Source organism: Sulfolobus acidocaldarius SUSAZ (genome assembly GCA_000508305.1).
GTDB classification, from domain to species: domain Archaea; phylum Thermoproteota; class Thermoprotei_A; order Sulfolobales; family Sulfolobaceae; genus Sulfolobus; species Sulfolobus acidocaldarius_A.
This window is the reverse complement of record CP006977.1, coordinates 1,206,272-1,667,644: the sequence shown is the minus strand read 5'-3', so window position 1 is coordinate 1,667,644 and position 461,373 is coordinate 1,206,272. Positions and strand designations below refer to the sequence as shown.

Here is a 461,373-nt window from a genome sequence, read left to right as displayed (position 1 = left end):
ATGTCTTAAACGAGATAGCTTTATTAATATTCAAATTTTTCAGGGATGAGTTAAAATTACTGTTTGCAAATGCACTGAAGCCATGAGGAATTAACTCTAGGTAAATCTATATATGATAAAGAGAAATGTTTGGGTAATATACTCCTAGAGTCTCTATTTAAATGGAGATAGTGGAAGGGAGGTATAGCAAAATTTAGATTTATTACGGACTATATTATGGGAACAAGAACGCTGTTCACATTCTGAAATTTTATCCCGAATTGTGTTAATACGGTTAAATAATGGTCATGTGTCTTAAAGACCTAACATATTTCTACATCAAGTTGATGGAGGTTTAACTGTGGTTATTACTCTCTTATTCGATGAAATGTTACATCATGATCACTTTACTAATATAAAGGTTGAAGACCTAACAATTCTTGTCAATATTCAGTAACAAGAAGTGACACAACTTTATTACGTCTAAAGGTCTTATGATATGAAATGAACAACATAAATAAGTTAGCCCTGATAGGCGGGTTTAGGTCACTCAGTGGGTCCATCATTTGGCCGTATGTGGGGTTTGCCCTTTATAAGGTGTATGGATTGCCCTTATCAGTTGTGTCATTGTTCTATTTAATCCAAGCATTTGTGAACATCATAGCCTCAATATCAGGAGGTATCATAACAGACTATCTGGGTAGGAAAAGGAGTATGGCTCTTTCAATTTTATTTTCGTCACTCTCCTTACTTCTCGCATACGTCGTAAATATGCCACTTTACGTAATGGTATTTATTTTGTTTCAGAGTTTCTTCAACACAGTATATAACGTATCGTCCACAGCCATAGTCGGGGACATGTACAAGGGAACAAGCCAACTGATCAGAGCTTACAGCAGACAGAGGGTAGGCATAAACGCTGGATGGGCTTTAGGACCTTTAATAGGTGGTTATATATTCACATTTTTTAGCTTTAGGACACTATTACTCATCTCATCATTACTAGTCTTGATCATTACACCTGTAATCAGGATACTACCTGACTTCAAGGGAGTTGGGAGTATTTTAAACTTTAACCTAAGTAAGCAATTTCTAGTATTCCTAATACCTACTTTCTTAACATTCGCCATAGTAGGTCAGTTAGGATTCTCTATACTTACCTATTACAACACAATACTGCACTTTACTGAATTCGAAGTGGGAATACTGTTTGCAATAAATGGACTACTTATTGTAGCCTTTCAGGACTTAGCAGGTAGACTAATAGGAAGCAAGGTCAGGTTAATCTCTTTTGGAATGGTCATGTATGGCTTAGCTTATCTAGCCATAGCTTTCATTACAAACTTATATGTTGCAATGCTAGACGTAGTATTCATAACGATTGCCGAAATGATCGTTACCCCTATTTCTCAGGCTCTAGCGAACACTTTAGCCAATAATGACACAAGAGGTAAGCAAATGGGGCTCTACAGTATGGTGACTGGGCTGGGAAGAGTTATAGGATCTTCTGTGTCTAGTGAGCTGATGAACTATTACCTATATTATCCATTGGGACTGTGGGGCTCAATTTCCCTCTTTGGGTTCTCATCTGCAGTTCTATACTACATCATTCTGAGAAGGCTTAAAAGTATTGTAGTATAGTGATTAAGTTGGATAAGTTTTTACTATCTAGAGGGTAATATGCGTTATCGTGTAAAAGTGTAAGATCTTGCTTGTCTTTAGCTCAAGTGTTTAGTAAAGAATTAGCTAATGTTCCAATCATCATAAAGTCCTAAATTAGAGTGAGTAACAAGAAGACTCGAGGGAGAAGTTGTCTCACTCATAATGGATAAGGAGGGACCTATAATACTGAGAGTCCTAAATTACAGATATTATACCCTGCGTTCACCTCTTAACCTCACTCCAGTTATGATAAAAATCTCCATTTTAATATGATACATAACATTGATATACAAGTTTAAAAACAACAAAAAGTTTAAATTGTTATAATACGAAAATATAGAGTTAAGAACATGTCTAAACCTAATACAAAATACGTTGACCTCACCAGACTTGATGAGGAGGAGAGCAAGTTTAGAGTACTTAGGGCATTTCTCACTTCAAAGCCTATAATCTTAGTACAAGTTAAGGCTGACAATAAAGACCTAGTTGAAATGATAAGAAAGTTGATTGAAATGATAGGATATCATGGGGAGGAGAGAGATGAGAACGGAAGAATTATATTTAACGTTCAAAGAAGGAATGAGCAACTCAAGGTTAGTCTCTCCACTGAAGTGGCTTTACCCTATAAAGCGGAAAAGGTTGTTGACAGGCTTTCAAATGCCTTTGTTTTCAAGACCTTTATACCTGAGTTAGAGTCTGTAAACAGGGTCAAGAGAAATTCCTATATAATAGATTTCAAGTTCTCAGGGCTTATCAGTGTGAAAAATGTTCCATATGTGATGAATAGGGTAAAGGGAACTAACAAATTCCTAATTAAATACATAGGCTTCAAGGGAAGTCTAATGTTAATACTGACTGAATTCCTAGTTAGTAAAAAGGAGTTAGGGAGCATAGTAAGGTTGACAGTTAAATACAATGGCTCTCTGCCAAAGTCCATAATAGAGAGGAGAATGGGTAAGCACCTCCAAATTTTCAGGGAAAATGCTCTAACTATATTCGAGTAAGTATACACTTTGTGCCTCACCTTATCAAACTTGGTTGGATCTTGTATAACGATTGACTGTAAGTATGTTGAAACCGTATTTCACCTTACCTTTTAGCCCCATATTATTAGTACTAAAGTTTCTTTCCCTATCTCATGAATCCCTTAATCACTTCACTTTCGACAATAATGATAATCGAACATGGTTGGATTGGTACCTTAGCATTACTTAAAAATAAAACAGTAAGTAAAAGGTTAGGGGTACCACTAGCGCTGTTCGAAATTTTCTATTATCTATATCTGACTACCTTTATTAGTTTATCGAAATTCAATTTGATACTTTTCACCCTTACCGTGTTCTTTCTCACCACTCATGTGATAGGTGGTTCTTACTACATATTAAAAAAGGAGAGTAACTACGGCTCGGGGTTCTATACTGCATATTCCATTTACGAGTTCACTGAACTCGTTTTTCTATTTGCGGTGTTTTTCTCAGTTGTCTGAAGACTTGTCTGAAGGTATTCAGGTAGAAGGATAATATTCCTATCCCCTGAAGAGGCGCTGACAACAGTAATAATGGAAAAGTAACTCCCATATCAAATATGACCCTAGTTAGTAAGCCTAAATTGAGGAGTACTATTGGGATATAAGAGGGTTTCACCTTGACATGGACACCTGTAGCTGAGATGAGCATGTCTATTAGAACTACATCGACCCCAAACACTGTATTGAATAGGAAGCCAACTGCAATAGTATGTATAAATGCATCATAATTAGTAATAGAGAATACTGATGACAGTAGTAACCAGATCCATGCAATGGATAGACTAACCTTAGGATAGACTCTTCCCCTTGCCCTTATTAATCCTGATCCGTGGAATGAAAAAAACCATCCAGCAAATATAAGTAGTGAGGATATCCAGTTCGGGTAAACAAGCAAACCTATCAAGAGAAAAACGTAAGCAAACACTATCTCTTTATCCTTTATTAACCTTCCCCCAAAGACTAAACCTATATCTCTGCTCATTACCGAAAAGATAGTTAAGGTGGGAAAGATTAGGGAAATCCAGGGCGAATCCAGGAATATTTGGAAGGCTGTGACAAAAACTGTCACAATTAGAGTCACAAATAACAGGTAATTATAGGTAGTTGGTCTTAACCCTAGTTTAGAGGGACTGAGGTAAATCCTTGAGTGGTATATTAGCATTCCTAAGGCAAGGAGAACTAGGTAAAAGCTATAAGGAGTTGAGGACAAGAGTAGTGAGATCAATACGGTTATGGCAAATCCTATGACGTAATAATCTGGTGCCTGTTCGCCCTTCCACTCCATGCTTAAAGCCACAAGTATTTCATTACCTATAATCGTTAGGAAGAACCCATAAATCATCACAAACCAGTGAAATTCAAAAAACGTTGTGGGTAAAGGGTAGGGAAATCCTTGTATATCCATAAATGTTAGAACTGCAGGGATTCCTCCGAAAAGAAGAATAATAAAGCCTTCAAGGAGAAGTAGCATTCCTACCCTCATTCTTCTTCCCCATGTTGCATCTTCCACATCTCAACAATATCGTATCCAAATCTCTTTTTGAACGTCTCCTTACCCTCATCAGTCATCATTAATGGAGTCCATCTAGTATCTAGGTCTAGTTCTACGTCTATGCTCTTAGCATTTACACTTTCCTTTATGACCTGCTCTACAGTGTAAGCAATATCCTCAGTAACAGGACAATAAGGGGTAGTAACACCCACCCTTATATATACTTCCCCCTCCTGCGAAATCCTCAGCTCGTATATTAACCCAAGGTTAACGATGTCTATGGGTATTTCTGGATCATATACATCCTTTAGTCCCTCCATTATCTTCTTTTTCCACTCATCCACATTCACAGTCAATTTTAACCCTCAAATTTACCTCTTCTAAGACCCTCTTCAACTTCCTCATGATCTCTTTCATTTGGTGGGGGAGATACTATATGAAGTATTTCCATCTCAGTCTCAGCTAGCACACCTCTCTTAACTCCTCTGGGCACTATCACTATATCACCTTCCTTTACATTGTGCTTATCGTCTCCAGCTACGACTATACCTTTACCTTTTCTTATCAGAAGGATTACATCAATACTCGGTTTATGAACCGGAATGAACTGTCCAGGCTTGAAGTATGCCAATATTACCGCATACGTGTTTGTCCTTAAGATCTGGACGGGTGTGAATGACGTTTCTGAGAGTTTCTTATTACTATCGAAGTTCGTGACAATGGCTCTAGCCTCACCCTGAACCTCTTTCTTCTTTAGAAAAGCTATCCACTTACCTTCCTCTTCTTCCTTTGCGTAATAAGCATTGATATCAAAATCGTCTCTATGGGATAAAAAGTGAAGTAAATGTGCTGGTTCATGGTCGTTAATTATGTACATTCCTTCACCAGCTTTAAGTCTCTCAAATTCTTCCAAGATAAGGCTATGCCTTACAGTGGGTGAATATTTTCTCACATCCAAAACTTTCTGCGTCATATCAATTAATTCGGATTGAGTTATCTAAAACACACACCCTAAAAAGTCAGGGTCTTTCCCCTCATAAACTTTGGCACCCATCCCTCAGGAATTTGCTCATTGACATCCTCTAGCTTCAATTCATTAAGCCTAGGATAGACGTTAGTCTCCTCTATGGCATTATGGACCTTAAGAAGTGATGATAGCATCTTAAGTGAGTTAATATCGTAAGATCCCTCGATTTGAGCCATCAGATTCCACATAGCAACATGTTGGTTCATTAACTCAATAACCATAGGATCGCTGAGATCTAGCTTTGGAAAGAGTATCTCCTCTTCCACAAATATATGATATTTTAGGTTCTTGGAGAAAATACTGAACTTTCTTCTCATTTCATCACCGTTAGAATGTTCTCTGAGTTCATCTAAAAGTCTATCCTCCTCTACGTGGTCATTTATTAACTTTTGGACTACTCCATTCATTTCTTTACACCTCTGCTACCCATATTTCATTTCCTATCTTAGCCTTACGTCTTAATTTGAAAATTTTCTCTGGAGGAAATCTTGTAATCACGACAAGTTTACTAGTGGTGGGAGTTACTTGTAAAATGTCCAGGATTGGGAACTTGGTCGTAATACTGCTATAAAGTTTTTCCACACTCTTTACATAGTGTTTATGCACTTCCTCTCCTATATCTTTTTCAACTTCTTCCATAACCTCCTCAAAATCACCATTTACGTTACTTAACCATTTGTTTTCTTCCTCAACCACATGGTTCATCATTACTATTGAGAATTCACCTATTCTTTCTGTATCACTGAATGCTCTGAGGGCAATCTTCTTTATCTCAGCATGATCCCTTACAGTATCATCAAAGTTGATAAGTGAGGATATCCTTTCCTCTTTCTTATTATGGCAGTTTATCACAAAGTTTTCATAGAAGTCTTGATAAAAATCCAGTGCGAAGTCTAAGTACTTATGGTCTTTATATAGAAGACTTAGAGCAGCGGAGAACAAAAGGGACTTAGTAGCCTTTAATATTATCGAATGTTCCTCCTTTATTTCTTCTTTCCACATGACTTTATGTTAGTGTTGAATTGTATATATTAAGAAACCCTAAATTTTAAGGGTGAAATATTTTGATTCTTCAGTCTCTAATGTTAATGACTATGATGAAATGTCGTGAGGTACTTAACTCTAAGTAATATCTTAGCCATGTGTATATTTTGTCATATAGGTGAAATTTTAACTGAAAGTGAAAAACTTTCAAGCTCCCCTTAGACCAATATTATTAAACATGGTTGATTCGTAAGTTTTTCATGAATTTTAACTACCACTCCCTTAACATTTAGGTTACATCTTTTTACCCTTATAGATTTATCATGTCGCTATGAGTTCTCATAGGAAGGTCAGGAACCACGCCCTCTATGTCGTTGGGATCATGTCTTATGTAGTCTCATTAATCCCTTTTTATAATTTAAATTTCTTTAGGACGATAATCTTGATACCTATACTAGCCTATACATTACCTATCCTAGAACATTTACAACCTAAGGTTATGGTACTTAAACTCAGTAAAGTGGACTATATTTTAATTATCTTGGCGTCAATACCCTATCTCTTCATAAAACAGTCAATTCTCCTTATCCTTCCTATTTCCCTGATATTGTTGACATTTGCGTTATATTATTTTAGGAACACAATGTGGGGGAATGTCTTAGGTACTACATTTTTATCGTCACTGTCCATAGTTTGGAACATATTTGTCTACAACTCCTTCTTGCTCCCATCATTATATTGGATACTGTACATTTTAGTTGGTGCACTTTATGTGGAGTACAAGATACCTTTCAGAAAGTTAAGTAAAGGAGTTGTTCAAGAGGCATGGGTAATTTCGGTAATTATACTGGTTTTCCTAAGCTTATACGTCTTTAAGGTTCCACTACTGCTATTATCACTGATAGAACCGTCTTTACGTTTCATCAGACCAGGACAAAAATTAGGTTCTATGAAAGAGTTAGCTAGGTTAGGTAAGAAAGGAGTAAAGCGAGACTCCCTCTTCATTGCATTACTGTCCATCTTGTCAATAATATGGGCTTATCAAATCTCTGTAATAAACATCTGACAGGGAAAACATAGTATACATGCATGACAAACATGGGTACGTCACTAGCTTGATAAGATTAGAAAAATAGCTTTTTTGGTTAGGTATTAGGTTTAAGTTTAGACATTAAATTCAATAATTAAGCCAAAAAGCGTTGGCGAATTATTCCACTCTCACCAGTTTCTTCTCGTAAAGGTACTTACTTATTTCCTCTTCCTCAATAGACCTTCCAAACCATATCCTTTCACCTAATACAGCTTGTTTAATTAGTATCTCTAAACCATTGACAGTCCTAATTCCTTCCCTTTTAGCCCTAATAATCAAGGAGGTATTTACAGGGGAATACACCCAGTCAATAACCAATTTACTGTTAATACAATGATCAGGTACAAAGTCAGGGTTTGGTGTAGCGTTCACAACAATATCAGAGTTACCACAAGAGCTCACAAATTTAACATTAAACCCCTCATTCCTAAATTCAGCCTCAGTATCACTCCTATCTACAATGTCTAAAATGTTGATCCTACAGCCAAAGAGCTTACCTAATGCTACGATACTACTTCTCCCAGCTCCCCCTGCCCCAAAAACTGTACAAGTCTCAACCCTCTCTGGAGCCCTTTCCTCGACAAGGGTATAAAACGCTGTATAATCAGTATTGTAGCCCTTAAGCTCATGAATTACATTAACAGCTCCTATAGTCTTCGCCTCATCTGATAAATCCTTTAAGAACTTCACCATTCTCTGTTTGTAGGGAATACCAACATTTAACCCCTGGGCAACTCCTAATAAGCCAGGCATTACGACATTAAACTTATCCCTCTTTATATCAAAGCTCAAGTACACTGCGTTAATACCGAGTCTTTGAAATACGTAATTGTGAATCGCCGGGGATATGGTGTAATGGATATTCTCCCCAATGAGACCAAAGAGCCTCGTGTAATTGTCTATCTCTATCGACATTTAAAACCTCATCTCCTGTAAGGAAGTGAAACATTCAAGTAAATAAAAATGTGAATAAAAAACATGTATAAATTCCTTATCACTCTCACTCAGTCCTCTTGGAATACTTTATTATATACCTCAGGCATTATGAATATTGCTGAGATTAAGCCTAAGAGTGCAAACATACTACTCATCAATGTTGCGCCAAACAGACCAATTGATGTTGAAACTAGAGGGAATGCCAAAATACTTAGTACTGCTGCGGCTTTTAGAAATGCGTAAGCAGTGCCACTGGCTAAACCCCTGTATTTTGTGGGTGTTACTATGTTAGCAACAACAGGCTCTGCTAGGGAGTCCCAGTAGTGACCCCACTGCATTATCGCAGCTGCCACTGCCACAAGTATGAGCTCTCTTGCGTATACTCCAAATGCTGCTAAAAGTAAGGAGGAGAAAGTGAATGCAAAACCGTATACTGTCGTCTTCCTTAGACCTACCCTTGGTATAAGATAGTATGAGCCAATGAATGCTGAAATTACAGCTACAACGTAGATGGCTAAGGTTATGAGCTGCACGTGAACTGGGTTAGAGACAGCTAAAAGCTGAAGTATAATAGGAACATAGAATGTAAAGGTGTAGAATTCAGCTGAAAGGGCGAAATTCTGGACCCATGACGATATAATACCTCTTAATCTTATCCTGTCTTTACTCATTACATTAAGGAACTTTGATAGCGTAGGCTTCTCCACTTCTAAGTCTTGGTCGGGCAACATTAATAGATCTTCACCATAGACCTCTTTAACTAATTTCTTAGCCTGAGTGAATTTACCATTAGCGATAAGCCATATTGCGGTTTCAGGTAATCTAGACCTGAGAATAGCTATTATTAAAGAGAATACTCCGCCTAAACCTAATGCAACCCTCCATATTAGATCATGGGGTAGACCTCCAACTGTCATGGCTAGAACTACGAGGATTGCCGCAACCTCTGAGGCTCCTGCATAGACTTGCCAGCTGCTCCCTATGACCTCTCTCCTTCCCCTCTTCAAGTATTCCGAGATATATGCAAAGCCTACTGCGAAGTCCATCCCTAATGGAAATCCTATCAAGACTCTAAGTATAGTCAGTGTTATGATGTCTGGTGAGAAAGCCTGCCCTATTCCTAATATGGTCATCATCGAGATAGTAAGCATAAATGCTGTCCTTCTTCCCAACTTATCAGTTATCCAACCACCAACTGCTGCACCTACAACAGCACCTATTTGTATACCAGCAGCAACAACTGAGAGGAGGATTGGTGACGGATTAAATGTAGACTTTATATAGGGAAGAACGAAGGATATTGCAAGGAAATCATAAATATCGACAAATATTGCTGCAAGCATTAAAAAACCTATATAGTTTCCCTTTGGAGTATATTTCTCAACCAGGTAACTTATAGCGTCATTTATAACCTTTGTCCTTTCAGAGCTTAACTTTGATCACCTAAATAATTCGAAATGATCAAATATATAAATATTATATGATAAAGATTTAATTTTACAAAAATGTTTTGTTAAACGGGTATCACCTCAAGACGGACCATAGATTAATATAATTTAGATTTCAAGCAAAAACACTTTTCTCCTTATCAAAACCAATCTACTCCTCGTTTTAACAATAACTTGTCTATCTCTCTTCGAAAGGTCTAAGTACAAGAGTCTATTGAGTGTATTATAAGGGCTTTACCTCCTTTAAGGATGAAGAGTGCAGATGAGATTACAAAAGAAGGAAAGCCTCGCCTTTCAAGGCGGTGAGGAAGTCAGCTAACTAAAACATCCTAAATTATTTTTCTAACAACAATAATCTAGATTACTCACTAAGGGTAACGTCATTCTCCACTAATCAAGACTTAGGAGATTATTTCGAACCGGTGATTTCTCTCAGGGCAGGGATAGTGCTGATCTTAATTACCTTCCTCAGTGCGTTTATTATTGCAGGTGGCATGCTTATTATTCCTCCTTCCCCCAATCCAGCTACATGATTGGGATCACTCGTAATATGCTGAACCTCTATGTTAGGTGACTCCATGGCTGTCAATACAAGATAGTCACTGAAGTTTTGGGATACAGGAATACCATCTTCATTATACTCGAGTGAAGAAAAAAGTGAGACCTCGACACCTTGAAATGATGCCCCTACTATTTGTCCCTCTGCAATTTTCTCATTAAGTATCTTCCCCGCGTCATGTATAACATAAGCCCTCCTAATAGATGGCATTTCGGTCTCTCCAATTTCAACCTCCACCACCTGACCCATACACCCATATGATATTGAAGAGTTTATTTTGCCCTCTTTGAGGTCGTTGGCATAGGGTGATTGGAAGTGACCTACAGCAACTAACCCTTGCTCAGTATTTCTGAGTTTTATGGGGTCCCAGTGGAATATTCCAACCAATTGCCTTAAGGATATGGATTTATCTTCAGTCACAGTGGTGACTTTTCCCTCCTTTATCTTTAGGGAGCTCTTTTGGACTCCTAAGAGCTCAGAGGCAGCCAACAACAGCTTGTCCTCTAAACTCTCCAGAGCCCTATTTAAGGCTTCCATGACTATGGGCGCAAATCTGCTGGAATATGTCCCAGAGGAAACAGCCCAAGGTCTCTCTGTGTCTGTCCTATATATCACGTCTACGTCCTGAGGTTTTACACCTAATCTCCTTGATACTTGTTCCGATATTATAGTCTCATGACCTTGACCTTCATTACTCCCGTTCACAAAAACCTTAACTTTTCCGTAAAGGTCAATATAGACCATTACAACGTCTTGTGCTGAGGACTTAGGTAAGAAGTCTGATGACTCTCTGGCTAAATCCAGGTAGCCAATATTTGTCCCAGAGGGCTCAATTATCAGGGAGACTCCTACTCCAATTCTCTTACCTTTAGCCCTCTCCATCTCTGCATCAGCACTAAATTCATCATATACCTCCTTCATCCTCCTCAACACTTTATAACAGCTGAACGACCTATACTTACCACCAGAAGCCGTTTCATAGTACTCGTCCTTTATAACATTCTTCATCCTAACGTCTAGTGGATCCATCTTTATCTCATCCGCGAACATATCAATTGTTGTCTCAATAGCTGTATACAAGTGGGGAGCACCGTAGCCTCTATTCAGACCGGTAGGAATAGTATTAGTTAAAACTGCCATGTAGTTCACCTTCATGGATTTAATGTCATAAGCTCCTGTTAGGTTGCCGTGGTTCCTCAACAGGTTTCCTGGCTCTGGCGGTCTAGGATAGGCACCCAAGTTATCAATGGCTTTGATCTCAATTGCGTTTATTTTCCCACTCCTATTACCGTAAACTTTTACCACAGACTCCCTTTCAGCTCCTGCAGAGCTCGCAATAACGTGTTCTGACCTCGTCTCCCTCCACAGTAATGGTCTCCCTATTACACGACTAGCCGATGCAATTAACGCCATGTAAGGGTAAATCGCGCTCTTTATACCGAAAGAACCTCCGATATCTCTTGGTCCTTTCAGTAAAATATCAGCTCTCAACGCCTTTGTGAGCAGATAGTGAATTGAGTACGGTCCTTGAAAGTTGGAGTATATCTCATATTTATCCCCGTCATATCTTGCAAACACCTCATATGTCTCTAGTGGTGAACAGCTATATCTGGGGAACTTCAACTTATTTTCAACAACTACCTCTGACTTCTCTGATTCGTACTGAAAGTCACCAAAAGTGAAAGTTTTATTTAACACTATATTTGATTTTACTTGAGGATGGATCGGTTCGCTTTTCAGTGAATCCTCTATGGTAACTACAGGTCTAATAGGCTCATAGTCTACCTGAATGAGTTCTTTGGCGTCCTCAGCCTCATATTGGTCCTTGGCTATTACCAGTGCTACCGGTTCACCGTAATACACAGCCTTATCCCTGGCAATGGGATAGTACTCTACTTTCGTATCTAGAGAAAGGGGAAATGGGCTTAAAAAGTTCATGAGGTCTTTAAACGTGATGACTTTAACACCTGCTCTAGAAGCGTCACTGTAATCTATTTTCTTTATAAGCGCATGTGCATACGGAGATCTGAGTATTGAAACGTATAGATGATTTTTGTACTCTTTTATTATCATATCATCGATGTAACTTCCCTCTCCCTTGACGAACCTCAGTCCTTCTTTAAACATGGCTATTTACCGTCAAAATTTGGCTTCCTCTTATTCAGGAATGCATCTACCCCCTCTTTGAAATCTCCACTGTACTTCAACAATCCGAAGGTTTTCCTCTCAATATCGTATCCAACATACATTGGTGAATCAGCTATCTCGTGTAACACTTTCTTCAGTGCCTTTAAGGCTAGAGGTGAAAGACCAGCTAATTCCTTAGCAACTTCATATGTCCTTTCGTCTAGCTTCTCTACGTCCACTATCTCGTGGACTATACCCCACTGATAGGCAAGTTGAGAATCGATCCTCTTCCCTAACATGAGCATATACGTAGCCCTAGAGAGCCCTAGTACTTTAACCAACCTTGTTATTCCACCGCTTGCAGGTACCATGCCCAATCTTATCTCTGGTAATCCGAACTCACTTCTTGGAGTCGCAATCCTTATATCGCATGATAGCGCAAGTTCTAAACCAGCGCCAAATGTATAGCCATCAATAGAGGCTATTACAGGTTTGGTTATCCTCTCTGAACTGGAAAGATCTTCTCCCCAGTCAATAAGAGTTTCTGGAGTCAGGGAGAGGAACTCACTTACGTCGCCACCGGAACTGAAAGCCTTCCCTCCTAACCCTCTCACAATAATTACTCTCACGTCCGGTGACTTCTCTAGTTCTAGTATTCTCTCTCCTATCTCTCTCCTCATACTCACAGTTATGGCGTTCATTTTCTCTTGTCTATCAATTAGTACCTTACCTATCCTATTTTCTTTATCCAACTCCACCTTAATCATTTATTTCACCACCAAATATTTTTGTTATAGATTTAAATTTTTATCCTTAATCTCATTAATTTATTATGTTCATTCCCTCTTCACCGTCTCTGGATTCTCAAGTGTACTTACATCTCCTAGTTGTGAACCACTCTCAATTGCTCTCAACACCCTCCTCATGGTCTTACCACTCAGAGTATGTGGCAACTCTTTCACAATCTCCACCTCCCTAGGAACAACGTGAGCTCCTAGCTTAACTCTTACGTGGTTGATTATTTCGTTCTTCAACTCATCTGACGGAGAATAGTCCTTCTTTAGCACTATATATGCCTTTATTCTGAATCCCCTTATTGGGTCCTCAACTCCTATGACAGCTGACTCTGCAACTGCTGGGTGTGTCATTATAACGCTTTCGATCTCAACTGGACTGATCCTGTACCCTGAAACCTTTATTATGTCATCAGCCCTTCCAAGGTACCAAAAGTAACCGTCTTCGTCCATATAACCCATATCACTTGTTAAATAATAACCATTCTTGAAACTGTTCCTCCACCTCTCCTCATCGTTCCATATACCTTTAGCCATAGCCGGAAAGTCAGGATCTAATGCCAGTATTCCCTTAGTGTTAGGCGGTAGGGGATTACCATTTTCGTCCACTACAAGTGCCTTTACACCTGGCAGTGGTTTGCCCATTGACCCTATCTTAATGGGCATTGAAATGTAGTTTGCAATGACATAAGTTGCAGTCTCGGTCTGACCATAACCATCATGTATTGGTACCCCAAAAACCTCCATACTCCACCTTATTATGTCAGGGTCAACATACTCCCCTCCTGCGTGGATGAACCTAATTGAGGAGAGATCAAATTTTCTGGCGAGCTCAATACCCTCCTTTTTCAGTAGCCTAATCGCAGTTGGTGCAGTGGACATTAAAGTGACCTTCACCCTCTCTATGTTAGAATACCAGCACTCTGCGTCAAATTTCCCCTCGTAAGACACTATTGGAATGCTGTTGAGCCATGCTGTCCACACTCCTGCAAACCCGGCAACCCACGCGGGATCTCCTGTGTGCCAAAACTTATCCTGTGCATGCATGTCAAAGTGGTATTTACCAGAGAAGTAATAGAAGGTCATAATGTCCTGTGAGTGCCATATTCCCTTTGGTCTTCCAGTTGTCCCTGAAGTGTACAATATCAACGTGGGATCATTTATCGACCTCTCCACATATGATATGTTATGCACGTTCGGTTCGTTCATTATCCCCTCTTCTGACGTCTTTAAGATCCTTATCCCTGAAATGTTCTTAAACTTATCAGCAAGTGATTCATGTAAAATTGCCACCTTAGAGCCACTGTTCTCAACTCTATATCTAATTGCCTCCTCACCGAATGTGGAGTATATAGGGACTATGACTGCCCCAATCATGCCAATAGCCATGAGGGAAAAATACAGTGATGGTACCCTTTTAGACATTACAACCACTCTGTCTCCAGGTTTAATACCTGAGTCCTTCAAAACAGCCCCAAAGCGTGATGCTTTCACCTCTAGGTCATGGAATGTATAACTCTTGATATCTCCCTTCTCGCTGATCCATATCAACCCACTCTTGTCTTTGCCATCAGAATTTAGATCCATAACGAGCTTTGAGACATTTCCCTTTTCCACAAAATTCAGTGTTTTTCTAGCGTTATTCCAGTTAAAATTCCTGTATATTTCGTCATAATTTGTAAGGTTTGGTTTCACTACTATCTTTTTATCCCTTATTACTTCAACCATAATCCTATCACATATTAAAATGGGGTTAAAGCATTTTTAAATATATTTATTAATTCATTATTTTCATCTTTAGTACATTAACGTGGGGTGTTGAAGGGAGTTAACTTCAAGACATTTCTTCCTCTTGTTAAGGGAGAAGTGTTCAAAAACCCGTCTAACCGAATTTAAGGTTAAGACAACATGTTCTTTCCGAGCTTTTTAATGTAATTATTGACAATCTTTCTCTCTGCGTTCCTAAGGTGAAAGACGAAAGTGGGCTCTGAAATACCCAGGATCTCCGATAACTCCTTTGACTTTATCTTTCTCGGGTAGTCGAAGTAACCTAAATCTAGGGCTGTTGTCAACACTTTCAACTCCCTATTGGTGAGGTTTTCTGTGGGTATGTCGTCCTCAATGTTCACCTTGACTATTTCAGCAAACTCCTGGAACTCCTTAATGAGCCTGTTTACCTTATATTCATAAACCAGGAGGTTCCATATCTCTTTGCCGTCATACTTCAGTGTACTAATGAGTATTCCATTGTTCCTGTTTATGATAGAGTAAATGGAGTTGTCATAATCCCTGACTAGGTCTACGTAAAACCTGTTTCTCCATTTATAAATGTTAAAAATATCCTTTACCTTGCCTCTGGACTTCAGATTCATTATGTCCCTATATCCCTTCTCAGACATCAGTAGGGAGACCTTGAGAATATTCCTCTCAGGGTAGGGTGTCAAATTCAGTATGTTAGCGATCTCAGGTACCTCATAATACCTGCTCCAACAGTTCTCATGTATCAGACTGAGTCTAAGGAACTTCAGGGGGTATTTTGTGAATGTCGCCATGATTGATTATATTTTTAACTAGTAATTAAACCTTTGTACATTAATTCAAAATTTCTTCCCATGAGATAACATAAACACCATGTTATATTGGAAAGTACAAGTTGTAAGTTAAAAGAGATGGTGAATCTAACACAACAACCCTCTTCCTTAGCCTTATTTCTCCGTTTAGGGATAGTAAGTCCTCTCTTTCTCCTGTGATTACACTCTGGCTCCCTTCATTCATCTCTATCCTAAATAGGGCTATATTACTCCTCACCCTCACAGTGTTGTTTGAAGCCTCCTTAACCCTTATGTTTCCCACTATTCTCCTAAATCTGCTGAGAGAATCCTGAAGAGCCCATCCTGATGGATGATACAGACGCTTAACCATTTCACTCAGTTTCTGCTTATTTGCCTTCATGAGGAAGGAATCTTCCGAATACTTAAGTTTAGCTCCCTTTTCGGGTTGGACATAAGTTATAAGGTACTCAAAATCCTCTCCCAGCATCTCTAACCATTCCCTATACATTTCATTGTCCAGAATTTCAGCTTCGTTGTAGAGAAATTCACATAAGTTTATGTAAACCTGTGGATCCACCATGGCAATATTCACCATTTTACCTCATACCCCATTTCCATTAACCACCTTCTCCAAAAGGTCCTTGGACCATCTTCATGAAATTGAGTTGGTCTAACTAACCCTGGACCACGCCAGTCCCTTAGAACTGGTAGATCTGAGACAGAATCTAGCCCACCTATAATTAGCTGGCTTATTTTCTTTGCCAAATTCCCTGAGGCTGATTTAGATATCCTCCTCCATATGGAAGTATCATCCATTTCTGCAACTCCAGAGGGACCAAAGTGGCTCGTTGTGACTTCATATACTCTCTTTGCTATTTCATCTGGTAACACTCTTGGTACCACCACCCATGTCCATACTTCAGTCTTACCAGGACCTAGAGGTTGCCATAACCTAATGAGGCTAACAGGAGAATTCGGTTTACCAGACTTGTCGGTCTGGTCTGCAGCAGTGAAGAAGCTCAAATTAGGGAATATGGTACCAACCCAGTGAGATACTCTCTGAAATATCTTAAACTGGTCCTCTGACACACCATCCGGTTTCAAGTGCTCCCTGAAGTGATCTCCATAAAAGCCAAAAAACCCTGGTATACTTTCGTCTGGTGGGAATCGCATTCCGAACGCGCCGACTGGTCTTCCTAGACTGTCATTCAGATAACAGGCAGTTATTTCACTCAAACCTGGAGTCACATACCCAAACCTGGAAATGGGGCTAGCATATCCCAACTCCACAACAGACCTGTGCGTGGTAATTGTATGTAGCCTGTCCTCTGCGAAATTAGACGCCCCTGACTTCCAGTCAAAGTCTGCAATGAACTTGATTGGCTTTCCAACAATTTTCATACCCCCACTTGCCTTAAAGAAGATGTCCAGATACCACCTTGTTTCGCCCAGGTAATCTGATAAGGACTGAGTTGAAGATCCTAAATTTCCAAATATGAGGTTCTCGTACGTATCTATTTTGATCTCATACAGGGAGACGTCGCTGAATTTAAACCTCTTATAGGCTATGTCCTTTACGGGGACACCTACAAGTTTCCCCATATTATTATATGTCCATCCATGATAGGGACAGGTAAATGTACTAACCCTTCCAAACTCAGCTTCACATAACTCGGTCCCCATATGCCTACAGGCGTTGAAAAAAGCTCTTATCTTACCATCCTCTCCCCTTGCCACGATTATCGAGTTTAAGCCTATTCTCCTCACCACAAAGTCTCCAGGGTTTAAAACTTCATCCATAAAACCTAAGAAGATCCAGTTGTTTGAAAATATCCTTTCTATTTCCTCGTTAAATACACCCTGGTCATTCATTGCCTTCAATGGTATGCCTAAATCAAGGTCAGTATTTAACATGAAATTTTCTGACTCCATGTTTATTATATATAATATTAAAACTTTACTGTCAAAATTTACTAAAGAAGTCTAAAAAGTTAATGAATTCAGTGCGTTATTAGTGTCTTGCCTGATAATTAAATTGATATAAACCAGCTGTAACCTCCGTAATATCTCTATTAACTTTGAGATAAGGCTTATAATTTACCCTATTAATGGGTTTTCAGATTAATATGAAAAAAGAAGAAAAATTTACTTCAAATCATTTTAAATGGACTTTAGCAACCTTTTTCACTTGGACATTCGACTTGTATGACCTGTTCACTATCCTACTGATTGCACCTTATATCTCTTCCCTGTTTTTCCCTTCAAGTATCACTTTCTTGTCTATAGCAGCAACATATGCAGGGTTTGCTACCTCACTGATCATGAGACCTGTAGGTGCTACAGTCTTCGGGTCTAGGGTATCGGATAAGGTAGGTAGAAAGAGGGCTATTTTTTACGGTCTAATAGGTCTTGTAATAACTTCCACATTACAGGGTGCATTACCGACTTATCAAGTAGTAGGAATTATGGCACCAGTATTACTATTAGCAGTGAGACTGATTCAAGGGGTATTCATAGGAGGCATAACTGCAGGTAGTCATGTCATAGGACCTGAGTCTGTCCCAGAGAGGTATAGAGGGATTGTAGGTGGATTAGGGTTTTCAGCAGCTGGAGTAGCATACCTCATAGCGGCTGGTTGGTTCTTCTTGACAACTATACTTTACCCTGGAAGTTCCTATCTGGAATGGGGATGGAGAGTGATGTTCTTTGGCGGACTACTGAGCTTAGCTGTACTGGGATTTGTAAACTATTTAGTCCCTGAGTCTGAGGTTTGGACTAAAATTAAAAAGAGAGGTTCAGTCGTGAAATCTCCACTTAAGGAGATATTTTCAAAATATAAGTACCAGTTAGGTGTTGCATTATTACTTTCAATTGGTTGGGGTGCAAGTTTCTATGTCACTGATGGTATACTACCTACATTTTTAAGTAGTGTAAATAAATTAGCCAAGACCGAAATAGCAATAGTCATGATAATAGGGTCAATTGGGATGTCAATAGGACCACTAATAGGAGGGGAGATATCCCAGATAATAGGGAGGAAGATAACGTCATTAATAGGTGCAATTATTATACTAGCAATAGTTGGACCTCTCTTTCTCTCCCTAGGGTCACTAAAATCCAGCGACCTAAATCAAGTAATTCTTCACTCTTTTGCAATTTTGTTCTTAGTTGATATAGGAGGAGGGATGCTAATGACTTATCTAAATGAGATATATCCAGCTAGCGTGAGGGGAACAGGAGTCGGCTTCACGTGGAATACTGGGTTCGCCATAGGAGGGACAATCCCAACCATAATCAGTCTAGCAGTAGCTTCAGCAGGTCTCTCTGCTTTCCCTTCCATAATGTTTTACACCTTAATAGTGATCTCTGTAATAATATTAGTGGGTACAATACTTACGAAGGAGACTAAGGGTACCATATCAAAGGAGGAGTATGAGACTCAAAAGGAGAGTTTATAGGATGTGGGAAATAAGATCAGAAAACATGAAAATGATTGCAGAGAAGGAAAGTTATGACATGCACTTTTACGGAAATTTAGACCTAGTTTGAGGTCGAATTAGATATGAGAAGTGTAGAGAGAGGAGGGTGTAGTTATATGAAACATGTCCTACGTTATTTATATGTATATACAGACACACTATATAGTGAGATGACCACTAGATGAAAGCAATGCTATTACGTAAATTCGGTGACCCCTTACACTTGGAAGATGTGGATGTTCCTGAAGTCAGTGTAGGACAAGTGTTAGTAAAGGTAAAATACACCGGTGTGTGCCACACTGACCTATCTGTAAGGTCAGGTGCGATATTCAATAGAATTAGCTCAAGTAAACCCACTCTACCTTTAGTTATTGGTCATGAGATAGCAGGAGAGGTCGCAGAACTAGGAGGTAACGTAGAGGGCTTTAAGAAAGGTGATAAGGTACTCGTTGATCCGTGGATCGGTGATGGGTCGTGTCATTATTGTAAAATAGGTGAAGACCAATACTGTGATAATCCCAAATGGTTAGGGATAAATGTTAATGGGGGTTATGGTGAATACGTGTTAGTCCCAGACTATAGGTATCTGTTTAAGCTCAGAAACCTGTCAACTTCAACAGCCTCGCCTTTAGCCTGTTCAGGTGTTACAGCCTATAGGGCTTTAAGGTTAGCTAATTTAGATCCCTCAAAGAGTGTAATGATCGTAGGAGCAGGGGGAGGTCTAGGGAGTATTGCAGTACAAATAGCCAAGGCTATTCACGGAAGCCTAATAATAGGAGTGGACGTAAGTGAAGAGGGTCTAAAGTTAGCCACGAATTTGGGGGCAGACTACGTCACCAGTAAGGTAGACCAAGAGGAGGTGAAAAAAATAACTAATGGTAGGGGAGTCGATGTAATAATAGATTTCGTGGGCTCAGAGTTCACCACGAGTAACTACTACACTTTATTGGCTAAGTTAGGGAAATACGTGAAAGTTGGAACCTATGGCGGTGGACTTCCCCACGATGCTGGTCTGAGACTCCACTCCATGGGTTGGCAATTCATAGGGACTCTTACAGGTAACAGGAAAGATTTCTTGGAGGTACTCGAATTAGCAGAGAGCGGTAAGATTAAGCCTATGATAACAAAGGTCTTAAGCCTTGAGGAGGCTAACGACGCCTTAGACAACCTTGAGAGAGGAAAAGTCAGTGGTCGGCAAGTACTTAAGGTCATTTAATGGGAGGGGGAGAGCCTCTACGCCCTTAAGTTACAGGACTACTTGATCACTATGGGGTTTATTAGGGATCCAGTTCCACCTATGACCTTAAGAGGGGAGGCTACGAAGAAGAAATCATATTGACCGTCTTCAGCACAATCCTTAACTAGATCCTCTAACCATAGCATTTCCATTATAGTTAGCCCCAAGTAGTTGAGGAAGAATATGTGTAAGGGGAGCATTATCCCCAGTGTGGAGGAATATGTCTGCTCTGAGGCTATCGTGTCACTACCATAAGCTATGAACTCATTTTCGTAAAACCACTTCACCAGCTTACGCTCATAGGTTATTCCTGGCTCGCTAAAATCCTTGTAAAACTCATTTGGACCCCTCTCATAGAAAGTCTTCAGGAAACCCGTCCTTACCAGGATTATATCATGCTTGTTAATCTTTACACCCTCCTCCTTAGCAGTGTCAAGTAAGTCAGTGAAAGATGTCATTTCACCCTTATCTAAACTCCCTTTACCCTTATATTTAGCTACATCAAATAAGACACCCCTACCTAAAATATCCCTCTCAGCTAACTTACTTACGTCGTCCTTAGCTAGACCACCAATGGTCGCCCAGGAGTCAAAGCCGTTATGTAAAGTGTTATCCTTCCAGTAATGACCCAATGCGTCAACCTGTGTACTACCCTGTAAGTGCATAATGACAATATCATATGCAGACTTTCCTCCCCCTAGTCTGGGTTCAGCCTTTCCTGAAATATAGGTTCCTTCGTCCTTTGTCATCAAGTGCACTATGGGTCTTCTACCTATCCAGATTGGGTCTCCCTCCTTTCTATTAATCCATAAGCCTAAAGTGAAAGTCTTCCCAGTCCTCACAGCCATCAATGATCTCAGTATGTGATCTCTTGTGACGAAATTGAGAGTCCCGATCTCATCGTCTTTCTCCCATCTTCCCCAGTTCTTAGGAGCTCTCCTTAACTCTTCTTCAAAGTTATATATCATAACTTAATAAGTATAAAGAGTATTTAAAAAATTATTTAACTAAAAAACCTGATATTTAAACGTCATTTCCCACATGTATCTCGACGTGCACAACAGGATAAGGGATGTCTCTCACCTACTTTCTTTCAATAACCGCTCTCTTAAGATAAAGCTGGTGAGAGACTACCTCAAAAGGTAAAGTAAAAGGCTCCTTGTTCCTTGCTAAAGCCTATTGTACTTACAGTAGTCTTAAGGTATTTTGTCCACGTAAGAGTAACTAAACGTAAAGCTTTACCAGAACTTCCCCACTCCATTTCAGCTATGGATCATACTAAGGGCACGCTATTGTTTAAAAATTCAAAGTCACACTATATATACACAATGAATATACGAGATTTTATTGAGAAAGTGAGGGAACTAGGTCTCCTCAGAGAGGTGAAAGGTGCAAGTTGGGACTTAGAGATAGGAGCCATTACTGACTTAAACGCTAAGAGGAGGAAATTCACCCTACTCTTTGACGAAATTAAGGACTACCCTAAGGGTTACAGGGTTCTCACAGGTGCATTACTGGACTACAGGAGGGTGAGCTTAGCCCTGAATCTTTCAGCCAATAGTGATATAGACCTGGTCAAGAAGTTGAGGGAGAGGCTGGCTTATGCATCAAAGGAGTACATGAACTACTCTCCGAGAGAGATGAGCGACTCCCCCTTGTTGGAGAACGTTGACGTTGGCGAAAAGGTTGACCTATTTAAATTCCCTTCCCCTAAATGGCATGAGCATGACGGTGGAAGATACATAGGCACAGCTGATGCTGTTATAACAAAGGACCCTGAGTCAGAGTGGGTAAATGTTGGGGCTTATAGAGTCATGTTAGTGGATAAGAATAGAGTAGCCATTTTCATTGACTCTCCTCACCATGGTAGGATACACATGGAGAAATATCTTAAACAGGGAAAGAAGTGTCCCATAGTCATCTCTTTCTCTCCACCCCTTGACCTCTTCATCTTCTCGGGAATGGAAGTGCCCCAGAGTGTGTCTGAATATAATTTCTCAGGTGCTGTATCGGGAAAGAGGGTTGAGATCTTGAGAGGAGAAGATACAGGATTACCTATCCCTGCAGAGAGCGAGATTGCAATAGAGGGGTACATTACGGGAGAGTTAACTGATGAGGGACCTTTTGGAGAGTTCATGGGATACTACGCTGGGGGAAGGATGAAGAACCCAGTCATTGAGGTAAAGAGGGTTTATTACAGGAACGACCCAATACTCCTGGGTACTACTCCAGGTATTCCACCCTATGATTACTCTTACTTCAGATGTCCGATGAGATCTGCAATGATCTGGGATATGTTGGAGAGAATTGGGATTAGGGATATAAAGGGAGTTTGGGCACACGAGGTGGGATTCTCCAGGGCTCTGGTGGTTGTGGCAATAAAACAGGCGTTTGCTGGTCATCAGACCATGTTAGGGCATATACTAGCTACGAGTCCGCTAACTTCCTACGGGGGGAGGTATGTTATAGTGGTGGATGAAGACATAGACCCCTCAGACTTAAATCAGGTGGTTTGGGCTCTGTGCACCAGAACTGATCCCGCTAACTCAATCGAGGTTGTAAGGAATGTACCAAGTACACCTCTGGACCCAATGGCTGAGAGAAAAGAGAATGTAAAAGAGTACGTCTCTTCCAGGGCAATAATATATGCAACTAAACCTTTCAACAAAAGTTTTCCTCTAGAGATTAAGGTGAGTGAAGACCTAGTGCAGAAGATAAAGGAGAACTGGAGTGAAATTTTTCAATGAAGTCAGAAACTGTGCTCTGCGGAAAGTGAGTGTGGACAAGAATTTTGTTATTTTGATATAAATTGAATTTTCTTTTTTTGTGGAAAAGTATTTTTAGGGTGAGGACGAGTTATTAATGGGTTATAACGTGAATAGGTTTGATTTCCTCACCAAATTATCTCTTTCTAAGGTTAAGCCAAGATTTCACTCCTTGGAGGAGGTTGCGTTAGCCTTAACCTCTTACTTGTCAAGTTGGAGGACTTTATTACCTCATACCACCTTACTCTACCATCTCCACAAGCTTGCTTTAATTATGAGCTTAAGATTAACGTTAGGGATGGGGATCATTTTCTTGTTGACGAGACTAGGGTTTTGAGGGTTAATGGTGAGTATTATTACTTGTGGGTTGTTAGGCATTATGAGTCTTGCTGTATTCTTCATGTTTAGTCTTAGGAGTGGTTTTCATGTTTATGTTATATTAAATGGTATTAATCTGGAGAATTGGAGGGATAAGGTTATCTTTGTACATGATAAAGCATCAGCGTACAACGCGTTCAACTGGTTTAATATAAAGCATGAGGTTGAAACGTTTGGCAAGAGGATTTTGGTAGAACTAGTTTTCAGAAGCTTAAAGCATAGACTAGCAAGCATGGACTTACCATGGAACTCAACAAGGAACACAATAACAAGTTTAAAATATTCTTCATAATTTACAATACAGTTTACTCGAAATCTATAAGTGTTAGTTTGAATAAAATTGAATTTTATTGAAGTGGATGAAATTGTTGTCCACACACCGGAAAGTTTGAGATTTCAGTTATTGATTTCGCATTCTGTCTCTGAAAAGTATAATTTTCGTACTACTGGACAGAATTAAGCGGAAAATTAACATGATATAAATATGAATTGATTGATATTTATCTTGAAACAAACTTCTTTTTTATGAATATATGGTTCTTTTTTCACGTTTTATATTCTAAAAACAAGTTTTAGGTGCGATTTGAGGGTACGATTTTACAAGATGATTATTACCAGATGATTATTACTTATATGACCTAAGGAGAAGTAAGACCAGGTTGAAGACATGGACACCTCTAATCTTCAACCTCTTCAAGTACTCACCCCTAGTCTCCCTGTTCTTGTCCAACACGTAGTCGATAACCCTGCTAAACCTCATCCTCAAAACCCCCTTATCGTGAACCCAGCACTTATATAAAACATCGTAAAACTTCTCGGTCTGAGGTAATGGGATTAAAAGGACTTTATAGTCCATGAAGTCCCCAACCCTCTCTTCAGGTACATACATCATGGGGTAAATGAAGTTCTTGTTCAATTCCTTGAGCACCCCAGTGTCTATCTCACCTAAAACACAGGAGTTTGGTCGATTGACCAAGAGAGGGGACCTCCAGTTATCCTGGTTTAGCCTGAGGACTTCCCTGATCTTGTTCAGTTGGAAGCGGTATGACGACTCAGCGCTTATTTGAGAAAATACAACCTTTTTATTACCGTAACTAGAGGCTAACCTAAGGAGACCTAAGACTTCGTCCTCTGTGCCATAAGAGAGCAGGTCATCCGATATCAGGTTAAGGTAGTTGTGATACCTCGACTGGACCTCTAGTTCTGCCTTAACCACCTCTAGGGGTATCTTCCTGTCCTTCCTCTTGACCTCTACTTCTGCATTCGAAGAGGGTCTCCTGATGGCTATGAAATTTTTTGCCCTCTCCCCATACACTACTTTAGGTAGAGGACCACTACCCTCTTTAAGCAGTTTAGGTAGTGTCTCCTCCGCCTCCCCCATTAGCACAGTATCAACCCACTCTGGAGTGTTAAGTGAAAATTCCCATGAACCAGGACCACCTACTATTACCTTGAAGTCATACTTCTCCTTTAACTCGGAGACTTTCCTCGACAGTTCCTGGAATGTGTGGAACACGTAGGGTGGGTCTCCTCCAAATATCTCAGAGAGCTTTGCAGAGACTTCAGTCTGGTTTAAGGGGTCATTAACGTAAATTCCCAACACTCTGTCTGTCCTCAAGTATCTCTCTATCCTGTGAGGTGGGACGACAACACCGTTGACTAAACTCTCTATTTTTCTCAAGCCATAAGGAGGGTATTTACTCCCGGGGAAGAAGTCAGGTATGAGCCTCAGGGGGAGGGAGGGTAAGGAGTGATAGGTGGCGTGGTCTGAGGTAAGGATCACACTATACTCTAGTGTGAGGGGATATTAAATTCTTCATGACACCCCTCTACTGTGTAAGTTGGACAAAGTCAGGGAATTAGAGAGGTTTAGGCAAATACATAGCCCTCTATAGTATAAGTTGAAAAAGCTTATTACTTTAGAGAACTATTATACATTATGATAAATTTAATCATAGTTAGACACGGGGAGGCTGAGCCCCAGGTGGACGGTACTGATGACAAGGACAGGAAACTCATAAAGAAAGGTATAAAGCAGATGAAGAGAGTCGCGTCATTACTTGACCAGATGGACTACACAATCGACAGGTATCTGACCAGTACGTTAATGAGGGCTTATCAGAGTGCTGAAGTCATATTAGACGAGTTGGGTGAGGACCAGGGCAAGATAGAGACCCTTAATGAGCTCAACCCTGACAGGGACCCGATTGAGTTCATAAACAGACTCAAAGACCTGGACAACATAAGTATCCTCATTGTGGGGCATGAGCCTTTTCTCTCCCACTTGATAAAGAGCCTATGTGGGGGTAATGTGGAGATGAAGAAGGGTGCCCTTGCCGTTGTGGAGTATGACTCCAAGGAGGGTAAAGGGCAGTTGAAGTTACTACTTAACCAGAAGGTAATGAAGTTGATGTGAATGCGATATGCGGTAATAGACACAGGTTATAACTCCACAAGATTGTGTATTTACGACCTTTTCCCAAACCAGACTTTCAGGATTTTAGGCTCCCAGAAGTTGTTCTTGAGGCTGGGAGAGGGGGTAAAGGAGGGCTCCCCCATTTCTCCTGACAGGGTAAACGAAGCTGAGAAAGTCTTCAAGTCATTTAGGGCAATACTTAACAAGATGGGTATAAGGGACGTGAAACTAGTTGGGACAAGTGCTTTCAGGTATGCATCCAACGGCAACCAGGTTGCTGAACTACTGTCAGAGATTATTGGGGTTAAGATGAGAGTCCTCACAGGGGAAGAAGAGGGGGAGATGTCTGCCGTAGGTGTGCTGAATACTCTCCCTGTGGACTCAGGGGCAATGTTTGACCTTGGAGGAGGGTCACTTGAAGTGGTCTACTTTGACTCTAGGCAGGTGAAGGAGGTTTACCACTTTGACCTTGGGGCACTGAAATTAGCTAGAGAGCTGAAGGACGAGAGTGAGCTTAGAAAGAGGATAAGGAGTGAGCTCTCAGTGTTAAAACCCATAAAGGGAGTACTGGTCGGCTCAGGGGGGAATATAAGGGCAATAGCGAAAATGGACGCCAGAGTATCAGCCTTTCCACTTAAGTCAATCCACGGTTATGTAATAAAGACAAAACAGATAGGTAAGTACTCTAAGGTGTTAATGAACCTTGACCCAGAGGAGAGGGAGAACTTACCTGGGATAAGTAAAGAGAGGTCATACACAGTACACACAGCCTCAGTTGTTATTGAGGAGTTAGGGAACGCGTTAGACAGTCCAACGATCATGATCTCATCCTTTGGTCTGAGAGAAGGTGTCCTGATGGAGAGAGTCTTTGACAACCCCAGGGAGAGGTGGTTAGAGTCAATAGCTTACTGGTTTAATGTGGATCCGCCCTGGGAGTTATACAACTACTTCTCTGACCAGTATATGAAGGTGGCGTCATATATATCAGGTATAATGAGGATGACAGGGTTTTTAGATCCATATGAAATGTGCCACAAATTCACCAAATACGCTGTGGTACCTGGGTTTACGGCAAGTGAAATGGTCATGGTGTCCCTCTTGTGTAAAGCCTCTACTGGGGAGTTGAAGAAAAAGAGTTTAGGCTCACTGAAGAGTGTCACAAACAAGTCTGAAGTCCTGAAGAAGGGGAAGGAGATAAGGAGGGTAGTAGAGTCGTCAGTGGCTGGTGTGCTATGAAGGGGATTCTCATAGCCTTTGAGGGGATAGACGGTTCGGGTAAGTCAAGTCAGGCTTCTCTGCTCAAGAGCTGGTTGTCAAAGAGGAGGTACACTTTCATAACAGAGTGGAACTCATCTGAGTGGATACACGACATCATAAAGGAGGCTAAGAAGAAGAACCTATTGACCCCACTGACCTTTAGCCTGATCCACGCAACTGACTTTGCCGACAGGTATGAGAAGTACATTTTACCCATGTTAAAGTGTGGGTTCATTGTAATAGCCGACAGGTACATATACACTGCCTATGCAAGGGACAGTGTGAGGGGGGTTGACATTGAGTGGGTTAAGAAGCTCTACTCCTTTGCTGTTAAGCCGGACATCACTTTTTACATAAGGGTTCCGTCTGAGGTAGCACTGAAGAGGTTGAAGAGCTCAAGGAGACAGATCAAGCCAACAGAGGCTGGGGCTGATGTATTCCCTAACCTCACCCCTGAGGAGGGTTTCATAAAGTACCAGTCGTCTATCATAGAGGTCTACGACAGGATAGCTGAGGAGAACAACTTTGTTGTAGTTGACGGCACAAAGGATCCGAGACAAGTACAGAGTGAGATTAGGGGGAAGGTGATGGAGTTATGGAGAAGGGAAGGATTATAGCCATAGAGGGTATAATGAGTTCAGGTAAGACCACTCACGTCCAGAGCTTAAGGGACTACCTAGAGGACAGGGGATATGTGGTGGCAACCATAGGTATACAGTCGTCAAAGCTGATGGCAGACGCTATTGCAAGTGTTAAGAGGGACATTGTCTTCCAGAGAAGGACACTGTTCTTAGCCTATGTAACTGACCTAGCAGACCAGACTGAGAATTTAGTGAAGCCCTCACTGGACTCAGGTTTTATTGTTATAGCTGATGGTTATGTCCTGACACTGGAGGCTTGGGCTCTGACCAGGAGACTGGAGAGGGAGTGGGTCGAGGGAGTACTCTCAGTACTGCCTAAGGCATCCCTCTCAATTTCATTGATATCGCCCCCCACAGAGATAATGAGGAGGATGATAAAGAGGAAGGGGTTTCTTGACCCGCTGAGTGAGAGCGTTGACCTGAACGTGAAAGAAGACACCTTTTTGGCGTACAGGAAGTATGTGAAGGAGTTTCAGAGTCGCTTGAAGTCGATTTCCCCAAATGTCCTAGTTACTAAAAACAACGTGAACGAAGTGAATAGAGAGATAGAGAGGTTAGTGAGGGAGGAGCTAAAAATTGACACCTGAAAGGTATGCCAACGCTCACCTTATTAAGTTCCTCCTTATAACAGGTATATCTCAGGAGGATATACACGACGCTAGGGTAGAGCTCAGAAAGTACTTGATAATAGCCAGAACAACATATAAGTTACACAACAACCCTGAATGCGTGTTAAAGGCAAGTAGGTTGATGAAAAGGCTTGGGAAGATAAGGGACATGGACATCTTAGCCTGTGTCAGGAGTAATAGCAGAGATGAACTAGCTAGGGAGACTGTGAGTATGTTTCAAATCATGAGGAAGTACCTGCTCCCAAGACTTTACGGGAGCAGACTTTTAGTTGTGGAGAGGATTTATAACGACTACAGGAGGTTAAGGGAGGAGGTGGAGTTTCACTCTATTAGGAAGATAGTGAGGGAAGTGAGGTTCCTAGTGGAGAGCCTTGACCTGAGCTCAGATGTGCTGAAGGACATATCGCAGGAACTGGGAAGTATGAGGGACAGCTATCTGTTCGACAAGATATGTTTAGGAAAAGATGGTGGGTTTGATGAGGAGAGGGTGAAGGAGCTTAAGGAGAGAGCTTTAGAGGATATTGTGGAGAAATTGAGACTGACTAACTTTAAGCACTTGAAGGTGTGATAGATTGGATGGAGTGGCTAATGAGGTTAAAAGTGAAAAATTGCTCTGAGATTGTACTGAGTCATCTTAGTTTTGCGTTTTGGGATACCGTTTGTCCCCATGTAAATTAGGATAGTTTTGATCACTCCGGTGTAGAGGACGGTAGTGTGAAAAATTTGAAGCAGTTAAGCTAATTCTTGCACATCTCTTATGAATTTAATACACAACGTATTAAGCATGTATCACTGGAGTTAAATCCCAAAGTCCTTTTACCTTGAGGTAAACAGAACTCATCACAAGTGAACGGGATCATCTGCTGAATGGGAAAATTTTAATCCACAGGAGTAAAATGTAATTAATAGATTGTTGGTTACTAAAGGCTAAATTCTTTACGAGAAAAGGTAAGAAATTGCAGACATTGTATCTCATAAACTACCTGATGACCTTTCTCGTCACGGATTATCTTATAATAACCTTCAAATCCCTCTTACCTCTCATGATTGCGGCAGAGCTAATTCCATGGATATTTATATTTAGATATAGTGGTGGTTACGTGATTGTGAGCGAGAAGGGGTTAAAGTATAATGAGATTAGGGTACCGCTCTCAGAGATCGAAGATGTGAAGGTGATGAGCGTTAAAGATGGAACAGGTGACATAAAGATAGTGTGGAAAGAAGGGGAATTGCTCATAAGAGACGTCATAGGGGTAAGAGATTTAGCCCAGACAATTGACAGGTTTAAATTGTATGTAATGAGTTCTAGAGTGTAAGTTTAAAGTCTCATATTTTCCTCTCAGGTGAAGCAACCTTTTTCCATCCCAAGTCCTGTCAGATGTTACAATATCCACTATAAGGTATAAATGGAATTCTCAGGGTCTCTGCTCGGAAAGGCTCCAATGGAGACTAGTCACTTCCACCAAGTGTATCCACAAGACTCTCAATATACCTGTGGATCTTAAAACCACCTAATACTCCAACACCCATCATAGGTAGAACGAGAATATAGGAGAGTGTGTCTCAGACACTCCTAGGATATGGATGAAAGTAAGCAGTGTAAACATTAGAATTATGAAAATAAACACGGCATAGGGAATTAGGTAAGTCGTCCTTAACATTAGTCTAACATAATATCTTAGAGATCTATAAATTAGTCCTTCTACATTGCTAAGCCCTTTGTAAGCTTTCCTATATGCATACTCTTGAATTTACTTATTTGCTGGCTTTTTTGGCTATGAATTCTTTTTCAGATCTGAAATAAGCTCTAAAATTCCATTTTGTAATATTAGAAATACCTCAACCATTTTTAGTGAAATATTTTCTTCAGTAAAAGGTTCGGTTACCAAATCATCAATAATTTCCTCTGCGGTCATTTTTCTTACTTGATCAATTGCCTTATTCAAATCATCCAGCGCTTTAGCTTTTACCATTACCTTATCCAAATCATCCTCATATAAAATTTCATAGATTCCAAAAGTTAAAAATATAAGAGCACGCCCAAATTTCTGATCAATATTTTCTTCTGTGAACGGCTCATTTATTAAATCTCCGATCATTGTTTCTTGAAAGTTTTCATTATTCATATTTTTATTCGTATTTTATAATATACACTTAGACTTATATAAATATTTTGCCTTTTTACCAAACTTTTAAGAAATAATTTGAAAATTTATGGTTCACTTAGTTCATATTATTATTTATAATTATTAATTATTTTAATCAATATTTACTATACTTATTTTTACTATACTCTTATTTTTGAACCAAAATCTGAACCAACTATGAACCAGTGGTACACTTATGTAAACAACGTATTTTGGCGTAATTAATGAAATGAAAAGTTAATTATTTTTATTCGTCATGCTTATGAAAATCGTTTTAGGCATCTTTGAAATTTAACATGAGTTCCAATTTTTCATAGTAAGAAGGCATCAGAGAGCTTTAAAAAAAGGCTAAAAATTAAATTTGGATCGTTTAAATCGTTTGAAAATTAAGTTTTCATCCAAAATAAGGTAAAAATACTTAATTTTAAGGTGAGGTCTCAAAAACCACGATAAAATGGAGGATGGAAAGCAAATTTAAGGCTAAAAAACCATGGTTGTAAATTGGTTATTAATTTGGTTTTCAATGGAGCCATGATTTCCAATCATGGATATAGTTGTGCTATGTAATGCTATAGTTTTTCAAGTTCATTTTCGTATTTTCTCTTTAGTTCTTCATATTTCTCTTTAGTGATCCTTCCATAATTATATTCTTTTTCGAGATCTCTTAGAGCCTCCTGGATCTTCTCTATGTCTATGTATTTTCTTATGGCATCATCTATAATGGCTTTAACTCTAAATGGGTCGGAGATGTTCCATATGGCAAGGGTCCCTTCCCTAGCCTGGGGGATCATGACATTCCCACCATGCCCTGGAGTGCTGAACGTTATACTTCCATAGTTTAATAGTCTCCCCAAAATACCTTGATTAACCGATGCGTCTGTTATCCACTCGTTTCTTATTTCGTAAGAATGTCTCGAGCCAATACCATACTTAACATATATCCTATGGCTTGTCACTAAGTAATCCGAAGATTTGACGACCAAGTATGGAACTCCGAATATTATGTATAGTCCTATAAGGATAAAGATTAATCCTTCTACCCAACCAGCCAGCCCAAAGAGATTTATAACTCCAAGGCCAAAAAGCAAAACTAGAGCTCCCATAAACATGTAAGGCCAAGTGGACTTCCAACTAATCCTACCGTACCAGTAAGGGCGTTCTCCCTTTATTAAAGTGAAACCCTTTGGAATCATGGGGTGGCTTGTTGATGTTGTTGTGCGGGGTTGTTGTGCGACCTGTTGTTGTGTTTGAGGGAACTGATAGCCGCATTTTATGCAAAACGTTGCAGAATCATCATTTAGTGTACCACAATTTGGACAATATTTAGTCATTTATATCCCTCCTAACAATATGCCTCCTAACAATATGTATGAGTTTCTAATATATAATTATTTCTAATTGCTATTTTTAAAAGCTCTATAACAATCTTAAAATTATTTATGGAAATTTTTATTTATTATATGCTCTATTTATAACACTATTTATTAAAGAAATATATATAATAATAAAAAAAGTGACCACATTTAATTTTGTTAGCATTAATGTATATTCTTTTTGTTGGATTAGAGGGTAGTCTAATTGTAAATATTATGCATTACATAATTTATTAACACAAAACAAAGGTTTTCCAGTATCCTTTTACAGGCAAAGATAATTTTTTAAGTAATTCATTTCTGCATATTATTACCACCAGGATCTGTGTACTATATATAAATTCAAAAATATATATTATAGGTTAAATTTTTTTAAAGATTATAAAATAAAATTGATTACAAAAAATGAAAATAATTTAATTATTAAATATGTATTCGATTATAAAAATAAACAAATCCTCTATATATCCCACCCATCCGATATCAATTACGCCAACAAATACCTTGTTTATGTAGTCTCCTATACAGAGAAAATCGCATTTAACTATAAATACTCCTAACAAAGGGTTAATTAGGGAGGAAATCAGTGATGTTTTCTCACTCTTTCAATGACCTCGTTCCTGTATGTTTCCTCTCCACATACATTTAATACGGTATTATTTATTTAAGTCTACCTCAATTATCTCCATAAGTGAGGAGGTCTACTAGCTCATAATAGATGCTTATTATATCTTTGAGAATTCATTTAATAGAGTAAAATAGTGGGTTAAACAGCCTTTTCTGTGATTATTTATGAGAGGTGTGGGTTTTATCTCACTAGAACTAAATTGTCTAATTTTCTTACTGTTAAAGGAAAATATAGGACAATAAAATTTCTCTTTGACCTCCTCTAAAAGTGAGGAAGAATAATTTGCCTCTATCACTGAGAAGTGACTGGACTGGTTTGCTTAGGATCTTCGTAGGGATTAGTAGTGTCGTAGGTGTGGGGCTACTACCCTTTCCTCTCACAGGGGTTTTTGCTGTCAATGTTTAAAATTCCCACCAAAATTTATTAACTTCTAGGGGTAGAAGTTACTTCTAGGGGTAGAAGTTGCTGTTCGACCCAACACCGAAGGACAACAGGGAAGACTTCTTCGACAGAGACAAGGAAATAGACAGGGTTAAATCCCTCTCCTCACCCATTACATTAGTTCTAGGACTCAGGAGAACAGGTAAATCCTCTATCATAAAGATAGCACTTAACGAGTTAGACTCACCAAGTATATACATAGACCTGAGGAAGTTTGAGGTCATGGCATATATCTCCTATAAAGACCTCTTACTTCAGTTGGAGAGAGAAGTGAGGAAACTCACAAGGAAGTTCCCTTCCCTGGTGGACTTCTTAAAGGGGGTCAAAGGTGTCAACATTGCTGGAAACGAGATAAGGTTTAACTGGGGGGTAAAAAATAGGTTAAACTTCAGTGAATTGTTGGAGACACTAAATGACTGGGCAAAGGACAGGGTCATAATAGCCTTTGACGAAGCCCAGGACCTGATAAACCTCAGAGGAGTGAACCTACTCTACTCATTAGCTTATGCATTTGATAACCTACAAAAGGTGAGGATAATCATGAGCGGAAGCGAGATGAGGTTGCTCTACAGGTTTTTGGGAATCGAAAATCCAAAATCACCGCTCTTTGGGAGGGCAATGAACGAGGTAGAGCTGAGACCATTTGACCACGAGGAGAGCATTGAGTTCTTAAGGAGAGGTTTTGAGGAGGTCAATGTGGAGTTTAGGGACTATGAAAGGGTGTATGAAGAGCTGGGAGGAATTCCAGGGTGGTTAACGTATTTTGGCTACTACTTCGTCCAGACAAGGAACTTAGAGGAAAGTATGGAGAGAACGCTTACGAGGGCTAAAGAGTTAATAATAGAGGAGTTCAACAATTTCCTCTCTAAGAGGATAATAGCTAAGGAGAGGTATAGGGTAATAATGAAGAGAATAGCAAGTGGTTGTAGTAGATGGAGTGAGATAAAGACCGCTGTGGAGATCTATGAGGGCAGAGAGATAAGCGACTCAGAGATCTACAACTATCTTAACAACCTGATGGACTCATGGTGGATAATAAAGGACGAGGAGAAAAATGAATATTGTCCTTCTGAAAAACTTATAGGGAGAGTATTTAGGTCTTGAGTGACAGACGTAAGCTCTTGATGTGATAACCTAACATATTCTCTCGTCAAATTTGGACAAACTACTATATCTTACCCAACTTGAAGAGACTAACTCCAAAAAAACATGGTAAAAATAAATTTAATGCTAATCTTCACGTTGGTATTTCAACAAAATAGCGTACCATAGGCCATTTGTTCCGATTAGTATCAGCTTTACTCGATATTACAGTTCTGTCAAACCCCTTAACTAGACCACTAGTCCTCTCAAGAACATTTTTAATTCTTGAACACTATTATATCAGAGAAATGAATACTGACGAAACTTCCAAAAATTATGACGAGATGGGTGAACAGAATCCTTCCCGAGAGCAGAGTTACATTTATCACTTTAACAGAGGTCTCGCTTACTTCAACCTGAACAATTTCGGTGAAGCTATAAGGGAGTTTGATGAGGCTATCAGGCTGAACGCCTTCCACGCAGACAGTCATTACTACAAAGCCCTGTGTCTAATAGCTCTGCAACGGACTGGGAATGTTAACTTCAACGCAGGGATTTCGGAGTTATATGAGAGGGCAATAAAGGAATTTGATGAGGCAATAAAAATAGACCCTAAGAACCCTGAGTACCACTATCAGAAAGGCTTAGCGCTAGAGGTCTTGGGTAGACAGTACGAGGCTTTGCTGGAGTATCAAGACGCAATTAGGTTAAACCCCAACAACCCTGAGTTCTATTACAGGAGAGCGATTATTCTTCAGGACCAGGAGAAGTATATTGACGCAATAGCTGAAGTGGAGACTGCCATTAGGTTAAACCCCAAGAATTCCACCTACTATTTTAGGAAAGCTCTTCTCCTGAAATCCCAGGGCAAATTGAAAGAAGCCCTTGACCAGTTGGACAGGGCTATATCCCTCAACCCCCAGGTGGCTGAATATTATTATCAGAAGGGGTTAATATTAAAGGATCTGAAGAGGTATGACGACGTAGTCAAGAACTATGATAATGCGATAAAGCTCACCCCGAATAACCCTGAGTACCACTTCAGGAAGGGAGTCCTCTATTACGAGTTGGGAAAATACGAGAAGGCTGTAATGGAATTAGAGGAGAGCGTCAAACTAAACCCGAATAACCCTGAGTACCATTACCAGTTAGGACTAGCTCTTTTCCATGTTATGATGTATGAGGACGCTGTGGAGGAGTTTGATAAGGCTGTAAAGCTTGACCCACAAAACCCCCTATATTACTACTACAAGGGTAACGCATTAAAGGCTCTGTGGAAATACGACAAAGCAATAAAGGAGTACGACAAGGCAATAGCACTTAACCCCAATGATCCCCTTCCCCATTACCAGAAGGGTGTAGTGTTAAAGACACTAGGTAAATACGAGGAGGCTATTGTGGAATTGGATGAAGCAATTAAGCTCAACCCAGATAACCCACAGTATAAGATATCCAGAGATGAGGTAGAGAAGACGCTAGAGGCTCTACGTAAAATGAGGGGAAAGAGGAAGTGATATAGTGCCAGTGCAGAACGTAGTGGTGTAAAACTCTCTTATCATGCTTTTCACTCTGAGGGTTCTCGCAAGTGAGTTTCATGAGTTAATAATAATTTTCTACATAAATATGATATAAATTGTAAATAATTATATATTACTTTAATCGGTTAAAGGGTTAGAAATAAGATGGGAAAGGTGTTAGTAAAACTTAATCAGGTAAGTTTGATAATTACTTATGCAGAGAATTACACACCCGTTTGGAAAATGAGGAAAGCCTCCTCTTCAGGGCGGGGATGAGGTCAGATAAAAGTCCTTCTACTCCCCAGTTTTTATCAAAGGTTCATAGTTTGAATAATAATTTTTAAATTTAACACATGAAAACTCTTCTACTCATATTTATATTTAAATATAAAAATAGTGAGCCACAAATTAAAACGATTTTTATTGGACGTTACTGTAGGTATTCCGACTTTAGGGAGAGACTCCCTTTACCCCTTGTTGAGAAAATTGAGATCATGGAAGGACGTGGAGGTGCTGTTAGTGTACAAGGGAGAGGTGAAGACAAAGGACTATAACAGGGCGATAGAGCAAAAGGAGGGGTACTATGAGGAGGCAATAAACATCATATTCAGGGAGTCCCACTCCTCAATCCTTCTCATAACTGATGACGACGCTATACCCTCCGACACGTGGATCCAAGACCACGTCTCATTTCATGAGAGGAATGAGAAAATAGGTGTAGCCTCAGGAGTAGTGGAGGGTAAAAAGTGGATAAACTACCCCAACTTCACGTTTCAACTGTTCAAGGACACGATCTACATGGAGGAATATGACCACAGGTTTAAGGACTATGTGGGGTACTTAACCAAGACAGGTCTCTCGGTTGATAGGAGACCCCATGACTCGAAAAACCTAGAGAAGACCTTAGCCATAGCAGGGGTCAACATGAGCATCAAAAAGGAAGTGTATAGTAACCTGAGTGTACCTGAATACAGCATTAGGGGAAGCTATAACGAGAGTCTAATTGCTATCGAGGGGATAAAGAGGGGATACCATTCAGCGATCTTCAATAAGGGTAAAGTAGTTCACACCGGTGAAGAGTCACTCTCCAGAACAAACCAGGGGTGGTCGACCAAATATCTGGCAGTGGAGAAACACACCTTTCCGTATGCTGTAAACTTCTTCTTAAAAATAGATAGTAGACTACTGGAGGATTTCTCCAGGAGGGTTCAGGGAGAGGCTAAAACTGGTTTAGATTTGGCTCTAAAGGGGATACTCCACCATATGGACCCCCACAGTTTCAGGGAGGAGCTGAGGAGTATCTACTTGAGATTGAAGGAGGAGAGTGAAAAACACTAATAGTCACTTAAAAGGGTATCTCCCAATAATTCACTGCATCGAGTGTAGTACTACTAACCTGATCTATACTCATATCTCTGTATCTTAACTTTAAAGAGAACGTATGAGAATATCCAGGCTAGTGCGAATGACCCAATTATTATTATTCCCACATTTTCCCACCAGACGTCGGAATTGATTGTGCCTATTAGACTCCAGAAAGGTCCGCTGAAGTTAAATTCTGACTGTAGTAGTCCAAGTATCTCCAGTGTACCCACCAGAAAGGCTACAATGATAGAGATAAGGGTCATACTCAGGTTATACCACACCTTCCGTAGGGGGTTTCCTAGGAAAGCCCACTTATAAGCACCGTTCATGAAGAGCCCATCTGTAGTGTCCACAAGTGTCATTCCAGCAGTGAAGAGGAGGGGATAAACTAAGAGGTACCACAGAGGTACCTTAGAGAAAAGTACTGCAGAGCTGGCACTTATCGCCAGTAGAGCTGTCTCTGTGGCTGTGTCAAAGCCTAAACCGAATAGGAAACCTATCACATAGAGGTGGTATTGGCTGTCCACAATCCTAAATAGTTTGCCGAAAAATCTGTTCATGAACCCTCTTCTAAGTAAGACCTCGTTCAATTTTCCCTCATCTAATCTACCGCTTTTTACCTGTTTAAAGATACCGTAAATCTCTAGGAGAACCAGAAAGTTAAGAAAACCTATGATGTACAGGAAAAATCCGCTTATCAAGGTGCCAAGGGTGGAGCTAACGCCTTGAATAGAGCTTATGTTGTCCAACAGCCTACTAGACAGCATGATCACGAGGGACAAGACAATAACTATCGTTGAGTGTCCCAACGAGAAGAATAGACCTGTAAAGGTAGAGGGTTTGTTCTCTTGCACTAGTTTCCTTGTTGCGTTGTCAATAGCTGCCAAGTGGTCTGCATCAACTGCGTGTCTTAGACCAAACACGTAAGCTAAGAACCCTAGGGCAAATAAGGTGGTCGAGGAACCTCTGAAGACTACGCTACTGTTAAAAAACGAGGATAGTGTCTCAAGCCATATGAAGAGTACAGCAGTTATGGTGAGTTCTGAAATGAAGAAGAGAACCAGTTTCGGGAAGGGGGTGTTTTTGTTTTGCATGAGGTATGGATAGCCTATCCATTATATATTTTTATGTTTAATTGTAGAAGTAAAGCGCAGAAGGTAATTTGTCGTTTCAGTGATTAGACACCTTCCCCGGGCTGATTAACTTTAATGATGTAACTTGCAGAGAGGGAAAAAGATATAATCCAGTTGGAACGCGAGGGCTCGGCTAATGAGGTTTTCCTCAGCTCTCAATACACTCTTGTCTTACCATTTCACCTTTAACATGTCTGAATTACAGAGTTAGTATTTAGTTGTTTTTCCCTAAAATTACATAAATTGCAAAAATGTTAATTAATGGTATATATATCCTTAAATCTTAAATTAGCCTATTCCACTAAAATAACTTAGGTGTTTCAAATGAGTGAAGAACTAAAGTCCAGACAACCTGATGAGACTCTAGACGTGAGGGGAGAGTCATGCCCCGTACCGGAAATGATGGCAAGTAAGAAATTGAAAAAGATGAAACGTGGGCAAATTCTTGAAGTTTTGACAGATCATCAGCCAGCTGTAGATGTGACACTACCCTCATTATGCAAGTCTCATGGCTATCCTTATACTGTAATAAAGGAAGGTGACATATACAAGGTCAGGATATTGAAGGTGGATTAACTCCATGCCAGCAATGGAACTGACACCAGTTTTTTCTTATGGTTGGTCAACTGTCTTCGCAGTATTCGCGATATCAGGTTTTATTCTGGGTTGGACTGCACAGAGGGGAAATTACTGTTTTGTAAACGCCATGACGTCAATATTCACAGTCAAAAGCTATGAAAGGTTCGGTGCGTTACTAATACTTTTCGGGCTGTCAGCGTTAGGGGCAGGTCTCCTAGTCAGCTTCGGGTTGATTCCGGCAAGTGACCAGTACTATTTCAACTACTTTTCAGGTTGGTATGTGGTAGTTGGCTCAGTAATCTTTGGATTTGGTGCAGCCCTAGCTGGTGGTTGCAATCTGTCTATGCTTTACAGGGCAGCATCTGGATATGTTCAGAACTGGATAGAGCTGTTTGGAATGATGATAGGCACTTACATTTTCGCTATAGGGATATGGCCATTTCAGCTCTACACCATGGAGAATGGTATACTTTCAACTACGTCAGGTGGATATGTTGAATACGTTCCCTACTTATTATTTCATAATATCTCAAACACCTCAGTGTTAGCTGTCACACTCATGTTTTCAGTTCCACTTATAGGAATAGGGTTATATCTTCAAAGATACACAAGATCCAAGTGGAACAACGCTAACAGTAGGTTTCCCACAAGTTTATCGGGAATGAAATTGTTCAGTAATGTCCAAACTCCATCTATTCCCTCACAGAAGGTCAAGCTTAGTGAGTCTGCAAGGGATATGATACTGATGAGGAAACCATATGGGGAGAACCTGTCAACAGTGATTCTAGCTTTAGACATGTTGCTGGTCTTCGTTGTGGGGGCGGGCTATACTTTCAACTACTTAGTGATTACTTCCTCTGACGGAGGTAGGTTCTTCGAGTACTTACTGATGTTGGCTAATATCCATCTCTTCTTAAACACACCATGGTTTAATGATTCTCTACCCATTATAGACCCAAGTGTACTAATGGTCATTATGCTGTGTGTAGGAGCTTTTCTAGCGTCTTATTTAAGCGGTGACTTTAAGATAAGGGTTCCCAGGGAGAAGAAGAGACTGCTAATAGGTTTTTTAGGAGGAGTACTCGTTGGGATTGGAGTGAGAATGGCTTTAGGGTGCAATGTTGGGCTGATGTGGACGAATTTCGCTCAATTAGGCTATGATGGAATACTGTTTCTTTTTGGAATGTTGGGAGGTGTTTATTTAGCCATAAAGGTACAGGAGAGGTTATGAAGGATGAAGAACATCAGAAAGCTTTTGGCTCCTATCGTGTTTTCCCTCTTCATGATAGGCTGGTATGAGTTCAGTGAAATTTACTTGAGTAGCTCTAATGTGATTGCACAATACAATGGTGACTTTTCAGTCTATGTAACACCGCCACAATTTCAAGGCTATCTCACTGTAACACTCTGGGTGTGTTACTTCTTTGTCTACGTGGGACTAGCACTGTTCTGGTATAATTTGGTGAAAATGGTACAGGAGGCTGAAAACTTTAAGGTGACCTTTGGCTTAATTGACGTGGTGTCGCCAATAGCGATTGCACTGGAGATTATGTTACTCTTTCTGGTGGGGAATTCCATAATAGGGCAGAACATGATAGTTAGAATGGCAGGCTACTCATCTGTTATAGCCTGTCTTATGTGGTTTTGGTACTCCCTAGTAAAATATGTGAGGGTGAAGGTTCTTGGATGACCTGTATTCATTCTTCATGATATCAGGAGAGTTAGAGAAAATATATATGGGGTTTATAACAGCTATTGGGTATGCCTCCGCAGGTAGTAAAGTTTACATGTTCTTTACGATGGACGCACTGAAGGCGTTAACTAAGGAGTCTGAGAAAATGGCTTTGCCAAATGCCAAACCCCTTAAGTTCTACATAGACAGCTTAATTGAACTTGGGGAAAATGATGTGGAAATCGTTTCCTGTGAATTTGGAATGAGGGTTAAAGGGTATAGAAAAGAGGACTTATTGCCTTTCGTCAAAATAAGTGGGGTATCAGAGTTCGCGTTAAAGAGCTCAGAGTCCAAAGCTGTATTAGTCTTTTGATGACTGGGCATGATCTCCTGAACGATCATGGGTTAAGTAATAAATGTTTATAATTCCCTCTACACCCATCACTGAATACAACGCCTGCTCGTCAAACAACCTAATGTCATCACTCTCAAACCTAGCTCCCAATAACTTATTACTGTCAAAGAGAGCCGTAAATAACCAACCCCTACCCTCAGGGGAGGCAACAATCAATAATAGGTCGCTTACGTTTAAGAGGTCAGCGGTTATCTTATCCACTTTGATCTGCTTTACGATCTTATCGAAATAAGTGTATAACTTAGCTAACTCTCTTTCGTCTCTCATAATATTTTTTACATCCTCTAGCCTGATCTCCAGACTCTTATCTATTTTCTCACACACGAAGATAAATGAGGCATAGTCACCCATATTTCTTACTTCATACCTACAATTAAAGATCCTAGCGACCTCAGGTAGAGTGTAGAATATAGCCCCAGGATGATCTACTAAGACCTCAATAGGTTCATAACGTCTAGCACTCAATATTGCCTTTTTGGTCTTTATCTCAGGTACCGGACATACACTTCCCCTTAGATCCAACGTAATTGCAGGTTTGGTCCTAAACAGGTCCATTAGGATTTGACTACTTACTGCTGTATTTGTGGAGTGTATATTCTTACAAATGAACTTACCGTACTCTTCTATATTCTTGGCAATCCTGAACTCCAAGGCAGACAAGGGTAGTCGTAATACGGAGGAGGATATAGTCCTCACTTCTACTTCTCTCCTCTCGGGGTAGAAAACTACATAAATACAAAATTTTCCGTTCTTCTCTATTATATCAATCGAATTACCCCTCACATTAACAAGTACCTCAAACACCCTCCTCAGAATCCTGATTTTGCCGATATATCCAAAGTCAAGCTTTTTCACACCACTCAACGAATACAGTCTGCCATACCTCTGAATATCAAGGAGCGGTGAACAGTCTTTCACATCTAATTTTATCTTCATACATTTGTATAGTATGTATAATCGTATATAAATATTGTAAAATAAGGAGTTTTTTGTTTTTAAAATATTGATTTAGAGAAAGACGGTGAACTTGATATCTGACTGATCATACTCCCTCAACGGATTTTTGTAGCACGCGTAACTATGCCTAAATTTAATGATAGATATAACTGACTTCCTCCCCGCCCTGAAGGTGAAGATTTCCTCACTATGTAAGCTTCTAAATTTATATTGAGATTGAGCGTATCTAAATACATGGAGATTAGAGATGAATGTGGATGTATCTTGAATAGAAAGTATGCGTCAGACTTTCTATCCAAGAGAGTATTTAAAGGTAGGAATGGCAATAAGATAGGAGAGGCTATAGTAGAAGGTAGGAAAATTCAACTATACTATGACAAGAAAAATAAGCTACTTTGGTATGATAGCACAGAGTGCCCTTTGACAATTATCACCCTGGAGGTAATCTGTGAGGAGTTTTCAAAGAACACTAACCTTGACTACGAGAAAGCGATTAAAGCATTGAGAAGCGTTAAAGGATTTACAATTAACAGTTTAGTTGAGAGGATAACAGAGAAGGTGGTGAGGATAGTTGAAGAGGGTATCGTACATAGTTGAGTCACCCTTAGGTAATTACATATTGGGACAAATGATAGTCCCTCAAATGGAGGAAAACAGGCACTATGTGGAAGTCAAGGGAATGTTCTTTATAGACAACAACGTATATCTTCTTATGAAGGGAAATCCGCTTGCAGAGAGGTTAGCAAGACTGAGCAGGGAGAGGGGCATATACTTACAAGCCTGTGACCAGTGTACTTACATGAGGAATCTTGCTGATAAACTTATTGAGGAGGCAAAGATAGGCTGTTTTCCGGACTTTTATAAAAAGGTAATAGATGAGACAGATTTTATTATTACAATATAATTTTTCATGGAAATGAAAAAATAGGTTTATAAAAAGGTTAGATTTTTATGTGGTACTTATGAAATAAAATTGTGAACTACAAAGTACTCTTATTAATAGGGTTTTTGGTGATCATAGCAATTGGTTTTGGCGCAGCTTACATAATGCTTAAATACTCACCCTCATCCACTTCAAATACAACATCGTCCGTCACTTCTTCATCTCCGACAACTGGTTCGTCTACGTCCCAGTCAAACAACTTCTACTTCCTAGTCCTAACACAAAAGGGAATAGGAATGATAGTGAACCCATTTTCTGCCTCCTCTAACTTCTTAGGATTTCAACACATAATTAACATATCCACCAGCGTGCCGACCCAGGTCTACTGGTGGGAGGAATTACCGTATAACTCCATGGTGACCTTGAATCAGCTCATTTTCGCCCCCTTGAATAACGGTACAGTGTACGTCTTTAACACGTCCACCATGAAGGTAGTTAAGACCTTTGCTGTGGGCAACTCAATAGGATTCATTGGTGTAGCCTACTCACCTGATATGAAGTATGTTGGTATAGCTGATGGACCATCTGGAGTTGTGGAGGTGATTAACTCAAATAACTTGCAAGTGGTGTGGAACAAAACTTTCGTGTCCCCAACAGGGAGGACTTACTACCCATGCGATATAAGGTGGAATCCAGCAAACCCAAACGTCTTGATAATCCCAATGAGGTACAACAACAGTGTTGTAGAGATGAACGCTACTAATGGTCAGATAATAAAAGTTCTATCAGCCTCACCAGGTTCTCAACCTTACATGATAAGTCCTAATCTTCAAGGTAACCTCCTTGCAGTGGAATATGTTGGTAATAACTCAGTAGGTTTCTATACCTTGCCAGACTTTACGTTCAAGGGGATAATTAAGATGCCGGGAAACATGGTTCCACAGCGTGGTGTGTTCACTCCTGATAATAACTACTATCTGGAGGCTCCTTCAAATGCCAATGAGGTAATTGCGATCTCGACTTCCTCCTTTAACATAGTCAAGAACATAACATTACCTTCAACATCATCACCTGGTCTGGCAGACATTGAGCTGGCTCCTAACGGAGGCTATGCATATGTGCTAATTCATGGTAATGTACAGACAGGTGGTATAATTATACTGATATCTTTGTCGTCGTTAAGTGTCTCTTATGAAGTCCCATTAACGACAGCCCCTGCAATAGTGCTACCAGTAGAAGTAAACACTGGAAACTATCTCGTGAATAACGTGTTAGAACCACCAGTCACTGGACTGCACTGTTGAGGTGAGGGAATGAAGAGTAAAACGAAGGCGATTAACCCGATTTTTTACATTTTTATATTCTTCTATGCTACTGTACTCATTCCAGTGTTGATCAACGGCATAAGGATACTCGACTTGTGGTACTCTCCCTTAGCTGACACAGGGCAAGTCACCTTCTCATACCCCTTTATAACGTTCTGCACCATAGCCTTTACATTATCTGCTGTAATAGGCTTTATACTGTATAAGAAAAAGAGCAATAGGTTCATCCTTATAAGGGGACCTATGCGAGTTAGGAGTGTGATAAGGGCTGTTTTGAGAGATAGGTTAGGTATATCCATAGTGTTAACTTATGTACTCTCTTATTTAGTGTCGTACATGATAACCTCTGGTCTCTTAATAGTACCTGGGATAAACGTAGACAGGTACTTCACGGATCTCACAGTGATCTCATATGAGGGCAATGGGATAAACGTTATTCACCTCTTTGATAATATTTATTTAGTAATTAATCCAGTTCTCCTAATTTTCGGAGTGTTAGTTGATGCCTTTCTGACATTTTCATTAATACTCTCATATTACGTAGTGTCATTGATCTATGTGTCTGTGAACGTGTACGACTTCCCAGTTTTAAGCAAAAACAACCTCAGAATTTACACCTTCAATACTTTCGGGGGATTCCTGACTGCCTCAGTCCCATCAATAGGTACAATAGGAGGTATATGTTGCTTAACACCAACCGCAATTAACTCTCTCCTATATCTCTCTTCAGCTACTCTACCTTTGACAAAAGGCTTGACGTGGAAGTACGGGACTTTCCTGATGGGTGTCTGGACTGGGGGGATCCTGCAAGCCTTTATGTTAGCCTCACCTGTAATTCTGGGAGTTGTCCTGTCCACTATGTCCTTTTACTACATTTACCAAATATCAAAGAGGTTAAACGAGGTAACCGTAGATGGGTAGTGTGTTTAGAGACGAAATATGGTCTACCGTGGTCAGGATATCCTTAGCGTCAATATGGTTATATGCCAGTGTGTTTGGGAAACTGCTTAACCCAGGGTTTCTTGACCCTAATTCAGACGAGTTTGTAGGGCTTACGATTCAGTACCTATCTCAGGGGTCAATCATAAGGAACTTCCTGTACGCAGTCGCCTTTCCTCATCCCATTATTACAGGTATTATAGTAATGGTAGGGGAGATGATATTTGGTCTGACCATGCTACTGGGATTAGGGGTAAAGCTCAGTGCAGTCACAGGTTTCTACACAAACTTAATCTATTTTTTATCTGCAAGCTGGACAGGGGCAGAGGAATATGGGCTAAACCTGTTGATGATGATATTGAACCTTTACTTCCTGCTTAATAATCCAGGAAGATATAGCCTAGATAACTTATTATCACAGGACGTGATGTCTAATACCAAGATTTGGGTCGCCACAGGGTCAATAATATACTTAGGTGTGATACTGTCGCTTTTAATATATGGTTTATGAGGGAAGATTCAGCAGATGAGTAGGCGCCTTTCAAATAAGTTAAAATTTATGAAAGCCTCATCTTTTAGGGCGGGGAGTGGGTCAGAATTTAATATAATTATCATTACTTACTGGAACTGATGTTTTTTAAGGGGAAATACCTAATTTTGTTAGGTTGATTGAGTTTCAATGATCAATCAATGATTCGGGTAATTTTTGGAGAATTTGATTACGTCTTTTAATTAGATATTTTTTGAATTGATTATGAAAGACCATATTTAGGAGAGAACCGCCAATAATTTCGAGCTTTTTTGTCATGGAGATAAAAGGACTACCTAACATCCTTAAGCTGTCCTTAAGTGCATCTAATCTCTTGTCTTCGAAGATGATATTGTAATTCCATCTAGTGTGAATGTAATAATGATAGAATACGTCATTGAATTCCTCATTACATTTACTTATTTGATAAATTTTCTCTAAATCGTATAACAACTTCTGCCGAAGCTTCTGATCAATATAAATGTCTTTTAAACCGATAACAGATATATTGTTAACGTGGTATCTATAATATGTAAGGGGAGTACGATCTAAAAGTAATGGTCTCCTGTTGATCAATGTGTTGAAGAAAAAATAACCATCAACTAAAATCTTTATATCTTTTAATTCCTCAAGATTTATCGTGTTTCTTCTAACACAAATTGAACTGTTATTTACCCATTCTCTTCTCTTAATCAGACTCGCATAGACAGACCTATTAAATTCACTAGTGTATTCATCTTCCCTATGCTTCGGTTCAAGTATAATGTTTCCATGTTCATCAATCAGCGTTCTCTTGTTACGATAGAAAGCTAAATCCTTGTATTTGGTGAAGGATTCCTTTACTCTTCTGAGTTTATTCTCATAAAACTTATCATCATCCTCCAGGAAGCATAGAATCTCTCCAACCGACTCTTCAATTCCCACTTTAAATTTACCGCTTAATTCCTCAACCTCTGTATAAATAGACTTAACATTATTTTCATCAATATAGTTATCAATGTTATCGTCCTTGAAGTTCTTTACGACAATTACCTCATACTTATCCCTCCTAAAGTCTTGTCGCAGAACTGAAGTTATTGCCTCTTTTATGTACTTTTTTCTGTTGTATGCAGCAATTATGACTGAGATATCTTTTCTTTCGGTCATTCTCTTTTGGGATTATTGAGACAATATATAAGCTTATTGAGATTTTCTGAAATCAGTCGTGTTACGTATAAGTGAAATTATTTTATAACTTCAGTCTTTAAAAAGTATTGAAACATATTGTCTCTTAGGCTCATTTTATTCAGTACTGTTCATTCTCGATCTTCAAAATAGCAAAAATTTTTTAAAATAATCTTACATTAATCATCTATGAAAAGTTTATGGCGAATATGTCATTACCTCAAGATTATTAGGGCTTATCAACAAGTTAATAGGAATTGGTTTTAGTGTACTTCAACATGTAAGGAAACGAAAGAATTTATGTGAAGCTGAAGGATGGTAGTTCCGGCGTGTGCAGTATACGATGTATACGTAATACGATCATATTAATTAGGGACTTTCCTATAAAGTTAAATCCTGGTAAGCTTTTCACCTTGAAAAGGATGAAATACATTACTATGACTCAACTAAATCAAAGATGTACCCTGTCGCACTTACTTTATTTAGTGCTAAGTATGGTGTAAGTCTTAATAGCAAAGATGATCCTTTTAGTTGGTACTTTGATAACAAGAAAAAATAATTATAACTCCAGATTTACTAAAATTCACTTTAGAAGGGTTCGATCCGTTAATATTTGCTGAAACTTTCCTCTATAACATTCATCACGTGTGTGAGGATTTAAAAGATAAAATGTAGTACATGGTGGTGCATATATAGGAGAGATGGCATTATACTATGCTAGTAGAGGGGGCTAAAGTTTACGCCTTTGAACCCAATAATGACTGTTATAGAACAGCATTAAAGAGTTTGAGCTTAAATCTTGACTTAACTAATAAGGTCATATTAAAAGATTATGCTTAAGATTCTGACGGTGAGGTTGAACTCCCAGCTTCGAGTTGTTCAGGAGGATCATCAGTTTATACAAACAACGTACCAAAAACTAAAAAGAGAAGTTTTAGCTTATTTAGTATTCTAAAGGAGTTCAATATAAATAAACCTACAATATCAGATATAGACATAAAGGGTGAAGAATTTAAGTTAATAAGTGATGACTCTATAAGCAACTTTGATGTAGTTCAAATAGAGTATTCAGCATCTTCTAATGGCCAGAGAATAGGGACGTAAACTATTTGATAAACAAGTTGAAAGAATATGGTTTTAAGAAAGTGAGAGTATTCAAGCACGATCTTCTCCATAGTCTGTGACATCGAGAACTCATGGTCTAGCGCTTTAGGATAACCTATATCAATGATGTACAACTTTTTTGGATTAACTTTACTTTTCCTCTCTCTCTTCTTGAACTCTTCCACTAGAAAGGAGAAATAACTTTCCCTTGTCTTGTCAAAAAGTTCAATCAGGTCTTTTTTCCAATTTTATTCCTAAACTTCTCATGTACTCATAAACATTGTTAATAGTTATCAGCCTAGCGTAATTTGATATAAGACAGTTGGTAAAAAGTGAGTCAATATTGGGTTTATTCATTGATAAGTCCCTAACCAGTATTGAGTCGATATAAGATTTTAACAATCTTAGTTTCTCATTTTCTTCCTCCAAAACTACAGCGGGATCTGAGCCGAAATACAGATATTCTCTAAAAAGTGAAAATATTTTTCCTCTTTGAGGAGTGAATTCCATAAGCTTTTATATTCAAACACCTTAAACCTCAAGAATTCCTTAAAGGATAGCGGATAAACCTCATAATTTACACTTCTTCCCCTTAATTCTTCAGCTATTCTTAAAGGTGTTAGTTGGGATGAAGAGCCTGACAGGTAAACCCTAGAGTTAAGTCTTTTCCTGAACCAACTTCCATAATTTTCTCAATGTTTTGAACCTCATTTAGAAAGATTTACCTAGGTTTTTTCCCGTGAGAGTTGTGGTTGTGAGAATGATATGGACGTAATTGCAATAATGAATATGTATGGGAGGGGGTTTTTGCCTCTTGACTTTACCTCAAAGGTGTAAGCCCGAACCGGTAGGGGAACCCTAGTCATTTATGGCTTGGAGGAAGTCAGGTAAACGTAGAGTCCTATTTAACTATATCTACGTTGTACCTCTTAGTTAAGTTGGACAGCCTTTTATCAAAAGTAGCCAAAGGCAATTTCCTAGATATTGAATGGGAAAGTATCACCAGGTCGTTATATCTTGAAAAGGAAAGCTTCTCCTTCCTCGTGATGTCTATAGCCTTCCTTATAATCTCAGCGTCGTCGCAGACAATTTCAGCTTTAGGATTTTTCACATAGGCATAAACGTAGTCTGGATTTTCCAAATTGTTATCTCTCAAAAACCATACTAACTCGTGAATGACAATTGTTGGAATAACCCACGTCTCAGCGCTATCAAGAATTTTCTCAGCTTCCTTATGGAACTGCGAGTTCTCAACTAGGTCGTAAATGATGACGTTAGTATCAACTAAGATTTTCATTAATGCCCCTCTCTATGCTTTTCTCGATATAATCGATTGTAAGGGGCTTCTGTAGTTTAACCCTTGGCCTCCTTGGGACAACCTTGCTCACGACTATATGATCCCCTTTTAGTGAAATTTCTAGAATATCACCCTCTTTTATCTCTAAAGCCTCCCTTATGGAAGAAGGAATTGTTATTTGATAATTCCTAGTTACTTTTACCCTTTCCATGAATTACTATGAAGCATACTAATATATAAACCTATCTACTATAACAGAACATTTTTGGTGGCTTTCTTCATGTGTGGATAATTTTGTTTTCGTATAAATTAAATTTTTTATTAGAAAAATTATTTTAAATGAGTTCATAAATAAGAGGATATTAGTGTTCAGAAGCTTAAAACTAGCAAATATGCACTTACCAATGAACCCGAAAATCAGAGGGTTGAAAATATTATTCCTATATTTTTTTCGAAAATCTAGGACCACAGTAGGCACAACTGTTAAAAGGATAACGATATCTTCTGTTATCCATGTCTAGGACTTCCATTAAGCAATCATCACATACTGCGAAATCTGGAGGAATTTGGCAAGGATAATTATGAAAGGTTAAGATTGTTTAAGGCTAAGATGAATGAGTTGTTAAGGAGAAAAGTAGCAGTAATTTATCGTAATGAGGTTAGAGACAACACTACTTTTATGGAGCTCAAGATAAATGTAGATTTCTACATTATCCTCTTTAAGAATGCGTCAAAGGGGGAAGTTGAGGCTTATGAAAATTTAAGAAACGTGATAAAATTATAATCAAGGCTAATTACTAAGTTCATAAAAATGTTATTCTAAAAAGATATAACGTTAAAGAAAAGTTTGGAATAGTCTGGATTTCATTAAATAATCAACACGATATACCGGAATTCCCGGAATATTATGATCTAACTTTAAGAAAAGTAACGATAGGTCCATTCTCCTTTAACGCTAATCCTTTTAGAGTAATGGATAACTTCTTAGATATATCACATTTTCCCTTTGTGCATGAGGGAATCTTAGCTAATCCAAAGTATAACAAGGTTAATAACTATGAAGTGATGGTTAAGGAGGACTAAATAATAGCTAGGAACATTTGTTAGTATCCACGTGGAAAAGTCTTACTATTATTGTCTGAAACTATGATTAGGAGGTAATCGGCTCCTGCTCACCATTTTTAGGATGTTGACCAGAAGGAGATGCAGTAAAAGGAAGTCATTTTCATGTTTAAAAACCTTCACCTTAAAAGGCAAGGTTTACCTTTCCTTTATTGTAATAGTTTAAAATTATTTCAGAAAATGTTAATCTTCTATTGGCGTTAACTTATTTCTTTCAACTAATTTTGTAGCTATGTTTAACAACATGTTCAACTCTTCCTCAGATAGCACACTCAACTTCTTTCTTACTAACGTCATATATATCGCCTGCGTCCTTTTCAGAAGTTGTTTTCCCTGATCTGTTATCTGGAGAGTAATGGATCTCCTATCCATCTCACTCCTCACTCTCACAACATATCCTTTTTTCTCAAGTCTATCAACAGCATATGTTATAGCAGATTTTGATACACCAAAACTGTAGGCTAATTTCACTGGAGAGTTAACACCCTTCGATATGGCGTTAAGTATACCTATATCTAAGGGTAATATCTCATTACCCAATTTTTGTATTGCCTCCTTATGGAGTTGTTTATACAGAGTTGAAAGTAGCCTGAGTATCTCAATTTCCTTTGATTCAAGCTGTGTCACTTCCACCACCAGCCTTAGGAGGATCTTCTATTTCCTCGTATATTACTCTTTCACCCCTCATTATCGAAAAGACTGCGCCGATAAAGACCAATACCGCACCAATGTAGAATGAAACTCTCAATGCGTTCATAAATGGAGGTGCTATAGTTTCAGGAAACCAATAAGTACTGGTAAGTGTTGCAATTGCACTAGGACTTATTGTAGCTAAGAGCTGACTAGGTAATAGAGAGAGGATTGTACCAATAGGATTATAGCCTAAGAAAGCTGCAAAGAGTGCACTAGTTGCTGGAATCTTAGATAATAAAGGTGCTAATTGCGGAGCTCCTGCCTGGGTTACTGCGCTAGACAGTGCTGTAGGCAGGTTATTTATTAAGACACTTATGATTATAGTGAAGAACAAAGCTAAGCTTGCTGTCTGAGCGCTGTTTTGTAAGGTAGTCCTCATGCCAGAGGCAGCCCCTCTAGTATTTCTTGGCACACTGTTCATTATGGCAGCTATATTTGGAGCACCAAACATTCCGCTTCCTATACCAAGCACAAATATGGTGATTGCGAATTCAGGATAACTGAAGTCATAGGGTAAAGTACTTAGTGCCAAAAAAGCTGCTCCAATAATCACTAGGCCTATTGTGGAAATGTACCTTGCACCGTATTTGTCAGATAATGCGCCACTTATTGGCCCCATGATTACAAAGCCCAGCATCATTGGTAGTGTATAGACTCCAGCCCAAAACGGAGTGTCCTCATACTTATAACCATGTAACGGCAACCAGATACCCTGGAGCAGTATTATCAGTATTATCATTACTCCTCCGAATGCAAAAGAAAAGAGAATCTGAGATAACGAACCCATTAGAAATCCTCTTATCTTAAAGAGGTCTAGTCTGAACATTGGATATTTCACTTTCCTCTCTATGAACGGGAATGTTATTAACAATCCAGCACCAGCAGCTAAAGCTGTTATCACATAGGGATTCGTCCATCCCATGGCACTATTACCATAGGGCTCTAAGCCATATGTTACACCGAGAAGAATTGATATTAGCCCTGCAGCAAATGTCACGTTACCAAGTATATCTATCTTGTCTTCTCTTCTTATCACTCCGGTCTCCTTTAATTTCAAATAACTCCACACTGTGCCCAGTAGTCCAACAGGTACACTCACTAGAAATATATACCTCCAGTTCAACGTGGAAAGTATACCTCCCATGACTAGACCTATGAGCGAACCAGCTAGACCGGCTATTTGGTTTATACCTAATGCCTTACCTCTTTCATTTGGCGGGAACGCGTCTGTTATTATTGCCGCACTGTTTGAAAAGAGGAAAGCTGCACCAATCCCTTGTATAATTCTAAATACAATTAGCTCTAGTGCACCTTCAGTCCCTTGATTGGGTGTTATGAAGAGTAATATTGAACCGACCGTGAAGACTGCAAAGCCCAAGTTGTAAAGCCTTACCCTACCAAAGATGTCTGATAGCCTACCAAAGGTTACTAACAGAGCTGCAGTAACTACGTTATATCCCATTAGTATCCAGAGAAGGTACTCGAAGGAGGAAGAATTCAACGGATTAATATTTATCCCTCTGAATATTGCTGGTAAAGAGATCAATATTATTGTTCCGTTTATTGACGCCATTAACACTCCAATTGTCGTATTTGAAAGTGCAATCCACTTGTATTGGACCATTTTGGATCTAGTTCAATACTGAACTATTAAGTTATAAACTTATTCTAACCAAATCACAAAAGGAAAATTTTAATACAGTCTTTAAGCAAATATATCTGAGAAGTAATATTACTTTGACCATAGAATTTATAAAAAATATGACAATACTCTTTGCTATACTGTGTACTCTATTATCAACTGCTTTAATGGTGCTCATACATACTAGTAACGCGAGTAGCAATCTCTATAGTAAATACGTATACGTTGACGGAACCCTTTTCAATCAGGTCATATATACAATAACTCACACTCAGGTTAGGTGAATATATTAATGTGGATGAGAGGAATTCTGCTGCTAATTCTCATGTTTATCGCATCCTTCATAGCTCTTTACGTTTATGAGTACGCTTCGCTAAATAGTTTAAACAGCAACGTTGTGAAGAAACTGAGTTATTCCCTTATACTTTTCCCTTTAGATCAACACAACTCCACCGCGTTCATAATCTTTCCACAAGACTGTCTTAATTTGAACGCAAGTGTGGTAAGGTTAAGTAACGGGTCTTATATGACCACGTACTCAAATCCTTATAATAGTATATCGTATGTATCCTCTTATCCTGTCTTATTTGGTGTCAACTTCACCGAACCCAACACGTGTAAGATTGGCTTGTTGAACAACGTCAAGATTCAGTTAATATATGAAAACTTAACTAAGTCTGACGGTATTACGATCTTTAATTATGGTCAGCATAAAATCTCTCAAGGTCCAGGATTTCCGTTTCTTGTAGGGAAAGTTCTTGGTAACCAATTCCTGGTCGTGTATAATTCTGTCTTAATCCTCTTGTCAATTAGGATAATAAGTAATACGGAGGTTATGAGTAAATGATTTCCCTCAGACATGTTGTTAAGAGGTTCGGTAAAAAGTAGTTTTAGATGACGTATCTTTGGATGTTAAGGAGGGCTATACTGCTTTAGTGGGTCCTAATGGCGCAGGAAAGTCTACTCTCCTAGGAGTACTCGCGGGTGTTTATAAGTATGAGGGTGAGTGTTATATCCTGGGAATTGAGTGTAGAGACAGTAAGCGGGTTCATGAAAGAGTTTCCTTCAGTATTGATACGCCTGTGTTCCCTGACATCAAAGTAAAAAAACATCTTGAAAATTGCAGACGTTAACGAGGAGATAGTTTACCAACTAGGTGCTGAGGAGATTCTGAAAAAGAACTTTAACTCGTTATCGACAGGGCAAGCCAAGCTGGTGAGCCTGTCCATAGCCTTAGGAAGAGAAGTAGATCTATATGTCTTAGATGAACCCACTGCCAATCTAGACCCAGATAAGAGGGTTAGGTTTTATAACCTGTTACTCCACAAGGCGAAGAACGTATTCATATCTAGCCACGAGCTTTCAGAGGTCAACAATATAGCATCAAACTTGGTCATTATTAGGAGAGGGAAGATAGTGTTTAATGGGAACCTTAAAGAGTTAAGTACGAAGTTCGGTAACTTAGTCATTATAAGGACAAATAAACCACAGGAAATCATTAAGCTCTTAGGTAGAGGTAGACATTTCGGAAACTCTGTAATCATCGAGGCTGAGTCGACTTTAGAGGGAATATTGACTGAGCTCAAGAGTAAGGGGGTAAACATGGAATGGATACTTGGTATAGATGTAGCGGATCTAAATGTGTTATACAGGAGGATGGTTGAGGAAGATGAAGAACTGCATAGGAAAAGAAATTAAAATGAACGACTTGGGTTACTTAGGTCCCCTGATCTTCTTAGTACTACCTATAGTTGAGAAAATATACAAAATAACTTTAAACTCTTATATAATATTAAACTACCTCGTGTTAGTTATCTTTTTGTCATTTATCTTCACTTACCTAGTTTTAAGTAGCATGTTTAATGGAGTCATGTTCACCTTAACCTATATGATGGGGATTACTCCCAAGGAAATCATATTCACCAGGCTACTACTGTTTTCTATCACCTCTGTTCTACCTATAGGCGTAACGTTGTGGGTGACCTCGTCTTTAATGACATTAGCGAAATTCATTGTCCAAGTTTACATTTTGGTCTTAATCTCTACCATAATTGGTATTACATTAAAGAACGATATCATGGCTTTAATCTTTAACTTCATCATCAGTGCACTAGGACTAAGTGTAAAGGTGAATTTCCTATTCCCCTTCCTCTCAGATCAGGCTAATCTGTTATCAGTAGTTGTTGCAGTGTTACTCTTAGCCTTAAACATTTTATTGGTAGACAGAATTGAACTACCTAAGGTAGAACATCTTTGATTTTTTCCAGGCTTCCTCGTTCTAACTAATGTGGGAAGTTAAGATCAGTGCCCTATCACAGAGCAAACTATACCAAATATTCTGAGGAGAGATGGGAGGCGACAAGATGAAAAGTCATGTTACCTTTTGGTCATAAAGGAACTCAGAAGTTAGATCCCGTATTAACATATCCTCGTGAAGCACGTAAAGTGATGAATAACTCGTCAAAGTATATATTTTCTCAAGCCTAATGGAAACTCATAGACTTAAATATTCTGCTTCAGGAAAAGAACTTATGGTTTGGAAGAGAACTATTTCAGCTAAGGCACTCGAAAAGGCAAAATATGCGTCTGTGAAAGTTGAAGATAAGGTAATTTTCATGGCTAACATTAAAGGTAAACTGTATGCCATGGACGCAGTCTGTAGCCACGCTAGATGCATACTGGGTTTACTAGATGAGGAGAAATTAACTGTTAAATGCTTCTGCCATCACGCAGTGTTTGATTTAAACACCGGTAATATGTTGGAACCACCATACGTAGCACCCGATGCACCCAAGGAGAAACTTGGACTTAAGACATACCAGATCAGGGACAATAGTGGATGGATAGAGGTGGACGTGTGAAGCGAGAATATTACAAGTTCCACTCGTATTTTTTCAATTCTAACTAAAATCTCATAATTTCTAACAGAATATGTCTCTTGCACATTCAGATATGGTTTATAATTATAAAATTAGAGAGATAATTATGAGTGTCGAAATAAATGATAATGGAATAACAATAAGGATTCCAGGTCTCTCCTACAACATAATGATCAAGCGAAACGATATAACAAAGATAGAGGAGACAACAGCGCCTGATGAACTTTGCAATTTGCTCAGGACAAAGGGCGTAATATTTGTAGGAACTACAATAGATGGAAAAGTCACATACTATAACCTCAGAAAGGGTGGCAAGTGTTTGGAGATAACACTGAAGAATGGGAGAAAGGTGTACATAGGTACTTGACCACTTTTCATAAGCCTTCACGAGGAAGAGCTTTACCCTAATACCTCAGCCTACATAAGCCTATATCTAAAGAGTCTTAATCGTAAAGTCATGGGAAATAATATATAACGCTCTAAGCTATTTATAATTATGATTAATAACAGGTATTACGCCCTCATTAGCATGACCCACAACGATTGCTGGAGTAGGCTCACCTCCTCGTTTGACTATTCTGATGTTTTAATCGATAGTCAGACTAACCTAGGAGTTCTCAGGGCAAAAAGGATCATAATATCGAGGCACCCTGAACCAAAGAAAGTGATCAATGAAACTTTAAGGAAAGATCATACAATTATAGACTTCAGTGTCGATGTCCTGTCTAGAAACAGAAAATATAAAATAATTTTTGTGGACATGATACAGAAAGAGAACCACGCTATAGTATCAAGGTTTAAGAGACTTGAGAACGAGGAACGGAACTTGATACTCTCCTTCTCTAGGATAAACAATGGTATCGAGGAATACGAACTAGTAATCTCGAACAGAGACAATGAGGAAATCCTCTCATACCTCCGAGGTCTAGATGTGACAGTAAATAATTTTGAGACTAAACCCCTGAGTTATAGGGATATCTTGAGAATAGTCAATAGGGGAATAGGTGATGTCATTTTCACTGAGAGACAGAAAATTGCCCTAACGAAGGCAAAGGAGATGGGGTACTTCGACATACCTCGTGGTGCAGAATTAGACGATGTAGCTGAGGAACTAGGGGTCAGTAAGATGAGGGCATCTCTGATAATAAGGAGTATAGTTAAAAAAATTGTAGATATTTTATGAGGTTCAAAAAATTAGGTTGCTTTTTCCACTTCCTCCACGTCTACGACCTTATAAGTTCTAGTGTCATAGCCTATGAGTAAGCCAATAATTCCGGTCAATACACCGTAAATTGCTAAGGCAATTGTGGTAAGAACTGGATTCAGTGTAACACCTACTAAACCTATGACAACTCCAATTGTGGCAGCTAGCTTAACGAAGGAATAGCCCCACCCTGCTGCCGTACCACGTTCTGAGGCTCCAAAAAACGCACTTATTGATGTCATTCCCTGGCTTGCTGGACCTATTACATGGAAGAAGTAAAACATGAAAGAGAACACTGCGAAGAAAATTAACGGCAAGTTGTAGATGTAAGTTAGTGCGATTAAGCCGACTGATACACCTTCTCCTATTGCACCTATTATATACTGGGACTTTGTCCCTATCCTAGGTGTCAACCAGGCTGTAAGTACTCCTCCTATTACCCCTCCAGCATAGAGAAATGCTGATACGTAAAGTGTTGATAAAGGACCAGCAAATTTTAGGGCTAAAAGAATGTATGGGATATAGAAACCGAAAGTGTAAAATATGAACCCCTGTTCAAAATTACCGTTAAAAGCGTATACCAGTTCCCTCCACTTCTCTTTCCTGTATATCTTAAATACGCTTCGAACTCCTCCTGCTACTGGTCTCAGGACCATATCAACATCTGGTATATTATTTAATTCCACACCGTAAGTCTTTCTTATTATGGCTTTTGCAGTAGCCAACTTACCCTGATAGGCTAACCACAGAACAGACTCAGGTATTTTACTTCTGAAAATGAGTATGACTAGAGCGAATAGTCCACCAATAATCATCAATAACCTCCAGAGACCTGGATCAGTGAGTGATCCTACCACAAAATAATATGGGAATAAAACCAGGAATATGGTGAACAGGTACATCAAATACCATTGTAACTGCCATAGGTTGCTCCAGAACAGCCTTTGCTTTCTCTCCATGTACTCAAATATATATGCGAAACCTGTTGCTGTATCTGCACCTAAAGCGAAGCCCAGTAGGGCCCTAAAGACTATGAACTCATATATGTTAGTCGATAACCCGGCTAGTATAGCCATTCCGACGAAGAGAATCATGTTCAGTGTAAACATGTTCTTTCTCCCTATCTTATCATTCAGCCATCCTCCAAAGATAGCACCTATTAGTGCACCAAGTTGTATTACTCCCAATGAGAATGATAACAGGAGTGTTGGAGTACCAATAAATGTGTTTTGTAATGATTTCACAGCAAAGGTTAAGGAGGCGAAATCAAAAGCGTCGAGCCACAGGGAGGCTAATGCCAAAACTGCAATATACCTTGAGGAAATGTTCTTCTTTGATAAAACGAAATTGTAGATCTCTTTAATTCCATCTTCTATTTTCTGTTGAGAGTGTTTGTCACTCATGCTATTTACTTATGATAAACTTATGTTAAATTAATAAATGTTTACATGTAAATATTAATTTTTTTGACTACAATACTTCTTCCTCCATAATTAGTTTATATTTAAACTATAATGAAATTTAAATATCCATTTGCGTAATAATTCTCTATGAGATACGCAATCGTTACAGGAGGAGGGAGCGGCATAGGGTATACAACCTCAATAAAGTTAGCCTCGTTGGGTTATGGTGTAATAATGGGGGATATTGCCCAAAATATAGAGGAGAAAGCAAAAAGCGTCAGGGAAGCTACGAAAAACGAGAAAGTTATAGGCTTACACCTAGACGTAACAGACTGGGAAAGTTGTAACGCATTCTACAACCAAGCTCTCAGTTATCTAGGTATAGACCACGTAGACATACTCATAAACAACGCCGGAGTACTTAGGGATGCCCTTTTTGTTAAAATGACCAGAGAACAGTGGGACCAAGTGATCAAAGTCCACTTGTACGGAGCATTCAACATGACTAAACAGGTAGTTGAAGGGATGATAAAGTACCAGTGGGGGAGAATAATCAACATGTCCTCAATCAGTTGGAAAGGTAATGTAGGACAGGCAAACTACTCAGCTGCAAAGGCTGGGTTAATAGGGTTCACAAAGACATTGGCAAAGGAGTTAGGTAAGTACAACATAACAGTCAACGCCATCGTCCCAGGGTTTATTGACACACCCATGACTGCCCCATTACCTGACAAGATAAAGAAGATGTTCCTGGAGAGGATCCCTGCAGGTAGGATGGGCAGACCAGAGGAAATATCCAATATCATAGCCTTCCTAGTCTCTGATGAGGCGTCATACATAAGCGGGGCTGAGATTGAAGTGACCGGAGGCTTCTCACAGTGATAGCTAGAGGGGAAAGGTTAGAAGAGTTAGATAACCCTTTTTCAATAGTTAAGGCATTAGAGGAGAGAAGTTCCTCAGACAATGTATCGGTAAGTTATTTTGGAAGGAAGATAAGTTACAGGCAGCTCAACTCAATGGTCAATTCGGTGTCTTCTAGTCTAGACCTGAAAAAGGGGGACGTTGTACTCCTGTCCATGCAGAATATCCCACAGTTTATAATAGCTGAGTTTGCCATATGGAAAAGGGGAGGGATAGTCTTACCAGTAAATCCCTCTTACACAGAGAGGGAGTTGGATTACCTTATTCAGGACTCTGGGGCTAAGCTAATGATAGCCTCATGTGAGTCTATTGGCACAGATAAGATTCCTGTGATCAGGACAAATCCTGAGACCTTTAGTCCAATCTCAAGTGAGTACCGTGAGGCGTGGAAGTTGAAGGACTGCAATGAGGATCTTGAGTTTAAATCAGGTGATAGACAAAGCAATGGACACGAACCTGATGTAAGACCAGATGATATAGCACTATTAGTTTACACCTCTGGGACTACAGGTAAACCTAAAGGTGTACCAATAACCCATTCAAACATCTTTGCCTCCTCTACTATATACAAACACTGGTTCAAGTTTAGTGAGAGGGACAAGAACCTAGCTATTGCCCCCTTCTTTCACATAACAGGTCAGATCTTCGGAATAACCTCCTCTATCCTCTCTGGTTCTGAGATAACCACTTTCTTCAGGTTTAACCCAGACCTGACCCTTAGAGTTATTGAGGAGGAGAAGACTACAGTCACCATGGCAGTTGCTACCGCTTATACATCCATGGTCAATGCATACAGGGGTGTGGAAGATCTATCCTCAATGAGGTTGTGGTCATCAGGGGGTATGGCAATGTCCCGTTCATTAGAGGTGAAGTGGAGAGAAAAGTTGGGTTCGTGGATATACATGGCTTGGGGTTTAACAGAGACCACATCACCTGCAACCCTTTGGCCATATCCTTATGAAGGGGACTTACCACTTGATAGTGAGTACAACGTAGTCAGTTCTGGTATCCCGGTCTATAACACTGAGGTAATGGTCAGCCATGATGGGGAACTCCTGGTAAGGGGACCTCAGGTTGTCTCAGGATACTGGAGGATGGAGAAATTTAAAGACGGTTGGTTGCCAACAGGTGATATTGGGAAAATAGAGAATGGATGGATATATGTTATTGACAGGAAGAAAGACGTGATTAACGCATCAGGCTTTAAGGTCATGCCCAGGGAAGTGGAAGAGGTTTTGTATATGCACCCTGCAGTGGAAGAGGTGGCAGTGGTCTCAATAGTTGACGATTATAGGGGAGAGACTGTTGGAGCCTTCATAAAGCTCAGGGAACAGTTCGTTGAGAATGACGAACTGAAGAAGGATATTATTGACTTCTGCAGACAACACTTAGCTCCATATAAAGTACCTAAAATGGTTAACTTTGTAAAGGAAATACCTAAAACCCCTTCAGGCAAAATTATGAGGAGGGCGTTCAGGAATGAAAATAAGTGAAGTTAAAGTGACCAAGCTCTCCTCAAAGGAGTTCTATGAGAGGGACGCATTAGCTGTTAAGGGGGGAGCTGAGCACTATATGGACGTTGCAGTCGTGAACGTTATAACCAGTAACGGAGAAGTAGGTTATGGAGAGGCTATAGCTTACGGGATATTAGATGTTGTCTCCACTACAGTTGAAAAGATTTTCAGACCATTACTCCTTGGAGAGGAGTCCTCAAACATCACGGCACTTTGGAACAAGATGTACAAGACCACCTTTAGGCTAGGGAGAAGAGGGGTCACTATATCCTCACTCAGCGGTGTCGATATCGCTCTATGGGATTTGTTAGGCAAGGAACTGGGATCTCCGGTTTACAAGCTACTTGGGGGAGAGAAGAGGAGAATAAGGGGATATATAACTGGGGGATATTATAGGCAAGATAAGGATGTGGAGAAGTTATTGGAGGAGGTTAAGGGGTATGTCGAAAAGGGGTTTAGTGCAGTGAAGATCAAGATAGGTGGGTTAAGTGTCCAAGATGACCTGAAGAGGCTTTCCTCCATAAGGGAGAACTTTGGAAACTCACTGAACATTGCTGTAGACGCTAATAACGTGTATGACTTCAACACAGCCCTAAAGGTGGGAAGGGAACTGGAGAAGCTAGGAGTGATGTTCTTCGAGGAGCCAATATCCACTGACTTTCCAGACCTGAGCGGAGAGCTGACTAGGGCGTTAGACATACCAATAGCGGGATATGAAACAGCTTCGACCCTCTTCGAGTACAGAGATCTCATCACTAAGCGTTCAGTTGACATAGTCCAGGTCGACGCGTCGTGGAACGGAGGGATAACCGAAATGGTTAGGATAGGTAACTTGGCTAGGGCGTTTGGGCTACCTGTAGTTCCCCATTACTCTGCAGGGGGGATAAGCTTCGTCGCTAGCTTACATGCAGCGCTTGTAATAGATTCACCAATGATCGAGTACCACCTGAGGTATAACCCCCTGAGGGAGAGCTTAGCAGGAGAGGCTATAAGATTTGAGAACGGTGAGTTCATACCCCCAGATAAGCCTGGTCTGGGTGTAAACTTAAATGAGAAGGTAATAGAGAAGTATAGGGTTGAGTGAAATGATAGTCGGGTTCTCAAGTTCAATACACAAAAAGTATGAAGGATCCACGTTTCAGCTTTTAGCCGAGACTGTGAGCAAAGCCCTAGACATGGCTACTATTGACCTGAAAGACATAGACGGTATATTTTACACTGTCTTACCGGGAGTTTTTGACGGAAAGGCGTCGTTACACTTCTCCTCATTTCAGATACCCTCTTTCTTGGGGATAAAGCCAAAGGTAATAGAGCTTGTGGAGTATGGGGGACCCTCAGCACTGACCATGGTTTACAGGGCAGAGAAGTTAATTGAGGTTGGAGAGATAAACACAGCCTTATGTGTAGTTGGGGGAAAGGCTTCCTTCCTGAGGGAGAACAAGGTTACAGTCGATGCTGTAGACAGGTTCCTGGGGAATGTGCAACTCACCCCTTATGATGACCTGTTCAGAGTTTACCAAGACCTTAACCCTGTAAGTGACTACGCTCTAGTAGCCAAAAGGCATTCAAAGTTGTTCGGAACCAGTGATGAACAGAGAGCTCTAATTGCCGTAATGCAGAGGAAAAATGCCCTAGGTAATGAGAGGGCGATGTACAAGACGCCATTAACTGTCAAGGATGTCCTGGAGTCCAGAGTGGTAAGTGACCCTCTGAGGCTCCTTGAAATAGTCTACCCCGTTGACGGTTTCCACGTGTTTGTTGTGAGTAAGCACCAGAGGAAGTCTGATCTGAGACCTTTGAAGGTCGAGTTTTATGGTGAGTCCCACTGGTCTGAGATGCCCCCAGAACTACCTGATATAGTTTACACCCCTGCAGTGGAGAGCAGTAATGGGGTTAACCTGGAGAGGATTGACGCTTTCCAGCTCTATGACTCATTTACAATCACTGTGATGCTCCAGATGGAGGACATAGGCTTAACTGAGAAGGGGAAGGGAGGGGAGTTTGTGGAGAGGACTGACATCACCTATCAGGGTGAGGTCCCTATAAACACCGGTGGAGGGTCTCTAAATGTAGGTCAGCCTGCTTTCATGAGCGGTGGAGTGATTTTAGAGGAGGCTATACTTCAGCTGAATGACATGGCTACTAACCACCAAGTGAAAGATGCCAACAGGGTACTAATTAATGGCATAGGAGGGTGGAATAGGGGTCACTCTGTAACCATGGTTCTGGGTGAGGGAAATGTTTGAAGAGATAAAGAAGAAATATCAAGAAATGTTTGGAAATGAGAAATTACCATACCTAAAGTGCACTAGGTGTGGTCACTCCTTCTATTATCCCAGAGATTATTGCCCAAAATGTAGGAGTAGGGAGCTTGAGGTGAGGGAGAGTAGGGGAGTTGGATCAGTGTTCTCCATGACAAAGTTTAGAGATAGAGACAACAAAGAAATCTATTACGGTATAGTGGAACTGGAGGAGGGGTTTAGGATGTATGCAAACTTCATTGTACCAGTAGAGATAGGGGATATGGTAAGGGTGAAGTTCCTGGGGAAGGAGTCAAAGGTACCGTTTTTTGAGAAGATATAAGACTGGCCTCCTCCCCGCCTTGAGGGCTAGGCTTTTTTCTCATTCTGTCAGCCTGTGTGATAACTAATTGGAGGCACAGTTTCACCTTTGAGCACAAAATTTCCCACAGCTTAAGTGAAGTGATGGTCTTATCCAATCTCCGTAAAGAAGGGAACGTCTCCTTGAAGGTAAATTTCTAATATCCCTCATGAAACGACTTCAGGGTCCACTGTTCATAGAGAAACGTCGACATAACTTGTTCCTCCCTATCTTCTCTTGTAGTCTTTTCCTTATTTAATCAAGTATTAAATTAGATATGGCGATTTTATACGGTAAAATGAGGAACGAAAAAGGGAAGTGAAAACGATTCAGTTGTGGTGTAAGTTTAAAGTGTGTATGAAAACATGATCAACGTCATGAAATACTTTGAGGAAGCTGTCTAATCTGTCTTATTAACCACGAGCTAGCTGAAGAGAAAAATTTTATATATTACTAGAATTAGTTACTAAACATGGTTGAAGAGACAAAAGTGACTAGGAATTACCAAATAACAATACCAGCTACTATTAGGGAAAAACTTGGCATCAGGGTCGGCGATAAGCTCATACTGTATACCGAGGGTGATAAGATAATACTGGTTAAAAAGAAGGGTGACTTAGCGTCCTTAAACCTAAAGTTAGGTAGGAAGTTTACTGATGAAGAGGTTAATAAAGTAATAGTGGAAGCAGGAGAGGAAGTTGGAGGTAGTGGTTGACACCAATTTCGTCATAGCTGTAATTTTCCAGGACCACATCTTTCATGAACAAGCATTAGAGGACTGGAAAAAGTTAGAGAAAGCCTACTTACCATTTATTAGCCTAGTGGAAATTGCTTACTTCCTGGTGAAGAACGGTATTGAAGTCAAGAGCGTCATGGAGAGTATACTAAGTGACCCTAAAGTGGAAGTAGTTGAGAACACACTTGAGGACTTGTACTTTGCAACAAGAAGTGACCCAAGAAAATACGACGACTTTAATGACTTCCTGATAGTTTCCACCGCGAGGAGATTAGGGCTAAGTGTGTTAACGTTCGATAAAAAGCTAAAAAGTAAAATAAATAGGCATTAAGTAGAGCGACATAGGATGTTGTTTCTTTGTTTAAATCCTTTAGGAGAGGGGTAACAGTTCAATTGTCCTTAGAGGAGTCCCATTACATGTTGGAACCTCTTGAATTCGAACCGCTATAATGCTCTCATACCCTTTAACCTCTCTAGTGTCGTCTCAGAAACGAACCGTAAAATTGAATTCATGGTTAATTTAGTATATTTAGTCCTGTTTTATTAATCCCTCATACGTGCTGAGAGAGCTATTAGCTATCTTTAATTAATTTCAACAGTCTAATAATTTTTTACTCTTAAATAATAAAATATTTAATATCATAAAATAGATATAATCTATATGGTTACCATAAATTGTTAGGTAGAATTTAAATACGGACGTTACGTGTATAACCCTTATATGGATAAGAATGAAGCAAAAGGAGTACCAGAGGAGCCCAAACGTCATTTAAGTTTCACAGACATTGTTTTCCTCTCCATAGGTGGACAGTCACCCTTTTTAAGTATATTGACTTACGGTGTTGTAGCCTTACTATATGCAGGCCTGTTTGGTCCAATAGCCATTATTCTGGGCACACTACTTGTGCTGGTGAACGGGATATCTGTCTATGAACTATCTAAGAGGTTTACAAAGGAGGGAGGGTATTACACTTATGCCTTCTATTCACTTAGCAAAAGGCTAGGATTTGAGACAGGTTGGATGTACATACTTTACTCAACTACTTATGGTGCAGGTTATGTGTTCGGTACTGCCTATGTCCTGTACCACGTGTTGAACATCAACCCCTGGATCGTAACACTGGGTGTAATGTCAGTCTCTGCACTTCTCGGCATACTCGGAATAAAGATAAGCACAAAATACGCTATATTTGCAACTCTGGTTGAGATAATTATGATGACAGCACTGGCAGTTCTCCTGATCCAATCAACTGGCTTCCACCTGTACAACCCCTTCAGTTCAAAGCTGAATTTAAGCCAATTAGCCATAGCAATCCTGTTTGGCTCCAGCATCCCAACAGGTTATGGGTCAATTGCTCCAATATCGGGTGAGACCAAAAACGCCAGGAATGTGATAAGCAAGGCTATTATAACAGTGATCCTGGTAGGTGGACTTTTAGCAGCCTTTGACGTATATGCTATAGGTACATACGTTTCTTACTTTCACCTATCCATGAACAATGTGGACATCTTGACATTAATCAGGGACAGGCTGGGCTTACTCACATTAGTGTTTGTACTATTTGCAGCGATCAACGACGGAATTGTGGGAAGCCTAGCATTTCTGACAGCCACTTCACGAACAGTGTTTGCAATGGCGTCGTCCAACTTCTTACCGAAATTTTTTGCAAAATTTGAAAGTTATAAGGGACCTGTAAGGGCAGTCCTCCTATCTGTTTTGATATACTTTGCCATAATCTCCGTGGGGTTGTACTTCCTGAGGAGTATCTTCACTGCCTTCATACTCATATCCTCTGTAGCGTTGTTTGCCAACCTGTTCGTACACTTGTCTGCTAACTTCTCACTCATTAGGATATCCATAAAGAAAGTACTCAAGAGGAAAATACAGTTAATCATAGGTGTTGCCTCAGCCCTTTACACTGTATACGAGTTAATATACTCCATTGCAGGCTCAGTACCCATAGTAGTATATGTTTTTATGTCATGGATAATCATAGGTTTCTTAGTGGCTGAGATCTACAGTATGATGGAGACTGAGAGTGAATAGTCTCTGGGGAAGGAGAAAAAACGTGCTCCCTCCCTAAACTAGTATGCTAGTAATTTAGTTATATCGTTATATCCTCAACTCTTCTAGGAAGGACAACTCTTAGCCCCTCCCTATATAAATCTTTCTTAGCTCACCTCTAAGACGGAGTTTAATACGCCCTCACCCAATACACTACCATGACAGTTACCAATTTCATACTGAAAAGGAAGTGGTTGATCATAGCCGTCTGGGCAGTTATTTTGATTCTCATTACCCCAGCAGTTATGAACTATACTAAGTACATATCCTACTCTACAGGGCAAAGCTTACCATCTAACAGCGAGTCTGCGATAGTGAACAAGATTTTGAACGGGACTTCATATAACAACGACACCCTAATAGTAGTTGTCAAGGAAAACCCATATACCTCTTACTCAGCAAACCAGTCACTCTCCTTCCAGAACTCAACACTATCTAAGGGTATTCCCTACTTGTCAAGTGTTCAGTCACCGTTCAACGACTACATAAATTTCCTAACGGCTGTGCTTTCAGGTGTTTACCACAACACTACTCTTGCACACCAGTATTCGGTCAAGTACGTTGAACAGAACGGTCTAAAAGGGGCTCCCAGTTTCATCACCTCCAGATACGTTAGCCCTGACAACACCACATTCCTTCTATTTGTGACATTCAACAAGTCATCTGGTTTCATATTACAAAACGGTGAAACTCCCTCTCAACAGGCTTACCCCGTGGTCAAGGACATTGCCCAAAGGTACTTCAGCGATAATGCCTCACTTACAGGTGAGGGAGCTATAGCCTATGAGACCCAACAGATAACCTCCAAGAACGCATTCGCATTTGGCTTAGTGTTCATAATACTCGCCATTGCTGTAGGGATAACGTTAAGGTCTTACAAGGGCTCATTGGTCTCACTCCTGTTCATATCAATAACCACACTTATAGGCTATTTTGCCATATTCCTAGTCGGTGCCCTCGTCACTAACGTGGACTTCGTGGTTAACTATACCCTCACTGCAGTGTTAGTTGGAGTCACTACAGACTACGTGGTCTTCATCCTAGCTAGATTCAGACAGGAGTTAAGGGAGGGGAGGGAGGACAGGGTGGCTCTAGAGATAGCCTCCAGTAAGGGTGGAAGGGCAGTCCTCATAAGTGGGCTGACTGTGGGAATCAGCTTACTGTCATTCTCCTTAGTCCCCAACTTCTTGAGCTGGGGGCTAGTACTTTTCTTAGCTGTTGTGGTATCGACTGCGTTGATCTTAACCCTGTTACCTTCAATACTCTCTATTATCAGGAAGAGAGTTTTCACAAAAGGAGGGTTAAACACAGTGACAACAGAGAACCTTGAGAAATCTTGGTTCTACAGGGTGAGTGACCTCTCGGTAAGGAGAAAATACGTTGTAGCTATAGTAATCTTAGCTTTAGCTGTCCCAGCCTTCATGTTCTTCCTAAACCTTCCCACTACCTATAACTTTAACGCAGGACTACCATCAAGTCTACCCTCAGTTAAGGCTTTGAGCTTCATTGAGGGCAAGTTTGGTGCCAATGAGCTTTACCCGATCATAGTCTTAATGAAAGTTAACAGTAGTAGTAGTTTAAACTCCAACAACACAGCACTAAAGAACCAGATCATCGTAACAGCAAAGGAGATACTCTCAACCCCTGGTATAACAAAGGTATATGGACCATATGTTAATGGGCAGGAGATCACAAACAACACAAACATCTCAGCATTTGTCGTAGATGGTAGTTACTTGTTGTTCACCGCCTACACGAAATATGACCCATTCTCTTCTAACGCAATACATACAGTTAATGCACTGAGAGAGTACCACGATCTCCTAGTTGGAGGTCTAACTTCGTCAGTAATTGACCAGCAAACCGAAACTGCTCAAAACTTCACAGAGTTAGAAGTTCTAATAACACTGTTTGTAGCTTTGATCATAGGCATATCCTTTAAGTCCTGGAAGTTCCCCTTGATCTCCATTTCAGGTGTGTTGATAAGTATAACCTGGGCAACAGGGCTCCTCTACTTGATCTCTAGGTTTGTCTTGAACCAACCCCTTATCTACCTTATACCGGTAATACTCTTCGTTATACTGATGAGTTTAGGAAATGATTACACCGTGTTCATAATATCAAGGGTAGTTGAGGACATAGAAGAACACGGAGAGAAAAGAGGGATTCAGCTCGCCATATCGAGGACAGGAATAGTAGTTACCTCACTGGGTCTAATACTTGCTGCATCATTAGGTGCGCTAGCCTTGATCCCCATCGGGTTCCTTGAACAGTTGGGCATAGCGTTCATAATATCACTTGTGATAGACACGTTTGTGATAAGAACGATCTATTTCCCTGCAATGCTATCAATACTCAAGGTTAAGAGGAAGGGTGAGACAAAGAAGGGAAGGGTGGTGGAGTGAAGCCTTCGTGTGTTTCCATAAACCTTATCCCTACACTGTCATTCATATCGTTTCATTGAAGTCCAAGGTTAAATGTAGGAACTTAGCTCTCACTCACCTACGCGCCTAAAGGGGAAGAGAGTCATGGGATTACAAAATAATGAAAGCCTCGCCCTTTAGGACGGGGATGTAAAAGAATAAATATGGAATGATAAGAGGAATTCTCATCATTTATAGCGGAGAGGAAGTCAGAACAAAAATATCTTCAATTATTTTTAGCATGCCGATATTCAACTAGTTTTATATAGTTATTCATGTAATTTATGGATATTTTGATAAAAAATACTATAAGTCGTTGTAATTAATGTGTGTAATGAAGATATAGTTTGTAATTCTCATATAAAATTTCAAATTTTCCCTAATTGGGGAAAAATTTATAAATGCTTTTTTTAATTAATTTAGGCGGTACTACGATTCCCATAGATATTACACCACTGGACTAACCTATTTTCAGTAATAGCAGGATTAATTGTAGGATTTAGTTTAGGTCTAATAGGCGGTGGAGGATCAATTCTAGCAGTACCTCTTCTATTATATTTCGTAGGGTTAGGATATCTATATCCTAAAGGTACTCCGGAAGCTAATGAGATAGATCACATAGTTATTGGAACTACAGCATTAGCAGTTGGACTTAACGCTTACATTAATTCTTTCATTCACTTTAAAAAAGGAAATGTAAAAGTAAAGGAAGGGATATTATTCACTGCTCCAGGAATTGTTGGTTCGTTTATAGGCGCAAGTATAGGATTGTTAGTTAATGGTTCCTCATTACTATTCTTATTTGGTATACTTATGATAGTGGTGGGAGTAATGATGTGGAGAAGAAAGGAAGGATCAGATGAACCTGAGAATGCGGAAATGAAGAAAGCGAAATCTTCTTGCAAAATAAGATATGAGAGAATTTTGCCTACTGGTTTTGCCGTTGGATTATTATCAGGATTATTTGGAATAGGTGGAGGCTTTCTAATAGTTCCAGGTTTAATATTTAGTGTAGGATTATGCATACTAAGGGCAGTAGGAACGTCATTAATTGCTGTAGGAACATTTGGAGTAGTAAGTGCAATAAGATACACTATGGCTGGAGAAATAAGTCTCTTAATCTCTGTTTTATACTTAATTGGAGGAGTGGCTGGAGGATATTTAGGTACAAAAATGGCAGTATCCATTCCTAAAGACACGCTTAGAAAGATATTCGTAATAATAATAATAATTGTAGCGATTTACCTTATGTATAAGAATTTTGAAGGATTATTCAGAATAGTATGAGATAATTTGTTTTTACTCTTCTACGTCTGTTCTTATCTCTCTTGTTACCTCTAATATGTAAATCTTAATCATCTCTTATTTCCTCTTATATTTACTTGCCTTGAGAATATCTCTTCTCTATCTTTATTGCAATATTTGCTACTTGGACAGCTTCTTCATCAATAATATTAGGAACTTTCTTTCTATCATTAATTTTTTAAACCTTTCATTTCTCACCAAAATGAATTAAACTATTTTTATGTGAAATAACCTTTCTGTAACTATTCTTTGATATTCAGGTACTGTAAACCTATCCCGAGTTAGTATACACCCTAGATGATTGCCCCACCTAGATCCCAGCTTAATTATACAACTATCACTTTACGATCTTTACTGACTTCCTCACTGCTATGAGGGTTCTCCTCATCGGTTCGGGCTTACATCTCTCATATGAGGGGCAGTCGAGAGGGTCAGAGACCCCTCCCATAAAGATTCATGATAGCAATAACATCCCTATCATTCTCATAACCACACTTCACACATTTAAAATACCTATGAGAAACCTCAACCATATTATTACCACACTTAGGACAATGAGTAGAAGAATAACGAGGATCAACATAAACAATAGTCAAACCACTCTTCTTAGCCTCCCAACCAATCCAATACTGAATACGAGAATACTCCATCAAATACAACCTATCCCTAAACCTTTTAGGCAAATCCTTAACACGCTCAATCATGTTATTCAAATCCTCAAGAAAAATAGCATCAACACTCATTAATTTAACAACATCAACAACCTACTATCCTTTCTTGCAGAATCCTCCAAAATACTCCTAGCCTTTTTATGATAGCTTTTAATCCTATTTAGTATTCTCTCATTCTCCCTCCATCTTTTATCATATTTCTTCTGCAAACCCTCAGCTAAAGATTTGAAATGACGAGCATCAGCCAAATGAGTCGGAATCCTAACATATTAACTATCATCCTTACCAACAACAACCTCATACATATTAATATCAACACCATCCTTAACTAAAGGTTCCTTATAATCCTTGAAAAGACTTACCTTCAAAAATACTTTACCTTGCCTTAAAACTAGCCTAGCCTCCCTAATATTCCAACCCTTATAAAAATTAAGATTCCTAGGATAACCTAGAATTGGCAATTCACCAACATCCCTAATCCATATTTTCATGTTTTCAAGGTCTAGCTTATAAGAAATATTATGAGTTAACCAAACTGATACTCTTCTTACCCTAGGATATCTACCACGCTTAGGATTCTTTAACCAACTCTTATATATTGCTATTGCATCTCTATAATAATCTTGAGCCAACTTAGGATGAAGATTAAACCTATCTTTAAGCACTTGATAAGTTGCATTATGAACTTTACTTAATAATCCCTTTTCAGGCTTATTTTCCCTCAACCAATTAAGAACATATTTCAACCCTTTCTCATAATTCGAGACGAGAATGAGTAGGGGAGGAGTGAGGGGAATCATAAGGCTAATAATAGCGATGATTCCATTCCCACCCTTCTTACTAACTCCCCTACTCATAAAATTAAGAAAGAGGGAAAGAAATTTTAAATTTTATTATTCTCACCATAAATGACGAGAATTTTCTTATCATTCTATATTTTTACATCCCCGCCGCCCTAAAGGGCGAGGCTTTCATTATTTAGTAAAAGAGTCAATAAATTTTTATCATTACGACAACCATGTATTAAAATATGAAAAATAAATAAATATAAAAAACTTTTACCTTTATATTTTATGACATTTATATTTTATGACATTTATATTTTATGACATTTATATTTTATGACATTTATATTTTATGACATTTATATTTTATGACATTGGAGCTTTTCCTAATGGAGCTTTCGCTCCTAAACTTTCTGAAACTGCTATTGCTAAACCAGTATACCATGCCGCTATAGCTGTTAATATTCCCATATAACCCCCTGCGTGAGATAATCCTACATTTCCAGTCATAGCCCCTACTCCTAAAAGGAAGAAGGTTATCCACAATAATAAGAATGTTAAGAATAATCCCAAATTACTCTTAAATGTACCGAACCACATTATTAGTGTGAAAATACCGAATGCTATTAACACTAGTCCAACGCCAGCTGCAGTTACATTTCCGAATACCCCAATGCTTGTAAGGAAATACCACTCCCAGAATGCTCCATAAGTGAAGAAGGCTGTATATCCGAATGTATTTCCCGCTCTCCACTCTAATATTCCAGCTAATAATTGGGCTAATCCACCGTAAAATGCAGCTAACCCTAAGACCACTCCGACTCCAGAAGAGGATAACAGGCCTGCATTAAAGGTACTTAGAACCAGTGTGGTTAAGGCGAAACCTGATAGACCAAGTGGAGCTGGATTCGCTCTTTTTTGCTCAGTCATAAGTATTTATATACTTTCTAAAATATAAAATTTTCTCATAATTTATATACATAATAACTATTTGTTTATTAAAGGGTCTCAACTAATAAATGCTCATCCTATTAATTAAGAATCTAACCTATTTTTAAATTAATTTACTCATTGTTTACAAAGTTCTTAAAGTATATAGTAGTGATTTTTCCATCATGTAGTTGTATGATTATTTAAAATCTTTGTATATATATAATTTAAATAAATTTAGTATTTTATGAATTATAATATCTAATAAGCAATGTTAACTTCATTAGAAAAATTCCCCCTAGAAAATACTACTTGGTAACGACATTAATGGAATCCATAAGGTTTGGCAAATTATGTTCTTCATCAAATTTTTCTCAGATTATTTTAATCCTAAGAACTGTTCTATGGAATAGTTATCGAGAAGCTTTGTAAAGGGAGGGAATTCTCGCCCTTTAAGGTTGGAAGAACCCAAGTTTAATGTCAAATGAGCCAAAAATAAATTGAGATGTTTCAAATTAGTATATATAAGGTATTTTTAAAGTCGATAAACTAAAATACCTAAATAAAAAAATATGGTTATGGAGACCGAAGAAGGTTATAAAAACATTTTTGGACTAAAGATCTACTATAGGCTCTACAAGGTAAACAGTCAGAAGAAGTTGATAACTCTTCACGGTGGACCTGGCGGTTCCCACGATTATCTAGAACCATTATCTGAACTGTCAAACTACGGAGTGAATGTCCTGTTCTATGACCAGTTTGGGTGTGGTAGATCCGAGGAGCCTAAGGACTCGAGTAAGTACACAGTTGACTACGGTGTAGAGGAACTAGAGGAACTGAGGAAGCAGGTGTTCAACGACAAGGTAGTTGTCCTAGGACACTCCTATGGAGGGTTGTTAGCTCTGGCTTATGCAATCAAATACCAGGAGAATCTCAGGGGGCTAATAGTCAGTAGCGGTCTCTCCAGTGTACCATATACTGTTGAGGAGATGCAGAGGTTAATAAATGACTTACCAGAGAAGTATAAGTCAGCAATAAGGAAATATGATGAGCTTAAGGACTATAAGAATCCAGAGTACTTGGAGGCAGTAAACTACTTTTACAGGAGACACCTTTTGAGGTTAGACCAGATGCCTGAGGCTGTGAAGAGGACATTTGAATACCTGGAGAGGAGGAAGACCTACGAGATTATGAACGGTCCAAATGAGTTCACCATCATAGGGACAATAAAGGACGTTGACCTGACAGAGAAGTTGAGGAGGATCACTGTACCGACTCTTATAACAGTAGGTAAGTATGATGAGGTGACACCAAATGTCGCAGAGCTTATACACAGGGGGATTAAAGGTTCTAGACTAGTGGTCTTCGAGAACAGCTCACACATGGCAATGTGGGAGGAGAGGGAGAAGTACTTGAAGACAATTCTGGAGTTCATAGACAGAGTCTATCAAGGAGGTTATGAGAAGGGTGTAGAGGAGGAGTAGAAGGAAAAAAAGTGGTTTATGCTATACACGTCTAAACGCACAAACACACGTAGACGTGTCAACAAAGGTCTAAAGAAAAAGACATATCGATAGCTTTAATATCCCTTTACCATTTTGTACCTTTCACAACAGGAGTCAACAGAGTGCCCAACTTGGTAATGCTTATCTCCACCACGTCTCCGTGTCTCAACCCCTTGTCTTTTCCAGGAATTATTGCAGTACCAGTGGTCAGTATAGTCCCGTCAGGGACTGGGTTATCCCTCAACAAGTACTGAATCTGCTCCTCGATCTTCCTCCTCATCTTGTTCGTGTTCACACTACCCTCGAAGAGCACTTTACCCTCCCTCATTATCTTTAGCCTTATGTCAAGGCTGTAGGGGTTACCCACCTCATCTGGTGTTACAATAAACGGACCAAAGGCACAGCAACCATAGTATATCTTTGATTGAGGTAAGTAGAGTGGGTTGTCAGCCTCCAAGTCCCTAGCTGACACGTCGTCTAATATAGTGTAACCCAGGATTTTCCCCCTAGAATCGATCACAACAGCCAGCTCAGGTTCAGGCAGAGTCCACTCTGAGTCACTCCTCACCACTATCGCCTCCCCATGTCCCACACACCTGTTTCCTGTAGCCTTGAAGAATATCTCCGGTCTCACTGCGTCATACACTTTCTCATAAATTGTCTTCCCCGTTATTCTAGCCACATCCTCCTCTGAATACCTCTCCCTAGCCATCTCATAGCTTATACCTGACCCCCACACCTCTATGGGGTCAAAGGGCTTAGTTATCCTAGTGTCCCCACTCTTAAACTTTGTGAGCAGTTCCTCAAGGTTGAACCCTACTACCTTGTCGCCTAAAATCTCTTTACTTTCAGAATACCTAATTAACGCTTTAACTGGGTCTTCATCTAACTTTACTACATCGTTTCCTACTATAGCGTAATGTACGTTATGTGAGCCCTTCTTTACTACTCTAAATATTCTCATTTATAACCCTCTACTCGTGACTGTATTTAAATGTAATAGCAAACATGTTAACATTATATGATAAAAATTAGAATGATAAGATAATACATATGATAAAATCATATCAAGAACTAGCAGATAAGTGGATAAGAGGTAGTGGAGAGGAGTACTTGGACATAAATCCTGCCGACAAGGAACACGTGTTGGCTAAAATAAGACTATTTACAAAAGACGACTTAAAGGAGTCCCTGAACAGGGCTCTGAGTAAGTTCGAGGAGTGGTCAAGGACCCCATCCCCAAAGAGAGGTCAAATACTCCTTAAGGCAGGAGAGTTAATGGAACAGGAGGCAAAAGACCTAGCACTACTTATGACACTTGAGGAGGGGAAGACACTGAAGGACAGCATGGCAGAAGTGATTAGGAGTTACAACCTCCTGAAGTTCTACGGTGCCCTAGCCTTTAAAATAGGCGGAAAGACACTGCCCTCAGCTGACCCTGATTCAAGGATCTACACCTTGAAGGAGCCCTTGGGCGTAGTTGCCCTCATCACACCATGGAACTTCCCCCTTTCAATACCGGTGTGGAAACTAGCCCCAGCGCTAGCCACAGGCAATACAGTGGTCCTAAAGCCTGCCACCAAGACCCCTCTGTTAGTAGCTAAGTTGGTTGAAATACTCTCCAGGGCTGGACTACCTGATGGAGTTGTCAACCTAGTTGTAGGCAAAGGAGGGGAATTAGGTGATATGATAATATCTGATGAGAGCATATCAGCTGTGTCATTTACAGGCTCTACCGAAGTGGGAAAGAGGATCTACAGGTTAGTGGGTGATAAGAACAGGATGACGAGGATCCAGTTGGAGTTGGGGGGAAAGAATGCCCTTTATGTGGACAGGAGTGCTAACCTGGAGTTAGCATCAGAGTTAGCTGTAAGGGGAGCATTTGGATTGACCGGCCAATCCTGTACAGCCACTAGTAGACTTATAGTTCATAAGGAAGTATATAACCACTTCAAGCAAAAGCTCTTAGAGAGGGTAAGGAAATGGAAGGTAGGTAAGGGTACTGATGAAGTTGACATGGGACCTGTAGTTGACGAGGGTCAGTTCAAGAAGGATTTGGAGTATGTGGAAATCGGAAAAAGAGAAGGATATAAGCTGATCTATGGAGGAAACGTGATTCCAGGTAATGGCTACTTCTTAGAGCCCACAATATTTGACGGAGTTACACCTGAATCGAGATTATTCAAGGAAGAGATCTTTGGACCTGTCTTAACTGTAACTGAGGCTGAGAACTTGGACGAGGCAATTTCCCTCGTCAATAGCGTGGAGTATGGTCACACTGCAGGTATAGTCTCAATGGACATAAAAGCCATAAACAGGTTTGTGAGAGAAGTTGAGGCTGGAGTGATAAAGGTGAATAAGCCAACTGTTGGTCTAGAGCTACAGGCACCATTTGGTGGGTTTAAGAACTCGGGGGCAACAACCTGGAAGGAGATGGGTGAGGAGGCTCTAGAGTTTTACTTGAGGGAAAAAACTGTATATGAGGGATGGTAGTCACGACATAGTTGTGGTGAAAACTAGAGAGTGGGTGTCTTTACTCAACATTCCCCTTTAGGTTTTTTACAATCTCATCTCTTCTCCCCGTCCTTAAGGGAAGGGCTTGCCGTTATCTTGCCCATGTTCATTTGTCAAGATAGACTCTACAACTGTAAGTTCTTTACATAATATTTTTATAGAAAGACACCTTATTATATATATGCAATCTGTAGCCGAAGTGATAACAAAAGTATTAGAGGAGAGCGGAGTCCAGAGGATCTACGGTATCCCTGGAGACTCAATAGACCCACTCGTTGACGCGGTAAGGAGGTCAAAAATATCCTACATCCAAGTTAGACATGAAGAAGGGGCTGCATTTGCCGCATCAGTTGAGGCTAAGATCACAGGCAAACCTGTGGCATGTATGGGTACCTCTGGACCAGGCTCAATACACCTATTGAATGGCTTATATGACGCAAAGATGGACCACGTACCTGTCATAGCATTTTCAGGTCAAGTGGAGTCTGATATGCTAGGACACGACTACTTCCAGGAGGTCAACTTAGTCAAGTTATTTGACGACGTTGCAGTCTATAACCAAATCCTCATTAACCCTGACAACGCAGAGTACACAGTGAGAAGGGCTATCAGGGAGGCTGTCACCAAGAGGGGAGTTGCGCACATAAACCTCCCTGCAGATATATTGAGGAAGTCCTCAGAGTATAAGGGTAAAAGAGAGGAGATTGTCCCTAAGGTGGAGTACAGTGTGGACTTTTCAAAGGTTAAAGAACTTATAGATAACAGTAAAAAGCCAATCTTAATGATAGGTGGTGGAGCAAGGGGTCTCGGGGAACATATAAACAAGTTTGCAGAGAAGATAGGGTCTCCAGTAATCTACGCCCTTAACGGGAAGGGTATATTACCTGACCTAGACCCCAAGGTAATGGGAGGAATAGGACTATTAGGGACAAAGCCCTCCATATCTGCAATGGACAAGGCTGATCTGCTCATCCTATTGGGAACTTCATTCCCATACGTGAACTTTCTGAACAGAGACGCTAAAGTAATTCAGGTCGACTTAAACCCATCAAACATAGGAAAGAGGATTAATGTCGACATATCCCTACCAATTCCTGCAGAGGAATTTCTCAAGATCGAGGTTAAGGAGAAGGAGGAGAAGTTCTATGAGAAGTTAAAAGGGGAGAAGGAGGACTGGCTCGACAAGATCAGTAAGCAGGAGAGCAGTTCAGACAAACCCATGAAGCCTCAGAGGGTAGCTTACATAGTCTCACAGAAGTGTAAAGATGATGCTGTGATAGTTACAGACACAGGTAATGTGACAATGTGGACTGCAAGGCACTTTAGAGCCTCAGGAAAACAGACATTTGTCTTCTCCTCATGGCTTGGGTCAATGGGAATAGGAGTCCCTGGAGCTGTAGGTGCATCGTTAGCCACAAACAGGGAGAGACAAGTAATAGCCTTTGCAGGTGATGGGGGATTCACAATGACCATGATGGAGTTAATAACAGCAAAGAAGTATGGACTTCCTGTAAAGGTCATTATTTACAACAACTCGAAGCTGGGGATGATAAAGTTTGAACAGGAGGTCATGGGTTACCCAGAGTGGGGTGTTGATCTGCTCAATCCAGACTTCTCCAAACTAGCTGAATCAACGGGCTTTAAGGGGTTCAAGTTAGAGGAACCCGGTGAGGCTGAGAGTGTCATTGAGGAGTTCCTTAATGCAGAGGGAGGGGCCGTACTTGACGCAGTAGTGGATCCAAACGAGAGACCTATGCCACCTAAACTGACTTTTAAACAGGCAGGGGAGTACGTCCTCTCGATATTCAGGGAGAAGCTACAGGGTGACTAGGTTGATAGTGATAGTAGGAGGAGGGTTTTCAGGTGTTTCAGCTTACAATCAGAACAGTAATGCAGTAATTATTGACAAGAAGGACTTTTTTCTCCTAACCCCCTGGGTCATAGACTACATATGTGGTCTTAAAGAGCTAGGAGACGTGACAGTAAAATACAAGAGAGTTGTGTTGGGTGAGTTAAGGAAAATAGATTATAAGGGTAAGAGGGTTATACTGGATAGGGAGAGGGAGATAAGGTACGACAAACTTATAGTTAGCCTAGGTCATCACCAAAACTTGCCCAGATTAAAAGGTGCAAGGGAGTACGCACATAAGATAGAGACACTTGATGACGCTGTAGCACTGAGGAAGAGGCTTGAGGAAGTAAAGAACGTAGTCATAGTCGGAGGAGGTGCTACAGGCGTGGAGTTGGCTGGGAACATCAGGGGAAAGAACGTTACATTAATCCACAGGAGGGACAGGCTACTGCCGACAATGACCACAGGGTCGTCGAAGAGGGCTGAAAAGTTGTTAACAGAACTCGGTGTGAACTTGATGCTAAAAGTGAGTGCAGAGGAGATAACTAAAGAAGGTGTTGTTACATCCGACGGCTTTGTGAAGTCCGAGTTGACGATCTTTGCTGGTGGTCTTAAAGGTCCACAGATTATAGACACAATCGAACACAGGAATAAGAACCACAGGTTAATTGTTGATAAGTACTTGAGGTTAGTTGAGTTTAGTGACATTTATGGTGCAGGTGACTGTGCGACATTCGAAAACGAGGACATCCCCATGTCAGCTAATGTAGCTGTAATGTCTGGTAGGGTAGCCATGAGGAATGCCATGGGAGAGGAGGTTGAGTTTAAACCTAAGAGGTTAGCTACAATACTGAGGGTTGGGGAGAACTTCTTTGGTGACTTTGGTGATAACTATGTGGAGGGTAACTCAGCCAAGTTGTTGAGAAGTATAGCCTACACCGAGTCATTAATGTTACCAGAAAGGCTTAAGGGATAGGATGACGATATAGATAGGACTTTAAGTAAGTGTTTTTTAGATCGGGTGATTACACACTTGTTGACCCTCAAAATTTTTTACGTATAATTACAGGGCAGAAAAGCCTGATAACTACTCAGGGCATGAGATAATGTTTAAGGGAAGTAGTAATAATTTCAGTCGATTATTCCCTGTTGAAAAGATGATGAGTTAAAATCATGGCGCCGCGGAATGAGTGGTGATTAAGACCGCTGAGCTGACCAATTTAGTTACCTAATCATCAAGTGTCTCTACCTCATGTGTTATGAATTGCTAAAGTTCATAGGGTTCATAAAAAAGGTTCATATAACTTCTGATACCCTCTCTTCTCGTCATCATTAAGCGTTATAGCCAGACACCATGAATTATTTTCCAGTTTATGGTTCAACGTTTGCTCCCCTTTTTTATTATATAGATATGTGTTGTTCTGAATGAATATACACTCAAATTAACTTCCCATTGAAAACTCAGGGTAACTAAGTTCTTCGTGTGAGTTAATATTTTCATGATAATAAAGAGAAGGAAAATTTCCCCACTTCTATTAAAAAGGGGTATTAGTACAAGCTAGATGTAGTCTAAATGGTATAAGTGAAAACCCTCCATAGAGGAAAAAACATGATAAGGTAATAAAACCTATATAACCACTTAAGGCAGGTCGATTTTCAAATTAATTTTTCAATAGGTTTCACATCTCCTCCTCTACCCTTTATCCTTCACGAGATAATACTAGAGCAGTCTCTAGGGCGGAAAAAGTCAGATGTGAACTGAGTAGCCTTAACTGTTTTCTTTAACAGACTCACTCTGTCTTATACTTTATACTCTCAACTACAATCTCAACCTCGGTTTATTTAGTTTAATTTGGTTTATTATTACACGGGTTTATTTTGATTACATTAAAGTTATAAATATGGACAAATATTACCTAGCATTACTCGGTGAGGCAGGCGCTACGGGTTTAGCAAAGGCATTTTACATGAGGTTTAAACTCAAGGAGTTAGAGAAGGCTTACCACCAGGAATTATCACACTGGACTTATTTTAAGAAGTTCAGGTCGTCTTACCTAGAGAAGCCTATCTATTACGCACTTCTCGTCTTTGGTCTACTGGTTTCAATCTTCGGTCTGAAGGTTACTAAAGCAGTTATAAGGAGATTAGAGGCAGGGGCTATCAATTTTTACCTCGAGAGGTTCTCTGGGGACAAAGAGATTGAATGGATAATAGAGAATGAAAGGGAGCACATGGAGATTTGAATGAACTGTAAATCTACAGGTATAAATTGTAGTTACAAAGGCAAGGTTGATGAATCTGCTGACATATACGACTCTTCTCTATTCACAAAGACCTCATCTCTGCCCCTCACAACCGCTGGGGATGAGCTTTCCTGAAAAAATGGTAAGGAGATGATGATAGACTTAATTGAGGTGCTACGGGCATTATCCATATACATTACTGTTCATCTACAGGGAGACTATATTTTTCAATATATCTGATTTCCTGGGGTAGCTCTTGGGTATACGGTTGGTCAGAAGAACACCTAGCATTCTTAGAAAGAGACGCTCAAAGTACTTCACAACGGCAATGTTGGAAATTACGAACACTGTGTAGAATACTACAAGTAGGGTTAGCCAACGCCTTAGGTGATCCAGGTCTTTAGAAGTAATGTGAAAATGTTTAGTTAATACTTTTTATAAATATTACTTACCTTAGCGAATGGGGTTCAATGGTTGCTTTGGAGGTTTAAGTTTGGTCAGTGAAGTTTAAGTAAGGTTTAGGCGGGGGTACGTCGTCCTTTGTCCTTTAGTGTAAGACTACACCTACAGAGTCCTGAATTTTTCATATACGACAGTTTTAAGCCTTTTACGAAATGGGTGTTATGGAGGTGTAGTTAGAAAGTTACCCTGTCTCTTGTAGTTTACTTCTTGCGTGTCTTGAGAGTCTTAAGATATTCCAGCAATGTAGTGACTTTCTCACAGGACATATGACTCTTTCCAAAGCAAGGTTTAAATTTGCGGAGTTGAGAGTTTTGAACCTCTTTAATCGAAGATTCTAACCATGACCACACTTTATTATCTTTGACGTTAAAGGACTTTCGCATAATTTAGAGAGAAGAGTAAAAAGTCCATTGACAAAATAATGGGAGGGGGAGGTCGATAGCCCTAATTGATTACCTCCTGTGATGACAATTTGATTTTATCATTAAGGAGCGTTTGGTGTGAGGCGAGGAACCGACTCTGCAAACTTGGCCATAAATCCAGTAAACAGGGAAAAGTATAAATCTTTTCTTGTGGAGTAATGAACATATGGCTAGCGAAAGCGACGACATGGTTAAAAAACTATTAGAAGATCCTAAGTTTATTTCAACCTTAGTTAGTAAAATTTATGATAGACTTAAAGATGAAGTCGTGATAAAAAGGTTAGAGGAAAATACTGAAGCTATCAGAAATTTGCAACAGGGGATAATGGGATTACAGGAAGCAATAAAACAACAAGGAGGCTCGATAAAAAGTTTACAAGAGACAGTAAAACAACAAGGAGAGATACTAAGAGAGCACAGTGAAGCGATAAAAAATTTACAAGAGACAGTAAAACAACACAGTGAAGCCATAAGAGGACTACAGGAAGCAGTAAAACAGTTGTCCAACGACATAAAGGAGGTCAGCAAGCTCACCATAAAGCTCTCAACAGAGATAGGTAGTTTTACCAACAGGGCTGGTAAGGGTCTAGAGAAGACCATAATGATGGTGTATAAAGAGGCTTTAGAGCTACACGGGATAGACCCAGAAAAGGTTAAACACGGTAATATTGTGGATACGATAGGTGTAATAGATAAGGGTAGGATATTTGAAGTGGACTTCTATGAAACCAATGACTATGTTTACGTTTTCGAGATAAAGAACTTCGCAGATGAGGGTGCGTTAGAGCAAATGGTGGTCAGAAAGAAGTTGATCCCACAGCTCTTCAATAAACCAGTTAAACTTTTCCTTGTGGCCAATTATGTTGACAAGAAGGTTAAAGAAGAGTTAGAGAAAGAGGGAGTTACAATAATTTCGTCAATGGTGGTAGAGTAAGGTCTGTTTTAAACAACATTAACACGTGAGTTAATGGGATAATGGGTGAGAACTCTCCTCAGGGTTTCGAGAACAGGTATAAGAAGTTCACTTTCTTGATTAGATAGGCTTTAGTTACCCTTGAATAAAGTAGATCTGGTTGATAAGGCGAGCTGAAACTCCATTCAATATTTTGTGTTATGCTAGGAAAAATGAGAATTTGTCCTTCACTCTGTTACACTCGAGATCAAGAAAGGAAAGGATCTGACCCACTCCCCGCCCTAAAGGGCGAGGTTTGTAATTCTTTTATCAAAGTTAATATAGGCAAAGTTATCTAAGATGTCCTTTAAGAGCGTATAGGAAAAGATTGACTTACCGCATCTTCTAACCGTTTGTCCCCCAAGACAATTAACACAGTTGGGTGATTCAGATAGTTGGATACATCAAAAGGGACGTCTCTTTTTATTATTCTCTGCTTCTACAATAGGTCTTCCATACTTTCCCTCTGATCGACTATTATGCTCTTCAACTTCTCACTGTCCATAATATAAAGTAACCCATGAGGATATTGTGTTTTACCAAACAAAAACAGTTTCTCGGTTAAGTGCTTTAGTCTACTAAAACACAATATCCCAGAATTCACGTTCATACCCTTCATAAGCTTAGGAATAATATGTTATGAGGTTGAAAGAAGAGAGTACTCATAATTTATTTTCGTTCGATCTGAAAGTTAATTGGTGATGACGGAGTCGCGACCTGATAGGTGATGTAGCTGAGCACTCTGACCACAAATTCCTTTAGACCTCTGTACTCCTCCCATACCTCTAGATAGTGACCGCTCTCTCAGGACAAGTTATAGTTCCTTTCATAGCTCTTTCTATCCATCTGTCATTATACATCCACTTTATCTCTAAGGCGAGTGGGTATACTCCTATGAGTCTCAGTTAAGTTAATAGGTCTCACTCCTGTAGGAACTGAGACCCTTCCCTCAATTTCCATGATCGAGCGTAAAGAGTTAATAAATTAGTTAAAGCCTCGCAATCTATGGCGGGTAAAAAGTCAGCTCTTCCTCATAACACCAGTAGCTAAACACCTTACCGTGGACAACTATAAGTTCAAGTGTATAAACTAATACGTGAACCTGGAGAATAGCCTTACTGATTCATGGAGAACGATAAACCTTTTAAATCTCTCTACTGAGACTTAAATATGAGCTCTCAACGGACATGCTTAATTTATGTAGCAGGAGACGTAACTAACTACTCAGTAGTCGACTACAAGTTCAAGGGTACTTCATACCGTACCTTCTTCTCCGCCCATGCCCTATGGCAAGCGTTAAACCCTAGAGAAGTAATAGCCCTATCACCCGACAGTCTCATAGTGACTGAGGATTGCGGCTCTCCAGACGAAAACGTTGAAGCCACAAAGAGGGCGTAATAACGACAAGAAACTAAAAGCCGACCCTTGGAGGCCAATTAGGGCACTCTTAGTAATGGATCTGGCTTTTCTTTCCTCCTGGGTTTGACTGGAGATTATGTTAATGTGTTCATTACAGTTCAACCCTCTACTCCTATACAGCCCTCGGCTTTCATTAGGTAGATTACAGCCTCGGATCCATTCCTCACATGGCATGCTCGAAGGCATCGTTATACTAGCCCTGAACATTATCACTTTGAGCCTCTCCTTGAGATACAGAAGCTGGAAAGTAATTCTAACCTCTATCTTTGCACTTGGCGCAATAGTCAGTGCCTGTTTAAGGGGATTCCTATTTGTTATCTCGGGCTTTTCTTATGGCGGAGCTATCATCTGGGCGGGAGTTTTATTGGAGCGTATGCCTTCTACTTTATAACCTTACGGTACACCAAGTGAAATTCTGATATTAACGTGACCCAGTGAAGTGTTCATGAAATGAGAACAGAGAAACCTCAACAATATTTCATAGTTAACGCTTACATCGGTTCAACTTCGCATGGGGGTCTCCAATAGCTGGTTAGGGGTTATATGGTTTCTCTCATTTATTAAAACTCAGTTTATGTAATTTACTCATGGACTATTATTTAGAAGCTGAGTGGCTGAATAGGGGCTTAATGGAATAACTGAGTGAGGATCAGGATTAAAGGAATATGTGTATTGGGAGCCTTAATGGAATAACTGAGTGAGGAGTAGAGCTCTTATTAACCCACAAATACCTGACTTCCTCCCTGCCATAAATGACGAGAATTCCTCTTATCATTCCATATTTATTCTTTTACATCCCCGCTCTAAAGGGAAAGGCTTTCATTATTTTGTAACAATTTTAATAATGAGAATCTAAAGCAAAGTGTTCTGTGCAGAATAAGCGAGATCTCATTGAGATAGTAATAAACGATGTTGGAACTCCTAGTGGTCAAAATAGGTGAACTAATTAAGTCATACCTTTAGACAGCTCCTTTTAATCATGTGAGTAATGAGTTGTTTTGCAGTGCCCTTATAAATTTTAGGTTAATCTCTTAAATGTGGTGATATAAGGGAAATTTCCTCCACTTATTTACATCTAACAAGCCCAATTATACATTGAGGGTTTTCACTGAAGAGTTAAAACACAGGAGTGCCTTTTAGTAATACATTGTATAATGGCATAAGCAATATCAACGTTGGTTAAACGCTTAGAAATCCAGATATTTCTCAGTAAAGCTTAGCTCACCCACGACATTATGCTGGTTCTAACTTGTAAAAACTAAATTGTTTCGTATACCTTCCATCAAGTATCAAGGATGTTTAATATGGGAAAATATTATTCTCTGCTTAGACTTCACACATCTTTGGTACTCCTCCTCTTTTAATACACTTTCACTATATGTCTAGTACTTTCAAGGGTCATTCTCCAGTAAGTAAGAGGATATATAGACGAGAGGGAGGCGTAGAGATTTACTAATCTCTGGGAAAACCTCTGTGATTTTTATGTTGGGAGAATCTATAGCGTCTTTTTTCAGTGATTTGGGCTGCGGCTTAGAGCCTATGTGTCTTATATACATGAGGTGTTATGTTATCGGACTCAGGAGGTTGAGTGTTTAGGATACCTGGACTTTCTAAAAATTCCTCTTTAACCTCATGAGGCTCGACTCTCCTAACTTTTCCCTTAACTCCTTCAGCTCACTCTCCTCGTAGACCCTCCCTCCCTTCTCCACGTACTTAAGTACTTCTAGGCAGAACCTAGAGGCGTGTTCCAACATCTCCACGTCTTGAACTCCAGTTACGTAACCTGGGACAACTTGCTTCGATACAGTGGCTATCCCTATAAGAGGAGAGCTAGAGTACAGCCAAGGCGAGACCAAAGTACTTATGTGGTAGACATTATACTCCATTGGAGTGAGGTCACCCGTGGTCAGGGGTACGAAGTATACCTCATGCCCAGTGACCCTGTTGTAGATATCCACTAACTCGTCATTCACCTTCAGGATGTACCCGTCCTTTATAACATGGGTTATGGCAAAGTCATCATACTTGGCTATTCTATTCCCCTTTGTTGAGTCTATGGACAGTATCAGGTTAGCCTCCCCGTCTACCTCCTCTCTTAACGCCTCGTCAAGACCAATTAGTGGAACCATGAAGTTAAATGGTCTATGGCGTATTAGCTTGGCGTCCAAGGAGATGTTTGTCACGAAAGATACGTCAACATCAAGTTCAATCCCCTTCTCCCTTAAATTCAACAACTCAAACAGGATAGCTAGGCTCACTATTGCACCGTCAGCGTCAGACACTAAGCCTTTTTCCTGTCTCACCTGTATCGCCCCTAACCTACCCAGGACCTCTACTCTTTCCTTACCTCTACCCCGGTATAGGCACTTAACGTAGGTGACCTCGCCCAACTGCTTCTCCTCGTATCCATCTACTTTTCCCTTTAACCTCTCCCTGACCTTGTCCACTGGGTCCTTGGACTCTAAGACGTCAATGACTTCCATTAAGGTCTTCAACATCATAGTATCAACTTCCCCGGGTTAAGTATATTGTTTGGGTCTATGGTTCTCTTCAACTTCTTTATTAAGTTTAACCTGGATTCCTCGTCTACCCTGTAGTTCACCTCTATTGAGTGAATCTCAAAGGGGATCCCTTCCCTTGTCATTATGCTGTCTATGACCGGGAAATTGCCCCTATCTGACATGAACACTGTGTAGATTATTGTCTCTCCCCTCAGGGTCATAACATCTCCGTGAATAAAGACATTACTGCCTAAAGCTTTCTTAACCTGCCTTACCACCCTTGAGAAGCCCTCTAAGGGTAGTAGTCTGACCTCGTAGAAGTAGTCCTTGAGGCTGGTCAACCTACTCATTGTGACGTAAATTGCAGCAAATGCCAATTCGTCTAGGAACCTCATATTAACCTCTTCTCCTAGGCTCAGTGTACTAGCAATTATTACGTTCCACTCTCCTAGCCTGTCTAACCTGTCTTTGGCTACTGACGAGAGTGTTTCCTTGTCTTCAACTGTAATCCTCCTTATCTTGGGCTTGTACTCTCTCATCTTCACTAAGTACTTTGTCACCTCCTCTACATTGTTGAACGTGACCAGTTGGTCCTTCCAGTCCTCATAGTCCACTGTTGCCAACTCCGCTGAGGAGATTACTCCAGTGGTCCCGGCAGCTTGGGCTACTCCCAGTGTATCCTCACCCCTTAGCTCATACTTTCCAGTGGGTCCAACGACTTTGACGGAGTTTATCCCTCCGTTATCGAAGTGATAGCCGTACTGAAATGAGCCTATCCCTACGTCTCCCCCTGCTATGTATCCTCCTAGGGTGGATATGTAGAAGCTACTTGGATAGACCCTTAGCTCTTTACCCCTTTTTCTCAGGTATTGCAGAGCCTTAAACACTTTTACACTGGGGGTTAACCTCACCCAGGTGTCGTCTGACTCTATTACTTCCCTCATTCTGTTGATATCTAAGACAATGGTTAAGGGAGAAATGGGTAAGACTTGCCCTATAGTACTGGTACCAGCTCCCCTGGCTAGCAGTGGTATGCGGTATGTGTCACATAGCCTGACAGCGCTGTATATGTCCTCCTCGTCCTCTGCCATGATGACACCTATCACTTTTTTGCCCATTTTAGACAGGACTGGGGAGACCAGATATGGAGCCTTAGACTCTTCCTCTAGGACTTTATCGTCGGTGATGAACTTCTTGTCGCCGAACTCCTTCTCAAAGGTTTTGGTTATGGTCTCAGCTTCCATGATAATATTTACGTTGATTATGTATTAAAGCGTGACCTTTTCTCAGTGAAAGGTTAAAAGTATGTGAATGAGTGACGACATGAATTTTTAAGAAATATCTCTATATAATTTAACTTATGCTTAGTGATGGTAATACTCCTATCTAGGCTGTGAGACTTTACCACGTTAATTTTACAGTGTAGGGAGGACGATACTTGACCTTACTCGTTAAAACAGTTTTTTAGCGTTAGCAAAGATGTTCAGTTACTTTTTTTCCATTATAACGCAGTCAAACACGGTATTTATAAAACTCTCCATACTTTTATTTTGTACCTCACCCCTATCTAGGCAGATATTTCTCAAGTTCGAGGGAGAACGCATTGCAACGGTCAGAAATTCAAATGCTAAGATAACACAGTCAATCTCTCTCTGTTGTCCTCTACTGGGAGAGGTGAGTCATGAAGTACTGTGTTCATGAGTGAAGGAGATTGGGAAAAAGGGGAGAAAGCTTACTTGATTACCACACATACCACTCTCGAAGCTGTACCTCAAAACTCTTTTCAACCTGTAAACCATTTATTTCCCTGCTTGCTTACTCTCTAGTACTCTCTGGACTTGGTGAGCACCAACACTAGTCAATTCACCACCAACAATACTAATGACGGCTAACGCAATAGTTAAGTCACTGAGTCCAAAGATGAAGCTAGTGATTGGTATTATTAGCTCTAGTACAAGTAACCCACTTATTTCAGTTAGCAAGTTGTTATATTCACTTCCTAACCTGGAAATGTCTAACCCCGATCAGTAAAAGGCTTATGAACAGAAGGAGACCCCTATAATTAACGCAAAATTGATTGAAGTTGAGTGGTTAGGTAAGAGGTGTGTTACACTTAATAGTATAGCCAAGAGGTAGATTATATTTCCAACTAGACTTGTCTTCTGAAGTATAAAAAGGACAGTAGTATAGTTGAATAAGGGAAGAATTTTCAGTGTACAACTGTTCAAATAACTTTGAAGAATGATTACTACGTTCTATGTCTGGGTATACGATTGCGCAATTAATGAACTTTTCAGATCGCATGATATTATGTTTTTTAAAAGGGTTATATTTATTCATCGTAGAAGGTCAGGATATAACTCCCTATATGTGTACGAGAATTTCTTTAAAGTACTCGTGGATACAGCTGTATTTAGTATCCTTAAATCATATACAGTAGCTGGAGTGCTCCCATAATTTTCTGTTTTTTGAAAACTATCAACCTTAATTATCATTTATACCGAATACAGTATTGAGCCTTAAAGTAGTTTGATACGGTTTAATGAGATTTCTGATAACAAATTAGGATATAAAACTCAAAATCTCATTAATTATCAAAAGCTGTTCAACTATTCTATTAACCTCTTCGAACATTTCCTCAATAAGTTTGAGTTTAACTCCTGCTAGAGAATGACAAGCCTTGCCCTTTAACAAGAGGTAAGTCGTCATAAATTCATTCTGACAAGATATTCTCATGCTTCAAACGATTTTACACGAACTTAAGAAACTATTTCTCATGTTACGTTGCAGTCTCAGGTACATATACGTCCTATATTTATCTTAAATGTAGGAAGGCATCTTGCAAGGTTTGTTCTCTCTCCTTCAGAAAAGGATTAATACTTGTCGGTCTAGAGTTTTTTGATGTCGTGCTGTTTTAAGTATATAGGCTACGTGAAAAGAGAAGACAACTCGCAATCAAGACGGAATGTAGTGAAGATTGTTGTGGACAAGGACTATGAGGAAGGGTTAAGAGGTATAGAGGACTACTCACACCTGATAATTATCTACCACCTCCACCTCTCCCAATTTGACGGTAATCTGGTGAGAGATTTCCATGAGGGAGTAAGGGTAGGAGTGTTCGCCACTAGGACTCATGAAAGACCCAATCCCATTGGGATATCTGTTGTCGAGTTGCTAAAGGTAGAGGGTAATGTGCTCCATGTTAGAGGGATAAACGCTGTGGATGGGACTCCAGTCCTTGATATAAAGCCCTATGACTACTTTGACAGGGTAGAGAGTATTAGGGTCCCAGAGTGGTGGTTAAAGAAGTTTTATCAACACTAATTTGTGTTAAGTGATGGTTTTACTTCTCACTACTTAGTGTCATTTACTTAACTAATTTTTAACGAGACCCTCTTCATATGATAAGAAGAGTTTGTACTCTCACTTTACACATTGTCCTGAAAACCTATGATACAAAGGAATCTAGTAATCCAACTGTCACTTGAAGAGACTTTGTTGGGTAAAATAAAAGAGGACAACTTACACAGTTATGATAAATGGAGGTAGCTGAAAAACAGATCTCTCTACAAGGGTCTTCAATTACTTTTTAATAGTCTCAGGTATTTGAGTTGCCGAGATCATAAAACTAAGATTGAAGATATGACTATAGATATTGCCGAGTGCTCCCCAAATCCTCCACCTAACAGTCTGCCCAGAAAGAGTTTAATATTAGTCTCGGTTTCCTTAAAGTTTACCCGATACACATAGTTCATCTATGTCTCAAAGTAGGTGAAGAATGAAGATCCTATCATTAGAACTATGATAGGGACGATCAATAGGGTCAGAGAGTAACTCTTAGAAAAAGTGTAATAGATGAGGTTATATACTTATTCCAGCAAATATATGACTTCCTCCTCGCCATGAGGGTTCCTCTCATCAATTCGTATTTACATCTCTCACGTGAGTGGCAATTGAGAGACATAAAGAACCGCTCTCATACAAATTCATTATAACAATCATTTTAAATAACCTCTGTTTTCACATGAAAAATACCTGTGAGAGAACACTTACCCTACACCCCTTCCACATTTGGTAGAAGAATAGTGAGGATAAATAAATATCACCTCTAAAACCACTCTTCTCAGCTTCCCATTTAATCCATTATTGAACACGACGGTACTGCACGAAATATCCCCAAGACAAGTCTGTGACTTCTTATCATGTTTTATTATGTTTTTATTATTCAGTCCTCTTAGAAGATAACTAAAACGTGTAAATAGCTACATTAATAAACCCACTTACCAAGTTTCTTAGCAGAGTCTTCCAAGACTTTTCTAGTTATTCTAGGATAAGACTTAATCCTGTTTAGAACTTTCTCATTCTCTTTCAATCTCTTATCATATTTTCTCTCCAAACTCTCAGCTAAGCTATTGTAGTTGTGAGCATCCTCTAAACGAGTTGGAAACCTAATATAATCCTTATCGTCCTTACAAACAATAATTTCACTCATATTAATCTCAACAGCAATACCATCATTTACAATAGGCTCTCTTAGCCCTTAAGAAAAGTTATCTTCAGAAATGCTCTGCCACCTCTAAGTAATAGTCTAACTTCTCTAATTTGCCAGTCTTTATAAAAAGATAAGCTCCTAGGATAGTCTAAGATCGAGAGTGACTGTAGCCCTGATTATTAACCCATCTTTATTAACTCCCTACTCACAGAAATGACTTGAGAAATAGGGATTTTTATACTTTATCATCCCTGCCCTAAAGATTAAGGCTCTCCTCATTATATAAAATAAATGAGCTCTCTATCTGTGAAAAAGATTTAGTTTTACATCTCATCCTGGATGGTCATTGTCCAGTTATACAATGTATAACCCACATTCACTACCCCATGTATGTCATTAAACTCCATTCCTACTTGAATTGCACATAAATAATATGCTGAGGTCTGTAAGTCAGGAAATACGCCTCTAACATAGTTAAATGAATCCTTTATTAATGAGGACATGGGGATAGTAACGTTTCCCGCAGGTAATTCTAGTTGACTTATGTAATATACTCCAATCCAACCGTTCACTGATCCTGTGTGAGGTAAAATATATACTGTGAAATTATCTTGAATCATAGTTCCATTTACCACGATACTTTCCCTTATAACACCAGCCTTAACAAAATACTGAGATAGTGTCTCGTTGTAATATAGCCATATCATTATCTCCATGTCAGGGAAAAGTAGATATGTAGTATTTGGACTTTGGGTCAACCATATATCATACGAGAGGTCATCTATTATCCCTTTGTTGTCATAGGTCTTATATGATAAGGTCGAGTTAAAGTTTGGTAGACTTATAACTCTCATAGGAAGTACAAAATAGGAAGGCATAAGAGTCTTTCCGGCAAAAGGAAACCAATCTTCTTTACCATACATCACTCCAGGATAACCGTCAACTTGCAAATTCGAGTTTATCTTTTCAAAATTAGTAAAGTTAACATTAACCAGCAAAATGTTGCCCATATAAGTGAGATTAGTGTAACCTGAGGCACTCTTCAAGTTCCACAGAAAAGGTGAGATAAATAGTGAGGCATTCTTAGAATAAACCATTCCCATAGCGTAAGCACTATCGCTCTGATAGTTACCTAGTATTGAAAACTTTCCACCATATGAGTTACCCAGTGTTATGATATAGTCATTTCTTGATTGATAGTGTGATAATACTATAAAGATAGAGACAAGTGTAAAAACTAGGAGAATAATAGTAGATAATACCACAATCAACCTAAATTTCATTATACTACTGGTGAAGGAAAGGTTAAAAAGATTTTACACGATCATGAATTTTGTTAATTATTTTAAGAAAATTGAGTATTTATGGTTTAAGACTTCGTTGATTTTAGACAGAATCTAAGTCAATACTTTATAGATCTCGCTAACTGTCAAAATAATTATCTGGGCTCCTTAATAAATTTGAGTGTTCAGCTGAAATAAATTTAGATATAGAAAAAAAAGCTTTCTAGATTTTAAAATAGAAATACTCAGCCATACTTATAAGGGCAGAAGATCACTTTCGATTTTATATTTAGATACTATACCTGACATAACTACGTTCATTCTAAATCAATTTTGCGAACTAACCAAATACCCGTATGGCGATATGAGATTGTCTAATTATATTTATTTGATAAATAAAGGTTTAAATTCTTTTGTAAATATTATTGGCTTTATTAAATATTAGAAGATATGTTTATATTTGTAAAGAATAAATATATTATAAGATAAAAAGTAAAATTTTTAAATTAGATCTACAATATATAAGTGTGACTGGAAAGGAAATAAGTAGAACACAAGTCATAAAAGTTGCAATAGGCACATCATTAGGAACTACAATAGAATGGTACGACTTTTTCTTGTATGGATATGCCGCTACACTGATTTTCCCTAAACTCTTCTTCCCACCATTTTCGTCACCAATAACGTCTCTGCTTATATCCCTGTCGACCTATGCTGTTGGTTTCGTAGCAAGACCAATTGGTGCTATGATTTTTGGTCATTTGGGGGACAAGTTAGGAAGAAGGACAGGTCTTCTATGGGATCTAATCTTAATGGGTTTAGGGACTGGTATTATAGGTCTATTGCCTGGTTACTCCGTCCTAGGATATGGATCACTGGTTATAGCAACAGTTTCCAGAATCTTACAGGGAATAGGAGTAGGCGGAGAATGGGGCGGAGCTACCACTTGGCTCACTGAATATGCTGCTAAATCAAAGTGGAGGGCGTTCTGGGGAAGTTGGGTTCAACAGGGAGTTCCAATAGGTCTATTATGGGCTTCAGGTATTTTGGGAGTTTTTGCGGTATTTCCCAGCGACTCTCCCCTAGGCTTATATAACTACGGATGGAGATTAGCCTTTTGGATAGGGGCAATAGCTGCAATCATTGGTATTATCATAAGATTGATAATTATGGAGAGCCCTATGTTCGAAAGTATTCTAGAGAGAGGTGAAGTTTCTAAGGTGCCGTCAATAGAAGTATGGAGAAAGTATTGGACTAAGATACTTCTATTAGCAGGATCATGGGCAGCACAGAACGCAGGATTCTACTTATATTCGGTTTACTCGGTGACTTTCTTAACAGGATTACACTTCTCCAGAAATCTAGCCCTGTTGTCAGTCACTATATCTTCACTTATAGGAATATTCATTACAATACTGTTCGGAATATATGCGGACAAACTAGGAAGAAGAACGGGTATGATAACAGCCTTCGGGTTTGGGCTCATATTTAGCTTCCTCTATGTGATGATGTTAATGCAACTTAACTTTGCATTAATTCTGATCGCGCAAATCCTAATAACAGTAGCAGTCCTTGGGTCTTACGCCATACTCCCCGCCTTCTTTGCTGAAAACTTTCCTACTAAATACAGATATTCAGGGACAGGAATAAGTTACCACATGGCTGCTCCAATAGCAGGTGGATTGGCTCCACTTATTGTCGCAGCGCTTGTAGGGGAGAACTACTCTGTTAACTGGTACTGGTTCGCCTTAATATTTGTTATCTATTTTGCCATATCAATAGGAGCACTATTGGCATTAAAAGAGACCAGAGGTAAGGAAATGGAATAAAACGTATTTCCGAGAACAAAGCCTAATAAGTTTTTTTCTTTTCTGCGCTTCTCTCCTTTACACGTTATACCTAAAAGATTCCTATAAGTTAGCATGTTTTTGCATATAATAAAGTGTTTTGAACCGAAACTAAAAAAGAACAAATCTCATCATTTTGATAGGAGCGATAGACCAGTTGCTTATCACTTCTCCTTGTTTCATCATCTGTCCTTAAGGGTTTGACTAGGTGTTCCGTAAGAATTTGATTTGTAACTTACACTCTCATCAATCCATGGCTGATGTATATGCTCAAGACTATCAAATTTATTCGACGTTGGATCACTGACTAGATGTTCAACCACACTGCCCTGCATTTGAAGAGGTCAACACGACACTCTATTCCCTCGACCTAAATCATGCATTTAATGTGAGAATATATAATGGAGAGAGACTTCTACACCTTTAATGAAATTCCGTGTTTTAGAATCTCTGCGTTTCTACATACTCATTCCCTTTTCTGCCTCGCACTCGAACTCAAAAACGATTAAGTCAACTCTAATTCCTCTGACTTCCTCCCTGCCCTAAAGGGCGAGGCTTTCATCATTTTGTAATTAGAAGATAAGGTTTTTATTTTCTCAAATTATATACTTGCTATATGACAAGTATAATAAAAATTGACCTAGAGTCCAAGACTCCTACCTATAAACAGATAGCTGACCAGATTATCGAGTTAATAGCTAAGGGTAAGTTAAAGCCTGGGGATAAATTACCCTCTATAAGAGAGTTAGCATCAATGCTCGGTGTCAACATGCTAACTGTGAACAAGGCTTACAACTACCTAGTTAACGAGGGTTTTATTGTAGTCCAGAAGAGAAGATATGTAGTGAAGAGCGAGGTAAGAGATGATAGTTGGAAAAGTATGTTACGAGTCGTAATCTACAGAGCGTTGGCATCAAACAAGAATAGGGATGAAATAGTTAATGAGATCAATAGGATTATAAGTGAGGCGAATACGAGGTGATGGAATGCTTACTCGTTTTCACAGTTTTTATCACCATAGTTGTGATATGGATCAGTTTTGTCTCTATCCCTTACATACAGCCTCCTGATATGTTAATTGGTGCAAGAATCAGTAAATCACTCGATGAGCCCTTACACAGGAAGATAATAAGAGCTTATGTTATCTCCTCTTCTGCTGTATAAGCCTTGTTGATAGCATATACTCTAATGACGTACATAAACTAGGTCTTTGCTGTAATTGTAAGTATAGTACTCAGCTCCTCGTTACAGACCCTAAACTACGTCATATTCAGAAGTTACCTGCTGGAAAGAGAGGGGAGAAATTTAGGTGAGGGACAACATAAGGTATGCAGTATTACACACTGATGAGACCGAGAGGAGATACTTATTACTTCTACTCATCCCATGGGTGTTAGACTTTCTCACGTTTCTGATTGATCTGACTTCCTCCCTGCCCTAAAGGGCGAGGCTTTCATCATTTTGTAAGTCAAGGAGGTTCTATCACATATGTACCAAAAACTCCCATAAATGTCTTCTTAAGCCAGTTTATTTCTACCATTGTACTGAATGTTCTCCCATTCATAGTTTTGGGCTACCAGCGGTGTTAAAAACAGACTTAGTACTTCAAACCCCTTGAAGAGCTTTAAAGAAGAACAGGCTATGAGGAAGTATATTGTTCAAAGTTTGGTGATCATTTTTATAGGTATTGAACTTCTTACCTCACTTATATCCTTTGGAGTCTGGGAAATGATAGGTATAGACATTGCAATTGTCCTATCTATCTCTATACTTTACGTGTGTGTTCTGGGAGGAATAATTTATCTCTTGTACAAGGTTAGCCTTTTAAGAAAGCCTATGAAAGATGGTCATTTAGGACTAGAAACAATAGACGATGACAAGTATTGGGATTGGAGGGATCTTTTATTATAATAAGGATGAAGATAGGGTCTTTGTGCCTAAAAGAGCCTTTGTTGGTTATACACTAAACTATGATAATAAAAAATCCATTCTCATACTGAGATTGACGTTAAGTTTACCCCTTCTAATTGTTTTGCTACTCGTACTATAATCTTGAAGCGAAATAGGGTCTCAAGTTAATTAGGTACTCCCCTTTTTGTTTGTCCCCAATTGCAATCCCTTAACTTGTTAGTGTCTCAAGGGCTTTGTGGGAGGTACTCTATTCAGGTGTTCTAACTCTTCAGGAATTCCATTGCTCCTGATAATTTCCCTGTAGACTAAGGCAGAAGGTCTCCAGTATAATCTCTTTGTAGAGTAATCAACCTTCAATAGACCAAATTTCATTGAGAATCCTGATGACCACTCATAGTTGTCTGCCAGAGACCAATGTAAGTAACCTCTTACATCCGCTCCCTCATTTAAAGCCCTGTACACCTGGTAGATGTGGGATACCAGGTAATACGGTCTCTGGTAGTCAGCGTCATCAGCGATACCGTTCTCCATTACGTATAACGGTAACTTATACCTATTCCAGTACTTAAGAAGTACATCATATAGCCCCTCAGGAAAGAACTCCCAACCGAAATCACTTGTAGGTAGATCAGCTAAACTCAGTGAGTTCCTTTCACAGCGATCTCCGTAACCTAAAAGGGCTAGATAACCCCTCTCAGTTCTTGTGACCACAGTCCTCGTGTAGTAGTTTACACCAATCCAGTCTAACCTGTTCCTTAGGTCCTCCCTAATGACCTTTTCCTCACTATTCACCTCGCCTCTTATTATGGTATCGAAGAAATTCCACCTGTTCAGACTCTCAGCTATTTCCACAGCCTCAGCGTCCTGTGTCCTAAGTGGATAATATGAGGTATTTGCGTATATTATGCCAACTTTCCTTTTTGATATGCTCTTGATGGAGTCATAAGCCCTTGCATGAGCCTGAACTATGTTCCATTTGGCTATTTCTGAAAGCTTAAAGCTTAGGTAATTGGGAGGGAAACCTGCTCTCGGAAAAGCGTAACCTGCTCCCCAAACCACATTAGGTTCATTCATTGTTGCGTATTCATTAACCAGATCATCTAATTTCCAAGCTACATAAGCTGAGAACCTAGCGAACTCATAAACAGTCCTTGAGTTCAACCAACCTGTTGGTCCTGTAAAATCCCCTCTCCTCACTCTGATAGGATCGTGCAACCATATGGGCAAAGTCCAATGATACATGTTCAGTACTACGTGGAGCCCTCTGTTTCTCAAGTCCTCCAATATTTGCCTGTAATGGGCTAACGCTTCGTGGTTAGCGTAGTTGTCCATTTCTCTCAGCTTGGACTCGTTAAAGTCTATACTAATGACAGGACTGGTTTCCCTATGAGTCCCTGTCTCTATTTCAGGCTTTGGCATTGGTCTAGGAAATATTCTACTCCACTCCACGTTAATTCTCACTGCATTTAGTCCTATTTTTTCTGCCTCGTCATGAAACCTCTTATAGTTCCCCCAATACCCTGGACCATTTTCAGGTAAATCTCCGCTAACAACTTGTGAGACTATATTCTCTTTATCATGAACCCAAACGTACCAGTCACTGTTCGGATCCTCGCTACCTGGAGTCCCCATTTCAGACTGAAATCCGGACTGGGACCAACCGAATTTGAAATCCTTTGGGAATGACAACATAGACAGATATAAGTTGAGTAAGGCTTTATTACTTTAACGGGTTTTTCCTCATATAAATTGTTGAGCTGAGACTATGGAAGCTTGTTTCAAAATCGACGTATTAGAGTCTCTTATGGTTTTAACTTGGCTTAATTAGCGGGATGCAAGGAGATCTTCATGACTTACTTAATAGGTGAGTTTTTGTCACTATTTAGTAAAAATTAAAATAATAAGTAAATCTACAACTATGAATATGAAAATTTTTCTGAGAAAATCTTTTATTTTCATCCACCTTTTATAAATTTATGAGGAACAATACCACTAATGTGATCGGTGCATACGTATCTTGGATCATGGATGGTTACGACCTAGGAGCAGTGGTTATTACGTCCTCTATACTGGGTCAATTGTTTTACCCTAAGCAGTTGGCACTACTTGCTGCAACACTCCCAATTATATTCACTATAATATCCAGACCTCTTGGGGGTTTCCTCTTTGGTTATATAGGTGACAAGTTAGGCAGAAGAGCAAGTATGCTCATAACAGTCCTGGGATACTCTCTGTCAATAGGATTGACTGCGTTCTTACCGACTTACCTTCAGATAGGAATTCTCGCCTCTGTCCTCTTGTCCGTACTTAGGATATTACAGGGAATCTTTATTGGTGGAGATGTCGCAGGAAGTTTTACAATATCAATGGAAAGCATTGTAAAGAGAAGGGGGATATTATCAGGACTAATGCAGGCTGGGGTTTTAGTTGGGTTTGTGATAGTTGACTCCCTCTTTACCTATTTAGCAAGTATTTACGGAAAAGCTTTCTTCACTACTTACTGGAGGATAATATTTGGTATTGGCATGATACCGGCTCTTTTGGCTGTTCTAATAAGGTTTAAGATGTCTGAACCTGAGATGTGGTTGAAGGCTAAGGGCAAAAACCCACTATCAGGTATTAAGGACGTTTGGCAACCACTAATAGTTATGATAGGTTTTTGGATGGCAATTTATGCAGGACCACAATTCCTACCTGTCCTTTATGGTACAGTGATGAAGCTAAACCCAGCTTATTATGGGCAAATCATACTGTACATGAATATCATAGGGATTCCTGCAATGCTTTTAGCAGGGTTTCTGTCAGATTACGTGGGAAGGAAACTTTTAGGTATAATAGGTTCTGTAATAGGGATAATTAGTGGTGCACTACTCTATTTCCACTTACCCTCTACATATCTCCTGGCAGACTACACTTTCCTGTTTGGATTCCTAGTTAATCTAGCCTCGTCAATATCCCCTGCATACTTAGCTGAGAGGTTTAAGACCTTCTCAAGGGCTACAGGTGTAGGGACAGCTTACAATGGTGCATTTATGGTAGCAGGCTGGACACAGCTGATTATCTCACTGCTCTCACAAAGTATTAACGTATTCGTCGCTACCTTCTCCATATTCGCAATTGGTTGGTTAATAGCAATAATTGGGTTAGCCATAGGACCTGAGACTAATAATGTGAATTTAGATAAAATATAAATGCAGAAAAGTGAAAAGCAAGGTAAAAGGTTTTTATAACAACGTGAATTTGTCTAAAAACAAAATGGAATAGTTTTTAGCTTAAGATATATTTATAAACCATCAATATCTATCATCATAATAGAAACCTATGTGCAGAATGTTCGCTTATTATGGCTCATCATGGTCTAAGGTTGAAGAGTTGTTTAACTGTTTGAGTAGATCAGCCCAGAGAGACCCATACTTTAATGGCTCTAGCCATAAGGACGGGTGGGGGTTCGTCATAGTAACTAGAGATAAAGTAATTCATTATAGAAGTGGAAGACCAATATTTGAGGATAGATTACCCATTAAATTGGACGATCAAGAGATGATTGTTGTATTTCACGCTAGACAGGCTAGTAGTGGTAATCCCGTAGGTTCACAGTTTTCTCACCCTTATTTAGAAGTGAACCAGAACGGTTCAATTTTTCTTGCCCATAATGGAAGTGTGGATAAGGAAGGACTAGTGAAGCAACTCTCCATAGACTCAGAATACGTGGTCGACTCTGAACTAGCCTTAAAGTTTCTATCAAGTTACAAAGACCTCTCTGAGGGAGTTGAAGCCTTGAAGAACTACACGAAGTCAGCACTTAACCTAATTGTGGTAAACATCTCTAGACAAGGAGAGGCAGAACTATATTATCTGAATTACGTAAGCCCTTCTCACTGGGATCGTGTTAAAAGCGGTAGAACAAGTGCTTCACCGAATTATTATGACCTTTACATCAATAATGAATATGGAGTCTCAGTTTTCTCTTCAACATTGTCATATTATTGTAATGAATTAGGAGAGAGAAAGGCTGAATATGGTAACTTAACTAAGTTAGGAGAGAAGATGAGATTAACGTGATGGTAGAGGACTGAAGAGTAATAACCACAAGTCTATCCTGCGTGTTCCTTAGAAAAATGCTATCATGAAGTAGAATCCATGTATTTCGCTTAGCATAAATTCTGGGTTAGATTTTTACGAAACTTCACGTTAGTTTCAGAAAGTCATTGTTTCATCTAGGATTTTCTTCTTTTCTCCCACTTTAATGTGATCTTGGTAATGTATATTAACGTTTTTTAAAAAACATTAATTGTGAGAAAAGCACTTATATCATTTGTCCTCCTCATAATATTAGTTTCACTCCTTGTACAGTCATACGTGAACATGCATGTCGGAAGTACTACTCAAAGAGTCGTAAAAACCGAAATAATTCCAAATTCTGAGATACCTATATCTCCAAATGTGTCACTCAGTTGGAAATACTTTCCTGACTATATCTCTTTATATCGTTTACACTATTCAGAGCCTGCCCCTATGGGAATAGCTGATTATGGTTTAAGCCCTAACGGTTCCTATATTTTGACTACTACACAGTGGATGGGTGTAATAAATCTATATGGCTTGAGTACAAACACCACTTCTGTATCATTTCAACTAAATTTGAACTTGCACTATTATTTGAATGGTTATACCTATGACTTATGGGTTCAAGATGTGGCATTCTTTAATACTCAAAACAATATCATACAAATACTAGACAATATATGGAATCTTTCCTCCCCTCAAGCATACATAACTTCTGTCCAAGGAAATGGCAATATTTACTCATACTCCAGATTAAACACCACTTTTTACGAATATGAGGCATCAGGTTATCCTGGAAGTCCTGCAACCCTCACTTTGCCTGCAACTGTGTTTTTACTTGTAAATGTTTCCACCAATTCCTTAGGGGAGCCAGTAATCTATTTCTATTATAATGACGGATATGGGTGGATACTTTATGACACTGTTACTGTTACTAATGCACAGGGTTCATCTCAGGTATACTTCATGGTGGATGGGTTTCAGTACAATGGTTACGGAACATTTTGGGACTCTGAAATGGTATTAGCAGGACCGGGTGGTGGTTCAACAACGTATGTTTACTCTTCTGAGGTTTATCTCCAACTGTTGTTCTGGAATGGTCATAACTTTCAAGAAGTTGAAAATGCCTATAATTTTGGTTCAGATACTGGAGAGTCTGCTGAGAATGTAATTGATTCATATTACTATTATACTTATACGGGATTACCCGTGGCAGGGCTGACTTCAGGTAGTGGCTCATTGGGTGAATTGTGGAATTATAATTCCGTGACAGTCCTTAAAGTTAGCACTCCTGTACAGAGTGGATATGCGACAGTATATAATTTCTCAGTACCATTCTCTGATTCGTCTAATATTCAGCAGTTTTACTTTACTGGAGGAGAGTTCATCCTGACATTATATCCTATGCCTTACTCGATCCTAGTGTATCAAAATGGTCAGTTAGCTTATGAGGGTTACTCCCCAGGTGACAAAGGTCTTAATGTGGTGAATACTGAGAGATTTGCATTAAACCTCTCCAGTGATTTGATAAAGCTATATGCTAATCAATCATATAACGAGGCAATAAACATAATAGGAGAAGGTCCTGCGTACATTTACGTTAATTCATCAAGTGGACTGAGCTACTCTCTATCTCAGGTGTACCTTAATTTAAATGGAGACGGGAGTGTAAATTTAAGGATTTACCCACAGTCCCCCGGATTTTATACCGTTACAGTGATACTTGACCTATTGAACGGATATTACTTGAGGGCTACATTTTCAGTTTATGTCCAAGCCTTATATTCGGTAAAATTTAATATAAACGTAATAGGTTCGCAGTTACCTACCTCACCAACATTGACACTTCAATTTCCTAACGGCACTATATCGACCTTAACAATAAGTCCGGGGGAAACCCTCTATCTGCCGACTGGTACAATCTACAACGTACAACAAATTGTGAGTTCGGGAAATATAAGGTGGGCAAGCACTTCACCTATAAATGGCACAGTAAACGGTTCCATTAGTATATACATTACATATTACCAACAGTACCTAGTGAACTTTAACTTTATAGTACAGGGAGGTTCAGGTTATCCAACTCCTCAATTGAAATACACCTCATTCGGTCAGAGTTATGAGAGTACAGTCCCTATTACAGTCTGGGTCGATTCAAACTCTCAGTACTATTTTCAAAACATCTTACAAGGAGACAATGAAAGGTGGGTAGACTTATCCCCAACAGGTGTCATCAGTTCCCCAGGAAATGTTACAGCGTTCTACTATAACGAGTATTACGTGACAGTGAAAACCCCTGTGATTGTCTATGCTTACGTAAATGGCACCAAAAATACATTGAACTCAGGGTGGTATATTCAAGGTACTAATATCTCAATAATTAATGAGACGTACCCCGTAACTAACGGCGTCAGAATTATATTAAGTGGAATTTCCCCAGGGCTAAACTTCATGATAAACTCACCTATGATAATTACCGTGACTACAGTAACTCAGATGTACATAACGGTTAACTCCATCTTACCAGTTGAGTCACTAATTAACGGAACTAATGTGACGCTGACAACAGGGTGGTACAACAACGGAACAAAAATACAGATAGAGAACATAACAATATACATATCCAATGATCAAAGGTACGTTATGACCTATATTTCCTTTAAGTCATTTACCGTAGATCGACCATTAAATATTTCAGCCAATTTCATAAAACAGTATTACATTAACGTCATATCTCCTATTCCTGTTAAAGCTCTAGTTAACGGGACTGAAACAACCTTAAACTCATCTTGGGTAAACAGTGAAACAAAGATACAGGTTATAAATTACACGTATTATGTCTCAGACAACGAGAGACTGGTTCCAACATTTATCTCCTCCAACCTCATAGTAACGAGTCCTATAACAATAGAGATAAAAACTGAAACACAGTATTTAGTCACCATAAATGGAAACTCGTCATGGTATAATAACGGTTCAACAGTAGTTCTCAATGCAAATATACCGTTCTACATGACTGGCAAGTATATTGGCACTTATAATGTCTCTCCTGGTGCGGAATTAGTTGTAAATAGACCTTTGGTTGAAAACCTTACTGAGACCATTAACTTACCAGTAATTATTGGAATAGGAGCCTTGATCATTATAGTTGTTTTGGGAATAGTAGTGACAGGTGTTTTATTACATAAAAAGAGACCTTAGATACACTCTGATGCCAGTTTACTTTACCTCTTTGCCCATCTATTTTTTCACTTTTTCCTGAAGTAGTGCACTATCTCTATGAATCCATTTCTGCCATTGTAAGGTAAATACAAATTATAATAGAATCCGATTTCTGTATCTTCTACTACCACGTAATATTTTCTCTTCTCTGCTTTCTTTGTATCATCAATTCCCAATAGTTCGTCCTTTTCGTTTGTTATAGATTTTCCCAGAGAGTGGGCTAATACATTTACGTTATAGAGGAACTCACTCTTAATGTCTTGCAACATATATACCATGGGTTCCCAGTAACATGAACCGTTTATGTATAACACTCCTTTAGTCTCGCTTACGTATACCATTGGATTATTAGGGATGTCATAGTAGAAAATAGACCCACCCACAGGCACTTCTAGGGTCTTATTTATAAACTCTCTTTTGTACTCTTTTTCCGTCCAGAAAGGAACAGAGTAGACCTGTAACGACATTCAGGCTCACAATTTACATATGGAGTAGAATAGTAAATAGTCCTACCCTTAAAATTAAGTATAGTTATGAGAAATTACTTGTGGTCAATTTGTACAATAAGGATCTCTTAGTCTCATGGCAAAGGAACGACAAGCCTCGCCCTAGGGGAAAGGAGGTCAGATGCATAAATAACGAAAGCCTCTCTTTATAACACTACTCAACCTATGAAGTTCTGCGATCTACACGAGGTGTATAGTCTCTTATGTACGAATTGGAGAGGTAATTGTAACCGTGTGAGTAAGGAGTACAACGCAGAAGTGTAAAAGGTTTTAAAAATTATACAACTGAAACAACGAGATATTTTATGTAGTAAGAATCTACAAATTTTTAATCAGCTTAACTTACTTCTTGTAGCTATTGGAAGAAGATTTTTAAATTTACTTAATAGGTTAAATATTGATTGTTAATGGGATAGAGAAAAAATATACATTAGAGGAATTTAAGAAGAAGATTGCTTTATCAGTGAGAAACTGGGGTAGATGGGGAAAAGATGACGAGATGGGGACTCTAAATTACGTAACTAATGAGTCCGTAGTTGAAGCCTCCAGGGAGGTAAAGGAAGGGAGAGTGTTCTCGTTGTTACTAAATTTTGATCCCTCAGGTCTTCAAAGAGGAGGATTTGGAGGCAGATTTAACCCTATCCATCTTATGACAGCCTCTGGTGCAGATGTGATAAGTGCTGCCCAGAGTGAATTGACGAAGAGAATTTATCAGAAAGATATCTCTTAGGCTGACGATATAATTATAATGCCTTTACAGAGTGCTACATAATAGGATGGCCTTGAGTCATATATTTTTTGAAGGTAAAACGTGGAATGGCTACAACGCCTTTCTGGTGAACTCATCCGGAGCACTCAAAAACGATATTGCAAATATCAAGGATAAGGTAGTAGGCAGAGGAGTGTTATTGGACTTTCCATCTTTCAGGAGTGTGGAATGGTTAGAGCCAGGTGAAGTTATAACCTCCGAGGATTTGGATGATATAATCAAGTTTGAAAATGTTAAGATTAGACAAGGAGATTTTTACTCATTAGGACATATGGCTAGATATTTGAGAAAAGGTGACTGGGAGGACTTTGCGCGCTATACTCCTGCTCCAGGATTTGGATTAGATAATGCAATAAGGTTACATAAGAAGAGAGTCGCTGGTGTCGCAAGTGACACATGGGGATTGGAAGTTATTCCTAATGAGGTAGAGGAGATAATGCAACCATGGCATGATGTAGTTATCCCAAATATGGGCTTAACTGTAGGTGAAATATTTTACAAAATGATGAAAGCCTCGCCCTTTAGGGCGGGGAGGAAGTCAGCTTGAGGAGTTAGCTGATCATTGTAGAAAGGACAAACTCTTCACGTTTATGTTTGTGGCTCAACCTTTACTATTTGAAGGTGCTGTGGGTTCTCCTGTTAACCCCATAGCGATTAAATGAGGGTGAAGGGAATAAGGATTGAATCGATTGTAGCAACATGATTTGAGGTTAGCTTCTCTAATGACGTTATCATAATACGTCTAAATCTTACGGTAAAACTTACTTTTTGTGTGTATTAAGCCAGTGAAGACACATTACAGTCATTTTACTGGATGTCTGATGGAGTTATGATTTTAATTCCTAAGCTCTCCGCCCTAGCCTTGACCCTGTCAGGATCCCTGTCCTCAATAATTGAGGTAATTACAATGACCTCGTCTACCTTAACTCCTTTAGCCTTTTCATAAAATTCCTTCTTCTTGAGTATTATTCCCACATCCCCTCTCCTGATACCAGAAGTTATTTCTATCATTATCACTTTTCCATTCTTTAGTACGACGTCTATTTCTACATCAGACGGATCACCATAAACATAGCCTGTATTGTCATAAAGTAGCTCTCTGTTAGCGGTAAATCCTACATCACTGAGTAATTCTACTACTCCTTGCCTAAAGGAATCCTCATTCTTTACTCCCCATCTCGCTCCTATGCCATTAATCATAGTAATCAGTCTTTTCTCCAATTTTTGAAGGTCTTCCTTAGTAGCCATCTTCTGAAGGTCTTCCTTAGTAGCCATCTTCCCCTCTAATTCTTTCCTAAATGTATCAAATTTAGTGTCAATGTCTTTTCTTAAATTCTCCAGGTCTGTTTTAGTAGCTAAGTTCTGCCAAGGAGTTAATCTTGATAAGACCTGATAAATTATCTCAGGTCTAGCAGTGAGTACATCCACTAAAATAGAAGGATTTTCTACTAGTACTTTTTTTATCTCCTCAGCAGTTACCACAGATATTTAATCTACTTACAGCAATAAAATACTTGTCCTCAACTAAATGTATTTCTATATAAAAATCTTGCTGAGTCTACTATCTTTTAACAGTAACATAGGGATGCCGCGATATACTTCTTATTTCACCTGATATCCGACGAATACAATTACTTCTTGTCATCTAGACTTCCATGCTCTCAGCCCATTAGAAACCTCAACAACTCTCTTTCATAAACTGTTCCTTTCAATTTTCTTCTCTTATCTACTACAGCTATCACTGGCGTCTCTGATTCCCTAAATTTTCTCAATGCGTCAGACACTTTATAGTCCTCATCAATTATTTCAGCATCATCAAGATAAACCTGACAAACTCTCAAATTATCGTAATCGTCTGGACTTATTTCAAGCAAAGTCTTTACAGTTATTAAACCTACTACTCTCATCTCTTCATCCACAACAACTAGTGCTCTGACACCCTTCTCATTAATCTTTAATATTGCCTCTCTCAAAGTGTTATCACAACTAACGAAAACTGTTGATGTAACATTCGTTAGGGAGGATAGTTTAGTATTAAGCTTTACCCGCTCTCCATGACTTACCCTATAGCCTGTCCTTAGCTTGAACAACAACGGAATAGCTAATGAGGCGAGAGATATTGCTAGAGTTGTGTAAGAATACTCAATTGGGGTAATTATACCAGCAGTCAACGCACTAATTAGTAATGAAACGTCAACTCCTCCCTTAGTTGATGTCCCTAGACCATTTGTAATTGGATCATTTCTCATTATTTTACCAGAAATTAAACCTGCAAGAAACTTTGATACCAAGACAGATAAGAAGAGGATGAAACCCACAACAAGTATTTGAAGGTTAATTTTGACAAAGAATAAACCTATACTGACGAAAAATAGAGGCTCAAAAAAGCCATAAGTAAACCCATGTAGCTTCTCTAGGAGGTCCGGTCTATCCTTAAAATAGTCTCTCAGTAGGAAACCAAGAAATAGTGCAGCTATGGCAGAGTTGAAGTTGAAGAACTCAGCCAAGAAACCAATTATAAGCACAAGTGAAATTATACTTGCAAATTCTACTTCTCTAACTTTTATGTAACCTTCAATTTTCTCCAGTACCCTTGTTATAAAGGGACCTAAGATGAGTATCAAGAGGAAGATTAATACTATCTCCAATGTTACTAGGAGCAAATTTTTGTTGAACTGTGAAAATATCGAGAATAAAATCACGGAGATAATTTCTACTAACGTTGCTTGATAGAACAGGTTTGCTCCAACTTCATTTCTACTTATCCCTAAGTCAATCAGTAGTCTAGTTAAAGGACCTGCACTGGTCATAATTAGAGGGACTATGAGTACTAAGTAATCCGGTATATTAAGAACCTCATGTAAAATAAGAAATATGAGAAGGAAGGGCAAGATAATTTGAATAATAGTAGTAAAGAGCAGTTTATTACTAATCTTATACTCTGTGTTTATTTCTTCAGCACCTGCTAGAAAGAGTAGAAATACTATACCTAGAGATGATATAAACGAGATTATTGTGTTTACCTGGATTAAGTTGGTGACCCCTTCACCTAGAACAATTCCTACGAATATGGACCCCACAAAAGGGATTAAGCCTAGCCTAGAAAATACTTGCTCAGCGATCTTTGATAAAATCAACATAATGCCGAGGTCTAAAAGTGTGATTTCAAGGGTGTTCATATTAGTTGTAAGTAAAAATACGTTATTATATAAGGTTAATTAAATTAGAAGGCAATTACTTTGCCCTTAGTCATGCCGATTTTACTTAGAAATCAACAAAAAACATGTAAACTTCATAATGTCAACTTCCCTTTGTTTATCAATAGTCTACCTAAATGGTTATATAAAAAATTCTACTTCTCCTTTGTCTATAAAGAATATAACATCGTTTTTTTTTTTTTTTTGAGAGGCTATTGGAGTTTTTAATCCATCATAAATAGAAAAGCGGAGACTTACTTTGCCTTACACACTCATGTAGATGTACTAATGTAAATGTACACAACACTTCTTTAATTTTTGTGAATTGATAATGTATCTGCACTTCTACACATTCCACTCTCTTCTCATATAAATAATGTAACAAATTAATATTATAACGACGCAAAGCACGGTTGAAGCTACCTGTACTGTAGGCAGACTAATACTTAATAAATGTCTGCTAGTGGTAGCCAATATTGGAGTTATAGTGTAGCTGAATACGCTGCTTAAGGGATCTAATGTGTACTGGTATGTGAGTGCTCTACCTAACATCGCTGAAGGTATGTAAGGTAATAGTATGTTTGCAAGTATAAAAAAGATCAATGTACTTCTTTGACCTGCCAATACTATCCCTACACTCAGGATCATGGTATACATGAGAATTTTTGAGAGTATAGCTATCCCTATTTCGCTTGGTAGTCTTTGAAAATATAATATCAGAAATAGTGGAATAAATTGGACTGCAGATGCTATTAAGAACGATATGATCTTTGATAAGAAGATAATTCTATAACTTTTCACTAGGTTTAGCTCAAATATGGTGACTTGTCTCTCCCTAATAAAGTGGGTCATCATTACTGTCATGACTACGGGTGTGAGGATTATATCTACGTATACCACAAAGTTTTGTAAGAACATATTATAATTACTTGATGAAATCAATATAATAATGGTTGGTAGTAAGTAAAACACTATGAGTGCAGGGTTAAATATTCCGCCTTTCATGTACCACTTAACAGCGCTTTTAAGCCTACCCATATATTTTCACCCTAAGTCCTGCCCTTCTGAAGCCTATAATCAATCTCTCGTCAAATAACTTTACTAGATATTCTTCTTTAACGTTTTTGACTAAGGTACTGGTCCCCAAGTTCGTTATGATCTCTGCTCCAGAGGAGTTGAGCATCTCGACTGCCTTTTGATAGTTCTGCCTAGGTATAATGACCTCATATATGCTGTACTGATATACATCCCGACTATCGCCTATCCACTTAAGTTTGCCATCCTCTAAAATCAGTATTTTATCTGCGATCAACTCAGCCTCCTCCATTACATGCGTAGTAAAAACCGTTCTTTTTCTCTGGTATATTCTATCTATGAGCAAATGCTGAAATCTGATATCCAAGTGGGAGAGAGGTTCATCCAATATGACGATGTAGGTCTCATCACAGTAAAGAGCCAATGATAGGGCTAATAGTTGTGACTGACCACTGGAAAGCTGATAGAGTGACTTGTCCTCTAAGTTTTTTATGCCAACCTCGTCCATCATAGAGACTATATGGTCATAGTCTTTGCAAGTTTCCCTACACGCTTCTAATACATCTCTAACTCTGATTTTCAGATCAAACCTAGGCTTTTCAAAGGAGTACGATATATATTTGCTTATGTCCTCCCTTCTTTTATACGGCTCGATACCTTCTAGATAGAGATTACCCCTGCTAGGGTGCCTAAGACCGGCAACTATACTTAGGAGTGTTGATTTTCCACTACCGTTTGGACCAACTATTGCGATTATATCCCCATCCACATCGAAGTTCAGGTCGTATAACGCTGAAAACTTACCGAATTTTTTTACGAGATTTCTTGCAGTAATTCTCATGTGATCAGCCCACGGTTACCTATTCCCTATCTAAAGAACAGAAATAGAGTTGTTATAACACCTAATGTTAATATTTCCGAGACAGGAGTTATGGACAAATAAGCTGCAGTTACTCCACCTAAGAAGTTCTGCTCGACCGGGAGGATGTTAGTGCTATCGAGATTAGTCCCTTCGTAAAGAGTGACTATATCATCTACAATAAGACTCTGGTTAAACATTAAGTGTTTTTGGATTATTGATTTAGCTTCGTTTAACACCATATTCAGTTGGGGAATATTGAAATTGGATGTAATCAAGCTCAGTAACGGTGAACCGTAATTTACGAAGGTTTCAACTCTAAGAATTCCAGGAGCGTCACCTGCACCTATAGGTGAAAAGTCCTGTGAATAGTAAAGTAGTATATAGCCTTTTTGGAGCTTCCCATAATTGTCGAAATGGAGCATCGTGGGTTCGCCCTTCATGATGGAACAGTTTATACTTATATCAGCAGATATTAAAATGTGATCGATCAAGTTTGACGCATAATGTCTGTAAGGGACGCCTAAATTTGATGGCATACCTAAAATTGGTCCAAATCTTGTATCACCTGTATTAGGGCAGATGGATAGATTGTAGTACCTCCCAATCATAAGGGAGTTACTCTCAGGGAAGAAAAACTCAAAAAGGTCATTGCTCTTATTTACTAGGATCCAAGAGGAATATGGATTAGTGGTATAATTATTAGGGTAATTATCTGTTACTCTCTGATTCATTAGAGTAATTGATGCATTAACGACATCATTACTGAAATATGAGAAATTAAGCTTAAACTCATAGGCGTAATCCATAATATGTGTAGGATTAGTCAACCTATCCACTATAGTTATCTCCACAAAGATATGATAGGTAGCCCAAGCCCCTTGATCAAAGTCCTTATGAGATTGGAGATATTTCACAAACAGAACTGCATATGGGTAAATTACCAGATAAAATAATAATCCAAACAAAATGACAAAGGCAAGAAGATATGAAATGCCTTTCATGACCATCAACTTAATGTACCGGGCTCTGTAAGTACAATATTATGGTTCCACTGCTCTATTTGTGTTATTATTGGCATCAGATTTTGATTCTGGCCGTCTAGTTCACAACTCAATTTCATGATTACCTATTGACCATTTATTATTTGTAATTCTACGTTAGTCCATCCAGAATAACCTGAGATAGCACTCCCTTGTCTCCATTGGTCATGTTCGTATATGGCGTATGGGGTTACACTCCTATTAACATTATCTATTTCTGCATAACATCCTAAAAAGCACCACCATGCCACCCACACATTATGGTTGGTATAACTGAATCGTGTATCTATCAAGCCTGAGGGATCTTGTATCGCGTATAATGTAACGTTCACTTCAGTACCTTTCTGACCAATAGAATTGACTGTGTAGACGTACTAAGTTGACCAGACATATTATGCATTAGATATTATCGGTAAAATTCCCATAGGTACTATAGCTAAAGACACTAAAGGTGCGATCAAAATCTTAAATTTATTTGTTCTTCTGTTACAAGATTTATCTTCCTTAATATTTCATTATAATATATTCTAATAGGAATTTATAAGATTTTTTAATGTCTACCTAATATTTCTTTATAAACTAAAATATAAACTGTATTTACAAAATGAGGAAAGCCTCACGATAAATAGTAAGGAGGGAGTCAACTAGACTGTCTAATACATCCATTGCGCTAATCATGGATTCATCATTCCCTCACTTTATTAATGTCTATTTAAACCATGAATTAGTGTATAATTGTTGTAATGAATTCATACAGAATAAAAATGATGCTACCTATAGATATAAGAATATTGACTATTTTATCAAACCTCTTTGGAATAAAGTTTAATAAAGAGAATATCATGAAAGACAATACTGAAGTAGTTATAAAGACAAATAATATAAGAACGGAATAGAGTATGTTCTCGGACATTAGACTTAGTGTTATCACTATTAGTTTAGAAGGACTGATCACTAATGCGCCTTGAAGTAGTCCAAGGCTCTTGGGCTCAATTTCAAATTCCTTTCCCTTTACAGTCCCGTAAAGTAACAGCCCACTAACCAGTAGTCCTATGGAATAGGAAGTTATTAGGAGGGGAAATTCCAAGATCGTGACTAGAGACAACAGACTAAGCGGAATGGCCATTATCAAAAATCCTGCAGAATGAAAAAGAGAAAATTGGAAAATTTTCTTTAAGCTCTTAAAAATCCTAACATTTGCAATATGGTCCGCATCCAGTCCGTGTCCTAAACCTAGAAGAGCAGATATCAGTAATAAATATAATATATCTGGCATGATATAAAGTCAAGTAACTGAGGTATAAATCATTTGTTTTTCTTGTAGTAGTTGTTTCTGGGGATTGAGTAGGTATACGAGAGAACTCACCTGATATCATTTCTAGATGTAAAAATGTTTACAGGAATTTAACTAGAATCCATAATTTAGGACGGGCGGGGAAATTATTAGGCATAGCTTACAAAATGACGAAAGCCTGGCCCTCCAGGGAGGTGAGGAAGTCAGCTTTAAATCACATTACTTGTTACTCTTTTTGACGACAAGAGATTGCCTCCTCTATAAACTCATGACCTGTCGTTATTTGAATTAAGAGCAGACTTGCCTTTTTTGTTCATAATTTAACCCTAATTGTGGAAAAGTGTTTCAGTTCAAACTCATGTCTAATCTGTTCTAACGACTATGTAGATTCAAATTTGCCCAAGAAAGAGCAATGTGACTAATCCTACAATGACCAGCATTATAGAACCTGCCAACAGGAAATCCTTCACTCTATAACCTCCGGCTTCGCTAACTAAAAGATTAGCTTGATGACTGAACGGGGTTATAAATGTACATGAACTTCCCATGGCTACAATTGTTAAAGCTAATAACGGATTACTCATAGTTAGTGCAACTGGTCCCAAGATAACTGCTGCTGCAGTGTTACTAACAAAGTTAGCTACTAAGGCTGTTATGAAGAATAATATTATTGGGTTCCCTATGAGTGGTATATGTGTTAATAACCCAGTTGACGCAAGGGTATCACCCATGGAAATATAAGTACCAACAAAAACAAGAATAGACCATTCTATATTCCTGTAAATCTCTCTGTACTCCATTACGGCAACAGGAATTAAGCCTACCAAAAACGCCTCTGCTATGTTAATTCCCAATAACGATAGTGCAATGGATAGACCAAGTGAAGACAGAGCAAGCACTCCTCTTTTCACATTAAATATTTTAACACTCCTCTTGTAGAGTGGGACGAGCCCTAAATTATTCATCATTTTTGTTATCCTCTCTTCCTTTCCCTGAACCAGTAATATGACTCCTGGGGTTAGAGTTACCCTACTTAGTTTCCCCCTAATGAACTTTCCCGATATTCCAAGAACTTTAACTCCGTAGACGAAATCCAGCTCTAGGTCTGCTAAAGTCTTCCCGACTACCTCTGATCCTGATGGGATCAGCAGCTCATATAAGTCTTCCCCTTTGACCTCCTCAGACGACGGTGCCAGTTTAAGTCCTTGTATGGATGTAAGAACAGACAACTTATCTGGGCTAACCTGTAACAATAACAGGTCTCCCTTAAGTATTGTTCTTGGACCAAAACTTATCCTCCTTGGGTAAATGTCTAATATCTTCACCCCAAGTTTTTCTAGGTACTTTACTGACTTTCCGATTAAATCGCCATCTTCCACTTTGGCTTCTACTAAGTAGTTGGAAATCTTGAAATCCTCAACATTTCCCACCCTAGTTAAGTTTGATGGTAAAATACGTACAATTATGACCATTGCCAAAAGACCTACTGCAACCACTATTAGCCCGATTGGTGCAAACTGAAACAGAGGGAGGAATTTCCCTTCTTTCTCAAACCATAATTGGTCTAGTATTAAATTAGGTGTCGTACCTATAATAGTGTATCTTCCGCCTAAGATAGCTGTAAAGGACAATGGTATGAGATATTTTGATGGACTATCATTAAATCTCTTAGATACATAAAAGAATACTGGTATAAGCACTGCAGTAAGGGCAACATCACTCATGAAACCTGATGAAAGAGCAGTGATGACTAAAAGAGTCCCAAATATTACATACTTATTTTTTAACCTAGATGAAATAAGCTCTCCAAAACTCTCTAAAAAGCCTGACTTCTCAAGAGTCTTACTTATCACCATTAAACTACCTAAGACTACCACAGCTGGGTTAGCAAGGTTTATTAAGGCTTGGTTTACTGAAATTCCACCTATCAAGATGAGGACAACTAACGATACTATACCTACTATGTCAAATCTCACTTTCTTACTTATCAGTAAGCCTATTGAGACCAAGAATGTAGCTAGGATAAGATATATCTGAATTGAATTCATTATCCTTTAGATGGAATAACAAACATATATATGTAATTATCATGATATATACGTATAAATAGTTCTTATCATAAACGAAGAAGAGATTAACTAATAATGAGTTTTAAACTAGCTTCCTCTCCGCCATGAGGGATCCCCTCATCAATTCGGGTTTAAATCCCTTATATGGGGCAAGTCGAAAGGCTCAGAGAAATCCTCCCATACAAAACTGCAATCACGTTAAATAACCACAGTTTTCACATGTAAAATACCTGTGAGAGACATCTCTCATTTTCATACCACATATAAACATGTAGTAGAAAAAGAATAGAATGATCTACATATACCACTTTCAGACCACTCTTCTCAACTTCACACTCAATCCTGTATTGAACCTTACGGTACTACATTAAATAAAGCTTATCTCTAAAACTCTTTCGTAAATCCTGATTAGTCTAACTTTAACCAACTTTCTCATTTCTGTCTTTAGTATCTTTAAAACTAAAATTCTCGATTTTTAACTAATCATGTACAGTGTTTCTGTCTGTTCAGTTATGACCACTTATCTCGCTTTGACTCTCAGGTATACAGTATTAATTGACTTTATTAGGTCGGTGCCGAACAATCTTTTATGATTAATGAACATTTCCCCATAATTACGGGCAAATCCACATACATAGATGACATATCCCCAAAGAACGTTGTATATCTTCACGTGATCAGATCCTCTATAGCCAGAGGAGTTATCAAGAGCATATCAAAACCCTCGAATGCCCTCTTAGCTCTTACTTGGGACGATATAAAGTCATTTATGTCAGCTAGATTATTCCCAGGATTGACTGGAGCACAAGTTGCTAGAATGCCTGTACTAACTAACGGTAAGGTGATCTTTGTTGGACAACCTGTTCTAGCCTTTGTTGTAGATGATAAACGAAACGTTAGTAGAGGATCTCGCTGAAGAATTGGGTATGGATCCTGTTGAACTGAGACGTAAAAACCTAGTTAATAATTCAGGGTATATAACTTCACTTGGCACTAAGCTAGATCCAGCTGGATATCAAGACGTTTTAAACAGAGCTGGGGTATAATACAGAAAGGCTAAGGAGATGTATAAGGACAAGGGGGTATCGTTAGTTATCTTTACGGAAATAGTGAGGACCTCACCAGGCGAAGGGGCTAGAGTCAAGGTAAGAGATGGCAAAGTCTATTTCTATTTGGGTTTAGGTCCCCATGGTCAAGCTTACTCTACTACCTTCAAGAAACTTGCCTCTGAGACATTGGGTATAGGTGAGGAAAGTATTGAGGTGATAACTGGTAATACCGACACAGTAAAAGAGGGAATAGAAAGTTTTGGATCTAGAGCAGGTGCTATAGGAGGCTCTGCAGTTATCGCTGCTGGGAAAGAATTATTGAAGAAATTTAACATAAGTTCCCTAAAGTCGATGGACTTATCGAAGTTTGAGGGAACAGAAGTTGAGGTATTTTATAGGGCTGACGACATCTTTGCTCCAGGTGCTCACGTTGTAGTGGTTGATGTAGATAAGGAGACAGGATTTGTTAAGGTTATTGACTACTGCGCAGTCGATGATGTTGGTTGAGTACTAAACAAAAAAGAGGAGATTGAAGGACAGATAATGGGGGGACAAACGGTATGTTACAAGGCGTATCACAGGTTTTAATGGAAGCAATGAGGTATGATGAAAGAGGAATACCTTTATGTTCTTTAATCACTGACTGCGGTGTCCCCACTGCCATGGAATCGCCGTTGAGGATACATGAAGATTACGTGGAACATCCCTCTGCCCTGTTATCGGGAAGCAGAGGAGTAGGAGAAGCTGGAACTACTGGAGCGTTACCCGCTGTATTCATAGCCCTTGGAAAAAGCTACAAAGAGGAAGTATAATTCTATTCCCATTGATGCATGGTTAGTGGTAAAGTGATGCTTCCTTGTTCCGCCTATAATGTACTCAAAATCCTTAACCATTAAATGCTAAAAAGTTTTTTTTTTTTCAAGGAATAATTCAGATTCTTTCCTGAGAGGCTCTCTCTGAAACCCACTTAGCCAATCTCCTCAGTTTGTCTTCAATTAAGTCCCTTTCTCTACATGCTCTTGCAGATATTTTATGAACAATGTGAGAGCCTCCCTTAAATATGTGGTGTTCTCAGATCCTAAACCTATCCTCAAATACCCAGGCATTTCGAAACACTCACCAGGATTAACTAATACACTGTATTTTTCAAATAATTCCTCACTGAACTTATACGTGTCCTTCAAGGGAGTTTTCGGAAAGGCAAGTACAGTGGCATTGGGTCTTATCCATTTCATATCAACATCCCTTATCACCTCTTCAAACAGTCTCATATTCCTTTTCGCAATGTCCCTACTTCTTGCCTGAAGCTTTTCCTTGTTCATCAATGCACTAAGAGCAATCTCCTGGCTTATTACTGAGGGTGAGATCGAAGTATAGTCCTTTACACTCCACATCTTATCAACTATTTCCCTGTTCCCGACTACCCATCCGACCCTTATTCCAGGCAAACCATAAACTTTCGACATACTATTCGTACTAATTGTCTTATCATACACATCAATAAAGCTAGGTCTTACATTGCCTTCATGCTCTGACCCTCTGTAAACCTCATCTGCTATAATCCAAGTTTTGTTGTCCTCTGCTATTTCAGCTATAGCCTTAATTTCACTCTCTGACAGAGCCATCCCTGTGGGATTATTTGGATTTGTTATCACTATGGCTTTAGTGCCTCTAGTCACCTTCTCATTAATTTCCTCTATATCAATTCTGAAACCGTTTTCCTCTCTAAGCCAAAAGTAATCAATTTTAGCGTTTAAACCCTTCAGTAGTCCAGGTATTTGCATGTAGTTTGGCATCTCCACTAAAACATGATCACCAGGTTTAATCACAGATAAAATTGTAATGTAGTTAGCCTCTGCTCCACCATTGGTTATAATCACGTTATCGCTACTTGTAGAATACATGTTACTGATCAGTTCTCTGAGTCTTATTTGCCCTTTAGTATGTCCATACTCCAGTTTAATATCAACTAACTCAAAGTCCTTCAAGTTCAAAGGTTCAACTCCACTTTCAGACAGAACATACTTAGCTCTCCAGTCCCTCAGAGATTGCCATCTTTCTAGGCAAAACTCAGGATACATTTGTACAAGTCATAAATGAATAATAAAAAATTTTTGAAAGAGAGGAAAAACTATAATGTAAAACTTAGTTCTGATCTCCTTACGACTTATAGAGTGATGTTTGTCATTTGACTTCCCCTCTAATTATTTAGACTCTAACTTACCGTTTCGTACTTCAACTCTCCCTGCTTTTAATACGTGAGTGACTTTAGCTATGTCATAAATGTTTTCTAAGGGGTTTCCATCTATAACCACTAGGTCACCTTCTTTTCCGATATCGATAAACCCTGAGTTGATCCCTAGAGCTATAGAACTATTATATGTAGCCGTTGTAAGGGCTTCTTTAGGTGTCAAACCTCCCCTCTCAACTAACAAAACCAATTCATACCAATTTTTCCCCATATCGATATCCCATAGACCTGTCTCAAAGCCAAGATCAGTACCACTGATCATTAACACTCCGTAGTCCTTTGCTTTTTTAACTACATCAGCGACCCTCTCCCTCACCTCGAAAATCTTCTGCAATCCCCATTCATCTACACCAATTTGCTTTCCATATCTGTAAATAACTTCCTGAATTGTTAGGGTGGGGGTTAGGCTTACTCCCTTATTCACCATTAGTTTTAATGTATCGTCCTTGAGTAAGGTACCGTGCTCAATGGTTTTTACACCTGCTTCAACTGCGATTTTAGCTCCCGCATCACCATGTGCATGTGCAGCCACGTATGTACCAACCTTATGAGCCTCGTTTACTATAGCCTTAATTTCATCGTAACTTAATTGAGGATTTTCAGGTTTATCTCTTTGAGATAGTACACCTCCAGTTGCAAATACCTTTATGAAGTCACTTCCGTCCCTGAGGATTTTCCTAGCTGCATGTATACATGATTCAGTACCATCACAGAACTCAGAGAAACCCACCTTATGGGAGAACTCAAGGGGAATATCGTGACTTATTTCACCGTGTCCAAAAGTCTGTGTAACTGGTCTACCTGCAGCTATAATATTTGAACCCTTTATGGTTCCTTCCTGGACAGCTCTTTTAAGGGCAAGAGAAACATATTCACCACAGTCCCTGACCGTGGTAAAACCTGCTAACAGTAATTTCTCGAGCCATTTTGATGCTCTAAGTACCCTATATTCAGGTCTTTCAAACATTGTCTTCATTAGGCTACCTCCTTTGATTCCCGATAGATGGATATGAGCATCGATTAATCCGGGCATTACGAACATGTCTCTGGCGTCGATTTCCTCCTTTGCCTCTTTCACTTCCTTTGATACTTCTACTATTTTACCATATTTGATGTACACATTAGCTTTTCCTATAAAGTCCTTCCCATTAAATACTTGTCCTCCCTTAATTAATATATCCATTTAGCTCACCTTTTGTTGACCTTCAAACATTGTCCCTAATGTTTCCTTGTATAGTATATAAGCTATTAATGTAACTATCATTCCAGCTATCCCCCAATACACTGGGGCAAGTTTGTAACCTGTTGCGTAAATTAGATATGTAGCTATAAATGGTGTTGTACCACCAAACACTGCAACTCCCACATGATAGTCAAATGAGAGGGCAGTGTATCTCACTGACGTAGGGAACATCTCTGTCAACGCTGTCGCATAAGCTGCTGTGCTAGCTGAGCCGACTATAGAGTAAATTACTTGAGCTAAGAGTACACTAGAAAATGCACCTGTAGATAGTAAGTAAAAGTACGGATAAACGAAAATCACCAGACCGGCAGCGGTCGTTATCATCAATGGTTTCCTCCCTATCCTATCAGCGAGATAACCGAATAGGAATATGGCTATAGTTTGAATTATATAACCTATGACCAGTATTAGTGACACCTCTTTGGTGGGCACTCCGATAACGTTTTCTAAGTAACTGGAGGCGAAAACTCCTGTTGCATAAGTCATTGTAGTTCCTCCCACTATGAAACCCAGACCCAGAAGTATCTTTTTCCAGTGATGTCTAAATGCTTCTGCCAAGGGTATTTTAGATATCTTACCTGTGTCTCTGACCTTCTTGAAAACAGGGGATTCTGATATCTTAAGCCTTATTATCACTCCTATAACTGCTATTAATGCTCCTATCACAAATAATATTCTCCATCCTATGGAATTGTACTCTTGAGTTGACATAAATGAGCTGAACAGGAAAATTAGTCCCGTAGCTAACAGAGGACCAGTACCTTGAGCCATTTGAGCAATACCTACATAAAAAGCTCTCTTCGATGGCTCAGCAAACTCTGCCGAAAGTGTTATACCTCCCCCGAATTCTCCTCCGAGAGAAACTCCCTGTAATATCCTTAACGTGGTCAGGAGTAGAGGAGCTAATATACCTATTGAAGCATACCCTGGAAGGAGTCCTGTGAATAATGACGAGAGCCCCATCAATGTCATTGTAAGTATTAAAGTATACTTTCTCCCGATCTTATCACCAAGATGACCAAAAATAATTGCACCAATTGGTCTTCCTGCAAACCCTGTTGCGAATACTGCAAGAGTTTCCAAGAGAGATACTAATGAGTTAGTTGATGGAAAGAAAAGCTTTGCTAAGATACCGCTAATGAATCCGAATATTAAAAAATCGTAAAATTCAAATGCTATGCCAATGGACGCCGCTATGGACGCCCTTGTTTCATCTTTCATAACACTATATACTTTATTTAGGCTTATAAGAATTTTTAATATCATGGATTGTAAATAATATAAACAGACAAATATTGTGATTGCAAAATTTATAATTTATATAAACGTGTTAATTCTGTGATTAAAATTTATTTAAGGGGATATATCGGTTAATTGTATAAAATGAGAGTTTGAAGACCGTAAGGTCAATTAGACTCATGGAGATCAGAAAACAGCTCAGACTTAATGATGTCAATACTCCTAAACTAGAGGATTCTAAGCTTCTTACGAAAGGGGAAGGGTAAGTTTGTGTTAGAAATGGAGTGAGTTGAAGGGTTGATACATTTAGGCAAAACTTTATAAAACATGAAGACCACGAGAAACTCATGGCTAAGATCTTATTTGTTGTAATGAATGACCCTACAAACCTAGCAGATTCAATTAAGGCAGCACATATTCTTCATTACGCAGTGGAATTGAAAGAAAAGGGAAATGATGTCTACGTCTATTTCGACGGACTAGGTACTAAAATACCAATAACCGAAAGTCCTTACAAAGGCTTAAAGCCTGCTTACGAGAAGGCAATGAAGGAGGGTTTAATTCTAGGTGCATGTGGATATTGTGCATCTCCACCACACTTAAACATAAGGGATAAGCTACCTAACATCATAAAGCTGATAGGAGACGAAGACCACCACTATGCGTTGACAGATCTTGTGGATAAAGGATATCAAATTGTCGTATCATGAATAGTACTGAATCCCGTTAAAAATGGGAAGAGAATAACTTCACTAAGTATTCATTTTCTTCTTTAACTCATCTGAGATATATAAGAGATTTCTCTTTTGGAAAACCGGGGAGAATTTTTCATCCACTCTAATTTCCCTTTTGGAAAAAATACAAAACTCACTCATGGGTGCCATGGCTAACTGCTTTCTCCATAGATTACCTGATATTTCCCTAATTTCAGTGTAGAAAACATCATATGAAACTCCAACGGGTTTAGATATCCACACTGCATGAGGAAATGAGGGTGATAAAGGATCTCCATTAATAAGCTTATATAGTCCTCCCTTACCATTTCTAGCCATTTTAGCGATTTTATCATGTACCTCTCTTATTTTCTGATCACCAGTTATTGAATCATTCAGTAGATCCAGTGATTTTGAGCTATCAACAAAATACCAATCCTCATACACATTATTACTAGACCATGGGACCTTATCCACCTTGACTACCATGGAGCCTAAATAACCTTCGATTCTAACTTCACGGTTATAATAAATGTGAAATTCTATTAGCGCTTTGTTATATTCGTCCTCTTTGAACTCTTTCCCCCTCTCATGCCAAAATATATACGCTAACATTTGATAATTATTCAGATATTTAAATATAAAAATGCTGTATATTATAATGAATGTCTGTAAGTATTGAGTTCGAAACTAAGAAAGGGTTACGGGGGGATTTGGAGGCGTTTGAAAGGATTCTTGATGCACTTGAGAAGTTCGAAAACATTCCCATAGTGAAATTTGGGCTTTACTCCCTGGTATTTCAGCTAGCCATGAATGTGTTTCTAGATGTTTCCTCCTATTGTGAAAGGTGTGGGGGAAAGTGTTGCGACTATGGTTTTGGGATTCCAGTCTATGAATTTGATTATAAAGAGATTGTGAATAAATTAGGAGTGGCTAAAGGTATATCAGAAATAAGGGAGGGTGTGGACTTCAGAATACTTGAAAGACCTTGTCCTTATAAAAGGGGATGGGCTTGTGGAATTCATTCCTTCAAACCATATGCATGTCTTTCCTTTCCCTTTTCAACTGAAGATGAACAAAAGGAAGTAATGGATAGTTATAAGGGTGAGGGTATCCCTGAGTTCAAGCTACCTGAGTTCTGCATAGCAGGTAAGAAAGTAAGAGAAATAATCAAAAAAATCATTGATGAAATGACAAAGAGACTCGGTAGAGAACCCTCATCTAGAGAACTCTATGAGGAGCTGAAATCAAGGTTTAGCTACAAGCTAATAACATGACCATCTAGACTAAGATGTCAAAGGACCGTATAAAGCCAAGGAAGTCCTTCCTTCTTTTTTCCTTTCCTTTTTTCCCTTTTTCCATCTTACTTTCTACTATATATCTCCCTTACTGACTCCTTTTCCTTTACCTTGTTTTAAATTCCATGTACGTCCTCCAGATACATGAGGTATAATCGTGTACTTCTCCACATATGGGGAAAGAAATATTTACGCTCAGCTACATCAAGGAATACTCCACATACAGAAGTAAAATGACACTCTACCTTATTTCTCCAGTACACCTCTTCGTTTTAGCTCTCTCACCAACAACTCTCCTAATCTCGTTAGACCATAGTATTTATGGTGAGTCCTTGTTTCCTTCTTCGGCTTAGCTCTTCTCTCTCTGAATTTTATGACCTTGCTGTTCTTTTCCTCCATCAAACCCATCCTTTCTAATTCCTCTATCTTTGGAGTGATCTCCTCCAGAGGTTTCCTAAGCAATTTAGAATAAGTTAATGCGTGGTCACTGTTCAGTTCCTCAGCGTAATATAGTAATTTCAGCCCTACTTCGTCATCCTTAACAATTTCCGCATAAGCATTTATTATATCCTTTTCGTCTAGTCTTCTCAGTAGGTGATCTCCATCTCTGGTTAACCTATAGTAAGTGTGGTGTTTATGTACTTCTTGACTCAGCTTAAATTTAGCCTCAGTGTTTTTCAGAGTGGCTCCAGTTACTCTCTCTATTAAACCTAGACTTTCAAGTTTATCCAAAACATCTAGGACTTCGGTTAAAGGTATCTTAGTGTTTAACATTATTGACTTACCGTAATCCACATTAGCTCTTTTGAGATGTCTCAAGACTTCTAAGAGTCTCTTATCTTTCAACACTTCCTTTAGGAGATCATCCATAGAGATCCCTTAATGAATTTCATAACAATATCATTAAATGTGGTAGGATCGTCAAGATAACACGCGTGATTATTCCCTATATGAACAAAGTAAGTAGTTTTAACGCTGTTTATTATTAGTTTGTAATTCTCTTCAATGGAAATTCTATCTTTTTTACCCCATATTAAAAGTATGGGGACTCCCTCCAAATTGGTCAGTAGTTTCTCATATTTTTTAACTCCAACTGCACCGACTAAAATGAGTCCTTTAATGTCCTGTGGATGATAAACTGAATAAGATAATACTGCCTCCCCTCCCATTGAAGCACCTAACAAAAATGGTTTGTTTAAGGACAGTGAGGAGATAAAGTCATGTATAAAGTCAGAGAGTGAAGTAAACTTACCCCTTTCAGACTTGCCATATCCTGGAAAGTCTACAGATATAGCTCTAAAACCAGCCTTTGCTATTGAGTCAAGTGTCTTAGTCTCCTTCCAGGTGTAGGCATTAAATCTTGATCCATGAAATAAGAGAACTGGATCCCCAGATCCTGATTGAATATAGTGTATTTTACTACCATTAATCTCAATAAATTCATCATCTAATTGATCCTTGCTCACTAGTTTTTAGTTTCTTTTAACAGTTATAAAACTTTTCCAAAATAATATCAATTTAACTTTGTAAACTATTACAAAAGAATGAAAGCCTCGCCATTTAGGGCGGGGAGGAGGTCAGATATCATCAATCTATTACTTCAGTCAGTGTATTTACCGGGGAGAATATGTGTTTCAGCTTTTGGTTTCTACCCTATTTCAACTCTCTAGCACAGGTGTGGTAAATGAAATAACTAAAAAGATTAATAATAGTCCACAAATTAGAAGATGTGGATGAATTAACGGATTTAATGAAAAAGATCCTGATTCATATCTACAAGTATGGTCCAGACAACTCTTGGTATATGGCTAGGAGATTATTGGGAGAAAGTGGTTATGCACCTAAATTTGATGAGGATGAGATCGAAATTAATTGTAAGAGATTGAAAGAAATAGGTCTCTTGACAGTATACAACGGCTCTCTTAAGAGATCTGTCACGTCTTCTGTTAAACCTTGGTTAAAGGTGAAGGCAAAAGAGACTGGGGCTAAGCCAAATGGTGTCTACTATGATTTAACTAAGAAGGGAAGAAAGGTAGCTTCACAATTATATAAAGAATTCAGAGGTTAATAGTTTTATTCTTGATCGTGTGGATGTCTAGGTCTCACATCTGAATAGAGAAGAAAACCAAGGCGTATTTAGAGATATCTAATTAGTGTGTATTTTATTTAGTTAGGTGAAGTTTTTAAAGATATTCATGGTTTATAAATCATTATTTATTCAGAAATTATAACAAGTCTTAAGTATTACCCTAGACAAGATGATTATATGAGAGCTAAAAAGGAGATTAGCGATGACTCTAAACAGAAACTAAGTTTCGTGGATCTCTTCTTTATTTCCTTTGGCGGACAAGCCCCTTTTATCTCGTTGTTAACTTTCGGCACAGTTATGATTGCTCTTGTAGGTACAGCAGGAGTTTTCGCTATGATCATAGCTACCCTTGTGGTACTCTTTAACGGTTTAGTTGTATACTATCTCTCCAGGAGATTTAAAAGAGGAGGGGGATATTACACATATGCCGTCTACTCCCTCACAACTAGACTTGGTCTAGAGACGGGCTGGAGTTACATTTTATATGCAATATCTTACGGTGGAACGTTGGTTACTGGTGGTGCCTACGTCCTGTACTACATAACAGGATGGAATCAGACAATTTTGGCATTAATAGTTTCCATAGTTGCCTCTGCAATAGTATTATCAGGTGTTAAAGTTTCAGCTAAATATGCCATGATCATGTCACTTATTGAAATGGGGGCAATCGTCATTTTATCCATTTACTTTCTGTACCTCTCTGGCTGGCACTTTTACAACCCAATAAGTTTTCCCTCTAAACTAGCTAGTGCAGTCCTCTTCGGTTTGGGTATACCTACAGGGTATGGATCCATTGCTCCTTTGGGAGAGGAAGCAGACACCAGAAAGTCTATTGGGAAAGCAGCTATACTAGTACTCATCTTTGGTGGTGGACTAGCTTCATTATTCTTCTATTCACTTGGAGCAATAAACTTCACAGGAAATTTGGTTGATTATTTATTAGTGAGTTTTAGCATAATCGGCACCATATTTCTCTCTTTTTTGGCTCTAAATGACGGAATTCTAGGAGGAGTATCTTATATATTAGCAAACTCACGAACTGTGAAAGCAATGTCTGAAGATTTAATATTCCCTAAATTTTTGAGTAAATCGGTGAGAAATAGACCCCTGATATCTGAAATATTTATCGCCATAATATTTATTACGATACTTACCTTGGCTGTTCATTACATAGGACTCTATGACACATTTGTGACTTTAGGTGCACTAGCAGGACTTGGAAATATCTTCATACACACTTCAGCTAATATATCTCTAATAAGACTAGCCTCTAGGAGGCTGAGAAAACACATCGACGAGCTGATGATAGGTATCATAGCCACAATCATATCGCTATGGGTTCTAGTCTCCTCTCTTTTCAGTGTAAACCCTTATGTCACTAACATCTTCTTGGGATGGCTAATATTTGGCTTCCTTTACGCAGAAGCATTGGATATTGTAAAGGGAAGTGTGGAGGAGAAGGAAGAGAAAAGGTAAGTGATCTTAGGGGATTCACTGCTCTATTCAGATTCAGAGTTTCACTGATCATGACTTCAGCCTCACTTAGCAACCCTTTGTCCTGTTATATAATGAGGAAAGCCTCGCTATTTATGGCAGGGAGGAAGTCAGTAATTCACTAGTTACTGTTCACTATTCCTCTCGCTAACGTATAGTATAGTCATTAAGTAATCTCTTAACTCACGGGTAATTAGGAAATTCCTTCTCACATGTTCCCTTGCATTTACTCCCATAGTATTCCTCACCTTAGCGTTTCTTGATAAATATATTGTGTAATGCGCAGCACCCTGGGGACTGTTTACCAGAAACCCTGTGACTCCATTGATAACCTGGAGAGGTATTCCTCCGGTATTTCCACCTATTACAGGTTTATTTTTCCACATGGCTTCACTGACAGTTAACCCAAATCCTTCCTTAATTGACTTCTGCATTACTACAGTGGAAGCCGATTGGAAGGCATTTATTTCTAAATCACTATATGGAGGTAACATGAGTATATGGATGTCCTTATCGTCTTTAGACTCTCTTATAACCTCATTATAGACCTTTTCTCCCTCAGGATCATCTGTAGCAGGACTTCCTACGTAGGCTAACTGAAGATCCACGTGCCTCTTAGCTAACTTGTATGCCTTAATAACACCTAATGGGTCTTTAGCATAATCAAACCTAGATATCTGAGTTACAAATGGTTTATCTTCTGATATTCCAAACTTACTGATTATCCTGAGCTTTGTTGTCTCCGAAATTTGTTTGTTCTTTTCACTCAATGGATCAATTGACGGAGGTATTATAAATTGAGGAATGTCTATGTCGTCCCTACCAAAAGACGGGACCGATATTATTGACGCATTATACTCAGAGACATATCTCTTCAGAAAATCCCAAACAGGTGGATATGGGTTCGAAATATCTATATGACACCTCCATATCCATCTATTATTACCTTTCTTAAATCTAATTAGACCTGCGGGCTGAGGATCATGGATGAACATAACGTCATAGTCTAAAGGTATCTCAGATAGATTAATCTCCTGCCATTTATCGTAGATCTTGAAGTGTTTCTCACTGATGTTACCTATACCATTCTGCAATGAGTTATGGAAAGTCTTTGTGACATTGAAGAACTCGTTGTCTCCCTTTATCACCTTCCAGTCAACATTAAGTCCCAGCTCCTTCATTAAAGGAACCATTCTATTGAGAATCTCCGCTACTCCTCCGCCGGCTTTAGTAGAATTGACGTGAAGTATAGATAAGTCCTTGATTCTCTCTGCTATTTTGAACAACGAATCGAGTTCGTGCTCACCAATAAATTTCTCATATTTTTCTATCATTTCAACAACCACCTCTCTAACGTTTTGATTATATCGCTTCTCAGTACCTCTTCATCAACATAAGTTTGTGGATCAATCTTGCTTAACTCCTCTGCAACCTCACTCAACCCAAAATTAGTTTCTAACCAACTGGAGAAATCATTCCTGTTAGTGTAACCTAATACTCTCCTAGTTACAAAGTGCCACACTAGAGACCTTCCGGGAATCTCAGATAAACAATCTAGAAACTCACCTAGAGTATTTGCAACGTAATTAGTTTTATAAGTTATAACCCTACAGGAGACAAATACAAAAAGCGATAGAGCCACCCTATCATTAGACCTCATACTTAAGACGTTTATCAGATCACTCCTAATATTATCCACTGTCCTTGGCTCCGCGCCAGGAATATCAGATACTAGCTCAGCTAATTCCTTGTCTCCTACACTCTCCGATATCCAGTGCGCAAAGTCATTTGAGTACTCCTCGGGTATTAGATGTGAGCTGAACACGGGGTGAAATATGTGATAAAATAGAGTGTAATTATCACACTTCTTTACCCCCTCAATTAGTTCTCTTATGTTATTAGCCTTAAGCTTGGAGTATATTGGAGGATAATATGCTGCGTAAAACTGAAACTGTATTCCTTTTCCTTTTGAGTCCAGGTCTATCATAAAGAATCATATGTCCTCCTTAATAATAAATATTGTTTAGACATTATCAGATTTTCAGGTTTATTTTGACAATGTGTCCATGATATTCACATTGGCTTTTACCCTGGTCTTGTCCAATACTTGTAACCACTGTCATAGCGTATAAAGAGAAAAGAATTTTTAATGAAAGATAAAAAACCATCGAAAACCCAATAATTAAAAACTGACCTCCTCCCCACCCTAAAGGGTTCCTTTAGAGCGATTCACAGGTTTATGATTTACCGCCTTCACCCTCATCGTCTCATAACTAGTGGGTATCACCCACCCCACTCCACTCATCCAGCGGTAAACCAAAGGCTAGGTCTTCAGCCACTTTACCCCTATCCCTCTGGTGAAGGAACCCGTGGTGGAACCCTCATTCCACCCTCCTTGAGACTCAAGAATATTGTTTTTCAGCATGAGGACACTTAATTGAACTAATATACCCATTTCCATGGGTTTCCTCACGCATCATTTTAACCAAATTTAACATCTTAACGATACTATAAAAACCTCACCCCGCCTTAAAAGGCGAGGCTTGTCGATTCTTAGTCACGTAATAACTTTTGCTGTCACAGATGGGCTGATCATAATACTTCCATTAGCACTAATCGTATGAGGGATAGTAATTAATAGGGACTCTGAAGAGCCTCCACTTAAGAATACACCACCAACAATATGTATCTTGAACACTGAACTGGGTAATATAACTGAAACATTTACAGTTCCAATACTCGCCTCTGCAGATAAGACCTGGATGAATATCTCGTTATACTCACCAGGAGGTAACTTAGCTGAGGTCAAGAATGTCATGTTATAAGTTAGCAAAACAGTCATAGTCTTGTTAGAAATAGTTATCCACGCAGTACTGTTGGAAGTGGAATTTGCTTTATGGATCATGATAGATGAGATAGTTAGGTATATTTTAAGAGTGGAGGTCACTGGAGGGTCTTGTACGTAAATGTTAAGATTACCTGTTGTGTAGTAGTTATAAGCATAGTAAGCTACAACAGCCACTACTATTATAACTGCTAAAGCTATTCCTAATAATACTAGCCTATTCATTTCCATTTAACATTTTATATTTCATTTTTAAAAACTTACTCTATATATTTTAAGAAAACTAGACTGAAGACGCGAGAAATTTTAAGTTTGTCCACGTACTGTTTAACATAAACTCAATATTCAGACTTATTCAATAAAACTTCAGAGACAGTAATGAAAAATCACTTAATCTCATTTAAACCCCTCATATAAAATTTAGAGGTTAAAGTCAGAAGACAATTTAAAATCTGACTTCCTCCCCGCCCTAAAGGGCGAGGCTTTTATTCTTTTGTAATTTTAGATCTCCCTTATTATCATTCCTTTGTAGATTTATCAATCTCCTCGCTTATTTTTCTTTTAGCGTGCTCTACAAGGTTGTTAAGATTTATAACTTCATACTTTACTCTTCTTGCTTCTATCGCGTCCCTAATTTTCTTCTCTCTATCAGTTAATGCTGAAGTTTTCCCAGTCTTGATCTCAAAGAATATTATCTCTGGTTCTGATTCATCAGAAAGAACCTTGAATGCTATGAAATCTACTGGAGAACCTAAGTGCCTAAAATCTTTGGGGTTCATATTGTAATTTCTGAGCAATAAAAATAGGGTAAAACTCCTCACTTATTTTTCCCAATAAGGTGTTTATTGATTTTTTATGGCATCGCTTCTAATTTCTTCCTCTTTCTGGCTTTTCCATTGCTCAAGCATTGCCTTGTATTTCATTTCCACTGACTGCTCCATTTGAGTTCTCAACTCATCAGAATGTTGCTGAATCCATTGAGAGAACATCTGTTGAGCTTCCTTTTTAGATTCCTCCTTAATCTAATTTATTCTCCTTGAATAGTGTCTTATGAGGATAGCAATAATTATTATGAGAAATATTGAAAGTATCAAATCAATTGCCATATAAATTTATAGTTAATTAGATATTTATAATTATATCTCTCAGTGGTCTATAAATTATTCAGCTCCAAATGAGTTACATGGGAATAACTCAACAAAAATCTTTTTAACTAAATATAGTAAAAATGAAATTATGAGTTGGTCTAATGAAGACTCTGAGTTAGAAATGTTGTTGAATCAGAAGTTAGTAAATATTTTGAGATCCAACTCGGAGAAGAACACTAACAGATTTCATGGAGGCAAAATCCATCATCTGACAGACAAAAACTTCAATGAATTTCTCAGTAGTTTTAAAGTTTCAGTAGTGGACTTATGGGCTGAGTGGTGCCCTCCGTGTCACTTACTGTCCCCAATAATTGAGGAACTCTCTAAGGACTACCAAGGAGTGGGGTTTGGTAAGTTAAACGTTGACCAATACCCGGAGATAGCATCTAGTTACGGTGTGGTTAGTTTACCCACGGTTCTGTTGTTCTATGAGGGCAAACCTGTAGATTATGTGCTAGGTGCAGTACCCAGGGAGGTCATTGAGTATAAATTAAGGAGATTTATTAAGGGTTAATGAGATCTGTAAGTAATATGTAGTACTGTTCTAAATTTTGTTCACTTATTCCAGGTCTATACATAGCTCATTATCCTTATTTATCACCCTGTAGACCTCCAAGTTTAATGTGTCTTTCCATTTTCCGTAACCCTCTTTATAAGGTATATAAACAGCTTTACCGGTATTTAGGTCATATATATAACCGTGTAAGTGACACCTTATTTGGTCTTTAATTAGAAAGTCACCATAAGCTAAGTCACCTCCCTTGTGTGGACACCACCTAGAGAAACACTTTAACTCACCTCCAATATTTATGATGAGCAGATCTTTTCCCTCTATCTCTATTTTCTTAATTTCCCCTTCTTTAACATTATTTAACCCAGTACACTTTATCATGTCTTTCAGTAATTTAAAATATACACTAATTAAAATTTATTTCTATCTACTATCAAGACAGTATAACGTCTTTCCTAACATAATTTCAAACTTTGAGTGCAAGGTTTACTTCTAATTAAGAATCACTTCTAATTAGAAAACCTTTTAAACTACAGGTTCATTATAATATTGGGAGAGAAAAAAGATGAGTCAAAACAAAAATAATCCAAGTCAAATCGAAATTAAACCTGTTGGAGTAGAAATATTAGAAAAATCTGGTTTAGATGTTAAAAAACTAATAGACAAACTGGTAAAGGCGACAGCTGCTGAGTTTACTACCTATTACTACTACACAATACTTAGGATGCACTTGACTGGTCTAGAGGGCGAGGGATTGAAGGAAATTGCAGAAGATGCCAGGCTTGAGGACAGATTACACTTCGAGTTAATGACGCAGAGGATATATGAGCTTGGAGGATCATTACCCAGGGATATAAGGGAAGTTGCTGATATATCCGCTTGTGCCGATGCGTACTTACCTCAAAACTGGAAAGACCCCAAGGAGATATTAAAAGTTCTACTTGAAGCTGAGCAGTGTGCAATTAGGACCTGGAAAGAAGTGTGTGATTTAACCTACGGCAAAGATCCAAGGACTTATGACTTGGCACAGAGGATTCTACAGGAAGAGATTGAACACGAAGCTTGGTTCATAGAGCTACTGTACGCCAGACCATCAGGTCACTTCAGGAGATCCTTCCCAGGTGAAGGTCCACTATCTAAGAAGTCCATAGAGTAAAAAAGAAAAGTATTTTTACTTCTTTTTACTCTTATAATTAGATATATCTTTTATCATTTTTTATAATTACAAAATATTGGAAAGGGGTTAACTGATGAGCAGGAGAGAAATGATGCAACTATTCGGACCAGCATGGATAGCACTCTTAGCTGACGCTGACGCAGCTAGTATCATAGGGGGATTTATAACGGGTCAACAATATGGTCTAGGGCTGACATGGTTCGTATTATTATTAGCATTACCCTTATTCGTTGTTCAGGAGTCTGCAGGAAAGATATCTGCAGTTACTGGAAAAGGTTTAGGAGAGATAATCAAGACTTATTACTCAAGAAAACTTGCAATAGTCGCAACCCTTCCCATATTCTCCATTGATGTCTTCACTTATATAAGCGAATACGTTGGAATAGCAATAGGTAGTTACTTAATCGGTATACCACCTACACTTGGTCTCTTATCATTCTTCCTATTTCACCTCTTGGTGATATTAACAAGAAAATATGAGAAGACAGAGAGGGCATTAATCATAGTCTCATTCATCTTAGTGTTGTCCTCTATTATCGTAAGCATACCTAAAGCTTCTAATTTAGATCTATCACCTTACTTCTCTACATCAAATGACTTCCTTACCTATCTTGCAATAAATATAGGTGCAGTTGTCACACCTCCATGTATGCTGATCTACCAAGCCTCTGCAACCTCTGTTAAGTACAATAAACTAGATATTTCGACCGAAGACAAGCTATCCTGGGTCACTAAAGAGACAATACTAGGTGCACTAACTACGGAATTAATAATAGTTTTCGCAGAGGTTGTAGGGACAGGTCTGGGGAAAGTTGCCCCAACAAACACAATTCAACTTTCCTCAGTTTTGAGCTCGTTCTCAAGCATCTTGCCATTTGTATTTGGAGTTTTAATAATGAGTGCAGGCTTTTTAGCACTTGTCGTTGTGTCATTAAGTAGTGCCTGGGGAGTTCTTGAAGCCTTAGGAAGGGGTAGCAGTAAAGATAACAAGTATAACATGAGGGACGTGTTAACAATTTACGGGTTAGAGTCTTTACCAGCTTTACTTATTGTTTACCTATCAAGCCAAAATTATGCAGAAATACTACAGTTTGCCACCACACTCTTAGCCTTAGCCCCTATTGTGTTCACCTTTACCGCGTCTCTCCTAGGGATGATAATTTCTAGCAGAAGAATTATGGGTAATTATGCATACCCAAAGTTTAGGGTATTTATATACTTCCTCACTGTATCATTGATATTCATAGGAGGGGTCATTGGAGTCCTGAGCATAATTGGATACTGAGAGGAATTAATCTCTCCTTCTGAACGCGAAGAACAGTGAAATCAAAGTTAATACCCCACCAACGATTTCCTCTAAACTAGGTACTTGGGAAAATAATACGAAGGCTAACAGTGTTGCTACGACAGGCTCAATCAGTTCTGCCGACGTTACTAAGCTTATTGGAACCTTATTCGCAGAATAAATGACTGATCCATGACCTATAATTGTAGGTATAAATACGAGCCCCAGAATAGCCATGAGGGTTTCAAGGTTAAAATTTCCCATCGAGAAAAACGGTAAGACAGGTATCATAAACGCTGATGAAATAATATAGATTCTTGGGGTCACTGTGAAGAAGTCGTACTGAATCTTTGACAGGAAGTAGGTATATAAGGCAAATGATAGAGCTGAAATAATAGCCATGAGATTCCCTACTATACTGCCGAAAGGGGAATTTAGGTTCATAATTACTATACCCAGGATAGCTACTATCACAAACAAATCCACTCTCCTCTTAAAGATCATAGCGAATATGGGACTGGTGGAGACGAGAATAGTTGAGGCTGCAATGGCGGTTAGGAAAACACTGAAGACAAAGAGTACCATATGAAGGGATAAGAATAGTGATGGCAAAACCAGTTTTCTCAGGCTGATGAAATTGGGGTTGTTATGACTATTTTTGTTATTCGCCTCCTTTCTGATCACCCTACCTATCAGGAGTAATACTAATCCCGCAAAGAGAAATCTAAATAATGTAATGTATGGTGGAGTTATACTACAAAACTTCACAAAGATTGCCGCTGTCCCAAAGGCGACCCCACCAAAAAACAGAAGTGCTCTCTCCCTCATGCCTAACAGTTTTATACATTTACAGTTTTAATTCTTATTATATGACAATCAGAAATAGATCTGAGGTATTCAAAATAGCTTTCTCAGCCTTCTTTGCTGATTTAGGATATCAATCAACTGTGGCATCTTTCCCGATAGTCTTTGTACTCATATTTGGAGCCCCCTTCTATATGTACGGTATAGGTGAGGCTCTAAACTACGGTTTAGGAACGTTAATGTCTTATATTGGGGGAATAGCTGGAGATAGGTACGGAAGGAAGAGGACTGCAGTCCTGGGAAATTCCCTTATCATCTTAGTCTCCTTTATGGGTTTTGCAAGAGATTACATTCAAGCTCTGTTACTTTTCATGTTAGGATGGTGGTTCAGAAATTTTAGATCTCCTCCAAGAAGGGCTATGATGGCTGAGGTAACAAATCCTGATGAGAGAGCAGAGGCTTTTGGAATTCTTCATTCAATAGACATAGCTGGAGCGTTACTATCAATTACCATACTTACACTAGTGCTATATTTCCGCTTATCCTTACTATCATATCTTCCCTTCACTGTTCTTCCCCTAATAATCTCTACAATACTGCTATCTATTGTGAAAGCTGGTCATCGTCAAAATAATAATTCAGGTAAAACCAAGGTCACAGTAACAAACAAGAGAGTCTTTTGGGGTATTATTATTTCCACTTTCTTCTTTGGATATAGCCAATACAGTTTCGGTTTCCCTATATTGACGACTACTGAGATTACAGGGCAGGAGTATTTGGGAACAATCTCTTACGGCATATTTCTAGCAGGTTCATCTTTGTTTGGATACTTATTTGGTATATCAAAATTTAGGGAACTCAGAGCCCTAGCCTTTCTGGGATATTTACTTTCAGCTCTTGTCTCCTTAGGTTTTGCATTTATCTCAGGTTATGGTATAACATCACTTTACACACTGTCATTTCTAATGGGGATAGCTGTAGCTTCTGCAGAAACCTTTGAACCAACAGTAATATCGAAACTGACAAATGAATATGCTTATGGTTCAGCAATGGGGTATTTATCTGCAGGAAGGAGTATAGGAATATTCCTGGGTAATACCATAATGGGATTTCTTTATCAATTAAGCTATAGTTATGCATATGTGTTTGCCTTTTTCACATCACTCATAGCATTCCTAATAATATTGGTTGTTAGCGAGAGGTAGAAAGTGAGTAGTATGTGTACATGCGTTGACCTTATCTGAAACTAACCACAAATTACAACTAATGAGAGCCTCGGAGGGCTGAGATGGAAAAGAAAATATTTTTAATATGACTATCTCTATCATTTTTCTCACAGCGAGCAGTGGAGTTAATAAGAAGGGAAGGAACGGAATTAGGACTACACTCACCCTTATGATTCCCCCTATCCCTCACCTGGTCTCTATTTTCCAAGTGTGAAAAAGGGTTGAGGCATGTTCTTGAGTAGTTGAGGGAGAACAAGTCGAAAAAAGACATAGTAAAATTGGTTCATAATGCAAATTATGAAGTGTTAAAGCAAAGTTTGATCTTCACCTATAGCTTAAGATTATTAAAGATATGCTATTGTGAAGTACAAGGGTTTGCTTAAAAATCCAAAGAGTGTTAATGCCCTCATTATTCCCCTACTCATTATCCCAAATGTGAAAATGAGATGATTGAGATTTCACATAGGTATTTTTCTTGCTCAGGTTGTGGTTATGAGATAGGGATGTTATTGCTGTAGTTAATCTTTATGGGAGGGGTTTTCTGAGCTTCTGGATTACCCATCTAATTTGAAATCACAATCGATGAGGGGAACCCTCTTGGCATGGAGGAAGTCAGTAAAAACGTGAATTATATAAAAAGTTTTATATGAAGATATTTGAATATGAAAGGTACAAATACACTTTGTTTAAAATGGATAATTTAATTCAGCTATTCATCTGAAATATAGTTACTTAATCTTCTGACTTCCTCCCCGCCCTAAAGGGCGAGGCTTTCGTCATTTTGTAAAAAAGATTTATTTACAAGGGATGCAAAAGCTTATCACCTAATTTTAAATCATTAGATGTTGAAGAATCATAGTTTTATCACCAGGTAATTTATTCCTAGGTATATTACAAAGAACAAGGGCAAGAAGACCTCATCGATATCAACTAGTGCTTCTGCAACGAAAAGGGTAGCAAGCCCAAATAGTAAAGCTGATAACACGAATTTTAAATGTGGAACGCGTATCCTCATGATTTGAGACCTAAGTGCAATTGTTAAGGCAATTACAATTATCACAGCTATTCCAGTCCCTAACAAAGCTGAGGAAAAGCTTTGAGGGATTAGGGCTAATATTACAAGTCCTGCCTCCAGGGCTTCGGTGGATGAAACAACAAAGACAGTCATTATTCCCTCTTCTTTTTCCTCATGTTTCTTCTTAGAGCCCTTAAAACTCCTTCTTGCGCTACGTAATAGCTTATAACCGAAGTAAGCTAAAATAACAGCAGCTACTAGTAACACGTAATTTATGGGAAGTAGAACTATATACTGACCTAGGGTGAAAACAGGGACTAAAACTATAAGTATTCCAGCAATGGCGTATAGGAATGGCTTACTGTTCTTGTATATCCCTTGAAATATGACAGCTACTGCACTTGCCTCAGACAGTTCTAAAATGCTTATACCAAGAGAAGCCAAAAGAACTGAAAAATCCATGATTAAATTTTAACTGCTGTTTAATAATAAGTCTATCGAAACTTTATATTTAATTGAAAGGATCTAGTATAATGTTTGGTTTTTGTTTCTTGCCCCACCAGGTAATGCTAACGTAAATTTCCATTGAGAGAACACACATAGTCTAAAATTTTCAGCATAAAATAACGCTGTCCTCTAGTGAGTAGAATACTTGATCGGTGAAAGTTAAGGATATGGTTATACTTGTTATCGTCAGATTTTCTCCTTGTCGAAATCAATTTCTCCTCTTCCAACTCCTTAATTTTTAATACATTATAATTAATTATGTTAGGTATGAAACCTTTAGGATTTATTGGAAATGGATTAACATCTGCCCTTGTTGACAATGGATCCATTGTGTGGCTCACATTCCCTAGATTTGATTCACCGTCAGTATTTGGAAAATTGTTAGACGATAATGCTGGAGAGTTCTCTATTAGACCCGTAGAGGATGAATTCAAAGTTTCTCAAAGTTATCTTGTGCCTAATGTTCTTTCGACTACATTCAAGAATAGTAATGGCAAGGCTGAAATCGTAGATCTGATGCCAATAGGGGAAAAGGCTATTATCAGAAAAGTAAGAACCGAAATCCCCCTCACTTTTAAAGTAATTCCCATGTTTAATTACGGACTGTATAGACCGATTATAAGACGGAAAGACGACGGTATACAGTTTCTTAATCCCGTTTCTAGAGAGTGCCTATCACTCTTAAGTGATGCACCTGCTGAGGACATTAAACCACCTGGGACAACACTATACCTAGTTTACAGTTCTGACTGTGCGTATGGTCCCTTAGATAAGGGAAAACAACTGGAAATCGATCTGGAGAATTCCTTTAACCTCACCATCGATTACTGGAAAGATAAAATAAGATCAAATGATGAGGTGTGGAAAACAAGTGTAGGAGTTCTCTTAGGCTTAATTTACTCCCCTTCAGGCTCAAGTATAGCTGCTGCTACTACATCATTACCTGAAGCTGTTGGTGATAGTAGAAATTGGGATTACAGATTTATATGGGTCAGAGACTCTTCCATGATATCTGAAGCCCTACTATATTCAGGCTATGTTGTAGAGGCAAGGAGGATACTGAACTTCATGCTTGCTTTAGTTAATTTCACCGCAAAACCATTACTACATCCATTATATACAGTAGATGGCTCTGATCCTCCCCCAGAAATTGAAATACCATGGCTCTCAGGATACATGAACTCAAGACCGGTCAGAGTAGGTAATGCGGCTGCATCACAGATACAACTGGACATTGAGGGATTCCTTATAGATGCCATCTATAAATACTATAAGTACACTGGTGATAAAGTGTTCGTTGAGGAGAATTTGGATAAAATAAAGTATATCGGAGACTGGGTTTCCAAGAACTGGATGCTAAAGGATGCTGGAATGTGGGAGGACAGAGGAGACCCCAAACATTACACTCACTCTAAAGTCATGATGTGGGTCACGTTAGACAGAATAGAGAAAATTATGAATGTGAAGATTCATGAAAAGGATGAAATAAAGGAATGGATCATGAGAAATTGCATTAAGGACGGAAGCTTTGTGAGAAGTTCAGACTCGAATGACGTGGACGCAAACTTGTTAACCCTACCATTGTACGATTTCATAGATGTTAAAGACCCAATATTCCTTAGAACGCTGAAGAGAATTGAAGATGAGTTGTATGTTGACGGTTTCGTAAAGAGGTATTCTCAGGACTTTATGGGGGAAGCTAAGCACCCATTTGCACTTGCGACAATTTGGCTGGCTAGAGTGTATATAAGACTTGGAAGGAAGGAGAGAGCAATGGAGTTATTGAACAAGGTGTTGAAACCGTCTGGGACGTTGTACCTAATTGGTGAACATATTGATGTAAAGAATATGGAGTATACTGGTAATTACCCTCAGGCTTTTGTACACGCTCAGTTGTTACTAGCTCTGAAGGAGGTAAAAGGTCTAAGTACATGATATTGCAGACTCTGGCTTAACCCATAAAATATTAGCTTACAAAATGAGGAAAGCGTTGCCATTTATGGCGGGGGAGGAAGTCAGAAGATAAGACCTCATTACACTCAAGGGAGATTGGGGGTGAAAAACCAAGAAGAACAGCCATGTGTTAAATAATCAGTATTTTTTCCTCTTGAAAAAGACGCAGAGTATTTAAGATTTAAAATCCTTTTCCTTTTTATTCGGAAAAGCATAAATTTCTGCTTTACCCATATAACTCATGAAAAGAGTTCTGAGAATCCCTAGGTTCATGAAAGAAGGGAAGACAAAAACTCTGGAATTATTTGTCGATTCGCCTACAACAAATGATAAGGGGTTTCCTCAAGAGGCTAAGTTCCTTATAGTAATCGATGATGGAAATAACAGGGTCGCTTTTCAGTTAAATCAGTCAGAAGCAGCCTTACTTTACCATAGGCTAAACTATGTCTTGAACGAGACCTCAAAGGAGTACATACAGTTAGAGGAGAAGAATAGGAAGACATACGAAGGAAAGAAGACTAAGCCCTCAGGACCTCAGGAGAGTGAGGATGACGCATTCTTAGATAAAGAGGAGTGAAACAAGTTCTGAACCACCATAATAAGATCATGCTTTATTCCTTAGATCACGAGTATTTTACGTTAGAGGGCAAATGGAAAACGACACCCATTTTAATTTTTATGCTAAGTCGTGTTAATCTATTAATATGAGCTCCGAAAGCAGGTATCAAAAAGGTCTTGAGTTAAGGAAACAGGTTGTTGGAGAGAAGTACGTCAACAGAGCACTATCTACAGCAACTGATTTCACTAAACCCTTGCAAGACCTTATTACTGAGCATGTTTGGGGAAATATATGGTCTAGACCCGTACTGGATAGGAAAACAAGAAGTTTAATAACTGTAGCCATGCTAATAGCACTGAATAGACCAAATGAACTGAGAATACATATTAAGGGTGCTCTTAGGAATGGGTGTTCTAAAGAGGAGATCAGGGAACTACTAATCCATTCTACAGTGTACTGTGGTTTTCCTGCTGCAGTGGACGCATTTAAGATCGCCGAGGAAGTAACAGAAGAGTGGGAGAAAGGAAATAGGGACTAGAACTTGTCGTACTTAAAGTGGGAAATTGGTCTTACATATATTTTTTATTTCTTTTTGGATACTCTGTCCCAAATCGAGTATTATTCTGAAATACGAAAAGGATCAATTATAAATGACGCGTAAACTGACTTTCCTCACCATAAATGGCAAGGGTTTCCTCATTTCGTTATTGTTCTAAGGTCATTAGTCTACGAATCCAGATCTGGTGAGAAGTTCCTTTGTACTCATAGCAATTACGTACCTTGATGCCTTATCTCTCAACACCTTATCATCCGTTACTAATATGAGGTTCCTATTGATGGCGACTAGTAAATAGGAGGCATCATAGATAGTCAAGTCCTCCTTTAATGCTAAATCAAATACTTCCTCTTCTGATCCATTGATGGAATTTACGGGTATTATGTTCATCACCTTTATTATTGCTCCTATGTATTTTGCTGCTAAATCCCTACTAATTACTTTTAGTTTCCGATATTCCTTCCATACGGCACTCATGGACTCATATAGCGCTAAGTTTAATGTCTCTCCATTAGCTAATGGGGAAACGATGCCCCTTTTTATAAGGTTTATGATTGAACTTGCGTCAAACAGGTACTCGGTCAACGACTTTCCCTATCTTCACGTATCAGTCTTGCAACCTCCTCATCTGATATATGTGATTTCTCTTTTAAGTCCTTGAGTCCCTTTTCTAACTCTTGAATTGCTCTCCTCCTTACTTCCTCCTCTAATGCCTTCCTGATTACTGGACCAGGTTTTATACCATATTTGTCCATCAACTCCTTTAACTCACGAGGGACTTTAGCAGATACAGTAACATATCCACTGGTATCCATAAAATAATTTATATGAGTAGACTTATATAAGGTTTACCTAATATAAGGGATTAATTACATTAAAGTTGATTGTGTTTTTTATGACTGCAATATACCATAAATTCCCTCATATTTTCACGTCCTTAATTCATTATCCCACTCATTTATTGTAGAGCAATACAGTGTTCACATAATCTCGTTCATACAAACCTGATGTGTTTATCACAACCAGTAGGTCTAGGGTTTATTTTACTCTCATCAGTTGTTACGAAGTTACTGAAGAAAAAGGATTTGAGAGAAAGTCATAAAAAAGTAGAGAATAACCCTCTGATGTTTCATAAATTTTTAAGCAAAGCAGAGGAGACCGTGGTGGAAACTAGTTATTTACACGAATTGATGGAAAATCTAATTCTCACGAGTTTAAGGTCTGTATATTTTTCACATTAGTTATTTTTAACAGATTAATGGAGAAGAAGTCTCTGCTCTCCTATATATTTTTGAATATATTTTTTATTTCTCCCAATATTTGTATTTTAGTCCCGCTTTATTTTACAATTCAGACGTGTTTTTATTGATTATACTTTTTTGATGGTATTATCATTAGAAATGAACATTTTTTAATATGACCGATGAGAAAATGAAAAATTCTTAAGTAACGGCCCAATATAGCCGAGGTATTACTATATAGTTTACAACAATTTATATTTACTATATGGGAAAAGTTTATTTTTAATACTATTTATATATAATCGACTAAAATGTCATTTAACGGAATAGGATTTTATACCAATAAACCAGGAGAGATTCCAGTTGAAGTAATAGCTGCTTACTTTATTATAGCTTTGGTTGTAGTCTTCATTTTTGGTAAAAGAACAGGTGGATTAAAAGCATTCAAAACTATTGACTGGGTATACATTGGAATAGGAGCAGCAGCTGCTTACATTTGGCAATTCATTATAGGTGCGGTAGCAGGAGGAGCAATACCATCAGGACTTACAAATTTCATTCAAATACCGTTTTGGGGAAGGATATTCATAATATTTATCGTAGCGGGATTAGTTAGAAAAGTTGGCGTAGGAATGATATCCCTATTTTTATTTGACCTTCTATCTAGCCTCTTCCATTACGGATTCAGTGGAGAACCTATGTTCTTCATTTATGAAGCTTTAACATATGGTCTATTTATTGACCTCATGATAGCTTTCACAGGAGGAAAGATATTTGGATTAGGATTAACCAAAGGTCCGACATACGTAAATGCTATATCAGCATTAGAAGGAGCAATACTTGGGGTTTTGTGGTCTATACCTGACCCTATATTCTTCTATGGCTTCTTCGACCCATTTATTTATGGGGCTATAGTAAATTGGTCGAGGATTCTCTTTATCTTAGTAGCTTCTATACCCGGAGATGTAATTGTTGGAATATTGGCTGGACTATCAGCAAATAGAGTAGGCAAGGCTGTACAGGTGTAAATTAATGTACGCAGTAGAGATAAAGGGATTACAATTTTTTTACTTGGGATATTCAACACCAGCTATAACAGTTGATGAACTCTTCATCGAGAAGGGAGAGTCGGTACTCATTACAGGTAGATCAGGATCAGGTAAGTCCACACTAGTTAGTTGCATTAATGGAATTATTCCCCATATGACAAGTGGAGATCTAAAAGGTGAAGTTTACGTACTAGGGAAGAGTGTAAAGGATACGCCTTTGTCTAAGCTGTCCACAGTTGTAGGCACAGTCTTACAAGACCCTGAAAGCCAAGTTGTGAATTACACTGTGGAGGAAGAAGTTGCCTTTGGACCGGAGAACCTGAATTTTCCTCCAGAACAGATTGTGGAGAGAGTAAAGGAGTCCATGGAGATAGCTGGGATATCACACTTATGGGGAAGGGAGACTACAACGCTATCGGGAGGAGAGCTACAGAGGACAGTATTAGCTTCTGTCCTCACCATGAGACCAGAGGTGCTAATATTAGATGAGCCAACTTCAAATATAGATCCGGAAGGAACTGATCAAATTTTCTCTACACTGAAAGACCTCAGGGGGCAAAAGACACTCATCATAGTAGAACATAAGGTGGAGAGGGTACTACCATTTGTGGACAGAGTTATTCTCGTGGATAAGGGTAAGGTTTCACTTGACCTTGAAAAGGATGAAATATTGGAGGGAGCTGAGACCTTACATTCAGCTGGAGTCGAAGTACCTGAGTATTTCATTTATGCAAAAAAGTTCGGAGTCAAGTCACCGGATCTAGATACAGTGAAGAAATTGATAGCACAAAATAATGTTAAATTGGAACACCCTAAGAGGAGGACTCCTGAGAACAAGATACTAGCTGCAAACCTGAAGATTAATGTTAAGGAAAAACAGATAGTAGATTTTTCTCTGGATTTATGGGAGGGAGAACTAATTGCCATAATGGGGAAAAATGGTGCAGGGAAGACAACTGCGCTGAAAGCGTTAGCTGGAATTCTAGATGCGTCTGAATACACTATAACGGGATCAATAAAATATCAAGGGGAGGAACTAATCAATAAACCCGTCTGGTATAGAGGTAAATACATGATTTATATGCCACAGTCCTTTGACCTTATGTTAGTCACAAACCAAGTGAGAAAGGAAATTGAGTATAGTTTGAAGAAGAGAAAAGTAAAGAACTACAGGGAGATAAGTGAGAAGTACATGAGAGAGTTTGGGTTATTCGATTATAGGGATAGGGATCCCACGTTACTAAGTATGGGTGAGAGGAGAAGGGTAGCTATGGCATCAGTTTTAGCTTCAGGCGTAAAAATTATGTTAATGGATGAACCAACCTCAGGTCAGGACTACTCAAATAAGATGAACCTAGGTAAAGAATTACGCCAACTTACCGACAAAGGCTACACTGTTCTGGTGGTTACACATGATTCAAAATTTGTCTATGATTTTGCCGACAGGTTAATAGTAATAAGTGATGGGAAGAAAGTTCTCGAAGGTAGACCAGAGGAAGTTTTTATAAGTTCCTCTAGATATGGAATAAACCCACCTTCAGACTTCCTTCTCAGGTGGTAGAAAGATGGTGATCTATCTAAGTATGGTAAATTGGGCACCGCTTGTACCACCAGTGGCAGATCAGGTAATAAGCTGGCTCGTCTTCTTCTTTGGACTTATAGGACCTATAGTCATAATTTTAGGCTTAATTGGAATTAGGGGATTCATGGAAATTACCCGTTTTGAAAAGGGGGAGAGTGTCCTCTACAAAATCAGTCCATTAACCAAGCTAATCTTAGTGATCAGTACGACCATAGCTGTTTCATTAACAATATGGTGGTTTGGAGCCATATTAGCCTTAATTTACCTACTTTTGTTCTTAACCCTGAATAACCCAGGGAAGAAAATTTTGTACGCGAGCTTCTTAACCTTCTCAACATCTTTAGGTGTAGTAAGTAGTTTCTCGTTTTACACTCCGTACTACATACTGACACAAGCAATAGGTACAGACACACTCCATGTCATCTGGTACTGGCCATCTTATTTCGTTTACATGGGTTATCAACCAGGTTTGACGTTAGAGGCTTTGTACTATGGTTTTCAGGTTGCATTTAGGTTCATTGCACCCATGTTATCTGGATTATTACTTATTATAACTACAACTCCATCTGATGTATTGCGTTATCTTGAAAAGGTCAAATTTCCACTGGTATTTATCTTCGCATTGACAGTTGCCATGAGAAGCATACCAAGGATATTCGATACATTAGACACTATAGTTAAGCTACAGATGATGAGGGGATTGGGTTATGGTAAGCCTAAGGCATTGAGACCGTTTTACCTTCTATTGGGTGGTCTTTACGGAATAGTGCCCACACTTATATTTCTAATGAGGCAAGCTAAATACACTGCAATAGCTGCAGATACTAGAGGGTTCAACGCTATGCCAAAGAGAACCTACATGAAACCTATTGTCTTTAACCGATTAGATTACATAGCAATCGGTTTGACTTTATTACTGTATATTATTACGGCTATACTACTTATCATTGGTCTAGGAAGAGGAATACCGTATATCGGATTTTAAATAATATTATTATTATATTTTCTTTTTCTCTACTTTTGTTATATACATTTTGTGTAACATGTTTTTCCTGAAAATATCACTCTAACTAAAACACTCTATCAAAATAGCGTTGTGACGCTTCAGTAAAGTTGGAGAGGAATTCCTATTAATGTTTCTCACATTAAGATTTTAATTAACTACTTAAATATATATAAACATGAAACTTGCGGTGCTTGGGTCAGATAAACTTGTGACAACAGCTAATGCGGTTTTAACAGAGATATTTACGGGGGTAATACCTGATGAGATAGTAATACTATCTGAGGATCATCCCTCCAAGAGTGTGGAGGGCATTAAAGAATTGGTATCATACTTCGGTGTCACACCAACTGTGAGGACTGAGGTTATAGGTGAGGGGATTGAAAAGTGGAGACAAAAAGTGTCAGAAATTGAGGTTGATGTTACTGACATAACCCCTGGGAGGAAGTACATGGCTACATCAGTATATGCTTACTCAAAAGCAAAACATGTCAGATACGTCTATGTAAAGAATGAAAGTTCCGGGTACAGAGTCTTTGGATATATACCCTTCAACGAGATAAAAGTTTTTGATATGAGGTCTGGGGAAACTGTTGAGTGGGATCCTCCAATGATTGCTAGAAGTCATGAGAAGAGTGTATATCTAACGAACGAGAGCCTTAATGCCCTGATAAATATATACTCTCTACTAGGTAAGGTAAAGATTTCCCTTAATAGAGACTCATATACAATAGAAGAATTAGTTAAATATGTACATGATTCCAATGACGAGGAAATTAGCATATGTGGTTTTAGGTCTGGCTTCTTGCGATATAGAGAGGAAAAAGATTTGAAGGAAAATGTCGAGAAGGGATACTTCACTGTTGCGGACACTAACGTTTATATAAGACTAGGGTTTAGGCTCAGATACTTAACTTACTCAAAGACCTATGGAAGAAGACTCCTACCATCAAAAGCTACCTATAATGAGCTTAACAATAAGGTGACATCGACTCAGAAGGACAAGAGCATTTTCAAGTTCAATCTAGCTATGGCAACATTTAACAAACTCCACCCTCCACCTATAAGTGTAGGTAATCTGGGGTCAGGAGATATACCACTTGTCAAGGAAACTGTTACCTTAAAGTCGTATTTACCTGAGAGCGTGGTACTAGTAACAGCAGATTCGAGTGTTAACAGACTAGCAAGCTCCAGTAATATTAAAACTGTATACCTAAACATTGTGGAGAAAGCTAGATCAGGAGATATTGGTGAATTTCTGCATTGTTTAAGCTTTTATGTTGACCATAATTTCGAGATTAAAGAGATTGGTATTGAGGTAAATGATAAGATCGCCATGAAAATAAAGAAACAAGACGCCAACAAAGTTCTTAGTGAGGGATTAACTGAAGTTCAGGTAGTTTCCGAGAACCTAAACTACGCTAGTCTATTACAGACTGAAGAGAAATTAATCCGGTCTTAAACATCTGTACCGTAAATAGGAGAGATTTTAAATGAAAATTCTAACTCGCTAGCGCTAAGTCATAGAGATTTTATTTAATTTTACCATCCATACATGAAACTACTCATCCAATTACAAATGTATTTTAGGGTAATTCACCACACTTATATCATGAATGTGTTTGAGATATCACTGTCGTTTATGAAAGTGTTTCTAATTGAGACTGAAGAAGGATTGATATTAGTTGATTCAGGTACTCCTGGAAATGGTAAGAAGATAGCCGCAGAGATAACAAGGCGAGGTAAGAGTCTAGACGACATAAAGTACGTGATTTTCACACACTCACATGGAGACCATATAGGCAGTGCCCACGAGCTTAAAGACCTTCTACCTAATGCTAAGTTCAGTATAGAAAGTAGCGGAGTTTCCTATTTACAAGAGGGTAAAATCAGGAATCCTGTATTGCACTCCTCCCTTCAGAAGTTCCTTTTCGGCTTGACAAGACCGTTTATTGTTAGAGGGTTAAAGGGTACAAAAGTTGACCTTGAATTGAAGGATGGAAAACTTGTAGATGGCGTTGAGATAATGAAGACACCGGGTCATACAAGTGATTCTATATCGATCTACCTACCTGAAATAGGCTCTGTAATAGTAGGTGATATGTTACAAGGTACGAGGAGAGGACTAAAATACCCTAGTATATACGAGGACTTTGAGGAGCTTAAAAGGAGTGTCGAGAAGATAAAGAAACTTAAACCTATCATGGTTTATGTATCACATGGTGTAAGTTCATCGAAGTTTTTAGTGTGAGTGAAAAGTGTAAACTGTAAACCTTGTTTTATGTTTTCCCTTGGATCAAACATTGATCAATTTACATCCTACTTTACCTCTGCGTAACTTATTGAAAAAAGTGAAATTATTGAAATGGGAATTACTAAGCTAAGTAATGGTAAATGATATAAAGCTAATACAGAAGGTACTATGGATCCTCTAAGCATACTGGCTAGCTGATAGGAAAAGCTAGTGCCTGACACCCTATATTTGCTCATGAACAAATCCACAAAGATCGACGATTATGGAGAATATAGAGCTGAATTAGAGACAGATAGTATGAGCTCGGCCAGAGTGATTTTGTAAGAAAAGAGTGTTGCACTAAGGATGTAAATAATTATTCCAGTAATGTTACCTCTTTACTCAGAATTGGCTTGCTAGATAACCAAAATTTGGCTTTGTGAAAAGATAGGTTTATGGTACATATTAAAACAATTATAGATATTTCCGATACTGACAGCAATATTTTAATCGCAACATTTTAAATAATACTATTGAATGCCTATAGTGAGAGTTTATTTAGATTATAGATACTAGGATTCTTATACAGTACATTTACTTTTATTTAACAAACGACAAGTAGTCTCTTAAATAAAATTCAGAATATTCAGAAGTAGTAAATATGTATCATGAGGACAAACTACAGAGTGTTTACTATCAATTTAAGAAACATAGAGACAAATTAGAATTACCACGACCACAGAATAATTATAGATTGTTATTGAGAAAATTACTCAAAAAATCGAATTCTGTAAGCTTTAGTAATGTTAAGTAAGAAGGAAAAATATATACATTTTTTACAATAACATTTATGTCAATCTTTTGAGACTAGGGAGTTTGGGAATATAATTTAGATCTATGTGAAATTAAGGAGATTATCGATCATTGTGTAATTTCCCAGTTTCTTCCTTTAACAGAATATATATTTCATAGCCCAATAATTAATCCTAATTATGTCTCAATTTCTAATTCTTATCAAAGAAAGACTAGGTAAATTTTATTTTATAGATGTTTTTTTATAATTTCAATCTCTTGAGCAATAACCCTATCCCAGGATGAGTGATTCAGTAGAAACTTCTTTAACTCCTCAGATTCGTATGGGAATGTCCTTCTATCTTCCATGTAATCTAGGACTCTTTTTGACATCTCTTCATAATTAAATTCCTTTACTAATTCTACTCCTGGTACACTTTGATAAACATATCTTATGCCCTGGATATCATAAGAAACAACAGGCGTTCCGTGGAAAAGAGACTCCAGAATTGTCAGCGAATTTGTATCATCGTGAGTTGGATAGACAAGCACCTTTGCCCTTCCTAGGATTCTCTCTTTCTCCTCTCCTCGTACGAATCCCTTATACTCGATCCTGTCATCTAATCCCATTTTCTTCACTAGACGTAAAAAGTTTTTTTCATAATTTTCAAGCCTACCCATGATGATCAAGGTTTTATTTATTCTTCTCCATACCCTAAGGATATCATATATACCTTTACTAGGTGTAAGTCTTGCCGACATGAAAACTGCATAATCCTCTTTATCATGTACAAACTTCAGGTCAGACTCATAGGCAAACCCTGGATCAATTATCACTTTTTCACTTGGTAATTTAGCTATTTCGCTCTCAAGTATAATCTTATTGTTACCTGCTATGAATTTAGGAGGATTAGTCAACATCTTTCTTATAGCTTTTTTCCAGTAATTTTTCACTATTATACTCTTAGGCAAACCCTTGTAGATAGGTTCTTGACCAATCTTTGATTTCCAAATAGCGTGACTAAGGGTATTCATATATAAGGGAGCTAGGTATCCATTAACTAATATCCCGTAAGGCTTATTAAACATTCCCACCTCTGGAGACAGGAAGTTCGGTGAGAAGAGAAAATCAACCTTATTAACTCCATCATTCAAATTTCTTACAAGTCTTTCATGTAAATTAAGGTTTATATAGTTGAGTAATAATTGCCTTCTATCTGCATAAAAATTTTCGAACAGATTCTTAACACTATCTTGTATAAGGAACTTCTTGTCTAGAAAATCTAGATTTTTCATCAAAATTTCTCTATCCTCTTCACTCTTAACCTGTAGAAGAGCGTTAATAGTAGGAAATAAGACCAATTCGAATTCTTTTTTAGCTCTTTCCAAAAATTCCCATACGTGTTTCTCAGCACCACCTTCCTTTATCAGAAAAGGGGAAGAAGATACTATGCCTAGCTTTGTCATTTTATAGATCAAAAGTGTTTTAAGGCTTATTAAATCTTACCGTTTTAATATTTATTTTCTAGTAAAACATCCCTTTATTTAAACAAGCAAGTGTTTAACGCTAGAAAAGATAGACGAAAAGTAGGTAATTTCTCATATACTAAATAATAATGTACGATAATGTTTCTATGAAAAGCTTAAGAGGAATATAGTTTGATTTAGAGCTTGATCAACATAAACTTATAATCATCTGAAAATACTAAAAATGTGTTCATATCAGTTATTATTACAGCGTACAATAGGAAGGACTACTTACTTAACGCAGTTAACTCTGTAGTTTCACAAGATTTTCCTAGAGATAATTATGAAATAGTTGTGATAAAAAACTTCAAGGATGAAAAAATTGATAAAAAACTAACACAACTAAATGTAAAAGTCTTTTACTCTGAGAGACGCGGATCTGGAGAGGAAATTGAGGAGTTTTTGGATCAGATTCAAGGTGAAGTTGTGTCGTTTCTTGACGACGATGATGAATTTTTGCCTGGAAAACTTAAATATGTAGAGGAGGTTTTTAACAAAGGCATTGATTATTTACGAAACGGTATAATAATAGTAAATAACTCCGGCAAAGTGCTAGGAACGAATGGTCTCGATATAGTCGCTAAGGGAGAGGAAGATAAGAGAAAGTTTTTACTTAAGTTAGCTTTAGGAAATAGTAGTAGTATGTCCTTAAGAACTGAAATACTTCACAAAACTAGAAATTACTTAAAAGAAATATCTTTAGCTCTTGATGTATTTCTATACGCATCATCTCTTCTTTATGGAAACACGCTCGTCAGTTCCTCAAAAGCCTTCACAAAATACAGAAGACATATGGGAAACTCAGGAGGGAATTTAAAATCAATGGATGAATACATTGAAGGGAGGGCCACCTCGTTTTTAAGAAGTTACAACGATCTTTTAGTAATTTCAAAAATGTTAGCTAGTACCTATTACGAGAAGGTCGTAAGGTACTTTTTAGTAAGGAATAAGTTAGAATATAGAGCCTTACCATTAAGTTCCTATAAACTTGAAAAGATAAAGTTTGATGATATTTTCCTTTGGTTATCTTCCCAAAACATCAGTAATATTCGGAGCTTTATTTATAATATGATGATACTCTTAACTGCCTTATCTCCACAATTTATTAAGAGATTCGTTATAGGAAAGCTTTACGATAGACGTAGAAATACGTACATATAGATTGTTATCATAGTAAAAAAATGATTAGCGTGTGAAGATGAGTTGAGTAATACTACTACGCATACATTCCTAGGAGACTGAAGTATCCAAATGACTACTTAATTCACAGACTAATCTGACCCACTCCCCGCCCTAAAGGGTTCCTTTAGAGCGATTCACAGGTTTATGATTTACCGCCTTCACCCTCATCGTCTCATAACTAGTGAGTATCACCCAACCCCACCCCACACATCCAGCGGTAAACCAAAGGCTAGGTCTTCAGCCACTTTACCCCTATCCCTCTGGTCAAACCCTCATTCCACCCTCCTTGAGACTCAGGAATATTGTTTTTCAGCATGAGGACACACTTAATTGAACTAATATACCCATTTCCACGGGTTTCCTCACGCATCATTTTAACCAAATTTAACATCTTAACGATACTATAAAAACCCCACCCCGCCTTAAAAGACAAGGCTTGCCGATTCTCTGTCAATTAAGAGTAAGACTTATATATCCACGGTATCTCCTGAGTCAAATGACTAGAATTTTAGTTGCTGGAGGAGCAGGGTTTATTGGTTAGCCATTTAACAGAACTTCTAGTCGAAAATGGAATTGAGGTGACTGTTATTGACAATTTGTCCTCAGGATCTCTTAAGAACTTATCTTCACTCTTACCCGATAAAATAAAATTTTACAAAGTTGACGTATTAAATAAGACTTCCCTAGAGGAAATTTTCAAAGAGGGCCATTTCGACGCTGTTGTAAACTTAGTGGGAAAGGGTGACTTAGGGAGTTCTGTCCACAATCCTTTACTTTATCATGATATTAACGTCAATGGAAACCTATATTTACTTTACCTGACAAGAAGATATGATGCAAAAATTTTCGTATTCACATCCTCAGGCTCTTTTTATAAAGGAGATATTGTTAAACCTATTAGTGAGGATGACCTTTTAGAACCTGATTCACCATACGCAGCATCAAAACTAGTGTCTGAAATATATTGTAAAACATTGATAAAGTATATGGCATAAAGACGATAATTTTCAGATTATTTAACGTTTATATTTATAAAAGGGAAAGGAGTAGTTACGGAGGAGCAGTTACTAACTTCATGATAAAATTTATGAACAATAAACCAGTTACAGTTTACGGAGATGGGAGTAAGGTAAGGGACTTTGTCTATGCTGGGTACGTTTCAAAAGCGATAATGTATGGAATAGGTAAGCAAATTAGTGGAATATTTAACGTAGGGACTGGTGTGGGAACTACTACTCTTCAGTTACTAGAGACCATAAAGAAAGTGTTAGACAAAAAGGCCGAAATAATTTGGGAAAAGGAGAGGATAGGAGATTCCAGAAGTAGAATCGTGAGTATAAACAAGTTAAAGACCCAAATAGGTTTCTCTCCTGAAACTACGTTAGAGAAAGGTATAACTTATCTCAGAGAATACTTAATGACGAGACTTAACGTAGCATGAGAGTTAACTCAGTCTGAAATCATCAATCCCCTTCATAAAATATCTTACTTACCCTTTCTTTTTTGTTTGCTTCAACTGTATCTAAAACGTGGACATAAAACAAACAACGTAATACAATCATCCCCTTTGCAAATTTATAAAGCCTAACCAGTTAGGGCAGGGAGAAAGTGAGGAAAATTAAAATGATATCTGAGACTGCACAGAAATAGGTTCAAATAATGATAATTGTATAATAATCTCATTTTTTTTTACCAATTTTTTGCTTTTCCTATCGTAACTTAAGTTTCTGAGAAAATAGTGTTATTTTAAAGATTCTATCAGATCCCACATTTTCCTTTTAAAGATCTCCTTGTCGAAACTCAGAGATTTTTCTCTCAAGCTTTTTCTCAATTCCTCAGGTGGGTATAAGTTGTTTTTTAGCAGAGTAGAAGCTTCTTCTAAGTTTCCATAAGTAAATTCAGGTAAAATCTCAGCCCCTCCACTTTCTCTAGGGACTATTGTAATTAGTCCAGCTGCCATAGCCTCAACAATCGGTATTCCGAAATGTTCCCCTGGTGTTGGATGAAAATAAACTGATGCTCTTTTCATGACCTCAACCATACTCTCTCTGGGTAAATTTGGGAAAAACTCAACAGGAGCATTCAATGATTTTCTTAATTTAATTAACTCATTTAGATACCCTCCTCCTTCGAAGGATCCTATTATCACACCCTTTACTCCAGTCATGGCTGATAATTTGACGGATAAGTCTAATCTCTTACCTCTTTCAAATCTACCTACGGTAACGAAGAACGGTTCCCTTGTTCCGATAGGAATCTTCGAGAAATCTTTCACATCGACAGGTGGATATATTACTCTAGGCTTTACATTATATATCTCATCTATAGCCTTAGCTGAATAATTAGAGTTAGCTATAAATATTGCCCTCTTCGCCTCCTCCTTGAATTGCTTTAGTATACCCCTCATGGGAACTAGGTATAATCTCCAAATAAATGAGGAATTGTATTTGGATGGAACAGAGGAGAACTCTGGTGCAACACCATAAATAATATGTGGGGCTATTCTTGATAACGGTAAGGGTATGGCTGTTATATTAAGGAAAAAATCTGGGTTAGTTTTCTTTGCGGAAAAAACTGTAAAAACCCTTTGATACTTGTCAAACCTCCTCATTTTAAAGGGTATAACTGAGACGTAAGGAAAACCTAAGTCCTCCAAAGGTGGAGAGAAAGTAGCTATCCTAGTCTCTACGTTTTTCTCTCTTAGAAGTTCGGCAGAAACTCTAACCACATAACCTTCTCCACTAACAGACCTGGTAATACGGTGAATAACTAATGTTGATTTCATTAAAAATTCTAAGAATCCCGTTCTTAAAACGTTAATTACTACAGCAATACTCACCCTATATGAAATAAAGAGTTAATGATTATATACGTCAATATAAACTCATATTAGTTAACTTACTCTCGTATTTAGATATTAAAGAGTTAGACTGTTATGGCTTGTGTTGAATATCCTAGGTAAAAAAATTGTAATCCCTTTATCTCTACTGCGTACATTAATTTACACCTGTACAGCATTTCCTACACTATTCGCTGCTAATTCAGCAAATATTCCAACAGCACCATCTATGGGAATATTGGTTGCTAAGCCAAAGATGATTTTAGACCAACTTACTACGGCACCGTTTATAAATGGATTGAAAAAGCCAAAATATAATATATAGTATGGAATCGCCCATAAAACCCCAAGTATTGCTCCTTCTAATGCTGATATAGCATTTACGTATGTCGGACCTTTGGTTAATCCTAATCCAAATATCTTTCCTCCTGTGAAAGCTATCATGAGGTCAATAAATAGACCATATGTTAAAGCTTCATAAATGAAGAACATAGGTTCTCCACTGAATCCGTAATGGAAGAGGCTAGATAGAAGGTCAAATAAAAATAGGGATATCATTCCTACGCCAACTTTTCTAACTAATCCCGCTACGATAAATATTATGAATATCCTTCCCCAAAACGGTATTTGAATGAAATTTGTAAGTCCTGATGGTATTGCTCCTCCTGCTACCGCACCTATAATGAATTGCCAAATGTAAGCAGCTGCTGCTCCTATTCCAATGTATACCCAGTCAATAGTTTTGAATGCTTTTAATCCACCTGTTCTTTTACCAAAGTATATGACCACAGCTAGGGCTATGACAAAGTAGGCAGCTACTATTGGTAGTGAAATTTCTCCCGGTTTGTCGGTGTAAAATCCTATTCCATTAAAACTCATTTTAATCGATTATACATATATAATAATAAAAATAAAAATAAACTCTTCCTTTATAATAAATATAACTAATTATAAGCTATACATGACTATTTAGAATATATGTGATTCTGAATGTGAATTTTTCCTATTCTCATCTGTCATATTAAAAAATATTTATTTTTGATTATAATATTATCAAATTAATGGAAACAAAATAGTTTGTGTGAAGATTGTGAAGATGTTGGTTTTAGAAATGATATTTTCCATATGTTTGAAGTAGTACTTGATGTTGTTATCGCTTCCCTCTACTTCTGTTTCTCTAAAATAAATCATCAGAGCGCGTTTATGTTTTACGTTTTTATTACTTTTCCTAATCCTAATTGCTGAACAGCTTCATGACAGCTCATGTATGAGAAGTAAACTATAAACACTGATTATTATAGAGAGTTAAGTTTGTATTAAAGAGTCCACATTATGATATTACATCAGACTACAATACCTGAGTGGAATAAATTAAGAACAAAGAAAGGTTAGAAATCTTTTTGCCACAAAGCTTCTTCTACATGCCTTTAAAGGCTAGGCTTTCATTAGTTGTAACAAAATGTTAATATATGAATTTTACTTCTGGTTATATGAGAAATCCAATAGTTTTTGGTATTACTGCCCTTATTAGGAGTTGCTAAACAAGGTTAAACTAAAAGGATAAGTTTCCTTAACATATTTAGCATTTTTAATCGTTTTTTGTTATCTAAAGTCGAGTAGGTTTCCCATAATCCTTCAATGTTTACCTCTTTTTGACGTGTGGTGAGTCAGTACTTCTCACTTGGTTTGAGGTAGATTTTTAAGCTCCCAATAAGCCTTGTCGAAGGCTTTATTCACTATGTCAATGTATTCATTTAATTTACTTATCTTCATTACCTTTATACTTACAAGGAATATGTTAGTAACTCCGTTTTTACTGTAAAATATAACATCAGGAACCAATGAGTTTTCCTTCTTAAACTCGTCCTCTAATATTCCACTTACTCTCTCCAACAACTGATTAGCAGAAACGTCAGCGCTTACTGTTAATTGATATGGATAAGTTAGCACTCCACCATCCTCAAGTTTAGTGAATACGGTATTACCTAGAAAAGCTGAGTTTGGTACTTTAACAAGGTTGCCTGTGTTAGTCCTGACCTCAGTGAAAAGTATACTTACACGTTCCACTTCACCAATGATTGGTGGAGACCATATCCATGATTCTAATATGACCGAGTCACCAGGTCTAACAGTCCTTGAGGACGTAACCAATATACCTGATAATACATTTGATGCAACAGTTTGAGCAGCCAATCCTATCGCCACACCGCCTACTGCACCACCAATTGCTGCACCAGTCAAGTTTACCCCTAATGCTGAAAGTATAGCTAAAATTAGTAACGTATATAAAATTAAATCCACAATAAGTGATATGGAGCGTAATCCTGTTTTGTCTGTTTTTGAAAATATATAGCCCTCAATTACGTACTTTATTATCCTTATAATGATATATCCTCCGATTCCAACTAAGGCTGCATCTACACCAAGTTCAATATCTCTTGCATATGGTGCTAAGGTTTGGTTTTGCGCAACAAATCCTGAAATTACTACATGTAGAATATATACCACAAAACCAACTACCAATAATATTATTATGGCTCTTATAAGGGTTTTAGCAGGGTTCATGGATACATCATTTGTATTTAAAGGATTTATTTTTTATTCAGTTAGAAAATATTAGATTAATTAGAGCATCTATGAGAACTTTGGTCTAAAATTTATTCGATGTGGAAGCATTAATATAAGCGTTTTATAAAATTTTTCTACATATTAAACGACTATATTAACTTTATAACCTATAAACATTGTGAAATTTGTTGATAGATTCATGATAATATTTAAACAAATATTTGTATTTTTTATTAATATAATTTATAAGCAAGAAAGTTCAATTTACACTGGGAAAATAAATGAATGAGAAGTTACATAAGTTAATGCGACTAAAGGGTGCATTAGTAGCAGGTCATTATGCTAATGATGGAAAATTAATTGAGTATGAAGGACAGTTACCTAAGGAACTAGCGGAAATGGTGGCTAAAATGGTAGCTGCAAATACGTTAATGGGGACAGTAGAAGCTGAGTCCTTCAGTAAAATATCTGGAATGAAGTGGACTCCTTTTTTAGGATGGGCTGTAGCTGCAGGGGAGTATGCAGTATGTGTGATGGGGAATTACGGAGTGTTTGTAAAGCTTGTGGAAGCAGATTTCAATGAAATATTCAAAACACTAAGAGAAGTAGCTGGTGTATAATAATTTTGTTTCACCGTAAGATAAAAATTTTTTACGTCTAATTTTTTAGAATTAATGCGTGTTCTGAAATGACACAATAATTCTAGTAAGGAATAGATTTAATGGATTAAGTTAGCTTATATTGGAGAAAAACAATATGTGTCTTTAGAGAGACATAATATTTTATATATTGCGCCAACTCAGCATATTATCATTAATAGGTTCAAATCTCACCCAAAATTGCAATGATATGAAAAGAAGCAAAGATTTTATGATAAAATCTCTAGCCTTAAGACTTTCAACAAGTGTAGATCTAGTATCATCAGAAATTAACGTTTACTCCTCCTCCACCAATATTGATTCCTCCCTGTTGACCAGCGGGTAAATATGGTCTTAAGGCATGAGCTAGTTGCTCTACCGTTAATGTATGTAACCACACTCTACCTGGTCCTGTAATTGTGACAAAGAATAATCCCTCATGAGAAAAGAATATTGATCTAAGACCTCCAACCAGTTGTACCGAGTAATTCATTCCCTCTTGGAATGCCATCAGATGAGACGCCTCAACCTGGATGGTCTCCCCTGGAGCGAGATCTTTCACATATAATCCTCCGTATGCGTGGAGGAAAATGTTACCATATCCTTTAAACCTAGCAAGGAATAACCCCTCACCACCTAATATACCAGTGGTTAATTTAGCCATAGTTGCATCATATTCAACTGTATTCTCTGCTCCTAAGAAGGAATGGGCTTCCGCCAGTATTGAACCTTGAATCTGAACTGGAACTATTTTACCTGGAAATATTCCAGATAACATAACTTCTCCTGGTCCATAAAACTCAGTTACAAAAAATGAACCTCCTGTCAATGCTCTCTTTATTCCACTGAGGATACCCCCTCTCATTTTCGTCTGCAAATTCACCGTAGAGCTTTTCATTATCATATGACCAGCATCTGCATAAAAGCCTTCTCCTTGTGCTAGTTCAACTTTCAAATATTGCAGATCGTCACCTAGTATTTGATATTGTGGCATGAGGGTTAATCTATCTATTCAAGATAAAAAAGCTTTCTATATTTTTATACGATATGTGAATAAAACCTGTGGCACATAATGAAACTCAAATTATATGAACTATAGTATTATTATTACTTCAAACTGATTAGAATTTTATATTTTTCATTAACTCGATAGGATTAAAATTTATAAACTTTCGAACTAATAGTTAATTAGGCAACTATGGACTTACTACCAATTTTTGTGATCATCGCATCAGTTATGACTGCAGTGTCAATCTACCTTATATATCTCGTAAAAAAGGGTATAAACGGAATAGGATTCCTTCTTGTACTTTACCTAAGCGGGAGTATGCTCATAATGTTTATTTCCTTATCTATTGCTTTGTCTAATACCAGACTAACCACAGAAATCTTAGCCTTAGCGGTTAACACAGCTTACATGATTGTGGGTCTACTGAGCATATTACTTCTTGGAGCCAGTAGACGCAAAATGGAGAGTAGGAAGTGGTATACTGTCATACTCTTTTCCTTTTTAATGACTATATCTGAGGCACTCATGGGAGAGAGTTTTTACTCAATTTTAACCAAGAGCATAGGTAATCCGTTAATAGGGACAGAAAACTATTGGTTTTACGCAGTAATGCTGGCAGAAATGGCTTTCACACTAATTTATTCATTTAATGGTTTAACTCGACAGATAAGAAATTACTTGCTTATAACACTCCCCATCATGGTGGTCTCTCCTGTAATCTTACCAACCTTCTCAATATGGCTTAGTTCACTTCTCATGATCGTTGCCACAATTATAATATACGACACCCTGTATCGAAACAGATTAAAGAAAACTCAAGAGACGTTTACATCACTTGAGTTAATGCTTATATTCACTTTGATGATGGCTGGAATATTCACCTATTACATGACAAGCTCTTGGTACCTTTACGATGTGTCTATGATCCTTGGAATGACTTGGTTTATCTACAGGGCTATACAGGGACCAAGCTCCATTAAGGGTAACTATTTGAGAGATTCAAGGTGGACCTTCGCATTCATTCTAATAACCTTCATAATGGAGTGGTTTATGGGAGCGGTATTAGACTTTGCCAGTGGTTACTTCTCTCCAGGGGTAGAGGGCTTTATAAGTTCTTTATCACTAGGTTTTGTAAATCCTTTATCGTATTTTGGTGCTGGTGCATTATTTGACTTTCTCTCCGTATTTGGTTCCGTAACTGGTTCTGTTTGGTTTCTTATCATGATGGGTTTAGAGATGGGAACACTAGCTATATTCAGAATTAAAGAGGTTAGGTTGAGAGAGAATAAAATCAGATTAGCTCTGATGGTTTCAGCCTTTGCCATCTATGCTGTATATATTCCATCATTTTCCCCATTAGCCTCAAAAATCCCTTACATACCCTATATGTGGAGCATGGGGTTGGGTACTTTAGGACCTGTATCAACAGACTACCTGCTCTCAGGAATTGTGGGGACTTATGTGCTTTCCGCTGTTCTATCATTTCTCTTTGGATCAAGACAGATATGTTCAGTGACTTGCACTGCCCCTACAATGTACCAAGGTACATTCTACAATTCTCTTAAGGTTTATAATAGGACTTCCAGTCTTGCTAGGAAAACGCTATCAAGTAAGTTGAGACCATGGTATAAGGTCATTGCCATAACAATATGGTCTTCCCTTTTAGCCTTTGCTGTGATTTCTTATTTTGATCAAAAAGGCATACTGAACATAACTATTTTTGGAAATGATCCGACAATGTTCCTATATTCGTTCTACTTTAACTTCCTATGGTATGTGGTCTTTATATCCATTCCCTTCTCAGGTAACTACGCATGTGTAACCCAGGGTTGGTGCTCATGGGGTACTTTTAATCAGTTCTTTGGTGGTCTTGGACTATTTAGGCTTAAGGTGAAGGATCCAGAACTTTGTGTAAAATGTGAGACAAAAGCTTGCAGTTATGCATGTCCTGTTGGAAACACTGACTTACCTGGTAACTTTATTAAAAGGGGAGAGTTCAAGTCCTCACGTTGTATAGGTGTAGGAGATTGCGCTGAGGCATGTCCATATGATAATATAGTGTTTTATGATGTGAGGAGCTGGCTTAAAGAGAAAATTAAAGGGAATAAGATATAGCCTTTACACATTTTTTTCTTATTTGGAAAAGTTTTTTAATATATACGGTCAAATATAAGTAGATAAACATGGGATTATTTAAGAAGGAGAAAGTTTATAAGGGAAATACCGATATCCAAAAAGTAGCTACCAAGTTTTCAGATTATCTCAAATCTGATAAATGGAAAGTCCAATCAAGAGTTGAGGGAAATAAGGTCGTAATTCAAGCTCAAAAGGGAGGAATACTCAGGGACATTGTTGCAGCAGACCGTGCTTTAACTTTTGTAATGGAAAAAGTACCCGAGGGTATGAAGGTGACAGTTGGAGTTGGTAAATGGATACAGAATTTAGCAGTTACTGCAATAGAGACATTACTTCTCTCGGAGCTTTTCCTAGCGGTCGATGTTCCTGAAATGTTATGGAATTCGCATGTGGAAAATGAGTTACTTAAGAGATTAGACGATATCATACAGTCCTCCTAAGCTTTTGAAATAAGTCTGTATATTTTTTATCTACTCTTCTATCTTTTTCGTCGTCACTCTTTGATGAAATTTAAATCACTAGATCTAATACTCACTTAAACTCCCTTTTTCCCTAGCCTTCCTAAAAGCATAATTATAGGACAAGACACCTAATGGAATAACGATGATGTCAAATATGAGAAGTATCTCTACAACGTTCAGCATATTAGTTACTGGTGTATTCTGCAACATGCTACCTCTTAATCCCTCCAGAGCCCACGTAAGAGGTATACCATAACTGATGTACCTGACCACGATTGGTAGTGCTGTTACAGGGAAAACAGTTCCACCTAGCAGATTGGTAAATGTGTTAAAGAACAACGATATTGGATTTCCTTGTTTTGTTATCATTGTCACTGCCCCAGCTATCATCCCTATCCCAAGTGTTGAAACTATTAGTAGAAATAGAATGATGATTGTGCTTATGATGTTTATATGGTAGTTTGCTCCCAAGACATATCCTATTGCTAAAATGACCACAGAATTCACAGTATTCAAAAGTAATCCCCATAACGCTGAGTAGAGCAAAAAACCTAAGGTACCTGTCCTTGATATCACGTAATACTCAATTGTTCCATATAACTGTTCGTTTCTAAGTCTTTGGCTTATGGTAGATATAACAGATGATACATAACCTTGGAAAGCCAATCCTACGGTGAAGAAGGCTACATAGTTCTTGACCCCAATTTCAGTAACCAAAGTGTTTCCTAAGGACGTACCAACGAAGTAATACGTGAAGACTGGCAGAACCCACCCTAAGACTGTCAAGATTGTCTGAGTCCTATAAGATACCCAAACCTTAAAACCTCTCAAGTATAGGAAAGAGTATATTTTTCCACTTATTCCCAACCTCTCCACCTCCCACCTCTCTTGACAGCCTCAAACCTAGCCGAGTCCTCCACATCACCTATTAAATAGACATACACGTCCTCTAATGAAGGTTCTTCCTCCTTAATCACTCTGTAGTCCCTTAATTCCTCCAATTCCCTCTCCGGTACCCTTAAAATGTAGTAATTACTTCCGGTCTCTACAATGTATTTACCTAAAGAGGAGGGATATTCGTTTACCTCAACCTCACAAACCTTTCCTATATAACTCTTTAATGATTCCCTATCTCCCTCTACCAACACTCTGCCCTTCTTTAGAAGTACCGTCTTTTCAGAGAGTTCCTCTATATCTTTCATATAATGAGAGGTTAGGAGTATTGTCTTTTCTTTGCCTATCCTTCTCACTAGGTCTCTAAACATTCTAGCCGATAACGGGTCAAGCCCTAATGTGGGTTCGTCAAGTAACAATACAGGAGGGTCGGTTATCAAAGCTCTAGCTAGAGCCAATTTTCTCTGCATTCCTGTACTAAATTTCATATAAGGTAAGTTAGCCCACTCAGAAAGACCAACTAGCTCCAACATCTCAATTGCCCTTCGTCTGGCATCTGATAATGATAGGTTTTGTAAGCTAGCGAAAAAGATCAAGTTCTCTAGAGCGGTCAGCCTATAATAGAAGAGCCTTTCGCTGACAGTCATTAAGCCAATAGATTCCCTGACTTTTTTCTCCTCCTTTACTACACTATATCCATTTACTAATGCATCTCCACTGGAAGGTATTATAAGGGTAGAAAGTATCTTAATTAGGGTAGTCTTACCAGCCCCATTAGGTCCTACTAATGCTCCGATACTTTTATTCTCGATTTTAAAACTCACGTTGTCCAAGGCGTTAATTATTCTGCCCTTAAACCTGAATGATTTCGATATATTAAATACTTCTATCATTAATTAATGAATGGACAATTTATACAATTAAACTTTTCCACGAAATTTTTTGCAAAAATATCGCTGAACCTTCATATTTTCAATTATACTGAATACTTTTCCACAAAAATTGATCGTTATAATTAAAAAATAGTTAACTTGTATTATGGTTATATTTTCTACGTCATATCATTTACATATGTTTAGTTAATCTCTTAGCTTCTTTGAACCCATACAGGATACTACTAATTCCTATTACTCCCACAACGGACATCACTAGTAAAAATCCTATATTTATCGCATCAAGGTTAGGTATCGGATTGCCTGTGGATATAGCAAAATTATCAATAGCAGGTAAAGCAATTATTAGGAGACCGACTATAAGAAATACTAGGCCACCATAATACAGGACTCTTCCGGCACTTTTCCTAGCAATAAATGTTATCTGCTCTTTAGTCATTTTCCTTACTCGTAATATACTACCGAATATCATACCAAATATTATCTGCATCATCATTGTACCTATACCAAAGAACATGCCGGGTAATGGAGCATAGATTACTGAAGGCAGCTGTGGAGCTAGTACAAAGGTGATTATAGTTGCATATGCGCCGAATCCGAAGCCCGCAATTAAACCGTGCACAATTGTCATCTTAAGTGGTACATCATTTACTTTCCCTACTTCTTCAGTGTGTTGCTTACTGCTAAATAGAGCGTCAATGGGTAAGTGTAAATATTTTCCCTTCAATATATATGAACCTGCTATAGCCATAACAATCCCCACAATGGCATATACTGGACCGTCTAAATTGTATTGATTATATATTGCTGCTAACCCTAGGAATCCTATAGTAGTTAAAAATGCCCTCTGAATCGTAAAGCCTAATGAGAAGAGAAAACCTGCCTTCATTCCTCCCTTAGTGCTGTATTTACCTATAGCGTAACTAAAGGTTATAGGCCATGTATGTTCATCTGGCGTGATACCATGTAGCATACCTAGTATCAATGATATGAGTATTATTTCTCCAACGGAAAGATTATCTGGTGGGTTTAACAACGTACTTAGGCTTAACATTTTTTACTCCTATTATTTGGGATACCCTAAAAATATTTAAAGTTATTCTCAACGTAATTGAGTTCTAGTATGTCTTCAAAAATATTTGTTAGGGTTTAAAAGTAATTTTGTTGAAAGATGCTCTATTCAATAAACATATTTATATCTATTTTTTTATACATCTTGTAAAGGTAGAATATCTCTAAGAATATTATAATTGTTTCAAGAATTTCCAGCAATACGAGAGAATATATGTAATTCATAAAGACTAAGTAGAACACAATGGAAATTGTGAATGTTAAGATCAAAGTAATCATAGAATAATTAAGAGCTGTATAACACAATTTCGCCCTTTTTGAGGCATTCTCTATCTCTATAATGTTGTTGACCTTTTGCCTTGTATCGTCTAATTCCCTTTTTATAGGATCCAATCTTTTTATAGTGGTCTCATATATTTCTTTCCACTGTCTTCCCTTTAGACTAGTTATATAAGTTAAAATCTCCTCCAATAGGTTGTTAACCTCACTATTGCTCATTAGTTTAGACAAGGATATTAGAAAATCTAAAGTTCTTTTTATCATCGCTTCACTTTCTTTCTTCTCTATTTCATTCATATATTTTTTCATTGAGAGCCTAAAGAAGTAATATGACAATAACGCTAACATATAGGATACAATTAATACTACAGTTATCTGAAAAGTAATCATCTCTATTTATTTCCCCTTACTTCTATCTTCCTTAACTCTATCTAAGAGGTCAACAATATCTGGTTTAATCTTATCTAACTGTTCTAGCAAGTCTAGGTATCTTTTCGATTTTTCTAACACGTTTCTCCCTTTTGGAGCTAAGATGTACTCTCTGGTACTTGGTTCAAAATAGATAAGACCACTCTCCTCCAGTACCTTCATATATTTGTAAAATGGACGAGAACTCAGATTAGTAACATACAACAACTTTGTCTTCCTGACACCAGATCTACACCCTTCTAATATGCTGATAACTATTTGAATTGAACTCCTTTTCTTTTTCCGCATACCGACATCTCTTTGTCCCTATAGTCTCGTCGTCTACCATAATAAAGTTTTGTATAACATTTAATTTAGTGACACATGATTCTCCAATCTATTAATTAACTAATTATATAGTTTATATACTATCTCATTTTTGTGACAGTTAGATTGAAAAAGATTTAAATTCAAATAGAATATAAAAGAATTTAGAAAAAATTTTTCTCTTGATTTATACTTTACTTTCTCCATGGTAAAGATATACTATGTTATCATGAGTTATATAGTAATCATTATCGAATTTTACAGCCTTCTCGTTATACTGTTTAATAAGTTTCAAGAAATCTTCAGCCTTGTTCACCTCTATCACTGAAACATTCATGGGTGGTTTTGAACCACTAATTGAGTTCTTATTTATTACATTCTGTATATTTAATGATAACCTAATAAACAATATTGAAAGAGCAATAATTACCAGAAATGCTGCACCATAAAAATACGAGTAATTATAGCCCGTTTTTTCCTCAACTGAAATCTCCTTGTAAAAACTACCTGATGCAAATGAATCATTATTATAATTAACCGAGATATTATACGTACCGTTCTGTATAGTTAATGAATCCCTAAAGTTTAAGGGAACGTTACCTGACGGGTACATGATTACAGCATTAACACTTACATTTAGACGTATGGAGTAGTAATTTATAGGAATCCTTAACTGTTTATCTATCTGGTAGAATAAGTTCTCTATATAAGTAAAATTCGGAGTGAATGAGAAGAAATGCGAGGTAAGATTTCCTCTATATACAGTCCCTAACGGCTTAGACCATAATGGAGTAACTATCGTCTCATTTACTGTGAAATTTCCTGTATACGAGTTCGCTGTAGTTTCAAAGTAACCATTAACTACAAGACTTTTTGTCAACGAACTAAACATACTGTTCGTGTTGATCTCAGTCTTATTGTTAAAAAGTATAGAATTGTTTATATAAAATGTTGTCTGGTATTTAGTGTCAGCTAGATAGGAACCTACTCCAACTCTCTGGGGAAAATAAACCGTAGAGTTAGAGAGAACTCCCAGGTATATTAGTGCAGACGCAGAGGCTAATAACGCTATTACTAAACTTATTTTTAAAACGATTATAAGCTTAATATTCCAACATCTCCTTGTGAGTAGTATATTATAACTTGAATATTCACTACACGATTCGAATTTGTGTAAAACTCCAACAAATTCGAACTATATATGGGCGGAGTGATTATGATGTTAACCGAACTCCCATTACTAAATGGCTTACCAATTGTAGATAAATGGTATACATTTCCCAGTATTATTATTTCAATTTCACTAATTGACTGTAAATAACTAGTGTTAATGAACACCTGCACAAAATTCATATCATTAACCTTAACAACTGACGCATAAACCAAATTGGATACGATGTTAACATTATTATTGAAATTAGATATATCAAAGGCTGGGACAAAGGAGCTTAAATACGTTAATGAAATTATGAGTAATATTACAGTAGTTATTAGGACTATTTTTATCACACTCTCACCCTGGAAATTAACAAGGATATTACGGTTAACACAAGAAAGGTATTCAGTATTGAATATAGAAATAGGGACAGTATTGGGCTTACCATATTCATCACTAAGGGAAATAGAGTGGGTATCACATATATCTTCACCAATAACTCATGTAATCCCTGGTTTCCCGCACCTTCTACGGTTAAGTTAATACTCTTTTCTTGACCTGGATACAAGATAAATAACAGTGAAGGAGTTACATTGTAACTTTCGTTTCCATCTCCCTGTAAGTTTACTGTAACTATTTCGGGAATTTCCAGTCTGTTTGTTACGTTAAATACGTAAGACTTCATTTGGTTATATAATAGTACACCTAGATTTACTGAAGAGGATTGGAGTGTTCCCCCGTATAAATATCCTGGCGTTCTGGACACCAAGTAAACTACTGTAGTGCTAGAGGTCTGAGCGCTAGCCATGATCACAAAAACAGAAAACACAAAGATAGATAAGAAAAACACGACAATTTTCAGGTTGACATATTCACTGTTGTTTATTTTTCTTCTCTTTTTACTTTTATTGTTCCTCCTGTCTAAGACAGCAAAGGAAATTCCCAATAACGCCAACATTCCTACAGACGGAATTAAGTTGAGCCTGGCGCTGTTGAGTATTTCCCCTAAGTATGGTATTACCACAGGATTATTATTTATGACTAGGAGTTTGGCGTATATATTGGAAACTGTTACAGGAGGCATGTAGATCTGATCCACGAAGTTATCATTGATTCCCTTGGTTACAAAGGACCCATTTGGTAAGACGTTAATTACCTGATGTATTATATACGGTGGGTAACCTGGTAGTACACCGTAATCTGGATCCTTTATTACAACTACTGAGCCATTAGTTATTTTTCCTGCTACTGGTTCAGGAATTGTTATGGCAACATCTCCAGGTTTCAGGTAAGGAAACATGCTGTAACCGTAAGTAATTGCTACAAAAGTTGGTCTACCCATTAAATTGGTGAAGGTAAGAAATATCGAGAAGATAAGAATAATTAGAGCAAATACCTTTCCTATGATTTTCAATACTTTTAATGAATAAAACGAAAAAATTATATTTGGGGACATTAAAAAACACCTTTACCTTATATTTATATCCCTCTTGTTCACCTGTTTAACTCTGATATCCGTAGAAGTTTAGTGCAGCTGTAAAACTAGAGCCAGACGGTGGTACAGTTCCGTAAGATGGTAATAATATTAACACATATACTACTTCTCCATTACTATTCCCAGAGCCTATTGATGCAGTTGTATTGCCTATTGCAGAGGATACTGAAGATGGCAAGCCGTAACTTCCTAAAACTGTGAATTGCAGACCATTTATCATGACTGTTCCTGGAGTGTTCGTAGGATCAACAGATATTGAATTGTTAGGGAATGAGGTTATGGGATCCATTGTAGAACCATGGGTTCCCAGTACTAGGATTTGGATAGGAGTGTTATTAGTCACATGTTCTAAGGACGCTGCTATATTGATCATTTGATTGTTATTACCTGGGTAGTTAAACTCTACCTCAACTATTGCAAACAGATATGCTGCTGAATAACTGGCTACAACATTAGAATGTGAGTCGTAAAGGAAAGCTGCATAGTCTGCTGTACCTGGACCTATAGCTGGTAATTGAATAGATAATCCACCATTGTTAGAGATTAAGGAAAATTCCAGTGGGTCTATTTGAAGAAGAGCGTTCTCTGAATTTATCCGAACTACACTACCTGTTACGGAGTTGCTCACTACAAATCCTGCCACAAAAGCCTGGTATACTAGCATTGATAATAGTAGAGCTGCTACGGATATCATTGCTACGGTTTTAATGTTTAGATTCATTTTTGTTCAAACCTATTATTGTTTTTTACATATTTAAATAGATAAGTACAAAAAATTGAAATATCATATATTTTTGGTCGATTCTAAATATATTACTATAATTGGATTAAAATATACCTCCACATAAACAAAGATATATATGAAAATGGATATTACGAAATTAATTTTAGTGTAGTTATGAATGATAATTTCCGTCATCAAGTACAAATAATTGATGAACCTCTGTTAAACTGGACTGTTGTAAAGATTTTAACAATAAAGGTAACTAGCTCTCTACATTTTGTCTTAATATTTTAACTTAATGAAATGGACAAGGCTGATTTTCATAGAGGTATATAAAACTCAGCTTCCTAGTTTGAAGTAGTTTCAAAATAAATATTCAAAAGTTATTCCTATCTGATATACAAATACTAGTAATGACTGTTTATAAATTTAGAGAACTTACTCAGTTGAAAGATGGTTCATTTCAGTTTTAGAAGTAGAGTATTTGCCTTAATTATAAGTGTTATTTATAAAAGTTACACAAAAAACTTAATTTGTAAAAATCATAATACCATTGATGATCAAAATGTCTAAGCATAGGAGGAAAATTGAGATAATTTACACAATACTTAAAAAAATTATGGACAGTGAAATTGAAGTGAAAAAGACTCATTTGATGTATTTAGTGGGATTAAACTATGATGTATTCTCCAAATATATATCAAATATGGAAAAATTAGGCTTGATTACGGTGAACAAGGAGGGATATTCGCTTACAGATGGTGGTAGGAGAGAGCTTGAGATGATAGAGAGCTATTTGGAAATAGAAAATAAGCTCAAGAGATGAATGAATAATAAGGATGGGAGAGAACGGATGAGCTTAAGGGAGACTCAAAAGGAGTAGTTCCATCAATCATACTTAGGAAAATTGATGGGTTTAGTCTAAAATATAATTTGTTTTTAAACTTGAGGATAATGGTGCCCAATCTCGTTCTCATTTAGTAGTTTAAGCCTTAAATCGTTAAATGAGTTTGAGATCAAATTTTATTACGAAAATTCCTTGGGTACTAGTCAATGGATCATCAGCAAATGTCTCAACCCTTATCAGATACAAGATTGTTTAGTAACCTCCTTACAAAATCCTTATCTGATTTAGCCTTTTCCACAAGGTTCATGAATAAGCCTGATAAATTTTCGTCGTCAAGTAAAATTGATAGCGAATCTCTGATCACGTTCTCGTCCAAGTAAATCATTTTGACAGTCATCCCACCGTCTATTACGAAATTTACACCAGATATCCATGAGGCTTCCTCGGAAACCAAAAACGAGACTATTGAAGATATGTCCTCAGGTCTCCCAACCCTTCTGGTGAGATGCTGTCTGTGGTCTAGGTTAGTTAACCTGCTCTGCTTTGGAGGATACTGCCAACTACTAGTGTCTATCCATCCAGGGCTAATAGCTATAACCCTTATATTATACTTGCTGAGACTTACAGCTAGAGAGTGGGTTAGGGCTACAATTCCACCCTTGGATGCAGAATAAGGCTCGGTATTTGGTTCGGATTGCAGTGCTCTAGTTGACGCTATGTTTATAATTACCCCTCCAGTTTCCTTATTTCTCTTCATGTAATTTATAACATATTTTGAACATAACCAGGTGCCTGTCAGGTTAGTGTCAATTATTTTTCTCCATTCCTCAAGTGTCTGCTCCTCGATACTTCTCCCACTAAATCCAATCCCTGCATTGTTGATTAACACATCTATCCTACCGTATTTTCTGTAAGATTCATCCATGAGATTTTTCACATCACTTTCCGATGATACGTCAGTTTTCATAAAGAGTGAATCTATATTCTCCTTGCGGAACTGCTCAACTCTGTAAGAACCAGCTTGCTCATCAACATCAGCTATGACCACAGAATAGCCTCTCTTACCCAGTGTATAGCTTATAGACGCTCCTATACCTCTTGCCCCACCAGTTACAATGGCTACTTTTCCCATATTTTTCCCCATGTAAGTATCCTTAGTTTATCTCATAAAATATTAAAAACTATGTAATCACTGAACTTCTCAGCAGTCTATATGAAATAATCCTTGAAATTTCTAGTTCTTTTTACATAAACCTTAAACCTTTGCTCAGTGAAGATTTAAATGGAATAAGAAGAAGCTAACTTGAACTCTCCACTTGAACTTTTCCTGTCCTTGCCGAAAACCTCTTCAACAAGATCATTTTTCATAAATCTATGAGCTGTAGACTTGGAAAGTAAGTGGAATTCTCGTGATGATGAATATTGAATTGCACCGTATAAGAATGTGTAATTACGTAACGTAAAGTTTTTTATATACAGTTATAATAGGAAAATGATGCCTATAATAACAGTTAGGATTGACGACGAGCTAAAAGAGAAAATGGACGAATTAAGCTATATAAATTGGAGCGAAGTTATAAGGAGAAGTATAATTAGTGTAATAGAGGAAGAGAACAAAAAAAGAAAGAGGAATTTTAGGAAAAAAGACAGTGATAGAATAAAAAGGGCTTCTATTAAAGCAGAGGAATTTTCCGCATATTTAAGTGGAGAGAAGTCTGAAGAAAAAATAAGGGAATGGAGAGATAAGAATTGGCAATTGTAGATGCTTCAGTTGTCATAAAATGGTATGCTAAAGAGGAGTATAGCGATGATGCAAATAGGCTTAAGAGAGCATACTCTGAAGGTCTAGTAGACCTTAAAGCGCCTTGTATTTTACCCTTTGAAGTAATTAATGGGCTGAAATACACGTATAGTTTAGGAGAAGAGGAACTAGTCACGATTTCAAGGATTTTAGATGATTTTCAAATAACCTACTACAGCTTTTCCGATATAGAGGAAATTGTAACCTTCTCAATGAAGTACGGTATAACGATTTATGACTCTGCCTATATAACCCTAGGTAAAACTCTTGGCGAAGAGGTATATACTGCAGATGAGAAGCTGTTGAGGAAGGTTAGAAGTTTGCAATGGGTTAAGCATGTAAGAGATTTCAAAATCTAACATAAGTAGAATTATCTATCGCCCTAAAAGTGAATAATACTCAACTCTCATGATTAGTGGCATAAGACAAACACTGTTTAAGTGATAATTAAAAAGGGAGGGCTTTAAATTGACAACATGACCCGGGTAATGAAAGCCCGGATTAAGTAACACAACATCGAGAGTGAGTATAAATATTTCATTTTATTAATATTATTTTAGGTGAAGAATTAATCCATTTATTAGCATGGTTTGGTCTCGAAAGTTTTATATTTATTCATGATACGTCTATGAACTATGGATAGGGATAGGATTGACATTTATCTACTTATGGTTTCCAGAATTTCAAGAAGTCTCGCCGCTGGGTTCTTATCAGTAATAATAGGCATATATTACCTATACATAGGGCTAAACACTATTCAAGTAGGTATCCTGTTTGCAATAGGAGCATTTGTCAATCCTCTATTCTCTCTCCTTTTCTCCGTAAACGCAGACAGGTACGGAAGGAAACCTTTCCTACTACTTAGTACATCCTTCTTACCAATAAGCCTAGTAATTCTTCTCTTCACAAAATACTTTCCGCTTTTAGCATTATCTGCAGTACTTGGAGGATTTGGAATAGCGGGTGGTTTAATAGGAGGAGGTGTAGGGGCAATAGTTGCACCGATTCAATCTGCCATATTAGCGGAAAAAACTAAAAAGGAAGATTTCACCAAGATATATTCCTTATTTACGACCATCTCCACATATAGCGGTGCCGCAGGGGCACTACTGGCAGGCATAAATGACTATAGGATACTGTTTCTTCTAGGAATCCTATTATCCACGTTATCCTTTATATTTGTTATACCCGTTACCGAGAAAAAATCAAGTGACTTGAAGGAAAAGCCTATTGAGATAAGTACAAATAATAAAAATAGTAAAAATAATGATAATAATAATAACAGAAACAGAGATATCATAAAGAAGTTTACATACACAGGACTTTTTAACGGACTCTCTCAAGGATTAATAGTCCCATTTATACCTATAGTATTTGAGAAGTTCTACAATCTTCCTCAGGCTGAGATTGGCTATATCGTATCCATAGGTGGGATAGTCTCGGCATCTTTAATTTTACTTACGCCCAAACTGAATGAAAGACTAGGTTTTGTTAGACTAATCATATACACAAGACTCGTATCAACGATCTTAACTTTTGTTTTTCCTTTCCTTAGATATGATTTATTAGCTGCGCTAGACTATGCTGTATTCACGTCTTTTAGAGCTATCTCATTACCTGCACAACAGGCATTAATGATGAGTCTAGTTTCTAGCAATAGAAGAGCGACAACTAGTGGAACCAATCAAACTGCAAGGTTATTATCACTAGCCTCATCTACCTTGCTGTCAGGGTTTCTGTTAAGTGTTTCTGTCATACTTCCTTTTACTGCAGCATTCTTTACTAACTCATTGAACCTCTGGTTATACTACAAGTTCTTTTGGAATGTGCCAGAGGCTAGAGAGAAGAAGAGGATTGATAGATTGAACGTAGAATAGATAAAGAAAAAATTACTTGACTTTTTACCATGTTCTGAAAATTGTCCTCAATACGGATATGTAGATGTTGTGGAAGTATATGTTGTAGAAGTGGTTGAGGTAGTACTACTGGAGGTTGAACTACTGGAGGTTGACATAGAACTCGTTGAGGAGCTGGTCGTACTTGAACTACTGGTTAATGTGGGGAGTGTAATTATCCATGGTACTGGTTTGAAGAACGTTAAATTCACCATTATACCATTACCAAGTATTATAGAATCCTTAAGGATATATCCTGGTGGACCCCATGTCCACATTTGTCCGTTATTATCAGGTGTTGATACTATTGTAATGAAACTCTGTGAGGCACTATAGCTGAATGTGACATTACCATTTATGGCGTATGCAAAGGCTATGAATGGTACTTCTCCAGATGGAGAGTTTGGTAAACCATTGGTTGAATAGAACACTACTGAGAAGTTGTAATTAGTTAAGTTTGCTGTGGGAGTATGAATTATAGTACCTGGTTTTATAACCACCATTATATTCCCTGCAGTTATTACTCCTCCTTCCATTCCATTAACCTGATATGAGTATGCGTTTATAGGTGTTAAACCAAAGGCTTTAGTCACTGAAACATTGGAGGGAGTCGGTGGAATAGCTAATGGATTTTGACCTGTTTCGAATATCCAGAGGACAGGTTTAAAGAATTGAGTATTTACCATTACATTATTCCCGTAAATCCACTTGTCTGGGAATTTGTAACTCCCACCCACATAAGCTGTACCATTGAAGCTTCCTCCAAGCCAAGTCCAGCTTGTCCAGGTATTTGATCCATATACAATTGTTATTATTGGTTTGGATACCTTTGAGGAATTTACGAAGGAATAGGCTGGAGATATCTTGCCGTTCAAAGCAAAAGCAAAGGCATATGAAGGTGTATAGTTAAAGAAAGCTAGTGGGGGTGGATAAACTCCCTGAACACTGAATAGTACTAACGAGAAATTATAAACTGATAATAATGTACCATTTGGCAACTCAGCATAAGTACCGGGTTGTACTATGGAGACGATGTTACCTGCCTGGACTATTCCACCTGTAGATGCGTTTACAGTGATTGTACTTTCCTTTATTACCTTAAATATCGGCTGATTTATGTTGTAGAACAATGTGTCCTCTATTGATGGAATTGAATTTACATTCCAATTCTCTTTGACAATTTGCCACATTCCAGCAGTCGAGTTGTACATTAAGTAGGCTGTTAATGATATGTGTAAGTCGTATATACCAGGGAATGTTGGTTCGCCCTGGTTCACAAAACCAATTATAGGCGTTACATTAGCAGTGACAACTGCCATGGTCTCATTTGGAAGTAGTGTTACCTTGATTGAAGGAGGTATAGCAGTTCCATTTGGTAAGAGATTCTGTGAATACTCTACAACGAATATGAAATATTTGTCCCAATTATTGAAGAAATTCTGTATATTTGTTAACCCAGTATAAGTTCCGTTAGATAACCCCTGGGGAAGCACTCCAGAAATATTTAGTACTGCATTGGGACTGAAGTACTGAGAAATTACATTAGGGGCAAACTCTGCACCTAGTCCATTAACCTCTGACAGGACCTCATAAGCCACTTGATTTGCTTGCATTAAATGCTGTGATGGATAGCCGGAAATTACTGCTGATGGTGAGACCTCATTACCTACCCAATTCATTGAGGTTATCTCAGGCACTCCATTTATTATTTGAACTACTAAGGTCACTGATGCATTAAATACCTGAAGGTATATGGGGTCTTGTGTTGGAGCCACAAAGTATTGAACCACTGCCGATATTTGGTATGAAGTATTACTCATTTGGGTTACTTTAGGTAATTCAGTGGTGTAGAAATACACTGTCTCATAATCAGAGAAGAAATTAGAAAGCCATGAGGAGTTGAACGTCTGTAAATTATATGTACCAGGGAATGGTACTCCAGATATGGTTGCGGTGAAGTTTGAGGCTAGATAAGGAGTCACATCTCCTGGAGATTCTATTGCTATACCATCCCACATTTTAAAGACATTGGCAAGTGCACTACCCTCAGTATATTGAGCTGACACCTTTTGTTTCAGTAATGCTGAATACATGTTTTCCAGTGTTGTATAGTTTGACAGTAACTTTTGGTAGTTGGTATAGTTTTCTTCTGCCAATTTCATAAAGTAACTGGCATTAGCTTGAGCTTGGGACAAGGTAGAACTTAGTGATGTATAGGAATTTTGTAGAGATGTGTAGTTTGAACTGACAACACTGTACTCATAAAAACCTACCGCAGCTATGACTAGTAATATTATAGCTACTATGACGAAACCTATTGTTTTTGAGTCAGGCATTTCCCTTCGATACGTGTAAGGTCTCATCTGTTTATAAAGATTTACCCAAATTTAGTTACGTTAGTTTATTATTAGAAGATGAGGAAAAATAAAGAGCCTATCTGAGCTTAAAGGAGCCATAAAGACATAAAAGTTAAAGGGAGGGAATTCAACGTTGTTATAAGCTTAAATAGAGGTCGTAAAGAGACACTCGTTTTTGACATTTAATTTCACTTAGTTTCTCTTTCAAGTTCCACAAGAACTTCTCTAAAAATTACGAACTCTCTGCTTAACCTAAACTTAGCCCCATATCCGTCCCCTTCTTTTACTACTATTTTATTTTCCATTAAGACCTCCAAATGATGAATTATTGTTTTGTAGTTTAGGTTCAATTTTTCAGCTATCTGATTTGCGTTTAGCGAATCAAACTCTAAGAGTTTTACGATTTCCAGTCTAGTTTTACCTCCCCGTGAGGAGAAGAATAAGAATTTCAATATTTTCTTTATCTGCTTTCTCTCCTTATTATTCATTGGTAATTACTAAAATGTTTCCAAACTAATATAATTTCTCAGTAGAAATTGAAAGAGTTTTACACTTTAGCTACGTAATAGTAAAAGAGTATGATGACTGACGTTGAAACTATTGCTATTGCCAGGGAAGGATATACGTATACTGGGTCACGACCATAGCTCCACATACTAAATGCCACAGCATTTATTATACTCTCAAAAAGTAGTAGTACGGATATCAAGAGTAACACGCCAGAGAGCTTTCCATGAAACTCATTTCTCAGAGACTTAAATTCAAGGAAAATTAATGTAGAGAATATGGCAGATACTATAGCAAGAGAAATGTGAATATACCATAATTCAAACATATACAAAGGCTTTGTGCTATGGGTGTTAAAAAGATTTACCCAAATCATGGATTATAATGAAACCCTTATTCTGTCTTTATCTTAAAATACCTGTTATTATCACCTTGCTCAAGATATATTATTTTACTTGACTCCGAGATCATCAGATCTAGGATGTCTTTTGATACTTGATTGGTCTTCCTCATGGATAAGCGCAAAACTCCGATCATGGATTAAGGTAGATCAATAAATGTTCCCCTTAAGTAGAAGGGTAATTTCCTCCACATGTATTTCTCAGCCCATCTAAGTAGATCTAGTTTCCTCTCTGGGATCTTAAGTTTAGAAATTCTCAGTTTACTCCTGAAATACTTCTGACTTCCTCCCCGCCCTAAAGGGCGAGGGTTCCGGGCATTAGGACTCTGTCGAGACCCGCACTTGCCCAGCAGTCGAGAGGATCAGAGAACCCCTCCCATAAAGATTCATTACAGCAATAACATCGCGGTCATTCTCATAACCACATAAAACACACCTAAATTGCCTATACGCATATTCCTTCATTTCACCTTTACATTTCGGACAACGAGTAGAAGTATAAAACGCGGGAACTTTAACAACCTTTAGTCCATGCTTTATCGCTTGCCACTCAATCCAGTATTGAACACGACGATACTGCATTAAATACAATTTATCACGAAACGGTTTAGCTAACTTATCAACGTTCTTAATCATGTTGTTTAAATCCTCAATAAAAACGGCAGACGCGCCATAAGACTTAGCTACCTCAACTACCCATTTTCCTGTTTTCTTTACAAAATCCTCTAGGATCCGTTTGGCTTTCCTATGAAAAGCAAGATACCTCTTGTGTATCCTCTTAACTGTGAAGGTCTTGTTGCCGTACTTTTTCTGAAGTCCTTCAGCCAACGACTTGAAGTGTTTAGCATCATCAAGACGTGTTGATATAATAACATGTTCTTTATCATTACCTACAGTGAGATTCTCCATGTTAACGTCAACAGCAACACCACCAGACGCGGTTGGCGGCTGAATTTGCTTCAGAAAAGTGACTTTAAGAAATGCTTTATCGTTTACTATCTTCAGTCTAGCCTCCCTGATTTCCCAATCCTTATACAAGGCATAGTTTCTAGGATAACCAATAATGGAAAGATCGCCAACAGAAGTTATGTTAACTTTCATTTTGTCTAGGTCAAGTCTATATGACAGACTGGGCGTTAGCCACACTGAGAAGTGCTTAATTTTTGGAAAATTGCCACGTCTAGGGTTTTTCCTCCAGCTATTGTAGATTGTGACAGCGTTCCTATAACAATCTTGAGCAACTTTGGAGGGTAAATTAAACTTTTCTCTCAACTGTTGATAAAGGGCATCATGCACTTGCTTTATAATATTCTTCGCCGGCTTATTCTTCTTTAACCAATCCATTACGAAATTGAGTGCTTTACCATACTGAGAAACTAGGGAGAGTAGTCCGGCTGAGGGGGAGATCCTGAACGTGATTGTAGATTGGATCTCGAATCCCTCATGAGGGCGCATAGAGTTGCGCCCCTTAACCGGACTGCCCATGACAGTATAACTGTAGAAGTATTTTAAAAAATTTGCATCTCATCACAGATGGCTGGTTTTTCCTTCTTCTAAATCTACATCCCCGCCATAAATGGCGAGGCTTTCATCATTTTGTAAATATTGAATTTTACTCTAGTGAATTTACAAATATTCTAGTTCCTGCTAAAGGAGTATATATCGAGAATTGAACACCATCAGCACGACATCAGCTAATTTCCTCGAGAATTTTATGGTAGCTATTATATCCTTTAATGATTCATATGGTGCACCTAACATCATACCTAGAAACACTATTACGCCGTTCTCACGGAGCACTTTTACAGCCTTCACAGAGTTGGGTATTGCAAGTTTCTTATGCGTCTTCTTTAGCGTCTCTTGGCTACCACTCACTATACCCAAAAACGCAACTCTTAAACCTGCATCTGATGTCAGCTTTATTAACTGAGGATTCCTAGCAGTAACGTCAGCCCTCATCTGTGTTATAAAATTTATGGTTAATCTTCTGTCTATCATCTCTCTGAATAGTTTCTCCCTCTGAGACCTATTGGGCCATACTATGAAGATATCGTCAACAAAGAAGATCCAGTTATAACCAAGTTTCCTTATCTCCCCTATATCCCTTAATATTCTAGAGTTAGACTTATTCCTCCACTTATTACCCCAAGTGGGTGTAACAGAAATCACAGGCGTAAGGACATCCTCTAGCTGTCTCCATACATGCTCCATATTGATCCTCATTGAATATATCTAAGACTTAGCTAAGCTTATTACGTCACTAACTGAGAAAGAGTCTGCTTCCATATCAACAACCTTTATGTACCAATTTCCTATAGCTCTAAGGTCGCCTGCTAATTGAAGTAAACCTAATGGTGTCGGCATAAAAACCAAATGACTTATTATAACCACTGCCTGTAGGATTTGTTGGTTTCACCAGTAGGGCTTTCATAAATTTGCGTTTTAATCTCTTAATATCAATACTTAGTTTATGAAAAGTAATATTATAAAAGTTTATAAACGAATCACTATATAGCTACCACTTTTCAATGAAATAGTTTTTATATATGGAGAAAATAACATTTTGAATTAATTGAAAATTCTTCCATTATATACGCTGTTAAAAACCAGTTCTCTGGAATAAGATTTAGAATTAACTTAATGAGAAATCAGAATATATAGCAGAAGTAAAAAACTGTATTATATTTCTACCTTTCTAAACCTAATATATCCTAAAATTAAAGGTACAACTATCCACAATATGCTAGAGAGGCCTACTAAGGGCAATATAACCACACCTGAGGCGTCTGAAATTAAGCCTGCGCCTATAAGTTTGTCTACATAATACTCCCCAAATTGGAATATGCCTAATGGATTAAAGTAGCCTAACATATATTGGGCTTTAACTATACCTAGGTTAGTGTACAATCCCAAAATTGCACCAATTATAGAATATCCTATTGTAAATAATAAAAATAGGAATATCGATATGCCTAAATAACCTCCAGAAGATTTAATAAATGTTGGAAATAGGTAAGTTAAAGAGAAGAAAGCTACGAGACCCACAAATAGTGACAGGGAGATAGGGAGTATAGGAACTAAAGGAATTCTAGCTCCAATAATGAGTTCAATGGTAATTAGAGATACCAACGAGAACACTATGGAAATAATTAGTGCAGTTAAAACCCCAGAAATATACCTGTTAATGAATACATCACGTCTAGTAACGGGTCTGGCTAACAGGAACTTTAATGCGCCTGAATCTCTAGGTTTTGCGAATATGGCATATGACAGGTATAACATCATTATAGGGAATATAAATGAAAATGGCAAAAGTTGTGCGTATGTAGCCGTAATAACATAGTCTGTAACATAACCGTAAGGATAGAATCTAGAGAAGCCAAAAGAACCAGAGGAAGACGGAGTGTTACCTGTATCAGTACTACTACTATTCACTATCTCTACAAATATGTAACTACCATTCGCATTTAGGTTCCCTATATCATAAGTATTTATGTAGCTATTCACCGTACCAATATAAGTTAGTTTAACATAATTAGGTAATGAGGAAATATTAAGCGTCACATTTGATGGCATGGAGTTAATAAATCCCACATATAATTTTAAGTTTGAACCATAAACATTAGATGCTACAATGAGCTCCTTATTTGCTATAACAGCATAACTAGCTACTATTGATGAAGGAGTGGAATAAATTGTCTCACCTGACAGAGGAGAGGTACCACCCTGACCTCTGGTTCCAACGATTAGACTACCTTGACTTTTGGTCTCACTAGAATAGCTAGAATAGGTCGCTGTACCACTAGATAACGCATAATCTGTAGTAGTTACTGAGGATTGCGAAAAGGATATCAAGGTCACAGTTTTACCTCCATAAGTTACATTACATGTTATTGCCCCATTAGGAATCACTGAGGTAATAAATATACCTGAGGAATTGGTGGTAGTTTGGGAAGTTTCATTAACTGGTCTAAGTCCGAGACTGTTGTTAGCTTGAAATACCTCAGCTTCTGAGAAGACGACAACACTTGCTCCAGATATTGGTTTACCAGAATTGTCAAATACATAACCAATCATTTTATCTCCTGAGGTAGTCGCAACAACATTGATATTCCCTAAGTTATTTGTAGAGGATAATGATGATTTTACCAAGTAACCTAGTCCTACAGCTATTAGAACAGATACGATAAGGAGGATAATTACTGAGAGTCTAATAAAAGTCCTCTTAAAATCATACCAGATTGGATTCATCCATTAAACCCAAGTAGAGAATTCGAAACGTATTATTTATATCTTGCTTCGAAAATAATTTAGATGATTAAGTAAACCATAAGGTCGAAAATAACTTTCCCTGCATTTGAATTTACATGAATTCTGACTTAGTTTATTACTATTCATGTGTAAAAAATGAACTGACAATTAATTCATATGATTAATTTATAGTCCTTCTATACCTCACCCTCACTTGCTTGGATCCCTCCATTTTTAACTGGGAAGTCTAAATAGTCTAAATTTTCCCTGAAATACGTATGAAATGTTTTTTATGAACCAGTGTCACGGAGGGAGTAACTTTCAATTATACGAGGGAGACTAACCTGTACTTAGGTTCAGATATAGGTTACCTATGGACTTGGCTTTACTTTTTGGACTCGAAATATAATTAATCTATTATATTAAACTAGTTTTATAATGAATATAATAATTTACGTCAAATAATACTAGATATGTCTGAGAAAGCGGAAATAAAAGCAGGAGAGATTATTGCCAGAATGGATAGGATTCCAATATGGGGTCTGTCTTACATTTTCATAGGAATACTGGGAATAGGCTTCCTCTTCACCTTTTATGATATTTTTGACATAAACGTATCATTCATACAAACAGCAGTGACCATATTTCATGTCTCAAGTCCGTCATCACCACAGATCCCTCTTCTTTTGGGACCAGCAGTACTACTGAATTTGATAGGCTACGTAATAGGTTCATTAATATTATCACCTGTTTCAGATATCATAGGCAGGAGGAGAATGTTGATAATAACAATGATTATCACAGGTTTAGGTAGTCTTTACAATACATTTGTGAATGATTACCTTAACTTCGTAGTGGCTAGAACCATAACAGGCATCGGTGTTGGTGCAGATCTAGCAATAGTAAATACATACATAGGAGAAGTTGCACCTATTAACGGTAGAGCGAAATATACAAGTCTAGTGTTTTTGTTCTCAACCCTAGGTGCCACGTTGGGTATATGGTTAGGATTATTACTGACGACCCCTCCTGCTTCTTTTCCATTAGGTCTTCCATTCGCATTAGGCTTATCCGGCTTCTTTGCTGTAAATGGTTGGAGAGTAATGTATGGTATTGGTGCATTACTTGCGTTGGTAGGACTACTACTAAGGTTTAGTTTACCTGAATCACCTAGGTGGTTGATCTCCCATAATAGGATAAGTGAGGCAGAGAAGATTGTAAACATGATGGAGGATAAAGCTACGAAGAAACTCAAACAATTACCTTCCCTTCCGAAGGTTATAACTCCGTATTTGTCCGAAAGGCTCTCGTATGCTGATGCTTTGAAAACAATCTTCTCAAACTCCCAGTACGTAAAACGTTTTGTAATCCTATTTACAATGTGGTTGTTCGGTTACATGACAGTGTATACACTTGCAGCTGGGCTTACTTCTGTTCTAGCCTCTCTTGGTTACCCACCACCAGAAGCAGGTATAATAGCAGCAATTGGAAGTATTGGGTTTATACTAGTCCCCTTGACTACCTTCGCTGTTGGAGATAGATTGGAGAGGAAAGTATGGACGGCAATATCTGTAATCTTCACCTTCTTAGGAGGGCTTTTAATAGCACTAGCAGGAACAGACGTGGTCGTATCATTTATTGGGTCAATAATACTCTTCTATGGATTTAACCTATGGGTACCAATATCATATGCGTGGACTGCTGAGAGTTTTCCAACGAGGGCTAGGAGTACAGGGTTTGCATTATGCGATGGGATAGGACATGTAGGAGGAGGGATAGGACTGATAATTATAGCCTCTTTCATAAGCTCCCTTCTGTCCTCTGGAGTGACAACTGGTTTAGCTGTTGAAGTGTTCGTGATAATAGGAGTATTCCAACTCATATCAACTTTAATTGCAATACTATCTGGACATAAGACGGCAAACAAAAGATTAGATGAGATATCTCCCTAGTAGAGTTAAATATGTTCTAAAACGAATATCGCAGTATTTTTCTTATTTTTCTATCTTGAACTTTTAAATAATACATTACTGACAGGAAAAGCCAATAGTGACAACTTTTCCTCACTTAATGCTATAAACCTTTAAGTAATTTATTTAGTCATGAAATTAACCTTAATTGGTAAAATATTTGATGGCGAGAAGGTCATCCCTAAGGGAACTGTAATAGTAGAGAATGATAAGATAACGGATGTAATTGAAGGTGAGGAAAATAGTAGGGCAAGCTCAAAAACAATCTACGCTGATTTCATCATGCCAGGGTTAATTGATGCCCATTTACACTTCTTTGGAGTGGAAGAGGATAATGTCCTCTCTTGGAATATAGTCAATGAGATAGATGTAGCCATAAGGAGCACTAGGGATATGGAAACGCTTTTAAGATCAGGTTTTACTACCGTGAGAGATCTGGGAAGTAAGGTTGCTGTAAGACTTGACAGATTGCAAAGGAGAGGAGAGATAATAGGACCAAGGATAATTGCTTCAGGATACTCATTGGCAATAACAGGTGGTAATGATGACCCCAAGGAACTTCCCCTAGACTTCGCACAATCAATCTCTTACTCCTTTTACTGTGATTCACCGTACGAATGTAGGAAAGCAGTTAGAAAGGCAATAAGGCAGGGGGCAACTGTGATAAAAGTCTACTCTTCAGGAGCATTCTCCCAGGGAGGCAGAATATTACCTGGTTTTGCTTTAGATGAATTGAAGGCTATAGTGGAAGAGTCCCATAGAGCTGGTCTAATGGTAGCTTCCCATGCCTATGGAAAGGACGCATTAATGAACTCGATTATGGCTGGAGTAGATACAATAGAACATGGTTTAGGTTTAGATGAGGAGACAGCTCAGATGATTAAGGAAAGAGGCATATGTTATATCCCGACATTAGCTACTTACCAGATACCCTTTGAATCAGTAAATCCAGAGGCTAAGATATATAGGGAAGAGATGATTAGGAGACACTTTAATGAGGACATGAAGATAGCTGTCGAACATGGGTTAAAGATAGCCACAGGTACTGATTATGTTGGCTCCAAGAAGAGACCCCATGGTCAGAATTACATAGAGGCTCTGTTACTCTCTAGGTACATGAGCAATATAGATGCACTTAGAGCCTCAACAAGTATAGCCAGTGAATGTTTAGGGTTAAGGAATGTGGGGTATATAAAAGCTGGTTTCAAGGCAGATCTAATTGCAGTGAGAGGAGACCCATTAGCTAGCTTAGAGGAATTATCTCCATCTCATATAATGTATGTAATTAAAGACGGTAAAATATATAGAGGCTATGGAAACTACAGTGAGGAATAGTATTTTAGCTTAGTAGAAAATTTCGTCTTTAATATCTGAGTGTGGGGATAATGCACTTTTTTAGAAATGATTGGTAAACTACGACCAATTGAGGGTTTTTAGTTTTTATGGCATAATCTTTGACGACGTAGACCTAAATATAGATGGTGATGGGAGAGTGACAAAGAATCGACAAACCTCGCCTTTTAAGGCGGGGTGAGGTTTTTATAGTATCGTTAAGATGTTAAATTTGGTTAAAATGACGCGTGAGGAAACCCATGGAAATGGGTATACCAGTTCAATTAAGTGTCCTCATGCTGAAAAACAATATTCCTGAGTCTCAAGGAGGGTGGAATGAGGGTTCCACCACGGGTTCCTCCACCAGAGGGATAGGGGTAAAGTGGCTGAAGACCCAGCCTTTGGTCTACCGCTGGATGAGTGGAGTGGGGTGGGTGATACTCACTAGTTATGAGACGATGAGGGTGAAGGCGGTAAATCATAAACCTGTGAACCGCTCTAAAGGAACCCTTTAGGGCTGGGAGTGGGTCAGCTAGAGTATAAGACGTTACCAGCCAAACCTAATTTTAGGTATAGGACTAGCACCAGGAAGAACTAAAATCACTCCTGAGAAAATTGCTATAAATTACAAGTACTCCAGGATACCTGATAATATGGGAGTCATATATAAGGGACAGAGAATTGACATGAATGAACATGACGGGATATTTTCTAATTTGCCTGTTGAAGAATTGGTTGAATACTTGAAATCTAAGAACGTTCCCTCAGAGATAAGCCTCACTGCTGGATCGTACATTTGTAATATGACCATGTTCCTCATACTCAGGGAGGCTAAAAGAATTGGTACAAAGGGAGGATTTATACATATACCGTGCCATGAGAGGTGTGCAATAGAATCCAAAAGAGATATGCCGTTTATGAGCTTGGATAAAATAAAAGAGGCTGTTAATCTAGCCATAGAGTTCTACTTAAAAAGTTGAAATTGAGGCTAACAGTAGGAATTTAACAAATATCTTATCCCACGTTAACGTGTTCCACCTCCTTTCTTAAGGCGAGTTTATTTATCTTTCCTGTGCTAGTCAATGGCATATTATCAATAAACACTATCTTATCAGGTAGCCACCACTTATTTATCCTGCCCTTATTCACTGCATCTCTAAGATATTCTAAAATCTCTTTTTGATCAGTCCTTTGACCTGGCTTCAGTTTCACTACTGCCACAGGTCTTTCTCCCCATTTCTGGTCTGGAAATCCTAATACCGCGACCTGTTCGACAGCGGGGATCTCCGAAATTATGGACTCTAATACACTACTGGGAATCCACTCACCACCGCTCTTTATCACGTCCTTTACCCTATCAACTATCCTTAGACCCCCTTCCTCAGTTATTATCGCTAAATCACCCGTTTTGAACCAACCGTTCTCGTCATAGGCGCTCCGAGTCTCTTCCGGATTATTGTAGTATGAACCTGGTAACCAAGGAGCCCTAACATATAACTCACCCATCTCGTTGTAACTAGCCTCAGTCCCATCTGGTTTAACAACCTTTACCTCAGCAAAGGGGACTGGATGAGTAGTAGTACGTAAATAATCTATATCATCCTTAACTCGGAACTTACCTGGTATAATTGAAATGGATATTGCCAACATATCAGTGCCTCCGTAGATTGTTGAGAACTTTAACCCTGCATCGGATATGGATTTAGCAATGTTATAGGGAATAGTCTGTCCACCTATAAGTGCTTTAACTCCAGGTAACTGTTCTCCTGAAGATAATATCATCTGTATCATAGTGGGGACTGCATTTATCCACGTAACATTTTCCCTTTTGATTAATTGTACTGCTGTCTTTGGGTCAAACTTACCGGTCAAGACGTATTTAGCTCCAAGGTAAGTGGCTATAAATCCAGAGCCCCAAGACCACAAATGATAGAATGGGATAAATGGCATTATGACGTCATGAGAGGAGAGTTTTGCAGGAGAATTGTAAAGACCAAGCTGATGGACTATACTTAGTGCGCCATGAATTACCTTCTCGTGTGTATACATCACAGCCTTTGGCTTACCTGTAGTACCAGAGGTAAACAGAATGGAGTAAGGGTCTCCTCCCTTAACATCATAATTTACCTTTTCCATGGCACCCTTAGAAATGAGGTCTTCATAACTTATTTGACCGTTATTACCATCTAGATAAACAACTTTAGATGAATCAAACACTTTAGATAATGCCTCGAAGTCACGGCTTATGAACAGCCATTCCACGTTGGCGAATTTAATTGTCCAGATTATTTGCTCAGGAGGTAATCTAATGTTAACTGGGTAAATTACACAGCCTAACAGAGCTGAAGCATAGAGTAACTCCACAAATCTGTTGGTGTTCCAGTCTGCAACACCTATGATTGTCCCCTTCTTTATACCAAGATTATGAAGAGAATTAGTAAGTTTCACCACCCTCTCATAAACTTCCTTATATGTATATACCTCGTTCCCATACACGATCTCCACGTTAGGTGTTAGATCTTTAGCTCTTTTCAAGAGTTCAAAAACAGTGAAGTAATTACCCATTGGTCTCAGCCTTCAACTCTACCTTGTCTATCATGAATATTACCTCTCCACTTCTGAGATCCTTAATAGGGTACACTTTTCCCTCCAAGGACCGCATAGCGTAGAGTTTACCAACTGTCCTTAATCTACTGGACCCTAAATTCTCTCCCGCGTGAAGGAGTAGAATAGTTGCAACTGCATTACCTAGGGTATTTAGTAGGTCTTTTGCATAATACTGGGCATCTTCTACCTGCATGTTTAAAATCCCTGAAAGGGACTCATTAATACTCCTTAATGCTAGATCACCAAGATCTCTGTCCTCCTTCAACTGGTTTACTAAATTCTCCATGTCCTTTATGAGTGTCAGATGAGCTTTCTTTTTAACCAACGCCTCAAGCATGTCTAGAGCTTGAATATTACTTGGTCCCTCCCATATGGGTGTAATTAGAGCCTCCCTATGAAGTCGTTCTATGGGAAACTCCCTCAGAAATCCAATACCGCCATGAAGCTCCATAGCCATTTTGGTGACGTAAGCTGACATGTCAGCGGTCATATTCTTGGCTATATGGGTCAATAACCTAGCGTAATTGTAATTTTCATTATAAGGTGGAGTCAACATCCACGACTTCTGAAATTCACTAACTGACTTCAGAGCAAGTGCCATAGTCCCCTCAATATAAACTTCCATATCTAATAGGTCTCTACGTACTAATGGATGTTCAATTAAGGGTTTTCCAAATGCTTTTCTCCTCTGTACATAGTAATAAGCCTCAAGATACGCTTTCCTGGCTAATCCCAGAGCTCCAAATGCATTAGCTATTCTGGACACGGTTAAGGTCTCGACTGTGTAGTATATTCCCTGATTTAACTCTCCTATAGGTTGGGCTTCAGAATCATGAAACTCTACCTCTCCAGTAGGAACACTGATGGTAGCACTTTTTTCCTTTAATCTCCTGATCAAAAAGTTCCTTCTCCCTGAGGAATCAAATTTAGGGACTAAAAAGAGACCTAACCCCTTTGCTCCTGACAGAGCTCCCTTAGGTCTGGCTGTAACTAAAGCGTAATGAGCTAACCCTGCATCACTGGCGAAATATTTGGTGATTCCGTTTAATTTCCAAGTATTTCCCTCCCTATAAGCCTCAACCAGATTAGCGCCTAAGTCACTTCCTCCCTGAACTTCTGTAAACCATGTTGCGCCAAAGAGTATCTTATCGTTCTCACCTATCATTCCGTCTACAAGTGTTCTTTGATAAGCGTCTCCGTACTTGTATAGGGTATAAGCTGTTTGATTTGTTACAGTCAGGATACACGCTATTCCAGGATCTGAGATTAAGTATATTGATGCAAAGTGCTGGAACCAATCCCCTCCCTTATATGGGTAGGAATTAACGTGATACTCTTTTAATAATCTCTCTAAAACTAGCCTTTGCATAGGTGAAATCCAAACCTCATCAACTCTTTGCCCATCTATACTCCACATGACGTGTTTAGGGTGAGCCCCTTTATCTATATAATCTGAAATTTCCAGCAACTCCCCTCCAGCAAATTCACCTAAAGGTGTCAGATCGGGAACCGCTCCTCTAAAGTACTTCAAAAGAAGTTGAAATGGTTTATCAACCGTGAAGTGGTTTTTGCCGTAAGAGTTGGAGAGGTATGAATAAACGTTTTTCCATGAGTCCTCAGACATCATTATACATAATGTACTTTTTGAATATTAAATTTTCCTATATTTGAAATTTATTTTACAAATTCAAGATTGTCTTCAAGTTTCCTTATGTAAAGATAATTAAAATTTTTAATCCTAATTTATCTAGTCCACAAGAAGTGAAAAGTCAGTTATTAGCTGAAGATATTTAATTAGTTAAATATACCTATAAATTAGATCATTATGAAGAAAAACAGACCTCTTCTGAGTGTGTCCATAGGAAACCGAGACTTTGGAAAAGAAAAAAGTGGTGCAACAATCTCGGAATTGACACGAAAAGTATGTGGAACAGAGTGCTATTCTAAATTATTTCCCGCAATGATTATACAACTAAGAAATAAGGACGTGGTAAATACCTTTCGTAATTATATCACAACTTCAACATATATTGGACAATTTCAAGAGGTGAGGTAGAATTAGCATTAAGAATTACGTATTTGCAGGCATTTTAGTAGTTGTGTTGATACTGGTGTCCCTGTTCACTCTACCCCTAGCGATTTTAAACCCTTATTTAGGAGTCTGGGTCACAACAGGAAACACTAAGGAATTAACTTACGTAACCCATATTAAAGGGCTTCAGGGTAACGTTAATATATATGTGGATAGCAATGGTATTGCCCACATTTACGCTGATAACCTTCATGACCTTCTCCTAGCAGAGGGTTATTATGAGGCGAGCCAGCGACTCTTTCAGATGGAGTTTTTCGGTCTACTTGCCATGGGAAACCTGAGCTCATGGGTAGGTAGTAAGGGACTGAGCTCAGACATTGCCATGCATTTGATTGGGATACCTCAGAACGCTAATATGAGCACCAAGTATATAAGGGAAAATTATCCTACCGTTTACTCTTACCTCACAGCCTTCTCTGAAGGTGTAAATGACTACATAAGCTCTCTAAGTTACAGGGATCTACCGCTTGAGTTTAAGTTTTTAGGGGTTCAGCCGTATAACTGGTCACCTATTTACTCATTGGCATTTGGTGAGTACATGGCATGGAGTTTAACGTCTGGGTTTTCAGATGAGCTAGCATCTGCCCTTCTCTACGCATATTTCAACTTCTCAGAGGTCAACGAGATAAATCCCTACTATCCACACTTCATTGATGGTAATCTCACAGTGATGCCCGGTGATGGGACTGTTAACGGTTACAATCTTACAAGTCAGGGGATATCCCCGTCATATCTCTGGTCTTTGGACTGGTATCAATCATGGGCAACAGGCTTAACTAAACAACAACTGATAAGTCTAGTGCCCTTAATGAAATATGCTCTACTTAACATCTCAGACCCTTATGTTGATTTCCCTGCGCCTATTCTAGCAAGCAACTCATGGGTAATTACATCTAACTTCTCATCACAGGGACCTATATTAGCCAATGATCCACATTTACCACTACTTTACCCTTCGGTGTGGATACCTTTACAATTGGTTGGAGGAGGGTTTAATGTTACAGGTTGGGCATTGGTTGGAATCCCTGGAGTACTTATAGGGCACACACCTTACACTGCATGGGGGTTGACAACTCCCGAGGGGAGCTCGTCTAATGCTTATGTTGAAAGGGTTAATGGGACTTACTATTACTTTGACGGTAAATGGTATCCGATGCAGGAGTATAACTACACACTTATGGGAAAGACCTATACCGTTTATTACACTAATAACGGACCATTAGTTGCAAGGGACGGAAATTACGGGATAAGCCTGTATTGGACTGCTATGAAAGAACCGATACTTACTGTTATTGGAATACTTCTGCTAGATAACTCCACTTCCTTTAATGACTTAATAAATGCCGCTAAGTACTGGGTAATACCACCGCAGAACATAGCAATGATAAGTAAAAACCATGCGGGCTACATTGTGGCTGGCTCTTATCCCCTTATAAACGAGACCTTACCCAACGGAAAGACTGTCCTAGTCATTGGTGCAAGAACACCTCTAAATGGAACCACCAGTAAGTTTGAACCAGTAGGTTATGTTCCGTTCAAGTACTTACCCCAAGTGTTTGACCCATCAAGAGGTTATGCCTTCGCTCCAAATCAGCCAACTGCCTGGATAAATTATCCTTATCCATTTATAGGTGGTTATTGGAGTTCTGGAGGAAGGGCAGAGGACATATATCATTATCTTAAATACCAGAAGTCTGTAGACGTGAGCGATATGATGTCATTACAGTCAAATGTGACGGATTATTGGGCTTCTCAACTTACACCACTTTTACTTAAAGCCATAGGTAACGGGAATACGACAATTGAGGCACAAGCAGTACAATACCTCAAATCATGGAACTACACATTCTACCAGGGAGAGGTTGCGCCCACAATATATACGTATATAGTAGCAGAAATGGTAAACATGAGTATGGCTGAGATACTTGACAAGTATGGTCTAGGAATTATAGGTATCTCCGGTATACCTTATGTTGTCCCTGACCTTATCTATATTGCTTTAAATGATCCTACATCCATATGGGTTAACGGTAATTTCAATAACCTTGTTCAAAATGCCTTCGCTAAAGCTATCTCACTACTTCAACAAAAGTTAGGAAGTAATGTAAGTGACTGGACCTGGGGTAAAGTGCACTTTCTTGAGATCTATGATCCATTACAGTTAAGTCAGTTATCCATAGGTCCAATACCCATATTTGGAGATCCTCACACTTTGGCAGTGGGTTCAACCCCATATGTACCAACTGTACCACTACCATATGTTACTGTAGGGTCTTCACTTAGATTTGTCGCATCCATTAACTCCTCTCTATTCTACGGGATATTTCCAGGAGGACCATCAGAGGGAATATTTAATGAGTACAGCCAAAACCAACTACCACTTTGGCTAAGCTTTAGGTATGTGTCATACTCCGGCTATGGTTATACTACTATCGCTAACATAACTTTAGAGGGCGATTGAGATGAAGATTAGATCAATAATTTACATAATTGTATCCATTATATTAGCTTACGTCTTTGAACTATTTGTCCTTTACCCATTTACTGCCATATTAGTTGGTATTCCTTTGGGATTACTGACTAGAAAATACTCAGTTATCGCGGGGTTCCTAGTAGGATTCATAGCCTCACTTTCCCTCTACCTTTTATACCCCCTAGGGAACGTCGTTCAATTGGCAGATAAAGTTGGCGGAATTCTAGGATTAAATGGGGTTATAGTGGTATTACTCTATCCACTGATCTATGGTATAATATCGTTACTAACAGCGTTAATTGTGAATTTGATAATTAAAAAAACCTCTACGTCTAACAAGTAAATGAATCTTTTTTGCACTTAGATCTGAATTTATCTGCAATTGCAAAGCTGTAGTTTTCTGATTACATAAAGAGAATATAGCGTGAGTGACTACACTTTAACGTGACTGAGTGGTCTTAAAAACTTCTTGTTTTTACACACTCCCAAATTTAAGGGAGAGATAATTATTGTCCAATCTTTATGATAGTGGAAGAGGAAGAAGACTTCATAACAAAAATCCGTGATGTAGTCCTTCAAGGTTCATATACTGACTTAAAGAACTGGTCTGATAGAGTAGAGAGCTTATTCCTCAGTTTTTGAAATAGCTCATATGCCTCGTAACCTATCCAATTTGGCGGTAGTAAGTCTTTTGGCAAGTTGGGATCAATGTGTAAAAATTTCCTGTATTCATGAACTAATTTAATTCTGGTTATGAATGCCTCGTTTGGTTTCAAAGAAGATATGTTCTCCATAACCTTGTTCCATTGATTTACAAACTCCTTGTATTTTTCCTCAACCTCTTTTAGGTCCCAACACTTCCTTACCATCTCAAGGGGATTTCCAACAAAGTCCGAAATAAAGAAGAATATGTCAACATTGGTTCTATTATCTTTTAATTCATTAATGAATTTGGTTAGGCTTTCCTCAACTGGGTTTGGTGATATCCATGTCGATTGAGCCAAGTATCCAAAGCCTAACCACTTTAAGGTTTTTCTCATCTCATCTCTGACACTCCTATTTGACTCAGGTATATTGTAAACTACTATTCTCCATTTTCCGTCCCACTCTCCGTTCCTCCTCTCGTAGACTCGCTTCATACCTTCCTGTAACCTATATAACCCAGCTTCAGATAAACTACACCTCCTCCTATCAATCATGTCCACCAGTCCCTTTTGTCTTAAACGGAATAGACCTGCCCTTATTGCCCCCTCTGTGAAACCGAACTCTCTCATTATCTTTATCAAACTCCTTACAGTTATGCTATTTCCGTAGTTTATAATGTAGTCCCCATAAATCGTGAAGAACAACGTTTGAAACTTCATGTTACCCACTTAATGTAACAGAAATTAATTTAGATATCTCTCCTTCAAATGTCATACTTTTTATATTTGATTTAGAAAAACGATATAATGAACAATCTAATGTGAAATCATGTGTGAATATATATACGTTAGAAATATTTGAAACCTTCATAATATCACATTCTTCACAAAGATAAGTAAAAATTTAAATTTTTAGGCATAATAATCAGTAATAACATATGAATATACATCTCCTAGTGGTTGGACAATGATACTTAAGATTTAACTTCACCGGTTCTGAACTTATAACGTTGAATCTTTCCTGTAGCTGTCTTAGGTAATTCATTAACGAACCTAATCTGTTTTGGTATTTTATACGAGGGAAGTTTGCCTTTCAAATACTCCTTTATTACCTCCTCTAATTTTTCATTAGCCTCATATCCCTGCTTAGGTATAACAAAAGCAACCACTTTAGTCAATCCCACCTCATCCCTTATTCCCACAACTGCTGCTTCGAGTACTGCTTCATGGGTAAGTATAATTGACTCCACCTCAATTGGGGAAATCCACATACCCCCTGCTTTGATCATGTCATCAGACCTCCCAACATAGTATAAGTATCCATTATCGTCAAAGTAAAATTTGTCTCCACATCTAAACCAATAACCTTGCATGTTCTTTCTGGTGTCCTCATACTTGTGTAAATAATACATGGCTACACTGTCACCTTTTACATATAAGTCACCTATTTCCCCAGCTTTAACCTCGTTACCATTTTCGTCAACTATTTTAACCTCATAGCCAGGGACTACTTTTCCGGTGCAATTAGGTCTAGATTCTCCAGGAAAGTTTGATATGTATATATGGAGAGCTTCTGTTGAACCTATTCCGTCTAGAATCTCAACACCATACCTCTTCTTCCACTCTTCATAAATTTTTCCAGGTAATGGCTCTCCCGCTGATGCACAAAGCCTTATTGAGCTTAAATCATATTTTTTCCACTCCTCTACGTTAAGTAAAGAGTTGTAAATTGTTGGAACCGCGAAGAATATTGTGGGTCTATATGTCTGAATATAATCAAGGACTCTCTTTGGTTCTACTCTTTCAGGCATTAAGACCACTGATGCACCATTTCCGAAGGCGAAGTACGAGGAGTTTCCTAGCCCGTATGCGAAGAAGAGCTTTGACGCACTAAAAAGCCTATCGTTTTCACTAATTTTCAGAACGTTCTTCACGTACGTGTTCAAAACAACTATTATGTCCTTATGGAGGTGGACAGCACACTTGGGATGCCCTGTACTCCCTGAAGTGTATAGTCCAAATGCAGGTTCGTCTGGGGACGTCTTTGCTGGATCTAAGGCAGTGGATTCGTGGGGGACTATATCCTCATACAACATAACCTTAGCTGGGTGAGGGGAAATATGTAACTGCTCCCTATGCCCTCCTGGCAATATCACAACATACTTCAACTCCTCTGCTTTACCGATTAATTTACTAGCTAACCTGTCCCAAATTTCAGGCTCTACGACTAGGACTTTAGCCTTACTGTCCTCCAAGTAGAATATGTGATCCTCAGGTATTGTAAATGTATTAACTGGAATTGGGAAGGCTCCTATTTTCATTGCGCCATAAAATACTGATATGAAGTATGGCGAGTCATAAGAAATCATGAGGAGTCTCTGTTCTCTATCTAAGAACTTTTTCAGTGCATTACCTGCTCTATTTATTTCATCTATCAACCTCCCATAGGTCCATATCTCGTCTTTGTAGTATATAGCAGGTCTCTCTAACTCGTTACTCCATCTAGAGAAAATAGCCTCTGTTACATTTAAAATTTCCCCATACTTACTGCTCATGCTATTTCCTAAATATATTTTTTATAAATCAGTATTTAAGCATTTTATTCTAAAATTGTTATACGTAAAATTGTCGTACATATCAGACTACTGTTACAATGACAGCAATCAGGAGGAGGAGTTTTGAAAATTAATATATGGGTTCACAGATTATCGTAGAAGAGGAATTTTTTATCTGAATAATCAACACAGGAACTATTGGTCTGTGAGGAGATCATTAACTCCTTTCTTCAAACGTTATGGAGTAATATCGCTGGTGAGATGGTTTATATAAACCTAATTGGATTTCCTAAACTTGCCACTCTTATGACAAGTTTTACCTTAAAGTTGTCAATCAATAACAAAGTTTATATTAAACTTGTCAATATATTAACAATGTGTCGCTCATATCACGAATGGTCTTTCAAAACCCTTGGTGGAGTGATAAGAGCAAAATTTATGAGGACGAAACAGTGAGAAAGGTAGCTAATTCCCCTTATAGAATACCTCCCGTCCGAGGGAACATTCTGTTACTGGGTCCCAGACAGGTAGGCAAGACGACCTTTCTGAAGAATACGATAATGGAGGTTCTAGAGAGCGAGGCTAATCCTAAAAAAGCCCTTTTCTTCTCATGTGATTCTCTGAGGGACATGGAAGACCTAATAGAGCTAATACATGAGTACAGGAATTTAATTAATCCCAACAATGGTTACATCTTCCTTGACGAGATAACCTTTGTAAAGGACTGGAATGTTGGGCTTCTACACTTATTTAATGCTGGATACTTTAGAGACTCAATCGTTTACGTTACTGGATCTACGTCAATGTACTTAATGAAGGAGACACTACCAGGAAGACCACTAAAGAAATTAGTCTTTTACCCACTTAACTTTAGGACTTATTTCAACATATTCTTCCGAAATAAGATTAGCGTAGACAGGATAAACCTGTTCAACCTTAAGGAGAGTTATGAGAAGGCTAAAGACTTGTTACCATACTTACAGGAGTTAAATACTGCGTTATTAAGATACGTTGAAAGAGGAGGCTTCTTAGCCACAAACTTAATCGATAACCCATTAGAGTTATATAGTGTCTATAAAGATGCGACATTAAGCGATTTAGCGAAATTAGGCAGGGATGAGAGAATATTTATTGATGTTATAGGGGAGATAGTTGACTCTCTTGGTAGCAGAATCTCCGAAAACACAATAGCAAAAAAGACCTCAATAGGTTCACACAATACGGTTAAGAGCTACCTTGAGCTGGGTGAAAATTTATTCACTTTCAGAGTGTTCAGGAAAATTGAGAACGGACATTTTAACAATAAATCCTTCAAGAAGGTTTACTTCATTGACCCCTTTATATACAGGGTTATGAAAATGTATACCAAAGGAATCGGTGATATCAGTAGGGATGAGATACCCAGAGTCGTTGAGGGAATAGTAGGTGAACATTTGGCTAGAGAATACGGAGGTGAAGTTGGATATACTTTCATAAAGAGCGGTAAGGAAGTTGACTTTGTGGTAAGAAATCTGGGAGTGGAGGTGAAGTATGGGAGTGCAAACTATAACGACTTAAGGTTAAATGAGGGGTATATATTAAGTCTCGATGATATGGGGATGAGGGACAACAAGGTAATAATGCCCATATCCATCTTTTTATACCTGATATCTTCAGAAAGAGTGTTTTACGAGATGTTTTAAACTTCCGATAGTGATGAACGTTAGAGAGCTTCAACAAAAAGAGGAAAGAGAACAGTTAAAGACTTGGTTAGCCATAAAACCGGACTCCTCAATTAACTTAAAATACATAGACATTTGTTGTCTCTCAAGTGTGAAATGAAGTTGTTTTGGAAGCTAAGGTTTGCACAATGTGAAAATAACTTTAACTATTTGCCCCTGAACACTGGCTTCCTCTTCTCAAAGAATGCCCTTGCACCCTCCTTGGCATCTTCTGAGGCTAACGCCTGATTCTGCATTTCTCTTTCTAGTGCAAAAGCAGTGTACAGAGGTATATCTAAACCTTCATTAACAGCTAACTTTGCAAATCCCACTGCCTTAGCAGGACCACTAGCGACCTTCCTTGCAAAATCCATGGTTTCTGTGTACAACTTCTCTGGTTCCACGAGTCTCTCAACAAGTCCCAACTCATAGGCTTCCTTTGGAGTAAGAGTCTTGCCTGTAGTCATAAGATATATCGCCTTAGACCTACCTATTATCCTAGCTAAAAATTGTGTTCCTCCTTCCCCTGGGATAAGAGCAAGGTTAGAGACCTCTGGCATACCTAATTTAATGTTATCGTCATCTGCAATGAACCTTATATCACAAGCCATTGCTAGTTCCAATCCACCACCCATACAATGCCCATTAATGGAAGCTATGATAAGCTTCCTTGTGGACATCATTCTAAGCATAACTTCCTTGCTGTACTGACTGGAGAGACCAATGTACTCAGGGGATTTGTCTTTTATCTCGTTTATGTCAAACCCAGCAGAGAAAAATCTAGGAGTATTACTCATTATTACTATCACCTTTACATCGTCATCGAACCTGGACTCCACGATTATGTTATCAAGTTCTCTGAGCATTTCCAGGTTATGGGCATTTGCTGGAGGTCTATTTAGCTTCACTATACCTACTCCGTCTTCCACTTCTATCCTGAAGAACTTTGGTGATAACTCTGACAGACCCATGATAGATGACTGTAATTCCTTATTTATATACTTTATGTTATGTTTAATGCGCGTAAAATAAACGTATAGAAATTGTTCATAAGTCTCAAAAATTACGAGATTTTCGCTAAAAACGTAACACGTATAGAAAGCGTTATATACGCTAAATGTGAAAATTATAACATGGTAACAAAATGGGAGTATAAGAAACCAAAGAGGGTTATCAACTGGGGCGACTTCACAGGTATTAGGAAGTTTGAGTCAGTTTACGAACTCCCACAGGAGGCTGTGGAGGTTCTATTAAAATTGCTGAGTGTCCAAGGGGATACAGAATTTGCCTCAATTGAACAACATCTATATTGGCTATTTCACGCCCCTAGTCTCACTGAAAGGGTTACTATAGCCAGAATTATGGCAGATGAAATGAGACACGGATGGCAGGTCATACAAGTGCTCAAGGAATTTGGCGAACCAGGAAAAAGAATTGCAGAGGAACTCCTAGCCACTAGGATGGGTAAGCACAGGTTAGACGCTTTTAACATGCCTTTCAACTTATGGGAGGACACAATAGCCTTCACGTTCTTAATTGACAGGGTCGGTCTTTACCAATTAATGGCTTTTGAAGATTCAAGTTTTGGTCCCCTCTCAAGGATAATACCAACAATGTTAATGGAAGAGGAGTTTCACATAAACTTTGGCTACACTGGAATAAAGAGGCTTGTAGAGAGCGGAAAGAGGGACATAGCCCAAAAGTTAATTAATAAATGGTACCCCAGAGGCTTAGACATGTTTGGGCACTCCAGGTCTAGAACTATTGAGTTAGCTTACAAATACGGCTTAAAGAAGTGGAGTAATGACGAGATGAGAAAGATGTACATGAAGGACGTAGAGGAACTAATATCGCCACTTGGTTTAGAATTACCTGATTCCTACAAGAACAGGAGAGTTCTTTAGGGACAAATAATGACAATTAAAACTCCCAGTGAGATAAAAGATGAAGGGCTGAAGAAAGAACTCTTAGATCTAATCTTTGTCATTGCTGATTCTAAACTAGCTGTTGTCGAGCAATCATCTCCATGGCTAGTGAACTCCCCCACTGTGGACTCCAGACTATTTACTGCTAGGTTTGTCGCAGATGAGCTGAACCACGCATGGCAGATGTCCCGTATGATTGAGGACTTTGGTGAGAAGGATAAGGTTAAAGAGCTACAAGAACTGAGACTGGGATTACATAGGTTAGAGCCCTTTAATTTGCCCTTATTTACATGGGAGGACGCCGTGGCATTTATTTTCGTAATCGACAATTACAACGTAATTATGATGAATTCACTTATGGATTGTGAATACGAACCATTAAGTAAGTTGGCTAAAAGTATAGTAAAGGATGATGAGTACCACATCATGTTTAGCGAGAACGAGATAATCAGACTTTCGAGAGAGAACAGAAATAAGATACAGGGAGCATTAAACTTCTGGTTACCTAGACTAAATGACATCTATGAACAGATGAGGAAACTTAAACTGGATAAGCTATTCTCTTATGGAGTAAAGAACTGGCTTACAGAGGAGAGCGAAAGCAGATTAGCAAGTAAATTAAATGAAAAACTAGTGAAAATCGGCTTAGATTCTGTTGCTCTGAAAAAATATACACACAATTAAAATTGAAAAAATTAGAGTGAGGAAAAACAACTTCTTCCTTATGTCAGCTTCACTTAATTCTAGCCAAATTACTTAGCTACCTTCACTTTAATTACCTTGATCAGACTAAAGACAGCAGTGAAGGGGATAGTAATTAAGGTTATTGGCAACAAGAGAGTGGAAATTCCTGGCTGTCCTAGGGCTATGTATTCATTCGCTATCACAACTGTTATTAAAGATGAAAGGATTACTAAAACAAGGATTAACACCCACCTTCTCTTGCTGAATTCCCTTGAAACCAAGAACGAAATAAGTATTGAAGGAGAGGCTGAAAGAAATGCGCCAAATCCTAACAGTGTGTCACCAAATACGTAGATTTGGTTAGCTTCCAAATAGAAAATTATGTAGTCTATTATAGGTAGTACCACAGTAAGTAAGATGGGTAACCAAAAACTCCCGATAAATTTACTCAGAAGGTAACCTACAACACTAAGGACAAGCACACCAATGATTAATCCCTCTAGAATTGGTATTGACTCACCTACATAACCTCCGTAGTTAATGACACCAATGAAATCTAGAATGGATCCCCCCATGCTTGAGATTAACAGAAAACCAAGAATACATATGGCTAATTGCTCCACCACTCTAAACAACTTACTGGACTCTCTCAGTGAATATTTCTGTGAGACAATCGCCGCTAACAACTGTATACCTCCAATTAATAATAAGAATTGAGGTGTCAAGGGTAGAGGAGTGTAACTCACATTATTGGTTACGTAAACTTTCGAAGATATAGAGGCTAAAGTAAGGTTAGTAGACCCTGAACGTGGACAACCAAGTTTGTTAAATGGTATTTGTGGTGGGAGAGGAAATAGTTTACCTAAATTACTGTACTCCTGTACAACGCTATTATTGAATGTGAAATAAGGTGAGGAGGGAATGGGAAAACCTGACATATTTACTGGAGGTCTTGGAGGTTGAGTGAAATTGAAGAAATCTAGAGGGAGATAACTATTTAATACAAACTTATTAAGAGCTGGTAGACCCCAATTATAATCTATAAAGGCTATTAAGCTAGCATGTGTCAAGAGTGTATTTGAGATATAATCTTCCTTGCTGTAAGGTGATATAACTATTAAAGGAACTCTCTCACCCAACTGTTGTCCTTGAAATACAGGAGGAGGTACATGGTCATAATAACCTCCTGCCTCATCAAAGGTTATAAATATAGCAGTACTGATCCACTCAGGACTCCTCATTATTGCATTAACGATGTAGAGTAACCACATTTCACCTTGTAACACATTTGCAGGAGGACCCATATCTGTCGTCGGACTTGGTAAAATCCATGATACTGATGGGAGAGTACCGTTATTCAATTGGTCTATGAAGGTAGACCAACTGCGCACGTGGTTAAGGTAGTCCTTTACTCCACTGAAGTACTTTAAGTCAGATTGACCCCAATCAGAGGCGTTAAAGATGTAATATCCCCAGCTTACTCCATACTGGCTTAGTTCAGCAAATATTGTCTCATTAAACGGTATATAAGGAGGAGGACCGTAGTCGTCTATAACTGGTGAATAAGCTGCATAGAGGTAAAGATGATTGGGCGCACTCTCTGACATTACAGGAGAGAAGTAATTGTCTGCCAATCCGTATTCCTCTGCTAAATCCCACAGTGGAGCTAACTGTGACACTGTGTAGTAAGTGAGACCTTGTGGACCTGAACCTTGAAGAAAGCCATCCATCTTTCCACCGTTCCAGTCCTGGTGATACGGAATATAGCCTTCATTAGGATCCACTGTAACATAAGTGCCGTTAGGGACAGGCTTAAGCTGGCTTAGAACAGGTAATCCCAGTAAATTATTGGGTTTCATTAACTCATTGCTCAAACTTTCATTTACTCCTCCAGTTGGATAAACTCCAAAGAAGTTGTCAAAGCTGTGATTCTCCATGAATATTATTATCACATGTTTAATTGGAGTTCTGGTTTCGTTTTCAGCATAAGCTATATTTGAAATAAGAAGTAAAGCTATAAGTAGGAAGACAAACACAAGAATAGTATATTTCATTAATAATAATTATATTAACTTCGTTTATTAATATACTTGCTTCGATAATTTTATTTCCACAAGACTGAGGAGCTTCAACAGTTCAGTGAATGAAATGTATCATCAAGTAACCAACTATGTGCTTTCCTCAAAATTTGTCAGACTCTGCAGATACAAGAAATTATTTCTTATATAACACCCATGCGGACAACAGACCTTGATACCTTTTTACGCTATCAGGAAATAACGAGAATAACTCTTTGGCGCTTATGTTCCTGGGGTCAGAACCCAATCCCTTTCGAATTGAAACAAACGCTAAACCGCCCGGCTTTAATACTCTCTTTATTTCGTCAGCCAACTCTTTATGCAAAACTGTACAGCATAATACATCCTTGGAAAGGACAAAATCAATGGAGTTTGTTGGTATTGGAGAAAGGTCTCTTGACACAAGGGTTTTCACATTTCTTATCCCTTCTCTCTCCAGTTTGCTGGATAGAATCCTTATTTGCCTTTCGTCAGAGTCTAAAGCATAAACTACCCCTTTATCACCAACCTTTCTAGCTAGGGAAAATGTGTAGTACCCTGGACCACAACCATGATCCAGAACTATCATACCTGGTTTCACATAACCTATGAAATCGTCCTCACTTTCAATTAACCTCCTTAATGGTAAGGAAAGTATCAAAGGACTTATCCTTCTGTCTTCTACGTTCTTCATACGATTACATTTGTAAGTGCCATTATAAAGATTTGTGAGTGCTTTTGAAATAAACTGAATATGTACTGTCTAAAATAGCATGGATTTAATTTCCGTTATACTTGATCAACTGCTTCACGTTGCTAGTTTTTTCTCTCGTAATATTCTCGTAATATTTGATTGTCGTTACGTTTAGTGGATTCAGCACTGGCTGACTTCCTCTCCGCCCTGAAGGGCGAGGCTTTCGTCATTTTGTAAATGAGGAGAGTTAAAAATATGCTTTTTGCTATTTTTCTTCTACAAGGTTATTCCTAAGTACTCCAATTTTGCTTATTTCAGCTTCCATAACATCTCCTGGCTTCAGATATTTCCCTGTCGCTAAGGCTACTCCAGATGGAGTACCAGTTGATATCACATCTCCTGGCTTCAGGGTTATTCCGTTAGACAGGTACTCTATTATCTGGTCTACCTTAAATATCATGTCCTCAGCGTAAGCGTCTTGCCTTATTTCGCCATTTACCCTTAATGTAAGTCTTAGGTTGTTAATATTACCTATTTCATCCCTGGTCACTATCCATGGTCCCATTGGTGCAGCAGTGTCTAAACCCTTTCCATGTACCCATCTCATACCATATGGTGTCTCAGGAGGAAATTGCTTATCTCTAAAACTAATATCGTTAAATATAGTGTATCCAAACACATAATCTAGTGCCCTCGAGGAATTGACGTACTTAGCTCTTTTACCCATTATCACAGCTAACTCTATCTCATAGTCTACTTTATTTGATGCCTTAGGAAATAGTACAGGTTGATTGTGCCCAACTAAAGTGTTGTTGAACTTTGTGAAGATATATGGTTCTTTTGGAGGGTTATTGTTAGTCTCATTACCGTGAGCCTTGTAATTCACTGCTAACAAAAATATCTTCTCAGGGTCTGTTATTGGAGGATAATATATGATGCTTTCAGGGTCTAACTCAGCACTTCTCTTTCTGACACTGTCCAGCTTCTTAAAATCGTCTAAGACCTTTCTTACGAGGTATAACGAACCCTCTCCTCCCTCAATTAGATCTCTCATGTTGAAAAACCAATTAGGTGGTATAGCATCGTAGACTATCTCATAAGCCTTCACAAGGTCTATAACTTTTCCTTCATGATATACTCCGATCCTTTTCTGCTCGCCTAAGTTTGGTGAGAATTGAAGCAACTTCATAATATGACATTCTCATATAGTTTGTTATAAAACTTATTAATCCCATTCTACAAGCCTTTTTACCCATTGAAATTTATTAAATTCTTCACTCGGCATTACAGGTGAAAAAGAGCTAGTGAGTGACTTTGTCTCTCTCACCTTTTTTCTCGCTAAAGGGGCTTTTTAGAGATAGGAATCATGGAAGAGACGAAATACATCCTCTTTAAGCCGTGATTAAACATTGCAAGGATCTATCCTGTCTTTAAAGTCCTTGTCTGCGGATATTATTTTTGCCTCAAACCTTTTAGCTATTAGTAGGTGAAGTGAATCATATGGAGAAAGTCCCTCATGTTTTACTGCTTCAACTACATCCTCTTTCCTTACGTCAACTACTCTTATCGGTAGGGATAGTATTGCAAGTATCTCCTCTTCAACGTCCCTTATTCCTAGTTTTCTAAGAGCATTGGCAATTTCTAGTAGATTAACAGAATCAATAACTCCATTTATCTTTCCAGCGTATATATCCCTGACTATCCTTTTACAACACTCCCCGTACTTTTTATCATTTATCTTAGAATACACGAAGATATTACTGTCAATAAAGAATATCATCCTTCTCCCAATTCGTCTACTTTTTCTGGGCTTATCTCTTTGCTTTCTCCTTTCCCTATAAGTATAGATAAGGGATCTTTTACCTTGGCTACCTTTCTCCTGACAACTATCTCGTTGTCATTAATTACTATTACCTCAACTTCCTCTCCAGGCTTCAAGTTTATCTTCTCCCTCACCTCTTTAGGTATAGTCACCTGGAATTTCTCAGTGACTCTTGGCATATATGAGTATACGTATACGTAATATTTAAGGCTTCAATTCAACAATACTTATCACTCAGTAATAATGCACTTACTGTAGTGTTACGTCTTGATCATATTAGTCTTAACTCGATTCTGAGGAATAGTTAAACGCATTTTAGCCTTTACGAAGCCTTCGTGGGTATATGATCACACTTAATAATGACACATGCTGTTTGGTGGTACTAGAGTGAAATGAAAGCGATTGAAAAATTTCGTAAAAGAAGCTTCAGTGTCAATTCTTATTACCAATCAACTAATAAGAAATTCTTATGATTGTAGGTTTTTCAGGTAAACTCTACAAGAGATATGACGGTGACGGAATAGATCTCGTTAAAGAAGTCGTAGATGAAGCGTTGGAGATGGCAGGACTGGAGTACAAGGACATAGACGGAGTACTATCTACTTTTGGAAGAGGAGGGTTCCTTGGAAATAAGAGTTTCATAAGTGGTTCAGATCAACTGAGTGAATACTTAGGGATCAGAGCAAGATATCTCGATAATATACAGTATGGAGGACCATCAGCACTAACTATGGTTTACAGGGCTTACAAAGCAATCAGGTCAGGTGAAGCTAGTACTGTGCTTTGTGTTCAAGGTGGTAAAATATCGCAATTTAGAGATGGACTAGTGACTCCACAAAAGACGGACTTCGTGGACACTGCCTTTGATGAATTCATAAAAGTGTATACTCAGATGTCTCCCATATCAGATTACGCCATGGTAGCTTATAGACACTCTAAGTTGTTTGGAACCACAGATGAGCAAAGAGCATTGGTATCTGTGTCGCAGAGGTATAACGCCATGAGCAATGAAAAGGCTATGTTTAAAACTCCCTTAACTGTTAAAGATGTCCTTAGCTCGAGAATTGTCTCTTATCCACTTCACCTATTAGAAATAGTTTATCCTGTTGACGGTTTTCATGCATTCATTGTGAGCAAAAAGACCTCTAAATCAAGTCTGAGAAATGTGGACATATTAGGATATGGGGAAGCTCATTGGTCTAATCCCCCTCCAGAGTGGGAAGACATAATTTACACTCCTGCTGTTGAGAGCTCGAAAATGGCGTCATTTAACTTGAACAGGGTTGACGTCTTTGAGTTATATGACTCCTTTACCATAACAGTTATGCTTCAAATGGAGGATATAGGCTTAGTTGAAAAGGGTAAAGTGGGTAAGTTTGTGGAATCGAATGACCTCACATATAAGGGAAATATACCCTTAAATACTGGCGGAGGATCTCTTAACACTGGACAGCCAGCATATATGAGTGGAGGAGTAATACTAGAAGAGGCTCTTCTTCAATTGAATGGAATGGCTAAGGGAAGACAAGTAAAGGATGTTAATACCGCCTTCCTAAATGGTATTGGATGGTGGAGCAGAAGACACTCCGTAACATTAGTGTTAGGTGAGAAGAAATGAGATACGAGGAGTTGATTAAAGCGTATTTGGATAGTTTTGAAAACGAGAGATTACCCTACATTAAATGTACCAAATGCGGTAAGGTCTTTTACTACCCAAGGACATTCTGCATTGATTGTAACAGCACTGATTTACAAGTGAAAACAAGTGAAGGGAAAGGGAAAATATTCGCCATGACCAAGTTCAACAATACTATATATGGAATAGTTGAGTTAAAAGAAGGGTTTAGACTATACACTAATATTATTGATGAAAATGGTGAAGCGGATATAGGAGTTGATGTGGAGGTAAGGTTTGTAGTTGGTAATGGCGGAAAGAAGTTCCCAGTATTTAAGGTTATCTGAGATAGATCCTCAAATGAAAAAGATGAGAAGAAAACGTCTAATATCCATGAAGCCGTGGCTTTCTTTTAAGTCACTTTATTCTCTCAAATTCTTCATAGAACTTTAGAGCGTGCTCTATTGCCTTATAGTAGTTGTCCACTGTTATGTTTTCATTTGGTGCGTGGGCATTTGAGGACGATGTACCTGCTCCTATTGCACTCACAATCTCGTTAATACCTAGGTCGTAGAATATCCCCATTGGCTGAGTACCTGCGGAGTTTGGTATCACCACAGGTTCTACTTTATACACCTCTTTTGCTGAACTGATCATCGCTCTAGCCACTTTAGTCTTAGGACTAGTTCTCACAGGTTTTTCTAGTCCCATGTCTATAATTTCTACCTTCTGATCGATCCTCTTCACATGTTCAACTAATTCATTGAAGATCTTCTTTGGGTCTTGCTTAGGCACTAGGCGGAAGTCCATCTTAACGTATACATGTGATGGTACTATAGTTTTACTCCCCTTACCAATGTAGCCTGAATATATACCGTCAATATTACATGTGGGCTCGGTAAACAATGCCTTAACTACCTCTTTTCTCTCCTTATGCTTTAGAGCATAAGCTCCCAATGACTTTCGTAATTCCTCAACATCCACGTCGTATTTGTCCAACAACTCCTCCACATCCTTACTGATAGGCTCAATCTCGTCATAAAATCCTTTGATCTTTACCTTCTCACCGTCATATATGGAGTTTAGTATTTCTACCAATTTCCATACTGGGTTATAAACGATCGGTGCATTGGATGAGTGAACATCCCTCTCCCCTGTCCTAACCCTAATTTCAACGTAAACTAAGCCTTTGACTCCAAGGATTATCATTGGTCTGCCTTTGGTATCAAGCCCTGCACCTTCCATTATTACAGCATCAGCCTTTAACCTGTCCTTGTTTCTGTCTACAAAATGATGTAAGTTTATACTGCCTATCTCCTCTTCCCCTTCAAAAACAAACTTGAAGTTAAGCTTTCCCTTATACCTGGAGAAAGCCATGAGCCTAGCCATTAGAGTTCCTTTGTTATCAGAAGCTCCTCTAGCGTAAATGTAGTTATCCTTTACCGTAGCAGAAAATGGATCATATTTCCACTCATTTAGAGGATCAACAGGTTGGACATCATAGTGATTGTAGACCAATAATGTCTTATCTCCACCATTATTAGCCTCTCCATATACAACAGGGTGACCTGGTGTCTCCTCAATCCACGCATTAATTCCCAAGTCTTTCATGAAATCCTTTAACCATGACGCAGTGTCCCTTACCCCTTCCCCTGTAGCAGAAACTGAGGGATGTTTTAAGAACTCCAAGAGATTTTTTAATGCTTTTTCGTTTTCCATACATAAATATTTGTGAAGAGATAAATAAGCATGATTTTAAATTTGAACTCTTTTTATTAATTTTAAAGGAAATTGCGGAGAGACTTCAAGATGGATTGGGAATTTTTTAACAACGTGCCTTTCTTCATGAACTATTTTTATCTGTTCCAAAAGTTATGTGTAGTTATAAGATGAGCTTAAACGTTTCTTTATAACGTCTACTTCTCTGTGTACTTCCAGTTAAACCTAAAATTCCTAAAGGAAATATACACGTGTAAATAAGAATGTATGAACCATATACGTAGTCTCACTCAGCACTTTGTGTTAACAATGACTTGGCAGTCTTGAATATTTCTTCTAACATTTCTATTGTTAATCTTCTTGTCCTAACATTCCTAGGGCTAGGGTGATAAGAACCTATCAAATAAACCATGTTTCCATTTTTCACTAGTTTAACTATTTTCCCGTGATTGAATTTACGGTCACCTTTCAATTCGTATCCTTTACTCTTAAACAGATTTATGAGAGAATCCCAAGCTACCTTGCCTAAAGCCACGTAAACTTTAGCCTCTGTCAACATTTTTGTCTCCTCCTCAAGATATGACACACAATTTCTAATTTCTCCCGTAGTGGGCTTATTCTCAGGCGGAACACACTTTACCGCTGCAGTAATGTACACATCATTAAGTTTTAGTCCATCATCACGCGATACAGAATATGGTTGATTTGCTAGTCCAGTGTCGTAGAGAGCTTTAGTGAGGTTATTTGAGCTTTCGTCCCCTGTAAACACCCTTCCTGTACGGTTACCCCCATTTCCCGCAGGCGCCAAGCCAACAATCACAATTCTGGAATGAAGGTCGCCATTGGGAGGAACTGGTTTCCTCCAATAGTTTTGCGGAAAGGAATTCCTATGCTGTACTAACCTGGGGCACTTACTACATGACAACAGACTTGATAAAAAATTTTGATAACTAGACATAGTATGATACTGGAATTACTTGAAATAAATGTTTTTAACTACATAGTAGAACATTTGTGATTGCTTACCTTTACGTAGATACAGGGTAGCCAAGTGAAAAGTGGTGTTCTAAATCCTTTAGTTTCTATATGTAGCTCAATAGTGACTTAATGTTTTTAAAGCCTTACACTGAAGCTATTAATGCTACGACTATGATCTCGTTATTTACTTTTATTCATTTATTCATTAACTGCTTTAGTTAGAGAACCTAGCAGTTCATTAAAACTAGTTCTCTAATCTACTAACTTTTTAACCACATTGTATAACATTAACGAAGTTTGATATACTAATGCCAATGATCCCACAAGGATAAATATATCTGGAATTAGCATTGGGATATTAAGATTAACATATCTTATAAGTAAGAATGAGGATGTAGTATACATCCCCATAGGGAATACAGCCCCCCAGAACTGTGGATCATATACGAGTAGTGGTACTCTGTTTATCACATGTTTCCATATTCCCATATATATGAGCCATGGAATCCACCAAGTTCCCGTAGACCATAATAGTATTATAAACGTTAGAATGTTTGTCCTTAAATCTCCGATATATGCTGTCTGAAGGTTAACCTTATTCAAGTAGATGAGGAGATCTACACCAGCCAAAGCACTTATTGCTGCTGCGCCTGTGATTATCCAATATGAACCTGAGGCGTCTTTAGTTTTTAGACCCTTAAGTACAATTCTTCCTAAAATAAGGGAAGTAACAATTATGTATTGGGCAACACCTATAAAGAATAAGATCAGTGATAGAGGGTAAAGGTAACTATGAAAGGGTGAAAGTATTGAGCCCAAAACCACCACGGATTGTGTAGAGGCTGGAATTAATTCCCAAATTCCGTCAACATATTCTATACTTCTATCATTAATGTTAAAGGAAATTGCTGATAAGATCGCATATTGGTAAAAGATCCATAGGATCAATCCGAACATAAAGAATGCATATGCTAAACTGTAATCTTTGAAAATCAACATATACTCTGAGCCAATTGTGTTAGTTGCAATCACCTTTGATAAGAAACCTGGACTTCTGCCTAAATCTTTTAACTCATTTAAATAACTCGAGGGGTGGTAAACCCACCTAATTACTGTAATCACCCATAATGCGAAGTATATAACATTACTGAGATATGATAATAAGTAAGAGAAAACGTAGTAATTGTATAGAAAAAATGCTATAGAAAAGATACCAATTGCCATTACTGAGGCAAAATATGAGGGAGGTAATTTAGAGGATTCGATTTTCAACTTACTCCAAAAAGACTGCACATTCTTATTTTGATGATAATACTGATAAAATTTTGCTGAGGAGGTCGTCTATCATTTTACTTCTAGAAATCCTTTCACCTATAATCCGAAATTGCCTCAGAATTAATAAGAAAAATTAAATATAGCTCAACAAAAATAGTTTTATATCGTTTTCTCATGAGCTTATTAAGCTTATTAATTGAGTCAGACTAGGTAAATTGGAGTTACTTGTGCCTATATAACTAATGTAGTACACACTATTTCCTTTCAGGGCATACAAGGACTCAGATAACCCGTGGGTGTAGGATGAAACTAAGTAACCGTTGACACTCTGTGGACTGCCTAGAGCGTTGTTGTAGAAGAAGTCTGATGCCTGTGAGGCTAATGGAAAAGTATACTTAACAACTATTAACACGTCTCCTGAGGAGTCATATAGCGTCTCAGATGTACTATTACTTCCCACGTGAAAACTCTGTATGGACCAACTTCCTCCTAACACACTACTAACAGCACTACTTGAAATGAACGGGTTCCTACCCACGAGAAATCCAGAAGTACCAATTATCAAAACCGCTAAGACTATTAGAACCGGAATAACGATATTCTCTTTTTTCATTATCACTCAACATAATATATGCAAATATCATTTAATAACTTTTCTCTTTAATCATTAAAACCAGTATAAGTATCTAAAGTTTTTATATAATATACATATATCTTAACATGTTAAAAAATAAGGCATCAAGTGAGAGGAGATAAAGATTATATCACTTCGCTGTTTTTGGTATTCTGAAGTTAGTTCTAGATACTTAACACAAAAACCGGTTCCTTCTTCAACACATGATAGATATGTATATAAGTTACAGTCCTTTTTGGGTTAACATATATATGGTGAGGAGTTATTAGCTTAGATAAACTGCATATAACTTCTGACTTATCACTTGAACTGAAATAACTGAGAGATTTTTAGATTACGACAAAAAAAGTACAATCACACTCTCTCCATGTCTCTGCATAATAGGCTTAGAAATACTCGTTTCTTTAGAATAAAATTCTCAAATTTTACAAGAGGAGGGACAAGTTATTTACCAGTATTATTAATGAAATTCCTGTTCCGACTAATAAAACCGTATCCATTTTAGTGTATTTATAGAGAAGATAAACTGCACCCAATACTCCTACTTTAATAAGCAAGAAGATAACGACAAATAATGAAAACGGAAGTGTTGAGTAAAGCCCACTTATTAGAGGATTACCCTCTACCAGCCCTTTAGATAAACCAATAACAGTGGTCAAAACGTCTAATGTCATCAGCGTACTTAAAGGATACATCAGAAATTGCTTCATGAAATTATTTTAGTTCATTTTCCTTAAAAATACGATATATAAACTTACATGCATTTATGTTCAGATATCTACATTTATATTTTTCAAAAATATCATTTAATAAAGAAAATGAAAAATATAATAGATTAAAGAAGAATATGAATAGACTAGTGTAGCGTTATTGATAGCCAACTCTTTTAGGGTAATTACGTTGGGCAGTTGTAAAGACTAAGAGGTAAATGGGAAGCTATCTCAAAATCTTGTTAAAACCTATGGCATTTATATTCTCTCAGATATACTTCTATATATGTGGATAAAAAACCCAGTTGACCTCATCTATTTTGAACATTGCATCTTGAGGGTGAGATACTCCATAGGTTTGTCCCTATTAAACGACGACGAGAAAAATGCCATCAACGTAATAAAGAAGACCCATGAATTTGTTGTGAACTGGCATGCTAAAATTGAGGATAAATATATTTTCCCTCTGTTCGGTGAAAAAGCAAAACCTTATTCCAATGATCACTTGCTTATTGAAAGATATGGAAACTCAGCTATTCAACAGAGAAATATAGAGTGGATAAAAAGATATGTGAAGATAGTGCTGGATCATAACCTAAATGAAGAGCGTAATATCTTCATAGACAAAGTTCAAGCCCAAGATGTTATGAATGCAATACTGAAGGAAATGAGGAGTTATCCCTCCTATGAGGAGATTACTGGGCTGAAAATTGATTTGGAATAGTACCACAAGTTAACTAACTCTAAAATAACAGCTCAAATACCCGTAAGTTTAAGGGTCAGTGTTTTATAATTATAAATACTGAAGTTCACTTATGAAAAGCTATATCCCTATCCTGAGTAATGAAACAAGAAGAGCTATATATTCAGAAGTGTTAAAGTACCTTCCTCCAGTAAGAGTCAAAGAGATAGTGGGTGAACATGCTAAAACCTATTTTTGGAGTAGCAGAGCAAAAATCTCTGATGAGACAATAGAAAAGTTAATGCAAAATCTTCCTACAGAACTGAAATTAAGAATACTTGATATGATTGAATCTGAGATTAAGATGGTTTTAGAGCAAATAGAAGATGAAAAAAGGAAATTGAGGGATGAAGCATGATAATATGGGGTTGTGTATTCCACTTTAATGCATGATCATTTTGCCTTTAATAAGGGTAAAAGCTTTCATGAAGAGATTAACGTGTTAGAAGAATTATGACCCTAGAGGACTTCGAACTTAATGTTGTCATATCCTTAACCTGCATATAAATTTTATTAATTTAGCCTCTCTAATTTACACTGTGCCTAAAGAACTAACTCCATTAGAACAATTACAGTTGCTTATTCCAGGATATAGAGGGTATAAAATCAAGGATTTGATAAGGCAAGATGACTTTCTAATAAGGCAGTCAACAATAGCAAAACTACAAAATGCAATAAACAATTTATCAACCATAGAATCACAAATCGCCTCTTCTAACCCCTTTTCCTCTATCTTGAAACGCATAGAGTCCATAATTTCTGAAATTAGGACGCTAATAGGCATGATCCAGTCTTCGCAAGGAGGAGGAGCAGATATTTATGCCCGATATAAGATCCAGACGGAGCAACTAGATGAAATAGTTAAAAACGACTTACAGATGGTATCTATAGCTGACCAAGTTTATAATCTATCCCTCTCATTGGACAACCTTGAGGGAATTATCCCTTTATTGGGACAAATTCGTCAAGTTATAATTTTAAGACATAAGTTGTTCTTTCCTGTAGAATATAGATAGAAAACTTTAATTGTCGCACAAAAGAGAATATTAAGATGAGTTTATGTCCATATCAATAAGGGGTCAAGTTATATCGACCGAAATGGAAAACGGAACTTCATTCATGTCTCCAGATGTGATTGTTTTCAGATATCCCAAAGAGAACATCACTTCAAAATCACTAATAATTGTTCAACCAACAGAGCAAGCCGTTGTGCTTATACAGGGGCAAATCGCCGCTGTCTTACCTGCTGGAACTCATAATATACAATCTCCACAAAACCCTCTTTCGAGCATTTTATCAAAATTTAGATATAATACATTACCCTATGACACTATTGTCTACTTTGTCTCCCTTACCAGACATGAGGTCAAAGTTTCAGGTGTTAGTCAAACTGATGACCTAGTCCCTTTAGAATATGAGGTCGCTGTGTATTATAGAGTGTCAAACCCAGGACTCCTAGTGACAAACATACAGTTTTCCTCTCAATATTTTAGAGATGGTGAACTTGCAAATTACATTTCTCCGGTAATTGACCAGGAAGTTAGTCAAGTACTAAACCACGTTAAATTGGTGGACGTGTTCAAAAGGTTCGCAGACATTTCCACTGCAGTAACAGCAGGGTTAAAGACTTTTCTAGCTGAAATAGGTGTTGATTTAATATCAGTAAGAATAACAAAGCTAATCCCACAAGATCCAGAATTGAGAAGGATTCTGCAATTGAGAGATCTGGGCATAGAAGTATATGATGCAGTCAGACTAGGGTTAGCTAGGATCTTAGCTGAGAGTAGAGATCCATCTAGCGTAAATATGGCTCTGGGAGTACCATATTTCCCACAGCTCTCAAGTCTAGTATTAGGTAGCTACTTCCCATATAGCTTACCCTCCACTACCCCTCAACAACAACAGCTTCCACAATTACAGACAGTCTTAAAACAAGTTTTAGGAGGAGGTAGTCAAAGTAGTGAGACCAGCAACAAGTAGACTATTAGGATGGAATATAATAGCTGGAATAGGCTATTCTTTTATTTTGACAATTCTCATGATACTGATATCGTTACTGATAAAGGCATTTTATCCTCCCACAGGTATACAATTTTCTCCTATAATTTCACTTTACAGTTCACCTGCTCTAGGTATCATACAACTAATTTTACTTGGATTATTTGGAGCCTTCGTCAGTCCTATTAGGACAAGTGTTGCCGAAGAGAGCTTAAAACAGGTAAGAAAGTTAGGAATATATACTGTAATAGGTTATTTAGGTTTCTCATTACTTCCTTACTTATTTGTTGTACCATACCTACAAACTTATATTGGATTAGTCATAGCGTTTAACATCTTAAATGGTGCTTTTTCGGGGACTTTGACTTCAGTCTTATGATAAAAATATTAATGGATAACGAGACAAGAACTCATTTAAACTATTTTTATTACTAAATACGAATAAAAAATAATAAATTGAAAAATATCTTGATACTACCTGGCTAACCCCACATATAACCTGGGGGTGACGAGGAAGACGATGTGGACGTGGTAGTTGATGAAGATGGTAGTGTAATAGAATTGGTGATTACAGCATATGGAGTGGAAATAGTACTTGAAACTATTAGGTCAACCCACATGCCGTTTTTTGCATGACCTTGAATTCCGCATGCTATCCAATAGTATCCAGCCGGAATATTCTCCAGCATTCCAGATGCCTCATTACCGCTTGAAACACCAGAATTGTAGTAGTTGGAAGGACCGTCTCCTACATATAGTATTATCTTTCCGTCACTTGATATGTTAATGCTATTAGGTATTGGCGTGTTATTTTGCACAATGTTAGCATTATGAGGAAGAGATTCTGTGTTCTTTAAAATTACCATTACGTTCCATCCTGCTGGGACATATATTTTAAGAGAGCCATCAGAAGTACCGTTGAAGTTGAACAGATTTGAGGAAGATGATGAGACAACTAGATATATAAAGACTGTCTTATTGCTGGGGTTATAAGGTAAGGCATAAGCTCCTGAGGGCAATGATGAAGATATGGATGAGGAGCTTAATTGTGAAGTACCATTTGATGTACCACCTATTCTTGTTGCCAGGTATACTGCAACGCCAAGTACAACTATTATTACCACTATTATTGCTATTAAGGTTGAAGTTTTCATAAATGATGATAATTATGTAGATAGCTTTAAATTTTTGCCAAAATTAATTCTCATGTCCTAAAATAGGGAACTTTACTTCATAAACTGCTACCATTATATTCACGTAATGAAACTAATTTAAAGGACGAAAAATTCATTTAAAATTTGGAATAAAAAATAATAAACAGTATATATTCAATCTTCATAATGAAAAGAATACTATTATTTTCACTTATAATGAGCACATTAGCCCCTGGAATTCTGGCTACAGTACACTTTTCTCCTTTTATTTCCTTGTTCTCTATAGCTCTAGGTTTCGATATCGCCTATATAACCTATTTACTAGTGAACGTAGACTGGAACTACTCCGGGCTTTATGGTTATACTAAAAGACTAAGCCCTTTGGTGTCTAAAGTTTTTCTGGGCAGTTGGCTAGTAAGTTATTATCTTTATGTCATATACACACCATTGTATATTACGTATTATGTTTTAAACCTGTCAGGGTTAGACGCTATCCTCTTAACGTTTATCCTAGTAAGCCTATCCTCAATTTTAGCGGTTACTGAATATGCTTACTACGCTTTTCCGGTTATAATGTTGACACAAATTGTATTGGTCTTACCTGTGGGGTGGAAGTTTAACGTTAGTGTCTTCCCTACTTCAATATCCTACTTATTCCTCAACATACTCTCATCGTCCTTAGTTGTAGTATGTATAACCCTTTCCACATTTATAAAGGGCGATAAGCGTTTTTCCCATTATATTCTTTTAGGCTATGGTATTTCGTCAATATTTTTACTTTATGGATCCTTTATGATGCCTAATGCTATCTCCGTGTACGGTACAAGCTTAGGTAACTTCGGTCTAATCCTAGCTGAATTCCTCATGCTAAATAATCTTTTAAAACATGAACTTAGAGTGAAGAAGAACAAAATATATATTCTCTCTGTTACGGCAATTGTCCTCTCTACGCTAGGGACTTTAGATTATGAATTTTTCTATATATACTTAATATACCCCTCAGTAATGTTATTATACTTGAGTCTCCTCCTCTCTTTTCCCTCTCTATTCAAGTTTTATAAATCCCTTTCGTATCGATTCTTAGGACTCCTCTCCCTGTTACCTTTTTCCTATGGCATTTATAGTGTGGTAACTTCATCAGGTATACTATCAATTCAGATTATGACTTTGGGTACCTTAGCCCTAATAGTTACCCTTAGTTTAGTCCTTGGTAAAAGATATAGTTCTCGGTTATAACATCATGATACAAAATAAACTTAAACAAATAGAGCTTGAAATATCCTTAAAGAAGGAAAAAGGGGAGAAAAAACATGTTTATATTTTAATCAACAAGTCTTTTACACTAGCTCCTCTGTCTTAACCCCTGTTCTAGGTCTCCAGCCCACTCCATATGCAATAGCCGTACCGATTAGTCCTATTGCAACGTTAATTATAACGGAGATTGCACCTATATACATAACTCCTATAGGTGTTATAAAGGATGTGGTCTTTATCGGTCCAAAGTGATTTGCTAACAGTGTTAAATATATTCCACTAAATATACCTGCCACCCATCCCGCAATCAGCGAGTGGCTATTAAGCTTGTGAGTATATAATCCAAGGAATAGTGGTGGAAGGGTTTGAAGTATTATCACACCGCCCAGTAGCTGTAATTGTATTGCATAAGTTGCAGGTACAGTAAATACAAGGGCTAGTGCAATGAACTTAAACGCAGTGGATATCCATTTGGCTAATGACGACTCAGTGTTAGGGGACATATTAGGCTTTAACTCCTTTATTATATTTCTGGTCAGTAGATTGGCTGCACCTATAGCCATTATTGCAGCAGGAACAAGCCCACCAATGAATATTCCTAGTAATGCTACGCCCACAAACCAGTCTGGCATGGTGTAACCAATTAGGGCTGGAACTGCGACAGCTCCGCTCTTTGCATGAATGATAAAATTCAAGACATTGATATTTGCGTAAACCAAGATTCCAAATAGAGCTATAATAGCCAATATTAGAGAGTAAAATGGTTGTAAGGCTAAGGATATCTTTAACGACTTTTTAGAGTCTGCACTGACACTTCCATTAACAGCATGTGGGTAAAGGTATAGAGCAAAAGCACTACCTATAGCTAACGAGATATAGGCAAGATTATTTGACATCGTGCTCTGTAGATACTGGTAAAATATGGGTTTGTTAACCCCATTTAAAGCAGCGTTCACTTGACTACTATAAGTTGCAGCATTGCTAAAGGCAGCTGAGAACCCACCAAATGCTAAAGGAACGTAAATTGCGACTGTAATCACTGTAGCTAATATTATTATGTCCTTGTAAACTGCAGTAAGTGCAGCTCCTCTTAAGCCACTTGTAAATACGAACGCAGCTAAAATTATAAACGATACTAACAGACTAAGGTCATTCACTAACGATATGTTGCTTACACCTAGACCTAAAAGCAATATTGAAAGAGCAGCCTGCATTCCAACTATTTGTAAGGCTATATAAGGTAACTCTGCAACTACACCAGTTACAGCAACTAACCCTGCTAGGGTCTTACTATTAAACCTGTCCTTTACAAAATCCGCAGCTGTAACATAACCTTTATTTCGTGAGACTGCCCATAATCTTGGCATAAAGAGTAATGCTATAAACGCAGTTACACCAGAGTAGAATGCTGCATAAAAACCAATAGGACCGCTTGCCAGTACTAATGATGGAACTGCGATAAAGGTATATGCAGTGAATAAATCAGCTGTTAGTAAGAACCACATTAGGTATGGACCTAATTTTCTTCCTGCCAGTGCCCATTCAGGGAGTTTAGACAGATCTCCTTTTCTCCACCTACTGGCATAGAATCCGAGGTAAACGAATACGGCAAAAAGAATTATGAATATTGCCAACGAGAGAATTGAAACATGTAAGCCGTCCATAGTCTCAGTCCTTTATAACTAAAATTACAATGAAGAACACTATGGCACCTATTGGCATAAGGATCATTTGGTACCAGTAGAACATCGGCAGTCCCAAAAACGTAGGGCTTGTAGTTGAGTAAATTGGCAACAGTGAGTACAGTATAACGAACACTAGGGCTAGTACTCCTACTGTCGGGTAAAATTTTCCTGCCATTTCACTTATCTTATATTAAATTAAATATTAAGCTTAACTATTTGATTTATTATTTATATATACATAAATATTATTTTAGAGTTTAACTCGACTATTCTATCAGAAGCCTTAAATGACTAAAATTTTAAAAGAAATTAAAGAGAAAAACTTTATATTAAGCCACAATGAGATAACTCTTCATGCCTACTATAGCTCAGCAGATTTACGACCTTCTGAGCAAATACACTAACTCAATCTATGGTAATCCCGGCACAACGGAACTTCACTTTTTAAAATACCTTCCAAACAACATGGTGTACTATTTAGCTCTTCACGACGGTGTTGCAGTGGGTTTAAGTGAGGGATATTATCTGAAATCACGTAACCTGGGAGTTGTAAACCTTCATGCAGGTCCTGGACTGTCAAATGCCTTTGGATATATTTACTCAGCTTATCGTAATAAATCACCATTACTCATTATTGCTGGACAGCAACCGTCATATAGTTCTCCAGAGGAGCCTATGTTGTACTACAATTTCTCCTCATTACCCTCTGTAAAGGAATATGTGGAGATTAAAAACAGTAAGGAGACGATCAAGTTCATGAACAGAGCCATAAGGACTTGTTTAACCTATCCTTATGGTCCCGTAGTAGTTTCGTTACCCTATGACATAATAGAGGATATATCAAATGAGGACGTAACCTACGGCAAAGTTGTAGAAGGGAATATATGCTCCGAGTCTGTAATAATTGACACGGTCGAAAAAATCAAGAGTAGTAACCAGATTGCTATAGTAGTAGGATATGAAATTGAAATATTTGACGCCTCCCAAGAGGTTATGCATCTTTCCAATAAACTGAACTGCCCAGTATATGCTGAACCTTATTTGTCCAGATCTTCAGGTATAAGAGTAAATGAAACCCTACCCACGAGAGCCAGTGAGTTAAACAAGATAATAAGGAATTATGATCTAGTCCTAGTCCTTGGGGCTGAACTTCACAGAGTACTCTATATGGATGAAGACATTCACTGGAAGAACGTGATCCAGGTCACATCAGATGTAAACGAAGCTAGGAAAAGACCGTGGAACACTACAGTGTGTAATTTGAAGTACTTTACGAGCAAACTTAATGAGCTGATTACCCCTAGAAGTAGTCCAAGTAGGGTTATACAGAGGCAGAAAAGGAGAAACGAAAAGATAAGTAATATGCTTAAATTACTCTTGAGTTACACTGATGGTTACACTGTGTTTGGTGAAGCCTCTTCACAAGGTGAAGAAATAAGAGAGCTATTCTCTTCGACAAGATTTTACTCTAACAGGTCTGGTCTACTAGGATGGGCACTTCCTGCTGGTGTCGGTTATGCGTCTGCTGGTGGAAAGTCACTGATTATAATGGGTGATGGGAGTTTCAACTATGCGCCTCAGGCAATATGGACAGCGTCAAGATATGATTTGAAAGTCAAGATACTGGTTATAAACAACAGTGGGTATGAGGCTTTAAGATCCAGGGCAGGATACGAACGCGACTTCTTCTCTCCTGAAACACACCCTTGGAGGATGGCAGAGGCTTATGATTTTACGGCGAAGGAGTTTGAGGACTACCAGTTAGCCGTAAAATGGTTAATGGAAGGAGAGGAAAGGAAGCTAGCTGAAATTAGGGTAGAAGAATAGGTGAGTGCTACGTGTTTTTTCAGTCTGCATAATAAGGTCTACTATAAACCTACTGTTTCAATAAAGTTATTTCTAGTTAGTAACTTTAACATTTATATATTTTTATTATACTAGAAATTATGAGAAATTAAAGAGTATTAACTTAATTAATTAGCCATAAATTGGTTTCTTCACCTTCCTAAAATCTTTACCAAAAATATTTTCATACGATTACCCTTTGCTGATATAGTAAAGTTAAGATTATAAAAATATATTCTCCAGCTAGAGTTGTGTTTCTATTTCAAGACAACAAATCCTCTAAGTCCACAGGCACCTTCATTATTCTTCTCCTTATAACATCCTCAATTGCACTGGTAACCGCAGCAGTTGCCACACCCACAGGAATCTCTCCTATTCCTTTAACACCATATGGAGTAACCTGTGATGGAGTAGGAACTACATTCACCTCAATATCTGGTAAATCCGCTGCAGTTGGCATACCGTAATCAGCAAGGTTTGTAGTAAGCAAATTACCATTTTCGTCATAAAGATATCTTTCATATAAAGCCAATGCAATACCAGTAGCTGTACCACCTATTACCTGTTCTTTGACTAGATCTTCGTCAATTGGATTACCTGGGTCAATGTATACTACATGCTTTATGGGTTTAATCTTACCGTCTTCAATTCTTACAACTGCCAAATCACAGGCAAAAGGATACGCATTAAACCTGTATTTGCCCTGAAGAGTATAGGTAAACTCTACTTCCTCTCCCTCAAACTGGGTGATTTTGACCTTTCCCCCTTTTTCACCAACAAAGTGTCCGTTCTCATATGATACCTTATCCCCCAAAATAGCCTCAGCTTTCCTCCTAGTTTTAGCCTTTAATTCCTCTACAGCTCCTGAAACTGAGCCATAAGTGAATGCAGCCATCCTACTTCCTCCAGGTCCAAAAGACGTGGGTAACTCAGTGTTATCTAGAGCCTCATATGTTATGTCATCAGTTGGTAAACCTAAAAGCTTTGAAGCCAGATAGACTGCTGTATGTTCATTCCCTTGTCCCTCTGCTCCAAAACCTAAACCAATTACGATTTTGCCGTTCTTTACTTTTATCTTTACTCTCTCACTTCCCGATGGTGTGCTAGGGTCTGTAGATAGCGCTATCCCAACTCCAGTCCTCTCATCTCTCATTGAAAATATGTCCTTCCTGGACAAAGCTAATTCTAAAAGACCTTTTGGATTTCCGGAATCTATATATGCAAAACCTGTGTCATAGGGGAATGTGTCAATGGCATTGATTTTCCTTATTTCAGCTCTACTAATACCTAAGTCGTCAGCTATAGCGTCCATGACTCTCTCTAAAGCCCATGTATGTGGAGGAGTGCCTGCTCCCCTGAAAGCACCTGGTGGGTTCTTGTTTGTTGCAACTAAAGTCCCTGTGTACCTGATGTTAGGTATTTTATATGGTCCGGTAAGGAAACCTAAAGGTTTGAATGCTTGACCTGAATCTATTGATGCACCCACATCTTCCCACAAATGGATGTCGAGAGCATTAACTCTACCATCAGAGTTGTAATAGGCGTTGATCTTGAACTTTCTCTCAGGACCACTACTATTAGATGCTAATAAGTGCTCACTTCTGGTTTCAATCCACTTAATTGGCACCTTAAATTTCAAAGATGCGTATCCCAATACAGACAAGTACCTGACAAATGAGAACTTTGCGCCAAAACTTCCTCCCTGTCTTGCATTTTTGTGAACTACTTTAACGCCCAAAGCTTTTTGAAGCTCGTTGGAAACTACATTTCCTGCCTGCTGATTGGAAATAACTATTAAACTATCGTCTTTTGGAATTACTTGCGCACCATAAGGCTCTATTGGATTGCCTGAACTCCTTGACCAATAAAGGTTAATTTCTATGCTCTTGCCTTTATTCTCCACTTTTCCAAACTCAAAAGTTTGTTCCCTGACTACGTTACTCTTTAAATCCTCAAATATTATGACTTTGTTCTCTAAAGCCTTATCAATATTTGATATTGCCTGTAATGGTTCGTACTCTACTTGAACTAACTCTACTAGGTCTGAAGCCCTATAAGGATCATCTGCCAGGACTAACGCAACAGGCTGACCAACATATAATGCCTTATTAATCGCTAAGAGAGAAGTATTTAGACCTGCCCCTTCCCTTTCTCCTGACCCCACACGTTTTGTAACAATGTCTTTGCCTGTAAGAACTAGTGCACCTCTATTCACCGCATCTGTGGGGTCTATCTTAAGTATTCGAGCATGAGGATACGGACTTCTGAGGAAGAAGGCGAATTTACCCTTAAATTCAAGGTCGTCAACATACCCTCCTCTTCCTATTAATGAATTATAAACATCTACTCTTTTCATGAAATGATATTGCCGTATAGGAAGCAAATAAATCTATCTACGAACCAACCTAAATGCAAACTACGTCTCTTTTACATGGGTACACTCCTTTTTAAGGCTTATTAGACAATTTTGGTGCAAATGAATAGAGACGTTGGAAAAAGTGCTGAAAGGGAACTGGTGTCGATTTTAAGATCTGAGGGCTTTAATGCCGTTAGAATACCTACGTCTAATTCCTCTCCTAATCCACTTCCCGACATTTTCGCTACAAAGGGAAATATCCTATTAGCTATAGAATGCAAAAGCACTTGGGAGCATAGGGTGAAAGTGAAGGACAGACAAGTGATAAAATTGTTTGAGTTTCTCTCCATGTTTACTATGGAAGGGAGAGCCCTAATTGCAGTGAAATTCAAAGAAATCCACAAGTGGAAAGTGATGGAAATAAGGGAAATAAAGGAAGCAGAAGTAACTATAGATAACTCAATATTTCTAGAGAATTACATATCTCAGTTCCTAGAGAACAGTGTATCTCAGGCTGGAAGAGAATTGAGTAAATTGTGATTCTTATTTTTCTTGTTGACGGGATGTAAGAATTTTCCCTCCTACCCTGAGTTGTTGATTGCACACTGGATGATCTTTTAATTGACTATGAGTCCCTAACTCTTTTCCATTATCTAGAAAGTTAACTAATAGGAGACATATTCTTTGTATTATCTATTTAAATGATCACTTACATTATTTTCCCTGTGATTAAGTACACCAGGGGGCTAGAAGAGGAAAAATTACTTAGAGAAATAATACAAGTACTAGGTCTTGAATACATAAATGCCGAAAGGGTAAGAGTGGTATACTCTGTCAATTCTAGATCTAGAGCCATAGCAAGAATCTGGAGTGTTCCAAAAGTGATACTGACTTCTTTTCAGCTTGAACCCCTATATGTGATCGAACTGATTACTGAAAGGTATTCTAGACTCAGTGAAGAGGAGAAGATAAAGGTGCTTATACATGAAATTCTCCACATACCTAAAGGTTTCAGCGGTGGTCTACGAGCCCATGGAAAACATGTGAATAAGAGAGAAGTGGAAAAATTATACAGGGAGTACTACAGTAAGAAGAAAGGGAACTGGAAGAGTAGATAAAAGTAATATGACGACATATGACGACATTATTGTGGTTAATTTTATGTCTGTCCTACAAATTATCTACATCCTACTTTGGTAAAAACTGAGCAGATGCTACACTGTCCCTGTGAATTACCTAGGACTACTGGAAAATTTTATATTAACTAATGATTTTTAGCTACCAAAATGATTATAATGTAATCAAGGATATTATTTTCTCATGATAGATTTTCATTTCCACGCACCAGTTAGGGAGTTCGTAGAATTTTTAGGAGAATATGCTGAACCTGCATTTAGATACTTTAACGCGAAAATAGAGCTTAAGGAGTTCAAGGAAATACTGGACTATTATGAGGGACTAGGGATTAAGAGGTTCGTAGTCCTACCTATAGACTCCACTACCTTTCTGGGGAGAAGAATTCACAATGAAGCAGTTCCCAATGACGATAGGGTTATAAGGTTCGTATCTGTAGATCCCATGAAAGCGAATGCAGTTGAAGAACTGAAGGAGGCAATAAAGAAGTTTGAACCTGTAGGAGTGAAACTACATCCTCAACTACAAGGATTCCATCCTCTAGACGAAAAGGCAATGAAGTTATATGAAGTAGTCAACAATCACGGATTAATTATAGTTTTTCATACTGGCACCTCAGGAATCGGGGCAGGTGTAAGGTCTAATATAAGGTTAGATTACGGTAGACCAATATATTTTGATGAAATTGCGGTGAGATTTCCAAATATAAAAATAGTTTTAGCCCATTTTGGCTGGCCCTGGACTGAGGAGGCAATTGCAGTAGCTTTGCATAAGCCGAATGTGTATTTAGATCTATCAGGTTGGGCACCAAGATATGTACCCGATGCCCTGTGGAAGAACGCTAAGAGATTAAGGGATAAGTTGCTTTTTGGATCCGATTACCCCTTAATAAAACCAGACAGATGGATCAATGAATTATCACAAGTAAATCTTGATCCTAATCTCAAAAATAAGATATTAAGTGAAAACGCAGAAAGGCTCATTAAGTCTACCGGAAGAGGCTGATCTGTACACTATCGTTTTGAGATATTTTAGTTTGGACAACATCACCTATTTTCTTTGTTTTACTCTCTTTATTTTATCATGAAATTCTTTATTAGCATCAAGGATTAAATTTGTAGTATGTCGGAAACTATAGAGGTCGTATCTCCCTCCAATTTAAAAGTCATAGGTAAAGTAGAAAGGATGAGTAGAGATGATGTAAGGGCACAAATTGAAGAGGCAGATAAGGGTTTCGAGGAGATATCTTCACTTCCCCTTTATAAGAGGACGGCAATTCTAAAGAGGGCTTCAGATATTATTGAGAGGGAAAAAGAGAGATTAGCTAATTTACTAGCCCTTGAGGCTGGAAAACCAATAAAGGATGCCAGAGTTGAGGTCACCAGAGCCTCAAGACTATTCCGACAGGCAGGGGAGGAGGCAGTTTTTGTATTAGAGGGTAAAAATTACAGGGTAGACGGATATGAATATCCTGCTGGAAATGAAAATAGAATTGTGGTGAGCCAAAGGGAACCTTTAGGAGTGGTTAGCGCAATACTACCCTTTAACTTTCCCGTTAATTCGTTTGCCCATAAGGTGGCTCCTGCAATAGCTGTAGGTAACTCTGTGGTGGTAAAACCTAGTATTAACACTCCATTATCTGCTTTGGAGATGGCTAAGATCCTTGTTGAAGCAGGTTTAACAGAGAAAGCTATCAGAGTAGTTACAGGGTATAGTAAGGAGATAGGCGATGAGCTCTACACTCACCCTTCAATAAGTTTAGTTACATTAACTGGTTCCACACAAACCGGTTTAATGATTGCGTCAAAGGCTGTTTCATTAGGTAAGAGAATAATTATGGAGTTGGGAGGATCTGACCCAATAATTGTATTAGAGGACGCAGATATCGAAAGATCATCCTCCATAGCAGTAAGATCCAGATATGAATATGCTGGACAGAATTGTAATGCTGGAAAGAGGATAATAGTGAGAGAAGAAATATATGAGAGATTTGTGTTCTCTTTTGAGAAAAAGGTTAGGGAATTGAGGGTAGGTGACCCACTGGACGAGAACACTGATGTGGGACCTGTAATAAATAGGGAGAGTGTGCAAAACCTCAACTCTGTAATAGATGACGCCAAATCTAAGGGAGGAAAAGTTGAGATACTAAATAAAGGACCTGATAATGGACATTTCTTTCCCCTTACTGCAGTTCTAAAGCCCAGCTTAGACATGTTGGTTACTAAAACAGAGGTATTCGGACCTATTGCGCCTATAATACCAGTGAAAAGTGATGAGGAGGCTATTCAAGTGGCTAACTCCACGGATTATGGATTGCAATCAGCCGTGTTCACTAAGGATGTAAACAGGGCTCTAAGAATAAGCAAGGCTCTTAAGTTCGGAGCTGTAATCATTAACGATAGTACAAGACTAAGATGGGATTCATTACCATTCGGTGGGTTTAAGAAGACCGGGATAGGAAGAGAGGGTGTTAGAGATACAATGCTGGAAATGACTGAGAACAAGTTGGTGTCCATAACCCTACTGTAAGCAAGTTCGTTTTACCCTGCATCTCTCTCTTCAGTTACCTAAAAGGATTTCCTTCAACGTAAACCTTTGTGTGGTATTAGATATATCTATTACTAGAATGAAAAAAGATGAAAATTAGTGTTTCTTACATTATTAACTTATTATAAACTAAGTCTTATCTTCTACATTTAAGGAATAGTACGAATGATTTTTTAACTTTCTTTCACTTAGCGTTAATTATGCCATATAACACATCTATACTCAGAGTATTAATGACTGTATTTTTATTAGTACCCATTCTATCTATGCCTCTACTGACATTACAGCATCTTCTAAGTGCATCAACTAGCCAAAATAACACTTTCAAAGTAATGTACCAAGATTACTCATCTATGCTAAGAACGTCATCTGCTAACACAAAATACACATATTCTAAGGTTACATATAGTATGACTGCAGATAATTCCACAACCAAGACCATTAGTTACGATAGTTATACATATGACGTAAATGTTGGAAGTTTACAGACTTTCTCTGGAACCATTACTGTATCAGTGTCCAACTTCAATATAACAGTGAACTCAGAGATCCCTCAACTTGCTAGAGTAATATTAGAGGAACCAAACCTAGATGAGGAACTAGTGTGGGCTGGTTTCACAAATGGAACTGCTAGCATAACTGGTCTGGCTTACTTTAACTCTTCAGCAAAACTGATATTAGAGTTCTTAAATGGAACAGGCTTCTCTAACGTTACGTTCAACATAAATAGACAGCAAAACTCCTACTCACAGACAGTTTCCCTACAGCTACAGAAAGTCACCTTAAACCTTTCAGGTTCATTTTCCTTTACAACTACTGTTGATAGCTCTCATCCTAAGAGATACTCACAGGTTGAGTTCCACTATAACGGATTGAATGGACAGGCTAACTATAACACAACCTTAGCTTACTTCCAGGGTTCATATGTTCCAGCCATGGTGTGGATTACATCAACTCAAGGGCAATTCTCAACACCCTCAATAAGCTTCCAAGCCCAGGGATACTTTACTGGAATAGAGTTCTTGGGTGTTAACGGTACATTGGCAGGTTACGTTTCGACATCATATGTTTCAACTATGGCAAGCTCTAGTCTTAGGATATTATCAGGTGGTATAGACGGTGCAAGTGGTTCTGTGAAAGTTATCATTAACCCACAGGCACAGTACGGTAGTCCAAAAGTTGTAACCAAAGTTATGGTAAGTGGAAACCCTGTCATAATAGCCATCACAAATAACGGTGTGATGAGCACTGCTAATGTAGACGTATCAAGGAATGTTGAAAACGGAAGAGTGTTAGTTGACCTGGACGTTAATGGAAATGGACAATATGTACTTGTATTCCCCAATAGTTCATCAGCCTACGTAAGGTTGGTTGTACCTCAATCAGTGAATGTCCAGAATGTAACAATAAACGGAAAGTCCTATGAGAGCCAAGTAGTTTCAATAAACGCAACAGGGTATGTGGTATTCAATGTGTCATTACTTAAAAATGAGACAGTGACTGTGTTTGCTAAGAACGGGAACTCACTAACACAAGTGAATTCAAATGATTACTTCGTCAATAATGGAAAAGTGGTAGTTTTAGTGGACCCTGCTAACACTTATTACGTAGTGTATGGTTACTCTCCATCTCCACTAACCTCAGGTAGTACGATGTACATAATAATTGGTATAATAGTTGCTATAATTATAATAATTGCAGTAGTCCTGCTGGCTAGAAGGAGAAAATAAAAGTTTTCACTTTTTCTCACTTTTTTCTATCAAATCATTAAAATATACCTCATTAACGTAAAGTTTTACAAACCTATTTTTATCAAAACCTAAGCTCATACCCCTCTTCTCCTTAAGTTGATAATCAATTATCTCGGTGTCTTTCTCGTATTTCACTGAAAGGAATACGTCCTCATAACCATTTATGAAAGTCTCGTCGAAAACCTTGTCACTCACAATTCTCCTGTTCAGAATCATAAAGCTCCCACCATTAATCACTTCTTTAACCACCTCGCCCGCAAATTTCTTGGATTTAAGCATGGAGTCTATTACAGTTAGCTTACTAATCCTTAACTTCTCTCCATATTTTAGCGTTAAGCTACCATAAACCTCTGCAGGAGGTATACGGAAGATTTTACCAATGTACTTCATGACCTTCAAATAAGATCGATTAAACTTGATTATTGATACCTTATACGTGTGATAACTAGAGGGCTTTGCAAATACCAGACCCCTATCAGTAGTGCTTAACTCCTCAACAAGTTTAGAGGGATTTTCAGCCTCAAGAACGTCATCATTTGATACCACAATCCATTTAGGGTTAAACTCCTTTGACGCAAACTGAATTCCGTGGTTTACACTTGTCGCGTAATTAAAATAAGGTCCTGAACTCAGTACAAAAACCAAAGTGAGGTTATTGTAAATTTTACGTAGTTCCCTGCTAACTCTTTCAAAGTTAGCAGTTGGTATAACAACAATCACCTCACTCTCTTTACCTCCAATCACCTTAATCTCCGTTTTAGCCCTAGGTCTGCTCACCATCCACTTCAGTATCCTCTCTCTATCACCTATTTCGTACACTCTCTCAGGTTTATTTTGAAAATAGTATTCTAGCTCTTTATCCAATTTTTATCACTTAACCTATAGAACAGAGTATAAAGCATGATCATGGAAAAGGAATATATGAAGTCCTCAATCGGTATTGTAAGTACCCTAACTCCAAGTATTGAGTTAGAAACTCCATACAGCACTATAGGAATTGACGTTAAAAAGTAATCGAAAACTAAGAAGGGAACATATGTAAGACCCATGAACTTCCAAAATACTGTTGACCTTAACATATCTTCATCTAAAATTGCTGATATCACCAGCGACATCGACAAATAGAGTATAACGATGAACGTGTAGGAATAGTGGAGAAATAGAGCCAAATCGACAATCACCAGTAATGCGGAGATGATAAACACTAGACGTCTGTTTATGAACCTTATTTCGGAACCCTTACTCCTCTTAAGTATATCGTAAATCAGAAGAGTGGCAAAAGGTGTTACGATGAAGAACATTACCTCCTCTATGGGTAGATTAATTACATAAACCCCCAAAACCCAAGTCCTGTTGAATGACCATGAACCAAAAGCTGTAGCAAAGAAGTCCCAATACAAGAACAGAGGGCTTACAATTGCTACAGAACTTAGTAAGGCTAGGTAATTTCTTCCCTTCAAAATCAGTGAAAGTATAAGAGTGGGAATGAACATCATTAAGTCTATCTCCACATAAGCATATCCCTTCAGAAAGATAGGAAGTTGCGTAAGAAATACACCCCTAAAGCGTTGTATATACCCTGGGCAATTACTCTTCTCTTCTTTGGCTTTATCTTCCTCTGCTTGATTATCTGCGGATTATTCCATATCTTCTTTGCTGTCCACTTGTACATGTCTGCAGCAGTCTTTATGGCAATGAGGTACCTGAATGGTATGTAACTGTACCCTTTCTCAGCTGTCTTCTGGTACTCAAAATATCTGCTTATTTGGAACCTTATGAACTCATTAAATCTTGGAGAACTATCAAGCAAGGACGTCTTAAACTCCATCATCTCCTGGAACGGTAAGTATTGTCTACCTAATGACATATCCTCTTCAACATCTCTAATGAAATTTATAAACTGCATTGCCCTGCCTAACATTCTAGCGTAGTAGTAGGACTCTTCAGGTAAGTCCAATATCTTAGCCATCATCAAACCGACTACTTCTGCTGAACCATATATGTACTCAAGTAGCTCATCAATAGTGTGGTAGACACTCTTCTTCAAATCGCTCTCCATGGCGTCAAGGAAGGCATTAACCCATTCCTTTTCAAAGTTCTTTCTTCTCATCAGTTCAACAAAGTTCTTCAATACAAGGTCGTTTGATTCCTTACCGTCTAGCTGTTCGTAGTACTTACTTCTCAGCTCATAAAACTCTTTAGCCTTTTGAGGAATTGAATCCACTAGGTCATCAAAAACTCTCACAAAAGCGTAAAGCTTAGTGACATCCCTCTTAACCTGAGGGGGAAAGAACACTGAGCTATTGTAATATGTGACGCTCGCTCTTTTGAATATCAGTGTTAGGTTGACCACAGTATGGCTTACTCAGGTATTTAAATAAAAATATGTTATATTATTCCTTATTAGGATTTATTTGGAGATATACTAATTTTGCTTACATGGTTTTATAACTAGACAGCAAGATCATCAGACTATGAATGATTTATTCATAATTCTTCCCACGGCGATAGTTATGTTCTTTTCTATGGAATTCATAGCGAGATTTGTACATAAATATGTAATGCACGGGTTTATGTGGTTCATTCATAAGGACCACCACAGGGATCAACACGGCACCTTTGAACGAAATGACTTATTTGGGGCACTGTTTGCTACAGTAGCTGCTTATCTTATATTCAATGGCATATTTAACCTCAACCCCATTTCCCTAGGCTTAGGCATAGGAATGACCTGGTATGGAATATCATACTTTTTAGTACACGATATGATCATACACGACAGACACCTACACCTTAGATCTTGGGCAATGAAACACACATATTTTAGGAAGTTAGTTATGGTCCATGACGTTCACCATAACAAAGGTAAAGGTAACTGGGGGTTCTTGTTAGTAATAAGAGGATTAGACGAAATACCTGAAGGAGTGGATCAAGTATAAAAGCAGTTATAGTTGGTGCGGGAATAGGAGGATTGTCAACTGCTTTATATCTAGCTAAAAAAGGTATCAATGTTATAGTCCTAGAAAAGAATTCACTACCTGGAGGAAGAGCTAGGTGGTTTAGTGAAGGGGACTACGAGTTCGATATGGGACCATCATGGTATCTTATGCCTGAAGTTTTTGAAAAGTTCTACAGAGAAGTTGGTGAAGAGCCGCCCACGATTAGGGAGGTAAGTCCTCTGTTCTCTTTGATATCAGAGAGGGATAGGAAATCAGAGTCATTTTATAAATATGATGAGAGGTTAGCTAGTTACATAGCAGATACTGAATTCATGTACAATTTAGCAATGGAAAAATTTCTCTACAAAGAACTAAAGATCTCAGACATGCTTGACTCTACAATAATAAACAACATGAATAGGTTTCCCATATTCAACACCCTTGATCACTTTAACAGAAGGTATTTCCCTAATGACGAGTTCCTTCAAAAAGCATTAGGATTCTCGGCAGTATTCTTAGGGGGATCTCCTTTTAACACACCTGCAATATACGCCATGGTCAATTACGCCATATACGGAAAAGGCGTGTTTTATCCTGAAGAAGGCTTCAAGGGATTAGTTCTAAAGTTGTTTGAAGCCTGTAAAAGAGCAGGAGTGGAGTTCAAGTTTGATTTTGAAGTGGATAGGGTTCAAGGATCAAATGGAGTGTTAAAGCATGTTGAGAATAAGGGAAGGGCTGTGGATGGTGATTACTTCGTATTTAACATGGATTACCATTACGCAGATAAGTTACTGTCAAGTAATGATGAAGTTTATTGGATGAGGAGGAAGTTGGCACCATCAGCAATATTAGTTTATGCAGGTGTTGAAGGAGAGGTGAAATCGCCTCACCATGTAATAATAATTAATGGTGACTGGAGGTATCACTTTAACTCAATTATGAGGGTAGCTGAGCCAGACTTAAACAACATATCATATTACGTCAGTTACACCAGGGCAACAGATAAGAGGATTAAGGGGGACAGTTTAGTGTTCCTTATACCCATTTCAGCTGGACTATTTGGAATAAACCCCGAGGCTTATGTGAAGAAGACTATAAACGATTTCAAAGAGAAAACAGGTAGTAAATTTGACGTGAAGTTCATGAGAGTATACACTCCTTTTGATTTCCTAGTGGATTACAATGCGTATAGGGGAACAGCCTTTGGGATTTCACATACATTAGACCAAACCGGTCCATTTAGACCTCCCATGAGAAATAGAAGATGGATAAATGTCTATCATGTTGGGCAGTATACACAACCTGGTATAGGTGTGCCCATGGTTACAATATCTGCAATGATTGTCGGTAAGAAAATACTGGAAGACATGGAGAAAAGAAAATAATAAGGAGCTAGCCTGAGTAGGAGTCTCCGAACTTATGTTCGTCAAATTTTTAATTAACAAATTGAAAATGTATAGTAATGAGTATAAGTAAAAGTGAGTTAAGGAAAGTTACTCTAGCTGCATCAATAGGCACATTTTTAGAGTACTATGATCTTCTCTTGAGTGCAACAGCTGCTGGAATAGTTTGGCCTTCACTGTACTTCAGTCCTGCAACCAAGAACCCAACTATAGGACTAGCATTATCTCTATCCACAGTGGGAATAGCATTCATAGTAAGACCACTAGGCGGTCTCATATTTGGGCAAATAGGAGATAAGTTAGGTAGAAAGTCTACACTGATCATTACCCTTTTACTTATGTTCATAGGAACATTTGGACTAGGTGTCCTACCAACTTACGCACAAATTGGTGTATTATCAGCTTTCATGATAATAATACTCAGAATTATTCAGGGGATAGGCTTTGGTGGGGAATGGGGAGGGGCAGTATCGTGGATTGTTGAGTTTGCTAAAAAAGCAAATATTAGTCCTACGTACTGGACGTCTTTTCTCCAAGGTGCAGTGCTCTTCGGTATATCTGCATCAACATTTGGATTTGCGATAGTTTCAGCATTACTAGATAGAGCTTCTTTCCTCTCATGGGGATGGAGGTTATTATTCATAGTGGGGGCTATCATAGTCGTGTTAGGGGCTTTAATGCGCTATTACACCTCTGAAAGTCCGTTGTTCCTAGAATTAAAAGTTAAAGGAGAGTTATCCAAGTCCCCCGCCCTAGAAACCTTGAAAAAATATTGGGTTAGTATTATTCTTCTAGCAATAGCGTGGTGGTATATGACAGTGACAACTGTTCTAATTGCCACTCCATATTCTATACAATTTGCCTCAGCTATAGGTGTTAATACTATACTCGGTTTGAGCTCGCAGTCTTTTATGAACCTAGTAATAGGTATAGGTTACGTAGTGGGTGGTCTCGCATCAATAGTACTTGGTGTAATGACCAAAAGCATCAGAATGACTAGGTTAAATGTGGTCGTTGCTGTACTGTGTTCAGTATTGGTCTACTTGTACTTCTACATGATATCACTCAAAGAGGCATACTTTGTTATCCTGTCTTCAGCGATATTTTATGGAGCAGTGTTTTATCCCTTTGGAGGATTAGCGTCTTGGTTCGCTGAAAGCTTCCCTACAAAATATAGGTATACTGGGACTGGTTTAGCTTATCAGATAGGAGGATTACTCAGTGGTATAGTATCTACTTTCGTCCCACCGATAATTTTACTTTACACTAAACTTCCTGTATCTCAGTTGTGGTTATACTATGCATTTACTTACACGATAATATGTATAATATCAGCTCTAGCTACTATAGCCTATTCTCGAGTCCATGGAAAAATAGAAATGCCAAAATAGATTATAAAGAGTTAAAGTGTCACCCTTCTATCTCAAAAATTTTTATACGACGTGTTTCTCATAATCTTACTTAAATGAGAAGACGGTCAGCTATTTTCACTCTCGTTGTCATAACAGTAGTGATAATAGCGTTGTCCCTACTGTTGTTTATGAACCGTACATCTTCCCATAGCTCGACTATTCAGAGTGGTGGAAACTTATCTGGAAAGGTAAACAATGTAATCATAAATCAAGCCATTGAAAAGGCTTCAAATGCACCTGACAAAATGTTCGTTGAAGTAAACATTACAGTTTCTTACAATGGTAGTGGGAGTGTAAATATAGTCCCACAGGACTTCTACTTAGCCACCAACGTAGGCGTTTATGAAGGCAATCCAGGTGAACCGGTATTTGGAGATCCTAACCCGTTTCAGGCCACAACACTAAAAAACGAGACTAGTGTGAATGGTATAGTCTCATTCCTCACTCCTTCCAATATTTCTCTCTACAATATTTACTATAAAGAGAGTAACAAAATTCTCCTTAACATCTCCCTGAGAGGGACTAACCTAACCTATTTCACATGGATAAGTGTAGTTCACATTTCTTCGAACAACAGTTTAATTGTTTATTTCACAAATGTTTCCTCAAACCTCATGGGGTTCAGTGGTAATAAAATAATACTGAATGTTACAGTTCACAACCTAAACTATAACGAGACCATTAAGCTGATGAACATTACCGTTCAGCCAAATATTTTTAATTACACTTACTCTCCACCTGTAGGAGAGAACTTGACAATAAAACCTAACGGTTTCCTTTCTCTTATTCTAACTATAATCTTACCTAGAGCAAGCTACTACGGAGACATCTATATAAAAATAACAATTGTGTAATAGCAGTCCTAGACTTGTCTACATGTACCCTTTTCGTCTAGGATTACACTCTCTTTAGGTTCTATGGCACTCCTGCAGAAAATCTTTGCTCCTCCTAAGTCTACAAGGCACAGGTAGTAAGTGTCCTCGAACCCCTCAGGTGTAGCGGTTAACTTCCAATACTGTACTATCCTACCCTCTCTCTTTTCAACAGATGAAAAATCAGAGTTGCCACACTTAGGGCATCTTGCTCTCTCTACTGAAAATGAATAACCGCATCTCTTACAGGTATATATCATGGTTCTTCACCGTAGATTAGGACTGTAGCTGAATTACCAAACCCAGCCATACTTAGTGAAAGTCCAGTTCTTGCATCCTTAACTTGTCTTTGACCTGCTTCCCTTCTCAGCTGAAGAAATGCCTCATAAGCTTGGGCTACCCCACTAGCTCCTATAGGATGTCCTTTGGAATTTAGCCCACCACTTGTGTTTATTGGCATTTCACCGTTTATTTCAGTGACAGTATCGAAATACGCTTTCCAACCCTCTCCCTTCTTTAACAGACCTAGCTCCTCAGCCTGGACTATTTCTAAGACCGTGGACATATCATGAAGTTCTGCAAAGTCCACTTTCTCTACCTTTGCCGTTTTCTTGGCAATCACTCCTGCATTCCTCACTGAGTTCAGGGACAGGATGTTTTCCCTCTCAGATATACTAGATGTATCTGATGCAGTCCCTACACCCTTTATGAATACAGGCTTTTTGGTGAAGCTGTAAGAGTCTTCACTCCTCACCATTAATAGAGCACATGCACCATCACTTATAGGGGTAAATTCATAGAGAGTCAAGGGATCAGCAATGACTGGAGATTTGAGCACTTCCTCCAAGCTAACCTCCTTTTGGACATGGGCGTAGGGATTTAACGAACCGTTGTGATGATTTTTAACTGCCACCCTAGCAAATGCATCTCTTGGTGCATCATATCTCTTCATATACTCCTTTGATAACAAACCAGCTAAGGAAGGTAATGTTAGCCCAGCCATTCTTTCCTCTCTTGGAAGGAGGGATGCGATTACAGAAGTAACCTGCTTTGTGTTCTTCTCTGACATCTTTTCTACCCCTATAACTAAGACAGTGTTAGCCATTTTCGAGTCCAATAATGACTTAGCTACCAGTAAGGCTGAGCCCCCACTCCCACTTGTGTTGTCCACTCTTATTGAGGGTATCTTGTCTATGCCTAAATATGTTGTAGCTAAATTATTCAGACCTGATATTGAATTAAGTTCTCCTGAGTAAGTGTTTGAGACTATGACAAAGTCGATCTCGTATTTCTTTACCATAGGTATTCCGACTTCAGATATCAGTTGAAGTAAACTTTCCTTCCTTTTTCCGAATTTCGTAATTGAACCATCGACAATTGCAACCATTATCATCCTTACGTCCTAAGCGAATTTAAAATTATAGTTCTCAGCAAGAGAATTATATAATTATAAAATACCTTCAGTAGTATATATTACACGTATGACTTACTCAATAGTAATTTACGACCCAAACGAGAAAGCATGGGGGATAGGTGTTGCCAGCAAGTTCTTAGCAGTGGGCGCTTTTGTGCCTTGGTTGAAACCAGAGGTTGGGGCAATAGCAACTCAAGCCCTAGCTAATCTAGAGTATGGTAGAAAAGGATTGGAACTCCTGGAGAAGGGTTATGACGCAAGGAGTACGGTGAATAGTTTAACTTCTGCAGACCAGCTTAGAGAAAAAAGACAATTAGGTGTAGTTGACAGTAAAGGGAATGCGTATGCGTTTACTGGAAGAGAATGTTACCCATATGCAGGTCATATAATAGGTAATAACTTCACAGTACAAGGAAATATATTAGCGGGAGAGGAAGTGCTAGAGGTTATGGCTAAAGAGGCAGAGGGCAGAGGAAGGATATATGAAAAAATACTGAATGCATTGAAGATGGCAGAGAGCAAAGGAGGAGACAGGAGAGGAAAGCAAAGTGCAGCAATTATAATTGTAAGAAAACCAACTAAGAGTAATACCGAGTTTGAACCATCGGATGTTGGAAAATATGTTGATATAAGGGTTGACGACAGTAAGGAACCGTTAGTAGAGTTGGAAAGAGTGTTGAATTTATGGGTTGCGACTTTCCTTGAGGAAGAGATGGTGAGTGTATACGATTACTTAGACAAAATTAATAGTGCGTTGAGTAAGTTAGGTTATCAAGACCTGAAGAGTTGGGTCGAGATAAATAATTTTGAGGCTAAGTTCTCCGGGGATAAAATAGGAAAGACTGTTCTTAAGGTGCTATTTGAGCAGGCAGGAGTAAGGACATAATAAGCAAGCAACTAGATCCCTTATTAGGTTTCATAAAGATACATATTGATCTCTTTTTTCCTTGAGTACACAGACCAAACCTCCCTAGTATGATCTGTTTTCTGGTGAAGTTAACATATGTGATCTAACACATGATATTTGATGAGTGCATGTACATTATTTTTATAATTAATAATTTAAATAGTATATCTATGGAACAACTACCATGGAACGTAACTGTACTTGATTTAACTAGGTTATTACCGGGTGGAGTTGCCACTAGGCTACTGGCCGACTTAGGATTCAATGTCATAAAAGTAGAGGACACAGAGAGAGGGGATTACATGAGGGAGACTAGTCCTGAAGTCTTCAACTACTTAAACTACGGAAAGAAAAGTATATCCATAAACTTGAAAGATGACAGAGGGAGAGAGATCTTTTACGAGCTAGTTAGAAAGAGCAGGGTACTGATAGAGAGTTTCAGGTCTGATGTGGTCAAGAGGTTAAAGATAGATTATGATACACTTAGAGTGTTAAATGAGAAATTAATATACTGCTCAATAACAGGCTATGGATATGAAGGTCCGTTATTGCCAAACCATGATATTAATTGTAACGCTTACGCTGGAATTGATAAAGTACTTCCAGTCCAGGTAGCTGATATAGGTAGTTCATTATTAGCTGTCATAGGAATACTCAATAAGATGTGGAGAAATGAGGGCGGATTCGTAGACGTATCAATGGCTAGAGCATCTAAACTATTTAATGTGATGAACATTCTGACTGAGGGTAAAAGTGTACTTAATGGTGATTATCCCTGTTATAACTTGTATGAGTCTAAGGATGGGAAGATATCACTAGGTGCGTTAGAACCTAAATTCTGGGTTAACTTCTTACATGCAGTAGGAAGGGAAGAGTTAATAAACAGACAGTTTGATCCTGATGCAATTAAAGATGTATCTGAGATAGTGAAGAGTTATACTACAGGGGAGCTTATGGAGATAGCTGAGAAGCATGACGTGCCTATATATCCTGTAAGAAGATTAGAAGAGGTTAAGAGAGAATTTAAGTACGAGAGGGGACCAGTTAGGGGAGAAAATACTCTTGAGATTCTGAAAATTTTAGGAATACCAGAGGCTAAAATAAAAGAGTTAGTCCATGACGGTGTTGTCTCGATTCAAGAAAAAGACTTTCTGACAAAGAATCGACAAACCTCGCCTTTTAAGGCGGGGTGAGGTTTTTATAGTATCGTTAAGATGTTAAATTTGGTTAAAATGATGCGTGAGGAAACCCATGGAAATGGGTATATTAGTTCAATTAAGTGTCCTCATGCTGAAAAACAATATTCCTGAGTCTCAAGGAGGGTGGAATGAGGGTTTAACCAGAGGGATAGGGGTAAAGTGGCTGAAGACCTAGCCTTTGGTTTACCGCTGGATGTGTGGAGTGGGGTGGGTGATACTCACTAGTTATGAGACGATGAGGGTGAAGGCGGTAAATCATAAACCTGTGAACCGCTCTAAAGGAACCCTTTAGGGCGGGGAGTGGGTCAATTGAATTGGTGTTTCTATATATAGAAATGAGGATTCGATATTCTACTCCTCTAACTTTTATGTCTTAAATCATATTGATCTTGATTTTTTATTGAAGGATAAAAAGAAAGAAGACAAAAAAAGGAAAATCTTTTTTCAAAAAACATTATTCAGGGATCAGGAAGCCCCTCCCTCCTTACTTTCCGTGCTTTTACTCTTTGCCATTTGTGGTGGAGATATGAGATTCTCGTTAACTTCCTCCAATCTTACACCTACAGTCTTAGGTATAGTAAACCAGAGTATAGCTGCAGCTATTATAACAGGGAATGCCTCCAACCCCCAAGCAGTGATAGGACCAAATGATGCAACTAGTGGGAACAGAAGTAATGGACCTATTGCACCACCTATATGACCCAACCCATCAGAAATAGCAAACCCTGTCGACCTAGCTGATGTAGGGAATGACTCACTGGACATTAGATAACCGGCTAGATATGACATCCCTCCTCCTATTGCATTCAGTATGAATCCTAGTGTTAATGCCATTCCCAACAGGTCGAAACGTGTAACGAAATAAGCGGCAACTATGGTACCTATCAGCCAACCAAAAGACCCAATTTGAGTTAATAGTCTCCTGTCTGTCTTCTCTATAAAGGCTAATAGGAGGAATGCCATAGCTGTATCTCCCAAGGCAGCGAACCCAGTGTAAAGTACATATTGGTTAAATGTGGATCCCGTTATGCCTAACGCCAATCCATAGTAGTCCCACAAAGTTGAAAAAGTGTATTGGACAAAGTAGATAAAGAACCAGAAAATCACTAGACCAACTAGCCTCTTGAGAAATGTTCTATTACCTAAAACTGACCATGTTTTAGTTGGCGTAGTATATTGAATTATCTTTGGTTCAGGTAGAGAACTAACTTTGGCTCTAGCTATAGCTGTCTCTTCCATACTCCTGACCAGTTTTTCAGCCTCATCTATCTTACCTTTTTTCACAAGGAATCTAACAGTTTCTGGTGCTGTTACTCTAAGTACCAATGCAGCAAACGCCATCACAGCAGCTATACCAAAAGCTAATCTCCAACCTATTCCAGGCAATGAGGTCACTAACACTGATGCTGCAGTGGCTCCTACACCTACTGCAATCCAACCTGACAGATAAATGTAATTGGCATATTTACCTCTTTTAGCGCTCGGGGCAAACTCTGTTACGTAAACCATTGCTAAGTTTAAATCACCACCAATACCAGCTCCTTCAATAAATCTGAAGATCGCTAGCATAGGGAAGTTTACAGAGAGAGCCATTCCTAAGCTTCCTATAGCAGTAAGGGTAACCGTTAATATAAGTACAGGTTTCCTACCAATTCTATCAGCTAAATAACCTAGACCCAAGGATCCTGGGATATATCCAAATAATCCTATTGAAGCAATTAATGAAGCTGTCGAAGCGTTGAGAAATGGTATATATGGTAAGGCTGCACCTATGTTGCCTACAGCGTCATAAAGGGTTATAAAGTAGCTGAAACCTATGGCATACAGTATTACATAAGATAGTCCCCATGTAGGTAATCTGTCAATTCTTGCGAGATATTCGTCTAAAACGTTTTTATTAGTCATAATTGGGCTTTAGCCTTAATTATTTATAAGAATTATTTTTAATAATCAAGTTATATTCACTTATATTTTGACTCTCTTATTAAAATAGTACAGTTTAAAATATAATAGTTAAAATAAAAAATCTGAGTTTATAAAGGTCTAAATAAAAGCATAAGACCTACCCACTACGTCTTAAGCTAATATTCTTTCAAATAATTACTGAATTGTATACAGCCTCTACCATGTCCCTGGAGAAGATTTTGCGGGCATATTCTTCCTCAATTTTACCCCTTAATGAATGACCCGGATTTTCACCAGCTATAAGTTCAATTTGCTTTAATCTTCCTTCCCTTATTACGTGTAGTTTTACGTAATCCTTAACTTCTAAGGGCTTGTATATACCGTCTACGCCGACAATTTGATCCTCAGGCATAAGACCCGCTAAATCTGCAGGTGAATTCTCCTCAACAAACTTTACTCTCTGATTATCTAAAAGGAGACCGTAGTACTTTTTACCCTTATCAACAAATTGCAGGTCTATCACTCTTCCTATAGCCTCTAGTATGTGGTAAGCTGGTTTATTTGCCAATTCCAGCTCATGGAACCCTAGTCCCTCCAGTGTTTTTTCCACATCTCTAAATGTATATCTTTCAGGCAACGTCTTAAATAGCTCATCTATTCTATTTCCCCTTTCAGCCAAACGTAGGTCGACGTAGAATCCTAGAGCCAGTCCACCGTCATAATACGAAATAGATGCATTCAAGAAATTCTCATCCTGTTTATAATACTTTATCCAGGCTGTTTTGGACGCTTCAGATAAACTCACCCTTTTTGCACCCGGAAATGTGAGATTATGCAGAGATTGTAGTACTCTCCTGAATATCTCCTCAGGAGTGTTTAGACCAGCCCTGAGACATATGAGGTGTGCCATATAGTCTGTAAATCCCTCCGCAAACCATAACAAATCTGTGTAAACTTCCTTTTCGTAATTGTGGTTTAGGTCTTTAGGGACCAATTTCTTGACGTTGAGCCTATGGAAATACTCATGGGCGAAAAGAATTGAAAGGTCCTTCTTGTCCCACGGTACCACTATTCCTGTGGACTTCTTGTGTTCAATACCACCAAAATTTCTATCACTCCTCCTAAAGTGGAAAATATACTTATCCTTAGGTTCAATCACCTTATCAGCTTCACTGACTATTCTGCCCAACATGGTTAAATCAACATCGTCTATAGTGGAAACATAATGTCCTTCATCTACCTGAAGAACCTTGAGTTCTGGCGATGCCTCAATTGGTGAATCGGCAAACTCATGGTAGTTGTCCGCACAATAATACCCGTTTTCTTCCTGGAGAGTCGTTGCAACTTTCCAGTTAGTTTCAATCTTCACACAGTATTTTTCGTAAATGTTCTGGAATGGAAAGACCGCTGGCGGATTTATGAAGAGATAATCATTTGTGGATATCGCCTCTCTCTGATCCCTGCTTGATGCATACACTAGGTACTTAAAATTTTCCTTTACGTAAAACCTGTTCTTAGTTATCCTAAAACCTTCAATTTCAACCACGTTTCTTTCCAGCTCCCTTATAACATATGAACCGGGCACATAAGTAGGGAAAATTGCCACACCCTCTTTTCCTTGGGCTATAACTTCTATATATCTATTCCTTGGTTTTACAATAAACTTCATAAAATATATAAGGCTAAGGAACTCCTTTAAACTTTTTCACTAAACCCTCCACTTTACTTATTATCTTTGAACTTCATCTGACCTCCTCCCAGCCCTAAAGGTCGAGGCTTTCGTCATTTTGTAACTGGACTGCATAAAGAGAATATCAAAACTATTTTTTGAAGCGTAACACTAACATATGGTAATTCCATAGGCACCACTAGATCAGACGCTTTTTCACGCCTTAGATTCCTCTCTTACCTCAACAGTAAAAACAGGATCAATATTGGATATATTGTTATTAGAGCTAAACCTTCACTTATCTTGATATTCTTGTCCCTAATAATCATGAGTAATGATAAAACCGAAAGGGGGATTAGTATGACGTCCAGGTGGTTTGAGACCAGGTTAACTGTAGTGTAGAACCCAGGAATACTCAACAGTAATGTTAAGTTCTCCAGTTTTCCTCCCATAAAGTTAGTGATTACAGTATCGACATTCGAAGCTGAGTTATACAATAGACTTAATGCTAAAAATCCGTCTCCAAGTTCTGAGGCAATAGGAACCAAAACTGACGCCAGAACAACAGTGGGTATATTAAAAACTGTAGACAGAGAAACTAATGAACTCACAAAGAAGTTTGATATCAAAAAAAGCATCACAGCCCCTATACTTAAGAGGAGAATTGTCTTTCTTACGTTAAACTCACGTCTCACATCTACTCTTCTCCCCCTATACCTCCTATAAACGTAATATACATAAGGTATTAGAAGCAGGATTGATGCATAATAATTCACACTTCTGAATACCAAAAGAACTAGGGTAAACGTTACCAATGCTATAAGTAATGATGTATACTCACTGGAGATATCCCCGTCTATTTGAATAGTTTTAGACTTGTATCTAAAGTAGTAGACGACCGAGATCAACCCTATACCAAATGTAAATATGAATAAGAGGCTTCCCGTTATGGAACCTACAGCTACTTCATTTGCACCTGACAGGACAGCTTCCGTTATTATGATTGTTTCAGGCAGACTGTTTATTAGCCCAAGTATTAGCCCACCGGTCAATCCACTATCTAATTTCTTCTCAATTTCCATGGTAGCCTTTGCTAACAGTGTGGAAGTTAAACCAATTGAAACTATCCAAACCAGAACTTGTAATATAGGTATAAGCCATACGTCCAACTTATTATAATATTCTCCTTACTATCTTATAAGCTATTGTTCTAATATAAAAATTATTTTTGAATTAATTAAAATCAAATTATTAACCGATTATTACAATACTCAAGTCAAATATCTACAAATATTACTTTAAGTCAGCCCTGGTTTAAGTAGAAGGGAAATCCAACTAGTTAAAACACCACCAGGGAGGTTAGTCCAATTCCCTGGCAGATAACATAGATTTATCCACATAGTGGAATATTTTACCTGAGCCGTGAAGTAATAGGTTAGTCTTACGTAAATCGAGTCCAGATTGGTTAGTAATTCCGTCCCTAACTTTACTTTTTAACACCTCGAATACGAATAGAGTGCATTCACCGACGTCTATCTGATTATATATCCTTGTCTCATATATTGCTATAGCCTTAGCCATCCCAGGAACATTTATCTTCTCGCTCTCCACTAGCTCCACATTAAACTTCTTCACCTTATCTACATCCTTTCCACTCACCGAACCTAGAGAGTAAGTGAGATCTAGTAGTTCTGGTCCAGGAACATTTATGGTAGCGTAAGCATGAAACTTTAAACACCTGTATGTGAAGGTCTCCTTGTATACTGATACACCTATTGTTTCTGGCTCTTCACTTACGGGCATATTCCAACTAGCTGGCATAAGATTTACTCTTCCGTCTTCACATAGAGATCCTATAATAACAGTAGGTCTAGGGTGTACCAATCTATAGAATTTTCCTCCGTAATGTATAAAAGTCATTAAATAATAGAGCGTCAGTTACGGATTTAAAGCTGACTTTACACCGAGTGAATTCAAAGGACTCATAAGATACTACAAGATGGTGTCTAATGCATACAACCGATCTGGGTTAGTTTACCCTGTCTCACGAGATCATAAGCTACTCTACTCAACTGATCAGCCTCCTCATTCTGTTCTCTTGGAACCCACTCCAACTCAGCGTTAAGTTGTCTTACCAGTTCCAAAGCCTTCTCATAAAGAGGCTTTATTCTTAACGATTTCACCTTATACTCTCCCCTCAATTGTCTTATTACTAATTGAGAATCTCCCCTTATTTTTGGGTTACTCAACTTCAGTTCAATCATTTTACGCATCAGGCAAATTATTCCAGTATATTCAGCTACATTGTTTGTGGAATCCTTGGAGAATGGCTTGGAGGCTAAACCATATCCTTTGACCGTATTTCCGTCTTCCAGAATAATCACAAAGCCATATGTGGCAATTCCTCCAGGATTTTTCGGTTCACATAACCCATCAAAGTATCCAATGTTCATAGGCTTAGAAAACTTACACGTATTTTATAAAACTTATCTCCCCCTAAGCAAAGTGGGATATGGAATATGACTTATGACGTCTAAGACAGTTCCGGTTGCCCTCTCATTCAAATAATACTGTGTAAAGATTTTATTATTATTTTGAATTGCGTAATTAATTCATATGGATATTTACATTGGTACTTCAGGATGGAGCTATAGCTGGAATGAGGGAGGAAACTTGGACTGGTACTTCAGAAATACGGGTTTTAATGCAGTCGAGTTGAATATGAGCTTTTACAGATTTCCTAGCCTTAAACTAGTGAACTCATGGAAAAAGTATAACCTGAGGTGGAGTGTAAAGGTGAATAGGATGATCACTCATGTGAACCGTATGAAAGACTTGGAATTGTGGAAAAAATTTGAGGAAATATTTTCAGGGTTAAATGTGGACTTTTATCTCTTTCAATTACCACAAAGTTTCAAATATAACCCTGAAAATCTTGAGAGAATAAAGAAGTTTGAGGAAATAGTGGGAGAGAAAATGGCTGTAGAGTTTAGGGACCCTGAGTGGTACAAAAGAGATTTGAACCTAAACTGTGTAGTTGTGTCAATAGACTCCCCTATAGGTAGATACATTAAGATGTCCCCTCAGGGTATTGTGTATTTAAGAATGCATGGAACAGATAATTGGTACCGGTATGATTATACTGATGAAGAGTTAAGAGATATAACAAAAGATGTTTTAGCTTTAAATCCCAAAAAGATTTACGTCTTTTTCAACAACGACCTTTGGATGTTGGAGAACGGACGGAAAATGATGGAGATATTGAAAAAAGAATATAACTGATCCTCCTATCATACTTTATGTGGAACTAGCCTTAGCGTCCTTGTGCTTGACAGTGTCTTCCTCCTTATCTAACTTCTCCAATAAGTAAACCCATGCTAGAAAACATGGGTCTACCTTATTCTGTTTTTCACTCATTTTGATACCCTTCTAAGGAAGTTTTTGACCCTCTCCCATGCGTCCTCTGAGGCTTCCTTATTATACACCCTACCTCTGTCGTTAAAGAACGCATGGTATGCTCCAGGGTATATCTTGAGTTCTAAATCTTTCTTGTACTTAATCATTGCAGAGATCAAGTCAGGTAGCCCAGCATCTATCGGTGGATCTTCTCCTGCATAAAGTCCTAAAACAGCTCCCTTCAGTTTCTGAATAGCTTCCAAGGGTTGCGGATTTCTACCGTAAAATACTATTGCTCCGTCTAAGGGAACTTCAGTTGCTAACTGAAATGCTAGTCCACCGCCCATGCAAAAGCCCATACTCACTATCTTGTTAAATCCTTGGGAGTGGAGATAGTCATAAGTCTTTACTAGGTCCTTTATCATTTGTTCCTCAAACTTTGACCTGTTTAAAACTAGAGTTTCAACTACTTTTTTGCCCTTGTCGTCAAGGGATGACAGAACTTGTTGGTAGACGTTGGGGTCTGACCTTTTTTCAGGGGGAATACTCCAAACTTTTGACATTACCTTTTCTATGTTTGACGGGGAGAGGATATCCTCTTGTCTAGTGTATAACTGCGGTGCAAAGGCTAGGTAGCCCTCATTTGCTAGTCTCACTGCTATATCCTTTATATTCTCATTTAATCCCCATATCTCATGGATTAGAATTACAGCCAGTTTTGGGCTTTCTGGTCTTGCTAAAAACGTTCTTAGTTTTGCTCCATCATACGATTCAAAAAATATTTCCTTACTTTCAGTCATAAAGTATTATTAATATTAATGGATTTAAAAATTAACCTATGGAACTTATTGCCTTATTTAGGGTTAAATGTTTTCCAACAATATGCTCTGCAGTTCTGACCTCCTCCCCGCCCTAAAGGGCGAGGCTTTCGTTATTTTGTAATTCTTTTATCAGGTAGCGAAGGCTTTGGATTACCACCGGTTGAAGCAATGGCAGTCGGTACTATTCCCGTTTACTTAAATGCACATGCGTTTGCAGAATGGGTTCGCGGTATACCAATCGGTTATGAAAAGGTAGAAACAAAAATTGTTGACGGTTTATATATGGACATATGTAAACCTAACGTTGATGATACCATTGAACAAATGAAATACGCATTATCTTTACGCAATACGAAAGAGTATACGGAAATGCAAAGGGAAGTCAAAGAATATGCGATTTCAACATTCGATCCTAGACAAATGCTAGTTAAACTTTTAAAAATTACGGCAAAAGGGCGGGGGTACCCCCTGGTTGGGGGTAATAATCCCCCCTAGTTAAGAATATAAATATCCAAATATGACTATGAGTGGAATAGAACCAACTAAACCACAACTGCCACCGGAATTGAGACGCCAAATAACACAATTAGAACTTTGGTGGAATTCTTTCATTCAAAAATTTCCAACGGCAGAATTCCTGACTTCCTCCCCGCCCTAAAGGGCGAGGGTTCCGGGCATTAGGACTCTGTCGAGACCCGCACTTGCCCAGCAGTCGAGAGGCTCAGAGAATCCCATAAAGATTCATTACAGCAATAACATCACGATCATCCTCATAACCACATAAAACACACCTAAATTGCCTATACGCATATTCCTTCATTTCACCTTTACATTTCGGACAACGACAAGAAGTGTAAAACGCAGGAACTTTAACTACTTTAAGGCCATGCTTTATCGCTTCCCATTCAATCCAGTATTGAACACGACGATACTGCATTAAATACAATTTATCACGAAACGGTTTAGCTAACTTATCAACGTTCTTGATCATGTTGTTTAAATCCTCAATAAAGATTGCTGACGCATTATACATTTTAGCTATATCAACTACCCATTTTCCTGTTTTCTTAGCAAAATCCTCTAGTATCCGAGTAGCTCTTCTATAAAAAGTGACATATCTATTATGTATCCTCTTGACTGTGTTTACCTTATTACCATACTTTTTCTGAAGTCCTTCAGCCAACGACTTGAAGTGTTTAGCATCATCAAGACGTGTTGATATAATAACATGTCCTTTATCATTACCTACCGTTAGATTCTCCATGTTAACGTCAACAGCAACACCACCAGACGCTACGGGTGATTGAGTTACCTTCCTAAAAGTGACTTTAAGGAATACCTTGTCGTCCCTAATCAAAAGTCTAGCCTCCCTGATTTCCCAATCCTTATACAGTGTGTAGTTTCTAGGATAACCAATGATCTGAAGATCATCAACAGAAGTTATGTTAACTTTCATGTTGTCTAGGTCAAGTCTATACGATAGTTTGGGCGTTAGCCACACTGAGAAGCGTTTGATTTTTGGAAACTTTCCCCTGACAGGGTTTTTCCTCCAACCATTATAGATTGTGACAGCGTTCCTATAACAATCTTGAGCAACTTTGGAGGGTAAATTAAACTTCTCTCTTAACTGTTGATAAACGGCGTGATGTACTTGCTTTATAATATTCTTCGCCGGCTTATTCTTCTTTAACCAATCCATTACGAAATCGAGTGCTTTGCCGTATCGCGAAACTAGGGAGAGCAGTCCGGCTGAGGGGGAGATCCTAAACGTGACTGTTGATTGGATCTCGATTCCCTCATGAGGGCGCTTAGAGTTACTCCCCTTAACCGGACTACTCATAAGAGCATGAATGCATAAGTAGTTTTAAAAACTTTTACTACACCATAAATGACTAGTTTTTCGTTCTTCTAAATATATATCCCCGCCCTAAATGGCGAGGCTTTCGTTATTTTGTAATTGAAAGCAATACTTACAGTCAGTAGACGATGTACAAAACTTATCCACTAGACTAGTGATTCTTTGAGAGAAGACCAATTCTGATTTTCATAAATTTTCAAGCATTACTTATATCTATGTAATTTTACTTAAATATTAGAATAGAAGTATAAGTCTAAATACAAAAATTTAAATATTAGGAGACAAAGTATATACTTGAGTGAGGTAAAATGATTGGTAGGATAATAAAGGCTGTTGGTGGACAGGAGTCTAAAGTGAAATCCAGTGATTGGAAAGTAGATCTAGCAGTAATTCTGGGAGCAATAGCTGTTATGGGAGTGGCATTAGCAATATTGGCTATGTTTGCACCTGAAATGGCGTCATATTATCAACAGTTCCCTCCGTCTTACGCACCTTAAAAATTAGTTACTTAATTTTAGTTTTTACGTTAAATTTCCTTTTTGATTCAACATCACGTATAACTAATGACTAACAAAAATCTCTCACTTTATCCAAATAATCTTCCACTCTTCTGTTTTTTGCTTCACTGCTCAAATAACCTTCATCCAGAATAGACCTCTGAGAACAATAAACAAGTACAGCCTTATTTCTGTCCTCTGTACTTGAACCGGTATTTCCACGCTTCTAAATACGTGAGAATGACTTCTTCAGGTGGAAGAATATATACATGATAAGTGTCCACAAAAATTTTCATAGGAGTTTTCTTCCTATCGTAAGTATTACCCACAACGTCTATACCTTTCTCCGATATCTCCCTAATTTTAGGGAGATATATTCTCAAGCCGAGGTCGGAGATGAAATGTAAAAGGTCTCTAACAATACTTTCTGCTCTTCCTTCTACCAATATATGTACGTCTCCCGTTCTACAACTCCTTCCTGGATATATTTCAGACTCAAAACCACCTACAATAATTATTCTTCCTAACTCCTTCTGTTCAATCAGAGTATTTAATATTGCTAAAAATTTTAGAAATCTATCGGTTTCATTTCTCCTTAGTTCATTTACTCTTGAAAGAAGTTCCCCAAGCAACCACTCCTGTAATATATAACATCACCGACTACTTTCCAACATTCCAGTCTCTTCATCAATTCCATATTTTCTTTAGCTAGTTCAGCCAATCTTTTTAGATCAGTCTCATTCATTTTACTCTTCCTATACCTCTCTCTGTCCTCTAAGATCTTTATTATTACTCTGGAATCCACAATCCAATTTTAAGTCTTCCTCTAATTAAACTTGACTTATGTTTTAAGTCACGTGTCACTTCATTAAACCTATGAAGGCAAACTACCCTCCCATAATTTATAATGTTTAAACTACTCCTCCCTTCGCTCACTTAACATATAAACATGTCTGCTTATATTCCTGCAATTTAACAATAGTTTATGCCAGAAAGTAAATTAAATAGTCCTTTAAGATACCACGGTATATATAATGCACCACATAGGGCTTTTTTGAGATCAGTAGGTCTCACAGATGGTGAAATAAACAAACCACTTGTTGCAGTAGCCACAGCCTGGAGTGAAGCTGGTCCATGTAACTTTCACACATTGTCTTTAGCACATGTAGCTAAGGAAGGGGCAAAAGAAGGAGGACTAACACCATTAGCCTTTCCAACAATAGTAGTTAACGACAATATAGGTATGGGAACTGAGGGAATGAGATACAGCTTGGTCAGCAGGGATCTAATAGCTGACATGGTAGAGGCTCAATTTAACGCACACGCCTTCGATGCATTAATCGGTATTGGAGGTTGTGATAAGACAACTCCAGGAATCCTAATGGCTATGGCTAGATTGAATGTCCCCTCAATTTACATTTATGGCGGATCAGCTGAGCCTGGCTTTTACCTCGGTAAGAGATTGACCATAGAGGATGTCCATGAAACTATAGGTGCATTTATTGCAGGGAAAATAGATGAACATGAATTGTATGAAATAGAGAAGAGAGCCCATCCAACTGTAGGTACATGCTCAGGTATGTTCACAGCAAACACAATGGGCTCTATGTCTGAAGCATTAGGTATGGCTTTACCAGGCAGTGCTTCTCCCACAGCCACTTCTTCCAGAAGAGTAATGTATGTCAGAGAGACTGGAAAGGCAGTGAGTAAATTACTTGAGAACGGAGTTAAATCAAGGGACATATTAACTTTTGAGGCATTTGAAAACGCAATAGCGGTTCTAATGGCAATGGGCGGGTCGACAAATGCAGTCCTTCACTTGCTTGCAATAGCTTATGAGGCTGGAGTGAAGCTAACATTAGATGATTTCAATAGGATCTCAAAGAGGACACCGTATATAGGTAGTTTGAAACCTGGTGGAGATTATGTCATGGCAGATTTAGATGAAGTGGGTGGTGTGCCCCTTGTAATGAAGAAATTATTAGATGCAGGATTGCTCAATGGAGACGTGTTGACTGTTACCGGCAAAACAATGAAACAAAATCTACAAGAGTACAGAATTCCTAATATTCCTCACAATCATATCGTAAAAGATGTCAAAAATCCCATAAAACCAAGGGGTGGGATAGTTATACTCAAGGGAAGTCTAGCACCTGAAGGTGCAGTTATAAAAGTCGCAGCAACTAATGTTACAAGGTTTGAGGGCAAAGCTAAGGTTTACAACTCAGAGGAACAAGCCTTTAAGGGTATTCAGAGTAATGAAGTAAAAGACGGAGAGGTCGTTGTCATAAGATATGAAGGACCAAAGGGAGGACCTGGTATGCCTGAAATGTTAAGAGTTACTGCTGCAATAGTCGGTGCTGGATTAAGTAATGTTGCCATGGTTACAGATGGTAGATTTTCAGGGGCAACCAGAGGACCTATGGTGGGTCATGTGGCTCCTGAGGCTATAGTAGGAGGACCAATAGCCATTGTTGAAGATGGTGATGTTATAGTAATAGATGTCGAAAACGAGAGACTTGATCTAAAGCTATCTGAAGCTGAGATTAAAAGAAGGCTCAACAACTGGTCTCCTCCAGAATCCAGGTATAAGTCTGGCTTACTGGCTAAATATGCGTCGTTAGTAGCTCAATCTTCCATGGGTGCTGTGACAAGACCTGCGATTAAGTGAACACTTTATACTCTGTCCACATTAAGATTGTTCAGTACCAAGCAATTTATTCCTTTATTTTTAAAGGAAAGCTTATATACATGAAAATTATTTAAAAAGTGATGAATTTTAAATCCATTTATTTAATAATTTTGTTAAGTGCCTTAATAATACCATATATTCCACAAAATATCTATTTTTTCCCTCACCGTAACACGACAGGAGCCACTATAGGCTCAAGTCTCTATGTAAATCCCTATCTCTACTACACATCCCCTCCGGCTCCTGCAGGTATTGCGTCATTTGGACTATACAACTACTCAGGTAAGGTAACGCCCTATGTAATAACCACAAATGAAATGTTAGGATATGCGAATATAACATCATTATTAGCGTACTATAAGAAAGCATTGAGGTATGGAGTAAATCCCTACAGTGCAACTCTACAGTTCAATATCGTACTCTCTGTAAACACTAGCAATGGAGTATATGCCTACTGGCTACAGGATGTCGGACAGTTTCAGACAAATAAGAATTCCTTAACGTTTATTGACAATGTGTGGAATTTGACAGGAAGTTTATCAACTTTAAGTTCAAGTGCAATAACAGGTAATGGGCAAGTTGCATCCGCAGGTGGTGGACAAACCTTCTATTATGATGTGGGACCCTCTTACACTTATTCCTTCCCACTCTCATACATTTACATAATAAACATGAGCTACACCAGTAACGCAGTCTATATTTGGATAGGTTATGAGATTACACAAATAGGACATACTAAATATGCCACCGTAAACTACTACGATAAGATAACAATAAAGCAGGCGAACATTATCTCTGCATCACTCATGATAAACGGAAACACTTACACTCCAGACGGTCTATATTACGATGCTGAACTAGTTTGGGGTGGTGGAGGAAACGGTGCACCAACATCATTTAATTCATTAAATTGTACATTAGGGCTGTACTACATCAGTAATGGTAAGATAACTCCTATTCCTTCACTATACACTTTCGGCTCCAACACAGCTGAGGCTGCATACAATGTCCACACAACCTTGAACAACGGAGTGCCTACAGCATATAAGGGCATTGAGGACCTTGTCATATTGACAAATAACTTCAGTGTTATACTGATCTAACTGTTCTCCAAGCCAAAAATAAGGAAGAGGAAAAAGAAAAATATATACATACATACTTATTTTTTACTTTTTCCAATTAGTTCTTCATTTCGTTCTAGCTTACCCATTACTCTCTTTATAAATCAATATGATTTAGGAAGATTCAATATATGATTTGCAATATATGATAGGACTAAATTCTGAGAAACCGGCGCTACCTTGTAAAGCCTTGTTTCCCTCAATTTCCTCTCTATTCCAGTATCAACAGCATATCCATACCCTCCGTAGGTATCCATGGCAATGTTACCTGCCTCCCAAGCTATCTCAGTAGCCAAGTACTTAGAAATGTTAGCATAATTACCAATCAATTTGGAGTCTTTATCCTTATCAAAGTGCTCAATTCCATCATTGAAGTATGACTTTACTGCCTCTAACTCTGCATAGACCTTGGCTATGGGAAACTGCACACCCTGATAACTTCCAATTGGTTTTCCAAATACGACTCTGTTTCTCGCGTATTCAACTGCCTTATTTATGAACCACTCGGCATTACCTATCATTTCCGAAGCTATCATAAACCTCTCGGCATTAAGTAAATCAAGGAGATAATAGAAACCACGATTTACTTCTCCTATAACGTTTTCCGCAGGAACCTCAAGGTTATTGAAAAATACTTCAAAAGCTGATGTATTTGACATAGTCTTAATTTCCTTCATATCAATATTGTTACTGCTTTCCCTGAGATCCACAAGAAAGAGAGTTATCCCATCGGTTTTTCTATCTACCATTTCATATGGTACTGTCCTAGCAACAACAATCATGAAATCACTATACTTTAACCTTGAAATGAATATCTTATGACCACTTATCACATATGTCCTGTCATCCTTCCTCTTGGCAAGGGTTTTTATTCTCGTACTGTCCGAACCCACATCAGGCTCTGTTAGTGCCAATGATAGAACTTTTGCACCCTTAACGATGTCCTCAAAGTATTTTTCCCTTATTAACTTACCAGAATGTCTAACTATAAGAGTGGTATTATAATAATGCCCATGAATGAAATATGAGTTTCCTCCATTAACATTAATGTGATAAAGTATTTCGCAGGCTAATCTTAGACCTTTTCCTGCTCCTCCATATTCTTTAGGAATTAGGACTGATCCTAAGCCTAATTCACTGAACTCCTGAAGGAAATCTAATGGAAACTCCCTCCTCAAGTCCTTGTCCAACCAATACCTTTCGTCATATTTCTTCATAAGTTCATTAACTGCAGAGAGAATCAGCTTTTCTTCCTCGTCCTGTACTCTAGCTAACATGAGTATAAATTATATACACAAAAAATAAAGATACATCTCATCATCTTCCATCTGACTTCCTCCCTGCCCTAAAGGGCGAGGCTTTCATTCTTTTGTAACTAAAGTATATCTTGTTATAGGAGAAGTCCCAGAAAATTGTAAAGTAGATCACTGAAACTGTCTTTGCATACATTGGTGCAGTGGTACCTAATATGGTTCCTTTTAAATGTAAATACAAAAGTTTTTGTTAACCGTTTGTGGTAATAGAATATATGAACAAAGCAGAATTACTTTTCGATGCGTATAAGAAAAGGAAGGAAATAGAACCTTTCCCACTAGAGAAGGAAGAAGGCTATCAAGTTTACAGGGACTTTTCAAAAATGTTAGTTGATCATGAGGGCTTAGCGGGATATAAAATAGCACTTCAAGGAAAGGCTTTAGGAGTGATAACAAAACCTATGATAACATTTGATGAGGAGATAGAGCTATGGTTTAAGACCCATAAGCTGGAGGTAGAAATTATAGCAGTCGTGAGGAAAGGTAAGGTGGAAAAGACTTACTTGGGACTTGAGATACCTGCAACTAGGTTTAACACGTGGAATCTCCCTGAGCAATACATAATTGCTGATGATGCCTTCGCAGGAAGGCTCTTCGTGGGTGAACAAATAGAACCACCTTTCGGAAACTTTAAGCTCTTTATAAATGATAAGCTGGTAGGAGAGGGAGGTCCTGCCTACAATCCTTCAAGTGTTGTTAGACAAGATATGGAGGGCTATGTGTCCTTAGGTGTGTTCATTGGGCCTCATACTATAGGGAAAGGAGATAGAGTCAGGGTAGAGGGCAAGAAGACGATAAGTGTGAAGTTTGTGTGAAAAAGAGAACATTTATGTATAGAACAATAAAGAGAGGACAAGATATAGTAATATTCTTGAGGCGAAAGACTAGATTTTTTCACGGAATTTTTTTCTTAACACTAGCTGAATATATGCTTAAAATTGATGGATTAAGTTATATAGGTACTAATTTAAGTTTGAAATAATTGTATAAATCTATTAATCCTATGAAGTTATCTTCTTTGCCTTACTCTGAGAAGTGGTTCATCCTTGGAGTAATATTGGGCATAATAGCAGGTTCAGCAGCAACTATATTTTATCTACTACTTCATGTATTTGAGAGCTTATTCTTATATTCCTTAGTATCAATTTCCCTTCCTAAGCCATTAGGCGAAGGCGGTTCATTAAACTTTGTATTTATGACCGGAAGATACTATCTTATTCCCTTTTCAGTTGCTTTAGGCGGATTATTGTCTGGTTTAATTGTCTATACTTTTGCTCCTGAGGCTGAAGGTCACGGGACTGATGCTGCTATAAAAGCGTATCATTATTATCAAGGTAAAATTAAGTGAATAGTTGTACCGGTAAAGATTATTGCCTCAGCCATAACCATAGGGTCTAGTGGAAGTGCAGGAAGAGAAGGACCTACCGCACAGTTCTCTGCAGGAGTTGGAACGATTGTAGCAGACTTGTTGAAATTATCGCCCGAAGATAGAAGGAAAGCTGTAGCAGTAGGAATAGGTGCTGGTATTGGAACGATTTTCAAGACACCTATTGGTGGGGCAATTTCAGCTGCGGAAATATTCTATGAGAGGAATATAGAGCCTGGGGTAATTTACCCCACATTGATTGCCTCAGCAATAGGGTACACAATTTTCGGTTCGATCTTCGGTTTTGAACCAGTATTTGGCTACTACACCGGTTCTTTCAATCCTTTAAGATTACCGATATACGCCATTTTTGGAGTAGTCTCTGGGTTACTTGCAATACTCTACGTAAAAACTTTTTACGGTGTAAATTCATTCTTTAAAATGATAAAAATTAAAAATCATGTCAAACCACTGATAGGTGGGCTAGTCTCAGGGGCTATTGCACTACTTGTGCCTGAGGTTATGGGAGTGAGATATGGTTGGATAAATTTAGTAGAATATGAAAAATTTTCTAGTTTCTATCCCTCATACTTCCATTTTTCATTATTTTAGCATTGATTCCGTTTCTAAAAATATTGGCAACCCCTTCTCAATCGGTTCAGGAGCTAGCGGAGGAGTTTTCGCGCCCGGTCTATTCATAGGCGCATTTATGGGAGCTGATGTGGGTTTAGTATTCCATCTTTTATTTCCAACAATTGTCCCTAATATATCTCCATTTGTGATCATAGGAATGATGAGCCTCTTCTCAGCTGCAGGAAAAGCACCCTTATCAGTAATAATAATGGTTACAGAAATGACAGGAAGTTTACAGTTATTGTCTGGAGCTATGATAGCAGTTGCAATATCCTATCTGATCTCAGGTAATTACACAATTTATCAAGCACAAGTACCAACAAGGAGAGACTCCCTAGCATACTTACAAGAATATGAAACTCCTCTTCTCACCCTCATCAAAGTAAGCTCTTGTCATGTTGAAGATGTGAAAGTAAAGATATATACTAGCGTAGAGGAGGCTCTTAAAATGATGCGAGATAGAGACCTTTTGAGTTTACCTGTAGTTGACGATAATTCTAAGTTCATAGGTATAGCATACATGAAGGATATTGAGGGAAGAAAACCCTCTGACTCTATCACTAAATACGTAGTCAAAGGGACACCATATGTGACACTTAACTCATCTCTTGAAGAGGCTTGGGAAATATTGAGCAGGCTGAAAAACAGGTGGGTTCCTTAAGTTAATAAATGTATTCTTAGGAATAATTACCATTGACGACCTATTAAACGCTTACAAAGAAGAGATGAAGAAGACATGGAAAATTGGCAAGATAAATACCTAGAAGACTTCTTATGAATTACCTGGAGTACCAGTTTCAATTTCATCGGTTTCCAAAACGATCTTTCTGTCGCTAAGAGTATCTGGTTTACTATTACCAACAACCTCACATGCCAATATTGACTTACTATATTTTCTAACGTGTTCAATGGCGTTTCTAACTAAGTTCTTAATGTCCTCGTCAGCCAAAGAATAATAAGAAAACTTTCCTTCCTTTCTTACCTTAACTATACCACAATTCCTCAGGCAAGCCAGATGATGCGATATAAGGGATTGAGACTTGTTCAAAGTTCTGCTTATCTCATCAACAGTTACCTCTCCTTTCTCTAGAAGAAACAACACAATGCTTAGCCTAGTCTTGTCTGACAATGCCGAGAAAAATGACTCTAATTCGCTTAAAATTGGTTCCATAATATTAGATCAAAAGCCCTGTTAATTAGTCTTTTTATGAACAAGTGTTCATATGAATAAATATTTATATGTGTAAGAGAATATAGTATATTTGATGTGAAATGGTTAAAATGAGAATGAATAAAAATGAGTTAAAGTGTGAAAACTGTGGCATGGAATTAACTGAGGAACATATTTACACTAAGATGATTAAAGGAAAAGAGCATTATTTCTGCTGTGAAGATTGTGCAAATGAATTTCAAAGAAAATTTAACTTTTAACTTTCTAATTTAGTTTTTTTATGTTTAATCGCGGGAAAACTGTAAGGAGGACAGGTGAGAAAAGTGCATGACCTTGCAATAATAGGTTATGGTGCTGCAGGCTTCTCAGCACTAATAAGGGCAAACGAACTGGGAATAAAGCCGGTATTAATAGGCTACGGGGAAATTGGCGGTACTTGTGTAAATGTTGGCTGCGTACCTTCAAAGAGATTGTTAAGTATTGGTGAAACTTATAAATACGCCTCAATAGCCTTAAATAGAAAGATTACGCCAAACTTTGAGAAGTCATTTGAAGACAAATCAGAAATAGTCTCGACTCTAAGAAAAGAGAAATATGAGGACGTGTTGAACAGTTACGATGCAAAAGTGATCAAAGGCAAGGCTCACTTTATCTCGCCTAATGCCATTAAAGTTAATGGGGAAATTATAGAGGCAAAAAAATTCCTCATAGCAACTGGTTCATCGCCGTCTATTCCTGATATAAAAGGCTTAAATGAAGCAGGTTATTGGACTAACGTTGAAGCCCTATCTCCTACAAGAAAGATTTCCTCCTTAGCAATAATAGGAGGAAGGGCATTGGCACTTGAATTCTCACAAATGTATAAGAGATTAGGTGTAGACACTGTCATACTCCAGAGGAGTAATAGAATTTTACCCAATTGGGAACCGGAGATCTCCCTGTCAGTCAAGAATTACTTGGAGAATGTAGAGGAGATACCTGTTTTTACTCAGGTTAGAGTGGAAGAAGTGGAGACAAAGAATGACCAGAAGGTCGTTATAACAGACATGGGTGAAGTAGAGGTTGACGAGATACTTGTTGCAACTGGAAGGAGACCCAACGTAGATTTAAATCTTGATGTCGCAGGAGTTAGTCTGAACGAGAAGGGTGGGGTTAAGGTTGATGATGAACTGAGAACTACGAATCCAAACATCTTTGCTGCTGGTGATGTTATAGGGGAGCAAATGTTAGAATCCGTTGCCGGGAAGGAAGGTTTTATAGCTGTAGATAACGCGATACTGAACTCCCATAAAAAAATTGATAAACTAAGTGTTCCCCAGGTGGTCTTCATTGATCCTAATGTATCTAGAGTTGGTTTAACTCAAGTTGAGGCTGAGTCCTTAGGATATGCTGTGGATTACAGGGTAGTCAGCATGGACAGTGTTCCCAAAGCAAGGATATTAAGGGAGAGTCTTGGCTTAATCAAGATGGTAGTTAACAGGGAAGACATGAGAATTCTAGGTGTGGAAATATTTGGTAAGAACTCGGCTGAGATAATTAATGAAGCAGCTCTTGCGATTAAGTTTAAGGCCACTATATACGATATAATAGACACTATCCATGTGTTCCCTACAATGTCAGAGAGTCTAAAGATCGCTGCCATTGCTTTTGAGAGAGATGTAAAGAGAATGAGTTGTTGTGTGGACTAGGCTTATAGTTGAACAGAAATGTATAATCTCCTTACAAAAATTTAGTTTAATATTGAAAGAGAAATAAGACCTCTTGCTAAGTAACTGACCTCTTCCCCGCCTTAAAAGGGCGAGGCTTTCCTAGTTGTGTAAAAAATTAAATACTTGGAATAGTTCCGCCATACTTTAACTCTCCATTTTGCAATAATTGGCTTATAGGTTGAGGTAATGAGTTTAAGTTGTTGTAAAATAGCACTGCTGGGTACACTGGGGTCACACCAAACTGCGACAATTCGCTGTGGTGGGACAGAATAAACTCGATGAACTGATATGCTGCATTGGGATTGGTTGAGGTGAGTGGTACAGTAATGTACAAATACACAGGATTTCCGTGAATAGTGAGGGTTTTTCCTGATACTGTAATGTTATAGGAAAATTGACTATACCACTGGGTCTCATTGGGATAATAACCGAAACTCAACCAAGGAGGTAGTTTTAGATAGTCCAGCTTCTGAGAAACAGCATAAGATACATAGGAGAACGTGAAGTCCAGCTCTCCTGCTTTCAGTGGAGATACGAAAGCAGCAGTTGTTGTGGCACTTTTCACGTTTGGATTAGCTTTCACTAGATCAGTGAAGTAACTAGTGTTGTGGTTGGCGTAAAGGTAACCAGCCATGTTTAAAATTAAGTAGGCGTATAGCCCCTCAGGATCAGTATTTGGATTAGCTATTCCCAAACTGAACTTAGTGGAAAGTAGATAGAAGAAATTATACCAGTACTGGGTTTGATTGGTTTTCATAGCCATGGTGTAGTTGGAATATAACTGGTTCCAGTAAGGAGTACTTTCAGTGTAATTTGAGTAGACTATAGTCATCTGGTCAGATAGGAAAGCAATTGTCCAACCTGGGTTCTGAGATCCCTCAAGTGGAATAGCCTGTATAAACGCAACTGGCACAAAGACGTCTACAGGTGAACCCTGTGAAATTTGACTTGCCAAAGCAAATGACCCACCTGGATTAACGTGAGTCTGTATCCCTGTCTGATTTTGAAACTGACTCGCTAGGTAGTTGAGTATTGCTGCGTAAGCTCCTGCGCCATATATAACTAAATTCCCACTTTGGCTGGTAGATGACGCTGAATTTGAAGAAGAGGAAGTAGATGAACTGGAGGCAGGAGATGAAGAAGGTTTCTGGCTTAGAAAGTACACTGCGACTCCTACAACTGCAATAACTATTATTACTACTATTAGTATGGCTTGAATTCTAGTTAAAGCTTTTTTATAGGACATATGTAGTATAAGAAATATTTACTTTTAAAAATTTTTCTTGTCAATCATATTTATCTTGAACAACATATATGACGTTTTTAGAGCGCTATAACAGAACACGGTCTTTTAGACCTTAGCCGTAACATGTGAGAGTAAGTAGAGAAAATCACATACTCTTCACGTATTACCTCCTGTCATGAGCTACATATTCAAAGTTGTTTTTACACTCTTTGAGACTGGGCCACCTTAAGTCCTTTTGTGACACGACAGGGTTCTGTATTGGCCAGTTCACTCCTATATCTGGGTCGTCATATCTTATCCCTGCCTCACTAGGAGGAGAAAAATCGTTTCCAGAAATGAAGTAGACAACATGGGAGTTCTCCAGAGCCTGAAAACCATGAGCAAAACCTGGCGGTATCCACAACATCTTCCCTGGAACCAAGATCTCAGTAACAAACTTTCCATACCACGGCGATCCTCTTCTAATGTCCACAGCCACATCGTATATCTTACCATCGATCACTGTAACTAGTTTACCCTGTTCTTTGGGCTTTAGTTGGTAATGTAACCCCCTTATTACCCCTTTCCTGGAATAGGAGTAGTTAACTTGGACTATATTATCGATGAAAATGAGGTTAGACCTCTTGAAGAGCTCCATCAAAAATCCCCTTTCGTCCTCATATTTATCAGTCTCTATAACAAGAACATCAGGAATATCCTTCTTATTCACCCTGAACATCACTTATCAACCTCCTTAACCCCTCCTCTAAGGATAAATTGACACTCACATATTTCTTAACAGTTGACGAGTCCAAGGAAGAGTCCTTAGGTCTCCTAGCCTCCCACGACATGTCCTCATAATTAACAGCTTCTATTAAGTTTTCGTTTAATGACGACATTTTAGCAATTCTTAAGGCTAAGTCATATCTTGATACTCTCTCTCCAGCAATATTCAAAATACCTGTTTTCCTTAAAGGCAGCAGTTGTACTATAGCCTCAGCTAATTGTTTAACGTTAATGGGAGAATAATACATGTCCCTGACTGCCCTCACTTTACTCCCCTTCATCAGTGACTTCAAAACGTAAAGAGGAAAATTCTCCTTGCTACTTCCATAGATCCCTGAAGTTCTTATTACAAGTGAGTAGTCATAGGATGAAGAATACGTCTCTCCGAGTAACTTGGTGAGCCCATAATAATTTAAAGGGTTTGGTAAATCATCTTCATTATAATTCCCCCTACTTCCGTCAAATACATAGTCTGTCGATATTTGAATGAAGTATGACTTGGTTATTGAAGCCGCCCTTACCATATGCTTTACAGCTAACGAATTTACACTATACGCATTAATTCTATCCACTTCACATTTGTCCACATCTGTAATTGCAGACGTGTTTATGATAACTTCAGGCTTAGTCTTCATGATCAAGTCTTGTACCCTTATGTAGTTCCGTGTATCTAAGTAGATACCACCTTTAATTGGTCTTGAGCTAAAGGTGAGAATACTGTCCTTTATTAACTTTCCAAGTTCCTGACCAAGTTGTCCAGATCCACCGATTATTAATGTTACCATTGTGCTTCCCTCAAAAAGTATTCGTCATTTAAAAGTGGTCTCCACCACCACTCGTTTTCCAAATACCATTTAATTGTCTTGCTCAGTCCCTCCTTCAAAGGAGTAACTTTGTAACTCAATTTTGTTGAAATCATTGAGTACTTTTTGTCGTGACCAGGTCTATCCTTAACAAATTTTATCTTCAATTTCTTTCCCATTAATTCACCTATCATTTCAACAAGTTTTATGTTAGTTATCCTTTGACCCCCTGGTACATTGTATATTTCACCTTTCTTTCCTGTTTCAACTAATTGAGCGATTACCTTTGCAGTGTCTTCAACGTATATCCAGTCCCTTTCCTGATCACCTTTACCGTAAATTGGTATTTCAAGTCCCAACAGTGTCCTCACAATGGTTTTGGGAATTAGCTTCTCAATGTGTTGTCTAGGTCCGTAATTGTTTGATGGTCTAATAATTATTGCGTCAACTCCATAAGTACGAACATAAGCTAAAATGAACATATCGGCAGAAGCTTTAGATGCAGAATAAGGGGAGGAGGGTCTCAGCGGAAAATCCTCTGTAGCATTCTCCTGTTCTCCGTAAACTTCGTCGGTGGAGATTTGAACTAGGCGGGTATCATACCTTCTGCATATTTCTAACAAGTTCACTACTCCGGAAACATTAGTGTCTAAAAATATATGGGCGTTATTTATTGACCTATCAACATGAGTCTCTGCTGAAAAATTTACAATAATTTTTATGTCATATTTCTTTACAATATCTTCTAACTGACTATAATTTCGTATATCTCCTTTGACAAATATATGGTCTACACCTATTAGATTCTCCAACCTCCCAGCATAGGTTAATAGATCAAAGATCACAGGTTTTTTCACTTCACGTGAAAAAGAGGAACCAATAAAACCAGCCCCACCAGTAACCATGATCATTTCAGCTCACCTATACCTCCACTAAAGAATTCTCACCTATAATGAATATCCTGCCAGTAGGTAGATTCTCCTTCTTTAGGACTCTTGCTCCACTCCCAATTAATGATTGAGTTATAGATAGTCCCTTAATTTGGACATCGTCCATTATTAATGAGTTTGACACTTCTGAGTTCTCGATCACTACATTATCGCCAATAGATGTAAAAGGCAGTATATGAGAACCACTTATTTTACAGTTCTTCCCTATATACACTGGTCCTCTTATAACAGACTTCTCAACTACACTCCCCTCGTCTATTATTACTCTCCCCTCCACTCTTGAGTCGTCGACTTTACCTTTCACTACAGTTTCCAGGTATCTGTCAAGTAAGATCATATTTGCCTCCAACAGATCATCAGGTGTTCCAGTATCCTTCCACCACCCCTTGATCAGTGAATAGGATACCTCTTTACCTTCATTAATAAGTTCCTGAATTGCATCAGTTATCTCAAGTTCACCCCTCCAACTCGGCTTTATCTTTTCAATTGCGTGAAAAATTTCAGGGGTAAACGCATAAACGCCTACAAGAGCTAAATCAGATATCCTCTCCTTAGGTTTTTCAACTAGTCTCACGACCTTATTGTCGTTGTTTATAACAGCTACACCAAAACGGTTCGGATTATCTACCCTTGCAAGGAGTATTGATGCTGAACTGTTGAAACTAACGAGTTTGTCTAACCCCTCAAGAACAACGTTATCGCCTAAATATACTATGAAATTATCGTCTTTTACAAAGTCTTTTACCTTGTAAATAGCATCAGCTAATCCTCTTGCCTCTCCCTGATATATATACGTAACCTTTATGCCGAACTTTGATCCATCACCATAATACTCGATCACCTTTTCTGGGTGGTTATTCCCAAGTATAATACCAAAATCGCTTATGCCTATATCCCTCAGTGATAAAACGCCCCATAAGGATATGGGTTTTCCGGCGATTTTGATGAGTTGCTTTGGTCCCGTATGAGTTAAAGGTCTTAGTCTAGTCCCCTGACCGCCGTGAAGTATGATGGCTTTCATTACTAAAGAGTTTGTTGAGTTTGTAAATATTTTAATCTTATCCAATTCGAAATTCTCGTTTCGTGTTAAAGATCCTATGTGAAAAAGGTTGTATCCTAAAATTAATATATTTTATACAATGGAAGAATCCATGATTAAATATTTAAATTAATTAATTCAAAGACTAAAAACTTAGAGTTTATCTTCTTGTTCTTTTAAAAATTTTCCTCCATTCCCTGTTATTCTATATATTATCTTTGACAAGCTATTAGAGTGTTCCCTTCTTTATACTTATACTTTTTAACAAACGCTGAGTTTAAACATGTTATGTAGAAGGATTTTAAATCCCTCAAGGATAGATTGAATATTATGAGAGTTGTCATTCTAGGGGGAGGTTTTGCTGGTCTTTCTGCGTTGAAGACTTACAGAGACGCAATTTTAATTGACGAAAAGAACTACTTTGTATTAACCCACAGATTAGTTGATGTAGTGAGGACTGGAAACCCTGAAATAGCTAAGTTACCCTACAGAAAAGTGTTAAGGGCTACGGTCAAGAGTGTTGACTTTAAGGAGAAAAAAGTGATTACTACTGAAGGGACCATACTATATGATAAGCTGATCATAACTTTGGGCTATTCACAAAGGCTCATACCCGGTTCAGAGAAGTTAGAAAACATAGAGGATGCGTTAAGAATAAGAGAAAAGTTAAGAAAGGAGAGAAAAGTTGCGGTACTTGGAGGAGGTGCTCTTTCGGTTGAACTTGCAGGTCATGCTAGAGAGCTAGGAAAGGAAGTTTACCTAGTGGAGGAAAGGGATAAGTTATTAGGATTCATGAGTAAGGACTCCTCTGAGTACGCGAAAAGAAGGTTAGAAGAAATGGGGGTTAATTTATATCTGAAAACGAAGGTTGAGGGAATTGACAATGGTACATTAGTCACTACTAATGGTAATTTAAAAGTAGATTTAGTAATATCAGGTGTTGGATTTAAGGGACCTGAAATAATAAGCAGACTGAGGCTTACGAACATTAACAGCAGAATGCTAGTTAATGAATATCTGAGGTCTGAGGACTTTGAGGATGTCTATGGGGCTGGTGATTGTGCAACCACAAAAAGTTTTATACCTATGTCAGCTCAAGTTGCTGTCCAAGCAGGAGAGAGAGCCATGCTAAATGCCATCGGTAATGAGGATAAATTCCGGTACAAACAGTTAGCAGTTATTGTGAAAATTGGAAGTGAGTCATTTGGAGATTTTATGGGAAGATTCGTCAGAGGAGATATGGCTGAATTAGCTAAAAGGTTTGGTATATTTAGGGCTATAAGACTAATTAACTAGATTTTTAACAACTGACCTCCTCCCCGCCCTAAAGGGCGAGGCTTTCATCCTTTTGTAAAGACCAAAGTAAATAAACGACTTTTACTCTTGTCTCTCTCCTTACTCTATAGGTATATTAAAACAGCCTAAGAACAAATTCGTGTTAAATTTCTCCTTACCGATTCGAGTACAAAATGTAATCTAGTAATACATATAAATTCCTTACTTCGCGTCTTCCAATTAACGTTCTGAAACATAGCATGTATTTACATAAGCAAGTAAAAAAATCGTAATAAGCTCTCCTGTACTATTTACATGAAGATAGAAAAACTTTTAATTTAAGCTCTTTTAAACTAGCTTATGAGTGTTACAGGCTTCTTTGAATTGAAAGCAAGAAACACGAATCTTAAAACAGAAACAATTGCGGGAATTACGACATTTCTAGCAATGGCATATATATTGTTTGTAAATCCGTCCATACTGACAGGTGGATTTGAACTAGCTCTAAGGACATCACTAGGACTCTCTCCCACTGCTCCTATACCAGCAGAGTACCAATCTCTGGACAATGTTATAAGGATTGGTTTCACTGTAGCAACTGCCACTGCAGCAGCTGTAGCGACATTAATTATGGCATTGTTTGGAAAAATGCCCTTTGGACTAGCTCCAGGGATGGGTGAAAATGCGTTTATAGCTTACACTGTTATACCTTCATTTACAAATGTACTAATAACCTCACACTACATGCAGGGAGAATCAGCTGCAGTCTTTGCGGTGTACCTCTCCCTTATTTCAGTATTTTTTAATGGTATACTCTTTTTGATATTCTCTGTCGGAGGGATAAGAGAGTTCATAATAAACTCTGTCCCTGAGACATTGAGGATTGGTATTGGTATTGGTATCGGGTTATTCATTTCACTGATTGGACTTGCGGATATTGGTATAGTAGAACCTGGACAGGGAACACCCATTCAGCTAAATACCGCTCTCTTATCTCAGGGAGCTTTCTACCTAGGATTGATAAGCTTCTTCATTGCAGCTGCATTACTTATAGCAAGAGTAATTGGTGGATTTATAATCGCAATAATTGCCACAACTGTAGTAGGAGGGGTAATGGGATATGTTAGCCTTCCCCCAGCTATCCTTACAGTTCCTGACTTTGCCACATCTATTGTTCCAAACCTAAGTACTTCATTCTACCTATACTTTGTGCTGTTTGGACTGGGCTTCCCAATAGCGTTTTCCCTCTTCCTTGTGGACTTTTTTGACGGAGTTGGAACCATTTCAGGTTTAGCAACAAAGGCTGGTCTTATAGACGAAAAAGGGAAGATAAAGAACATTAATAGGACGTTAATCTCTGATGCACTTGCCTCCATACTGGCTCCATTCTTTGGGACTTCAACAACTGTAATTTATGTAGAAAGTGCTACAGGAATAGAGCAAGGGGGAAAGAGCGGATTAACTGCACTTGTGATTTCGCTTCTCTTCTTCGCATCAATTCCATTAGCACCACTGTTTTCAGTAGTCCCAGGTTTTGCCACCGGTGGAGTTCTTGTGCTAGTTGGCTTACTCTTCCTATCGTTGGCTGGTAAGCTGGTTACAAATAATGATATGACAGATACTATACCGGCATTTGTTACAATGATCTCAATCCCATTCACTTACAGTATAACAGCAGGTATAGGATTAGGCTTCATAAGTTATGTTGTTTTGAAGCTAGCCGCAGGTAAATTTAGAGACCTAAAGTTAGGAAGCATAATAATTACAATACTATTTGTAATATATTTCGCGTTACTGGCTACAGGGCTATAGAGTATTTTAGTGAATCTAATATAAAGAAGTTATTATTTTTTTATACGTGTCTTCGTTCCCAAACACTTTATCAAATGTGTAAACATTTCATATCATCTCTTTTCAGTTGGAACAGTTGGGTTTCTACTCTTTTAGATAATACTACTAATATAGTTTAGTCATGAGACAACTAACGTATAACATTGTAAGCCAACTAGGAAAATAAAACTAAAGAGAGAAGTTTGTAGGTTCCATCTTAATCAGAAGTCACGTAACTACTCTCATTATCTAGACAGGTTTAGATAATTAAAATAATGTTTAAATATATATGTATAAACAAAAATATATCTAAGTGAAAATATTTTGAGGTGAGATATTGGAAAAAGGAGTGTATATAGGTAAATTAGTTAAACCAGTGGACAGGGAGTGGTATGAAGTAAGAAATCCAGCAGATTATAGAGAAATTGTGTCAAAGTTTCCCCGTCTCCTCAGAAAAGATGTTGCAGACGCAATAAAAATAGCAAAAGAGTCCTACGAGAAGTGGAGGGAATATACAGCATATGAGAGGGCTAAGATCCTCTTCAAAACTGCAGATATATTGGAATCTAGAATGCAGGAGATTGCAAAGACCTTAACTATGGAAGAGGGAAAAACTCTTGGAGAAAGTGCATATGAAGTGGAAAGAGTCACATCCTTGCTTAGATATTATGGTGGGTTAACGCTAAACAGCCATGGCAAAACTTTACAATCCAGTATGAAGAATAGTATGCACCTAACCATAAGGGAGCCAATTGGGGTTGTAGGGATCATAACGCCATGGAATTTCCCATTCCTAATCCCTGGTTGGAAGATAGCTCCTGCTTTGGCTACAGGGAATACAGTTATATTTAAACCTGCATCCAACACTCCTACAGTTGCATTCGAGCTTGTTAATGCACTATATGAAGCTGGTCTACCTGAGGGTGTAGTGAACTTAGTTACTGGGTCAGGAAGAGAAGTTGGAGACGAGATAGTGACAAACAAGGAGATAAAGGCTCTCTCTTTTACGGGTTCACTTGAAGTTGGGAAAGAAGTAAATAGTAAAATAGGAAATAGATTCACCAGATTACAGTTAGAGCTAGGAGGGAAAAATGCTACAGTTCTCACCAAAAATGGCGATTTCAACTTAGCTATTGAACACGTTACGTGGTCAGTCATGGTAAATACTGGTCAAGTTTGTTTAGCCACATCCAGGTTCTTGGTTCCAAAAGAGTTGCATGACAAGGCTGTAAATGCAATGACTGAGTCCTTTAAGTCCTTAGTTGTAGGTAATGCGTTAAAACAACCTGTTCACATGGGTCCTTTATCCAGTAGAGACCAGTACGAAAAAGTGCTAGGTTATGTGGAAATAGGAAAGGATGAAGGGGCTAAACTAGTTTACGGTGGTGAACCTATTAAGGGGGAGAACTACGATTATGGTTATTTCGTAAAGCCTACCATATTTGATAATGTGACCAAAGACATGAGAATTGCTAAAGAAGAGATTTTCGGTCCAATCTTGACGATAATGACTTATGAAAGCTTGGACGAGGCAATAGAGATAGTCAATTCAACGGATTACGGTCTTACAGCAGAGATAGTGACCAACAGCTTAAATGAGGCTATGAAGTTCAGTGAGGGTGTAGAGGCGGGAGTTGTAAAGGTCAATAGACCTACAGTTGAGTTAGACCAATGGGTGCCCTATGGAGGTTTTAAAGGTTCGGGTAATGATGTATATAAAGAGTTAGGTGAGGAAGCCTTAGACTTCTATACTAAGATAAAGGCAGTCCACTTACAATATTAAGGCACTTAAGAAGATGAAGGAGACTCTCATGCCCTTCTTCAAGTTATGTCTTCTCACTTTTTTCTCCAAAATGAGCCCCTTGTGAGGACTTCAAAAACATGCCTAGGTCGTTTTGGGTAAAAGAAACTAGCTAAGATTTAATTAGTCATGAATACAGATACATTTGTGTTAGTAGAAGTTAATAACGTATGGAAGTTATACGGAAAATTTGTGGCTAACGAGAACATTTCCATGAACATCGAAGAGGGAGAGATAGTTGCTTTACTAGGTCCTAATGGTGCTGGGAAAACAACACTGGTGAAGCAACTTTATGGGGAGCTGAACCCGAATAAGGGGGAAATTAGAGTTTTAGGATCCAAGCCTACAGACAGAGGAATAAAGAAACATATGGGAGTGGTTCCCCAAGAATGTGAACCTTATGGTGACCTCACTGTTTGGGATAACATCTATTATATGGCTAGAATTAAAGGAGTAGATAGGGAAAGGGCAAAGGAGAGGACTAAGGAACTATTAGAACAATTGGAATTGTCTGATAAAGGTAAAACACTAGGGAGAGATTTGTCTGGTGGGTTAAAGAGGAGATTATTAATCTCCATGGCTCTTGTTAATGACCCAAAATTGATAATATTAGATGAGCCCACGACTGGTTTGGACCCTCAAGCCAGGAGGGAAGTTTGGGATATATTGCTTAAGCTTAGGAAAGAGGGAAAGAGTATATTGCTGACTACACATTACCTGGAAGAGGCAGAGAGACTAGCTAATAGAATTTATTTCATTTATAGAAGAATACTAGTAGAAGGTACACCAAGCGAGGTTAAGGACAAATTCGCAAATTGGTATGATGTCATCGATTACTCCACAGGTAATGTATACAGGGTTAAGGGAGAGGATGAAGTGAAGAGAATAATTCAACAACTAAATGGAAAATTTGAAGTGAAGGCACCAAGTTTAGAGGACGTATACTTAGAGGTGATCAAAAGTGTTCAGGGAGTTCATTAACCTCTTGTTTATGCAATTTAAAATGATTAAGGCTTACTTACCTGTATTTATTTTCTTCTCTATTCTATTTCCATTGGGATTCATATTCTCCTTTGGTACAATTATACAGAGGACTTTATCCACATACTTGATATCTGGATCAATAACATTCTTCATATCCATTAACAGCATCATATCTGTTGCACAGAATCTAGCCCTAGAGAGGAGCAGTGGAAGGTTTTCATTAATGATTGCCAGTGGTATACCCATACAACTTTACGCTATAAGTATAACCATATCTAATGGTATTCAAACTCTAATGTTGATACCTGTCTTTCTAGTCCTAGGATATTTTCTATTGGGCGTGAAAATAAGTTCAGCACTCTTCTTCGTCTTATCTATAATAGGATCAATATATATGGCGTCTATGGTAGGGTTACTAATAGGGACTGCAATAAGGAACCTACATGCAGTAAATCAGTGGTCATCAATTATAGGGTTTATCCTATCTTTCTTTGCACCAGTTTATTTCCCTTTGACACAAATACCGCTTCCATTTAGATACTTAGCTTATCTAGAACCTACAACTTACGTATCCCAATCCACTTACTTTGCCCTAGTTGGTGACCCAATCTCTTTAGCCTGGTTTGGCGGAACAGTAGTCATAGGATTTCTGTTCTCGTTCCTGAGTTCACTGCTGATGAAAAAAGCTTTTTAGATTTTATCATTTAACCTGTTTTTATGAATAGGAATAAGTTCGTGATAATTGGCTTTATCGTAATGAGTTTTAACTCCCTATACCAGTACTCATGGAATGCACTAGAACCTCTACTAGAGAAAGGACTAACTCAAAGTATCATTCAATTATCTTTAGGTTTTACTCTTTTCTCCTTCTTCTCTTCAATGTTCCAACCTTTGGGAGGTCACTTTGCAGATAAACAAGGACCACGAAAGATAGGAGTGGTCTCGGCAATTTTATCAGCTCTAGGGTTTTTGGGAACTTATTTTTCACCCAACATATATATGTTTTACGTATTTTGGACATTAGGGAGTATAGGAGAAGGTATACTCTACGGTATAGCTGCAAACCTAGCAATGAAATGGTTCATGGACAAAATGGCATTTGCTACAGGTATAGTTTCCATGGGATTTGGACTAGGGTCAGCTGTGGCGAATCCCTTCATATCTTTAGTTGGTAATTACAAAACTGTTACCTTAACTATCGGACTAGTGGAGATTGTCCTTTTACCTATACTATTGTGGATTTCAGAGTATCCAAAGACTCTAAAGGGACAACCACCTAGGGAGACAATAATGGACTTGAGGTTTTGGTTAATTTACATCTCCTTCATTGGCGCAACTGCGGTACTTAGTGTACTCTCTTCCCAATTATCAGTTCTGGGACGAGGTCTACCTAAACAGGAGTTAATTACACTGGTGTCCATATTACCATTACTAAGTGGAGGATTGAGACCTATCTTTGGATATCTTGGAGATAGGATAGGTCTGGTCAAAACAGCGTTACTACTGAATGTCGTATTGACCTTTGGCGCATTTATGCTCCTATTTAACCAATTAGCTTTATCAACAATACTTGTTGGTTTTGCCGGTGGGTCAATAATAACGCTCTACTTCAATATATCGGGGGAAATTTTTGGGACTAAGTTTTCGACAGTCAATAGTGGAGTATTATATACAGGAAAGGCTATAGGGGGAATTTTAGGAAGTAGTGTATTTGCCCTTGTTTATACGATAGGTCTTGTAGCTTCTGACATTTACGTGATTATCCTAGGATTAGTGGGTGTATTCTCCCTACTCAGTGTGGTCCTTAGTAAATCCTTCATAAGGAAGGTGTACAAAGAGAAGACGTGAGAAATGGTGGAAAGATTTTTCCTTAATTTTTATATATTATGTGTGAAATAAATTACATGACTGTCTGACCAGCAACTTAAGAGCCTTGAATTACTGATGGAGTGTCTTTAAATAAGCCGAAATGAAGGGCATTATGAGACTGATTTAAACCTGTAGAGGATTAGCGATATTCTCTCCATTAAAAATTTCATTCTATAACTATCCCAGCAATTACAATAATACCTAGATTTTCAGCCTGCTCCTTTATCTCCTTCTCTATAGAGTTAGCTACTAAAAATTTCTTTACAGGCTTGTTATACAGTGACACAAATATTTTCTCCCTGGTCTCAAGTTGTTCTATGGCTCCTTCATCAGCTAAATTCTTGATCTCGAAGAGGTATATGTGATCATTTGTTTCATAGAAGTCAACCTCGTATTTCCTGCCTCTAGATACAACTCCAAGCTTATCCTCAATATATCCGTGTTTAACCTTTGAAGGATCTATCCCATGTAGCTCTAGAGCTTCCTTGTACAACTCCATTATTGTTTTCTCTATATAATGACCTCCTCTAGAAGTATATGAGGAGAAGGCAACGTTTAATTTTTGAATTTCTTTCCATGTCTTTCTGTTTTCCTCTTGTAATCCTTGAATATTCAAGTTGATCTTCTCAATACTCTCCCAAATCCTCTTATTATCCTCCTGAAGACGCTGAATATTCAAGTTGATCTTCTCAATACTCTCCCAAATCCTCTTATTATCCTCCTGAAGACGCTGAATATTCAAGTTGATCTTCTCAATACTCTCCCAAATCCTCTTATTATCCTCCTGAAGACGCTGAATATTCAAGTTGATCTTCTCAATACTCTCCCAAATCCTCTTATTATCCTCCTTAATCTCCCCCAACTCTTTCCATATCCTTTCCTGACTCTCCCAGATTAAGGTAATCTGATCCGTGTTATTCTGCGATACTTTCTTAAGGTCCTTTATACTCTCTACAAGTTCCTTAGTTACTTTTTCAAGTTCCTCAATTCTCTTGATAATGACGTCGTCCTTTATCTTCTCAAAAATTTTGCCTGCTAGAATATCTAAAAGCTTTGGGCTCTCCATTATCTTCTTAATAATGTCCTCCTCACTACTCATATGTGATAATGTATGTCATCTAATCACTTTAAGTTTTTGCATCAATTAGGTCAAACACTCTTATCTCGAGGCTTATATTCTACGTATTATTCAATACTCTTCGGAGGAATAAAGCAATATCAAATGAAATAAGACTGAATCAGCCCAAAATATATTCTACAGTAAAATCGAACTTTTTGTGCTAACTTAAGACACCATTTCTAACCTAGATTAACATGAAATTCTCTTTTAATTTAAAGCTTAGGTAGAGTTAAATCAAGCCCGAATTTTCCTTTTTAATAGACACGGTAAACTCATGTCCTCATTTCTTCTCTGCTCTTTGTAATAAGTCATCAAGTTCATATACTACTTCCTTGGCAGTTGGTCTAGACTTAGGATCTGGGCTTACCATTCTTTGGATCAAGTCCTTAATTTTATCATCATCAATCGAATCAATATTCCAAGTTGAAAGGTAAATTATATCGTCATTAATTAATTTCTTAGCCTCGTCATGATTACCCTTAGATAGAGCTTCCAGAGCAGATACAAGATAATTAGGTTGCCTTTTCTTCCTTGTTAGTAACTCATAAAATGTTATTCCCAGAGAGAATATGTCCATTGTGGGTCTAGCACCCTCCTTAGTGTAGTGAGCCTGCAATTGCTCAGGTGGCGCATACTCTGGTGTAATTTCAAGTATTGATTGACCAACCCTTTTCATGGAATCTAAATCTCCAAGTTTAACTCTTATATCGTCACCCTTTACAGACTCAATGAATATATTTGAGGGTTTTACGTCCAAATGGACATAACCCTCAGAATGGAGGTATAATAGTCCCCTCGCAACCTGGAATATTATTCTATACACAAGTTTCTTCCACCTGACTGAGTAGAAGTATTCATCCCTCAAAAGTAAGTCCTTAACAGTTCCATTACCCATATACTCCATTGCAACATAGGGGGGATCCTTAAGATACAAATAAGTTATACCTTTAAAATAACTCTTGATAACTTCTAGATTCACATTCACATCATAGAATTTTATAAGTTTGGGGTGATCTAACTTAGATATCTTGTTTATATTGTTTGCTAGCTCTATCATCGAATCTCTAAATAGAGCAGTCTCGCCGTGGTTTTCGCTCTCGAGCCTGTAAATCTTTACTGCATACTTATTAGCCTGCTTATCTTCAGCTAGCAAAACATAGCCTGCCCCACCACTACCCAAAATCTTGCTTACTTTATATTTCCCACCAATTTTCTTCTCTAACCAGTACTCAGGTATAGTGCTAGTCTCCCTATAAACTATTTCGGCATTATCAGGAGGGGAAGCACTACCCTCGCTTTGGATAGGTTCATAAACCTTGTTCTTCTTTATGACCTTTGAGGCTTTCCAAATTATAGGTTCTATAAAGGTGACAGTCTCATTTGAAAGGTAGTATGGTAATCCGTTTACTACAACCTTAGTCAAAACATCAGGAGGGAGACCCTTCACAGTGAGTGTAAGAACCTTTCTGGAAGATCTTGGCGCGCCAATTATACTCATTTTTAATACACTATTACTTTCCATATCTTATATACTTTTATATATAATGTTTTAGGTAAGAGATATCATATTACCTTTAACCAGACTAAGGAGAATCCTACTATTTAGAATATTTTTCTGTCATATGTAATAAAGTGCAATAATTATAACAACATATGCAATTATTAGTAATGATGACTCCAAAACAGTTAATTTCCTATCAAAGAGCACACGCAAGACAGAAACATTAACTAGAATTAATGATACCATCTCTGGAATGACTGGGCGTAAACCGTAGTCTCCAAATAATCCTATGATACCTAAAAGAACCGTGTTATTTTCTATCTTACTACCCACGAAGCTCAAAAGGGACAAGGAACCACCTTTCTTTGAGAGTGTTATAAGCCTAAATGCAGAGATCTTCTCCTCCAATTCACCTGCTATAGGTGACAAAACTAGAGATATCCAGACAGCGGGAATTCCAAAACTGAGGGAAATCTGGTCTAACTGTTCCACGAAATAATGCGATAGTATGATGAGTAATATAGCCCCAACAACCATGAAAATTGAGATTTTAACGTAGTCAACCTCCTTTTTTGCAACTAGTTTATCCCTCTTGAATTTCCTCAGCCTATATATTACGTAGTAAACATAGATCAGAATGAGACAGACCCCAGATATCACGTTTAGCTTAGAATAAAGAGTGATTAAAACTAGAGCTATCGTACTAATTATCAAAAATTTATTTTCCACCTGGTACTCCTGGTCCATTACCAAGTTGTTTTTCCACTTCCAAAAATAAACAATTCCCACCAGACCTGCTCCCACAGTGAACAACAATATATTGCCCCCTATGGCTGAACCAAAGGCTACGTCAAGACTACCCCCAAGAGAGGCTATTATAACAAATATTGTTTCAGGAAGTGCGGTTATAAACCCTAAAAGTATACCACCCGTAATCCCTTGACCCAATACTTCCTCTAATTCATCAGCAACTTTAGCGATCAGCTCTGCTGAGATAAAGAGACCAATAAAAGTACCTATGAATTCGATCCAGAATAATAACATTTTCAAAATATCTTACTCAGGAAGAATTTTAAATCTACTTTCAACTAACGGAGTATAGTCTAACTGATCATCGAGTGATTACACTAATCTATATTGATATTAAAAATAGAAAACCAACGTGAAATGCTTAGACATTTTTAGTCACAAAAGAAAACTTATGGATCGGCTTTACCCATGACAAGCCGACTGAATAGCATAAGTACGTATCTTTCACTAAGTTATGGGTAATATACAAATCTCTATTTCGTTAGAAGGGCATAAAAAGTAAAATGAAGTTTGATGAAAACACTCTCGCTGAACTTCTAACATCCTTTGTAAATACTTCTACTGGACTATGTCCCTCAGGCTAACTCTCCCACACTGCCTTATACTCATGATATGGCGACTCCTCTGAAATTTCCTTCAGAATTTCCTCTATTTCTCTTTTGTCAAGGTTACCTTTATACCTTAAAATAACAACAGCCTTGGAATTGTCAAAATCTGGAGTAATATTTATATCCACGACATTAGGTAGGGTAGCCAAGGCTCTCTTAATTTTATACACACAATTACCACACTCCACATCAAATACCTGAAATTTCATGACCCTAAGCTCATTATTAATTTCTTTTTTGTTGAATTCGTCCATATGATAAATTAATTAATTAAAACTTATAAACATTTTACTCCATAAACTTGGCTGAAAAAATATATTCCTTTCAGAGTTCATATAAATATGAAGATAGTAGATCTACACCAAGACCTTGCATATTCAAACCAAATGGGAAGAGATGTAATTGAAGAGGAACAAAAGCAATCAAGTATAAAGATGCTACGTAATTTCGACAGTTTAATTTTTGGCTCAATATTCCCCCATATTGACACCCTCAACGATAAGAGCTACAAACTGAGTAACCTCTACGGTAGACCCACCAGGGGAACATCGTTCTCCTTTTCCCTATTTCTTGACCAAGTCAAATTCTACTACTATCTCGACAGGAGAGGTTACATCACACTTGTGAGAAGAAAGGAGGACTTAGAGAAGCCAGGAATAAAGGTACTTTTATCCTTAGAGGGAGCTGACGTACTTAGGGACTACGAGGATATTTACCTACTTAAGGAAATGCACGTATATAACCTAGGGTTGACATGGAATTATGATAACAAGTTTGCCTCAGCATGCATGTCTAACAAAGACTATGGGTTAACTGATGAGGGAGAAGAATTAGTTAAGATAGCTAACTCACTTGGAATAATAATTGACTTAGCCCATGCCGGTAAAAGGACCCTACTAGACGTAGCCTCAATAAGTAAAAGACCAATAATTGTGTCACACGGCAATGCTAGAAAGCTAAAGGAACATAAAAGAAACTTAGACGACGAGGAAATAGAGGCTATAGTGAAGACCAATGGAGTTATAGGAGTCACAGCAATAGTTGAGACACTTAAGGAACCGACAATTAGTGGTCTAGTGGAAAACATAAGGTACATTGGTGAGTCTTTTGGATGGGAATACGTAGCCATAGGGACAGACTTCCTGGGAATTCAAAAAGTCCCTGAGGGATTTGAGAACGTCCTAAAATTGAAAGAATTGTCTGAAATGCTAGATGGACATAGCGAGGAAGTATTATGGAAAAACGCAATGAGAGTAATTCTTAAACACTTTGAAAACTAATAGTTTAGAGGAGAACAAATTTGAAGGCTCTGGCCTTTGATAAGAACGGTTTAAATAACCTAAAGTATGTTGACTACAAAGATCCCTCAGTAGGGCAACATGACGTCCTAATAAAAGTTAAGTTGGCAGGGGTTAATCCGGTAGATTACTACACAATAGAGGCATTAAAGGTAAATCCAATACCCCATATACCTGGAGTAGAATTTGCAGGAGAAGTGGTTAAAGTCGGAGAACATGTCAGAAGTGTAAAACCTGGGGACAGGGTCACGATATATGGAAGGATATTCGACGGTACCTGTGATATGTGTATGTCAGGCTATGAGACTGTATGTAGAAGTGGAGGAAGAGTGGGAGTAGACGCTAATGGAGGATTTGCTGAATACATATCACTAGATGAGAAGTATGTGTTCAAACTTCCGGAGAGTTATTCATGGGAACTTGGTGCTAGCCTAACAGTAGCAGGGCTTACTGCATACCACTCTCTGAAGGAAGCTAACCTGAGACCAGGTGAAACGGTAATTGTTTTTGGTGCCTCTGGAAATACAGGAATGTTTATAGTACAGTTAGCTAAGAAATTTGGAGCCAAAGTGGTTGCAGTTAGTAGGAAGAAATGGCTCGGGGACTTTGGGGCTGACCTAGTAGTAGACTATAATGAAGTCGAGGAGAAAGTAAAGGAGGTCACAAACGGAAAAATGGGTGATGTGGTGGTTAACTCACTGGGAGAAAAATTCTGGGAGAAGAGTTTCTCAGTTGTGGGGATAAGGGGGAAATTAGTGACCTTTGGGACACTCCTGGGAGCTGAGGTAAAAGTAAACCTGTCTCAGCTCTATTCAAAGCACATAAGCATTTTGGGAGTTAACAGAGGTAACAGAAAAGACTTTGTGGAATTACTGGATTTGTGTAAGGACTGTAAGGTCAAGACTTGGAAGATATTCGATCTGAAAGACGGTGTAGAAGCAGTAAAGTCATTATTTAATGAGGAGAGGGACGGAAGGATATTCATAGGAAACCAATGACTGAAACTGTTTTTAACTTTCTTATCTCCCCTGTGATTGAGTCTGTCCTCGATACAACTACTTTTTCCCCATATCTTTACAGATATCCCTTCCATCATACAACTTGAGTTTCACTTCAATTCACATACCTTTCTGTTTATCCTCCTTAGTTCCACAAGGTTATAATACAGAATTACACTGGAAAAAATAGGTAGACCAAAATACACAAAATTAAAGTAAACTGGAGATGAGAGCACAGGTAGGACTGAGGTAACTGCACCTATTGAGAGCGAGACATACAAGAGGATGACTGTCGGTAGAGAAATGCAACATGCTGTACCTGATATCATACCAAGTGTGGGTATGGCAACAATAGAGGAGGAGATTCTACTCCTCGACACGCTCACATTTTTAGTCAATTCCACTATGCTTTGAACATTTGCACTGAGGAGCAGACCGAGTATGAGACCAATTACCATAGTGAATGGGAGAATATCACTCTCATAGGGACCTATAAACATCCAAAAAGCCGGACTCGAGGCTACCCAGTAAATAAAATATATAGGTGAAGGAGGAACAGCAAATCCCACACCCCAGCTGAAATAGGGATAAAAGCCAATATAACCTAGGAGTACTGTGAGGAAAGTCCCGTAGAGGATGGAGTGAAATATCAAATAAGAGGAGAAAGTAATCCAGTATGCCTTTCCCTTTTTTACACTAGAGAATGTGGAGTCATAAAACCGCTCAGGGATTAACAGTAGTATTGCGAACCAGAAGGATAAAGCCGAGATTGTAGAGAGGATTAAGACAGGATAACTCGTACTCTTAGCTAAGGCATAAGCTAAGAAGCTTACAAGGAGAAGCACTGATATTATACTTGCCCTCTTTTTCCAATTCACATTATTTTCCTGTGTTTATATACTAATTAATACTTTTCCAATAATCCATCATGATTATACCAACAACACTCCGCTTTTCAGTTATATAAGCTAACAAAAGAAAATAGTATATGAAAGAAAGTAAAGTTGCAGGATACTTAGCCTTAATCGGAACAGCCCAGTTTTTAATCCTGATGATAGTAGCGGAAGCCTTATACCCTGGGTACTCAGTGAAAAACAACTACATAAGTGATCTAGGTGTTGGGAGTACTGCCATAATATTTAACGTATCGGTAGCCCTTCTTGGAGTATTAGTAATTGTGGCGTCGATCTTAATGAGGAAAGTGTTCTCCTACGCGTCATACCTAGTCCTCTTGAACGGGATAGGAGCCCTAATAGTCGGTCTCTTTCCCGAGACCACCGGACTCCCACACCTTATTGGCGCACTATTAGCTTTCTTTTTCGGCGGTCTAGCTGCAATATTTACGTCAATTAGAAGAAATTACTTTTGGACTGTATTAGGAGTAATAACACTGATTTCACTGTTCCTGTATATGGGAAAAATGTATGGACCTCTAGGTAATGGCGGTTTAGAGAGGCTAATAGTATACCCTGAGTTGGTTTGGGGTATAAGCCTAGGGACATACCTAATAGAACTCAAAGAGTGAGTTCAGAAAAGGTATATTTAAAGAAAGAGAATTTTTTCTCTCCTTCTCTTCTTTTTCTTCTGTCCCTACAATTACTTATTTAATCAACGGACACTTATGGTAATGTGGTAGCCATTCTAGACTAATGCTGTGGTGTTAGGATATAACGTCGCGTACACAGTTGTCTGATACGCCTGAAGCTGTAAAATTAAAGTATAGTTCCAGTACTGTTTCGGAATGGTAAAGTTATATACTAGAGCCACTGGAAGAGTCTTACCAGTATTGGTCACTTTACCGCTTGAACTTATTATAATCACATTCACTTCTTGAGTTATATTGTAAATTTTACCACCATTTAGATAATAGACACCAAATAGCGTGTAATTTCCGCTTTGTTTAAACACTATTATGGTAGGACCATTAGGAGTTGCGTTATAATAAATGGGTACACTACCACCATTAACCTGATTACTTATTATAGGATAGTAGTTGATCTGTTGAGTTGACGGTGAAGAATAGTTTGTAAGGACAAGAAATAATGGTATTAACAATACCACAAGTATAACTAGAGCTATTACAAACCCTATGTAGTCTGAGATCGCCCTCATATCGGCACCCAATTTATTACATAGTCGTAATAGACTGTTATTGTCATTGGTTGATTAATAAGTATATAACTTGGTATGTCAGGAAAATAATAGTATTTGACTATCACGTTATTTTCAGCAATAGTCACTTCTTTTGCTTGGTATGTTTGATAACCCGTAAATATCCCAGTGGGACCAAAACTATAGTTACCCCCTATTATCCAATAAGTTTCTCCATAGTTATATTCAGTGCCATTTAAATAGACATCTACTCCACCAGGAGGTGGGGAGTCGTAATAGCTATTAAAAGTCACTTGATAATAGTTATAATCGTTGATATAGTTTATTTGTACATAAGGCAATAAATTAGAATTAGGTGGAAGGAATAGCAGCTGAGAGTTAGTTACATAACTATTTCCGTTGTAATTAATTGTGTTAAACTTGTAATGTTTAATAATTCCGCTCGACTTTAAACTAGTATCGTTTCCCTGGAGTGTATAAACTGTAAAGTTGACATATCCTGCTGGTACAGTAACTAATAATACACCATTATTTACCGTATAGCTCACACCATTTATATTAACCACTACACTAAATTTGGCATTAGTCGTAATGGAAAGAGATACGTTCTGAATAAGTTGGGAATAGTTAGCTATTAAAATAGCAGGCTTCCCTTGTAATGTAACTGTAATCCCCTGAGTTGTTGTACTATTTACTGTTCCCGAACCTAGGATTTGCCAATTACTAAATACTCCCGTAATTACTCTACCCGTCTTACTGTTAATATAGTAGATATACTTTGGTGCCCTTACTTGAAATGTTCCTGTCTGGTTGGAAAAAGTTATTGGAGTAGTGTAATTGCTAAATTTTCCATTTATGTTACTTGTAATATTAATTGAGGTTGAATATATTTGAGATGAAGTGTAAATCTGGGATATTATAGTTACTCCCCCTTTACTAATGGAGTTGGAGTAGGGACCAATACTTGACCCAGGTTGTAAAAAGAATATATTACCCAGTGAAGTCACCAGTATTATAGGTTTGCCAGCCACATTTGATGGTAGATTAATTGAAGCAGTCTTATTGAGAATTATAGGATACTTCAGGCTTGTTATGTTCTGCCAAACACCCAAATTGTTAAGGTAGAGAATTCCTACAACTATTATGCTCGAATTGGGTACGAAAGTTCCGTTGGAATATAAGATAAATAGAGAGCTACCATTATAGTATACGCCTGGTCTGCCTGATACCGCCCTCTGTTGTTCCAAGTTCTTCAGGTAAACATAATTATTGAATTGAGCTTGAGAAATCTGGTTACTTTGAGATAAGTACGTTACGTAAGTAAGGAAAGGAATTAGGAGCAATATACCAATGACTAAAATTATGGCAAAAGTAATGGGAGCAGATATGGCTTTAGCCATTTTCCACACCACCGTATTCCCACACCTGATTGTTAATTATTATAAGTGGAGAAATGACTTGAATTGTCCCATAATTTCCATTATTTGCCTGAGGATTATAGGTTTGAGGTCGTCCTCCTGAATAACTAAAAACATTGTAGACCTGAACACCGTTTGGATATGATAATAGCCCTATGTAACTTCCTTTTCCATAATTACTAAATATAGTAAATGTACCATTGATAGTATTTAAGTAGTCAATATATATATTAAGATTAGTGTTCGCCTTAAAATAAATTTTCTCAGGCACATAGTTCTGAGTTGGACCCAATACGATATTTTGACCTGTGGTAGACACTGTTACGCCAAGTAGTTGTGCTGCTATATTACCTAAAACGGGTGTATTATTAGTATAATAATAAACGTTATTAGGAAATGCAAAATTGTTATAAACTGTAACTAAGTAATATGTGGAGGTATTACTAAACACGCCCTTGACTGTACCGCTACCATTTAGAAATATCTCAGTGTTACCAAGTACTGATATATTGCTAGAGCTAGATAGTAGATTAGTAAATGTGTACGTAGTAATTTGACCACCCAATACTGGTTTTGTGAAATATCCACCAGTGTAATTGAAGGTTATATTGTAACTTGAGGGGAACTGAATAATATGGTAACCATAAGATAAACTTAATGTTATGCCGTTTTGTCCGACCTGATATAATCTGTTGTCTACAAAAACTGGAATAGTAGTGTTTAGAGAAGTCAAAGTGACTGTAGTGCTTATACAGCCTCCTTTACCATTACCGTTACAATTTCCTTTAATGTTATATGTCAAACTTGTCCCAAGTGGTATGTTGTTTGGCATTATGAGCACTTTATAGGTCTGTGTAAATGTCTTATATACAGCAGTTATTACGAGTGGACCAGTTACGGTGAATGTAGTTGATGGGGATGTAGCACTTGTTAACTGACCATTACCCACATAAGACCAGTTCATAAATTGTGCTGTGAGACCATATTGCTGTAAAAATACTTTAATATTATTGTCTGTTAACTGATATGTACCTGGTGTTAGGTAGAATATCTTAGGAGAGGAAAAGTTATTTTCCTGCCCAAGTCTCATGTTAACGTTTAATGGTAAATACCTTGACCCATTTATGGCAAATGCAGTAATGTAAACCGGTATTTTACCAACAGGTCCTGATACCATAATTGCCGTGACAGAAGTATTAGGGTATAAGAAATAGAAATTAGATAATGCACTTACTATTAAAAGAGGTTTGTTAAAGACGTAATTGGGCAATGGCAATGTCACGTTGTACCCCACTACTATATTCTTTGTGACAGGCAACCACATGGTTCCATTAAAGTAATACACTGTTGAAATATTGAAGGGAACAGGTATGTTGTTATAAATGAAAACCAGTGTTGGGGGAGGATTTTTTGTTGAGTTGTAAAAGATATTAGGATTTCCTCTAAATATCTGTTGTTGTTCTTTTTCCTTCAATTGTTGTTGACCGGAATTAGCTATATTTGATTGGGAAAGATATGAAGAAGAAGAATTAAATATAATTATAGCGGGTACGAGAACCAGTGCTAATATAACAAGAAATATCAAGAGACCTATAGGGATTGATAAACCAATACGTAATTTTTGCCTTTTCATTCTCCTATACATTATTATAGACATCTATTTAATAAATGTATCTTTTTACTCACTTATGGTGAAAAATCTAATATATCTTATCGAAGGTAGTATTACTCAACTCTTTGACTTTACTCTTTGACTTTATTTAAAGATTTTTAAAAGCAAAACTCAGATTATAGGGGAAGAGCGAAGACTCTTAAAAATATTGTTGATAGATTTAAGAGGTATTTCAATCATACCGCAACATAAGTATTAGGTGAGGTCTCAGGTATAGTTAAGTTATACAGATTGTTAGACTTCCAATAATACCACAATAAACCTGAAATTTGTTTAGGAATTGGGAAAGAGGGGTATACAAAATACCAATAGCCCACAGCGTAAAGATTATTATTATTATTAATTATATTGAACAAATTATTAGTATTATTGTATAGATAACCATTATTTAGAACCTGATTAGAGACATTGTAGAACGCCGGTAGACCTGTTTTGTCTTGGACAGTAACAAAAAATGCTTGAAAGATAGCAAACTCTGAGTACTTAGTAGATCCAAAAGTTACGCTAAAGTTGTAACCGTTATGTGAACCTATATTAAGGGAAATTAATGTTTTATTTATTTGGGTTGTCGAATTGTATAAATTTACATTAACATTATTAACCAGATTAAGGAAAGAACCAAAACTAAAATTGAGGAAATAGTATTGCCTAACATTAAGCTGTGCAATTAAGGTATTTGGAATTTGAGTTCCTGATAAATACAAATTACTATTCTTCACATAAAATGTTAACGTATAGTTGGAACCACCATGACTCACAGAGTTAAATGATATATTAAGTAGTGGGACTGGAATCGATGAGTTTATTATGGGAGAAAACCACATGCCAAATTGAAACCCCTGGTTATTTACGCTTATTAAAGGCTGAGGAGCTGATTGTGAAGTTACATTATATTTACCTGTTCCTGAAATGGTATTTACAGCTAATGAAGGATTAGGGTCCAAATAACCATAACCTAGTCTATACCACTTCCCACTATAATATAACAGGAACCAAAGAACTATTATTTGACCAGGCTTCACATTCGCATAAATTACATAAGAGGAGTTGGAAGACATGTTATACGCATAAATATTGACCAAATTTCCTAAAAGCATATTCTGTTGAGGTATATATACTGGTCCATTTATTCTGAAATTTTTAAGCGGAATGTAAGCAGTTGAGTTGGCTTTTGTAATTATTACATTCTGATTTGTTGAGGGTTGAGAGTAAAATATGCTAGGCGAATTCACAGTCACAAAGGGGATGACTGTGAGGACTTTTGCAGGAGAGCTAACTGTGATTAAATAACTAACGTTAAAGCTAATCAGATTTGGTGAAACTCCTTTGAATGCAACATTAGAGACACTTATCTGTATAGATTTAGATAGACCTATAAGATACTCCTGGTTAATGATTGATGGAGAAAGTAAACCCAAATATCCTGCGTAATAGAAGAAGACTATGATAGATATCAAGAATACAGCTATGACAAGTATAAATGTAGCTACTACAGTAGGCACATTCTAAAATTGTATAAGACAGTTTTATATCTTTCGATTCTTCTGAAAAACTTATATATTGTCGATTATAGTTGTTAAACAATGGAGTCAGTAGTTCCTCAATTAATATTAATTATAGCTGTAGTAGGAATTGGGATTGCTCTTCTAGCATTCTCATTCGCTTACTTCTTACCAAAAGAGGTATTTTCCATATCTCAGCAACAAGCTAACCAAATTGCTGGTTCCACTTCCCTATCTGTAGGACCTCTCCTTGTTAATAACACTGTAGGAAGTGTAGTGGCAGAAGTTTATAACCCCAGTGTTAACGGTAGTATTGAGGTAGTAGCGTTTACAATACCTGCATCACTACAGCCCAGTGTAGGAGTAGTTACACCGTCTACATCTTCACTAAATTATCAAGTTTACTTGACAAACAATCAACTAGCCAAGACCACCACTATATCAGGGAGTATATATGACGTAGGAGGGTCAGTAATTTACTCCCCTTCTAACTTACAGGTCTACACGGTCTCCTTCAATTCTCCTTTTACGATAAAATATAATGGAGTAAATAGTAACCAAGATTTGGTAGTATGGATTATATACAAAGTAAACAACTATTGGTTTAGAATAGTATATACTTATACGACAGTACCTAGTAGCTAAACGTTAACAGGAAAAACAAGGAGAGAATTAATAGGAATGGAGAAGAGAAGGGAAAAAGAAAAATAGTTTGTTTGTTTAAAAATTAATCTGAAAAAGAGACCAGTGGCTGACTAGAAGGTAATATGAACTGACCTGATGATATGAATCCCATGTTTGTATAAGTCTCTGTATTTAATACTCTGTAAGTTGAAGATAAAGTCAGAGTTGATAGTCCCTCGTCATTAGCATTTGACGACGATAGATTATTCACTAGGAAATTTGTTAAAGTCTACGGTATTGCAACTTTCAGATCCATGTCTTGATATATGCTAGGCTAACTTCCTCCCTGCCATAAATCGTGAGGGTTCCCCCTATCGATTTGGGCTTACATCCCTCATATAGGAAGAAGGCGAGAGGCCTAGATAACCCCTCCCATACAAATTCATAACTGCTATAACATCTATCTAATTTCTGTGAATGGTCACGGGTATTAATATTGTCTATTTAGCAGAGATAACTCCTGAAATAATAACCTTCAAAGGTGTAATCTATAATCCTACTTTACAAAAGAATGAAAGCCTCGCCCTTTAGGGCGGAGAGGAAGTCAGTAATGTACCGTTCGTATACCCACCGAAAAAAGTGAAATCAGTCTGTGTATTCTTTATATTTCCTGACAGGGAAAATATTCCGTTCTCTATATTTCCCGTTAACTTGGTTACGTTTAAAACTTGAGTATTTGTTATCGAGATTAACCCAGATCCTAACACTGACGCTACTTGATTATTAAGTGAGAGGGCTAAACTAGCACTATTGTACTGTTTAGTGGTTTCATTTGAAAATACTACCCACAATTACTTGCTGAGATAAGTGCAAAATATAAAAATTATGTCTTCAGATATTTATCGAACCATTCCAGCTTTCTTGTTAACCTATCCCTCATGTTTTTAGGCTTTCCTCTCCTAGCGTGTTCATGGCTGTCCTGTTGGTACCTCACTAGTATTGTATCAACATCATTCATCTTAAGCGCAACAAAGAATTGCTCAGATTGCTCTATAGGGCATCTGTAATCTTCTTCACCATGTATTAGCATTGTTGGGGTCTTAACATTCTTCACGTAAAATATCGGTGACATTCTCATTAACTTCATTTGGGATTCCTCAGTCCATGGGTCAGTCACACCAGATTCAATAGCATTGAACCAAAAACCTATGTCACTAGTACCACTCATACTTATTAGGTTTGATATTCCTCTTTCACTAATTGCAGCTGAGAAGACGTTGGTTTGTGTTACAAGCCAATTTGTCATAAAACCTCCATAAGACCCTCCGGTGACCCCTATCTTGCCCTTGAGAGTATACTTCCTTTTAACTTCCTCAACAAAAAGTAGTAAATCGTTCATGTCTTTCCCACCCCAGTCGCCTACACAGGCTTTTGCAAATTCCTCTCCATAACCTTGACTTCCCCTAGGATTAGAGTAAATTACATTATACCCATTCCTAGCAAAGTACTGAAACTCTATGAAATATGCATATCCATAGGCTGTATGAGGACCACCATGGACGAACAGGATTGTGGGATTATTTTCTCCAGTGATTATTGCCCATCCCTCAATCCCATTTACTTCAACTCTCTGGGGAGAAAATCCCTTGACATCAGGGTTAGGGTCATAAATTTGCCCCTCATAGTATAACACAACCGGTTTCTCGGGTGTAGAGTAAGTGTAGACTAGTTTGCCTTCCTTATAGTCAAAGGACCTCACTACTATTTTACCATCTGTCATCCTCTGACTCTTACCATCAGATAACAGATAGAGGTGAGCCTCCCCGCCCTCCTGACCTGGAGATATAATAACATCCTTTTCGAAAACTAGTCTATCCTTTACGCCATCAAATAGATCAGACAACACGTGATTACCACAAGTTTTACCACATTCATATGTAATTCCAAGCTCAGGTAGAATGACTTTTGAGGTGGACCATGGTGTCTTACCCTCTCTATGACCAAGATATGCAACATCGCCCTTCTCGTTCATGGCAATTGTAACTACAGTCCCCTCACTTTTCGTGATCCTTTTTAGCTCACCAGTTTCAATATCTACCTCATATAGGTCTCCTAGACCGTAATCGTCTCCCTCTTTAGTTGCTGAGATAACGACCCTCTTTCCGTTTGTAGCGACATCAGTTACGTCAAAATCACCTGACACTACTTTTCTTAATTCGTTATGAGAGAACAGATACAGTGAGAGTCTACTTCTTAGCAGACCCCTACTATCAAATCTGTACTTGAGCTTTGATGCTACAAACGGTGATTTTTTGTCTGCTTTGTCTTCACCTATAACTAGAATTCCCTTCTCATGGAAAGTGTACTTGGAAACCTTACCTAATCTAAAGAGTTCCTCAGGTTGACCAAACTCCCTCTGCATGATTAGAGAGTTCCTCTTAGTATTAACGTAGTATAATATGTTTTCCCTAATGGAGGGTGATGCCTCATATCCTCTATTGGTTATCCTTTCTAGGTTTAAGAAAATGTAGCTCCTATATTCATCCCCCTCTATTTTATTTTCCGTGTGTAGAATACCTTTACTTACTATCTTTACATCTGGTATTACTCTTATGGAATACGCTTCTTCAGGTTTTTGCATAAATTAAAAGTGTTAATAAAGTCTATAAAGGCTTTTTTCAAAAATTTATCAAAGTGATTTGGTTATATGAAAATTAATAAATATCTTTCGAAAGCAAATTTTCAGTTTTAGTAATGATCACGGAATAGAATATCCGTAGAAATCTCTCAGAAAAGAACGGAGCTCATTTTATCTCTAAATAGTGATAAATGTTTCCTTATTGCTCCCTCAGCTCCAAACGCTCTCTTATAGGTCTCGGTCATTATAACCCTACTTCCACCTTTAGCCTTAGTAATGATGAACTCAATTCTTAACATGAACTGACCAAACAACTTAGTGTCATAACCAAAGTAGCGTATAATATAACGTGGAGTTGGAGTCTTTACCTTATAAACAACGAATGGAATTTCTCCATAAGTCTTTATCTTAAACATATATGATTTTGGTGCTACTCTTCTAACACTTACTAACTCAGGTATAAAACTGGTCAGAATAGTTGGAGTTCCCAGTTTAGAGGCAATCTTCTCAGGTTTGAAAGGCACATTAACATCTGCCATGGAACTGGGCAAGTCTTTAGGTAAATCTTTCTTTCTTCTAATCTCAAAAGTGGTCACACCGTCCTCACCTACACTCTCTTTAAAAGGATAGCTTAATAGCTGACACAACTCAAATATCCTAACAATACTATCGTCATCATCAGCTTTAAGCTGAATAATAGGTCTCACGGTCAAAAAAGCTGAAAGTATAGCAAATCTCTTATCACCTTCAACTTTTGTCAGATCAACCTCTTTCACATTCAGCATAAATGGGACACCTTTCAATCTCATGAAGATACTTATGTAATTAGTGTATACATTGGACGATATATAAGTTTTGCTAATTTTTAAAGATATTTCCTACTTCATTAGCCTTTAGGAGTATTTCTTATTAACTCATAATTTAATAAAAAACAACATAAACCAAAATTATTTTAAAAAGTGCTCATGATGCCTATCTAAAGGTTCTTTTCATTTCCTACCTAGTCTACTTCTAACTATTTCAATAACCCTAATATCAGCATTTAACCATCTTACCTCTTCCTCAAAAACCTCTATTCCATATTGTTTAATGTCATGCAATAGCCTTGATATTTTATCTGACTTGGATTGAAGAGAAATTATAGCCTCTTCTAAACTTTGACCTAATTCCTTTACTCTCAATACTATTTCAAGTATCTTGTTTATCTCATCAGGGACTCCTATTATACTACCTTTCAGTTGAATCTTTACCCTCGGAAAGTCATAACCCCTCTGCATAGCTAACCTCTCCGTAGCCCTGTCCAACCTTCTACCCTTATCCACAATACCGCCTATTATGAAGACGTTATGATCCCTCAGCAACTGGTCAGTAGCTACAATATCACCATAAGGATCAAGTACAATTGGTTTATCTCCATTACTTAAACTCAAATTTGAGACAATCTTAGCTCTACCTAACACATAATCAGTTTTTCCCACTATAGTTAAATTACCGTCCCATAGGAATCTCCTCATTACGCTCAAACACAAACTTACTTGAAATAAAGTCTTCTCCCTTTCCTCCTCATCCAAAAAATCAAACAAGCCCAAATCAACTACCATCTTCGGATACTCAGGTAAATGGAGATCTATTTTCTTACCACCCTTACGAAAGGTATACCGTGAAACCTCTTCTCCTTTTTGACTTATCAACTTAATACCATAGTCCTGAGCTATTAACTTACCTTCCCTATTTTCCTCAACAAGCCCATAATTCTTAAGGATCATCTTTATAGCCAATGACTGTAATGATGGTTTCTCATGACCAATGTAGATAGTGTCTATGCCAAGTTCATTTAATTTTTGGGAGAAAACCTTTGCCAGTGTCAATTCTAGTTAGATAGGAGTTCGCACAAATAAAAAGCTAAAACAAAATGAATTTAATTTTCTCCTTGAATAGGGATAAGTGTTCCTTTATTTTATTATCAGCCAAAAATTTGAAGGAACCTTTGTAACTCTCGATCATCTCTATTTTACTTCCATTTAAGTTTCTAGATACTATGAAGTCTATTTTTAGCAGAAATGTTTGTGTAAACGACCTGGTGAACCCTAAATATCTAATAATATACTTAGGTCCATAGCTCTTAATCTTATGTAAAACAAGGGGAACTCTTATTTTATTAGGCCAGTTCACGGTAAAGAAGTAATAACTAGGATTTACGTCCTCTATACCTTGAATTTCCGGTATGAAAGAGAGTAGTGTAGAAGGATTAGTTAGTCTGTTAGCTATTCCCGAGGGATTAAAATTTACTATCTCGTTAACTGTACCAGTTATAGCGTCAGTGATCTCTTTCTCCCTCCTAATCTCTATTAAAGATATCCCCTTTTCATCTTCTAACTCCTCTCTGTAAGGGTAGTCTAAAATTTCACAAAGTTCTATTATAATTTTTTTTCCTCTCTCATGGGTCCTGAATATAATTATGGGTTTTGCTGTCAACAAAGTTTTCATAATCAAGAACCTAACTTCACCACTAACCTTAGTTAGGTCTACTCTCTTCACATTCATCATTACTGATACCTCTCTAATGTCGAGATCCCTCAATTCTAGTGGATAATGCAGAGAATATTAATAAACATTATGCAAAATTATTTTTACACCGAAATTCACAGTTTTTACTAAAAACTTAAACTAATGAACTTTTTCAGATTGTGTATTTTTAAAAGATTAATATTGTTCTTATAAACATAGACATAAATATTTTCTTTAAATATTTCTCTGCTGAAAAGTTATGAATAGTTGGACATAAATACTTCATGTCCTAACTAAGTTAATTTATGATTTCTATAGAACAGTTAAGTTAAATCATAGAGGTAGTATGAGGCTTATACGAATATACGACAAAACCTTTTATCAAGGAGCAAAATAAGGTTGGTGTACTTATTTCCCTAGCTGGTTTCAAGTAACTCCTTGCGAACTAGATTATACATACTTTCTTTTATTAACTCTTATAAGTTTATGAGTGGTAAAACATTACAATGCACCTATGGTGGAGATATCATCTAGCAACAATAATAATTCTCTTTGCACTCATCTTGACTATTTATTTTCTAGTTCCTCCACTTTTCTACATAGAGATTATAGGAGTTGTATTAATTCTCTTCCTATGGTATTTGATCTCTCCTGAAATACTACTCAGGATAATAAAGTCAAAAAGAGTGGAAAATGCAGATATATTGAGAGAATTTGAATACGCTTTAGCATTAGCACAAATGAAAAACGTAAAAATACAAGAGGTCAACTCTAACAAGCCTAATGCTTTCGTTTTAGGTAACCTTACCTCTTATAACGTCATAGTCACAAGAGGCTTAATAGAATCGCTTAATGAAAGGGAGTTAATCTCTGTTTTACTTCATGAGTTACATCACATCAAAAACAGAGACATTGAGATACAGCTAATATATGTTTTAATTGTTAACACATTCTACATTTACATAGCAAACTACAACCCGCTACTAGGACTTTCTGAACTAATAATAGGTGTAATTTTACTATTCCCTATACACAGGTTATTGGAAAAGAACGCTGACATTAAGGCATGTAGGACAACTAACTGGATACCATTAAACCTAGCTAATGCACTAGTGAAGATAGGTTATCTGAGTAGATTTCTACCCCATGAAATAATCAAGGACTACTCTGAATTAGACTTAGCGTTAGCTAAGGAGACAATATTGAGGGATGAGAAAAAAGGTTTCATTTTCTCTACCCATCCTGCACTATCTGAAAGGTTGAGGTATATCTCTAAGTTTATAAGAACCATTTAGATGATAAGTCTAGTCTATAATCTCTTTAAAACACGGTTAGATACCATCATCTCTCCACAAAGTTATATTAACAGAAATCCAAGTGAAAATACCTAGAGTCTTTAGGTACTCTTAGAACCCACAATAATAAGTCTCTACTCCCCTTACATCAACCTCTTCAGAATAGACAAATCCCCCATCAGGATGGTCATTAGCAGTTGTTATGAACAGGGTTTTCAAATTATTCCCGCCAAATGTAACTGAAGTAACCCTTGGAGCAGGTAATTTCAGCTGTTGGATTACCTTTCTCTTCTCCGTATCAACTCTCAAAACGGCTCCTCCACCATATAAGGCAACCCACAGGTTTCCCTCACTATCAATAGTCATACCGTCTGGAACTCCTTCGTACTCCCTAAGATCTATAAGGACTTCCCTCTGCGAGATCTCTCCTTTCTCCAAGTCAAATTTAAACCTGAATATTTTTCTAGTCGGAGAGTCGATATAATATAGGTACCTATTATCTAGGCTCCATGCTAATCCGTTTGATATGGTAACATCTGTTAAAACTCTCCTAAACTTCATGTTGAAGTCAAGTACAAATAGACCACCTGTAGGATACTTCTCCTCCAAATTCATTGTCCCTATCCAATACCTTCCCATCTGATCACATTTTCCATCGTTAAACCTGTTCCTAGAATCCCAGTCTTTAACCTCGTATAATAACGATATTTGATCCTTATCCTGTACCAAGTAGAAGCCCTTTCCTGCAGTAACAATTATACCACCTCTCCCATTAGGTTGTAAGGAACTAACGTATGTTGGAAATTTTACGACCCTGTGTGAACCGTCATCTTTCAGAGTGTGTAATTCCCCCTTGGGTATGTCAACAAAGTACAATGAGTTATATGCCCATATAGGACCTTCATACAGTTTTCCCTTCTGATTAAATATTTTCATCATTAATTATCGCCTTGTTAATTTTAGTTTTCTCCATTTATAAGTAATTCTTTAACTACGTTACATTAATAGAACTTACCAAGAAAAATTTATACCCACATTTAAAAAAGTGGGAGTTACTACTAAGAATCCATATGAAGTTAAAGTATGAATTACCCTTAGCTGTTGCAGTGTGGTGGATACCATTATTAGGACCTTTTATTCTGGGTTTCGTCACTGCCATGCTGGAAAGGGAGTTTAAGAGAGGGCTAATATCCTTAGCAATTTGTGATGTTATATCATCGCTATTGTATCTCTCACTTGTTTATTTTCTACGTATATCACTCTTTGGGAACATCTTCACTTTACTCATTATTATATTTACCATAGCTGGTGTAGCGATATCCGTATTGTCCCTCATGTTTTTTACAAACAATATGACGACTACTACTGTATCTGGAAATACAATAAATACTGAGTTTTACGCATCCTCATTAAATGAAGTAGAAGAAAAGGTGGATAGATTTCTCTTGAACATAGGGATAAATAGAGAATATTGCACCAAAGACAACACAAGCCTAGGATATGATATGATAAAGAACGTCTACAACTGCAATAACATAAGAGTTGAATATGAAATAACCAAGCCTGGACGAAAGTATAAAGTGAAGCTTACCGTAAAAGTAGCTTAACGTTAACGTACCAATATTTTCTTATAGTATTACACCACCCTGGTATTTTCCTGAATAGGTTTTTGAGGATGGTTCGTCTAATCTGAGAAAGATGAGATGATGGGTTGACATTCCCTTTTTTAGTTTTGTACTGTAAACTGGAGTCAACGCCACTGCTATTTTCCCCTTATATCCGGCATCAATAACAGTAGGAGGTGCTAAGAACCCGTTTCTAGCCATAGTACTCTTTAATGTTATTAGAACAGCTAGGTCACATGGCATCTCGAACTCTTCGCAAGACTCAAATAAATAAGTTTTAAGTGGTTTCAATTCTGCAAACTCATCAAATCTATATTCTTTCAAACTACTTTTCTTACTGGGAAGCTCTGCGTCTCCTAAAACTTCATAATATTTATCACCACATATTCTAAGATCATAACCATTTTCCCTAATGTTATCAATAGAATAATTTCGTAAGACCTTATCAAGTAGTTGCTTTATATGTTGATGAGGAAGCATAAATTATAAGATTAATTGGAAAGAGAAAAAAGACTTTTTACCTTATGCGGAAGTCCAGGATTGTAAAAACTACGATATTTTGAAGTATGGAAATATTCCCTCAAGTAGTGTAAGATATCTTCTAATTTCAAGGTGAGCTACATTCTTTAACACATTGTAGCTGATCTTATCGTCAAAGGTCAATCCACTGAATAAGCCAATTATGATTGCTAGTATCAACGAGACCAGAGAGGAGTATACAAATGGTAAGAAACTTGATATGTAGTATAATAATGAACCTATTGTAAATCCAAAAGTCCAAACCATGGCTTCAGTGAAAGCAACTTTTATCGCTTGCTTCATTAGACTTGGTCTTGACTTCTCTATTCCTAATGCAACTAAGGCTTCTGAGGATCCGTAGAACAACATACCTATAGGTGAAAGTAACGAGAGTATTATCCCTGAAAATATTATCAAAGATAACATTATGGCATTTTTAGACTTCCACAGGAACCACGAAATTAAAATACCCAGGATTTGCCCTGAGGAGTAAATTAACCATATCAACGACTGTCTCACATCCAAGTAAAGGAATGGTAGTACTATAGAGAGCGGAAGGACTACGAAGATCACATTTTTAGGGATACCTACGTCATAATCGACCGTGTAGTCTTCATGTATTCGAGGACTAGCAAAGATTAAGATCACTGAGGAACTTAGTTGAAGCAAACCGCCTAGTACAAATATAACGATTTCGCCCCATCTTATCAGTATACCAGCAATTATTGGCATTATTATTGCAGGAACCATGGATAAAGACCACACTTTAGCGAGAGAGCCCTCCTCTTCAGATAGCAAATGGTAGAAAATTGGAACTGAAAGCCAGTATAGGTTATAAAAGATAAAGCCAATTACAGTCAGGAGTTGATTAGCGTCTACCCCTATCATTAATAGTCCTAATCCTGAAAGTGTTAACCCTAAAGTTGATAGCAATTTCACGTGACGTTCAAGAGCCAATAAACTTAGACTACCAATACCCGAAGAGATTATGTAAAGTGGACCCACAAAAAGCGTATTATTAATTGAGTGTTCGATAGCGGGAGAAAGATACGGAAGTGTGAGGTACAACGCTAGACTCCAGAGAGTCCAGCTTATGACGGCATAACTCACTGATCTCAATTTCGATCACCTCAACTTTGGTCATTCCACTCTCTATATTATATTTAGTCCAAATGATTTAAAAATTTACTTTTGAGTTGGGTGCAGGATACTATAAGCAAAACCATATTAACTATACTAAAATCTGCTTATAACTTAAGTAAATAAACTCCAATTATAGTATGCGAGATAAAAAATGTGGACTAAAAGATCGAAGGTATAACTGTAAGTTCACTTGAAGAAATTTACCATAAAATTCAGGATTTAGTTAAGCAAGAGTAGACAAGCTTTGTTTTTCTGCTTCATCAATTATAGCATTAAAGAATGCCAATACACAATCCTTATTTTCTACCTTATTGAGCAATGTTAAAATGATATCCTTATACCTTGTCCTCACCTGAGTCAGGATGTTCAGCCCCTCCTCTGTAACTTTAATTATAACCACTCTCTTATCTTCTTCATTCTTACTCTTTTTTATGTAGCCCATCTTCTCTAATTTGTCTAAGACCTCTACCATAGTAGACTTATTCACATCCACTAGTTTAGCTAGTGTGGAAACATTCTTCTCACCAGTGCTTAGAGAATGCAATACTTGAACGTCAGTGTAAGTTAAACCGAGCTTCTCTGCTTCATTCTGAAGTAACTTCCTCAGTTTCTTGTGTCCTCTTAATATTACTTCCCACTGTTCCAACTCTTACACCCTTTCTGATAAGTGATAATATTCCTGACAGTATTAGTAATGCAGTAGAAATATATAGCATTAACCTAAAAGCTGACATGAAGGAAGGAGCTATTGCAGAGACAAAGAATTGGGGACTATCTATTACATGAGCTAGTGAAGGAGATAGGTTTGAGGCTACCGAAGCCAATGGGTCGTAACCCAGTAGGGCAGAGAATATTGCAACAGATGCTGGTATGTTGATACTCAGATTAATACCATGGGCAAGAAGAGCAGATGACAAAGAGTTATCTAAACTTCCTGCCATTCCTGTAATAATCACACTGAAGTATACACCCACACTTAATGCAGATCCTGTATTCTGCAATGAAGCTCTCATACCAGAAGCTATACCTCTCTTTTCCACAGGTGCTGAAGCCATAATATCCGCCATGTTAGGTGAAGAGAACAGACCCATACCTGCACCCATAATAAAGGTTACTGCAAAGAATTCCAATGGGTTAAAATTATATGGTAATTCTGACAACAAGAAGAAACCTATAGCACTAAGAAATAGACCTAGACTGGTGAAAAGTTTAGAACCATATTTGTCCGATAGTATTCCACTTATTGGACCAAACACTGCGAAACCTAGTACGTTTGGAATAAGATATATCCCTGCCCAAAACGGAGTATCGGCATATGCTATACCGTGTAGAGGAAGCCAAATGCCTTGTAATAGGACCAGAAGCACTAACAGTATACCTTGTCTAGTTAAAGATACCACAAAATTAGTAAAATTACCTATTGAAAAGTCCCTTATTTTAAATAGGGATAAATCAAACATTGGATTCTTAATTTTACTCTCGATAAACAGGAAGATTCCTATCAGAACAAGCGATGAAATTACTCCTGCAATTACAAAAGGATTTCCCCAACCTAATTCCTGATTGCCATAAGGCGTTATACCATAAGTAACCGAGACTAAGAGAACAGTTATACCAACTCCAAATAACGTAGTACCTATAATATCTAAAGATTGTGAGATGGGCTTCTGTACATCCTTCAGTGACCTATAACTCCATAATGTACCAGCTACACCAACTACTAGATCGAAGATGAAAATGTAACGCCAGTTTACTGTGGCTAGAATTCCTCCCAGTATTAAACCCACTACATTACCAACTAATCCTGAGACCTGATTTAATCCTAGAGCTTTTCCTAGTTCACTTTTTGGAAAATAATCAGTTAATACTGCAGCACTGTTTACCATGAGGAAACCACCACCTATTCCCTGAATAATTCTCAACAAAATGATCTCCATTATGCCCTCCTCGCCGGGACTTACAACACTTGCCAAGAGACCTGAGGAGATGGAGAATATTAGAAATCCTATCATGTATAGTCTTGCTCTACCCTTCATATCTGAGATCCTACCCATGGTTACTACCAATGATGAAGTAACAATCATGTAACCCAATATCACCCAAAGGAGGTAATCCAATGCACCCGGTGATGTTGGATTGAAGTTCAAGGACGAGAATATGGTTGGTAGAGCTAATATTATCATATTATAGTTAGCAAAGGCTAGGAAAATTCCTATACTAGTGTTTGTTAAAGCAATCCACTTTTTCTCCATTCTCGTTCGGTAATGAACATTTTCTCAAAACTAATTTAAATCTATTTCATATAATGACTTAAATTCTATCATACTCGTGAATTTGATCATTATAAATTTTTACAAAATGACGAAAGCCTCGCCCTTTAGGGTGGGGAGGAGGTCAGGTGTATGAAAATATTTCATTTATCTTGAAAAGGCTTTTAGAATAAATGGTGATGTTTCGATCTTTAAATACGGTCTTTTACATAGAATTAAATGACTTTAAATATATAAGGACTTACTATACCGAAAAAGCTTAAAAGTAATTTTCATGTAGAGCCCTTACGAGCACCTCATGAAAAATGCCATAATATATCTAACCCTATTGTTTTTTTCATTGGCAGGTTTAATAGCCCTGAGTGTAAACGCAACACCTTCAACTAATAACACAACATTAAATATAATCTATCAAAGATATGGAAGTATTTACATAAACACTAACTACACCGGTTTACTCACCAACGCAACTTATACATCTCTAATAGCAACCTCCGCCCTATATAACACAACTTTAAGTAACCAAACCAATGGCGCAACGAGGATCACTTACAATGAAACCGCTTATTTATTAGAGTTTTCAGATACCTACGAGACGTATTCAGGTAACATAAGCATTACAGCAAAACCAGATATGGAACTTATCGTAAATAGCCAGATACCATACCTCATAAGAGTAATAGTGAACTCCTCATCTCATTCTGAACTGGTGTGGTCAGGAATAACTAATGGAACTGCTACTATTGACACACATGCATACATAAATGGCTCTGGAAATGTGATACTAGAATTCACCAACGGTACATCAATATCGCAATTGACCTTTAATGTAAAGGCAAATGAAACTGTAACACAACATGTAAGTGTAGTTTTGAGGGAATTAATAAACACGTCAATACAACAGGAGAGCCAAGGAAAAATAACTGTTCAATTCAACTTACCTAGAAGATATAGTCCTGTCCAATTTAACATGAGTTATGACGAAAACACATCTATGACTGCTAAAAGTAATGGTATTAATGCATCGATTGCCTACTTCAATGGAACATACGTACCAGCATTAGTGTGGAAGGGAGAAGGATTAGGAAATATTAAATTTGGAATCAACTTGTTAAATGCTAAACTATCTTCAGTTATTAACGCGAACACTAACTTCGAGTCCATAGAGTTTTATGGTGTCAATGGCACAGTAATAGGTTATGTACACTTAGGTAGCATAAACGGTACTGCTTATTCGTCTCTAGGCTTGTCCAGAAATAGCCTTAATCTCTATCTGACAGAATTAAAGATAGTTACAGTGAAAGGAGCCAGTTCTCTCCAACATCCACAATACATAGGTGAAACTGAAATTGGAAATAACACAGTGGTTGTAGTCGCAAATGCAAGTGGACAAGTTTCTTCAACTGCAAACGTACACTTGTCACATATGGTTATATTAAATCAACAAACTCAAGGAATTTTAGCTTCTCTATATATAAATAATACCGAAAAAGTCATAGTACTAACATCGACAAACTCAACTTTAGGCGTCGAACCTGTGGTAAATAAGACAGTCCAACAGACTTTCGTTAACATTAATGGAGCTCAATATTCTGCTGAAAAGGTCGATATTCAAAACAAGACAGGATACATAATATTTAACGTTACTGTAAGGGGACAAGGTAATGTGACTGTATATAAGGAAGTTAATGGAAGTTTAGTAAAACTAAATTCAGAGAATTACTTCATGGTTAACGGTAGTATTGTAGTATTCGATGATCCTGCTACAACTTACTATGTAGTTTACGGTCAGCCTCAACAGACCTCAACAGGGACAACAACGCAATCTAACACACAAACCTCATCTTCAAGTACTTCTCAAACTACTTCATCATCAAGTACTTCAAATACCTCAAGTAGCCCAAGTACTCAATCAATACCTAGCGGTACAGGAGTTCCACTTAACTCTGGATCCAATAGTACGCCACCCCAGAGCTCTTCTCAGTCATCTAACAATACATTCTACATTGTGTTAGCTGTTATACTGATAATCATAGTGATAGGAGTAGTTGTTCTACTCTTAAGAAGAAAATAATTAATTTTTTTCTACCTAGTTTTTCAAAGATAAATATAATATTTCCTATTTCTTTCCATATCCGTCACCATCTCTAATACTTCCATTTCCTATTGCTTTTATCCTCTCTAGAACTCTGGGGATGTTAATTTTCATTGGGCATACTTCCTTACAATTACCTGAATGCATACAATACATAGCTGGCTTAGTATCCCTATAAACTGCGTAAGACCACATTGCACCCATTGGTCCAGTGTATGGTGGATCTCCCCAGTCAACTCCTTCCACCCTATACACGGGGCAATGCATATGACACCGACCACATCTAATGCACAACAGAGTTTCCTTCAAAACTTCGTCCCTAGAAATTTCTATCCTGCCGTTGTCTACGATAACTAAATGGAATTCCTTTGGACCATGGGCTGGACTAACTCTCTTCATCTCTATATCCCCTGTAGAACTCGGACCAGAGGACACATTGATATACGTAGGAGGATAGAGACCCGCAAAAGCTGCCTGAACTGTGGCTTCAGTAAGCGCGTCATAGAATGTAGGAACTATCTTCTCTACACCTGCAACAGCTATGTGAACAGTCGGTAAAACACTACTCATTCTTATGTTCCCCTCATTTTCAACCAAGATAACTGAGCCTGTGTCAGCGGCTACAGCATTGGCTCCAGTTATCCCCACATCAGCCTTTATAAATTTCTCCCTTAGGAACTCCCTAACTTTAGCAACTAATTCTTCGTGGGAGGAATTCACGTCCACATCTACATGTAACTTTTCCCTTATTAGTTTAGCAATTCTCTCCTTTGTCATGTGGACTGCTGGAGCAAGTATATGAGAGGGTGGTTCATCAGCAAGTTGAATTAGAAACTCACCTAGGTCTGTCTCCCACACTTCATTACCTATTGATTGAAGATACTTCCTTAATCCTATCTCATAAGCGACCATTGACTTACCCATTACCACCTTTTTGCCAGAGCCAACTATCTTAGAAATCACTTCTCTAGCCTCATTTGCGTCCCTTACAAAATACGCGTTTCCACCTATCCTCTTTACTGAATTTATTGTCTCCTCAATATATTTTTCAGGATTAGACAGAACCTGAAGTTTAGCCTCCCTTAATTTCTTCGCAAGCTCTAATATGTAAGGATATTTGTTTAGAATCTGGAAGACTTTAGGAACATTATTGTTTATTGCCCTATTCACTGCTATTTCCCATTCACTCATCACTCCACCACCTCAGCTAAATCATATATCTTATTGTGATATTTCGATAAATTAGCGTAACACATGGGACATACTACAAGTATGTTCTCACTTAATTTCTTCAATTGCTCCACTCTTGATTTAGCAACTTTCTCCCCCAATTCATGGTTTACTGGTTTTATTGGACTACCACAACAATAGGAGACCTCCTTACTGGTTACCATTAAATCCTCAACAATCTTTCCTCCAGCATTGGTTAGAATTTGCCTGTAAACATCTCTCAAACCTAAGAACCTGGAATACAAGCATGAGTCATGAATCACAAAACTGACATCTGTTTTTATCTTGGCATCCTTAACAAGCTCTAAGTAATTTACAACCTCTATATCAAACTTGGTGAACTCATTGTACCTATTTAGTGCATTATGAGTGTGGGGATCGACAGTTATTATTCTCTTAACTCCTTTCTCCTTAAGGAATTTGGTTACCCTCTCTGCATGGATGCCAAATTCATTGAGGTACCCTAACTCTAAAAGGATTGCCCCACTATAAGGTTCCTCTTCATAAAGATATCCAAAATTCACTCCATTCTTTTTCAGCAGACTTGCTATATTCCTGAGAACTTTATATGACCTCTCTAACTGCTCCTTATTTGGCTTAATAAGCTTTGCAAAAACAGATAGTGAGGGCACTTTTTCAGCTAAAGGTATGGTTCTTGAAAATGTATCACTTAAGCTAGCTGTCTGGTGCATACATGAGGTAAACAGGATAGTTTCCCCACCCTTTGGTAGATCATTAGCCCAGCCAGAACATATTTTTTTATCTATATTATAGGGAAAATCGTGTTTCTCAAGGTTTTGTAAAATAATTTTCCCTAACACATTAAATATTTAGAAACAAGGTATAAAAACTAGTAATAGTATTAATAGTTATGAGAAGGCTAATTAGGTGGTACATGTTTTATAGACTTTTAGTAGCACTATTAAGGAGAAGGAGGGGTAGGAGATGAGCTTCACATACGTGATTGAAAAGGAATTGGGAAGAAGGATAGAACAATTAAACAGGGGATTCTATGAGTTAGTATATCCTCCTGTAGATATGTACGAGGAAGGGGGATATCTGATAGTTGTAGCTGACTTAGCTGGTTTCAATAAAGACAAGATTAAAGCTAGAATATCTGGACAGAATGAGCTGATAATAGAGGCAGAAAGGGAGATAAGTGAACCTGGTATAAAGTATCTAACGCAGAGACCAAAATACATAAGGAGGACAATAAAACTACCCATTAATGTCGCTAAGGACGCGGAAGTCTCAGGTAAATACGAGAATGGAGTTCTCACAATAAGAATACCTATAGCAGGCGTATCAGCAATTAAGATCGAATAATTTAGAAAAAATAATAATCCAATTTTATTACTTATTCATGATTATTACCAGTGCAATTATGGCTATGAGAAGAGGAAGAATTGAGTTTCTGTCGTAGAGATACGTTAAAAGTGCTATGACTATAAAGGAGAATGACAAGTATCTAGATATTTTTTCACTCGTACTCTTTTTGTTTAACAGTATAGGTTTCTCTAGCAAGGATAACCTAAACTTCTGAATGGCTGAGCTTATAGTACTCCTCATGTCATTAATCATAGCCTCAAATAGTAATCCCTCCTCTTCAACAAGCTTCTGTAAGTTTAGAAAGAAATTAAACTCAGGATCAATTCTTGTACACGTTCCGCCTAAAATAGAGGTCATCCTAATGTAGATTGCCAGTTTATCAGGTATCTTCAGTGGAAACCTGTAGAATACCTCATTTGCAGCCTCGAGAAATTGTTCGACCTCCAGAGTCTCAGGTGTTATACCTTGAAATTGCTCCAAAAATAACCCTATCCCTTTGGCTAGTATTTCCCTATCAGCCTCTGGCTGTATTGCCCCTAATTCCTCTAAAACCTTTACGAGCCCTATACTATCGAATCCAAGTAAAGCTCCGTAAGCCCTCAATAGTCTAAGTCTCGTATCTCTGTCCATCCTACCCACTATTCCAAAATCGTATAGAATTAGATTCCCTTTTTCGTCTAATGCTATATTTCCCGGATGAGGATCAGCGTGAAAATACTCCTTTGTCAAGAGCATTACCATAAAAGTCCTGAAAACCATATATGACAAATCAGGTGCTCTCATAATTCTCTTAGCCTCTTCAGAAGTCACTTTGTATCCCTTGACGTATTCCATAATCAACACTCTCTTTGTAGCCAAGTAGGGTTCTGGAATTCTAATCCAGGGGTAGTCGGACATCTCCTCCTTTATCTTTTTCATGTGAAACTCCTCGATCGTGAAGTCCATCTCCTCATATATTTTCTTTCCGAAATTATCCACAAGAACTTTGAAACTTTCATAGAAAGACTCGTCAAATACATATTTCGTAAGTGGTGCTAATGATTTCAGAACATTTACATCTTGATTAGCCATCTCCTTTATGTTAGGTCTATTTACTTTTATCACAACTAACTTTCCGTCTTTCTTCCTCTTAGCTATGTAGACTACACCTATACTTGCAGAGGATATAGGTGTCAGGTCTATCTCATATTCATTTAGTTTATTACCTAAATCTTCCTCAAGAATTTTCTTAATTTCCTCCCATGGTGGAGGGTCCACGTCGTCCTGAAGTCTGCTGAGAGCCTTAAGATAAGGTTGTGGTAAAATATCTGAGTGAACTGACAATAATTGACCAAACTTTATGAATATAGGACCAAGAGATATCAGTGTGTCCACAAGTTTTTCAGCTTCTTTCTCCATCTCTTTCTCGTCCACTTGTTCGTTATTAAGAATTGCATTTCTATAATTCCTTATCTTTATAACTCTTGGTAATAACTTGATAATGACACTTAGTGTTCTAAACACTTTAAAAATATTTAGTTAAGGGTATTTTAAATAATAATGATATGGATGATAGCATATTTACAGACCCTATAGGTTACAAGAACTGGTACGTTAAACATAATGACTTGTATGAAAGTGAAAGGAAACTAGTGCAGTCCTTTAAGTTAAAAAACTGTATTGATCTTGGATCTGGTCCTGGAACATTCCACGAAGTAATTAATGGGAGAAAGATATCTATTGATATTTCACTACTAATGCTTAATGAAGTGGATAAAAGTGAAGATAGAATTCTGGCTGACGTTTCAAATATTCCGCTAAGGGATAACGCTACTGAATGTGTTTTTATATCATTAACAATTTGTTTTGTTGACAACGTAAGAAAATTCATAAATGAGGCAATGAGAGTTACTAAAGAAAGGCTTGTGGCATGTTTTATACCCAGTGACTCAGAATTGGGTAAGTATTATGAAGAGTTAGGAAAAAGGGGACACAGATATTACTCTAAGGCTAGGTTCATTAGCAAAAAGGAACTTTACGCACTTTTATCCAATTATAATATAGTAAGCGTTAGAAGTACGTTGTTGAATGAAAAGGAAAAAACTCATGAAATAAGATATGACGATTCGGGCTCTTATGTATGCGTAGAGGTTTCTAAACAATCATCTTAGGTCTTATCTTGAATTTCCTATATAGCAATAGTAACAGCGAGGGAGCTAACAGACTCCATAAAACAGTTGTCTCCAATATTGCCGCTATAGCAAATGCGAATCCTAGTTCTTGAAGTATTGGTGCATTAACTAACATTAGTGATCCTAGTGTTCCCGCAAATATTAGTCCAAGAAACGCTATGGTAAGCCATAGTCTCCTTACGGCAACTTCCACCGCAGACCCCATGTCATTACCTTTTTCGAGTTCTTCATGAATTCTCGCTACGAGGAATATGTTATAGTCCATACCGATACCTATTATTATGGCTACTAAGAACATTGGAACTACTGCAAATATGGAGAAACCTAAGATGGATGAGAAGATTAGCCTTTGAATGGCTAACGTTATTGCTACTGCTGATAAAATTACAAATATTATTGTAGCTGAAACAGAAAGGCTTCTTGTTATTATCCATAATATGACGAACATAGTCACAGAAATTTCCACAACTACTAGTCCAAAATTACCCTCTACGAAACTGTAAATGTTATAATCATCGACAGGTCCACCACCAACATAACCTGAATTTCCAACTATTTTATCAACCTGTTTTACCACATTGAATGCCTGAGTGGAGAAAGGATCATATTTCTGATTAATCTCAAATAATATGTAGTTATTTGAAAAATACTGGGTATAGTTGTAATTATTCAACTGGTTATAATTAACAATATATCCGTATGGAGATGCAGGTGAATTAACACTAGTAACTCCCGGAATACTCATAAATTTATGATATAAGCTCACTGTAAAGTTGTAGGCGTTTTGATCAAATGTATTATTATACGGTATAACCACATATATTGGGAAGATATTAGCAGATGTGAACTGAGTACTTAATATTCTAACTCCTGAAGTGGCTTGTGAACTTGGCAACAATGATAATACATCTAAGGTTAGTGGTGTAGAGGCAGCATATATTGCAGAGATTAAAACTATAGCTGCTATAACGCAAACAATAATGAGGGGCTTCTTACTCACTATTAGTGGTTTCTCTTTTCCTTGTCTGTTACCGCCATTTAGGCTATTACCAAATTTCCTTGGGTAAAATAACCTATCTCCCGCAATTCTGAGTATGGAAGGATAAAGTGTTATTGAGACTAACCATACTACTACAACACCAACCATATTTGATATCGCAGTGTCAGAAAAGAATGGTATTCTGTAGATATATATAAACAGGAAAGACAAGATTACAATAAACGCAGTTATGGTAACAGCTCTTCCTCCCCATCTCACTGCATCATAAACTGCATCACGTTGATCTCTACCATTCTTTCTCTCTTCAACATATCTACTAGATATAAACACGACATAGTCTGTACCCAAACCAAGTGCTAGTAGTAAGACTTCGCTAGGGGTCAGAAAACTTAGCTGAAGACCTAAAAGTTTTATTGCGACCAGATACAGAAGTACCGACGCTACAAGATAGGCTGAGAGAAATATCGTAAGCGGCATGAAAGCGGCTATTACAGATCTGAAGTAAACTCCTGCAAGAATAATAGCTAAGGCGATTCCAACTGGAATTGCTACTGAATATGCAGTTGAAGCTATCCCACTAAGCTGATGGGAAATTGGTTCACCGCCTGTAAGAACAGTATGTAAGTGGGTATTGTTATTCACATACTGTTGAAACTGTACTAACTGGTTGTAAGTAACGTTTCCTTTCTTTACATCTGACTTTAGGAACAGTAACAGTAAGTTATTGCCTATAATGCTCTTTGTTATGTTCTGTATCGGATAAATGGGATAATTGCCAGACTTTATGACATCATAATAACTTACATTACTTACAATATCATTTACTAATAGTGTTCTGTTGACCGTAAGTATTGGTGAGAAATTAGCGTAATTTACTATAAGCTGTGATGCAAGTAACCTGTAATTTACATCTTTTTGTTGTAGTAGGATGGCAAACTCGTTTGTAGTTAGGTTACTACTTGATATTAAGGGCTGTAGCTTTCCTAGATTTGTGGATATCAGGTATGCGGTTAGGTTTGTTATATTTCCAAACTTGTAGAGCGAAATGAAAAACCACTGAGGAATCTTGCTCTCATTTGAAGCTTGTTGGGCAATGTAATTTAGGTAATCCTCTGTAGAGTTGAAATTAAGAATATCACTTATGGTTGTTTGAGATATATTATAGGCTTGAGAAATATAGGAAATAGCAAACTCGTTTGGAGATTTAGTTTGATTTAAGTAAACCTGCGTGACGAATTCTTTTTCTGAAGTGTTCAAATTTGAGGTTATAAGCTGATATGCAAGTTCACTAAAGTTAGTAGAATTAAATACCTCAAACAGGAACGAATCATTTAAGCCTGTATTTTGATTATATATATCAATCAACACTTGGAGAGCTTGATAATTAAGCAGGCTGTAGGCTAATTGATAGGGAACATGATAAAGTTCAACAAAATAGGTTATTGTGAAGGTTTGATAAGAGGATTTGTTGAGAAAGTTAGATATATTGATGTAATTAAACATGAAGGAAATAAATTGGTACTCGGTTGAATTGAATATTTTAGCACTTGCGTTTTCAATAGACTTTTGGGCATTATACTGTAAACTTGGAAGTGGATTAGGTATTGAAGACCAGTAGCTGAAAAATAAGTTAAAGTACTCTTTTTCCTGCTGGTTTGATAAAGAATTATATACTCGGTTATAGGCATACTGGTTAGCTAACTGTGCATTATGAGTCTGATTATATATACCTTCCCAGGCAACGAGAAAGTAACTCACAGGATAATAAAGAAAATATGATATATTCGTAGCAGAGGAGTTTACGTTTAGCTCCTCTTTTCTAAGATTTTCGAATGTGGTATAGTTTTCTATCATAGATTTGTGTAATAAAGCAAGTTTCTCCCTAGTTGAGTTTAAAGTGTATAAAATGTTAATGAAAGAGTTCTCTATTTTTATTGTAGCGTTTCTAAGAAGCATTAATTTATTTATATCACCTGTTATATTCTGCCTCTGTGACTGCAGTTTGTTCTCTAAAGACGTCTCTGAAGAGGAGATGTTTTGCAAAATTTTAGTTAAATTGTTTACTTTAGGGCTTAGCTGGGAGAAAGTTGTGTTCAGTAGATCTTTTTCTATAGTGTAGAAAGAAATCACTGAAATATTCTTATAGCTGGTCAAATTTGCAAAAAATCCAGAGTATTGAGAATAGTTGCCCTCAACTATTAGCACTCCGTTAGATCCTGCTGCACCGGATATGTTAAAATCCTGGGAAATTACATTTTCAGCCTTTTCAGCTGTGCTACCAGGTACTGATATAGATACTTGATATGATACTGACTTGAAAAAGAGTGAAGAGAATGGAGCAGAGATAAGTATGACAACTATCCATAAAGCTAAGATAACATACCATTTGTTTACGATAAACTTAGCTAAGCCAGGAAACATATAATGAGATATATCGATTTCGTTAAAAAATTTGTCATTTATAAGGAGTATATAATAAGCGAAACTTCAATTTATATAGAGAAGGTGCTTTTGTATGAAACGATTCGAAAACCTAAAGGAGCTTTTGGCAGAGTATAAGAAATTATGGTCTATACAATATGCTGAGTCCCTGATGGGATGGGATATTGAGACTTATATGCCAGAAGACGATGCCATGATTAGAGGCGAAGTCATATCAACTTTTAGTGAGATTAAAAGGGAAATATACCAAAAATTAGGTAAAATAATAGAGAGATATGAAGGAAAAGAGGGGCTTAACGACGAGGAAAGAGGAATATTAAGAGTTCTTGGAAGAGATTATAAGTATTATTCAAAGATACCCTTAGAAATAATTCAGCAAATTGAAAGAGTTAGAAGTGAAGCTACAGTAGTGTGGAGACAGGCTAAAGCTAAGTCCGACTATTCAATGTTTAAACCTTACCTCGAGAAAATAAAAGATCTACAAATTAAGATAGCTGAATATTGGGGGTATGAAGACCACCCTTACAATGCGCTATTGGATTTAAACGAAGAGGGATTTTCAATAAGGGACGGGGACAGAATCTTCTCCAGGCTACTGCCTGAGTTAAGCGATATTATGAAGAAAGTAAGCGAAAAAGGTTACTTCCCTAAATCACATGAACTTGAAGAAGTCTCATACGATATAGGTAGGATGAAAGTCGTTAATGAAGAGGTAATAAAAATACTAGAAATGCCCGGAAGAAAGTTTAGATTAGATATTTCAGCTCACCCATTTACAGTTAGAATATCTGCTGATGACGTTAGAATAACTACTAGATATGAGGGTAAGGATTTTAGATCCACTTTATTCTCAGTAGTTCATGAATGTGGACATGCAATCTATGAACTAGGTATAGACAGAGAACTTGAGGGGACACCTATAGGAGGCGGAGTATCAATGGGTATTCATGAGGCTCAGTCCAGGTTTTGGGAAAACATAATAGGAAGGAGCAGAGATTTCGTAAGCCTAATTTATCCAAAACTTAAGCAGAACCTTGATTTTATATCTAAATATGAGGAGGACGACATATACAGATACTTTAACATAGTCAGACCAAGCTTCATTAGGGTTGACGCTGATGAGGTTACATATAATTTCCATATTGCAGTCAGGTATGAGATCGAAAAGATGTTGATCGGTGGGGAAATAAAAGTGGATGAAATACCATCATTATGGAATGAGTTGATGGAAAAGTATCTCGGAATAAAACCAAAGAATGACGCTGAAGGAGTACTACAGGACATTCATTGGACCAGTGGATTTGGCTATTTCCCAGCTTACACACTAGGAAATGTAGTCTCAGGAATTGTGTACTCAAAAACTGCCAACCTATATAATCTACTTAGAGAAGGAAAAATTGGGGAAATGAAAGCTATTATGACAGATAAAATCTATAAATATGGTGCCACTTACTCACCTAAAGATTTACTAAGAAAGTCCTTTGGAGAAGAATATAACCCAGAAGGGTTGATACAATATTTGAGACATAAATACTTAAAAAGCTAATAAGATTTTTATTTCTAAATTTCTTTTTAGTATTTTAATGAATTATGGAAAAATAGCAGGACTAATTGCAGCTATCATTTTCATTATTGCAATGTTTTTTCAGATACAAGGATCTGTAAATAATGGTATAGCTCAAATTGAAGAATATCGAAATATGTTAAGTTCATCTTCACTGAGTTATAGCATAAAAATTGTCAGCGATAATCAACTGGATCTAACAGTTCATAACCCCTTCAATTTAACAATGATAATACAGAATGTTACAGGACAATATATAAAATTTGAACATGAGGTTACAATAATGCCCAATACTAATGGGACATTCAGTATATACATAACAAATTCTGAAGGGTTCTTAAATAACGTTGAAAATCAAAATGAAAACGTCACTATTTATATGAGACTAGCAAACACTACCTTCACTTCCACGGTGAAAATATGATGTTCAAGGGATTTAAGACTCTAATTGTGTTCTACATCTCTTCATTGATAATTGCCCTTATTCCCACGTCTTGGTGGTATTATAGTGCTGGGGGAATTGCAAACATCTATGATTCACCATTCCTTTTAAGAGTTGAGTTCTTAGGTTCTTACGTAATAATTGTAAATATAGTAAATATTTTACTTACTGCATTTAGAATTTACGTCATAGTTAACATAGTGTATGCCCTAATATACATTTTTAGAAAGAAGCAGGAGTATAAATACACAACTATGGCATGGCTACCCGTACTTTACATAATTGATCCAATACTCACATATTTAGTCTTAAAGTTTGCACTACCCAACTACGCTAATTATCCTTTCATAATTTTCGGTCAAGAAACGTTTACAATACATCAAGGTAACACAACTGCATCACTACTAATTGTGTCAGAACCTACAATTGCATTTTGGATATCTTTTATCCCTACAATTGCTTATGTAGCATACTTGATTATCAAAAGGCTTTAGAGTAAGTTTGAAACTCAATCCTCTCTAATTCCCTCAGAGCACCTTCATTCCTGATGTCATAGCTGGTTGTAACCATTATTTCCGCTTCTCTATCTATATCTCTCACGTTCTTGAAGTAATTCTCAGCTATCCTTATGTTTTCAGTAATACAGACCACTATTCCCCTCCCATTATCTTTGAAAGAAGTAAAGCTACATGTTTTTAGAAAATCTAGGCTATCTATGTGACTAGAAAATATGGCAAACATTATTAGGTCTGCCTTTGATAGGTCAACTATTGGATATATTCTTATCATATTTTTATTGGTCAATACGTTTATTCTCCTATTGACTGACTTACTAGGTAGGTTAAGGTCTTTTGCTATTTCACTTATTTCAATTCTAGGATTCTTTATGACAGATTTGATAATCTTTATGTCTATACCTGAAGGAATAATTGGGTTCTGTGGAGGAATGTAAGACATTTGGGGCTCTCCCAGGTCTTTGCTCATTACAGATATCTTATCCTCAATATCCTCTGTTGAATCTCCTATCAACCTATAGACATTAAGATCTTCAAGGCAATTTACTTTAAGATCGATAAACTGAAAATCTAAGTCTTTGTAATTCTTGAAAGATACAAAACCGTAATATTTTCCGTAAAGATTCGGATTTATCTGGACTTTAAAGCTTTTTATTACTCCATCTTCCATTAACTTATTGAATCTATAATTAAGAGAGGTGGCGGATAATTTCACTTCTTCAGCAATCTTTCGTTGCGAAATCCTACCGTCTCTAAATAAGTAAATCAATATCTTCTTATCTATTGAATCCATCATTATATTATTCATCCTATGATATTTATATTTTTTATTACAAATTTTTGATACACTGCTTAAAAGAGAATTTCTCTACTATTTACGTCCATCAAAGAAAAGTATTACAGGTTATTAGTATTTATACTCTCTCCTTTTACTTAACCTATAGTCCGCAGTACCTTTGGTAACTATCTCTATCAGTAACGCCTTCTTATCTCTACCTCTTAATATCCTACCGAGCCTCTGGATAAACTGCCTTTTTGTACCATATCCGCCCATAATTATCGCAATTTCAGCATCTGGAATGTCAACCCCCTCATCAAAGACAGTGGATGCCACGATCACCCTATAATTGCCCTCCCTAAATTTACTTAATATTTCAGACCTTTCATCCTTGGAAGTCTTATATGTCACTACAGGAATGAGAAATTCCTTGCTAATATCATAAGCTAATTCCGTATCTCGTGTAAAAACTATAATTTTCCTATCGTGGAATTCCCTTAGGAGTCCTCTCAATCTCTCTATTTTAGCCCTACTATTCACAGCTAATCTTAAGGACTCATGCCAAGCCAATAAAGCCTCTCTAGCCTTCTTATCCTTACTTGCTAACTTGATTAATTTATAAAAGTCGTTTAAACTGTTCAACCTCATCCCTCTGCTACTCAGAAATTCTTTTAATTTTCCTCTTAACTCCTTGTACCTCTCTTTCTCCTCACTGGTCATCTCTACATATTCTTTTATGATCTCAAAATCCGCTATATACTTACCTGAAAGCTCCTTTAAGGACTTCTTGTAAACTATTGGTCCTACTAATTCTGGGTACAAGACTTCCTTACCATCCCCCCTTTCTGGAGTTGCAGTCAAACCCATCCTGTATTGTGAAGCAAACATCCTAGCCATTAATGAATACCCTTCTGAAGGTAAGTGATGAACTTCATCAAAGATTATTAGAAGAAACTTATTACCGAGTTCCTCTGCCCTGGTGTATGCTGAATCATAGGTTATTACAGTAATCCCCTTTAAGTCATCTTTTCCTCCGCCTATTGATCCTACCTCAGTATCTAGATACTTCTCTATAACGCTAACCCATTGGTTCATTAAGTCTATTGTTGGAACTACAACCAGGGTAGACACCTTCAAAAGCGCAATAGCTTTTACCCCTACCATAGTTTTACCTGCACCTGTTGGAAAGATCACTATTCCCCTTTTTCCGTTCTTAAGCCAAGACTTGACTGCTTCCATCTGATAGTCTCTGAGCTCTAACGACTTCTCCCTTATCAATGGAAATGGCAACGGATCAAGTACGTTTTCAACAACTTCTACACCCTCAGTTAGAAAATATTCCTTTACATCTCTATATTTATAAGCGAAATTTATATAGCCTTGTAACTTCTCATCCCATTTTAAGCCTGGGGCATAAGCATCGGATATTAGTAGACCTTTGTAATACCTCAGATAAACCAAGACAATTTATTAATATTGTATCAAAGAATAAATGTGTTACCGTGGGAATTAGCGAGATTTAAAATTCAAGGAAGCAGAATTATTCCTTTATTCATTGATAACTCTGAAATAGCACAAGAGGTATTAGATTTATTCCAAAAAGGAGAAAGGTTAGGAAATGTAATTGAACAGGCTAAATACCTGGAAAAAATATACGATTATAAGCTAGTAAGGGGACTTGTAAGGCTCATAACTAGGGTTACAAGTCTAGAGGAAGACTCGCCGGTTGACCCTTCAATATTGAGGAGAGAATTATTCAGTAGAGGACCAGTCTTTGATGAAAAGGCAAGGGAAAACGTAATTGAGGAGATTAAGAAAAAGTATAATGTAGAACCAATTAGATACATGTTTTCAGACCTCGATGAGGAGAAAAGGATAATAGAGAAACCAAATATCTCAGCAGATGAGCTAATAAAATGGTACAACCTCTCCCTATTACAAACTCTTCTATTCAAGGGATACAGATTATCAATTAGAGTATCTTCAAATTGGAAGGAAATCATATGGAGAGCAAAACTCCTAGGTCTAATGTATTACGCATACAAGAAACCATTGGAGCTGGAATTTATTGGACCTGCAACTTTAGTTAAAATGAATGAAAAGTACGGCAGGAACTTTGCTGTTCTATTACCATATGTGGTCTCTTCATCAGATTGGAGTATAAGAGCTGAAATAGTGTTAGGTAAATTAAAGAAGAGGATATATAAGCTAGAAGCCAGTAATCTGAAGAATCTCCGCGAGATTAAAATAGATGAGAAGAAATTCGATAGTAGTGTTGAAGAAAAATTTTACAACGACTTCACTAGTATACTTAAGGACTGGAAAATAACTAGAGAACCTGAACCACTGGTAGTAAAGGATAAGATTTTCTTACCTGATTTCGTGGTCGAGAAGGGAAAGTTAAAGGTCTACATAGAGATAGTAGGATTTTGGACTAAGAAGTATCTTCAAAATAAACTAGAGAAAGTCAGTGAAGTTGAGAATCCTTTACTTTTACTGGTAAATGAGGAGCTCTCAATTGATGGTAAAATTAATCTACCCAATATTATTCTATATAGGAAAAAAATAGATGTAATTAAAGTGTACAAATGGTTAAGAGATTATGATAAACAATTTCTACAAAACTTGCCGAATAACATAGATTATACCATTGAGGGTGACGTAGTAAGTGTAAGTGAGATAGCCAATAAACTCTCCCTTCCGCTAGAGCATTTGAGGAAGAATTTGAAAAACTTCCCAGGTTATATCCTCTTAAAAAATTACTACGTAAAAGAGGATTTAATAAACAAGATAAAGAGCTATCAACTAGAGGGAAGGAAATTATCAGACCTAAAAAAGGAATATGGGGATTACATTGTTGACGTAATAGATTACTTAGGTTATAAGTTAATGTGGAGGGGTTTAACTGACGCTGTTGTAGTAAAGAAATAAAAATTCATGTCCACTTTGTGGTTCCCACTAACACACTTGCACAGGCGTCTTTGATACCCCTTTTACATGCCTCATTCATCAGATCATTAGCCTCCCTTGTACTACCTATTTTCTTCAAAGCATTTACTATCTTAATGACAATCTCAGGTTTAGGTTGCTCATTCAATTTGAATAGGTCTTTAGAGATATCTTCCAGTTGCTCTTTCTTACCTTGAGCAGTTAAATAGTCTAGTGCCATATCAAAGTATTTGCTATTTATGTTTAACTTAATACCACAATTTATGATAGTTCTGAGATTTTGGCATTTGGAAAGATCAAAATTTGACCCTATGTCCTCCAAAACTACAAACAGAGTATCGCAACTAATTGTGTCAACTATATTGCATATAAACCAATTATATTCATCTCTAGGAGAGGTTTTTGCTAGCTCCTTTATGATTTTATCACCTTCTTCTACAATCCCATCAGATAAAAGTTTCTTAGCATCCATTAATTTCTTTAGGGTATTAGCCTTAATGGTTGTCATAATATACTATAATTTTGGCACACTTAAATTTCTTCCATTTAAAAGACGTGACAAATAGCCATAAGATTTTACCCTATCAAGAACGAGATCAGCGGTAAATTTGCCCATGGATGGACCAAAACTCCAACCTAACCTGCAGGCACCAGTGGAAATAACAAACTTTCCGATTCTACCTATAATGGGAAAGCCATCTGGGGAACATGGTCTGTAGCCCATAGATAGGTCATAGACTTTATCAATTTTAGCTAAACAATTCCCAGCATCCAAGAACATTTTAGCTCTCTCTATATCAGCACTAAAGTCTGCATCGAACCCTCCAGTAATCTTTATGTGATCTGAATTCTTAACCACCGCTACACCGAGCTCTGATATAACACTAGGATATTTCACTAACATTTCCCCTGAAACCCTATAACCATAACCTTTGAAAGATGTTATAGGCATACCCAGTTTACTTAACCACACACCAGCAGAAAGTACTACAGTGTCATAATCCTTTGAAATTTCGTCTAGGTTAACTATCTCTCTTATTTCAATTTTAACTCCTTTAAGTTCCCTCTTCATCCTCTCCATAAACTTATAGGTGTTCAATTTGGATAACTCAGGAAAATATATAGCACCAGAAAATCCTTTGACGTCTATAACCTCAAATTTCGGATTAAACGGATTACGTTTTTCCTCTTCTACGCCATGCTCTAGATCTAATCTATCTTGATAAATTTCCAATAAACCATTCTCTTCATAATCAAAGTCATTTACCTCCTCTGCCATTCTCTTATACTCCTTAAGAGAAAATGTAGCCATACTCCTAATTATGTCCCATGCATCCTGTGGTGGTTCTTTATTTAAAATGGATAAAAGTGATTTAATCCACTCTGGGTTTAACTGTTTTACAATAGTAACTTTCTTACCCACATAAGATAACATCTTTTTTATCATTCCTGTTGTGTTAATCTTATCAAATCTGTAAGGCTCAATTAATCCCGCAGCGTGCACTGACCCACTACCGAGGCTCGATTTTTCATAAATTGTAACATCTACTCCCTCTCTACTTAAGTAATAGGCTATGAACGAGCCTACTATACCCCCACCGACTATGGCAACCTTCAACTTTTCAACCTTAATAAAATTCTTAAGGCTCTTTTTTTAATCCTACTTTCTATTTTTGTTAAATCTTCAAGATACATCTGATTAGATTTAAGCGTGTTCGCATCAATAAAACCCAGGTTTAACAACTGTAATGCTATTTCCCAAGCATATATCCTTACACTTGGTTTATTATGTCTTAAAAACTCTACATATCTACCAACGTCTCTTCTGTCAAAAATTTTAGCTTTAACCAAGTCAACAAATAATCTCCATGCTTTCTTTCTAATGGTCGACCATCTACTCCTCAATAATCTCCAAAACGAGTACTTATCCTCAATCACTTTTTTCCTGGTTACAATTCCCATATCCATTAATTCGAAAATATGTGACCAAGCAGTCCACTTTATTCTGTCTGAGTTTGCTCTTAGCCCTCTCTCAATACCTTCAACTGATAGTTCCTTGTAAATATCTAGGTGAGACCACGCGTCTTCCCTGACTCCCTGAATTCTATTCCACAATAGAGACCTAAGGTAATTCTTTTCGCCTTCAAGAACCTCGACATTTCCTGTATCTACAAGGGACTTTATTTTGTCCCAAGCTGTCTTTCTCTTCTCTCTATCCTTACTTTTCAGATCTGATAGAATTTCGTCCTTATGTCTTATAATTTCATTTATCTCCTTGTACTCCAATTTATCCACCAGAAGCCGCTAAGAATACTCTCAGCTTGTCACCATCTTTCAGCTCTTCATCTTCAATTATCGGTAATGAGTTCTTAACCACAACACTACCCTGGACTCTGTAACCTATTTTTTTCAACAAATCTCTTACCCTTGCCCTTTCTGGCAATTCAACCTCAATGATCTTATTTTCTCTAACCAGCTCAACTGTTACCTTCACAAATAACTAATTTATAATCATAACTCAAAAGTTTAACAGTGGACGAGAAAGAACTTACCAGAGAGGCTTATAACTACATTGTACATAGGAGAAGACCGCTGAAGTTTGTACAAGTAATTGAGGGAAGAGTGATAGCTGATATAGGTTGTGGTTCAGGGCAAAACTGTATGATTTTGAAGGCAAAGGTAAGACTCTGTATAGATTTCTCCCGTAAACAACTTTATGAAGCTAGAAAAAAGGGGTGTGAACATCTTTTGGAGGCTGATATGGAGTATTTACCCCTAAGAGACGGTTGCCTAGATGGAGCAGTATTTATAGCATCGATACATCATTTAGAAACTCCCGATAATTCCTTAAAAGAGGCTTATCGTGTCCTAAAGAAACACGGTAACATACTTCTCACTGTGTGGCTTGTTCAACCGAGGTTTCTTTTTAGAAGAAAAGTCGTTATAAGATCAGTTATTAATGGAAAAGAGGTCTATAGATTCTACAGATTGTATTGTCCCGGTGAGATAAAAAAAGTAGTAGAGAAGGAGGGTTTCAGGACCTTAAAATACATTAATTTCAGACAAAATTCTATAATTCCTAATAACGGGCTATATATAGGGGTTAAGGACTAATAATTAAAAATCATTTAAAAAATGGAAATTTTTCTCTAAAACTATATTAGCTTGAATTGCTCAAAAATCTTTGGGATGAATTTCATCGAACTATTTTTAATAGAGTATGTAACGCTTTTCCTTCTCTCTTTCCTTGTACTCACAATTTCTTACGGAGTTATTTCAAAGAGACTTGATCTCAAGAAATCCCTCATAGCATCCTTGTTCAGCCTACTATTTATGTCACTATTTTCTACGTTAGATTACATTTTCCTTCTCGTAATTCCATTATTAGTATTAGTTTATAGAGGAGCATTCTCGATTACTTGGATGAGATCTCTAATCTTGACCATCGTATACCTGTCGTTTTATGCAATTTTCATGAATTACATATTCCTCCACATAGCTAGATAGGATAAGTTGAGCGAAAGTCTAATATCTTACCAGAGTCTACTAAACCACTATGAATGATAAAGAAATAGAAGATGTGATGAAAGAATTAGGATTAAGTGTTAGTAGACCACCACAGGCACAAGAGAAGTTCCACATTGTAACCACTCCGCCACAAGGTTTCCCCGTAGTTGATATAATACGCCTTACAGATAAATCTAGGTTTTATCTAATAACTATGGGCGTCGCAATCCATCCTGTTCACAAGAAAGCCATTGGAGGCTTGAAACTAGAGGAAAGAAAAGAATTCCTTAACAACCTAGCAGAGGACCTTCTTAAGATGGGTGTAGATTTTGCCTTTCTACCACCAGGCACAGATGTACCAGATGCAATACAGATCATAAGAATTATATTTGCAGATGGGATGACCCCAAATGAGCTATTAAGTGCTTATTACGTTGTCAGAAATGCAGGTATGCTGGTGATAAACAGAATTAATAATAAATTTGGTGTAGCGGATGAAGGAAAACAAGGGATAACGAGATATGTATAGGAGAAAAACCAAGATAATAGCCACAATGGGACCTAACAGCGAGAAGATTATAGATGAACTCGCTAGAGCAGTTGATATAATTAGAATCAATCTAGCCCATGGAGATGAGGAACAGCATAGAAGATACTTTGATATGGTGAGGGATAAAGTACCTATCCTGGCTGACCTACCTGGACCTAAACTGAGAATTGGCGACTTAAAAAATCCTATAGATCTGAAGCGTGGAGATAAAGTCACATTCGGTCAAGATATACCAGTGGATAATGAAATTTTCTTTAAACTAATAAAGAAAGATTCTAACGTTTTAATAGCTGATGGTCGTATAAAGCTGAAAATTGAGGAAGTTGAAGGGGAAAAAGCAATTGCGACTGTGATTGAGGGAGGGACAATCACATCACGAAAGGGAATAAATTTACCTGATGCTGACACACCTGTAGGTTTAACAAAAAGGGATTATGAGTTATTAAAGCTTGCAATAGATTTAGGGGCAACATTCATAGGTCTCTCCTTTGTGATAAATGCAGACGATGTCAAGAAAGTAAGAGAGATTGTAGGAAATAAGGTTTGGCTTATATCAAAGATAGAGAAGAAGAAAGCCCTATCCAATTTGAAGGAGATTTGTAAGGCGTCTGATGGAGTAATGGTCGCCCGTGGGGACTTAGGGGTTGAAGTAGGATTACCTAGTTTACCACAGATACAGAGGAGAATAGTGAAGGTCGCTAGAAACTATGGTAAACCCGTTATCCTAGCAACTCAAGTACTAGAATCTATGGTTGAATCTCCGTTGCCGACAAGAGCAGAAGTAACTGATGTAGCCAACTCAATATCTCAAGGAGTAGATGCGATAATGCTAAGCGATGAAACAGCCATAGGATTGTATCCACTCGACGTGGTTAAAACTCTTGATAGTTTAATAATTAGCGTAGAGAAGACGTTTAAACCAAAAAGAATCCACATATATAAGAACGTAGACGAAGCTATAGCTTACTCTGCTGTGGTATCCTCAATATTGTCAAACTCGCCCGCAATATTCGTGTACACAAGGAGTGGCTCTACTGCACTAAGGATCTCTAGGCTAAGACCGACATGTCCAATAATAACCTTAACCTTCGACAAGAACGTTGCTAAAAAATTGTCAATGTGTTACGGCATTTATCCAGTAATGACAGATAAATTAGAGACATTAGACGACATTACAAGAAAGGCAAAAGAGACGGCTTTAAACTTAGGATTAAATGGAAACATTGTAGTGGTAGGTGCAGCAAGACCAGACCAGAAGGGTACCACTAGATTTGTAAGAATTGAAGAAATAAACTGAAAAACAAAAATTAATTTTTAACAGAAAAAACATTTTTCTTAATGACCAATTAACCTATCTGAATAGTCAGTGTAGAAGCAAAGCAATTATTTAAATACATGATATTTGACCATTCCCCAGTACGATAAGGCGAAACTCACGGAATACCCTTAGCCGTTAACCTTCTAATGTAAGGATAAAAACATTTAATAGGCTCTAAATACAATCTAGTCTCAGTTTACCTGGACTTTTGAACGAAGTTAGAGAGCATAACTTTTTAATTCGGAACCGAACAAAAATAATTTATGAAAATTGGTATAATTATCTTTGTCCTAGTCCTTGGAACTCTGATGGCAGCAGTAGACACCACTATAGTATTACTAGCCCTACCCACAATCACAACCGATTTACACACAGACCTCTACACATCAATATGGGTTCTACTAGCTTACCTATTGGTATTAGCTATACTATCAACTCAGGCTGGTAGAATCGGAGACATAGTAGGAAGGTCTAGAATTTATAACATGGGGTTCCTGTTTTTCACTTTAGCCTCTGGATTATGTGGAATTTCAAATAATGTAGAATTTCTCATAGGTTTCAGGATCCTACAAGCAGCTGGAGGTGCAATGCTTGCATCAAACAGTGGGGCAATAGTTGCTGATATCCTTCCACCCAACAGAAGGGGTGGTGCGTATGGGTTGACCACTTTAGGATGGAATGTAGGTGCACTTTTGGGAATAATTTTAGGAGGCGTGTTGACTACTTTTGTAGGATGGAGATACATATTTTACATTAATGTACCTATAGGAATAATCGCTGTAATCCTGGGCTTCAGAGAGATAAAAGATGTTAACAAAACAAAGAATAAGTTAGATATTCCAGGTTCACTCGTATTAGGTTTACTGTTATTTTTAATTTCCTTCGGTTCAGTGCTAATTGCAGGTGAGGGTGTATCAATATCAAGTGTCTTAATGATCATAGTGGGCATCTTACTTATTCCTGCATTTATACTTGTGGAAAGAAAGGTCAGTGCACCGATTGTGAATATGAGGGTCTTCCGAGAGAAGAAGCTTTCGTATTCTGTATTCGCGAATTTCTTACAGGGTCTAGGCGCATTAGCGGTAAGTTTCCTCTTGATCATGTACTTACAAGGTGTTAGGGGGTATAGTCCATTTTACTCGTCAATAATACTTTCACCAGGTTATATTATAGCTAGTATTTTAGCACCAATTATGGGTAGAGTTGCTGACAGAGGAAAACCTGGAGTAATTGCTGGAATAGGGCTAATTTTCACTTTTATCTCATTAATGGCTTACTACCTATTTTTAACACCAATAACACCTATAGAAATAATTTTAGCGATTACCTTTATAACCGGCATCGGCTCAGGTATGTTTTGGCCGTCAAACCAAACAGCAATAATGTTTAACGCTCCTAGAGAATATTACGGTGCTGTTTCAGGTGTATCAAGAACCTTAGGAAATATCGGTACAATATTGAGTTATGTGCTCACAATTACAGTATCTACACTCAGTATACCTAGAAATGTTGCCTTCGAGATATTTCTGGGAACTAATGTGCTGAATGGAGGGGTAAGTTCAGTATTTGTGGATGGTCTCCACTTGGCATTTTTAATATCTTCAGTTATAGTTGTAGTTGCCGCAATCCTGTCGATTTTAGGAGAAGGTAAGACATCTCGTAAGGTAGTGGAATAAGATATTTTAGTTTCTGATATCTATTTTTACTTTATGAGTAGTAACCTATCGAAGAACTACAAAGATGAACTCTTCGATAGAGAAGTTTACAGAGAATTAGCAAAGGATGAGAAGGACAATTACGCCAAGGAGTGCCTTTTGAAATTGGCTGAGATGGAGGAAAAACATGCAGAAGTATGGAGGGAGATTGCCGATAGGAAGGGACTAGGCTTAGAACAGTTAAGAAAAATTGATAGATTAAGAATAAAATTTTACAAAGCTTTCAGGAAAATATTTGGTTTACAGCTCACAATAAAGTTACTTGAATCCAGGGAGAATGAGAGTATCAACAAATATCTGTCATTAGCTAGAACTGAGGAGTTCACTCAACAGGAAAGGCAAAAAATCAGGGAAATTGCAATAGATGAAGCTGTTCATGAGGAGTTATTGGGTAGACTTAAAGCCAAAGATGTTGGAGATTTCATATACGGTATAAGTGATGGTTTAGTTGAGGTTCTAGCGGCAACCTCCGGTATTGCAGGTGCAGTAGGAAACCCTCTCTTTGTGGCTGTTTCGGGACTAATTGTGGGAGCCTCTGGCACATTATCAATGAGCATAGGTGCTTATCTGTCAACCAAGTCAAGTAAAGAGATTAACCAAATAAAGAGGAAAAGGATAGAGGAAGCTAAAGCAATAGACAAGAATGAAGTTATGGACAGATTGTCTGAGGTATTAGTGGATATGGGTGTAAAAGAAGAGGTGGCAGAAAAGCTATCGCCTAGACTGGTGGATGTTGCAGAGGATATCATATCTCCAGAGACTGACGAAAGTCCTAGAAAGAGTGCCTTGATAACAGGGTTGTCTTATATTGTAGGTGCAGTGATCCCTGTTATAACATACCTTTTAGGGTTAAGCGGACTAGCAGGGTTAATATCCTCCTACTTGGTATCAGGATTGGCAATATTTACAGTGGGATCGTTGATAGGCTTGATAAGTGAAGTGAACCCAGTCAAAAAAGGAGCAGAAATGATGGTATTAGGCATAGGAGCTGCTATAGCTACACATCTGCTAGGAGTCCTAGCAGCTCATTTCCTACCCCCAGGAATACTACCATCTTAAATAGTTTTTTCTTTAAAAAATTAAATTGAAAGTAAATATTCCCTTATAACTTTATATGCGTTTATTACCTCCTTGAAACTCACAAACTCGTTGTAAGTGTGTGCAACGCCTAACTCTCCGGGTCCGTAAACTATTGCAGGAATTCCTTTGTTCCTAAAATAGCGTCCGTCTGTAGCGCCGGTTATGATATAATTCTTAGGTCTTATTCCTAAGGTCTTACTTATCGTTACTTCAAGCTTTTTAACATAAGGATTTTCAGGGTTCGTATAGTTAGGTTCAGATAGGTCAATTGGTTCCACCTCACTCTCACTTACCAACCTCTTAACTAGTGATAAAGCCTCTGAATTTTTGATACCAGGTGGAATTCTCATATCCACTTCAGCCTCAGCGTAATCAGGGACTACATTTACCTTTACGCCACCTTTAATTACTCCAGGATTGAAAGATATAGATACGTAATCCCTCTCCACTTCAGATGAAGCTCTAGCTGAAATCGCATCCCTTAGTTCGCTAGGTATAGGTATTTTCACATCCCTTATCTTCTCCAAATTCATTAGATCCCTAACAATTTTCATAATAGCGTTATCACCAAGAGAAGGAAGGCTACCGTGAGCAACTTTACCCTTAGACTTTAACTTAACCTGAAGAAGTCCTTTCTCTCCTATATTTATCCATTCAGACCCTGAGGGTTCTGAAACCAATACTAAATTAGGCTTATATTTCTCTGCAAGATGCTTAGCGCCATGAAAACCACCACTTTCCTCATCAGGGACTGCAGTAAACACCAGGTTATAGTCTAATTTGTCCGCTAACTCAACGAAGACTTTCATTTGGGCTGCTAAACCGCTCTTCATATCAGAAGAGCCTCTTCCGTAAATCTTGTCTTCAAGTATTAGACCTGAGAAGGGATCATAAGTCCAGCTTTTTAAATCTCCTGTAGGAACAACATCATAATGTCCATTCAGCATTATAGACTTATCACTCTTCTTACCATTACTAACAATAATGTTTGGCCATCCCTTATCAAATTCTACTACTTCAGCATTATAACCGTGGTCAGAGAAATACCCTCTTATAAAATTCGCACAGTCTCTTAAACCTTCTCCATGAGGTGGGTTTACACTAGGAATTTTCACTAGTGCAGATACCAGTTTTAATAGGTCGTCCATATTAAAAATGAGGAAACTCTATTTATTAAGAGTTCCGTTATTAGATCTAATCCTCTTCTGAAGTAGCAATACGGCTCTTGCTAATGCCTCAGGTCTTGTTGGGCAACCTGGCGCGTAGATATCTACAGGAATTCCTAAATCTGAGGGTAAAACAGTATTGTAAGAGTTCCAGAAAATACCACCCTCTAATGCACATGCGCCCATAGCTATTACGAATTTGGGCTCTGGCATCTGATCATATACAATCTTCGCAGCTCTACCCATCTTTCTAGTTAATGTACCTTCAATTACTAGTAAGTTAGTCTGTCTCGCTGAGGAAAATGGTAAAACACCATATCTTTCTGCATCAAACCTTGCCGCTGCAAATGCGCCAAACTCTGTCCCACAGCAACTTGTTGTTAGATGAGGAGGCCATAACGAGAATGATGTACCCCAGTCTTTCAAACTCTTTATTGGTTTCCTATTCAGTAACCAATTAACAACTTTTTTTGATACTTCTTCAAGGTTTCCTGTTAATAATAACTCTTCTGTCATCTTAACATCATCAATAAGCTATATTCTAACAGTTACTAAAATACCTTTGCATTAAAGAGTTTTAACACTTTCATCATTTATCAGCGATCACCTCACTAATCACCTTTCATAGATTTCAGAGCAGAGCGCCGAAGCCATCAAACTAGCTTTCGTTGGTTCCTCATCACTAAAAATCTTATTTTCTCATGAACTATTATACTTTATCATGACTCTTGTGCTCAAAGTTGACCCACTGAACCCTGAGATACAGAAGATCAGGGAAGCCTCTGAAGTCATAAAAAGAGGTGGACTAGTGTCATTTCCCACAGAGACTGTTTATGGATTGGGAGCTAATGCATATGACGGTAATGCTTGTCTGAAGATCTTTCAAGCGAAAAACAGACCACCTGACAATCCATTGATAGTTCATATAGCAGAGCTTGATCAACTCTTTGATGTAGCAATAGATATGAATGAAAAAGTATTGGAAATAGTTCAAGTTATTTGGCCTGGTCCATTGACATTAATTTTGAAAAAGAGTAACAAAATACCAAAAGAAGTATCAGCAGGGCTAGACACAGTGGCGGTGCGAATGCCTGCTCATCCAATAGCTCTACAATTGATTAGAGAAAGTGGTGTTCCCATAGCCGCGCCCAGTGCTAATCTCGCCACAAGACCAAGTCCCACAAGGGCAGAAGATGTACTTAATGACCTTAATGGAAAAGTGGATATTATAATAGACGGTGGACACACATTCTTTGGCGTTGAGTCTACAATAGTTAATGTGACCTCGAATCCTCCCACACTTCTAAGACCAGGACCATTTACTGTTGAAGAGCTGGGGAGTTTCTTTCCCGATATTCAGGTTCCTGAGTTTGCCAGGGGTTTGGGAGAAGCTGATATCGCCCTAGCCCCCGGAATGAAATACAGACATTATGCGCCTACCAAGAAAATCATACTGATAGAAAATAGAAGTTTAATGAGAAAAGTGGTTGATTTATTATCAGCCAAATACAAAGTTACCGTACTTATAACCAAAGAGTTAATAAACGAATACAAGGACAAGGACATAATCGTATTGGGAAGTGATGAGAACCTATATGAAGTTGCAAGAAATCTCTTCGAGTCGTTTCGACTACTTGAGAACAGAGATACTGAAATAGGTGTTATGGTAGGTTTTCCTGAAAGAGGTGTAGGACTAGCCATAATGAACAGAGCAAGGAAAGCCTCAGGATTCAACATCATACAGAAGTTGGAGGATGTGTACAAGTATGTTAATATTTAAGTTCCCTAGTGTCACTTCAACACAAGATTTAGCTGAAGTAATATACTATATGATCAACGCAGAGGAGTTTGTGGTCACAGCAGAGGAGCAAACAAACGCTAGAGGAAGATATAGAAGAGAATGGTATTCCCCTAAGGGTGGTTTATGGATTACTTACGTAGTGAAGAATTACAATGTAGATAAGGTTCCCTTCTTGACTCTAAAAGCATCATTAGGAATAAGAAACGCGCTAGCCAAATATGTTAACGCAGGAATAAGATGGCCTAATGATATTGTAGTAGGCAATAAGAAGATAGCTGGAGTATTAATAGAGGGGATAGCTGAGGGGAGCTCTGGAACCGTATTTATAGGTGCGGGCATTGATACAAATGTGACGAAATTTCCTGAGGATATAATGGCTACTTCCATATTACTTGAAACAGGAAAGGAGGTAGATAATGACGAGCTACTAAATGAGATTATAAACTCTATTAAGAATATCATGAATCTCGACGACAGGACTACTATAGATAAAATTAATGAGGTGTTGCAAATCAAAGATAAAAAAATAAGGATAATAGGACAAGACTGGGAAAAAATTTGTAAAACCTTATTCGTAGATTACTACGGCAGATTGGTTACAGACTGTGGAATATTTGAAGTGGAGGAGGTAATGAGGGTAGAGTCACTTGACAATTAACACCGGAATTCTTGATTCTTGAGCAATTTTTGTGGATACACTCCCTAAAAGGAGACGCTTGAAAGTAGATAGACCTCTACTTCCTGTCACAATTAGACTGGCACCACTTTTACTTGAGTACTCTACAATAGAAGATGCTGGATCTCCCTCGAGTACTATACCATCAACCTCTTTAACGCCTTGATTTGTGGCTTTATTCTTAGCGTTCTCCACATCACTCTTAGCCTTAGAGTAAACTTGTTGGATCAAGTCATTTGGTACAGGTGCAAGACCCATTCCAAGTAATGCTGAAGTATCTACCACTTGAACAACATCTAACTTAGCGTCATACTTCTTTGCTAAATCTATGGCAACATCTAATGCCCTATTAGCGTTATCAGAACCATCATATGCTACAACTATTTTTTTAAACATGCCCATCCACACATTATTATGATAGAGAAAAAATAAAAACTTTCATACTAGATTAACGCCGTTAAAAAACAAGGATTTAGTATGAACATTCCACACCATTTCCTTTTCACCTAGGGCTCCTATAATATTCTTCGCAAGATCTTTGATATTACCACTGATAGTTAGCTCTCTTAGAGCACTATCCTTATACCATGAGACTGAAGCTACTAACGAAAAATCTCCTGTATCGAAATTACTCGTATGGACTCCTTGAACTTCATCAACGACTATTGTCTCCTCATCTGCAGAGCTGGAGACTTGAATATCAATCACTGATGGCGAAATAGAAGGCAAAGTTGAATAACTCCTCCCTGCTGAATGTGTATTCTCTCTGTTAGCCCTTAATGACCAATATGTGTTAGATAGGAAATTCCTCACCATTCCTCTCTCTATGAGCTGCACAATTTTTGAGGGTAGACCCTCCCCATCAAAAGATCTACTACCAGGAGCATGGGAGAGTAATGGGTTATCAATTAGTGTTAGAGACTCATTCAAAATCTCCTCGTCCTTCAAAATACTTTTGCCTCTAAATTTATTCTCTAAGGATAAAGAGTGCATAAGGAGGGGAATAAATAATGAGGACACAGCTTTAGGGGTTAATATGACACTATTGAATTTTAACCTCTCTTTGCTCATATTTTTATATAAATTTCTCTTCATCACTATTTTATCCATAATACCCCTCTTGACGTCTAACTTCCCTATATCTCTACTGGAAATCCCCTCGTAAATTTCAGGAGATACGTAATCTCCGATTTTGAAATTATAAACTATTGACATACCTATAAGACTCCTTTCCTCTTCTACATCTATACCCTCTGTGCTTATGATCTTAATTTTACTATTCACAGCCTCATAGTACTCATTGACCACATTTGCATAATCCTTAGCTTCCTCAGTTTGCTTAGAAAACTCAAGTAATTTTTCTCTTGCATCTTCTATGTCAAAGAACTTCAAGTTGATCTTACTTACAGGCTTTGAATAAGGTAAGACGTTAAATTTATCTTCTTTAGATAACTTCATCGTTTCTATTGCCATCTCCAATAAACTCTCTTCTAATAAGTTTGAGTGCGCAAAACCTACTTTTCCATCCTTAATTACTCTAAGACCATAGCCTGAATCTCTTAGATTAAAAAAGTGAGCTTGTCTGTCTTTCTTATATTGTATTGAGGAGACTTCTACAGAATATATTTCAGCGGTTACACCCATATCCTTAGCTCTACTAATCAATGAATACTCGTCCTTAACCAACTACACCACCCACCTTAACCTTTTCAACCTTCACATATGAACCTCCTGTACCTACAGGAACAGATTGACCGTCTTTACCGCAAAAACCTGGAAAAATATTAAACTCCTTAGATACACTTACCACACTTTTTAGTGTCTCTAAAGTGTATCCAGATATTCCCACGGTCTTTAAAGGTTTACTTAGTTCCCCGTTTTCTATCAAGTATGACTCCTGGATACCAAATTGGAAAGTTCCGTCTGGACTAGTCTGTCCTCCACTTGGAGACACAAGTAAAATACCGTTTTTTGTTTCCCTTAATATCTCTTGATACGAAATATCTCCAGGAGCGAAATAAGTATTTCTCATTCTAATAAGAACAGGGCTCTTAAAGTCCTCCGACCTGGCATTACCAGTAGGTTTTTGACCTAAATATAATGAGTAAAACCTGTCTGTGAGAGATTCCTTTACCACGCCTTTGTCAATAATCTTCACATCTCTGCCTTCTACCCCTTCATCGTCATACAAAGTCACTCCTATTCCTTCAGGATATTGAACCAATGGTGAATCCATTATTGTCACAGAGTCAGGGGCTATTTTCTTGCCTCTTAAAGGAAATAATATACCGTTAGTTGAAAGGTCTGCCTCTGCCAAATGACCTATTGCCTCATGAGCGAAAACTCCTGAAACGTCTGGAGATAATATAACAGTGTAAAGACCAGCTTTAGGTGTCAAGCCAACAAATTGATTATTTATTCTCCTTTTCACAGTATCTAATATCTCCTCTTCATTGAACACTTCAAATGGATAACCTTGGTAGGAAAAATGACGATGATAGGCAGAAGATATAGTGTCTCCTTCCCTAGCTATTACATTTATAGAAATTCCAGATAGGTAGTATGATTGTTTTATTTCTCTACCTTCTGTGCTATAGTACTCCTTCCTAATTTCCTCTTCTGCGTACCTTATGGTAACGCTCTTAATTCTCGAATCAAGATCAAATATCTTTTGCCTTAGTCTCTTAAGATCCTCCATTTTCTCATGGACAGATTTACCAACCTCATATCTGGGTTTCAACACAACTTCGTCATGCTTAGAAGGGAGAAGTATTATGTTTACATTCTCGTTACCTACTGAGCTATTTATGGCTTGCTTTACATTTTCCTCCTCAATTTCCTTGGAAGATGAAAAATATCCCCAATTATTTCTATACAACACTCTCAAGGAATAACCTCTTTCAGTTCCATAACTACTCACTTGCTCTCTATCTTCAGTAACAACCAATGATAATCCCTTAGCTTTAAAGTAACGCAAATCCGCAAATATTGCACCATATGATTCAGCTTTAGCTAAAACATCCATGAATAATTATTTGTAACACTTGGGTAAAAGTTAATCTTCCATATAATCTTTAAAAACTTAACACTCATAAGTCTACTATGCTTCTGATTGAGGATAAGGCTAAGGCTTTGGGAATCTTCGTAGCTTATACTGAGGTTGAAGACATTAAATTTGGGAAAAGTACAGGGGAGTTAGAAACTGAGATAAAGATGGTAGAAGAAAAGTACAAAAACGAGAACCCAGAGAAGTTAAAGGAAAACACCATAATCAGAGCCTATAGAGACTTTTACTGGAAAATTGGAATAGATCCGACAAAAACTAGACCCAGTGGTGAAGCCTTAAGAAGGAGAATTAGTAGGAATGGTAGTATTCCAAGAATAAACAATATAGTGGACATTGGAAATTTAGTGAGTGCAGATACATTAGTTCCTATAGGAATTTATGATAAAGCTAGGTTTCAGTATCCAATATACCTTAAACTAAGTAGTGGGGGAGAACTATTCTATGCCATCGGCAGATCAGAGCCTGAAAAAATAGATCCAAACATACCAATACTAGTGGACAGTAAAGGAGTGGTTATGCATATCTATCCTCATCGAGATTCCACATTAACGAATGTAATTGAGACAACGAAAGATGTCCTAATAGTCTCAGCAGGTGTAAAAGGAGTGAATGAGGACCTAGTGATTTTAGCTTCTAAAAGAACAGCTGAACTTTTAGTAAAATACGCAAATGGTAAGTGGAATGGTGATGTAAAATTAGCATAAAAATACTTCTCTTAGGTTACGGAAATGTTGGTAAAGCCTTTAGGAGTTTAATTCATGAAAAAAAGAGTAAGATAAGGGAATTAAAGGATATTCAGATAGCTGGAGTAGTGACAAGTAAAGGTATCATGTTAGGTGATAAACAGGATTTTACGGTAGACTATAAGGGCGATATATTCTTAGCTTATGAGAAAGTAAATCCTGATGCTGTAATAGATACTTTACCAGCTAATTACAAGGATGGGTCTCCATCATTACAACTGTACATGATGGTGCTTAAAGATAATAGAATTGTGATAACCGCAAACAAGGCACCTCTTGCGTTGGCATTTAAAGACATAGTAGGAAAAGGAAGAGTTGGATTTCAGGCAACTGTTATGAGTGGAACACCTAGTATAAATCTATTCAGAGTGTTACCAGGAAGTGAAGTCAAGAGAATTAGAGGTATTTTGAACGGAACAACAAATTACATACTCACCAAAATGTACAATGGTCTTAGTTTTAAGGAAGCCCTTAAGGAGGCCCAGTCACTAGGTTATGCAGAGTCAGACCCAACAAATGATATAAGTGGATTTGATGCAGGTGCAAAACTCACCATATTAGCCAATTTAATGCTTAACTTGGACATAACCATAAGGGATGTGAAAATAGAAGGTATACAGAATTTAGATTCTGCAAACAGAGATAATAAAAAAATCAAACTAATAGCTTATGCAGACGAAAAAACTGTCCAGGTAAGACCGGTTCCATTATCGCCTGAGGATCCGCTATTCAGTGTGGATGGAGTCGAGAATGGATTAGAGATATCTACAGATATTCAGACCATAGTAATTAGAGGACCAGGGGCAGGACCAAAGAATGCAGCTTATGGATTACTATCAGATCTGATTTTAATGACGAGGGGATGGTATTAGATTTTAGACTAATGGTAAGAGAAATAAGTCTTTAACATTTTCTCAGCTGAAAAACTTCTCAGTATATTCTCTTTAATTACGCTTAACCTCTGTGACAGTAAAAATTGGTGTGAGTTCTAGAACATCTCTAGTAACATATTTGACACAATTAATACTCACAAAAGTCTATGAAGACTAGAGTACTTAATAATTTATAGAATCGAGCCACTCAAACCTTAACTGAATAATGTTACAAAATGAATGATATGACAGCAGCTATCATAACTATAGCCAAGTATGGTGCAGAGAACTTGTATGATATCCATGATTCCTCTGGAGTGGGATTCCTCATAAGCCTAACATTGAAGTACAACAAGACCGCAGTTGCAGCAAGCGTGATTATTACGTAAATCAAGTTAAGATATAACATGAGACCTAAGGCAAATGGAATCATTAGAATATTTGAAATTGCTATTGCTCTTGCTGCGGTTTTATCATCAACTATAGCTGGAAGCATTGGTATTTCTGCGTTGGCATAATCTCCTTTATACCTCAGTGCTAAAGCCCAAAAGTGTCCGGGTGTCCAAGCAAACACTAGTAGTCCTAAAAGTAGTGATTCAAGATTAAATGAGTTTGACGCAGCAGCATAACCAGCCCATGCAGCTGCACTTCCTGCAAATCCCCCTATAACTATGTTCAGCCAGGTTCGCGGCTTCAGGTAGTAAGAATATACAAATACGTATACTAGAGAACCCAATAGAATGAAAAAGGCTGTAAGGGGATTTGCTAACAATCCAATCAATGACCCTAAAGCACAGGCTATACCGCCTACCATATATGCCTCTTTTCTTCCAATCTCTCCTTTCACTGTGGGTCTCCAAGATGTTCTCTTCATCAGTTTATCCTTTTCTATTTCAAGCCCGCCATTTATTATCATTGAACCACCTGCTGCAATACTTCCCCCTATTAAAACGGGAATTAGGTTATACCAATTCCCCTTAAATGCAAGAATATATGAGGCAATGGCTACAACATCTAGCAGACTAACGACCTTAGGTTTCGCCAATTTAACATAGTCAATTAGTTTCCTCGATAACGTAACTGACATTAATATATCATGACGATTTGTAGTTTATAAAGTTTTTACTAAAAATATACAACAAGAATACTAATATGGAATTTTTAATAGCTCATTGTAACTTTCATATCAACATTTCTTTTCCCTCTTACAATAATCTCGATCTGTGTATCACCGCATTTTTTCCTCAGTAGTATCTCATTTTCCCTAGGTACAACTCTGAGATTACCACAATTATTTAATACTTTCAATTTTTGGTAGTAAGGAGGTCTGATCTTTTTCAACGATCTAGAGAATAGGTAATTAAACATCTCTGATGGGTTGTCAAATTTCAACTCTCCCACAGGGACTTTAAATATGACTTCAATGTAATATTCACTTACATTCACTTTGATATTTTCGTATACGCTACTAAACACATACCCTATTATAAGTGGAGCCACGGCAACAGCTACTAGTATCTCAGCAACGTAGGACTGCAGATAGTTATAAGTAATTAAGAATGTGGTAAGTAAACAGATACCTATTGTTAATGGTAGATATCTCAAGGTTTCCGTAAAATCCCTTAGATATCTTGATACCATAAATGATGATATACTGCTACCGCCAAAGGGTAAAGCACTTATCAGCGTATAGTAAATAGCCTTCCGGTCCATACATATCTTTTACTTTTTCCACCTAAAAAGTATTATCAAAAGTTGTAGTGAGGGTTTTTTAATTAGAAGTTATAGTATTTTTTTATGGAGACAATAATAGTAAAAACTGAACCACCATTCTTGCGAATCACATTAAATAGACCAGATAGATTGAATGCGATAAATAAAAAGATGATTGAAGAAATTAGGAGTATTCTGGAAGAGACAGTAAAGGACGAGAAAGTAAGAGTTGTAATATTTACAGGAAATGGTAGGGCTTTTAGTGCAGGTGCAGACATATCGCAATTTAAAGAGTTAGAAGGTTTGACAGCTTGGCAGTTTGCCATGAAAGGCAGAGAGCTTATGGACTACATCGAAAACTATCCTAAACCCACTATCGCAATGATTAACAGTTATGCTTTAGGTGGGGGTTTAGAATTAGCCTTAGCCTGTGACATTAGAATAGCTTCAGAGGAGGCTCAGTTAGGACTACCAGAAATTACGTTAGGAATTTATCCAGGATTTGGAGGAACGCAGCGATTACTAAAATTAGTGGGAAAAAGTAGAACCTTAGAGATGATAATGTTAGGCGAGAGAATATCAGCAAAGGATGCAGAGAGAATAGGTCTAGTAAATAGGGTAGTTCCTTCCAATGACCTAGAGAAGGAAACATTAAATTTAGCATCTAAATTGGCTGAAAGACCTCCTCTAGCTATTCAGCTATCAAAGCTTATTGTAAATCAGGGTATGAATTCACCAATCACTGTAGGATTAAATATGGAGAGTTTAGGATGGGGAGTAATCTTCACTACAAAGGATTCAAAAGAAGGTGTTAACGCATTCCTAGAGAAAAGAAAACCTAACTTCAAAGGAGAATAAAATTACAGGAAAACTGACTCAAATCTCTCGTCAAATGCATGCTTAGATAGTTTCCCTTCTATTGGTAACTTATATCCACAATACTTACATCTCATATCTTCCTTCAAATGCCACTCTAATATCCTGAAACCGTATCTCCTAATAACCATCTTACCGCAATTTGGGCAATAGGTATTCTCATAAGGATGACCTGGAATATTTCCTAGGTAAGCAAAGTTAAACCCAAACTCTTTTGCAACTTTGTAATGAGCCTCCAATGTCTTTACAGGAGTCCAGGGTAGATAATCTAGTTTGTAATCGGGATGAAACCTAAGAAAATGAACAGGTATATCTGGACCTAAAATATCATAGATCTTTTTCAGTAGAATTTTAGCAGATTCAAGGTTGTCTCCTATCTCAGGGATTATTAGATCAGTTATCTCCACGTGTATTCCTCTTTTACTAAGCTCTCTAATGGTTTCGAGTATGGGCTCAGGACCTGTAGCACCAGTGTACCTCTTCATAAACTTTTCCTCGCCATTACCCTTAAAGTCAACAGTAACTGCATTAAGGAAATCTTTAACGTAATCCACTAATTCAATACTCCAATAACCATTAGTAACCATTGTGTTAAATAGTCCATGCTTTCTAGCTACAACACCTGTATCATGAGCAAACTCTGCAAATATTGCTGGTTCATTGTAGGTATATGTAATCCCCTCACTTTCATAAGCTAGTGCCATCTCAACTATTTCTTCAGGGGAGATCTCTGTTCCCTCTGCTCTTCTCCTCTGGCTTATATCATAGTTCTGACAATACATACACATCCAATTACAACCAAACGTGGAGAATGAAAATACTTTTGACCCAGGATAGAAATGAACTAAAGGCTTTTTTTCTATGGGATCTATATGGGCTGCTGCCACTTTTCCATAGACATCTAAATACAATTTTCCTCCTTTCACAGATCTAATACCGCAAAAACCCACCTGATTTTCTCCAATCAGGCACTTCCTAGCACATGCTAGGCATCTTACTCTACCATTCTCAAATTTATATAAACTTGCCTCCTTTATCACAATTTAATTATTAGTCACTGAAGTAAAAAACCTCATCTACAAAACGAGATGTAAAAAATATCTTCATCACAAACATTATACTTCTTCATGTAGGACTTCTTAATTTCATCCTTTAGAATACTCCATTTCATCTCGTCAATGTAGTCCGCACTGTATATTAGATACACTAAGTTTGATCCGTCATCTAAATATTGGTCAACAACGACCGTTGAATATTCTTTGCCCTTGTCTTGTACCTCCACTATCTCAAGGTAAACGTCAACAGCTTCAGCTTTCTCGTTTAAGACCTTTAACGCAAGTTTTGAAATCTCATTGGATGATACAGGCTGTTCCACTTCATACTCAGTCTCCTTCGATTGCTCATAAAACTTCCTAAACATTTTTTAAACCTCAAAATTCAATTAATATCTACGAAAAGGGTAATTTATTACTATCCAAAATCTTTATATAGAGAAAATTTGAAGGAAGAACTCCGAGAAAAGGGAGTGAATGTAGTAGATGTAAGAGTATGCAAATACCTTGAGATTGATTTCTTTTATAGTGAAAAGGTTGTAGAGACGTTAGGTTCACCACTCTCTACAGATTGTGATAACTGTAAATTTCAAGATCTATTCTATGATTTTAAGTTTTGGGAAACACATGAAAATCTAGAGAAATTATGGAAAGTCGAGACAGACCCACAGAGGAAAAAATACCTACAAGCCTTAATTTTGATCTCCGCCTCAATGGTTAAATACTGCAAGGGGCAAATTCAGGTCTCTGATGACCTTATGAATAAGGCATTATCTCTTATATCCGATCTTCCTAAGGAACTCCTTCCTCTCTTTTATTTCAGCATCACCCTCAACTCCTAACGGAGTAAACCCATCCACGACACCTATTATACCCCTTCCCTGGTCTGTTTGGGCTACTAAAACTTGTAAAGGATTAGCAGTTGCCGCAAATATTCTCACAATTTCTTCGACACTCTTTATTCTATTAAGCACGTTTATGGGAAAACCATTTTTCAAGTAGACCACAAAAGTATGACCTGCTCCAATTGCCAGGGCAGTTTTTTGTGCTATTTTTATCAGCTCTTCGTCATTGCCATCCCATCTCACTAATCTTTTTCCACTGGCTTCGCAGAAAGCGATTCCAAATTTTATTGAAGTGCTGGACGACGCTAGTGCCTCATATAGGTCTTCTACTGTCTTTATAAAATGAGATTGCCCTATTATTACGTTAGTTCCCTCAGGTATTTCCACCCTTACAACATCAATTTTGACACTCATAATATTAAATTCTCTATCGGGGGTAAAAATTTTCTCAGCCGAGGACCACTACATCATACCTCAGTCGTACTCCGCGTTCATCATTATACCTTTAGATAAGCATAATTTAAAGTGACCTCAGTGTTCCCATTAACAGTTATACTCTTTGTGAGTTTAAATGTTGTGAAGAATATTGTATAGTTGCCTGGCTGAACATAGAATATAGCTATTCCCTGATTATTTGTGGAGGTCTGATTTAGATATTTTCCATTGTAGTATAACCATATAGGTGCAGATGCCAATGGCTGAGACCCACCAAAGGGACCATAATTAACTATAACCTGGACTTCAAGCATGTATTTTCCATCAACAGTAGAACCACCTAAATTGTTAACTTGAATTGTTGTCTTGTATGAACTTTCCGAAGCGTATACACCAACTGCAGTTATAAGTATAACAATTATCGCTAGGACTAGATAAAGCCTCTTATTCATAGCCACGTTATTATAATAACAGTAATATATAAGTTCACTCTAAAATACCCTGTGTCAAGTAAGCTTTTACTTGAAGCCTTTAAGATTGCTATTCGAGATAACCTACCACTACTCAGGAGGTACCTAATTCTTGGTGCATTTGACGGTATTCTTGTTGGTTTGAGTATACTAGTATCAACTGTCATAGTTGAGGCTAATTTCAACACTATACTATTGGGTATAATGTCAGGGCTAATAGGTGTAGCCATGTCGTCTTTATGCAATACCTTAGTTGTAGAAATCAAGGAGAAAGAATTAGAGCTGAGAAACCTAGAGAGACAAATACTGAAAAGCCTTAAGGGAACTATTATAGATTATTCGCAAAAAATAGGTATATTTCTGAACACATTAGTACATGGTTTATCTCCTTTCATCGGTGTCGTAATAATAGTATTTTACTACTTCTCTGAGAATATGTGGGTAACCATATTTCTGTCTTCTCTAATTTTATCCATTTTAGGATCCATTTACAGCGGAGAAATTAAGGAAAGAATAAACACTGCAATAATAATGCTAATCGCAGGTTTAGTAACTGCAGCACTTTCCATACTTCTAACAAAAACTTTGGGATCTCCAGTCCACTAAAGCCACCAACCTGTTATGCTCCAACAACCAAATCTATTATATAACTCTATACAACTCTTCTTGTCCCCATTCGCACACTTTTCACAAATAGCCCCGTAATCTTCTACTGTAGCTTTATCGCAAACAACCTTACCGCAAATTTCCACACACTTCCTATTTTCGTAATATATGTAACAATCCACTTATAGTCACCTTTTTAAACTATTTATACAATATAAGCATATGACTAAAGATATGCAACGAATCGATAAACAGTCTGAAATTATAACTGATAAGATTAAGAATGTAATAAGGGAAATAGAACAAAGTGATGAGGATCTTAAAGTAGTCGCCTTTATGGAACATACGAGCCCACCAGAAACTATTAAACCCAAAATAATAAAGTTTCATAAAGTTCTTGAACTACTAAGACTACTGGCTGATGATAATCCGATAGAAAAAGGTGTAGCAAAAGTTATGTTCCAATCCCCTACCACTGGGAGGGCAAAAGGATTAACTCCAACAATGATGGCAGGATTTCAGTATCTAAAACCAGGTTCAAAAACACAACCGCATTCACACAATATGGCGTCAATTTATTTGGTGGTGAGAGGAAAAGGTTACAGTATAATAGGTGGAAAGAAGGTAGAATGGGAAAATGGAGATGTATTTGTAGTACCAGCAAACCTACCTCATTACCATGTCAATACATCAGATACCGAGTCAATATTATTTGATGTAACAGACTCAGGATTATTAGAGAGTTTAGGTATATTAGAGTTCAGAGAAGAGAGCGAAAATAACACGTAATCCACAGCCAATTCCTTAGATAAAAATTCATATATATTAAGAAATTTCTGTATTATTCTATTTTTTTGCTCCTTTCTCCTTTAAGAATCTTAAGACATTTATTAAGTTTTCATCTCTCCATTTTGATAGTTCCTGAAAACTTTTGCCTTTTATGAACTGGTACTCTTTCATTTGATTTACAGCTTTTATAACACCTGTGTACGGGAACTTATCATATTTTGCAAGGGTATACATCCATTCATTCGCACCATATCCGAAGCCTCTACTGAAAAAGTACTCCAACCCACCCTCTCCTCCACCTAAATGATATGTTAGGAAGGGTCCCATGAATACCCATCTAAGCCCTATAGCAGCAGTTACAACTTTATCGATGTCCTCTACAGTTGCGACTCCCTCGTCAATAAGATGCACAGCTTCTCTAAATAGAGCAAATGCAAGCCTATTTCCTATAAATCCAGGAACTTCTTTTTTAAGAACAACAACTACCCTATTCAGTTTGTCCTCCATCAATTCTCTTGTAGATTGTATTACTTCCTCTGAAGTCTTTTCACCAGGCACTATTTCTACAAGAGGGAGAAGATGGGGAGGGTTCCAAGGATGTGCAATAATAGCTCTTTCTGGATGCCTTGACATGGACTTTTGGATTTCTGAGATTAATAACCCTGAGGTGCTACTGGCTATGATTACATCTTTGTCAAGCCTCTCATCCAATTCACCGAAAACTTTCTTCTTAACTCCATAATCTTCAATAACTGCCTCGATTATGAAATCCCCCTTCATAACGTCATTAAAATCTGTCGTGGGAGTTATGAATTGCATGTACTCTTCTGGGCTCTTATCCACTAGCTTATATTCATGCATAACTTGAAGATAACTTTTAATTTTAAGTAATCCTTTATCCAGGGTCTCCTTCTTCTCTGTGTAAAAGATATTTCTATACCCATGTACAGCTAATAAGGTACTCCAACCTGCTCCAATAATTCCTGCTCCCACAATAGAAACTACATTTACTTGTTTCATATTACTTTAAAAGTATAAAAAGTATAAGTATTTTTTGGATTACAAATAAAACGTCTCATTCACTATATATACTATTATTTACATTTTAATCTTATGGTAACAGAAACCTTAAAGACTTACATATCAACTGTCGTACCTAAGTTACAAGATAGATTTGATGCAAGGGAAAAAGCATTTTCAATATCAAGGGAGATCATTAGATACGCAGGAGAGGCAATATCTTTATCACACAGATTCCGAAAAGATGAGGCGTTAAACAAGTACAAACTAGCACTAGAAAAACTGGACAATTTGAAAAAGCTAATAGAAAAATACCCTGAATTACTCTATGGTGAAATAGCAACTGCGTTCCAGGAAGTTGCAGAGGCAACAATTGTCATATCAATATATTTCAATCAAAATTTGCTAATAGCCACAGATTTGGGAATACCTGACGCTTTCTACATCCTAGGTATAGCTGATGCTATAGGAGAACTAAGAAGAAAAACACTAGAGCATCTAAGGAAGAAAGAGTTAGAAGAAGCAGAAAAGACTTACCAAATGATGGAGGAATTATATGAGTTGTTATGGGAGTTGGAATATCCTAAAGCTCTTGTTCCTAATTTGAGGCAAAAAATAGATGCAATGAGAAGAGTCTTAGAAGAAACACACCATGATATATTTTTAGCTTACCTTAGGTAATTATTTCTCACATAGCTCACTAGCTCTTCCGCTACATCAATGTTGGTGGCCAACATAAATCCTTTGAACTCTGGAACGTCATTAAACTCGTTTATAACGTAATTTTTAGATTGATGCTCCATTATATCTATGGATACGAACTCTCCACCTATAATACTCGTAGCCTTTAATACAGTCTCTCTTAGTCTATGGTCTACCTCTATCTGCGATGGATAACCACCTAAAGCAATATTTGCTCTCCATTCGTTAGAAGGTATATTCCTAGCATAACAACCTAGAAGCTGACTACCTATCACAATACACCTTATGTCTCTGCTTTTGTAATTAATGTACTCCTGAATTATGTGAACTTTAAGAGCAGAGTTGCCCATTAACTCTCTATGTTCGATTATGGTTTTGCCTTCGAAAATGTCCCTTATGAGAGATACTAGTCTTCCCCAGCTACCTATGGGTGGTTTATCTATCAGTGGAAATCCTTTTTGTTCATAGGCTTTTAATGCAGCATCTGATGACATGGCAATTATAGAGTCAGGTATTGGTATGCCCTCTCTATACAACTTTGAGTATGTTAAAATCTTATCTCCACATAAACTAATGGTATCACTTGAGTTTATGGTGTGAACACCAGCTGATTCCAAAACTGCTGATGCGTAGAGCGCCCTATACATACTTATAGGTCTTATGATTGCCACATCATACCTGCCTAAGGCTTTGTTAAAAGGTAAGGGCTCTTGCGCCACATTAATTACATCATACTGTAATTGAAATTTTTCTAGTGCTTTAGCAATTAGTTTTTCCTCTTGTCTTACTATATCAACGACAAGCGCTACTCTCATATACCTGCCCCATACTCGCTTATTTCATAGAAAGTCATGTCACTTTTTCTTAATAAGAATGCCTTTGTCAACTCCTCACCTAACCTACCACTTAATATTATAGGTACGTTATAATCAACGGCAATACGCCTCACCTCATAATCTAAGCTTTTAAGATATCCATCGGTTACAACTATTTCAACTTTTCTGTCTTTAATTAGTTCTACGCTTTTACCACTACTTGTAACTTCATAACCATAGATAGGAGCATCAGAGAGAGTATAGACCGTCATACCGTATTCAGATAGGTTTCTTGCAGACGCTTGTAAGTACTCCAGATTAGATCTTCCATAAACTAAGGCAATACCTTTTTGATCAGGTAATCTATTTGGAGACGAAGACAGCCAGCTCTTCAGTAAAGCATCATAGAAATCTACACCTAACGATGCAGCTTCTCCAGTGCTTCTCATCTCAGGACCTAAGAAGGGATATGTGCCCTTCAACTGCGCCCATGAGAATTGAGCTGATTTGACTCCCCATGATTTTGCCTTAAGTTCAACAAACTCATCAAAGTCAAATCCCTTTATCACGCCTGTAAGAGCGAGGTCAATTATGTTCTTCCCAACTACCTTACTACTGAATGGCATAGATCTACTAGCTCTAAGGTTCATTTCAATAATGTAAGGAGTTCCGTTCTTAACTACGAATTGAACATTAAATGGACCCTTAATATTCAGTTCACGAGAAATTGAGTGAATTGACTCCTTCATTTTATGAACTGTTTCAGGACTTAGCTTCTTAAATGGTATACTAATGGTTGCATCGCCGCTATGCACTCCTGCCTCCTCTACATGCTCAAGTACAACACCATAAACACCTCTTCCATCAGAAGCACCATCTATCTCAGCTTCTATTGCATTATCAATATATTTAGATACTACCACAGGATGTTCTGAAGAGATCTCTGTGGCTTTCTTTATATAAGATACTAGTTCTGTGTCATTGTAAACTATTCTCATTGCTGAACCGCTAAGGACATAGCTTGGTCTGACCAAAACTGGATAACCAACCATATCTACAAATTTCCTTACCTCCTCTATTGATCTCGCAGATATCCATTCAGGCTGCTTTATGCCTAGCTTATCAAGTAGTCTCGAAAACTTTTCTCTATCCTCAGCTATATCCACACTGTGTCCAGAGGTACCCAGTAATTTGACACTATTCTCTTCAAGTTTCTTCGATATTGTATTCCCTATCTGACCTCCAGCGAATGTCGCAACATAGTTAAACTTCTCCTTCTTTACAAGATCTAAAATCCTTTCCACCGATATTTCATCAAAGTACAATTTCCTGGCGATATCCCAATCAGTTGAGACTGTTTCAGGATTATAATTAATTATTGTAACTTCATTAAAATACTTTGAGGCAGAGTCTAGTAGAGAAACTACACCCCAATCAAACTCTACTGATACACCTATTCTAAAACCACCTGCGCCGACAATAAGCAATTTTCTTATACCGTTGGAAAATTCAATGTCGTCCTCAGTTCCGTTATAAGTCACGTACAGGTAGTTTGTAACTGCAGGCCATTCGCCAGCTAGAGTATCTATTTGCTTAACCTTAGGCTCAATTCCATACTTTTGCCTCAGTTCCCTGATATCCTTCTCACTTAGACCTACTGCGTTAGCTATCTGATAATCACTAAAGCCTAAACGTTTAGCAATTGACAGCGTCTTCTGGTCTAATCCCTTATTGTTCTTTATGCTTTCATAGAAATCTACTAAATTCTTTATTTTGTTGAGGAAGAACTTATTAATACCAGTCACTTCATAAACTTCGTCAATAGTTGCACCCTCTTTAAAAGCCTTTGAAGCATAAAGGAACCAATATGGTCTTCTTTCCTTTAACATTCTTAATGAGTCAATTTTAGACATCTTCGAATTATACACTTTTCCGCCGATTATTCCAGGCTCTCCTAAGTCTAACATTCTAACGGCTTTCTGAAGAGCCTCTTCAAATGACCTACCTATACTCATTACCTCTCCTACACTCTTCATTTCAGTTGCTAAAGAGTGCTCGACATTCTCGAACTTATCAAGATCCCATCTAGGTATCTTTATTACCACATAATCTAAACTGGGCTCAAAACATGCACAAGTTGATCCAGAAACTTTGTTTAAGACCTCATACAGGTCATACCCTAAAGCTAGTTTGGCTGACACATAGGCTAGAGGATAACCTGTTGCTTTGCTAGCCAAAGCACTAGATCTCGACATTCTTGGATTAGTCTCTATTATATAATACTCATAAGCTATAGGATTCAGTGCGAATTGAACATTGCATTCACCTACTAGATCAATAGATTTAGCCACATCAATTGACATACTCCTCATGTCTTGGAACTCCTTATTATCCAAAGTTTGGCATGGCGCGATAACTGTTGACTCACCGGTGTGAACTCCCATTGGATCTAGATTCTCTATACACGCTATGACTGCTGAATTTCCATGTTTATCTCTCATTACCTCATACTCAAGTTCAATCCAATGGTGCAAGTACTTCTCTATGAGGACTTCATGAATATAACTCTGGCTTAATGCCCTACCAATATCTCTTTTCAGATCTTCTTCACTCCATGCCACCGTGGAGCCTCTTCCACCTAAGTTAAAGCTCACCCTGACCATTACAGGATAGCCTATCTGTCTTGCTTTCTCAAGTGCCTCCTCTTCTGATCTTGCAGAAAGGCTAGGAGGTACAGGTAGGTTAACGTTAATCATTGTTTCCCTGAATTTCTCCCTACTTAGGGCTCTTTCTATACCTTCTACAGGTGTACCTAGAACTTTTACGCCATATTTTTTCAGTATCTCCTTCTTGTATAAATCTACACCTACATTCAGTGCCGTTTGTCCACCAAAACCTATCATTATTGCATCTGGTCTCTCCTTCTCTATCACTTTCTCTACAGTCCACCAGGTGACGGGAATCATGTAGAGTTTATCTGCAAACTTTCTACTCGTCTGAACTGTCGCCACGTTAGAGTTTACTAATATTGTTTCTATCCCTTCTTCTTTCAGAGCCTTTAGTGCTTGACTTCCTGAGTAATCGAATTCTGCTGCCTCAGCTATTTTTATTGGACCTGAACCTATGACTAAAACTCTTTTTACGTTCTCACGCATCTCCTACCACCATTTTCTTAAATTTATCAAAAACCCAAGTTACATCCCATGGACCGGGTCTCGCCTCAGGGTGAAACTGAGTGGTAATTATGTTGTACTTTTCATGTATCCAACCCTCAACTGTTCCATCATCTGGATTGTAAAACCAAACACGTGTGTGAATAGGAATATCTTGTTTTGAAAGTATTGCGTAACCATGATTATGGGTGGTAATGTAGCTCTTTCCAGTAGTTGTATCTATAACAGGCTTGTTGATAGCTCTATGACCAAACTTCATCTTCTTAACTTTTCCTCCTAAAGCCATAGTAGCTATCTGGTGACCCAAACATATCCCTAATGTGGGAAGATTGTACTCAATTATCTCTCTGAAGTTTTTCACCAAATCAGTGAGAAGATTTGGATTCCCAGGACCATTACTAAACAGTAATCCTTTAGGATAAAAGTCCATTATCTTGTCTACATTGTAGTTGCAAGGAACTCTAACCACGGTAAATCCTCTCAAATACAACTGATATAAAATCCCGTGTTTAATTCCGCAATCAACTACAACTACAACATCACCGGTTTTACCTTGGTGAATTATAGGAGCCTTTGGTGAGGTATACTGAATAAAGTTCATTTCGTCATATTTTTTCTTCAAATATTCCTCTGGATCATTTACTTCAACACCTGAAGCGATTATTCCCATCATTACTCCTCTTGATCTAACTCTCTTTACAACTGCCCTAGTGTCTATTCCATAGACACCTGGAATTCCTTCGCTGAGAAGCCATTCATGTAAAGTTTGTTTTGAGTTCCACTTGAAAGGTTCTGTTAGTTCTGATATGACTAGACCTTCAGCTTGAATTCTCTCTGATTCAAAATTAGTGAGTATACCATTAACATAATTTTTCTCAGGAACACCATAATTTCCTATCAAGGGATGCGTAATTACAAGGATTTGCCCTTTATAGGAAGGATCAGTCAAACTCTCTGGGTAGCCATTCATGGACGTTGTAAACACTATTTCACCGACTCGTATACCCTTGGCACCAAAGCCTACTCCTTTCATTAAAGTTCCATCTTCTAGATATATGTATCCTGGTGTATCATTATTGTAATAATCCATCCTCTATCACCCCTAATTGACCCATTTTTTCTATAACGTTTTCCTTATATTGCTTAAATTTTTCATATTGACTATCGAGTCTCTTTTCTTTAATTTCAATTTCCTGCGTCAATATACTTGGATTGGGAGATCCAATTACCTTTTTATTTTCTATGGATTTTGTGTAAGAAATTCCAGCTACGAAAGTGCCCGCTTTAATCTTGTTTGCCACATCTATATAAGCTTTTCGATAGGGAATGCCGGAAATAGCCATTTCTTCAGCTAAATCAGTAGCTGTTAAGCCTTGTATTTCTCCAAAATTTTTGATTTGAATATTTTGAATTATGTCTCTTGTAATATGTATTGATGGTATCACATGTTTGATGCAATTCCAATAATGTTTATTCATCTCCTGCAGATCCAGATTATACCCAGAAGGTAAACCTTTATAAATCACTATTAATGACGATAAATCTCCATAACATTCTCCCACCTTTGTTCTCAAGATCTCCATCGTTACACTATTTCTTTTTTGGGGCATAAGGCTACTAGTACTGACATGACTATCTGGAAGTTTAATTATATTAACAAACATAGAAGACAGTAATATCATATCCTCGGCAAATCTTCCTAACACTAGCATTAGTAATGCCAGAGAGGATATGACACTAATGAAATCTATCCTTGAGGACGTTGACGATATTGTATTATAAAGTACATCATCAAAACCTAACAATTCAGCCTCTCTCTTCCTGTCTATCTTAACATTACTACCTACTATTGCTCCACTACCTAATGGACTTCTATTTATTAGTTTCAGGGAGTTAAACAAAGTCTCCCATGGTGTGTTTAACTCTTCTTCCAAATACATGAAGTAATGAGCCAAAGTAGTGGGTTGAGCAGGCTGGAAATGAGTATAAGATGGCATAATCGTGTTTAGGTTTTTCTTGGCCTGGTCAATTAAGGACTTTCTAAGTAAGTAAAGTTCTTCTAGGATGTCAAAAATATATTCTCTAGTTCTTAGTCTCAGGGCTGTAGCTACATGATCATTTCTACTGCGACCAAGTCCAACCCAACCTCCCTCTTCTCCTATATTCTTTATGATATAATCCTCTAAAGCTTCATGAACGTCTTCATAACCTGAGGAAGTATAATCTTTGAAAGAATTTATTGTACGAATGATCTTTTTTGCAGTATCCTTAGAGATGTAATTAGATAAGTATAGTTCTATACTGTGCGCCTTTAAAGTAAGCTTAACTTCTTCTACAATCTCTTTATCAGATTCACTAGAGGAAGTGTACGAAATTACAAAATCTTTATCTGAGCCCCATCTTCTATATAACATTCATATCCCTCTCGATTTTCTGGCTACCAATGAATGCATACCAAAGATCTCTATGAAACCTCTAGCCATCTCGTCAGATGGATACCAGCCCTTATTGTAACTTGCTATCTCCTCAGAAAATGGAGAGAACTTTCCTTTTCTGCCTAAGATTTTCATGTTACCATTTTCAATCTCAATGAATACCTCCCCAGAGATCCATTTATTTAGATTATCTCCAGCTAACTGGATAGTTTCTCGTAGAGGCTCAAACCACAGACCCTGATAAACCAGATCACTCCACTGACCATCAAGAGATCTCTTAAATCTAAATTCTAATGGAGTGTAAGTTGATTTCTCTAAGTCCTTATGAGCACTAATTAAAACTAGTGCTGCAGGTACCTCATAGACTTCCCTCGACTTAAAGCCCACTACTCTGTTTTCAAGATGTTCAACTCTTCCAAAACCTCTTGAACCAACGAGCTCATTAAGTACTTGAATAACCTTAAGTAAATCCATTTTTTCTCCATTGACTTCTACAGGAAGACCCTTATCAAAGGTTAAGGAAATCTTAAGTTTGTCATCTTTTGTCTTCTTAGTCCACTCAAATGCGTCCTCTGGAACCACCTTTGATGGATCAGAAATTATATCTCCTTCTATACTTCTTCCCCAAAGATTTTCATCTATACTATACTTACTACTTTCTGTCTTTATTGGAATTCCTTTCGATTTAGCATATTCGATTTCCTTATCCCTTGTCATATTCCATATTCTTGCAGGTGCTATGATCTTTGCCTCAGGGTACAATGCCTTTACCGCTAAATCAAATCTAACCTGATCATTACCTTTTGATGTTGAGCCGTGAGCGATTGCCTCTGCACCTATTTTCTTGGCTATTTCAACTACCTTTTCAACTATTAATGGTCTTGCCAAGGCTGTTGAAAGAGGGTATATATCTTCATATAAACCGTTCATCTTTATTGCATATGAGATATATCTTTCTGCAAAATCTTTCTTTGCATCTATAGTGTAATGTTTTATTGCACCTGCTATATAAGCTCTTTTTTCTATTTGATAAAAATCATCTTTTTGACCTACATCCACAGTAACTGTTGTAACATCAGCGTTGAAGGTTTCCCTTAACCATCTAATAGCTACAGTTGTATCTAATCCTCCTGAGTATGCAAGTACGATTTTCATTCCGCAAATTAAAATCAAAAAATGGTATTTAAGATGAGGAGATAATTAAAAATACGTTATTCTTGATATATAGAATGTTAAAGGACTCCTTTAGCCGTTGACCTCTTTCTCTTGACATAGTAGTCCAATGCTTGTTTTAGAAAATCTGTTCTGCTCTCTAAACCCATTTCAGATACAAAATAATCAATTTTGTTTACAACGTCTTCCCTGAGTCTGACGCTTACAACTTTTTTCATTCTCTCTCAAATAGAAAAAAGTAATTTAATAAATTAAAAGTCTTCCTTTTAAAGAGGACAACTAACTAAAAGGAGTATTACCTCAAAAAATTATCTCACTTATTAACTTACTGATGTAAGTATTATGGCTTGCTTTTCTTTCTTATATTCTTCTAATCTCTCCAACATTGTCTTTATTGTCGATGTAAGAATTTCCTTATGGTATTTTCTCACATGCTCTTCTGTATCCTCCTTAGGAATTGATGTATTACAGAGTGTACAATAATATAGATCTCCATCTGTTCTTTTAACTATCGGTTTAACGTCCTTTGATATGTCTTTAATAATCGGGAGAATCTTCTTAGCCCTTCCTTCGCTTCCGCTCTTTTCAATAATCCTTTGAGCATATCCTCTGAGTTGATGCTTTGATATTTGATACTCATACGCTACTGTAGCTGGACCTTCTCCTTTTACTAGGTATTTTTCTAATGCTTCTAGAATATAGTCGCTACCACCTAATATCTTTAGTGCGACATAATTTACTAAAGATTTTATATCCATTTGTTTCATATTAACCACTAGACACCCATATTGTACTCAGAGTTTAAAAGGACTATATTATATATTACAAATATACAATAGAATTTTTGTAGGTTGAAATCTTTATACCGTTGCCTTCTGTTACTATTCCCAATTCGTAAACCACGTCATTTCTCTTTGCTAAGATATCAATAACATCGTCTTTCAATTTTTTATCCACAAAAATCACCATTCCAACTCCCATATTGAACACCTTATACATTTCCTCATGACTAACGCCCGCACTCTCTATTGTCTTAAATATATCCAAAGGCTCAGGCATTTTAAGAGATATTCCAAACTTGGTTATCCTTCTTAACTTCGAAAAAGAACCACCAGTTATATGGGCAACAGCCTTAATTTTATCCTTAACAGACAACACTGATTTAACATAGATTTTTGTGGGTTTCATTAACTCTTCAGCCCATTCGTCTAATCTTAACTTTCCTTCATCTATCAACTTCCTTATTAGAGAGTAACCGTTAGAGTGAACCCCATTACTAGCTAAGCCTAAAATCACATCTCCAGGTCTCACATCCTCCCCAGTTTTCAGTGTATCGGCAATTCCAATAGCAGAGCATGATAGATCATATCCTTTGATTACACCAGGCATTATTGCGGTTTCACCTCCTATAATACTAACCTCTGCCTCCTCAGCACCTGCTTTCAAACCCTTCATAACTTTCTGTATCACGTCATCCATTTCCCCTTCTAAAGCTAAATAATCAACAACAGCTATCGGTCTTGCACCCACACAAACTATATCATTAACGTTCATAGCAATGCAGTCAACCCCCGTGGGCTCAATGATACCTGTCTTTAGCGCTAAAAGAGTCTTAGTACCTACCCCATCCACATGCATTGCCAAATACTTATTATCAAACTTTATCACGCCAGCATAATGTCCTATTCCCACTTCAAGCTTGGTTGAACCCAAATAATTAGCTATGAAATTATGGTACTGCTTAAGTTTATCCAAATTTACGCCAGATTTACTGTATTCACTCACCATAGACCACCATTTGGTGACCAATCTGCACTTACGCCCAAAATCCCCTTAGATTCACGGGACTTATACGAAAATCTGACTATTTCGGCTTTTTCCGCTTGCTGAGAGATAGTCCTTCCAATATCGTGTCTAAATATCAACTTTGTATCCGAAGAAACCAAGGAGAAACACCTATCCAGTTTCTCTACAGCCTTATCATAGTCATCGACTACTGTGATTTCAAGAGCTCTTGAACCTTTTGTTATAAGTTTTCCTCCTTCCTGTGATATTGAACCGAAATATACATTACAACCTATCTCCCTCATTCTAGGTAAATCTAACCAAATTGTATGCCCAGTTGCCATATTCTTATCTAATGGATAACCTAAAGGTGCTACGGCTTTAACAATTGATGACTTCTCATTAATTTCTATTTTAGCTTTATTCAAGTGAGAGGTTGCAAGCAACTCTAAGGTTCTTCCGAAATCACTAGTAATTCTAGGAATTATGGCAGAGGTCTCAGGATCCCCTAATCTTGAATAATACTCTATAATCGTGGGTCCCCATATGGCAGTTAACATCATTTGACCAGACAGTATACCAACATAAGCCTGATTCACTTCCTTTGCAATTGCGTCTGCAGTTTTTCTAACTATCTCAAAAGATTTATCAAATTCTTCCCTATTTATAAACGGCAATAAATAGTCTGGTCCAGATATAGACCCCATACCACCGGTCTCCGGACCTATTCCGTCCTCATATGCGTTCTTGTAATCTTGAGCTAAAGGCAGAGGCAAATAGCTTTTACCATCGGTTAGAACGTGAAGAGTATATTCTGGTCCATCTACTTTCTCCTCGATGAGAATTTTCACATCTCCCTTTACCAAGCTAGCTACGTTCTCGACACCTTTACTTAAAGCACTTCTTTTTTCCTCACTTAAATAAGCCTGTAAATCTGCAACCACTTTAACTCCTCTACCACCTACTTGTTCTGCAGGTTTAACTGCAACTGAGCCGCCATATTCGAGAATAAATTTAGCAGCTTCCTGCATGTTATTAAAATATCTGAATCTGAGCCTTCCTGGAATTTCATATTTCCACATTAACTCTCTCATCCAAACCTTAGATTTCTCGATCATTGCACCATCTGCATTGGGTCCAACTACTGGGATACCTTCTCTTCTGAACTCATCTGCTATACCATGGAATAGAGGCTCCTCTGGACCAATTACACCAAAATCTGGATTGACTTGTTTAATAGCTCTCCTTACTTCCTCCACCGAATTTATATTTCCTATTAAGTACTCACCATTAGTCTTTATAACAATCTCATTTATTCCTGGATTTTTGTAGCTTGAAAAAGCGAAGACTCTATATCCCACTTCTGAACTTCCTAGTGCTTCTGCTAATACATTTTCTCTAGCTCCTTCACCTATTAAGAGAACTTTCTTCATGCTCATCACCATCTAGGAAAGAGGTTAGTCATGCAACCAACGCATAAATTTCGATGACCAACTACTCTGTAAAGTCCCTCAAGACTTAGCCAATATATTGAGTCTGCACCCATAACTTTAGTTATTTCGTTATCTGGAAGATTGGCTGCTATGAGCTCCTTTTCTTCAGGAACTTGCATACCATAGGGACATTTGGCAATTAGCTTAGGACTGCCAATTAGCACATGTACTTCCTTGGCTCCTAATACTCTTAAGTTAAAGATGGTGTTCTTTAATGTTCTCCCAGTTACCATAGAATCATCAATTAATATTACCCTTTTTCCCTTAACAGCAGATTTTATGGGATTAAGCTTTAATTGAACACCAATAACCTTGAGGAAATCATCCGAGGCTAACATCGTCCTTATAGGACTGCCTGTCCTGGTGAAGCCTAAAGAGAATGGTATTCCGGATTTATGGGAATAGCCTATTGCGTATGGTATTGCAGTGTCTGGGACTCCTATTACTACATCTCCTTCAATTTTCCTCTCTTCAGCTAGCTGTTCACCTATCCTAACCCTTATATCGTAGATATTACCATCAAAAACGTAACTGTCTATCCTTGACTGATAAATTATATCAATGGAGCAGTATCTAGAGGACGATAATTCCTTAAGTCTCTTGTAGGACACAGAATATGAGTCTATATAAACTAACTCTCCTGGCTTTATTTCCCTTTTCAACTCACCACCAATCACTGAAATACCTGGTGTTTCAGAAGACAATATGGCTAGATCAAATCCGAAACCGCCTATTTCCAGTGGCTTTACTCCAAGTTCGTCCCTATAACCGATCATTCTTCCGTCTTTTGATAGAAAGACTAAAGAAAAGACGCCGTCAGCTTCCATTAGGGCAGTCTCAGGATCCTTGTATAGCTTTTTACTGAGTTCATTGAGATCAGTCTTCACTACTCCATCTATCACTAAAACACCATAATCTGTAGTATAAGGATACTTCTTTTCTAATCCTGTATATGCGACGCCAGCCCATCCCTGAATCTCTGGAAGCTCTAAGTCTTCAGGTGCTGAGTCTCCTGAGATAGTAAAAAATCCTTTATCACTTAAAGTTGAGATACCACTTCTTGAATAGCCTCTATGTTGTAAGCCTATTATACCATAGTACAAAAATTTACTTATGTTCCAGATTTTATCAAATGCATATACACCTAGTATACCTGCCATCACACTCACCCTTTCATACTTACACTGAGTTTAGAAAAATCATACGAATGTTTAAGAGGATATATACCTGAAAAACATGCGTGACATAAATCTTGTCTACCAATTGCCTTAATCATCTCATCTATAGAGAGGTATTCAACAGAATCTGCTCCAATGGACTTTGCAATCTCCATCTCGTTTTTATCATTTGCGATTAATTCCTTCTTGTTCGGAAAGTCTATACCCATATAGCAGGGATACTTGATCATAGGTGAACCAATTCTCACATGAACCTCACTTGCACCATTTTCTCTAATTAGTTTCACTAATTTTTTCATTGTTGTACCTCTAACTATAGAATCATCTATTAATACAATTTTCTTGTTTCTTACTACCTCACCAACAACTCCGAATTTCTCCTCAACAATACTTTCCCTCTTATCCTGGGAAGGCATTATAAAAGATCTCTTAGATACTGATGTTCTAACTAATCCATATTCGAGAGGAATCCCGGATTTTCTCGAAAATCCTAGGGCAATTGGTACTGAGGACTCCGGTACAGGAACCACAATATCTACTTTTACTGAATGGTTCTCAGCTAATATCTCACCTAACCTCACTCTAGCCCTATAGACTGAAACTCCGTCTATTATTGAGTCAGCCCTAGAGAAGTAAATATACTCAAAGGAACAAAAATGAACTTCGTCCCTAGCTACAATCTCGCTTTCAATTGAACCATTCTTGATGTATATCATCTCACCGGGTTTAACATCTCTAACCACTATTCCTCCCAACTGTCTTATTGCAGAATCTTCAGACGCTATAATATAGCCTGAGCCTAATTTCCCTAAAACCAAAGGTCTAAAGCCTTTAGGATCTCTTAAACCGATTAGTTCACCCTTATTGGTTAAGACAACTAAGGAATAACCACCATCTGCTAAGTCTACTAATTTTCTTATCCCTTGTCTTATATCTTCTTGGTTTTTCAGTACTTCATAAATGAATTCAGTATCAATTCTTACGTTATAATTAATATAATTTGGAATAGTTCCATTAAACGCTAGAGCGATTTTGCCGTCGCTTAGAGGTTGAGCTTCATCTATTACTCCCCGTCCTGTAGTTGAGTATCTTACGTGACCAATAGAGAAGTTCGATGATTTAAGAATTATTGGGTCTAATGCATCTTCCACAAGTCCTAGTCCCTTAACAGTGCTAAGTCGATCCTTATCGAGGAATGTTATTCCAGCCGATTCCTGACCTCTATGTTGGAGAAACTTCAAAGTCTCATATACAATTCTTGGTGCATTGGGAACATTATGAATTCCAACTATTCCGCAATGTTCCTTTATCTTGCTAATCACTTGTCACCTCTTCTAGATATCTATAATAATTATTTACTTCTCTAGTCAGGTCTATTTTCTTTCCTTCCCTTAGCCACATTACGTATTGTTCTCTAGTGACTTCTCCTATTTTAGATACATAAATTCCTCTACTTTGGCTTTCGAGCCAATTAATATCATCCTCTCTTTCACTTAAAACAATGAATCTTCCTCCATTCTCAGAAAATAGCTTGGAAATTACGTCATCGCTATCTGAAGGTATTAAATTAGTATCAATTGAGACGCCAAATCCCCTTACAAGTATAGGTAGTAACGCTCCTACTAAACCACCTTTACTAATGTCTTTTGCGAAAATTATTTTCCCATCATTTATTGCCTTAATCACAAGTTCGCTTGACAGAAATTCCTCATTTAACCTAGTCTTAGGCACGTCTCCATAATTCCCAAATATTTTACCTAATAAGGAACCTCTCATCTCCTCCCTGGTAAATCCAATCATAATTATTGACGCGCCCTCAGTAATCTTAGGTCTCAAAAACTTGTCTTGTACTAATCCAGCCATGACAACCAAGGGTGTTGGCTTAATTGGTTTCCCCTCCCTATTTTCGTTGTAAAATGATACCTTACCCCCAACTATAGGGGTACCGAAATACTTTGAAGCCTCTGCTATACCCCTTACTGCCTCAACAAACTGATAGTATACTTCAGGTTTCTTAGGATCTCCGAACTGTAAATGATCTACAACACCTATCCCCTTAGCGCCCACTGTGGCTAGATTTCTATATGCCTCTGCTACAATATATCTACCACACTCATAGGAATCTTCTGCGCATAAATCAGGGTTAGCATCACCCTTGATTGCTAATAGCTTACCATTTGGTAAAGATATTAAGCCTGCATCAGCCTCACCGGGTTTGAGCACTGTAGATGTTCCTACCTCATAATCAAACTGGGAATATGCCCAGAATTTGCTTACAAGGTCTGGATAAGATAGAATCTCCTTCACAGCTACTTCTAGGTTTATATTAGGTTTTTCATGGTATATTGAGTACTTAGTTTTTTTAACACCCCACTTATATCTAGGTGGATTCAAGAGTAAACTTGAGGGTAAATTCACAACCTCTTTTCCCTTGTATAAGAATCTAATACTAGTATCATTAGTGAACTCTCCAATAACTGCGCAAGGATATTCATAATACTCAAATGCTTCACAAACCTCCTTTACTCTCTCTGGTTTTACAGCAAATACCATTCTCTCCTGGGTTTCGGAGACTAGAATTTCTCCAGGTGTTAAATCCTTGACACGCAAGGGAATCTTGTCCAGTTCGACCTCTACACCTAATCCGTTAGCCATTTCAGTGATTCCGACAACTAGTCCACCACCACCTAAGTCCTTGATTGCCTCTACCTTATCAGCGATTTGAATAGTTACATCTAAAACTATTTTCCCAGCGAAGGGATCTGCAATCTGAACCGCACCTATCTCATCTTCTCCGCTAAGTTTCCTAGATGCAAAGGATGCACCTCCAAGTCCATCCAGACCAGTTAAACCAACAAGAACAATCTTTAGCCCTGCCTCTTTTACTACACTTGGTACGATCTTATCCTTCTTTACAACACCTAGTCCAGCTACATCAACTAATGGATTATCATTATACGTTTCGTCAAATGCTAGTTCACCTGCAACTACAGGAACACCTATACTATTTCCATAAAATCCTATACCTGCTATTATGTTCTTTAACAACCATCTATTCCTTGAATTATTAAGATTACCAACCCTAATCATATCAAGTAAGGCTATAGGTCTAGCGCCTTTACTGATTATATCTCGTATTATTCCTCCAATTCCTGTTGCTGCTCCGTTAAAAGGATCAATGGCAGATGGATGATTATGGCTCTCCAGTTTGAGGACTACAGCCCATCCGTCCCCTACGTCTAACGCCCCTGCGTCTTGCCAATCCTCTATACCCATTATTACTCTTTCGCCCTCACTGGGAAAACTCCTCAAGAATATTTTTGATGATTTATATGAACAATGCTCTGACCATAGGGCATCTACAACTAACCATTCCTCCTCTTTCGGCTCCCTTCCTAAAAACTTCCTCACTAGCTCCATTTCCTGAGAGGATAAACTAAGCCTCAATTCTTTTCAACCCCCTTAATAGTAATAAACCATCTGTCTCCCCGTCTGGAGACGTTAAATTGAAAGAGGCTCTTTCAGGATGAGGCATCATACCTATAACATTACCACTCTCATTGGCTATACCTGCAATGTTATAGATAGAGCCATTAGGATTATTTTTATCATCAACGTTACCATTCTCATCAGAGTAGAGAAAAACTGCAATTCTTTTTGCCATCTCAGAGTCATTATGGTAATATCTCCCTTCAGCGTGAGCTATGGGTACTCTAACTACAGTTTTAGTTAAACCTCTGGTGAGAACAGTATCAAACCTATTTACCTTCAGATAAACCCATTTGCTCAAGAAACGTAAATTCAGGTTAGGTAATAATGCACCCTGAAGTATCCCACTTTCCACCAAGATCTGAAAACCATTACAGATTCCGATAACTACTTTTCCAGCATCTGCCATCTCTTTTATTTTTTTCATGGTCTCTGTACTAGCAGCAATACTCCCAGCTCTCAGATAATCTCCGAAGCTGAATCCACCTGGGATAATTACTGCCTTAAAGTTATCAGGATCAAAGTCCTTATGTCTAACTATTTCGCTTTCTACCCCTACCTCTTTAAGAGCTTTGTAGACATCAATCTCGCAAGTGGTTCCTGGGAACTTAATTACCGCTACCCTCACTCCTTGACACCCTAATAATGATCTTATGAACAATAGGGTTGAATAGTCTCATTTCCTCAGCTATTCTCTTCACTGTCTCTTGAGCTTCTTCAGAAGAATTACTTTCTATTCTGAAAAGTAAATACTTACCAGCCCTAGTTTCTCTTACCTTATTTGTGGATTTCTGTACAACATAACGTTGAATTGTCTCTCCTTCAGGATCTCTTATACCATCCTTACTGATTATTATGAGCTCAACGTTATATAACGTCTTCATCACCTTGATATCAAGTTAAAGAAGTCTTCGTATGCTTTCTTTACTACCTCTAATGACTCGCCTTTTCTGTACAAGTCTTTATCTAAAATTTTGTTTGTTTTTTCATCTCTAACTCTCATTGAATCAAGCGTTATCTCGTCTCCAACAATCAAATTGTTATCTTTATCTTTTCCGAACTCGAGCTTCAAATCGTATAAGACCAAACCCCTCTCTTTAAGGAAGTTTTTCATTACAACATTTACCTTAACTATCACTTCCTCGACTATTTCAGCTTCCTTCCTGGTTAACAAGTTGAAGTACTGTAAGTGAGAGTAATTTAATAATGGGTCATGCCTTAAATCGTCTTTAAGGAAAAATTCCACTATTGGAGGATCAAATACCTCTCCCTCTTTTATAGGTAATCTCTTTACTATGCTTCCAGTTGCGATGTTTCTTAGAACTACCTCTACTGGAATCATCTTCAATTTAGTAACTATCATCGTTTTTTCGTCATACATACCAACGTAATGAGTTCTGATATCGTTCTTCTCTAATAATCTGAAGAACAGCGCTGAAGTTTGAGCATTTAAAATACCTTTACCCGGAAGTTCATCTTTTCTAGCACCGTCCCCTGCTGTTATACTATCTTTAAATCTAAGAAGATAATGCTCAGGATCAAATTCATAAACTATTTTTGTTTTTCCCTCTGCGACCCTCTTAGGTTCCATATAAATTTTATACTCAAGTAATATAAAAAACTATCCTATTTACGTGATGGTATTTTTACTTTATTAAGTAAATGACTCTTTTTATGACAGAGTGTAAACGAAGATATTATGAGCGAGATAACAATAGACGACTTCGCAAAAATGGATCTACGAGTGGGGATAGTTAAAGAAGCTGAAAGGATAGAAGGAACTAAATTACTAAGGTTAATTGTAGACCTAGGAACTGAAACTAGGCAGATAATAAGCGGAATCGCAGAGTATTATACACCACAGGAGCTATTGGGTAAAAAGGTTGTTGTCATAGTAAATTTGAAGCCTAGAAAAATAAGGGGATTTGAAAGTCAGGGAATGATACTAGCTGCTGGATGTAAAGAAGATGAAGCAAAAGGAATAAAACCTAAGATATTAACTGTAGACGGGGAGACTCCCGCAGGAACGAAAGTATGTTGAATCCTTTTGAGAAAATTTCAATACCAAATGATCCTGAAACAGTTATAAAAACAATCCTTAACAGAATTCCAAAAATCAATGGAAATACTCCAAAGGACAGAGAAATAAGGAGAATAAAATATGTTGTGGAACAAGTTAGGAAATATCGTGTTTTTTTAGACACTTTTCCAAAAATAGATAATCTTCACCCCTTCTATAGAGAACTTTTGGAAATAACTTCAGGAGATATAGGACATTTTCAAAGATGCCTATCTGCAATTAAGAAAAGTGTATTATTAGCTGAGAAACTTTCAGATGAATATATCTCGCTCATAAAGAGGGATTCACAAAATAGACCAAATAAATATATGAGACAATACGTCGGAAGAGTCTTCTCCGTACTAAGGAAGAGGAAGGAGTGTATTGACTTAGTAATTAGAATTTCTAAGGAATTAAAGAAATTACAGACCATCGATCCCTATTTGCCTACAATAATAGTTGCAGGACCACCCAATGTTGGTAAAAGCAGCTTAGTGAGTAAAATATCCTCAGCTAAACCTGAGATAGCATCATACCCATTTACCACCAAGGAGATACATGTTGGACATATAACATCTGGTATATTAACTGTCCAAGTTATAGATACGCCAGGGATATTAGATAGACCTATGAAAGACAGAAACGTGGTAGAGTTAAAGGCTATTAATGCGATTAAGAACTTAAATGGCATAATCCTGTTCTTATTTGACGCATCAAACTCATCAATGTATACTCATAAGGAACAACTTGATCTATATAGAGAAATAATCGGCTTAGGAAAAGTGGTCATTCCAGTGATCAATAAGATTGATGACCTGAATGAGGAACTTTATAACGCTATAAAAAATGAAATAAAAAATGAACAAATTTTTGAAATAAGTGCAGAGAAGAACGCTGGAATAAATGAACTTTTAAACTACGCTCTTAAACTATTATCGAAACAGAGTGAAGTATTGGATAATTGAGATATTCACATCGATTCAGGGAGAAGGAGAAGTAATTGGTACACCATCTAACTTCGTTAGATTAGCAGGATGTCATATGCGTTGCGTATGGTGTGATACCAAGTACTCTTGGCATAAATATGATGGTAAAGAGTTAAGCATTCAGGAGATTATCTCGAAAATTAACGTCTCGGTAAAGACTACGACTATAACAGGTGGAGAGCCCCTTCTACAAGACATAATCCCTTTAGCTGAAGAGTTAAAAAAACTAGAACAGAGGATAGTAGTAGAAACTAGTGGAACTATAAAGCCTAACCAAAAATTAAGAGAACTAATAGATGTTTTCTCTGTATCCCCTAAGTTAAGTAATGCAGGTTATAGATTAAAGTATAACTTTAAGGACGACGACTGGGCTACCTATTATAAATTTGTCATAGTTAATCCCAAGACCGATATACCTGAAGTAATAAAATTTGTAGAAGAAAACAGGATAGATCACAGAAAGGTTTTACTCCAGCCTGATGGAAGAAGGAACGATTATGTAAATGCCTTAAAGGAGTTAGCTGATTCTGTAATGGAATTTGGTCTCCAGTTTAGAGTCCTCCCCCAACTTCATAGAATCATTAGCTACAGATAATTCCACCGTATTCCTTAAATTGTTTAATTTTTCCTTTCCCTTGTTCAGGATTTCTAAAGAAACTGCTACCAAATGTTTTGCTTCCTCTTCTGGAAGATTAGGCTTAAGTAAATGAACCATCTTTACGCCTGTCCTTAGTTCCACCAAAATTCCTTTATCGTTAAAGGATAAAATCCCACTGTGTTTAAAACCAACGTCCCTAGCAAGTTTTAGAACATTTAATGCTTCCTCCATATCCTTGGTGTAAACGTGAATAATAGGTCCCTGAACAATAAGCCAAAGCCTTCGTACAATTCCCTTATCTAAAACATCGTATAGATCTTCTACCGTAAATTTCAAATGGTCTTTAAATACTACCGTGGAGTCCCTCCTTTCCCAAGGTAATTTAGCATCTATTATACTAATTCTACCACTGCAACTGCTTTGTGTATACGACTTCTGCCTGGAGAAGAACGCTTTTAAAATATCATATATATCAGGGTCTAGATAACCTATCTCCTTGTCTCTGTTTATCCTCTCCCAAGCTTTAGCCTTATATTCCTCCCAACTAGTCATGCTTACGCTTTTTATCCAATATGCATATAAATTATTTATGGATATACTCGATAAATTTCATTAAAGAAGAGAATGCAATAATTTATCTTAATGAAAATGAAATAAAAATAGACGACTTAAGAAGAGAGATACCTATAGGAGTAAGAGTTATATTAACAGGGAAGAACAAAAGGAAAAGACTCCTAGATCTCGGTCTTCTTAGCCTTATATTAAGAAAGTGTGAAAAAGGCGAGTACATAGTTGAGTTATTTCTAGATCTGTCCATTTCGATGAAGGATATAAAGGAGAAGATAGGAGTTTATACTGAATTAGAGTACTTAAGTCTATGTGATTTAGAAAGATTTAAAGAATTAGATAAGGATGTAATACATATATTGCAACAACTTAAAAATTTCGTACAGAATAGAAACAATAATGAACTGTGAAGCTGTAAGGGTTGATGCAGGGATTACGGAAGCAATAAGAAGAGCCCAGCTTGGTAATAGAGTTACACCATTGAAAAGGAAGAACTAGTTTTTGAATGTATAAATCCGGCTATATTCCTTCAGAGCTACTTATAGAGAATATCAAAATGGTCGATAAAATTCATTAGATCTAAATGACTTTCTGGAGAAGTAGATGTATACTATCAGATTCTCAGTGAGTATATGGATCAGGTCAAGGATAATTTTCAAGATTTGTTTAAAAAGTCAGCATCTATGTAGTAAAAGGTTGACCAGAAATCGAAGGATAGAGAGTGTTTGAAGTGGAAAAAGATATACATACACCACAGGTCGGCTCACAATATCTCCACCAGTCCTAAAATACTTACAATATCCGATTCCTTATTAATATAAAACATGTTGTAAACCTTTTTGGTCTGCAGTGAATTAACTGAGACTATCTAAAACAATCCTAATCATAGGTGGAGACGTGGCAAGAGTGAAAATTACAACATTATTCTAATGAACGGATATAAGTTCACGACGTGGAACTCAATATTAACTCGAACTAATGAAGAGCAGATATTGATGAGGTTTACTAAACCAATTTTTAGAGGTCAAAATATTCTTAAATGCTGGGATTAAAAGAAGATACTTGTGAAGAAAAGGACGATTGCTGAATTACTCACTGACATTCGGATGGCTAAGTATAAGATCGATATGTGGATAAGTAAAACTGAGAATAGAAATAAAGCGCTAGAAAGATTGTCGCTGTCAAACATAGGTAGATTTCCTTTGCTCAGTAAAGAATACATTAAAGAAACAGAGCTTACGAGGAAATACATAGTAACTTTGGTTCAACTAAAAATTTTATTAGAAATTCTTGAAATAAGACTAGAAACATTGATAATTTTAGGGAATGTAGTTACCTACCTATCTCCACTGGTAGAGGCATTGAACGAGTTAAAGGGACAATTAGGGGCATCTATAGAGTTTTCCCCTATAATTGATGAAATTATTGAGACTATAAGGACAGTCTATATAGCTCCCAACACTGTTCAGCAGAGTCCACAAATTAACGTGAAAGAGGAAGCTAAACAACTACTTAAAGAAGCTGAGGATGTAGCTAAGAAGGAGCTTAAAGAAAACTATAAAATTGAGATTTAAAACTATATAGTGAAAATAGAGTATGAGTAAACCTATAGTTAGGAGGATTCAATTAACAGGAGGGTCAACATATATCATCTCATTACCTAAAGGATGGGTCAAACAACATTCACTTAAACCAGGAGATGAAGTCGAAATTACTGAGGATAGGCAAATGAGACTAATTCTTATTCCTAGAGCTGGGAACGATACAGACAAGAAGGAGAGAAGTATAACCATGAATTGTGAAGGAGCTGATATCTCGTTCTTAGTAAGGGAAATTATAGCGTATTACATGGCAGGATACTCATTGGTTGACGTTTATTGTAACAAGTTTAATACAATGGAGAAGGAGAAGATAAAAGAATTAGTAAGAAATAGACTTTTAGGTGCTGAAGTTATAGATGAAAGCTCAAATAATATATCTATTCAATTCCTGGTCAATGAAAAAGATTTATCCATAACTAAATCATTAGGAAGAGCATTCAACATATCCTATAACATGTTTAGAGACGCATTAAATGGGTTACAAAAAGGAGATAAAGAGTTATCCAAGGAGATAAGAAATAGAGATGACGATGTGGATAGGTTTTTCTTCTATACCATAAGACAACTCTCGTTATCAGTTGAATATCCAGATATACTTGATGAAGAGAAGTTCAATCTCACTCAGCTTACTGATATCTCATCAATAGCTAAGTCTATAGAGAGAGTATCAGATCATGCAATACGAATAGCTGAACAGACTCAATCCATAGAGAGGTTAAACAACGAAACCGTATATAACCACGGTATGTCGGTGATCGAACTCTACAAAACGTCATTTTCAGCTTTTTCTAATAGAGATCGCAAGAGAGCCCATGATGTTATAAATAAGGGATTTGAGACACTAGATACTAATAGTAAACTCTCAGAAAACGTTATTATGAATTTTCATAGTTTAAAGGACGATAGTTCTACGTTAATAGTGTTAGACTCAATAAGAAGAGTAACAAGATATTCAATGGATATTGCTGAGGCTACTATAGATCTATTGGCTAAGCAAACTGAGTGAAGAGTAATTTAAGATTAGTGAATTTTTTAGAGGAATTCGAGTAAACATTAAGTAATTCCTGAAATGTTTTAACTTTTTTAACTTGTCTGCTTAATGTTTCAAGTTCTGACTTATCCTCTAAAGTATACACACCATTTCTAAAGAGGATTAAAGCACATTCATTTGAAGTCACACCTACAGCTAGATAATTTCGCATAAATAGAAAATCTGCTGTCTCTAAATCCTTATGAGAGAAGAAACAGATGCCTGGATGTGTATGAGTAGAGGCAAGAGCTGAGGGATGTGGCAAAACAACCTTATCCTCTTCACCCTCGAGAATCAGAAAGTATCCATCATCCAGTAATATATTGATATACTCTATCTCAGTCTCCTTAGTAGACCTTGCGTGCTCACTCATGGTAGTTCTAATGAAGTTTAGATATTTCTCTGCAAATACAGAATAAAGATGATAATAAGTGTAATTGCCTTTACCTACTTTAGAGTCGTAATAGCCTGACAGGGTGTATAAATTAACTAAATCTGTTGTAGGAACTTCACCGGTCTCTTCATGTATCTCTTCAGCCTTATCTATCAGTTCAGATATCCTAGCTAGTTCCTCGCTTAATTGATTCTTATCATGTTTGCCGAACTTTACACTCATTTATCGTTACCTTCTGATTATCAATAAATTCTATTAGCGTTTTTAAAGGCTCTCCAGAGTCATAAATGCTCCTTCCAATTATCTCATAATCAGCACCATTGCATATCGCTTCACCTATTTTGGCACCTTGGACACCAACACCAGGAGAAATAATTATCGTGTTTGGAAAATCTGATCTTGCTAACTTGAGCATTACAGGCTTAGTGGCACCTACAACTATTCCTTTAGGATTTGTCACACTGACTATGCTTTTCAAGTACTTATAATAATCGTCATTCCATCCTTTATGGGACATTGAAAGAACTAGATATAATCCCTTGTTCTTACTGTCAAGATAGTTTTTCAATTTATCTAAAGCTCCCTCGTAACCTATAAATGAATGAGAAATATAGGAGTCAGCGAACTGCTCTAGATTTCTTACAATAGATATCATAGTGGAATCTATATCAGCTAACTTTAGATCAAAGATTATCTCATCCCAGTTCAATTTCCTAATATCTTTAAGATAACCAAGACCACCTTCTAGCAATGTTACATAGCTAATTTTTATTTTGTTTATATACGTAGTGAAATCCTTTAGTAGGTTTATGGGCAAAATCTTATCTAAAGCTAAAATTATTCTAGCTTTTTCCAATATTTTTCACCATATAATCAGATATAAGCTTTTTTTCACTCTCTGCTATAAGATTTGACTTAATCAGAGAATTCAGTATTTCGCTTACCTTATATACCGACAATAACCTTATACCTACACTTTCTAATTTTTCAAAAGCCCCTTCTTCTCTATCGACTATAACTAGAGCATGTTCAACTTTACCTCCAGCTTTCCTTACCTCCTCCACTGCTTTAAGAATTGAACCACCAGTAGTAGCTACATCATCTACAACGATTACCTTCTTACCATCTACATCAGCTTCCAACAATCTTTCAGTCCCGTGACCCTTTTTCTCAGCTCTGATGTATCCCATAGGTTTATTCAACCTACAAGCAATAAATGAGGCAAATGGAACGCCTCCAGTAACGACTCCCAATATCATGTCAAAATTAATACCTTTTACTATGTCGACTGCAGAGCTAACGACAAATGAAAATATGTCAGGATGGTTGGGGAGTTTCCTTAAATCTAGGTAATAGGGACTAACTTTACCTGATGTTAACATAAAATTTCCTATCAAAAGCAATTTTTTATCAAGTAGAGCTTTCACGAAATCCATTTTAACCCTATTTAAACTGAAGGCAAAAGACTTTAAATATAATTTTAGACTAACCTTATTTAAGGGCGTTATTGAAACATATAATTTCGGCGTATAATTTTTCTCGTGATGAACTAGAGGACATATTTGCCCTAACAGACAAGTATAGTAAAAATCTAAACGATACGAAAAAAATACTTAATGGTAAGACAATATCAGTAGCGTTCTTTGAGCCCAGTACACGTACATATCTAAGTTTCCAAAAGGCAATAATCAATCTAGGAGGAGATGTAATAGGGTTCAGCGGAGAAGAATCAACCTCAGTCGCTAAAGGAGAGAATCTAGCTGATACAATAAGAATGTTGAATAACTATTCGGACGGTATTGTGATGAGACATAAATATGATGGTGCGTCTAGATTTGCATCAGAAATATCAGATATACCAGTCATTAATGCAGGAGATGGTAAGCACGAGCATCCTACCCAGGCTGTAATAGACATTTACACGATAAATAAACACTTTAATACAATTGACGGGTTAGTTTTTGCACTTCTAGGAGACCTAAAATATGCTAGAACAGTAAATAGTCTGCTTCGTATACTGACAAGGTTTAGACCGAAGTTAGTTTATCTAATTTCGCCTCAATTGTTAAGAGCTCGAAAAGAGATACTTGATGAGTTAAATTACCCCATTAAAGAAGTAGAGAACCCATTCGAAGTAATAAACGAAGTTGACGTTTTATATGTAACCAGGATACAAAAGGAAAGATTTGTAGATGAAATGGAATACGAAAAGATAAAAGGAAGTTATATTGTTAGTCTGGACTTAGCAAATAAAATGAAGAAAGATTCTATAATATTACATCCACTTCCTAGAGTTAATGAAATTGAAAGAAGGGTGGACAAAACCACCAAGGCAAAGTATTTTGAACAAGCCTCTTACGGTGTACCCGTAAGAATGAGTATACTTACTAAGATTTATGGTGAGTGAAATGGAGATCCAGAATAATAGAAAGGAACTAATGGTAAGTAAAATAAAGAACGGCACAGTCATAGACCACATACCGGCAGGAAGAGCATTTGCAGTACTTAATGTATTAGGTATAAAGGGACATGAAGGATTTAGAATTGCGTTAGTTATAAACGTAGATAGCAAGAAAATGGGTAAAAAGGATATCGTAAAGATTGAAGATAAGGAAATAAGCGACACGGAAGCTAATCTTATTACGCTAATAGCACCAACAGCTACAATTAATATAGTTAGGGAGTATGAAGTTATAAAGAAAACTAAGCTAGAGGTTCCTAAGGTAGTGAAGGGAATACTGAAATGCCCAAATCCTTACTGCATAACAAGTAATGATGTGGAAGCCATTCCCACTTTCAAAACATTAGCGGAAAAACCATTAAAAATGAGATGTGAGTATTGTGAGACAATAATTGACGAAAATGAGGTAATGAGTCAGATATTGGGTGCAAATAATAAATGAGCCTTACCTATTCAAAGGTTATAAAAGTAGAGCCTGACTATAACTACAATTCTTATAGAGTGATAATAGAGTCTGCCATTAATCCCTTGCCTGGACAATTTATAAGTGTCATATTTCCCTCAGAAAGAGAAATACCGCTGACAGTTGCAGATTATGAAAATAATTTACTAACAGTGTATATAGATTCTACAACTCTTCAGAAAAGATTTATGGAGAAGAAGAAAGTTCTACTAAAAGGACCTTTAGGAAAACCCTTAAACTATAAGGGGAAAAGGCTCCTGGGCATAATTAAAGATAAGAAGAATTACTTAGACATTCTCTATCCCTTAAAAGTAGGGAAAAGGCTTGGAATGGAAGTAAAAGTTTATTGTCTCGAGAACTGTAAAGATATAGAATTCGAGATTACAGACAAAATTGAGGGCGATATGATAATATCTTCAGCTCCAAAGGAAGACTTACATAGGCTCCCATCTGACTCTTTTGTATATTTAAGATGGGTTAAAATGAATTGTACATTAGGAGTTTGCGGAGAGTGTGAATATAAGGGCGTTATGACCTGTGTTGAGGGACCATTCGTACAGGTGAGTAGGATTGTGGATAAAAGGGAAAGCGTATTATGAAGGAGAAATAAAAGAAATCTGTATAAATTTTGATAGATTAATAAAGGAAATTAGGGCAAACTGCAAGCCTGATATGACTTTTACCAATGAAGAATTGATACTGCCTGCATCAGTTGATCTCCATGTCCACGTTAGAGGAGCACAATTGTCATACAAAGAAACTGTAGCTACAGCTACAAGTGAAGCAGTGTATGGCGGTGTTGGGGTTATAGTGGATATGCCAAACACTGTTCCTTACATTAATACCACAGATAGAATAAAGGAGAGATTAAGAGAATTTCAATTATATTCAAGAACTGACTACGGTATATATAGTGGTGTAAGCAAAGAAGTTGAAGAAATAGATAAATTACCCATAGCAGGATACAAAATATATCCTGAAGACCTGGAAAAGGAAGAAACAAGGCATGTTTTAGAAAAAAGTAAAAAATTGAAAGTACTACACCCAGAGATGCCCTTTGTCTCTAAGATCGAAAGGAGTCTAAGAAGAAGTTATTGGATGGAAACTGCTTCCATCAATTTGGTGAAAGGAAATGTGCATATTACCCATATAACCAACTTCGAAACACTGGAATTGGCTAAAAGTATGGGCTTCACCACGGATATAACAACACATCACCTTGTTGTAGATGGCGAAAGGGACTGTATAAGCAAAGTTAACCCACCTATCAGGGATTATGTTACGAGACTTAAACTATTCTTAAAGGGGTTATTTGAAGTGGATTGTATTGCAAGTGACCATGCTCCACATTCAAAAGAAGAGAAGAAAATGAACTTTGATCTTTGCCCACCAGGAATAGCAGGTGTCTCTTTCTCAACACCGTATATATACTCATTAATGTTCAAGGGTTTAATCAGTATAGATAGGGCGATATCTCTATTATCCAGCAATCCCTCTAGAATCCTAAATATTCCAACTGGAAAGATAAAGGAAGGATATAGGGCTAATTTTACTGTAATAAAGAGAGAGAACTGGAGGTACACAACAAAATTCAGTAAAGTCACAGAGACACCAATGGATCGATTTAGTTTAGATGCTAAAGTCACAAACGTGATAGTTGAAGGTAAATTAGCATTTGATGGAGAGAATGTTTATCCTATAAGAGGTGTGAATATATTTGATTCAAGTAGCAGGAGTTAATTTTAAAGATCCTATAGTAATAGCGTCAGGTATTGTACCACCAACAAAAGAATATATGCAAAATGTATGTGAAAAGTATGAGCCTTCAGCAATAACCAGTAAGACTCTAACTTGTACACCATTAGAACCTCATAGATCACCTACTTTTGTGAAAATAAGTGATAGTTGCTATCTTAACGCCATAGGTTTAGGGAATCCTGGGATTCAAATTCTGAGAGATCTTAGTGAGATAAAATGTAAACTGATAATAAGCGTAGGCGGTAGTAATGTAAATGAATACATTGATGCTGTGTCTAAAATAAATGATATTCCCGTTATAATTGAGCTTAATGTGAGTAGCCCAAATAGAAGGGGTTTTGGCGAGTCCAATTTAACTTATGTGGAGGAAATAGTTAAGAATGTAAAGTCAATAGTGAAAAAACCAGTATTTGTGAAGTTAGGTCCTTGGGATAATATAGTAGAGATAGCTGGTAGGGCTCTTTCCGCAGGAGCAGATGGACTAACTTTGATTAATACACTTAAAGGAATGCTGATTGACGTTGAAGATTTTAAGCCTATACTGAGCTATGGTACAGGCGGAATATCCGGGAAATGTATACATGCATTAGCTGTAAGAGTTATTCATGACATTTTTAAGGAATATGAGCCTGAAATAATAGGAGTAGGAGGAGTCTTCGATTGGAGGGATGCAATAGAATTAATCTCGGTCGGTGCTAAACTGGTGGGATTAGGTACAGTTCTGGTAGAGAAAGGATTTGATGTAATACATGAGATAAGAGAGGGCATAGATACTTACCTAGAAGAGAAAGGATTAAAAGTTGAGGAAATAAGAGGAATAGGAGTGAAAAGATGAGTAGAATAGGAGTGAAAGGCAGAGATATGGAGTCTTTGCTGTATATGGGCAAGATTAAATCAGTTAATGTCGAGTATTGCGATGAAGCTAAAAAACAGGCTAAGGTGGTTGCAACTCTTGTTACTGGCGACGAGGTCGAAACTGAATGTATACCTGTGAGAGCAGCAGGAAAGATAAGTATTGTAATCAAGCATTATTTACGGATGGGAGTAGATAAGATGATAATTCGGGAAGGCGAAACTAAAAATATAAGAAATGTAGATACTGAAGAGGGAGAAGATGAAACTGAGAATAAACAAGATTCCTAAGAGCGAGGAAGACCTTGACACAATAAGAAGAGAAATAGAAGATGAACATCAACATGATGAACATGGAGAACATATAGATCAGCACATGCTTGACGAAATTTTATCAGCGCTACAACAGTTACAAATAAAGATAAATGAAACAAAGGACGATACTGAAAAATGTAAGGGGGAAATTTCCCGTATCTATTCAATACTTAGTAAACTTGTAGTTGCAACATTTACCGAAGATAAGGATCAAAGAATTAAAATCCTTAGAGAACTTTTATCTCAATTAGAATGAGTGAGAACCTAGCTATAACCATAGCAACAATAGTTGTAAAACTATTTGCTATTATAGATCCTTTTTCTGTGCTTCCATTTCTACTAGCAATATATGAAGAAGCAAATAGGGACTCACAGGAGAGAGTGTCTTGGAATTACATGATAAATAAGATTACTATCGCAATCCTAATTCTACTGACATTGTTTTCCTTGATCGGTAGACCCTTATTAGACTTCTTGGGACTTTCAGCACAAGCATTACAAATTGCAGGAGGAGTGTTATTAGTATATTTAGGAATTGACACCATGGGTGGATTTCAGCAGTTAAGATTCATAAGAAGTCTCAGAGAGGCAATAGTAACTCCAATAGCTACTCCACTATTAGTTGGACCCGGTACTATGACTGCGCTCATAAGTTTATCAGTGGATTATAATCCGCTAGAATTAGTAATAAGTAGTGGAATAGTGACCCTATTAGTCTATCTCTCGTTATTGAGTGGACCTTATCTAGTGAAAATCCTAGGACAGACTGGTACAGTTGCGGCAGGAAGATTTACCGCAATTATAATTGCAGCATTTGGCGTTCAACTTATACTATCCGGTATATCACAACTAAACTTTAAATGAAGAATCCTTATTAAGATAAAAATTTTTTAACAGGTCCATATATTTATAATGTAGAAATATATGTCAGATAGAAAAAAGATAGAAATAGACGCAATAGATAAAAAACTTTTAATAGAATTACTTAAAGATTCTAGAATAAGTCTCAGAAGATTAGCAGAAGAAATGAACGTATCCCCTGCAACACTACATAATAGACTTATGAGGCTAGTCCAAGAAGGAGTAGTAAAAGGATTCACTGCATTAATAGATTATTCAAAGTTAGGTTATCCTGTCACAAGCATATTAATGATTAAGGTAGACGGTAAACACATTCTCGAATTCGAAAAAGAGGTATCTAACCTAGATAATGTAGTAGCGGTATACGATGTGGTGGGCGAATATGATGTTATGCTCATTGCTAAATTTAGGAGCATAGAAGATCTAGATACCTTTATTAAGTCGCTTCTTAAAAATCCTAAGATAGAAAGGACATACACCAGTATAGTATTAAATGTGGTAAAGGAAGATCCTAGAATAAAAATTATATAAGTTTTTATTAAGCAAAACCCTTATATATATCTTTAAGGCTTTACATCAATATATGGTGATTTTTGAATGCAATTCTGTCCAAAATGTGGCGGATTAATGGTGCCAGCTAAGAAAGATAACAAGGATATTCTAAGGTGCACCAAATGTAAGTTTGAGAGAGAAATGACAGATAAGGAGAAGAAGCAATATAGTGTAAAGGAGAATAAGGGTAAGACCACCAAAGTACTCACAACATCTCTAGTTAGCGACAAGGGGGAGATCAAATTATCTGAAGATCAGTTAGCCCATGAGAGAGAAGAATACTATAAGGAAGTTGGATTAGATCTACTGAGAGAAGAGTTAGAAGAATCACAGGAAGAGGAGTAAAATTAATTTATAATCCTGAAATTTATATGCAATTATCATTATTCTTGTAGAACGATTTGTAATGTACACGTTTTCTTAGTAAATTCCCACAAAAAACTTTAATGGTTACTTTTAGCCATTATACTAAATAGCCATGAAAATATCAAACGTTGAATCAAAATATAGCATGAAAGTAAAAGGACAAGAGTTACTTATAGAAGAAACAAGAAATGAAAAAGGAGAAAAAATCATAATATTTCAGAGTCTCACTAGTGCAAAGCTACTTAATAATGAAGAATGGAAAGAAAATACAAGTGATGCTAAAAATGTAGAAAAGAGAGAAGATTTACCTCAAGATATAAGAAAAATTACAGGTAAAATATTAAGCCTTATCTAAATCATCTTTATAAATGAAAAGAACATATAATTAAGTTAAGGTGATTTCTTGACCGAAGAGAAGTACGATTTTATTTTGACCACTGATCGGTGTCTAATGACTAACCATCATGGCAAAGAGTTCCTAGGATTCCTAGGTACTGGACCTGCAGTAGGCGTTCCAGAAAGTGTATGGAAGTGGTTAGCATGCCCAAAAATGAAAACAGATGATTTAGGAAGACCAGTCCAGGCACCCTATGGGTTAAGAAAAGTAGAGGCTTCGTTGATAGATGCAGGGTTCAAAGCTGCAGTTATAGATCCTGATTATCTGAATAAATATTTAGAAACTGCAAAGGCACTAATGGTATCACACCACGATTATTTTGCCTTCGGACCGCCATCATCAACATGGTGGGGAATTACAAAGAAAGAACCAATCAATTACAAGAGCTTCCAGGAACTCATAAGAAGACCTGAGATAAAGAAAGCAAAAGAAAGAGGAATGAAAATTATTGCTGGAGGACCTTCAGTATGGCAATGGCTGTGGAGAGAAGATATGATACAAGATGTTCAAATAGACACATTAGTTGATGGCGAGGCTGATAGATTCATCGTAAAACTAGCTCAAATGATAATGGATAATGAACCACTACCTAAATATGTATACATTGGTGCAGATGAGGCACCATCAGTTGATGAAATTTCAGAAATTAAGGGAGCTAGTGTCAATGGGCTCATTGAGATAATGAGAGGATGTGCGAGATCATGCAGGTTCTGCTCGGTAACATTAAGACCAACTAGATATTATCCTTTAGACAAAATAGAAAAAGAATTGCTGGTTAATGTTAGGAACGGAGTAAGGCATGGCGTAATACACAGTGATGACGTATTATTCTATGGGGCTACGGGAATATTTCCTAGACCCGAGCCACTTATTAAATTGCATAAACTAGTGAAAAAATACTACAAAACTATAGCATGGAGTCACGCAAGCTTAGCAGCCATAAGATATTCAGAAGAGAAGTATGGTCTCATAAGTAAACTATCAGAGATTATTTATGACAATGATAGTCAGAAATATTTAGGTGTAGAGGTCGGAATTGAGACTGGTTCGTCAAGATTAGCTAAAGAAATAATGCCTGCAAAATCAGCTCCATTCAAAATAGAGGAATATCCTGAGACTGTTGAACAGGCTTTCAAAATTATGCATGAAAATAGAATTGTACCAGCTGGTACCATGATAGTGGGTTTACCCGAAGAAACTGAAGATGATGTCTACAAAACCATAGAGTTAGTGGATAATTTGCGTTCATATAGAAGCATACTTGTCCCAATGTTCTTCGTTCCAATGGGATATTTTAAAAATAAGGACTGGTTTACTAGAATAAAGCTAACTGAGGCACATATAGAGTTGTATAGAAAGGTCTTTTGGCACGATATATATTGGGGAGAAGATATTATGAATAGATTCTATATGAAGGGACCACTATACTACCCAGTGAGGATGGCTCTTAAGTTATTCTTGAGAGTTGCAAAAAGACAGATGAGAAAAATAGAAGCTAATCTAGGAAAATATCTTAAGAAGTAGTATTAGGCTTTTTCTTTGGATATATATATTCTTTTGGAGCACTACTAAACGTTTCTAAATATTTCCTCAACATTTTTGGTACTTCTACAACACCATCTTCCTTTTGGTAATTCTCAAGTATAGCTGTTATAGCCCTGGTGCTAGCTATTGCTGTACTGTTTAAAGTATGCAGGTATCCCTTCTTATTGTTCTTTTCCACATATCTGATTCTCATCCTATAAGCTTGCCAGTCAAGACAATTACTACAACTAACCATTTCTCTAAACTTAGCTTGTGCCGGCATCCACACCTCAAGATCGTATTTTTTAGCGGCAGGGGCACCTAAATCACCTGATGCTATATTTATTACCCTATATGGTAAACCAAGACCTCGGAATATCTCTTCTGCGTTTTCAATCATTTCTTCATGATATTTCCAGCTGTCCTCGGGAGAGGAGAAGATAAATTGCTCAACCTTATGAAATTGATGCACTCTGAATATACCTTTTAAATCCTTGTTTGCAGCACCAGCCTCTTTCCTGAATGCAGGACTCACACCAACTAACTTGAGGGGCAATTCTTCCCTTGGTATCTCCTCCTTATAGTATAAAGCTGCTATGGAGTGTTCGGCTGTGGCTATTAAATATAGATCTTCTCCCTCGATCTTATATATAGCATCCTTAAATGTATCTAGATCTATAACACTTTTAATTACCTCTCCTCTAAGCATGTAAGGTGGTAAAACAAGTGTATATCCCCTTGAAGTTATCGTATCAATAGCATAAAGTAATAAGGCTATATCTAACCATACTATATCGTTAAAAAGATAATAGAAACGCGAAGCAGCGACCTCTCCTGCTTTCTTCGTATCACCTAATCGTAAAACACTCTCTAACATATCCGCATGTCCTACAGGTTTCCAACTTATTATCTCGTAGTCCACCTTATGTCCATTTGTCTGTTTTAGGAACTCATTAACATCATCTTTGTATACTTTAAACTTACCCCAGAATCTTATAGGAAGACTATAACTCTCATCTGGACCTATTGGAACAGAATCGTGGACAAGATTAGGAAGAGATAATAATAGACTTTCCCTTTCCTCTTCTATCTTCTGCAATTCTTTTTCCTTATCCTCTAAGGTCTTCAGTAGTTCTTTTGCCTTGTTAATTAGTTCACTTTTTTGCTCTTTTGGTGCCTTAGGAATTTGAGAACTAATTAGATTATGTTCATGTCTTAATCTCTCAACTTCCTGAAGAGTCTGTCTCCATTTTTTATCAAGTTCTACTGCCTTATCAACAGTAGATGTATCAATAAATCTTTTCTTTAGATTTTCCTTTAAAGCTTCTGGATTATTTCTTATTAGCTCTAATATACTCCAAGACACATTTAATCAAATGATTAGAAAGGATTTATGCATTCCGCTCTTGTTGAGACTCTTGCTGAGAGTCAGGTAAACCATAAGTTTGAATCCACATTTCTACAATATCATAACCGTATAGCTTTTTGAACCTCTCTCTACCTTCAGCTGTCATCTTAAATGGAGTCCACTGTGTGTCAAAATCAATATCAACTTCCACGCTCTTTGCAGGCACAGTTTCTTTCACTACTTGCTCTACCGTGTAAATTAAGTCATCAATAACTGGGCAACCAGGAGCTGTAAGACCAAGCCTAATATAAATCACACCGTCATCATTAATTCTCAATTCATAAATCAAACCTAAGTTAACTATATCCACTGGAATTTCTGGATCATAAACTTGTGTTAATGCCTCCATTATTTTAGCCTTCCATTCCTCTTTATTTATTGAGCTCATATCTTCAACCAATTAAAAATATGCGATGAACAAATATTAACGCTTTTCTACTATCTCTCAAATTCTAATAAATCTCTATAAAAACAGCTCCTATTTCCTGTATGGCATGTTGGACCTTGAGGATTAACCAAGACTACTAAAGCATCTCCATCACAATCCACTTTCACATCCTCCACTATTTGATAATTATGACTAGTTTCTCCCTTCAACCAAAGGGTCTTCTTACTTAAAGACCAAAAATGCACATAACCTGTAGTCAAAGTTTTTATTACAGCATCCCTGTTCATACTACCTACCATCAAAACTTCCTTGGTATTAGCGTCTTGAAGCACGGCAATTACTGTGGATTCAGTATGTCTAAACCAAAGTTTATCAACTATCTTTTTAGCTTGTTCCTCACTTAACTTCATCACTTTTTCAACCACCTGTATACATTCATTAAAAACTTCCTTCCTACTAGACTGCTTTTTTCAGGATGAAACTGTGTACCAACAATATTCCCGATATTTACTACGGCAGGATAATCTACACCGTACAAGGTAGTACCTAAAATCACATTTTTATCAGTAGGATAAGCGACATAACTATGAGCATAGTACACATATTGATCATTAATCCCCTCACTTAGCTCATTATATCTAATCACATTAACCTTATCCCAACCAATATGTGGAATCTTGACTCCTGGATGATTTATCTTATCGACTCTGCCTTTCAGCCAACCCAAACCTTTGTTCAGACCGCCTTCAGTACCTTCTTCAAACATTATCTGCATGCCTAGGCAAATACCCAAAAACCCTGTTCCATTACTTCTAAGCACCTCAAATCTCTCCTTCCTAACGACAAGATATTTAGATACCGCGCTAAAGGAACCTACTCCAGGAAACACAATTAAGTCCTCACTACCCTTTGGTTCTTTAGATATTTCCACCTCAAACCCTACTCTCTTAAGCCCAGAATATATACTAAATAAATTGCCGACTCCATAATCGATTAATACTGCCCTCATTTTTTCATCCTTCTCTCCAGTTCTTTATAAACATCTTGGGGCGTAACGTTCTCTAGAGCCATAAGAACCAAAAGATGATATATTAAGTCTGAGACCTCTTCCACAAACCTCTGCTGACTCTCGACTAGAGAAGCGATTATTGCCTCAGTTGACTCCTCTCCGACTTTCTGGGCAACGTAATGCTTTCCCCTCTTAATTAGCTCAACAGTATAGCTACCTTCCTTCATGGTCTTCATACGATCCAGTATTATGGAATATAATTTATCTATAACATCATCACTCATACCTAGCACCTATGCTCTTAGAGTGATATATGAAACCCTCATACTCAGCTATCAACTTTGCCATATTTACAAGTTCCTTATCGGGATTTACGGAATTGGCATAGGAAATGGGCTTCAAGAAGTCATAAACAGTTAAACCTCCTCTTACCCTGGACCAAGCATTTGTCGGAAGTATGTGATCAGGACCAGCCGCATAGTCTATCAGTGCTGGCGGTGTTTTACCTAGACTTATTGCGCCAGCATTCTTAATCTTATGTAAATAAGATTTAGGGTCTTTTACAAACAACGACAAATGTTCTGGCGCTATATCGTTTGCTACATTTATCGCTTCATCTATACTCTTGACCTTGACAATATAATACGTAAACTCCTCCTTATCTAATTCCTCTTTTACCTTATCAATTAGGAAATCTGAAGTGGTAACTAGTATTATATAAGATGTAGATCCATGTTCTGCCTGCGCTCTCATATCCAATATAACATGCCTATAATCTGCTGAGCTATCTGCTATAACAACTAGTTCAGTTGGTCCCTCTATTCCATCAATTGCCACATCTTTGCTGACCAAAAACTTCGACGCTTGGACAAAAATATTCCCTGGACCTACAATTTTATCCACCTTTTTTACACTCTCAGTTCCATAAGCTAGTGCAGCTATTGCCTGAGCCCCACCAATTCTATATAACGCATTGATTTTTAGTTTTTTAGCTATATACGCAATTACAGAGTCTATTCTATTTGGTGGGGTTGCCACATAAATTTCACTAACTCCTGCTACTCTAGCAGGAATTGCAGCCATCAACAAGGTAGAGGGATAAGACTTCAATCCTCCAGGTACATATATACCAACTTTCTCAATTGCTCTCCAAAGTATACCAAATTCTATTCCGTTATATCCTCCCCCTACCATATATGGTAAAGTTGTCTTATGAAATTCAACAAGCTGATCATAAATTCTGTCTATAGCTGCCTTATATTCTTCCGGTATTTTACTTGCCAGTTCATCTATTCTATCTTCAACCACGGAATCTAATTTAGCCTTATCGTACTTCTCCTCTAACTCTAATAATGCTTTATCTCCTCTTTCCTTAACTTTATTTAATATTTGTTCAACTAAAGGGAGTACTTTACTAAATTCGTTTGGTCTAGATTTTGGTATCTCATATTTAATCACATTCTCACCTCTACCCCATTTTTACCCAAATATTTTTTCAAATCCATAATTCTGATAACACCATCATGAAAAACGCCCGCAGCAAGAGCTGCATCGGCAACTTTCAGAATGCCTAGGAAATCGTCAATTTTACCAGCACCGCCACTGGCAATTATAGGTATATTTACGGATTTAGATATTAACTCAGTGATTTCTATGTCATATCCTTCTCTAGTTCCATCCCTATCAATACTAGTAAGTAATATTTCTCCTGCCCCTAACTTTTCCACATCCTTAGCCCAATTTATGGCGTTTATGCCCGTATTGTATTTACCTGACCTAGTAAATACATAATAATCTTTACCTATTCTTTTTACGTCTATAGCTACAACTATCGCCTGTGAACCAAATTCAGCTGAAGATATTGACACTAAATCCCTATTCTCCACAGCTGCTGTATTTATACTAACCTTGTCGGCACCGTTTCCAAGTATCTTCGACACATCATCTAAACTCCTAATTCCGCCTCCAACCGTCAAAGGTATTGAGATGACACTGGCAGTATCTTTAACAACATTCATCATGGTCTTTCTTCCCTCAATCGTCGCTGTAATATCTAAGAATACAATTTCGTCTGCCCCTTCCTCTTCGTACCTTGCAGCTAATTCAACAGGATCTCCCTTATCCACAAGATTAAGGAAATTTACCCCTTTAACTACCCTTCCATCTTTCACGTCGAGACAAGGAATAATCCTTTTGGACGTCATAGGCTTCCCTTGAGACTCCTTACTTCTTCGAACAATATTCTACTAGCCTCATATAATGACATGCCCAAACCTTTAAATGATGCCTCTAGTATATGGTGCGTATTCTTTCCCCTCAACTGAATCACGTGAAGGTTAACTCCAGAATGATAAGAGAAACTAGAGAAGAAATGGTATATATTCTCTATAGCTAAATCCCCTATAGTGTTTCTTTTCAACCTAAACTCAACGTTACTAACTCCTCTCCCTGAAATATCTACTGCAACTAATACTAACGCATCATCCATTGGTATAATAGTATTTGCAAATCTCCTTATACCCTTTTTATCGCCTAGAACTTCCTTGAATGCTTGACCCAATGTTATAGCAGTATCTTCAACCACATGATGATCGTCATAGCTCTGCCTATCCACAACATTCACCTTGGCTGTAGAGTTCATGTAATATAGTAACGTGTAAAGCATATGATTAAAGAAGTTCACAGGCGTAGAGACCTCTATTTCTCCCTTATTGTCTATATCTAAGAATATCTCTACCTTAGTCTCCTTTGTTTCCCTTAGTTTACTTACACTCCTAGACAAATTTGATACCTCTCAATGTCCCATTATAAAAGCTCATTCCTATTATACTATAATCGAACCCAAACGATTTTAGTTTAAGAAGATCATCCAAACTACCAATACCACCAGCATATTCTTTAATTTTCTTCACACTCTTCACATATTCAACCACATTATTATCTATCCCTCCCTTTGTACCCTCATTGGGTATGTAAGTAAATATTACACCTCCAGACTCTAAATCTAATAGGTCACTTACTTTGACACTTTTCTCTTTCCATCCTTTTATGAGCACATAACCATTATCGTCATAGTCAATCGACAAAAATACTTTATCAACCCCAACAGCTGAAATAATTTTATCATATTCTTTTCTGTTAGTTATGGGAAGAGTAGAAACAACTACTGAAGAACAATATTCCAGAATATCTTTAGCAATCTCTAATTTTCTTACTCCTCCTCCAACTTGAGTCCACGAGAAACCTAATCTGCATATCTGCTTGATAATATCTTTATTATCTCCTAGACCCTCTGCTGAGTCAAGATCCACAATATGAATTGCGTCATACCCTTCTGAAATGATTTCTTTAGTTATCTTCAATGGATCCCCCAATATAATCCCTGAACCGCCCTTTCCGCGAATTCTTTTCACAGCTACTTTGTTACTAATATCTATGCTAGGCATCACTTTCATTACTTTATCACCTTTTCTATATCTACTACCACTATGTCCCGGGCACCGTTAGCTACAACTTTTGCTATAATTTCTGGTAATTTATCACCGTCTATTACTGTGATCACTTCCCATGCATCGCCTTTAGCTAGTTTAGAAAGAGTTGGTGATAGCATAGCTGGTAATGACTGTATAACATTGTTTAATTTACCGTCTGGTACATTCATAAATATCATTTTCTTATTTCTAGCATAAAGAGCTCCTTTCATCATCGTTAACATTAGATTAATTTTGTCAGCCTCATCACTCTTCATCCAATATCTGTTACCAATAACTACTGCCTGAGTTTCTAAAACAGTATCTAGTGGTTTTAAACCATGTAATTTAAGTGTAGTTCCGGTACTCATTACGTCTATAATTGCGTCCGCTGCCCCTAATGATGGAATGACCTCTGCAGCACCACTTATCTTGACTACCTTTGCAGGAATCCCTTTTTCTGTTATATATTTTTTAGCTAAGTTGTAATATTTAGTGGCTATCCTTATCTCTTGTTTTATTTGATCAGGAGAATTATAATCCCAGGAAAGCGGTACTGCTAACACTATCTTGGCTTTTCCGAAATCTAACCTTATCAACTCATCCACGTTTGCACCTGACTCTAACACGTAATCATATCCGGTAATTCCAATATCTGCAGCACCAGCTTCTACGAGACTTGGTATATCCTCTGTCCTTAACATTACTAATTGTATTCCTTCCCAATTAGTGGGTATTATCAGAGCTCTCTCGTCTGAAGATAAAGGTCTTATCCCTACATAATTTAGAAATTGGAGTACTGGTTGCTGTAATCTTCCCTTATTAGGAATCGCCAGTTTCAACTAACTCACCTAATGCTTTTATTAAAGCTTCACAATCACTTTCACTACCTACAGATATACGGTAATATCCTGAGGCTGGTTTCCTTATAGCTATCCTTTTAGCCATAAGAAAACTTAACAGGTTCCTGTTGTCTTTTACGAAAACAAAGTTTGTGAAAGAGTTATACACTTTTAGACCTAATCTTCTTAATTCTGACAATAGATATTCCCTATTTTTAGATACTTCAGCCACAACATGTTTTGTATAAGAAGGATCCTCAAGTGCAGTTATCCCTGCTATTAAGCCTGGAAGCGAGATATCAAAAGGTGTTGAAGGCTTCATTAATACCTTAATAACATCCTTATTTGCTATCAAATAGCCTACTCTAAATGAAGCAAGCGAAAACGCTTTGCTTAACGTCCTGACTATCATCAAGTTAGGATAATCGTAGATGTGCCTGGAGAAGCTCTTGCCATAAAATTCAAAGTATGCCTCGTCGATCATAACGAAGCCTTTTACAGTTTCAAGTAACTCCTTTAACACGTCTTCAGATAACATTGGAGAACCGGTGGGATTATTAGGATTATCTATGACGACAAGTCTAGCGTCTTTACTCTCATTTAGTAATTTCTCATTATCTTCTTTCCACCAGTCTCCATCCTCAATTAAATTTATTTTAGCTTTCTTTAGTCCGCGTACTGAAGCGTAAATATTATACATGCTATATGATGGATAGTTGAACACAACCTTATCTCCAGGTTGGATGAGATTGTAAAATACAGATCTTATTGCACCGTCCCCACCAGGCGTAGGATAAATGTTCTCTGGTTCAACTTTTGCGTACTCCGCAGCTAAACGTCTTAACCTCTCTGTAAGTTCAGGGTGCTGATAGCGGTTTCCATTAATTAGATATTTTTCCACAGCCTGTATAATATGTAAGGGAGGTGGATATGGGGATTCATTAAGATGGAGTCTTATACCATCTTTTATATCATCAAATGCGTAATCTTCTGCTTCAATTAACCACGGATATATTAACTTTGAAACATCGGTTGGTGCAATAAATGACCCTATTAAACACACGAGACAGTGAAAAATAAATTTTACCTTATATCAGATAATCCTTCAGACATGATTAATATAGTACAGGAAATATTAGAAGAGCCTTCATTAATATTTAGTTACTATAACAACGTAAAAATAGTGATTCTGCTCAACTTAATTAAACATTTAAGGTCTATGGGTAAAGAAATATGTATTGCCAACTTAGAGAAAATTAAACCTGACGTTTTACCACCGGATTTTCATTCAGTATGCAATGAAAGAAGTGAAGTCATTGTTTATGAAGCTGAAGACGAAAAAGAAGTACCTGTGAAATTTACAGTTATTATATTATCAAAGAAATTAAAACTAGGGGTTAGAATGATAGAGATAGACAAATTAGGTGAAAATCTTTACAAGATGAAAATAAATAATAACGTTACACATTTGTTTAGAGTCCTTAATGATTACACAATAAAAGAGGAACAAATAGGAGATGTGGAGAACGAGATACTAAAACTTCTAAGAGAGTACCAACAAATGAGCACGAGGGAGATAGTTCAAATAATAGCACATAAAACAAATTCGAGTAGGGAGGAGGTTAGAAATAAACTATATTTCCTGAAAACTATTGGGGCTGTAGAAATAAAGGAAGGGATAGTGTCACTCAATGATTATGGCTGGTCTAAGAGGTAGAGCGTCCTTATTGTACTTGGTTCTATCCATTTCTGATGCATCTAGTATCCTTATTTCCTTTATACCCAGCTTGTAAGATAGATATTTAACTCCCTTATCCAAAAGATCTTTTTCGTCAAAGTCGAAGTTAGTGACTAATTTCTTCATATCGTCATCAATCTCTCTTGCTTCCTCATAGATTCTTTGATATAACCTGGCATCTTGCTTGCCTTTAGGTTTATATATCTCCATTAGCTGTCTTAATTGACCGTCCTTTTGAACTATATTTATAGCATCCCTCAAGACGTTTAGGAATTCCTTATTAGCCACAAATATCTTTATACTCTTTGGGGTATCTTTGTATACGCTCAATATAGCCTGTATGTCGTTTAATAATTTTCTGTGATATATATGAGTTAAGTCAATAAACAAGTCCACATTGGATTGATCTATTATTGGCCAACTCTCTAAGCTCACTAGTGTATTGTTCCCTATTTTATGCCATAATTCCTCTGCAAAGTGAGGTGCAAATGGAGAAAGTAGTTTAATCCATATCTGTAATATCTGGCTTAGGAGTTTACCATTAGGTTCTCTGCCCTCAGATCTAACGAGTTCGAAGTATTCATTAATGTATGACGAGAAATTGTATAAAATTTCATTTGATGAAGACCTTAAATCTAAAGAGTCCATGTACTGAGTAACATTAATTACCATCTGATAGAACTTACTTTTTAACCACTTTTCAGGAAATCCTTCATCCTCACCCTTAAACTCTTTTAACTTCTCTAAGAGATCATAATAGTTCTTTAAAGTATCAATAATGGATTTTGCATAGCTATCACTGAAATTAACGTCCGAACCTATATCAGCATTTGTTGTTAAGGCTATTCTTATCACATCTGGACTGTACATTCTAATTGCTTTCCTTAGCGGAACTATATTCCTGAGGGATTTACTCATCTTTTTACCATCATACAATACAAAACCATTAACAGCTATCCCCTTAGGCCAAAGTTGATTTGGAAATATAGCAGCATGATTAAAGATAAAGAATGACAAATGATTAGGTACTAAATCCTTACCACTATGTCTAACATCTAATGGATACCAATACAGAAACTCATTTCTCATTGCCGTTATGACATCAACGGGGATTCCGGTAATTTTCGATATCTCATCTGGATTACCATTACCTAACATTACATATTCCCAGAATTCATAGGTAAGCTGAGAAGGTTTTAGTTTATGCTCTTTGAGTCTATGTGCTATGGTGTAGAATGCCATATAAATAGTGGAGTCACTTAGACTCTCAATGATCCACTTCTTGTCCCATGGGAGAGGTGTTCCTAGCCCTCTAGTCCTAGCACATGCCCTTTTTTGTAACCAATCTACTACAAACTCAAAGTCTTTCTTAATTTCAGGAGGGATGAATCTGATATTTTCAATAGATTTCCTTGCAAGATCTTTCCATTCCTGGTTACCATAATCTAAGAACCATTGGTCCTTAAGTATTTTCACAACAACCTCGTTACCGCATCTGCAATAAACAGGTCTATTCATTATTTCATATATCTTCCTTCCTAATCCCTTCTGAGTAATGAATTCTGTTATCTTTTGCCTTGCTGTTGGAACTGGAAGATTAACTAAAGGTTTTAGTTCCTCAACATATTCTGGTTTAACCAGCTTAGTTATATCAATCATTACTCCTTTGTTATACTCTATCCTGTAAACTTGCTCAGTCAATTTTTTCAAGTCATTATCGTTTTGGGGATTAGATTTTTCTACTAAATCCTTAGCTAAAGTCTCTCCCATGCCCTCTACTCTTATGACAGAAATTATAGGTAACTCCGATTTAGTCTTCTTAAGATAAAAGTAATCAAAAGGTGCATGTGCTGGTACAGACATCACAACACCAGTCCCTGTCAAAGGATCCACAAAGTTAGCACCAATTATAGGAACCTCTTTTCCAGTTATGGGGTTAACCGCTGAATGTTTAACAAGCTCGCTTCCCTTTACAACTGCAATGACTTTCAGATTATCTATTTGAAAAGACAACTTAGATGAAGCTTTTTCACTCATAATAAATTTCTTTCCGTCTATTTCAACTATGGAGTATGACTCATGAGGATTAACCCATACTGCTATGGCTCCAAAAACCGTCTCTGGTCTCAAAGTTGCTACTGGTAGAATTCCCATATCAGAATCAAAATAGATCAATACGAACTCTCCGATCTCTGGTTCCATATCGCCCTTTGTATCATGCATGCCCACAGGGATATGATGAACCGGACACCAACCTACAGGGTGAGTATCCCTCACTATGAAACCTTTTTCCTGTAGTTTCCTAAATTGCCATATTATAAATGATGAAAACTCAGGGTCTATTGTTGTAAATTCTCTTTTCCAATCTATGCTTAGTCCTATCTCCTTCATGGCTTGCTTTATTTCTTCTTTAAAGTAATTAGCCATAAATAAAGGATCTACTAATTTAGAGATTACATCATCAGGAATTTCATAAATACTTTTGAAAATATCTATCAGTTCTTTATCTCCTTTAGCCACATCATCAGCCATAGCTATTATTGGTGTACCAGTGTAATGAAACGCCATAGGAAATAGTACATTGTAACCTCTCATCCTCATGTAACGCGCATATATATCGCCAGTCACATATGTTCTTCCATGACCTAAATGAAATGGTGAATTAGGATAAGGAAAAGCAATTGTAGTAAAGAATTTCTTCCTATTCGGATCTGGCATTGCATCGAATACTCTTTTATTTTCCCACTCTTTCTGCCATTTCTCTGAAATTTTAATTAGAAATTCAGCAAAGCGACCATAATTCGAAATAAACGCTCACCAAAACACGTATATATATCACTTAATATAAAAACATTAAACATGTTTACTAGATCAGGTGATGATGGGAAAACAAGTATAGCTAACAAAAAGGTTGGCAAGGATTCGCCGGTAGTTGAACTTTTAGGTGACATTGATGAGCTGAACTCGCATATAGGTTACGCCATTACACGACTATCATGGGAAGATATGAAAGAGGATCTCCAAAAAATTCAAGTCCACCTGTTTGAGGTCGGAGAGGATATAGCTAGTGATAGTAAGAAAAAGAAAATTGATGAAAGTTACGTGAAATGGATTGAGGAGAGAACTTTAGCTTACAGAAAAGAAAGTGGTCCTGTAAAACTATTTGTGATACCTGGAGGATCAGAGGAGGCTTCCTTACTGCATATTACCAGAACAGTCTGTAGAAGAGTTGAAAGAAATATGGTCAGATATTCTAAAGAAATAGAAGAACTAAACAAACAAAACATAGTTTATCTGAATAGGTTATCATCATTACTATTTGCTATGGCGTTGGTTGCGAATAAGAGGAAAAATGTACAAGAAAAGTATTACGATATAGGAAAATTTTGGTAATTAAGCAATCCTGAGTTAATCAAAAGTTCACAATTTTTACATATTTCCCTACCATAACTGGTAGGATCACCACAAATTTTACACCTGGGTAGCTCATCTTTAAAACTACTACCACTCCTCACTCTTTCTGCTATACTATCGAAGGTATCCAATATCTGTAACAGAGTACCTGGTCTTTTCTCTTCTAACGCGTACAATAGCTCTCTTACCTTTGCTCTCAGTGTGGGTTTTAACTCTATGTAAGGGCATTCAACTTCCTGAAACTTGTAACCTCTATAGTATGCATACATTGTAGTTTCCCATTCATATATCCTCCTTAGTGGTTTCACTCTAAGTACAAACCTGGAACTAAGTTTGATTGGTTTATCACCAAATCTTATCAGCCTAATTAGATCACCTCTAATTACATTCAACATAATAGCCTGAACTTCATCATCTAAATTATGACCGGTAGCAACGTAGTCCCCATTTAACTTAAGACCTGCTGTGTTTATCAATTTTCTCCTAAATCCGCCACAAAATGTACAAGCTGACACATTTAGATTTTTTTTCTTAGAATTAGCTACCATTTGGTCTAAGGTGAAACCTACACTTTTCTCAAAACTGTCCTCTATTAACTCTATCCCTAACTCATTTAGAAAGTTCTTGAACTGAATTACCTGTTCCACTCTATTGTATCCATTTATTCCTTCAATTATATTATACGCGACCAACTTATCATGATCAATAAAAGAGGCTAACGTATCTGCCAGGACATAACTATCCTTACCACCAGATACTGCAAGTACTATTTTACTAGCTCTAGATAAACCTAATCTTTCTATCTCCCTTTTCACCCTATTCCTTATATCTTCGATAAAACAATACCTACAGAGAGACCTACCTTTATGAGCTTGGTATATCTCAGCATCTCTTACTCCGCATAAACTACACTTCATTTCTCTTTTCTCCCCTCAACTAACTTATTCCCACTCACCACTTCATCTATACTGTGTATAGCACATCCTTGTTCTTCAAGTGTCTTCTTTACCTCCTCGAAATCTACATTATTACCCTCTATTACTATCATAAGACCCATAGTTTCGACGTCCATGTCTATTACGCTTATATTAACACCATCCACTCCTTCCAAAGTGGAAATTTTGTTTGCAAGTTCTACTATAGAAATACCTCTTATAGGTTTTAATACGTCAAGCACCAGTCTTCTAATAACCACTTCAAATCTAAAAATAATTGGTAACCATACCATATAAAATTACATCAATAGAGTAACAATCTAATGGAGAAAAGGGAAAATACTCAGAAGAGCTAATTAAGGATATACGTTAATTCTGTGATATGTAACATACTATTCATATGAAAAAATGCCTTTAAAACATGTGTAAAGTACGAGTTAAAAATTTAAATAAGTATGATACCCCCTATCAATAGTATGGGGGGTTGGGATGATGGGGGTTGTTAGTCTTCCTAGAGTCATAGGCAAACAAGTATACGGCTCACTATATGAGTGCGATACAACAGTGCTAGGAGAACAGAAGGTATTAGAACAGATAGTCAGAAAAGCAGCAGAAGAGGGTAATATGACACTCCTTGATGTGAAAGCTTGGAAAATTGGTGATGGTGTAAGTATTGTGGCTATAGTTCTCGAGAGCCACATTACAATTCACACCTGGCCTGAGTATAATTTTGCTACTGTAGATGTTTATTCCTGTGGATCACACACAGATCCCAGAAAAGCCTTCCTATACATAGTTAAAGAATTAAAGGCCAGGAGATATACTATGAATGAGGCTGATAGATCATCAGAGTTTTAATAGCTGGAGGAGGTATAGCAGGTCTTATAGTCGGTCACCATATTTCTGATGTGAACCCAATCGTATTTGATAGAAAACCTTTTGTGGGGAAGAAGTGCACTGGAATTATAAGCAGGAAGACCTTTGAAAAGCTAGATATATCGAGAGAATTTATAGATAGAGAATTTAAATCTATAATTCTTCACTATGAAAATAAAAAAATACAAATTAGAGCTGACCTAATTAGATTAAATAGATATAAATTAGAGCAAAGTTTGGCACAAGATCTAGATGTAAAACTAAAAACAGACGCTGTAGTAAAAAATGAAAAAGAAGTAATAATCACAAATCATAACGAGAAAATAACAGCAGATAAAGTAATCATTGCAAGTGGTTGGAAGGGAAGATCAAAATGGGTTAAGGCAATAGAGTACCTTACAGAACCAGTAAAAATGGAGGACATACACGTGTTCTTCAACAGACATAATGTAGGTGGATTTAGTTGGATTGTTCCTCTACCTTATGGCACCCTTGTCGGTGCATTAGGTTATGACGACCCAAAAAAATTTATTCCTAAACTGGACGCCAGAGTTTTAAATGTCCACGGTGGTGGAATTCCCAGAGCACATCCTACTTTCATAAGAAATGGTATAGGAGACGTTCTGGGTCTCATAAAAATTTCAACAGGTGGCGGAATTTTCTCCATATCTGAGATGTTAGAAGGATTGAAAAAAATAGTATACGAGGATGATGAGAGACTATACATGGAAAAATTCAATCAGTTAAAAAAGGAGATTAACAGACAACTTACCTTGTTTAATCTTGTAGAGAAAATGTGGGGAACTACACTAAGATCTCTCTTTTATATTTTAAATGAGAGAACTATAAATGTAGATACAGAATTTGATTTACATTCACTTATTCCTCGCAGAATCTTTAGACCTCTCCCTGATTAAATTATAACATCCCTCACCTTTTTCTATGAATCCTAACTCAATTAGTTTATTAATAACTTTCTCTGGATCACTAATTCCAAGAGCCTTTAATTCCCTGACCGCTAAAATCTCTCCTACTGAAACTACGTTCTGGAAATATTTCTTTGCCTTCTCTAATTCGTCTTCTGGCAATAAGCTTCACCTTATAAATTCCATTATTATATAATAATTGAACATGAGTGTTAAAGCTTACTTGGAACTGATTAGAGTACATAACGTAGTAGGTTCTGCAGTTTCAGCCTTCATGGGGTATGTAATAGCAACCACATGGAAGTTTACACCACTTTTCTTTCTCCCGCTATTAGTGGTAAGCTTAATAGCAGCAGGTGGTTATGTAATCAATGATATATATGATATAGAAGTTGATAAAATAAATAAGCCAGAAAGACCTTTGCCATCTGGTAGAATTGAAGTTAACATAGCTAGAAGATTCTCCATTGTTCTATTCGCTGTTGGGCTAATAATTTCAATTCCTTTAGGATTAATTCCTTTTGGCGTTGCACTCATAACTATAATACTACTATACGAATATGCAAGGTCATTGAAGAAACTAGGCTTAGTGGGAAACTTTATTGTATCCCTTACCAGCGCACTCTCTGCATATTACGGTGGACTAGCAAGTGGTTCACTTTTAGGTAACTTTATAATTCCCACAATTTACATCTTCTTCTTCACCCTATCGAGAGAATTTGTAAAGGGGATAGAGGACATTGAAGGGGATAAACGAAATGGGGTAAATACGTTGGCAGTAAAATTGGGGGAGAAAAGTACTTGGATAATAGCTAAAATTATTCTCGGAATCCTAATATTCACCTCACCCTTACCCTATTTTCTTGGATTTAATCTAATATATCTCATAGGCATTTTAGCACTAGACGTTCTCCTGATATACATATTGATTCTCCACAACACTATAGAAAGTGCGACAAAAGCTAGGAGCTTGATGAAAATTTACGCTATAGGAACTCTAATCGTCTTCACATTGGGAAGTTTAAGAATATGATAAGGTTTTATCAAACGATTTTCTATACCCCGCTCTTATACCTACTACTCTTACGTTGATTGTACCTTTTTTAGGCTGTAAAGGCAAGGTAAATGTCCTGAGTTCGCCTTTTTTAACATTTTCAAATGATTTGAAACTTATTGACGCCCCGTTCAGAAGAACATTCACAATTACTTTATCTAAGTCAACATCGCCCTCATTTAGTAATTTTACTGTTAAAGAATAGTTAACAACTTCCGCCTGAACGTTAAGGACAATCTTAGGAATGACGTAATTAAGATTGTAAAATGTGAGCAAATGTGCACTTGCCTTTACGTTATTTCCACAGCTAAAGCCAACTGCTATATTTCCCTTCTTCTGAACAAGAAGGTCTATTAAATCTACCCTACTATCAAATTTCTTGTCCTCTATCTGAAGTACTCCATCCTTATTTGAATTCCTGACAATTAGATAACACTCTCCATTACAATTTAGATTCAACACTTCTTGTGGCTTTATTAGCATAGTTCCAGCCATAAGTTCATAATATGTTTTGAAATCTTGAGCAGGATAAAATACTATATGTCCTATATTAATTAGACTAATCTGTTGAAGTTCCTTGTATACTACTGATACATCATTTTTACCTTGTCTTACTAGAGGTGAAACGTCAAAGATTACAGTTGAGAACCTTTTATTTGAATCTTCTACGTCTATGTTAGGCTTAAACTCCTTTGTAAGTGAGAAATCATTAAGCCAAACTCTCCATCGTGGGTTAACTTCCTTATTTCTCTCAATATTAATTACCAGGTAAACCTTTTGCGGCTTATAGTCAACACTAAAGGAATATGTTACTTCCTTATCTGAGCTTCCTAATTTTACAGGACTTACTAGAAAGTCATAATCGATGGTACCCTCGAAAACACCTTTATCGAAAGGCACTATACTACCTATTGGCATACTATTAATTAGGGTACTAAACTAAAATAAAGTAAATGATTAAACAGATTCTCGCTTACATCAGGAAATCAGACCTTGTGGTGGAGGTATTGGACGCAAGAGAACCTGATCTCACCAGATCTAAGCGACTAGAAAACTACGTGATAGAGAATCAAAAGAAATTACTCATAATCTTAAACAAAGGAGACTTGATCCCCGTAGAAGTTTTAGAGAAATGGAAAAAATTCATAGAGGAAAATGAAGGTATACCTACAATATACATATCAGCCACACGACATCTAGGGACAAAGGTTCTCAGAGAGAAAATTAAGGAATTGATAGAGGGTGAAGGAAAAATAATTTTCATTGGTTATCCAAAGACTGGAAAGTCTTCAATAATAAACGCCTTAAAGGGACGGCATTCAGCCACTACCTCTAAACACCCTATGAGCTATGGATATACAAGAAGTATTCAACTTTTCAGAATAGATAACAGACTATTTGCATGGGATACACCAGGAATAATACCCCCTGATGGCAACGAGCTAGAAAGAATCATAAGAGGAGTAAATGTGGACAAGCTAGAGGATCCAGTGAGAGGAGCAAAATTGCTAATCGAAAGAATAGAAGGAATAGATAAAAGTGTTATTAGAAATACGTATAAAATAGATTACTCTAATTACTTGGATTTCTTAGAAAAACTTGCACTAAAGAGAGGATGGATTCTAAAGACCAGTCATGAACCTAACATAGATGAAGCAGCCAAGGCTTTTATAAGGGATTATCATGAAGGCAAAATAATTTATTATTTACTACCTAAAAATGCTAACAAATGATAAAATTAGTGGTCTTCGATGCGGATAAGACATTGTGGACCCATTCAAATATATCAATTTTTCGACCTCCAATAAGATTAATTGACGAAAATAGTGTTGAAGACTCAATAGGTAACAAATTGAGATTATTTGAAAATGTTAGGGAAACATTGTCTGAAATTAGACAAATGGGATTGTTTACAGCCATGGCAACGTGGAACATACCTGAGAAGACAGAACTTGTTTTATCTACTCTTAAATTAAAAGATTACTTTGATGTCATAGTATCTAACGAACATCCTTATAAATTTCTTTATATTATAGAAATAATAAATAAATTAAGTAGCCTGAAGAATGTTAAGATTAAACCAGATGAAATTATATTTGTTGATGATAGAAGATCTCACTTCGGAAATATATGGCTATATGTGGGGAAGGTGAATTGTTTAGAAATGTGGGTTGATGTGACAAGTTATACCCAACTACTGGAAAAAATTAAAACTATTTATAAACTAAAGGAAGAAAGTAAAAAGATATACAATAATGCTTAAAAATTTAAAGTGATATTATTGCCGAAGTGAAAAAAATGAAGGGTGAATATACCCTCCAAATTTAATAATAGTACCCATATATTCTTCTATAAGCCAGAAGAATTTAACACAGAAAGATCCATGTTTGAATATATTCTTAGAAGGTGTTTATAATGCCTAGTGGTGCTAGAATAGTTGTAGATTCTCTAAAAAGAGAAGGAGTAAAAGTAATCTTTGGAATACCAGGTTTATCAAATATGCCCATATACGATGCATTCCTAGAAGATCTAAAGAATGGTGAACTAAGACATGTTCTAATGAGACACGAGCAAGCTGCAGCACATGCCGCAGACGCTTATGCTAGAGTATCAGGATTTCCAGGAGTTTGCACCGCCACCTCAGGACCAGGAGTTACTAATCTAGTAACCGGTTTAATATCTGCTTACTGGGATTCTTCCCCTGTAGTTGCAATAGCAGGACAAGTAGTGAGACCGTCAATTGGAAAGATGGCTTTCCAAGAAGCGGACACTATAGGTATTTTTGAGCATATAACAAAGTACGTGATAGAAGTTAAAAAGATAGAAGAATTGCCACAAATGATAAAGAATGCATTCTATATCGCGGGAACTGGAAGACCGGGACCAGTAGTAGTTGACATACCTAGAGATATACTAAATGAAAAAATGGAAGATGTTAAATGGCCTGAAAAACCTATAGTTCCTGGTTATAGAGAATTCCCCACGATTATAGATAGACAAAAAATTAAGAAAGCTGCAGAACTGTTAATAAATGCTGAGAAACCCATAATATTAGCAGGAACAGGGGCAACCTGGTCTAATGCTACAGAGGAAATACTTGAATTAGCAGAGCTATTGCATACACCTATAATATCGACATTCCCTGGAAAAAGTGCCATACCTCATGATCATCCACTATACTTTGGTCCTATGGGATATTATGGAAGAGCGGAAGCATCAATGGCTGCCTTAGAATCAGACGTAATGTTGGTTGTTGGAGCTAGACTAAGTGATAGGACAATCACATCTTACGACGAGATGAAAGAGACTAAGAAAAAGTTCATAATGGTAAATGTTGACCCTACGGATGGAGAAAGAGGATTAAAAGTAGACATAAACCTTGTGGGTAATGCAAAGACGTTGTTGAGAGAACTAATAAAAGCTGTAGTAGAGGTAGGTAAAAAGAACGATAAAAGTGAGTGGGTAAAGAGAATAAAAGAATATCAGGAATACTATTCACAATTCTACTACGTAGAGGAAAACAATAAACTAAAGCCTTGGAAAATTCTTAAGATTATAAGAAACTCAATTCCTAGGAATTCAATAGTAACAACAGGAGTTGGGCAACATCAGATGTGGGCTGAAGTTTTTTGGGATGTTTTAGAACCCAGAACTTTTCTCTCCTCTACAGGAATGGGAACTATGGGATTTGGACTGCCAGCAGCTATCGGTGCAAAGTTGGCAAAACCAGACAGAGTAGTTGTGGATCTAGACGGAGATGGATCATTCCTAATGACTGCAACTAATTTAGCCACTGCAGTAGATGAAAACATTCCCATAATATCCGTAATATTTGATAACAGAACCTTAGGTTTAGTAAGGCAAGTTCAGGATCTATTCTTTGGAAGAAGGATAGTAGGAGTAGATTATGGACCTTCACCAGACTTCATAAAGCTTGCTGAATCATTTGGAGCGCTTGGTTTTAATGCTACAACTTATGAAGAATTGGAGAAATCCATAAAAATTGCTATAAAAGAGAATATTCCTTCTGTAATTAGATTGCCTATAGATAAGGAGGAGTTAGCTTTACCCACATTACCTCCAGGTGGAAAGTTAAAACAGGTGATAGTACGTGACCCAAGAAAAGGTAGTTAGAGTAATTGGTTACTACAGAGATCCTAGTTTCCTAGAAAGAATAATAGGTCAGTTTAGAAAACTACTCATGGACATAAACTGGATGCAGGCTAGAAAAGTCTCAGACAACGGACTTTATGAGATATATTTTGGAATACCATACACTAACAACTTTGAAATTGCTATAGCAAATTTAAGTAAAACAGTTGATGTGGAAAAAGTTGAACTACTGGAAGATGCCACTGTAACTACATATATAATAAAGCAAGACGGAAACGTAATTAAGGGAGATGGTGTAGATGCAGAGGAATACGACATAGTTGTTTATAAACCAGTTTTTTCTAAGATTACTGTACTAAGTTGGGGTGTTATAAATGGCAAAAATCTATACTGATAAAGATGTATCATTAGATGTTATAAAAGAAAAGAGAGTTGCAGTTTTAGGTTATGGTAGTCAAGGGAGAGCCTGGGCTCTTAATCTAAGGGATTCGGGCATAAAAGTTAGTGTAGGCTTGGAAAGGGAAGGTAATTCATGGAAACAGGCAGAAAACGACGGCTTTAAACCACTTCGTACTGAAGAAGCAGCGAGGAATTCAGATATAATAATATTTCTACTTCCAGATATGATTCAAAGGACAGTTTATCTGGAGAGAGTTAAGCCATACCTTAAAGAAGGAATGGATTTAGTATTTGCCCATGGTTTCAACATACATTATAGATTGATAGAACCACCATCCAACGTTGACGTATACATGATAGCACCTAAAGCACCAGGACCAATAGTGAGAGAATACTTTGCAAAGGGAGGAGGAGTACCAGCATTGGTGGCAACATATCAAGACTACTCAGGCAAAGCTTTACAAAAGGCATTGGCAGTTGCAAAAGCTATTGGAGCTACAAGAGCTGGGGTAATCGAGACCACATTCAAAGAGGAAACTGAAACCGACCTATTTGGAGAACAAGTAGATCTAGTAGGCGGAATTATGCAACTAATGAGATATGCTTTCCAAACCCTGGTGGAGGCAGGCTATCAACCAGAGGTAGCTTACTTCGAAACAATAAATGAGATGAAATTAATTGTAGATTTAGTGTATGAGAAAGGTTTCTCAGGGATGTTAACAGCAGTATCAGATACCGCAAAGTACGGAGGAATGACAGTTGGTAAAATGGTAATAGATGAGAGTGTTAAAGAGCGGATGAAAAAAGCGTTAGATAACATCAGAAGCGGAAAATTTGCAGAGAAGTGGGTTGAAGAATATGGTAAGGGTGCAAATACTATCAAAGAAGGTATGAAGGAAGTTGATAATAGCACTGAGGAGAAGGTAGGCAGATCTCTTAGAGATATAATTCTGAGAGGAAAACCTAAATCCTAAGTGTTTTTATTTTATTATGTGAGTAATAAAACTAAAGGCAGTACAGTTGAGAGATATCTTGTTTCAAGGCTTAGAGATAAAGGATTTGCAGTTATAAGAGCACCAGCAAGCGGGTCTAACAGAAAGGATCACGTTCCCGATGTAATTGCGATGAAGTCTGGCGTCATAATACTTATAGAAATGAAAAGCAGGAAAAATGGAAACAAAATATACATTCAAAAAGAACAGGCTGAGGGAATAAAAGAATTTGCGAAAAAAAGTGGAGGTGAACTTTTTCTAGGAGCTAAGATTGCAAAAGATCTCAAATTTCTAAGATTTGATATATTGAGGAGGACAGAAGCAGGAAATTATGTTGCGGATTTAGAGACAATTAAGTCAGGAATGGATTTCGATGAATTGGTAAGATATGTTGAGGGGAAAATAAGTAAAACATTAGATTCCTTTATGTAGTATCCTCATCAGGAAACCTTACTCTTATCTTTATCTTGTACTTTTTCTCATATTTTTTCAACTTAGAAACAACTTTTTTGTTAAACATTCCTATTTCGTCTCTAGGTATTGTTATTATATACTCACCATTTTCGAATGATATGGAAGCCGAGGGTATAATATTGTTGATCATACTCTCCAATCTTCTCTGGGTAGAATTTGTCTGTAGGTTTTTAACAGGAACTATCATCGTTTGTTCTCCAAAAACATATATTTCGTATTCAGCTTTATCACTTATTAAATCCTTAACCTCCACGACAGGTCTAGCTAGGTCGGCTTCCTTTAACCCTGTCGGAACTTTAACCGTTATATCAAGACCGTAAACCTTTGCAACGTTTCCTGAATTAATGAAAACCACAGTGTCTAGAATGTTAGGGATTGTACCAATATCGATTCTATTTATAAACCTATGTATTGCATCTATTGGTGATGTTGCATGAACAACGCCAATCATTCCAATTCCTGCTAACCTAAGATCTATGTAGAGCTTGAAATCCTCATCATTTCTCATTTCGTCATATACAGTATAATCTGGTCTACTTAACAGAAGAATATCATGAAGTTCTCCAACTTCAGCGTAATTTTTGGAATACTGCGTAACCTCTGGTGGTAAATGCATATCTCTAGGTGATTCAATTGTTTTTACAACCTTATTCATCCTCGTGTAGAATTCAGCTAAGGCTTGAGCAAAAGTAGTTTTACCCATTCCCGGAGAACCAGCAATCAATATGCCTTCTGCCTTATCCCTTAACCTTTTGAGTAATTTTTCGTCCATATTATACTCTTCAAGCTTCTTTTTCACTACAGGTCTAGTTATGGTGACTTCCCAACCATCGCTCAAGGGCGGTCTAATTATAACTACCCTATAGTTACCAAGTTGAACAATTGTTGAACCTTTCCTTTCAATTTCTATAAAAGAGTCTTTAACGTAATTTACCGAGGAAAGGATCTCATTAACCACTCTCTTAATATCAGTGCTAGTGAGAGGGTTGCTTGATAGTTCAACAAACTGCCATGAACCTGGCTTACCTTTCTTTGCTTTTGGTGTTACGCCCTCCTTCAAATGCACACTCATAGTGGTTTCATCAAACATTTTCTCGATTTCTAACTCTGTCTGACTTGGTTGAAGGAGGACAACATCAATATTCAAACTCTCTGATAGTTTCTTCTGTATTTCGTCTGTAGTTACTATTGTACATTTACGGAATAAACAGTAGTCTCTTAAAACCCCATTTAATGAACCGTGCAAATTTTCACTGTTAACTATTTCAAAACTAACAAGTAAATTCTCACTTATTTCCTTTAATCTCTTCACCTCATCCAACGCGATCTCAGCCGTAACTAAACCTTCTTTTGCCTCTCTCTCTAAATCCTCTAAGAGTCTCTTGTGAATTAGGATATTACCATAAATCGTTCTGTTCTCGATGTACTTCAAAAGACCATGAAGAAGAGCAGACTTATCTGGAAGTAAATCTCTTGCAGGCAAGACTAAAATACCCTTCTGAATAGGATTTTATTTCATACTAAAAAATTTATTTCTTTATTTTGCTCAAGAAATACTCATGTATAATTGTGCTCTCTGATAATTCAGGATGAAACGTTGTAGCTAACATATTCTTCTGCTCTGCCATTACAATTCCGTTCTCGAATGAAATTAAAGCAGTTGCGTCATTCCACGTCCTCTTTATGATCGGAGCCCTTATAAACACAACTCTTGCTTTACCGCCACCTATTACGTGAAAATCTAGATCTGTTTCAAAACTCTCCCTCTGTCTTCCATAATAGTTTCTTACTACCTGAATGTCCATAGTTCCTATCAATGGCTGAGATTTCTTACCCACTTTTGCATCAGATACATCTTTAGCTAACATTATAGCACCTGCGCATGTACCTAAGACAGGTAACCCACTATTGATTTTTGCTTTTATCTCGTCTAAGACACCTAACTTTTCAGCAATTATTCCTATTGTGGTACTTTCTCCTCCAGGTATTATAACACCGTCTATTAAATCAACGTCCTTAGGTTTCTTTACAGCTATAACTTCTCCTGTTAAATTAAGCTTACTCATAGCTCTCTTTAGTTGTATTGCATGTTCCTCAAAGCTTCCTTGATATGCTATAACACCAACTTTCACTTTACACACCCCTTACTTGTAATAATTCCTCAGGTTTCAAGGTCTTAATATCAATACCCATCATGCTCTTGTTCTCACTAATCATTTTCTGAGCCTCTAATACGATTTCTGGATCTTCCCAGTTAGCTGCAGCTAAAACAACTGCTTTAGCTCTTTGATCTGGGTCTTGACTCTTAAATATACCAGAACCTACAAATATACCATCAGAGCCTAGCCACATCATTAAAGCAGCATCTGCTGGAGTAGCAATACCTCCTGCAGCAAAGTTGACTATGGGCAATCTTTTCAATTTCACAACTAATTCTACCAATTGATAAGGTACCTGGTATTCTCTGGCTTTCTTTAATCTGTCTTCTTCAGGAAGCGAAATTAATGTGGATATCTCGTAATTCATTATTTTCATGTGCTTTACTGCCTCACTAACATTTCCTGTCCCTGCTTCTCCTTTAGTCCTTATCATTGAGGCACCCTCGTATATTCTTCTCAGAGCTTCACCGAGATTTCTAGCCCCGTTTACGAATGGCACTTCAAATTCCCATTTGTTTATGTGATGTTCTTCATCTGCAGGAGTTAAGACTTCACTTTCGTCTATCATATCAACTCCTAACGCTTCGAGTACTTTCGCTTCGTAGTAATGCCCAATTCTAACTTTTGCCATCACTGGAATTGTTATGGAACTCATTACCTCCTCAATTATTTTTGGATCTGCCATTCTTGCCACTCCTCCGCTTTTCCTAACATCATAGGGCAACTTATCAAGCACCATTACAGCAACTGCCCCTGCGTTCTCTGCAATCTCAGCTTGAGTAACATTAGTAACATCCATGATTACACCTCCTTTCTGGAAAATGGGAAAAGCGTGTTTAGCCATTACTGTTCCTTTTGCAGGTAACGTTTGAGGTATAGAAGGAGAAATTGACAATAGACCTGTATCATTAATAATATCTTTTAACTCAGCTAACTTATAGAAAAACTTCTCTATTTCATAAAAACTCAGATCATATAGTCTCATACGATAAAGAAGTTATATTAACTTAAAAACTTTAATACAATTTGGCTTTCTGTTTCCTCTCCTGTTCTGGTCTTATCTTTATTACACCTAAATATACAGCACAATTCACACAATAACACTTGGTCACTGGATATCTCATAATTATTGCTCCTTTCTTCTCCAACTCTTGTGCTAGAGCTGGATCCACAGGACTATAAGGCTTAGTCACACAGATTGCCTTATCCTCAGGAATTCTTGCACCACATTGGTCACAGTGTATGCTACCAACGTGTCCTTTGTCGCCCTTTCTTCTCCCTCTATTCTCCCTCTTCTTTGGCAAAAATCAAACACCCTACTTTATTCACCGCAATTATTTTTAATAAGTTTTTGCTAGCCTTAGAGTTGTCTTAGCAGGTTTTTTACAAACCACGCAAGTAGATTTGGAAACATCTCTTGGACTATCATAAGGCTTACCTAAAACTCTTGCACCTGTAGTTTCCTCAATTTTCAAACCGCATTCATTAGATTCGCACCATGGAACCTCTACTATACCCGCCTTGCTGTCCAACATATTCTTAGCCTCCTCGAGTTTGTCGGTATATCTAATCTTACTCCTCAAAAAGTTCCAAGCCCTCTCCTTCAGATCCTTTCTAAGTGTTTCTAATAGTTTTACTACTTCACTAACTAGATTCTCTTTCTTGACACTTACCCCTTGAAGAGTATCCCTTCTCTTTATAAATACACTATTTGAGGATAGCTCTCTTGGACCTATTTCAATTCTCAAGGGTACGCCCTTAATCTCCCAAATATAATACTTCTCTCCAGGTGTTTTTTCTGTATCTTTATCTATAACAGTGTTAATTCCATTACTCATCAAAATTTTTGCCACATCTTCAGAATACTCAATTATCTTTTCAGTCTCCTTTTCATCTTTGGCTGGAATAGGTATTATTACAGCTTTAATTGGTGCTAACACTGGTGAAAGTATGGTACCATGATCGTCTCCATTTATCGAGACAACAACTGCTATTACCCTATCAGAAATACCATAACTAGTTTGATGGGGATAATCTAATGTTCCATCTTTTCTTTGCACTTTTAGGTCAAATGCCTTGGTGAAATGTTGACCTAGATGATGTACAGTTCCTATTTGTAGAACTCTAGAATCTGGCATTATGGTATCAAAGGCTATGGTATATATTGCACCTGCGAACTTATCCCATTCTGGTCTTTGGGACATTATATATGGAATACCCAATTCCTCGAAGAAGTTCTTATATATTTCAATTGCCTCTTTTACTTGTCTTTCAGCATCTTCATACGTCTCATGGAGTGTATGAGCTTCCTTAAATGTTGATACTTCTCTAAGCCTGATCATTGGTCTGGTAGCCTTTGTCTCATATCTGAACACACTAACAATCTGATAATATTTCTTGGGTAATTGTTTATAACTCTGAACCCAGTATGTTTCCATGTAAGTTATTGCTGTCTCACTTGTAGGTCTTAATGCTAACCTTATATCCAAATTCTCTTCTCCACCTTTGGTAACCCAGAACACTTCAGACTCAAAACCTTTAATATGTTCACTTTCTCTCCTTAATAGATCCTCAGGAACTAACAATGGAAATAAAACTTCTTCATGCCCCTTAGCGTCTAACAATTTTCTGATAAGGTCTACAGCAGCTTGCCTTATCTTAAAACCATATGGAAGCCATACACCCATTCCTTTTACAGGATATCTGCCATAATCGTAGATCTCTGCCTCTCTTATTACCCAATCAAACCACTCTGAGAAATTATTTTCCCACTTCTCTCTCGTTAACTTCATAGCTAAACTACTGAATCAAAAAGATGAGCAGTTAAAAAACATTATTATCTTTGTGACTCATTTATATGCCTGCGAATAACATTAATACTGCAAATATTATACCGTATACAGCTATTCCTTCACCGATTGCCACGAAAATTAGAACAGTACCGAACATCTCTCTTTTCTCGGTAAGGACACCGATACCTGCTGCCGCAGCTGTACCTACTGCTACACCAGCTCCAATTGCCGCTAATCCAACCGCAAGCCCAGCACCAATGTTAATTCCCATAAAACCTTGTGGAGTATCTTGTGGAGCTTGAGCAGCTGCTACTATACCTCCTATTAAAATAGGAAGTATTAAAGATATTAGTAATGCCTTCTTCATTCTAATCTCATCATTATATGTTTTGGACTTCCTTTAAAATATTTCTCTTTACACTTTCAAGGTCTTCGAATCGAGACTTTAGAATTTTATTATATTCTTCATTCAATTGAGATAAAATCTCTTTCTTTCTGGCATCCAATTTTGACTTAAGTTCATTAATGTAAGCTTCAGCCATTTTATTACCTCCTTCTTTGAAGTAATTTTCTAACCATTTTAAGTCTTGTGAACTCCTCTCTTGTTCTATCATCTAGAACAGACTTTATGTATTTTGAAGAAGACTGATAGAAAGGCAAGATAGATGTGTCTATTGCATTAATTAAACGCTGTGTTTTTCTTAATTCACCGCTGAGAGCCCTAATACTGGACTCTATTTCTATTAGTGTTAATATCTTCTTGAATGCATAGGACATTTGCTCTCTAGACTTTAATATATATGGAGAGATCTCTAGATTACCAAAAGGCTGTTGCTGAATTGTAGACTCATCCAAATCCACTACAGGTATCTTTACACCAAATAGAACTTTAATACTAATATTTACATTTAATGAGGATGGAATAGAATCTGCATAGGTCTGGATTGTAGACAAACCCTCAGAGGCAACACCTTGCAAGTAAGTGGAATAAACATCACTTAGAACCTTACTAACTTCATTATACACTTTCTCATACTCATCAGCATATTGCCTAAGGTATAGTAACAAGACTTCTCGCTTATTTTCCAAAAGCCTCTTAATAGTCCTAATTAACCTTATTTGCCTTCGTAAATTAATAAGGTTAATCTTTGTAGGTAAGACTTTCCTTGAGCTCATTTCTTTACCCTGTAGTTAGGATGATACTTCTTTATGTACTCAGTTCTAATCAAGCTTATTTCTGACTCTGGTAACATAGATATTACTTCCCAACCTATATCCAATGTAGTCTCTATATCTCTATTCTCATTTATTCCCTGATTTATAAATTTCCTCTCGAACTGTTCAGCAAATAGTAAGTATTTCCTATCAACATCAGATAAGCTGTCCTCACCAATTATTGCGGCTAAACCTCTTATATCCTGTGCTCTTGCGTAAGCTGCAAATAACTGATTTGAAAGATCCTTATGATCATCTCTGGTCTTACCTTCTCCGATTCCGTCTCTCATTAATCTTGACAAACTAGCTAATACATTAATTGGTGGGTATATTCCCTTGTTAAACAAAGACCTATCTAGAACTATCTGACCCTCAGTTATATAGCCAGTCAAGTCAGGTATAGGGTGAGTAATATCATCGTTTGGCATAGTCAAAATTGGCATCTGGGTTATGGATCCCTTTTTACCTCTGACTTTTCCTGCTCTTTCATAGGTTACTGCTAGGTCAGTGTACATATAACCTGGATATCCACCTCTTCCAGGAACTTCCTCTTTAGATGCGCTTAATTCTCTTAGTGCCTCACAATAGTTTGTCATATCAATGAGAATTGCCAATATGTGCATATCTTTCTCATAAGCTAAGTACTCAGCTAGGGTCAATGCTGTCTTTGGCGTAAGTATCTTAAGTGATGGAGGATCATTTGCCAGTGTTACGAACATTGCAACTCTATTTATTGCTCCAGTCTCCTCAAAGAATCTCCTAAAGAATAACGCCTCGTCGTATCTAATTCCAATTGCTGCAAATACAACTGCGAAATTACTCTCTTCTCCTCTTACTGTAGCTTGCTTAGCTATCTGTGCAGCTAATTGGTTTGCTGGTAAACCGCTACCGCTAAATATGGGAAGCTTCTGACCTCTTAGCAATGATGTTAAACCATCTATAGCAGAAACACCAGTCTGGATGAACTCTTCAGGATACTCTCTTACGGAGGGATTAAGGGGGTTACCGTTAATATCTCTTTTCTCACCGCTTAAAACTTGAGGACCATTATCTAATGGTTCTCCTAATGGAGTAAATATTCTTCCTAACATTTCTTCAGAAATCTTTACTTCCAATCCTCTTCCTAAGAATCTAACTTTGGACTGTGTGGGGGAAACACCTGTGGTTCCTTCGAAAACTTGAACTATTGCAACACCTGACTGAGAATCAACAACTATACCTCTCCTTTTACTCCCATCAGGCATTTCTACTTCAATTAATTCGTTATATGCAGCATCTGTAACTCCCTCAATAGCCATTAAGGGCCCTTTGATCATAGAAATGCTATTATACTCCCTGATGTTCATCAATGTGGACAAAATTATGCCACCTCCTTTAATAAGCTATCAAAAGCCTCTTTTAATTTATTGTCAAGTTCGTCTATCTTATTTAGCTCATCATTTTTCACAGTATACTTAACTCTTACAATGTCTGGTTCGAATGAGCCTACTTTCTCCAATATCTTCTTTAATGTGAGACCTTTATCTAACAACTGGGATGCGTTAGTGTAAAAGTCATAAATTAATCTCATGATCTTAGCTTGTTTTTGAGGAGATGAGAAGGCATCTATATCATCAAATGCGTTCTGCTTCAGGAAAGCGTCTCTAATCAACTTTGAAGCCTCTAAAATCAACTTATCCTTATCTGAGAGTGATTCTGGTCCTACTAGCCTAACTATTTGTCTTAACTCGTCCTCCCTCAGAAGGATCTTCACTAGTACACTCCTCATTTCAAACCAAGTAGGATCAACGTTCTTATGCCACCAACTGGCTACTAAATCAACATATGCTGAGAATCCTTGAATCCAGTTAATTGCAGGATAATGCCTTGCTTGTGCTAAAGCCACATCAAGGGGCCAAAAGACTCTTACAAATCTCAATGTGTTGCTTGTTACTGGCTCTGTGAAATCACCGCCTGGTGGTGAAACTGCTGATGCTATACTTACAGAACCAAACCTCTCAGGATTGCCTAACGCAATTACTCTTCCAGCTCTCTCATAATATTCAGCTAATCTTGATGGCAGATAACTTGGGAATCCTTCCTCTGCCGGCATCTCTTCCATTCGTCCACCTAACTCTCTAAGTGCCTCAGCCCATCTTGATGTGGAATCAGCAACCAGTAACACGTCATAACCCTGATCTCTGAAGTACTCAGCCATAGTCACACCAACATATATACTAGATTCCCTTGCGGCTACTGGCATATTACTGGTATTAGCTACCAATATAGTCCTCTGTAACAAAGGCTTCCCTGTCCATGGATCCTTAAGCTTCGGGAATTGTCTCAACTCATCAGTCATTTCATTACCTCTCTCTCCACAACCAACATATATTACAACTTTAGCTTCAGACCACTTTGCCAAACTTTGTAAAGTTACTGTTTTACCACTTCCAAATGGACCAGGTATTGCTGCAGTTCCGCCTTTAGCTATAGGGAATATGGTATCAACAACTCTGGTTCCAGTTAGGAGTGGTTCTGTTGGCTCTAGTTTTTCCTTGAAAGGTCTAGGAATTCTAACAGGCCATCTTTGATATAATTTTAAATCTTTAACATCGCCTTCCATATCAACTCTTGCAATTACATCTTCTACTGTATAATCACCCTCAGGAGAAATTTCCTTTAGTGTCCCATGAACGTTTGGTGGTACTATAATTCTGTGTTCTATTAGATCCGTTTCATTAACCTTAGCTATTATATCACCTGGTGATACTTTATCACCTTTCTTAGCAACAGGAATAACGTGCCATTTCTTATTTCTGTCCAACGCAGGTACTTTAACTCCTCTGGTAACAAAGGGAGATTTCACAGATTCTGCAATTCTGTCTAAAGGTCTCTGTAGACCATCGAAAATACCTCCCATTAAACCTGGTCCTAATTCTACTGATAATAATGAACCAGTTCTATATGCCTTCTCTCCTGGCTTGATTCCGTCTGTGGCTTCGTAGACTTGAATGTATGCCCTATCTCCTTCTATTCTAGTAATCTCTCCAACTAGTCTTAATTCACCAACTTCAACAACTTCGAACATTTGAGCATTTCTCATACCGTCTGCTACAACTAGTGGACCATTTACCCTAACTACTCTACCTTCTCCTGCCATTTTTACTCACCAAATAAAATTCTTGCAACATCATTTCTTAAATCTTCAAAAATCTGATTTAAAATTGTTTTAAGGGTAAAATCTCGTGTCAACTTCTTATCTGGATAGTATATCTTTACTCCACCCTTAATAGAATTATCCACCTCTACTGATACATTATTGACTCGCTTCGATGCCAATAATCCCTCAATGAACTTCTTATCGTTATTAGAGCAATAAACAATAGCTCCCTCAGTTAACTCCCTAGATAAAATACTTTCTATTCTGTTTTTGTAATCCTTTGTATTTGCTATCTTTTCCAACTCATCTAAAGTCTTCTGAAATACTTGCTGAACCCAATAATCCTTCTCCCTATTCACGGCTCTTTTAGTTTCTACTTCAAGCTTAGCTTCCTCTCCTCTCAAAGCCTCAATGTTTTTTGATATAATCTCCTGGATTCTCTTTGAGTATTCAGATAATAGTTCATTATAAGCCTCATCTACAATCAGATTTGCCTCGGTGAAAGCTTTCTTTAACTCTTCGTCTATCTTCTTTTTCTCGACCTCCTGAGTCTTGGATAATAGTTCTTCAAAATCAACCATTTTACTCACCCAAAACCAAGTGATTTAAGTATTAAACCTTTTACATCAACAGGTTTAGCTTCACTGAATGGGCTTGGAATAACTGTTATCAGTGGTTTTTTCTGCTCTAATATAAGGTTATCCACTTTTTCCTTTACTGGAGTATATGTGTCATTAGTCACTAACACTAAGTCTACATCTTCTCTTTTTCTAATCTTTAGAAGTGTGTTCTCTAGTTCTAGAGGATCCTCTAATACAATACCCTCCGTACCTATAAGCTTAAACAAATTAACAGTGTACTTATCGCCGATAACAATAACTTTACCCATCAAGAGTAGATAACTTAAGCTCGAGAATAAATATTTTAAGGTAAAACGGTTTTTCCATATTGAATAGTTTTGATTCTGCCGGAAACAGTGGTAAGAGCTGAAATAATAACGACAAAGGATAACGTGAATGAAGTCGTTAGTAAACTTCTTAAGTTGGGGACTTTTGAGCCCGATGATCCTAAAGTACCAATTTCACAGAACAGGCTTGAAGATGCAAGAAGGATATTAGGAGAAATCAACGATAAAATAGCAAGACTAATACTTCTCATGGAAGCGTCTGAAATAGCTGTTGAGCCAAAAGGAAACCTAAAACAGGATAAACAGGATTGGATTGAAACAGCACGTATTTATACTTCTGAAGCTTCTAAAATAGAGGAGAAATATAGAGTATTGCTTGAAGAAATACAAAAATTGAAATCAGAGAGAGATTCATTAAAACTCAAACTTGATGAATTAGAACCATTCAAGGATGTAGATATTGACCTGAAGAAAATGTATACAAACACTTATTTTGACGTAGCATTGGCTATATTAAGTCGTCAACAAATTGAGGAGTTGAAGAAAAGAGGTTTTGAAGTTATCTCGTATCAGTCAAATAATTTCTATCCATCCCTGATCATAGGTCTAAAGGGGACTGAACTTAATGAGACGTTAAAAAAATTGGGAATTAAAAGATTAGAGACGCAGGATTTGGTGTCGCCTAGCCAGCAATATAAGACCATTATGGACAGAATTAACTACATAGATGGTGTTCTTGGTGCAAAAAGAAAGGAATTAAGAGAGAAAGCTAATGAAGATAAAGATTGGATACAGTCTACATACGGAAAACTTCTAACACTTAGAGACAGTATGTTGGTTCTATCTAAAGCCAAAATTTCAGACTACTTTATTCAAATCGAGGGATATGTGTTAGAAAAATTCACTAAACAATTAACAAATTCCTTAAAAGATTCAGCTGTAGTAGTGTATGAATATCCAAAGAGATTCGGTGAACAAGAAGAACCACCTACTTACGTTAATTTACCTAAGTCAATAAGACCATTAGAGAGCATAATAGAGTTATACGGTACTCCTTCATATTGGGAGATATCACCCACACTATTTCTCATAATTACTTTCCCTCTAATCTTCGGACTTATGTTTCCGGATTTGGGAAACGCAATAATTTTACTCATATTCGCAATTTGGTTCCACAATTACGGCAAAAAGAGAAATAGTGAGAGTATTAGATACCTATCTCTAGTGTTGATTTATAGTAGTATAATTGCAGCGATAACGGGTATATTAGCTAGGGAGTTCTTTGGACCTTTAGCGGTGGGCGGTCTACGTGAATTGTTAAATAACCCGTCCTATCCAGTAGGGCCATTGTATAACATCTGGCCTATTTCCGAATCTGTGTATGAGAAGATAGCTCCAATACTGCCAACCTCTGGAGAAACAGGTATAGTTAATACTATAATCATATCACTGCTACTAGGTTCAATACTACTATTTGTAAGTTCAATATTAGGCGTCATAAATACAATAAAGAAGAAGGATTACGAATACCTTGTCCTAGATAGGTTACCTTTACTTCTAATCTATACTCCACCACTGATCGTATTCTCTTATGGATTTACAAACATATCAAACTATACGTTACAAATACAGCAATTACTGGGAGGTATTGAATACTTCATATTCCATTCAGGTTCGCCAGCCCCTGGTGCAACACAAATATTAGCAACGTCATTAGTTATTTGGGTAGAGCTTGCCCTAATATTTAATTGGATAGGAAAAATAATTATACTTAGAAGGCATGAGAAGGTTAGCATAGGAAATGCTATAGTTACTGGATTCATAGAAGGTGCGTTTGAAGCTGGAATATTATTACTATCAAATGTGATTTCCTTCATAAGAATCTTAATATTTGCAATTGCTCACTACTACATACTATTTGCGTTTTCGTTCATGGGTTATCTTGCGGCAGGTTCTCCAAATTCATTATTCGCAGTATTCATAAATCCAGCATCAATAGCAATTATAATAGTAGGTAATTTGCTGGCTATAGCACTAGAAGGACTAGTAGTTTTCATACAGGATATGAGATTGCACTTCTACGAAATGTTCAGCAAATTCTATGAGGGAAGAGGAAGAAAATTCAATCCAGTAAAAGCGTATGTTGAATTACCTTAAAAGATCAGGTCTTTCTTTTTCCACTTCCCTTCTTATTTCATCCAATTTTTTCATTAACTCTTCTGGTGACATGTCTATCTTCTTAAATAAACTCCTTATTTCACCTATTTTATGACCAGGCATTACTTTCAAGGAGCCTGCTGAGTCCCACGTCTCACTCTCCAGATCAGAGAGTCCTAATTGCTGATATAAGTTAGATGAATAAGTTGGCATGATTGGATATAGCATTATAGCAAGGGTTCTCAGAGAGTTCACAGAGATATATAATACATTATTGGCTTCATCTCTATTGGTCTTTACTAATGACCAGGGGGCTCTATTATTCAGATAAAGATTTCCTGACCTGGCAAGTTTTAAGATTTCTTCGCTTCCCGCCTTTATCTTTCCTAGCTCAAACAGCTCTCCCATCCTTTTAGGAGATTCCGTAATTAATGTAATCAAATTCTTGTCCTCGTCGTTCAATATTGCCTCCTTAGGAGATGGGATAACACCATCACAGTATCGCTTTACCATGGAGAGTACCCTATTAGCGTAATTCCCGATGTCGTCATTTAGCTCTGTATTAACTATTCTAAGAGCTTCTCTCCACGTGAAGTTTGTGTCTTTCTCCTCTGGTCTTAACCTAATTAATATAAACCTCCAATACTCGACATCCATCAATTTATCAGCTTCATCAATCCACACACCTATTTTCCTACTCTTGCTAAACTTCTGACCTTCATAGAGAAGATATTCAGTAGCAGCTATAACGCTAGGTAAATTATATTTTTCGTTACTTGCCATTAACATTGCAGGTAATATAACAGCGTGGAAAGGAATGTTATCCTTTCCTATGAAATAATAGGTTTTAGTATCGTTGTATAGCCAAAATTCCTTCCACATTTCCTCTTTTCCTAAATTTTTGAAGTACTCTACTGTTGCAGATAGATAACCTAGAAGAGCTTCAAACCAGACATATATTGTTTTGTTCTCTGCACCTTTAAATGGTGCAGGTATACCCCACATGTTGTCTCTTGTTATACTTCTTGGTCTAAGACCTTCCTTAACCCAGCTTAATGCAACAGATTTTACATTATCAGGCATCGTACTAGAACTGGATATCCAGTCCCTTATTTTATCTCCAAATTCAGATAAATCGAAAAACCAATGCTTGGTAACTTTAAATACAGGTGGATTACCACATAGTGCACATTTAGCATTTATTAATGATCTTGGCGTCAACAATCTACCGCAATTATCACACTGATCGCCTCTGGCGTCTTCAAAGCCACAGTAAGGACATACTCCCTTTACGAATCTATCCGGAAGAAATAACTTGTCTTTTTCGCAATATGGAATCTCGTCCTCTTCTACCTTTATGTATTTCTCGAGTTTTATTAGAAAATTTCTAACGAACTCCTTGTGTACTTCAGACTCAGTCCTGCTATAATTATCAAAACTTATCTTCCATGTGTCAATAAATAATTTCTTATCATAGGCATGTGCTTGATCGGTTAATTTCCTGGGTTCTATGTTTCTCTTCCTTGCCTCAATTTCAATAGGCGTACCATGTTCATCACTACCACTTACAAAAACTACATTTTCCTTTCCATATTTTAACCTGGCATATCTTGCAAATACATCTGCTGATAATATAGAGCCTATTAAATTTCCTAGATGTGGAACAGCATTAACATAAGGCCATGCAGATGTTACTAAAACCTTCATAATTTCTGTCGCGGATAGTAAGCTTATAAAAATTGCTGATGTATTTTATAATAGTTAATGAAGTGCCTACAATAGACTTTTCCAAATATCCTTTTCTCAAAGATATCGGAGAAGAGCTGAAAAAATTCGGTGGAGGAGTGACCTTAAAGGACATTTTAGAAAGCAAATACCTCGAGGTAGCAAAAGAGAGACTTGAAAAGATTATAAAAGATGAAAAAGTTGAGAGCTTTTCTAATGTTAGAAACTCCGTACTGGTATTTTACTCACTCATATTGATAGTTGCTTTATTGAATAATAGAAGTATTACGGAAAATATAGCTGAAAAAGAGAGTAAACTTATCGAAGGTGACTTAATTAAAGAGAATCCTGATAATATTCTAGAAATAGGGAAACTTTTAGGAGTTAATGTAAGTAAAGATGAGTTGAAATTTTCAATAAAAGATAAGAGTAAAGAAAGAAATATAATACTACCTTTCAGCATTCCCTTAACAGACTATTTATTTCACATTAGAGAAATAAAGAGAATCAACGAGAACTTTAAATTAAACAAGCGTATAGTGACTAATGGAAAGGTCTACATTAACAAGGCGGATCTAACTAGATTACTCAGAGAAAAGATTAGGCTTAAAATAATAGATCTTATTAGCTCCATCAAATTACCTACAATTCCTGATAATCTTAAAAAGATTGCAGATGAATTAAGAGGAAGAAAAACACCCCCTTGTATCGTAGAACTAAGAAAGAAAAAAGAGTTGACAGATGAAGAGAAAAGGATTCTAGTTGTGTATTCAGTAAACGTTAATGAAGTAACGGATGAATTAGATAAAGAGTTAGTAGCAAAATTTAGGGGAAACAGAAGGGAGAGATATATCGTTTATTCATGCGAAATAATGAAAAAACTCAATTTATGCATTGCTGAATGCGGAGTTAAAAATCCTCTCGAATTATATTACGGACGTCTTCTTAGCTAAGATTAAAGTAAATGTAAATGAACCTCTGAATTACTGTAACTATCGAGAGTATAAGGAAAATATATGCTATATATAATGAAATAAGTACTGAGAATATTGAAACTAGTAATATTACAAACAGTATTATTATACGCTCTCCCCTTTCAATCAAACCTCTGCCTTCTATTTTTTTAAGCCCCAACGATTCAGCCTTGGCTCGAAGATAAGAAATAGTAATAGATATACCTACCAATAAGCCAACCAATAATGATGGAAAACCTAAGCCTAAGAGACCTAAAATATAATTCATATCCTCAATTCTGTCTAAACTACTGTCGAGAAAACTGCCCTTGCTTCCAGCTGAACCTGATAATCTAGCTACCTCTCCATCTATAGCATCCATGAATCCAGACAGCAATAATAGGACTAACCCTAAGATAGGATTTTTAAAGAAAACTAGAACTATCAAGTAAATTAAAGATAAAACCAGACCAATAAAAGTTATAGTATTAGCATTAATTTTAATCTTAATTAGTGCTTTAGCAATAGGCAATAGAATTTTCTTGGATTGTTTTCGTATTCTTGTAAGCATAACCAACACCATTATAAGCAAATCAATTGATTTTTACTGGGAACATGAAAGCTAAAAAATTGATTTTAGTTACGTCAGAAAACCATCCTATGCATAAGGCATTTACAAAGATATTAGAAGATGTGAGTAAAGAACTTGGAATTGAAAAGGAAGTCAAAGTAGAAGATTACGTGTTCGTTACAGACTTTGGCGAGAAGGACGACTTTGGAATGCCATTCTTACCTCAATTATTCATTGAGACTACTGACGGTAAAGTACAGCCAGTACTTACACAGATGCCTTTCAATCCTACGACTTTCCAGCCAGATATAGATAAAGGCAAACAGGAAGTAATTGACAAAATTAAAAATATTAGCTCTCAATAACATACAATAAGTGACTAACGTGAGTTACGTACCACATGTCCCTTACGTTCCAACACCAGATAAAGTAGTAAAAAGAATGTTAGAGATCGCAAAAGCAGGAAAAGAAGACACAGTTTATGATCTTGGATGCGGAGATGGTAGAGTAGTAATTACAGCAGCTAAAGATTTTGAAGTAAAGAAGTCAGTCTGCATAGAAATTAACGATGAAAGATTAAAAGAGACACTCGAAAATATAAACAAGAGTAACGTAGTCGGGAGAGCTTTTGCTGTGAAAGGTAACTTTTTTGAAGCTGATCTCTCCGAGGCAACTGTACTAACAATGTTCTTGTTGACAAATGTTAATGAAATGCTAAAGCCAAAACTAGAAAAAGAATTGAAGCCTGGAACCAGAATAGTATCTCATGAATTTGAAATAAGAGGATGGATTCCAAAAGAAGTGATAAAAGTAGAAGACGGTAATATGACACATCTAGTATATTTATACATAGTTGGTGAACATAAGTGAAGATCTTAGTGTTAAGAAGTGAAGAAGGAAATATCTCTAAAAAAGAGGTAGTTGATGGAGGACTTAGAAACATACTTGTAAAAATAGCTAACGATGCTTTAGGAGAATGGGATGAAAGAAGCTCAGACTTCACTATAATAAAGGACACACAAGAGGTTAAAATACCACTTCCACTTAAGCCACAGTTATACGAAATAATAAAGGACTTTCTAAAATCTAGAACTAAAACTGAAGCAATAGCTGAGATACCAGTTTATATAATAAGTTTCGATAATCAATGGGTTGAATCTGATTATCGCGATAAAAAAGTCTATATAGTGTCTCCATATATAGATGAAAATGCAGAGAAGGAATTAGAAGATTATGCAAAACAAGTAACATCATTAGAACGACCAGAACCAACAGAACAAGAAGATATGGATGATGAAGAAGAATAAAAATAATTATTATTATATTTTAATTTAATACTCTCCCTTCCATCATTCATTTCTTACTCCCAAAGAAGGAGTCAATTGATATTGTAGATACTATTTCATCCCAGCTAATTCCGAATGCTTTAAGTATTTGTTCGAACGTAGTTCTTAGCGTTTCCACATATTTTTCTATGTCTATTTCTGAAATTTTAGCAAGCTGAATAGGCTTTACGCCATCCTTACTTTTAACCTTAACAAACATTATAACGTCTCTTGGTAAGACATTCACACCAAATGCTTTAAGTTGTAAACCAGCCTTAACATGCTGAGGTGTATTTTTAGTGTATGAATCTAAAGGTTTTGATAGCATTATTCTAAATGCTAAGTCATCAAGATTATATCCCTTATTTCTAAGTTTATTATATATATCCTTTATCTTAATTTCCAGCTTATTCTTTACCTCAGGAATGTCATTTGGCGAATTTAAGGACGCTAACATATTCTTTATTTCTGCGAACTCCTTCTTTATGAATTCCGGTGTATTTCTTTTTTTAGCTAACATTCCTTTAATTTCAGTCTTACCATCAGGATATACACCAAAGTAATTTTTCTTCAATCCTGAAAATGCTACGTACTTATATGACTTATCGACCTCTAGATCTAAATTGAAATTCTGTTTCACGAATTTTATTAACTCCTCCAACTTGTCTTTAGTTGGATTGTACAAGAAGAGCGAATCTGTATCTCCATAAATTACCTTGAGATTGAGCTTTTCAGCCTGTTTATAGGTTGTGGTTATTATATATCTTCCGATGGCAGTCACACTCTCTGCCACTGCAGGAGCATATAGCGGGAAGTTCTCTGCTCCAAATACACCATAAGTGGCATTAATGAATACCTTCATAGCTCTCTGGACAACATCGTATAATGATCTTTGCTCCTCAGATATATTACTGTACTTTGCCTTCTTCTTGTAAACTTTAACTCTAAAATCCCTTATTAGTCCTGTAATCACTGCTGTTATTCCAGGTTTATCCATACACACATAATGTAGCTTCTCCCCAGTTTCGTCTTCAACCCATACCTTTTTCGTACACTCATCAATATCTATAGTTTCATAACTAATGTTCCAATTCTTTATTATTGATGGATACAGCGATGCAAAATCTAATACTACCACATTAAAGTATACTCCTGCAGGAGGATCTATGACAACAGCTCCCTTATACTTTTTACCCTTTATAACAGCAGCCGTTTTAACTTGGCTTGATCTTACAAGGATCTCTTCTTTAAGTGGGATAAGCCAATTTCTCTTTCTATGCTCCCAATAATACAGATTCTTAATCCATGTCGAAACTTCGGTTCTAGTTAATTCTTCTAATCCTAGTTTTGATATTCTAGCTAATAATACCATTAATTTTAGTACTAAATTGTTATTGAAAGTAGTAAGTTTAAGTGTGATCTCAGCATCTCTGAGGTTATACTCGATTAACTTATCTATGTCCAGAAAGCTAATGAACGTATCAAGCTTAACCTTAGAAATGCCCAGCAAGGCGGTAGCAACTGCATCTAGGCTGTATTCACTATACTTACCTTCAAAAGCATATATTCTCACTGCCCTGTTAAAGAAAAATTTGTAGAGGTCTATATGAATACCTGCTAAAAACTTACCCTCACCACTTACAACATCCAGTGGAACCTCCTCAGGAGTGAAATTAAGTCTCAAGGCTCTAAAATATATGTATGGTATGTCAAAATCATCACCATTAAAGGTTAGTAGCATGGGATATTCTCGGATTATCTCGAATAATCTAGCTAGAAGTTTCTTTTCAGAATTGAAAATCTCCACTTGGACGCCATCTTTCTTACTAAAATCAGAATTTACGTCCTCTCTTTTTAACGCTAAAACGATCTTGCTACCATCATTACCAGCTAATGCAACACTAATTATAGGGAATTCAGCCCTTTCAGGATCGGGTATTCTTCCCCTATTTGGAGTATAAACCTCTATATCTAACGATACTCTCTTTATATCAGGTACCTCAGTCTCTAGGATAGGTATCCAATCATTAACCGTCTCTTTTGTCATCTCATCAGCGTCAGAGAAAGCTTTCTTGATTTCATTGATTTCCTCTCCTTTAAGTTCAGGATTAAGCTGTGTAAGCTTTCCCTTATTAACTTTATATATTAGTCCTGGAATTAAGCCATTATCGTATACGTAATTATTATAGTATTTTATGTGAGCTTCATATGCCTTAGGTAAGGAGCTCCTCATTCTTCTTACAGCTAATGGGTCTTTAACAACAATTTTAGTAAGTCTAATCTTCTTTCCTGTATAAGGATCAACTTTGTTTACGAGCTCGAGATGATCAAATGAAGGATCTCTTACAACCTTAGTTATTTTGTTAACCTTATCTGGATCAATATCAGTGAGAAAGTAGGGTTTGTGACCTGATTCATCTTGCATAATGTAAATTTTCTTACCCTCTTTATCATAAAGCTTACAAACTGCACGTGACTTTTTACCATCATAATCAACTTGTAATAAGAAATATACTTTTCCGTCCTCAGCTTCCTTTATCCACTCTATCCTCGTCCTATTAGCGGTTTGTTTAGGTACCTCTACATTCTCTTGATTAGCCTGCTCTTTACTCTCATTCTTCTTTATCGAAAAATCAAAGAGTGTTGCTTGTTTGGACATATACAATATATAAATTAGGTAGAATTACGATATAAACTTGAAGGGCTCTGCTCGGAGACAAAGTAGGCGTATTTTTAGGAAATTTCTTCAAAATAATGATAAAATTTCTATTTAATAACTTTGACTTGATATAAATGGCTAGATTACTTGAATTACTGGTTTCTCTTATTTTCCTTCCACAAACTTAAATATTGACTATGTGAATAAGTAATTGTGTTAGACTGTATAGAAGTTGATGGACTGATTAAATTTTATGGTTCCTTTAAGGCTCTAGATGGTCTGACATTTTCTATTAGATGTGGAGAAAAAGTTGCCCTTCTAGGTCCAAATGGTGCAGGAAAAACTACAACTCTAAGAATACTGGCAGGTCTTCTCAGACCTAATGAGGGCATAGTTAAGATAAAAGGTTTTAATATATCAAAAAATCCAAGAGAAGCTAAGAGCAATATCGGTTTTCTTCCCGAGGACGCTGTCCCATTTTTAAATCTTACAGTAAGGGAAAACCTAGAGTACGTCGGAATACTTAGAAATATAAATAACCTGAAAGAGAGAATAAACCATTTACTTGATGTATTAGAGCTATGGGAGTACGAGAGAAAAACGGTTTCCTCCTTATCTAGAGGAAACAGACAAAAAGTTGCCCTAGCAATGGCTATAATACATGAACCAGCTATACTACTACTTGACGAACCTTTAAACTACCTTGATATACCAACACAAGAAAGAGTGATAAATCTTCTAAACTCGATGAACTCTACAATGCTGGTCTCAACTCATATCATGAGTATAGCGGAAAGACTAACGAACAAAATTATACTGATAACAAAGGGTAAAGTAATTTGGCAGGGCGGAATGACTGAACTCAAAAAGTTAGCTGGCGAGAACGAAAGAATTGAACAAGTAGTAGCTAGATTAATCGGCGATAGTTTATGAGAAGTTTAAAACTTCTATATTATTATTTAAAGCAGAGATACACCAAGGGGTTTATATTTTTAGTTCTGATTCTAGTCCTTTTTGCCTTATTTGTAAACCTAGAACTTCATATAAATACGTATTCATCAAAGTCCTTCGCTTTATCTAATTATTTTTACGTCTACTACCTATCTTTTCTCCTGCTATTTTATGTAATATTTGGATTAAGGATGACCATAAGTGAAATAAATTTTATATTAACAAGCCAGGAAAGGGCAGACTATATACTTTTTCTGAAGGGGTTCGCAGATTCTCTCTTTCTAATATTTCTTCTATTATATTCTTCAATTTTCTTTGTAAGAAGTATAATAGACCTTTTAAATACCGCTCTACTATGCTTATTTCTATCTTACTTATCCACCTTATTACTTACCTATGAGAACAGTCTACGTTACCTTATAGGATTCCTTATTGTAGGTTATACAATAATAACCTCTTTCCTATACCCATTAATAAGCCCAATACAAGCTATAACCAATTCCTCAATATACTACACTGTAGGTTTATGTATACTTCTTGGTGCAGTCTTAGCGACTATACCTAAATCATCGATGAGGATTTATAATAATGCTTACGGCTTATCAGTAAATTATAGTATTACACGTTTAGGCAAAAAAGAGAGGATTGAGAGTAGTAGAGAATTACCTAAAAATATACTGGGCCTTTTGTTCTATACCTCAGTGTATGGAGGATTTGTAATGAGATATAATTGGGGAGGAACTTCAACCTATGCTTATGTTAGGAGAAATGTCTTATTGATTCTATTACCTCTTTCATTCATAGTTACAGCAGTTTTAGTCGCATTTCGGAATTCTTCTTCTGTCATACACGTCATTCCCTTATACGTTATAATTATGTATTCGATATACTCGAGTACAACCATACAGTCTGAAAGGCTTTGGATAAACTTCGTAAATGTTGACTATGTTACTTACATAAGAAATAGGATGTACGTTAGGTTATTATTATCATGGATAACATTGTTACCGCCGTCTATAGCTCTGTTGATATCTTCTCAGATTTCAATTGACATTGTCATATTATCTATTCCGCTCTTAATATGTCCCCTAGGTTGGATATCGGCATCTTATTCTAAATTACCACAGGCAAGAGAGACTAACGTAGAGTCGTCTCCTGCTAGGATAGGCGTGAGAACAAGCATATCATTATTGTCAATTATAGCATTAGCTGTAATTGAGACTGTAATAGGACTTATATCCATTTTAGGGAGCATAGTACTAGCCGTGATAAATTTAGTATGCTGTATGGTCTTAATGTACTTTAAACCAGAGATTTGGATTGGTGTTGTAGAAAGACTTGTAAATAATGGCTATGTGTAACTAGTAAGTTCTATTTTAAAGTAGTATAACTACGTTGACTCTATACTCAGGCGACAAATGCCTAGAATTCCAATAAGGTGCTTTAGGATTAAGAACAAGAGTTTTGACCGCTTCGATGAACATTATAGCGAAATGTTGACTTGTTAAAGTTTATACGCATTTAACGAGATTTTTAAAGCCAGGGAGTTTATTCAATTTTCTGCGTAGTACAGAAGTTCTTACTGCAAAGTTTGAACTCTACGTAAAATCTCGTAACTTTTAACGAGTTACCAATACCTATAAACGAGAATTGGCAACCATAATACGGGGCGTCAGAATGGGAGAGAGGAGGCATTATAAATACGGTAACTATATTAAACGTGAGATTAAAGGGCGGTATTACGTATATAGATTGGGAAACGGTAAACGACGAGATAAAGGAAACTTACTTGGATCCTTTAGATAAGGTCATGGAATTTTACGTTAGCAGTGGGAGTGCTGGGGGAATCCCCCACAGCGGACCCGCCGGGATTTGAACCCGGGACCACTGGCTCCGCAGGCCAGCACTCTGTCCTGGCTAAGCTACGGGTCCATAAACTAACATATCCTTTATTGCAAGATTTAATATAGGTTTTGATTTAAATATACGCTTCTTAAACTAACTTTGATTATGGTGATTACATTAAGTAAATACCTATCGTTTTGTACTATAAAGTATAAAACATTCCAGATTAAATTTGGCTTAAGATCGTTTATAATTTATATGTAATAGGTCAAAATTTCTGAAATTTTTCATAAATAATTAAAAATTAATGTAGGTTTAAACAACCTTAGATAAGAGATTTATAGTATATATTAAACTGAAGGACGAATATTAATACCTAATTTTTCCAAATCCCTAAGAATAGAGGAGTGTTCTATAGATACTAAAAATAATGGGTGTATATTATTCCAGAATCTATTTCTCTACTCTTTCAAAAAAATCATTTATGTGTATGAGACGAAGAGGATTAAAAATATTGGCTAACAACAAAAATATTTCAACTACTTTTACCTTTTATCTCATTAACTCTCTTAACTATCTCATCCACTAGGTCTTTAGCTTCACCAGGATCCATTAATGCTACGGAAGCTGCTGCAACTTGTAATCCACAGGCTTCTCCTAGAGATTTCTTTGATGGTACATAGACATATGGTATTTTCTTTTCCTCACATAATAACGGTAAATGCGCTACAATTTCTTCAGGTTGAACATCTTCAGCTATTACCACTAATTTGGCTTGGCTCCTTTCGACAGCTTTTGTAGTCTCATTTGTACCTTTCTTTATCTTTCCTGAATCTTTTGCTTTCTTTACAGCTTCTAATACTTTATCTGCTAATTCTTGTGGAACTTCAAATTTTACATATGAGGGTTTAGACATAGCGTTCATCCTCCTTCTTTTTCGTCACGCGAAAATAGATTGTCTCTATCCATTAAAAAGTTATTCATGGGAGAATATGACTGTTACTTGCCCATCAGTACTTATCTCATCGACCTTTACAAAGCCATATCTAATGAACTGAACTATCTCGCCTTTATTCAAACTTCGAATCACACTTTCTCCCACTCCATTTATGGTTTCAATACCTTTTTCTGGATCAGGACGCAATATTACAACCGGAACACTTTCATCCTTCTTTACCCATTGTATTATCTTCATACCTAATTTCTTAGCATCTTCTATGCCTTTACTATTGTAGACTAACTTGTCCTCATTTACCGTAACATTACATAATTCCATTAGTCTCAATACCTTATCCTTAGCGTCGTCCTTATTTATCAGGATAATGTCTCCGGGATTTACACCAATCTCCCTGTATTCATTAGGATTGGATGGATGATATGGAATTCTAGCCAACATAGGCTGTGGAATGTCTATAGTAAACTCCATTGGAGATTCTACAAACATTAGTCTCTTTGCTATTTTGTCTAATTTCTTCCTATTTGTAGAGGCTAAATTGTCAAAACTGATCGTTGCATCGGTCTCCTTTAGACCAACTGTAATTATGATCTCTTTGATGGTATCTGAAAGAATACCTCTTCTCCTTAACCCAGCCAGTGTTGGTAACCTAGGGTCGTCTATACTAACACCTTTTTCAACTACAGTCCTTATCTTTGATTTACTCATCATAAATCCTTCAAGCTTTAGTCTACCAAATTCCCTAACGTAAGGATATTTCCAGCCCATATAGTTATAGATCCATTTCTGTTTTCCTGCATTAACAGCATGCTCCTTTCCTCTGAAAATGTGTGTCACACCCAAATCGTAATCATCAATAGCGCTTGCAAAATTATATGTGGGCCATACCCAATACTTATCTCCTTCAATAGGATGTGGACTTTTCTTAACATTTATAACTCTTAAGAGCACCCAGTCTCTCTGTGAAGGATCTGGAAGTTTTAGATCTGTTTTGAGTCTAACAACAGCTTTGCCTTCTTCAAATTCACCATGAATCATTTTCTCAAACAGTTCTAAGTTACTCTCAGGTGAAGTCTCCCTATGAGGGCATGCTTCCCTCTTACTCCTTCTCTCTTTAAACTCAGCTTCCTTACATAAATCAATATATGCGTACCCTTTACTTAACAATATCCTAGCAAAGTTATAATAGGTCTCTAATCTTGCTGAGGCTCTTACTTCTAAGTCCCACTTTATACCTAGCCATTTCAGGTCTTCTTTTATCCAATCATAAGCCTCAGGAATAGGTTTCTTCGTTTTTGGATCAGTGTCATCAAATCGAAGTATAAATTTACCATTATATATTCTAGCGTATTCATGAGATATTATAGCTGCTCTAGCGTTTCCAAGGTGAAGAGGACCATCGGGATTAGGAGCAAAACGAGTCACAAGCACTCCAGATACAGGTATATCAGGAAGTTCTTTCTTAGACTCTTTTTCTCTCTTCTTTTCTTCCAGCATTTCAGGGAACTTTGACTCTAACTCCTTTTTCTGACTCTCCACATCTAGTGAATTAACATAGTTTACTAACTCTTTAGCAATTTCCACTATATCCTTTGCCTTACTCCTTAACTCTGGTCTCTCTGCAAATATCTTGCTTACAACAGCATTTACGTTAGCTTTACCATTATGTGTATATGCATTATGGAGAGCGTATTTGTAAACCAGATTTCTTATGTCATTACTCATTAATTTCACCTGTAATAACTTTTTTAATAAATTCTACTACAGCTTTTCCACTCTTTTCACGCATTACAAAATCCCCTATACTTTTGAGACTTTCATCTGCATTCCCCACGACAACCCTAATACCTACTTCTTCAAGAAATTCTATATCAGTGCTAGAATCCCCTATCCCTACCACTTCAGCCTTATCTAAACCATGCATTTTAATTAATTCCCTAACTCCCTCAGCCTTACCACGTTTTGATTTTGAAATGTGTACCGCATATCCACTGGTCTTTATGTATAAACCTTTATCTAATGCCCATCTTACCATTTCGTCTTTAAGTATAGGCGGGTAAAAGCTGAAATCGCATACTTTGAATCGATTTTGCCAGCTTCCCTTAACCCCAAACTTATTTTCAAATTCCGATATTAAATTCCTGTCAACTCTTTCACAAACTTCTTTCAATTGGTTATGAAAATAAACTATACACCCATTTTCCGCAACAATCCCACCATTAAATCCAAAATAAGTGTATAGCGCCCTTAAGACAGGATAAGAGTTACCACTAACAAGACCCACTTTAATGCCCTTCTTTTCAACTTTCCTCAGTAGGTCTACGGCGTCAAGATCTATATTGTATGTATCCCTATCAAAGGTCAGAGTTCCATCTACATCTGTTAAAATTAACCTTATCAAGGAATTAATTCCCTCGCTCTCTTAGCATAAGTATAGTCTACGTATATACGTCTTATGGTTATTGAATTTGGTATACTATTTAAAAGTGTGTTTTGTAATTCAACTATACTCTTCACTTGTCCTTTTTTAGAATTTACTCTGAGCTTACTCTTATCTATTATTCTTATAACTTCTTCAAAGGGATACACAGAGTCCTCTGGTATACCATACTTTTGAAGTTTACTCACAATCTCGCTCATCTCCATACTTGAACGCTGAAAATCATTAAAGGAAACATTTTCATAAACCATTTTAGGACCTTTTCTATCAAGAAAATTCTTTATCTTAAACTTCAATTGATCAGGTGCGTTCTCATCTGATAACACTGAATATAACTTAGAGTAGACCCATTCGTCATCCCAACATGAAAACGAATCAGTTTGTATACTCTCTCTAAGAAAACTCCATGTCAAAACTTCTGGGCAACAGTACTCCATAACTTGCCTGTAGAGTTCACGCATATATAATTCATAACCTAAAATTGTTTTATGATAATATACTGCCTGATACATATGAAGTCTAGCAATGTAAAAATTCTCTAATGTATTTAGACCTTTTTCTATTATACTAATGATTTTATTTTCATTATAGGAGACTGTGTCAATTAATCTCTCTAAATCCAGATTACCTAGCTGAACCCCTGTGTGCCTAGAATCCCTAAGTAAATAATCCATTCTATCTATGTCTACATCACTATCTATTATACAGCCTAACATAGATGAGGTATTATATATGTCTATTATCTGTTTCTTGTCCATAGAATATTCCCCCAATGCGTCCTCAATCTCCTTATCCGAATAAATGATAAAGTCTCTTATGACGGAACTACTCACCTTGTCCCTAGATATGTATATAGGCTCAAGAGAATGACTAAATGGAAATTGTCCTATATCATGAAGAAGTGATGCTAGTCTAAGAAGTAGAGCCTCATCATGGTTTATATGGCCTTCATTTATAAGCCTATTACCTACTCTAGTAGCAAGGTGGAATGTACCTAAAGAATGGCTAAATCTAGTATGCATTGCACCAGGATAGACTAAAAAAGCTAGGCTGGTTTGTCTTATCCTTCTGAGTCTCTGAAAAACAGGTGAATCCATTATTTTTGTTTCCATATCGTTAAGTTCTATGTAGCCGTGAATCTCGTCAAATACTTTTTTCATTTGAAATACTTTATCTTAATAATAGATTATAAATCAAATAGAACGCCCATCCCAGCTCAGAGAGGCTGCGGGCCCTCTCGGATCCCACGGCCCCTCTGACGTGAGCGGCTTAACTTCCGGGTTCGAAACGAGTCCGGGTGTTACCCGCTCACTATGACCGGGTAGGCAATATATTATAGGATACAGTTGCTTAAAAAAGTATCTTATTTAATACTCTTCTGTTGATTAGTATTTTTTTGCTCTACGTTTTTGGCATATATCCCCCAAATGTATAAAGGAGCTCCATCTGTAGGACAAGCTCCCTCAACTTTGGTAACGAAATCTCCATCTCTGAATTGTCTCTCCGTGGAATAATTACACTTGAGACATTTTAAGATAGTTATAATCTGAGGAGACTGCACTTGCTGACTCACTGTGCTACACCTACTGTATTTCCTACTCCTACAAGTATTATCGTATCCCCTGGTTTAGTCCTTTCCATTATCATTCTCTTTATCATTTCCACCACTTTATCTGCTGCTTCATAAACTTTCTGAGGCATTGCAGTTATTGCCTCTTCCATGCTCATTTTTACTATCACTGCGTCTATTGGTATATTATACTTAACAGCTACTCTTTCTATAGCTATCTTTTCAGGACCTGGGTCTCCCATAGCCACTCCAGTACCTTCTGCTATTTCACCTGTCTCTTCACCTTCTAACTTAGCTGCAGCGTCAACAGTTATTATCCTTGATACACTGCCATTTAATTTGCCTATAACATTCTCTACGGCTTCACCAGGCGTCCCTACGGTTGCCATTGGTCCTTCTGCTTTCAATATCACTAGTCTTCTCCCCTCATAAACGGTGGTACCGGCAATCATTTCTCTACTTGGAGACCATTTCTCGGATATATTCATAAGAAATCTTGAAGCAACTAGTGGTCCAAGTGAGTCTCCCACAGGAACGCCTTGAAGGAAGACATCAAGAGCCTTCTCATAGGTCTCAGCCATCCTAACCAACATAGGAACAATCATTTGTAACTGAAGTAATAGGTAATAGTTTTGTAACTTCCTTCCTAACAGAAGATAATGCCTTATTACTTTGTAAATTATATTGACTGTGTTAACAATTTCTGCTGAAACCTGTATTTTACTTCTGTTCATAGGATCTATAGTAGGTATAGAAACGTTAATCACTTGTTTAATTTTATCCTCAGTACTTCTCAAAAGTAATCTCATCCTGCTTATGATATCAGTAGGTTCTACATTAACAGGGTCTATTGTAAACATGTCTGAAAATTTTCTAGTAATCTCATCAGAGTTAGAGGCTCCATTCTTCTCAAGAATTTGTTTAGTTTTAGATACAGTACTATCTAAGACTCTCTTTACCCTAGTCAGACCTCTTTCAATGTCCATAGAAGCCCAATACATTTGAAGTCTAATCTGTACTCCTGGTAAGGCAGTCAGTATTATAACTGCAAAGAACAGTATATAGGTTATAAAATAGTATGCACTCCCAAATTCAGATGTGGATGAAGATTGTTGAGCCAAAACTATAGCATACATCTTATTTCCACTTGCTATTATATCTATTGGGTTCTTAATTAACTTTTATTCGGTAATTACTTCCACTCTATCTTTCAACACTAATACTGTGTGCTCAAATTGAGCTACAGTACCCTTTTTAGCCTCTAGGAGGACAGGATATGACCTAAGGGCGCCTTTCCTGGTCAAAATTTTCAGCATTTCCCTAACTTTATCAGGATTGCCATCCATGTTAGATAACCATCTTTCACTGAAAGGAACCATATTCACCTTTTCATATATTGAGGTTAAGAATTTCTTCTCTTCTTCAGTAAGACTTTTAGTATTCAAATTCTTTATAGAATAAATAGTTACTTCTTTGCCTTCAATCACATACCCTTCTCCATCGGTTGCGAAAGGTTCGATAGCGTATGTATTACCTTCCATAATTTTCCCTAAACCCCTACCATAAACATTCGGAATGAAGATACCTGCGTGCAATTCATATCGTCTGATTAAATGTCCTCCTAAATTTCTTATGGGCTTGAAGCCATAACTTTTAATCGTTCTTTCAATATGTCTACCAATTTCTCCGATATCTACACCATTCCTTATGGTTCTTATTGCAGCTTGTAGAGCCTCTCTAGAGGCTTCAACTAATTTATCATATTTAGGGTCCAATGATACTGTAACAGCAGTATCTGTAATGTAACCGTTTATATGGGCTCCTATATCAAGCTTAACCACAGCATTCTCTGGAATAATTTTAGTATCATTTATGATGGGACTATAATGGGCAGCCTCAACGTTAATTGAAAGGTTGCAAGGAAATGCAGGTTTTGCTCCTTCCTCCTCAATTATCTTCTCTACTGCATTGCAGACATCAATAACCTTAACACCGGGCTTAATCATTTTTGCGCCAAAGTCTCTGGCCTTTGAGGCAATTTTACCGGCTCTTCTAAGAAGCTCTATTTCATCAATTTCCATGAGTAGACTTAAGAAAACGAAACTTTAATTTTTGTTCTTCTAATAATTTCTTATGCCACAACTAAGATGGTTAGGACATGCAGCAGTTGAACTTTTGATAAATAAAAAACGCGTTTTGATCGATCCCATGATAAAAGACAATCCATTAAGTCCAGTAAAACTTGATTCTTTTAATAACAACGTAGATTTAATTGTGGTGACACATGACCATTACGACCACTTAGGAGATGCAGTAGAATTACTTAAAATGAATCCTAAAGCCTCATTATTTGCCACATTCGATCTTGAAGTGTATTTATCAAACGAATACAAAATCGATATGGGTAGATTCATACCAGCTAATGTTGGTGGGTTTATAGATTTTGATGGACTAAAACTAGCTTTAACTAAAGCTGTTCACTCTAGTGAACACAGTGATCCTTCAGGAGCTATTATAAGTGGAGAGAATGTAACGGTTTATCATGCAGGAGATACTGGGTTATTTGAGGACATGAAACTTATAGGAGAAGTTTTCAAGCCTGATTATGCATTACTTCCTATTGGTGGAAGATTCACTATGGATCCGTATCAGGCTTCCCTTGCGGTAGATATGATTAAACCTAAGAAATACGCTATACCAATACATTTCAATACATGGGACCTAATCAAAGTTAACCCTGATGACTTCGTGAAGGAAGTTAGTAAAAGAGGGTATAGGGCATTAGTGTTGAAGCCAGGTCAGAGTGTGGAGTTATAAGATGCTAAGCGAGAATGAAATAAAAATACTTTCTTACCTAAAGCTTAAGAAAAAAGCAAATGCAGAGGAAATCAGCAAAGAATTAGGTTTACCACTTTCCTCAATTTTTAGTTTAGCTAAGCTACTTGAGGAAAAGGGTTATGTTAAAGTAGGAGAGAGGAAAATTATAAGGTTTGAACTTACAGAAGAGGGTAAGAAGAGGCTTAAGGAAGGTTTCCCTGAAGAAATTCTATTAAAAGAATTAAACGGGCAACCGTCTCTAGTTGAAGAACTAAAAAATAAGTTGGGAAAAGATTTAGAGATAGCGATTTCTTGGGCAAGGAAGAAAAATCTTGTAAAAATAGACCAGAACAGAGTTATACCGAATACTTCAAACTACACATTTTCGACTGAGAAAGAGGCACTACTGAAACCAGAGTCCGCAGATGAAAAAGTCTTGCAAGAATTATTATCTAGAAAGTTAATAACGAGAAAAGAAGAGTCCAAACTCGAAATAACATTACTCAAGGAAGAGTTTGAGGAGCAGAATTATATTACCCAACTTACCTCAGAATTGTTGAGAAGTAAAGACTGGAAAAAGTATAAGATAAGAGAATACAACGTAGAAGCTCTTCCACCATATTTTCCTCTAGCAAAGAAACACTTCTTCAGAGATTTCATAGAGAAGTTAAAAGATGTTATGAAAGAGTTAGGTTTTACTGAAGTAAACGGAGGTTATATAGAAATGGAACTCTATAACTTTGATCTATTATTTCAAGCCCAGGATCATCCGGCTAGAGAAATTCATGATAGTTTTAGAGTAGATGGGTTGGGAAAGATCGATGACGAGAGGTTACTGAAGGAAATAAAGGAAATGCATGAGAAGGGATGGAAATATTCTTGGGATCCACAAATAGCTAAAAGACTAGTGTTAAGGAGCCAGACTACTGCAGTTACAGCGAGAATATTAAGTAGTAGACCTAGCGTACCTTTTAAGGGATTTTCATTAGGCAAAGTGTTTAGACCCGATTCGATAGACGCCACACACCTTATCGAATTCCATCAGTTAGATGGAGTTATAATCCAAAAGGAATTCAGTTTCACAGATTTATTAGGAATATTAAGGGAAATATTCTATAAAATAGGCATAAAAGAGATTAAATTCAAACCTGGTTATTTCCCCTTCACAGAGCCAAGTGTTGAAGTCTACGGTAAAATTGAAGGCTTAGGATGGGTGGAAATGAGTGGAGCAGGATTATTAAGACCAGAAATACTAAAAGCAATGGACATAGATGCAAATGCAGGAGCCTGGGGAATTGGAATTGATAGATTAGCTATGCTATTATTTGGTTTGAAAGATATACGGTTATTATATGCAAATGATATAGATTTCTTAAGAAAAATGAAGGTGAGGTTGTAGATATGCCAACCATAATCTCTTATAAATGGACCTTAATAAATAACTTAAAAATAGATGATCATGAGTTAGAAGAACTACTGTTTAAACTTAAGTCTGAAGTTAAGCCGATAGATGCTGACCACGTGGAAATAGAAGTAAACAATGATAGACCTGATTTATTTTTCCCTTACGGTATTATAAGAGCGGCAAAGGGCATCTTAGGTAAAGAATTAGGAGAGCCTAAATATAACATAAAACAAAGTATATACTCTTTCGAGGTAAAGGAGGTAAAAAGTAGACCTTATGCAGTAGCTGGAATAGTGAAGGACATAAAGTTGGATGATGAGAGCTTACGAGAGCTTATTCAGTTTCAGGAAAAGTTACATATTACAGTAGGTAGAAAGAGAAAAAAGGTTGCAATAGGAATACATGATCTAGAAAAAATTACGTCCACTAAGATATATTATAAACCACTACCACTTGACTATAAATTCGTACCCCTAAATCAGTCTAAACTTATGACAATAAAAGAAGTGATAGAACAAACTCCCCAAGGTAGAGAGTATGGGGACATCTCAATTTACGACGGATTAAGCCCAGCAATAGTGGAAGAAAATGGTGATGTGCTAAGTATACCACCAATAATAAATAGTGATAAGACCCGTATAGATGAAAAAACTAGAAATATATTCATAGATGTTACTGGAACGTCATTTGAGGCGGTATCTTCAACTCTTGATATACTGGTAACAGATCTCGCTGAAATGGGTGGTAAAATAGAACTGCTGAATTTTATTTCACCATTCAAGTTTGAGTTTTCACCCCTACTAAGAAGGTACACAGTAAGTGTATCAGCAGATTATATTTCCAAAAATCTAGGAATGAATTTGAGTCCAAATGAAATAGAAAAGTATCTCAGAATGGCTAGATTTGATACTAAGGTCTTAAATAACGTTGTAGAGGTCACAATTCCGCCTTATAGAGTAGATATTCTCTCCCAGATAGATTTAGTAGAAGAAATAGCAATGACCATAGGTTATGATAAATTGTCACCAAAGGATTATGCCATAAAAGCTACAGGTAAATTATCGGGGGAAACTGAGCTAATAAGAACACTTAGGGATTTAAGTATAGGAGCAGGATTCAGTGAAATATTTACATTTATTTTGTCTAATGATAAGAGGCTAAGAAACGAATATGTAAGTATAGTTAATCCAGTAACAGTAGAGTACAATGCTGTGAGAAATTCATTGATACCCACTTTACTTAACTTTCTAAAATATAACCAGCATGCAATAATGCCTGTTTATGTTTTTGAAATAGGGGATGTGGTGATAAAAGATAAGCAAACCGACACTGGTTACAAGAACTCTCTCAGAGCGGTATATGGAATAATGAATAGTAAAGTAAACTATGAGGACTTGCAGTCCCGAGTACATCAAATATTAATGAGCCTTAGGATAGAACCAACCTACAAGACGTACTTAGACTATATGTTTATACCTGGAAGAGGGGCAAAGATCATTGATACAAGTAAAAGTGTTGAAATAGGAGTAATTGGCGAGATAAATCCGGTCCTGTTAGAGGAACTTGAAATAGAATTTCCAGTTGTAATAAGTGAGATTTACCTAGATAGCTTAGTAAAACGGTGATATAGTATTTTAAGGACTTTAAGTAATGGGATACGATTATACTATGAAATAAAGAATCCTGAAAACGTAGGCTCAGCAATAGTTTTAATACATCATTTAGCCGGTTCTATAAATAGTTGGAAATACGTAAGTCCAGCCTTAAAGAGTAGAACTATAGTCTATGACTTACGTGGACATGGAAGATCGTCGTCTCCTGTATCAACGTACTATATAGAAGATCATGCTAACGATCTAAGAGAGTTATTGGAGGAAGAAAACATAAAAGATCCTATTCTAGTTGGACATTCATTAGGAAGTATAATTGCACTGGAGTACTCCACAAAAAATAACATAGATAAACTAGTGCTGATAGGAGCGCTTTATAAAGCACCAAAACCAGATTTATACGAAAAATATGTTAGAATTGCATTGAATTTTGGGATGAGAGGGCTAGCTGAATATAGAAGATCAATAAATCAATTTCCTAAAACTATTGAAAGGGATGAAAGGATATGGCGAGATATACTAGGTGTTTATATGGAAAACAATCCAGTAGGTTATAAGTATTCAGTGGAAGGATTGTTAAAAGCGCGAGACTATTCCAGGGACCTAGATAAAATAGACGTACCTACCTTAATAATTTACGGAAGCGAAGACGAATATGCGCAAAACGCTACAATATTCAGTAAAGGACTAAAAAAATCAAAATTGACTATTATTGAAGGATTTGGACATTTTATAAACTTTGAAGCTCCTGAACTTTTAAACAATGAACTACGTAATTTCCTGTACTCTACCACCTAGTCTAGTTCCTATTTGTTTTAATTCATTAATACATTCATTCACTATTCTTATAATTTCCTCTTTATCAGTACTACTACCTGCTACTTGGACTTCTAACTCGGGCTTATCCATCTCTTTACTCCTTGGATGAGTCTTTATGTATAAATTATATTTTTTAACAAGTTCTTTTACATAAGGCGCAATGGTAGATTCCATTACTCCTAACAATAAAAATGAGTTTTCGTAATAAGAAATATTAGGTCTGTTTTTAAGATGATGTCTAATAAAATTTTCTAGGACATTTTCCATTTCTCTCGGAACTCCAGGTGTAGCTAATATTTCTATATCTTTATGAAGAATATATATACCTGGGGCTATTCCTTCATCGTTCCTTACAGGAGTGGCACCAGCAGGCATTTTAGCCATCTTGACTCTTTCTTCAGTTAAAGGAAGTCCACGTTTCTTGTACTTTTCCACTATCATTTCGTAGGCATCTTTATTTATTTCAAAACTGACTCCTAATGCCAATGCAAGTCCTTCGCTAGTTTTATCATCGTAAGTGGGACCTAATCCACCTGTGGAAATTATGAGTTTAGGTTTCCTGTTTATAGCTTCCTTAAACACTAGTGATATTTCTTCTATGTCGTCCATCACCGTGGTAATTCTTCTCACTACATACCCTAACGAGAGAATTCTCCTTGCAATATGGGAAGCATTCGTGTTTATTGTCTTTCCACTCAAAATCTCATTTCCTATCGTAATAATCTCTGCATACCAGTTTTCCATAGAAACAATTAAAAACGATTGGATTTATATTTAGTCGTGGCAAACAATGTTTGAACGTTTTCTATCGAAGGACGCAGCTTTGTTAAAAGGTTCTGAAATAAGAGATATTCTAAAAATTACAGAAGGAAAAAATGTAATTAGTTTAGCAGGAGGACTGCCAGCTCCAGATACTTTTCCTGTTGAGGAGATAAAGAAAATAACCCAGGATATACTTGATAATGATCCTGAAAAAGGTTTACAATACACTGCTACGGCGGGAATTAGTGAATTTAGAAGAGAGCTAGTTAATCTTTCGAATAAGCGTGGAATTACAGGGATCAATGACAGAAACGTATTCGCTACAGTTGGTAGTCAAGAAGCATTATTCATGATATTTAATCTTCTGGTAGACCCAGGAGATGTTGTAATTGTAGAAATGCCGAGCTACCTTGCGGCTTTAAATATACTTAGATCAAGGAAACCGAATTTCATCGGTGTAAATGTAAAAGAGAACGGACTAGACCTAGATGAATTAGAGACCAAGATAAAGAAAAGTATAAGTGAAGGAAAGAAACCCAAGCTTTTGTATGTTATACCTACAGCTCAAAATCCCGCAGGAACAACTATGAATCTAAGCGATAGGAAAAGACTACTTGAAATTGCTGAAAACTATGATATCTTAGTAGTGGAGGATGATGCGTATGGATTTCTTGTATTTGATGGAGATAATCCACCATCTCTTAAAGCGTTAGATAAGTCAGGAAGAGTAATATATACATCCACATTTAGTAAGATATTAGCACCTGGATTCCGATTGGGTTGGATAGTAGCAAATGAGGAATTCATAAAAAATGTAGAAATGTACAAGCAGAACGTGGATCTTCATACACCCAGTTTTACTCAAATGATAGCAATGGAGGCAATAAAAAGAGGTGTAATTGAGAGACAGATACCTAAAATTAGGCAGATATATAGACATAAAAGAGATGTACTGCTTGATGCGATCAATAAATATTTCCCAAAGGATGCAAAATGGAGTAAACCTGTTGGTGGAATGTTTGTTTTTGCGTGGTTAGACAAAAAGATTGATACTACTAAAATGTTAGAGGAAGCTGTAAAAAGAGGAGTTGCATACGTCCCTGGTGCGAGTTTCTACTACGATTATAGTGGAAGAAATACCATGAGATTGAACTTTAGTTACCCAACAGAATCAGAGTTAGAAAAAGCTATACAAATCCTGTCCTCCGTTATCAAATCTTTTTCTTAAATTCTTTTTCCATATCCACAATAACTCCTGGTCTTGGTGTTGGCAAAGAAGATATTATATCATCAGAAAGTATTATGAGTTGATTAAACACCTTTTCTGAAACCTCATCATCAATATAATTAAGTACTCCATCCATCTTAGCTGGTTTAACGAATTTTATCTCTAGATTAGCTGGTATTGCGGTTGGCCATGAATTTAGTAATCTGGGTATAGCTACAATCTTATTCTCGTCATTCAATAACCCTAATTCAACCCTTATCCAGGCTCTCATGGTGGTTATAAATAATGCTTCCCAATGGTAATTTTCTCCCTTTTTGATCTCTTCTACTCCGTATAACCTGATATCGGTATACCCATCTTCATTATATACTGCAACCCTGTTAGCATAACCAACTAATGCAAGAGCAGATATATATGAAGAAATTCCACCACCTGCAATTAGGACGTTATATCCCTTGAAGATTTTCCTAAGCTGTAGTCCTATGGAAACATAAGGATATATCACATATTTTACACTATAATCCTCTGGAATGGTAACTATGGAGTCCAATGGTATAACTGCCTTTTCAGCTAATATACCATCTATTTCTGTCCCTATACCGCCATATCTATTAGAGTATGGAAGAACAACCGCGGTTTTTCCTTCTAAACTCTTGTCCACATCAATCCCTACATTATTTATTTTTACTATACCAGAGCTTCCTAAGATTCTATTTGGTTCTACCCATAAGAATCCTGAATATATTGCGTTTTCAAGACCAGAAATCAATGCTTTAATAGGTGTTACCATCAAATAATCCTTATTTATAGGCTTTTCAACGACGTCTTTCCGCGTAATACCCAAATCGAATACTATTGCTTTCATTAGGTTGTCATAGCCTACTTATCTTATTAAATTTTAGGCATAATTTAATATGGTTTGAGGATAATTCATAATCTAAGTAAAGATGCAAGAGCAAAGATAATTGAGATATTGTTGGAGAATAGGTCGAAGAAGGAGTTAGCTGAAGAACTCGAGATATCCGCAGCAGCTGTTACAAAGTTTGTTAATGGTATAACACATCCAAGTGACGATACGATCGAAAAGGCTATAGAAATTGCAGATGATGAAGAAAAGAGGGAAATTCTAAACATAATAATAGATGATATAATGATTAGTGTTGAGGAGTTAGTTAATGAATACAAACTTGTTGATAAAAAGGTCGAGAAAATTAAAAAAATTCTTAATACAATTACCTACCCTTAGGATCATATAATGGACAAGTTATGCATATTTCAGAGAATTTTCCTACTAAAACTTTTTTAGAACCATTTTCACCCTCAGAAACATATTCTTGGGGAATTCCCAACTTCTCAGGATCAGATATATTCCATGCATTACATTTCTCGTTTACCGAGTGTTTACATGTCTTGGCTTTCCATAGACCTTGGGATCGAGCTATAGAGAGCCAGCTTATAAGACTTTTAATATTATTTATTTCTGTCTTTAATTCCTCGTTTTGTGCCCTGCTGTCTGTAACTAAATTATTAACCTTGTCACTTAATTTCCTTACCTCTTCCTCTAATTCTGATGCAGAGACAAGTACTATTGTAGGTTTTAAACCATCTTCTGTTACGGTGCTCATACTTATATGATTATATTTAATACCTTTTTAAGGTGAATTGCTAATTTCAGAATTGTGGTAAAAGAGATATATAGGGAAAGGGTACGAGTCCTAACTGAGCTATGGGGAAGTCTAGTAGAGAAATATACACATCTAACAAGAGAGGTATTAGTCGACTTATTGAAAGAAAACTATGAGACAAATGACATAAAGCCGATAAGAGGATTTAAGGCAGAAGATCTATATGAGAAAGAGCTCATAAGTTTATATGTAGTTGGAAAAGAAGGCTTAGGACTATTTAATGATTACAAGGAAGTTTTTGAGAAGTTACTTATGCCTGAAATAGTTATAGACAGAGCATCTGAAATTTTAATAGAAAATAAACCAATGGAGGCTTTTGAACTACTTCAAAAAGATAAAGGGAGTCTAGCAAAAGTATTAAGATTAATTTTTATACAGGGTATTTTTTCATTTAAGCCAGAAGAAAACTTATACATTGCAATGAGAAACTTAGATTTTACTAATGTAGATGAAATGAAACATACTGCTGTAAGTTTTGCTAGATTCTATACCGCATTTAAGATAGCTGAAGGTATTGCAGAGAGGACCATTAAAGATAAGATGAACGCTGAAGCCTTTAAGAGAGCTTTGGCGATAAGTATAGGGATTAAGTATCCACTACCTAAACCAGAGTATATAACTTTAATTGGTAAGGAAGTATTCAATATAGATCAGAAATTGCTTAAAAAGGTATTAGGTTGATCAAATAATTTTTAAACGTATAAGATATTATAATTATTGATGCAGAATCTATCATCAACGCAAAGAGAAATTCTTCTAGCATTAATAGATATATATAACAAGAACAAAAGAATGGTTAAAAGTAAGGAAATAGCTGATATGATTGGTAAAGACGAAGGTACAGTTAGGAACGTTATACTTAGCCTGAAAGTTTTAGGACTTATAGAATCAAAACCTGGACCCAGCGGTGGATATGTGCCCACACTTAAAGCTTATGAGGCTATAAAAAATCCTGTAATCACACCTTTACTGAGTCAATTAACATTATATAAGGACGGAATGGAAACAGATATAAGGATTAATAATATTGAAATCCTTGATATTACTAATCCGAATGGAAATAAAGTACTGCTAAAGGTTAGTGGAGACTTAAGAAAAATTAAGGTTGGCGATACTGTTAAAATAGGACCCATACCATATACCAGGCTCGTAATAGAGGGTGTCATAATACATACTGACGACGAGAGAAAAGAACTGGTTATAGATGTTACTAGAATGGTAAGTATTCCTAAAGTACAAGTGAAAAACATTATGGGCAAGAGACTTGTTGCCCTTAAGCCAGAAAATACCCTTAGAGACGCTTCACAGATACTATATAAGGAAGGAATAAGAGGAGCCCCCGTACTTGATAATGAAGGTAAGAATCTTGGAATACTTACCACTGCAGATATAATAAAGGCGTTCTTCGAGCAGAGATATGATGCTAAAGTTTCTGATTATATGAAGACTAATGTTATTAGTATAAGTGAAGATGATGACGTTCTTACTGCAATAAAAAAGATGTTAATATACAATGTAGGTAGGTTATTGGTTTTAAATAAGAATCAACGAGTTATAGGTATTGTGACAAGAACAGATATCTTAAAAACTATAGCAGGTTTAGAGGAAATTATAACATTATGAAAATGGAACGAATAGCAATAATTACAACGAATAATGAATTGATTGAAATGCATAACCTCGCCAGAAGTAAATTCATGTTTGAAATTGACCCTTCTGAATTTTACAAGGTTGCAGAAAACGTAAAATCTATACTACATACCCATGAAGGGGAGTGTAAACCCAGTAACCTTGATGTATTAGGAATGTATTTATGGAGAGTCCCATGGATTATAAAAGGAAAATATTGTATTGAAGGGTATCTATTTGATCCCAGCTTCGGTGTACTCGAGATCAATATTGATTCCCTTATTCCTAAGGAACTCTATGACCTTATTATGAAGCTCTTTTAAGAGCTCTCTTTTATCTTCGGCTAAAACCACATCAGTGTATTGCTTTACTAATATGTTATGAGCAAATGGACTTGGAACTTGATTAGGACCTATAGTTGCTACTTTTATGTCACCGTTTCTGATTTTTTCTACTATTTCAATAGCTCTTTTTATATCCATATAGTCCTCTAAAATTTCCCTAACTGTCTCTTTCAATACAGGGAAATGTTCAATTTGCCTAACTACTCCCAGTAGAACCTCTGAATTTATTTGCCTTCTGTCAATACTGGTCTCCCTACCCTTATACCTCTTTAGAAGCATAAACGATCTCTCGGCACAGTGTCTAAATCTCCTTTTGATCATTTCAGTTCTTAGAATCACGTTACTCAGAATCTCATACATCTTATCCGGTTCTAATTTATCAAAAACTTTGCTAATTTCGTATTCTTGTTTACCGGGTACGGTTATGGCAAATCCGTTATCTGTTATCGCTATTCTGACGTCCATATTAAGATCTTTACTTATTATATAAGCTATAGCTCTAGACAGAGCATCGACAGTTCTACGACCATATAAACCATGAAATATGAAATTCCTATTCTGTTCATCATCGTCATATACCTCTATTAAGAGTAATTTATCAGTGGGAACTATACCACCAGTGAATAATAGTTCTTCCTTCACATAGTTATAAATTGAAAGAGCAGCAAATCGTGAAAGATTATATTCAGACATGATGCTCGAGATAACCTCGTCCTTAGGCACCTCATTCATTATTGCCTCAGCGATTTTGCCCCTAAATTTACCTATTTCAATAGCCGAATCAAAAGCAAGTGGTAACATTTCAGAAAACCAGCTGGGAACAGTAGGTCTTTGACCCTCAGATTTTTTAACAATTACTGAGTTTCCTTCACTTCTTATGAACTCATACGTCTTACCAGCTAAGACGAATATATCCCCAGGAGCGAGAATCTCTACAAACTCTTCTTCTAAATTTCCTACATATCCTCCATTTTCCATTTTTACAGGTATCATTGCTTCGTCTGGTATGGTACCACTATTTAAGAAGAAAATCATCCTAGTACCTCTTTTTGGACTGATCATACCATCCTTAATCCTAATCTTTGCATACACTTTATTAGAATCAAGGCCGTAGTTCCCTGCCAGGTATTCCACAACATTATTATATTCATCATAACTTAGAGATCTGAAATTATAAACATTCTTTATAATCTCGTATAATTTATCTTTTTCTATTGGCGTTATTAAACTTGCCGCAACTATTAACTGAGTTAAAACATCTAATGGATTTTCAGGAACATGTATATTATCGATCTTCCTATCTATAGCAAGCTTGGCTAAAACTGTACACTCCACTAAATCATCCCTATCCACAACAACAACTCTTCCCTTACTAACTTCCCTAATGTGATGTCCTGCCCTCCCTACTCTCTGCAACAATCTACTTACACTCTTTGGACTACTTAAAAGAGTCACTAGGTCTATATATCCAATGTCTATTCCTAGCTCTAAACTAGTAGATGAAACAACAACTTTCAATTCCCCTCTTTTCAATTTCTCCTCAACTTCTAACCTCACATCTCTACTTAAACTACTGTGATGAGCAGCCACTAGATCACTGTCAAATATGTTTTGATCTTCAAACATTTTTCTGAGCTTATAAGCTACACGTTCAGCTGCATGCCTAGTATTAGTGAAGATAAGAGTGGTTTTATGTTTCTTTATCTCATCTACCAAATAACTATATATCCCAATGTTAACCTCTTCCTCTGTAGCATGCACTAAATCTTTTACAGGGGATACTACTTGAATATCAGTAGGCTTTACGAATCTGGCGTCAATAATCTCGTAATCGCCATTTCCACCAACTAAAAATTTGGCTACTTCCTCTAAAGGGGATATTGTAGCACTTAAACCAATTCTAACGAAATTATTTTTTGCTATGAATGACTTATAGAGCTCTAACAAACCCGCTAAATATGCTCCTCTCTTACTATTCGCTAGTTCATGTATTTCGTCCACAATAACCCATTTAACATCTGACAATTTCTCCCTAAACTTAGGGGAAACTAACGATATTCCAAATGACTCTGGTGTTGTAATAAGGATGTGTGGTGGTTTTTTGAGCATTTTTTGTTTCTCATAGGATGAGGTATCGCTAGTTCTTACTCCTATACTAATCTCTGGTAAATCTGGGTATAAGTTTCTCAACTCCGAAAGTGGCTCTATTAAGTTCCTTCTCATATCGTTGTTTAGTGCTCTCAAAGGAGATATATAGATTGCGTATATCTGTTTGTTTAGCTGGTTCTTGTAGCCTAAGTCTATTAGAGTGTCTAAGATTCCAAGAAATGCTGCTAGGGTTTTACCGCTACCTGTTGGGCTAGAAACTAAGACATTTTTTCCTTTCTTAATTAAAGGTATAGCTCCTTTTTGAGGAGGAGTGAATACTTTATATTTATCTTTAAACCACCTTGCTACTTGTGGAGTAAAAAGGGATAATACGTCTTCGTCAGGAGTGTTGAGTAAGGTATTAATATCCATCCAAATGAATTATAGCATTCATTTAGCTTATAAGAACTTGTTATAATTCTTTGTAGTAAAGTAACATAGTGTATAAGTAAGCACTAGAGTAGTAGAGTAACCAGATTCCGGTTACATAATATCCCTCATATATATATAATATCGATGAGACTAAGTAAAAGAGACCAGAAACACCTATTATAGCAATTATTCGTAAAAGCTTGTTGGTTTTTTTAGCGGTACCCTTAGGAGTTATCACATATGTATTCCTTGACTTTAAGAGACCTTTAAAGAAGTTAAAAACTATAAAGGGTGATATAGAAACTGTGAATGCAGTTAGCCTACCAATTCCCATAAGACTATCCTTAAGGTTAAGACCCAATTTCAAAGCTAATGAAAGTAATAGTGAGGCATACAAGCCTAAGGATACCAGCCAAAATAATAAGGCTGGAGAATTTAATGGATCATGACCTATGCGGAAGGGTAGCATTAAAGATAATAGAGTAGATATAAAGAATGTAACTATAACAGGTGTATATTGAAGCAAGTATATGATTAGATCCATTCTCTGGGTGAAGCTAATTTTAGATTTAATAATATACTTCAACCTATTTCTGAGAACTTCTGCACTACCCATAGCCCATCTTGTTTGCTGTACATAAAATGAGTAAAAGTTATCAGGAACCTCAACATATATAGGAATTCCACTAGAACAAACATTTTTACCGTTATAAATTAATCTAGTTCCTATTTCTAGGTCATCTTGAACTAATCTGTAGTCCCATCCATTAACAACATGGAGTGCTTCTCTACTAAACATCGTCCCGCTCCCAACAGGATATATCTTTAGCTTTAGTTTCTCTTTGCCTTCAAACAAAGCTTTGCTGGCAAACAGAGTTGATACTACCATCCCTTTTGCTAATGTTGAATATTGATTACTAGAATATCCGTTCCACTGAAATACTATAGCGTCACATGTATTAGACTGCATTTTTTCATAAGCGTTAATTAAGGCATTTGGTGGTAATCTGGAGTCTACGTCTATAGTAAGTATTAAATCTCCAGTAGCTTTCTCAAAACCATATTGGAGAGCCCCACTCTTATATCCAAGCTTTTTTTCTCTCCTATAGAAATGTACAGTTAGATCCTTTGGAACCTTGACTGTATTAATTATTTTGGTAAAGTAGTCCTCATTATCGTCCGATACAATAATTATTTCCAGTTTTTTCTTATCCCAGATTAGATTACTTAGATTGTCTAATAGGCCTTGTATTACAGATATTTCCTCGTTTTTAATGGGAACTATTATGGAAAGAACAGGTAAATTAGAATATTTCAAAGATTCTTGATTAATTTGTTTTCTTGCAGAAATTTCATAAAGAATAATTTGATAAATTATAAATACGGCTGGGTAAACGAATAGAAGTAGATTCAAAAATATATCAGTTAATCCCATTGCAAAATTATTCTTTGTTTAGGTATATAAAAGTGATATATATGTCTAGTAGATTTTGGCGGAAATCTCAAGCCTTTATAGGAAAAATCTATTACTACGTTTTTGGGTACTGGTGGGATGGAAATTGTAGCTTCCTGATCAGCAGTTTTTATCACATTATAACCCATTCTAAATAAGAGTTGTTCTATTGCTTCCTCCTTCCAATACAGTGAATAAATATTATCGTCACAAAAAACAACGTCAGATTTGTAACTTACACAATATTTTCCATCAAGACTAAATCTAAAAACTCTAAGGAAGTCCCTTATACTATTATCTGGGGCTATAATTCTATTCCACTCCCTCACTTCTACTTGTTCAGAGTTATAATCTATCATTATTGCTGGAATCTTAGGTAAGCCTAATGATAAACTAGCATAATATCTATGATGACCATCCAATATGACCATAGAGTTCTTATCAACTATTATTGGAGCCATTGTATTATCTTTTCGAAGCATTTCTATATTCTCGTTAACTATACTTGAAATAACATCTTCATGAGGTCTAAGCTGTTTAGGGCTAACCCATTCTAGCTGGTAATTAGACATTAGGTTATATTTCTGATGACAATAAATAACTGTTTATTTTTAGCTCATATATACTTTATTAAACTGACAAAATAGTTAATTTTTAATATTATGCAAATAATATTTACAATAATCTCTTATGACACACTTGTCACATAGAGGTTTTCTTGATTTACAAGTTTTTCTACCATGCGCAATCAGTAAATGATGAAGATTGAGAAGATCTTCAGAGCTGAAACGGGTTTTGAAATATTCTGAGATGTCCTTATATTTAGGTGAAGATCCAAGGAATCCTAGCCTTGAAATAACTCTTCTAATATGAGTATCAATAGGGAATTCTCTACATCTGAAACATGTAAGTAAAACCACATCAGCTGTCTTATCACCTATTCCCTCTATCGCAGTAAGAAAATCACGCAACTTTTGACAATCTATCTCTGCCTTAAGATCTAGATCGTTAATTGCCTCAGCCACGTTTTTTATGTATCTCGCCTTAGAATTTCCTAGTCCTGCTACCCTTATCGCATCTATTATCGTATTTATATCTACATGTTTAATCCTGTCAGGAGTTATCTTCCCCACAGTTTCATTAAGTTTACTAAATGCAATCAAAGCCGACTTGTCTGTAGAGTTTTGCGACAATATAGTTGCTAATATAGTTGCAAAAACATTTCGAGTTTTTCCACATATATACGATGAGATAAATTCCTTCTGATCTATTTTATATTCCTCACGCAGTTTCGTATATAGTTGATTAGCAATATCCATTTCCATTTAGACTAGCTCTCCAGAGTTCAAAAAAATTACTAAAAAAGAATAGAATAGTTCAATTATAATCGTAGTAATAGTACACATTATTAATTTTAAGTACAACAGTCTCGTTTTTATTGAAAGAGCAATTGTGAACAATCTGATTGAGTTTTAGCAAAGCTCCTGGATTTAGAGTGTATGAACTGATACTGCACGTCTGATTTCCTACCATAACTTGGTTTATTACAACTAACTCATTTCCTGCATTGTAAATATATATGTCATGATCAAAACCTATAATAGTAACTCTTGTGTCAGTTGAATTTTGCAGGTATTCGTAAGAGTTGGATAGTGAATTGGTTGATATATTATATAGGGAATTAAAATACATAAAAAGCGGAATAGACATGGAAACTACTATCATAGTAACTATAAGAGAAGAAAAAATTGAGGAGATCCCTTTCATCCTAATTACACCGTAGAAGCTAGTACATTCATGGTCTCTACTACAGGCCTATTGTTGGAATTTCCATATACTGTAACAGTATATGTCTCTCCTGCAATCATCTTTGCGGTTAAAGGAAAAGTATTTGAATATTGCTGACCAGGAGGTAAATACACATTTATTGGGATCGATATCCCATTAGAATCTATAGTTACTTTCGTTATATTTATACCTAAGTTCCCGTTATTGACTAAGGTAAGTTGAAGATAAGAATCGTTGGTAGATGGGTTTACTATTATTTTTGCTTGTACGTTAATGTTAGTGTTTTGGGTTAGATTACTGAACATCCCCTGACTATAGGCATATAGAAGACCACCTAAGGCTATTGTTATGGCTAATACAATTACAGTACCAAGAACTGAAGATATTGCTTTATTTCTTACGGATTTTTTAACCAACTTTCCTCAAACAAAAAAAATCTTTTAAAATACGTGAGGGATAAACGAAAGTACTAATGGTATTAAAGTTCCCATTAGAATTGTTGGGAAATAGAATAGTGTAAATCGAGATAATTTAGAAAATATAAATGATGTGGTTACTGAGTAAAGTAACACTACTATTCCACTTAGAGTTGCACCATTACTGGAAATGTTACCCAAGATAGAAAATGTGATCCACAACATGATCGGAGTCAGAATAACCATTGCATCGAAGAGTCTTAATTGCTTGGTCATACTATCTTGAACTAACATAATTTCATTTAGTGTTCCTGCTAGCTCCTCTAGAACGTTATAAGAGGTACCAGATTTATTAAATATCTTAAATAGCTCTGTAATATTATTAAATAATTTTGATGGTGTTTTAACTTCCCCTACCTCCCCTACTAAAACAGCTTTCTTAACTATATTTTCGACCACACCAAATTTATCCCTGATACGAATCTTTGATAATGAACCAGTTATGCTATATCCGATTTTCATATAGTCTGCAACTTCTCTTAATAAATCTGGTAAAAGCTTAACTAACTGATTAGCAATTCTCACTTGCCTATATATTAAATACACTGAGATCAGTATACCTAACACTATTATTAGGAATCTAATACTTAGATTAACATTTAGGAAAAGAGCGACTGCGAAAGATAATATAACTGGTATGAACTGTTTCCAGCTCATATTAATATCATAGTCTGAATTAGGCTGCATAATGGAAATTAGAAATACTATGAGTGGAGCAAATGACAATGGAAGTAGTAGTTCAAATAAACTAACTTTGAAGGTAAACTGGAAGCCTATAAGGACTATAGGTAATAAGAGAAATATTGAAAATATAACCTCTGATAATTCAGTGGCTTTATTCACGTAATTTCTATAATCTTCTTTATAAAGAGATAAAATCTCCTTCATTGCTTCTCTTAATCTGTCCTTAAGCGAAACGCCCATATCCATCGATAGCATATAAGCAGAATATATCTTACCCATTAAATCTCCGCGATGCAAACTTTCTCTCCTTTGAATTGACTTATACGAAGAATAGTTTAATATATTGATAGTTTTCTTTAACATTTGAGATTCAATAGATGGTGTCTTAAGGTGTTTTAATCTAGATAGGTCTTCCATTGTAGTGATAAGACTCTTATCAATAAGCGAGTTGACATAACATACCAAACTTATAAGCGGAGATTCTAAGTTAGTAATCTTCCTATACTCCTCCTTTTTTGACCACGAGTAGATTACAGGAAAGAAATACACAATTATACCATAACCTATCAGACTGAATAACAAAAATCTAGAGAGTGTAAAAGACATAAGCAATATTAAAGCAACACCTATGGGTGAAAACATAAGAAGTTCAATGTACTTTTTACGTATATCGTTAAAATCGTCTCCTGTATATTCTATATAAGACTTTATTTTATCTTGGAATATATCACATGCTAATATTTTCAACCTGATCACCAAAATAGAATTGATATAAGCTACCCTGTATTGATTCACTGTCTCGAATTCCGTTCTCCTTTAACCTTTTGAGAAAATCAAGCCTTCTAGTTAGTTCAGACTCCACATCTACATTATATATTTCTTTAATTTTCTTCAATCTATAAGATCTCTTTATAATTTCACTGATATTTTGAGGAGTAAAGTTATTGTTCTGATAAGACCATTCAAATATTTTTTTGAACGTAATTTTCTTAGAACCTTTATTTATTATCTCGTAGATATCTAGAACTGATCTCACTGTTTTATTTCCCTCCTTCCTATTTCCGACTATTATGAAGTTCCATATAGTTTGCAGGAATAACTTACCTAAATCTCCTGATAATAAATCAATGATTCTTGTAACGGCATCTATAGGTCTAGAACCGTGAAATGTGGTGATGGAACCGTGACCTGACGCTGCTGCATGTACAAGAGCCTCTATTTCTTTTCCTCTCACCTCACCTATTATCATGTAATCAGGTCTATATCGTAATGCGAGCTTTGCAAGATCACTTATAGATATTTCAAACTCAGAAAGTAGTGTTGATCTTGCTATAAATCTAACCCAATTTTTGTTAAGAAGACTAATCTCTGAAGTATCTTCTATAGTCAAAATCTTATAATGTGGATTTACCAAATTAAGTAAAGCATTTAATAATGTAGTTTTCCCAGACCCCGTTGGACCCAATATTATAATAAAAGGCCTATACTCTAATAGTAACCATAAATATGCAGTTATCAGCTCATTTAACATAGAGGAATTGATAACTTCCAAAATGTTTAGAGGTTTTAATGGAAATTTACGGATATCAAAAGTTGATCCCGGTAAAGAGATTTCTTTAGATATAGTCGCTGCTACCCTATGACCCTCGGGCAATGAAAACTCTACATATGGTCTAGCAATATTAACACTCTTATTGGCTTTGCTAGCTAACTTTTCTATTATTCTTACCACAGTTTCTTCATCATTAAGCTTGATATTTGTGTAAAATCTTATACACTCTGGAAACTTCCTGTGTACAACCGTAATAGGACTTCCATATCCTAAACATTCTATTTCTTCTATGTCTGGATCTAATAATAACGGAGTAATTTCGTTATATAGAATTTGCTTCTTTATACTATATAGAATTTTCTCCACATTGTCGTCATTAACTCCTAATTCCTTAAGTCTAAGGAGAACCTTATCCTCAAAATCAGTGGATTTTGAATAATATATTTCAGACAACACTTTTTCCTTTAACGACTCTTCAAAGTCTGAAAAAGACGGTTCCTCTATTTCATAATTACAGATTCCCTTACTTCTTGTTAATCTAACCTTCACTGGACCTACAAAATACTCCGCTAATACATGATCCATGCCATAAAAAGGAAATATTAAAAGACAGACAGAAAAATGAAAGTTATTCAAGGAATAATTGCTGTGCTAAGTACTTTGCATTTGCTACTGCTTTCAACGTACAATTTCTAAAGAAGTCAACCAAAGCATAACTGGTTTCAAACCTTATTCCTTCTTTATAAGATCTTATTATAATAGTATTATAAGCTGGGTCTATGCTGAATTTAATTTTGTTATTTTTAGTGGTTACATAATTAGTTCCATATATAACTGTGACGACCGAATCTTCATCCTTTACAAGATCAAAAATTATGTCACTTTCTTTCAAAGTTACTTTCAAATCTCTCAAAGGATTAGAAACACCATATATGAAATAGGTTCTACTATAATTAGGCCTTTCAACCTTAACTTGATTTAGACCATCTTTGACTTCAATAATTTTGCCTTCAATTTGTAACTTATCACCAACCTTAGCGTAATAAACGTTCTCGTAAATATTTGGCTCTTCACTAAATTCTTCCCAGCTAAATAAGTCGTCATTATACACTTTATAAGTTCTCTTAGACATATCTTGAATCACTGTATATGAAGTTTTCTTAGAGTTTTTACTTATCATTTTAAGATTAGTTTTAACTATGAATTCTTTTTTAAGTTCTACTCTATTATCCCTTAATACACTTATTTTCACCACTTCTTCGTCTAAACTTAGTTTAAAGAAAGGAATAGATAAGTCTAATTCCCCTACTGATCTATCTAGATCGACTTTAGTTTTTTTATTACCAACGTCAATTAATATTGACTTCCTTAGTAGGGACGGAATTTTGAATCTCATTTTAAGTTTTAAAATAGCGTTAGAAGAAGGATCTGTTTTCAAATGACCGTTCTTTGTTATAATTATATTTCCACTTTCAACTTCTACATCTGGTAAATCACTAAAAACTTTTAGTGGAAACTGGTATTCAAATATCTCCTCTTTAAATGTTATACTTCCTTCAGTTTCATTTGAAAGCTTAAAAGGTTCCAATTTAAGAACAAACCCATCTCCGTCAGCAACTTTTTCTACATCAATTAAGTTTTTACTCAGACTAAAATCACTTGCTATTTTTTTATCTATCCTTATAATATAAGGTGATTCCACAGAATTTTTATCATTAATTATCTTTAGAAAGTCAGTGTCTTTAGAAAAACTCAGTTTAAATACTGTACCACTCTTAGATATTAATATAATCTTACTATCCTTGAACTTTAATGCTCTCACATTAAAGAGTTTTGAAGATCTATCACTATCTAACTCGTATACATTCACTACATTTCCGTCATTTATACTTATATGGTTATAATCAGCATCAATTGCAGGCAAGTAAGAAAAGGATCCTATGTAAGACCAGCCACCTCTGTAAAAGCTCTTGAGTTTGTTACCACATGAAATTATGATTCCATTTCTAGTTTCTCCTATGAACTCCATGTCCTCTGTACATATTCCCATCAAGTCGTAGGCAGAAGAATCAAGTAAGATCCGGCCATTTGGGCTTAAAAATACTTTACCCATGCTTGTGAGCGCTATTAGATATTTTTCTCCCTTATATCTCTCCCTTCTACCATCTCTATATATTATCAAAGTTTCATTATCATATATTAAATCTATATGATCTCTAAATATTTTATAAAATTTAGGATGTTCTACGTCTACGAATTGTCCATATGGTAAAATCACTCTCGCTCTTCTACTATTAAGCAACATAATAAAACCGTACTTACTTTTGTATTCTTCAAATTTCTCGTTTCCAAAAGTAAAACCAAGGAATGACTTGTAAATAGGAATCAAATTATCTTCAGCATAAACATATCTTACTACCTTATCCTCTATACTATTTTTTAGTATTTTTTTATTTCCGTTCTCATCGATCTCAGTTACCTTATAGTCATCATACACTACCCATTTTCCATTTAGACGTATATCTGGATAAATCTCGATCTGGGGAGATAATATCGCATCACTATTTACCAATAACCTATCATTGATTTTGGTAATCCATACAGTACAAGAATCAGGGAATATTAAATCCTCTTTGCTTTCTATGCTGGCTATCATTTATTTCTTCGATGCTATAAAATATACAGAGAGTGTGATTTGAAAATACTATTGACGAGATAGGCAATAGTAATATGGGAGATTATGTATGGTTACCATAAAAAATCCCGTTATTTATATATATTATGAAATCTATTTTACTACTATTATCCATACTCCTCATATCATCAGCTTTAATGATATGTTTTGATATTCCTTACCCATTTCAATCTATTTTAGCACCACCTATTCTTTTGGAAATGTTAAGACTATCAAAAAGACTCAAAGGAGGTAGGAAGTAAATTTTCCGCATAGGTTTTTTTGCCTGCAAATTTTGAAAAAGCAATCCACAGCTTCTCTTCCTTTCAAGCCTAACTCCTTAGAAAAGCTATTTACATATCCTCTTTCATATGCTAAATTAGCAGAGTCTCTAATAACTATTTTAATTCTAGATAATGATTCTTCGTCTAAGATCTTGGAACCTAAAAGTTTAATTACAAACGGTAAATTACCGCAATTAGAATTCCAGAAATCTTTAAAGCTATACTCCGAAGAACCATCATATGTTAATTCAGCTGTCCACTCCTCTTGAGAGGTAATAGGGACGACATTATGACCGTAGATCATCCTAGCAAGATAATATTCGGTAGAGTTACTACCTGGAACTAAAATTTTAAGTTTATTTTCTGTCTTTTTTCTATATCTTATACCAACATCATTTACTATATATGCGCCGTTTGCCAAAACTTTTAAATTTTCTAGAAAAGTAATTAGGGGCAATGGAAGATAAAGTAACTCGTATTCATCTATATGAAATTTTAAATCATCTTCTTTCAATTTTAAAATGTCAAATGAAAAACCTTTAGTATCTACTTGATTATTAAGTACAGGCTGGAGTATCTTAATCTCCTCATCCCTTGAATATACGATTTTTATCCTCATCTATTATACTACCATATCTCCTTATTTTATATTTCCCTTAATTTCTTAACTATTATTATGAAGACAATTATAGTAGGATCAGGGTATGCGGGATTAAATGCTTATTATAATCTAAATGAAGAACCAATCATAATTTCACAGCATAACAAATTTGTATTTTACACTTCTCTGACTAGAAGTTTGCTTTTTAAACCTTTAAGGGATACTGTAAACATACCTTTTGTTACCGTGGATAAGGTTGTTGAATTTGACCTGAAGGGAAAATGGATAAAAACCCAAAATCATGAATACAACGCAGATAACTTAATTATAGCAACAGGATGCAATAGAGAAGAACAAGTTCAATTTATAAAAAAATTACGGGGATTAGATAGAATTTCTATAGAAGCTGAAAACGAATTTTATGATGGTTATCTTGTAATACAGTTAGCATTTTATCTTAAAAAATTAGGAAAACAAGTATATTACCATGGAAGTTATTTATCTTTCCTGGGTGACAGAGTAGCTCAGGTGCTGACAAATAAGATGAGCGAAAAACACATACAATATACAGAAAAAGCTGATCTAGTATTTCCTGCTTGTAAGCCTTTAAGTCCATTTCAATTCTTCAAGGTTAATGAATATTTACAGTATCAGAACTCATTCATAATTGGAGATCTAATAGAAAATATGCCAAAGTTAGGTGAATTAGCCATGAGAACCGGAATTTATGTTGGTAAGTTTATTAATGACCGCAGAGTCGGAAAGTTTTCACCCATTTTTGTAACTATTATAGATACTGGAAGTGAAGGAATCCACATTAGAAGTGATAGACCTTGGGGTGGAAATAAAGAGGTTGTTAAAATATCTAAGCTTAGACAATATATGAAGAGATTTATAGAAAGATATTATATCATTAGAAGAGGAAATATGGGCTTTTTATACCACGTATAGAAGTATCCAGGGACCTGGGGGGTCAGGGGGAACATCATTCCTTTTCAAGGGTCCCTGGATACCCTATATTTTCATTTTCCTCGGGGTATAAGTAGTTTTGTATTATAAATAACGTTATAACGCTAAAATAAAAATAGAGGAACAAGGAATAATATTCTAATTTCTTAATAAGCGTTACATCAACAAAGAATAAAAACATGAGGTTACAATTAGAAGGAGACACTAACTCAGACGATCCTTATAATAAATTTATTCTTACACTTAATCTGGCAGGCGCAAGTGAAAATACAATACGACTCTATTCCATCGCAATAAAGGATTTCCTAGATTTTGTGAAGAAAGATCCACGCCAAGTAACTAATTCAGACGTAAACGCATGGTTACTAAAAATCCTTAGGAGTAGCACTAGGAGTAAGAGAGTTAGAGAGGAAAACGAAAAAAGAAGAATGAAACTAACTACCGCTAAGATTTACTTAACTGCAGTACTTAGATTTCTTAAATGGCTGGGTAAAGATGTAAAGCCAACAGTACCTAAAGCACGGAAAAATGAAATAAGAGCACTTACGTACGAAGAGCTAGAGAAATTAAAAGCGAGTGCAAAGAAACTTCGTGATGCGGTAATATTGAACCTGCTGATTGACACTGGGATCCGAGCAAAGGAACTATTATCTATTAAAGTTGAAGATATAGACCTTGAAAGAAGACGTATTATAATAAGAAATACAAAGAATGGTGAATCAAGAATAGTTTTCTTTACCTCTCATACTGGTGAATTATTAAAAAAATATATTCAGAAAAATAAAAAGGAGCCCGAAGATAAACTGATAAATATGACGTATCATGCTCTATATAGAAAACTAAGAAGACTAGGAAAGAAAATAGGAATAGATCTAAGACCGCACATATTAAGACACACATTTGCGACAGAAGCAATAAGGAAAGGTATACCATTACCGGTATTACAAAAAATATTAGGACACAAAGACATAAGAGTAACTCAAGTTTATACTCATTTAGTCATAGAGGATGTGGAAAAGGCCTATAAAAATACATTTGGTTAGGCTCTACCTAGAAATCTCCATTTCAACATTTCATTTACATAGCTTGCTAAGTCTTTTATACTATTGAACGAGTACGTTTGTAAATGTAGATACTCAAATTTTGCTTGATTATTTAGCATATCTTTTTGTAATTCTTTCACTATTTGCTTCTTCAAAATATCTTGAAGTTTTTCTTCAACTAAGTTGCCTACTATTTTTCCATTGATATCGTCAGGGTAAGGAATCTCGCCGTTCGGATATACAGTAATAGCATAACTTACCACTCTCGTAGGAGCACTCTTACCTACTAAAGCATTTATAAATCCCCATGTATTGTTTATAGTCGGTCCATATTTTCTCTTCAATTCAGAAAGTACTTTATATAATTCATTTGGATCTGGTTCTAATTTTACTTTGGAACCAGGGTAATCTATTGCCGGAAGGATAACTATTTTATATTGACACTCGTGAACTTTTCTTACTTTTTCTTCAAGCTTATGTAAATTATATCGAGTTACGACTGTTTGAACATTAACCTTAAGACCGTAATCTCTAAACTTCTGCAAATTATCAATAGCTTTTGCGTTCCAATGATACTCGTCGATTGAATAATGTAAGAAGTCAATTCTATCAGCCAACTTTGATAGAAATGATTCGTCATTAAGTCTATATCCGTTAGTGGTAAGCATCACATAAAAAGAACTATCATGGGCATATTCAAGTAACTCTAGTATATCTTTTCTTATGGTTGGTTCTCCGCCTTCAAAAGATAGTACAACTATAGAAGAATCACGCATATTATCAATCATTTTCTTAACTTTTTCTGTACTACTCTCTCCTAACTCCCCATTATAATATGATGGGTTACAAAATGAACAGTGCAAGTTACATCTTGATGTAACTTTAAACGTAGCATAAGCCGGATTAAAAGGGTCTTTAAGTACTTGTGTTCTTATAAACCATCTAAACGCTTTAATATCTCTATTCATAATTTAAGAAACCTCCTTGTATGTTTTAAATATTCTTCTGCGTTTTCCTCAATCATTTTCTTTTCCGCCTCACCTACTTTTCTTATAACTTTAGCAGGAACACCCACAGCGATACTGTATGGAGGTATTTCAACATTTTGAGGAACTACAGAACCTGCACCTACAATAGAATACTCTCCTACCTTAGAGCCGTTCAATAGGATCGCACCCATTCCAATTATTACATTAGATGCAATTGTGGCTCCATGAATTACTGCATTATGCCCTATACTAACTCTATCTCCTATAATAGTCTTAAACCCATAATCTGTATGCACCGTAGTGTTTTCTTGAATATTTGTCTCCTTTCCTATTACTATTGAATCATTATCCGCCCTTATCACTACGTAGTGCCATATACTAGCTAGTTCCTTTATTTCTACATCTCCTATTATGTAAGCTGTAGGATGAATATATGCCTTATTTGATACCTTAGGTTTTTTACCTAAATACTCTTCAATAGGCATTATTTTCTCTTTCTTAATTTGGCTATAAAAAACCCTGTTATATCGTGCACCATAGGGTAGAACCTTATTATCTCTTCCAGTTCGAATCTCTCATCTTCAACAATTCTCTCATTCTCTATTTCAGTCATTGTGCATGTAGAATAGATTAAGGTTCCATCCTTCTTAAGGATTTTATACGCCGCGTTTATAAATTGTTTTTGATAACTTGATAAATTTATTAAATCTTCTTTATTTTTCTTGTCATAAATCTTAGGTCTTAAACCTAAAGCTGAACATGGCGGATCTATAAGAACCTTATCAACGTCGCTTATTCGAAAATCTTCATAAAGATAACGTGAATCTGCAAGATATGTCTCTATATGCATGCCAAGTCTTTGCGTTAATTGCCTTAGATCCTGAACTTTTCTCTTAGTATGGTCAAATCCTAAAATTCTAGCTTCAGGCTCTAATTGATAAATATGAGTTAACTTGCCTCCGGGATGTGCAGTCATATCTATAATTTTTTCGCCTGGTTTAGGATCTATCAGATGGGCAACATACATCGACGCTTTTCCTTGAATTAATATTTCACCTGTTTTTAACTCATCCAAATCTGAAAGGGGATAGGAGGAATACATGCTTTTTGTAATTTTTACAATTAGGTTACCTTGATTAACTAATTCGCCCTCAGCTATAATTATACCATTTTCACTAACCACGTTAACAAACCTACTATTGCCAATTACCCTCTTTACACCAGGTCTGTATACATTTGCACCCATCATTACACTTTCGGCAGTTCTTTTATCTACTATGACCTTGCTTTCTCTTTCTTCTAACTTACTGGGTCCTCTTATCTCGATGTAGAGGGCTTCGTCGAAATCTTCATCCTCATGTAAAAAAGGAAGACGCTCTCTGATTGTAGCAGGAGACTTCTTTAATGTATTGACCCTGATGTAGAGTCTACTATTTGGTACTAGTAAAGAGTCAAGTAAAGAGTTAAGTTTAGTTCCTGAAACCTTTCTCAGCTCATCCAGGACAAATTCATCGTATTCTAGTCTTTTGACCAAATTACCTTCGCCCCTTCATTATTAGGTTCAGTTACAAGACCACCAAAATATGATACTAACTCTTCACCTTCTCTCTTGGTATTTACGAAAGTATAAACCGTAGGTCCAAAAGACGATATACCTGCGGGAAATCCCTTATTGTACATGGATTTCATAAGATCCCTAACCTGTTCAGTCTGCATGTTAACCTCGATTCTTTTAAATCCAAGATTTTGTATCTTGGCTATAGCATCGAGTGCAGATGAGATATCATGATCTATTACAGCAGGTACTAACTCCATAAAAGTTACTCTGATTACCTCACTAGTACCCTTAACTTCCTTCTTAAACGCATTTAGTTCTTCTATACCAAAAATTCGTCTACCATATGAAGGTATATTTATATAGACATACCAAGGAAACGAATATCTGGTCATGAGTGGAGGGGGTGGGGCATCCGAGAAATCTGAAGGGGCTATATTTCGCTTAACCTTTACAGAATGCCCTGCATCGACTATGAATCCCCCATATTTAAACGCATAAACACCAACACCTGAGGTTCCGCCCCTTTTTACAATCCTTGCCAGATCTACTACATCCATGTTTTTTAGATTATACTCAGCTGCTAACTTGGCAGCTGAAAGAAAGAACTGTGTGGTATGTCCAAGTCCAACATGAGCTTCATAATCCTCTTCTACACATACGGAAGGCATTCTAAAGGGAAGCGATATATTGACTGTCGTACAGTCTCCATTCCTCATAACAATTCTGGGATATTTTAAGGCTACTCCAACTCCACCATCTATACGCCCATATAAACCCTCTAAATCCAACAGAGTGATATGGATTCGTGATAAGCCTACTACCCTTATCATTCTAATCACTATTAGTAACTATAATCAGTGTACTTTCATCTGTTTATAAGTAGTTGATAAAGGGGATAAATGCTTGTATATTAAAATTATTTAGGAGTTTAAAGATCTGATGATATTTGCTTTTTTCAAAAATAAAAATCAGGAATAATTTTAGATCTTAGATCAGCTAATATTTAGATTTATGAACCAATAGAATTAATTTTTATACGAAGAAAAAGTTAATGTATATTGTGAATAAAATGGACGAGAATGAATTAAATCAATTAATTAATGATATATCAAGAAAACTAGAAGAAAAAGCCAAAAATGTGATTCAAAGTGAGGATCCTACAGTTCAGATAAATGATGGGAATATAGATGAAATAATTAGTAAAAATAATGTAGTATTTGTGGATTGTTGGGCTCCTTGGTGTGGTCCGTGTCATTTATACGAACCTGTGTTCAAAAGAGTCGCATTAAAATATAAGGGAAAAGCTGTTTTCGGTAGACTCAATGTAGATGATAATGCTAATTCTGCAGATAAATTTGGAGTACTAAATATACCTACCACACTGATATTCGTTGGTGGAAAACTAGTTGACCAGGTTGTAGGTGCAGTAGAGGAAGAAATATTAGAGGAATATGTGAAAAAATATGTCACTAATTGAGGCTAGAATAAAGAAAAAACTAGGGAGTTTCTTATTAAATGCTGAAATAAATGAGGATAGGAAAATTATTTTTATTCATGGAAAAAATGGAAGTGGTAAAACTACATTACTTAAAATTCTAGCAGGACTAGTTGACTTAGATGAAGGATATATAAAAATTGATGGTACTGAAGTTTCTAAACTTCCCCCCTGGAAAAGAGGCTTAGTCCTAGTCACACCAGACTCATATATACCGAACCTCTCAGTAATGAAGCATTTGTATTATGGACTAAGAAAATCAAGAAATAAAAGCGAAAAAATACTAGATGAGAGTATCGAACTGATAAAAGACATAGATGAAAACAAAAAATTAAGGGACTTAAGTCTCGGAATGAGAGAGAAAGTCTCCTTGGTTACTGCGTTATTGTCAAACCCGAAATACATACTAATAGACGAAGCCTTTTCTAACATTAACAATAAGGATCTTTTCATTCAAAATTACATCTCGTTATCAAAAAAACATGATATTAGAATTATTTTCGTATCTCAAGATCTGGATGACTCTAAATATAGTGAGTGCATGTATATAATGGAGAACGGTATCTTAAAAAGAGTATCATGAAATTTTACATTTATACAATCTATCATGAGAAAATAGGTATATATTTTTGAAAAGTTTTTACACTAAGCCCAGTTATATTTTTATAGCCTTTCAATAATTAGTAGCGTATGCCAGGACTTCCAAAAAATGAACATGAAGCACTAGAGTTTTTGAAAAGCAATAATATAAAATGGGTTGATTTACAATTTACAGATCTCCTAGGTAAATTGCAACATATAACAATACCATCAAACGAATTTGATGAAAGCTCGTTTAAGGTTGGATTTGGTAAGTTAGACGGAAGCAGCATAAAGGGATTCACCAGTATTTATGAAAGTGATATGGTATTATTACCAATACCTCAAACAATGACACTAATACCTTGGATGCAAGGTGTCGCACGAGTTTTGACTAAGGTATTCTGGGGAGGTGGAAAAGGTAGATTTGAGAGAGATCCAAGGGGGATAGCTGAAGAGGCAGAAAAACACCAGAGTGAACAAGGGTATGTAAGTTATTTCGGACCAGAATTAGAATTTTTCGTGTTTGATAAAGTAGAGGTAGATGCCTCATTACCTCAAAGCGGAACAGGATATAAAATACATTCTAGAGAAGCACCGTGGTCTAAAAACGGTGGATATGTAATAAGGTATAAAGAAGGATACTATCCTGCATCACCAGTTGATCAACTAATGGATATACGCTTGGAAATTATAAGTACTTTAGTAGACTACTTTGGATTTACAATAGAAGCAGCTCATCATGAAGTAGCAACAGCAGGTCAGGGTGAGATAGATTTCAGATTCTCCACATTAGCTGATACTGCGGATAAAGTGCAGGTTCTTAAATATGTAACAAAGAACATTGCAAGTAAACGTGGTATGATAGCGACATTTATGCCAAAACCATTCTTCGGAGACAACGGTAGTGGTATGCATACTCACTTTAGTTTGTGGACAAAAGATGGGAAAAATCTAATGTATGATCCTAATGATGAATATGCAGAATTAAGCCAAATAGGTAGATATATTATAGGCGGTCTCTTAGAACATGGCAGAGCATTAAGCGCAATAGTTGCACCGACAACTAATAGTTATAGACGTTTAGTGCCAGGGTATGAAGCTCCTGTATACTTGGTTTGGAGTAAATCTAACAGAAGTGCTGCAATAAGAATTCCAGCCTATTATAAGGGAATGGAAAAAGCTAAAAGGTTAGAATACAGACCACCTGACCCCTCATCTAATCCCTACCTTGTATTCTCTGCAATACTTATGGCAGGTTTAGATGGAATCAGAAGAAAACTAGACGCAGGTGATCCAGTGGACGAAAATATATATCATATGAGTGAAGAGAAGAAAAGGAGCCTGAAAATAAGAGAATTACCAGGATCATTAGACGAAGCTTTGAATGAGTTAGAAAGTGATAATGAATTCTTGAAGCCAGTATTTAACTCTTCAATATTACAAGCATATCTAGACCTAAAGAAAGAAGAAGCAAAAATGATGCAACTATATCCACATCCTATGGAAATATATCAATATCTAGATTCTTAAAAACTACACCAAAACATTATTTCTTCTAAGATTCTTTTTAATATATTCTAAATCTATAATTGGATCAAAAATATAATTATTTGTAGCTTCTTTTAAAATATTATATTCTATTCCAACAAGGTTTGAATAATCCTGTATCCATCTATCCTTTTGTGATAGAAACTTCTCAAAACTATCGTAGTATATTTTTAATAAAAATTCTGAATCTAACTTAGTATTAACAGCTAATGTACAACAATTATGCTCATCAAATCTATGAAGAATCTTATATCCATTTCTCGTAAGTATGGTGGGATAGGGCTCCCATATACTTATGGCATTAGTTCTTTTGGTATTTAACGACATAATTAAATGTTCAGGACTCTCATACTCTACAATATCTAGATGAGGGTCAAAGAGCATTGTCCATAATTCCATACTAGATAATGCAGTAGAGCCTATGTAACTGTCCAGGCTATTTCCTACTATTGCACCTCCTCCCCTTGCTCCTCCTGCAATTATCTTAAAATCATTGAAAATTTTTTGAAATATTAATTGAGTAACCAGGGGCGAGAAACCCATATCTATTTTTCCTGTAGCTAAGTCTCTCGTTAGATCTAAACCATTATTGTAAATTTTCACATCAACAATGAATCCCTTATCTCTTAAAGACCTTACGAAAGGAACCACAAAAGGATATTCAGCAGCCTTTATTATACCAATACTCAAAAATTTGCTAGAAGATAATCTGATTGCTAAGTTCTTTCCTATTAGTCTTCTTCTTTCAATTATACCATCTTTCTCCAATTCTGATAATATCTCCGATACTCTACTCTTAGACATTTGACTAAGTTTCACTAAATCTGATTGTGATAACTCACCGTAATTTTTTAGGATATTAATTATTTTATTTTTCGAATCACTCAATTCAAATTATATATCGCACTAGCTCATAAAAAAGTTGATGACTTCTTAGACGTGTTAATCAGCCTAAATACCTGACTCTTCAAGGAAGGTTTCGTGCTGAATATTCCTCTAGTGGATAATGATATTAAGCTAGCTTCCCTATCCTTTACCCCTCTAACATAAGTACACATATGCAATGCATCTCCAATTACCATAACTCCTTTCGGTTGAATATCGCTCTTCATAATGGCTTCTGCAATTTGTTCCACTAGTCTTTCCTGGATCTGTGGTCTTGACGCATAATAATTTACAAGCCTTATTATTTTACTTAAGCCAGCTACTTTTCCGCTCTTACCAACAACATATGCAACATGGACCTTTCCTATTATTGGCAGTAAATGATGTTCACATAATGACGAAAACGAAATATCCTTTACTAGAACTATTTGATCTTCTACACTGGAATTTTCATTTTCTGCTAAGGAAAATACCTTTATATAGGGTTGAGGAGATCTCAAAGCTGACGTCATTTCAAGTAAAGCCTTTGCTACTCTCTCTGGTGTTTCCTTAAGTCCCTCTCTTTCAGTATCTTCACCAATAAGCTGTAGAATCTCCTTGACTCTCTTTGCAATTTCCTCAACGAGTCTTTCTTGATTTAAACTTTCCTGTTCCATACCAAGTAATATAGTTGTGCGATGACATTATTAAAATGTTAATGCTAAAAATTTTGATTGGTCTTTTTATAGATACTTATAAATAGTCTCAAGTACGATAGGTTTCTTCTTTGTGAGAATTATTGTATCTTCAATTCTAATTCCGAACTTTCCTTTAAGGTAAATACCTGGCTCTACTGTAATTACCATATTCTCTTCAAGTATAGCATCAGAACTCAATGAAATGGAAGGATACTCATGAATCTCTATTCCTACACCATGACCAGTCGAATGAACGAAATATTTACCGTATCCCGCTTTCTCTATTACATTTCTAGCTATCCTATCGATTTCTGATGCTCTTGTTCCATCTCGCACTGCGTCTATTGCTTCTTCTTGGGCTTGAAGGACTATTTCATAGACTTTCTTTACTTCATCATTGTTACTCTTAACGAAAGTTCTAGTACTATCAAAGCAATAATTATTATATCTTGCACCAATATCTATTACCGCATTTTCACCATTTTTGATAGTTCTATCTGTTGGAATATGATGTGGAAAAGCGGAATTCTCAGCAAAAGCAACAATAGAGGAGAATGCATATTCTTCAGCTCCCTCATTCCTCATTGTCATATCTATTAATCCTGCTAACTGTTTCTCTGAAACGGATTCTTCATGAATTTTCTCAGAGGAGATTTTCATAGCCGAACTCGTAATATCCCCTGCTTTCTTTATAAGTTCAAGTTCTTCAGGCTCTTTCTTAGCTCTTATAATGTAAAAATCTTTAGATACATCCACAAGATTTTCACTACTAATTTTCTTAGATAAGGAAAGATAAAACATTGAACCTGAATATAGCATGTCTATCGCAATCCTTCTATCAGTCTCTATATATCTTGAAATGACGTCCACTAAACTACCCCTAATTACGTCATCAGAAACTTGATAAGAACTGTATGCAACTATCTCTATCTTATCTCCTACCTTAGATTGTGCTCTATTTTTCTCTAGAACCGGAACTACAAGAATGGGAACACTATCATTATAAATTAAGGCTACAGTATTGGCAAAATCTGTTGATATGTAATCGTAACCAGTTAAATAAAATATATTTGCTCCACCAATAATAATAGCATTTTTTACATCTCGTTCCTCCAAAATTCTATCCAGTTTTTGAAGTCTCATACTTAAATCTAAAGTTTGGCTCCCTTATTAGAATTGCTAATCTATATGCCTCCCTTAATAACTCTTCCTTTTCTATTATGCTGTAACTACTTTTAATGATGTCGCTAATATCTATAACCTTATCATCTCTGTATAAGCATGTTTTTAATTTTCCGTCTACTGTGAGCCTTATTCTGTTACAACCACTACAAAATATAGGATTGGCGTAAGGTTTAACAACTTCAACCACAAGATTTCCACACTTATATCTTGGTCTCTTGTGTTTATTTCTGATCTCTATCAAAGTACAATCCTCGTTCAAGCGACCTTCAATATCTAACATATCAACGTGAGTATAGAAAGCCTCTTTACCTAAACCTACTGGATGTAACTCTATTAGGTGAATTTCGTCTATATTACTGCCACTTGCAAAATTAATAAACTCAAATACACCTTTAGCATTCTTTCTTGTTACAACGTAATTTAGTTTTAATGGTCTTAATCCTACTTTCTTAGCCTCTTCTATTCCTTCGACAACTTTACTTAGAACATTAACTCCTGTCACCTCTTTAAAAATGACTGGATCTATAGAATGCAGACTAATATTAACTCGATCTAACCCTGCGTCCTTTAATTTCCCAGCTAATTCTTTTAACAAATATCCATTAGTGGTCATGGAGACTTCTTTTATACCAACCTCTTTCAACTTAGATATTATTTCGGGTAAATCTCTTCTTAATGTAGGTTCTCCGCCTGTGAGTTTCACAGTCCTTATCCCGAATTCCATTCCTATCTGAGCAACTAGGCTAATTTGATCTGCACTTAACAGACTATCACCATCATTTTCTCCTTCCATATGGCAAAAGAAGCAAGTGAAATTGCAAGCATGGGTAAGTGTAATTCTTAAATCTTCTAATTCCCTACCATAAACGTCTTTCATTACATTTTTAACTTCGTTTTAGACCCTAATAAATTGATGAGAGAATTACTCTGCCCAAGATGCAATATTAAAATGGATTTCATAGTGGAAGCTGAGAATACAAGTGATGGAAAAAGACTGATCAGATACTTTTACAGGTGTCCCGCATGTGGAACCAGAATTAATGATGAACTGATAACAGTATCAAAGTCAGAAAATAACGAGTTACTTATAAGAATCTCTCGATGGCTTTTCTAAGGTAAGAATAATGAAATAATGGAATAAGGCTAATTAGTGAAATATATTTTATATCGAATATTTCCTTTGCCTCCTCTTTTATAGGGTTATAACCATCTAAAAAGGAATTTACAACTTCATAAAAGAGTTGAGGGTTTTTAATGAACTTGTAAGATATTGAAAAAATTGTGACCAATAAATCCCAGGCAAAGTGGGATACAGAATCAGTTTCTATTGACTGTTCTGCATCTATTACAGTTATTATTTTATTGTCTTGAGGTATAAGAAAATTTTCAACTTTTGTATCTCCTAGTGCAAATCCCTTTGAATGAATATACTTTAAAGAATGTCCTAATTCAAAATAATCTTCACTTGCACTAACTTCTCTACCTTCTAAATATTCCCTGTATAAACACATAGAATCAAGGTCAAAGTCTATAATTTTAGGTACTATTATACTCGTCCACTTATACGTAAAAAAGTTTATTTCTCTGCTCATTCTCTCTAAAGGACTAGAAGTATACGGATAACTCCTAAATGCAGGAGATATAAAATACCACTTGAAACTAGTAGAGGAATTGTAACATTTTAGTACTATTTTCCTATCTCCACTATCCACTACTTTTGTTTGTACGTATATATTTCTGAAAAAATCCTCTATCTTCATTTTATTTATTAACTATACCTCTAACCCTAATTAATTCACCGTCATCATATATTTCTTCTTGTTTAATATCATTTAATATATTTCTTACATCTACATTTCTTGGAGAAAAATCCAATATATCTCCTTTTTTATTCAAAATTAATATAACTTCAGTCACGAAATAATAGTTGTATCGTAATACCTTAAAAAATTATTTACAAACCATCTTTTAGTTCCTCTACGTATTTGAAAGCATCGTCAGGGAATATAAGTATAGTAGCTCCTTTAGTATCGCTCAATTTTTTATAAGCAGCCACTGTAGCCCCTGAGCTTAACCCTACTAAAATTCCTGACTTCCTAGCAACTTCTTTTACACCTTCTAAAGCGTCTTTAAAACCAACATCAATTACTGAGTCTATTTTAGCAATTTTAACGAAGTTATTATCTTCCGTAACCCTTTTAATTCCTGGTATTCTCTCTCCTTCACTTGGCTCTACACCTATAATTTCGACTTCGTCACCGTATTTTTCCTTAAAGTATTTAGATACACCAACTATATGACCAGCTGTACCCATGCTTGCGATAATTCGCTTTATTTTAATACCTGCAGCATTAGCTTGTAGATCAAGTTCTTTGGCAGTGGTTTCATAATGAGCAATAACATTTACTTCATTATGAAATTGATCTAAATGTTTATAATTTCCTAATTGACTCATCTTTTTTACTAAAGGCAAGATCTCAATCGTTGAAGTGCCTGCTGTAATTACTTCAGAACCCAATAACTTAATCATTACCTTAAAAACTTCAGGTGAAGTGGTTGGGACAAATACTGTAAACTTAATGTTAAATATAGAGGATAGAGCAGCCATAGCAATTCCCATATTCCCTGATGTAGCCTCTACGATATTCTCTGTTTTTTCCCTTAATGCCTGCTTAAACAAAAATAGCGCTGTTCTATCTTTTATACTTCTACTGAACGGATTATAAAATTCCAATTTCCCCCATACGTTCTCTCCTATATTTAACCTTAGCAGAGGAGTGGGCCACATTCCCTCCATTAAATCTATAGTATTTTCAAAAATGTGGAACTCCTTTTGGGACACAAATATTGATCGCCTTTATACACTATGCTTGCTATTGGTTTTAAAAATTACTCTCCTTTATTGACCCTGATTCTTACCACATATTTTTCTCCATCCTTATTCCATCCCAGATACTCGTTTCCAGTCTCCCTACACCATTTATCTAGTTCCTGAACCACAGCCTGCCATTTACTTTTAACTATAATTTCGTCCTTATCCTTAGCCTCTTTAAATACTCTTAAGACTTTGAGTAAAATAACCGGGCATATATCATCTGAATCTATTGTAATCAAAGCGAAATCACCACCTCTGATTCCTTAGCATCTTTTAGGAAGGAAATACTTCCAGATAATTTTACACCATCATATAAGTCGTCGGGACTAGCATTTAACATTTTAATACCTATCTCATCCACATAAAATTCTACTCCCTCTTTAATCGCTTCATTAATCATTTTCTCTATCTCAGGTAAATTAAGCCTTTTCATTTGCCTTCTTACAAAAAATCTTGCAAAAAAGGGTAACGAAAAAGACTTCTTACTTGATTTTAAAAATAACGTGACCGCTTGTGACACTACAAAAACCTTTACTTCCCAGCTCAGAGCTCTTGCTGATAATGCCAATGCTAATGCATGATAAAGTGAGTCAAGGCTATTGTTCGAAACTAATATCGTTAATTTTGCCACGTTATCTAAATCCTCATTAAAACTAAAATACTTTAGTCAGTCTAAGATTAACAATGAAAATAAGAGCATTAACTATATTTGCTTCAAATATAGATAAAGATAAAATAGAAAACTATGCTAACCAGTTATCTAGTATAAATGATAGTTTGATTTGGTCTAAGCGAATTGCGTTTCCGCCTAAATCCTTAAATGAAAAAATTATAGGAAAAATACCAGAAAACAACGACATAATATATTCTATTATTCACTTGTCTCAAAAAGATAATCTGTCATTAATAAAAGATATATTATCCGTAAATGAGAACTTTTACGGATCAATTCTACTTAATAACCCTTCTTACATAGATAATGTCTCAAAATTTATTTATGACCTAGAACCTCAGCTTGCTACAAGAGTAGCTGTTTTAATTTACGATGACTTTCTTACCACTCCGTATTTTCCTGTAGGTAGTGCAAACACATTGATAGACTCCATGGCTATCTCATTAATCTATCCAAGGGAATTCTTAGATGGTAATGCACAAAAAGCGCTTTCTGTTGCTGATGAATATGCTAAAAAAATTTCTTCCCAGCTTAAGCTAAAATATCTAGGTATCGATGTCTCTCTATCACCTTGGAAGGAAGAGAGTGTTGCTGAAATAATAGAGAAGAGGAGCGGAAAATTATTTTCCTTCGGAAATATGTCTACTGTGGCTGAAATAAATAAGGAAATTTTTGAAATGGCATGGAAATTGAAAATTACTCCCATAGGATTTTCAGAAGTAATGTTACCAGTTGCTGAAGACAACGTTCTAATAGAAAGAGTTAATGAGGGAACTTTAACGTTGCAAGGACTTTTTCTTCTTACATCTGTGTGTGTTGCAGGTATAGATATGGTGGTCATAAAGAAAGATTATGATTTAATAAGAAAAATTCTAAAGGATTCAATGGTTTTACAGATTGTTAAAAGAAGACCCTATGGAGTTAGGCTTATACCATCAACAGATAGTGGTTATGTTTACCTGAAAGATTATGGTAGAATACCAGAGATTAAAACACTCTGAAACATATTTAAACTACTTTTATAAGATATTGAAGTGTATATAACATGTAAAAGTGGTTAACATGGAAGTTAGAAGAGTTCAAAAATTTGGAAAATCTACACTAATGATATCTCTTCCAGCAGAATGGGTTAAAGAAGTAGGTTTATCCTCAGGTGAAAGCGTATATCTTGAAGTGGATGAAGATGGAAGCTTGAAAGTATATCCACCAAATATGAAAGTACAAAACGTAAGTAGAGAAATGAAAGTTTCCATATCTAACACAGTAATGCCTGAAATTATTACTAGAATTATCTATGGCTTATATATATTAGGTTTTGACAAGATCGACATAGAAAGTAAAGAGAAGGCATTTAGTGAAGATTTACTAAGAAAAATAAAGGAAGCTGTTAGAAGTTTAATAGGATATGAAATAACAACCCAAACCATAGATTACGTTCAAATACAGTCATTCCTTGACCCAACCAAATATACCATGACAAGTCTTCTCAATAGATTAGCAACCAATTTAAAGCAAATGCTACATTACCTTAATTTAGGAATAAAAGAGGCAAGTAGAACTTTTCTGCAGGAAACAGTAGAATTAGAGAAAGAAATAGATAGATTATATTACCTTGCGTTAAGACAACTTTTACTATCTCAAACTAACAGAAGCTTGGCTTATATGATAGGTGTCAAGAGAATACAACTTATCGGAAATAGAATTTTGATAAAAGCTATAGAAGAGGCTGCAGATGAGGTAAGTGAAGCTGTAAACGATCTACTTTCTCTAACTCCACAAGAACTTGAAGAAGTGAAGGATAACTGGAATAAAACATATGATTTAATAGAACAAGCAATAGTTCTGATTGACCATGCAACAAGAGCGTTAAGCAAAGAAGATATGAAGATAATAAATGAGACAATGGAGGAACTAAGAACATTAAGGAGAGTCCTAATAACAGAGTCAACCAATTTTGAAACAACAAATAGTAAAAATACTAAGAATTACAGAGTTTCAATAGTTGTTAGATCACTTCATCTAAGGTTATATAATGCTATAAGAAGAATGGAACCAATAGTAGAAATTGCGTTCAATAGAAGCCTAGAAAATATAAAGGAGATTCTTATAGATTAGGTAGCTTTTTAAGCTGCGATATAACATACTCCCTTATCTCCTTAGCTGTAGGTATATCCCTTATTATTTTACCATTCTCGATATACTTTACCAGTAAGGGCTTACAATTCAAATTAGCCGGTGGATAGTCGTCTAATAGAGTAATAATATCACTATCTGGTGAATCACCACACCTATATACCTGTTTAGCTCCAGGCCATTTACCTCTCTTGGTAAACGGAATCCATTGTCCATTCACGTACTTTTCAACGATATCAGCACTAAAATCAACGCTCTGTGGAAAAGATATGCTGGTCCCCACACCAAAACCGTCCACTATATCCCTTAATTTAACCACATCATCTTCATCTATCCCACCACTTACGAAGATCTTAATATGACCATATCCATGTATATTCAGAGTCCATCTAATCTCTTGGATAATCTTCCTGAAGTTTCCCCTTCTACTTGATGGAGTATCAAGCCTAACTCCATATAATTTATCTTTCAAAAGCTCAGCAGCCTTGAGAACTTCCGTTCTCTCATCCTCAAATGTGTCTGCTAATATTATTCTTGGTACATTAGAAGGCATAGCCTCATCAAAAGCTTTCCAAGCCTTTACATTATCCCCGACTGATAACATAAGCGCGTGAGGCATAGTACCTGTAGGCTCTGCACCTATTGTTTCTTGATTGAATGCCCCAGAGACCCCATCACAACCACCTATATAAGCTGCTCTATCAACCATAGGAGCTATTGCGGGATGTAGAGCCCTTAACCCAAAAAATAGAACTGTTTTATCTAACGCCAATTTCTTAATTCTAGCTGCTTTCGTTGAAATACTAGAATAGTGTCTCAATATACCTAAAAAAGCCGTTTCAAAAACACCAAAATCCAAATAGTTGCCTTCAATTATCATGACTGGCTCTACTTCCTTAAACAGAGTACCTTCTGGCATTGCATAAACCGTAACCTCTTTTCCTTCAAGTAATTTCAAAACTTCCTCCAGACCAGAAAAAATCGCCCAACTATATCCTTCTGGTAAGCCATATGAATGGACCTCCATTCTAACTTTGAGATCTTTTATTCCTAAATGTTCAAGAGTCCTTATAGTTCTATCGAAATATATATCAGTCATCTTCCCATCAAGTATATCCCTCTCGTTGGCTATGTAGAATCTCATCAAACCTCAACTTTAGTAAAACCAGATAACTTTTAAACCTTTAATCACGGAATAGATTGGAAGATCATGATAACAGTACAGATGGTTCCAGCTGATATTTTAATCCCTAAACTTGCAGAATATCTAAAGAATAATGTTAAAGAATTGAATCCACCAAATTGGGTCTACTTTGCGAAGACAGCATCTTTCAAGGAAAGAGTGCCTGACGATATAGAAAATTGGTGGTATATAAGAGCAGCCTCCCTATTGAGACACCTGTACATCTATAAAGAACCTATTGGTTTACAAAAAACAAGAAAATTATATACTGGTTCAAAGAGAAGGGGTACTAAACCGCCTAGATCTGTTAAAGCTCCGACTCATTCTATAAGAACAATACTTCAACAATTAGAAAAAGCGGGTCTTGTAACTAAAACTAGGAGAGGAAGGAGTTTATCACCAAAGGGCAGATCCCTTTTAGATAAATTAGCATACGAAATGTTTAAAGAGTTGGCTGAGAAAAAACAAGATTTGAAGAAATACTTACAATAGGGGTGATCTATTATAAGTGGAGAATATGATGAAGAATTAGATGAACTTCTGAAAAAAAGAGCAACAGAGATGCAAAGAAGACAATTAGAAGAAAGACAGAGAAAAGCTGAAATTGAAGCCCAAAAGGATGCTATATTAAGAACCATCTTAACGCCTGAGGCTAGGCAAAGACTTACTAATGTAAAACTAGTCAGACCTGAATTAGCAGAAGCAATAGAAAATCAGCTTATTGCGTTAGCACAATCAGGCAGAATTCAAGCACAAATAACTGATGATGAACTAAAACAAATATTAGCTCAACTTAACTCTCAAACCAGAAAAGATTATAAGATTACGATTAAAGAGAGAGGATGGAAATGAGCAAGCATAAGTCCTTAGGCAAAAAATTGAGACTAGGCAAAGCGTTAAAAAGAAACTCTCCTATTCCTGCTTGGGTCATAATAAAAACTCAAGCTGAGATAAGGTTTAATCCGTTAAGGAGAAATTGGAGAAGAAATAATTTAAAGGTGTGAATGAATGAGCCAGGAAACTACTGCTACTAAACAAGAAGAGCAAAAAACATCAGAATTACAACAACAGAAGAAAGAGGAACAAAAGCCGCAACAGGCAACAACTACAACGAAAGAAGAAAAGAAATCTAAGCCAGAGAAAGAAAACTTTGAAATGGTTATAAACTTTAGAAGAGTAATAATGGGAAGAAAAACTACCAGAACTAAAAGAGCCATAAAGTATGTGAGATATATGGTAAAGAGACATTTTGGAGCTGAAAAAGTAATTATTGATCCACTATTAGCAAAGGCAATAACCATAAATGGTAGAGATAAAATAGTAAGAAGAGTAAGGATAGCTGTCAAAAGAATCGGAGAAAAAACATATTTAGCTAGACTTGCAATTAAGAGTGAATGATCTTAGATAAGTTATCAATTTTTGGTACAGACAATATAGGTATTTATATATTTACTAATGATAAATATACAATTATACCTAAAATAGACGACAAAGAAGTAATAGAGAAAATTCAGGGAATACTAAAAACAGAAATTATACAGACTACCATATCTAAAAGCGTGCTAGTAGGTATTTTGGTTACAGGAAATAATGATGTAATCCTCTTACCTAGAACAGCTCTGGCAGATGAAATAAAGATCATAAAGGAACAGGCTAAAGACGTAAGAGTTGAGGTTGTGGATATTAGACCTACCGCTTTAGGAAATATCATATTATCCAATACTCATGGCGCACTTATTTACCAAGATCTTTCTGAGGCGGAAATAAATAAGGTAAAGAAAGCACTGCAGATTGATAATGCAATTAAGGGTACAATAGCGAATATAATTACAGTAGGATCAGTGGCAGTAATTACAGACAAAGCTGGTTTAGTACATATTGACGCAACTGAAGAAGAGTTGAAAAAATTGAGTGAATTATTTAAAGTAAAGTTAGATTCTGGAACTGTAAATTTTGGGAGCGTCTTTATAAGAAGTGGATTAGTGGCTAACAGAAATGGAGTTCTAGTAGGTTCCTCAACAACGGGAGCAGAGATTTTAAGAATCCAAAGAGCATTTAGTGATTAGTATGACTGAAGTAAAAATTTTCATGGTCAGAGGAACTGCCATATTTAGTGTGTCAAGATTTCCTACAAGTCAAAAATTCACAAAATATGTTAGAGCTTTAAATGAAAAACAAGCAATTGAATACATTTATAGTCAACTTGGTGGAAAAAATAAAATTAAACGATACAACATACACATACAAGAGATCAAAGAAGTTAAGGAAGATGAAATCACTGACAAGACAATAAGAGATTTAGCAAAGCTAGATAAAATTATAATGTGATAGAAATGAGTGAAGAAGCAGAGCAACAACAAGCGGCTGAATATATAGCATACCTGTATGATCAAGCAACTGCACTAAGACAATATATAGATACCCTTCAGAAGAACCTAGCAGAGGTACTAGAATCATTGGAAGCAGTAAGAGCGTCAAAAAGTGCCGTGGACGAGATAGGTAAGGAAAATCAGGAATACTTGTTATTTGGCGACAGAAAAGGCAATATAGTATTCAAGGTAAACAGTGTAGATAAGAATAAGGTTCTAATACACTTAGGATTAAATTATTACGCAGAAGTTGATCCACAAGCAGCTAAGAAAATTCTGGATGATAGAGAGCAACAGTTGGCTGAAGTATCTAAAAATATACAAGGTGAATTATCTAAGTCAATAGACGCCTATAATCAAATTGCAGAAATTCTTTCTCAAGTGCAAGGTAAAAAAGGTGAATAATTTGTTTTGATAGATTAAAAAAAGCATTCTCAAATTTTTTAGATAAAATTAGTGGAGAAGAGAATAAAAAGGAACCTGAAACCAGACAAACAGACCAATTAGAAAGTAAAAAAGAAGAGACTATACAACAACAGCAAAATATACAACAGCCACAAGAGGAAAATAAAATTGAGCAAAAACAGGAAAAAATTTCAGTTCAAACAGCTCAAGCAAATAAGCAGGAGAGTAAAAGATCCTTCTTTGATTTCCTGAAGTATAAAACGATAAAAGAGGACGACCTTAATAACGTAATAGAAGAACTCAGATTTCAACTTCTTGATTCTGACGTATCTTATGAAGTTACGGAAAAAATACTAGAAGATCTTAAAAATAATCTAATAGGGAAAAAGGTCAGTAGAAGAGAGGAAGTTGAGGAAATAGTAATAAATACTCTAAAAAAATCTATAACAGAGATTTTAACAAAAAATCAAAAAACAGATTTGATAGAAAAAATAAGAAGTAGTGGAAAGAAGCCATTTGTAATAATATTCTTTGGAGTTAATGGAGTAGGTAAAACTACTACTATAGCAAAAGTAGTAAACATGCTGAAGAAAAATAATTTATCTACGATTATTGCAGCCTCAGATACATTTAGAGCTGCGGCGCAAGAGCAGTTAGCTTATCACGCATCAAAATTAGAGGTTCAATTAATAAGAGGAAAATACGGTGGTGATCCAGCGTCAGTAGCATTCGATGCCATAAGTTTTGCTAAGAGCAGAAATATAGATGTAGTACTTATTGATACAGCCGGGAGAATGCATATAGACTCTGATTTAGTTGAAGAACTTAAGAGGGTTTTAAGGAT

Annotated in this window: 485 protein-coding genes, 1 tRNA gene, 1 rRNA gene and 7 pseudogenes (1 of these 494 running past the window's edge); 230 read left to right on the top strand and 264 right to left on the bottom strand. The window is 37.1% G+C overall.

Annotation, left to right across the window (positions count from 1 at the left end; all coding sequences use genetic code 11):
* Window positions 1-483: 483 nt before the first annotated feature.
* Both SUSAZ_09410 and SUSAZ_09405 read left to right on the top strand, forming a co-directional pair.
* Window positions 484-1,620 carry an MFS transporter gene (locus tag SUSAZ_09410; GenBank protein AHC52099.1) on the top strand — a complete coding sequence of 379 codons (1,137 nt, stop codon included), beginning with the start codon at window positions 484-486 and terminating at the stop codon, window positions 1,618-1,620.
* A gap of 371 nt (window positions 1,621-1,991) precedes the next feature.
* A complete protein-coding gene (locus SUSAZ_09405) occupies window positions 1,992-2,645 on the top strand; it encodes a hypothetical protein (GenBank protein AHC52619.1) in 654 nt (217 codons plus the stop codon).
* Window positions 2,646-3,080: 435 nt separating this feature from the next.
* Here SUSAZ_09405 and SUSAZ_09400 read toward each other — a convergent pair whose 3' ends face one another.
* Genes SUSAZ_09400 through SUSAZ_09380 form a run of 5 tightly spaced genes read right to left on the bottom strand, consistent with a single transcriptional unit; the run spans window position 3,081 to window position 6,189 of the window.
* Window positions 3,081-4,151 (bottom strand): protein involved in NO response, encoded by a 1,071-nt coding sequence (locus tag SUSAZ_09400; protein AHC52098.1) that lies wholly within the window; start codon window positions 4,149-4,151, stop codon window positions 3,081-3,083.
* On the bottom strand, window positions 4,148-4,510 hold the full coding sequence (locus SUSAZ_09395; protein ID AHC52097.1) for a phenylacetic acid degradation protein: 363 nt from the start codon (window positions 4,508-4,510) through the stop codon (window positions 4,148-4,150). Before SUSAZ_09395 ends, SUSAZ_09400 begins: the two co-directional genes overlap by 4 nt.
* Window positions 4,511-4,518: 8 nt before the next feature.
* Window positions 4,519-5,133 (bottom strand): cupin, encoded by a 615-nt coding sequence (locus tag SUSAZ_09390; protein AHC52096.1) that lies wholly within the window; start codon window positions 5,131-5,133, stop codon window positions 4,519-4,521.
* Between the two features lie 38 nt (window positions 5,134-5,171).
* Window positions 5,172-5,594, bottom strand: coding sequence for a hypothetical protein (locus SUSAZ_09385; GenBank protein ID AHC52095.1), 423 nt, complete (start codon window positions 5,592-5,594; stop codon window positions 5,172-5,174).
* Between the two features lie 4 nt (window positions 5,595-5,598).
* On the bottom strand, window positions 5,599-6,189 hold the full coding sequence (locus tag SUSAZ_09380) for a hypothetical protein (protein AHC52618.1): 591 nt from the start codon (window positions 6,187-6,189) through the stop codon (window positions 5,599-5,601).
* A gap of 313 nt (window positions 6,190-6,502) precedes the next feature.
* Here SUSAZ_09380 and SUSAZ_09375 point away from each other — a divergent pair, with 313 nt between their 5' ends.
* Window positions 6,503-7,237 carry a hypothetical protein gene (locus tag SUSAZ_09375; protein ID AHC52094.1) on the top strand — a complete coding sequence of 245 codons (735 nt, stop codon included), beginning with the start codon at window positions 6,503-6,505 and terminating at the stop codon, window positions 7,235-7,237.
* Window positions 7,238-7,378: 141 nt separating this feature from the next.
* On the opposite strand, the gene aroE is transcribed toward SUSAZ_09375, so the two are convergent.
* The 8 genes from aroE to SUSAZ_09335 form a co-directional block, all read right to left on the bottom strand.
* Window positions 7,379-8,176 (bottom strand): shikimate 5-dehydrogenase, encoded by a 798-nt coding sequence (gene aroE, locus SUSAZ_09370; protein AHC52093.1) that lies wholly within the window; start codon window positions 8,174-8,176, stop codon window positions 7,379-7,381.
* Between the two features lie 89 nt (window positions 8,177-8,265).
* The gene (locus tag SUSAZ_09365) at window positions 8,266-9,540 is read right to left on the bottom strand and encodes an arabinose ABC transporter permease (GenBank protein AHC52092.1); all 1,275 of its coding nucleotides are present in this window, start codon (window positions 9,538-9,540) and stop codon (window positions 8,266-8,268) included.
* 514 nt (window positions 9,541-10,054) lie between these two features.
* On the bottom strand, window positions 10,055-12,331 hold the full coding sequence (locus SUSAZ_09360; GenBank protein AHC52091.1) for an aldehyde oxidase: 2,277 nt from the start codon (window positions 12,329-12,331) through the stop codon (window positions 10,055-10,057).
* A gap of 2 nt (window positions 12,332-12,333) precedes the next feature.
* Window positions 12,334-13,098, bottom strand: coding sequence for an enoyl-CoA hydratase (locus tag SUSAZ_09355; protein AHC52090.1), 765 nt, complete (start codon window positions 13,096-13,098; stop codon window positions 12,334-12,336).
* Between the two features lie 69 nt (window positions 13,099-13,167).
* Window positions 13,168-14,853 (bottom strand): AMP-dependent synthetase, encoded by a 1,686-nt coding sequence (locus SUSAZ_09350; protein AHC52089.1) that lies wholly within the window; start codon window positions 14,851-14,853, stop codon window positions 13,168-13,170.
* A 170-nt stretch (window positions 14,854-15,023) separates the two neighbouring features.
* A complete protein-coding gene (locus SUSAZ_09345) occupies window positions 15,024-15,677 on the bottom strand; it encodes a bacterio-opsin activator (protein ID AHC52088.1) in 654 nt (217 codons plus the stop codon).
* 82 nt (window positions 15,678-15,759) lie between these two features.
* Window positions 15,760-16,272, bottom strand: coding sequence for a small subunit of phenylpropionate dioxygenase (locus SUSAZ_09340; GenBank protein ID AHC52087.1), 513 nt, complete (start codon window positions 16,270-16,272; stop codon window positions 15,760-15,762).
* Window positions 16,266-17,609 carry a 2Fe-2S ferredoxin gene (locus SUSAZ_09335; GenBank protein ID AHC52086.1) on the bottom strand — a complete coding sequence of 448 codons (1,344 nt, stop codon included), beginning with the start codon at window positions 17,607-17,609 and terminating at the stop codon, window positions 16,266-16,268. The genes SUSAZ_09340 and SUSAZ_09335 overlap by 7 nt, the downstream gene beginning before the upstream one ends.
* A gap of 194 nt (window positions 17,610-17,803) precedes the next feature.
* On the opposite strand from SUSAZ_09335, the gene SUSAZ_09330 reads away from it, so the two are divergent.
* The 3 genes from SUSAZ_09330 to SUSAZ_09320 all read left to right on the top strand — a co-directional run bounded on the left by SUSAZ_09330 (window position 17,804) and on the right by SUSAZ_09320 (window position 20,372).
* A complete protein-coding gene (locus tag SUSAZ_09330; GenBank protein AHC52085.1) occupies window positions 17,804-19,135 on the top strand; it encodes an MFS transporter in 1,332 nt (443 codons plus the stop codon).
* 1 nt (window position 19,136) lies between these two features.
* The gene (locus tag SUSAZ_09325; GenBank protein AHC52617.1) at window positions 19,137-19,226 is read left to right on the top strand and encodes a hypothetical protein; all 90 of its coding nucleotides are present in this window, start codon (window positions 19,137-19,139) and stop codon (window positions 19,224-19,226) included.
* Between the two features lie 111 nt (window positions 19,227-19,337).
* Window positions 19,338-20,372, top strand: a complete 1,035-nt coding sequence (locus tag SUSAZ_09320; GenBank protein AHC52084.1) for an alcohol dehydrogenase — start codon at window positions 19,338-19,340, stop codon at window positions 20,370-20,372.
* A gap of 38 nt (window positions 20,373-20,410) precedes the next feature.
* Here SUSAZ_09320 and SUSAZ_09315 read toward each other — a convergent pair whose 3' ends face one another.
* Together SUSAZ_09315 and SUSAZ_09310 are read right to left on the bottom strand one after the other, a co-directional pair.
* On the bottom strand, window positions 20,411-21,361 hold the full coding sequence (locus SUSAZ_09315) for a metal-dependent hydrolase (protein AHC52083.1): 951 nt from the start codon (window positions 21,359-21,361) through the stop codon (window positions 20,411-20,413).
* 167 nt (window positions 21,362-21,528) lie between these two features.
* Window positions 21,529-21,654 (bottom strand): hypothetical protein, encoded by a 126-nt coding sequence (locus SUSAZ_09310; GenBank protein ID AHC52616.1) that lies wholly within the window; start codon window positions 21,652-21,654, stop codon window positions 21,529-21,531.
* Between the two features lie 67 nt (window positions 21,655-21,721).
* Here SUSAZ_09310 and SUSAZ_09305 point away from each other — a divergent pair, with 67 nt between their 5' ends.
* A complete protein-coding gene (locus SUSAZ_09305) occupies window positions 21,722-23,140 on the top strand; it encodes a decarboxylase UbiD (protein AHC52082.1) in 1,419 nt (472 codons plus the stop codon).
* 115 nt (window positions 23,141-23,255) lie between these two features.
* Window positions 23,256-23,890: pseudogene (locus tag SUSAZ_09300) on the top strand (transposase IS6).
* 271 nt (window positions 23,891-24,161) lie between these two features.
* Here SUSAZ_09300 and SUSAZ_09295 read toward each other — a convergent pair.
* A complete protein-coding gene (locus tag SUSAZ_09295; GenBank protein ID AHC52081.1) occupies window positions 24,162-25,319 on the bottom strand; it encodes a hypothetical protein in 1,158 nt (385 codons plus the stop codon).
* 156 nt (window positions 25,320-25,475) lie between these two features.
* On the opposite strand from SUSAZ_09295, the gene SUSAZ_09290 reads away from it, so the two are divergent.
* From SUSAZ_09290 to SUSAZ_09265, 6 genes are all read left to right on the top strand, one after another.
* Complete coding sequence (locus SUSAZ_09290; protein ID AHC52080.1) at window positions 25,476-25,952, top strand: phosphohistidine phosphatase; 477 nt, start codon at window positions 25,476-25,478, stop codon at window positions 25,950-25,952.
* Entirely contained in the window at window positions 25,953-27,188 is a 1,236-nt protein-coding gene (locus tag SUSAZ_09285) for an exopolyphosphatase (protein ID AHC52079.1), read from the top strand.
* Entirely contained in the window at window positions 27,185-27,826 is a 642-nt protein-coding gene (locus SUSAZ_09280; GenBank protein ID AHC52078.1) for a thymidylate kinase, read from the top strand. Before SUSAZ_09285 ends, SUSAZ_09280 begins: the two co-directional genes overlap by 4 nt.
* Window positions 27,805-28,437, top strand: coding sequence for a thymidylate kinase (locus tag SUSAZ_09275; protein ID AHC52077.1), 633 nt, complete (start codon window positions 27,805-27,807; stop codon window positions 28,435-28,437). Before SUSAZ_09280 ends, SUSAZ_09275 begins: the two co-directional genes overlap by 22 nt.
* The gene (locus SUSAZ_09270; protein ID AHC52076.1) at window positions 28,427-29,047 is read left to right on the top strand and encodes a hypothetical protein; all 621 of its coding nucleotides are present in this window, start codon (window positions 28,427-28,429) and stop codon (window positions 29,045-29,047) included. The genes SUSAZ_09275 and SUSAZ_09270 overlap by 11 nt, the downstream gene beginning before the upstream one ends.
* A 475-nt stretch (window positions 29,048-29,522) precedes the next feature.
* Complete coding sequence (locus SUSAZ_09265; protein ID AHC52615.1) at window positions 29,523-29,795, top strand: hypothetical protein; 273 nt, start codon at window positions 29,523-29,525, stop codon at window positions 29,793-29,795.
* 459 nt (window positions 29,796-30,254) lie between these two features.
* Here SUSAZ_09265 and SUSAZ_09255 read toward each other — a convergent pair whose 3' ends face one another.
* Window positions 30,255-30,605 (bottom strand): hypothetical protein, encoded by a 351-nt coding sequence (locus SUSAZ_09255; GenBank protein ID AHC52614.1) that lies wholly within the window; start codon window positions 30,603-30,605, stop codon window positions 30,255-30,257.
* A gap of 590 nt (window positions 30,606-31,195) precedes the next feature.
* The gene (locus tag SUSAZ_09250) at window positions 31,196-31,819 is read right to left on the bottom strand and encodes a hypothetical protein (GenBank protein AHC52613.1); all 624 of its coding nucleotides are present in this window, start codon (window positions 31,817-31,819) and stop codon (window positions 31,196-31,198) included.
* Window positions 31,820-33,089: 1,270 nt separating this feature from the next.
* On the opposite strand from SUSAZ_09250, the gene SUSAZ_09245 reads away from it, so the two are divergent.
* From SUSAZ_09245 to SUSAZ_09230, 4 genes are all read left to right on the top strand, one after another.
* On the top strand, window positions 33,090-34,172 hold the full coding sequence (locus SUSAZ_09245; protein ID AHC52075.1) for an ATPase: 1,083 nt from the start codon (window positions 33,090-33,092) through the stop codon (window positions 34,170-34,172).
* A 287-nt stretch (window positions 34,173-34,459) separates the two neighbouring features.
* A complete protein-coding gene (locus SUSAZ_09240; GenBank protein ID AHC52612.1) occupies window positions 34,460-35,665 on the top strand; it encodes a hypothetical protein in 1,206 nt (401 codons plus the stop codon).
* A 168-nt stretch (window positions 35,666-35,833) separates the two neighbouring features.
* Complete coding sequence (locus SUSAZ_09235) at window positions 35,834-35,944, top strand: hypothetical protein (GenBank protein ID AHC52611.1); 111 nt, start codon at window positions 35,834-35,836, stop codon at window positions 35,942-35,944.
* 147 nt (window positions 35,945-36,091) lie between these two features.
* On the top strand, window positions 36,092-37,006 hold the full coding sequence (locus SUSAZ_09230) for a hypothetical protein (protein AHC52610.1): 915 nt from the start codon (window positions 36,092-36,094) through the stop codon (window positions 37,004-37,006).
* 53 nt (window positions 37,007-37,059) lie between these two features.
* Here the strand turns inward: SUSAZ_09230 and SUSAZ_09225 are convergent, their stop codons facing one another.
* Window positions 37,060-38,127 carry a nickel transporter gene (locus SUSAZ_09225; protein ID AHC52074.1) on the bottom strand — a complete coding sequence of 356 codons (1,068 nt, stop codon included), beginning with the start codon at window positions 38,125-38,127 and terminating at the stop codon, window positions 37,060-37,062.
* A gap of 363 nt (window positions 38,128-38,490) precedes the next feature.
* Here SUSAZ_09225 and SUSAZ_09220 point away from each other — a divergent pair, with 363 nt between their 5' ends.
* From SUSAZ_09220 to SUSAZ_09205, 4 genes are read left to right on the top strand one after another with little or no spacing between them, the layout of a single operon-like run.
* Window positions 38,491-38,742, top strand: coding sequence for a response regulator SirA (locus tag SUSAZ_09220; GenBank protein AHC52073.1), 252 nt, complete (start codon window positions 38,491-38,493; stop codon window positions 38,740-38,742).
* Between the two features lie 13 nt (window positions 38,743-38,755).
* Window positions 38,756-39,976, top strand: a complete 1,221-nt coding sequence (locus tag SUSAZ_09215) for a transporter (GenBank protein ID AHC52072.1) — start codon at window positions 38,756-38,758, stop codon at window positions 39,974-39,976.
* Window positions 39,977-39,988: 12 nt separating this feature from the next.
* Window positions 39,989-40,435: a hypothetical protein gene (locus tag SUSAZ_09210; GenBank protein ID AHC52071.1), complete on the top strand. Its 447-nt coding sequence runs from the start codon at window positions 39,989-39,991 to the stop codon at window positions 40,433-40,435.
* Window positions 40,428-40,790: a peroxiredoxin gene (locus SUSAZ_09205; GenBank protein AHC52070.1), complete on the top strand. Its 363-nt coding sequence runs from the start codon at window positions 40,428-40,430 to the stop codon at window positions 40,788-40,790. Before SUSAZ_09210 ends, SUSAZ_09205 begins: the two co-directional genes overlap by 8 nt.
* Here SUSAZ_09205 and SUSAZ_09200 read toward each other — a convergent pair.
* A complete protein-coding gene (locus tag SUSAZ_09200; GenBank protein AHC52069.1) occupies window positions 40,779-41,354 on the bottom strand; it encodes a response regulator SirA in 576 nt (191 codons plus the stop codon). The two genes, SUSAZ_09205 and SUSAZ_09200, sit on opposite strands and share 12 nt — an antisense overlap.
* Before the next feature lie 669 nt (window positions 41,355-42,023).
* Here SUSAZ_09200 and SUSAZ_09195 point away from each other — a divergent pair.
* The 5 genes from SUSAZ_09195 (at window position 42,024) to SUSAZ_09175 (ending at window position 45,447) form a co-directional block, all read left to right on the top strand.
* Window positions 42,024-42,386, top strand: coding sequence for a hypothetical protein (locus SUSAZ_09195; protein ID AHC52068.1), 363 nt, complete (start codon window positions 42,024-42,026; stop codon window positions 42,384-42,386).
* Entirely contained in the window at window positions 42,361-42,693 is a 333-nt protein-coding gene (locus tag SUSAZ_09190) for a DsrE family protein (GenBank protein AHC52067.1), read from the top strand. The genes SUSAZ_09195 and SUSAZ_09190 overlap by 26 nt, the downstream gene beginning before the upstream one ends.
* A gap of 71 nt (window positions 42,694-42,764) precedes the next feature.
* The gene (locus SUSAZ_09185; GenBank protein ID AHC52066.1) at window positions 42,765-43,976 is read left to right on the top strand and encodes a hypothetical protein; all 1,212 of its coding nucleotides are present in this window, start codon (window positions 42,765-42,767) and stop codon (window positions 43,974-43,976) included.
* 84 nt (window positions 43,977-44,060) lie between these two features.
* Window positions 44,061-44,918: a hypothetical protein gene (locus SUSAZ_09180; protein ID AHC52065.1), complete on the top strand. Its 858-nt coding sequence runs from the start codon at window positions 44,061-44,063 to the stop codon at window positions 44,916-44,918.
* Window positions 44,911-45,447 carry a TQO small subunit DoxD gene (locus tag SUSAZ_09175; GenBank protein AHC52064.1) on the top strand — a complete coding sequence of 179 codons (537 nt, stop codon included), beginning with the start codon at window positions 44,911-44,913 and terminating at the stop codon, window positions 45,445-45,447. The genes SUSAZ_09180 and SUSAZ_09175 overlap by 8 nt, the downstream gene beginning before the upstream one ends.
* A 165-nt stretch (window positions 45,448-45,612) precedes the next feature.
* Here the strand turns inward: SUSAZ_09175 and SUSAZ_09170 are convergent, their stop codons facing one another.
* A complete protein-coding gene (locus SUSAZ_09170) occupies window positions 45,613-46,611 on the bottom strand; it encodes a family 2 glycosyl transferase (protein AHC52063.1) in 999 nt (332 codons plus the stop codon).
* A gap of 732 nt (window positions 46,612-47,343) precedes the next feature.
* Between SUSAZ_09170 and SUSAZ_09165 the strand changes: the two genes are divergently transcribed.
* Window positions 47,344-47,469, top strand: a complete 126-nt coding sequence (locus SUSAZ_09165) for a hypothetical protein (protein AHC52609.1) — start codon at window positions 47,344-47,346, stop codon at window positions 47,467-47,469.
* Window positions 47,470-47,684: 215 nt separating this feature from the next.
* Here the strand turns inward: SUSAZ_09165 and SUSAZ_09160 are convergent, their stop codons facing one another.
* From SUSAZ_09160 to SUSAZ_09145, 4 genes are all read right to left on the bottom strand, one after another.
* Window positions 47,685-47,918, bottom strand: coding sequence for a hypothetical protein (locus tag SUSAZ_09160; GenBank protein ID AHC52608.1), 234 nt, complete (start codon window positions 47,916-47,918; stop codon window positions 47,685-47,687).
* A gap of 40 nt (window positions 47,919-47,958) precedes the next feature.
* Window positions 47,959-48,243 carry a hypothetical protein gene (locus SUSAZ_09155; protein ID AHC52607.1) on the bottom strand — a complete coding sequence of 95 codons (285 nt, stop codon included), beginning with the start codon at window positions 48,241-48,243 and terminating at the stop codon, window positions 47,959-47,961.
* Window positions 48,244-48,634: 391 nt separating this feature from the next.
* A complete protein-coding gene (locus tag SUSAZ_09150) occupies window positions 48,635-49,030 on the bottom strand; it encodes a twitching motility protein PilT (protein AHC52062.1) in 396 nt (131 codons plus the stop codon).
* On the bottom strand, window positions 49,014-49,241 hold the full coding sequence (locus tag SUSAZ_09145) for an AbrB family transcriptional regulator (GenBank protein AHC52061.1): 228 nt from the start codon (window positions 49,239-49,241) through the stop codon (window positions 49,014-49,016). Before SUSAZ_09145 ends, SUSAZ_09150 begins: the two co-directional genes overlap by 17 nt.
* A gap of 399 nt (window positions 49,242-49,640) precedes the next feature.
* Here SUSAZ_09145 and SUSAZ_09140 point away from each other — a divergent pair, with 399 nt between their 5' ends.
* Together SUSAZ_09140 and SUSAZ_09135 are read left to right on the top strand one after the other, a co-directional pair.
* Window positions 49,641-49,814 carry a hypothetical protein gene (locus SUSAZ_09140; GenBank protein ID AHC52606.1) on the top strand — a complete coding sequence of 58 codons (174 nt, stop codon included), beginning with the start codon at window positions 49,641-49,643 and terminating at the stop codon, window positions 49,812-49,814.
* 188 nt (window positions 49,815-50,002) lie between these two features.
* Window positions 50,003-50,113, top strand: a complete 111-nt coding sequence (locus SUSAZ_09135; protein ID AHC52605.1) for a hypothetical protein — start codon at window positions 50,003-50,005, stop codon at window positions 50,111-50,113.
* Between the two features lie 222 nt (window positions 50,114-50,335).
* On the opposite strand, the gene SUSAZ_09130 is transcribed toward SUSAZ_09135, so the two are convergent.
* Both SUSAZ_09130 and SUSAZ_09125 read right to left on the bottom strand, forming a co-directional pair.
* Window positions 50,336-50,785 carry a hypothetical protein gene (locus tag SUSAZ_09130; GenBank protein AHC52604.1) on the bottom strand — a complete coding sequence of 150 codons (450 nt, stop codon included), beginning with the start codon at window positions 50,783-50,785 and terminating at the stop codon, window positions 50,336-50,338.
* Window positions 50,766-52,469, bottom strand: coding sequence for an MFS transporter (locus tag SUSAZ_09125; GenBank protein AHC52060.1), 1,704 nt, complete (start codon window positions 52,467-52,469; stop codon window positions 50,766-50,768). Before SUSAZ_09125 ends, SUSAZ_09130 begins: the two co-directional genes overlap by 20 nt.
* A 298-nt stretch (window positions 52,470-52,767) precedes the next feature.
* Between SUSAZ_09125 and SUSAZ_09120 the strand changes: the two genes are divergently transcribed.
* From SUSAZ_09120 to SUSAZ_09090, 7 genes are all read left to right on the top strand, one after another.
* Window positions 52,768-53,334, top strand: coding sequence for a hypothetical protein (locus SUSAZ_09120; protein ID AHC52603.1), 567 nt, complete (start codon window positions 52,768-52,770; stop codon window positions 53,332-53,334).
* A gap of 58 nt (window positions 53,335-53,392) precedes the next feature.
* Window positions 53,393-53,620 carry a hypothetical protein gene (locus SUSAZ_09115; protein ID AHC52602.1) on the top strand — a complete coding sequence of 76 codons (228 nt, stop codon included), beginning with the start codon at window positions 53,393-53,395 and terminating at the stop codon, window positions 53,618-53,620.
* Window positions 53,601-54,185 carry a hypothetical protein gene (locus SUSAZ_09110; protein ID AHC52601.1) on the top strand — a complete coding sequence of 195 codons (585 nt, stop codon included), beginning with the start codon at window positions 53,601-53,603 and terminating at the stop codon, window positions 54,183-54,185. Before SUSAZ_09115 ends, SUSAZ_09110 begins: the two co-directional genes overlap by 20 nt.
* Window positions 54,157-54,744 (top strand): hypothetical protein, encoded by a 588-nt coding sequence (locus tag SUSAZ_09105; protein AHC52600.1) that lies wholly within the window; start codon window positions 54,157-54,159, stop codon window positions 54,742-54,744. Before SUSAZ_09110 ends, SUSAZ_09105 begins: the two co-directional genes overlap by 29 nt.
* 274 nt (window positions 54,745-55,018) lie before the next feature.
* Window positions 55,019-55,348: a sulredoxin gene (locus SUSAZ_09100; protein AHC52059.1), complete on the top strand. Its 330-nt coding sequence runs from the start codon at window positions 55,019-55,021 to the stop codon at window positions 55,346-55,348.
* Window positions 55,349-55,472: 124 nt separating this feature from the next.
* Complete coding sequence (locus SUSAZ_09095; protein ID AHC52058.1) at window positions 55,473-55,733, top strand: hypothetical protein; 261 nt, start codon at window positions 55,473-55,475, stop codon at window positions 55,731-55,733.
* Between the two features lie 129 nt (window positions 55,734-55,862).
* Window positions 55,863-56,549 carry a hypothetical protein gene (locus tag SUSAZ_09090; protein AHC52599.1) on the top strand — a complete coding sequence of 229 codons (687 nt, stop codon included), beginning with the start codon at window positions 55,863-55,865 and terminating at the stop codon, window positions 56,547-56,549.
* An 11-nt stretch (window positions 56,550-56,560) separates the two neighbouring features.
* Here SUSAZ_09090 and SUSAZ_09085 read toward each other — a convergent pair whose 3' ends face one another.
* A complete protein-coding gene (locus SUSAZ_09085; GenBank protein AHC52057.1) occupies window positions 56,561-57,973 on the bottom strand; it encodes an MFS transporter in 1,413 nt (470 codons plus the stop codon).
* A 147-nt stretch (window positions 57,974-58,120) separates the two neighbouring features.
* Here SUSAZ_09085 and SUSAZ_09080 point away from each other — a divergent pair, with 147 nt between their 5' ends.
* The 10 genes from SUSAZ_09080 to SUSAZ_09035 all read left to right on the top strand — a co-directional run bounded on the left by SUSAZ_09080 (window position 58,121) and on the right by SUSAZ_09035 (window position 69,520).
* On the top strand, window positions 58,121-58,855 hold the full coding sequence (locus SUSAZ_09080; GenBank protein ID AHC52056.1) for a 3-oxoacyl-ACP synthase: 735 nt from the start codon (window positions 58,121-58,123) through the stop codon (window positions 58,853-58,855).
* Entirely contained in the window at window positions 58,852-60,387 is a 1,536-nt protein-coding gene (locus SUSAZ_09075) for an AMP-dependent synthetase (GenBank protein AHC52055.1), read from the top strand. The genes SUSAZ_09080 and SUSAZ_09075 overlap by 4 nt, the downstream gene beginning before the upstream one ends.
* Entirely contained in the window at window positions 60,380-61,492 is a 1,113-nt protein-coding gene (locus SUSAZ_09070) for a mandelate racemase (protein AHC52054.1), read from the top strand. The genes SUSAZ_09075 and SUSAZ_09070 overlap by 8 nt, the downstream gene beginning before the upstream one ends.
* A gap of 1 nt (window position 61,493) precedes the next feature.
* Complete coding sequence (locus SUSAZ_09065) at window positions 61,494-62,654, top strand: acetyl-CoA acetyltransferase (GenBank protein AHC52053.1); 1,161 nt, start codon at window positions 61,494-61,496, stop codon at window positions 62,652-62,654.
* Window positions 62,647-62,991 (top strand): DNA-binding protein, encoded by a 345-nt coding sequence (locus SUSAZ_09060; protein AHC52052.1) that lies wholly within the window; start codon window positions 62,647-62,649, stop codon window positions 62,989-62,991. The genes SUSAZ_09065 and SUSAZ_09060 overlap by 8 nt, the downstream gene beginning before the upstream one ends.
* 490 nt (window positions 62,992-63,481) lie before the next feature.
* Window positions 63,482-63,724, top strand: a complete 243-nt coding sequence (locus SUSAZ_09055) for an AbrB family transcriptional regulator (GenBank protein AHC52051.1) — start codon at window positions 63,482-63,484, stop codon at window positions 63,722-63,724.
* Complete coding sequence (locus SUSAZ_09050) at window positions 63,708-64,076, top strand: twitching motility protein PilT (GenBank protein AHC52050.1); 369 nt, start codon at window positions 63,708-63,710, stop codon at window positions 64,074-64,076. Before SUSAZ_09055 ends, SUSAZ_09050 begins: the two co-directional genes overlap by 17 nt.
* Window positions 64,077-64,466: 390 nt before the next feature.
* Window positions 64,467-65,792, top strand: coding sequence for an amino acid permease (locus tag SUSAZ_09045; GenBank protein ID AHC52049.1), 1,326 nt, complete (start codon window positions 64,467-64,469; stop codon window positions 65,790-65,792).
* A gap of 176 nt (window positions 65,793-65,968) precedes the next feature.
* Window positions 65,969-68,215 carry a prokaryal membrane protein gene (locus SUSAZ_09040; GenBank protein AHC52048.1) on the top strand — a complete coding sequence of 749 codons (2,247 nt, stop codon included), beginning with the start codon at window positions 65,969-65,971 and terminating at the stop codon, window positions 68,213-68,215.
* Window positions 68,216-69,001: 786 nt separating this feature from the next.
* Entirely contained in the window at window positions 69,002-69,520 is a 519-nt protein-coding gene (locus tag SUSAZ_09035) for a permease (GenBank protein ID AHC52047.1), read from the top strand.
* 402 nt (window positions 69,521-69,922) lie between these two features.
* Here the strand turns inward: SUSAZ_09035 and SUSAZ_09030 are convergent.
* Together SUSAZ_09030 and SUSAZ_09025 are read right to left on the bottom strand one after the other, a co-directional pair.
* Window positions 69,923-71,066 (bottom strand): annotated as a pseudogene (locus SUSAZ_09030) (transposase).
* Between the two features lie 294 nt (window positions 71,067-71,360).
* On the bottom strand, window positions 71,361-71,924 hold the full coding sequence (locus tag SUSAZ_09025; protein ID AHC52046.1) for a hypothetical protein: 564 nt from the start codon (window positions 71,922-71,924) through the stop codon (window positions 71,361-71,363).
* A gap of 572 nt (window positions 71,925-72,496) precedes the next feature.
* On the opposite strand from SUSAZ_09025, the gene SUSAZ_09020 reads away from it, so the two are divergent.
* Window positions 72,497-73,408, top strand: coding sequence for a peptidase (locus SUSAZ_09020; GenBank protein AHC52045.1), 912 nt, complete (start codon window positions 72,497-72,499; stop codon window positions 73,406-73,408).
* Between the two features lie 106 nt (window positions 73,409-73,514).
* Here the strand turns inward: SUSAZ_09020 and SUSAZ_09015 are convergent, their stop codons facing one another.
* Window positions 73,515-74,393, bottom strand: a complete 879-nt coding sequence (locus SUSAZ_09015; GenBank protein ID AHC52044.1) for a fumarylacetoacetate hydrolase — start codon at window positions 74,391-74,393, stop codon at window positions 73,515-73,517.
* 92 nt (window positions 74,394-74,485) lie between these two features.
* On the opposite strand from SUSAZ_09015, the gene SUSAZ_09010 reads away from it, so the two are divergent.
* The 5 genes from SUSAZ_09010 to SUSAZ_08990 all read left to right on the top strand — a co-directional run bounded on the left by SUSAZ_09010 (window position 74,486) and on the right by SUSAZ_08990 (window position 81,856).
* Window positions 74,486-75,922 carry an aldehyde dehydrogenase gene (locus SUSAZ_09010; protein ID AHC52043.1) on the top strand — a complete coding sequence of 479 codons (1,437 nt, stop codon included), beginning with the start codon at window positions 74,486-74,488 and terminating at the stop codon, window positions 75,920-75,922.
* A gap of 202 nt (window positions 75,923-76,124) precedes the next feature.
* A complete protein-coding gene (locus SUSAZ_09005; protein ID AHC52042.1) occupies window positions 76,125-77,774 on the top strand; it encodes a pyruvate dehydrogenase in 1,650 nt (549 codons plus the stop codon).
* Between the two features lies 1 nt (window position 77,775).
* Complete coding sequence (locus SUSAZ_09000; GenBank protein AHC52041.1) at window positions 77,776-78,771, top strand: FAD-dependent pyridine nucleotide-disulfide oxidoreductase; 996 nt, start codon at window positions 77,776-77,778, stop codon at window positions 78,769-78,771.
* Window positions 78,772-79,696: 925 nt separating this feature from the next.
* Complete coding sequence (locus SUSAZ_08995; protein AHC52040.1) at window positions 79,697-80,038, top strand: hypothetical protein; 342 nt, start codon at window positions 79,697-79,699, stop codon at window positions 80,036-80,038.
* Window positions 80,039-81,088: 1,050 nt separating this feature from the next.
* The gene (locus SUSAZ_08990) at window positions 81,089-81,856 is read left to right on the top strand and encodes a hypothetical protein (GenBank protein AHC52039.1); all 768 of its coding nucleotides are present in this window, start codon (window positions 81,089-81,091) and stop codon (window positions 81,854-81,856) included.
* 457 nt (window positions 81,857-82,313) lie between these two features.
* Here SUSAZ_08990 and SUSAZ_08985 read toward each other — a convergent pair whose 3' ends face one another.
* Both SUSAZ_08985 and SUSAZ_08980 read right to left on the bottom strand, forming a co-directional pair.
* Window positions 82,314-82,493: a hypothetical protein gene (locus tag SUSAZ_08985; protein ID AHC52598.1), complete on the bottom strand. Its 180-nt coding sequence runs from the start codon at window positions 82,491-82,493 to the stop codon at window positions 82,314-82,316.
* A 233-nt stretch (window positions 82,494-82,726) separates the two neighbouring features.
* Window positions 82,727-82,834: a hypothetical protein gene (locus SUSAZ_08980; protein ID AHC52597.1), complete on the bottom strand. Its 108-nt coding sequence runs from the start codon at window positions 82,832-82,834 to the stop codon at window positions 82,727-82,729.
* Window positions 82,835-83,044: 210 nt separating this feature from the next.
* Here SUSAZ_08980 and SUSAZ_08975 point away from each other — a divergent pair, with 210 nt between their 5' ends.
* Window positions 83,045-83,272: a hypothetical protein gene (locus SUSAZ_08975; protein ID AHC52596.1), complete on the top strand. Its 228-nt coding sequence runs from the start codon at window positions 83,045-83,047 to the stop codon at window positions 83,270-83,272.
* A gap of 1,631 nt (window positions 83,273-84,903) precedes the next feature.
* On the opposite strand, the gene SUSAZ_08970 is transcribed toward SUSAZ_08975, so the two are convergent.
* The 5 genes from SUSAZ_08970 to SUSAZ_08950 form a co-directional block, all read right to left on the bottom strand.
* A complete protein-coding gene (locus SUSAZ_08970; protein AHC52038.1) occupies window positions 84,904-85,794 on the bottom strand; it encodes a hypothetical protein in 891 nt (296 codons plus the stop codon).
* Window positions 85,791-87,038 carry an FAD-linked oxidase gene (locus SUSAZ_08965; GenBank protein ID AHC52037.1) on the bottom strand — a complete coding sequence of 416 codons (1,248 nt, stop codon included), beginning with the start codon at window positions 87,036-87,038 and terminating at the stop codon, window positions 85,791-85,793. The genes SUSAZ_08970 and SUSAZ_08965 overlap by 4 nt, the downstream gene beginning before the upstream one ends.
* Window positions 87,039-87,593: 555 nt before the next feature.
* Window positions 87,594-87,776 (bottom strand): hypothetical protein, encoded by a 183-nt coding sequence (locus SUSAZ_08960; protein ID AHC52595.1) that lies wholly within the window; start codon window positions 87,774-87,776, stop codon window positions 87,594-87,596.
* A 354-nt stretch (window positions 87,777-88,130) separates the two neighbouring features.
* On the bottom strand, window positions 88,131-88,289 hold the full coding sequence (locus SUSAZ_08955; GenBank protein AHC52594.1) for a hypothetical protein: 159 nt from the start codon (window positions 88,287-88,289) through the stop codon (window positions 88,131-88,133).
* Window positions 88,290-88,356: 67 nt separating this feature from the next.
* Window positions 88,357-88,530 carry a hypothetical protein gene (locus tag SUSAZ_08950; GenBank protein ID AHC52593.1) on the bottom strand — a complete coding sequence of 58 codons (174 nt, stop codon included), beginning with the start codon at window positions 88,528-88,530 and terminating at the stop codon, window positions 88,357-88,359.
* A 165-nt stretch (window positions 88,531-88,695) separates the two neighbouring features.
* Between SUSAZ_08950 and SUSAZ_08945 the strand changes: the two genes are divergently transcribed.
* Window positions 88,696-89,118: a methyltransferase gene (locus SUSAZ_08945; protein AHC52036.1), complete on the top strand. Its 423-nt coding sequence runs from the start codon at window positions 88,696-88,698 to the stop codon at window positions 89,116-89,118.
* Between the two features lie 943 nt (window positions 89,119-90,061).
* On the opposite strand, the gene SUSAZ_08940 is transcribed toward SUSAZ_08945, so the two are convergent.
* Window positions 90,062-90,286 carry a hypothetical protein gene (locus SUSAZ_08940; GenBank protein AHC52592.1) on the bottom strand — a complete coding sequence of 75 codons (225 nt, stop codon included), beginning with the start codon at window positions 90,284-90,286 and terminating at the stop codon, window positions 90,062-90,064.
* A gap of 323 nt (window positions 90,287-90,609) precedes the next feature.
* The gene (locus SUSAZ_08935) at window positions 90,610-91,569 is read right to left on the bottom strand and encodes a cellulase (GenBank protein AHC52035.1); all 960 of its coding nucleotides are present in this window, start codon (window positions 91,567-91,569) and stop codon (window positions 90,610-90,612) included.
* Between the two features lie 527 nt (window positions 91,570-92,096).
* On the opposite strand from SUSAZ_08935, the gene SUSAZ_08930 reads away from it, so the two are divergent.
* The 3 genes from SUSAZ_08930 to SUSAZ_08920 all read left to right on the top strand — a co-directional run bounded on the left by SUSAZ_08930 (window position 92,097) and on the right by SUSAZ_08920 (window position 94,580).
* The gene (locus SUSAZ_08930; protein ID AHC52034.1) at window positions 92,097-93,398 is read left to right on the top strand and encodes an MFS transporter; all 1,302 of its coding nucleotides are present in this window, start codon (window positions 92,097-92,099) and stop codon (window positions 93,396-93,398) included.
* Between the two features lie 634 nt (window positions 93,399-94,032).
* The gene (locus SUSAZ_08925) at window positions 94,033-94,398 is read left to right on the top strand and encodes a GntR family transcriptional regulator (GenBank protein ID AHC52033.1); all 366 of its coding nucleotides are present in this window, start codon (window positions 94,033-94,035) and stop codon (window positions 94,396-94,398) included.
* The gene (locus tag SUSAZ_08920; protein ID AHC52591.1) at window positions 94,398-94,580 is read left to right on the top strand and encodes a hypothetical protein; all 183 of its coding nucleotides are present in this window, start codon (window positions 94,398-94,400) and stop codon (window positions 94,578-94,580) included. The genes SUSAZ_08925 and SUSAZ_08920 overlap by 1 nt, the downstream gene beginning before the upstream one ends.
* 304 nt (window positions 94,581-94,884) lie before the next feature.
* Here the strand turns inward: SUSAZ_08920 and SUSAZ_08915 are convergent, their stop codons facing one another.
* Entirely contained in the window at window positions 94,885-94,980 is a 96-nt protein-coding gene (locus SUSAZ_08915; GenBank protein AHC52590.1) for a hypothetical protein, read from the bottom strand.
* Window positions 94,981-95,030: 50 nt separating this feature from the next.
* Here SUSAZ_08915 and SUSAZ_08910 point away from each other — a divergent pair, with 50 nt between their 5' ends.
* Window positions 95,031-95,327 carry a hypothetical protein gene (locus SUSAZ_08910; GenBank protein ID AHC52589.1) on the top strand — a complete coding sequence of 99 codons (297 nt, stop codon included), beginning with the start codon at window positions 95,031-95,033 and terminating at the stop codon, window positions 95,325-95,327.
* 216 nt (window positions 95,328-95,543) lie between these two features.
* Here SUSAZ_08910 and SUSAZ_08905 read toward each other — a convergent pair whose 3' ends face one another.
* The gene (locus SUSAZ_08905; protein ID AHC52032.1) at window positions 95,544-97,019 is read right to left on the bottom strand and encodes a beta-galactosidase; all 1,476 of its coding nucleotides are present in this window, start codon (window positions 97,017-97,019) and stop codon (window positions 95,544-95,546) included.
* Window positions 97,020-97,303: 284 nt separating this feature from the next.
* Here SUSAZ_08905 and SUSAZ_08900 point away from each other — a divergent pair, with 284 nt between their 5' ends.
* The 3 genes from SUSAZ_08900 to SUSAZ_08890 all read left to right on the top strand — a co-directional run bounded on the left by SUSAZ_08900 (window position 97,304) and on the right by SUSAZ_08890 (window position 102,593).
* Window positions 97,304-98,518, top strand: coding sequence for an MFS transporter (locus SUSAZ_08900; protein ID AHC52031.1), 1,215 nt, complete (start codon window positions 97,304-97,306; stop codon window positions 98,516-98,518).
* Between the two features lie 130 nt (window positions 98,519-98,648).
* Complete coding sequence (locus SUSAZ_08895; GenBank protein AHC52030.1) at window positions 98,649-99,389, top strand: glutamine amidotransferase; 741 nt, start codon at window positions 98,649-98,651, stop codon at window positions 99,387-99,389.
* A gap of 231 nt (window positions 99,390-99,620) precedes the next feature.
* Window positions 99,621-102,593, top strand: coding sequence for a hypothetical protein (locus SUSAZ_08890; GenBank protein AHC52029.1), 2,973 nt, complete (start codon window positions 99,621-99,623; stop codon window positions 102,591-102,593).
* Between the two features lie 47 nt (window positions 102,594-102,640).
* Here the strand turns inward: SUSAZ_08890 and SUSAZ_08885 are convergent, their stop codons facing one another.
* Window positions 102,641-103,081 (bottom strand): hypothetical protein, encoded by a 441-nt coding sequence (locus SUSAZ_08885; GenBank protein AHC52028.1) that lies wholly within the window; start codon window positions 103,079-103,081, stop codon window positions 102,641-102,643.
* A gap of 502 nt (window positions 103,082-103,583) precedes the next feature.
* On the opposite strand from SUSAZ_08885, the pseudogene SUSAZ_08880 reads away from it, so the two are divergent.
* A pseudogene (locus SUSAZ_08880) lies at window positions 103,584-104,551 on the top strand (cyclase).
* Window positions 104,552-104,696: 145 nt separating this feature from the next.
* Here SUSAZ_08880 and SUSAZ_08875 read toward each other — a convergent pair.
* The 8 genes from SUSAZ_08875 to SUSAZ_08840 form a co-directional block, all read right to left on the bottom strand.
* Entirely contained in the window at window positions 104,697-105,371 is a 675-nt protein-coding gene (locus tag SUSAZ_08875) for a hypothetical protein (protein AHC52027.1), read from the bottom strand.
* A gap of 179 nt (window positions 105,372-105,550) precedes the next feature.
* On the bottom strand, window positions 105,551-107,068 hold the full coding sequence (locus tag SUSAZ_08870; GenBank protein AHC52026.1) for a sodium:proton antiporter: 1,518 nt from the start codon (window positions 107,066-107,068) through the stop codon (window positions 105,551-105,553).
* A 363-nt stretch (window positions 107,069-107,431) separates the two neighbouring features.
* Window positions 107,432-108,091, bottom strand: coding sequence for a hypothetical protein (locus SUSAZ_08865; protein AHC52588.1), 660 nt, complete (start codon window positions 108,089-108,091; stop codon window positions 107,432-107,434).
* Window positions 108,092-108,116: 25 nt separating this feature from the next.
* Complete coding sequence (locus SUSAZ_08860) at window positions 108,117-108,962, bottom strand: hypothetical protein (GenBank protein ID AHC52587.1); 846 nt, start codon at window positions 108,960-108,962, stop codon at window positions 108,117-108,119.
* Window positions 108,963-108,988: 26 nt separating this feature from the next.
* Window positions 108,989-109,990, bottom strand: a complete 1,002-nt coding sequence (locus tag SUSAZ_08855; GenBank protein ID AHC52586.1) for a hypothetical protein — start codon at window positions 109,988-109,990, stop codon at window positions 108,989-108,991.
* 119 nt (window positions 109,991-110,109) lie between these two features.
* Window positions 110,110-110,274 carry a hypothetical protein gene (locus tag SUSAZ_08850; protein AHC52585.1) on the bottom strand — a complete coding sequence of 55 codons (165 nt, stop codon included), beginning with the start codon at window positions 110,272-110,274 and terminating at the stop codon, window positions 110,110-110,112.
* 473 nt (window positions 110,275-110,747) lie between these two features.
* Window positions 110,748-111,275: a hypothetical protein gene (locus SUSAZ_08845; GenBank protein AHC52025.1), complete on the bottom strand. Its 528-nt coding sequence runs from the start codon at window positions 111,273-111,275 to the stop codon at window positions 110,748-110,750.
* A 431-nt stretch (window positions 111,276-111,706) separates the two neighbouring features.
* Window positions 111,707-113,365 carry a potassium transporter TrkA gene (locus SUSAZ_08840; GenBank protein AHC52024.1) on the bottom strand — a complete coding sequence of 553 codons (1,659 nt, stop codon included), beginning with the start codon at window positions 113,363-113,365 and terminating at the stop codon, window positions 111,707-111,709.
* A gap of 610 nt (window positions 113,366-113,975) precedes the next feature.
* On the opposite strand from SUSAZ_08840, the gene SUSAZ_08835 reads away from it, so the two are divergent.
* The 3 genes from SUSAZ_08835 (at window position 113,976) to SUSAZ_08825 (ending at window position 115,247) form a co-directional block, all read left to right on the top strand.
* A complete protein-coding gene (locus tag SUSAZ_08835) occupies window positions 113,976-114,302 on the top strand; it encodes a hypothetical protein (protein ID AHC52584.1) in 327 nt (108 codons plus the stop codon).
* Between the two features lie 148 nt (window positions 114,303-114,450).
* A complete protein-coding gene (locus tag SUSAZ_08830) occupies window positions 114,451-114,942 on the top strand; it encodes a hypothetical protein (protein ID AHC52583.1) in 492 nt (163 codons plus the stop codon).
* 80 nt (window positions 114,943-115,022) lie between these two features.
* Window positions 115,023-115,247 (top strand): hypothetical protein, encoded by a 225-nt coding sequence (locus tag SUSAZ_08825; GenBank protein ID AHC52582.1) that lies wholly within the window; start codon window positions 115,023-115,025, stop codon window positions 115,245-115,247.
* Window positions 115,248-115,430: 183 nt separating this feature from the next.
* Here SUSAZ_08825 and SUSAZ_08820 read toward each other — a convergent pair whose 3' ends face one another.
* The 3 genes from SUSAZ_08820 to SUSAZ_08810 all read right to left on the bottom strand — a co-directional run bounded on the left by SUSAZ_08820 (window position 115,431) and on the right by SUSAZ_08810 (window position 119,150).
* Window positions 115,431-116,516, bottom strand: a complete 1,086-nt coding sequence (locus SUSAZ_08820) for an aspartate aminotransferase (GenBank protein AHC52023.1) — start codon at window positions 116,514-116,516, stop codon at window positions 115,431-115,433.
* A gap of 123 nt (window positions 116,517-116,639) precedes the next feature.
* A complete protein-coding gene (locus SUSAZ_08815) occupies window positions 116,640-117,869 on the bottom strand; it encodes an amidohydrolase (protein ID AHC52022.1) in 1,230 nt (409 codons plus the stop codon).
* Window positions 117,870-119,150, bottom strand: a complete 1,281-nt coding sequence (locus SUSAZ_08810; protein ID AHC52021.1) for an MFS transporter — start codon at window positions 119,148-119,150, stop codon at window positions 117,870-117,872.
* Window positions 119,151-119,515: 365 nt separating this feature from the next.
* On the opposite strand from SUSAZ_08810, the gene SUSAZ_08805 reads away from it, so the two are divergent.
* Window positions 119,516-119,878 (top strand): hypothetical protein, encoded by a 363-nt coding sequence (locus tag SUSAZ_08805; protein ID AHC52020.1) that lies wholly within the window; start codon window positions 119,516-119,518, stop codon window positions 119,876-119,878.
* A gap of 42 nt (window positions 119,879-119,920) precedes the next feature.
* On the opposite strand, the gene SUSAZ_08800 is transcribed toward SUSAZ_08805, so the two are convergent.
* A complete protein-coding gene (locus tag SUSAZ_08800; protein AHC52019.1) occupies window positions 119,921-120,496 on the bottom strand; it encodes a hypothetical protein in 576 nt (191 codons plus the stop codon).
* Window positions 120,497-120,546: 50 nt separating this feature from the next.
* Here SUSAZ_08800 and SUSAZ_08795 point away from each other — a divergent pair, with 50 nt between their 5' ends.
* Entirely contained in the window at window positions 120,547-121,158 is a 612-nt protein-coding gene (locus tag SUSAZ_08795; protein AHC52018.1) for a hypothetical protein, read from the top strand.
* Between the two features lie 267 nt (window positions 121,159-121,425).
* Here SUSAZ_08795 and SUSAZ_08790 read toward each other — a convergent pair whose 3' ends face one another.
* On the bottom strand, window positions 121,426-122,049 hold the full coding sequence (locus SUSAZ_08790) for a hypothetical protein (GenBank protein AHC52017.1): 624 nt from the start codon (window positions 122,047-122,049) through the stop codon (window positions 121,426-121,428).
* The gene (locus SUSAZ_08785; GenBank protein AHC52016.1) at window positions 122,034-122,645 is read right to left on the bottom strand and encodes a 2-hydroxy-6-oxo-6-phenylhexa-2,4-dienoate hydrolase; all 612 of its coding nucleotides are present in this window, start codon (window positions 122,643-122,645) and stop codon (window positions 122,034-122,036) included. Before SUSAZ_08785 ends, SUSAZ_08790 begins: the two co-directional genes overlap by 16 nt.
* A gap of 263 nt (window positions 122,646-122,908) precedes the next feature.
* On the opposite strand from SUSAZ_08785, the gene SUSAZ_08780 reads away from it, so the two are divergent.
* On the top strand, window positions 122,909-123,247 hold the full coding sequence (locus tag SUSAZ_08780) for a hypothetical protein (GenBank protein ID AHC52015.1): 339 nt from the start codon (window positions 122,909-122,911) through the stop codon (window positions 123,245-123,247).
* A 198-nt stretch (window positions 123,248-123,445) separates the two neighbouring features.
* The gene (locus SUSAZ_08775) at window positions 123,446-124,744 is read left to right on the top strand and encodes an amino acid permease (protein ID AHC52014.1); all 1,299 of its coding nucleotides are present in this window, start codon (window positions 123,446-123,448) and stop codon (window positions 124,742-124,744) included.
* Between the two features lie 143 nt (window positions 124,745-124,887).
* Here SUSAZ_08775 and SUSAZ_08770 read toward each other — a convergent pair whose 3' ends face one another.
* From SUSAZ_08770 to SUSAZ_08745, 6 genes are all read right to left on the bottom strand, one after another.
* Window positions 124,888-126,096, bottom strand: a complete 1,209-nt coding sequence (locus SUSAZ_08770; GenBank protein ID AHC52013.1) for a glycosyl transferase family 1 — start codon at window positions 126,094-126,096, stop codon at window positions 124,888-124,890.
* On the bottom strand, window positions 126,093-126,749 hold the full coding sequence (locus SUSAZ_08765; GenBank protein ID AHC52012.1) for a hypothetical protein: 657 nt from the start codon (window positions 126,747-126,749) through the stop codon (window positions 126,093-126,095). Before SUSAZ_08765 ends, SUSAZ_08770 begins: the two co-directional genes overlap by 4 nt.
* 336 nt (window positions 126,750-127,085) lie before the next feature.
* Window positions 127,086-127,235 (bottom strand): hypothetical protein, encoded by a 150-nt coding sequence (locus SUSAZ_08760; protein AHC52581.1) that lies wholly within the window; start codon window positions 127,233-127,235, stop codon window positions 127,086-127,088.
* Window positions 127,236-127,319: 84 nt separating this feature from the next.
* Window positions 127,320-127,832 carry a hypothetical protein gene (locus SUSAZ_08755; protein ID AHC52011.1) on the bottom strand — a complete coding sequence of 171 codons (513 nt, stop codon included), beginning with the start codon at window positions 127,830-127,832 and terminating at the stop codon, window positions 127,320-127,322.
* Between the two features lie 293 nt (window positions 127,833-128,125).
* Window positions 128,126-128,386, bottom strand: a complete 261-nt coding sequence (locus SUSAZ_08750; protein ID AHC52010.1) for a Holliday junction resolvase — start codon at window positions 128,384-128,386, stop codon at window positions 128,126-128,128.
* A 63-nt stretch (window positions 128,387-128,449) separates the two neighbouring features.
* Window positions 128,450-128,596 carry a hypothetical protein gene (locus SUSAZ_08745; GenBank protein ID AHC52580.1) on the bottom strand — a complete coding sequence of 49 codons (147 nt, stop codon included), beginning with the start codon at window positions 128,594-128,596 and terminating at the stop codon, window positions 128,450-128,452.
* Between the two features lie 247 nt (window positions 128,597-128,843).
* Between SUSAZ_08745 and SUSAZ_08740 the strand changes: the two genes are divergently transcribed.
* A complete protein-coding gene (locus tag SUSAZ_08740) occupies window positions 128,844-129,269 on the top strand; it encodes a thioredoxin (GenBank protein ID AHC52009.1) in 426 nt (141 codons plus the stop codon).
* A 45-nt stretch (window positions 129,270-129,314) separates the two neighbouring features.
* Here the strand turns inward: SUSAZ_08740 and SUSAZ_08735 are convergent, their stop codons facing one another.
* Window positions 129,315-129,647 carry a (2Fe-2S)-binding protein gene (locus tag SUSAZ_08735; GenBank protein ID AHC52008.1) on the bottom strand — a complete coding sequence of 111 codons (333 nt, stop codon included), beginning with the start codon at window positions 129,645-129,647 and terminating at the stop codon, window positions 129,315-129,317.
* Window positions 129,648-129,831: 184 nt separating this feature from the next.
* Between SUSAZ_08735 and SUSAZ_08730 the strand changes: the two genes are divergently transcribed.
* Together SUSAZ_08730 and SUSAZ_08725 are read left to right on the top strand one after the other, a co-directional pair.
* Window positions 129,832-130,422, top strand: a complete 591-nt coding sequence (locus SUSAZ_08730) for a DNA polymerase (protein AHC52007.1) — start codon at window positions 129,832-129,834, stop codon at window positions 130,420-130,422.
* 94 nt (window positions 130,423-130,516) lie between these two features.
* Window positions 130,517-131,728, top strand: a complete 1,212-nt coding sequence (locus tag SUSAZ_08725) for an NRAMP family Mn2+/Fe2+ transporter (GenBank protein AHC52006.1) — start codon at window positions 130,517-130,519, stop codon at window positions 131,726-131,728.
* Between the two features lie 6 nt (window positions 131,729-131,734).
* On the opposite strand, the gene SUSAZ_08720 is transcribed toward SUSAZ_08725, so the two are convergent.
* Entirely contained in the window at window positions 131,735-132,556 is an 822-nt protein-coding gene (locus SUSAZ_08720; protein ID AHC52005.1) for a hypothetical protein, read from the bottom strand.
* A gap of 41 nt (window positions 132,557-132,597) precedes the next feature.
* Here SUSAZ_08720 and SUSAZ_08715 point away from each other — a divergent pair, with 41 nt between their 5' ends.
* Window positions 132,598-133,737: an MFS transporter gene (locus SUSAZ_08715; protein AHC52004.1), complete on the top strand. Its 1,140-nt coding sequence runs from the start codon at window positions 132,598-132,600 to the stop codon at window positions 133,735-133,737.
* A gap of 874 nt (window positions 133,738-134,611) precedes the next feature.
* On the opposite strand, the gene SUSAZ_08710 is transcribed toward SUSAZ_08715, so the two are convergent.
* Window positions 134,612-135,235 carry a membrane protein gene (locus SUSAZ_08710; GenBank protein AHC52003.1) on the bottom strand — a complete coding sequence of 208 codons (624 nt, stop codon included), beginning with the start codon at window positions 135,233-135,235 and terminating at the stop codon, window positions 134,612-134,614.
* A gap of 312 nt (window positions 135,236-135,547) precedes the next feature.
* Here SUSAZ_08710 and SUSAZ_08705 point away from each other — a divergent pair, with 312 nt between their 5' ends.
* The 3 genes from SUSAZ_08705 to SUSAZ_08695 all read left to right on the top strand — a co-directional run bounded on the left by SUSAZ_08705 (window position 135,548) and on the right by SUSAZ_08695 (window position 138,330).
* The gene (locus SUSAZ_08705) at window positions 135,548-137,215 is read left to right on the top strand and encodes a glycoside hydrolase (GenBank protein ID AHC52002.1); all 1,668 of its coding nucleotides are present in this window, start codon (window positions 135,548-135,550) and stop codon (window positions 137,213-137,215) included.
* A gap of 259 nt (window positions 137,216-137,474) precedes the next feature.
* On the top strand, window positions 137,475-137,810 hold the full coding sequence (locus tag SUSAZ_08700) for a hypothetical protein (GenBank protein ID AHC52001.1): 336 nt from the start codon (window positions 137,475-137,477) through the stop codon (window positions 137,808-137,810).
* A 127-nt stretch (window positions 137,811-137,937) separates the two neighbouring features.
* Entirely contained in the window at window positions 137,938-138,330 is a 393-nt protein-coding gene (locus SUSAZ_08695) for a 4-carboxymuconolactone decarboxylase (protein AHC52000.1), read from the top strand.
* Between the two features lie 183 nt (window positions 138,331-138,513).
* Here the strand turns inward: SUSAZ_08695 and SUSAZ_08690 are convergent, their stop codons facing one another.
* Entirely contained in the window at window positions 138,514-138,921 is a 408-nt protein-coding gene (locus SUSAZ_08690) for a DNA-binding protein (GenBank protein AHC51999.1), read from the bottom strand.
* A gap of 8 nt (window positions 138,922-138,929) precedes the next feature.
* Window positions 138,930-139,163, bottom strand: coding sequence for a hypothetical protein (locus SUSAZ_08685; GenBank protein AHC51998.1), 234 nt, complete (start codon window positions 139,161-139,163; stop codon window positions 138,930-138,932).
* 192 nt (window positions 139,164-139,355) lie between these two features.
* Between SUSAZ_08685 and SUSAZ_08680 the strand changes: the two genes are divergently transcribed.
* The 6 genes from SUSAZ_08680 (at window position 139,356) to SUSAZ_08655 (ending at window position 145,474) form a co-directional block, all read left to right on the top strand.
* On the top strand, window positions 139,356-139,589 hold the full coding sequence (locus SUSAZ_08680) for a hypothetical protein (GenBank protein AHC52579.1): 234 nt from the start codon (window positions 139,356-139,358) through the stop codon (window positions 139,587-139,589).
* 311 nt (window positions 139,590-139,900) lie between these two features.
* On the top strand, window positions 139,901-140,617 hold the full coding sequence (locus SUSAZ_08675) for a hypothetical protein (protein AHC51997.1): 717 nt from the start codon (window positions 139,901-139,903) through the stop codon (window positions 140,615-140,617).
* Between the two features lie 4 nt (window positions 140,618-140,621).
* Window positions 140,622-142,199: a cobalt ABC transporter ATP-binding protein gene (locus tag SUSAZ_08670; GenBank protein AHC51996.1), complete on the top strand. Its 1,578-nt coding sequence runs from the start codon at window positions 140,622-140,624 to the stop codon at window positions 142,197-142,199.
* Window positions 142,200-142,221: 22 nt separating this feature from the next.
* The gene (locus tag SUSAZ_08665; protein ID AHC51995.1) at window positions 142,222-143,205 is read left to right on the top strand and encodes a cobalt ABC transporter; all 984 of its coding nucleotides are present in this window, start codon (window positions 142,222-142,224) and stop codon (window positions 143,203-143,205) included.
* 196 nt (window positions 143,206-143,401) lie between these two features.
* Window positions 143,402-144,685: a hypothetical protein gene (locus tag SUSAZ_08660; GenBank protein AHC51994.1), complete on the top strand. Its 1,284-nt coding sequence runs from the start codon at window positions 143,402-143,404 to the stop codon at window positions 144,683-144,685.
* Window positions 144,686-144,835: 150 nt separating this feature from the next.
* Window positions 144,836-145,474: a beta-lactamase gene (locus tag SUSAZ_08655; GenBank protein AHC51993.1), complete on the top strand. Its 639-nt coding sequence runs from the start codon at window positions 144,836-144,838 to the stop codon at window positions 145,472-145,474.
* A gap of 68 nt (window positions 145,475-145,542) precedes the next feature.
* On the opposite strand, the gene SUSAZ_08650 is transcribed toward SUSAZ_08655, so the two are convergent.
* Window positions 145,543-145,713 carry a hypothetical protein gene (locus SUSAZ_08650; GenBank protein ID AHC52578.1) on the bottom strand — a complete coding sequence of 57 codons (171 nt, stop codon included), beginning with the start codon at window positions 145,711-145,713 and terminating at the stop codon, window positions 145,543-145,545.
* Between the two features lie 784 nt (window positions 145,714-146,497).
* Window positions 146,498-147,715, bottom strand: a complete 1,218-nt coding sequence (locus tag SUSAZ_08645; GenBank protein ID AHC51992.1) for an LPS biosynthesis protein — start codon at window positions 147,713-147,715, stop codon at window positions 146,498-146,500.
* 246 nt (window positions 147,716-147,961) lie between these two features.
* Between SUSAZ_08645 and SUSAZ_08640 the strand changes: the two genes are divergently transcribed.
* Entirely contained in the window at window positions 147,962-148,936 is a 975-nt protein-coding gene (locus SUSAZ_08640; protein ID AHC51991.1) for a glycosyl transferase family A, read from the top strand.
* A gap of 250 nt (window positions 148,937-149,186) precedes the next feature.
* Here SUSAZ_08640 and SUSAZ_08635 read toward each other — a convergent pair whose 3' ends face one another.
* Complete coding sequence (locus SUSAZ_08635; GenBank protein AHC52577.1) at window positions 149,187-149,411, bottom strand: hypothetical protein; 225 nt, start codon at window positions 149,409-149,411, stop codon at window positions 149,187-149,189.
* Window positions 149,412-149,453: 42 nt separating this feature from the next.
* Here SUSAZ_08635 and SUSAZ_08630 point away from each other — a divergent pair.
* Together SUSAZ_08630 and SUSAZ_08625 are read left to right on the top strand one after the other, a co-directional pair.
* A pseudogene (locus tag SUSAZ_08630) lies at window positions 149,454-149,952 on the top strand (UDP-galactose-4-epimerase).
* A gap of 92 nt (window positions 149,953-150,044) precedes the next feature.
* Window positions 150,045-150,398 (top strand): hypothetical protein, encoded by a 354-nt coding sequence (locus SUSAZ_08625; GenBank protein ID AHC52576.1) that lies wholly within the window; start codon window positions 150,045-150,047, stop codon window positions 150,396-150,398.
* A 300-nt stretch (window positions 150,399-150,698) separates the two neighbouring features.
* Here the strand turns inward: SUSAZ_08625 and SUSAZ_08620 are convergent, their stop codons facing one another.
* The 3 genes from SUSAZ_08620 to SUSAZ_08610 all read right to left on the bottom strand — a co-directional run bounded on the left by SUSAZ_08620 (window position 150,699) and on the right by SUSAZ_08610 (window position 154,361).
* On the bottom strand, window positions 150,699-151,742 hold the full coding sequence (locus tag SUSAZ_08620) for a glycosyl transferase family 1 (GenBank protein ID AHC51990.1): 1,044 nt from the start codon (window positions 151,740-151,742) through the stop codon (window positions 150,699-150,701).
* Window positions 151,743-151,958: 216 nt separating this feature from the next.
* On the bottom strand, window positions 151,959-152,675 hold the full coding sequence (locus tag SUSAZ_08615; protein ID AHC51989.1) for a hypothetical protein: 717 nt from the start codon (window positions 152,673-152,675) through the stop codon (window positions 151,959-151,961).
* Window positions 152,676-153,473: 798 nt separating this feature from the next.
* Window positions 153,474-154,361, bottom strand: coding sequence for a mechanosensitive ion channel protein MscS (locus SUSAZ_08610; GenBank protein ID AHC51988.1), 888 nt, complete (start codon window positions 154,359-154,361; stop codon window positions 153,474-153,476).
* A gap of 181 nt (window positions 154,362-154,542) precedes the next feature.
* Here SUSAZ_08610 and SUSAZ_08605 point away from each other — a divergent pair, with 181 nt between their 5' ends.
* Both SUSAZ_08605 and SUSAZ_08600 read left to right on the top strand, forming a co-directional pair.
* Window positions 154,543-154,653, top strand: coding sequence for a hypothetical protein (locus SUSAZ_08605; GenBank protein ID AHC52575.1), 111 nt, complete (start codon window positions 154,543-154,545; stop codon window positions 154,651-154,653).
* Window positions 154,646-154,984 carry a hypothetical protein gene (locus SUSAZ_08600; GenBank protein AHC51987.1) on the top strand — a complete coding sequence of 113 codons (339 nt, stop codon included), beginning with the start codon at window positions 154,646-154,648 and terminating at the stop codon, window positions 154,982-154,984. Before SUSAZ_08605 ends, SUSAZ_08600 begins: the two co-directional genes overlap by 8 nt.
* A gap of 301 nt (window positions 154,985-155,285) precedes the next feature.
* Here SUSAZ_08600 and SUSAZ_08595 read toward each other — a convergent pair whose 3' ends face one another.
* Window positions 155,286-155,996: a transcriptional regulator gene (locus SUSAZ_08595; protein AHC51986.1), complete on the bottom strand. Its 711-nt coding sequence runs from the start codon at window positions 155,994-155,996 to the stop codon at window positions 155,286-155,288.
* 204 nt (window positions 155,997-156,200) lie between these two features.
* On the opposite strand from SUSAZ_08595, the gene SUSAZ_08590 reads away from it, so the two are divergent.
* A complete protein-coding gene (locus SUSAZ_08590) occupies window positions 156,201-158,126 on the top strand; it encodes a 4Fe-4S ferredoxin (protein AHC51985.1) in 1,926 nt (641 codons plus the stop codon).
* Between the two features lie 68 nt (window positions 158,127-158,194).
* Window positions 158,195-158,587, top strand: coding sequence for a hypothetical protein (locus tag SUSAZ_08585; GenBank protein AHC51984.1), 393 nt, complete (start codon window positions 158,195-158,197; stop codon window positions 158,585-158,587).
* An 84-nt stretch (window positions 158,588-158,671) separates the two neighbouring features.
* On the opposite strand, the gene SUSAZ_08580 is transcribed toward SUSAZ_08585, so the two are convergent.
* The 9 genes from SUSAZ_08580 to SUSAZ_08540 all read right to left on the bottom strand — a co-directional run bounded on the left by SUSAZ_08580 (window position 158,672) and on the right by SUSAZ_08540 (window position 165,852).
* Window positions 158,672-159,475 (bottom strand): ABC transporter, encoded by an 804-nt coding sequence (locus SUSAZ_08580; protein ID AHC51983.1) that lies wholly within the window; start codon window positions 159,473-159,475, stop codon window positions 158,672-158,674.
* Window positions 159,466-160,395 carry a multidrug ABC transporter ATP-binding protein gene (locus SUSAZ_08575; protein ID AHC51982.1) on the bottom strand — a complete coding sequence of 310 codons (930 nt, stop codon included), beginning with the start codon at window positions 160,393-160,395 and terminating at the stop codon, window positions 159,466-159,468. The genes SUSAZ_08580 and SUSAZ_08575 overlap by 10 nt, the downstream gene beginning before the upstream one ends.
* A gap of 172 nt (window positions 160,396-160,567) precedes the next feature.
* Entirely contained in the window at window positions 160,568-161,449 is an 882-nt protein-coding gene (locus tag SUSAZ_08570; protein AHC51981.1) for a hypothetical protein, read from the bottom strand.
* Window positions 161,450-161,571: 122 nt separating this feature from the next.
* Complete coding sequence (locus SUSAZ_08565) at window positions 161,572-162,054, bottom strand: hypothetical protein (protein ID AHC52574.1); 483 nt, start codon at window positions 162,052-162,054, stop codon at window positions 161,572-161,574.
* Window positions 162,055-162,141: 87 nt separating this feature from the next.
* A complete protein-coding gene (locus SUSAZ_08560) occupies window positions 162,142-162,336 on the bottom strand; it encodes a hypothetical protein (GenBank protein AHC52573.1) in 195 nt (64 codons plus the stop codon).
* A 331-nt stretch (window positions 162,337-162,667) separates the two neighbouring features.
* Window positions 162,668-163,372, bottom strand: a complete 705-nt coding sequence (locus SUSAZ_08555) for a hypothetical protein (protein ID AHC51980.1) — start codon at window positions 163,370-163,372, stop codon at window positions 162,668-162,670.
* 203 nt (window positions 163,373-163,575) lie between these two features.
* A complete protein-coding gene (locus SUSAZ_08550; protein AHC52572.1) occupies window positions 163,576-163,989 on the bottom strand; it encodes a hypothetical protein in 414 nt (137 codons plus the stop codon).
* A complete protein-coding gene (locus tag SUSAZ_08545) occupies window positions 163,986-165,092 on the bottom strand; it encodes a membrane protein (protein ID AHC51979.1) in 1,107 nt (368 codons plus the stop codon). The genes SUSAZ_08550 and SUSAZ_08545 overlap by 4 nt, the downstream gene beginning before the upstream one ends.
* Window positions 165,093-165,138: 46 nt before the next feature.
* Complete coding sequence (locus SUSAZ_08540) at window positions 165,139-165,852, bottom strand: hypothetical protein (GenBank protein AHC51978.1); 714 nt, start codon at window positions 165,850-165,852, stop codon at window positions 165,139-165,141.
* A 559-nt stretch (window positions 165,853-166,411) separates the two neighbouring features.
* Between SUSAZ_08540 and SUSAZ_08535 the strand changes: the two genes are divergently transcribed.
* The gene (locus tag SUSAZ_08535; GenBank protein ID AHC51977.1) at window positions 166,412-166,681 is read left to right on the top strand and encodes a hypothetical protein; all 270 of its coding nucleotides are present in this window, start codon (window positions 166,412-166,414) and stop codon (window positions 166,679-166,681) included.
* Between the two features lie 247 nt (window positions 166,682-166,928).
* On the opposite strand, the gene SUSAZ_08530 is transcribed toward SUSAZ_08535, so the two are convergent.
* Complete coding sequence (locus SUSAZ_08530) at window positions 166,929-167,846, bottom strand: 3-ketoacyl-ACP reductase (GenBank protein ID AHC51976.1); 918 nt, start codon at window positions 167,844-167,846, stop codon at window positions 166,929-166,931.
* Window positions 167,847-168,197: 351 nt separating this feature from the next.
* On the opposite strand from SUSAZ_08530, the gene SUSAZ_08525 reads away from it, so the two are divergent.
* The 3 genes from SUSAZ_08525 to SUSAZ_08515 all read left to right on the top strand — a co-directional run bounded on the left by SUSAZ_08525 (window position 168,198) and on the right by SUSAZ_08515 (window position 170,380).
* Window positions 168,198-168,464 (top strand): VapB-type antitoxin, encoded by a 267-nt coding sequence (locus SUSAZ_08525; GenBank protein ID AHC51975.1) that lies wholly within the window; start codon window positions 168,198-168,200, stop codon window positions 168,462-168,464.
* The gene (locus tag SUSAZ_08520; protein ID AHC51974.1) at window positions 168,452-168,862 is read left to right on the top strand and encodes a twitching motility protein PilT; all 411 of its coding nucleotides are present in this window, start codon (window positions 168,452-168,454) and stop codon (window positions 168,860-168,862) included. Before SUSAZ_08525 ends, SUSAZ_08520 begins: the two co-directional genes overlap by 13 nt.
* 276 nt (window positions 168,863-169,138) lie before the next feature.
* Window positions 169,139-170,380, top strand: coding sequence for an MFS transporter (locus tag SUSAZ_08515; protein ID AHC51973.1), 1,242 nt, complete (start codon window positions 169,139-169,141; stop codon window positions 170,378-170,380).
* Between the two features lie 47 nt (window positions 170,381-170,427).
* On the opposite strand, the gene SUSAZ_08510 is transcribed toward SUSAZ_08515, so the two are convergent.
* The 8 genes from SUSAZ_08510 to SUSAZ_08475 all read right to left on the bottom strand — a co-directional run bounded on the left by SUSAZ_08510 (window position 170,428) and on the right by SUSAZ_08475 (window position 177,913).
* On the bottom strand, window positions 170,428-172,734 hold the full coding sequence (locus tag SUSAZ_08510; protein AHC51972.1) for a hypothetical protein: 2,307 nt from the start codon (window positions 172,732-172,734) through the stop codon (window positions 170,428-170,430).
* A 209-nt stretch (window positions 172,735-172,943) separates the two neighbouring features.
* The gene (locus tag SUSAZ_08505; protein AHC51971.1) at window positions 172,944-173,243 is read right to left on the bottom strand and encodes a transcriptional regulator; all 300 of its coding nucleotides are present in this window, start codon (window positions 173,241-173,243) and stop codon (window positions 172,944-172,946) included.
* Window positions 173,244-173,302: 59 nt separating this feature from the next.
* On the bottom strand, window positions 173,303-173,590 hold the full coding sequence (locus SUSAZ_08500) for a hypothetical protein (GenBank protein ID AHC51970.1): 288 nt from the start codon (window positions 173,588-173,590) through the stop codon (window positions 173,303-173,305).
* Between the two features lie 65 nt (window positions 173,591-173,655).
* Window positions 173,656-173,775 carry a hypothetical protein gene (locus SUSAZ_08495; protein AHC52571.1) on the bottom strand — a complete coding sequence of 40 codons (120 nt, stop codon included), beginning with the start codon at window positions 173,773-173,775 and terminating at the stop codon, window positions 173,656-173,658.
* Window positions 173,776-173,980: 205 nt separating this feature from the next.
* Window positions 173,981-175,117, bottom strand: a complete 1,137-nt coding sequence (locus SUSAZ_08490) for a transposase (protein AHC51969.1) — start codon at window positions 175,115-175,117, stop codon at window positions 173,981-173,983.
* 192 nt (window positions 175,118-175,309) lie between these two features.
* Window positions 175,310-175,873: a hypothetical protein gene (locus SUSAZ_08485; protein ID AHC52570.1), complete on the bottom strand. Its 564-nt coding sequence runs from the start codon at window positions 175,871-175,873 to the stop codon at window positions 175,310-175,312.
* Between the two features lie 21 nt (window positions 175,874-175,894).
* Window positions 175,895-176,026 carry a hypothetical protein gene (locus tag SUSAZ_08480; GenBank protein AHC52569.1) on the bottom strand — a complete coding sequence of 44 codons (132 nt, stop codon included), beginning with the start codon at window positions 176,024-176,026 and terminating at the stop codon, window positions 175,895-175,897.
* 315 nt (window positions 176,027-176,341) lie between these two features.
* Complete coding sequence (locus SUSAZ_08475) at window positions 176,342-177,913, bottom strand: hypothetical protein (protein AHC52568.1); 1,572 nt, start codon at window positions 177,911-177,913, stop codon at window positions 176,342-176,344.
* Window positions 177,914-178,386: 473 nt separating this feature from the next.
* On the opposite strand from SUSAZ_08475, the gene SUSAZ_08470 reads away from it, so the two are divergent.
* The 4 genes from SUSAZ_08470 to SUSAZ_08455 all read left to right on the top strand — a co-directional run bounded on the left by SUSAZ_08470 (window position 178,387) and on the right by SUSAZ_08455 (window position 182,195).
* A complete protein-coding gene (locus SUSAZ_08470; protein ID AHC51968.1) occupies window positions 178,387-179,865 on the top strand; it encodes an MFS transporter in 1,479 nt (492 codons plus the stop codon).
* A 150-nt stretch (window positions 179,866-180,015) separates the two neighbouring features.
* Window positions 180,016-181,218: an amidohydrolase gene (locus SUSAZ_08465; protein ID AHC51967.1), complete on the top strand. Its 1,203-nt coding sequence runs from the start codon at window positions 180,016-180,018 to the stop codon at window positions 181,216-181,218.
* Window positions 181,219-181,481: 263 nt separating this feature from the next.
* Window positions 181,482-181,730: a hypothetical protein gene (locus SUSAZ_08460; protein ID AHC52567.1), complete on the top strand. Its 249-nt coding sequence runs from the start codon at window positions 181,482-181,484 to the stop codon at window positions 181,728-181,730.
* Between the two features lie 138 nt (window positions 181,731-181,868).
* Window positions 181,869-182,195: a pyrrolidone-carboxylate peptidase gene (locus tag SUSAZ_08455; GenBank protein AHC51966.1), complete on the top strand. Its 327-nt coding sequence runs from the start codon at window positions 181,869-181,871 to the stop codon at window positions 182,193-182,195.
* Between the two features lie 34 nt (window positions 182,196-182,229).
* Here SUSAZ_08455 and SUSAZ_08450 read toward each other — a convergent pair whose 3' ends face one another.
* Both SUSAZ_08450 and SUSAZ_08445 read right to left on the bottom strand, forming a co-directional pair.
* The gene (locus SUSAZ_08450; GenBank protein AHC51965.1) at window positions 182,230-183,780 is read right to left on the bottom strand and encodes an AMP-dependent synthetase; all 1,551 of its coding nucleotides are present in this window, start codon (window positions 183,778-183,780) and stop codon (window positions 182,230-182,232) included.
* Complete coding sequence (locus SUSAZ_08445) at window positions 183,773-185,446, bottom strand: acyl-CoA dehydrogenase (GenBank protein AHC51964.1); 1,674 nt, start codon at window positions 185,444-185,446, stop codon at window positions 183,773-183,775. The genes SUSAZ_08450 and SUSAZ_08445 overlap by 8 nt, the downstream gene beginning before the upstream one ends.
* Before the next feature lie 201 nt (window positions 185,447-185,647).
* Between SUSAZ_08445 and SUSAZ_08440 the strand changes: the two genes are divergently transcribed.
* Genes SUSAZ_08440 through SUSAZ_08430 form a run of 3 tightly spaced genes read left to right on the top strand, consistent with a single transcriptional unit; the run spans window position 185,648 to window position 188,730 of the window.
* The gene (locus SUSAZ_08440; GenBank protein ID AHC52566.1) at window positions 185,648-185,878 is read left to right on the top strand and encodes a hypothetical protein; all 231 of its coding nucleotides are present in this window, start codon (window positions 185,648-185,650) and stop codon (window positions 185,876-185,878) included.
* 43 nt (window positions 185,879-185,921) lie between these two features.
* The gene (locus SUSAZ_08435; GenBank protein ID AHC51963.1) at window positions 185,922-188,375 is read left to right on the top strand and encodes a penicillin acylase; all 2,454 of its coding nucleotides are present in this window, start codon (window positions 185,922-185,924) and stop codon (window positions 188,373-188,375) included.
* Window position 188,376: 1 nt separating this feature from the next.
* A complete protein-coding gene (locus tag SUSAZ_08430) occupies window positions 188,377-188,730 on the top strand; it encodes a hypothetical protein (protein ID AHC51962.1) in 354 nt (117 codons plus the stop codon).
* Window positions 188,731-188,962: 232 nt separating this feature from the next.
* Here the strand turns inward: SUSAZ_08430 and SUSAZ_08425 are convergent, their stop codons facing one another.
* On the bottom strand, window positions 188,963-189,751 hold the full coding sequence (locus tag SUSAZ_08425; protein AHC51961.1) for a repressor: 789 nt from the start codon (window positions 189,749-189,751) through the stop codon (window positions 188,963-188,965).
* Window positions 189,752-190,005: 254 nt separating this feature from the next.
* Complete coding sequence (locus SUSAZ_08420; GenBank protein ID AHC51960.1) at window positions 190,006-191,586, bottom strand: 4-hydroxybenzoate--CoA ligase; 1,581 nt, start codon at window positions 191,584-191,586, stop codon at window positions 190,006-190,008.
* 377 nt (window positions 191,587-191,963) lie between these two features.
* On the opposite strand from SUSAZ_08420, the gene SUSAZ_08415 reads away from it, so the two are divergent.
* Window positions 191,964-193,268: an ATPase AAA gene (locus SUSAZ_08415; GenBank protein AHC51959.1), complete on the top strand. Its 1,305-nt coding sequence runs from the start codon at window positions 191,964-191,966 to the stop codon at window positions 193,266-193,268.
* Between the two features lie 185 nt (window positions 193,269-193,453).
* On the opposite strand, the gene SUSAZ_08410 is transcribed toward SUSAZ_08415, so the two are convergent.
* Window positions 193,454-194,257, bottom strand: coding sequence for an enoyl-CoA hydratase (locus tag SUSAZ_08410; GenBank protein ID AHC51958.1), 804 nt, complete (start codon window positions 194,255-194,257; stop codon window positions 193,454-193,456).
* Window positions 194,258-194,419: 162 nt separating this feature from the next.
* Between SUSAZ_08410 and SUSAZ_08405 the strand changes: the two genes are divergently transcribed.
* Window positions 194,420-195,190 (top strand): ring oxydation complex/ phenylacetic acid degradation, encoded by a 771-nt coding sequence (locus SUSAZ_08405; protein AHC51957.1) that lies wholly within the window; start codon window positions 194,420-194,422, stop codon window positions 195,188-195,190.
* A 9-nt stretch (window positions 195,191-195,199) separates the two neighbouring features.
* Window positions 195,200-195,895 (top strand): ring oxydation complex/ phenylacetic acid degradation, encoded by a 696-nt coding sequence (locus SUSAZ_08400; protein AHC51956.1) that lies wholly within the window; start codon window positions 195,200-195,202, stop codon window positions 195,893-195,895.
* Between the two features lie 68 nt (window positions 195,896-195,963).
* Here SUSAZ_08400 and SUSAZ_08395 read toward each other — a convergent pair whose 3' ends face one another.
* The 5 genes from SUSAZ_08395 to SUSAZ_08375 form a co-directional block, all read right to left on the bottom strand.
* On the bottom strand, window positions 195,964-197,949 hold the full coding sequence (locus SUSAZ_08395) for a phosphoesterase (GenBank protein AHC51955.1): 1,986 nt from the start codon (window positions 197,947-197,949) through the stop codon (window positions 195,964-195,966).
* Between the two features lie 160 nt (window positions 197,950-198,109).
* Window positions 198,110-198,553: a type 11 methyltransferase gene (locus tag SUSAZ_08390; GenBank protein AHC51954.1), complete on the bottom strand. Its 444-nt coding sequence runs from the start codon at window positions 198,551-198,553 to the stop codon at window positions 198,110-198,112.
* 358 nt (window positions 198,554-198,911) lie between these two features.
* Window positions 198,912-199,835, bottom strand: a complete 924-nt coding sequence (locus tag SUSAZ_08385) for a 2-hydroxyhepta-2,4-diene-1,7-dioate isomerase (GenBank protein ID AHC51953.1) — start codon at window positions 199,833-199,835, stop codon at window positions 198,912-198,914.
* A gap of 213 nt (window positions 199,836-200,048) precedes the next feature.
* Window positions 200,049-200,426, bottom strand: a complete 378-nt coding sequence (locus tag SUSAZ_08380; protein AHC51952.1) for a twitching motility protein PilT — start codon at window positions 200,424-200,426, stop codon at window positions 200,049-200,051.
* A complete protein-coding gene (locus SUSAZ_08375; protein AHC51951.1) occupies window positions 200,423-200,647 on the bottom strand; it encodes an AbrB family transcriptional regulator in 225 nt (74 codons plus the stop codon). The genes SUSAZ_08380 and SUSAZ_08375 overlap by 4 nt, the downstream gene beginning before the upstream one ends.
* A 290-nt stretch (window positions 200,648-200,937) precedes the next feature.
* Here SUSAZ_08375 and SUSAZ_08370 point away from each other — a divergent pair, with 290 nt between their 5' ends.
* Window positions 200,938-202,086 (top strand): acetyl-CoA acetyltransferase, encoded by a 1,149-nt coding sequence (locus SUSAZ_08370; GenBank protein ID AHC51950.1) that lies wholly within the window; start codon window positions 200,938-200,940, stop codon window positions 202,084-202,086.
* Window positions 202,083-202,430: a hypothetical protein gene (locus SUSAZ_08365; GenBank protein ID AHC51949.1), complete on the top strand. Its 348-nt coding sequence runs from the start codon at window positions 202,083-202,085 to the stop codon at window positions 202,428-202,430. Before SUSAZ_08370 ends, SUSAZ_08365 begins: the two co-directional genes overlap by 4 nt.
* Window positions 202,431-202,500: 70 nt before the next feature.
* Here SUSAZ_08365 and SUSAZ_08360 read toward each other — a convergent pair whose 3' ends face one another.
* The 5 genes from SUSAZ_08360 to SUSAZ_08340 form a co-directional block, all read right to left on the bottom strand.
* Window positions 202,501-203,802 carry a hypothetical protein gene (locus SUSAZ_08360; GenBank protein ID AHC51948.1) on the bottom strand — a complete coding sequence of 434 codons (1,302 nt, stop codon included), beginning with the start codon at window positions 203,800-203,802 and terminating at the stop codon, window positions 202,501-202,503.
* A 286-nt stretch (window positions 203,803-204,088) separates the two neighbouring features.
* Window positions 204,089-204,760: a uracil-DNA glycosylase gene (locus tag SUSAZ_08355; protein ID AHC51947.1), complete on the bottom strand. Its 672-nt coding sequence runs from the start codon at window positions 204,758-204,760 to the stop codon at window positions 204,089-204,091.
* A 272-nt stretch (window positions 204,761-205,032) separates the two neighbouring features.
* On the bottom strand, window positions 205,033-206,073 hold the full coding sequence (locus SUSAZ_08350; protein AHC52565.1) for a hypothetical protein: 1,041 nt from the start codon (window positions 206,071-206,073) through the stop codon (window positions 205,033-205,035).
* 154 nt (window positions 206,074-206,227) lie between these two features.
* Window positions 206,228-206,668, bottom strand: coding sequence for a hypothetical protein (locus SUSAZ_08345; protein ID AHC51946.1), 441 nt, complete (start codon window positions 206,666-206,668; stop codon window positions 206,228-206,230).
* Between the two features lie 446 nt (window positions 206,669-207,114).
* A complete protein-coding gene (locus tag SUSAZ_08340; protein ID AHC51945.1) occupies window positions 207,115-207,399 on the bottom strand; it encodes a membrane protein in 285 nt (94 codons plus the stop codon).
* A 286-nt stretch (window positions 207,400-207,685) separates the two neighbouring features.
* Here SUSAZ_08340 and SUSAZ_08335 point away from each other — a divergent pair, with 286 nt between their 5' ends.
* The 5 genes from SUSAZ_08335 to SUSAZ_08315 all read left to right on the top strand — a co-directional run bounded on the left by SUSAZ_08335 (window position 207,686) and on the right by SUSAZ_08315 (window position 210,518).
* A complete protein-coding gene (locus tag SUSAZ_08335) occupies window positions 207,686-208,123 on the top strand; it encodes a cation-binding protein (GenBank protein ID AHC51944.1) in 438 nt (145 codons plus the stop codon).
* 91 nt (window positions 208,124-208,214) lie between these two features.
* A complete protein-coding gene (locus SUSAZ_08330; protein ID AHC52564.1) occupies window positions 208,215-208,499 on the top strand; it encodes a hypothetical protein in 285 nt (94 codons plus the stop codon).
* A gap of 181 nt (window positions 208,500-208,680) precedes the next feature.
* Window positions 208,681-209,157, top strand: a complete 477-nt coding sequence (locus tag SUSAZ_08325; protein AHC51943.1) for a hypothetical protein — start codon at window positions 208,681-208,683, stop codon at window positions 209,155-209,157.
* Window positions 209,158-209,200: 43 nt separating this feature from the next.
* On the top strand, window positions 209,201-210,121 hold the full coding sequence (locus SUSAZ_08320) for a hypothetical protein (GenBank protein ID AHC51942.1): 921 nt from the start codon (window positions 209,201-209,203) through the stop codon (window positions 210,119-210,121).
* A complete protein-coding gene (locus tag SUSAZ_08315) occupies window positions 210,102-210,518 on the top strand; it encodes a hypothetical protein (GenBank protein AHC51941.1) in 417 nt (138 codons plus the stop codon). The genes SUSAZ_08320 and SUSAZ_08315 overlap by 20 nt, the downstream gene beginning before the upstream one ends.
* Before the next feature lie 103 nt (window positions 210,519-210,621).
* Here SUSAZ_08315 and SUSAZ_08310 read toward each other — a convergent pair whose 3' ends face one another.
* The gene (locus SUSAZ_08310) at window positions 210,622-211,293 is read right to left on the bottom strand and encodes a quinol oxidase-2, sulfocyanin (blue copper protein), (soxE) (protein ID AHC51940.1); all 672 of its coding nucleotides are present in this window, start codon (window positions 211,291-211,293) and stop codon (window positions 210,622-210,624) included.
* A 186-nt stretch (window positions 211,294-211,479) separates the two neighbouring features.
* Between SUSAZ_08310 and SUSAZ_08305 the strand changes: the two genes are divergently transcribed.
* A complete protein-coding gene (locus tag SUSAZ_08305; protein ID AHC51939.1) occupies window positions 211,480-212,529 on the top strand; it encodes a hypothetical protein in 1,050 nt (349 codons plus the stop codon).
* 101 nt (window positions 212,530-212,630) lie between these two features.
* Here the strand turns inward: SUSAZ_08305 and SUSAZ_08300 are convergent, their stop codons facing one another.
* Window positions 212,631-214,211, bottom strand: a complete 1,581-nt coding sequence (locus SUSAZ_08300) for a sodium:solute symporter (protein AHC51938.1) — start codon at window positions 214,209-214,211, stop codon at window positions 212,631-212,633.
* 4 nt (window positions 214,212-214,215) lie between these two features.
* A complete protein-coding gene (locus SUSAZ_08295; GenBank protein AHC51937.1) occupies window positions 214,216-214,407 on the bottom strand; it encodes a hypothetical protein in 192 nt (63 codons plus the stop codon).
* 200 nt (window positions 214,408-214,607) lie between these two features.
* On the opposite strand from SUSAZ_08295, the gene SUSAZ_08290 reads away from it, so the two are divergent.
* Window positions 214,608-216,059, top strand: a complete 1,452-nt coding sequence (locus SUSAZ_08290) for a benzoylformate decarboxylase (GenBank protein AHC51936.1) — start codon at window positions 214,608-214,610, stop codon at window positions 216,057-216,059.
* A 280-nt stretch (window positions 216,060-216,339) separates the two neighbouring features.
* Here SUSAZ_08290 and SUSAZ_08285 read toward each other — a convergent pair whose 3' ends face one another.
* Window positions 216,340-218,433 (bottom strand): aldehyde oxidase, encoded by a 2,094-nt coding sequence (locus tag SUSAZ_08285; GenBank protein AHC51935.1) that lies wholly within the window; start codon window positions 218,431-218,433, stop codon window positions 216,340-216,342.
* 120 nt (window positions 218,434-218,553) lie between these two features.
* Between SUSAZ_08285 and SUSAZ_08280 the strand changes: the two genes are divergently transcribed.
* The 5 genes from SUSAZ_08280 (at window position 218,554) to SUSAZ_08260 (ending at window position 223,844) form a co-directional block, all read left to right on the top strand.
* Window positions 218,554-218,973 carry an endonuclease gene (locus SUSAZ_08280; GenBank protein ID AHC51934.1) on the top strand — a complete coding sequence of 140 codons (420 nt, stop codon included), beginning with the start codon at window positions 218,554-218,556 and terminating at the stop codon, window positions 218,971-218,973.
* A gap of 185 nt (window positions 218,974-219,158) precedes the next feature.
* Window positions 219,159-219,551 carry a hypothetical protein gene (locus SUSAZ_08275; protein AHC51933.1) on the top strand — a complete coding sequence of 131 codons (393 nt, stop codon included), beginning with the start codon at window positions 219,159-219,161 and terminating at the stop codon, window positions 219,549-219,551.
* Window positions 219,552-219,753: 202 nt separating this feature from the next.
* Window positions 219,754-220,572, top strand: coding sequence for an amidohydrolase (locus tag SUSAZ_08270; GenBank protein ID AHC51932.1), 819 nt, complete (start codon window positions 219,754-219,756; stop codon window positions 220,570-220,572).
* Between the two features lie 117 nt (window positions 220,573-220,689).
* Window positions 220,690-222,096, top strand: a complete 1,407-nt coding sequence (locus tag SUSAZ_08265) for an aldehyde dehydrogenase (GenBank protein AHC51931.1) — start codon at window positions 220,690-220,692, stop codon at window positions 222,094-222,096.
* Window positions 222,097-222,314: 218 nt separating this feature from the next.
* Entirely contained in the window at window positions 222,315-223,844 is a 1,530-nt protein-coding gene (locus SUSAZ_08260) for a hypothetical protein (GenBank protein ID AHC51930.1), read from the top strand.
* A gap of 6 nt (window positions 223,845-223,850) precedes the next feature.
* On the opposite strand, the gene SUSAZ_08255 is transcribed toward SUSAZ_08260, so the two are convergent.
* From SUSAZ_08255 to SUSAZ_08245, 3 genes are read right to left on the bottom strand one after another with little or no spacing between them, the layout of a single operon-like run.
* On the bottom strand, window positions 223,851-224,729 hold the full coding sequence (locus SUSAZ_08255) for a hypothetical protein (protein AHC51929.1): 879 nt from the start codon (window positions 224,727-224,729) through the stop codon (window positions 223,851-223,853).
* On the bottom strand, window positions 224,714-225,361 hold the full coding sequence (locus SUSAZ_08250; protein ID AHC51928.1) for a lycopene cyclase: 648 nt from the start codon (window positions 225,359-225,361) through the stop codon (window positions 224,714-224,716). The genes SUSAZ_08255 and SUSAZ_08250 overlap by 16 nt, the downstream gene beginning before the upstream one ends.
* Window positions 225,362-225,390: 29 nt before the next feature.
* Entirely contained in the window at window positions 225,391-226,218 is an 828-nt protein-coding gene (locus SUSAZ_08245; GenBank protein ID AHC51927.1) for a phytoene synthase, read from the bottom strand.
* A 121-nt stretch (window positions 226,219-226,339) separates the two neighbouring features.
* Between SUSAZ_08245 and SUSAZ_08240 the strand changes: the two genes are divergently transcribed.
* From SUSAZ_08240 to SUSAZ_08225, 4 genes are all read left to right on the top strand, one after another.
* The gene (locus tag SUSAZ_08240; protein ID AHC51926.1) at window positions 226,340-226,804 is read left to right on the top strand and encodes a porin; all 465 of its coding nucleotides are present in this window, start codon (window positions 226,340-226,342) and stop codon (window positions 226,802-226,804) included.
* The gene (locus SUSAZ_08235; GenBank protein AHC51925.1) at window positions 226,801-228,189 is read left to right on the top strand and encodes a phytoene desaturase; all 1,389 of its coding nucleotides are present in this window, start codon (window positions 226,801-226,803) and stop codon (window positions 228,187-228,189) included. The genes SUSAZ_08240 and SUSAZ_08235 overlap by 4 nt, the downstream gene beginning before the upstream one ends.
* A 77-nt stretch (window positions 228,190-228,266) precedes the next feature.
* Window positions 228,267-229,598, top strand: coding sequence for a hypothetical protein (locus SUSAZ_08230; GenBank protein ID AHC52563.1), 1,332 nt, complete (start codon window positions 228,267-228,269; stop codon window positions 229,596-229,598).
* 74 nt (window positions 229,599-229,672) lie between these two features.
* Window positions 229,673-230,473, top strand: coding sequence for a hypothetical protein (locus SUSAZ_08225; GenBank protein ID AHC52562.1), 801 nt, complete (start codon window positions 229,673-229,675; stop codon window positions 230,471-230,473).
* A gap of 8 nt (window positions 230,474-230,481) precedes the next feature.
* Here SUSAZ_08225 and SUSAZ_08220 read toward each other — a convergent pair whose 3' ends face one another.
* Window positions 230,482-230,751: a hypothetical protein gene (locus SUSAZ_08220; GenBank protein AHC51924.1), complete on the bottom strand. Its 270-nt coding sequence runs from the start codon at window positions 230,749-230,751 to the stop codon at window positions 230,482-230,484.
* Window positions 230,748-231,878: an acetyl-CoA acetyltransferase gene (locus tag SUSAZ_08215; protein ID AHC51923.1), complete on the bottom strand. Its 1,131-nt coding sequence runs from the start codon at window positions 231,876-231,878 to the stop codon at window positions 230,748-230,750. Before SUSAZ_08215 ends, SUSAZ_08220 begins: the two co-directional genes overlap by 4 nt.
* A gap of 94 nt (window positions 231,879-231,972) precedes the next feature.
* Between SUSAZ_08215 and SUSAZ_08210 the strand changes: the two genes are divergently transcribed.
* From SUSAZ_08210 to SUSAZ_08200, 3 genes are all read left to right on the top strand, one after another.
* The gene (locus tag SUSAZ_08210; GenBank protein AHC51922.1) at window positions 231,973-232,791 is read left to right on the top strand and encodes a hypothetical protein; all 819 of its coding nucleotides are present in this window, start codon (window positions 231,973-231,975) and stop codon (window positions 232,789-232,791) included.
* A gap of 191 nt (window positions 232,792-232,982) precedes the next feature.
* The gene (locus SUSAZ_08205) at window positions 232,983-234,005 is read left to right on the top strand and encodes a formyl-CoA transferase (GenBank protein ID AHC51921.1); all 1,023 of its coding nucleotides are present in this window, start codon (window positions 232,983-232,985) and stop codon (window positions 234,003-234,005) included.
* A gap of 64 nt (window positions 234,006-234,069) precedes the next feature.
* Window positions 234,070-234,186, top strand: coding sequence for a hypothetical protein (locus tag SUSAZ_08200; GenBank protein AHC52561.1), 117 nt, complete (start codon window positions 234,070-234,072; stop codon window positions 234,184-234,186).
* Window positions 234,187-234,476: 290 nt separating this feature from the next.
* Here the strand turns inward: SUSAZ_08200 and SUSAZ_08195 are convergent, their stop codons facing one another.
* The 5 genes from SUSAZ_08195 to SUSAZ_08175 all read right to left on the bottom strand — a co-directional run bounded on the left by SUSAZ_08195 (window position 234,477) and on the right by SUSAZ_08175 (window position 240,038).
* Entirely contained in the window at window positions 234,477-235,916 is a 1,440-nt protein-coding gene (locus tag SUSAZ_08195; protein AHC51920.1) for an MFS transporter, read from the bottom strand.
* Window positions 235,917-236,103: 187 nt separating this feature from the next.
* Window positions 236,104-237,585 carry a peptidase M61 gene (locus SUSAZ_08190; GenBank protein ID AHC51919.1) on the bottom strand — a complete coding sequence of 494 codons (1,482 nt, stop codon included), beginning with the start codon at window positions 237,583-237,585 and terminating at the stop codon, window positions 236,104-236,106.
* Window positions 237,586-237,821: 236 nt separating this feature from the next.
* The gene (locus SUSAZ_08185; GenBank protein AHC51918.1) at window positions 237,822-238,754 is read right to left on the bottom strand and encodes a membrane protein; all 933 of its coding nucleotides are present in this window, start codon (window positions 238,752-238,754) and stop codon (window positions 237,822-237,824) included.
* Between the two features lie 190 nt (window positions 238,755-238,944).
* On the bottom strand, window positions 238,945-239,505 hold the full coding sequence (locus SUSAZ_08180; GenBank protein AHC51917.1) for a flavin reductase: 561 nt from the start codon (window positions 239,503-239,505) through the stop codon (window positions 238,945-238,947).
* 86 nt (window positions 239,506-239,591) lie between these two features.
* Entirely contained in the window at window positions 239,592-240,038 is a 447-nt protein-coding gene (locus SUSAZ_08175; protein AHC51916.1) for a ribonuclease H, read from the bottom strand.
* A gap of 163 nt (window positions 240,039-240,201) precedes the next feature.
* Here SUSAZ_08175 and SUSAZ_08170 point away from each other — a divergent pair, with 163 nt between their 5' ends.
* Entirely contained in the window at window positions 240,202-240,867 is a 666-nt protein-coding gene (locus tag SUSAZ_08170) for a hypothetical protein (protein ID AHC51915.1), read from the top strand.
* Between the two features lie 15 nt (window positions 240,868-240,882).
* Here the strand turns inward: SUSAZ_08170 and SUSAZ_08165 are convergent, their stop codons facing one another.
* The gene (locus SUSAZ_08165; protein AHC51914.1) at window positions 240,883-241,002 is read right to left on the bottom strand and encodes a hypothetical protein; all 120 of its coding nucleotides are present in this window, start codon (window positions 241,000-241,002) and stop codon (window positions 240,883-240,885) included.
* Window positions 240,999-241,781, bottom strand: a complete 783-nt coding sequence (locus tag SUSAZ_08160) for a carboxymethylenebutenolidase (GenBank protein AHC51913.1) — start codon at window positions 241,779-241,781, stop codon at window positions 240,999-241,001. Before SUSAZ_08160 ends, SUSAZ_08165 begins: the two co-directional genes overlap by 4 nt.
* Window positions 241,782-241,970: 189 nt before the next feature.
* On the opposite strand from SUSAZ_08160, the gene SUSAZ_08155 reads away from it, so the two are divergent.
* The gene (locus SUSAZ_08155) at window positions 241,971-242,297 is read left to right on the top strand and encodes a hypothetical protein (protein ID AHC52560.1); all 327 of its coding nucleotides are present in this window, start codon (window positions 241,971-241,973) and stop codon (window positions 242,295-242,297) included.
* Between the two features lie 182 nt (window positions 242,298-242,479).
* Here SUSAZ_08155 and SUSAZ_08150 read toward each other — a convergent pair.
* A pseudogene (locus SUSAZ_08150) lies at window positions 242,480-243,588 on the bottom strand (transposase).
* A gap of 380 nt (window positions 243,589-243,968) precedes the next feature.
* Here SUSAZ_08150 and SUSAZ_08145 point away from each other — a divergent pair.
* A complete protein-coding gene (locus SUSAZ_08145) occupies window positions 243,969-244,157 on the top strand; it encodes a hypothetical protein (protein ID AHC52559.1) in 189 nt (62 codons plus the stop codon).
* Window positions 244,158-244,227: 70 nt separating this feature from the next.
* Here SUSAZ_08145 and SUSAZ_08140 read toward each other — a convergent pair.
* A pseudogene (locus tag SUSAZ_08140) lies at window positions 244,228-244,789 on the bottom strand (hypothetical protein).
* Window positions 244,762-244,965 carry a hypothetical protein gene (locus tag SUSAZ_08135; protein AHC51912.1) on the bottom strand — a complete coding sequence of 68 codons (204 nt, stop codon included), beginning with the start codon at window positions 244,963-244,965 and terminating at the stop codon, window positions 244,762-244,764. The pseudogene SUSAZ_08140 and the gene SUSAZ_08135 overlap by 28 nt, the downstream one beginning before the upstream one ends.
* 177 nt (window positions 244,966-245,142) lie before the next feature.
* Here SUSAZ_08135 and SUSAZ_08130 point away from each other — a divergent pair, with 177 nt between their 5' ends.
* Both SUSAZ_08130 and SUSAZ_08125 read left to right on the top strand, forming a co-directional pair.
* Window positions 245,143-246,828, top strand: coding sequence for a dihydroxy-acid dehydratase (locus SUSAZ_08130; GenBank protein ID AHC51911.1), 1,686 nt, complete (start codon window positions 245,143-245,145; stop codon window positions 246,826-246,828).
* 101 nt (window positions 246,829-246,929) lie between these two features.
* The gene (locus tag SUSAZ_08125; protein AHC51910.1) at window positions 246,930-247,952 is read left to right on the top strand and encodes a thermopsin; all 1,023 of its coding nucleotides are present in this window, start codon (window positions 246,930-246,932) and stop codon (window positions 247,950-247,952) included.
* Between the two features lie 122 nt (window positions 247,953-248,074).
* Here the strand turns inward: SUSAZ_08125 and SUSAZ_08120 are convergent, their stop codons facing one another.
* Both SUSAZ_08120 and SUSAZ_08115 read right to left on the bottom strand, forming a co-directional pair.
* Window positions 248,075-249,247: an acyl-CoA dehydrogenase gene (locus tag SUSAZ_08120; protein AHC51909.1), complete on the bottom strand. Its 1,173-nt coding sequence runs from the start codon at window positions 249,245-249,247 to the stop codon at window positions 248,075-248,077.
* Between the two features lie 40 nt (window positions 249,248-249,287).
* Window positions 249,288-249,464: a hypothetical protein gene (locus tag SUSAZ_08115; GenBank protein AHC52558.1), complete on the bottom strand. Its 177-nt coding sequence runs from the start codon at window positions 249,462-249,464 to the stop codon at window positions 249,288-249,290.
* Between the two features lie 34 nt (window positions 249,465-249,498).
* Between SUSAZ_08115 and SUSAZ_08110 the strand changes: the two genes are divergently transcribed.
* The 3 genes and pseudogenes from SUSAZ_08110 (at window position 249,499) to SUSAZ_08100 (ending at window position 252,046) form a co-directional block, all read left to right on the top strand.
* Complete coding sequence (locus SUSAZ_08110; protein AHC51908.1) at window positions 249,499-250,098, top strand: 2-keto-4-pentenoate hydratase; 600 nt, start codon at window positions 249,499-249,501, stop codon at window positions 250,096-250,098.
* Entirely contained in the window at window positions 250,095-250,265 is a 171-nt protein-coding gene (locus SUSAZ_08105; protein ID AHC52557.1) for a hypothetical protein, read from the top strand. The genes SUSAZ_08110 and SUSAZ_08105 overlap by 4 nt, the downstream gene beginning before the upstream one ends.
* 21 nt (window positions 250,266-250,286) lie before the next feature.
* Window positions 250,287-252,046: pseudogene (locus SUSAZ_08100) on the top strand (chloride channel protein).
* Window positions 252,047-252,054: 8 nt separating this feature from the next.
* Here SUSAZ_08100 and SUSAZ_08095 read toward each other — a convergent pair.
* Window positions 252,055-252,453 (bottom strand): ArsR family transcriptional regulator, encoded by a 399-nt coding sequence (locus SUSAZ_08095; GenBank protein ID AHC51907.1) that lies wholly within the window; start codon window positions 252,451-252,453, stop codon window positions 252,055-252,057.
* 101 nt (window positions 252,454-252,554) lie between these two features.
* Here SUSAZ_08095 and SUSAZ_08090 point away from each other — a divergent pair, with 101 nt between their 5' ends.
* Both SUSAZ_08090 and SUSAZ_08085 read left to right on the top strand, forming a co-directional pair.
* The gene (locus tag SUSAZ_08090) at window positions 252,555-252,713 is read left to right on the top strand and encodes a transcriptional regulator (GenBank protein AHC51906.1); all 159 of its coding nucleotides are present in this window, start codon (window positions 252,555-252,557) and stop codon (window positions 252,711-252,713) included.
* 63 nt (window positions 252,714-252,776) lie between these two features.
* Complete coding sequence (locus tag SUSAZ_08085; GenBank protein AHC51905.1) at window positions 252,777-254,141, top strand: mercuric reductase; 1,365 nt, start codon at window positions 252,777-252,779, stop codon at window positions 254,139-254,141.
* A 136-nt stretch (window positions 254,142-254,277) separates the two neighbouring features.
* Here SUSAZ_08085 and SUSAZ_08080 read toward each other — a convergent pair whose 3' ends face one another.
* The 5 genes from SUSAZ_08080 to SUSAZ_08060 form a co-directional block, all read right to left on the bottom strand.
* Entirely contained in the window at window positions 254,278-255,408 is a 1,131-nt protein-coding gene (locus SUSAZ_08080) for an ABC transporter substrate-binding protein (GenBank protein ID AHC51904.1), read from the bottom strand.
* Between the two features lie 163 nt (window positions 255,409-255,571).
* The gene (locus SUSAZ_08075) at window positions 255,572-256,129 is read right to left on the bottom strand and encodes a dTDP-4-dehydrorhamnose 3,5-epimerase (protein ID AHC51903.1); all 558 of its coding nucleotides are present in this window, start codon (window positions 256,127-256,129) and stop codon (window positions 255,572-255,574) included.
* Window positions 256,110-256,958 (bottom strand): dTDP-4-dehydrorhamnose reductase, encoded by an 849-nt coding sequence (locus tag SUSAZ_08070; protein ID AHC51902.1) that lies wholly within the window; start codon window positions 256,956-256,958, stop codon window positions 256,110-256,112. Before SUSAZ_08070 ends, SUSAZ_08075 begins: the two co-directional genes overlap by 20 nt.
* The gene (locus SUSAZ_08065) at window positions 256,952-257,884 is read right to left on the bottom strand and encodes a dTDP-glucose 4,6-dehydratase (GenBank protein ID AHC51901.1); all 933 of its coding nucleotides are present in this window, start codon (window positions 257,882-257,884) and stop codon (window positions 256,952-256,954) included. Before SUSAZ_08065 ends, SUSAZ_08070 begins: the two co-directional genes overlap by 7 nt.
* Before the next feature lie 13 nt (window positions 257,885-257,897).
* The gene (locus SUSAZ_08060) at window positions 257,898-258,947 is read right to left on the bottom strand and encodes a glucose-1-phosphate thymidylyltransferase (protein ID AHC51900.1); all 1,050 of its coding nucleotides are present in this window, start codon (window positions 258,945-258,947) and stop codon (window positions 257,898-257,900) included.
* 348 nt (window positions 258,948-259,295) lie between these two features.
* Here SUSAZ_08060 and SUSAZ_08055 point away from each other — a divergent pair, with 348 nt between their 5' ends.
* The 6 genes from SUSAZ_08055 to SUSAZ_08030 all read left to right on the top strand — a co-directional run bounded on the left by SUSAZ_08055 (window position 259,296) and on the right by SUSAZ_08030 (window position 266,703).
* Complete coding sequence (locus SUSAZ_08055) at window positions 259,296-260,261, top strand: pyridine nucleotide-disulfide oxidoreductase (protein ID AHC51899.1); 966 nt, start codon at window positions 259,296-259,298, stop codon at window positions 260,259-260,261.
* Between the two features lie 339 nt (window positions 260,262-260,600).
* Window positions 260,601-262,052, top strand: a complete 1,452-nt coding sequence (locus tag SUSAZ_08050; GenBank protein AHC51898.1) for a xanthine/uracil/vitamin C permease — start codon at window positions 260,601-260,603, stop codon at window positions 262,050-262,052.
* A 355-nt stretch (window positions 262,053-262,407) separates the two neighbouring features.
* On the top strand, window positions 262,408-263,853 hold the full coding sequence (locus SUSAZ_08045; protein AHC51897.1) for an aldehyde dehydrogenase: 1,446 nt from the start codon (window positions 262,408-262,410) through the stop codon (window positions 263,851-263,853).
* Between the two features lie 147 nt (window positions 263,854-264,000).
* Window positions 264,001-264,852 (top strand): MarR family transcriptional regulator, encoded by an 852-nt coding sequence (locus SUSAZ_08040; protein AHC51896.1) that lies wholly within the window; start codon window positions 264,001-264,003, stop codon window positions 264,850-264,852.
* Window positions 264,833-265,549, top strand: a complete 717-nt coding sequence (locus SUSAZ_08035; GenBank protein ID AHC51895.1) for a multidrug ABC transporter ATP-binding protein — start codon at window positions 264,833-264,835, stop codon at window positions 265,547-265,549. Before SUSAZ_08040 ends, SUSAZ_08035 begins: the two co-directional genes overlap by 20 nt.
* 23 nt (window positions 265,550-265,572) lie before the next feature.
* Window positions 265,573-266,703: a hypothetical protein gene (locus tag SUSAZ_08030; GenBank protein AHC51894.1), complete on the top strand. Its 1,131-nt coding sequence runs from the start codon at window positions 265,573-265,575 to the stop codon at window positions 266,701-266,703.
* Between the two features lie 187 nt (window positions 266,704-266,890).
* Here SUSAZ_08030 and SUSAZ_08025 read toward each other — a convergent pair whose 3' ends face one another.
* From SUSAZ_08025 to SUSAZ_08010, 4 genes are all read right to left on the bottom strand, one after another.
* Window positions 266,891-267,226, bottom strand: coding sequence for a hypothetical protein (locus SUSAZ_08025; GenBank protein AHC51893.1), 336 nt, complete (start codon window positions 267,224-267,226; stop codon window positions 266,891-266,893).
* Between the two features lie 898 nt (window positions 267,227-268,124).
* On the bottom strand, window positions 268,125-269,366 hold the full coding sequence (locus SUSAZ_08020) for a hypothetical protein (protein AHC52556.1): 1,242 nt from the start codon (window positions 269,364-269,366) through the stop codon (window positions 268,125-268,127).
* 96 nt (window positions 269,367-269,462) lie between these two features.
* Entirely contained in the window at window positions 269,463-270,389 is a 927-nt protein-coding gene (locus tag SUSAZ_08015) for a Na(+)/Ca(2+) exchanging (protein ID AHC51892.1), read from the bottom strand.
* A 346-nt stretch (window positions 270,390-270,735) separates the two neighbouring features.
* Entirely contained in the window at window positions 270,736-271,017 is a 282-nt protein-coding gene (locus tag SUSAZ_08010) for a heavy metal transporter (GenBank protein AHC51891.1), read from the bottom strand.
* A gap of 87 nt (window positions 271,018-271,104) precedes the next feature.
* Here SUSAZ_08010 and SUSAZ_08005 point away from each other — a divergent pair, with 87 nt between their 5' ends.
* Both SUSAZ_08005 and SUSAZ_08000 read left to right on the top strand, forming a co-directional pair.
* The gene (locus tag SUSAZ_08005; protein AHC51890.1) at window positions 271,105-272,043 is read left to right on the top strand and encodes a peptidase; all 939 of its coding nucleotides are present in this window, start codon (window positions 271,105-271,107) and stop codon (window positions 272,041-272,043) included.
* A 20-nt stretch (window positions 272,044-272,063) separates the two neighbouring features.
* Window positions 272,064-273,059: an alcohol dehydrogenase gene (locus SUSAZ_08000; GenBank protein AHC51889.1), complete on the top strand. Its 996-nt coding sequence runs from the start codon at window positions 272,064-272,066 to the stop codon at window positions 273,057-273,059.
* A gap of 110 nt (window positions 273,060-273,169) precedes the next feature.
* Here the strand turns inward: SUSAZ_08000 and SUSAZ_07995 are convergent, their stop codons facing one another.
* The gene (locus SUSAZ_07995) at window positions 273,170-273,913 is read right to left on the bottom strand and encodes a hypothetical protein (GenBank protein AHC51888.1); all 744 of its coding nucleotides are present in this window, start codon (window positions 273,911-273,913) and stop codon (window positions 273,170-273,172) included.
* 134 nt (window positions 273,914-274,047) lie between these two features.
* Here SUSAZ_07995 and SUSAZ_07990 point away from each other — a divergent pair, with 134 nt between their 5' ends.
* Complete coding sequence (locus SUSAZ_07990) at window positions 274,048-274,584, top strand: membrane protein (GenBank protein AHC51887.1); 537 nt, start codon at window positions 274,048-274,050, stop codon at window positions 274,582-274,584.
* Window positions 274,585-274,700: 116 nt separating this feature from the next.
* Here SUSAZ_07990 and SUSAZ_07985 read toward each other — a convergent pair whose 3' ends face one another.
* The 4 genes from SUSAZ_07985 to SUSAZ_07970 form a co-directional block, all read right to left on the bottom strand.
* A complete protein-coding gene (locus SUSAZ_07985; protein AHC51886.1) occupies window positions 274,701-275,171 on the bottom strand; it encodes a hypothetical protein in 471 nt (156 codons plus the stop codon).
* Entirely contained in the window at window positions 275,168-276,583 is a 1,416-nt protein-coding gene (locus tag SUSAZ_07980) for a hypothetical protein (protein AHC51885.1), read from the bottom strand. The genes SUSAZ_07985 and SUSAZ_07980 overlap by 4 nt, the downstream gene beginning before the upstream one ends.
* Complete coding sequence (locus SUSAZ_07975) at window positions 276,564-278,246, bottom strand: hypothetical protein (protein AHC51884.1); 1,683 nt, start codon at window positions 278,244-278,246, stop codon at window positions 276,564-276,566. The genes SUSAZ_07980 and SUSAZ_07975 overlap by 20 nt, the downstream gene beginning before the upstream one ends.
* A 191-nt stretch (window positions 278,247-278,437) precedes the next feature.
* On the bottom strand, window positions 278,438-279,763 hold the full coding sequence (locus tag SUSAZ_07970; protein AHC51883.1) for a hypothetical protein: 1,326 nt from the start codon (window positions 279,761-279,763) through the stop codon (window positions 278,438-278,440).
* An 81-nt stretch (window positions 279,764-279,844) separates the two neighbouring features.
* Between SUSAZ_07970 and SUSAZ_07965 the strand changes: the two genes are divergently transcribed.
* Window positions 279,845-280,408, top strand: coding sequence for a hypothetical protein (locus SUSAZ_07965; GenBank protein AHC51882.1), 564 nt, complete (start codon window positions 279,845-279,847; stop codon window positions 280,406-280,408).
* Between the two features lie 566 nt (window positions 280,409-280,974).
* Here the strand turns inward: SUSAZ_07965 and SUSAZ_07960 are convergent.
* The 5 genes from SUSAZ_07960 to SUSAZ_07940 form a co-directional block, all read right to left on the bottom strand.
* Window positions 280,975-281,238 carry a hypothetical protein gene (locus SUSAZ_07960; protein AHC52555.1) on the bottom strand — a complete coding sequence of 88 codons (264 nt, stop codon included), beginning with the start codon at window positions 281,236-281,238 and terminating at the stop codon, window positions 280,975-280,977.
* A 32-nt stretch (window positions 281,239-281,270) separates the two neighbouring features.
* Window positions 281,271-283,028 (bottom strand): acylaminoacyl peptidase, encoded by a 1,758-nt coding sequence (locus SUSAZ_07955; GenBank protein ID AHC51881.1) that lies wholly within the window; start codon window positions 283,026-283,028, stop codon window positions 281,271-281,273.
* A gap of 146 nt (window positions 283,029-283,174) precedes the next feature.
* Entirely contained in the window at window positions 283,175-283,834 is a 660-nt protein-coding gene (locus SUSAZ_07950) for a hypothetical protein (GenBank protein ID AHC52554.1), read from the bottom strand.
* Between the two features lie 180 nt (window positions 283,835-284,014).
* The gene (locus tag SUSAZ_07945) at window positions 284,015-284,893 is read right to left on the bottom strand and encodes a tRNA methyltransferase (GenBank protein AHC51880.1); all 879 of its coding nucleotides are present in this window, start codon (window positions 284,891-284,893) and stop codon (window positions 284,015-284,017) included.
* Between the two features lie 34 nt (window positions 284,894-284,927).
* Window positions 284,928-285,605 carry a hypothetical protein gene (locus SUSAZ_07940; protein AHC52553.1) on the bottom strand — a complete coding sequence of 226 codons (678 nt, stop codon included), beginning with the start codon at window positions 285,603-285,605 and terminating at the stop codon, window positions 284,928-284,930.
* 434 nt (window positions 285,606-286,039) lie between these two features.
* Between SUSAZ_07940 and SUSAZ_07935 the strand changes: the two genes are divergently transcribed.
* Entirely contained in the window at window positions 286,040-286,828 is a 789-nt protein-coding gene (locus SUSAZ_07935) for a hypothetical protein (protein ID AHC52552.1), read from the top strand.
* A gap of 111 nt (window positions 286,829-286,939) precedes the next feature.
* Here SUSAZ_07935 and SUSAZ_07930 read toward each other — a convergent pair whose 3' ends face one another.
* Complete coding sequence (locus tag SUSAZ_07930) at window positions 286,940-287,767, bottom strand: hypothetical protein (protein AHC51879.1); 828 nt, start codon at window positions 287,765-287,767, stop codon at window positions 286,940-286,942.
* Window positions 287,768-287,898: 131 nt separating this feature from the next.
* Here SUSAZ_07930 and SUSAZ_07925 point away from each other — a divergent pair, with 131 nt between their 5' ends.
* Window positions 287,899-288,435: a hypothetical protein gene (locus tag SUSAZ_07925; protein AHC52551.1), complete on the top strand. Its 537-nt coding sequence runs from the start codon at window positions 287,899-287,901 to the stop codon at window positions 288,433-288,435.
* A gap of 21 nt (window positions 288,436-288,456) precedes the next feature.
* On the opposite strand, the gene SUSAZ_07920 is transcribed toward SUSAZ_07925, so the two are convergent.
* The 4 genes from SUSAZ_07920 to SUSAZ_07905 all read right to left on the bottom strand — a co-directional run bounded on the left by SUSAZ_07920 (window position 288,457) and on the right by SUSAZ_07905 (window position 292,367).
* Window positions 288,457-288,933, bottom strand: a complete 477-nt coding sequence (locus tag SUSAZ_07920) for a deoxycytidine triphosphate deaminase (GenBank protein AHC51878.1) — start codon at window positions 288,931-288,933, stop codon at window positions 288,457-288,459.
* A 69-nt stretch (window positions 288,934-289,002) separates the two neighbouring features.
* The gene (locus tag SUSAZ_07915) at window positions 289,003-289,905 is read right to left on the bottom strand and encodes a hypothetical protein (protein ID AHC52550.1); all 903 of its coding nucleotides are present in this window, start codon (window positions 289,903-289,905) and stop codon (window positions 289,003-289,005) included.
* A gap of 433 nt (window positions 289,906-290,338) precedes the next feature.
* Window positions 290,339-290,761: a MarR family transcripitonal regulator gene (locus tag SUSAZ_07910; protein ID AHC51877.1), complete on the bottom strand. Its 423-nt coding sequence runs from the start codon at window positions 290,759-290,761 to the stop codon at window positions 290,339-290,341.
* Window positions 290,700-292,367, bottom strand: a complete 1,668-nt coding sequence (locus SUSAZ_07905) for an MFS transporter (GenBank protein ID AHC51876.1) — start codon at window positions 292,365-292,367, stop codon at window positions 290,700-290,702. The genes SUSAZ_07910 and SUSAZ_07905 overlap by 62 nt, the downstream gene beginning before the upstream one ends.
* 316 nt (window positions 292,368-292,683) lie before the next feature.
* Here SUSAZ_07905 and SUSAZ_07900 point away from each other — a divergent pair, with 316 nt between their 5' ends.
* The gene (locus SUSAZ_07900) at window positions 292,684-294,459 is read left to right on the top strand and encodes a hypothetical protein (GenBank protein AHC52549.1); all 1,776 of its coding nucleotides are present in this window, start codon (window positions 292,684-292,686) and stop codon (window positions 294,457-294,459) included.
* A 45-nt stretch (window positions 294,460-294,504) separates the two neighbouring features.
* Here SUSAZ_07900 and SUSAZ_07895 read toward each other — a convergent pair whose 3' ends face one another.
* Both SUSAZ_07895 and SUSAZ_07890 read right to left on the bottom strand, forming a co-directional pair.
* The gene (locus SUSAZ_07895; GenBank protein ID AHC51875.1) at window positions 294,505-295,671 is read right to left on the bottom strand and encodes a (Fe-S)-binding protein; all 1,167 of its coding nucleotides are present in this window, start codon (window positions 295,669-295,671) and stop codon (window positions 294,505-294,507) included.
* Window positions 295,671-296,531 (bottom strand): Fe-S oxidoreductase, encoded by an 861-nt coding sequence (locus tag SUSAZ_07890; GenBank protein AHC51874.1) that lies wholly within the window; start codon window positions 296,529-296,531, stop codon window positions 295,671-295,673. The genes SUSAZ_07895 and SUSAZ_07890 overlap by 1 nt, the downstream gene beginning before the upstream one ends.
* 124 nt (window positions 296,532-296,655) lie before the next feature.
* On the opposite strand from SUSAZ_07890, the gene SUSAZ_07885 reads away from it, so the two are divergent.
* Window positions 296,656-297,036 (top strand): heat shock protein Hsp20, encoded by a 381-nt coding sequence (locus SUSAZ_07885; GenBank protein ID AHC51873.1) that lies wholly within the window; start codon window positions 296,656-296,658, stop codon window positions 297,034-297,036.
* A gap of 27 nt (window positions 297,037-297,063) precedes the next feature.
* Here SUSAZ_07885 and SUSAZ_07880 read toward each other — a convergent pair whose 3' ends face one another.
* A complete protein-coding gene (locus tag SUSAZ_07880) occupies window positions 297,064-298,542 on the bottom strand; it encodes a glycosyl transferase family 1 (GenBank protein AHC51872.1) in 1,479 nt (492 codons plus the stop codon).
* A gap of 41 nt (window positions 298,543-298,583) precedes the next feature.
* On the opposite strand from SUSAZ_07880, the gene SUSAZ_07875 reads away from it, so the two are divergent.
* A complete protein-coding gene (locus tag SUSAZ_07875; GenBank protein AHC51871.1) occupies window positions 298,584-299,189 on the top strand; it encodes a methyltransferase in 606 nt (201 codons plus the stop codon).
* On the opposite strand, the gene SUSAZ_07870 is transcribed toward SUSAZ_07875, so the two are convergent.
* Window positions 299,173-302,631, bottom strand: a complete 3,459-nt coding sequence (locus SUSAZ_07870) for an antibiotic transporter (protein ID AHC51870.1) — start codon at window positions 302,629-302,631, stop codon at window positions 299,173-299,175. The genes SUSAZ_07875 and SUSAZ_07870 overlap by 17 nt on opposite strands.
* A gap of 94 nt (window positions 302,632-302,725) precedes the next feature.
* Between SUSAZ_07870 and SUSAZ_07865 the strand changes: the two genes are divergently transcribed.
* The 3 genes from SUSAZ_07865 to SUSAZ_07855 are packed head-to-tail and all read left to right on the top strand — an operon-like array spanning window position 302,726 to window position 305,152.
* Complete coding sequence (locus SUSAZ_07865) at window positions 302,726-304,198, top strand: peptidase M32 (GenBank protein ID AHC51869.1); 1,473 nt, start codon at window positions 302,726-302,728, stop codon at window positions 304,196-304,198.
* Window positions 304,199-304,235: 37 nt separating this feature from the next.
* A complete protein-coding gene (locus tag SUSAZ_07860; protein AHC52548.1) occupies window positions 304,236-304,640 on the top strand; it encodes a hypothetical protein in 405 nt (134 codons plus the stop codon).
* Window positions 304,637-305,152, top strand: coding sequence for a hypothetical protein (locus SUSAZ_07855; protein ID AHC51868.1), 516 nt, complete (start codon window positions 304,637-304,639; stop codon window positions 305,150-305,152). Before SUSAZ_07860 ends, SUSAZ_07855 begins: the two co-directional genes overlap by 4 nt.
* Here the strand turns inward: SUSAZ_07855 and SUSAZ_07850 are convergent.
* Window positions 305,139-305,966 (bottom strand): AsnC family transcriptional regulator, encoded by an 828-nt coding sequence (locus SUSAZ_07850; protein AHC51867.1) that lies wholly within the window; start codon window positions 305,964-305,966, stop codon window positions 305,139-305,141. The genes SUSAZ_07855 and SUSAZ_07850 overlap by 14 nt on opposite strands.
* Before the next feature lie 114 nt (window positions 305,967-306,080).
* Window positions 306,081-307,412 carry a helicase gene (locus SUSAZ_07845; GenBank protein AHC51866.1) on the bottom strand — a complete coding sequence of 444 codons (1,332 nt, stop codon included), beginning with the start codon at window positions 307,410-307,412 and terminating at the stop codon, window positions 306,081-306,083.
* 33 nt (window positions 307,413-307,445) lie between these two features.
* Here SUSAZ_07845 and SUSAZ_07840 point away from each other — a divergent pair, with 33 nt between their 5' ends.
* Window positions 307,446-308,882 (top strand): hypothetical protein, encoded by a 1,437-nt coding sequence (locus SUSAZ_07840; protein AHC51865.1) that lies wholly within the window; start codon window positions 307,446-307,448, stop codon window positions 308,880-308,882.
* A 4-nt stretch (window positions 308,883-308,886) separates the two neighbouring features.
* Here SUSAZ_07840 and SUSAZ_07835 read toward each other — a convergent pair whose 3' ends face one another.
* From SUSAZ_07835 to SUSAZ_07820, 4 genes are read right to left on the bottom strand one after another with little or no spacing between them, the layout of a single operon-like run.
* Complete coding sequence (locus SUSAZ_07835; GenBank protein AHC51864.1) at window positions 308,887-309,408, bottom strand: hypothetical protein; 522 nt, start codon at window positions 309,406-309,408, stop codon at window positions 308,887-308,889.
* 6 nt (window positions 309,409-309,414) lie between these two features.
* Window positions 309,415-310,518 carry an FAD-dependent oxidoreductase gene (locus SUSAZ_07830; protein ID AHC51863.1) on the bottom strand — a complete coding sequence of 368 codons (1,104 nt, stop codon included), beginning with the start codon at window positions 310,516-310,518 and terminating at the stop codon, window positions 309,415-309,417.
* On the bottom strand, window positions 310,515-311,195 hold the full coding sequence (locus SUSAZ_07825) for a hypothetical protein (GenBank protein AHC51862.1): 681 nt from the start codon (window positions 311,193-311,195) through the stop codon (window positions 310,515-310,517). Before SUSAZ_07825 ends, SUSAZ_07830 begins: the two co-directional genes overlap by 4 nt.
* The gene (locus tag SUSAZ_07820) at window positions 311,188-311,394 is read right to left on the bottom strand and encodes a sulfur transfer protein ThiS (GenBank protein AHC51861.1); all 207 of its coding nucleotides are present in this window, start codon (window positions 311,392-311,394) and stop codon (window positions 311,188-311,190) included. The genes SUSAZ_07825 and SUSAZ_07820 overlap by 8 nt, the downstream gene beginning before the upstream one ends.
* A gap of 38 nt (window positions 311,395-311,432) precedes the next feature.
* Here SUSAZ_07820 and SUSAZ_07815 point away from each other — a divergent pair, with 38 nt between their 5' ends.
* The 6 genes from SUSAZ_07815 to SUSAZ_07790 all read left to right on the top strand — a co-directional run bounded on the left by SUSAZ_07815 (window position 311,433) and on the right by SUSAZ_07790 (window position 317,049).
* Window positions 311,433-312,014 carry a methyltransferase type 11 gene (locus SUSAZ_07815; GenBank protein ID AHC51860.1) on the top strand — a complete coding sequence of 194 codons (582 nt, stop codon included), beginning with the start codon at window positions 311,433-311,435 and terminating at the stop codon, window positions 312,012-312,014.
* A 75-nt stretch (window positions 312,015-312,089) separates the two neighbouring features.
* Window positions 312,090-312,407 (top strand): hypothetical protein, encoded by a 318-nt coding sequence (locus tag SUSAZ_07810; protein AHC52547.1) that lies wholly within the window; start codon window positions 312,090-312,092, stop codon window positions 312,405-312,407.
* Window positions 312,408-312,456: 49 nt separating this feature from the next.
* Window positions 312,457-312,936, top strand: a complete 480-nt coding sequence (locus SUSAZ_07805; GenBank protein AHC51859.1) for a hypothetical protein — start codon at window positions 312,457-312,459, stop codon at window positions 312,934-312,936.
* Window positions 312,929-314,254: a pyruvate kinase gene (locus tag SUSAZ_07800; GenBank protein AHC51858.1), complete on the top strand. Its 1,326-nt coding sequence runs from the start codon at window positions 312,929-312,931 to the stop codon at window positions 314,252-314,254. Before SUSAZ_07805 ends, SUSAZ_07800 begins: the two co-directional genes overlap by 8 nt.
* Window positions 314,255-314,538: 284 nt before the next feature.
* Complete coding sequence (locus SUSAZ_07795) at window positions 314,539-315,951, top strand: major facilitator transporter (protein ID AHC51857.1); 1,413 nt, start codon at window positions 314,539-314,541, stop codon at window positions 315,949-315,951.
* A 33-nt stretch (window positions 315,952-315,984) separates the two neighbouring features.
* Entirely contained in the window at window positions 315,985-317,049 is a 1,065-nt protein-coding gene (locus SUSAZ_07790) for a ferritin, CCC1 (GenBank protein ID AHC51856.1), read from the top strand.
* A gap of 20 nt (window positions 317,050-317,069) precedes the next feature.
* On the opposite strand, the gene SUSAZ_07785 is transcribed toward SUSAZ_07790, so the two are convergent.
* Entirely contained in the window at window positions 317,070-318,218 is a 1,149-nt protein-coding gene (locus tag SUSAZ_07785) for a succinyl-diaminopimelate desuccinylase (protein ID AHC51855.1), read from the bottom strand.
* Between the two features lie 18 nt (window positions 318,219-318,236).
* On the bottom strand, window positions 318,237-318,752 hold the full coding sequence (locus tag SUSAZ_07780) for an NADH dehydrogenase subunit B (GenBank protein AHC51854.1): 516 nt from the start codon (window positions 318,750-318,752) through the stop codon (window positions 318,237-318,239).
* Window positions 318,753-318,957: 205 nt separating this feature from the next.
* Here SUSAZ_07780 and SUSAZ_07775 point away from each other — a divergent pair, with 205 nt between their 5' ends.
* Entirely contained in the window at window positions 318,958-320,016 is a 1,059-nt protein-coding gene (locus SUSAZ_07775) for a translation factor Sua5 (GenBank protein ID AHC51853.1), read from the top strand.
* Window positions 320,003-320,695: a biotin--acetyl-CoA-carboxylase ligase gene (locus tag SUSAZ_07770; GenBank protein ID AHC51852.1), complete on the top strand. Its 693-nt coding sequence runs from the start codon at window positions 320,003-320,005 to the stop codon at window positions 320,693-320,695. Before SUSAZ_07775 ends, SUSAZ_07770 begins: the two co-directional genes overlap by 14 nt.
* Here the strand turns inward: SUSAZ_07770 and SUSAZ_07765 are convergent.
* Genes SUSAZ_07765 through SUSAZ_07755 form a run of 3 tightly spaced genes read right to left on the bottom strand, consistent with a single transcriptional unit; the run spans window position 320,681 to window position 323,738 of the window.
* Window positions 320,681-321,109, bottom strand: coding sequence for a universal stress protein A (locus SUSAZ_07765; protein AHC51851.1), 429 nt, complete (start codon window positions 321,107-321,109; stop codon window positions 320,681-320,683). The genes SUSAZ_07770 and SUSAZ_07765 overlap by 15 nt on opposite strands.
* 42 nt (window positions 321,110-321,151) lie before the next feature.
* Window positions 321,152-322,399, bottom strand: a complete 1,248-nt coding sequence (locus SUSAZ_07760; protein ID AHC51850.1) for a hypothetical protein — start codon at window positions 322,397-322,399, stop codon at window positions 321,152-321,154.
* Window positions 322,392-323,738: a Zn-dependent protease gene (locus tag SUSAZ_07755; protein AHC51849.1), complete on the bottom strand. Its 1,347-nt coding sequence runs from the start codon at window positions 323,736-323,738 to the stop codon at window positions 322,392-322,394. The genes SUSAZ_07760 and SUSAZ_07755 overlap by 8 nt, the downstream gene beginning before the upstream one ends.
* Window positions 323,739-323,815: 77 nt before the next feature.
* On the opposite strand from SUSAZ_07755, the gene SUSAZ_07750 reads away from it, so the two are divergent.
* A complete protein-coding gene (locus SUSAZ_07750; protein AHC51848.1) occupies window positions 323,816-324,484 on the top strand; it encodes a tRNA synthetase subunit beta in 669 nt (222 codons plus the stop codon).
* On the top strand, window positions 324,481-325,395 hold the full coding sequence (locus SUSAZ_07745) for a homoserine dehydrogenase (GenBank protein ID AHC51847.1): 915 nt from the start codon (window positions 324,481-324,483) through the stop codon (window positions 325,393-325,395). The genes SUSAZ_07750 and SUSAZ_07745 overlap by 4 nt, the downstream gene beginning before the upstream one ends.
* A 229-nt stretch (window positions 325,396-325,624) precedes the next feature.
* On the opposite strand, the gene SUSAZ_07740 is transcribed toward SUSAZ_07745, so the two are convergent.
* Window positions 325,625-326,482, bottom strand: coding sequence for a protoheme IX farnesyltransferase (locus SUSAZ_07740; GenBank protein ID AHC51846.1), 858 nt, complete (start codon window positions 326,480-326,482; stop codon window positions 325,625-325,627).
* Between the two features lie 74 nt (window positions 326,483-326,556).
* Window positions 326,557-327,108: a hypothetical protein gene (locus SUSAZ_07735; protein AHC52546.1), complete on the bottom strand. Its 552-nt coding sequence runs from the start codon at window positions 327,106-327,108 to the stop codon at window positions 326,557-326,559.
* Window positions 327,109-327,192: 84 nt separating this feature from the next.
* Between SUSAZ_07735 and SUSAZ_07730 the strand changes: the two genes are divergently transcribed.
* Window positions 327,193-327,966, top strand: coding sequence for a crotonase (locus tag SUSAZ_07730; GenBank protein ID AHC51845.1), 774 nt, complete (start codon window positions 327,193-327,195; stop codon window positions 327,964-327,966).
* Between the two features lie 2 nt (window positions 327,967-327,968).
* Here the strand turns inward: SUSAZ_07730 and SUSAZ_07725 are convergent, their stop codons facing one another.
* From SUSAZ_07725 to SUSAZ_07710, 4 genes are all read right to left on the bottom strand, one after another.
* Window positions 327,969-329,024: a hypothetical protein gene (locus tag SUSAZ_07725; protein ID AHC51844.1), complete on the bottom strand. Its 1,056-nt coding sequence runs from the start codon at window positions 329,022-329,024 to the stop codon at window positions 327,969-327,971.
* Window positions 329,025-329,056: 32 nt separating this feature from the next.
* Window positions 329,057-329,404: a hypothetical protein gene (locus SUSAZ_07720; protein ID AHC52545.1), complete on the bottom strand. Its 348-nt coding sequence runs from the start codon at window positions 329,402-329,404 to the stop codon at window positions 329,057-329,059.
* 402 nt (window positions 329,405-329,806) lie between these two features.
* Window positions 329,807-330,295, bottom strand: a complete 489-nt coding sequence (locus tag SUSAZ_07715; protein AHC51843.1) for an adenosine monophosphate-protein transferase — start codon at window positions 330,293-330,295, stop codon at window positions 329,807-329,809.
* An 83-nt stretch (window positions 330,296-330,378) separates the two neighbouring features.
* The gene (locus SUSAZ_07710) at window positions 330,379-330,768 is read right to left on the bottom strand and encodes a hypothetical protein (GenBank protein AHC51842.1); all 390 of its coding nucleotides are present in this window, start codon (window positions 330,766-330,768) and stop codon (window positions 330,379-330,381) included.
* 51 nt (window positions 330,769-330,819) lie between these two features.
* On the opposite strand from SUSAZ_07710, the gene SUSAZ_07705 reads away from it, so the two are divergent.
* The gene (locus SUSAZ_07705) at window positions 330,820-331,392 is read left to right on the top strand and encodes a membrane protein (GenBank protein AHC51841.1); all 573 of its coding nucleotides are present in this window, start codon (window positions 330,820-330,822) and stop codon (window positions 331,390-331,392) included.
* On the opposite strand, the gene SUSAZ_07700 is transcribed toward SUSAZ_07705, so the two are convergent.
* The gene (locus SUSAZ_07700) at window positions 331,389-331,574 is read right to left on the bottom strand and encodes a hypothetical protein (GenBank protein ID AHC51840.1); all 186 of its coding nucleotides are present in this window, start codon (window positions 331,572-331,574) and stop codon (window positions 331,389-331,391) included. The genes SUSAZ_07705 and SUSAZ_07700 overlap by 4 nt on opposite strands.
* Before the next feature lie 40 nt (window positions 331,575-331,614).
* On the opposite strand from SUSAZ_07700, the gene SUSAZ_07695 reads away from it, so the two are divergent.
* Complete coding sequence (locus SUSAZ_07695) at window positions 331,615-332,181, top strand: cupin (protein AHC51839.1); 567 nt, start codon at window positions 331,615-331,617, stop codon at window positions 332,179-332,181.
* A 57-nt stretch (window positions 332,182-332,238) separates the two neighbouring features.
* Here SUSAZ_07695 and SUSAZ_07690 read toward each other — a convergent pair whose 3' ends face one another.
* Window positions 332,239-333,201 (bottom strand): 3-hydroxyacyl-CoA dehydrogenase, encoded by a 963-nt coding sequence (locus SUSAZ_07690; protein AHC51838.1) that lies wholly within the window; start codon window positions 333,199-333,201, stop codon window positions 332,239-332,241.
* Between the two features lie 93 nt (window positions 333,202-333,294).
* Between SUSAZ_07690 and SUSAZ_07685 the strand changes: the two genes are divergently transcribed.
* Window positions 333,295-333,882, top strand: coding sequence for a haloacid dehalogenase (locus SUSAZ_07685; GenBank protein AHC51837.1), 588 nt, complete (start codon window positions 333,295-333,297; stop codon window positions 333,880-333,882).
* Here SUSAZ_07685 and SUSAZ_07680 read toward each other — a convergent pair.
* From SUSAZ_07680 to SUSAZ_07610, 15 genes are all read right to left on the bottom strand, one after another.
* Window positions 333,870-334,718, bottom strand: coding sequence for a 30S ribosomal protein S6 modification protein (locus SUSAZ_07680; GenBank protein AHC51836.1), 849 nt, complete (start codon window positions 334,716-334,718; stop codon window positions 333,870-333,872). The two genes, SUSAZ_07685 and SUSAZ_07680, sit on opposite strands and share 13 nt — an antisense overlap.
* Window positions 334,715-337,873: a carbamoyl phosphate synthase large subunit gene (locus SUSAZ_07675; protein AHC51835.1), complete on the bottom strand. Its 3,159-nt coding sequence runs from the start codon at window positions 337,871-337,873 to the stop codon at window positions 334,715-334,717. Before SUSAZ_07675 ends, SUSAZ_07680 begins: the two co-directional genes overlap by 4 nt.
* Window positions 337,866-338,981, bottom strand: coding sequence for a carbamoyl phosphate synthase small subunit (locus tag SUSAZ_07670; protein AHC51834.1), 1,116 nt, complete (start codon window positions 338,979-338,981; stop codon window positions 337,866-337,868). The genes SUSAZ_07675 and SUSAZ_07670 overlap by 8 nt, the downstream gene beginning before the upstream one ends.
* Window positions 338,965-340,305: an argininosuccinate lyase gene (locus SUSAZ_07665; GenBank protein ID AHC51833.1), complete on the bottom strand. Its 1,341-nt coding sequence runs from the start codon at window positions 340,303-340,305 to the stop codon at window positions 338,965-338,967. Before SUSAZ_07665 ends, SUSAZ_07670 begins: the two co-directional genes overlap by 17 nt.
* Window positions 340,306-341,481: an argininosuccinate synthase gene (locus SUSAZ_07660; protein AHC51832.1), complete on the bottom strand. Its 1,176-nt coding sequence runs from the start codon at window positions 341,479-341,481 to the stop codon at window positions 340,306-340,308.
* A gap of 77 nt (window positions 341,482-341,558) precedes the next feature.
* Window positions 341,559-341,717, bottom strand: coding sequence for a CopG family transcripitonal regulator (locus tag SUSAZ_07655; GenBank protein ID AHC51831.1), 159 nt, complete (start codon window positions 341,715-341,717; stop codon window positions 341,559-341,561).
* Window positions 341,718-341,819: 102 nt separating this feature from the next.
* Window positions 341,820-342,266, bottom strand: a complete 447-nt coding sequence (locus SUSAZ_07650; GenBank protein ID AHC51830.1) for a hypothetical protein — start codon at window positions 342,264-342,266, stop codon at window positions 341,820-341,822.
* Between the two features lie 55 nt (window positions 342,267-342,321).
* The gene (locus SUSAZ_07645; GenBank protein ID AHC51829.1) at window positions 342,322-343,287 is read right to left on the bottom strand and encodes a phosphoribosylaminoimidazole synthetase; all 966 of its coding nucleotides are present in this window, start codon (window positions 343,285-343,287) and stop codon (window positions 342,322-342,324) included.
* Entirely contained in the window at window positions 343,281-344,729 is a 1,449-nt protein-coding gene (locus SUSAZ_07640; protein AHC51828.1) for a phosphoribosylamine--glycine ligase, read from the bottom strand. Before SUSAZ_07640 ends, SUSAZ_07645 begins: the two co-directional genes overlap by 7 nt.
* Window positions 344,723-345,937, bottom strand: coding sequence for an amidophosphoribosyltransferase (locus SUSAZ_07635; protein AHC51827.1), 1,215 nt, complete (start codon window positions 345,935-345,937; stop codon window positions 344,723-344,725). Before SUSAZ_07635 ends, SUSAZ_07640 begins: the two co-directional genes overlap by 7 nt.
* 5 nt (window positions 345,938-345,942) lie before the next feature.
* A complete protein-coding gene (locus SUSAZ_07630; protein AHC51826.1) occupies window positions 345,943-347,277 on the bottom strand; it encodes an amidophosphoribosyltransferase in 1,335 nt (444 codons plus the stop codon).
* Window positions 347,270-349,402, bottom strand: coding sequence for a phosphoribosylformylglycinamidine synthase (locus SUSAZ_07625; GenBank protein AHC51825.1), 2,133 nt, complete (start codon window positions 349,400-349,402; stop codon window positions 347,270-347,272). The genes SUSAZ_07630 and SUSAZ_07625 overlap by 8 nt, the downstream gene beginning before the upstream one ends.
* Window positions 349,392-350,072, bottom strand: coding sequence for a phosphoribosylformylglycinamidine synthase (locus tag SUSAZ_07620; protein AHC51824.1), 681 nt, complete (start codon window positions 350,070-350,072; stop codon window positions 349,392-349,394). The genes SUSAZ_07625 and SUSAZ_07620 overlap by 11 nt, the downstream gene beginning before the upstream one ends.
* Complete coding sequence (locus SUSAZ_07615) at window positions 350,053-350,331, bottom strand: hypothetical protein (GenBank protein AHC51823.1); 279 nt, start codon at window positions 350,329-350,331, stop codon at window positions 350,053-350,055. Before SUSAZ_07615 ends, SUSAZ_07620 begins: the two co-directional genes overlap by 20 nt.
* Window positions 350,328-351,035, bottom strand: a complete 708-nt coding sequence (locus tag SUSAZ_07610) for a phosphoribosylaminoimidazole-succinocarboxamide synthase (GenBank protein AHC51822.1) — start codon at window positions 351,033-351,035, stop codon at window positions 350,328-350,330. Before SUSAZ_07610 ends, SUSAZ_07615 begins: the two co-directional genes overlap by 4 nt.
* Before the next feature lie 108 nt (window positions 351,036-351,143).
* Between SUSAZ_07610 and SUSAZ_07605 the strand changes: the two genes are divergently transcribed.
* The 3 genes from SUSAZ_07605 to SUSAZ_07595 are packed head-to-tail and all read left to right on the top strand — an operon-like array spanning window position 351,144 to window position 353,084.
* Entirely contained in the window at window positions 351,144-351,485 is a 342-nt protein-coding gene (locus SUSAZ_07605; protein AHC51821.1) for a methionyl-tRNA synthetase, read from the top strand.
* A complete protein-coding gene (locus tag SUSAZ_07600; GenBank protein ID AHC51820.1) occupies window positions 351,479-352,468 on the top strand; it encodes a GTP-binding protein in 990 nt (329 codons plus the stop codon). The genes SUSAZ_07605 and SUSAZ_07600 overlap by 7 nt, the downstream gene beginning before the upstream one ends.
* Window positions 352,449-353,084 (top strand): radical SAM protein, encoded by a 636-nt coding sequence (locus tag SUSAZ_07595; protein AHC51819.1) that lies wholly within the window; start codon window positions 352,449-352,451, stop codon window positions 353,082-353,084. The genes SUSAZ_07600 and SUSAZ_07595 overlap by 20 nt, the downstream gene beginning before the upstream one ends.
* Here SUSAZ_07595 and SUSAZ_07590 read toward each other — a convergent pair.
* Window positions 353,007-353,639 (bottom strand): hypothetical protein, encoded by a 633-nt coding sequence (locus SUSAZ_07590; protein ID AHC51818.1) that lies wholly within the window; start codon window positions 353,637-353,639, stop codon window positions 353,007-353,009. The genes SUSAZ_07595 and SUSAZ_07590 overlap by 78 nt on opposite strands.
* Window positions 353,640-353,659: 20 nt before the next feature.
* On the opposite strand from SUSAZ_07590, the gene SUSAZ_07585 reads away from it, so the two are divergent.
* The 4 genes from SUSAZ_07585 (at window position 353,660) to SUSAZ_07570 (ending at window position 356,261) form a co-directional block, all read left to right on the top strand.
* On the top strand, window positions 353,660-354,064 hold the full coding sequence (locus SUSAZ_07585; GenBank protein AHC51817.1) for a hypothetical protein: 405 nt from the start codon (window positions 353,660-353,662) through the stop codon (window positions 354,062-354,064).
* Complete coding sequence (locus SUSAZ_07580) at window positions 354,054-354,152, top strand: hypothetical protein (GenBank protein AHC52544.1); 99 nt, start codon at window positions 354,054-354,056, stop codon at window positions 354,150-354,152. The genes SUSAZ_07585 and SUSAZ_07580 overlap by 11 nt, the downstream gene beginning before the upstream one ends.
* Before the next feature lie 566 nt (window positions 354,153-354,718).
* A complete protein-coding gene (locus SUSAZ_07575) occupies window positions 354,719-355,228 on the top strand; it encodes a hypothetical protein (GenBank protein AHC52543.1) in 510 nt (169 codons plus the stop codon).
* 22 nt (window positions 355,229-355,250) lie between these two features.
* Window positions 355,251-356,261: a phosphate uptake regulator PhoU gene (locus SUSAZ_07570; protein ID AHC51816.1), complete on the top strand. Its 1,011-nt coding sequence runs from the start codon at window positions 355,251-355,253 to the stop codon at window positions 356,259-356,261.
* Here SUSAZ_07570 and SUSAZ_07565 read toward each other — a convergent pair.
* The 3 genes from SUSAZ_07565 to SUSAZ_07555 are packed head-to-tail and all read right to left on the bottom strand — an operon-like array spanning window position 356,245 to window position 358,115.
* Window positions 356,245-356,901 (bottom strand): hypothetical protein, encoded by a 657-nt coding sequence (locus SUSAZ_07565; GenBank protein AHC51815.1) that lies wholly within the window; start codon window positions 356,899-356,901, stop codon window positions 356,245-356,247. The two genes, SUSAZ_07570 and SUSAZ_07565, sit on opposite strands and share 17 nt — an antisense overlap.
* Window positions 356,876-357,535, bottom strand: coding sequence for an orotidine 5'-phosphate decarboxylase (locus SUSAZ_07560; GenBank protein ID AHC51814.1), 660 nt, complete (start codon window positions 357,533-357,535; stop codon window positions 356,876-356,878). The genes SUSAZ_07565 and SUSAZ_07560 overlap by 26 nt, the downstream gene beginning before the upstream one ends.
* Complete coding sequence (locus tag SUSAZ_07555; GenBank protein ID AHC51813.1) at window positions 357,522-358,115, bottom strand: orotate phosphoribosyltransferase; 594 nt, start codon at window positions 358,113-358,115, stop codon at window positions 357,522-357,524. Before SUSAZ_07555 ends, SUSAZ_07560 begins: the two co-directional genes overlap by 14 nt.
* A gap of 71 nt (window positions 358,116-358,186) precedes the next feature.
* Here SUSAZ_07555 and SUSAZ_07550 point away from each other — a divergent pair, with 71 nt between their 5' ends.
* The 12 genes from SUSAZ_07550 to SUSAZ_07495 all read left to right on the top strand — a co-directional run bounded on the left by SUSAZ_07550 (window position 358,187) and on the right by SUSAZ_07495 (window position 366,228).
* The gene (locus tag SUSAZ_07550) at window positions 358,187-359,086 is read left to right on the top strand and encodes an aspartate carbamoyltransferase (GenBank protein AHC51812.1); all 900 of its coding nucleotides are present in this window, start codon (window positions 358,187-358,189) and stop codon (window positions 359,084-359,086) included.
* A 1-nt stretch (window position 359,087) separates the two neighbouring features.
* Window positions 359,088-359,582 carry an aspartate carbamoyltransferase gene (locus tag SUSAZ_07545; protein ID AHC51811.1) on the top strand — a complete coding sequence of 165 codons (495 nt, stop codon included), beginning with the start codon at window positions 359,088-359,090 and terminating at the stop codon, window positions 359,580-359,582.
* Between the two features lie 77 nt (window positions 359,583-359,659).
* Window positions 359,660-360,202: a DHOdehase electron transfer subunit t gene (locus tag SUSAZ_07540; protein ID AHC51810.1), complete on the top strand. Its 543-nt coding sequence runs from the start codon at window positions 359,660-359,662 to the stop codon at window positions 360,200-360,202.
* Window positions 360,174-361,343: a dihydroorotase gene (gene pyrC, locus SUSAZ_07535; protein ID AHC51809.1), complete on the top strand. Its 1,170-nt coding sequence runs from the start codon at window positions 360,174-360,176 to the stop codon at window positions 361,341-361,343. Before SUSAZ_07540 ends, pyrC begins: the two co-directional genes overlap by 29 nt.
* Entirely contained in the window at window positions 361,321-362,196 is an 876-nt protein-coding gene (locus SUSAZ_07530; protein ID AHC51808.1) for a diguanylate cyclase, read from the top strand. Before pyrC ends, SUSAZ_07530 begins: the two co-directional genes overlap by 23 nt.
* A complete protein-coding gene (locus tag SUSAZ_07525; GenBank protein ID AHC51807.1) occupies window positions 362,193-362,504 on the top strand; it encodes a hypothetical protein in 312 nt (103 codons plus the stop codon). The genes SUSAZ_07530 and SUSAZ_07525 overlap by 4 nt, the downstream gene beginning before the upstream one ends.
* Entirely contained in the window at window positions 362,476-362,784 is a 309-nt protein-coding gene (locus SUSAZ_07520; GenBank protein ID AHC51806.1) for a hypothetical protein, read from the top strand. The genes SUSAZ_07525 and SUSAZ_07520 overlap by 29 nt, the downstream gene beginning before the upstream one ends.
* The gene (locus SUSAZ_07515; GenBank protein AHC51805.1) at window positions 362,781-363,392 is read left to right on the top strand and encodes an antibiotic resistance protein MarC; all 612 of its coding nucleotides are present in this window, start codon (window positions 362,781-362,783) and stop codon (window positions 363,390-363,392) included. The genes SUSAZ_07520 and SUSAZ_07515 overlap by 4 nt, the downstream gene beginning before the upstream one ends.
* Window positions 363,393-363,452: 60 nt before the next feature.
* Entirely contained in the window at window positions 363,453-363,920 is a 468-nt protein-coding gene (locus SUSAZ_07510) for an AsnC family transcriptional regulator (protein ID AHC51804.1), read from the top strand.
* A gap of 66 nt (window positions 363,921-363,986) precedes the next feature.
* A complete protein-coding gene (locus SUSAZ_07505) occupies window positions 363,987-364,286 on the top strand; it encodes a DNA-directed RNA polymerase subunit M (protein AHC51803.1) in 300 nt (99 codons plus the stop codon).
* Window positions 364,287-364,419: 133 nt separating this feature from the next.
* Window positions 364,420-364,662 (top strand): hypothetical protein, encoded by a 243-nt coding sequence (locus tag SUSAZ_07500; GenBank protein AHC51802.1) that lies wholly within the window; start codon window positions 364,420-364,422, stop codon window positions 364,660-364,662.
* A gap of 96 nt (window positions 364,663-364,758) precedes the next feature.
* Window positions 364,759-366,228: a radical SAM protein gene (locus SUSAZ_07495; GenBank protein ID AHC51801.1), complete on the top strand. Its 1,470-nt coding sequence runs from the start codon at window positions 364,759-364,761 to the stop codon at window positions 366,226-366,228.
* On the opposite strand, the gene SUSAZ_07490 is transcribed toward SUSAZ_07495, so the two are convergent.
* Genes SUSAZ_07490 through SUSAZ_07440 form a run of 11 tightly spaced genes read right to left on the bottom strand, consistent with a single transcriptional unit; the run spans window position 366,218 to window position 374,387 of the window.
* On the bottom strand, window positions 366,218-367,594 hold the full coding sequence (locus SUSAZ_07490; GenBank protein AHC51800.1) for a seryl-tRNA synthetase: 1,377 nt from the start codon (window positions 367,592-367,594) through the stop codon (window positions 366,218-366,220). The genes SUSAZ_07495 and SUSAZ_07490 overlap by 11 nt on opposite strands.
* Before the next feature lie 25 nt (window positions 367,595-367,619).
* Window positions 367,620-368,024 (bottom strand): phenylacetic acid degradation protein, encoded by a 405-nt coding sequence (locus tag SUSAZ_07485; protein AHC51799.1) that lies wholly within the window; start codon window positions 368,022-368,024, stop codon window positions 367,620-367,622.
* Between the two features lie 50 nt (window positions 368,025-368,074).
* Window positions 368,075-368,434: a phosphoribosyl-AMP cyclohydrolase gene (locus SUSAZ_07480; GenBank protein ID AHC51798.1), complete on the bottom strand. Its 360-nt coding sequence runs from the start codon at window positions 368,432-368,434 to the stop codon at window positions 368,075-368,077.
* On the bottom strand, window positions 368,434-369,033 hold the full coding sequence (gene hisH / locus SUSAZ_07475; GenBank protein ID AHC51797.1) for an imidazole glycerol phosphate synthase: 600 nt from the start codon (window positions 369,031-369,033) through the stop codon (window positions 368,434-368,436). The genes SUSAZ_07480 and hisH overlap by 1 nt, the downstream gene beginning before the upstream one ends.
* The gene (locus SUSAZ_07470; GenBank protein ID AHC51796.1) at window positions 369,030-369,317 is read right to left on the bottom strand and encodes a phosphoribosyl-ATP pyrophosphatase; all 288 of its coding nucleotides are present in this window, start codon (window positions 369,315-369,317) and stop codon (window positions 369,030-369,032) included. The genes hisH and SUSAZ_07470 overlap by 4 nt, the downstream gene beginning before the upstream one ends.
* On the bottom strand, window positions 369,310-370,491 hold the full coding sequence (locus SUSAZ_07465; protein ID AHC51795.1) for a histidinol dehydrogenase: 1,182 nt from the start codon (window positions 370,489-370,491) through the stop codon (window positions 369,310-369,312). The genes SUSAZ_07470 and SUSAZ_07465 overlap by 8 nt, the downstream gene beginning before the upstream one ends.
* Complete coding sequence (locus SUSAZ_07460) at window positions 370,488-371,237, bottom strand: imidazole glycerol phosphate synthase (GenBank protein ID AHC51794.1); 750 nt, start codon at window positions 371,235-371,237, stop codon at window positions 370,488-370,490. Before SUSAZ_07460 ends, SUSAZ_07465 begins: the two co-directional genes overlap by 4 nt.
* Window positions 371,234-371,815: an imidazoleglycerol-phosphate dehydratase gene (gene hisB, locus SUSAZ_07455; GenBank protein AHC51793.1), complete on the bottom strand. Its 582-nt coding sequence runs from the start codon at window positions 371,813-371,815 to the stop codon at window positions 371,234-371,236. The genes SUSAZ_07460 and hisB overlap by 4 nt, the downstream gene beginning before the upstream one ends.
* Window positions 371,808-372,488, bottom strand: a complete 681-nt coding sequence (locus tag SUSAZ_07450; GenBank protein AHC51792.1) for a 1-(5-phosphoribosyl)-5-[(5-phosphoribosylamino)methylideneamino] imidazole-4-carboxamide isomerase — start codon at window positions 372,486-372,488, stop codon at window positions 371,808-371,810. The genes hisB and SUSAZ_07450 overlap by 8 nt, the downstream gene beginning before the upstream one ends.
* A complete protein-coding gene (locus tag SUSAZ_07445) occupies window positions 372,488-373,345 on the bottom strand; it encodes an ATP phosphoribosyltransferase (protein AHC51791.1) in 858 nt (285 codons plus the stop codon). The genes SUSAZ_07450 and SUSAZ_07445 overlap by 1 nt, the downstream gene beginning before the upstream one ends.
* Window positions 373,326-374,387, bottom strand: a complete 1,062-nt coding sequence (locus SUSAZ_07440) for a histidinol-phosphate aminotransferase (protein AHC51790.1) — start codon at window positions 374,385-374,387, stop codon at window positions 373,326-373,328. The genes SUSAZ_07445 and SUSAZ_07440 overlap by 20 nt, the downstream gene beginning before the upstream one ends.
* A gap of 69 nt (window positions 374,388-374,456) precedes the next feature.
* Here SUSAZ_07440 and SUSAZ_07435 point away from each other — a divergent pair, with 69 nt between their 5' ends.
* Entirely contained in the window at window positions 374,457-375,062 is a 606-nt protein-coding gene (locus tag SUSAZ_07435; protein ID AHC52542.1) for a hypothetical protein, read from the top strand.
* On the opposite strand, the gene SUSAZ_07430 is transcribed toward SUSAZ_07435, so the two are convergent.
* Window positions 375,030-377,711, bottom strand: a complete 2,682-nt coding sequence (locus SUSAZ_07430; protein AHC51789.1) for a leucyl-tRNA synthetase — start codon at window positions 377,709-377,711, stop codon at window positions 375,030-375,032. The two genes, SUSAZ_07435 and SUSAZ_07430, sit on opposite strands and share 33 nt — an antisense overlap.
* Before the next feature lie 231 nt (window positions 377,712-377,942).
* Here SUSAZ_07430 and SUSAZ_07425 point away from each other — a divergent pair, with 231 nt between their 5' ends.
* Window positions 377,943-378,476 carry an ATP--cobalamin adenosyltransferase gene (locus SUSAZ_07425; GenBank protein ID AHC51788.1) on the top strand — a complete coding sequence of 178 codons (534 nt, stop codon included), beginning with the start codon at window positions 377,943-377,945 and terminating at the stop codon, window positions 378,474-378,476.
* Here the strand turns inward: SUSAZ_07425 and SUSAZ_07420 are convergent.
* Window positions 378,452-379,414 carry a potassium-transporting ATPase subunit A gene (locus tag SUSAZ_07420; GenBank protein AHC51787.1) on the bottom strand — a complete coding sequence of 321 codons (963 nt, stop codon included), beginning with the start codon at window positions 379,412-379,414 and terminating at the stop codon, window positions 378,452-378,454. The two genes, SUSAZ_07425 and SUSAZ_07420, sit on opposite strands and share 25 nt — an antisense overlap.
* Window positions 379,411-379,692, bottom strand: coding sequence for a hypothetical protein (locus SUSAZ_07415; GenBank protein AHC51786.1), 282 nt, complete (start codon window positions 379,690-379,692; stop codon window positions 379,411-379,413). Before SUSAZ_07415 ends, SUSAZ_07420 begins: the two co-directional genes overlap by 4 nt.
* A gap of 229 nt (window positions 379,693-379,921) precedes the next feature.
* On the opposite strand from SUSAZ_07415, the gene SUSAZ_07410 reads away from it, so the two are divergent.
* Together SUSAZ_07410 and SUSAZ_07405 are read left to right on the top strand one after the other, a co-directional pair.
* Complete coding sequence (locus SUSAZ_07410; protein AHC51785.1) at window positions 379,922-380,290, top strand: S-adenosylmethionine decarboxylase; 369 nt, start codon at window positions 379,922-379,924, stop codon at window positions 380,288-380,290.
* Between the two features lie 50 nt (window positions 380,291-380,340).
* Complete coding sequence (locus SUSAZ_07405) at window positions 380,341-381,225, top strand: hypothetical protein (GenBank protein ID AHC51784.1); 885 nt, start codon at window positions 380,341-380,343, stop codon at window positions 381,223-381,225.
* On the opposite strand, the gene SUSAZ_07400 is transcribed toward SUSAZ_07405, so the two are convergent.
* Window positions 381,184-381,396, bottom strand: coding sequence for a hypothetical protein (locus tag SUSAZ_07400; protein ID AHC51783.1), 213 nt, complete (start codon window positions 381,394-381,396; stop codon window positions 381,184-381,186). The genes SUSAZ_07405 and SUSAZ_07400 overlap by 42 nt on opposite strands.
* 43 nt (window positions 381,397-381,439) lie before the next feature.
* Between SUSAZ_07400 and SUSAZ_07395 the strand changes: the two genes are divergently transcribed.
* Window positions 381,440-382,267 (top strand): MFS transporter, encoded by an 828-nt coding sequence (locus tag SUSAZ_07395; protein AHC51782.1) that lies wholly within the window; start codon window positions 381,440-381,442, stop codon window positions 382,265-382,267.
* Here the strand turns inward: SUSAZ_07395 and SUSAZ_07390 are convergent.
* Window positions 382,256-383,206 carry a hypothetical protein gene (locus SUSAZ_07390; GenBank protein AHC51781.1) on the bottom strand — a complete coding sequence of 317 codons (951 nt, stop codon included), beginning with the start codon at window positions 383,204-383,206 and terminating at the stop codon, window positions 382,256-382,258. The genes SUSAZ_07395 and SUSAZ_07390 overlap by 12 nt on opposite strands.
* 35 nt (window positions 383,207-383,241) lie before the next feature.
* Between SUSAZ_07390 and SUSAZ_07385 the strand changes: the two genes are divergently transcribed.
* The 6 genes from SUSAZ_07385 (at window position 383,242) to SUSAZ_07360 (ending at window position 388,224) form a co-directional block, all read left to right on the top strand.
* A complete protein-coding gene (locus tag SUSAZ_07385; GenBank protein ID AHC51780.1) occupies window positions 383,242-384,021 on the top strand; it encodes a GTP-binding protein in 780 nt (259 codons plus the stop codon).
* The gene (locus tag SUSAZ_07380) at window positions 384,018-384,551 is read left to right on the top strand and encodes a magnesium-dependent phosphatase-1 (GenBank protein AHC51779.1); all 534 of its coding nucleotides are present in this window, start codon (window positions 384,018-384,020) and stop codon (window positions 384,549-384,551) included. The genes SUSAZ_07385 and SUSAZ_07380 overlap by 4 nt, the downstream gene beginning before the upstream one ends.
* Before the next feature lie 152 nt (window positions 384,552-384,703).
* Window positions 384,704-386,422, top strand: coding sequence for an acetolactate synthase (locus tag SUSAZ_07375; protein ID AHC51778.1), 1,719 nt, complete (start codon window positions 384,704-384,706; stop codon window positions 386,420-386,422).
* The gene (locus SUSAZ_07370) at window positions 386,400-386,795 is read left to right on the top strand and encodes a hypothetical protein (GenBank protein ID AHC51777.1); all 396 of its coding nucleotides are present in this window, start codon (window positions 386,400-386,402) and stop codon (window positions 386,793-386,795) included. Before SUSAZ_07375 ends, SUSAZ_07370 begins: the two co-directional genes overlap by 23 nt.
* Complete coding sequence (locus tag SUSAZ_07365; GenBank protein ID AHC51776.1) at window positions 386,776-387,774, top strand: ketol-acid reductoisomerase; 999 nt, start codon at window positions 386,776-386,778, stop codon at window positions 387,772-387,774. The genes SUSAZ_07370 and SUSAZ_07365 overlap by 20 nt, the downstream gene beginning before the upstream one ends.
* Before the next feature lie 18 nt (window positions 387,775-387,792).
* Window positions 387,793-388,224 carry an endonuclease gene (locus tag SUSAZ_07360; protein AHC51775.1) on the top strand — a complete coding sequence of 144 codons (432 nt, stop codon included), beginning with the start codon at window positions 387,793-387,795 and terminating at the stop codon, window positions 388,222-388,224.
* On the opposite strand, the gene SUSAZ_07355 is transcribed toward SUSAZ_07360, so the two are convergent.
* The 12 genes from SUSAZ_07355 to SUSAZ_07300 form a co-directional block, all read right to left on the bottom strand.
* Window positions 388,217-389,749, bottom strand: coding sequence for an ATPase (locus SUSAZ_07355; protein ID AHC51774.1), 1,533 nt, complete (start codon window positions 389,747-389,749; stop codon window positions 388,217-388,219). The genes SUSAZ_07360 and SUSAZ_07355 overlap by 8 nt on opposite strands.
* Window positions 389,750-389,795: 46 nt before the next feature.
* Window positions 389,796-390,398: a glutamine amidotransferase gene (locus SUSAZ_07350; protein ID AHC51773.1), complete on the bottom strand. Its 603-nt coding sequence runs from the start codon at window positions 390,396-390,398 to the stop codon at window positions 389,796-389,798.
* A 1-nt stretch (window position 390,399) separates the two neighbouring features.
* Complete coding sequence (locus SUSAZ_07345) at window positions 390,400-391,410, bottom strand: pyridoxal biosynthesis protein (GenBank protein ID AHC51772.1); 1,011 nt, start codon at window positions 391,408-391,410, stop codon at window positions 390,400-390,402.
* Between the two features lie 31 nt (window positions 391,411-391,441).
* Window positions 391,442-391,729, bottom strand: coding sequence for a 30S ribosomal protein S26 (locus tag SUSAZ_07340; protein ID AHC51771.1), 288 nt, complete (start codon window positions 391,727-391,729; stop codon window positions 391,442-391,444).
* Between the two features lie 36 nt (window positions 391,730-391,765).
* Window positions 391,766-393,217: a prolyl-tRNA synthetase gene (locus tag SUSAZ_07335; protein ID AHC51770.1), complete on the bottom strand. Its 1,452-nt coding sequence runs from the start codon at window positions 393,215-393,217 to the stop codon at window positions 391,766-391,768.
* Window positions 393,218-393,278: 61 nt separating this feature from the next.
* Window positions 393,279-393,584 (bottom strand): ATP synthase subunit K, encoded by a 306-nt coding sequence (locus tag SUSAZ_07330; protein AHC51769.1) that lies wholly within the window; start codon window positions 393,582-393,584, stop codon window positions 393,279-393,281.
* 13 nt (window positions 393,585-393,597) lie between these two features.
* Window positions 393,598-393,759 carry an ATP synthase epsilon subunit gene (locus tag SUSAZ_07325; protein ID AHC51768.1) on the bottom strand — a complete coding sequence of 54 codons (162 nt, stop codon included), beginning with the start codon at window positions 393,757-393,759 and terminating at the stop codon, window positions 393,598-393,600.
* A gap of 4 nt (window positions 393,760-393,763) precedes the next feature.
* A complete protein-coding gene (locus tag SUSAZ_07320) occupies window positions 393,764-394,393 on the bottom strand; it encodes an ATP synthase subunit D (GenBank protein ID AHC51767.1) in 630 nt (209 codons plus the stop codon).
* A complete protein-coding gene (locus SUSAZ_07315) occupies window positions 394,390-395,790 on the bottom strand; it encodes a V-type ATP synthase subunit B (protein AHC51766.1) in 1,401 nt (466 codons plus the stop codon). The genes SUSAZ_07320 and SUSAZ_07315 overlap by 4 nt, the downstream gene beginning before the upstream one ends.
* Window positions 395,791-395,792: 2 nt before the next feature.
* A complete protein-coding gene (locus SUSAZ_07310; GenBank protein AHC51765.1) occupies window positions 395,793-397,571 on the bottom strand; it encodes an ATP synthase subunit A in 1,779 nt (592 codons plus the stop codon).
* 2 nt (window positions 397,572-397,573) lie between these two features.
* Window positions 397,574-398,152 carry a V-type ATP synthase subunit E gene (locus tag SUSAZ_07305; protein ID AHC51764.1) on the bottom strand — a complete coding sequence of 193 codons (579 nt, stop codon included), beginning with the start codon at window positions 398,150-398,152 and terminating at the stop codon, window positions 397,574-397,576.
* Between the two features lie 5 nt (window positions 398,153-398,157).
* Window positions 398,158-398,460, bottom strand: a complete 303-nt coding sequence (locus SUSAZ_07300) for an ATP synthase subunit F (GenBank protein ID AHC51763.1) — start codon at window positions 398,458-398,460, stop codon at window positions 398,158-398,160.
* Window positions 398,461-398,529: 69 nt separating this feature from the next.
* Here SUSAZ_07300 and SUSAZ_07295 point away from each other — a divergent pair, with 69 nt between their 5' ends.
* On the top strand, window positions 398,530-400,635 hold the full coding sequence (locus SUSAZ_07295; protein AHC51762.1) for an ATP synthase subunit I: 2,106 nt from the start codon (window positions 398,530-398,532) through the stop codon (window positions 400,633-400,635).
* Here the strand turns inward: SUSAZ_07295 and SUSAZ_07290 are convergent.
* On the bottom strand, window positions 400,627-402,342 hold the full coding sequence (locus tag SUSAZ_07290) for a methionyl-tRNA synthetase (protein AHC51761.1): 1,716 nt from the start codon (window positions 402,340-402,342) through the stop codon (window positions 400,627-400,629). The genes SUSAZ_07295 and SUSAZ_07290 overlap by 9 nt on opposite strands.
* A 71-nt stretch (window positions 402,343-402,413) precedes the next feature.
* Between SUSAZ_07290 and SUSAZ_07285 the strand changes: the two genes are divergently transcribed.
* Window positions 402,414-403,313 (top strand): DNA primase large subunit, encoded by a 900-nt coding sequence (locus SUSAZ_07285; protein AHC51760.1) that lies wholly within the window; start codon window positions 402,414-402,416, stop codon window positions 403,311-403,313.
* On the opposite strand, the gene SUSAZ_07280 is transcribed toward SUSAZ_07285, so the two are convergent.
* Entirely contained in the window at window positions 403,306-403,884 is a 579-nt protein-coding gene (locus SUSAZ_07280) for a CDP-alcohol phosphatidyltransferase (GenBank protein AHC51759.1), read from the bottom strand. The two genes, SUSAZ_07285 and SUSAZ_07280, sit on opposite strands and share 8 nt — an antisense overlap.
* A gap of 44 nt (window positions 403,885-403,928) precedes the next feature.
* On the opposite strand from SUSAZ_07280, the gene SUSAZ_07275 reads away from it, so the two are divergent.
* From SUSAZ_07275 to SUSAZ_07265, 3 genes are read left to right on the top strand one after another with little or no spacing between them, the layout of a single operon-like run.
* Window positions 403,929-404,249, top strand: coding sequence for a hypothetical protein (locus SUSAZ_07275; protein AHC51758.1), 321 nt, complete (start codon window positions 403,929-403,931; stop codon window positions 404,247-404,249).
* 10 nt (window positions 404,250-404,259) lie between these two features.
* Window positions 404,260-404,754 (top strand): 50S ribosomal protein L11 methyltransferase, encoded by a 495-nt coding sequence (locus SUSAZ_07270; protein ID AHC51757.1) that lies wholly within the window; start codon window positions 404,260-404,262, stop codon window positions 404,752-404,754.
* On the top strand, window positions 404,751-405,191 hold the full coding sequence (locus SUSAZ_07265; protein ID AHC51756.1) for a hypothetical protein: 441 nt from the start codon (window positions 404,751-404,753) through the stop codon (window positions 405,189-405,191). Before SUSAZ_07270 ends, SUSAZ_07265 begins: the two co-directional genes overlap by 4 nt.
* Window positions 405,192-405,237: 46 nt before the next feature.
* Here SUSAZ_07265 and SUSAZ_07260 read toward each other — a convergent pair whose 3' ends face one another.
* On the bottom strand, window positions 405,238-407,868 hold the full coding sequence (locus SUSAZ_07260) for a DNA polymerase I (GenBank protein ID AHC51755.1): 2,631 nt from the start codon (window positions 407,866-407,868) through the stop codon (window positions 405,238-405,240).
* A gap of 213 nt (window positions 407,869-408,081) precedes the next feature.
* Here SUSAZ_07260 and SUSAZ_07255 point away from each other — a divergent pair, with 213 nt between their 5' ends.
* From SUSAZ_07255 to SUSAZ_07245, 3 genes are all read left to right on the top strand, one after another.
* Window positions 408,082-408,801: a multidrug ABC transporter ATP-binding protein gene (locus tag SUSAZ_07255; GenBank protein AHC51754.1), complete on the top strand. Its 720-nt coding sequence runs from the start codon at window positions 408,082-408,084 to the stop codon at window positions 408,799-408,801.
* Entirely contained in the window at window positions 408,798-410,180 is a 1,383-nt protein-coding gene (locus SUSAZ_07250; protein ID AHC52541.1) for a hypothetical protein, read from the top strand. Before SUSAZ_07255 ends, SUSAZ_07250 begins: the two co-directional genes overlap by 4 nt.
* A gap of 359 nt (window positions 410,181-410,539) precedes the next feature.
* A complete protein-coding gene (locus SUSAZ_07245) occupies window positions 410,540-410,695 on the top strand; it encodes a hypothetical protein (GenBank protein ID AHC51753.1) in 156 nt (51 codons plus the stop codon).
* Here the strand turns inward: SUSAZ_07245 and SUSAZ_07240 are convergent.
* The 9 genes from SUSAZ_07240 to SUSAZ_07200 form a co-directional block, all read right to left on the bottom strand.
* A tRNA-Arg gene (locus SUSAZ_07240) sits at window positions 410,677-410,751 on the bottom strand. The genes SUSAZ_07245 and SUSAZ_07240 overlap by 19 nt on opposite strands.
* 448 nt (window positions 410,752-411,199) lie before the next feature.
* Window positions 411,200-411,580, bottom strand: coding sequence for a 50S ribosomal protein L7 (gene rpl7ae / locus SUSAZ_07235; protein AHC51752.1), 381 nt, complete (start codon window positions 411,578-411,580; stop codon window positions 411,200-411,202).
* A 60-nt stretch (window positions 411,581-411,640) separates the two neighbouring features.
* Window positions 411,641-413,344: a glutamyl-tRNA synthetase gene (locus SUSAZ_07230; protein AHC51751.1), complete on the bottom strand. Its 1,704-nt coding sequence runs from the start codon at window positions 413,342-413,344 to the stop codon at window positions 411,641-411,643.
* Window positions 413,337-414,020 (bottom strand): phosphoglycolate phosphatase, encoded by a 684-nt coding sequence (locus tag SUSAZ_07225; protein ID AHC51750.1) that lies wholly within the window; start codon window positions 414,018-414,020, stop codon window positions 413,337-413,339. The genes SUSAZ_07230 and SUSAZ_07225 overlap by 8 nt, the downstream gene beginning before the upstream one ends.
* Window positions 414,017-415,219: a phosphohydrolase gene (locus tag SUSAZ_07220; GenBank protein ID AHC51749.1), complete on the bottom strand. Its 1,203-nt coding sequence runs from the start codon at window positions 415,217-415,219 to the stop codon at window positions 414,017-414,019. Before SUSAZ_07220 ends, SUSAZ_07225 begins: the two co-directional genes overlap by 4 nt.
* A 46-nt stretch (window positions 415,220-415,265) precedes the next feature.
* Window positions 415,266-415,384, bottom strand: a 5S ribosomal RNA gene (locus SUSAZ_07215).
* A 38-nt stretch (window positions 415,385-415,422) separates the two neighbouring features.
* On the bottom strand, window positions 415,423-415,632 hold the full coding sequence (locus SUSAZ_07210) for a hypothetical protein (protein AHC52540.1): 210 nt from the start codon (window positions 415,630-415,632) through the stop codon (window positions 415,423-415,425).
* Window positions 415,629-416,765, bottom strand: coding sequence for a hypothetical protein (locus tag SUSAZ_07205; GenBank protein ID AHC51748.1), 1,137 nt, complete (start codon window positions 416,763-416,765; stop codon window positions 415,629-415,631). Before SUSAZ_07205 ends, SUSAZ_07210 begins: the two co-directional genes overlap by 4 nt.
* A gap of 45 nt (window positions 416,766-416,810) precedes the next feature.
* Window positions 416,811-417,710, bottom strand: a complete 900-nt coding sequence (locus tag SUSAZ_07200; GenBank protein ID AHC51747.1) for a methionine aminopeptidase — start codon at window positions 417,708-417,710, stop codon at window positions 416,811-416,813.
* Between the two features lie 52 nt (window positions 417,711-417,762).
* On the opposite strand from SUSAZ_07200, the gene SUSAZ_07195 reads away from it, so the two are divergent.
* From SUSAZ_07195 to SUSAZ_07180, 4 genes are read left to right on the top strand one after another with little or no spacing between them, the layout of a single operon-like run.
* A complete protein-coding gene (locus tag SUSAZ_07195; GenBank protein ID AHC51746.1) occupies window positions 417,763-418,446 on the top strand; it encodes a hydrolase in 684 nt (227 codons plus the stop codon).
* Window position 418,447: 1 nt separating this feature from the next.
* Window positions 418,448-419,845, top strand: coding sequence for a phenylalanyl-tRNA synthetase subunit alpha (locus SUSAZ_07190; protein AHC51745.1), 1,398 nt, complete (start codon window positions 418,448-418,450; stop codon window positions 419,843-419,845).
* Window positions 419,846-419,847: 2 nt separating this feature from the next.
* Entirely contained in the window at window positions 419,848-421,476 is a 1,629-nt protein-coding gene (locus SUSAZ_07185) for a phenylalanyl-tRNA synthetase subunit beta (protein ID AHC51744.1), read from the top strand.
* A gap of 30 nt (window positions 421,477-421,506) precedes the next feature.
* Window positions 421,507-422,259, top strand: a complete 753-nt coding sequence (locus tag SUSAZ_07180) for an alpha/beta hydrolase (GenBank protein ID AHC51743.1) — start codon at window positions 421,507-421,509, stop codon at window positions 422,257-422,259.
* Here SUSAZ_07180 and SUSAZ_07175 read toward each other — a convergent pair.
* Complete coding sequence (locus SUSAZ_07175; protein ID AHC51742.1) at window positions 422,230-423,024, bottom strand: competence protein ComA; 795 nt, start codon at window positions 423,022-423,024, stop codon at window positions 422,230-422,232. The genes SUSAZ_07180 and SUSAZ_07175 overlap by 30 nt on opposite strands.
* A 46-nt stretch (window positions 423,025-423,070) precedes the next feature.
* Between SUSAZ_07175 and SUSAZ_07170 the strand changes: the two genes are divergently transcribed.
* Window positions 423,071-424,270: an aminotransferase gene (locus SUSAZ_07170; GenBank protein AHC51741.1), complete on the top strand. Its 1,200-nt coding sequence runs from the start codon at window positions 423,071-423,073 to the stop codon at window positions 424,268-424,270.
* On the opposite strand, the gene SUSAZ_07165 is transcribed toward SUSAZ_07170, so the two are convergent.
* The gene (locus tag SUSAZ_07165; protein ID AHC51740.1) at window positions 424,254-425,135 is read right to left on the bottom strand and encodes an alcohol dehydrogenase; all 882 of its coding nucleotides are present in this window, start codon (window positions 425,133-425,135) and stop codon (window positions 424,254-424,256) included. The two genes, SUSAZ_07170 and SUSAZ_07165, sit on opposite strands and share 17 nt — an antisense overlap.
* A gap of 54 nt (window positions 425,136-425,189) precedes the next feature.
* Here SUSAZ_07165 and SUSAZ_07160 point away from each other — a divergent pair, with 54 nt between their 5' ends.
* Window positions 425,190-425,516: an XRE family transcriptional regulator gene (locus tag SUSAZ_07160; GenBank protein AHC51739.1), complete on the top strand. Its 327-nt coding sequence runs from the start codon at window positions 425,190-425,192 to the stop codon at window positions 425,514-425,516.
* Here SUSAZ_07160 and SUSAZ_07155 read toward each other — a convergent pair.
* Entirely contained in the window at window positions 425,503-425,895 is a 393-nt protein-coding gene (locus SUSAZ_07155) for a hypothetical protein (GenBank protein AHC51738.1), read from the bottom strand. The two genes, SUSAZ_07160 and SUSAZ_07155, sit on opposite strands and share 14 nt — an antisense overlap.
* Before the next feature lie 54 nt (window positions 425,896-425,949).
* Between SUSAZ_07155 and SUSAZ_07150 the strand changes: the two genes are divergently transcribed.
* Window positions 425,950-426,636 (top strand): hypothetical protein, encoded by a 687-nt coding sequence (locus SUSAZ_07150; GenBank protein AHC51737.1) that lies wholly within the window; start codon window positions 425,950-425,952, stop codon window positions 426,634-426,636.
* A 39-nt stretch (window positions 426,637-426,675) separates the two neighbouring features.
* Window positions 426,676-427,578: a histidine kinase gene (locus tag SUSAZ_07145; protein ID AHC51736.1), complete on the top strand. Its 903-nt coding sequence runs from the start codon at window positions 426,676-426,678 to the stop codon at window positions 427,576-427,578.
* A gap of 239 nt (window positions 427,579-427,817) precedes the next feature.
* Here the strand turns inward: SUSAZ_07145 and SUSAZ_07140 are convergent, their stop codons facing one another.
* The 10 genes from SUSAZ_07140 to SUSAZ_07095 all read right to left on the bottom strand — a co-directional run bounded on the left by SUSAZ_07140 (window position 427,818) and on the right by SUSAZ_07095 (window position 439,978).
* Window positions 427,818-430,448 (bottom strand): helicase, encoded by a 2,631-nt coding sequence (locus SUSAZ_07140; protein ID AHC51735.1) that lies wholly within the window; start codon window positions 430,446-430,448, stop codon window positions 427,818-427,820.
* A gap of 40 nt (window positions 430,449-430,488) precedes the next feature.
* Window positions 430,489-431,883, bottom strand: coding sequence for a glycosyl transferase family 2 (locus SUSAZ_07135; GenBank protein ID AHC51734.1), 1,395 nt, complete (start codon window positions 431,881-431,883; stop codon window positions 430,489-430,491).
* A complete protein-coding gene (locus SUSAZ_07130) occupies window positions 431,874-432,473 on the bottom strand; it encodes a chromosome partitioning protein ParB (protein AHC51733.1) in 600 nt (199 codons plus the stop codon). Before SUSAZ_07130 ends, SUSAZ_07135 begins: the two co-directional genes overlap by 10 nt.
* A gap of 75 nt (window positions 432,474-432,548) precedes the next feature.
* Window positions 432,549-433,220, bottom strand: a complete 672-nt coding sequence (locus SUSAZ_07125; protein ID AHC51732.1) for an endonuclease III — start codon at window positions 433,218-433,220, stop codon at window positions 432,549-432,551.
* A gap of 58 nt (window positions 433,221-433,278) precedes the next feature.
* On the bottom strand, window positions 433,279-433,626 hold the full coding sequence (locus tag SUSAZ_07120; GenBank protein AHC52539.1) for a hypothetical protein: 348 nt from the start codon (window positions 433,624-433,626) through the stop codon (window positions 433,279-433,281).
* 47 nt (window positions 433,627-433,673) lie between these two features.
* Window positions 433,674-434,105 (bottom strand): hypothetical protein, encoded by a 432-nt coding sequence (locus SUSAZ_07115; protein AHC51731.1) that lies wholly within the window; start codon window positions 434,103-434,105, stop codon window positions 433,674-433,676.
* A gap of 24 nt (window positions 434,106-434,129) precedes the next feature.
* The gene (locus tag SUSAZ_07110; protein ID AHC52538.1) at window positions 434,130-435,596 is read right to left on the bottom strand and encodes a hypothetical protein; all 1,467 of its coding nucleotides are present in this window, start codon (window positions 435,594-435,596) and stop codon (window positions 434,130-434,132) included.
* The gene (locus SUSAZ_07105; protein AHC51730.1) at window positions 435,577-436,986 is read right to left on the bottom strand and encodes a type II secretion protein VirB; all 1,410 of its coding nucleotides are present in this window, start codon (window positions 436,984-436,986) and stop codon (window positions 435,577-435,579) included. Before SUSAZ_07105 ends, SUSAZ_07110 begins: the two co-directional genes overlap by 20 nt.
* A gap of 43 nt (window positions 436,987-437,029) precedes the next feature.
* On the bottom strand, window positions 437,030-439,057 hold the full coding sequence (locus SUSAZ_07100; protein AHC52537.1) for a hypothetical protein: 2,028 nt from the start codon (window positions 439,055-439,057) through the stop codon (window positions 437,030-437,032).
* A gap of 261 nt (window positions 439,058-439,318) precedes the next feature.
* Window positions 439,319-439,978, bottom strand: coding sequence for a hypothetical protein (locus SUSAZ_07095; GenBank protein AHC52536.1), 660 nt, complete (start codon window positions 439,976-439,978; stop codon window positions 439,319-439,321).
* A 57-nt stretch (window positions 439,979-440,035) separates the two neighbouring features.
* On the opposite strand from SUSAZ_07095, the gene SUSAZ_07090 reads away from it, so the two are divergent.
* Window positions 440,036-440,911 (top strand): FAD-dependent pyridine nucleotide-disulfide oxidoreductase, encoded by an 876-nt coding sequence (locus SUSAZ_07090; GenBank protein AHC51729.1) that lies wholly within the window; start codon window positions 440,036-440,038, stop codon window positions 440,909-440,911.
* A gap of 34 nt (window positions 440,912-440,945) precedes the next feature.
* Here SUSAZ_07090 and SUSAZ_07085 read toward each other — a convergent pair whose 3' ends face one another.
* Entirely contained in the window at window positions 440,946-441,110 is a 165-nt protein-coding gene (locus SUSAZ_07085; protein ID AHC52535.1) for a hypothetical protein, read from the bottom strand.
* Between SUSAZ_07085 and SUSAZ_07080 the strand changes: the two genes are divergently transcribed.
* A complete protein-coding gene (locus tag SUSAZ_07080) occupies window positions 441,109-441,972 on the top strand; it encodes a recombinase XerD (protein AHC51728.1) in 864 nt (287 codons plus the stop codon). The two genes, SUSAZ_07085 and SUSAZ_07080, sit on opposite strands and share 2 nt — an antisense overlap.
* On the opposite strand, the gene SUSAZ_07075 is transcribed toward SUSAZ_07080, so the two are convergent.
* Genes SUSAZ_07075 through SUSAZ_07060 form a run of 4 tightly spaced genes read right to left on the bottom strand, consistent with a single transcriptional unit; the run spans window position 441,969 to window position 445,349 of the window.
* Window positions 441,969-442,940 carry a heme biosynthesis protein gene (locus tag SUSAZ_07075; GenBank protein ID AHC51727.1) on the bottom strand — a complete coding sequence of 324 codons (972 nt, stop codon included), beginning with the start codon at window positions 442,938-442,940 and terminating at the stop codon, window positions 441,969-441,971. The genes SUSAZ_07080 and SUSAZ_07075 overlap by 4 nt on opposite strands.
* Entirely contained in the window at window positions 442,937-443,446 is a 510-nt protein-coding gene (locus SUSAZ_07070; GenBank protein ID AHC51726.1) for a hypothetical protein, read from the bottom strand. The genes SUSAZ_07075 and SUSAZ_07070 overlap by 4 nt, the downstream gene beginning before the upstream one ends.
* A complete protein-coding gene (locus SUSAZ_07065; GenBank protein AHC51725.1) occupies window positions 443,446-444,495 on the bottom strand; it encodes an SAM-dependent methlyltransferase in 1,050 nt (349 codons plus the stop codon). Before SUSAZ_07065 ends, SUSAZ_07070 begins: the two co-directional genes overlap by 1 nt.
* Complete coding sequence (locus tag SUSAZ_07060; protein AHC51724.1) at window positions 444,480-445,349, bottom strand: beta-ribofuranosylaminobenzene 5'-phosphate synthase; 870 nt, start codon at window positions 445,347-445,349, stop codon at window positions 444,480-444,482. Before SUSAZ_07060 ends, SUSAZ_07065 begins: the two co-directional genes overlap by 16 nt.
* 230 nt (window positions 445,350-445,579) lie before the next feature.
* On the opposite strand from SUSAZ_07060, the gene SUSAZ_07055 reads away from it, so the two are divergent.
* The 3 genes from SUSAZ_07055 (at window position 445,580) to SUSAZ_07045 (ending at window position 448,126) form a co-directional block, all read left to right on the top strand.
* Window positions 445,580-445,996 (top strand): thioredoxin, encoded by a 417-nt coding sequence (locus tag SUSAZ_07055; GenBank protein ID AHC51723.1) that lies wholly within the window; start codon window positions 445,580-445,582, stop codon window positions 445,994-445,996.
* Window positions 445,983-446,597: a sugar ABC transporter ATP-binding protein gene (locus SUSAZ_07050; GenBank protein AHC51722.1), complete on the top strand. Its 615-nt coding sequence runs from the start codon at window positions 445,983-445,985 to the stop codon at window positions 446,595-446,597. Before SUSAZ_07055 ends, SUSAZ_07050 begins: the two co-directional genes overlap by 14 nt.
* Window positions 446,598-446,704: 107 nt before the next feature.
* Window positions 446,705-448,126 (top strand): glutamine synthetase, encoded by a 1,422-nt coding sequence (locus tag SUSAZ_07045; GenBank protein ID AHC51721.1) that lies wholly within the window; start codon window positions 446,705-446,707, stop codon window positions 448,124-448,126.
* A 3-nt stretch (window positions 448,127-448,129) separates the two neighbouring features.
* On the opposite strand, the gene SUSAZ_07040 is transcribed toward SUSAZ_07045, so the two are convergent.
* The 4 genes from SUSAZ_07040 to SUSAZ_07025 form a co-directional block, all read right to left on the bottom strand.
* Window positions 448,130-449,032, bottom strand: coding sequence for a MarR family transcripitonal regulator (locus SUSAZ_07040; protein ID AHC51720.1), 903 nt, complete (start codon window positions 449,030-449,032; stop codon window positions 448,130-448,132).
* Between the two features lie 23 nt (window positions 449,033-449,055).
* Window positions 449,056-449,685, bottom strand: a complete 630-nt coding sequence (locus tag SUSAZ_07035; protein ID AHC51719.1) for a GTP cyclohydrolase — start codon at window positions 449,683-449,685, stop codon at window positions 449,056-449,058.
* 66 nt (window positions 449,686-449,751) lie between these two features.
* Complete coding sequence (locus SUSAZ_07030; GenBank protein ID AHC51718.1) at window positions 449,752-450,849, bottom strand: peptidase M24; 1,098 nt, start codon at window positions 450,847-450,849, stop codon at window positions 449,752-449,754.
* Window positions 450,827-451,768, bottom strand: a complete 942-nt coding sequence (locus SUSAZ_07025) for a molybdenum cofactor biosynthesis protein MoaA (protein ID AHC51717.1) — start codon at window positions 451,766-451,768, stop codon at window positions 450,827-450,829. Before SUSAZ_07025 ends, SUSAZ_07030 begins: the two co-directional genes overlap by 23 nt.
* 72 nt (window positions 451,769-451,840) lie before the next feature.
* Here SUSAZ_07025 and SUSAZ_07020 point away from each other — a divergent pair, with 72 nt between their 5' ends.
* On the top strand, window positions 451,841-452,005 hold the full coding sequence (locus SUSAZ_07020; protein ID AHC51716.1) for a hypothetical protein: 165 nt from the start codon (window positions 451,841-451,843) through the stop codon (window positions 452,003-452,005).
* Here SUSAZ_07020 and SUSAZ_07015 read toward each other — a convergent pair.
* The 5 genes from SUSAZ_07015 to SUSAZ_06995 are packed head-to-tail and all read right to left on the bottom strand — an operon-like array spanning window position 451,977 to window position 454,397.
* Window positions 451,977-452,651, bottom strand: coding sequence for a hypothetical protein (locus tag SUSAZ_07015; GenBank protein AHC51715.1), 675 nt, complete (start codon window positions 452,649-452,651; stop codon window positions 451,977-451,979). The two genes, SUSAZ_07020 and SUSAZ_07015, sit on opposite strands and share 29 nt — an antisense overlap.
* A gap of 1 nt (window position 452,652) precedes the next feature.
* Entirely contained in the window at window positions 452,653-452,808 is a 156-nt protein-coding gene (locus tag SUSAZ_07010) for a hypothetical protein (GenBank protein AHC51714.1), read from the bottom strand.
* Window positions 452,809-452,845: 37 nt separating this feature from the next.
* Window positions 452,846-453,733, bottom strand: a complete 888-nt coding sequence (locus tag SUSAZ_07005) for a cysteine synthase (protein AHC51713.1) — start codon at window positions 453,731-453,733, stop codon at window positions 452,846-452,848.
* A 47-nt stretch (window positions 453,734-453,780) separates the two neighbouring features.
* Window positions 453,781-454,002 (bottom strand): hypothetical protein, encoded by a 222-nt coding sequence (locus SUSAZ_07000; GenBank protein ID AHC51712.1) that lies wholly within the window; start codon window positions 454,000-454,002, stop codon window positions 453,781-453,783.
* Entirely contained in the window at window positions 454,002-454,397 is a 396-nt protein-coding gene (locus SUSAZ_06995; GenBank protein AHC51711.1) for a peroxiredoxin, read from the bottom strand. The genes SUSAZ_07000 and SUSAZ_06995 overlap by 1 nt, the downstream gene beginning before the upstream one ends.
* A gap of 53 nt (window positions 454,398-454,450) precedes the next feature.
* On the opposite strand from SUSAZ_06995, the gene SUSAZ_06990 reads away from it, so the two are divergent.
* The gene (locus tag SUSAZ_06990; GenBank protein ID AHC51710.1) at window positions 454,451-455,440 is read left to right on the top strand and encodes a hypothetical protein; all 990 of its coding nucleotides are present in this window, start codon (window positions 454,451-454,453) and stop codon (window positions 455,438-455,440) included.
* 61 nt (window positions 455,441-455,501) lie between these two features.
* Complete coding sequence (locus SUSAZ_06985) at window positions 455,502-456,554, top strand: histidine kinase (protein ID AHC51709.1); 1,053 nt, start codon at window positions 455,502-455,504, stop codon at window positions 456,552-456,554.
* On the opposite strand, the gene SUSAZ_06980 is transcribed toward SUSAZ_06985, so the two are convergent.
* On the bottom strand, window positions 456,544-457,716 hold the full coding sequence (locus SUSAZ_06980; GenBank protein AHC51708.1) for a nicotinate phosphoribosyltransferase: 1,173 nt from the start codon (window positions 457,714-457,716) through the stop codon (window positions 456,544-456,546). The genes SUSAZ_06985 and SUSAZ_06980 overlap by 11 nt on opposite strands.
* A 66-nt stretch (window positions 457,717-457,782) precedes the next feature.
* Here SUSAZ_06980 and SUSAZ_06975 point away from each other — a divergent pair, with 66 nt between their 5' ends.
* The 8 genes in view from SUSAZ_06975 to SUSAZ_06940 are tightly spaced (at most 12 nt apart) and all read left to right on the top strand, a layout consistent with a single transcriptional unit that may run on beyond the window.
* Window positions 457,783-458,247: a 30S ribosomal protein S19 gene (locus SUSAZ_06975; protein AHC51707.1), complete on the top strand. Its 465-nt coding sequence runs from the start codon at window positions 457,783-457,785 to the stop codon at window positions 458,245-458,247.
* Window positions 458,248-458,259: 12 nt separating this feature from the next.
* Window positions 458,260-458,607 (top strand): DNA-binding protein, encoded by a 348-nt coding sequence (locus SUSAZ_06970; protein AHC51706.1) that lies wholly within the window; start codon window positions 458,260-458,262, stop codon window positions 458,605-458,607.
* A complete protein-coding gene (rpl39e, locus tag SUSAZ_06965) occupies window positions 458,604-458,759 on the top strand; it encodes a 50S ribosomal protein L39 (protein AHC51705.1) in 156 nt (51 codons plus the stop codon). Before SUSAZ_06970 ends, rpl39e begins: the two co-directional genes overlap by 4 nt.
* Window positions 458,760-458,763: 4 nt before the next feature.
* Complete coding sequence (locus SUSAZ_06960) at window positions 458,764-459,153, top strand: 50S ribosomal protein L31 (protein ID AHC51704.1); 390 nt, start codon at window positions 458,764-458,766, stop codon at window positions 459,151-459,153.
* Entirely contained in the window at window positions 459,150-459,821 is a 672-nt protein-coding gene (locus tag SUSAZ_06955) for a translation initiation factor IF-6 (protein ID AHC51703.1), read from the top strand. Before SUSAZ_06960 ends, SUSAZ_06955 begins: the two co-directional genes overlap by 4 nt.
* A 1-nt stretch (window position 459,822) precedes the next feature.
* The gene (rplX, locus tag SUSAZ_06950) at window positions 459,823-460,083 is read left to right on the top strand and encodes a 50S ribosomal protein LX (protein AHC51702.1); all 261 of its coding nucleotides are present in this window, start codon (window positions 459,823-459,825) and stop codon (window positions 460,081-460,083) included.
* A 5-nt stretch (window positions 460,084-460,088) separates the two neighbouring features.
* Complete coding sequence (locus SUSAZ_06945; GenBank protein AHC51701.1) at window positions 460,089-460,529, top strand: prefoldin subunit alpha; 441 nt, start codon at window positions 460,089-460,091, stop codon at window positions 460,527-460,529.
* A protein-coding gene (locus SUSAZ_06940) for a cell division protein FtsY (protein ID AHC51700.1) crosses the window boundary here: on the top strand, window positions 460,526-461,373 show its 5' portion. 262 nt of this gene lie beyond the right edge of the window; the window shows 848 of its 1,110 coding nt (coding positions 1-848); it begins with the start codon at window positions 460,526-460,528; the stop codon falls past the right edge of the window. Before SUSAZ_06945 ends, SUSAZ_06940 begins: the two co-directional genes overlap by 4 nt.

Excerpts from the sequence above, each read along its gene's own strand:
- SUSAZ_07420 (AHC51787.1), bottom strand. The coding sequence starts at position 379,414 with ATGAAGTGTAGTTTATGCGGAGTAAGAGATGCTGAGATATACCAAGCT.
- SUSAZ_07390 (AHC51781.1), bottom strand. The coding sequence starts at position 383,206 with ATGCCAATAGGTAGTATAGTGCCTTTCGATAAAGGTGTTTTCGAGGGT.
- SUSAZ_07330 (AHC51769.1), bottom strand. The coding sequence starts at position 393,584 with ATGAAGAAGGCATTACTAATATCTTTAATACTTCCTATTTTAATAGGA.
- SUSAZ_08430 (AHC51962.1), top strand. The coding sequence starts at position 188,377 with ATGAAGATTAGATCAATAATTTACATAATTGTATCCATTATATTAGCT.
- SUSAZ_08125 (AHC51910.1), top strand. The coding sequence starts at position 246,930 with ATGAATTTTAAATCCATTTATTTAATAATTTTGTTAAGTGCCTTAATA.
- SUSAZ_08705 (AHC52002.1), top strand. The coding sequence starts at position 135,548 with ATGAAACCTTTAGGATTTATTGGAAATGGATTAACATCTGCCCTTGTT.
- SUSAZ_08745 (AHC52580.1), bottom strand. The coding sequence starts at position 128,596 with ATGTTCTCTCAATGGATTCAGCAACATTCTGATGAGTTGAGAACTCAA.
- SUSAZ_08770 (AHC52013.1), bottom strand. The coding sequence starts at position 126,096 with ATGATAGAAAAATATGAGAAATTTATTGGTGAGCACGAACTCGATTCG.
- SUSAZ_08710 (AHC52003.1), bottom strand. The coding sequence starts at position 135,235 with ATGGATTTTTCAGTTCTTTTGGCTTCTCTTGGTATAAGCATTTTAGAA.
- SUSAZ_08410 (AHC51958.1), bottom strand. The coding sequence starts at position 194,257 with ATGGGTCTGTCAGAGTTATCACCAAAGTTCTTCAGGATAGAAGTGGAA.
- SUSAZ_07850 (AHC51867.1), bottom strand. The coding sequence starts at position 305,966 with ATGGATTCAATAGATAAGAAGATATTGATTTACTTATTTAGAGACGGT.
- SUSAZ_09150 (AHC52062.1), bottom strand. The coding sequence starts at position 49,030 with ATGAAAATCTTAGTTGATACTAACGTCATCATTTACGACCTAGTTGAG.
- SUSAZ_08575 (AHC51982.1), bottom strand. The coding sequence starts at position 160,395 with ATGATAGAAGTATTTAATATATCGAAATCATTCAGGTTTAAGGGCAGA.
- SUSAZ_08180 (AHC51917.1), bottom strand. The coding sequence starts at position 239,505 with ATGACTTTTATACATTACGGAGGAAAATTCTATAGATTGGTACACCCT.
- SUSAZ_06985 (AHC51709.1), top strand. The coding sequence starts at position 455,502 with ATGGAAGTTAGAAGAGTTCAAAAATTTGGAAAATCTACACTAATGATA.
- SUSAZ_08030 (AHC51894.1), top strand. The coding sequence starts at position 265,573 with ATGAATAGGAATAAGTTCGTGATAATTGGCTTTATCGTAATGAGTTTT.
- SUSAZ_09405 (AHC52619.1), top strand. The coding sequence starts at position 1,992 with ATGTCTAAACCTAATACAAAATACGTTGACCTCACCAGACTTGATGAG.
- SUSAZ_08335 (AHC51944.1), top strand. The coding sequence starts at position 207,686 with ATGTGGATAAAAAACCCAGTTGACCTCATCTATTTTGAACATTGCATC.
- SUSAZ_09255 (AHC52614.1), bottom strand. The coding sequence starts at position 30,605 with ATGAATAATGAAAACTTTCAAGAAACAATGATCGGAGATTTAATAAAT.
- SUSAZ_09145 (AHC52061.1), bottom strand. The coding sequence starts at position 49,241 with ATGGAAAGGGTAAAAGTAACTAGGAATTATCAAATAACAATTCCTTCT.
- SUSAZ_08570 (AHC51981.1), bottom strand. The coding sequence starts at position 161,449 with ATGTTAAGCCTAAGTACGTTGTTAAACCCACCAGATAATCTTTCCGTT.
- SUSAZ_07545 (AHC51811.1), top strand. The coding sequence starts at position 359,088 with ATGGAGATCCAGAATAATAGAAAGGAACTAATGGTAAGTAAAATAAAG.
- SUSAZ_09080 (AHC52056.1), top strand. The coding sequence starts at position 58,121 with ATGAGATACGCAATCGTTACAGGAGGAGGGAGCGGCATAGGGTATACA.
- SUSAZ_09055 (AHC52051.1), top strand. The coding sequence starts at position 63,482 with ATGGTTGAAGAGACAAAAGTGACTAGGAATTACCAAATAACAATACCA.
- SUSAZ_09025 (AHC52046.1), bottom strand. The coding sequence starts at position 71,924 with ATGACTGAGCAAAAAAGAGCGAATCCAGCTCCACTTGGTCTATCAGGT.
- SUSAZ_07770 (AHC51852.1), top strand. The coding sequence starts at position 320,003 with ATGTTAATATTTAAGTTCCCTAGTGTCACTTCAACACAAGATTTAGCT.
- SUSAZ_08740 (AHC52009.1), top strand. The coding sequence starts at position 128,844 with ATGAGTTGGTCTAATGAAGACTCTGAGTTAGAAATGTTGTTGAATCAG.
- SUSAZ_07495 (AHC51801.1), top strand. The coding sequence starts at position 364,759 with ATGACTAACCATCATGGCAAAGAGTTCCTAGGATTCCTAGGTACTGGA.
- SUSAZ_08455 (AHC51966.1), top strand. The coding sequence starts at position 181,869 with ATGGGAGTCATATATAAGGGACAGAGAATTGACATGAATGAACATGAC.
- rpl39e (AHC51705.1), top strand. The coding sequence starts at position 458,604 with ATGAGCAAGCATAAGTCCTTAGGCAAAAAATTGAGACTAGGCAAAGCG.
- SUSAZ_07555 (AHC51813.1), bottom strand. The coding sequence starts at position 358,115 with ATGGATTTCGTGAAAGCTCTACTTGATAAAAAATTGCTTTTGATAGGA.
- SUSAZ_09085 (AHC52057.1), bottom strand. The coding sequence starts at position 57,973 with ATGAGTGACAAACACTCTCAACAGAAAATAGAAGATGGAATTAAAGAG.
- SUSAZ_07435 (AHC52542.1), top strand. The coding sequence starts at position 374,457 with ATGATTAATATAGTACAGGAAATATTAGAAGAGCCTTCATTAATATTT.
- SUSAZ_08900 (AHC52031.1), top strand. The coding sequence starts at position 97,304 with ATGAGGAACAATACCACTAATGTGATCGGTGCATACGTATCTTGGATC.
- SUSAZ_08700 (AHC52001.1), top strand. The coding sequence starts at position 137,475 with ATGAAAAGAGTTCTGAGAATCCCTAGGTTCATGAAAGAAGGGAAGACA.
- SUSAZ_07655 (AHC51831.1), bottom strand. The coding sequence starts at position 341,717 with ATGAAAAAAGTTGTAAGCGTCAGACTCAGGGAAGACGTTGTAAACAAA.
- SUSAZ_08545 (AHC51979.1), bottom strand. The coding sequence starts at position 165,092 with ATGTCCCCAAATATAATTTTTTCGTTTTATTCATTAAAAGTATTGAAA.
- SUSAZ_09045 (AHC52049.1), top strand. The coding sequence starts at position 64,467 with ATGGATAAGAATGAAGCAAAAGGAGTACCAGAGGAGCCCAAACGTCAT.
- SUSAZ_08485 (AHC52570.1), bottom strand. The coding sequence starts at position 175,873 with ATGGAGCATGTATGGAGACAGCTAGAGGATGTCCTTACGCCTGTGATT.
- SUSAZ_07275 (AHC51758.1), top strand. The coding sequence starts at position 403,929 with ATGAAAGCTAAAAAATTGATTTTAGTTACGTCAGAAAACCATCCTATG.
- SUSAZ_07650 (AHC51830.1), bottom strand. The coding sequence starts at position 342,266 with ATGAAACAAATGGATATAAAATCTTTAGTAAATTATGTCGCACTAAAG.
- SUSAZ_08110 (AHC51908.1), top strand. The coding sequence starts at position 249,499 with ATGAACAAAGCAGAATTACTTTTCGATGCGTATAAGAAAAGGAAGGAA.
- SUSAZ_09410 (AHC52099.1), top strand. The coding sequence starts at position 484 with ATGAACAACATAAATAAGTTAGCCCTGATAGGCGGGTTTAGGTCACTC.
- SUSAZ_09220 (AHC52073.1), top strand. The coding sequence starts at position 38,491 with ATGAGTGAAGAACTAAAGTCCAGACAACCTGATGAGACTCTAGACGTG.
- SUSAZ_07565 (AHC51815.1), bottom strand. The coding sequence starts at position 356,901 with ATGAGTGTAAAGTTCGGCAAACATGATAAGAATCAATTAAGCGAGGAA.
- SUSAZ_09060 (AHC52052.1), top strand. The coding sequence starts at position 62,647 with ATGTTTGAAGAGATAAAGAAGAAATATCAAGAAATGTTTGGAAATGAG.
- SUSAZ_07090 (AHC51729.1), top strand. The coding sequence starts at position 440,036 with ATGAAGACAATTATAGTAGGATCAGGGTATGCGGGATTAAATGCTTAT.
- SUSAZ_07305 (AHC51764.1), bottom strand. The coding sequence starts at position 398,152 with ATGGTTGATTTTGAAGAACTATTATCCAAGACTCAGGAGGTCGAGAAA.
- SUSAZ_08475 (AHC52568.1), bottom strand. The coding sequence starts at position 177,913 with ATGAATCCAATCTGGTATGATTTTAAGAGGACTTTTATTAGACTCTCA.
- SUSAZ_08355 (AHC51947.1), bottom strand. The coding sequence starts at position 204,760 with ATGTCTAGTTATCAAAATTTTTTATCAAGTCTGTTGTCATGTAGTAAG.
- SUSAZ_07260 (AHC51755.1), bottom strand. The coding sequence starts at position 407,868 with ATGTCCAAACAAGCAACACTCTTTGATTTTTCGATAAAGAAGAATGAG.
- SUSAZ_07660 (AHC51832.1), bottom strand. The coding sequence starts at position 341,481 with ATGAAAATCGTACTTGCATACTCAGGAGGATTAGATACAACTGTAGCT.
- SUSAZ_08680 (AHC52579.1), top strand. The coding sequence starts at position 139,356 with ATGTGTTTATCACAACCAGTAGGTCTAGGGTTTATTTTACTCTCATCA.
- SUSAZ_09340 (AHC52087.1), bottom strand. The coding sequence starts at position 16,272 with ATGGTGAATATTGCCATGGTGGATCCACAGGTTTACATAAACTTATGT.
- SUSAZ_07900 (AHC52549.1), top strand. The coding sequence starts at position 292,684 with ATGAAAAATGCCATAATATATCTAACCCTATTGTTTTTTTCATTGGCA.
- SUSAZ_07130 (AHC51733.1), bottom strand. The coding sequence starts at position 432,473 with ATGTCTAATTACCAGCTAGAATGGGTTAGCCCTAAACAGCTTAGACCT.
- SUSAZ_08720 (AHC52005.1), bottom strand. The coding sequence starts at position 132,556 with ATGAGGGAGAGAGCACTTCTGTTTTTTGGTGGGGTCGCCTTTGGGACA.
- SUSAZ_08080 (AHC51904.1), bottom strand. The coding sequence starts at position 255,408 with ATGTCCTATAAAAAAGCTTTAACTAGAATTCAAGCCATACTAATAGTA.
- SUSAZ_08345 (AHC51946.1), bottom strand. The coding sequence starts at position 206,668 with ATGAAAAAAGAGAATATCGTTATTCCGGTTCTAATAGTCTTAGCGGTT.
- SUSAZ_07105 (AHC51730.1), bottom strand. The coding sequence starts at position 436,986 with ATGGATCATGTATTAGCGGAGTATTTTGTAGGTCCAGTGAAGGTTAGA.
- SUSAZ_07590 (AHC51818.1), bottom strand. The coding sequence starts at position 353,639 with ATGACTAGTTGGGAGGAATATAAGGCTAAAGCTTGGGAGAGGATAAAC.
- SUSAZ_07610 (AHC51822.1), bottom strand. The coding sequence starts at position 351,035 with ATGGAACCTAAGAGGGTCGCAGAGGGAAAAACAAAAATAGTTTATGAA.
- SUSAZ_07580 (AHC52544.1), top strand. The coding sequence starts at position 354,054 with ATGAACTGTGAAGCTGTAAGGGTTGATGCAGGGATTACGGAAGCAATA.
- SUSAZ_08625 (AHC52576.1), top strand. The coding sequence starts at position 150,045 with ATGAACAATAAACCAGTTACAGTTTACGGAGATGGGAGTAAGGTAAGG.
- SUSAZ_07755 (AHC51849.1), bottom strand. The coding sequence starts at position 323,738 with ATGGATGTTTTAGCTAAAGCTGAATCATATGGTGCAATATTTGCGGAT.
- SUSAZ_09250 (AHC52613.1), bottom strand. The coding sequence starts at position 31,819 with ATGATTCCAAAGGGTTTCACTTTAATAAAGGGAGAACGCCCTTACTGG.
- SUSAZ_09335 (AHC52086.1), bottom strand. The coding sequence starts at position 17,609 with ATGGAGTCAGAAAATTTCATGTTAAATACTGACCTTGATTTAGGCATA.
- SUSAZ_07480 (AHC51798.1), bottom strand. The coding sequence starts at position 368,434 with ATGAAGTTAAGTGAGGAACAAGCTAAAAAGATAGTTGATAAACTTTGG.
- rplX (AHC51702.1), top strand. The coding sequence starts at position 459,823 with ATGACTGAAGTAAAAATTTTCATGGTCAGAGGAACTGCCATATTTAGT.
- SUSAZ_08515 (AHC51973.1), top strand. The coding sequence starts at position 169,139 with ATGGATAGGGATAGGATTGACATTTATCTACTTATGGTTTCCAGAATT.
- SUSAZ_08860 (AHC52587.1), bottom strand. The coding sequence starts at position 108,962 with ATGAGAATTACTGCAAGAAATCTCGTAAAAAAATTCGGTAAGTTTTCA.
- SUSAZ_07930 (AHC51879.1), bottom strand. The coding sequence starts at position 287,767 with ATGATGAAAATATTTAATCAGAAGGGAAAACTGTATGAAGGTCCTATA.
- SUSAZ_08145 (AHC52559.1), top strand. The coding sequence starts at position 243,969 with ATGATTGGTAGGATAATAAAGGCTGTTGGTGGACAGGAGTCTAAAGTG.
- SUSAZ_08615 (AHC51989.1), bottom strand. The coding sequence starts at position 152,675 with ATGAGTTTTAATGGAATAGGATTTTACACCGACAAACCGGGAGAAATT.
- SUSAZ_07345 (AHC51772.1), bottom strand. The coding sequence starts at position 391,410 with ATGAGACTATATGATCTGAGTTTTTATGAAATAGAGAAGTTTTTCTAT.
- SUSAZ_08855 (AHC52586.1), bottom strand. The coding sequence starts at position 109,990 with ATGGTCATGAAAGGCATTTCATATCTTCTTGCCTTTGTCATTTTGTTT.
- SUSAZ_08385 (AHC51953.1), bottom strand. The coding sequence starts at position 199,835 with ATGAAGTTGCTTCAATTCTCACCAAACTTAGGCGAGCAGAAAAGGATC.
- SUSAZ_09290 (AHC52080.1), top strand. The coding sequence starts at position 25,476 with ATGATAAATTTAATCATAGTTAGACACGGGGAGGCTGAGCCCCAGGTG.
- SUSAZ_07780 (AHC51854.1), bottom strand. The coding sequence starts at position 318,752 with ATGACAGAAGAGTTATTATTAACAGGAAACCTTGAAGAAGTATCAAAA.
- SUSAZ_08895 (AHC52030.1), top strand. The coding sequence starts at position 98,649 with ATGTGCAGAATGTTCGCTTATTATGGCTCATCATGGTCTAAGGTTGAA.
- SUSAZ_07695 (AHC51839.1), top strand. The coding sequence starts at position 331,615 with ATGACTAAAGATATGCAACGAATCGATAAACAGTCTGAAATTATAACT.
- SUSAZ_07050 (AHC51722.1), top strand. The coding sequence starts at position 445,983 with ATGTCACTAATTGAGGCTAGAATAAAGAAAAAACTAGGGAGTTTCTTA.
- SUSAZ_07410 (AHC51785.1), top strand. The coding sequence starts at position 379,922 with ATGATGGGGGTTGTTAGTCTTCCTAGAGTCATAGGCAAACAAGTATAC.
- SUSAZ_07640 (AHC51828.1), bottom strand. The coding sequence starts at position 344,729 with ATGGTGATGAGCATGAAGAAAGTTCTCTTAATAGGTGAAGGAGCTAGA.
- SUSAZ_08155 (AHC52560.1), top strand. The coding sequence starts at position 241,971 with ATGGCAGTCGGTACTATTCCCGTTTACTTAAATGCACATGCGTTTGCA.
- SUSAZ_08395 (AHC51955.1), bottom strand. The coding sequence starts at position 197,949 with ATGAAATATACTATTCTTGTGTTTGTCTTCCTACTTATAGCTTTACTT.
- SUSAZ_09350 (AHC52089.1), bottom strand. The coding sequence starts at position 14,853 with ATGGTTGAAGTAATAAGGGATAAAAAGATAGTAGTGAAACCAAACCTT.
- SUSAZ_08050 (AHC51898.1), top strand. The coding sequence starts at position 260,601 with ATGAGTGTTACAGGCTTCTTTGAATTGAAAGCAAGAAACACGAATCTT.
- SUSAZ_08830 (AHC52583.1), top strand. The coding sequence starts at position 114,451 with ATGTATAAGGACAAGGGGGTATCGTTAGTTATCTTTACGGAAATAGTG.
- SUSAZ_07675 (AHC51835.1), bottom strand. The coding sequence starts at position 337,873 with ATGCGTGAGAACGTAAAAAGAGTTTTAGTCATAGGTTCAGGTCCAATA.
- SUSAZ_07605 (AHC51821.1), top strand. The coding sequence starts at position 351,144 with ATGAGCGAGATAACAATAGACGACTTCGCAAAAATGGATCTACGAGTG.
- SUSAZ_07785 (AHC51855.1), bottom strand. The coding sequence starts at position 318,218 with ATGGACGACCTATTAAAACTGGTATCTGCACTAGTGAAAATTCCTAGT.
- SUSAZ_09015 (AHC52044.1), bottom strand. The coding sequence starts at position 74,393 with ATGAGAATATTTAGAGTAGTAAAGAAGGGCTCACATAACGTACATTAC.
- SUSAZ_09020 (AHC52045.1), top strand. The coding sequence starts at position 72,497 with ATGGTTATGGAGACCGAAGAAGGTTATAAAAACATTTTTGGACTAAAG.
- SUSAZ_07500 (AHC51802.1), top strand. The coding sequence starts at position 364,420 with ATGAAAATATCAAACGTTGAATCAAAATATAGCATGAAAGTAAAAGGA.
- SUSAZ_07145 (AHC51736.1), top strand. The coding sequence starts at position 426,676 with ATGCAGAATCTATCATCAACGCAAAGAGAAATTCTTCTAGCATTAATA.
- SUSAZ_09380 (AHC52618.1), bottom strand. The coding sequence starts at position 6,189 with ATGTGGAAAGAAGAAATAAAGGAGGAACATTCGATAATATTAAAGGCT.
- SUSAZ_06960 (AHC51704.1), top strand. The coding sequence starts at position 458,764 with ATGAGCCAGGAAACTACTGCTACTAAACAAGAAGAGCAAAAAACATCA.
- SUSAZ_07165 (AHC51740.1), bottom strand. The coding sequence starts at position 425,135 with ATGAAAGCAATAGTATTCGATTTGGGTATTACGCGGAAAGACGTCGTT.
- SUSAZ_07185 (AHC51744.1), top strand. The coding sequence starts at position 419,848 with ATGCCAACCATAATCTCTTATAAATGGACCTTAATAAATAACTTAAAA.
- SUSAZ_08495 (AHC52571.1), bottom strand. The coding sequence starts at position 173,775 with ATGAGGAAGACCAATCAAGTATCAAAAGACATCCTAGATCTGATGATC.
- SUSAZ_07985 (AHC51886.1), bottom strand. The coding sequence starts at position 275,171 with ATGAGGGCGATCTCAGACTACATAGGGTTTGTAATAGCTCTAGTTATA.
- SUSAZ_08595 (AHC51986.1), bottom strand. The coding sequence starts at position 155,996 with ATGCCACAATATCAAATACTAGGTGACGATCTGCAATATTTGAAAGTT.
- SUSAZ_08975 (AHC52596.1), top strand. The coding sequence starts at position 83,045 with ATGAGCTCTCAACGGACATGCTTAATTTATGTAGCAGGAGACGTAACT.
- SUSAZ_08675 (AHC51997.1), top strand. The coding sequence starts at position 139,901 with ATGTCATTTAACGGAATAGGATTTTATACCAATAAACCAGGAGAGATT.
- SUSAZ_08560 (AHC52573.1), bottom strand. The coding sequence starts at position 162,336 with ATGAAGGTACTGGAGGAGAGTGGTCTTATCTATTTTGAACCAAGTACC.
- SUSAZ_07290 (AHC51761.1), bottom strand. The coding sequence starts at position 402,342 with ATGAAGGTTTTAGTAACATCTGCATGGCCTTATGTTAATGCTGTTCCA.
- SUSAZ_09310 (AHC52616.1), bottom strand. The coding sequence starts at position 21,654 with ATGGAGTGGGGAAGTTCTGGTAAAGCTTTACGTTTAGTTACTCTTACG.
- SUSAZ_07470 (AHC51796.1), bottom strand. The coding sequence starts at position 369,317 with ATGAGTGATGATGTTATAGATAAATTATATTCCATAATACTGGATCGT.
- SUSAZ_08555 (AHC51980.1), bottom strand. The coding sequence starts at position 163,372 with ATGTTTAGTTCGTTGACAAAAAGTCTTGTAGTTAATGGTTACTTTGAA.
- SUSAZ_08505 (AHC51971.1), bottom strand. The coding sequence starts at position 173,243 with ATGAATAATAAGGAGAGAAAGCAGATAAAGAAAATATTGAAATTCTTA.
- SUSAZ_09390 (AHC52096.1), bottom strand. The coding sequence starts at position 5,133 with ATGACGCAGAAAGTTTTGGATGTGAGAAAATATTCACCCACTGTAAGG.
- SUSAZ_08775 (AHC52014.1), top strand. The coding sequence starts at position 123,446 with ATGAGAGCTAAAAAGGAGATTAGCGATGACTCTAAACAGAAACTAAGT.
- SUSAZ_07715 (AHC51843.1), bottom strand. The coding sequence starts at position 330,295 with ATGAGTGTCAAAATTGATGTTGTAAGGGTGGAAATACCTGAGGGAACT.
- SUSAZ_08020 (AHC52556.1), bottom strand. The coding sequence starts at position 269,366 with ATGGAAAGTAATAGTGTATTAAAAATGAGTATAATTGGCGCGCCAAGA.
- SUSAZ_07765 (AHC51851.1), bottom strand. The coding sequence starts at position 321,109 with ATGTTTAAAAAAATAGTTGTAGCATATGATGGTTCTGATAACGCTAAT.
- SUSAZ_09375 (AHC52094.1), top strand. The coding sequence starts at position 6,503 with ATGAGTTCTCATAGGAAGGTCAGGAACCACGCCCTCTATGTCGTTGGG.
- SUSAZ_07385 (AHC51780.1), top strand. The coding sequence starts at position 383,242 with ATGATTAAACAGATTCTCGCTTACATCAGGAAATCAGACCTTGTGGTG.
- SUSAZ_07310 (AHC51765.1), bottom strand. The coding sequence starts at position 397,571 with ATGGCAGGAGAAGGTAGAGTAGTTAGGGTAAATGGTCCACTAGTTGTA.
- SUSAZ_07520 (AHC51806.1), top strand. The coding sequence starts at position 362,476 with ATGAAACTGAGAATAAACAAGATTCCTAAGAGCGAGGAAGACCTTGAC.
- SUSAZ_07665 (AHC51833.1), bottom strand. The coding sequence starts at position 340,305 with ATGTTATATAGAAGATGGGGCTCAGATAAAGATTTTGTAATTTCGTAC.
- SUSAZ_07570 (AHC51816.1), top strand. The coding sequence starts at position 355,251 with ATGAGTAAACCTATAGTTAGGAGGATTCAATTAACAGGAGGGTCAACA.
- SUSAZ_08175 (AHC51916.1), bottom strand. The coding sequence starts at position 240,038 with ATGAACATTGGATACTTTGATGGGTTATGTGAACCGAAAAATCCTGGA.
- SUSAZ_08165 (AHC51914.1), bottom strand. The coding sequence starts at position 241,002 with ATGAGTGAAAAACAGAATAAGGTAGACCCATGTTTTCTAGCATGGGTT.
- SUSAZ_08715 (AHC52004.1), top strand. The coding sequence starts at position 132,598 with ATGACAATCAGAAATAGATCTGAGGTATTCAAAATAGCTTTCTCAGCC.
- SUSAZ_09040 (AHC52048.1), top strand. The coding sequence starts at position 65,969 with ATGACAGTTACCAATTTCATACTGAAAAGGAAGTGGTTGATCATAGCC.
- SUSAZ_07045 (AHC51721.1), top strand. The coding sequence starts at position 446,705 with ATGCCAGGACTTCCAAAAAATGAACATGAAGCACTAGAGTTTTTGAAA.
- SUSAZ_07585 (AHC51817.1), top strand. The coding sequence starts at position 353,660 with ATGCATATAAATTATTTATGGATATACTCGATAAATTTCATTAAAGAA.
- SUSAZ_07805 (AHC51859.1), top strand. The coding sequence starts at position 312,457 with ATGAATGATAAAGAAATAGAAGATGTGATGAAAGAATTAGGATTAAGT.
- SUSAZ_07220 (AHC51749.1), bottom strand. The coding sequence starts at position 415,219 with ATGAAAAAAGTATTTGACGAGATTCACGGCTACATAGAACTTAACGAT.
- SUSAZ_07645 (AHC51829.1), bottom strand. The coding sequence starts at position 343,287 with ATGGTGAGTGAATACAGTAAATCTGGCGTAAATTTGGATAAACTTAAG.
- SUSAZ_07955 (AHC51881.1), bottom strand. The coding sequence starts at position 283,028 with ATGCAAAAACCTGAAGAAGCGTATTCCATAAGAGTAATACCAGATGTA.
- SUSAZ_08230 (AHC52563.1), top strand. The coding sequence starts at position 228,267 with ATGAGTATAAGTAAAAGTGAGTTAAGGAAAGTTACTCTAGCTGCATCA.
- SUSAZ_08120 (AHC51909.1), bottom strand. The coding sequence starts at position 249,247 with ATGTTAGCTAGAGTACAGGACGAGGAAGAAAAGCTGATTCTCTCTGCA.
- SUSAZ_07085 (AHC52535.1), bottom strand. The coding sequence starts at position 441,110 with ATGTTTTTATTCTTTGTTGATGTAACGCTTATTAAGAAATTAGAATAT.
- aroE (AHC52093.1), bottom strand. The coding sequence starts at position 8,176 with ATGTCGATAGAGATAGACAATTACACGAGGCTCTTTGGTCTCATTGGG.
- SUSAZ_07060 (AHC51724.1), bottom strand. The coding sequence starts at position 445,349 with ATGATAAGGGTAGTAGGCTTATCACGAATCCATATCACTCTGTTGGAT.
- SUSAZ_08425 (AHC51961.1), bottom strand. The coding sequence starts at position 189,751 with ATGAAGTTTCAAACGTTGTTCTTCACGATTTATGGGGACTACATTATA.
- SUSAZ_07120 (AHC52539.1), bottom strand. The coding sequence starts at position 433,626 with ATGATAGTAGTTTCCATGTCTATTCCGCTTTTTATGTATTTTAATTCC.
- SUSAZ_08440 (AHC52566.1), top strand. The coding sequence starts at position 185,648 with ATGAAGAAAAACAGACCTCTTCTGAGTGTGTCCATAGGAAACCGAGAC.
- SUSAZ_08800 (AHC52019.1), bottom strand. The coding sequence starts at position 120,496 with ATGTTAGCGTATATATTTTGGCATGAGAGGGGGAAAGAGTTCAAAGAG.
- SUSAZ_08170 (AHC51915.1), top strand. The coding sequence starts at position 240,202 with ATGGATATTTACATTGGTACTTCAGGATGGAGCTATAGCTGGAATGAG.
- SUSAZ_08820 (AHC52023.1), bottom strand. The coding sequence starts at position 116,516 with ATGTATCCTGAGTTTTGCCTAGAAAGATGGCAATCTCTGAGGGACTGG.
- SUSAZ_07885 (AHC51873.1), top strand. The coding sequence starts at position 296,656 with ATGAGCTTCACATACGTGATTGAAAAGGAATTGGGAAGAAGGATAGAA.
- SUSAZ_07920 (AHC51878.1), bottom strand. The coding sequence starts at position 288,933 with ATGCTTCCTCATCAACATATAAAGCAACTACTTGATAAGGTCTTACGA.
- SUSAZ_09275 (AHC52077.1), top strand. The coding sequence starts at position 27,805 with ATGGAGAAGGGAAGGATTATAGCCATAGAGGGTATAATGAGTTCAGGT.
- SUSAZ_08540 (AHC51978.1), bottom strand. The coding sequence starts at position 165,852 with ATGAATCTAAACATTAAAACCGTAGCAATGATATCCGTAGCAGCTCTA.
- SUSAZ_07195 (AHC51746.1), top strand. The coding sequence starts at position 417,763 with ATGCCACAACTAAGATGGTTAGGACATGCAGCAGTTGAACTTTTGATA.
- SUSAZ_09065 (AHC52053.1), top strand. The coding sequence starts at position 61,494 with ATGATAGTCGGGTTCTCAAGTTCAATACACAAAAAGTATGAAGGATCC.
- SUSAZ_07710 (AHC51842.1), bottom strand. The coding sequence starts at position 330,768 with ATGAATAAGAGGCTTTATCTAGTCCTAGCGATAATTGTTATACTTATA.
- SUSAZ_08470 (AHC51968.1), top strand. The coding sequence starts at position 178,387 with ATGTCTGAGAAAGCGGAAATAAAAGCAGGAGAGATTATTGCCAGAATG.
- SUSAZ_07950 (AHC52554.1), bottom strand. The coding sequence starts at position 283,834 with ATGAGATTGAAAGGTGTCCCATTTATGCTGAATGTGAAAGAGGTTGAT.
- SUSAZ_08305 (AHC51939.1), top strand. The coding sequence starts at position 211,480 with ATGAAAAGAATACTATTATTTTCACTTATAATGAGCACATTAGCCCCT.
- SUSAZ_07300 (AHC51763.1), bottom strand. The coding sequence starts at position 398,460 with ATGGGTAAAGTTATTGTTATCGGCGATAAGTACACTGTTAATTTGTTT.
- SUSAZ_08935 (AHC52035.1), bottom strand. The coding sequence starts at position 91,569 with ATGAAATTTAGGTTGATTGTGGTATTATCTACTATTATTCTCCTAGTT.
- SUSAZ_09355 (AHC52090.1), bottom strand. The coding sequence starts at position 13,098 with ATGATTAAGGTGGAGTTGGATAAAGAAAATAGGATAGGTAAGGTACTA.
- SUSAZ_09280 (AHC52078.1), top strand. The coding sequence starts at position 27,185 with ATGAAGGGGATTCTCATAGCCTTTGAGGGGATAGACGGTTCGGGTAAG.
- SUSAZ_08405 (AHC51957.1), top strand. The coding sequence starts at position 194,420 with ATGGTAACAAAATGGGAGTATAAGAAACCAAAGAGGGTTATCAACTGG.
- SUSAZ_09305 (AHC52082.1), top strand. The coding sequence starts at position 21,722 with ATGAATATACGAGATTTTATTGAGAAAGTGAGGGAACTAGGTCTCCTC.
- SUSAZ_07170 (AHC51741.1), top strand. The coding sequence starts at position 423,071 with ATGTTTGAACGTTTTCTATCGAAGGACGCAGCTTTGTTAAAAGGTTCT.
- SUSAZ_08535 (AHC51977.1), top strand. The coding sequence starts at position 166,412 with ATGATCAAAATGTCTAAGCATAGGAGGAAAATTGAGATAATTTACACA.
- SUSAZ_07375 (AHC51778.1), top strand. The coding sequence starts at position 384,704 with ATGCCTAGTGGTGCTAGAATAGTTGTAGATTCTCTAAAAAGAGAAGGA.
- SUSAZ_08360 (AHC51948.1), bottom strand. The coding sequence starts at position 203,802 with ATGGAAAACGAAAAAGCATTAAAAAATCTCTTGGAGTTCTTAAAACAT.
- SUSAZ_08055 (AHC51899.1), top strand. The coding sequence starts at position 259,296 with ATGAGAGTTGTCATTCTAGGGGGAGGTTTTGCTGGTCTTTCTGCGTTG.
- SUSAZ_07795 (AHC51857.1), top strand. The coding sequence starts at position 314,539 with ATGAAAATTGGTATAATTATCTTTGTCCTAGTCCTTGGAACTCTGATG.
- SUSAZ_08810 (AHC52021.1), bottom strand. The coding sequence starts at position 119,150 with ATGAAAGATGAAACAAGGGCGTCCATAGCGGCGTCCATTGGCATAGCA.
- SUSAZ_07230 (AHC51751.1), bottom strand. The coding sequence starts at position 413,344 with ATGAGTAATGACATAAGAAATCTGGTTTACAAATACGCTCTCCATAAT.
- SUSAZ_08945 (AHC52036.1), top strand. The coding sequence starts at position 88,696 with ATGTCGTGCTGTTTTAAGTATATAGGCTACGTGAAAAGAGAAGACAAC.
- SUSAZ_08420 (AHC51960.1), bottom strand. The coding sequence starts at position 191,586 with ATGAGCAGTAAGTATGGGGAAATTTTAAATGTAACAGAGGCTATTTTC.
- SUSAZ_09385 (AHC52095.1), bottom strand. The coding sequence starts at position 5,594 with ATGAATGGAGTAGTCCAAAAGTTAATAAATGACCACGTAGAGGAGGAT.
- SUSAZ_09170 (AHC52063.1), bottom strand. The coding sequence starts at position 46,611 with ATGACCGAAAGAAAAGATATCTCAGTCATAATTGCTGCATACAACAGA.
- SUSAZ_07190 (AHC51745.1), top strand. The coding sequence starts at position 418,448 with ATGCTAAGCGAGAATGAAATAAAAATACTTTCTTACCTAAAGCTTAAG.
- SUSAZ_06990 (AHC51710.1), top strand. The coding sequence starts at position 454,451 with ATGAAAATAAGAGCATTAACTATATTTGCTTCAAATATAGATAAAGAT.
- SUSAZ_09330 (AHC52085.1), top strand. The coding sequence starts at position 17,804 with ATGAAAAAAGAAGAAAAATTTACTTCAAATCATTTTAAATGGACTTTA.
- SUSAZ_08270 (AHC51932.1), top strand. The coding sequence starts at position 219,754 with ATGATAGATTTTCATTTCCACGCACCAGTTAGGGAGTTCGTAGAATTT.
- SUSAZ_07670 (AHC51834.1), bottom strand. The coding sequence starts at position 338,981 with ATGGATTATTACAATAATGATACACCAGGATACATATATCTAGAAGAT.
- SUSAZ_07365 (AHC51776.1), top strand. The coding sequence starts at position 386,776 with ATGGCAAAAATCTATACTGATAAAGATGTATCATTAGATGTTATAAAA.
- SUSAZ_08865 (AHC52588.1), bottom strand. The coding sequence starts at position 108,091 with ATGAAAGGCGGAATATTTAACCCTGCACTCATAGTGTTTTACTTACTA.
- SUSAZ_07870 (AHC51870.1), bottom strand. The coding sequence starts at position 302,631 with ATGTTTCCTGGCTTAGCTAAGTTTATCGTAAACAAATGGTATGTTATC.
- SUSAZ_08190 (AHC51919.1), bottom strand. The coding sequence starts at position 237,585 with ATGAAGTTTATTGTAAAACCAAGGAATAGATATATAGAAGTTATAGCC.
- SUSAZ_08500 (AHC51970.1), bottom strand. The coding sequence starts at position 173,590 with ATGTTTGAATTATGGTATATTCACATTTCTCTTGCTATAGTATCTGCC.
- SUSAZ_07015 (AHC51715.1), bottom strand. The coding sequence starts at position 452,651 with ATGAAGATAGAGGATTTTTTCAGAAATATATACGTACAAACAAAAGTA.
- SUSAZ_07860 (AHC52548.1), top strand. The coding sequence starts at position 304,236 with ATGAATTATGGAAAAATAGCAGGACTAATTGCAGCTATCATTTTCATT.
- SUSAZ_07635 (AHC51827.1), bottom strand. The coding sequence starts at position 345,937 with ATGGCAGGTATACTAGGTGTATATGCATTTGATAAAATCTGGAACATA.
- SUSAZ_07905 (AHC51876.1), bottom strand. The coding sequence starts at position 292,367 with ATGGAGAAAAAGTGGATTGCTTTAACAAACACTAGTATAGGAATTTTC.
- SUSAZ_08060 (AHC51900.1), bottom strand. The coding sequence starts at position 258,947 with ATGAAAGCCATCATACTTCACGGCGGTCAGGGGACTAGACTAAGACCT.
- SUSAZ_08765 (AHC52012.1), bottom strand. The coding sequence starts at position 126,749 with ATGATAGACCTGGACTCAAAAGGAAAAGGAATACAGTTTCAGTTTTAC.
- SUSAZ_08585 (AHC51984.1), top strand. The coding sequence starts at position 158,195 with ATGGGATTATTTAAGAAGGAGAAAGTTTATAAGGGAAATACCGATATC.
- SUSAZ_07380 (AHC51779.1), top strand. The coding sequence starts at position 384,018 with ATGATAAAATTAGTGGTCTTCGATGCGGATAAGACATTGTGGACCCAT.
- SUSAZ_08600 (AHC51987.1), top strand. The coding sequence starts at position 154,646 with ATGAATGAGAAGTTACATAAGTTAATGCGACTAAAGGGTGCATTAGTA.
- SUSAZ_08660 (AHC51994.1), top strand. The coding sequence starts at position 143,402 with ATGAAACTTGCGGTGCTTGGGTCAGATAAACTTGTGACAACAGCTAAT.
- SUSAZ_07200 (AHC51747.1), bottom strand. The coding sequence starts at position 417,710 with ATGGAAATTGATGAAATAGAGCTTCTTAGAAGAGCCGGTAAAATTGCC.
- hisH (AHC51797.1), bottom strand. The coding sequence starts at position 369,033 with ATGAGGGCAGTATTAATCGATTATGGAGTCGGCAATTTATTTAGTATA.
- SUSAZ_07740 (AHC51846.1), bottom strand. The coding sequence starts at position 326,482 with ATGTCAGTTACGTTATCGAGGAAACTAATTGACTATGTTAAATTGGCG.
- SUSAZ_08825 (AHC52582.1), top strand. The coding sequence starts at position 115,023 with ATGGAAGCAATGAGGTATGATGAAAGAGGAATACCTTTATGTTCTTTA.
- SUSAZ_07935 (AHC52552.1), top strand. The coding sequence starts at position 286,040 with ATGCACCTATGGTGGAGATATCATCTAGCAACAATAATAATTCTCTTT.
- SUSAZ_08510 (AHC51972.1), bottom strand. The coding sequence starts at position 172,734 with ATGCCTGACTCAAAAACAATAGGTTTCGTCATAGTAGCTATAATATTA.
- SUSAZ_08010 (AHC51891.1), bottom strand. The coding sequence starts at position 271,017 with ATGGACGAATTCAACAAAAAAGAAATTAATAATGAGCTTAGGGTCATG.
- SUSAZ_07100 (AHC52537.1), bottom strand. The coding sequence starts at position 439,057 with ATGATAGCCAGCATAGAAAGCAAAGAGGATTTAATATTCCCTGATTCT.
- SUSAZ_08995 (AHC52040.1), top strand. The coding sequence starts at position 79,697 with ATGGACAAATATTACCTAGCATTACTCGGTGAGGCAGGCGCTACGGGT.
- SUSAZ_07325 (AHC51768.1), bottom strand. The coding sequence starts at position 393,759 with ATGGCTGAAGCTTACATTAATGAACTTAAGTCAAAATTGGATGCCAGA.
- SUSAZ_08565 (AHC52574.1), bottom strand. The coding sequence starts at position 162,054 with ATGAAAAAATATATGAATGAAATAGAGAAGAAAGAAAGTGAAGCGATG.
- SUSAZ_07735 (AHC52546.1), bottom strand. The coding sequence starts at position 327,108 with ATGGACCGGAAGGCTATTTACTATACGCTGATAAGTGCTTTACCCTTT.
- SUSAZ_07070 (AHC51726.1), bottom strand. The coding sequence starts at position 443,446 with ATGCCTATTGAAGAGTATTTAGGTAAAAAACCTAAGGTATCAAATAAG.
- SUSAZ_07990 (AHC51887.1), top strand. The coding sequence starts at position 274,048 with ATGAAAGAAAGTAAAGTTGCAGGATACTTAGCCTTAATCGGAACAGCC.
- SUSAZ_08590 (AHC51985.1), top strand. The coding sequence starts at position 156,201 with ATGGACTTACTACCAATTTTTGTGATCATCGCATCAGTTATGACTGCA.
- SUSAZ_07855 (AHC51868.1), top strand. The coding sequence starts at position 304,637 with ATGATGTTCAAGGGATTTAAGACTCTAATTGTGTTCTACATCTCTTCA.
- SUSAZ_08195 (AHC51920.1), bottom strand. The coding sequence starts at position 235,916 with ATGACTAATAAAAACGTTTTAGACGAATATCTCGCAAGAATTGACAGA.
- SUSAZ_07515 (AHC51805.1), top strand. The coding sequence starts at position 362,781 with ATGAGTGAGAACCTAGCTATAACCATAGCAACAATAGTTGTAAAACTA.
- SUSAZ_08400 (AHC51956.1), top strand. The coding sequence starts at position 195,200 with ATGACAATTAAAACTCCCAGTGAGATAAAAGATGAAGGGCTGAAGAAA.
- SUSAZ_07875 (AHC51871.1), top strand. The coding sequence starts at position 298,584 with ATGGATGATAGCATATTTACAGACCCTATAGGTTACAAGAACTGGTAC.
- SUSAZ_07425 (AHC51788.1), top strand. The coding sequence starts at position 377,943 with ATGTTTACTAGATCAGGTGATGATGGGAAAACAAGTATAGCTAACAAA.
- SUSAZ_07525 (AHC51807.1), top strand. The coding sequence starts at position 362,193 with ATGAGTAGAATAGGAGTGAAAGGCAGAGATATGGAGTCTTTGCTGTAT.
- SUSAZ_08375 (AHC51951.1), bottom strand. The coding sequence starts at position 200,647 with ATGCCAAGAGTCACTGAGAAATTCCAGGTGACTATACCTAAAGAGGTG.
- SUSAZ_08090 (AHC51906.1), top strand. The coding sequence starts at position 252,555 with ATGGTTAAAATGAGAATGAATAAAAATGAGTTAAAGTGTGAAAACTGT.
- SUSAZ_08070 (AHC51902.1), bottom strand. The coding sequence starts at position 256,958 with ATGGTAACATTAATAATCGGTGGATCTGGACAACTTGGTCAGGAACTT.
- SUSAZ_08200 (AHC52561.1), top strand. The coding sequence starts at position 234,070 with ATGGGTATATTAGTTCAATTAAGTGTCCTCATGCTGAAAAACAATATT.
- SUSAZ_08480 (AHC52569.1), bottom strand. The coding sequence starts at position 176,026 with ATGCCGACACCATTAGGTTTACTTCAATTAGCAGGCGACCTTAGAGCT.
- SUSAZ_08525 (AHC51975.1), top strand. The coding sequence starts at position 168,198 with ATGCCTATAATAACAGTTAGGATTGACGACGAGCTAAAAGAGAAAATG.
- SUSAZ_07080 (AHC51728.1), top strand. The coding sequence starts at position 441,109 with ATGAGGTTACAATTAGAAGGAGACACTAACTCAGACGATCCTTATAAT.
- SUSAZ_07775 (AHC51853.1), top strand. The coding sequence starts at position 318,958 with ATGACTCTTGTGCTCAAAGTTGACCCACTGAACCCTGAGATACAGAAG.
- SUSAZ_06975 (AHC51707.1), top strand. The coding sequence starts at position 457,783 with ATGATAACAGTACAGATGGTTCCAGCTGATATTTTAATCCCTAAACTT.
- SUSAZ_07680 (AHC51836.1), bottom strand. The coding sequence starts at position 334,718 with ATGAGAGTAGCGCTTGTCGTTGATATAGTAAGACAAGAGGAAAAACTA.
- SUSAZ_07690 (AHC51838.1), bottom strand. The coding sequence starts at position 333,201 with ATGAAACAAGTAAATGTAGTTTCTATTGTGGGAGCAGGAATTATTGGA.
- SUSAZ_07075 (AHC51727.1), bottom strand. The coding sequence starts at position 442,940 with ATGAATAGAGATATTAAAGCGTTTAGATGGTTTATAAGAACACAAGTA.
- SUSAZ_08310 (AHC51940.1), bottom strand. The coding sequence starts at position 211,293 with ATGAAAACTTCAACCTTAATAGCAATAATAGTGGTAATAATAGTTGTA.
- SUSAZ_07975 (AHC51884.1), bottom strand. The coding sequence starts at position 278,246 with ATGTCTATAATAATGTATAGGAGAATGAAAAGGCAAAAATTACGTATT.
- SUSAZ_08465 (AHC51967.1), top strand. The coding sequence starts at position 180,016 with ATGAAATTAACCTTAATTGGTAAAATATTTGATGGCGAGAAGGTCATC.
- SUSAZ_09240 (AHC52612.1), top strand. The coding sequence starts at position 34,460 with ATGAATACTGACGAAACTTCCAAAAATTATGACGAGATGGGTGAACAG.
- SUSAZ_08340 (AHC51945.1), bottom strand. The coding sequence starts at position 207,399 with ATGAAGCAATTTCTGATGTATCCTTTAAGTACGCTGATGACATTAGAC.
- SUSAZ_08645 (AHC51992.1), bottom strand. The coding sequence starts at position 147,715 with ATGACAAAGCTAGGCATAGTATCTTCTTCCCCTTTTCTGATAAAGGAA.
- SUSAZ_08005 (AHC51890.1), top strand. The coding sequence starts at position 271,105 with ATGAAGATAGTAGATCTACACCAAGACCTTGCATATTCAAACCAAATG.
- SUSAZ_08650 (AHC52578.1), bottom strand. The coding sequence starts at position 145,713 with ATGAGCAAATATAGGGTGTCAGGCACTAGCTTTTCCTATCAGCTAGCC.
- SUSAZ_08685 (AHC51998.1), bottom strand. The coding sequence starts at position 139,163 with ATGGATACCAGTGGATATGTTACTGTATCTGCTAAAGTCCCTCGTGAG.
- SUSAZ_08795 (AHC52018.1), top strand. The coding sequence starts at position 120,547 with ATGTCTGTAAGTATTGAGTTCGAAACTAAGAAAGGGTTACGGGGGGAT.
- SUSAZ_08205 (AHC51921.1), top strand. The coding sequence starts at position 232,983 with ATGGAACAACTACCATGGAACGTAACTGTACTTGATTTAACTAGGTTA.
- SUSAZ_07965 (AHC51882.1), top strand. The coding sequence starts at position 279,845 with ATGGAGTCAGTAGTTCCTCAATTAATATTAATTATAGCTGTAGTAGGA.
- SUSAZ_09215 (AHC52072.1), top strand. The coding sequence starts at position 38,756 with ATGGAACTGACACCAGTTTTTTCTTATGGTTGGTCAACTGTCTTCGCA.
- SUSAZ_07250 (AHC52541.1), top strand. The coding sequence starts at position 408,798 with ATGAGAAGTTTAAAACTTCTATATTATTATTTAAAGCAGAGATACACC.
- SUSAZ_07135 (AHC51734.1), bottom strand. The coding sequence starts at position 431,883 with ATGGGATTAACTGATATATTTTTGAATCTACTTCTATTCGTTTACCCA.
- SUSAZ_09100 (AHC52059.1), top strand. The coding sequence starts at position 55,019 with ATGGTTTGGAAGAGAACTATTTCAGCTAAGGCACTCGAAAAGGCAAAA.
- SUSAZ_07320 (AHC51767.1), bottom strand. The coding sequence starts at position 394,393 with ATGAGCTCAAGGAAAGTCTTACCTACAAAGATTAACCTTATTAATTTA.
- SUSAZ_09095 (AHC52058.1), top strand. The coding sequence starts at position 55,473 with ATGAGTGTCGAAATAAATGATAATGGAATAACAATAAGGATTCCAGGT.
- SUSAZ_09315 (AHC52083.1), bottom strand. The coding sequence starts at position 21,361 with ATGATATATAACTTTGAAGAAGAGTTAAGGAGAGCTCCTAAGAACTGG.
- SUSAZ_07720 (AHC52545.1), bottom strand. The coding sequence starts at position 329,404 with ATGTTTAGGAAGTTTTATGAGCAATCGAAGGAGACTGAGTATGAAGTG.
- rpl7ae (AHC51752.1), bottom strand. The coding sequence starts at position 411,580 with ATGTCTAAACCCTCATATGTAAAATTTGAAGTTCCACAAGAATTAGCA.
- SUSAZ_09320 (AHC52084.1), top strand. The coding sequence starts at position 19,338 with ATGAAAGCAATGCTATTACGTAAATTCGGTGACCCCTTACACTTGGAA.
- SUSAZ_07395 (AHC51782.1), top strand. The coding sequence starts at position 381,440 with ATGAGTGTTAAAGCTTACTTGGAACTGATTAGAGTACATAACGTAGTA.
- SUSAZ_09365 (AHC52092.1), bottom strand. The coding sequence starts at position 9,540 with ATGCTTGCAGCAATATTTGTCGATATTTATGATTTCCTTGCAATATCC.
- SUSAZ_09155 (AHC52607.1), bottom strand. The coding sequence starts at position 48,243 with ATGGAATTCACTCCTCAAAGAGGAAAAATATTTTCACTTTTTAGAGAA.
- SUSAZ_09175 (AHC52064.1), top strand. The coding sequence starts at position 44,911 with ATGGGTAGTGTGTTTAGAGACGAAATATGGTCTACCGTGGTCAGGATA.
- SUSAZ_07685 (AHC51837.1), top strand. The coding sequence starts at position 333,295 with ATGGTAACAGAAACCTTAAAGACTTACATATCAACTGTCGTACCTAAG.
- SUSAZ_08730 (AHC52007.1), top strand. The coding sequence starts at position 129,832 with ATGAGTCAAAACAAAAATAATCCAAGTCAAATCGAAATTAAACCTGTT.
- SUSAZ_08940 (AHC52592.1), bottom strand. The coding sequence starts at position 90,286 with ATGAGTGAAATTATTGTTTGTAAGGACGATAAGGATTATATTAGGTTT.
- SUSAZ_07810 (AHC52547.1), top strand. The coding sequence starts at position 312,090 with ATGAATTTCATCGAACTATTTTTAATAGAGTATGTAACGCTTTTCCTT.
- SUSAZ_09265 (AHC52615.1), top strand. The coding sequence starts at position 29,523 with ATGATTGCGGCAGAGCTAATTCCATGGATATTTATATTTAGATATAGT.
- SUSAZ_08370 (AHC51950.1), top strand. The coding sequence starts at position 200,938 with ATGATTGTAGGTTTTTCAGGTAAACTCTACAAGAGATATGACGGTGAC.
- SUSAZ_06980 (AHC51708.1), bottom strand. The coding sequence starts at position 457,716 with ATGAGATTCTACATAGCCAACGAGAGGGATATACTTGATGGGAAGATG.
- SUSAZ_08750 (AHC52010.1), bottom strand. The coding sequence starts at position 128,386 with ATGAACCCCAAAGATTTTAGGCACTTAGGTTCTCCAGTAGATTTCATA.
- SUSAZ_08320 (AHC51942.1), top strand. The coding sequence starts at position 209,201 with ATGTCCATATCAATAAGGGGTCAAGTTATATCGACCGAAATGGAAAAC.
- SUSAZ_07730 (AHC51845.1), top strand. The coding sequence starts at position 327,193 with ATGGAGACAATAATAGTAAAAACTGAACCACCATTCTTGCGAATCACA.
- SUSAZ_09225 (AHC52074.1), bottom strand. The coding sequence starts at position 38,127 with ATGCAAAACAAAAACACCCCCTTCCCGAAACTGGTTCTCTTCTTCATT.
- SUSAZ_09400 (AHC52098.1), bottom strand. The coding sequence starts at position 4,151 with ATGAGGGTAGGAATGCTACTTCTCCTTGAAGGCTTTATTATTCTTCTT.
- SUSAZ_08450 (AHC51965.1), bottom strand. The coding sequence starts at position 183,780 with ATGGGTAATTACTTCACTGTTTTTGAACTCTTGAAAAGAGCTAAAGAT.
- SUSAZ_08095 (AHC51907.1), bottom strand. The coding sequence starts at position 252,453 with ATGGAACCAATTTTAAGCGAATTAGAGTCATTTTTCTCGGCATTGTCA.
- SUSAZ_08955 (AHC52594.1), bottom strand. The coding sequence starts at position 88,289 with ATGATAATTAAGGTTGATAGTTTTCAAAAAACAGAAAATTATGGGAGC.
- SUSAZ_08460 (AHC52567.1), top strand. The coding sequence starts at position 181,482 with ATGGGTATACCAGTTCAATTAAGTGTCCTCATGCTGAAAAACAATATT.
- SUSAZ_07125 (AHC51732.1), bottom strand. The coding sequence starts at position 433,220 with ATGGATATTGCTAATCAACTATATACGAAACTGCGTGAGGAATATAAA.
- SUSAZ_09325 (AHC52617.1), top strand. The coding sequence starts at position 19,137 with ATGTGGGAAATAAGATCAGAAAACATGAAAATGATTGCAGAGAAGGAA.
- SUSAZ_07025 (AHC51717.1), bottom strand. The coding sequence starts at position 451,768 with ATGAAAGACGTTTATGGTAGGGAATTAGAAGATTTAAGAATTACACTT.
- SUSAZ_08695 (AHC52000.1), top strand. The coding sequence starts at position 137,938 with ATGAGCTCCGAAAGCAGGTATCAAAAAGGTCTTGAGTTAAGGAAACAG.
- SUSAZ_08295 (AHC51937.1), bottom strand. The coding sequence starts at position 214,407 with ATGGCAGGAAAATTTTACCCGACAGTAGGAGTACTAGCCCTAGTGTTC.
- SUSAZ_07155 (AHC51738.1), bottom strand. The coding sequence starts at position 425,895 with ATGAGCACCGTAACAGAAGATGGTTTAAAACCTACAATAGTACTTGTC.
- SUSAZ_09360 (AHC52091.1), bottom strand. The coding sequence starts at position 12,331 with ATGTTTAAAGAAGGACTGAGGTTCGTCAAGGGAGAGGGAAGTTACATC.
- SUSAZ_08620 (AHC51990.1), bottom strand. The coding sequence starts at position 151,742 with ATGAAATCAACATTAGTTATTCACCGTATTACCAGGTCTGTTAGTGGA.
- SUSAZ_08915 (AHC52590.1), bottom strand. The coding sequence starts at position 94,980 with ATGAATGGGAGAACATTCAGTACAATGGTAGAAATAAACTGGCTTAAG.
- SUSAZ_08250 (AHC51928.1), bottom strand. The coding sequence starts at position 225,361 with ATGATGTTCATTCCCACTCTTATACTTTCACTGATTTTGAAGGGAAGA.
- SUSAZ_08735 (AHC52008.1), bottom strand. The coding sequence starts at position 129,647 with ATGATAAAGTGTACTGGGTTAAATAATGTTAAAGAAGGGGAAATTAAG.
- SUSAZ_09135 (AHC52605.1), top strand. The coding sequence starts at position 50,003 with ATGGATAACTTCTTAGATATATCACATTTTCCCTTTGTGCATGAGGGA.
- SUSAZ_07335 (AHC51770.1), bottom strand. The coding sequence starts at position 393,217 with ATGAAGTTAACGAGAGAGAAGTGGGAAAATAATTTCTCAGAGTGGTTT.
- SUSAZ_07035 (AHC51719.1), bottom strand. The coding sequence starts at position 449,685 with ATGGAACAGGAAAGTTTAAATCAAGAAAGACTCGTTGAGGAAATTGCA.
- SUSAZ_08380 (AHC51952.1), bottom strand. The coding sequence starts at position 200,426 with ATGATATTCTTTATTGACAGTAATATCTTCGTGTATTCTAAGATAAAT.
- SUSAZ_08265 (AHC51931.1), top strand. The coding sequence starts at position 220,690 with ATGTCGGAAACTATAGAGGTCGTATCTCCCTCCAATTTAAAAGTCATA.
- SUSAZ_08490 (AHC51969.1), bottom strand. The coding sequence starts at position 175,117 with ATGCGCCCTCATGAGGGATTCGAGATCCAATCTACAATCACGTTCAGG.
- SUSAZ_08300 (AHC51938.1), bottom strand. The coding sequence starts at position 214,211 with ATGGACGGCTTACATGTTTCAATTCTCTCGTTGGCAATATTCATAATT.
- SUSAZ_08870 (AHC52026.1), bottom strand. The coding sequence starts at position 107,068 with ATGAACACCCTTGAAATCACACTTTTAGACCTCGGCATTATGTTGATT.
- SUSAZ_09125 (AHC52060.1), bottom strand. The coding sequence starts at position 52,469 with ATGGTCCAATACAAGTGGATTGCACTTTCAAATACGACAATTGGAGTG.
- SUSAZ_07175 (AHC51742.1), bottom strand. The coding sequence starts at position 423,024 with ATGGAAAACTGGTATGCAGAGATTATTACGATAGGAAATGAGATTTTG.
- SUSAZ_08655 (AHC51993.1), top strand. The coding sequence starts at position 144,836 with ATGAATGTGTTTGAGATATCACTGTCGTTTATGAAAGTGTTTCTAATT.
- SUSAZ_08365 (AHC51949.1), top strand. The coding sequence starts at position 202,083 with ATGAGATACGAGGAGTTGATTAAAGCGTATTTGGATAGTTTTGAAAAC.
- SUSAZ_08445 (AHC51964.1), bottom strand. The coding sequence starts at position 185,446 with ATGTCTGAGGACTCATGGAAAAACGTTTATTCATACCTCTCCAACTCT.
- SUSAZ_08725 (AHC52006.1), top strand. The coding sequence starts at position 130,517 with ATGAGCAGGAGAGAAATGATGCAACTATTCGGACCAGCATGGATAGCA.
- SUSAZ_09105 (AHC52600.1), top strand. The coding sequence starts at position 54,157 with ATGAAGAACTGCATAGGAAAAGAAATTAAAATGAACGACTTGGGTTAC.
- SUSAZ_07835 (AHC51864.1), bottom strand. The coding sequence starts at position 309,408 with ATGACAACCATTAAGGCTAATACCCTAAAGAAATTAATGGATGCTAAG.
- SUSAZ_09140 (AHC52606.1), top strand. The coding sequence starts at position 49,641 with ATGAATGAGTTGTTAAGGAGAAAAGTAGCAGTAATTTATCGTAATGAG.
- SUSAZ_08240 (AHC51926.1), top strand. The coding sequence starts at position 226,340 with ATGAATGATTTATTCATAATTCTTCCCACGGCGATAGTTATGTTCTTT.
- SUSAZ_08840 (AHC52024.1), bottom strand. The coding sequence starts at position 113,365 with ATGAATTCAATTCAGATATATCTTATCCTAGCTACATTCTTGGTCTCA.
- SUSAZ_07460 (AHC51794.1), bottom strand. The coding sequence starts at position 371,237 with ATGACGTCCAAAAGGATTATTCCTTGTCTCGACGTGAAAGATGGAAGG.
- SUSAZ_09005 (AHC52042.1), top strand. The coding sequence starts at position 76,125 with ATGCAATCTGTAGCCGAAGTGATAACAAAAGTATTAGAGGAGAGCGGA.
- SUSAZ_09285 (AHC52079.1), top strand. The coding sequence starts at position 25,953 with ATGCGATATGCGGTAATAGACACAGGTTATAACTCCACAAGATTGTGT.
- SUSAZ_08040 (AHC51896.1), top strand. The coding sequence starts at position 264,001 with ATGAATACAGATACATTTGTGTTAGTAGAAGTTAATAACGTATGGAAG.
- SUSAZ_08990 (AHC52039.1), top strand. The coding sequence starts at position 81,089 with ATGGCTAGCGAAAGCGACGACATGGTTAAAAAACTATTAGAAGATCCT.
- SUSAZ_08225 (AHC52562.1), top strand. The coding sequence starts at position 229,673 with ATGAGAAGACGGTCAGCTATTTTCACTCTCGTTGTCATAACAGTAGTG.
- SUSAZ_08665 (AHC51995.1), top strand. The coding sequence starts at position 142,222 with ATGGTAAATTGGGCACCGCTTGTACCACCAGTGGCAGATCAGGTAATA.
- SUSAZ_08885 (AHC52028.1), bottom strand. The coding sequence starts at position 103,081 with ATGTCGTTACAGGTCTACTCTGTTCCTTTCTGGACGGAAAAAGAGTAC.
- SUSAZ_07750 (AHC51848.1), top strand. The coding sequence starts at position 323,816 with ATGCTTCTGATTGAGGATAAGGCTAAGGCTTTGGGAATCTTCGTAGCT.
- SUSAZ_07505 (AHC51803.1), top strand. The coding sequence starts at position 363,987 with ATGCAATTCTGTCCAAAATGTGGCGGATTAATGGTGCCAGCTAAGAAA.
- SUSAZ_09345 (AHC52088.1), bottom strand. The coding sequence starts at position 15,677 with ATGGCGACATTCACAAAATACCCCCTGAAGTTCCTTAGACTCAGTCTG.
- SUSAZ_08790 (AHC52017.1), bottom strand. The coding sequence starts at position 122,049 with ATGGATGATCTCCTAAAGGAAGTGTTGAAAGATAAGAGACTCTTAGAA.
- SUSAZ_09195 (AHC52068.1), top strand. The coding sequence starts at position 42,024 with ATGGAGATTAGAGATGAATGTGGATGTATCTTGAATAGAAAGTATGCG.
- SUSAZ_08950 (AHC52593.1), bottom strand. The coding sequence starts at position 88,530 with ATGAGAATATCTTGTCAGAATGAATTTATGACGACTTACCTCTTGTTA.
- SUSAZ_08285 (AHC51935.1), bottom strand. The coding sequence starts at position 218,433 with ATGAAAAGAGTAGATGTTTATAATTCATTAATAGGAAGAGGAGGGTAT.
- SUSAZ_08920 (AHC52591.1), top strand. The coding sequence starts at position 94,398 with ATGGAATGCTTACTCGTTTTCACAGTTTTTATCACCATAGTTGTGATA.
- SUSAZ_08530 (AHC51976.1), bottom strand. The coding sequence starts at position 167,846 with ATGGGGAAAAATATGGGAAAAGTAGCCATTGTAACTGGTGGGGCAAGA.
- SUSAZ_07030 (AHC51718.1), bottom strand. The coding sequence starts at position 450,849 with ATGAGACTTCAAAAACTGGATAGAATTTTGGAGGAACGAGATGTAAAA.
- SUSAZ_07280 (AHC51759.1), bottom strand. The coding sequence starts at position 403,884 with ATGCTTACAAGAATACGAAAACAATCCAAGAAAATTCTATTGCCTATT.
- SUSAZ_07925 (AHC52551.1), top strand. The coding sequence starts at position 287,899 with ATGAAGTTAAAGTATGAATTACCCTTAGCTGTTGCAGTGTGGTGGATA.
- SUSAZ_09165 (AHC52609.1), top strand. The coding sequence starts at position 47,344 with ATGCTAGTAGAGGGGGCTAAAGTTTACGCCTTTGAACCCAATAATGAC.
- SUSAZ_07485 (AHC51799.1), bottom strand. The coding sequence starts at position 368,024 with ATGAGCTCAATAAATAAAGAGGAATGGAAGGCTAAAATAATGGAGGCA.
- SUSAZ_08610 (AHC51988.1), bottom strand. The coding sequence starts at position 154,361 with ATGAACCCTGCTAAAACCCTTATAAGAGCCATAATAATATTATTGGTA.
- SUSAZ_08330 (AHC52564.1), top strand. The coding sequence starts at position 208,215 with ATGAAAAGCTATATCCCTATCCTGAGTAATGAAACAAGAAGAGCTATA.
- SUSAZ_07205 (AHC51748.1), bottom strand. The coding sequence starts at position 416,765 with ATGTATGCTATAGTTTTGGCTCAACAATCTTCATCCACATCTGAATTT.
- SUSAZ_08805 (AHC52020.1), top strand. The coding sequence starts at position 119,516 with ATGGCTAAGATCTTATTTGTTGTAATGAATGACCCTACAAACCTAGCA.
- SUSAZ_08905 (AHC52032.1), bottom strand. The coding sequence starts at position 97,019 with ATGTTGTCATTCCCAAAGGATTTCAAATTCGGTTGGTCCCAGTCCGGA.
- SUSAZ_06955 (AHC51703.1), top strand. The coding sequence starts at position 459,150 with ATGATCTTAGATAAGTTATCAATTTTTGGTACAGACAATATAGGTATT.
- SUSAZ_07800 (AHC51858.1), top strand. The coding sequence starts at position 312,929 with ATGTATAGGAGAAAAACCAAGATAATAGCCACAATGGGACCTAACAGC.
- SUSAZ_08015 (AHC51892.1), bottom strand. The coding sequence starts at position 270,389 with ATGTTATTATTCTGGATCGAATTCATAGGTACTTTTATTGGTCTCTTT.
- SUSAZ_08215 (AHC51923.1), bottom strand. The coding sequence starts at position 231,878 with ATGGTTGCAATTGTCGATGGTTCAATTACGAAATTCGGAAAAAGGAAG.
- SUSAZ_07510 (AHC51804.1), top strand. The coding sequence starts at position 363,453 with ATGTCAGATAGAAAAAAGATAGAAATAGACGCAATAGATAAAAAACTT.
- SUSAZ_09235 (AHC52611.1), top strand. The coding sequence starts at position 35,834 with ATGGGAAAGGTGTTAGTAAAACTTAATCAGGTAAGTTTGATAATTACT.
- SUSAZ_08160 (AHC51913.1), bottom strand. The coding sequence starts at position 241,781 with ATGACTGAAAGTAAGGAAATATTTTTTGAATCGTATGATGGAGCAAAA.
- SUSAZ_07020 (AHC51716.1), top strand. The coding sequence starts at position 451,841 with ATGGATTTCATAGTGGAAGCTGAGAATACAAGTGATGGAAAAAGACTG.
- SUSAZ_06945 (AHC51701.1), top strand. The coding sequence starts at position 460,089 with ATGAGTGAAGAAGCAGAGCAACAACAAGCGGCTGAATATATAGCATAC.
- SUSAZ_08985 (AHC52598.1), bottom strand. The coding sequence starts at position 82,493 with ATGAAGGGTATGAACGTGAATTCTGGGATATTGTGTTTTAGTAGACTA.
- SUSAZ_08835 (AHC52584.1), top strand. The coding sequence starts at position 113,976 with ATGATTAATGAACATTTCCCCATAATTACGGGCAAATCCACATACATA.
- SUSAZ_08755 (AHC52011.1), bottom strand. The coding sequence starts at position 127,832 with ATGAATAGGCTAGTATTATTAGGAATAGCTTTAGCAGTTATAATAGTA.
- SUSAZ_08280 (AHC51934.1), top strand. The coding sequence starts at position 218,554 with ATGAATAGAGACGTTGGAAAAAGTGCTGAAAGGGAACTGGTGTCGATT.
- SUSAZ_08815 (AHC52022.1), bottom strand. The coding sequence starts at position 117,869 with ATGGATATATTAATTAAGGGAGGACAAGTATTTAATGGGAAGGACTTT.
- SUSAZ_07140 (AHC51735.1), bottom strand. The coding sequence starts at position 430,448 with ATGGATATTAATACCTTACTCAACACTCCTGACGAAGACGTATTATCC.
- SUSAZ_07095 (AHC52536.1), bottom strand. The coding sequence starts at position 439,978 with ATGAGGATAAAAATCGTATATTCAAGGGATGAGGAGATTAAGATACTC.
- SUSAZ_09090 (AHC52599.1), top strand. The coding sequence starts at position 55,863 with ATGATTAATAACAGGTATTACGCCCTCATTAGCATGACCCACAACGAT.
- SUSAZ_08130 (AHC51911.1), top strand. The coding sequence starts at position 245,143 with ATGCCAGAAAGTAAATTAAATAGTCCTTTAAGATACCACGGTATATAT.
- SUSAZ_08970 (AHC52038.1), bottom strand. The coding sequence starts at position 85,794 with ATGATGTTGAAGACCTTAATGGAAGTCATTGACGTCTTAGAGTCCAAG.
- SUSAZ_08980 (AHC52597.1), bottom strand. The coding sequence starts at position 82,834 with ATGGAAATTGAGGGAAGGGTCTCAGTTCCTACAGGAGTGAGACCTATT.
- SUSAZ_08925 (AHC52033.1), top strand. The coding sequence starts at position 94,033 with ATGACAAGTATAATAAAAATTGACCTAGAGTCCAAGACTCCTACCTAT.
- SUSAZ_08220 (AHC51924.1), bottom strand. The coding sequence starts at position 230,751 with ATGATATATACCTGTAAGAGATGCGGTTATTCATTTTCAGTAGAGAGA.
- SUSAZ_08670 (AHC51996.1), top strand. The coding sequence starts at position 140,622 with ATGTACGCAGTAGAGATAAAGGGATTACAATTTTTTTACTTGGGATAT.
- SUSAZ_08260 (AHC51930.1), top strand. The coding sequence starts at position 222,315 with ATGCCATATAACACATCTATACTCAGAGTATTAATGACTGTATTTTTA.
- SUSAZ_08210 (AHC51922.1), top strand. The coding sequence starts at position 231,973 with ATGACTTACTCAATAGTAATTTACGACCCAAACGAGAAAGCATGGGGG.
- SUSAZ_08965 (AHC52037.1), bottom strand. The coding sequence starts at position 87,038 with ATGGAAGCTGAGACCATAACCAAAACCTTTGAGAAGGAGTTCGGCGAC.
- SUSAZ_07865 (AHC51869.1), top strand. The coding sequence starts at position 302,726 with ATGAAACGATTCGAAAACCTAAAGGAGCTTTTGGCAGAGTATAAGAAA.
- SUSAZ_07450 (AHC51792.1), bottom strand. The coding sequence starts at position 372,488 with ATGAAAGTGATGCCTAGCATAGATATTAGTAACAAAGTAGCTGTGAAA.
- SUSAZ_07790 (AHC51856.1), top strand. The coding sequence starts at position 315,985 with ATGAGTAGTAACCTATCGAAGAACTACAAAGATGAACTCTTCGATAGA.
- SUSAZ_07600 (AHC51820.1), top strand. The coding sequence starts at position 351,479 with ATGTTGAATCCTTTTGAGAAAATTTCAATACCAAATGATCCTGAAACA.
- SUSAZ_07895 (AHC51875.1), bottom strand. The coding sequence starts at position 295,671 with ATGAGTGAATGGGAAATAGCAGTGAATAGGGCAATAAACAATAATGTT.